Genomic DNA, 446,700 nt, shown 5'->3' with positions numbered 1-446,700 from the left:
ACACAAGGCGGCGACGGGAAGAAAACCGGCGCCGGCCGCGGGTCGATCTCCCCCCTTGTGGGGGGTGAGGAGCGGTCCGCGCAGCGGAGCAATCGATCCAGTGAATCGATTGCAGCGACGAACGCCGGCAGGACAGAGGGGGGTGCCCCCTCCACGGCCGGCGCGACACCCCCCTCTGCCCCTGACGGGGCATCTCCCCCACAAGGGGGGAGAATGAGCGGCAGCCTCTTCCAGAAACCCTCGCTCGACGACATGGGCCCGGGCACCGATATCGAACGCCCCCTCTTCCGCAAGCCGAAACTGGACGAGATGGGCCGAGACGTCGCAACCCCCGCCGGCAAATCGCTGTTCCGCAAGAACAGCCTCGACGAAATGACCGTCGGCCGCACCGAAAAACCCGTCACCGGCGACCTGCCCCAACGCCCGCCGGAAACCCTCTCCACTAAGAAACGCCATTCCCCCCTGCTGGAAGGCCAACCCGAACGCGCCACCGGCGCCGACGACGCGAAGCCGGTCCGCCGGGGGAAGATCGGCGTCGGAAGCTATGAGGATCCGGCGGAGGCGAAGCGCAAGGGGCGGACGAAGGGGAAAACGGGGCGGCCGGGGCGGTGAAAACAGTGCTAGAGAACTAGTCGGCGTCCTTCTCTTCCGAAGCGATTTGCCCTGCAATTTTCGACGTGAGCTTATGGAACAGGCTAGATTTCGGATTGTAAACAAAATCTTCGCCGATATGTCTACGCAAATGCTCCTTTAAAAGCTCCATTTTGACTTGCGTCCGAAGATTATAAACGTCTTCCAGCGGGATATCCAAGTTGTTTTGCGAGGCATTTGAGACGTCTGTAGCAATAATACTTATCTTAAATAAGTCTTGTCGCCTGCGGTTAATGCCTATAATCTCTGTAATTAACCGATGTAACATCGTATAACAAACCGCAAGGACAACGGCAGATATAATAACATACGGAGATCTTGAAACTATAAAATCGACAACATCAAATCCATCACCAAAATCCAAATTAATCAATTTCTCAGAATTCCAAAATAACCTACCCGTAACAAATATAATTACAATCAACGGCGCAGCACAAAGCCATGCGTAAACAGAAACATTCTTTGCGCCCTGAGAAACATATCCAGATATCTCTGTAGGAAATAGATTGATATCACTGACAAGAGATCTTAATCTCGACTCTTTTTCCGAAATATCCTTAGATAAATTCTCGGAATCTTTAGTTAATCTGTCAACATTATTTCTATATCTCTGATTTTCTTCATTTAAATTTCTTGCTACAGACTCCGCGATAGCAATTTCTTTTTTTCTATTCTCAAGAGTTTCTGAATGGTCGGCTATGGACGCCTCCAAATCTGAAAACTGATCACTTTGATCAGAAAGCATCTCCTGCAAATCTGCAATCTTAATTGATAGCGATTTATAAGTTTCCTCGTATTGCTGCGCCCTCTTTAGGTACTGATTAAGATTACCTTCGACATTTTTTCTGTACCCCTCGAATCCATCCAGAATTGAAATAACATCTGAAAAAGAATTTTGCTCAATTCCTTCTACGGTTATCTTCGTCAACTTTGAATCTTTAAAAAATCTTTCATTAGGCCTCAAGCCAAATCCGCCAATAAATCTATTGACGTTAAAAATAAATTTACCGTCGCCGTATCTTACAGATTCACTTTTTGTTGATCCACCGATATAGTCTTTATAACTTAACTCGAGTTCATGGTAGTCTTCATATCCAAATGCAAATACTGTTATCTTTGTTACATAAATTATATCAATGAAATCGAAGTCCATCCATTCACGACGTGCTTTAATAAAGTTTTCTTCCGAAGAATTTTCAACTAACTGTGTGGATTTTCTGGCTCTGTGCGAAAAGAAACCAATATCGATATGTTTAGCTACCGGTAATGCTGTAGCGTCAATACTGCTAAGAGCACTATGATCCAGGGCTTCTGAAAGGGGAGCTAATTCTTGGGTCATCTCAACGAGCGTTCCTCAGATAAAAACTAGATATAATCCATATTTGTCTCCTTATCGCACGGATTGCAATCAAACGTATAATTCACCCACCGAATTCTCCTTTTGGATGCTCCATATTGTCGCTTTAAAATGGGAAATTTCCCCACCAGCCGTTTCATTTTTCCCCGCCCCCAAAAACCCATGCGATAATCCCCTCATCCCGTCGCGGATACACCGCAAGGCGTTGCGGCGAGGCGGGGTCGGCGCTTGGGGTGCGGGACGGACGTAAGCCTGCATCTTGAGGGTCCGCGGAAAATGGTCTCCCTCCGGCGACACGGGGGAAGCGGCGGAGCGTCGGACCGGCTCCCCCGTTTCAGCCCCGGACGGCGCGTCGGGCGTGCCTGTGCGGCACACAAGGGGAACGGGGCCGGAGGGTGCGTCGGCATCGTCCGCCGGAGTGATGACTTGCCGGGAAAGGCGGTGACGCCTTTCCGCCCTGACGGTGCTCGAAGGTGAGCCCTGTCAGGCGCGAAAAACCCCGGCGGGGCCCGCCCCGGAAACCGACGGCAAGCGCCGCCGGACCCGTTCCTTGCAGAGAGACCGGAGTCGCGGGCAAAAACCGCCGAACGGGGCGCTGAAAGGTGCCATTTATACTATCTGATGCGGCAGCTTTCAGCGCCCCGTCCGATACCGATGCCCATAACCCGGCGTGATCTCACGCGCGGCGATGCGGGCGGCTGTCCGCCTTGCGACACCCGCCGCCCCATCCTCAGCCGCCGCCGGCAACGGACTTGGTCCGCCCGCCGGTCGCGGCGCCGCGCAGCCCGCGCCCTTCTCAACCGACAGGAGCTCCCATGATCGACCGCAGCAAGCTTCCCCCGCTATCGCCCTTCCTGCTCGCCCGCATCGCCGAAATGCTGGCGCTGCCCTGGCGCGCCTGCCGCCTGCGCGACTGCCGTCGCCGCGGCCGGTGCTGCTGGGTCTCGCGCAACACACAGCAGCCCTTCTGCCTGCGCAACCTCGATGCCGGGCAGCGCGCGCAATTCCACGCCGTGGCGGAGGAGGTGCGCGACATCGTCGATTACAGCTCGTTTTTCAGCCGGGTCACCTTCGCCTCGCCCTATCGCGACACGCGCGCGCTCCAGGATGCCGGCATGGCGGTGGCGCGCACGGTGAAATCCGGCGCGGCGCTGCGGGAGTTCCGGGCCTTTGCCGCCATGCGCGCGGCGCGGCCGCCGGCCGAATATGACGGCGAGGAACCGCCGCTGCCGGAGGGCTGGCGGGATTTGCGATGATGGCGGCGGCGCGGCCTATTCGGCCGCCTCGCCCTTCACGTCGAGCGCGGCGGTGTCGAGGGCGGCGGCCAGTTCGTAGGAATAGCCTTCCAGCATCGTATAGGCCTGCTCGATCGCCTGGATTTGGCCCTCGGCATTGCGGATGGCCTCGGTGATCGACTGCGAGCGGGCGCGCAGCATGGAGCCGAGGAAATCCGTGCCGCCCTTGCGGCCGAGGCGGTCGATGTGCTGGCGCACCCGGTTGCGGTGGCGTTCGAGCTCCAGGATGTGGAAGCGGCTCTTGACGATGTCGTCGGAGAGTTTTCGGCGCATCGCCGCCAGCGGATCGAAGCTGCCCGGCTCGCGCTCGTCGAGGATGACGTCGTTGACCAGCGGTTCCAGCAGCATCAGGCCCTTGAGGTCGCGCGGGTCGGCGAGCTGCGGGTCGAAGCCGGTGTCGTCGAACACCTTGCGGCGCACCGGATCGCGCAGCAGGTCGTAGCAGGCCTGCAGGCGGGCGAACTGGTCGGCATCGCCGCCCGAATCGGGATGCATGCCCTTGGCGGCCTTGCGGTAGGCGGCCTTGACCGCGTTGTCGTCTGCATCGCGCTCCAGTCCGAGCATGGCGTAGGGATCGATCACGCGGGCACCTGTTCGTCTCTCATTGCGTCGTCGGTTCTTTTACGCCGTTTTCCGACCCCGAGGGGACGAAATTGTGGTCATGCCGGGGCCGATGCACAGAAAGCGCTACTCCGCCGCATCCTGCGCGGCGGCGCGCGCGGCAAGCACCGCCGCGAAGGCATCGGCGATCACCTGCGGCCCCGCCCCCGGTTTCGTGGCGTCGGTGGACAGGATCTGCCGGTAGCGGCGCACGCCCGGAAAGCCCTGGAACAGGCCGACCATATGCCGCGTGACATGCGCCACCCGCCCGCCCCGCGCGATCACCTCGCCGGCATAGGCGACCATCGCATCGCGCACCGCCTCCCAGTCTTCACCCGACATGTCCTGCGGACCGGAGAAGACACCGGACGGCACGCCTTCCGACAGGGGATGCGGGAAAAGCCGGTCCACGCCCGTGAGAACACCGCTATCCTGGTAGGCCGCCCGTCCGAGCATGACCCCATCCAGCCCATCCATCTCGCCCACGGCCTGACTCAAACTCTGAAGCCCGCCGTTGAGACCGATGAAAAGGTTCGGGTTTTCGGCTTTCAGCCGATGCACGAGGCCGTAGTCGAGCGGCGGAATGTCCCGGTTCTCCTTCGGCGACAGGCCCTGCAGCCAGGCCTTGCGCGCATGGACCCAGACGGCATCCGTGCCGGCCGCCTTCACACGGGACACGAGGTCACGCAGCGCCACCTCGGGGTCCTGGTCATCAACGCCGATGCGGCACTTCACCGTGACCGGGATCGACACCGCCACCCGCATTGCCGCCACGCAATCGGCCACCAGATCCGGCTCGCGCATCAGGCAGGCGCCGAAGGTGCCAGATTGCACCCGATCCGAGGGACAGCCGACATTTAGATTGATTTCGGCATAACCAAAACCCTCGCCGATCCGTGCAGCTTCCGCAAGCTTCTCCGGGCTGTTGCCGCCGAGCTGCAATGCCACAGGATGTTCGATCGCGTCGAAGCCGAGCAGCCGCTCGCGATTGCCGCGCAGGATGGCGTCAGCAACGATCATTTCCGTGAAGAGCAACGCGTTGCGGGTGAGCTGGCGCGCGAACACGCGAAAATGCCGGTCGCTCCAGTCGATCATCGGCGCGGTGGCGAAAATCTTCGTCCCCGTCTCCACGGCCCGGCTGTAGAATGTCGCTCTGTTCGTCATGGCCGGGCTCATACTCCATATGATCAGCAAAAACCACCCTCGCCCTTTCGCCCAACCGCCGGGCCGGTGCTAGACTGCGTCAGGAATCAGACCGCCGGAGGAAACCATGCCGCTTTACGCCCTCGACGACCGCGCGCCCACACTCCCCGCCGACGACCGCTACTGGGTGGCACCGGATGCCAATGTCATCGGCAAGGTCATCCTTGGCGAGGATGTCGGCATCTGGTTCGGCGCCACGCTGCGCGGCGATAACGAGCCGATCATCGTCGGTGCGCGCTCGAACATTCAGGAAGGTGTGGTGGTGCATACCGATCCGGGCAAGCCCGTCATCATCGGCGAGGGCTGCACCATCGGCCACGGCGCCATCATCCACGGCTGCACCATCGGCAACAATTCCCTGGTCGGGATGGGCGCCACGGTGCTGAACGGCGCCGTCATCGGCAACAATTGCCTCGTCGGTGCGAATGCACTGGTGACGGAAGGCAAGGTCTTTCCGGACAATTCCCTCATTGTCGGCGCGCCCGCAAAGGCCGTGCGCACGCTGGACGACGCTGCCGTTGCCGGCCTCAAGCTTTCAGCGGAAAGCTATGTCCAGAACTGGAAGCGCTTCAGGAAGGGGCTAAAGCGGATCGACTGATCCCTCCCGGCCTGCACAGATCAACCTCCTAACCCTACGCACACCCCGCGCAGGTGCCGCGAATTTCGATTGTCGTCTTGCCGGTCTTGAAGTTGCGGTCCTTGGCAAAGGCTTTCAGCCGGTCCTCGATCACGTGATCGTGGAACTCCGTCACCTTGCCGCAGGTCTCGCAGATCGTGAAGGCGGTGATGCCGTGGTTATGACAGCCCTCGTTCGGATGGGCACAGGCCACGAAGGCGTTGATGCTCTCGAGCCGGTGCACGAGACCGAACTCCAGGAGCTTGTCCAGCGCGCGATAGACCTGGAGCGGCGCGCGAAACCCGTTGTCACGCAGCTTGTCGAGGATGGTGTAGGCGCTGAGCGGGCTGTCGGAATGCGACAGCACGTCGAAGACGAGGCCCTGGTTCTTCGTCAATTGCTGCGTGGTCATGCCCGACCTCCCTGATTTGCCGCCGAATGTTCCACGACGCTCGTCCTCGGTTTCGTGATGAGGCTTAGAATGAACAGGCCAAGCGCTGCAACCACGATCGAGGGGCCGGAGGGCGTGTCGAACTTCAGTGATCCGAACAATCCGCCGACAACGGCCAACGCCCCGATCAGCGAGGCGAGCACCGCCATGATCTCCGGGCTGGTGGAAAAGCGCCGCGCCGTTGCGGCGGGGATGATGAGAAGCGAGGTGATCAGCAGGATGCCGACGATCTTCATGGCAATGGCGATGACGAGCGCCATCAGCAGCATGAAGGCAAGGCGCGTCTTCTCCGGCTGCATGCCTTCGGCCTCGGCCAGTTCAGGGTTGACCGTCGATGCGATCAGCGGACGCCACATCCAAACGATAGCGAAGACGACGAGAATACCGCCGCCCCACACAAGGTCCACATCGGCGCGCGACACGGCGAGGATATCGCCGAACAGGAAGCCGACGAGATCGATGCGCACCCAGGTCATGAAGGACACCATGACCAGGCCGATGGCCAGCGTCGCGTGGGAGAGGATACCGAGCAGCGCATCCGTCGAGAGCGTGCCGCGCTTCTGGAGCAGCAGGAGGAGGAGCGAGACGGTCGCCGCCACGATGAAGACGCTGATGAGCAGGTTGAAGTTCATCAGCAGCGACAGGGCGACGCCGAGCAATGCCGAATGGGCCATCGTGTCGCCGAAATACGCCATGCGCCGCCAGACCACGAAACAGCCGAGCGGGCCGGCGGTGAGCGCAAGGCCGACGCCGGCAACGAGCGCGCGCATGAAGAAATCGTCAAGCATCGCGCTTCTCCTCTTGCCCGGCATCGTCAGGCGCCGCGCCGTGATCATGGCCGCAGCCGCAATCGGGCCCGTGCGTGTGCACGATGCGCATCGGCCCGGCGCGACCCGAGGGCACGACCGGCGTATGATGGCCGTCGTTTGGGCGGCAATCGTCGGTGATCGATCCGTCGGCGTGCAGCACGCGGCCATCGGGCAGGTGCGTGTGGTCGTGATCGTGATTGTAGAAGGCCAGCGTCTGCCCGGCGCGCGCGCCAAAAAGGCGCTGGTATTCCGCGCTCTGGCTCACCACTTCCGGCGTACCGCGACAACAGACATGGCCGTTGAGGCAGATGACGGTGTCGGTCTCGGCCATCACCACATGCAGGTCGTGGGAGATGAGCAGGATCCCGCAGCCGGTGGTGTTGCGGATCGTCTTGATGAGATCGTAAAGCGCGATCTCGCCGGAAAAATCCACCCCCTGAACCGGCTCGTCGAGCACCAGAAGATCGGGCTTGCGGGCAATGGCGCGGGCCAGCAACGCGCGCTGGAACTCGCCGCCGGAGAGATGCTGCACCTCCGCGCGGGCAAGATGGCGGATGCCGGTCGCCTCCAGCGCCGCCTCGATCTCCGCGCCCTTCAGCGTCGAGGTCAGCGTCATCAGCCGTTCCACCGTCAGGGGCATGGTCCAGTCGATAGAGAGCTTCTGCGGCACATAGCCGACCTTCAGGCCCGCCTTGCGCTCCACCCTGCCCTCGTCGGCCTTCAGCACGCCGATGGCTGCCTTGGCAGTGGTGGACTTGCCCGAGCCATTCGGGCCGATCAGCGTGACGATCTCGCCAGGCGCGATCGAGAATTCCACGCCACGCACGAGCCAGCGGCCCTGACGGCGCACGCCGACGCCGGCAAGCGACACGAGCGGCGAAGCGTTCCTGGTTGGGGTCTGCAGCATCATTTTTTCCAAAAGCCTGTTGCGTCAGCATATGGCACACGTTATAGCATAACGCAATTGATGTAATAACATTACATTCACATTCAAGCGGAGTATCCCATGCAAAAGGCCATTCGCGCCCTCCTCCTCTCCACCGCTCTTCTCGTTGCCGGCGCTGGTGCCGCGCGCGCCGAGACACCCGATGTCGTCGTGTCGATCAAGCCGATCCATTCGCTGGTCGCCGCCATCATGCAGGGCGTCGGCGAACCGAGCCTTATCGTGGAGGGGGCTGCCTCGCCGCACACCTATTCCCTGAAGCCGTCCAATGCGACCGCCCTCCAGAACGCCGATGTGGTCTTCTGGGTCGGCCACGGCCTGGAAGCCTTCCTCGAAAAGCCGCTGGAATCGCTGGGCGGCAAGGCCACCGTGGTGGAACTGGACCACGCGCCCGGCCTTGAAAAACTGCCTTTCCGCGAAGGCGGCCCTTTCGAGGCGCATACACATGAAGGCGAAGGTCACGATCACGCGCATGAGGGCGAGGAAGGTCACGCCCATGACCATGAAAAGGAAGGCCACGATCACGGCAAGGAAGCGCATGCCCATGGCGAAGAGGCGCACAACCACGACCATGGCAAGGAGGCCGAAGGCCACGATCATGCCCATGGCGAGGAAGCTGCGCATGAGGGCCATGAACACGGCGAATTCGACATGCATCTGTGGCTGAGCCCGCAGAACGCCCGCGCCATCGCGGCCGAGGCCGCCAAGGTTCTCGCCGAGAAGGACCCGGCCAATGCCGAGATCTACAAGAAGAACCTCGCCGGCCTGGAAGCAAAGCTCGATGCGCTCGACAAGGAGGTCGCCGAGACCGTGGCGCCCGTAAAGGATAAGCCTTTCATCGTCTTCCACGATGCCTACCAGTATTTCGAACATCATTACGGCATGCACGCCGCAGGCTCCATCACGGTCAGCCCGGAAACCCTGCCCGGTGCGGAACGCCTGACGCAGATCCGCGACAAGGTGAAGACGCTGGGCGCCACCTGCGTCTTTGCCGAGCCGCAGTTCGAGCCGAAGCTGGTCAATGTGGTGATAGAGGGCACGCCCGCGAAATCCGGCGTTCTCGACCCCGAGGCCGCGACGCTCGAGCCCGGCCCGGACCTCTATTTCACCCTGATGAAGAGCATCGCCACCTCTCTGCGCGATTGCCTCGGACAGGCCAGCTGAGGCGCGCTTGCCGTCCGTAAAAGGACAGGCTCCCGGCTCCGGCCTGAGGGCAACGCCCGATTCATCCTCCACGTCATCAAGAGCATGGAGTGGACTAGGGTGGGGCCTATCGGGTCCGGCAGTCTCCTTCGTCGACAACGCCGTGGCGGGATCATCCCGCCATTTTTTAGCACTGCGAATGTAATACTATAACATAAGGGCAAATCGCATGGACAACCGCCTCCCCGTTACCGTCCTCTCCGGTTTCCTCGGCGCCGGCAAGACGACGCTTATGAACCACGTGCTCAACAACCGCAGCGGCCTGCGCGTCGCGGTCATCGTCAACGACATGAGCGAGGTGAACATCGACGCTGCACTCATCCGCGATGGCGGGGCGGACCTGTCACGCACCGGCGAACAACTCGTGGAAATGACGAACGGCTGCATCTGTTGCACGCTGCGCGACGACCTCCTCAAGGAAGTGCGCCGCCTCGCCGACATGAAGCGCTTCGACTATCTGCTGATCGAATCAAGCGGCATTTCCGAACCGCTCCCGGTCGCCACTACCTTCGACTTTCGCGACGAGGACGGCTGGAGCCTGTCGGATGTCGCCCGCCTCGACACGATGGTCACGGTGGTCGATGCGGCAAACCTCCTCAAGGATTACGGCTCGCAGGATTTCCTGGCCGAACGCGGCGAAACGGCTGGCGAAGAGGACAACCGGACACTGGTGGAACTGCTGGTCGAGCAGATCGAATTCGCCGATGTGATCGTGCTCAACAAGACGGGTGCGGCCAGCCCCGGCGACCTGCTCGCCGCCCGCCAGATTATCGGCGGCCTGAACAGCGCGGCCCGCGTGATCGAGACCGATTTCGGCAGGGTCGAGCTGGGAGACATCCTCGGCACCGAGCTGTTCGACTTCCAGAAGGCCAGCGAGCATCCGCTGTGGTTCAAGGAACTGCACGGCTTCAAGGACCACGTTCCCGAAACGGAGGAATACGGCATCCGCTCCTTCGTCTATCGGGCAAAGAGGCCTTTTCATCCCGCCCGCTTCAAGGCTTTCCTCGACGAGAGCTGGCCGGGCGTCATCCGCGCCAAGGGCTTCTTCTGGCTCGCCACGCGGCCGCACCATGTCGGCGAGATGAGCCAAGCGGGCGCGCTCGTGCGCAGCGGCCGGCTCGGCCTGTGGTGGGCTTCCGTTCCCCCGCAGCACTGGCCGCAGGACGAAGCGGCGCGCGAGGCCATCGCCCGCTATTCGGATCCCGTCTGGGGCGACCGGCGGCAGGAACTGGTCTTCATCGGTGCGGGCCCGATGGACGAGCATGACATCCGCCGCCGGCTCGACGCCTGCCTCGTCGCCGAAGAGACGTTCGAACCGGCGCGCTGGGCAAACCTGCCCGACCCCTTCCCGCTCTGGATGCGCCAGGCGGGGTGAGCGGATGAGGTCGCGCGGTGCTAGCGAAGCAGCGCGCGCGCCTCCTCGATGCCGAAGGCTTCGGGCTGGGTGCAGGTCGTGACGATATCGACCGTCCGGCCCTCCTCGGCGGAACGCAGAATGGCCGTGAGCACGTCGATCGTGTGCAGCGAGCGGTCGAGCGAGCAGCGATAGTCGCGGCCTGTCGTCACGGCGTCCATCATGTCGGCAAGGCCGATGCCGCGGTAATTGGCCTGCCGGCCCCAGTCGAACTGATAGTTTTCGGCCGTCAGCGGATGATCCCAGACGTCGACCACCTTCGGCTCCTTGTCGTTGCCGGCGACTTCGACGGTGCCGCCGAAGAAATTCGGGTCCGGCACGAAGACCGCGCCGTCCGTGCCGTAGAGTTCCATGTTCTGGTGACGATGCGCCCACACGTCCCAGCTCGCCATCAGCGCGACCTGCGCGCCGCTGATGAATTCGAGGATGGCATGGATGTTCGTGAGCACGGCGACCGGCACCGCCTCACCGAGCCTGGGGCCATTGGCGATAATGCGCTCCTCGCGTGCCCGGTTGCCGAGAGCCACGACGCGCTTTACCGGCCCGACCAGGTTGACGAGATTGTTGACGTAATACGGACCCATGTCGAGGATCGGCCCGCCGCCCGGCGCGAAGAAGAAATCAGGGTTCGGATGCCAGCTCTCCATGCCCGGCCCCAGCACATGCGCCGTGCCGGACATGATCTTGCCGACCCTGCCGCTATCGATGAGGTGGCGCACGAACTGGTGCGATCCGCCGAGATAGGTGTCGGGCGCCGAGCCGACCTTGAGGCCCCTGGCATCGGCGATGCGGCGCAGGTCCTCGCCCTGTTCGAGCGACAGCACGAAGGGCTTTTCCGAATAGACATGCTTGCCCGCCTCAAGCGCCTGTTTCGACACCGGGTAATGCGCCTCGGGGATGGTAAGGTTCACGACCACATCGACGTCAGGGTTTGCCAGCAGTGCGGCGATCTCCTGCGCCGGCACGCCGAATTCCTCCGACCGTGCTTTCGAGGCCAAGGGATTGATATCGGCGCAGGCGACGAGCTTCAGGTTCCTGAAGGTCGGGATCAGCTTGAAATAGGCGCCCGAGATATTGCCGCAGCCGATGATGCCGACTCCGTATTCCTTGCTCATGATATCAGTCCTCAGAATGTCTTGACGGTCGCAATCGAGCGGGTGGCAAGCCGGGTGATATCGCTCGGATTGTCATGCTCGACGATGAAATGTTTGGCCGGCGTGCCGGCGAGCGCCTTGGCGAGATCGGCCCACGGCACCGTGCCATGCCCGACATCCGCCCAGCCGTCCTCGTCGGCGTTCTCGCCCTTAGCCGCGATGTCCTTGACATGGACGGTGGTGATGCGGCGGCCGTATTTCTGGATCCAGGCGAATGGGTCGGCCCCGCCGCGGATGATCCAGGCGATATCCGCCTCCCAGGTCAGGTCAGGGCCGCCCGTGAAGAGATGGTCCAGCGGCACGGTGCCGTCGGGCAGCGTAAAGAACTCGAAGTCGTGATTGTGCCAGCCGAACACGAGGCCCACCTCGCGGATCGGAGCTCCGGCCCTCTGCAGCCGCTCGCCAAGCGCATGCCAGCCCACAGCGTCGGTCGGACGATGCTCCGGCAGAAGATAGGGGCAGTAGACCGCCGTAATGCCGAGCGTGCGGCAGATGTCGAGCACGCGATCCGGATCTGCCTCCAGCATGTCGAGGCTGAAATGGGCGGTCGGCATGGTGAGGCCATTTCTGTCGAGATCGGCCTTCAGCTGCTGGATCGCGGCGTCGTCGAGCGTCTCATAAAGGGCGCTGTAGCCTTCGACTTCGCGATACCCGGCATCGGCCAGGATGCGGAACACTTCGGCGAAGGGCTGGAAGTTGCGGGCGCTGTAGAGCTGGAAGCTGACGGTCTGCATGACGGTTTCCTTGGTTCAGTCTTGATGGGTCTGGCACGAGTGAAGGTCGAGCCAGTGGAATGTCGGATCAACGCCGCGCTCGGACGGCGTGAAGATGAGTGTCTTTGAGGCGCCTGCGGTGAGGTCGAACGCATTATCCGACCAGCGACCGGGAACGTCGGCCTCGAGCATGACGTGCAGGGCAAGGCCGCGCGCCGTAGCGGTCACGGCAAAACGACCGTCGTCGCGCGGTGCGATATCGAGCGTCAGCCCGGAGGCCCGGAGATCGAGCGCCTTGTAAGTGCCGGAGACATGGTGCCCTTCGCCTGCCATGCCGTTCGAGGCCTTGAAGGACCAGAAGAGCAGCGCGTCCTCGGGGAGACCGGGGGCAAATACGGAAAACAGCATTTCCGCCCTGTCCGGCCCGCAGGCGCCCTCGATGCTGCGATAAGGTCTGCGCTCGCCGGACAGCGAGACAAGCCAGGTGTCGAGCGTCACGGTAACGGGTTCGGCCGTATCGTTGACCACCGAGAAACCGATCGTCTGGCTATCCTTCGACGGAATGGCGGCAATGGCCACGGGCTGAAAGAAGCGGCGCACCATGTAGTGCATGGCCTTCCAGCTGCCGCCGTAATCAAGGCTTGACCAGGAAGCGACCGGCCAGGTGTCGTTGAGCTGCCAGTAAAGTGTGCCCATGCAATGGGGCTTCAGAGAACGCCAGTATTCGACGGCAGTGCGGATGGCGAGACCCTGCTGGATCTGACTGAGATAGACGAAGCTCGCGAAATCCTTGGGGAAGCGGAAGTAGCGGAACATCGTGCCCGCGATGCGCTCGTTGCCGCCGGCGTTCTTCTGGTGGCTCTCCATCACGGGCGACGCGATGTTCATGTCCTTGGGGTCCGCGAAGGTCCGCATGACCGGCATGGAGGTGTAGGACTGGAAACCGAATTCCGAGCAGAAGCGCGGATGCACGGTGCGGTAATTGTCGAAGGACTTGTTCTCGTGCCAGACGGACCAGTAGTGCATGTCGCCGGCGCCATCGGCATGCCAGGCGTCGGCGAAATCGAGATAGCCCGACGTCGGGCTCGACGGCCACCAGATCGCGCCGGGTGCCGCCCTCTTCATCGCCACCTCGATGGTGCGGTTCAGGCGATCGTAGGAGACCAGATAACGGTCGCGATCCCGACGGCTTTCCTCGAACCAGGTGAGCGCGCCCACCAGTTCGTTGTCGCCACACCACAGCACGATGGACGGATGCGAGGCGAGCCTCTTGACCTGGTAGTCCACCTCCGCCGTGACATTGTCGAGGAAATCGACGGTCGAGGGATAGAGGTTGCAAGCGAACATGAAGTCCTGCCAGACCATCAGGCCAAGCTCGTCGCAGAGATCGTAGAACCAGTCCGGCTCGTAGAAGCCGCCGCCCCAGACGCGCAGCATGTTCATATTGGCATCGACCGCCGATTGCAGAAGGTCTCGCACGACGACCGGGTTGATGCGCGACGGCAGCGCGTCGGCAGGGATCCAGTTCGCCCCGCGGCAGAAGATTTCGCGGCCATTGACCTTCAGTGCAAAACGGCTGCCCGCCTCGTCCCTGTCCGTGATCAGCTCCACCCGCCGCAGGCCGATGCGGCGCACGACCGTCTCGGTGGGCGTCTCCACACGCACCGCATAGATCGCCTGCTCGCCATGACCGGCCGGCCACCAGAGCGCTGGCTTGTCGATGCTGAACATGTGGGTGAGCTGGGTTTCGCCGGCGACGATGCCGATATCGAGCCGAACACGCTCCTCGCCGAGCGCGAAATGCACCGGCAGGATGCCCGGCTCCTCGGCGTGGAAGGTTGCGGTGACATAGAGATCGACAGCACCATCGGCATGATGGAACTGGCGCGTCGTGACATGCTCTATGCGCGCCACCTCAAGCCGGCGCAGCACGAAGTCGCCATAGATGCCGAGCGGGGCAATGGCGATGTTCCAGTCCCAGCCGAAATGGCACTGCGGCTTGCGCAGCATGTTGCCGTTCGCAATGGGCGAATTGTCGGTCGACCACGGGATGAAGAACGGCTGTTCCGCCTGCCGCCGCGCGCCGGCCGCGATGCTGGAATGGATCAGCACCTTCAGCGTGTTTTCACCCGCCTTCAGCGCCTCGGTCACGACCGGCCGATATCGACGGAAGCAATTGTCGGCATCGAGCACCAGAACGCCGTTGAGATAGACCGACGCCACCGTGTCGATGCTGCCGATGTCGAGATACCAGTCGCCTTCCAGCGTTTCTGGCGGGAGGTCGAACTTGCGCTCGATCGCCCAGTGTTTCTCTGCCACCCACCGCACGTCGCGCTCGTTGCGGCCGGCATAGGGATCGGGAATGAGGCCGGCGGCGATGAGCGCACTGTGCACGTCGCCCGGCACGCGCATGGGTGCGGTGTGCACGGCGTCGGTGCTGGTGGCGGTCCACGTGCCGGAAAGGTCGATGGACATGATGTCGGGTGCTTGGGTCATTGGTGCGTCTCTGAACTCGTACGGGAGCTACGCCCCTCTGCCCTGCCGGGCATCTCCCCAACACGGAGGGAAATTGGATGAGGCGCGGTTTCGCTCATCTCCAACGCCAACGCTGGAGCAAGGTTTTCGCTTCCTGCCGATCTCTCCCCTGGGGGGAGATGCCCGGCAGAGCAGAGGGGGTTAGCCGCACTCTCGGGCATGTTAAATCCGCTCCTCCGTCGCCGCATCGAACAGCGAGGCCAGCCCCATGTCGAACGAGAGCGACACTGCCGTACCGGGCCGGAAGCGCCTGTTCCCGGCGACGCGGACGGCGAGTGTGTGGCCGGCATGTTTGAGCCACAGCAGGTTGTCGGCGCCCATCGGCTCCTCGATATCGACGCTCGCCTGATGCACCTCCGCGCCGGTGGCATCCTCGTCGACCTTCACATGTTCCGGTCGCACGCCCAGAACGACCTTGCGCCCGGCCTCAAGCGGTTCGCCGGCGGCATAGCCGTCAAGCGAGAACTCGACGCCGTTCGCGATGAAGACAGGCTTGCCGCCCTTCACCACGATCTCGCCGCGCAGGAAATTCATCGAGGGCGAGCCGATGAAGCCGGCGACAAACATGTTGCGCGGCGCATTGTAGATCGTGTTGGGATCGGCGAGCTGCTGGATGACGCCACTCTTCATGATGGCAATCCGGTCGGCGAGCGTCAGCGCTTCGATCTGGTCATGCGTGACATAGATCATCGTGTTCTTAAGCGACTGGTGCAGCCGTTTGATTTCCACGCGCAGCTCCGACCGCAGCTTGGCATCGAGGTTGGACAGCGGCTCGTCGAACAGGAAGACATCGACATCGCGCACCAGCGCCCGGCCGATCGCCACGCGCTGCCGCTGGCCGCCGGACAGTTCCGAGGGCTTGCGCTTGAGCAGCGGCCCGATCTGCAGGATTTCGGAAGCGCGGGCGACGCGCTTGTCGATCTCGGCCCTCGGCATCCGGGCGACCTGCAGGCCGAAGGAAAGGTTCTTCTCCACCGTCATCTGCGGATAGAGCGCATAGGACTGGAAGACCATGCCGATGCCGCGGTCCTTCGGCTCCTCCCAGGTGACGTTCTTGTCCTTGATGAAGATCTGCCCGCCAGTGGGCTCGAGCAGGCCGGCGATGCAGTTGAGCAGGGTCGACTTGCCGCAGCCCGACGAACCGAGCAGCACGAGAAACTCGCCCTCCCCGATATCCAGATTGAGGTTTTCCAGCACGTTGACCGCGCCGAAGCTCAAAGAAAGGTCCTTGATTGAGACGGATTTCTGCATGGCTTAACCCTTGACTGCGCCGGCGGCGATGCCGCGGACGAAAAGCCGTCCCGACACGAAATAGACGATGAGCGGAACCGCGCCGGTAAGCAGTGTCGCGGCCATGTTGACGTTGTATTCCTTCACCCCCTGGACGGAGTTGACGATGTTGTTGAGCTGCACGGTCATCGGGTAATATTCCGGCCGCGTGAACACGACGCCAAACAGGAAGTCGTTCCAGATGCCGGTGATCTGCAGGATCATCGCCACGACGAAGATTGGCAGCGACATGGGCAGCATGATGCGGAAATAGATCTGCCAGAACCCCGCTCCGTCGATGCGCGCCGCCTTGAACAGCTCCTCCGGCAGGGACGAGAAATAGTTGCGGAAGAGCAGCGTGAGGATCGGCATGCCGAAGATCGTGTGCACGATGATGAGGCCGGTCAGCGTGCCGTAGATGCCCATTTCCCGGAGCACGATGACGATAGGATAGATCATCACCTGATAGGGAATGAAGGCTCCGATGATGAGGATGGTGAAGAACAGGTCCGCCCCCTTGAACTTCCAGTTGGCCAGCGCATAGCCGTTGACCGAGGCGACGAGGATCGAGATCAGCGTCGAGGGCACGGTGATGCGCACCGAATTCCAGAAGCCGCGCGACAGGCCATCGCAGTTGAGACCGGTGCAGGCGGTGGCCCAGGCCTTGGCCCAAGGCTCGAAGGTCACTTCCACCGGCGGCGAGAAGATGTTGCCGAGGCGGATTTCCGGCATGCCCTTCATGGAAGTCACGACCATCACATAGAGCGGCAGCAGGTAGTAGAGCGCCGCCACGAGAAGCGTGCCGTAGAGCATGATGTTGCGACCGGAAAGCGTGCGGCGGGGCTTCCTGCCCCAGGGCTCGCCCGGCGTTCCGGCGGTGGCGACGCGCGCCGCGCCGGGCTTGAGGGAGACGGTCTCAGCCACGCTTGCGTCCTCCGAATTCGAGATAGGCCCACGGGATGATGATGATTGCGACGGTGATGAGCATCATGGTGGAGGCGGCGAAGCCCTGGCCGAGGTTCTGGGCCTGGAACATGTAGTCGTAGACGTATTTCGCCGGCACTTCCGAGGCGATGCCCGGGCCGCCGCTCGTCTGCGCGACAACGAGGTCATAGACCTTGACGATGCCGCTCGCGATGATGACCAGCGTCGTGATGAAGACCGGGCGCATCATGGGAATGACGATGAAGAGATAGGTCTTCCACATGGGGATGCCGTCGACGCGCGCGGCCTTCCAGATATCCTCGTCGATGCCGCGCAGGCCGGCCAGCAGCAGGCACATGACGAGCCCCGTGCCCTGCCACAGCCCGGCGATCAGCACGCCGTAGATGACGATATCGGCATTGTAGAGCGGATCGAACGTGAAGCTTGTCCAGCCAAGCGAACGCACTACCGACTGCACGCCGAATTCCGGGTTCAGGATCCATTGCCAGACGAGGCCCGTCACGATGAAGGACAGCGCGAAAGGGTAGAGAAAGATTGTACGAAAGGTGTTTTCGAAGCGGATCTTCTGGTCCATCAGCGCCGCCAGAAGGAAGCCCATGACGAGGCTGAAGACCAGCGTGAAAAAGCCGTAGATCGCCAGGTTCTGGATCGAGACGATCCAGCGCGGCGCATCCCACAGGCGCTCGTACTGGTCCAGCCCGACGAATTTGGCGCGCGGCAGGAGCTTGGAATTGGTGAACGAATAGACGACCGTCCAGATCGTGCCGCCGAGAAAAATGACGACGGCGGTCAGCATCATGGGAATGGATGCAATCTTCGAACTGAGATTGCGCAGCAGTTTACTGGGGCGACCGGTGTGTGCCTGGCCCGTCATGGGTCACTCCTCCTTGGTCTCGATCATACGGGCGGGCGCAAGCGCCCGCCTTCGCGAACCGCAAAACCCAGTCACCCACTCTTTCGTTATCCTCAGGACAGGCCCGAGCATGGCGGCAAAGAGGTCTCGGGCCTTGCTGACGGCCGGCAACAAGCACCGGCCGTCCGCTGATCATTCCGCCGAGGCGATGATGTCGGCAAAACGTTTCTGGGCGTCTTCCGGTGTCATCGAGGGGTTGGCGAAGAATTCGGAGAAGAGGTCTTCCTTCTGCTTCTGGCTGTCGGCCGAGAGCATCTGGTCCGGCGCCTCGATCACGTTGCCCTTGGCAAGGATGTCGAGACCCTTCTTCATGCAGTCGTTGGCGGCGGCGAGATCGACATCGCCGCGCACCGGCAGTGAGCCTTTCTTCAGGTTGAAGGCGACCTGCGTTGCGGGCGCCAGCAACGTCGATGCCAGCACTTCCTGCGCCTTCGACTTTTCCTCATCCTTCAGCAGCGGGAAATAGAAGGCGTCGCCGCTGGTCGAGATGATATCGTTCACGCCGAGGCCCGGAAGGCAGGTATAGTCCTTGCCGGCCACCTGTCCCGCGAGCGCGAACTCGCCCTGCGCCCAGTCGCCCATGATCTGGCCGCCGGCCTTGCCGGTGATGACCATGTTCGTGGCCTGGTTCCAGTCCTGCACATTCGTGCCCTTGGACATGCGGCGCGCATCGTCCGCGGCCTTGAAGACCCTGGCAATGTCAGGACCGCCGGCGACTTCGGCATCGCGGTCCTTGAAGACCTTGTAGAACGTGTCCTTGCCGGCAATTGCGACCATCAGCACATCGAAAGCGCCAGCGGCCTGCCAGGGCTGACCGCCAACCGCGAGCGGCACGATACCGGCCTTTTCAAGCGCCGGAGCGGCGGCGACAAACTCGTCCCAGTTCTTGGGAACCGCCACACCGGCCTTTTCGAAGGCCGCGTTGGACAACCACAGCCACTGCCAGGAATGGATGTTGACGGGCGCGCAATAGATCTTGCCGTCGAACGTGCAGCTGTCGAGCAGGCTTGCGGGCTTGATGATCTCCTTCCAGTTTTCCCTGGTCGCGACATCGGTGAGGTCGCGCATCAGGCCGGCCTCGACCAGTTCCTCGGCCTGGCGGCCGTGGTTGAACTGCGTGGCACCCATGGGGTCGCCGCCGGTGATGCGGCTGATCATGATCGGTCGCGCCGTTCCGCCGGCGCCGGCAATTGCGCCGTCCACCCACTTGTTGCCCGTCGCATCGAATGCCTTTGCAAATTCGGCGACCGCCGCGGCCTCCCCGCCGGACGTCCACCAATGGGTCACTTCCAGATCGGTCGCATTGGCTGCGGCGAACGGCAGGACCACGGTCACCGCCAATGCAGCGGCCATCGAACGAATTTTCATGAGTCTCCTCCCTCACTGAAACGTTGCAGTAAAAAAGTAGACGAACAGATTGGAATACGCAACCAGCAAGCGCAGCAAATGCGTGTTTTCCTCAAGAGACAGACTTCGGGAGACATGAAGAGAGCGCCGAGATTCGACGAAAATCAGTATCATCCGGATATTAAAGTATTAATTTTAAACGATATTATAGAGACTTCGGATGGAGGCAGTTTCCCTCTCTCGCGTCCCGGTGTCCTGCGACCTCGCACCCCGGAGACAGCCACGGAAGCATCGAGAAAAACCGTCTATGGAAATTTAAGCTCGACAAACAAACTATATCGTTACAGTTTCAGAGGCATTCCTCGAGCCAATGTGGCAGTGTCGGGCATAATATGTATAACCGCTCGCTAATGCGGAGAGGTTGGGGCTGGAATGAAGAACAGGCTGAGCGAGGGAGCACGCGCCGCGTCCGCGGGCACGAATGAGCGGCCGACACTGAAGACGATCGCCTTCATGACGGGCCTCGGCATCACGACGGTTTCGCGGGCACTCAAGGACGCGCCCGATATCGGCACGGAGACGAAGGAGCGCGTGCGCCTCGTCGCCGCCCAGATCGGCTACCAGCCCAACCGGGCGGGCGTTCGCCTGCGCACCGGCAAGACCAACGTCATCAGCCTCATTCTCAGTCTCGAGGAAGAGATCATGGGTCTGACGAGCCCCATGGTGATCGGCATCTCGGAGGTGCTTGCCGCGACCCAGTACCATCTCGTCGTCACCCCCTACCGCGCCCAGGGCAATGCGCTCGATCCGGTGCGATACGTCCTTGAAACTGGCGCGGCCGATGGCGTGATCATCTCGCGCACCGAACCGAAGGACCCGCGCGTGGCGCTGATGATGGAGCGCAATTTCCCCTTCGCCACCCATGGCCGCACGGAGATGGGTCTTGCCCATCCTTATCACGACTTCGACAACGAGCGCTTCGCCTACGAGGCTGTGCGCAAGCTCGTCGAAAAGGGCCGCAAGCGCCTCGTGCTGCTCCAGCCGCCGCCCTACCTGACGTTCTATCTGCACATGCGCGCGGGCTTCGAGCGCGGCATCCGCGACTTCGGCGCGACAGCCGTACCCTTCAACGAGGTGAACCTCGACAGCAGCCTCGTCGATATACGAAGGGCGGCCGAAAACCTCATGCGCGCGCCGAACGCGCCTGACGGTATCGTCTCGGGCAGCGGATCAGGCGCGGTGGCGCTCGTCGCGGCGCTGGAGGCGGAAGGACTGAAGCTCGGCACGCATATCGACCTCGTGTCCAAGGAATCGCACATGCTGCTGCAATGGCTTCGCCCCGAGGTCATGACCATGCGCGAGGACATCCGCCTCGCCGGGCACGAACTCGCCAAGGCCGTGATCGCCCGCATCGAAGGCCGCCCGCCGGAAGAACTGCAGACGTTGAGCTACCCCATCCCGACGGATCAGGGCTGACACCGCCAAAACGAAAACAGCCCGGTTTTGCAACCGGGCCGTCTCGTATAATGCCGCGAAAGACGTCAGCCGTTCAGGCCGGAGCCCCACGGGCCGTGGTGGCTGTCGGCGCCGTCGAGGCGGTCGAAGCCGTGGGCGCCGAAGAAGTCGCGCTGGGCCTGGATGACATTGGCGGTACCACGGCCGCGGCGGTAGCTGTCGAAATAGCCGAGTGCGGAAGCGAGTGCCGGAACCGGCAAGCCGTGCAGCGCGGCGGCCGACACGACGCGGCGCAGCGCTGCGTCGGTGTCCTTCACCATGGTGGCGAAGGCCGGGGTGACGATGAGGTTCGCAGCATCCGGTGCCTTGGTGAAGGCGCTGGTGATCTCGTCCAGGAACTGCGAACGGATGATGCAGCCGGCGCGCCAGATTTTGGCAATCGTCGGCATCGGCAGGTTCCAATTGTATTCCTTGGAAGCGGCGGCCATGACGGCGAAGCCCTGCGCATAGGCGCCGATCTTGCCCGCCAGCAGCGCGCTTTCGAGATCCTTGATGAAGGCGGCCTTGTCAGCGACCGAAAGTGCGGGCACATCCGGCAGGCCAAGAATCTTTTCGGCGGCTTCCCGCTCGGCCTTGAACGACGAGATGGAGCGTGCGGCAACGGCGGCTTCGATGCCGGTCGCCGGCACGCCCATGTTCTGGGCTTCGATGGCAGACCACTTGCCCGTGCCCTTCTGGCCGGCCTTGTCGAGGATCATGTCGACCATCGGACCACCGGCAGTCGGGTCCTTGGCGGCCAGAACCTTCTCGGTGATCTCGATAAGGTAGGATTCCAGACGACCCTTGTTCCACTGGCCGAAAACCTCGCCGATCTCGGCGGCGCTCATCTTCAGGCCGTCGCGCAGGATGCCGTAGATTTCGGCGATCATCTGCATATCGGCATATTCGATGCCGTTGTGGATGGTCTTGACGAAATGGCCGGCACCGTTCTCGCCGAGCCAGGCAACGCACGGGTCATCGTTGTACTTGGCGGCAATCGAGGTCAGCACCTTCTCGACGCGCTTCCAAGAATCTTCCGTGCCGCCGACCATGATGGACGGGCCGTGGCGCGCGCCTTCCTCACCACCGGACACGCCCATGCCGATGAAGGTCAGGCCGGAATCCTTGAGTGCATCGAAGCGGCGCATCGTGTCGCGGAAATTCGCGTTGCCGGCATCGATCATGATGTCGTTCTTTTCGAGGTATGGACGCAGCAGATCCATCTGCTGGTCGACCGCCGCACCGGCCTGGATCATGATGATGATCGGCCGCGGCGGGCGGATGGCGGCGACGAATTCCTCGATGGTCTCGCAAGGCACGATCTGGCCCTTGAGGTCGCCGGCCTCCTCGTAAAACTCCTTCGTGCGCGCAACGGTGCGGTTGAACACCGCGATCTTGTTGCCCTTCTCGGCGATGTTGAGCGCAAGGTTGGAACCCATCACGCCGAGACCGATAAGACCGATTTCCGCCTGTGCCACGATAGTACCTCCGTAGGTATGGCGCGGCGGGGATGAATTTCGGAACCGTGCCGAAAACGCCGCGCGAAAAGAGAGAGTGGAGCATCGCTCCAGCGCGCGTGTTTTGGCATTCAAATCGATTTACGACAAGGGTTTGTTTGAGTTCCGGGCCATTTTAGAACCCCTCGAAACTACTTGCCCGGACGGTCGTCGCCATCGTCGAGGACGCGCCATGCCGCGCCTTCGACATCATCATACTGCCCGCTCTTGAGTGACCAGAGAAAGGCCGCAAGCCCCAGCGCGCCCAGGAAAAGCGCGATGGGTATGAGAAAGATGAGCGTGTTCATGCCGCCTTCACCATGGGGTTGACCGGACGTGCCGCATCCGCCGCGCGTGTCGCAAAGGCCGGCAGGCGTCCGCGCAGGCGCAACGAATTGAGCACGACGGTAATCGACGAAGCAGACATTGCTATGGCGGCGATCAACGGCGTCGCATGACCAAGGATGGCGATAGGTATGGCAACGACATTGTAACCGATAGCGAGTGCAAAGTTCTGACGGATCAGGCGCCCGGCTCTTCGTGCGGTTTCGAGTGCGAAAGGCACGGCCTCCAGACTTTCATGCAGGAAAACCAGATCCGCCGCCTGACGGCCGACATCGGCTGCGGTCGCAGGCGCCATGGAAACGTGTGCGGCCGCCAGCGCCGGCGCGTCATTGATTCCATCGCCCACCATGAGGACGCGGTGACCGCGTGCGGCCCGTTCGGCTACGGCCTCGGTCTTCTCACGCGGCGAAAGACCGGCCTGCCAGCGCTCGATGCCGAGCAGCCCGGCAACGCGCGAGACCGCCGGAGGCCGGTCGCCCGACAGGATCGTCATGTCGATGCCGTTCTCGCGCAGCAAGCCGATGGCCTCGCCGGCGCCCGCGCGCAAGGCATCCTCGAAGCGGAAGTTTTCCAGCACGGCGCCGTCCCGCGACAGCACGACCTCGGAGAGCCCGTGCGCTTCCCCGCCATCAGCCCCGTTGCCGGAGGCAAAGGCGCGGCTGCCGAGACGAAGCAGGCCCTGCGGCGTTTCCGCCTCAAGTCCGCCGCCCGCGATTTCACGAACCTCGCCAAAGACGGGCGTGGGACCGGGCACCGCGCCGGCAAGCGCTATGGAAAGCGGATGACGCGAATGGGCGGCCAGTGCCGCCGCAAGCGCAAGATGGGCACGATTGACGCCGTCGCGATCGACAAGGCGCGGCTTGCCGAGCGTCAGCGTGCCGGTCTTGTCGAAGACGGCGGTGTCGATCTCGGCCAGGCGCTCCATGGCCGAGCCGTCCTTCACCATGACGCCGCCGGCAAACAGGCGGCCGGCCGCAACCACCTGGACGACCGGCACAGCAAGCGCAAGCGCACAGGGGCATGTGATGATCAGCACCGCTATGGAGACCATGAGGGCATGTTTCCAGTCGCCGTCATAAAGTCCCCAACCGAGGAACGAGCCCAGTGCCATGACATGCACGACGGGCGCATAGACTTGCGATGCGCGGTCGGCGATGCGGCGATACCGTGCCCTCCCGCCTTCAGCGGCTTCCATCAGACCGATGACTTCCGACAGGAAGGAATCGCGCGCGGTCGAGACGGCTTCGACCAGAAGCGAACCTGTGAGGTTCATCGCGCCGGCCTCAAGACGGGTGCCCGGCCCGGCGGCAAGCGGATCGCTCTCGCCATTGACGATGGAACGGTCAACATCGCTCGCGCCTGTCAACACACGGCAATCGACGGGAATGCGCTCGCCGGCCGCGATGGCGAGATGATCGCCGACCGCGATTTCCTCGACCGGACGATAGTCGCGCGTGCCGTCGGCCAGCATTACCATGGCGCCGCGCGGCGAAAGGCGCGCAAGGCCCGTGATCGCCGAGCGGGCACGGTCGCGCATGACATGGTCGAGCGTGCGGCCGATGAGCAGGAAGAACAGCAGGCTGACGGTCGCGTCGAACCAGGCATGCTGGGCGCTGTGCAGCGTCTCCCACAGCGAGAAGACATAGGAGAGCGTGATCGCGATGGCGATCGGCACGTCCATGTTCGTGCGGCCGTGGCGAAGCGCATTCCAGGCCGAGCGGTAGAAGAAGCGGCCGGCATAGATCAGCGTCGGACCGGCGATGAAGGCGGAAATCCAGTGGAACAGGTCGCGCGTCGCGGCCTCTGCCCCCGACCAGACGGAAACCGAGAGCAGCATGATATTGGTGGCCGCAAAGCCGGAAACGGCGACGGCGCGGATCAGCTGGTTGCGCAGGGCGTCTTCGCCATCGCCGGCAAGCGAGAAGAGGTGCGTCTCGTAGCCGGTGGCGGCGATGGCCGCCGCCATGACCTGCGGATCGGTGGCCGTGTTGTCGACCTGCTCCTTCCACACCACCGACACGCGGCGGGTGGACAGGTTGACGCGCGCCCGCTCCACCGCCGGCAGCGCCTGAAGGGCGGTCTCGATGGTGGTGATGCACGCGCCGCAATGGACGCCGGGAACACTGAGGTCGCTCTGGCGCAATCCCTCTCCGACCGGACGGCTGGCCAACAGCAGCTCTTCCGAGGATGGCAGCGCATTGCGTGCGCGCACGGCATCGAGAGCCCCCTCCGTTCCCGGCGCGCAGCAGCTCATTTCGCGTCTCCCGCGACGATCGTCCGCAGCGTCTGGTGGAACACCTTCGCACCTTCATGCCGCGTGACGATATCGATCACCCACTGGCCGGTGGGCACGTCGTGCTCGACAACGAACTGCCCCGCGCCTGAAGATACCAGGGAGAGCGTGAAATCCTCGCGCTCGTCCACAGGACGCTTGAAGGTGGCCGAGACTTCGTCAGCGACGACCGGCTGACCGCCGGCATCGACGACATGGTAGACGATGCGGCCGTCCTTGATGACGATGTCACCCTCGATGCCGCTTGCAGCCAACCGCTTGGCCTCTTCCACCTTGCCGTTGAACTGCTGGCTGGCGACATAGGTGTTGGGCACAACCAGGCCGCTCCAGGTCCGCACCGCGTTCCACGCCATGAAGACGTTGACCGAGATGATCGTGCCGAAGAACAGCACCATGACGAGGAGCATGTGCCAGCCGGTGAAAACGAAACCGCGTTGCTTGCTTTCGGCGACCATTATCGTGCTCCCGGCATGTTAAATTTGGCGGAATAAGCCCTGCTTTCATGACCCTGGCGATCTTCCGCCACGATCTTGAACCCCTCGGCCGCTTCCGAAAGCTTGTCCTTGGGCAGAGTAACGAAGACTCGAAGCGCCGTCACCTTGTCCGGATCGGCCGGTATGTCAACGCTGCGGTCATCCGTGGTGTCGTAGCCTGCTATCTTCATGACGGCACCCGGCATACCCTCGATCGATACGGTGATGACACGCGGCTCCGGGATCATGTTGAGCACCTTCACGGCGTAGCCGTTGCGAATCGAGCCGTCCGATTCCACGACGAATTGCGGATTGCGGTCATGGATGACGTTGAGGTCCAGCCGCTCGCGCGACAGCAGTGCGTAAACCAGTGCCAGGCCCGCCAGCGACCAAACGCCGAAATAGAACAGCGTGCGCGGACGGAAGATGACCCGCCAGTTGAAATGCCTGATGCGATCACTGAACGCGCCGTCGGCATTACGGATGCGCGCCGGCGCGATCGGCTGTGTGCCGCCGGCGGTGGCGAGCGCCATGTTGGCCGCGTAGTCCGACAGGGTTGCATAGGCGATCAGGCCGCGCTCCTTGCCGAGCTTGTCCATGACATTGTCGCAGGCATCGATGCACAGCGCGCAGGTGATGCATTCGAGCTGCTGGCCGTCGCGGATATCGATGCCCATGGGACAGACCACGACACAGGCGTTGCAATCCACACAATCGCCAACACTCTCCCCCGCTGCGATGGCCTTCTTGGCGTGGCGGGTGCGCGGCTCGCCGCGCCAGTCGTTATAGGTCACAACCAGCGAGCTTTCATCGAGCATCGCTGCCTGGATGCGCGGCCACGGGCACATATAGGTGCAGACCTGTTCGCGCATCAGCCCGCCCAGAACGTATGTCGTCGCCGTCAGGACCGCCACGGTGATATAGGCGACCGGCGGCGCCTGCAGCGTGACGAAGTTGACAAGCAGCGTAGGCGCGTCGGCGAAGTAGAAGATCCAGGCGCCGCCCGTGGCGACGGCAATGAAAAGCCAGATGGCATGCTTGCTGACGCGTTTCCAGACCTTGGCGAGTGTCCACGGCCCGGCATCCAGCTTCATGCGCGCATTGCGGTCGCCTTCGATGGCGCGCTCGACGACGAGGAACAGGTCGACCCAGACCGTCTGCGGACAGGCATAGCCGCACCACGCCCGCCCGACCGCGGAGGTGACGAGAAACAGGCCGAAGCCCGCCATGACGAGCAGGCCGGCGACGAAGAAGAATTCCTGCGGCCAGATCTCGATGAAGAAGAAGTAGAAGCGCCGGCCGGCGAGATCGATCAGCACGGCCTGGTCGGGCGCGTAGGGACCGCGATCCCAGCGAATCCAAGGCGTCAGGTAATAGATACCGAGCGTCACGAGCATGATCAGCCACTTGAACTGGCGAAACCGTCCCTCGGCGCGCTTGGGAAAGATCTTCTTGCGCTTCTCGTAGAGGGGCTTGCGCACCTTGGCCGAGTTGACAGGCTCGGCTTCGTGGCGCTCGATGGTCGTGTCTGCGGAGTAGACGGTCGTCATAATGTACCGATGTCCCGGAATCTTCTGCGTATGCCGGAGACCATGACGCCAACGGAGCGCCACATCGTTGATCTACGTCAAGTTTGGTGGCCGTTGCGCCGGCTGTGGGCGTGGCGCGTTGCCGCACGAATGCACGGTGCGCGTGGTCGAACGCTGCCTGAAAGACAACAATGTTCACTTTTCGTTCGACTTCCCGCCATCTTTCGCTCTATCCTGCGCCGACACGGAGAGCACCATGACCACCCTGCCCGCCCGGATCGTTCACAGAAGTATCAAGCGCGACTGGCGCACTGTTTATGCCTTTGCTGCAAAGCCGGACAACATGCCGCTCTGGGCGTCGGGACTGGCGTTGGGGCTGACGCGCGACGGCGAAGACTGGATCGCCGATGGCGGACCGATCGGCAACGTGCGTGTCCGGTTCGCGCCGGCCAACGATTTCGGCGTCATCGATCATACGGTCACGCTGCCGGATGGCCGGATCGTCGAAAACGCCTTGCGCGTGGTGCCGAACGGCGATGGCGCGGAGGTGATGTTCACGCTTTTGCGGCAACCGGATATGGATGACGCGGCCTTCGAATCGGACGCGGCGCATGTGGCCCTCGATCTGGATACGATGGCGAAACTGATCGAAGACATGGAGTTGCCGCGATGAGCAGCAGAGGCGCAGATCGCAAGATCGACTATATCGAGTTCAACGTCGCGGATATTGCCCGCAGCAAGGCCTTCTATGGCGGCGCCTTCGGGTGGACCTTCACGGACTACGGGCCGCAATATTGCGAATTCCAGGACGGCCGCCTGACCGGAGGCTTCACCACAACGGCGCCCGTGCGCGCGCAGGGCGGCCCGCTCATCATTCTCTTCGCCGACGCTCTGGAAGAGACCTTGGCCGGTGTCGAGGCGGCAGGCGGCACGGTGGTACAGCCGATCTTCGACTTTCCGGGTGGACGGCGCTTCCACTTCGCCGATCCCGACGGATACGAGCTGGCGGTCTGGTCCGACCGCTGACCGCATCACCTAACGTCAAACTAGCGGCATGACGCATTTTTACCGTTAGAATTCAGGGATTTTCAACAATCGCCTCCTAGTGACGAGCCCAGCGGTAAATCAGCGTGGGCTCGTCGATGTACAGAATTCTAGGCAGGACCTTGCTGGTCGCAGTGCTGTCGACGATAGCATCGCTTGTAATCAGTTTTGCCTTCGTGCCGATGATGGGCGGCCAGGTGGCCGGCGCCGGGCTCGTCATGACCATCGTCTGCCCCATCGCCATCTCCATTCCCGCCTCACTCGTCCATTTCTACCAGGCCGACCGTCTGCGCCGCGCCAACGCGGCGCTGGCCGAGGCGCGCGATGCGCTGGAAAAAGCCTATGCCCGCCTGCAATACCAGGCCCGGCGCGACTCCCTGACCGGCCTGCTCAACCGGGCAGCCTTCATGGACGAGATCGCCGCATGCAGCAACGAGGGCATGCATGGAGGCCTGCTCTTCCTCGATGTCGATTATTTCAAGTCGGTCAACGACCGCTTCGGTCATGCCGCAGGTGATGAGGCCCTGCATCTCATCGGTGCCGGGCTCCATGGCCTGGCGCGGGAGAACGATATTGTCGGTCGCCTTGGTGGCGAGGAATTCGCGATCTTCCTGCACGATGCATCAGCCGAACGCATGCTTGATCACGCGCAGGCTGTGCGCGAAGCCGTCGCCGCGATCGATTTTCGCTCGCCGTCCGGCATCCGCATCCCCCTCGGCGTCAGTATAGGCGCCTTCCATTGCGCGCCCCGGTTCGATCCGGTCGAGGCGCTCGCCGCCGCCGATCGCAATCTCTACCGGGCGAAATCGGCGGGGCGGAACACTATCGTCGCATGAAAAAGGCCGCGTTCGACGCGGCCTTTTGCTTCTCTCGTTTGTCGTTGGTCTCGGCTTACTCGCCGCCGCCCAGCGAGTGGACGAAGATGGCAAGCTGCTTGACCGAGGCATCGCCAAGGCGCGGCAGCCAGCTCGGCATCACGCCATGCTTGGGCGAGCGGACCTGTGCGGCGATGGCAGCCTCGCCCTCACCCTTCAGCCAGATGGCATCCGCGAGGTTTGGCGCACCGAACTCCCGGTTTCCCTTGGCGTCATCGCCGTGGCAGGCTGCGCAGTTATCCGCGAAGATCTGCTTGCCCGGCTCGACGAGGCTTGCATCCGACGGCGTGCCCGTCAGGCTGACGACATAGGCCGCGACCTGCTTGATCTGCACAGGTTCGAGGATTTCTCCATAGGCCGGCATTTCCGACGTGCGCGTGTCGTCGTCGCCGGGGTTGCGGATACCATGGGCGATGGTCTGGTAGATGTCGTCCACCGAACCACCCCAGATCCAGTCGTCGTCGTTGAGGTTAGGGAAGCCGGCAGCGCCGGCAGCGCCCGAGCCATGGCACTGCGCACAGTTGACCTTGAAGGCAGACGCACCGCCCGCGATAGCGAACTGCGACAGCTGCGGGTCGGCCATGATCTCTTGCAGCGACGAGCTGGCGATGCGGTCGACGAAGGCGGACTGAGCCTGCTTGGCCTCAGCGAGGTCGGTCGCGATGTTGGCGCGGCTCGACCAGCCGAGAACGCCCTTGGTTGCGTCGCTGACCAGCGGCCATGCCGGAAAGGCGATCGTGTAACCGATCGCCCAGACGATCGTGATGTAGAACGTCCAGACCCACCAGCGCGGCATCGGATTGTTCAGTTCACGGATACCGTCCCATTCGTGGCCGGTGGTTTCGACGCCCGAGATTTCGTCAATATGTTTCTCGGCCATGATCAGTCCTCCTTGAGAGGGATTTCAGCGGCCCGTTCGGCGGCCTTGCGGGCGCCGGGGCGGAATGTGAAGGCGACGACGGCCAGGAAGAACAGCGTCATGGCCAGAAGGCCCCAGCTGTCAGCGAAGTGGCGCATGGCGGTATAGGTTTCCATGGTCGGCCTCCTCAGCGGTAACCGCTGGCATCGTCATAGGTGGAGAAGTCCACCAGCGTGCCGAGCATTTGCAGATAGGCGACGAGCGCATCCATTTCGGTGAGCTTGGCGGGATCGCCGTCGAAGTCGCCGATCTTTGCCTTCGGATAGCGCGCCTCGAGGCCCGACGTATCCGCATTCGGGTCCGCCTGTGCCTTGATATCGGCCGCTGCGTTGGCGATCATCTCGTCCGTATAGGGCACGCCTACCTTTCGGTTGGCCTCCAGATGCAGGGTGATGTTCTTCACCTCCAGAGGAGTCTCCTTCAGGAAGGCGTAGCTCGGCATCACCGATTCCGGCACGACGGAGCGCGGCTCGATCAGATGCTGGACGTGCCACTCGTTCGAATAGCGATCGCCGACACGGGCAAGGTCCGGCCCTGTGCGCTTCGAGCCCCACTGGAACGGATGGTCGTACATCGACTCCGCCGCCAGCGAATAGTGCCCGTAGCGCTCCACCTCGTCTCGGAACGGGCGGATCATCTGGCTGTGACAGACGTAGCAGCCTTCGCGGACATAGATGTCGCGGCCCGCCAGTTCGAGCGGCGAATAAGGCCGCATGCCTTCTACCTTCTCGATGGTATTTTCGAGGTAGAACAGCGGGGCGATCTCGACGATGCCGCCGATGGTGACGACCAGAAACGAGCCGACGAGAAGAAGGGTCGCGTTGCGTTCGAGGATCGCGTGTTTGTCAAGAATGGACATGGTGTCCCCTCCTATTCGGCCGGCTGGAGCGCGGGTGCAGCACCCGGGATCGGGGCTTCGTCACGCTGGTAGCCGAGGATTGTCATGGTCACGTTGTAGGCCATGATGAGCGCGCCTAAGAGGAACAGCCCGCCGCCGACGGCGCGCAGTACGTAATAGGGGAACATCGCGGCTACGGTTTCGGCGAACGAGTAGACCAGGAAGCCCTGCTCATCGTATTCGCGCCACATCAGGCCCTGCTGGATGCCGGCGACCCACATGACCGCCGCGTAGACGACGATGCCGAGGGTGGCGAGCCAGAAGTGCCAGTTGACCATGCGGATCGAGTACAGCCGTTCGCGCTTCCACAGCTTCGGAACGAGGAAGTAGACCGCGCCGAAGGTGATGAGGCCATTCCAGCCGAGCGCGCCCGAATGCACGTGACCAATGGTCCAGTCCGTATAGTGGCTGAGCGAGTTGACCGACTTGATCGACATCATCGGGCCTTCGAAGGTCGCCATGCCGTAGAAGGCGACGGCCATGACCATCATGCGCACGATCGGGTCGGTTCGAATCTTGTCCCAGGCGCCCGAGAGCGTCATCAGGCCGTTGATCATGCCACCCCACGAGGGCATCCACAGCATGATTGAGAAGACCATGCCCAGCGTCTGCGCCCAGTCCGGCAGAGCCGTATAGTGCAGGTGGTGCGGGCCGGCCCAGATGTACATGAAGATCAGGGCCCAGAAGTGAATGATCGACAGGCGGTAGGAATAGACCGGACGGTTCACCTGCTTCGGGATGAAGTAGTACATCATGCCCAGGAAGCCGGCCGTCAGGAAGAAGCCCACCGCGTTATGGCCGTACCACCACTGCGTCAGCGCATCCTGCACGCCCGAGAAGGCCGAGTAGCTCTTTACGCCCAGGAACGAGACCGGGATCGCCAGGTTGTTGACGATATGCAGCATGGCCACCGTCACGATGAACGACAGGAAGAACCAGTTGGCCACGTAGATGTGAGGTTCCTTGCGGGTCATGATCGTGCCGAGGAAGGCGACGAGATAGGCGACCCAGACGACGGTAAGCCACAGATCGACATACCATTCCGGCTCGGCATATTCCCTGCCCTGCGTGATGCCGAGCAGATAGCCGGTGGCGGCCATGACGATGAAGAGCTGGTAGCCCCAGAACACGAACCAGCCGAGATTGCCGCCAAACAGCCGCGCGCGCGAGGTGCGCTGAACCACATAGAACGACGTCGCGATCAGCGCGTTGCCACCGAAGGCGAAGATCACCGCCGAGGTATGCAGCGGCCGCGTGCGGCCGAAATTCAGCCACGGCTCGATGTTGAGATCGGGAAAGGCCAGTTGCAGCGCCACCACGACGCCGACCAGGAAGCCGACGACGCCCCAGAACACGGTGGCGATGACGCCGTATTTCACGACCTCATCGAAATAACCGCCATCGTCGGACGATGCCGCGACCTTGGCCGGCGCGAAGGAAATGCGCCGGATCATGAAAACCGTGCCCGCCAGGAGCACGAAGAAGAGGACCCACATATGGGCCCCGAAAAGCTTGTCCTGGGCAAACGCCGCGCCAAGCAGCGCGAGGAACGCGCCCACGGCAAGGACGATTGTTTCCGTTGTGTATTTCATCGTTGGCATCCCCCAACTCTCGAATGTCCCGCATGAGCCGTTCCCACGCGGAATCGGCCTTTGCGCTCGGATGAGCCTTCGCAGATGCGCACGCCAGCATCCTTGACATGGATCAAGGCGCAGAACGGAAGCCAGGCTCATCAAGGGACAGGTTGACGCAGCCCCGCCCTGCGACGCGCGGCATCCACCCAACGAGGACGCATGAGATGACGGACTACACTGGTATTGCCCGGCTGCTTTCGGACCGCCCGATGGACGCCGTTTCGCTCGACTGGTTGAAAAAAGCCCACGACGCGCAGCTCGCGCTGTGCGAGGCGCTGGAAGACATTGCCGACAGCCTGCCGGCCAACATCAACCGGCAGAAATGCATGTACGCCGCCAAATCATTGATTCCGCTGGTCAATGGCGTGCATCGCTATGAGGAGGAGACGCTGTTTCCCCTGCTGGAGAAACTGCGCGCACACGACGGCGAACTGACCGAAGCCATCGCCAGGCTGAAGTTCGAGCATGTCGAGGACGAGTGTTTTGCCGAGGAACTGACCGACACGTTAACGCGGCTCGGCAGCGGTGACGCCGGGGTCAACGCGGAAGCGGCGGGCTATATGCTGCGCGGCTTCTTCGAATCGATCCGGCGCCATATCGCCTTCGAGCAGCAGTTCATGCTGCGCGGGCCGCTCGCTTCATAGGGATCAAGCCGCCATCGGGTCGCGGGAGGATTCCTGGAAGTCCTGCAGAACGAGGATGGCGCCGATCACATCGCCCGCCGCCGATAGGCACGGCGTCATGCGGCAACGGGTGACGGCGCTGCCACGCCCGCTGGAGATATAGTCATATTCCACCAATTCACCGCCAAAACAGCGGTCGAGATGCCGCTTCACACGCGATTCGAAACGCTGAAGGCCGATGAATTCCACGATGTGACGCCCCACGAGATCGATCGGCTTCTCGCTGAAGCGGCTGGCATTGAGCGAGTTGGAATAGATGTAGCGGTAATCTGTGGTGATGACGGCGACGCGGTCCGGCAAGCTGTCGAGAATCGCCTCGTTCAGCAGGCCGTCTTCCGTGACGCGCGACACCGCGCTCGGGCGCACGACGTCTATCGCCGGAATGGAAAGCGGACCTTCCGCCTCTTGCGCACCGAAATACCTGTCGAGCAAAATCTTGAGAGTTTGTGCCTGCCGGAGCACGCAGGCCCTGTCGTCTGCATCCTCGCGCAGGAGATCCAGCACGAACTGGAACTGGCAGCGAAGGTCGCCGACATTCTGCGCCTCCTTCTGAAGCACGGCAGCAAGCGCCGGCTCTATTTCCCTATCCAGCATGGAAACGAGCTTCTCGTCTCCGGTCCTTACAGCATACTGTAGTTGCGAATACTTAAACCAAAACAACTCTACAAGAGCTTTCAATGCATGCTCCCCAAAATTGCTGAGAACTACAGCAATTACCCATCCACATTATTATACTATTGAGAACAGGATCCCTCTTTTGCCTGACACCTCCCTGAAATCGCTGTTCAAAGCGCTTACATTAGCAAAATGGTAACAGCGTCGGGAAAGATGTCAAACCCCAAATTTGACGAAAGTCGGATAAAACGGGATGAAGTACGTATGTAAAAGCAGAGCGCCAATAAAAGATAATAAGCCTTCAAGTAATAAGGCTGTGCTTGATATTCCAGCGGTCATGATACCAGAGCCATTGGCCCGGATACTCGCGCACCCACTGCTCCACCTTGTCGTTCAACATCTGCGCCGTCGCATCAACGTCGACCGCACCGTTCGGCTTGCGCGGAATGCTCATCGCCGGCTCGATCTCCAGACGGTAGCGATTGCCGGGAAGCCGGATGGAGCGCGCCGGGTAAACCTCGCAATTGAACTGGCGGACGAGCTTGGCGAGCAATGGGTTGGTCTGCACCGCGTGACCGAAGAATTGCGTCGGCAGACCCCGTGTGAATTTCTGGTCGACGAGCACGCCAACCGGCTGGCCGGCTTCCAGCTTGCGCGCCAGCGTGAAGGACGAACCGGAATGGGACGGCACCAGACCGCCCATGCGGGCACGGCGGAATTCGAAAACCTTGTCGGCGATATACGGGTTGTTCGGCGGACGGAACAGCACCGTAACGTCAAGCCCAAAGGCAGCGCCGGCGACCGGCAGCAGCTCGAAATTGCCGGTATGAGCGGTAAAGACGATGAAGGGGCGCGGATTGTCGCGCAGATCAAGAAAGATCGGAATGCCGGATACCTCGACACGTCCGGGCGTGCTGCGCGCCGGATCGAAATCGAACAGCTTGTCGAGGAAGACATATTCCGCTGCAAGACGGCCCATATTGCCCCAGGCATCGAGCGCAATCGCCTGGATGTCCTCATCCGTCTTTTCCGGAAAGGCGTTGCGCAGATTGGTCAGCGTCAGCCTGTGGCGCTTCGTCTTGGGACCAATCCAGCGCGCGACCCGGTCGGCGAAGTTGATCGCACCATCCGCCGGCAGCAGCTTCAGGAGGTTGAGCAGGCCGAAGGCGAACTGCGCCTCCAGCCATTGCTTCGTGTTCCTGAGCGCCAGAACAAGGCGTGTGATGATCATCTTCACGGCGATCAGTCCAGCTTGAGGACGATCTTGCCGAAGATCTGGCGCGATTCCATGCGCTCCAGCGCCGTTGCGATGCCGTCGAAGGTGACCTCCGTGTCGATGACCGGATGCACGATGCCGCGAGCCATCTTCTGCATGGCATCCGCCATGTTCTCCATGCGGCAGCCGAAGGAGCCGAGCAGCTTAAGCTGCTGCTGGAAGAGCATCATCAGGTTCATGTCGGTGGAAACGCCCGAGGTGGAGCCGCAGGTGACGAGGCGGCCGCCGCGCTTCATGCAGAGCATGGAGCCCGCCCAGGTGTCCTTGCCGACATGTTCGAAGACGACGTCGACACCCTTCTTCTTCGTCAGCTTGCGCACGACACCCTCGAAGCGGTCTTCGCGGTAATTGATGACGTGATCGGCACCCAGCGTCTTCGCCTTCTCGATCTTGTCGTTCGAGCCAACCGTGGTGATGACGGTGCAGCCGGTCTTCTTGGCAAGCTGGATCGCCGCCGTGCCGATGCCCGAGCCGCCGGCATGCACGAGGATCGTCTCACCGGGCTGGAGCTTGGCATTGTCGAACAGCATGTGTTCGACCGTACCGAAGGTGACGGGCGCAAGTGCGGCCGCGACCGCATCAATACCGGGCGGTGCCGGCACGAGCAGGCGAGCGGGAAGGTTCACCTTTTCCTGCGCGAAGCCGTCGAGATGGAAGCCATGCACGCCGCCGACATGTTCGCAGAGATTGTCGCGCTTCTCGCGGCAGGGCTTGCAGAGGCCGCAGGTGCGCGCGCCGTAGATGGAGACGAGCTGGCCGGGCAGCACACTGGAGACGCCCGGACCGAGCGTTTCGACGACGCCGGCGGCTTCCGCGCCGATGACCAGCGGCATCTTGCGCTTGGCAAACGCCATGCCGCGCCAGCCCCAGACATCGATATGGTTGAGGGCGACGGCCTTGACGCGCAGGGTCACCTCGCCGGGACCGGGCGCATCCGGTTCCGGGATGTCGGTGATTTCGAGCTTGCGGTCGTCGAGAAGCTGCAGGGCACGCATGGTCAATTTTCCTGTCAGGCCGGTTCGGCCGTCATCACGAGGCTGGCGTTCTGGCCGCCGAAGCCGAAGGAGTTGGAGAGAACCGCCGTAACTTGCGCATCGCGCTTCACGTTCGGCACGACATCCAGAAGGATCGTCGGGTCGGGGTTCGTGTAGTTGATGGTGGGCGGCAGCGTCCCGGTCAGCATGGTCTGGATCGAGAACACCGCCTCGACAGCGCCGGCCGCCGTCAGCGTGTGGCCGATCATCGACTTGTTGGATGAGACGGCAATACCCGCCAGCCGGTCGCCGAAGACCGTCGACATGGAGAGATACTCCATCTTGTCGTTTTCCGGCGTGGAGGTGCCATGGGCATTGATATAGCCGATACCGCTCTCGTCGATGCCTGCATCTTCCAGCGCCGCACGGATCGTCGCGATGGCGGGACCACCGTCCGGCGACGAGCGCGTGCGGTGGAAATGATCTGCCTTCTCGCCGCAGCCCTTGAGGATGCCGAGCACCTTGGCGCCGCGGGCAATGGCTGATTCCAGCGATTCCAGCACGAGCGTTGCGGCCCCTTCTGCGATGACGAAACCGTCGCGGTCCTTGCTGAACGGCTTGGAAGCCTTGGTCGGCGGGTCATTCTGCGTCGACAGCGCGGACAGAAGCGCAAAGCGGATGAGCGCCTCGGCGGTTACCGAGCCATCGGTGCCGACGGTCAGCGCGCGCTCCGTGCGGCCCTGACGGATCGCCTCGACGCCGAGCTGAATCGCGGTCGCGCCGGAAGCGCAGGCGGTCGAAAGCGTTACCGGCAGCCCGCGCGTGCCGTACCGGTCGGAAAGGCGCTCTGAGATCGAGCCGAAGGCCCACGCCTCGTGCAGCGCGGGGCTGGGATTGTCACGCAAGACGGACAGGAAGCGGTCATAGGCGTCGCCCGGGCGCTGCGAGGCCGGCGCACGGTCGGCGAGCGCAAAGCGGTCGCGCCAGTCGGGCTCGATCGGTGGAGCGGCCAGAAAGAGCGGGCCGCCGAAATCGCCGGAAAGGCCAGCTTGCGCCAGCGCCTCGTCCGTCGTTTCGCGAGCATAGGCATAGGAGCGCTCGACCGGGTTTTCGACAGGCACGTCGATGAAGTCGACCGTGCCGGAAATGCGGGTATTGAGCCCATCAACCGGGAAGCGGGTAATGGCGTGGATACCGGAAACGCCGCCGGTTAGCGCAGCCCAGTTGTCCGTGAGACCCTGCCCCAGCGAGGTGACGACGCCCATGCCTGTAACGGCGACAATGGGGCGACCGAGATGATCCCTGTAAGCGGCTTTCGTCATGGCCCTACCCTCACTTCTCTGCGGAAAGGATTGCGACGCCCTCGCCGCGCGAGTGCCCGACCGTCGTGACGACGGCAGTAGCGGCGGGTGCGCTCATGGCGGTCTCGGCGGTCGTGTCGAAGGGCGCGACCGTGATGCCGGCCCCGAGGGTCAGAGCGGCGAGCGCCAGCCCCAGCGGGAACTGCGCCTCGAGCGATTGCCCGATAACGCCGCTGTAACCGCGCACGGCACTGCCTTCGAAGCGGGCGCCGAGCCAGGCCTTTTCGCGGGCCGTAACGTCATGGGCACCTGAAGCGCCGGAGAAGACCACGGTCTCGCTCCCGGCCTTCGCGCCGTCGGCCAGTTGCTCAAGGCGTGCTTCCAGGCGGCCCGCGTCGCGCGAACCGCGGTCGCCGCCGATCGCGTCGATCGTCGCATAGATGCGCGCGCCACGCGCTTGCGCATGGGCGCGCGATTCCAGAATGAGGAAGGCTGCCGCCGAACCGGTGATGATACCGCCACCGGCTTTTTCGTCACGCGACCACAGGGGCGTCCAGCCGCCCGTCGCATGCGCGCCGATGGCTTCGTAAAGCAGGATGACGTCCTGCCGCTCGGCCACGAGCGCACTGCCGACCAAGGTATGCGTGGATTGGCCCGAGCGAATACGGTGGAAGGCCGTCTCGACGGCGCTGATACCGGCCGCCTCCTCGCCCATGAAGGTGCGCGAGGAGCCCGTGACCTTGTGCACGATGGAGATGTTGCCCGCGAGCAGGTTGGAAAGCTGCGCGAGGAAAAGCGTCGGCCGCAGCTCGGTCGTCAGCTTCTCGTTGAGCAGGTGTTCGCGGTCGTTGCGTTTCAGGCCTTCGTCGACGATGAGCGAATCGACCGTGATGTCGCGTTCGCCACCGCCGGCCGCCACGATCATGTCCATCGTGCCGCAGGCGTCCGCATCATCCTTGAAGCCGGCATCGTCAAGCGCAAGGCCAGCGGCAAAGACACCGAGGCGCTGCCAGTTTTCCATCTGGCGCTGATCGCCGCGCTTGGGGATCTGCTGGTTCCAGTCGATCTCCGGCATGGGATGGACGGGATAGGGCGAAAAACGCTCCGTCTCGATCTTCAGCCCGGGCGCCGCGGCCGCGCCGAGGATCTGCACATGCGCCTCGGCACCGACACCGTGACAGGTGACGATACCCACGCCGGTGATGACAACATCGTTGTTCGCCTTGGCCATACTCACTTCCCTTCAGCAGACGCTGCGAGCGCCTCCAACAAACCCACCTCTTCGGCGCGCCTGCGCACGATATCGGCAAGCGGCACCTCGGCAAACGGCATGGTGCGCAGCTTCAGCTGCGTGTCGCACACCTTCTTGCCTGCCGACGAAATCTTCGCCTTCGTCACGGCGTAACCGGATCCCTCATGCTCCAGCACGACCTCGATGTCGAGCATCGCATCGGGTTCGACGAAGGTCCGCATCTTCGCGCCGTCCACGCTCATCAGGAAGGGCATGGCAGCAAAGTTGGACGCGCCCAGCACAAGAAAGCCGGATGCCTGCGCCATGGTCTCGATGAGGAGCACGCCGGGAACAAGCGGCATGCCGGGGAAGTGGCCTTCAAAAACCGGACTCTTGGATGGAACGACGGAGCGCGCCTTCAGGGTACGGCGCTCGGCATCGACGGCTTCCACCCGGTCGATCATCTGGAAATATTCTAGCAGCATCGGATTAGCCTTTGCCGAAAATCGAAAGGCCTGCCGAAGACGGCAGGCCGATAGCCCTCTGCGCCGGGTTCGTCCGGAACATCACCGCCGCAAAGGCGGCCGGGCGGCGCATATCAGGCCTTGGCGGCCCGCAGTTCGTCGATCTTCGCGCAAAGGTTCTTCAGGACGAAGTACTCTTCCGTCGCAACCTTGCCTTCATTGACTTCCTGCGTCCACTGTTCCAGCGGGATCTTGATGCCGAATTCCTTGTCGATCGCAAAGACGATGTCGAGGAAATCGAGGCTGTCGATGCCGAGATCGTCGATCGTGTGGCTTTCCGGCGTGATCGTCTCGCGATCGATCTCGCTGGTTTCAGCAATGATGTCGGCAACCTTGTCGAATGTAGCAGTCACGCCCATACCTCATGAATCTATAGTCGGGCGATCCTATATGGAAAACCGACGCGATTGCCAATGGGGTTGATGAGGGACCTGCATTCCCCGCAAGGCTGTGTTGCGGCGGCAACAGCCCCTCACACGGCAATGGAGTGCCGTCCCCGGCCACTTGCAAGATGCGCATCGAAAACAGCTGCGACCGTGCGGGCAAAGGGCCGACCGGCCGGCGTCAGCACGAAGCGCTCGCCTTCAAGCGCCGCCAGCCCGTCGCGATCCGTCGCAACGAAACGGCCTGCCTCCCCGCGAATGACAGCGGAAAACGCCGGGTAGCGCTCCGCAAGATCGGCCAGCGAGAAGCCGAAATCGCACATGACGCGCTCGATGACCCAGGCGCGCGCGCGGTCCTCCGCGGTCAGTACGTAGCCGCGTACCACGGCAAGCCCGCCCTCCTCCACGCGACGCAGATATTCGCCCGTCGCCGGCATGTTCTGGATATAGCCCTGCGGCAGCTGGCCGATGGATGACGCGCCGAGCCCGATCAGTGCATCCGCCCGATCGTCCGTATAACCCTGGAAATTGCGACGCAGCGTGCCCTCCCGCGCGGACACGGCGAGCCGGTCGGCCGGAAGCGCGAAATGATCGATGCCGATCGCCTCGTATCCGGCGGAGACCAGCATCTGCGCCGCCATCGACATCTGGTCGAAGCGGGCAACGATGCCGGGCAGTGCGGCTTCGTCGATCATCGTCTGATGCTTCTTCATCCACGGCACATGCGCATAGCCGAACAGCGCGATGCGATCGGGCGCAAGCGAAATCACGGCCCGCACCGTCTCGGCCATGGTCTCCAGCGTCTGGTAAGGCAGGCCGTACAGGACGTCGCAGTTGACGGAGCGCACGCCGCGAGCCCGCGCAGCCTCCACGACGCCGCGCGTCTGCTCGAAAGTCTGGATGCGGTTGATCGCCTTCTGAACCTTGGGGTCGAAATCCTGGATGCCGAGGCTTGCGCGCGTCATGCCGATGGCGGCGAGTGCGTCGTGCCTCGCATCGTCGAGATCGTTCGGGTCCATCTCCACCGATATCTCGGCTTCCGGCGAGAAGGCGAAATGGCGTGTGAGGCAGTCTTTCAGCGCCATAAGGTCATCAGGCCGCAGCATGGTGGGCGAACCGCCACCAAAATGCAGCGCCGTCACGGGCGCCGCGCGCGAGATCCGCGCGCCGACGGTCGCAATCTCGGCATGCAGCCCTTTCAGATAAGCCTCCACCGGCTCGTAGCGCAGGGTATGCTTGGTGTGGCAGGCGCAGAACCAGCAGAGCCGGTCGCAATAGGGGATGTGGGCATAGAGCGACAGCCGATTGGCCGGCCCCAGCGCAGCGAGCCATTCTGCATAGGTATCCGGCTCAACGCTTTCATCGAAATGCGGTGCCGTTGGATAGCTCGTGTAGCGGGGAACCGGCGCGGAAAGGCGTTCTACGAGTGCATCCTGCATGATCATCTCCTTGATGATCACGCAAATAAACCCGAAACGGCCCGCGCCATTTGATTTTGATCAAGTGAAAAGCGGATTGGATGATCTAGGATTTGACAATAGTCAGAAAGCGCTATTTTGCCGCTGCGCGACACTCTTTATGTTGGCGGCACCTTGCGATAGCACGGCAGCGTTGTGCCGCCGGGCATCGGGCCAAAGGAAATTGACATGGAAGTTCGTCGCCAAGATATCCACAATTCCGATATCCCTGTCGTCTGCCGCGCCTGCGAGGCACGCCATGGCGGCGTTTGCGGCGTGCTGACGCCCGAGCAACTCTGCGAACTCAACAAGCACTCCTCCCGCCACCGCCTCGACAGCGGCGCCGAAGTGATCGGCCAGGGTGAGACGGTGGTGAACTATTCCAACATCATCCGGGGTGTGGTGAAGCTGACCAAGGTGATGGCGGATGGCCGCCAGCAGATCGTCGGCCTGCAATTCGCACCGGATTTCCTGGGCCGCCCCTTTATCGAAGAAAGCGCCATCACCGCCGAGGCCGCGACCGAAAGCGAAGTCTGCAATTTCCCGCGCAAGGTACTCGACCGCCTCGTCAAGAGAACGCCGGAGCTGGAGCACAAGCTGCACCGCCAGGCGCTCAAGGAGCTGGACGAGGCCCGCGACTGGATGCTGACACTCGGCCGCAAGACGGCGCAGGAAAAGGTCGCAAGCTTCCTCTATCTTATCGCCACCCATGTCGACCCGGAGAACATCGAGATCACCGTGTTCGACCTGCCGCTCTCGCGCGCCGACATCGCCGATTTCCTCGGCCTGACCATCGAGACCGTCAGCCGCCAGTTCACCAAGCTGCGCAAGGAAAACGTCATCCGCATCGAGAACAACCGCCATGTCAGCGTGCCCGACATGGAGCGCCTCATGCGCTATGCCGGCAATGACTGACGGGGCCTAACGCGTGATGACGATTCGGGTGTTCGGCAATCCGTGGCGGTTTGCCAGCTGGTAGAACGTCGCTGCATCGTTCGGGGAAAGCCGCACGCAGCCATGTGATGCCGGGCGGCCGAGACGCCGCGTCTCATAGGTCGCATGCACGGCATAGCCGCCCTTGAAGAAGATCGCATAGGGCATCGGCGCGTTGTTATATTTGCGCGAACGGTGGTTGCGTGACGCCCATTTGGCCGACCAGCTGCCCGTCGGTGTCGTATAGCCCTTGCGCCCCGTCGAAACACGCCAGCGATGCTTCACGACACCGTTCTGAGTAACGGTCATGGTCTGCGAAGAAAGATTGACCTGCGCCACCAGATTGGCAGCAAGCACCGTCTCGGTCTGGAAAAGCACAAGAAGAAATGCGACGGCAGTCGCAAGCACACTACGCATGATTTCCCTCTCTATCAATTTTTCGAAATGCTGAACACCATGTCCCTCGATGGCACAGAATATAGACGTTTTGTCCTTCCGCAATATTGATGGGGACAGCGAAAATAAAACGAAGTTAAGGTGTAAAATTTTAACGAATACCAGCGACCAGGCGAAGGAACGAGCAGAGCACCAGTGAGCTACAGACTTCGTGCGTTACGTTCCTGGTGCTCAGAACACAGTCGAGCAGAGCGCCAAAACAAGTGCCGTTACAGACAGCACAGCGCAGGCCGCCGAGAAGATGTGCAGGGCCAGATCCATGTCGGCGGGGGTGGCGGTGGTGCGGCCGCTGGCGTTCATCATGGGTTCGTCGACACGCTGGCCGCCATAGATGCGGGGGCCGGCAAGGCCGATGCCGAGCGCACCGGCCATGGCCGCTTCCGGCCAGCCGGAATTGGGCGAACGATGCAGGCCGGCGTCCCGCAGGGCCGTGCCGACGGCAAGGCGCGCTGAGGCCCTGCCCTTCGCCAGCCAAGCACCGGCAGCGATGAAGGGCGCAGAAAGCCGCGCCGCTGGCCAGTTGGCGAGATCGTCCAGCCGGGCGGCGGCCCAACCGAATTCGAGATATTTCGCGTTCTTGTGGCCGATCATGGAATCGGCCGTGTTCAGCATCTTGTAGGCAAACAGTCCCGGCAGGCCGAACAGCACATACCAGAAGGCGGGCGCGACAACGCCGTCAGAGAAGTTCTCCGCAAGGCTTTCGATGCCGGCGCGGCAAACGGCGGGCTCATCGAGCGTCGCCGGATCGCGGCCGACAATCATCGACACCGCACGCCGCCCGCCTTCAAGGCCGCCCTGCTTCAAGCCTTCAGACACGGCGCGTACATGATCCAGCAGGCTTTTCTGGGCGAGGAATATCGCGACAACGACAACCTCCGCCAACAAACCGAAAGGCCCGATCGCGGCGAGAAGACGATGTATGACGAAACCGAGCAGGACGCTTGCCGCGAGCAGGACGGCGATGCAGGCGGCACCGTTGAAACGCCGGGTTTCGGCGGAGAGACGTTTGCCGTTGAACAGCCGGTCCATCAAGCCGATCGCCTGACCGAACAGCACAACCGGATGCGGCACGCGCCGCCAGATCGCATCGGGATCGCCGACCAGTCGATCCAATATGAGCGCGAAGAAGAGGATGAAGAGTGTCTGCGTCATCGCTCAGCCCGCAAAATCGCGAAGGGCCGCCGCCAGACGGGCGTCGGAGGCGGCATCCGCCGCGAGGCCGAAGCGCAGCCAGCGCGGTTGATAGTCGAAGGGACGCACGAGAATATGGTAGCGGCAGAGATGCAGATGCAGGTCCGTGGCCGCGGCATGTTCGACAAGCGAAAACAGGTCGGTGCCACCCGTTACGCTCAATCCGGCTCCGGCAAGCACCTGATCGAGGCACGCCTTGCGCTGTCGTAGGCCATGCCGGATAGGCATCGTGTCGGATGCCATCAGCGTCGTCGCGATGGTCAAGGCCGGACCCGACACGGCCCAGGGGCCGAGCCCATCGGCAAGCGTCTCCAGGATGGTGGATGGGCCGACGACGAAACCGAGGCGGAGGCCGGCGAGCCCGAAGAATTTTCCGAACGAGCGGAAGACGAGAAGACCGGGCCGGTCATCGCCCGCTAGCGGTGCGATGCAGTCATCCGGACGCATGTCGCCAAAGGCCTCGTCGACGAGCAACAATCCGCCCGACGCCTCGACTCGGCGATGGAGATTCAGAAGAGTTTCGCGCGGAAAAAAGTGACCATCGGGATTGTTCGGATTGACGACGACGACGAGGCCGTGCCCTTCCGTCACCGCATCGAGCCCACTTACACGGTCGACGGCAATGTCGGCATTGCCGAGCACACGCGCATATTCGCCATAGGTTGGCGACAGGACGGCGGCGCGACGGCCCGCCGGCACGAGATGCGGCAGAAGCTGGATGACCGATTGCGTGCCGGGCACGGGCAGCGGCAGCACGTGCGGCGTGCGATAATAGCGGGCGGCAGCGGCGCGGGCGGCGTCCTGCCGATGCCGATCCGGCAGACGATGCCAGGCCGCGCCATCGATCTGCGGAACGGCGACGGGGTTCGGATTGATGCCAGTGGAGAGATCGAGCCAGTCTTCCGGCTTCCCGCCAAAGCGCGCGGCCGCCGCAGCAATACCACCGCCATGAATGATGGGCGGGGCGGTCATGCCGCCCCCGCGGCGAGATCGATGAGATGCATGTAAGAGCCGCTCACATTGTCGCGGCGAAGGCCGGCATGACCCAGGTCCTCGCCGATGGCGTCAGTGACGGTGAAAAGCCGGTCCGCATCGCCCTCGTGAAGCACGGTCGAATAGTGGAATTCGTGCGCCGTCATCGGGCCGGCAAAACCGGCGCCCGCCAACGGGGTCACACGGCGATAACCGAGATGGCGGCGACGCTCTGCAAAGCTGGTGACGAGCGGCAGAAGCCCGAGCATGTTGTGCCTGGTACCATCCGCAGCGACGATCCCTTCTCCCAGAACCATATAGCCTCCGCATTCGCCATAGATGCGCGCTCCCCGGCGCGCTGCCGCCTGCATGCCTAGGCGGAATTGGGCGGCATTGGCAAGGGCATCGGCGTGGAGTTCAGGATAGCCGCCGGGAATATAGACGGCATCGGCGTCTGCCGCAGGAGCTTCATCGGCAAGCGGAGAAAAGAAGGACAAGGTCGCGCCCGCTGCGCGCCATCCGGCCAGCAGATGCTCGTAGGAAAAGGCAAAGGCCCGGTCGCGTGCCACGGCGATATACGCGCCGAGAGGTGGCAGCCGTGAGACAGCGGGAGCGGCTGACGGCGCGCTTCGTGTCTCCGCCACGGCGGCAAGACGCTGGAGATCGCAGCTGCGACGAACGACCGCCGCCGCATGGGCGATGAAGTCCTCCAGTGCCGCATGCTCACCGGCCTGCACGAGGCCGAGATGGCGTTCCGGCAGGGCAAGTGCGGGATCACGGCCGAGAACGCCGAAGATTTCGACCCCGCCCGCCTCCAGCGCGCCGCGCAGCATCGCCTCGTGCTTGGGGCTGCCCACCTTGTTGAGGATGACACCGGCGACACGGATATCATTGCGGTAGCATCGGTAGCCCTGCACCAGGGCAGCCACGGATTGCGACATGCGGCTGCAATCGACAACAAGCACCACGGGCAGATCCAGCATGGCGGCCAGATCGGCCGGCGTGCCGGTGCCATCCATGGCGCCATCGAACAGGCCCATCATCGCCTCGACGAGCAGGAAGCCGCCCTCGCCGGCCTGAAGCGCGGCATTGGCGCGGATGAGATCCGGTCGCATCGCCCAGGGATCATAGTTGAAGCAGGGTTTCCCGCTGGCGGAAGCATGAAAGGCCGGATCGATGTAATCCGGTCCAGCCTTGCCCGAGACCAGGTCGAGGCCGGCATCGGCGAAGGCCCGCGCCAGCCCCAGCGTCACCGTCGTCTTACCGGAGCCGGAGGCAGGCGCTGCAATGAGTAACCCGCTCATGCGGGGTTCTTCAGGGCGCCCGGGCCAAACGGGTCGGGTGCGAGCCTGCGGCCCGTCGTGAGTGCGCCGAGCCAGTCGAGCGAAGCGCGCAGGCGCACGACCTCGCCGACGACGACGATCGCGGGCGGCTCGATGCCGGCGGCCGCCATATCCGCTTCGGCACGGGCAAGCGTGGTTTCCAGCACGGTCTGTTCGGGGGTCGCGGCATTGCAGACGAAGGCGACAGGCTCGTCCGGCACGCGGCCGGCGGCAATAAGATTGGCGGTGATCTGGCCGATATGCTTCATGGCCATATACATGACGATAACCGGCGAGCCCTTGGCGATACCTTCCCAGTTGATGCGATCGGGAACGAGGCCGGAGGAATCGTGCCCGGTCAGAAAGGTGACGGCGTGGTTGACCTCGCGATGCGTGACCGGAATGCCGGCATAGGCAAGCCCGCCGATACCGGCAGTGATACCCGGCACGATGCGGAAGGGAATGCCGTGCTCGATGAGCGTGAGCGCTTCCTCGCCGCCACGGCCGAAGACAAAGGGATCGCCCCCCTTCAGCCGCAACACGCGCTTGCCAGCCCGCGCCAGTTCGACCAGCCTGAGCGAGATATCGCGCTGTTTGTGCGAGGGTTTGCCGCCGCGCTTGCCGGCGAATTCCAGCATCGCGCCCGGCCGGGCAAGCGACAGGCATTCGGCATTGACGAGCGCGTCATGCACGATGACATCGGCCTGCTGGAGCGCGTTGGCAGCATGCAGCGTGAGAAGCCCGGGATCGCCGGGCCCCGCACCGACAAGCCAGACGCTGCCTTTTTCGATGACCGGAAGAGCGGAGAACAGGGCGTTCATCACACGCGCTCCCTTGAATCGATATGCGAAGAGGCCGAATCGGTTTGCGAGGAAAGCGCCGCAAACGATTGAGATGATTCGGCGATGGCAACGGTCGCATGGGCGGATTTCGTCTTTCCGCGCACGAGCCGCGCCTTCTCACCCGCCTGCGCCAAGGCGGCGGCCTCCGCCACGCCATGGCAGCCGGTATGGGCAAAGACGATATCGGACGGATTGGCAAGGCGCGGCGTCTCGGCTTCGAGGCGCGCGGCGGTAAAGGTCACGAGCGGGACGCCGTAATGGCGGGCAACGGCCTGCATGGCCGGCTCCTCTGCCCGCACATCCAGCGTGGCGACGAAGGCGATATCGCCCGGGCGATCGACGACGGACAGGGCAAGCGCGACCAGTTCCTCCGGCGGCGTGCCGCGTTCGCAGCCAAGGCCAAGGACAAGCCTTCGTCGTCCGGTGTCTGGGGATAGGGCCGCAGCGCGCATGGCAGTCTCTCGCAAAATTCCGCGCGAAAGGGCCCGGCTTCGCCGTCTTCCGACAGTTCCGGCTATGGCCCCGTATGGGTCGCCGCACCGGACACCGCTCGGCCCGCCTGGCGGGCACCGTCGCTGCCTCCTTAGTACCGGAGGGGGCAAGGCCGGTCAAACCGGATTGCGGCATGCAAGGCGCAGGTTGCGGCAGAGCGCGGAGGCATAGCGTCGGCATGCTTTGCTTTTCGGCCCCCAGTCTGACAGAAGGTCACGCGACGCCCCCTTTTTGCTCCCGAGTCCCGCCGTGGCCGATATCGCCCTCCACCTTCTCTTGTTGCTGTTCCTTGCCGCGTTCCTCGCCGGCTTCATCGATTCCATCGCCGGCGGCGGGGGCATGATCACCATTCCGGCAATGCTGCTGGCCGGCATTCCGCCGCTGGAGACGCTGGGAACGAACAAGCTGCAATCGCTGTTCGGCTCGGGATCGGCGACGCTCGCCTATGCGCGCGCCGGCCATGTGCGACTCAGCGAGCAATTGCCCATGGCAGCGGCGGCGACCATCGGTTCGGTATTCGGCGCGCTGCTGGCGACGGTCGTGCCCGGCGATGTCCTGAAAATCTTCATGCCGTTCCTGCTGGTGGCGATCGCGATCTACTTCGGCCTCAAGCCGAACATCGGCGATCTCGACAAGCATCGCCGCATGAGCGTCTTCCTGTTCACCGTCACCATCGTGCCGCTGGTCGGCTTCTACGACGGCGTGTTCGGCCCGGGCACCGGATCGTTCTTCATGCTGGCTTTCGTGACGCTGGCCGGCTTCGGCGTGCTGAAGGCGACGGCGCACACGAAGCTTCTGAACTTCGGCTCGAATCTGGGCGGCTTCGTCGTCTTCATTCTCTACGGCGTTGTGCTGTGGAAGGTGGGGCTGACCATGGGTGTCGGCCAGTTCCTCGGCGCACAGGTGGGTTCACGCGTGGCGATGAGAAACGGCGCACGGATCATCAAGCCGCTCCTCGTCGTCACCTCGATCGCGCTCGCCATCCGCCTGATGGCCGACCCGGCCCATCCGATCCGGCTGTGGCTGGGGTGGTAGCCTCGCCGTCGCCTGCACGCGCAATACCCGCAGGCAGGCGAGTTGAGGGTTGATCCGCCCTCAGTACTCCACGCCCTGCTGCGCCTTGATGCCGGAGCGGAACGGGTGTTTGAGCAGTTCCATCTCGGTGGCGAGATCAGCGATCTCGATCAGCTCTTCCTTGGCATTACGGCCGGTCAGCACGACATGCGTCATGTAGGGCTTTTCCGTCTTGAGGAAGTCGATGACCTCGTTAACGTCGATATAGTCGTAGCGCAGGGCAATGTTGATCTCGTCGAGCAGCACCATGGAGTTGCGCTCGTCGCGGATCAGTTCCTTGGCCTTCTCCCAGGCGGTCTGCGCCATGGCGACATCGCGCGCACGATCCTGCGTTTCCCAGGTAAAGCCCTCGCCGAGCGTATAGAACTGGCAGAGATCGGAGAAATGTTCCTCGATCAGGTCGCGCTCTCCGGTCTGCCAGGCGCCCTTGATGAACTGCACGACGGCGCACGGCTTCTTATGCGCGATGTGACGGAAGATCATGCCGAAGCCAGCAGTCGACTTGCCCTTGCCCTTGCCGGTATGGACGATGACGAGACCCTTTTCATCGGTCTTCGTCGCCATGATCTTCTCGCGCGCCTGCTTCTTCTTGGCCATCTTCTCCGAATGGCGTGCGAGTTCGGCCTCGGTCATGCCGGCGGTTTCGTCGTGGTTCTCAGTCATCGTTGTCTTCCCTCTCAGGACGCCTTGCGGGCGCCCAACATATCCAGTTCGAAACGCGCGGAATTCGAGCGCGGTGTCCACAGCCGCCGATCGATGGCCTCGGCAAAGCGCGCTGCCATTTCGGCAAGGGCGGCCGGGTTCTTCTCCATCAGGAAATCGCGCACGCGCTCATCCAGCAGGTAAGCCTGATAGGCGACTTCGAAGTGATGGTCCTTCACGGCACCCGTCGTGGCGGCAAAGGCAAACATGAAATCGACCGTCGCGGCGATCTCGAACGCGCCCTTGTAACCATGGCGCATGACACCGTCGATCCATTTCGGGTTGACCACGCGGGCGCGCACGACGCGGCCGATCTCGTCTTCCAGCGTGCGCACGACCGGCTTTTCCGGCCGCGACAGATCGTTGTGGTAGACGACCGGCTGCCGGCCGGAGAGATGCTCCGCCGCCGCCGCCATGCCGCCCTCGAACTGATAGTATTCATCGCTGTCGAGAAGGTCGTGCTCGCGGCTGTCCTGGTTCTGGATCACGGCCTCAAGGCTCTTCATGCGTGCTTCCAGCCGTTCGCGCATCGGCACGCCGTCGCTCTCACCGTCATAGGCGTGTGCGCCCCAGTCGAGCCAGGCGTCGGCGAGGTCGCCGCGGTTCGCCCATAGGCCCTCGTCCATCATGGTTTGCAAGCCTGCGCCATAACCGCCGGATTTCGCCCCGAAGATGCGGAAGCCGGCCTGTCTTGCGGCATCCTCGTCGGAGGCGCCCCTGGCCGCAAGCGCTGCGGCCTCCACACGCATGCGCGCAGCAATCGGGTTGTCCGTATCGTCCTCGTCGAGCGCACCGACGGCCCGCACGGCACGGTCGAACAGCGCGATCTGTTCGGGGAAGGCATCGCGGAAGAAACCGGAAATGCGCAGGGTAACATCGACGCGCGGATAGCGCAGCGCCGCGGGCGGAATGATCTCGAAGCCCGTGACGCGGCGCGAGGCCATGTCCCAGGTCGGCTTCACGCCGATCAGCGCCATGGCCTGCGCGATATCATCGCCGCCCGTGCGCATGTTGGAGGTGCCCCAGGCGGTGATGCCGAAGGATGTCGGCCATTCGCCGTGATCCTGCGCATAACGGGTGACGAGCAGCTCGGCGGATTTGCGCCCAAGTTCCCAAGCCGCGGGCGTCGGTACCGCACGGCTGTCGACGGAATAGAAGTTGCGCCCGGTCGGCAGCACATCCGGCCGTCCGCGCGTCGGCGCGCCTGAGGGGCCGGGCTCGATGAAGCGCCCGTCGAGGCCGCGCATCAGGGCCTTGATCTCAGCCGGCCCGCAGGCAGCGACAGCAGGACGGATGCTCGTCTCGATCACCGCGAGAACGGCGCGGGTGGCAGGCCAGTCGCCCGGGCAATCCAATGTTCCATCCACCAGCTTTGCCGAGAGAAGCTCGATACGTTCCACCGTATCGCCCCTGCTGCGCCAAGGCGCTTCGGACTGCCCGGCAAGGATTTGCGGCCGCGGGCCGGTCCAGGGATCGGATGCAATGCAGTCGAGCGGGTCGAAATCCGTTTCGCCAAGGGCATCGGCTGCGATGGCGCGCTGCAGGCTCGCCTCGCCGCCCTCGCCCAGACCGCGCGGCACCCGCGCCAATGCAACGGTCAGATCGGTGAGCAGGCGCCCCTTGGGCGAGACGCCGAAGACGTGAAGGCCGTCGCGGATCTGCATTTCCTTGAGATCACAGAGATAGGCGTCGAGCTTTTGCAGCGCAGCCTCCTCGCCGTCCGACTTCGCAATGCCGGCGTCGCTGTCGAGGCCGATATCGCGCACCAGATCGAGGATCTGCTTCGTCAACAACCTGATGCGCCGCGGGTCGCCGCCGGAGGCCTCGTAATATTCATCGACGAGGGCTTCGAGGTCCTTCAGCGGACCGTAGGTCTCGGCTCGGGTCAAGGGTGGCGTCAGGTGATCGATGATGACGGCGGCCGAGCGGCGCTTGGCCTGCGTGCCCTCGCCGGGATCGTTGACAATGAAAGGATAGAGATGCGGCACGGGGCCAAGCACGGCCTCCGGGTAGCATGCCTCCGACAGCGCCAGCGCCTTGCCCGGCAGCCATTCGAGATTACCGTGCTTGCCCATATGCACGATGGCATGTGCACGGTAGTGCTGGCGCAGGAAAGCGTAGAAGGCGAGATAGCCGTGCGGCGGCACGAGATCCGGTGAATGATACGTATCCTTCGGATCGATATTGTAGCCGCGCGCCGGCTGGATACCCACAAGCGTCTCGCCGAAACGGGCGAGCGGCAGGGCGAAGACGTCACCCGTTACGAAGGGATCGTCTTCCGGCATGCCCCAGCGGGCCGTCATCTCCTCCTGAATCGATGTCGGAAGCGATGCGAAGAACGCCTTGTAATGATTCAGCGAAAGCGTTTCGCGGATTTCGCGGCTATCGTTCGCCGCATTGGTGGGGCCCGCCATGAGATAGGCAATCAGCGTATCGCCGTCCTCGGGCAGGTCCGCCACAGCATAGCCTTCCGCCGCCATGGCGCGCAGCACTTCCATCGTGCCGGCGGGCGTGTCGAGGCCCACGCCATTGCCGAGACGGCCATCGCGGTTCGGGTAGTTTGCCATGATGAGAGCGATGCGCCGTTCGGCCGGCTCGGCGCGCCGAAGTCGTGACCATCCCGCGGCGAGCTTCGCGACGAAACGAATACGGTCCTCGACGGGATCGAGGCTGACGATGTTGGTCTCGACGCGCTCGTCGTAGCGCGCGGCGGCCTTAAAGGAAACAGCGCGCGACAGAACGCGGCCGTCCACTTCGGGCAGCGAGACGTTCATGCCGAGATCACGCGCCGTCAGCCCCTGTCCCGAGGCCTCCCAGGCTTCCCGCGAGGAGCCGGAAAAGATCGCCTGCAGCACCGGCGCGCCGGTTTCGTCCAGCACGGTCGGCTTGCGGCCGGCGCCGGGAGCGGAGACGGCAAAGCTCGTCGTATTCAGCACGACCTCCGGCCGAATCTCCGCGAAGGCAGCGCGGACCGTTCCGATGGAAACAGGTTCCTTGAGGCTGGAGACGAAAAGCGGCAGGGCGCGCACGCCTTCGGCCGCCAGAGCCTCGATCAGCATTTCGACAGGACGCGTCTCGCCGCTTTGAACATAGGCGCGGTAGAACGAGATCGCAGCGGTCGGGGGTTCGAATCCCTCCCCCGCTACCGTCGCCCCGGCGACGTCGCGCCATGTTTCGACGTCCACCACACCGCGCCCCGGCCACCAGATGCCGGCTTTTTCGAGTGGCACTGCCGGTTCAGGTTTTTCGCCGCTCAGAGCTACGGCATCGGCATAGGCCAGAAAACGGTCGGCATTCTCCGCGCCGCCCTCGTTGAGATAGGCCCAGAGCCGCTCGCGGTCGGCGGTGTCGATGCGGTTGAAAGCAATCAGCCCCTCATCGGGACGGTCGTCGCCCGGCAGCGCCACGAGCTTGATATCGTTGGCGAAGGATGTCGCCAGCAGGGCTTCCAGCACGTAGCGGAAATAGCTGGCGCCGCCGAGGGCGCGGATGACGATGAGTTTTGCATGCCGCGCCGTGCGCTCGATATAGGTATCGACCGACATTGGGTGAGAGAGCGTCGCCAGACTGGCGAGGCGCAGGCGCGTTTCGCCGCCTCGCGCGCGATGGGCGGCGGCGATGGAGGCAAGCTCGGTATCGGCTGCGGACAGGAAAAGGATATCGCCCGGCGTCTGGCCAAGGTCGATCGCCTCCTTGCCGTCGGCGATGGTGCCCTTCTGGGCTAGCAGGAGATGCATGCGGCGCCTCCGTGCTGCGAGAGGACGACTAGCGGGGCATACCCCCCTCTGTCACGTCGTGACATCTCCCCCACAGGGGGGGAGATTGAGCGGCAGCGTGCACGCAAGACAGTGGCGCAAGTCGTCGCCTCACCCGATCTCCCCCCTTGTGGGGGAGATGGCCGGCAGGCCAGAGGGGGGTGCCACCGCACACTCATTTCAATATCAAACCGCCGCGGCGATGGCGGCGCGCACGGCCTGCTCGTCCATGTCGTGCAGGCCGATGACGACGAGACGAGTGCCGCGGGCTTCGCCCGGCGCCCAGGCGCGTTCGAAGTAATTGTCGATGCGGCTGCCGACGGCCTGGATAAGCAGGCGCAGCGGCTTGCCGGGCACATCGGCAAATCCCTTGACGCGCAGCACGTCATGCTCGGCGATCACGCCCTTGAGGCGCTCGATGAAGGCGGACGGATCGGAAAGCGCCGGCAGTTCGACAACGAAGCTGTCGAATTCGTCGTGGTCGTGCTCCTCGCCGTTCTCATGTTCCAGCTCGTGGTGTGACTTGCGGTTGGCGATATCGTCTTCCGTACCGACGCCGAGGCCGAGCAATACGGCGGCGGCCACTTCACCGTTCTTCGCCTCGATCATCGAGGGCTTGCGGGCGGTGCGCGATGCCACTTCGTCGCGCACGGTCTGGATGCCGGCGGCATCGAGCAGGTCGGTCTTGTTGAGCACGATAAGGTCGGCGGCGGTCAACTGGTCCTCGAAGAGCTCCTCCAGCGGGCTTTCGTGGTCGAGGTTATCATCCTCGGCACGCAGCGCGTCGACCTTGTCGTGATCGTCGGCAAAACGGCCGGCCGCGACGGCGGCACTGTCGACCACGGTGATGACGCCGTCGACCGTGACCTGCGTCTTGATTTCCGGCCAGTTGAAGGCGGCGACAAGCGGCTGCGGCAGCGCGAGACCCGAGGTCTCGATGACGATATGGTCGGGGCGGTTTTCACGCTCCAGCAGCTTCGACATGGTGGGGATGAAGTCATCGGCGACGGTGCAGCAGATGCAGCCGTTGGTGAGCTCGATGATATCGTCCTCGGTGCAGGCTTCCGCGCCGCAGCCCTTCAGCACGTCGCCATCGACGCCGAGATCGCCGAATTCGTTGATGATGAGCGCAATACGCTTGCCGCCGGCATTCTGCAGGAGGTTGCGGATCATCGTCGTCTTGCCGGCCCCGAGAAAGCCGGTGATGACGGTGGCGGGGATCTTCTGTTGCAGCATGGCTCAACCCTTCATTTTCAGCGGCAGTCCGGCCGCAACGAAATACACTTCCGGTACAAGCGCCGCCACCTGCTGGTGGAGCCGCCCGGCATGGTCGCGAAAGTCGCGCGCCATGCGGTTTTCAGGCACGATGCCCAGGCCGACCTCGTTCGAGACGAAGATCAGGCGGCCCGGTGCGCCCTTGATGGCCGATAAAAGGCCGGCAAATTCTTCCGCGATATCCCGCTCCTCCAGCATCAGATTGGTGAGCCAGAGGGTCAGGCAATCCACGAGCACGGCGCGATCTGCACGCGCCACATCGGCTATCCGGGCTGCTAGCGCAAGCGGTTCCTCATGCGTTTCCCAGCCGTCTCCACGGTCTTCCCGGTGTCTGGCGATGCGCTCGCGCATCTCGTCATCCCAGGCGCGGCCGGTGGCAATATAATGACGCAAAAGGCCGGTCTCGACGACCAGCCTTTCGGCAAAAGCGGATTTTCCGGAACGCGCACCGCCCAGAACCAGGACGGCTCCGGGCGATTTCGCCGTCATATCAGGCAGCCTTTGCGATCTTTTCGTTGGCAAAGCCGAGCGAAAGGCCGAGCACGATCCAGAAAAACAGCGTCGTGGCAAGGGCCGCGACGGCGAACTCCGCACCGAGAACGGCCGGAACGGCGCTCGAAATATCCGACGGCTGCGGCGCACCATAGACCTGCGGCGCGGCAATCAGAACGAGACCGGCAATCTTGGCGACGATGCCCGGCTTGAGGAACAGCAGGTAGAGACCCGCTGCCGACAGCACAACCGCCGCAATCCACCAGATCTGACGCTGGGTCAGGTCTGCGGCCGGGAAGCCCGGCAGTTCCGGTGGCAGGCCTATGGCCGGGAGCATGTGCACGGCAAGCCAGCCGGCCGCCCCCCACAGCGCGCCATTGGCAACCGTGATCGGATGGCCGGACACGAGGCTGAAACCGGCAAGGAGCAAGGCAAAGCCGGCGCCGGTAACGAGATTGGCGAGCAGCGTGCCGGAGAACCGGCTCATGCCGAACATGATGCCACCCTCTTCGTGGTCCTCGCCATCATGCGCATAAGCGACCGAGACGGGCGAAAGCGACGACGCCATGTCCAGGAGGACGGCCCCCAGAGACGAATGCTCATGTGTTGCAGCCGCGCCTTCGGTGGTCGGCGTGGCACCTTCGGTTGCAGGCGCGGCTTCATCGCCGCCTTCGAATTGTTCGGCGTGCAGGATGAGCGGCACGACGCGGGCTTCTTGGGCGGCCGTCATCAGGACGCCAGAGAAGAGCCCGGCCACCAGGGCGGCCAGGAGATAACGAACGATCATGTCGGAAACTCCTTAGTGGCAGGGAAAGCCGTAGGAGTGACGCGTATCGTGCGCAGTATCGTGCAGCACGGCCGAATTCGCAAGGCCGGCGCCGAAGACGAGGAACCCGCCCAAGAGCAGCGCGAGAACGCCCGCGATGAGGCGATCGCTCGCCGAAAGAGTGATAGAAGACGTATTGGAAACAGCCATGACAACCTCCGTGCAGGCATCGGGGAAGCCCTTCCCCAGGTCGGGCAATATGCCCTCATTGGCTGGCAGGTTTCCTGGCTCGCGGCGTCGGGCGTCTTCACGCCCACGGAATGCCCTCGCCTTCCCGGGCCGTGCATCGCGAAAGGTGGACGATTCGTAGAAAAAGAGGCGTCCGGGCCCGGTTGATCGCGATGCCACCCAGTGGCTTTTCCGTCCTGTGTCCGGTCTGCCGAACAAGGCACCATTGCCTCGTCCAAGCACGCCGAGCATCGGCCGGATGGGCGTTCCTCGCCACTCTACAGTCGCGGGGTCGGCCGTGATTGCGGCGCCCTGAATGGGTCCACCGTATCACATTCCCATTTACTCCCCGGTCCGTTTCCGGACCAGAGAACCATCCAATAGTCGGATGATTATGCCGCCGACCCCGACAAGTCAATCGACAGCCAGCGGCATGGCCTGTGCCGAAAACGCCGGCCGGCCGTCACAAACTCAATAGCCGGGGATGATCACCACGCCGCCGCGCCGGCGGTAGTAGCCGTCATCGCTGTAGTAGGGACCGTCATAATAGCCGTCGACCGGACCCTCGAGCACGTCGTAGTCCCGCTGGTAGCGGCGCTCGCGGCTGGTCTGGCGTGCCTGGGCGAACTGCGCGGCCTGCCGAAGCGCGGCGAACTGCCGGCGCGAAAGATAGCCGTCGGCGCGGTAGCCCGACGCGCCCTGCCATGCGGCGATCGCCGCACGGGTGCGCGGACCGAAGACGCCGTCCGCGCCGTAGGTGCTGTAGCCGAGCGCGCTCAGCCAGCGCTGCGCCTGCACCCGCGTCGAGCGTTCCATATAGGCTTCGCGTGGATCGACGACGGGGCGTTCCTCCACCATGCGCTCGGTTTCGGCCTTCGGCACCGGTTTGGTCGCAATCGCGGCCATACGCTCGCGCGCATCGGATGCATAACGGCCGCGCGGATAGGCATCGAGATAGGCCTGGAAAGCCTGCCGCGAACCCGCGACCACCGCCTTCTGGAACGTGTCTTCCTCGCGCTTGGCCGCAGCAAGTCTCTCGGCCTCCGCGCTGTCGCGCGTTGCCGTCGCCGGGCCGCTGGTGGTCGCGCGCTTCTGGGCGGCCTCGGCCTCCGCGGCCCGCTTCTTTGCCTCGGCGGCAAGGCGGGCGGCTTCGGCGGCCTTCGCCTCGGCTTCCGCCGCAGCCTTGGCGGCCTCGGCCTTCAGGCGCTCAAGCTCCCGGGTCTTTTCATCGGCCAGCTTGCGGGCGGCCGCAGCCTCCTGCTCCAGCCGGGTCTTTTCGGCAGCCGCAGCTTTTTCCGCTTCCAGCCGCTTGGCGTCTTCGGCACGGGCGGCAGCCGCTTCGGCCGCGCGGGCGTTTGCCTCGGCCTCCGCCCGCGCCTTCTGTGCGGCGGCGGCTTCTTCGGCCTTGCGGCGCTCTGCCTCGGCCTGCACACGCGCTGCCTCGTCCGCCTTCGCCTTTTCGGCAGCGGCGGCTTCCTTCTTCACGCGCTCGGCTTCGGCAGCCTTTTCCGCTGCCAGCTTGCGTTCATCAGCCGCCTTCCTGTCTGCCTCCGCCTTGAGGCGGGCGGATTCGTCTGCCCGCGCCTTTTCAGCGGCTGCGGCTTCGGTCTTCGCCTTTTCCTCGGCGGCTGCCTTTTCGGAGGCAAGCTTGCGAGCCGCGGCGGCAGCATCCTCGGCCTTCTTCGCCTCGGCTCTCGCCTTCTCAGCATCGGCAGCCTTGCGTGCGTCGTCTGCCTTGGCCTTCTCGGCGTTGGCTGCACGCTTCGCCTCTTCTGCGGCCTTCGCCTCATCGGCCTTGGCCTTTACGGCGGCATCGTCGGAGGCGGTTGCAGCCGGCTTCGCGTTGCCGGCAGCCTTCAATTCTGCAATGCGCAGGCGCGCCATCGAGGCGAACGTGCCGTTGGGATACTGTTTCAGGTAGTTTTCGAACTGCGTGATATCGCTGCCGGAGGATGCTTTCTGCCAGAAGCCGAACTCTTCCTCCCAGCGCTTGCCGGCATTGGTGGTTTCCTTTGCCGTCTGAGCGAAGGCGGCCACAGGCAAGCCGGCGAGCGACAGCCCAACAAGGCCCACCAGAACAGATCGAGCAAGAGGTCCAGAACCCATCAAAGTCACCCTTTCGGATCGCACAACGGCATCGGCACCCGCAAGGCGGGCATGATCACGTTCCTCCTTGCACCGAAATCAGGCGCAACTTTGGTGCTGCGGTAACCGGTGGTGGAGAAACCCGATGGCTGAACGTTTCAGGCGGGCGATTTAATCAGCGGATCCCCAGAATGCTCTCGAGCCAGCGCGGGTCCAGCACGGCCGCAAGCTCGGCCGCCACGCCATCAAGTGCTGCATCGACGCCGGCCCTGTAATCGAAGCCGCCGCCCTCGATGCCGAAATCGGCAAGCAGCCGCGCGCGGTAGGCATCGCTGGAGAGAAGGCCGTGCAGGTAGGTCCCCATCACACGGCCATCCGGCGAGACGGCGCCGTCCGGCCGGCCGTCTATGCTGACGGAGGGACGAAGGGCGTCCGGCCCCGTCGTTCGGCCGAGGTGGATCTCGTAGCCCTCGAGCGGCACATCGTATTGCAGGGAACGGGCGTCGCTGTTGCGCACCGTCTTTTCCGGAGCCATTTCCGTTTCGACGGCCAGCAGGCCGAGCCCTTCGACCTCGCGCTCGCAGCCCTCGCTGCCAAGCGGATCGGTAACGCGGCGGCCAAGCATCTGATACCCGCCGCAAATACCGATGACGCGGCCGCCGCGGCGCATATGAAGCGCGAGATCCCGGTCCCAGCCCGCGGCGCGGAAGTCACGCAGGTCCGAAATGGTCGATTTCGAGCCCGGAAGGACGACGAGGCCAGCATCGGCCGGCAGCGCCTCCCCCGGGCGCACGAAGACGAGATCGACCTGCGGCTCAGCCCTCAGCGGATCGAGATCGTCGAAATTGGCGATGCGCGGCAGCACCGGCACGGCGACCTTGAGCGCCCCGCCGCCGCCCTTCGCCAGCCGCTCCAGCACGACGGAATCCTCCGCCGGCAGCCGCGCGGCGTCTTTCAACCACGGCACAACGCCGAAACAGGGCCAGCCGGTGAAGCGGCCAATCTCGGCGATGCCGCTGTCGAACAGCGTGACATCGCCCCGAAACTTGTTGATCAGATAGCCCGTGACCATGCGCCGGTCTTCGTCCGGCAGAATGGCGTGAGTGCCGACAAGCGAGGCAATAACGCCGCCACGATCGATATCGCCCACCAGCACGACGGGAACGCCGGCCCGGGTCGCAAACCCCATATTGGCGATGTCCCCGGCGCGCAGGTTGATTTCCGCCGGCGATCCCGCGCCCTCGACGACCACCAGGTCGGCACCGGCCGATACCGTCTCGAAGCTTTCCATCACCGCGCCCATGAGCTTCGGCTTCAGTGCCTGATAGTCGCGTCCCTTCGCCTGCCCGAAGACCTTGCCCTGAACGACGATCTGGCTGCCGACATCCGACTGCGGCTTGAGCAGAACCGGGTTCATATGCACGCTTGATGGGACACGGGCCGCCAGCGACTGGAGCCATTGCGCCCGGCCGATCTCGCCGCCATCGGCCGAAACGGCGGCGTTGTTCGACATGTTCTGCGGCTTGAAGGGACGCACCGTCAGGCCGCGATTGGCGGCCATCCGGCAGAGCCCGGCCACCAATACCGTTTTTCCGACATCCGAGCCGGTGCCCTGGAGCATGATCGTTCTTGTCATGGCAATTTTCCTATCACCGTGCTTCGCCACCGGAAAGCCCTGATTTACCGCAATTCAGCCGTAATTGGAGGCGGCATTCCGATGTATTTCCGCAACATCATGCCATGCAAGATGAGCATGGCTGGGATGCTATCCGTTTTGCGACATTTTGCGCCGTGAACGACGCTGATTTTTATCCGCGGCAGACCTATATCAGGGACATCAGACAGCCGAGGCGCGTGGCTTCGGATTTTTAGGAAAAAGACCATGCTGTTCATCTTCAGCAAGCCGAACTTCGTACAGATCGCCTGGAACGGCGTCGCTCCCCAAAACCAGTCGCGCGTGCGCAACGAGGTCATGGACGCGCCGCTCGGTCCGCTCGGCGTGATCCGCACGCGCAACATCGGCTGATCCTTCGAGCGCGACGTCAGGTCCCGCTCGCATCCAGCGTCGCCTCTCTCCGGGAGGCGACGTTTTTTATTGCCTTCTTCCCGCCGGCCGCGCTGCCCACTGGTATCCCCAAAACGGCAAAAGCCGCGCACCCCTTAACGGTGGTGCACGGCTTGCCAAAATACGCATGGCGGCTTCCGACAAAAACACATCGGAGCCCAGTCACTCCGGTACGCAATACCTTTTCCGGAGCGTTCGGCAGTGTCCCCCGCCGTGAGAAGATCAATAGCTGCACATCGTTACCGGACGGTTATCGAGAGCTTAAGCAAAGGTGAATCGCGATTTTTTTATAAAAACCCGAAAAAGTGACCGCGTGCGAAAAACGGCGCAATCCGGACACGATCTGTCTGCTTCTCGACAGGAACGGGCATCAATGGGCCGGATGGCCTCCGGGTATTTGCCCGCACAAGGGCAAACGCTCATTTTTTTGACGCCCGGAACACCTGTTTTTCAGCATTCGCATCCCGCTCTGCCCCCGCTGGGCCGACCGACCACCCCGCAGGCGGTTGATTTCTCAATGAGATCCCTTAGGCTTGCCTCGTGACGTACGCAGACAGATCGCCGGTGACAGGGTTACGCCGGGGAAGAGAAAAAAAGCTCGACGTCCTTGCAGCAGGGGGATTGGCTCGCCTCACCTGGCATCGCATTCCCTTGTCTGCTTAACGATGAGACCGGGCAGTCGGGACAATGCAGTAACCTGCTCTGCCTTCCGGGATGAACGCTGCATTTCAAGACTGGGAGGTCTTAATCCTATGAAGAAGCTTTTTGCCTCCACTATCCTTGCTGCCGGCCTCTACGGCTTTGCCGGGACCGCACAGGCAGCGGAATGCGGCGATGTTTCGATCGCCGAAATGAACTGGGCATCGGCCGGCGTCGCCGCGCAGGTCGACAAGATCATTCTCGAAAGCGGCTATGGCTGTAACGTCACTCTTGTGACGGGCGATACCATGCCGACCTTCACGTCCATGAACGAGAAGGGTGAACCTGATGTCGCACCGGAATTGTGGGTCAACGCCGTGCGCACGCCACTCGACGAGGCCATCGCCGAGGGACGCCTGATCCAGCTCGCGCCGCTGCTGTCGGAAGGCGGCGTGGAAGGCTGGTGGATACCGAAATTCCTCGCCGACGCCCATCCGGATATCAAGACCGTGCAGGATGCGCTCAAGCATCCGGACCTGTTCCCCGCGCCGGAGGATTCGTCGAAGGGCGCGGTGCACAATTGCCCGTCCGGCTGGAACTGCCAGGTATCGACGTCCAACCTTTACCGGGCGCTGAACGCGGATGCCGATGGCTTCGAGCTGGTCGACACCGGCTCGGCTGCCGGTCTCGACGGCTCGATCGCCAACGCTTTCGAGAAGAAGACCGGCTGGTTGGGCTATTACTGGGCACCGACGGCCATTCTCGGCCAGTACGAGATGACTCGCCTGTCCTTCGGGGTCGAACACAACAAGGCCGACTGGGATGCCTGCACGGCGGTTCCCGACTGCGCCGATCCCAAGGTCAACTCCTACCCGACCTCAGACGTGTTCACTGTCGTGACGAAAGCCTTCTCCGAGAAGGCCGGCGTGGCCATGGATTACATGAAGACGCGCCAGTGGGATAACGGCACGGTCGGCAAGGTTCTCGCCTGGATGACGGAAAACCAGGGCACGAACGAGGACGCGGCAAAGTACTTCCTCGAAACCTATCCTGATATGTGGACCAAGTGGGTGAGCCCCGAAATCGCCGAGAAGGTCAAGGCCGCTCTCTGACATCAGGCACCGGCGGCCCTGCGGCTGCCGGTGCCATTTGCCTTTGGTGCGGTCAGGCATTTGACTGATCTTCACCCAGAAAGTCGCAAACAGTACAATATCGGGCCGCCGCCCGTGCCAATACGGACAAACCGGAACAATAAGAAGAATATCGCTGTACAAGCCGCCCCATTCGCGATGCCGGAAACATCCGTCGCATTGCGGGGCACCATCGACCGGTAGGAAGAGGGGAAAAGGATGGCAGGACTATGCGACTCGTTGCCGGTCTTTCTTTGCAAGTTTCCGGCATTCAGCGACGCGAGCATTCGCGCGGTGCGAAAGACAGTCGATGACGGGTTCAAGGGGCTCGTCAGAAGTTACGTCAATGCAATCGATGCAATGGTCCAGCCGTTGCAGTGGTTTTTGAACTATCTCGAGCGCCTGTTCGTCACGTCGCCGTGGCCGGTCATACTGCTGATCCTGCTGGCCATCGTGTACTTCGCCAGCCGCAACACCAAGATCGTCATAGGAACGGCCGCATCGATGCTTGTCATCGGCATGCTGGGTCTGTGGAACGATACGATGGTGACGCTCGCCATGGTCACGGTCTGTACGCTGATCGCCATCGTGATCGGCATCCCCATCGGCATTGCCATGGCGCGCTCCGACCGGGTGCAGGGTTTCATCAACCCGGTCCTCGACGTGATGCAGACGATGCCGAGCTTCGTCTATCTGATCCCCGTCGTCATGATCTTCGGCATCGGCAAGGTACCGGGCCTGATCGCGGTCGTCATCTATGCCGTGCCGCCGATGATCCGCCTGACCAATCTCGGCATCCGCCTTGTCGACAAGGAAGTGCTGGAAGCGGCCGACGCTTTCGGCTCATCCGCCTGGCAGAAGCTGAAGAACGTGCAGATGCCGCTTGCCCTGCCGACCATCATGGCCGGCATCAACCAGACCATCATGATGTCGCTCGCAATGGTCGTCGTCGCGTCCATGGTCGGCGTGGGCGGTCTCGGCAAGAACGTCCTTCAGGCCATCAACAATCAGTTTTTCACGGTGGGATTCCTCAACGGGTTCGCGCTCGTGGCCATCGCCATCATTTTCGACCGTACAAGCCAGGCCTATGGCAGGCGACTACAGAAGCATTCGGAGGTAATTCATGGTTAGTCATGCAATCGAGGTCCGCAACCTCTACAAGATTTTCGGACCCCGCGGCGGCGACTACGTCGATGCGGTGAAGAACGGGCTCGGCAAGGCCGAACTGAACCAGCAGTACGGCCATGTGCTCGGTCTTCGCGACATCAACATCTCCATGCCCGCCGGCGGCATCATGGTCGTGATGGGCCTCTCCGGCTCGGGCAAGTCGACGCTGATCCGCCACATCAACCGCCTGATCGATCCGACTGCCGGCGAAGTGCTCTATGACGGTGTCGACGTCTGTCGGATGAGCGAAAACGATCTGCGCGAATTCCGCCGCCACAAGACAGCGATGGTGTTTCAAAAATTCGCACTGCTGCCGCACCGCACGGTGCTGGATAACACGGTCTACGGCCTTGAGATCCAGGGCATCGGCCAGGCCGAACGCGAAAAGCGCGCCAAGCAGTGGATCGAGCGCGTCGGTCTCGCGGGCTTCGAGAACCACTATCCGAACCAGCTTTCGGGCGGCATGCAGCAGCGCGTGGGCCTCGCGCGCGCCCTGACCAACGATGCCGACATCCTCCTGATGGACGAAGCCTATTCCGCCCTCGATCCGCTGATCCGCGTCGACATGCAGACCGTGCTTCTCGACCTGCAGAAGGAACTGAAGAAGACCGTCGTCTTCATCACCCACGACCTCGACGAGGCGCTGCGCCTCGGCGACAAGATTGCCATCCTGCGTGACGGTATGGTCGTGCAGCAGGGCACCGGTCAGGAGATCGTGCTCAACCCGGCGGACGAATACATCACGGCCTTCGTGAAGGAAGTGAACCGCGGCCGCGTCGTCAATGTCGAGACGATCATGGCGCCGCTCGCCGGCAATCCCGAGGGCATGCCGATCGTCAAGGGCACCGTGCTGGAAACTGCCGCCCGCGCCATGACGGGCGCCAACCAGACACAGGCGCATGTTGTGGACGAGGCGGGCCAGCCGATCGGCGCGATCAACCTCGGCGCGATCATCTCTTCGATGGTGACGCCGACGAGCCATGAGGCGAAGGCGGCCTGAGCCTGAACTGCAAACATTTCAAGAGGGCGCCCCGGGCGCCCTCTTCCCGTTTGATGCGGTGCCTTTTTCTTTCAGTCGTATCTCATGGCGCCAAATCACCATGACCAGGCAGACTTGCACTGCGGCCATGGAAGGCGCTGCCATTGCACCATTGCAACCACATAAAGAAATCTTTATATGATGGTGCAAACAGAGGACATGCCATGACCGCCACGAATCCGCTCGCCAGCCTCCTTGCCGAAAAACCCTTCCTGCTTGCCGATGGCGCAACCGGCACGTCGCTGTTCGCCATGGGGCTGGAAGCGGGCGAAGCGCCGGAACTGTGGAACGAGGCCAAGCCCGAGAACATCACGAAGCTGCACCAGGACTTCGTCGATGCGGGCGCCGACATCATCCTCACCAACACCTTCGGCGGCACGCGGCATCGCCTGAAACTGCACCATGCGCAGGATCGTGTGCATGAGCTCAACAGGAAGGCCGCGGAAATCGCGCGCGCGGTCGCCGACAAGGCTTCGCGCACCGTCATCGTCGCCGGTTCGGTCGGGCCGACCGGCGAACTTCTCGTGCCGCTCGGCGCCATGACCTATGACGACGCGGTCGCAGCCTTCGTCGAGCAGATCGAGGGCCTGAAGGCCGGCGGCGCGGATGTCGCCTGGATCGAGACGATGTCATCAGCGGATGAAATCCGCGCGGCCGCGGAAGCCGCCACCAAGGTCGGCATGCCCTTCGTCTATACCGGCTCCTTCGACACGGCCGGCAAGACGATGATGGGCCTGCACCCCAAGGATATCCACGGTGTTGCCGGCGATATCGGCGCGGGTCCGCTCGCGGTGGGCGCCAATTGCGGCGTCGGCGCGTCGGACATCCTGTCCTCGCTGCTCGACATGACCGGCGCCGACCCGTCGGCCACGGTGGTCGTGAAGGGCAATTGCGGCATCCCGGAATTCCGCGGCTCGGAAATCTACTATTCCGGTACGCCGCCGCTGATGGCGGAATATGCGCGCCTGGCCCGTGATGCCGGCGCACGCATCATCGGCGGCTGCTGCGGCACGTCCTGCGAACACCTTGCCGCCATGCGCGTTGCTCTCGACGCGCATGAGCGGCGTGAACGCCCGACACTCGAGGCGATCATCGAAAAGATCGGCCCGCTGCGCAACAAGACCGCAAATGAAACCGCCGCGGCGCCCGCGCGCGAACGTGGCGGCCGCCGGCGCGGTTGACCGATTGTCCGATCGACAATTGCAAGCCGCCCCGGTCAGCACCGAGGGCGGCTTTTTGTCACGGCTTACGGGAAGCGAAAGTTCAAGGAGCAGGCACCATGCAGACGATCGAGATGTCGGGCACGAAAGTGCTCGTTCTTTCCGCGCAAGGCATGCCGGTCGCAACCGAAGCGGACGGCAATGACGTCATTAGCGAGGCCTTTTCGGCCGGTGCCACGCTCGTCGCCATTCCGGTCGAACAGCTCGGCCCGGATTTCCTGCGGCTGGAAACGCGTCTTGCCGGAACGGTCTTCCAGAAATTCGTCAACTACCATCTGCGCTGCGCCATCATCGGCGATGTCACGGCGCTGCTTGAAGGCAGCAAGGCGCTTCGTGATTTCGTGCGCGAGACGAACAAGGGCCGCTCCATCTGGTTTCTTGCGACCATCGCCGACCTTGAGACGCGGCTGGCGCATGAAAACACCTGACGATCAGGCCTCGGCCAGGAACTCCCGCCACGCCGCAAGACCCGCGTCGATGTTCCTGCGTCCGATGCCGACGCGGAAACGATCCGCCGGCACCGGCAGCAGATCGGAGACATAGAGGCTGGACGGCAGGAGAAGCACGCCCTTCTCCTCCACCAGCCGCCGGCAATGCTGCTCCACGCCATCGGCCCCGATATAGCGCGCGAAGGCGACGCAGCCGCCATCGGGCGGAGTGAATTGGTAGAGATGCGGATAATCCGCGAAGAATCGGCCGAGTTTTTCAGTGTTCTCGGCGCACAGGGCACGATTTCGGGCCAGGATCGTCTCGCGCGCCTTGAGCGCGATGCCGGCCAGCACCTCAGATGGGCGCGCGTTACAGATGGAGAGGTAGTGCTTCATCTTCTCCATGCGTTCGAGCAGTGCGTGGTCGCGGCAGGCAATCCAGCCGATGCGCAGGCCCGGCAGGCCATAGGCCTTGGACATGACATTGAGCGACATACCCTTGTCGAACAGGTCGGCGGCCTGCGGCAGGCGCTTGGCATCATCGACCTCCAGCCCGCGATAGACTTCGTCGGAGAACAGATGGATGCCGCGCTCAGCGCACAGCGCCACCAGCTCGCGGTAGATCGCATGATCGGCGATGGCACCGGTGGGGTTGTTGGGGAAATTGACGGCAATGAGCCTGGTTTCCGGGCGAAGCGCGGCCCGCACATCGTCGAGGTCGAGCTGCCAGCGGTTCTCCGGTCGCAGCGCCACGCCCGTCACGCGGCCCGCGATGGTGACGGGCAGGGTCTCCATGGACTGGTAGTTCGGCACGGTGACGATGGCTTGATCATCAGGACCGAGCAGCGCAAGCATGGCGCAGTAAAGCCCCTCCTCCGCGCCTGCAAAGGTCAGGATGTCAGCGCCCTCAAGCGTTTCGTAGGTCGAGGCGATGGTGTCGCGCAGTTTCGGCGCACCCCAGGTCTGCGTATAGCCGAGTGAGACGCGCTCCCATGCCTCCAGATCTTCAGGCTCGGCAAGCGCCAGGAGTTCGGACATGGTCATGGTCTCGGCATCACTTGCTGTCATGTGGTGGCGGGCCTTGAATTCCCAGCGGGAAAAATGGGTTTCAAGGCGGAAATCCGGCAACGTGGTCACGAGGTCATGTCCTTGGAATTCTGGCGCCGGGCATCGGCGAGATAGTTATAGATCGAGGCGCGCGAGGCGCCGATGAGGCTGGCGAGATGATCGACCGCGTTTCGCGTCTGGAACAGCCCGCGCTCATCAAGCGCCGCGACCAGCGCCACGCGCTCGGCCTTCTTCAGGGCGGTCAGCGCAAGGCCGTGGGTGCGCAGCCAGTCGTGCAGCGCGGTGTTGATCTCCTCTCGCCAGTCGCCGGAAAACAGCGACGGTGGACGCGGCGCCACCGTTCCGGTAAAGGCTGAAAGCAGCTTTGCCGCCGCATCGAAATGCGAGACATCCATATTGATGCAAAGCAGGCCGAGGGCCTGGTCGAACTCATCCTTCAGAACGGCCGTCACCGATTTCAGGCGTCGTCCGTCCTCACCGGTCTTTTCATAGGGGCCATAGACGCCCGCTTCGCCGGCCTCCTCCAGTTCGCCGCCGACGAAGGATTCCATGCCGGGCTTGCGACCGGAAAACGCATTCCAGATGCCGGCAATCAAGCCCGTTTCGAGATCGTGCAGCACGACCTCGGCATGGGGATAGAAGAGAGTGGAGATGGCTGAGGCCGTCGTGGCATGCCGCACAAGCAGCGTATCGGAATTCGCAGAATCAAACATGGCGACAAACAATCCAATTGTAGACATTTTGTCAATATTGGATTTTCCGTCCAGATACACCGCACGGCTTGCGGCAGGCCATTGCACATCCTATCCAAGGTGGAAATGATTCTATGGGGGACGACATGAGTGCAGATCTGGCCGCATTTCCGGACAGGGACACCGTTGCCGAAAAGCTTTCGGCGCTCGGCGATGGCGATAAGGCCTATCTGCGCCTGCTGATGGAAAACGCGCAGCAGGATGAGAACCTGCTCGAAGGCCTGACCCTCTCTCTCGACCGGGCGTCCACCGCGCGTTTCCTGAATTCCCTCAAGCTGGAAAAACTTGGCGAATGGCTGGGTGAAACGGCGCCCGCGCGCCTGCAAATCCGCCTCATGGAATGCGCGCGCTCCAGCCAACACGCCGCCCATGCCGCCTTTCGGGCCGGCCTGACCCGGTCCGGCGGGCTAGAGAGAGCCTATCCGAAAGCCTGATCGGTCGCCGCGGCCAGCGGCGCGAAGGACTTTCGAACAAGATCCGCCATGCCGTCGATGGTCGGCCCGCCACGCCGTGGATTGCGCTTGAGCACGACGCGCGAGGAATCGACCTGCGGAAAGCCCTCGGCCTGCGTCAATTCGCGCGCGCCGGCGGGAATGTTGCTGCGGGCAAGCGGTGCAATGGCAAGACCGCTCGACACCGCCGAGCGCAGGCCGCTGCTCGTATCGCTGGTATAGGCGACCCTATAGGGGATCGCGTAGCGTTCCAGCGAGCGCTCCGCAAACTCCCGGCACCAGACCGAACGCCGGTACAAGGCCACCGGCACCGGGCGCTCCAGATGCAGGTCATGCCCGACCGAGACCGCCCAGACCGTCGGATCGATGGCCAATAGCTCGCCGGAAATGCCGCCGTCCCATTCGAAGATGACGGCAAGATCGAGGTCGTCGGCCGCCAAAGCCTCCATCTGCTGCGCGGTGTAGCCGCAGAACACCGTCACTTCGGCACCGGGATGCACCTGGGCGAAAGCTGCGAGCGCGTTGGGCAGGATGGTCTGGTTGTACTCCTCGGGAATGCCGACCCGCACCGGACCGTCGAGCGGAAGCGTGCGCATCGCCGCAGTCGTCTCATCGACAAGGCCGACGATGCGCTTGGCATAGGGAAGCAATCTCTGCCCCTCCATCGTCAGCCCGACGCCGCGCGGGCCGCGGGCGAAGAGCTTCGCCCCGACGGACTCCTCCAGCTTTCGCACCTGCATGCTCACCGCCGACTGCGTTCGCCCGAGCCGCTCTCCGGCATGGGTGACATTGCCCGCCTGCGCGACGGTGACGAAAATCCGGAGCAGATCGCTTTCAAGAGGTGGGTACATTTAGACATCGCCTTTTCTAATGCCTGCCATCATCGCTATTCGTTTGTCAAATGTCTATGGCTTTGCTTGGCTGTGATGCGGAACGAAAGGCGCACGGCATGGACATCCTGGCGACATTGCGGAATTTTTTGAAAAACCTCCGGCTGAGACAAGCCGAAAAAGAGGCGTTGCAGCACCTTGTCAGGCGCGCGGACCGGCGCCTGCTGCGGGATGCCGGTCTTGACCTTGTGGACGGCACACCGCCGACCTGTACGCCTCTGCCAACCGAAAAGGAAAGGCGCTGGCGAGCGCCCCTCATGCGGCTGTCGCCGGTCTCGCCGGGCACATCAAGGGAAACGAACCTGCGGCCCGTAACTGCTCATGAACCGTGCGCCGGAAAGGCGCAGTCCGCCGCCTGAGGCTTCCTGCCCCGGCTTTCGAAAAGACGAAAGCCAGGGCAGCGGCTGTCACTTCTCGCCGGACAAACCCTCGGCAAGCCGGACGAGCTTCACGAACTCGGCGCGATAGCCGAAGGGATCGTTGCCCTTGGCCGCTTCGGCAAGGCCCAGGATCGAGCCATAGGCATAGTCCCGCAGCGCCGGCACATCCTTCAGCTTCTGGCCGAAGGCCGCAACGGCAACCGAGAAGCGAACATCGGTCGAAGCCGCATCGAGATCAGGGACCATGTTGCTGTCCGTGACCGGCATCGTCACGAGCTCGCTCGTGTTGCTATCGGGCTTCTTCCAACGCATCTTCAGGAACGCGATCTCGCCATCGCCGGACGCGGCCGTGTCCGCCGCCTCGCCCTTGCCGTAGCGAAGGGGATCGTTCAACACGGCGGGGCTGCCCTTCGGCGTCACTTCGTAGATCGCGGTCACGCGATGGCCGGAACCGATATCTCCGGCATCCACCTTGTCATTGTTGAAATCCTCGCGGTTGAGGATACGGGTTTCGTAGCCGATCAGCCGGTATTCGGCGATGCGATCCGGGTTGAACTCGATCTGGAACTTCACATCCTTGGCGATGGGAAAGAGCGAGGAGCCCGCCTCCTCCACCAGCGTCTTCTGCGCCTCGGCGAGCGTATCGATATAGGCGGCCGTGCCGTTGCCGTTCTGCGCCAGCGCCTGCATCATGCCGTCATTGTAGTTGCCGCGGCCGAAGCCCAGCACGGAGAGGAAGATGCCGCTCCTGCGACGATCCTCGATGATACGCTTCAGATCCTCGTCGCTTGCCGGGCCGACATTGAAATCGCCGTCCGTCGCCAGCATGACGCGGTTGACGCCGTCCTTCTTGAAGCCCTTCTGCGCCAGCTTGTACGCCGTCTCGATGCCCTCGGCACCGGCCGTCGATCCGCCGGGCTGAAGCGTATCGATCGCGTCGAGGATCTTCTGGCGCTCCTTCGCCGCCGTCGGCTCCAGCACCACGCCGGCATTGCCTGCATAGGTGACGACGGAAACGGTATCGGTATCCTTCAGCTTACCGACAAGCAGACGGAAAGCGCTCTTGAGCAATGGCAACTTGTCGGCCTCATCCATCGACCCCGAGACATCGATGAGGAAGACGAGATTTGCCGAAGGCTGTTCGGCCGCCACGGTCTCGAAGCCCTTGATGCCGATATGAAGTAGTTCGGTTCCCTTGTTCCAGGGCGTGGGCATGACGGTGACGGTGGCGTTGAACGGCTTTTCCGCCGTTTCCGGGCCTTTCCAGTCATAGGGGAAATAGTTGACCAGTTCCTCCACGCGCACCGATTCGGGGTCCGGCAGGCTGCCGCCGAGAAGCGCGCTGCGCATATAGGAGTAGGACGCCGTGTCGACATCGGCCGAGAATGTCGAGACCGGGTCGGTGGCGACGCTCTTCACCGGGTTTGGATCGGCGGAGGCGAAGCGTTCGCGGTTCTCCTGCGGCATCGGCATGATGACGGAATCCGCCGTCGCCGCGGGCTGTGCTATCCGGCGCGTCAGCGTCGGGTTGGCCGCACCACCGACTGCGAGAGATTGCGGCACTGCCGCCATCTCGCCATCCAGGCTTTCGGCAAGCGGCGCAGGCTCTGCGGCGCGGTTGTCGGCCATGGACTGGCTGGTTTCCCGGGCCACCGTCGGCTGTGCGACCGGCTCCCTGTTCAGCAAGGCGGCAGCGTCGTCCTCTTGCTCGACGGCAACCTTCTCCTGCTTTTTGTTTTCGGTCTGTCGTTGCGCAGTCTCGTCGCTCGGTTTCTGTGCGCCTGCACCAATTTTCGCATTGTCAGTCTGCCCGGTCTGCAAGGCCACCGTACCGTTGCGCACCAGTTCATACGTCACAAGGCCGGCGACCGGGACGACAAGAAGCGTGGCAAGGGCCGATCCGGCCAGAAGTCTGCGGTTCATGATAGGGCTCCATATCCGGTTGAAGATGGAGCTTCGACGCCCGCCCGCGGCGGAACCTTGGGCGGCGGTCGCATTTTTCTCCGCTTCGTCGAAAGCCTGCATGGCGGCGGCAAAGGCTGCGGCACGCGAAGAGGCTCCGGCGGGCGGCGGCTGGCGGCGGGCGAGCTTTTCGAGATCGAGATCGGTCATCGGTCTATCCTTCCGTCACGCAGCGGCATCGCGCAAAAGCACCTTCAGGCGCTTGCGGGCCTCGTGCACATGCCAGGAAATGGTCGTTTCGGCGCAGCCGAGCACATCGGCTGCCGCCGCATGGCTGAGCCCTTCGCCGTAGATCAGCAGCACCGCATCGCGCTGCTTGTCAGGCAGTTGGCGCACGGCCTCCCACAGGTCCTCGGTGTCATCCTCAGCGGAACCGGTGTCCAGAACCGTCTTTTCACGCATATAGGCCGCGTCGCGCCATTCGGCACGGCGCCGCTTGCGCATCTGGTCACGGGCGGCATTGAGCGTCACCGAATAAAGCCAGGTGCTGAAGCGGCTGGCGCCCTTGAACCCCCTGATCGCGCTGGCGAGGCGTATGCAGACCTCCTGCGCCACATCCTCGGCATCCTGCCGGTCGCCGCACCATCGCCAGGCGACGGCATGGATGAAATCATAACGGCTCTTGACCAGCGCGGCGAACGCCTGCCGGTCCCCCTGAGCCGCCTTTTCGACGAGTTCTGTTTCCACGGGCCCATCCCGATTGCGTGCACTGACCTTTCAGACGTGCTTGTATGGGCAATCCTTTGGATCGAATTCGAAAAAATATTACCAGGGCAACTTTTTCACGACCGCGATGATCGTTCCCATCACGGCCCGACGGTCGTGTCGGCGGATTTCCGGCGCATAGAGGCTGGAAATACTGCCGTCGAGAAAAAGCGCGTTGCGGCAGTGCAGCCGGTCGCGGAACAGCGTCGCAAAATCGTGAAAGCGGACATGATCCCGGGAAATGGCAAAGGCCACGCGCCCGTCCGGCAGGATGCCGACGCCGTTGCGGATCTGCAGGCTCGTCGCATCCGGCAGGAAGCGTGGATGGATCCTGCCGTCGACCACCAGCATCGGACCCGACTGCGTGGCCTCGCGCGGCGAAAGCCCTGCCCTGGCAAAGGCCTCCGTCTCCATGACGCCGGCCTTGCCGTCTGCCAGCCAGAACACGCCATTCGGCTTCATGAAGAAGTTGCCGAACGCATCGTCACGATTGAGTGCGCCGGCCTCCCGGCCATTCTCCACGAGAAGCCCGACCGGGCCGTAATCGGGATGGAACATCCCACCGTTCATGGCAAAGCTCATATGCTCGCCATTGCGCAGGAGGTGGGTGTTCAGCTGGTCATAACTCGCGCCGTAGCTGCCCAGCGTCCGGGCACCGTAGAGCCTGATCGTATCTGTTGCGGGATCGAAGGTGCAGACGGTGTAGCGCCCGCCGAGATGTTCGATCTCCGCGCATCTGGGCGCTTCGGCCATGGCGACGCTCCGCAGGGCAAGGGTGGCAAGAATAAGCGAAAGGATGAAAAGAACGCGCATAAACAATGGCTCGGCTGGCAATGCGGCGAATTTAGCAGCGCCTCGCCGAAATGGTCAAAGCGAGAGCGCCGCCATGTGGAAACGCAACTGGGTGTCCTCGTAACGATATTCCGCCCCGACGGGACAGGCGGCGCGGGCAAGGCAACCCCTGGCCATACAGCCGCCCTGCCCTTGCGGCGTGCGCAGATGGCTTCGACAGGCCGGCACATCGAAGGCATGTTCGTGCACGGCGGCAACGGGACAGGTGGTGAGACAGGGCTGGTCAGGACAGGCGTCGCAGGGATGCGCACCATGCGGTGCCGGCTCGTCCTCGACCGGGACGGCAAAGCCGAGCGCGCCGCGATAACCGTGCCAGAGACCGTAGGCGGGGTGGATGAGAATGCCGAGCGGCGAAGCTTTCAGACCTTCTGCGCGCATCGCCCATTGCTGGAACGGCTGCCATGGCGGATCTGATGGAAACCACGCCGTCGCGTCGGCCATAACGGCAATCGGATCGATGACCTCTTTCGACCACGTATCGAGCGGATCCGACCCGCCGCCATCCGGCTGGTTGTTCCGCCAGCGGGAAAAAGCCGGCCACAGGGAGCTGCCGATGTTGCCGATCAGCACGACACTGGCTGCGGGGCGGCCATCGCTCAGCGTTGAAGCGGCTTCCCCCGCCGCAAAATTCACGACACCGCGCAAAAAAAGACCGTGCGGCCGAAGAGCCGCACGGATCGTTTCGAGGTCGTGGCCGGACGTAATCACCGGGTCACGTCTCCCTTGAGCTCATAATGCGGGCGCCAGACCTCCTTCTGGATCATGTCCGCCACCCGCGTCGCTCCGCCTTGCTCCCTGGCGCGGTCGGGACCCTTTCAGGTAAAGGCGTCCGGCATCGAATCCTTGCGCTCCTTGATGAAGGCGAGCAGCGCATCGTCGATGGCGGGGTCGAGATGGGGCGCCTCGTAGCTTTCGAGCCAGCTGCGGCAGAGCGCATTGGCGCGTTCTTCGATGCGCTTCTGTCCTTCGATCTCCCACTGCTCGAACGAGTTGTTGTCGGCGAGCGGCGAGCGATAGAAGGCGGTCTGGAAGTTGGCCTGGGTATGCGCGCAGCCGAGATAATGGCTGCCTGGACCGACTTCGCGGATGGCGTCGAGCGCCTGCGCATTCTCCGACAGGTCGATGCCCTCGGCGAATTTCTGCATCATGCCAAGCTGGTCCTGGTCGATCATGAACTTCTCGTATGACGAAACGAGGCCGCCTTCGAGCCAGCCGGCGGCGTGCAACACGAAATTCGTGCCGGCCAGCAGCGTCATGTTGAGCGTGTTGGCGGATTCGTGGGCCGCCTGCGCATCCGGAACCTTGGAACCGCAGAGCGAGCCGCCGGTACGGAACGGCAGGCCGAGGCGGCGGGCAAGCTGTGCCGCACCATAGGAAACCAGCGACGGCTCCGGCGACCCGAAGGTCGGCGCGCCCGACTGCATGGAGATAGACGCTGCGAAGGTGCCGAACAACACCGGCGCGCCCTTGCGGATGAGCTGGGTGAAGGAGGCACCGGCAAGAACCTCGGCGAGGATCTGCGTCAGCGTGCCGGCAACGGTCACCGGGCTCATGGCGCCCGACAGGATGAACGGCGAGACGACGCAGGCCTGGTTATGGCGGGCATAGACCTTCAGCGCACCCACCATGGTCTCATCGAAGACCATCGGCGAATTGGCGTTGATGAGGTTCATCATCACCGTGTTGTTCTCGACAAATTCGTCACCGAACACGATCTTCGCCATGGCAATGGAATCTTCCGCGCGTTCCGGCGCAGTGACCGAGCCCATGAACGGCTTGTCGGAATATTTCAGGTGGCTGTAGACCATGTCCAGATGACGCTTGTTCACCGGAACGTCCACCGGCTCGCAGACCGTGCCGCCCGACGAATGCATCGACGGCGCCATATAGGCGAGCTTCACGAAATTGCGAAAGTCCTCGATGGTCGCATAGCGGCGGTTGCCTTCCAGGTCGCGCACGAAGGGCGGGCCGTAGACCGGCACGAAAACAGTGGCCTTTCCGCCGATCTGGACGCTGCGCTCAGGATTGCGGGCATGCCAGGTGAATTGGGAGGGCGCGGTCTTCAAGAGTTCGCGGCACAGCCCCTTGGGGAAATGCACGCGCTCGCCGCGCACGTCCGCGCCGGCGTCCCGCCACAGCTGGAGGGCTTCCGGATCCTCGCGGAACTCGATACCAATCTCTTCCAGGATGAGATCGGCATTGGCTTCGATGAGCTGCAGGCCTTCCTCGTCGAGAACCTCGTATTCCCTGATCTTGCGGGTGATGTAGGGCAGCGACGGGCCCGGACCGCCACCGGTGCGCGATGCGCGCCGTGCGGCCGCGCCGCGCCCCTCCCGCGAGCGACGCCCGCCACCTTCCGGGGTGCCCTCGCCTGCAACCTGCTCAATGCCCTCGCTCATGATCCGTCTTCCCTTTCTTCCCGCGCCCGGAAGCGCCTCTTTTACTATGCTAGCAAGCCGCCGGATCGGGGCGGGTCTCAAAGCGCCAAGCAATGGCGCACGCTGGATACCGGCTTTGCGGCGATCATAATGTGAACCCCGCCGCGATCGTAGCGGCATTCTCTTGTTTGGACTGTCAATTCACCGTTTTGCAGCGTAAGATCGCAGCATGTTTTCGCCGGGTCGCTTTTCACTGTATGCGACGTCGTTTTCGAAATCGGATTGCGACACGAGGACGGATATTTCTAGGGTGAGGAGCCTGCCGACCGCAGCGCCAATGGAGACGAGGAAACGCAATGTCTGACGACGAAATCATTCTCGCCGATCTCTCCGACGAAGAGCTTGTGCAGCAGATGCACGACGACCTCTACGACGGCCTGAAGGAGGAAATCGAAGAGGGCACCAATATCCTGCTGGAGCGCGGCTGGGCACCCTACGACGTGCTCACGCAGGCCCTTGTCGAAGGCATGCGCATCGTCGGCGTCGATTTCCGCGACGGTATTCTCTTCGTCCCGGAAGTTCTCCTGTCGGCAAACGCCATGAAGGCCGGCATGTCGATCCTTCGTCCGCTGCTTGCCGCCACCGGCGCACCGAAGCAGGGCAAGATGGTCATCGGCACCGTCAAGGGCGACATCCACGACATCGGCAAGAACCTCGTCGGCATGATGATGGAAGGCGCCGGCTTCGACGTGATCGACCTCGGCATCAACAACCCGGTCGAAAACTATCTGGAAGCCATCGAGCGCGAACAGCCCGACATTCTCGGCATGTCTGCACTTCTGACGACGACGATGCCGTATATGAAGGTCGTTATCGATACGATGAAGGAAAAGGGTCTGCGCGACGACTATGTCGTGCTGGTCGGCGGCGCGCCGCTCAACGAGGAATTCGGCAAGGCTGTCGGTGCAGACGCCTACTGCCGCGATGCGGCCGTCGCAGTGGAAACCGCCAAGGAATTCATGAAGCGCAAGCACAACATGCTTGCCGGCTGACAGTCTATATCAGGCGGCGCCTTGAAAGCGCGCCGCCTGACACCGAAATTATCGGGCGGCACGCTCGACACTGCGGCCGGCATCCTGCGTCGCATCTACGGCATTGGCCGTATCCCTGCCCACGCCGCGGATGGTGTTGCCGCAAGCGCTGAGCGCCAGAAGTGCGGCGAGAACGATGCTGATCTTGCTCAGATTTGTCGCAGTCATGGTGGGAGTCCCTCTAAATGGATGTGGTTGACGCAGAACTTCGGCTTGGAAGTCCGGCGTTTAAACGCACGAGGCGCGAAAAAGTTCGAGTGATTGCGTGCGGCGCGATTGCCCGGGAGATCATCGCGATCCGCGATGCAAATGGCCTCGATCACATCGACCTCGTCTGCCTGCCCGCCATTTGGCACGCCCACCCCGAAAAAATCGCTCCCGGCGTCGAAAAGGCCGTGGAAGAGGCCCGCGCCGAAGGCTTTTCCCGCGTTTTCGTGGGTTATGCGGATTGCGGCACCGGCGGATTGCTCGACCGCGTCTGCGAACGGCTCGGCGTCGAGCGGATCGCCGGACCGCACTGTTATTCCTTCTTTGCCGGCAACGACGCCTTCGCGGCGAAGGACGGTGACATCACGTCGTTCTTCCTGACCGATTTCCTCGCCCGCCAGTTCCGCGCCTTCGTCATCGAGCCGCTCGGCCTCGACCGGCACCCACAGCTGAAGGACATGTATTTCGGTAATTACACGAAACTCGTCTATCTCTCGCAGGTCGAGGACGAGGCCCTTCAGCAGAAGGCAAGAGAGGCGGCCGATTATCTCGGGCTCGCCTACGAGTATCGCTTCACCGGCTATGGCGACCTGACGGGCGCCCTACTCGGCGCGCGCTAACCAATTCTTAGCCTTGCCCACAACTCCAAGTGTGCCGGTTACGCCTTTCTAAGAGCGACACCCGATCATGCCCGTCAAAATCGGCGAGGCATCGACATGACGCAGCAGGCAGTACGGACGCAAACGGTGGCGATGCTGGTTCAGCCCGGCCCCAACCCGGAAATCGTGATCAATGCCGTGAAAGCTGCGTTCCCGAACCTGGTCGTGATCGAGGAGGAGCCGGAATCGAAGGCGCTGTTCATCCACCGCCGCGCGAAAAAGCTCGGCTGGGTACAGGCACTCGGTCAGCTTGCGACCATGGTCGTCTCCAAATACGGCAAGCGCTTCACCACGAAACGTGCCGCTGAAATCCTCGATACCTTCGGCGCCGATCCCTCTCCCGATTCTGCCGTCCGCCGCGTTGCCGTTCCCTCGGCCAACAGCCCGGCATTCCTGGCCGCCATAACCGAGATCCAGCCCGCCGCGTTGCTGCTGGTCAGCACGCGCATGCTGAAGGCCGAGACGCTCGCTGCCATCCCCTGCCCCGTGCTGAACCTTCATGCGGGCATCAACCCGCAATATCGCGGCCTGCAAGGTGGATACTGGTCGCGCGTCCGCTCCGACGAGGCGAATTTCGGCACGACAATCCACCTCGTCGATGCCGGCGTCGATACCGGCGGCGTGCTCCATCAGCTGCGCATCAAACCTTCCAAACGCGACACGATGCACACCTATCCGCTGCTCCAGACGGCGGCGGCCACGGGCCTTGTCGTGCAGGCGCTCGACGAGGCGGTCACCGGCAACCTCAAGCCCTTGAAAATAGCGGAACCGTCGCGACAATGGTACCATCCGCCGATCTGGACCTGGCTCTGGAACGGCGTGACCCGCGGCATCTGGTAGATCCTCCCGGCAAGGTCGAATCCGACGTCGTTTTTGAGCATGAGGCAGTCGTGGCGAGTAGAGCCCGCGACGGCGCCAGAACGCATTGTCAGCATAAGCAATGGGAGGAAAGACGCTGAGCGGTTTTCCGCCCGCATTTGCGGCAGAGGGGGTTGAGCATTTCCGGCTTGAAAAGCGCGGCCATGCTCCGGGAGAAGTTTCGACATGGCAGACCGCATCATCGTCTACTGGCGCGATATCCCCGCCCAGGTCATCATCAAGAAGGGCCGCGCCAGCGCCAAGCGGGAACTCTCGCTGCGCTTTACCGAGGCCATCGACATGTGCGCCATGCGCACCGGCGCGGCGGAAACCGACGACTATCTTGCCGAATGGCGCAAGGCCGACCCCGAGCCCGTTTCCGACGACCTGGAAGCGGAAGCGGACCGTGCCGTCGCCGAGATCGAGGCCGGCTATGACCGCGAGCGCCTGGTCGCCCTCGTCAAGGCCGGAGGGCGCGACAATGGCTGATCCGAAACTCGGAGAGCCGAAACTCGAAGGCGTGCAGAAGCCCGGCAACGCCGCGCCCGCCAAGAAGGCCGCCACGGGCGCCTTCACGCCGGCCGGCGTCTCGCCGAACCGCCGGTCGCGCCGCAAATACACGATCCGCCTGTGGGCTGTGCGCAATTCCCGCTTCTTCGAGTGGTTCTACCACCGCTTCGCCGAAGCCTTCCTGCTCCTCCACCCCGTCTGGAAGCTCTTCGGCTACCAGCGTGTCGAGCGTCCCATCACCTTCGTCGAAAAGCATGTGAAGGGCTTTCTCTTCGACTGTCGCATGTGCGGCCAGTGCGCGCTGTCGTCCACGGGCATGTCCTGCCCGATGAACTGTCCCAAGCAACTGCGCAACGGCCCCTGCGGCGGCGTTCGCGCCAACGGCAATTGCGAAGTGGAACCGGATATGCCCTGCGTTTGGGTACAGGCCTGGAAGGGCTCGCAGAACATGGTGAAGGGAGACGCCATCATGAACGTGCAGAAGCCGGTGAACCAGTCGCTGCGCGAGACCTCTTCCTGGCTGCGCGTGACTGCGGAAGCCGCCGCTGCCCGTGAAGCGGCAGCCGCCGCCGGAAAGGACGCCTGAGCATGGCGCATATCGACGAAAATCCGCTCGGCCCCCACCTGCCGCTCGATCCCCTGCCCGGCCACTCCTCGCTGGGCCGACTGGAACGGGTGCTGCGGCGCGGCGAGTTCGCGGTGACGACGGAACTGAACCCGCCCGACAGCGCCAATCCGGAAGATGTCTACGAACGCGCCGCGATCTTCGACGGCTGGGTGGACGGCATCAATGCGGTCGATGCTTCGGGCGCCAACTGCCACATGTCATCCGTCGGCATCTGCGCACTGCTCACCCGCATGGGCTATGCGCCGATCATGCAGATCGCCTGCCGCGACAAGAACCGCATCGCCATCCAGGGCGACGTTCTGGGTGCCGCCGCCATGGGTGTATGCAACATCATGTGCCTGACCGGCGACGGCGTGCAGGCCGGCGACCAGCCGGGCGCAAAACCCGTCTTCGACCTCGACTGCATGTCGCTGCTCGAAACGGTGCGCGTCATGCGCGACAATTCGAAGTTCCTGTCCGGCCGCAAGCTGACGACGCCGCCAAAGGTTTTCCTGGGCGCCGCGATCAACCCCTTCGCGCCGCCCTACGACTTCCGCCCTTACCGCCTCGCCAAGAAGATCGAGGCCGGCGCGCAGTTCGTGCAGAGCCAGTACTGCTTCGACGTTCCCATGTTTCGCGAATACATGAAGAAGGTGCGTGACCTCGGCCTGCACGAGAAGTGCTACATCCTCGTCGGCGTCGGCCCGATGGCCTCCGCCAAGACCGCCAAGTGGATCCGCTCGAACGTGCCGGGCATCCACATTCCCGACTCCATCATTGCCCGTCTCGAAGGCGCGCAGGATCAGAAGAAGGAAGGCAAGCAGCTCTGCATCGACATCATCAACGAGGTGAAAGAGATCGAGGGCGTTTCCGGCGTTCACGTCATGGCCTACCGCCAGGAGGAATATGTCGCGGAAATGGTGCATGATTCCGGTGTACTGAAGGGGCGCCAGCCCTGGAAGCGCGAGCCGAACCCTGTCGACCAGCTCGTTGCCGAACGCATCGAGCTGGCGCGCGACGGCCATGAGCAGGACCAGCAGAAACTTGCCGGGCAGGCCGCCCAGCATCCGCATTGATGCCTGCCGGCGCGTCGCCGACCAGCATTGTAACACCCGATATCGCGCGCTAGATCACAGTCGGCGCCCCGCCTCAGAGGACCTTACATGACACGCACCATCGTCGCCTCGGCCACCCGCGAAATCGTCATCGGTTTCGACCAGCCCTTCTGCGTCATCGGCGAACGCATCAACCCGACGGGCCGCAAGAAGCTGGCGGCGGAAATGCAGGCCGGCAACTTCGAGACCGTCATCAAGGACGCGCTGGAACAGGTCGCCGCCGGCGCCACGATGCTCGACATCAATGCCGGCGTGACCTCCGTCAACCCGAACGAGACCGAGCCGGGCCTTCTCGTCCAGACGCTGGAAATCGTCCAGGGCCTCGTCGATATCCCGCTTGCCATCGACAGCTCCGTCACCGCGGCAATCGAGGCAGGCCTCCGGGTCGCCAAGGGCCGCCCGCTGGTGAACTCGGTCACCGGCGAGGAAGAAAAGCTCGAGGCCATCCTGCCGCTCGTCAAGAAATACGACGTCCCGGTGGTCGCAATCTCCAACGACGAGAGCGGCATTTCCATGGACCCGGACGTGCGCTTCGCCGTCGCCAAGAAGATCGTCGAGCGCGCCATGGATCACGGCATCAAGCCGCATGATATCGTCGTCGATCCGCTCGTCATGCCGATCGGTGCGCTGGGCGATGCCGGCCGCCAGGTCTTTCAGCTGCTCTATCGCCTGCGCAACGAGCTGAAGGTCAACACGACCTGCGGCCTGTCGAACATCTCCTTCGGCCTGCCGCACCGCCACGGCATCAACGCCGGTTTCATCCCGATGGTCATCGGTGCCGGCATGACCTCAGCCATCATGAACCCTTGCCGCCCCCAGGAAATGGAGGCCGTGCGCGCCGCCAACGTGCTGAACGGGACCGATCCGAACTGCACCAACTGGATCATGACCTATCGCGACCACAAGCCCGCCGAAGGCGGTGCAGCGGCCAGCGCCGCAGCACCTGCTCCTGCCGGCGGCCGCCGTGGTGGCCGTGCAGCCCGCGCCGGTGCCGGCGCGGTGCGCGAATAATGGCCGGCGGGCGTCAGTTCCGCCACGATGCCTTCAGCCTTTGGCTGGAGGCACCTCTGGTGATCGCCATGCGCTGCCAGCAGATGGGCATGGCGGCACTGACCGGCTCGTCGCAGAACACCGCCGAGATGACCCGGATGGTCACGGAAAAGATGGCTGCCGCGGCGGAAAGCGCCGTGGCGGCCAATTTTGCTTTAGCAAAGGCGGTCATGACGGCGGCCTCGCCGGAAAGCACGGCCCGCGCCGTTTCGGAGGCCGCGCTGAAACCCTATGGCAAACGCGTGCGCAGCAATATGCGCCGCCTTTCCCGCAAGAAGACATGACGCGGCCCGTCCGGCCGTAGAAAGAACGATCCGATGCGCATTGAAGGTGAGAGCGAGATCAACATGACCGAAGCCTCGGCAAAAGAACCGCTGGTCCTCTTCATGCCCTCGGGCAAGCGCGGCCGATTCCCGGTCGGCACTCCGGTTCTCGAGGCCGCCCGGAAACTCGGTGTCTATGTCGAGAGCGTGTGCGGCGGGCGCGCGACCTGCGGGCGCTGTCAGATCGAGGTGCAGGAAGGCAATTTCGCCAAGCACAAGATCGTCTCCTCGCTCGACCACATCTCGGAAAAGGGCCCGAAGGAAGAACGCTACGAAAAGGTCCGCGGCCTTCCCGAGGGACGCCGCCTCTCCTGCTCCGCCCTCATTCTCGGCGATCTCGTCGTGGACGTTCCGCAGGATACCGTCATCAATGCGCAGGTCGTGCGCAAGGCCGCGACCGACCGGGTGATCGAGCGCAACGCAGCCGTCCAGCTCTGCTATGTCGAGGTGGACGAGCCCGACATGCACAAGCCGCTCGGCGATCTCGACCGCCTCAAGGTCATGCTCGAAAAGGACTGGGGCTGGAAGGACCTGCTGATTGCGCCGCACCTTATCCCGCAGGTACAGTCGATCCTGCGCAAGGGAAACTGGGGCGTCACCGCCGCCATCCATCGCGACATGGATAGTTCGCGCCCCTTCATTGTCGGCCTCTGGCCGGGCCTCAAGAACGAAGCCTACGGCGTGGCCTGCGACATCGGCTCCACGACGATCGCGATGCATCTCGTCTCGCTGCTGTCCGGCCGCATCGTTGCCTCCTCGGGCACGTCGAACCCACAGATCCGCTTCGGCGAAGACCTGATGAGCCGCGTCTCCTATGTCATGATGAACCCGGATGGCCGCGAGGCCATGACCAAGGCCGTGCGCGAAGCCGTCAACAGCCTGATCGGCAAGGTCTGCACCGAAGGCGAGGTCGACCGGCACGACATTCTCGACATGGTCTTCGTCGCCAACCCCATCATGCACCACCTGTTTCTCGGCATCGACCCGACCGAACTCGGCCAGGCGCCGTTCGCGCTCGCGGTTTCCGGCGCGCTGCAATACTGGGCGCATGAGCTCGATATCGACGTGAACCGCGGCGCGCGGCTCTACACGCTGCCCTGCATCGCCGGCCATGTTGGCGCGGATGCAGCGGGCGCGACGCTCGCGGAAGGCCCCTACCGGCAGGATCGCATGATGCTGCTGGTCGATGTCGGCACCAATGCGGAAATCGTGCTCGGCAACAAGCACCGTGTCGTAGCCGCCTCCTCGCCGACGGGGCCTGCCTTCGAAGGCGCGGAAATTTCCTCCGGCCAGCGTGCCGCACCCGGCGCAATCGAGCGCGTGCGCATCGATCCCTCGACGCTGGAGCCGAAATTCCGCGTCATCGGCGTGGACAAGTGGTCCGATGAGGAAGGGTTCGCTCAGGATGCCGAGAAGGTCGGCATCACCGGCATCTGCGGTTCGGCGATCATCGAAGTCGTCGCGGAAATGTATCTCACCGGCCTCATTTCCGAGGATGGCGTCGTCGACGGCACGATGGCGGAGAGAAGCCCGCGCGTCCTGCAGAACGGCCGCACCTTCTCCTACCTGCTGCATGACGGCGAGCAGCGCATCACGGTGACGCAGAACGACATCCGCGCCATCCAGCTTGCCAAGTCGGCGCTCTATGCAGGCATCAAGCTGCTGATGGAAAAGCAGGGTGTGGACCATGTCGATACGATCCGCTTCGCCGGCGCGTTCGGCTCCTTCATCGATCCGAAATACGCGATGGTGCTGGGCCTTATCCCGGATTGCGACCTTAACGAGGTGAAGGCCGTCGGCAATGCCGCGGGCACGGGCGCTCTGATGGCGCTGCTCAACCGCGACCACCGCCGTGAGATCGAGCGCGAGGTCGGCCGTATCGAGAAGATCGAGACGGCGCTCGAGCCACATTTCCAGCAGCTCTTCGTAAATGCCATGGCGATGCCGAACAAGGTGGACCCCTTCCCCGAACTGGCCAAGGTTGTAACGCTGCCCGAACGCAAGGTGCTGTCCGACGACGGCGGCGGCGAAGGTGGCGGACGCCGCCGGCGTCGCAGCCGCGAATAGGCCGGGGCCGCAGACCCCTGCGGTTACCGCGCGCTCGAACCGTGCATAAGAATTCTGTTTTGTTTTCGGCGGTTTATCGGCATGGTGTGCGAATGGATCGAGGCCGTCATGCGTCGGTCGTGCATCTATCGTGCGGTCATCGCGGCTGCGCTGCCATTCACGAAAGCATCTTCATGTCGCTCGCCCGCCCTGCCGCGCTTTGCCTCGTCCTGCTTTCCGTAAGCAGCCTTTCTGCGAGCGCCCAGGAGGACTATCCGTTTACCGGGGAATGGAACTGCGACGGAGCCCCCTTCGTCTTCACCTCCACGGTGTACAGCACCGGCGACGACGACTTTACCATTCAGGAAGTTCAGGAGGGCTCCGACGGCTCCTATACGCTGTTCCTTACGGACGAGGTCTACATCACGCTCTCGGAGATCACGGACGACACGTTGTCCTTCTCCTCGTCCGAAAGCAACCGTACCATGAGCTGCCGCCGATACTGACGCGCAGCCATTCCCGAAAGATAGTCCATGACCAGCAGACAGCTTCTCATCCTGACCCTTTCCCTTGTGCTCGCCTCACCGGCCCTTGCGGACAGCTATTCGGCCATCAGCAACACCGCGATGTCGATTACGGGCGACATCGAGTTCGACGATTTCGGCATCACCTTCGAGAACGGCAAGAAGATCACCTTCGACCAGCTTGTCGGCGATACGTTTGTTGTCGGCGGGGAAACGGTAAATGCCTCTGTCTATAGCGTCGCCGATCCGGAGGACCCGGTTCTGCTCAACGGCAACCGGTTGTGCGGCGAGCCCGTGACCTATGTCGCCTCCTGGGGAGACGCAAGCACGACAACGGTCGCGGTCTTCTCGACACAGGACGTCCCGTCGAGCGACGCGGATATGTGCGCGTCCTACACCTACGAGTAAAACGAGGCCGGGGCACGAGCCCCGACCGTCCGACCCGAGATCAGCAGGCGACCTGGAGCATCTCCATGGGCCGCCGCTCGATACGGGCGAAGGCAGCGCGGATGTAGTCTGCGACTGCTTGCGCGGGCGCGTCCAGGTCCTCGTTGACAACGAGGCCGATGAGATAGTGGCCGAGGTCCGGCAGGCCATCCTTCTCTCCGAGCGCCACCATGTCATCACCAACCAGAAAGCGTGCGAGGGGCGCAACGGCGAGGTCGGCGCGAATGGCTGCGCGCTGGCCCATATGGTGCGCGCAGAAATAGGCGACGCGGAAATCACGCCCCGACCGGCTCAACTCTTCCAGAGCGCGTGCGCGCCAGATGCAGCCCTCTTCCCACACGGACACCGGGAGGGGATTCTTCAGATGGGCATTGCCGCAATTCTTGCCCGCCCAGACCAGCTGCTCCTTCAACAGGATCTCGCCGGGAACAGGAAGCGTGCCGTCGGTCGCATTGAAGATTGCCAGATCCAGACGCCGCTCGGCGACCGCGCGGCGCAGGTTGCTGCTGGTCTCGATCGACACGTTGACGGCGATGGACGGATAGGTCTCGGCAAAGCGCCGCAGCACTTCCGGCAGTATCAGTTCACCGACATCGTCAGGCGCGCCGAGACGCACGACGCCATTCATTTCGGGCATCATGAAACGTGAGACCGCTTCATTGCTGAGCGCGATCAGCCGGCGCGCATAGGACAGGAGCACCTCGCCCTGGTGGGTGAGCACGACCGAGCGGGCATCGCGGCGAAACAGCGAGCAGCCCAGCATCTCCTCCAGTTTCTTGATCTGCATGGAGACGGCAGAGGGCGTGCGATGCACGGTCTCGGCGGCGGTCGTGAAGTTCCCGGTCTCGGCGATCGCCACGAACGTCCGCAGGATATCCAGTTCGAGCAGCGGTAGGGTCTGACGCATCAACAGGTTCATGGCCAATCTCCATGGATCAGAAAAAATGAATTCAAAGCTCATTTCATTTCGTTTGATTGAAGACCCGGCGAGGCGGATAGTCAACGGGTAAACAAACGAACATGAGGAAAAAACGCCATGAAAAGCGAAAAACTCCATGCATTCGGCGGCGAGATTGCCGTTCGCATCCGCGGAAATGGATTTTATTACGCCATCCAGCGTTTTGTGAATGAGAGGATCCAGGCCCGTCGCCGACGCATCTCCGCGCATCATACGGCTTGGGAAATGGCGCAGCTGCCCGACTATCTCAAGCAGGATATCCAGTGGCCACCGACCGCAGACCATGAAGAATGCTGATCAATCGGATCAAATATATTCGTTTGATTGATGCATCAGGTTGCGGCACAGTCTCAATATGGTCGCGACCTTTCGGAACTCCCAAGCACGAAAGGAACCTAACATGACACTCATACTGGAACATCGGCAGGCACGGCGCGCGACTGGCGCCCGGTTCGGTCACACCTTCGCGCATTTCATCCGCGACCTCTCCGGGCGGATCGTCTCCGCATGGGAACGCAGCCGGCTGGAGCGTGAACTGGAAAGCATGCCCTATGACCTGCGCAAGGATATCGGCTTCCGCTCAGCGCCCAAGACAGCGACACAGTCGACACGATGAGGGCAGACTGTAACGGCGCCATGCCGCATATCGACCAAGCCTAAGCCGCCGGCTCTGACTTTGAACGTCAAGCCGGCGGTTTTGCATCAGGCCCGCAGGATCGGCACCTGGGGCGCCGCGGTGTCCGGCAAAACGCCGGTCAGTCGCGGATCGTCGAAGACCTCGACCTGCCGCTTCACCGGCACAAAACCCGAGCGAATGTAGAAATTCAGCGCCTGTGGCGAATCGAGCGTGCAGGTGTGGACCCAGAAGCGCCCGATCGGCGCATGTCCCTCCTGCGACCAGGCGCGCGCGATCGCCCGGTTCATCAACCAGCGCCCCGTGCCGTTCCCGACCATGGCGGGGGTAAGGCCGAAAAACGCAAGTTCGCAGGCCCCCTCTTCGCGGAAATCCAGCTCCAGCAAGCCTTCGGCGCGCCCGTCCTTCATCACCGCGTAGATTTCGACGTCGGGATGGGTGAGGATGGCGGTGAGATCCGCTTCCGCCATTCTCAGCCGCGAATCCCAAAGCCAATCGGTGCCGACACGGGCGTATAGATCGCGATACCATGCGGTATCAGGCCTTTCGAAACGCGCAAGCGTCACGGCGGGCTGTTCAGGGTCATGGCCACGTTGCGGCGACGTTCGCATTTCGAGGTGCGTCACCACTGTCGCGAGCTTTCCCGCGGGCACATCCGAATATCCATCTGGCAGCATCTGTCGCCTCTCTTTCGATGGCTGCTTTTCTCGCCGTGTCGGACGGTGTTGTCAAACAGCTGCATTTGCCGAAATACCATCGTCGCAATCCGGCCAGGGCGCAGACGGCGTCGCAAATACGCAACCGATGGGCTTTTGTCATAATTTCGCCGGAAGACGCTGACATCCCAGCGATACGGCATACACTCCGGTCGCAACCATCCCTATTCCTGTCGCAAAAATACTAGCGCGACGGCCGGATTGCCTGCGACGATTGCGACATTCCGCCTCACCAGCATGGACACGCCGATGAACAAGCAAGACGTCAAGAAGCGCTCTCTCGTTTTCTTTCTCGTGCCCAACTTTTCCATGCTGCCCTTCTCGGCGGCAATCGAGACGTTGCGCATCGCCAACCGCATGCTCGGCTACGAGGCCTACACCTGGCGCCTCGCTTCCACGGATGGCCAGCAGGTGCTGTCCTCCAGCGGCATCGGCATCGAGGTAAATTCTTCCCTCGCCGACGAGCGCAAGCATCTCGGTGGCGAGAACCGCCCCTCCATGGTGCTGGTCTGTTCGGGCATTTATGTGGAGGATTTCTCCAACAAATCGGTCAATGCCTGGCTGCGCGAAGTCTACAACCGCGGCATCGCCGTGGGCTCGCTCTGTACCGGCGCCCATGTGCTGGCGCAGGCTGGTCTGCTTTCCGGCAAGCGTTGCGCCATCCATTGGGAGAACCTGCCGGGCTTCGCCGAAGCATTCCCGCAGGCCGACGTCTATGCCGATCTCTATGAAATCGACGGCAACATCTATACCTGCGCCGGCGGCACGGCTTCGCTCGACATGATGCTCAACCTGATCGATCAGGATTTTGGCGAAAACCTCGTCAACCGCGTCTGCGAACAGGCCCTCACCGACCGCGTGCGCGGCCCACACGACCGCCAGCGCCTGCCGCTGCGCGCCCGCCTCGGCGTGCAGAACGCCAAGGTGCTGTCGATCATCGAACTGATGGAAAAGAACCTCTCCGAGCCGCTCTCGCTGCTGGAGATCGCCGATGGTGCGGACCTGTCGCGCCGCCAGATCGAGCGTCTTTTCCGCCAGGAAATGGGCCGCTCGCCCGCCCGGTACTATCTGGAAATCCGGCTTGACCGTGCCCGCCACTTGCTGGTGCAGTCTTCCATGCCGGTCGTGGAAGTTGCAGTCGCCTGCGGCTTCGTCTCGGCCTCGCACTTTTCCAAGTGCTACCGCGAACTTTACAACCGCTCGCCCCAGCAGGAGCGCGCCGAACGCAAGTTGACGCTGTCGGCCATCGCACGCTGACCCAAAGTTCTTGGAATGCATGATATCCCCGCCCCTGTGGCGGGGATCAGCTTGCCAGCGCCTTCATCAGGGACAGTTCGGAGAACACCCGGTTACGGCCGGCATGCTTGGCCATGTAGAGAAACTGGTCGGCAGCATTCAGATAGTTGTCGAAGGCTTCACGGTCGGAAATGACCGCAAGGCCGACAGAGACGGTGATCGTCAACGGCTCGCCATCGGCATCAATCGGCTGGGCTGCGATTTCCTGGCGCAGCCGCTCGCAATAGTCCAGCGCCTCGTCGAGTCCCAAGCCATTGAAGATGAGGCCGAATTCCTCCCCGCCGAGGCGGGCCAGAAGATGCCGGTCGCTCACGCGATGTTTCAGACGCCGCGCGATGGCCTTCAGCACGACATCGCCGACCTCATGGCCATAGGTATCGTTCAAGCGCTTGAAATGGTCGATGTCGAGAATGGCGATCGACATCAGCTCACCACGCCGCAGTGCCTGCTCGACGAGGCGCGGGCCCGCCTCGAAGAAATACCGGCGATTATAGATGTCGGTCAGGTAGTCGCGCGCGGCGATGCGATGCAGCGACTGCACACGCTTCTGGATCGCCGCGACATGGAAGATGCGGCTGTTGAATTCCTCGATAAGGAAGGGCTTCTGGATATATTCGTCGCCGCCGGCCCGTAGGAAACGTGCGGCAACCATGCGGTCTTCGGATTGGGCGAGCCCCACCACACGCACCGTATCGTCGCCGTGGCGCTTGCGGATTTCGCTGAGCAGATCGAACCCGCTCATGTCGGAAAGCGCGATGTCGCAGACCACCATGTCGATACCGCCATGCGTATCAAGCGCCTCCAGCGCGGCGGCGCCCGTTTCGACGGCTATGATCTGGAAACGCTGCTTGGCGATGAGGCTGACCTGCTTCTCCAGACTTTCCGGATCGGAATCGACAACGAGAACCTGCGTCTTGCCGCTGGTCAGGATACGATCGACCGCCAAAACGAGCTGCTGGATCGCCGCCGGATTGTCCTTCACGACATAGTCCAGCACGTTCTTGGCGAGGATCTGGTCGCGCGTCGCGTCGCTGAACGAGCCGGTGAAGACGAGCGGGGCGATGCCCTTCGAGATCACATAGTCGAGCGCTTCACAATTCGGCGCATCAGGAAGGTTGAGATCGAGAACGGCGAGCGCGAATTCCGGCGCATCGCCCTGGAAGATGGACCGGACCGCCGCCATGCTGGAGCAGTGGGTTACATCGAGGCCGAGCTCCTTTTCGAGCCGGTACTTGAGGGCCGTGGAAAACATGCGCGAATCTTCCACGAGCAGCACCTTCTGGCCGGTATGACGCAGAAATGCCGGTCCTCGCTGCGGATTCGAATCCACGTCCACGCTTCCCCTACCCCGATGACACTTTCATCTGCGGGTATTACAACCCACACGCTTTACCAAGTCGTTAATCCGGCCATAAATATCTCACGTTACGTGAGGCAAACCGCCGGCAAAATGCAGGCTCAGCCGGCCATCTTGAATTGCGCGCTCTTGATCTGCGCAAGCGTGTCGAGGTTCTGGTTAACGCGGCAGTAGAACTCCTCGTCGATGAAGGGCCGCATGATGAAATCATTGCCGCCGGCCTTGAGAAACCGCGCGGAAAGCAGCCTGTCCGTCGATGACGAGATGCCGATGATGCGCAGCTGATGCGAGCCGATGGTGCTGCGGATTCGCCGCGTCAGCTCGAAACCGTCGATGTCAGGCATGTTGTAATCGGTGATCATCAGCCCGATGTCCGGGTTCGCCTTGAGGAGCGCGAGGGCTGCCGCGCCGTTCTCCGCCACACTGACGCGGAAGTTGTAGCGCTTGAGGCGCGTGGAAAGGAGCGCACGCGCCGTTGCGCTGTCATCGACGATCAGCACGTGATGATTGTGATTGGTCAGGAAGCGGCAGACCGACTCGGCCAGCATGTCCACCGCGAAGATGTTGTCCTTCAGGATGTAGTCGACGATCTCCTTGGACAGAAGCTGGTCGCGCGTCGTCTGCTGGAAGGTGCCGGTAAACACGATGGTGGGTATGGAGAGGTCGACGAGGTAATTCAGCGCCTCGCCATTCTCCGCGCCCGGAAGGTTGATGTTGGAGATCGCCAGCGTGATCTTCTCGCTGGACTTGTCATAGGCAAGCTCGAGTTCCTCGAAGCTGCGGCAGATCTCCACGTCGATATCGAACAGCTCCTTGAGCCGTTTCGAGATCATGGATGTGAAGACGTTGGAATCCTCGGCAACGATGATGCGATGATGCGAGAGAGACGCGCCGGAATACTGCATCCCGGAAATGCCGATGAACCCCATGATCTGCCTTCTTACGTAGATTTTCCCCACGTTAAGGCGTAGATGCATCCCTTTGAGAAAGCGTTAAATTATCGTCGTGGGAAACCACAGTCGCGGTCTATTTGACCAGCGCCTCGCCGCCCTTGATTTCGACCTCTTCGCCGCCGCCGAGCGCAATGCGGTCGCCGTTCGGCATGGTGACGAAACAGCCGGCCGGGCAGATCGTTTCCGTCGCGCCCGGCTCCAGCGCGATCTCCATGCGGCTGCCGTCCTCGACGACCACCAGCACCTGCGTCTCGGCGTCCTTGTTCGTCACGGAGGCGGCAACGGCCTGCGCAGTCATTGCGGCCGACACGAGCAGCATCATGATCATTCGCTTCATCTTTGCCCGGCGCAACGCGCCGCCCCTCTTCACACGCCCTGGAGAACACTATCGCTCCCCGGCGGGATTTGCATGTGTTTTATGCGGGGACGGCTGAATGCAGCGTGAATGCGGCATTCATGTGCCACAAATCAGGCGTCGGGCGTGTCCTGAGCCGGCTTGCGGTTGCGCGCTCCAGCCGGCTTCGCCAGCTTTTCCGTCGCCTGTTCGAGAAGCGTCGAGAGAAGGAGAGCGCCCTCCGGCGAAATCTTGACCGGCACCTCGGGGGCTGCGGGCCCGGACATCGCGATTCCATCGGCGCGGAAGCGCTCAAGGATGGCGGCACGCAACTCGGATTTCACGGCCGTTCCGTTGAGGATGTCGGCAAGGAAGGCGCGGACCTCGAAATCCAGCGTTGCGGCGGAAAAGGCCTGGAAGACGACCACCGGCTCGGGGTTGCGCAAAAGCCCCTGCTGGCCGCGGACAACATCGGCGATGATCTCCTGCACCTGGCGGGGATCGTTGCCGGCGTGGACGCTGAGGGCGATATCGATACGGCCGAGCTTGTTGCGATGCGTCCAGTTGCCGACCTGACCGTTGATCAGCACCGAATTGGGAACGATCACGGTCTGGCGCTGGAACGTCTCGATCTCCGTCGCACGCACCGAAATGCGCCGCACGAAGCCTTCCGTCGTTCCCGCCACCACCCAGTCCCCCACCTTGAACGGGCGCTCGGCCAGCAGGATGAGGCCTGAGACGAAGTTCGACACGATGTTCTGCAGACCGAAACCGATACCGAGCGAGAGGGCACCGGCGACGAGCGCGAGACTGGAGAGGTTGATCCCCGCCGCCGATATGCCGATGAGTCCGGCAAGCGCCACGCCCGCATAGCCAACCGCGGTGCGCACGGAGTTGCGCACGCCCGCATCCACCTGGCTTCGCGCAAGCACGTTGCCGTCCACCCACTTCTGGAACCAGCGCGTGACGACGAAGCCGACCGCGAAGAGCACGATACCGGCAAGAATGCCGACCAGCGATATCGTGATGCTGCCGATGCGGATTTCCGTGAAGATGCGATAGGCCCAGGACTCGATATCGGCAATCTGGAAGCCCCACTGCAGGAAAATCATCGGCAGGAAGAGGACGATGATCAGCAGGTAAATGCTCAAGCCGGATACCAGCCCGATCTGGTCGAGCACGATCGGACTAAGCCCGAAGCGCTCCTCCAGCCGCTTGCCGACGGCCGTCGCACCAAAGGCATTGGTCGCAGATACGGCGCGGCCGGAGAGAAAGCCGATATACATCGTCACGATGATCGCGCCCGTCACGACGATCTGCGCCGCCACGAAACGCGCCAGGCCCACATAGCCGAGCAGCGATGCCAGGATGAGGCCGAGGCCAGTCAGGACAAGCAGCACGAAAACCGAACGCGGCCACTGATGGCCTTGCGTCTCCGGTGCTTCTCCGCGCCGCAGGACGGGCTGCACAAAGGCCGTGACGAGAAGCAGTAAGCCGATGATGATGGAGGCGAAGAAGCTCTTGACCACGGTCAGGATGACCGGGGAGCCAAGCGTTTCGCTGATCGCGCCCAGGAAGTAGTCGGCACCGTTGACAATGGCCATGCTGAAGATCAGCAGCCAGAGAAGACGCGCGCCGTGATCGGAAACACGCACCAGTCGCCAGTTCCCGTCGCCGGGCGACAGCACGGCATTGGCAAGCTGGGCCACGAAAAAGATCGCGACCATGACGGCGAGCGCCACGGCAAGCATCGGAGCGGTATCAGGGCGAAGGACCTTGAACGCATCCAGGAAGAAATAGCTGGTGCCGGCGAAAGCGCCGGCGGCGGCCGTTGGAAGGACCGTGGACCAGAAGGCCACGGAAAGCCGCGTGATGTAGTGCGGCTTCTCCTGCTGGGCGACGCGCGTAATGTAGGGCGAAAACAGCCGGTAACTGCCCGTGAGCAGCACAAGGGCCGCCATCAGCGAGAGAGACACTGCGGCGAGCAGCTGCAAACGCTTGAACTTCCACACGAACTGGAGCCAGGCCGTTACCGTTCGCTGCAACGTGCGTGCTTCCGCATCGATGGCGGTGGCCGCATCGCTGAAAAGCTCGGGGGTGATTTCCGTGCGCTTCAGCAGCGCTTCGCTGAACAGCTGCCGCCGGATTTCGGTAATCCGGTTGGAAAGCTTCGTCGCCTCGATGGAGAGATTTTCGGCCTCCCCCGTCATCGCGTTGATCTGGTTGCGTTCGGCCGAGAGCTTCTTGCGCTCATCGACCACGACCCCCGCTTCAGCCGGCTCGCCTTCCGCAGGCGGGTCGCCGAGTTCCGTCTGCCGGGCCTTGATGGCGTCGAGCCGCGGACGCAGCGCCACCGAGATCGCCAGAATCGAACGGTTGAGCGTCTCCGCCTCGACCTTCAGGTCGACAAGGCGGTTATCGTCGGCCTGGTAGGCGTCCACCTGCTTGCGAATATCGTCGAGCTGCTTGCCGGCGGTGTTGAGGCTGTCATTCGCCTGATCCAGCTGCGTGCCCACATCCGTCGCGACCGCCGGGGCCGTCTGAGCACCGGCCGGGGAAACGGCCAGCACGAAAACCGCAAGAAGAACGGACAGAAGACGGGAGATCGGCAACGGGCCATCCTCACTGAACGGAAACAGGCGACTTCGCAGGCGCGCGAACGAACACCCTTCTAGCCATGAATGCGGCCATTTTAAATGGGCATGCCCCGGCGTCTAGAAACCCGCATCCGGCTGGGCGAGATAGATTTCCTCCTGCGGCGTCGAGGCACGACCGAGATAGGCGTTGCGATGGGGAAAGCGGCCGAACTCGGCGATGACGTCGCGATGGCGGATGGCGTAGTCGAGATACATCGCATCGCCATGCGCCTCGAACAGCTGCACTGAGCGATCCTGGTCGGCCAGCGCTTCGGAATGTTCGAACGGCATGTAGAAGAAGTGGCGGCGCCCGTAATCGACTGCCTGGTCCGCCCCGGCCTCAAGGGCCAGCTGCGCTTCCCTGAGCGCCAGCCAGTCGGTCGCGAAGGCCATAGGCGATGCGCGGTACATGTTGCGCGGGAACTGGTCGAGCACGATGATGGCGGCCAGCCGTGCCTCGGCGCTCGCACGCCATTCAGGCCCGACGCCCCGCGACAACGCCAGATGCGTCGCGGCGAATTGCTCGTGGACCCATGCATCGAGTTCCGGCGTCGAGTTCCACCAGTTCTCGGCCGTCAGCGTATCGCACCAGTACGAAACCACCTCTTCCGGTCGCCGGATATCATTCATGCCAGATCCTCCATTCGGTTGAGGAGGCAATATGGTGAATAAGCCCTGCGAGGCAAGAGCGTTACCGGTCTTCGGCACGATAGCGCTAGGCGATCTGCTGCCTTCTCTGCCTGCGGCCAGTCAGTGCACGAAGCCCCTTCGTCATTGGCTTTTCGACCAGAACGTAGGTCAGACAGCCCGCCGTCACCACCGCAGCCATGGCGAACGGACGATAGATTAGTTGCTGAGCAATCGGCGAGAGCGGGATGCGCGACAGCACGAAACCACAGGCGGACAGCACGATCGTGTGGGTCATGTAGATCGAATAGGAGGCGTTCCCGAGAAAATGCATGATCCGGCTGTGACGCAGGGCACCCGCGCGCTCAAGATACATGCTGCCGCAAACGATCATGGCGGCGGGAATACCCCAGATGACGGTGCGATCGACATCCTGGACATAAGGCTCGAATGCGGCTGAAAGCACCAGCCCTGCAAGGCCACCGGCAACCAGCAGTGCCGAGGGCAGGATGCCGATCCGCCCTGTAGTCCTGTAGCCTGCCGCGATCACCAGGCCGAACAGGAACTCAAGCAGATAGGGCTCCGTGTAGAACGACAAGGGCCCGGTCGGCCGCAGGATCGCTCCTGCGAGGACCAGCACCCCGAAGACAACGGCAACCGCTAGGATCCGCAGGCGCACCGCAAACAAGAGCGCGACGCTGAACAGCAGGTAGAAAAACATCTCCGCATTGATCGTCCAGCCAGGCACGAAGACCGGGTAGAGATGTCCGCTCAGATCGGGATGTTCCCACGGAATGAACAGCAGCGACGCTGCAAGGTGCGGTCCATCGAAGTGCCCGTTGTTCACCGCCCAGGGAAACGCGAACATGATGGTCGCGATGAACAGCGTGATCAGGATGTACATCGGCACGATGCGCACCGCTCGCTTTAGCAGAAAATCGCCCGGCGTCAGATCCCTGTCCACCGTCGAAAGCCACATCACCACGCCGGAAATGACAAAAAAGATGTCCACGCCCGAGCCGAAAACCTGCGGCGACCATCCGTGATAACCAAGGCGGATCAACGGTGCCTGATAGTGAACGATCACGACCATCAGCGCGGCAACGGCTCGCAGATACTGAATAGAACGAAGCTCGTTCGACATAAAACACAATCCTGATTGTTCAGCGCCGCAATGGCCAGAACGTCAGATTGTTCGCCTTCCCGTTTCAGGCAAGTGAAATTACACAACCAACGGGAAATGCCAGGTAGCATGGTAAATTCGACGACCAGCGCGGAATCCGGCGCGAGGTTCCGTCCTTTTCAGGCACACATCTGTCACGGCTTTTGAAACAGATTTGACAGCCACGACGCGTCCGTCTCCCCACCCGCCAGGTAGTCAAGAGCATAAACGACAAAGGCGCCCTAAGGCGCCTTGGACTTGTTCATTTTAAAAGGAAGCGCGTTGGTAGAAATGCGCTAAGTAATTGAATTTGGTGGGTGATCACGGGCTCGAACCGTGGACCCGCTGATTAAGAGTCTCGTGACCTTTATTGATTTGCCTTAGCCAAACTTCAAACCGAATCTGATTTGGCGTCCTCTGAATCAATGGGTTACGGGCAATCTCCAAACCAAGATATGGCCTTCGGAGTGCCCGCGCAAGAGGCCTTGCACTAGCGTGCCCCTACCCAGGCCATCAGCGATGAGCCGAATTTCGTCACGATGAAGGTGAGCGCCGAGGCTCCTATCCCAACGATGGCGAGGGCCCCTATCCCGCGCTGCCGCCACATCTGGATTTCCTCCACGACCGGCTTCATCTCCTTCACATCTTCCTGAACGCCGTTGACGGTGGATTCAACCTTTCCCATGCGGTCGGCCTGGTCATCCATCCGCCGATGCATCGAGGCACGGCTGACATCGGATTTCTCTTCTGACCGTCGCATCGTCTCGAGGATCATGTCCACCTTGGCAGTGAGCATTCCGATTTCGCGCTGCATCGTTCCGTCATCCGCCGCCATGTCTACCAGCACCCTGCCCGCTTGCCATCTGCATTGATCGAAGCCACCCATTGCGCGACGGGACGATCCTCAAAGATCACGGCTCTCGTCTCGCTCTTCAGCGTCGGCGGCTTCCTGAGAACGTCGCAGCTATTCACAGCGACCGTCGTTGAGCACCCCGCCAAGAGCGCGGCACAGATCATCATCGGACATGCCCGATACCATTTCATCGGTCAGCTTCCTTTCGCGGAGGATTTCGACGGTCTTTTCGAGAGCGGCGGTAGCAGCCGCAGTCTTTCCGGCCCGAACGCCGTACAGATAGGCAGGAGCGGCGAAGAGGGCGGCGCCGAGGATCGCCCCGGCGCCGATCTTGAGCGAATCGAGGAGGCCGATCATTTGGCCGCGACCTTCTTGGCCTGCACTTCCGGATCACCTGCGAGCACGGCCGGCCGGGGGCGCATCCAGATATTGAGCAGGAACACCCCGGCAAGAAACCAGCGCTGCCACTCGCGCGGGACGATGGCAAGGATCTCGGGGGAGTTGGCAATCTCGGGTAAAACGACGGCGAGAGCCAGCAGACCGTTGACGATCCATGTGCGCCAGCGGGCAAGCGCCGTGGCGAGTTTCGAAACAAGCGCTTTCATGATGATCACCCACACATGAAGCCGAACCAGGAGCACGGCAGGTTGGAGAGATAGGCGCAGGCGGCTGCGATGAGCGCGATGATCCCGGCCCCTGCGACGGCACCCGGCGAGACAGGCTTGCTTTCGGGGGTGGTGCCCAAATCGGTCTCTTTCGCGCTGGGGGCGCTGGGTTCTGAGGGTTTCGGGGCGATTCCAGAAGCAGGCTTTTTCGGGCTGTAGCCGGCGGCCACAAGCGCACGTTCGAACGCCTTGGCATAGCCGGCGATCAGCGCGGCTTTGTCCGTGCCATTCACGATCCGGCGAGCGCCCTCATAATCGGCCCGGCCGTCGCTGATGTAGTCGGAGAGCGACTTGTTCGTGAAGCTGCCAAGCTCCATGCCGACGAACAGGATATTGACCGCCGTGGAAAGCTCCAGCGCCTTCGAAGGGTCCTTCACCAGATCGACGCCAATAAGCAGACCGAGTCTCTGATAGTTCTCCTTGTGGGTGATCTGGACGAGACCACGGCCGAACCAGGACTTGCCTTCCGCGTCCCTGCGCCAGTATGGGGTCTTGACCCATGTCAGCTTGCCGGCCTTCCACGCCTTCTCCAGCGCGGCGATGGCGCCGGCATCGGTCTTCGCCAGCGTCTCGCGTACGGCCTGCATCGTATGAGCGGATTCGTGGTAGGCCGTGGCGAGGACGTAGGCCAATTGCTCAAGGAGTATGCCCCGGCGCTCGCCTTCGTCAAGAATGGCTTCCGTCCCTTCAACCTGTGAAAGGCTGATAGACGTGCCGAAAACGCCGGACGCGCGCTGGCGGGCCGACGCAAAGAATGCGGAGCGGTTCATGGTGAGTTTCCTGTGGGAGAGGTTAGGCCGTGAACCGGCCGGGAGGCCTTGTCAGGCGTAGGTAAGAACTTCAGTGGGCGTGTGCGTCGGCGCGGCCTTGAAGGCATTCACCGCCGTCTGCGTGAGAGATGCCGTGGACTGCACCACGATGCCATCGGTGAAGTCGGCGGCGATGACCGTCCCGCTCGGAATGCTGTCCCAGACCCAGACCTTATGGCCGGCCGGCCCACCTGGTTCGTTTTTCAGGCGCTGATGGATCGTGATGCCTTCGGCGCCGGGTACGCAGGTCCAGACCTCCAGAACAGAGGCGCGTTCAAGAATAAGCTTGCTCATGTCCATTTCCTTTTCCTTTAGACGCTGTAGAGGGAGAAGCCGAAAGAGGCCGGGGTGATGAGAGTGCCGCCAGCGTGGTCGCGGATTTCAAGCATGGCGTAATCGCCGCCCCACTCGGTTATTTCGATGCTGACGCCGTTGTTCGGGATGAGGTAGGGCGCGGTTTCGCCAAGGTTCTCGCTCAAAATCGCGAGGAAGGTGCCGGTATCCATCAGCATCATCGCCGCTACGCGATACGAACCGCCGATTACCTGCACTACGTCGTCAACGACAGGGACACGAAGAGCGCAGGCAACACGGACGGGTTCAGTCTGAACCGGTTCAGGAGCCGGTACAGCCCCCCACTCTTCCGCCGCGATGTCCCATACTTGACGGGCGTCGTCTGGCGGGTTTGGCACTTCAATTGAGCCAGATGGTGGGTTGGTGTCCCAGCTTCCCAAATAAGAACCATTCTCGGCGACATAGTACTTGATGGAACTCATGCCCAAGCCCTCACTACCATCTGAACGTTGGAGTTCGACACTGTCGATGCGGCACCCGTATTGTTGTCGACGATGATGAAGGCTCCGCCAGCGTTGTTGCTGAAACGACCTCTCAACTCAGTGCTGCCTACGGAGCGAATGTTATAACCCGTATTGCCCGTACCCCATTGCCCAGATCCGGACAGGCCTATGTGAATGACGTCCCCAACGGCGAAACCAAGAAAAGCAGTGCCGACAACGAGTTCAACAGCCACTAGCTTCGGCGCAGAGCCCAATCCATGTGTAAGCGTAAACGTGCCATTGGTGACAACAGCGAATGGAGAGCTGACATATTCCTTCGTGAACATGGGCGTTGCCAATGCCACGTTGCTGTCTGGCATAGTCAGAACGCGGTCAGCGGTCAGCGCAGTGGTGTTGAACGTCAGGGCTCTCGGTGTGCCTGCGGCGTTGAAGAGCTTGAACGTTGCCGAGGCAAACTGCGCATTGGCAATCGTTCTTGCGGTTTTGAATATGGACGACAGCAGGCCCGTAAGAGTGCCGCGCTTAGTGTCGCTGTCGGTCAGATAGACCAATTCGTCAGTGTCATCGAAAGTGTTGTCTGACGGTGACGAAGATATGGCGCTCTGGATGTCTCCGGCGTCAAGAAGTCCAAGCATTTGATCGACAGAAAGGCGTACAGTTGCGCCGTCCTTCATGGCCGGCAGTTCGTGATCTCTTGAAGGCGTTGCGGTCGCGTCTAGCGCGTCAATTCTGATGCCCATAACGATCCCCGATCAAGCCAATGCCGTGAGACGAAGCACGTTGTTTGCACTGTCGCCAAAATCGAGCATGACAGAGGCCAACACGCCGTAACGGGTAGTGGTCAAAGTAATGCTCTCATCCGCATCAGAGAATGATTGATTGAAGCTCTTCATGTCCCATGTGACGATCGGGGTCGGGGATCGAGACCAGTTGAGTGCCGGGAAGGATACCGAGGTCGTGGCTCCATTGCCGGTCTGCGGGAACCCGAAGTTAGACGTGACGACTTGAGCCCGAAGCGTGTTCTTGTTCGTCAGGTTCGTAATTGTCGGCACGTTCGAGGAGTTGGTCTGGATGCGTGCGACCAGCATATCGTCATGCGTGCTGTCGAATGCGGCGTTGCTCTCTGCGGCGACGGTCGGGTTATAGCCAGTGTCGGCCAGATCCTTGAGCACGAAGCCGCCTGTGGGGCTCCAGCGGAGGTGATACATCTTGCTCAAGACCGTGGCGAGATCCGTCTGCACGGTCGTATACGTGCGAATGCCGCGATGTAGGATGGTCGCAGAGGCCGGAATGCGGATGTTACCCGTGCCGAGATCGGTCACGGCAATCACGCCGTTGTTCGTCGTCACCTCGGGGAAGATCGGAAGGCGTGCCTGTGCCTGGCTGAAGAGGACAAACTGCGAGGTGTCACCGCCGCCTGTTGCTGCAGCGATCATCGCTTGAATTGCCTGTAGGACTGTCGTGTCATCCTCCTCGGTCCCGGCGATGCCACCTTCATCTTGGATGGCCTTGAGTTCGGCCTCAATGCGACCGAAAAGCCGGTTGAAAAGCGTGAGATCAGCCGGGCCGCAAGTGAAGCCATCGGCTTGCTCATCGACTGAGGGCGAACGGTTTACACCGCCCACCGAAGAGAACGGAGGGGTGAAATCAGCCATGGGGCTTCCCTTTCAATCAGCAGGAATATGGTTTGATGTCTTGTCGGCAGAGCCAGTCAGCGTCTCGAAACAGCGGGCCGGTCATGATCTCTTGCCCGTCTTCGGTGACGAGCGAGATGCCATCCTCTGTCATGAGCGGCAGCCCATTCGGCTCCCACTCTTCGCAGAAGCCACCCCACCCGGCCCCAAATTCGAAGGTGCCGAAGTGCCACCGCGTTGAGATACCTGGCGCGATCGGAAGGGCGCGGGGAATGACTTGGAGGATGGCTGTTTCAAGGTCCGTGAGAGCGCGGAAAGGGGCGAACACCACCTGACCATGCCCGGCGTCCATGATACGCGCCTGAGGGCCGAATATGGCTTGCAGGGCGTCTGTGAGGTCCGCCCAGCTATACCGTGCCTGGAACTGGTAGGATCGAGCGATGAGCAGACTGCGATAGACCTCATCATCCGTGATGCAGATCTCGGAAACGCCATCCTCACCGCAGTTCAGCCAGACGCCGCCCTCGCAGAACCCGACGATCGGACGGGCGCCGGGGAGTTGGACATCGCAGGCGAACCCAAACACGGGCTGTACATCGCAAACGCAATGGCAGCGAGGGAAACCCATCCATTTCCCGATGATGGACAGTTGGTCACCCGTGGCGGTGTTCAGATCGAAGAAGGAAGGCAGATCGCAGATCGCCTGCTGGGCCTGCCAGACCTGACGGAGATAAGTCCTGATCATATGCAAGAGCTTGGCGCTCTCGCGATACTGGGTCAGGACATGGTCAACGCCAGCCTCAACGAAGGTGTCTTGATCGATGCAGCCCATCATGCCACCGGAGTAATCAAGACATCGGCCGGCGCGAGCGAGGCGCGCTCGATGAAACCGATCACGACGTCCGCGTTGTCGGATTGGTCGATGCCGTCGCGACTCCCGTTGATGGCGATCACCTCGACGTTCGAGAATGCATTCTCAATGATCGATCGGATTCGGTAGAACGTCACGTCATCGCCATTCAGCAGATAAAGCCCCTGGAGGAGCGCCGCCTTGATGGCTGTCGCTGACGGTGGCGGGCAGCCCATGCCGTCGCGGAACGTGCGGACTTTCACCACAAGCTCAACGGGAACGTCGATGGGACGCAGGACGCGGAACGTCCGGCAATAGCCATCGACGAGGCTTTCGATCGCAGTGGAGCCATACATCGTGACGCCGGGAACGACGTATTGCCGGATGGCGGCGGCAATTTCGTCATCATCCCCGCCCGTCACGGCAATGCAGAGCGAGCCGGGAGGCATGAGGTTTTCGTCGAGGGCACCTGTGTCGTTCACCCACACATGCGAATAGGTTACGCCGCCAAGCGCCGCGATTGCTCGGCTGATGTCCTGCAGGTCGATACGAGCCTGCCCCTCGTTCGTGATCGTGCGGCGGAAACTGTCGTCCGACTGCCCTACCCCACGAGCGATGCGCCGCACGCGGCCGAGAATGTCAAGGCGGATGCCTTCGGCTTGGTCGGGGTCGAGGGACTGATAAATGTCCTCGGACAGTTCCCACGCCTTGGTGATTGCCTCCGCGAAGATAGCATTGATCTGGCCCAAGGGGGACTGCGCCGTTTGGATAACGCCGGGCCCAAACTCGGTGATGAGGGCGGCCTCGACCTCAGCAAGCGTCGTCGTCAGCGGCTTCCGCGAGAAGCCAGTCGGGACCACACCATAATCGGTCATAGGGCCACCTCTTCATCGAACATGGTCAGAACATTGATGCCGCGGATGATCAGGCCCCGCGTCGGCCGGTCGAAGGCGACGGAAAACGACGTGATTTCCTCGATGCCGTCAGTATCGAGCAGTTCGGCCTTTACGACGCTTTCGGCGAGCGCGGGGTCGTATCCCTTGCCAAGGATCTGATCGAGCCACGGGACGCCGCATGTCGTGTCAAGGAACCACTCGCCGGAATAGGTCTGGAGGCGCTGGCGCCCGTGCTGGCCGACCGCTTCCGCATCCGTCACAACCGCGAGGCTGCCGTCGGTGCGGAGGAACAGGTCGTTTGTTGCCTCGTCGATCGCGAGGCCGATGCGAACTGCTGTCATAGGACCATCGCCCGAAGCTTGGCGGCGAGCACCGCGAATTGACTTTGATGCGAGAGCGGCCAGATGCCGGATGATGAGCCGCCCGAAACCGTCGTCGTCTCATTGCCGAGCAGTTCAACCACCTGCGCGAGGATATCGAAGAGGTTACCTTCGGCCCCGTTGAGCTGGAACTTGCCGTCCGGCGACCCCTTCATCCCGAACGAGCCCGACGTGTTGAACCTCAGGTGGAAGTTGTCGGGGTCGGCGTTCTCAAGTGGGGCTGCGAGGCTGTCGCCACCGGCTAGAGAGGCCCGCATTGTGGAGAGGTGGTAGGACCTGGCGTCATATGCGCCACCGTCACCCCCCTCTTCATAGTCATCCATCGCCCGCATCTGGGGCGCGAGCATTACCCGCGTGCCGGCGGCAACCGGAAACGTCATACCCATGCCGTTCGTGCGAGGCTGATCGATCGGTACCTCGTAAAGGTCCGGCATGTCGACCTTCTGGCCGTTGTGCAGCGGCTTGTAGAGCGGCCGAACGGTTGCGGTGCCCTTGGAGGCATCGAACGACAAAACCTCGCCAGGGATCGGGCCCCACATGCTGTCTCGTTCGGCCTGCGCCTGCTGGCCCGTGATGTCGCGCGAGAGGTTCGTAGTCTTTCCGAGCAGGCCAACCATCAGCGTTTGATCCCCTCGTCCACACGCCCGCCCTTGATCGCCTCGCCGGTAATGTCGATCTTGAACTCACCCGTGTAGTTATCGCCGGAGTAGGTGCACTCCGAGACCCGATACATCCCATCGGCCGCGTTCATTTCGAGTGTTTGGCTCTTGATCTGTACGCGCCTGTTTGGGCGGATTTCCGGGTTCAGGAGGGCCGAGACGCGCACGCCGTTGTCGGTGATGGCCGGCGTGCCGATCATGCCCGTTTCTGGGGTGATGAGCGCCACCGTGCCGACAAATCCGTCACTCGGGACCAGTTCGAGCGTTTCGTTCTGGCTCGACCAGTAGAAGCCATTGCCCCGGCCGATTGTGTCGAGCTCGCGCACGCAGGAGCCACAAGCCGCATAGGGACGCTTGAACGTCTTGCCCTCCAGTGCCTCTGGATACTTGAACTCGCCGCGGCTGAGACCCTTGGCCTCCATCTGCTTCGCGATATCGTCGATCACGTCCTTGACGGGCGTTCCGGCCGGATAACTCTTGCTGATCGTCGCCCGGCGGAAGGCTGCATCGCCATCCCCGCAGCCGATCGTGGTGACGATGTTCGTCCCCTCGCGCTTGTGCTCGACGTCGCGAACGGCGCCCTTGAAGATGATCCCGACATTGCCGGTCTCGCCCGGAGGCATATAGCCGGCCTCTAGCGTGATGGCGTCGAACTCCTTGCCCATCCCGTTACGGGTGGTCTCGGCGAGATTGTAGAGCTTGATCTCCGCCGAGTTCGGCGACGACGATATGCCCTTGCTGATGGAGAACTCGATCTTGATCTCATGTGTCGAGACCGGGCCGGGATTGATGACCAGGCCGCCGTTGAACGAGGCCCTGACCTTTCGAAGGTATTGAAGCATCAGGCCGCCGCCAATTCCGCATCAGAGGCGTGGAAGAGCCTCACAGTGCCGGCCGGCAGCGCCTGACGATCCGCAACCGCGCCCGGCGTGACAGCAGCGGCGAAGATGACGCCGAGGCCGAGATTGAACGGCGCCAGCAGATCGACGCCCGTCACGATACGCCGGCCTTGCAGAACCGGCAGGTCGTCAATTGCAAGATCAAAGCTCCAACGCTCCGACGTCGGGTTATACCTCAGCCGGATCGTCACCCGCCGCCCGTTGATGATCGTGCCGAATTGCTGATCGGCGGCGTCGATAATGCGAAAGACTTCCATCAGTCACCTAGTAGGCTCGAAAGGTAGGATCGGTCGGCCGGCATGGCTGACTGCACGCCAGCGTCACCCCGCATTTCGGTTTGAGATGCACGATCCGGCGTTGCGCCGCCCGCCGCCCCGCCCTTGGCCCGTTCGGAGGTGGCCGGTGCTGCCCGCGTGCTCTTCTTCCCGCCGGGCTTCCCGCGCTCGCTGTTGTCGCCGCCCGGATCGGCCGCGTAAGCCGTCCCGACGATGATTACCTCTTGCAATTCGACCCTGCCCCGGAAGACGGAAGAGAAACCGGCATCCCGCTCGGGATAGATCCCCTTCACGAGCATGTTGCTGAACACCTTCAGCCCCGTGACCAGCGTGAATGGCACGCGCGATTCCTGAAACGCCACGAGAGCGGCGAAGGTGGCGGCGGCATTTCCGCTTGCGACCTCCAGTCCGACCTTCTTCGGCATCACGACCGCATGGTCGGTGATCTTGGCTCCCGTCTCGATGGCGATCTCGGTGATGTCCAGTTCGGAGCTGGGCTTCTCGGACATCACGCAGTCGAGCGGCACCGGGCCGATGCTGGTTGAAAAGGCGATGATGGAAGACATCAGAACGCATCATCCTTCTCGAAGCGGGAGGCCCGGGCTGCGCCGCTCCCGTTAAGCGCGTTGCGAACGGCATTCTCCACTCCCGCGCCTGCAGACGACGCAGCTTGATTCACGTCATTAACGGAGACGGTGGCGGTTGCCTTGACGTTGATCGACCTATCAGAACTGTCATTCACCACAGTTCCGGCGGCGGCGCCCATCTTATCCATGTTCCCCTTGAAGTTGAGGAATGCATCGAGCGAAGCTGCGCGCCCTCCGTCGCCGTTATCCTGCATGTATGGGTGGCCTGCATTCGCATCGGACCCAAACCAATTCTTCGGAAGCCATGAACTCTTGTCATGCTTCGCGTTGAATGCGGCGTTCCTTCGCTGATTTGACTTGATGAGGTTTTCCACGCCATCCTTTGAATCTGGCACCCCAGCGATCATGTCCCATGCGTTGAAGAGGCTGAGGGCAGTCCCGAAGCCGAAACCCCTTCCACCCATCTTCTTCCCGACAGATCCAATCGCAGCGGCACCCTTTGCGGCTGACGCGCCACCCATCAAGCCAAGCGCAGTAGCGAGACTGCGGACGGAACTTGCGAAGAAACCAAGTGCAATAGCGCCCGCAAGCAAGCCGCCCGCGGCCGTCGCGATTTTCCCGAGAACGTCCGCGACCTTCTCTGGATCCGCGCCGAGGAACTCAGCGAGCGCATCGATAAAGTCACCGATTACCGACTTCCCGCCTCGCAGGTACCCGAGAAAGTCATCGATGATCAGCGCAAGTGCGAAAAACGCAGCGCCTACCGGCCACAAGCGGATTGCGATGGCAACAAGGATGCCCTTTAGCCACTCCCAAGTGCCCTTATGTTCCTCGATCAACTCCGCGATCGTGCCCCAGTGGGCAGCCATACGCCAACCGAAGCGGGCGATGGCATCAGTGATCCAGACGAAGGTTGCCGACCACGACTTGGCCCACCGATCAAGCGTCCCATCAAGGTCCAACTGGTTGAGGAAGTTGATGGCGCGGCCCAGCTGCCCTTTGACGGCATCGAAGAACCCCGCCTCGCCGATCCGGCGCTGAAAGTCCGTCCATGTATCGGACAGGTTCGAAATCATCCCGTTCCAGGTCTTCGACTGTCGAACCATAGCGCCGGAGAAACGCTGGCCGAAACGATCCTGAATGAACTTCGTGATCTCCTCGCCGGTCTTCTTCGTCGTCTTGGTGAGGGTCTTGCCGTTCTCTGTCCACGAGAACGTCACCTGATCACCGGCCTGGCTGGCGCGGATACCGAACTCTTTCAGTCGCTCGAACTCACCGGTGGACGCATCTGCGATCATCTCGACGGCATCAATCAGCCGCTTGCCCATGGCCGATGAAGCGTTGCCAAGATCCTCCATGAGCCCGTTCGTCGGGTCCATGCCGTAGGCCCGGAGCTTGACGAAGGCAGAGGTCAGTTCCTCGACCTCATACGGTGTCTTCTTCGCGAAGTCGCTGATCCAGTCGAGGGACGCACGAGCCTTTTCGGCGCTGCCTTCTACGGTCTCAAGCGTGGCCTGGAAGCTCTCGAACTTCGCCGTTGTGGAAATGACCGACTTGCCGAGCGCCGCCGCAGCCGCAGCCGCAACCGTTCCAGCCGCAACAGCGAAGGTAGCGAGACGCCGAGCGGCATCATCTATCGACTGCGTGAACGAACGTAGTTTGTCTTGCCCTTTGACCTCATAGCCAAGGATAGCGACCAGTTCATCAACGATCATGAGTCGACTCCTGCGTGAATTTTTGGTTTGATCACGCACAACCGGGGGGATGCGTTATGCCGCGACGATCATCGTTCAAGTTTCGGGTGAGGAAGCCGAGCCTCAAGAAAAGCCTCGCGGCTCGAACGTCGGTAAAGCGGTTGGTAAGGCACAACCTTGGCCTCAAGGCGCCAAGAGGATTTGGCTGGCTGACAAATCCCAAAAAGGCGGCCTATAATCGGTGGTATACCCGCACCAGTTTCAGTCTGTGGTCGCTTCTGAAGGCACTTTTCAAGTAAGGACAACTAAATGGACGTCGCATCTGCCACAGTCGCCGCCGGTCTCATTTCCATTATCGGAGGTGTCGTCGGAGCGCTGATCGTCAAATCGAAACCGTGGATCGGCGGAGCCGTTGGCTTCGTCTTTGTTGCTACGTCAATTGCTGTGTCGCTACTCGGAGTCACCAATCAACTCGTGGGCTTCGCCGCCTGTATCATTGTCGCCGGTCTAGTTGGCGGCGCTCTCGGTCTTACTGGCCGGCAACTGCCTACCGTGGTCCTGGGCGCGATACTAGGCACCGTAATAGCGGTCGCAACGCTCGGTCCTGGTGCTTGATAGGAGACAGTGAGTGATAACCCGCCTCTTCGCCATCCTGCTCACCTCTATGCTTGCCATCGCCCCCGCGGCGCACGCTAAAAACACCCCTTGCTCAGGTAAAAAGGGTGGCGTGAAAGCGTGTACAAGTGATGGACGTTATCTGTGCAAAAACGGCACCATCAGCAAATCCAAGCGCATATGCGACCGGTGATCTCAATTGCCGCGCTCCTGCTATTCGCAGGAACAGTTACAGCCGCCGAAATCACTGGCCGCGCCTCCGTCATCGACGGCGACACAATAGATATCCAAGGCGTTCGTATCCGGTTCGACGGGATCGATGCGCCCGAAAGCAGGCAGAGATGCCTCACCAGTGCGGGAGAGCACTATCGGTGCGGCAAGACCTCAGCCGAAGCGCTTGACGCGTTCCTCGCTCAATCTCGGCCGGTTTCCTGCAAGAGGACCGGGCGAGACCGCAACCGGATCGTGGCAATCTGCACCCGGGCAGACGGAACCGACGTCAACCGATGGCTCGTCCGCAACGGGCACGCCATAGATTGGCCGAAATACAGCAAGGGCCGGTACGCCGCGGAACAGCGCGAGGCAGAGGCATCGAAGGCCGGAATGTGGGCCGGGACCTTTGACTGGCCTTGCGTTGTGCGCGGCGCTCGCTGCGATTAGACCTCTCGACTCTGCGTTGATCTCATGCTTCTCTTATTACCACTAAACAGGGAGAAGAACATGCGTGACGGACTTTATGCAGTGCAGTTTGCCACCCCACTCGGCGCGGGCGGTGGCGTTGTCTACTTGGAAGCAGGCCGTTTGCGCGGCGGCGACTCTGCGATTTTCTACACCGGCGACTACTCAGTTAATGGCGATCAGTTCAGCGCTACCGTGAGCACCGGTCGACATACGCAGGGCATGGCTTCTGTCTTTGGCATCGACAGCGTCATAATCAACGTAAAAGGGCAAGTCGTAGGAGACACCGTCAATGCGACGGGAACCTCTCCCCAAGCTCCTAATCTCCAGTTCCGAGCGACGATCAAGAGACTATCGGACTAATCCTTGCTCTTTTCCTGCATCGCCCCCTTCAGATCGAGCGCTTCATGAGCGTCCATGACGTCCTGAAGCGTGACCCATTGCCTTAGATCGGCTTGAGTGTAGATCGGCGGGTCTGCGAGGATCGGCCGCCAGAGCCACATGTTGAGGTTCGGGGCTATGCGCCCGACCTCGGCATTGGTCAGGCCCTTCCCGCCACCCCGCGGCTGCCACTGCCCGGCGCGGCGGAGAAAAAATCCCCGAACACCTCTTTCAGAACGAAGGCCACGACCGGGATGATGGCGCCGAAGTCTTCGGACAGGTCACCGTCGAGATCCATGGTCTCGTAGTGCCCTGAGGGACGCTTGAGTTTGGCAAGCGCGACCACATCGCCGACGAGGTGAGCAAATTCGTCGGGCTCCAGCCCTTCAAAGATGCCAGTCAAGACGCCGATGAACTTGACACCGACCGCCTGCTTGGCTTCCTCGCTCTGGGCCGACCGCAGGGCGCCGATAAGGTCGGGTAGCTGGTCGGCCACGCCGCCGGCCGCGCGCATCAGCCGGGCCTGCAGACGCAGCGCTTCCGTTGCAAGGGGCCGGTCAACCCGGATTTCCATCCCCCGGATTTTGCGCTCACCCATTCGGAATCTCCGCATTGAACTCGCCGGTCACGAGTACCCATTCGCGAACGGTGGCATTCACGCCCTTGGTGTCAGTCGGCGCTGCCTGGATGAAGCACTTATCGGCCGTGCCGCCCTCGCCGCTCGACGTGTCGTAGGCTGTGACCGGGAAAGCCGTTGCCGGCGAGGCAAGAGCCTGCTGGCGCTTGAGCTTCTGCTGGAGCAACCGGTGCGTCGGGCTGGTGTGCTGCAGGCGCAGCGTGATCGTCGCCCCGCGATTTGCCGAGACCGAGAACAGAGCCGAGCCGTCGGCCCCGATGAGCATCGTGCCTTTGTCGGCGAGCGGCGCGATGCTGATCGCATCGTCACCGTCCCAAAGGCCCTGGATGATCTGGCCGTCGACCGTGTTGGCGGTGTTGACGAAGCCGTATGCGGAAGTAAGTGCCATGGGTCAGGCCTCCTTAGAACGCCATCTGATAGCGGACGACGGCATAGTGGACCGCGCCAGCATAGCGGAAGCGGCATTCGATGTTCGGCGCGATGCGGGCCTTGCGCTGGCTTTCCGGTACGTCGAAGACGCTCGGAACGGTGATCTGCACCGCCGCCTCGTAATCGCCCGTCTCCGGGTTGAGGTCGTTGGCGACAATCCCGGCCCGAATGGCCTGCTGCATGACGGTGCGGACCGCGCCGGCCAGGACCTGCATGCCGCTGTCATCGAAGCGGACGCGCGGGTTGTTGAGCAGGATGCCAAGCATCTCCTCCTCGGTCCGGGCAATGATCCAGTCCGTAGCGTGGATCTCGTCGAGGAAGACGTTTGCGGTGAGTGTCGAGCCTTCAACGACAAAGTTGCGGCTGCCGATGTCGATGTAGGTGTTAGCCATGTGGCCAGCGGCTTCGGACTGGCCGACGCCGGGCGTGAAGCCCGTAACCGCCGTGAGAGCTGCGGAGCCGATGTTGACCGCCGGAATGCCCGGCAGTTGCTTGAACTTCGCGGTATAGGCCGTGTTCGCTTCGTCAAAGCTGCGGGTCTGCATATATGCAGCGAGGGAGGCCGCTGGATAGGTCGCGGCATCCGTGTGATAGAAGACACCGGCACGGTCGAAATCGCCCTTGTTGGCCGCCGCAATGGAAGTGGTGTCGGCCGGGTTCTCGGTGTCCGTCTCGTTGCTGTCGATAATTGCCAGTTTCGGTTTTGCCTGCACCCACGTCAGGAGACCGGAGAGAGCGACGACGTCGCGGAGATTGTCCGCGATGGTGATGAAATACCAGTCGCTATCGTAGGCGTAGAGCAGATCGAGTTGCGCCTGGAGCTCCGTGGCGATCATCGTCTCGTCATCGACGACATGGCCGATCTTGATCTGGCGAGGGCGCGGGTTCTGTGAAAACGCCGAAAGCGCGGCCTTGTAGGCGCTTGTCGTCGTCGCCCAATCCTCCGCCACCTCTTCGATGGAGCCGTACAGCTTGGTGCGCTTGGTAGCGTCCACCTTGTCGGCGACAGATTCCGTTGTGATGATCAGCTGCGTGCCGAAGCCACGGCGGCTGGGAAATGCGTCATTGCGCGAGACGCTGACATCAACGACCCGGCTGTAGGGAATTATTGCCATATTCGTTACCTCAGTGTAACATCGTTGTATTCACAAGGAGATACGGCAATGAAGCCATACCATGGGATACACCCCGAGACATTTTTCTCGAAGGTCGATACCGCCCCAGGGCATGGCCCTGATGGAGATTGTCATTTGTGGACTGGAGCCGTCTCTGACGGCGGTTCAGGAGCCTTCTCAACAGTCGTGGAAAAAGCTCGCTGGAACTTCAAAGCACATCGTGTGGCTCATTGGTTTTACTGGCAGCAGGACGATACCGGCCTCTATTGCAACCACACTTGCGGCGTGAACCACTGCGTCAACCCAAAGCACCTCTATCTATCGAGTAGCCATCGAGGCATCGCGCCGGTGCGCTTCCTACGCTTGATAGACAAGACGCCAGGGTTTGGGCCGTCAGGCGACTGCTGGCGTTTCACCGCCCACATCAGCAAGAGCGGCTATGGCTGTTTCAGCGATGACCGTGCAAAACCGTATCCCGCGCACCGATATTGCTATGAGCTTATCCACGGCGTTCAGCCGCCCGATGTCCAAATCTGTCACTCATGCGATAACCGCGCCTGTGTAAATCCCGATCATCTTTGGCCCGGCACCCATGCTGAGAATATGTCAGATCGCAATGCGAAGGGGCGGCAGTCCAGAACACGGAAGTACACAAAACTCAGCGAAGATGAAGCGCGCGCCATCAAGTTTCATGATGATCGAACCCACCCCGCAATTGCGGAGGCTTACGGAGTGAGCAGATCGACGGTTTCCTTTATCAAAAGCGGAAGGCGCTGGGGCCACTTGCGGCCATAGCAGGGGTTACTCAGCCCGAGCGATTTCGAAGCTGTATTCGTCGATGACGTCGACTTCGCCGACGCTGTCACGGATGATCCCGCGAACGATGATGTCCATCTGTGCGCGGGGCTGCCATGCGTTGTTGATCCAGTCCGGCACGTCGCGGATGGCTGAAACCTCATGGACATGGAGGCCTGGCATAAGCGGCTCCATGGCCTGAGATACCTTCACGGCCGAAACGATGGGCCGAAGCCGATCGGTCGGGCTCGGGCCGTAGGCGTGGACCGAGAACCGCCATTCCATTTCGATGACGGGAGCCGCCGTGACGATCTTCTCGCCAGCGGAGTTCTCTGCATCGGTCTCGGTATATTCCGTCTGCTGGTGCCAGCGCCGGACCTCTGCCGTGCCGGTGTCGTTGACCATCACATAAGGCAGGGCTGGTGTCCGGCCAGACTGATGAGCCTTGATCGCGATCACGCCCGTCTTGGCTTTGATCCAACGGACGACGGCGCTGTGAACATCATCGTTCGTCATGCCATCCGTCCCAACGCCGCGCGGTAGAAACCGCCTTCCTCGCGAGGCCAGGCAAAGACCACTTTGTAGGTGATGCCTTTGCTGACGATTCTGTCGAACGTGCCAGCCTTGTCATCACAGGCCAGTTCCGATCGGCTCCAGCACATCCAACCCGCCTCTGTCCGCTTGCCTTCCGGCATATCCAGCAGTTGGTTGCCTTTCACGGGCTGCACGACGGCCTTGATCGTGGTCGCGACCGGCGAACCTGGCACCCATTCCCCGTCATCGTTGTAGGCGCCATTAGTCTCCCTTGTGCGGGTGACTGCCCATGCGCGGCGGTCGATGGCGTTGGCGGCTTGGCGGGTCATCTGATGATCTTCCACTTCACATCTCGCCGCATTTCGCCGGAGTCGATCAATGGATTCGCGGACCCCTTCAGTTCAATCGTCACAGGGCTATTCGGCGGACTGGAAAGTGCCGCTATCTCCGCCTGAACATCTCGTGCCGCGAGCGCTCCTAGTTTTGCCAATACCGTCCCGAGTGATGTTTGGGCGAGGAGCAGCGGCTTTGCTTCAGCCTTCATCGCGTTCCGGTATGTGCTCTGGTTGTCGCGCATGGTGTTGCGCATGAATGGGCGCTCTGGGATCGGTCCACCCCAGCCGCCTGAGGCCGCGCCCCCCTTCGTTCCGAATTCTTGCCAGATCGCTTTCTGAATGTTTTCGCCATCGGACTCGCCGGCTGGGAAACCAACAGCAACTTTCGAAGGCCCACGCAGGCTGGTCTGCACTTTGGACAGATCAACCCGCTTGTTGCGTTTGACAGTTACGGTGAAGCTCACCCTTCGGCCTCATCGGAAGCCATGTCCTCGGCCTTCTGTGTCCGTTTCCGGGCCTGCTTCGCGCCGGTCTCCAGCACATCGGATGCCGAAACGAGCTTTTCGCCGGCCTCAGACAGTTCCACGTCGCGCGTTTTGCCAGGATGGATAAAGACGACGCCGGCCGTCGTATGAACCGCCTGGCGCTCGTCGCTGTTGTTCGTAACCTTCATGGCTTCCTCGTCGGGTTGTTTTTGCGCATGTTCATGGCGCGCGCCAAATCTTCGGCAGCCGTGCGAACCACGAACCGTGCCGCCGATCCCGCTTGTTTCAGGCTTTTCGATTGCGCAGCGGCCTTGATGGCTGCCCGGCGCTCTTGACAGCGACAACGCATGGGCGTTCCTTCCCGCCATGACCGATGATCAATTCCGCGAACTGAAAGACCTCATTCTTGACGTCGCCATGCGCGTCGAAAAAGTCGAAGCCCACTTGAAGAGGCAAGATCGGGAAGCGATGGAAATTCTCGCCGCCTCACGCCGTCTGATGATTTCCCTCGACGCAATCGACAACGGCGAGGAAGACCTCGGCCCGGTTTATAGCTAAGTCGCACGCCGTTCTATCGGCGCCGTCCACGGCCTGCGCTTCAAAGACCTTTCCAGAGCCTCTTGCTGCGCCTGCGGCAACTGAGGCGGCAACGTTACCTCGCGCGCCTCATACCGCTCATCACCGAACGTGATAACGGCCCTGGCGATGCATCGGCACCGCGGCGCTTTACCTGGCCCTACGCCGCCTTCCGCGCCGGTCGGCTCTCCATATCGATATCGCTTGCCCTCAAGGGCGCGATGCCGAGGCCGCACGCGCTCGTCCCGACTGGTAGACCAGTCGTATTCGGTGATGCCGGCCTGCCGATGCCGATATTCATTCATGTCGGCGTTCATTTTCGCCATCTGGTCGGACGCAATGAACTTCGCCCGCCTGTCGGAAATCCCGAAGGCTTCAACTAATGTTTTGCGCAGGGTCTCGCTTGAGTTCCCGGCAATCAAGTTGTCGAGGACGGCCAACTCCACGCGTTTGACCGTATCGTCGGAAAGGCTCTTGATCAGCGCGGCGTTTCGCTTCGCCGCTAGTTGTAGATACCCCTCAAGGTCTTCCTCTTTTACCAGCGCCCTTACATCGATGCCGATTGCCCGCTTCACAGATGAAATGAATGTGTCTGTATGGCGCTTAGCCTCCAGCCGGAGAATGCGCTTCACCATGCCGTCTGCGATAGAGACAAGCCCAACAGCGACCCGCGCCAGTTCATTCAGGTCGTACTCTGTCCGGGCTGTTCGCGCGTACTTAGCCAGATCGCGCAGCATTGCCCGAAGTGCTTTGAGATAGGCGGTCTTCCCGCCTGCGCTCTCCTCGATACCCGGAAGCTCGACCTCCGTGCCCTTCGCCCGCCGCGTCAGTCGGTTGATCTTGTATTTCGTCATGCCCTCACCGCGCGCCCGACATAGGCAGAAGCGCGCCCTTTCGTCAGCCCGCTTAGAAGGTCATGAACGATAAAAACGACTGGGTGAGAACCGGAAGAGGACGCCCGGAACTCCGTTTCCGCGTCCCCTACCTTGTCCCGCTTGATCTGGTCGACGGCGGCATCAGGGGAGAGACTGCTCGGATCGATCAATTCCCGCCATGCAGCTTCGCACAGTGCGTCCTTGAGCTTTTCCGGTATTTCGTCCGAAGCAATCCCATTGCAGCGGTAGACGACGCCAGAGCGGGGCCATTCGAGCCTTTGCGTGGTAGTTGCCCAGCGGCCTTGGAAGAGCGGCCCATAGCGGGCATCGATCCATGTCGTGGCGCGGCGAAGCGCCTGCTCAACCTGCGTGTCGGAATATGCCGGAGTCGTGTAGTCGTACCCCACCTTGCCGGCATATGCCTTGAACTCTGCCACGCTGGCGTAGCTCTCGGCATTAGCGAGGCCGGTTCCGTCTTCAACGATCAGGGCCATTATTCGATGTCCCCCATATAATCGCCGCTCAAGAGTTTATGCTTGAAGGTTTCGAGCAGCCAGAGAACGTCGCCACCGTCTTTCATCCCGAGCGTGGCGCGGGCATCGAGATTTCCGTCCTTGTCCCATCCGAGAATGATCACCTGATCATAGACCCCGATGGCCTGCTCAAGCACGTTGTCGGCGTTCTTTGCGGCGTCCGCAGGGTAGAATTTGACGACTTCAGCCATGGTCGCCCCTTACTGCTGGCGCTGTTCCCGCTCCAAGTCGCGGAGGGCGGCGAGATCTTCCAGCGGGTCGCGCGGGTCGAAATCGATATTCATGGCCGTAAGGTCGGCTTCGATCTCGCGGCGGGTGAGGCCGTTCGATGCCTCTTCGTCCTGATCGTCTGCCTTGTTGAGGGCGTTGAACACCTCAATCAGCTTGTCACGTCCCATCTTGTGGTGCGGAGCCTTGCCGGTCGCTTCCTTGATGGCGGCACGAAGCTGCTCATCCGAAAGCTGCTCGCCGCTGTCCGTGGCGAGGTCGATAGCCTCAGTCTTGGCCGGGGAGCCGCCTTTGCGGACAATGCGACGGCCTTTCGGCGCGCTGGCGTCTTCGATCACCTGAAAGTCCGGTTCGATGTTCATGGGATACTCCAGAGTTGGGAAAAGCCGAGGGCATTGGGTAAACGCCCTCGACTGTGGTGACGACGGTTAGCCCATAAGGATCGCGATATGCTCTTCCTTGATGGCCTTGTAGCCCCAGGCAAGACGGACATGCAGGACGTTCTGCAGGAACTGCTTGTAGAGGGCGACTTCGAAGGCAAGGCCGGTGCGATCATCAACCAGCATCATCGTGTCGGATGCCTGGTCGCCGCCTTCCGGCATGGCCGGCGCACGGGTCGCGAGGACGATGGCGGAGCGGGCAAAGGCCACGTTGGGGGTGTAGCTGTTGCCGATAGTGCCGCTGATCTCGTCGGCCAGCGTTGCACGGAGGCCGGGCTTGTTCAGCGTGATCGTGCCGGAGGTCCCGGTAGAGCCGGTGCCAACGACATACTTGTTGGTGTCACCAGTCCAAGTGATCACATCGCCGGCCTTGATGCCGCTGGTGTTCACCGTTGCGCCGTCGAAGACGATAGCAGTTTCACCGATAGGCTCGCCGCCGTTCGACGTGTAGCCCGTACCGGCACCCTTGGTGTGAACCGTGATCGCATTGGAATGGCGGATCGCCATGTTCATGATGCGGTCGGTCATGCCGTTGCGGAGCATGTCAGACGAGCCAGCTTCGTTGACCTTGAAGAGGCCAGACTGCTTGCCGCGCAGGTTGCCGATGGCTGCATGGCCGAGGGCGAGCTGTAGATCCGTCGTCGGGGCGCCGTTCTCTTCGAGGATGCGAAGAACACCCGCGAAGTCGGTCATGTCGGCAGCGGTGCCAAAGGGCGTGGTGCCGGCAGTACCGTAGGCGCGCGATGCAGCAGTATAGGCTTCGCCCCACAGGTCCGCTTCGATTTCGTTCACCAGCGTGCGCATGCCCTGGTACAGACGATCAGCGCGAATGCTGGAGAAGGTGCCGGCGTTCATCAGGCCCTTCGTTTCCTCGCCGTTGAAGCGCACAGGAACGTGCTTGGACTTGGAGATCGTCACTGCAACGTTGTCCACGGTGTTGTCGCCCGTGTTGGGGGCGGTCACGCCGGGGGTGTTATCGGCAGACGATTCCGCACGCGTGACAGGCACAAGAACCTGCTGGTTGAGAGCCGCGCGGTCCACATTGGACGAGCGGTTGACGGCCGGGATAAAGCCGGTGAGCTCGCGGGAGATGACATCCAGCGCCTCGTACATGTCAGGCACGAGGTCAGTAAGCGTATTAGCCATTGCTAAACCCTTTCGATAAGAATGGCGATGTTTTCAGGGAGGGATGGGCTATCCAGCCCGTGGACACCGCCACTCATCCGAGTGGGCGGTAGTATGGGTTTTGGTCAGGCTTAGGCCGCATCCACGACCTTGAAACCTTCCTTGATCTTCGCGCCGCGTGCGCTGTGGTCGAGCGCTTCGAATTCAGCGCGGGTAATGGTCTTGGAGCCGCCGCCAGAGCCATTGGTGCCAGGCTGCTTGCCGGAACCGTTATGGCCGGTGCCCTTCAAGATGTGATCCCGGCCGGCGTAAGCGCCCACGATGGCCTCAAGAGCTTCATCGAAGTCTGCCGGATTGCCGGGATTGGCCTTGGAGTAAATCTGGTTTCCGTTCGCGTCCTTGGCGACAATCTTGCCGTTGTCGAGCGTGAAGTGCTTGCCGAACATGGCCTCAACCATGTCAGAAGGCACAGCCAGCTTGTCACCGATGTACTTGGACCTGGCGAAACTGCCGCCGATCTTTTCCGAGTGAAGCTGGTTCACCAGTCCATCGCGCTCTTGGACGATGGGGGCATACTTCTCTTCGACGGCCTTGATCGCTTGCTGCTTGATCTCTTCGACCTTGCCAGCGTCAATTAGGTCTTTGTCCTTGAGGGACGCAACCTTCCTGATAGCGTCGATGGCGGCGGCGGGGTCTTCGATACCTTCGAATTTCTTCAATGCGGCCTCAGCCGCTTCCTTGGCTTCCCGGTGGCCCTTCGCCTCGCCATTGAGGCGGGTGATAGTGGCGCGGGTCGCGGGGGCATCAAATGCCGTCTCGCTACCATTGTCCTCGATGTATACGGGCTTGCCGTCCTGAATTTCAGCGTAGGTTACGCCTTCGATCTCTTTCGTCTTGAGTTTCATCGGTCCGTCTTTCCGGCCATCCGGCCTTGCTGATGCGGCATCCGCCGCGTTTCGCCCACTGCATCCGCTCAGGGCGCGTTAAGGCGCTCCGCAGTGGTTGCGCTGCGAAAGGCCAGTTCGATTGTGTGGGGCGCTGTGAGCCGCTAGGCGGCGTTCAGAGTTTCGTCGTCTACCGTCTAATTCAGGCTGTCAGCGGGATCGAACGGCGGGTTTTCGGCGTCCAGATCCTTGATCTCCTGGCTGATGTCGACCTGAGGGCCGAGGAAGCCGCGGCGCTGCATTTCTTCCAAGTATGTCTTGCGCGTGATCTGGCCTTCGAAGCGGGCCTTGTTCAGTTCGACAATCTCGGTTCCGCCGTATAGGCCGACCGCGAAATCGGTATGAACCATGACGGAAGGGGCAGTGTCTTCCGGCTGGTTCATCCACTTGGCCGTGAAGACAAACGCTTGTTCCAACGCGTCCTTGAGGCCAAGAGCCCACGATTGCAGGACAGTAAAACTCTTCTCGCCATCGAACGCGAAGGCCAGCGCCGGGGTGTTGCCCGCCGCTTGCGTCATGGGCTGCATGCCGATCCGGCGCATGTCTTCGATGATCTCACGGATATCGTCGCGGATTTCCTTGAGGTTCGCCGCCGCCGGCTGGATGTATTCCCAACTGGTTGCGATGCCTTCGACGCCCGGGGCGTAAAGCACCCTGCCCGGCCCCGTTTCGATCTTGCCGCCATCCGGGGCGGCCATCCCATTTGCAGAGAGCATCGGGCTCCCGGCAACGGTGAATATCTGCTCTTTCTTTGAGCCCGCGTTGTACAACTCGATCTGCATGTCTGCGAGGTCGAGAAGCGGCGGCTTCACATACTGGTCGCCCTCAATGTCATTGGTGGCGTAGAAAACGAACGGCACCTCGTCCAGCGTGATCGAGCCTTCCTTGTCGAGCACCCATTCCGCCTTGTCGGCTTTCTTCTCTTCCCGCCAAACCGTCCAAGTGCCGTTAACACCGGCGTTCTCAGCCCGGATTTCCCGGATGAGAGGCACAAGCTTCTGCTGAAACCCGTCACGCTCAATGCGGCTTTCCTTGATGCGCAGGACGGTTACAGCCCGCCGCCCGCCACGTTGAGCCGTAACAAGCTCCAGAATGTCGTCAGCGTTGATCGGCACCCAATAGGGCCGGACGCCCGATGCGCGTTCTTCTGCCACGGTGCGGCCGGTCTGGCCGGATGGGAAGTCTACGAGGATGCCATGCGCGCCCATGGAAACCCCGCCTTCGAAGGTATCCTTGGCGAAGACGTGAAGGTTGTTGCCACGCCCGTCAATGTTCTCCGCAATGTCCTTCATTTGCTGGCTGGCATCGTCGGCAAGCTTCACTTCCTTGGTGAAGGGCTTGGCCGAAAGGGTGGCGATGCAGTCGACGAATTCAGGACGCCACGGCGCAGACTGAAGGCGGCGCCTGTATTCCTCTTGTTCTTCCGCAGGGAACTTGATCAGGAATCGCTCTCCAGCGTCCCTGATCGCTTTTGCGCCCTTTCGGATCGTGCGGATGGTCTCCCAGGCATGGGCAAGCCGGTCATGCGCGATGCTGGCCGTGCTCGGGTTGTCCTTGGCTTCCATCTTAATTCCTACGTGTTGCGCCAGAGGCGGCGACGGGCGCCCTCACCTTCGCAGTCAATTCGGTGAAGGCCCGCGAGGCAGCGTCTATTTGGTCTTTCCACTTGCCCATCGGGAAGCCTTCGGCCTCGGAAAGGAACGCCTCGTTCCATGAGCCTTCGAGCAGAAAGACGTTCCCGGCCTCGGCCTGCGCCGCGAGCGGAAGAGCTCTCGTTTCCTTGTCGCCCGTCTCTGGGCTGAAATGGTAGTCGAAGCCGACGAGCACATGACGCAGGATGTGTTGCGCCTGCGCCTTACCAGCTTGCCCCGGGTCTTGCGGATACGAGCCGCGCACTTGGCCGTGGTTCGTCCTATCTTGTTCGGCTGTGGCTTTCAGCAACCGCTCGACGCCCATCGGGCCAAGCTGCTCTCGGACGGCGTTCGCGATGATGAACCGGCCGTCTGGCGCCAGCGCCATCAGAATACCCGCTGTGGCCGCAGCTTCTTCGTCCTCAGTCGCCGCCAAGTCCCAGCCCCGAACAAATCTGCAACCAGTCGGCAGCGCTTTGACCGTTCCAAACCACGACCGCTTGAACAGGCCACCGCCGCGAGGCACGGGACGCTGCTGCAACTGGCCTGCAGACGCATAACCGCCAAGCGTGCGCTCCAGAAGTTCGACCTGGGCCTTCGGGAAGCGCTCCGGGAACAGCAATTCGCCGTCCACCTTTCGTGGATCGGTGAAATACGGCGTCACGCATCGGCGTTCGGCTTCAAACCTCATCGGCAGCATGAGGTGGACGTACGGTAGCCCTTTCGTGATGATCAAGCCCGACGTATCTCGCTCATGCAGGCGCTGCATGATGACGACAATCGCCGAATCCTCGTTGTTCACGCGGGTCGGGAGCGCCTCAAGAAAGGTGCGCTCCGCCGCTAGCAGCTCGGCATCACTATTCGCGTCATCCGCCGACAATGGATCGTCGAGAATTACGCGGTCGCCGCGCGAGCCGGTCATGCTTTTGAAGGCCATCGCCTCGCGAAAGCCGGTCTTGTCGTTCTCGAACTTCGTCTTCGCGTTCTGGTCTGTCGTCAGCGCCGTGGGCCAGCGCGACTGATACCATTCAGACTGGATCAGGCGGCGGCATTTCAGGTTGTCGCGGATCGCGAGGTCCTGCTTGTGCGCCGTCGAAAGGAACCGCTTCTCCGGCTGCCCGAGCGGCCCCCACTCCCATGCCGGCCAGATGACGCCGGTCAGCAGTGACTTCATCGTACCAGGCGGCACATTCATGAGGAGTTGCTTTATCTCCCCACGACTGACCGCCTCCAGATGCAGACATATCGCGTCGAGCGCCCATCCCCATTTTAGCGGGGTTGCGGGCTCAAGGATGTGCCATGCACGTTTGGCAAACTCAGCGAGCGACCGCTTGCAGGCGCGCCGCTCAATCTCCCTTTCTATTTCGCTCAGCGGCGGCAGCGAGAGTTCGATACGCTTCGATTTCATCATCGCTCATCGTCGCCAAATCGAAAGCCGCCGGCTTCGGGCTCATGCTCCCATCGCTTGAGGTGTGATCATACTTTTGCCGGTTGGTGTAGCTGTCTCCGACCTCTTTAGCGGCCTGCTCAATCAGGTTCGACGCCAGCACCATGTTCCCCTGCCCCTCTGCCTTGTCGGCCATGCGCTGGAGAGCGCGAAGACGAACGGCGCGGTGACTGATGGCGATGGTGGACGTGTCTTCCAGAAACGACTTGCGTGTTTCGTCGAACAGCACCCGCCAGCGCTCGCCCAACTTGGCGCCGGCCTTCTTGGTCGGATCGTGGCTCTCGCACAGCTGCTTGCTGATCTCGATGCCATACTCGCGCTTGACCGCGGCCACAACGACAGCGAGTCCATCGAAGCACGCAAGGCTCTGGATGATGAAGGCCTTCACCTCATCGGATAGCTTCGGACCTGCCATGGATTGCGTCTAACCTCGTCTAGACGTTCACGCCGCCTTTGAGAGGCAGACCCCGCATGCATGGGCGATGCTGGCGTGGCCGATCTCCGGCTTACCCTTGGCAGCATCGACGAACTCGCGAACGTGCGCGGCATCGGCACCATAGCGGCGGACAATGCTAGTGAATTCCTGAACGTCATGCCCCCGAATGCACCACACCGGGCGGCCGGTTGAGGCGTTGAACTTCGGCGCGCCGTAGATGTCCCTGTCCTGGGCGGCGTGGAGCAATTCATGCTCGACAAGCGCGCACCACTCGATATCGGTGCACTGCTCGGCATATCCAGCATCGAAGGTCAAAATGAAATCCGGGATGGACCCGAACCACTGCTCGACCTGGATGCGTGCCTTTGCCTTCGACCACTTGCCCATTGCCATGGGATCGCCTGTCTCGCATTGGCCGACGATTTCCTTCCCGTTCTTGCTGTTCGAGACGTTGGTCCACAGCGCGCCGATCTTGGCTTGCTCCAGATGGCCATGCTCGGGGTTCCAGAGTGGCGCACCTTCCCGTACGAATGTTGCCATCGCCCACTCGACAACTTCTGGTGCAGCGATAAACTGATCACCCTGCTCTATGTCGAAAAGGCTTTCCGGCGGCTTCGGTCGCTCATGCCTGGCATTTTTCAGGACTGGCATGGGCTAACCTTGGGGTAGAATATGAGCGAAGAAGCAAGAGCAGATGCACTCGAAAAGGCTTCCGTGGATGCATCGGTTGAGGGTCTAAAGGCATTGCTCATCCTGAACGGGGGAGCATGCATTGCTCTACTTGCTTTTCTATCAGCGACCATGGGCAAGGAGCATACGATTGCAAAGGAGGCCGCATTCGTCACCGGTGCGACGAGTGCTCTGATCTTCTTCTCGATCGGCGCTGGGTTGGCCGTCGTGACGTGCGTTTTTGCGTATCTCGCAAACCAGGCATACTCGTCGCACCTGCGCTGGCGATCCGAGTATCCACGGCATTGGACATACGGCACGATCTGGACAAGGGCCGGGCTAATCACCACCGCCTCATCACTCGTTCTGTTCTTCTACGGCGTCTACACAGTTTGGAGCCACGCCGGCTGAACTTAGTAGGCATGGCGAGTAGTGGATGACAAGCCGGACCTAAGCCCGGCTCTCGTCTCGGGTATGCGGGATCAGCAGCGACTTCGGACCTCGATAAGGTTGAGGCGGGTGCCGGACGCATCGGCAATGGTCACGCGCTCGTCGGTCGGGAACGAACTTCGGCCGGCGGCGGTGCTCACCATCACGGCGGGTGCTTCGCAGGTCAGGGCGACGGCGTCGTTGTGGACCTGGAGACTGGCGGGCGTTTCGATGCTGGCCTTGACGGCCTCGTAGACGCCGGGATCGGTGGGCGTGGCCGCGATGGCCGGCGCTGCGATGGTGAAGGCCATGGCCACGAGGGCGAGGCCGGCACAGACAAGACTTCGGATGCGGTTCATGCTGGTTCCTTTCTGCTGGGGTGGAGGGTTAGGCGAGGTCACTCGCAGACTTGAAGTGCTGCGTTCCAGTTCGGGGTGCCTGTGCCGTAGCACTGCACGTCCATCACGCCGAACAGGATGCAAATCGTCAGGCCGAGAGCCGCGCCGATTGTGAAAGACCAAACGATGGCCTTGGATTCTCCGGGCATCGCTCTCTCCTGAAATGAGGAAGCCCGCCACCAGTGAAGGCGACGGGCTCCATATTGCTTCAGCGGACAGTCCAATGAACGGAGTCACTAGGAATGCCGATATCTGAACCTTAGCGCTTTCAGAATCGCATTCTCGCGACTCGTCGTCAAGCGTTCTGTTACGGCTATGCCGTATGGGGTCGGGAAGGAACGGCTGGGCACGAACCCCTGCCTTCACGAATGACTATCCGCCTTCCCGAATCAAAAAGGCGACCGAAGCCGCCCTTGACGCAAATCACCACTATAGATTTCGTATACCTTATTCGGGTTCCGAGTGGAATGCGCGTCAAGCACTTTTTCGCAGTTTCCCGCGATTTTCATAGCCAAAATGTACGGCGAGCGCGGTGAGCCCTTGCTTCAGCATTTCTACATAGGCGCGCTGGAGGTTCTTGCTCTGCGCGAGGTCAGCGACCGCCCGCCCCTCGCCGGCCACCTTCACCATCACATCATAGCCGATGCCAAGGACGCGCCGGCAATCGGCAAGGTCAATTCCGGCCTGAATCTGCCGATCGGACAGTGCCGAGCGAGGACCGCCGCCATCGACGGGTTCCCGGCTGTAGTCGAATGATCCAGCGCCAGCGCCGCCCAGCGCCTCCCAGATGCGCCGGAACCGCTCGCCGGCCTTGGCCTGCGCCTCATCGATAAGCTTCCGCTGCTCCAGTACGACCAGCGCGCTTTCCTTCATGTTCTTCACCGCCATCGTCTTCTTCGGGTTCCATGTCTCGCCGTCGTGCGCCCGGTTGTAGAGCGGATTGTCGATCTCGCTCATTTCCGGCTTGGCCTGGCTGTGTCCGACTGCAGCCAGATTGATCGCAGCCAGCTTTGCTTTCCTGCCCCGTCTTGCCATTGTGCTTTTCCCCGTGTTCCGCCGTTTAGGAATTCGCAACGCCCATGAGCGCTACAACTGCGATGATGCCGAAGCCGAGCGCCTTATCGCCCTTGGAGAAGAACGAGGCGGCTACCGCCGCCATACCGATCACGCCGCACGCTACTGCCTGCATCCTCATGCCTCCCCGCTGTCGACACGTACCTGGTGCGCCCGAACGCCATGAAGCGCCGTCGTGTGATCCCGGCCGCCGAATAACCGGCCGATCTCGTGCCACGAGGCCGACGGCTTCACGCTCATCTTGATCTCCCACATGAGCTTTTGGCGGAAATGGGCGATCTTCCTCTTCCGGCTCGGCCCGACGACCAGTTCGAACGACATGCGCTCTTCCTGACACCGCTTCAGGATATGCTCCGTGCAAGGACCGCTTGCCGCAATCATCTGCCACCGGCGGAACGCCTTAACGTGGGCATCGTGGAAGTGGAGCTTCACGGGCGGCAGCAGCCGGCGCACCGTCACCATCGGGTCGGTTTCGACGCTGGTTGCGGCCGGCGGCGGGACGATCTTGCGCGGTGAGGTTCCCAGAAGACGGCGGCGCACCGCAGCGTAGTCGGCTATCAGCGCAGCGGCGCTGGTGAATGTCTTCTCTGTGGAATGGATGTTCATGCTGCGCTCCTGTTTTCGATTTCCTTCCAGCCCTCGCCGTCTCCGTCGACGAGGAGCGATGCGGGGACACGGCAACCGGGTTGCCCAGGTCGCGGGCCCAGCTCTGACGTCGACCAGATCCGTTTGTCCCGAGCGAAGCGGAGGCGGCGAGCCCAAGCGATTTCGCTTTCGTCCATGGTTTTGGGTTTGGGAAGGTCACGCGTTGCGCCGATCCGCTTCTCGTAGGCTTCCCGGATTGCAGGCAGGAAGTACGACCACGAGGCCGCCGGTCGCGTCCGGCGAGCTGCTACAGCCTTGACGGTCGGGAGAATGTCGAGTTCGAGGCTGACGCCAGCGGAAATCAGTTCGGCTATCGGACCGACGATAAGGGCGCTGTGAGGCTGAATTCCGTCGTCGCCCGCCGCGGCGATCAGCTTGCTCTGGAGAATGTCAAAATCACCGAGCGCAGGCGCCTTTGCTACGCTGCTAAGCGTAGCTTCTGTGTCTGCTTCTGTGTGGTTGAACGGTCGTTGAACGTCCGTTGCGGCGGTTGATTGTTTTTGCTGCCTTTTTTTGGCGCTTTCTTTTCCGGCTCTGGAGTTGATTTTCAGCTTGTTCGAACGGCTGTCAATTTCGGTCTCGGCGCGACGGTTGGAAAGCATGCCTTCGGACAGTGAAAACTTGCCCAGGACGATCAGTCGTTCCATCGTCTTTTCGAAGGCTGAGACACGCATGCCGCAATAGGTGGCAAGCCGCTCGGCATGGTATTCGACCGGCCCGCTCTCCTCGTAGATCCGGCACAGGATCATGGTGTAGACGCCCACCTCTTGCGGGGTCAGGCCACGAACGCCGTTCATGAAGTCGGCCGGATAGAAGTCGAAGTATGGGATGTGGGGTTTGCTCATGTGCGGGCTCCATTCCTGACCGCGGAGAAAGCCATGTCGGCGAAGAGGTCGACTGTCCCGAGCGAGCCGTTGCGCTGCTTGGCGATGATAAATTCGAGCTTGTTCTGGCATTCGACCAGTTTGTCGGCCCGTGCCTCCTGCTGCTCGAACGATCCACCCGTAGCGCGTTCGAGGTAGTAGGATTCACGAAACAGGAAGGCGATCATGTCCGCGTCCTGCTCGATAGCTCCCGAATCCCTGAGGTCGGAAAGCATCGGGCGTTTCTCCTCGCGGCTTTCAAGCGCGCGGCTGAGCTGGGACAAGAGCACAACGGCGATATCGAGCTCTCTGGCGAGCGATTTCATGCCTGAGGTGATCTCAGCAATTTCGTTCACACGGTTGCCGCTGTAGCGCGAGGATGGGCGAATGAGGCCGAGATGGTCGATAAACAGCACCTCAAGCGGCGTCCCGCGCTTGGCGGTATCCTCGGCAAGTCTTTCGGCACGTACTCGAATGTCGGTGGAAGTCTGGCCCGCCTGCTCGTCGATGAGCAACGGAAGGCGGTCGAGCTCCATCTGAGCTTCCATGATGGCGTCGATATCCTCGTCGGACACCTCGCCGCGGATGATGTTCGTGTAAGGCACCCTGCGGCGCCAATCGAACATGATGTCAGCCATGGCGCGCGTGGCGAGCTTGTCCGCGTCCATCTCCAGCGAGACTATGCCGCAGCAATGGCCGGCCCTTGCCGCCTTGATGGCGCAGGACAGCGCGACGGTGGTCTTGCCCATTGAAGGCCGCGCGCCGATAAGAGTCAGGTCGCGGCGCTGGATTCCACCTGTCATCCTGTTGAGGTCCGTGAGCCCCCAGGTTATGCCGGTTAGGCCCGATCCAGTTTCGCGCGCCGCCTGAGCTGCCTCGACGGCTCGCATGGCGGCCCCACCCACCGAGACCCTTGTCTTTTTGATGCCGCCGTTCCGAAGTTCGGAAATGATGTCGTCGAGGTTCTTCGCGGCCTCCGAAGCAACAGCACGGGCATCGGCGGAGGGATCGTTCGCCGCGGCATAGACACGACCGGCCTCGCCGGCGATCGATATGCGCGCCCATTGATCAATGACCTTCCGGGCATTATCGACCGCACGGGTTCCAGACGCGGTAGCCGATGAGACCAGGCGCGCGAGATATGCAGACACCTGCATACCCGTCGACTTTTCGAACTCCTTAGCTGCGGTCTCGTCGATCAATCTCTTGACGACGCCCGGGTTACTCGACCCATAGCGCTCCTGCCCTGCCACCGCGGCGCGGAACACGGCACGATGGAAAGCCTCAACGAAGTGATGCTCCTGCAGCGTCGCAAGGATCTCGTGAATGTCGCCGCCGAGGAGAAGCGCACCAAGGACGTTCTGCTCGATCTCAGGCACAAAGGCGTTTTGTTCGAAGGCGAGCGCGGTCATGCTGACACCTTTGCCGGGATAGCTTCCCGTTGCTCGGGCGTCATGAAGAGGTCGAGCCAGCGGCGCCAGGCGCGGCCGGCGGCGATACCATCTTCCATACGTCCGCTTTCCTGCGCGCGCTTAGCGGCAGTGACGTAGGCCATCCATACCGCTTGCTGGTGCTCTGCGAGGTTTATGACATTGCTCATGCTTCCCTCACGGTCACAGTGCAGGGCACACCTTCATCCACCCATCGGGCGTTGATGGCGACAACCTGGCTGTCGTCTGCTATGGTCTTGGTGCTTGTGAGAAGGTCGAGCAGAGCCTTGAGGATGTTATCCAGGTCGCGCCGCTTGCTGGCGGGGCGATAGGCCGTCACCTCAACCTCTACCGAGCCGGTGATGCATTTATGCCGACCGTCGCGGTTCCTCTGGGCGACAAGCATCCAGCCGGCTTCCGCCGCCCACTTCTTCGCGTCCTTCGTCTTCACGCGTCCCTTGCCGGGTACGTTCCGGTACATGCTGTTGACGGATGGAGGCATGGGGAGGTCGAATGACATGGAGCTCATGCCGCCACCTCGCCAATTTTCCCAGCGGCGATCGCCTGCCCGATCTTGAACCGGAGATGCCTCGAAAATATATTCCCGATCGGCGTTTGATTCCAACGCCACCCTTGTTGATCACCAACGTTTTCAGTGAGGTAGAGATGAACTCGAAGGTATTTGATAGGCCCGTTTATCTGAAGAGAGGCAGAGATCTGATCGAAGAGATAACGTGCCTGGAGGACGCCATCGATTTTCTGGAAGCATGGCCAAGGAACGATCGTGACATAGTGCACGATGCAACCTTGAAGACGTGCTACATGGCCTTTGACGGCCACAAGCCCTTGAAGGTCGGACGCGATGCCCTCCGCTCCTTTGGAGAGAAGAAGGGTATTCTCGTGAAATCTCCCGGCATCATGCCGTGGATGATCCGCTCGCGCTCCGGCGGCGGGCGCGTGTCCGCGTAACGAATGTAGCGATCTGGAGAGGCTGCCTATGCGGCCTCTCTTTTTGTAGAGCGTCATAGCCCGAGCTCCCCTTGGCGCGCGTCCTTGCGGTCGAGGACTCGGAAAACTGTCTCGCCGTCCCAGAACTTGTCCCAGACGAACCAGGCATTGAGCATCGGCGGCGCGCCCTGCCCGGTGAAGTCGATCTTCCAACGCATGAGATAGACGCGGGCCGGCGGGAACTTCGCCCAGAACGGAGCGAGACCTCCAGCGCCGGGGAAGCCCCAGTTCATGAGGAGGCACATGTACTCGATGCCGAGCGTATCGAGCGCGTGGTAAAGCCAGCGGGCCTTGCCGTTGCCCCATCCGCACTCAGCGAACGGCGGGTTCTCAAGGATGGCCTTGGAAGGCGGTTCCTTAAAATCGTAGAAGTTCTTGATCTCGGCTCCGCATCCGCGGTCGATCATATCGCTGTCGATCGCATCGATTCCGTTGGCGCGAAGCTCTTGGCCTATGACGCCAGTCCCGCAGGCCGGACCCCAGATCGCCGGGAAGCGGCGAAGGTGCTTAAGTTCAGCATGGATGATCGCGCGAATCGGCTCGATCGGCGTCGGATAGAATTCGTCAGGTTCGCGCTCAAGCGCGTCGATCTTGGTATAGGTGCCGTCGAGCAGCCGAGTTGCGACCGGCTTGCTCCGCTTTCCTGTGGCGCGGAATAGGCCGCGTGCCGAAGGCGCGTTCATGTCGCGTCCTCGCTCGCTTCTAGCCGGGCGAGAGACCGAAGGCACCGGTCGCGCAGGCGAGTGATCACCGCGAGCTTATGGAGCTTCACCCCATTGTCGGCCTTGCCCATACTCCCCTTGATGCGGGTGATCTGGCCTTCGAGCTCGGCTATCTCTTCCTTGAGGAGGGGGATGTCGTTCAACGGCGCGTCCTCCAGACTTCGTCCGGGTCGATGCCTTCTGCGGCCATCTGCTGAAGCGCGGCGGCTTGACGCGCGTCGTGGCTAGCCCAATGTTCAGCCTGCTTCTCCGGTCCCCATTGGTCCCAGGTTGTGGCGCGATCGAACTTGTCGGCAAAGGTCTTGTTCTGCCGCCATTGCAGGCAATAGGACGGCCACCACTTCGTCAGTTTGCCGTTGCAGCCGTGCTTGCTATCGATATCTGCGCAAATGATCTGCTCCAGCACCGCAGGAGTAAGACCGTCATCGATACGACCATAAAACCCGGCGAAGCTTTTGAAGCCGGTTTCCGACCAATAGACCGATCCGGCAGGCTGCACGGTATAGGTCTGAAAGAAGGACGAGAAACGAACGAGCGTAGGAATGCCGCGCACTTCGATTTCAATCGGGTCGCGTTCGTCCAGGTTGATTTCCATCATCTCTTCGACCCCGTAGGCGCGGGTCAAAAACTCGCGGCGCGGCGGAGGTTCCCACGGCTTAGCTACCACCGGCGGCGCGGGCGGCATCATCAAGTCGAGCATGGAAAGCTGCTGCATCACTCGCCCTCCCCGATCTCTTCACGAACAAGCCAGTCGGCTCTATCGGCCCATTTCCGAGAACGGTCTCGCCAGCGCTTCGCGATGCGCAGCCGCCTCAAAAGCGGCAATCTTTTCATCCAGCGAAGCCAGACGGGCACGGAGTTCGTTTTGCTCACGACGGGCTTCCTCCTGTAGAGCAGCCTTCAAGGCTTCCATTTCCTCGGCATCGATCCGCTTGGCCGTGCCTTCCCAGATCGAGCGCACACGACGCTCGGTGAAATCTTTTCGAACTCGGCGGGAGATAAAGCGGTGCGCTTCGTACAGCGCTGCCTTGACGCTTCCGTATCGGCGCTGAGGGAAAGCCTCCCTGAACATCGTTTGCGCGAAATACACGTCACCCATTCTCTTGCCTCTGCTCGACTTTTCCTTGTCAGACTTTGACAACACCTTGGCGGTCTCCTGTGCGAACTTCGGGTTGCTTAGGTCCGAAGGAGTTGCACATGAAGCGACCTTCAAAATTCGACGGGAAAGGCCGATCGCTTGCCGGCGATGTTGTGCCCTTCCAGTCTCCGGCCCGCCGCGTTGGGCAAACCGCTAATTCGTTCTTCCCGGGGTCCGCCGCATCTGCCCGGGATCAGGAGGGCGCCGGGGTTTCCCCGGCTTCGGCGTCCTCGACATTCACTCCGTTGGGAGACCTGACACATGCCGTCGTGCTTCGACTGGCGGGCGGGTATCCAAGGATAAGAGTGGAGCGCGCGGCCGAGGAGGCGTTAGCCGCGCGCTCCGGCGATCAGCCAGCGGCTTGGGAGGAGGAGGAGCGGCGCTGACCGATTCCGTTGATCACTGATCTCTCCACCAGTCGGGTGCCATGCGGTCTTCGCCGCGGCGTTGGCGTGGGAACGCGAAAGCGACCGCAGTCGCGCCACAGAGGATCGTGAAGCCGATGATGCCGTAGATGAGCAAACTCATGCGTCCACCTCGACGGGCTTCCCGGTCTTATTCAGGAGGTTGCGGAGGATGGACATGCCCTTTTCAGTGCCGCGCTCTACGACGGGGCGGAAGCGGTCACTGCGGTATGCTTTAGTGTGGTGCCAACTGTATGCGCCGGAAACTACCAGACCCACCACCATCGGCGCCGGGACTATCGCCTCAACGGTGTAGACGCTTCCAACCGACAGGTTCGTGGACTTGCCGAGGTAATCAATTCCATCGTCAACACACACGACCTTCTGCCCAACACGGAAATTGCATGTCATGCTGCCTTCCTCCTCGGACGGGATTGATGGGAACGGACGTACGGAAGCGCGCCGGGAGTTGCCTCAACTGCGAACTGGGCTTCCTGATCGACCGGATAGGTGTGTTCTGTCTCGGGGCCGCGCGCCGTCATTCCGCAGCCTCCAGAGCTTCGGCCAGCCCGAAGGCGGCCATGATCTCGTCGGCACGGTCGGGCATCGCCTTCGCCAGATCGGCGGCAATCTTCTTTTCCTGTGCCTGGGTGAAATTACGGGACGCGCGCTGCCACTCGATCACGTCGAGGATCACGTCGTTCCCGGTGTATTCTTGAACGGGGTAGTTGATGCCGAGTTCGCGGGCGATAGTGAACCTGGCCCAGCCATCAACGATCACGTCACCCATGCGGATGATAGGGTCGTGAATGCCCTTGAAGGCAATGTCGGTGCCAAGACGCTCGTATGCCGCATTCGAGAGTTCAGGGAAGCAGTGGGCGAAAGCAGGCCGCTTCATCGGCATTGGCGGCACGTCTTCCAGGAACACGCCATTGGTGGGGAGAGCCACAGAGGCATCGCCATCCCCGTTGTTCGGGTTCCTGTCGAAATCGACCTCGCGCTTCGCGATGCTCGTTACATGATCGCCTCCTGCGTTGGCGGCGGCGCGGTCCTCACGCTCGGCGCTGGGGAATTCTTCCTCTGCCTCTTCGGGCGAAATGGTTGCGGTCTCTCCCGCCGTCACGCCTGCCCTTTCGGGGCCGCCGACGTTCACGCCGTCATGCTGGACGGTCAGGGCTGGGATCGCGTCGGGTTGCCCCAATACCCCAGCCACAGCCTCGGCCTTATCGGCTTCGACCAAAACGGGCGCTACAGTTGCGTCCGTGAATGCGGTCCTCTCGGATACCGCCTCCGCCGCCTTACGCGGGGATTCTTCCGCCGTTACCGGCGCTGTTCTGATGTCTTCGTGCTTGGTGAGGATGGAAAGGCCACCGTCGGAGCGGCGACCGGCCGCGTAGCCGTTCCCCTCACGTGCACGTGCGCGTGTGAGGAGCGAAACGTAGTCGTCGACGCGCTCGCCCTTTTCCTCGCGCTTCTCCTTCGCCTTTTCGTCAAGGCGCATCTCGCCAATCGCGCCCTTGAGCGCGGCGACTTCGGCGGAGACGTGCTTGCCGTCCCAACCAAGACCGCGCAGCTCTTCGCGCAGATCGGCGTAAATCTGTTTCAGGTCATCGGCCGCCTGCTGGCGCATGTCCTCAGCCTCATTGATGAGGCGGGCAACACGAGCAGCCATATCGTCAGGGATGGTGTGGGCTTCGATACTCATGCCGCATTCTCCGGCTGGGGGCCGAAGACATCAGGCCGGAGCACATGCCGGGATATGCCGGTCAGACGCTCAATCTCAACCGCTCGCTGGTACGGGACCTGCCCGCGAGTCCGCCAGTTGGCGACAATGCTGGGGTTATCCAACCCCAGCGCCGCGGCTGTTTTGGTCAGTCCGCCAAGGTCGGTCACGATGCGATCAACGATGTTCTTCGGCTTTTTCATGTCGCCAATTATCACGCAACGTGAAGTTTTTGCAACCCCCCAGATGATAATTCTTTTCGTTGCGTGAATATGCCAGAAAATACAGATGGCTGATGGTGGAAGATCAAACGCGGATATCGCGATGCGCCTCGATGCGCTCATGAAAGCGCTCGAGAAAAAGCAGGTTGAGTTCGCCTCTTTGATCGGCGTATCTCAACCTGCTCTCAACAATTATCTGAAGGGGCTCAGACGCCCTGATATCGATGTAGCAATATCGATCCAGACGCGAACTGGCGCTACTCTAGACTGGATTTATCTAGGTGATCGCTCTGGGCTTCCGGTACGGCTCGCAGCCGAGTTGCCGGACCTTTCTGGTCGTGCTGAAAGGGCAGGATAGCCGCTGTTTTCACAACGGCCTCCCAATCCTCCCCTAGACAGAAAATTATCTGCCTGACGTATTGCAGAACCTGAAGCGCCTCCCTCTTGTCCTCTGGCAGTTGCGTGTAAATTTGGCATGCCATCCGCTTGACGTGCGGATCTACCTGCATCTTCAGGTTATCTGCCATGATCCTCTCCCTAGACCGGCTGCATATTGCTGACTTCCTCGGGCAGATCATCGCCATAGGCGCAGATCAGGCGCGGCTCGCCGAAGTCGCCAGCTTCAGGGTCGGCGTCGGTAACGGTCGCAAAGACCATGGGCTTCTGTAGCGCCAGGCGCTCGGCCATCCGCCTCGCATGCATGATGCTGGTGGCCTGCACCGGGATATCCGGCTTCATCGCGCCGCGCTTGGCCGGGGAGAAGGATTGAACCACGAAAAACTCTGCCATGTTCATGCTCCTTGGGATTTTGGGATGCCCTTAGCATGACTCGAAAACGAGAACGGAACAAGAACAAAGTTAGGAAAATAGTCATACTCGTTAACGGCTACCAGATGTTGCGATTGCACGTAATGGGAGTCGCTTTTTCTTGTGCGCCGGCGGAATCTCGCTATCGTGAAATTGGCATCTGAGGAGAAGGCGATGTCCGAAAAGCCGAAATCGAACAACCGCTATGCGATGCGTGAGGACGGCACCGGCATGTGGGCGGTCTACGATATCTTCACGGGGCTGACGGCCGAGGTGAACGGCATCCCACAAGACGGGCTCGACATTGAGCAGGCCGACGACCTCGTTGACCTGTTGAACGCTGAGTACATTGCCAGACGCAAGGGGACGACACATTGAAAGAAAACGGGGCCGGAGCCCCGCACCTCCTAAACCAAGCGCTGCTGTCTGTTGCGCCTATCATGATCAATAGCGCCCCGGATTGTCGTTGCCGCAATCCGCGTCTCAGTCTTGCACTCCGCGTAGCCATTGGCGTTCTGGTCTTCAATACGCTCAACCGCCAAAGCCTCAGAGGCCATCGTGTAAGCCAACTCCGCAAGAGACATATGATCACGAACGTTGGCTTTCGCACCCAGCTTTCGAGTGATACGTAGTTCCTTTGCCGTACCGCCGAGAAGGTGCTTGTAGGTCTCGTTGGTGCAGTGGGCGTATTCGTACCACTTGGTTACACCACGCGCCTTCAGCGTGTCGGTATAATCCTTACGAACCTTCTTGCCGATCTCGCGATGCTGGTCGCGAACTGCCTCACGCTTGGCCTGGTTCTCTCGAATCTCATCAACAAGGGTCTCGTCACCTTTTTTGAATCGAAGGAAAACATCACGAATTTCCACGGCGAGCGCAGCGGAGAGATATGTCGCATATCCCAGGGCGAGATTTTCATCAGCCCAAGTGCCAACGCCATTCTTCGTGTAATGGACTGATTTCATTTCAGATTTCGTCCAGCCACGGGATTTTCCCGTGATCTTTGACAAAAGAGCGACGATCTCCTTTTGCGCGTTGGGAAGCCTCATCCAGTCGGACGGGGTCTGATTCTTCGAGAATCCAGCCGCCTTGTGGATATCGTTCAGGCAGACCAGCCCGTTCTCATCCACCCTGATCTTTGTCTTCTTAAAAAGCATCACTTTCATTTCCGTCATAAGACATAAACCTTTCGTTATGTCGTTATGCGGTGACCAGCAACTCTTGACATCCGGAAATTAATGAATACATGGACGTCATGTGATCACATAGCCTGCCGCAAGGTTGGTACTTCAGGCCCGGACGGTGGTTGCACACCTTCCGGGCCGCTCTATTTTTGATTCGCAGATGCAAATCTTGGATCATATCGGTGGTTGATCTGCCTTATTCAAGGCACACGATAACGTTTTCTTTACCGTTCACTGAATTTCCGAAGACAGGCCACCCCCGCCCGCCCTTCCGGCGGGCTTTTTCGTTCCTGCATCCCCTCGCCCGGCCGGTCCATCCTGCCGGGTTTTTCGTGTGGTGATTCTAGCAGGTTTGGTGACGGCTGGAAATAAACTTCACGCAGTGTGAATTTTATGCTTACAAACTTCACGCTGCGTGATATTGTTTCCTCATCACCCCGACACACCGGGAATATGAGGAGCAAGGGAAATGGCAGACAGACATAACGTAGCGCTTGGTAACGGCTGGTACGCAACCCTCACGGTTGGCGTGCATAATGAGATGCTCACTCTCCGCAATCCGGACAAAGGCCAGCGGATCGACCTCGACGACGAGTCCGTCAAGCTTCTCCGCGAAATCTTTCACTCAGTTTCCTCTAAGGTCGCCTGATCCCCTTCGGCATCGCCTCCCCGCCGAGGCGATATCGAAATGGATCTACCCCGGCACGCAAGACGGTCCGCCTGATCTGCTGGGGCTCTCGAAACACAGGGGATGAAGCACATGGTTGCACAGCTTGATGACGTAGAGCGACTGTTCAATGCGGTGAAGAACCTCCGCGACGAGCGTCGAAAGATGCAGAAGCTTTCGGATAAGGCGCTCCACGCCGAAGGCCCCAAGGCATCGCAGAAGGCGAATGTCGATCTGAACTGGCAGGCTTTCCACGTCAACAAGATCGAACATGCCGTGCACGCCGCCGCTGTCGACTGCGGTTTCGCCGACCTCCGCAGCGCCGAACATTACCGGCCGTACAGCGTGAAGCTCACCGGATTCCATGAATACGAGGTCAATCCAGACAAGCCGCGCGACCTTAACCGCGCCGCCTAACCCCACCCAATTCCGTCCAGACGGGAGAGCGTCCCGTCGCAGTTTGAGGACAATGGCAATGACCGCATTCAGCATGGAATACGACTTCGATGAATTCGAGCTCTGCCCCGGCATCTTCGCGGCGGGCACGGCGACCTTTGTCGAGGACGGCGACGGCGAGTTCTACGTCTCGCAGATCGTCATCGGCGGGAAGCGGTTCACCCGCAACGGCTACGGCTCGGAACGGTTCTTCACGACCACGAACAAGAACATCTTCCTGCTGATCGCGGACCACTTCGAGAACGACGCCCGGGCGCAGCTCGCGTTCGCCGAGGCTCTGGCCGACGGCTCTGGCGGCAACCCGGATCGCGCGTTCGATGTTCGCCGCGATGAGCAGATGGCGGAGGCACACTGATGTTCCTGACCCGATACAACGACCGGCCGTCCACGCTCAAGGTTGACCATGAGGTGCAGACCAACATGGAAATCGAGCTTGAGGACGGGAAGGTCACAAAGAGCCGCAAGGGCACCGTCCACTCCCTGAACGAGTTCGACATCACCGTCTGGGAAGACGGCGAGGTCACCGCGAAGCGCAAGTATTACGCCTCCACGGATCCAGGAAAGTACTTTCCGAACATGTCCGTCAGCGACGGCGCCATCACGCTGCCTATTGAGGACTTGGTAGGTTTCATCCTTGAACGCATCACGCCGGCCGAACTGGCTGATGGTATCATGGCCGACGACGAGGCGCGTGAAGCTCTGGTCGAGAAGATGGCCGAGCGCTACGCCTCTCCCGAGTTTACAGACGCAGACCGCCGTTCCTTCCTGACGAAGGTTCAGAAGCAGATCCATGCCAAGGCCATCGACCGCGCTATCGGGCGCTTGAATGGCTTGGAGCAGAACGCCCGCTCCTATTCCGACCATGACCGGTGGAGAGCCGTTGAGCTTGGCAACTACAAACTGGTCTACCGCCGGTACATGGATGCCCTCTCGGAACTTCGCGAGGCCGGCGTTCTGGATGCAGAGGCCATTACGGAACGCTTGAAATACCTCACCACGCCGGAACAGCTTGAAACGCGCGTAAAGGAACACCGAGACCCGATTTCAATCGAGAGCGTTGGTCCTCACTGGTCGGAAAGCCGCGACTACTGGCGCGCCGAACTGCTCAAGTTCTTCCCAGAGCCGCAGGATGAGCCCGTGGCCGATGAGCAGATGGCGGTGCTGTGATGAACCGTTGCGACCTCCACACCCACCTGGAATGCTCCTGCATCGCCTCTGGCGTCTCCTGCAGGGTTCAGGCCCCGCTTGATCTCGGCACCTATCGCGGGACGAACAACCCCGGCGTCGGCCAGATCATCAACGGCACGGCACGCGACCTTTGCGCCGGCCTCGTTGTCATCATCACCATTCTCGTCGTCGGCTTCATCGCCGCCGATCAAAGCTTCTCCCGTGTTGAGCGGGCCAACGAAATCGCCGGGAGGGTCTGATGTCATCCCCCTACGAAACCTTCATGTCCGGTGCCCACGCTGCCCGCAAGCTCGCCGCCGAATGCCTTGACGAAGCCAAGACCGCCGACACGGCGCGCGGCTTCTACCTCATCGCTGAACACGACCGGCACATTGAACGTGCCGAGGACTACGAGATGCGCGCCAGCTGGTACGCGCCCGAAATCGAACAGGAGATCGCAGCATGACATACCTGTACTTGGACATCGAAACCATACCGGCCCAGTCCGAAGAAGCGCGCGCGGCAATTGCGGCAACCGTGAAGCCGCCAGCCGCGATGAAGAAAGCCGAGACGATCGCCGCATGGGAAGCCGAGCAAAAAGCCACTGCGGTCGAGGAGGCGGTCGCCAAGACCTCATTCAATGCGGCTTACGGGCAGATTTGCTGTGTCGGGTTCACCTTTGACGACGCGCCTGCCACCTCGATCTCGTGGCCGATCAACGCCGACAGCGAAGCCAGTATGATTTCGGCATTCTTCGACGAAGCCGGCAAGGTCATCGGCAACCGCTTCCCGGTGATCGTCGGCCACTTCATCACCGGCTTCGATATCCGCTTCATCTGGCAGCGCTGCATGGTTCTTGGCATCCGCGTTCCGGCATGGCTTCCGAAAGACCCGAAGCCTTGGGATGCCGCCGTATTTGACACGATGACGGCATGGGCCGGCGCCCGCGACACGATCAGCATGGATAATCTGTGTCAGGCTCTCGGTATCGCCGGCAAGGGTGACGTTGACGGCTCCATGGTCGGGAAGATGTTTGCCGAGGGCAAGCACAAGGAAATCGCATCCTACTGCCGTGACGATATCGAGCGCACCCGCGCGATCCATCGCAAGATGATGACCGCTTTCGGGGAGGCCGCATAATGGCTGACGCGACCCTTAACGTTCACCAGCGCCTCGCTGCCGCCATGGGCGATGTCGACTATATCCAAAAGGAGAAGAGGCAGGGCATGAACTACACCATCGTGTCGCACGACGCGGTGACTGCCAAGGTCCGCCCGGTCCTTCTCAATCACGGTATCGTCTACTACCCGGTCCGCTGCGAGCACGTCCACAACGGCAATCGCGCCGAATGCTCGCTGACTGTCCGGTTCGTGAACATCGATGAGCCGACCGACTACTTTGACGTCCCAACCTTCGGATATGGCATTGACTCCCAGGACAAGGGGCCGGGCAAGGCCATGTCCTATGCGGTGAAGTATGCGCTGCTGAAAGCGCTCGGCCTTGAAACCGGCGACGATCCCGACAACGAGAGCGTCAACTACAACCAAGAAGACCCGCATAAGAAGAAGGTCACGGCGGCGGAACAGAAGCGCCAGCTTGAGGAAATCGACAAGGATCTACTTGACGCTCACACAACCGGCGACGTCAAGCGGCTCTTCGATATCTGGTTCAGCCTCGCAGAACGGGACGGCTGGTCGAAAGACTATTGGGATGCCGCGCGCCGGAAGTTCGCCGCCAAAAAGAAGGAGATCGAAGACGCCGACGACTTCCCGGGCGACAAGCCCGGCAGGATTACCGACTCCGATCTCCGCAATCACCCGATGAACGCGGGGTGATGCCATGGCGACCAACAACCGCATCGTGGACACGGAACAGGCCCTTGAGCAGTTCTACAAGTTCATCGCAAACAGGAAGCTTCCGTTCACGGCCAGCATCACGGACGGCAAGCACCGCACCAACGACCAGAACAGCCTCCAGCGGAAATGGGTCCTAGAGATATCGGCGCAGCTTGTCGACCAGACCTCGGAAGAGGTTCGCGGCTACTGCAAGCTTCATTTCGGCGTGCCGATCCTTCGGAACGAGAACGACGTGTTCAAGGCCGAATATGACGCCGTGATCATGCCGCTTCCGTACGAGCACAAGCTCAAGCTCATGATGGTCCCGTTCGATTTCGGCGTCACTCGGATCATGACGACGCGGCAGAAGACCGACTACCTCAATGCCATCCATCGTCATTTTTCCGAGCAGGGGCTCATTCTCACGAACCCGGAAGACCGGAAGTACGGGAGGGCAGCATGAGCCCAGAACAGCGCCGCATGCTAGCCGCCCTGGTCGAGAAGCACCCCAACATGCGGGTGTCCTCGCTCATGGCGAAGCTGCGCATTGACATAAAGGTCAACCAGCTTCGCAAGGAGATCGGACACAAGCCCGACCGCTCGCCGGCTCAGTCGGCCATGCTCGACGGCATCACGGAAGGGTTAATCTGATGGCTGAGAACTCGGCGATCTCATGGACGCGCCACACTTGGAATCCTTGGATGGGTTGCACGAAGGTCTCCCCGGCCTGCGACGGCTGCTATGCCGAAGCTCTCATGGATAAGCGGTATGGGAAGGTGCAGTGGGGCAACCATCCGCGCATCCGTACTGGAAAGCACACGTGGAACGACCCGTTCCGCTGGCAGCGCCAGGCTGAGAAGGACGGCGATCGGCCTTTCGTGTTCTGCGCAAGCCTTGCCGATATCTTCGACAATCAGGTCGATCCGCAGTGGCGCGCCGGCGCCTTCGATGTCATGCGGCAGACGCCGAACCTCGTTTATCTGCTCCTGACCAAGCGGCCACAGAACATCGTCAAGATGGCGGATGCAGCGGGTGGACTGCCGGCGAACGCAGCTCTCGGAGCAACGTGCGAAGACCAGCCCCGTGCTGACAAGAACCTGCCGGCCTTGCAGGTCGCAAAGATCGAACTGCGTCCGCTCTTCACATTCGGGTCATTCGAGCCGCTGATCAGTGGCATTATTGTTCCAAAGGGCCTTATGCCGGATTGGGTAATCACCGGAGGTGAGACGGACCAAGGCGGCCATAAATCTCGTCCGACGCACCCGGATTGGTTCCGCAGTCTGCGCGATCAGGCTGCGGACGCGGGCGCCGCTTACCACCACAAGCAGAACGGCGAATGGCTGGCTTGGGGTCAGGTTATGGCCGATGGCACCGAGAACTATCTTTCCTACGGCAAGCAGCCTGAATTCTTCCAGCAGTTCGGCGGCGAGATTTTCAGCAAGGTGAGGAAGGCTCGGTCGGGCCGGATGCTTGACGGCGTTACCCACGATGCTTTCCCGTTCGTGGGGGCTGTCTGATGTCGCGCCACGAATTCTCCCGCGCCACGAAGCGCGCTGCGTTGGAACGATCCGGCTACCGCTGCGAGGCGGAAGGTACACGGTATGGCTTCGAGCCGGGCCAACGGTGTAATTGCCACCTGTCGCTCGGCGTCCAGTTCGACCACAACGTTCCCGACCAGCTCGGCGGCGATAACAGCCTGGAAAACTGCATGGCGATCTGCGTGCAGTGCCACAAGTTTAAGACGCGCAACGATGTTCGCCAGATCCGCAAGTCCGACCGCCAGCGCGACCGGAACAGCGGCGTCATACGCCCGACCGGCAAGCTCAAGTCCGCCCCCTTCCCCAAATCCGACAAGCCGAAGAAGCCGGTCGTCTACCGGCCCTGCACCTTTTACCGCGAGGAATCGAGATGACGAAGATCACAATCACCGAGACTGCCGAACATGACGTGAAGTACCTCCAAGCCGACTGCGGCGTACGCTATTGGGAAGACGGCACGGTCAACGGTGTTGTCGATGACGACGATAACCCGGCGATGCCCTTCGCATCGAAGGATTCTTGGACAATCCTGATCGATATCGAGGCCGGAATCATCATCGACTGGCCGAAGGGTACGACGGCCGACGTTCATTACAAGGTCTGCGATGATGGCGTTTACAGCCTCCTCGATGCCGACCGCAAAGAGGTAAAACAGATCGACGGCTATGTCCCGAGCATCATGTGCCCGGAAGGCAACGGCTACGGCGATTACGTCATCATGAAAATCGATGGCGACGGCAAGATTGAGAACTTCGTGCCGGATCTCTCTGATTTTGAGGGGGATTCCGCATGACCAAGAAGATAGAAGACGGCGGGCCGGCGTTCCCGCTCGCGGTACAGCCTGATTTCCAATTTGCGGAAAACGGCATGAGCCTCCGCGACTGGTTCGCCGGTCAGGCCATCCCCGCAATCATTGAACGCTGCGGCGCTGACCATCGCCTGCCGCACGAGCACATCACCGACTATTTCGCCCGCAAGGCCTACGAGGTTGCCGACGCGATGCTTCTCGCCCGCAAGACAGGTGAAGCATGAGCAACCTGTCCTCACTCATTGCACGACTGGAGAAGGCGACTTCGGGCAGTAACGAACTTGACGTGGCTATCGAGATTGCCCTGTCACGCCCCGGCGTATCGGTCCGGCCGAACGCTTCCGGCACCAAGCTCATCTACGCCACGCGTAGCGGCAAAGAGAGCACTCATTGGGCGGGTGATCACACCCTCACCCCGGAACGCAGGGCGAAATCGCTCTCCCTCCTCCGCGCTCTTGATCAGAAAGGCTCCTCCAATGGGTGAGAACGTGAAGCATACGAGCGGCTTGTTGTACGACAGGACCGGAGCCGCATTCAGCCTGGATCACGAAATCGAAGGGACGGCTTATGTTCGCCCTATGGTTACGGTTGTGATGCAGTCGACAAACTACCACGGCGACGACTTCCACGAGGAGGAAACGACGGAGCCTGCAGGCTATCTTGTTGCGAAGGATCGCGATGAGCTTTTCGACGCACCCCCGCATGTTGCGCTCGACGCTGACATAGAGGCGAAGAAGGCAGAGCTTGCCCAGATCAAAGCTGAAGCCGCGAAGGTGTTGGATAACCTTCGGAGAGAAAAGCAGAAGGCCGAATGGGATCTTGCGTCCGCCAAGCGTCAGATGGACGAGTGGATGAAGACCCACAAGGGGATGATCGACCTAGGCAAGTTGCTCGACGGCAAGGTCCTTTACCCGCTGTCGGTCGAGAAAAACCACTACCACGGAGCCAGAAGTATACCCCGTATCCCGAAAATGAAGGACATTGGGGGTCTCCGCGTCGAAGGTGGCGACTTCGAAAAAGGGAAAGAGTGGCGGGCTGAACGTTATCTGTCTGACACTTATAGCACGTGGTTTCAGTTCTTCGACACTGAGGAACAGCGCGCCTCTGTCATCCAGTCGGAATTTGAGGCCACCTGCGCCCACTTCCGCCAGAAGCCGGATTTCACCGTCGATATCTACACCACCACCAATCTGCACTACGGCACGCTTCTGGAGTGGGTGAAGACGCACCCGGCTCTCAGCATCCCGGAAGACATTCAGGCGATGAAGGCCGCGAACGACGCCGAGCTTGTCGAGAAGCGCAAGGCGAAGTTGGCCGCTGAATTGGCCGCGATCGATGCGGAGGCCCGCCCATGACCTCCCCCGTATCAGCCATAGAGGCCCCCCAGCGCTTCTCCAATGATAGCAATCCGAACGGCCTCGGCTACTCCAACGGCATAGTGAAAGACGATCACGGCTATTACGTCCTGCACTCCGACTATGAAGCCCTCGCCCGCCAGGCAGAGGCGTTGCAGCGGGAGAATGCGGAGAAGGACGCTGAGATTGCCAAACTGCGCGGGATGATCCGAGACAACGGGACTCCGCGTTTCAACGCCATCTGTGGCCGCGCCGAAGCTGCGGAGCGGGAAGTCGCGGAACTGCGGGCCGTCATGAAGGACTGCCACTCAGCGCTGAAGATGCTCGTATCGCCCGGCGTAATCCAGGGAACCACCGTCATTGGCGCTTTTGCAGCGGTAGCCTCTGCCGAATGCCGCGCCCGCGCACTCCTCGGAGGATCTGAAAATGCAGAGTGAACTTAAGCCCTGCCCTTTCTGTGGGTCAAAAGCGACCTTGTTTAAAAATGAACGCGGTTACTGGGGCACCTGCACGAACAACGATTGCGATGCGGAGACTCCCGGCAGAGTTGACCCAAGTGAAGCTGCGGCCATCTGGGACCGTCGCGCAGCCCTTTCAGATAAGCAGGCGGGAGAGGTGAAGGCGCTCCCGCTGAACTGGGCAACGGAGAAAAAAAGCGGCTTCACCATCCACGTTGGCCGAGGGCTAGGCCTCAAGTACGAGGCTTGCATCAAGGCGTATTCGCCCGGCTGGGTGGTTACGCTTGGGCAGAGCGACGTTATTTTCGATGGTGCGGAAGCCGTCGAAGAGGATGCCAAAGCCGCCGCCCAAGCCGATTACGAGCAGCGCATCCGAAGCGCCCTTGTCGATGTGCCGGCGGTAGAGCCGGTGGCGAAACAGTGGTGCGCCTACGAGAACGGCCAGCAGCACACAAGCTGGTATCCTGACGGATACGGTGACCGAGCCGGATGGGAAGCGCTCGCCAAGCGGAACCCGGAGAAATATCAGATCGTCACCCGCGATCTGTTCGCCCATCCACCCCTTAGAGAGGGGGAGGACAGCGCGGAGGTGGTCGCTACGCATCGCCACAAGAAACGCGGTAGCGAATATGTGCTTCTCGGCTTCGGAAAGATGCAGGCGGAGGCGTGGCATGAGCATGGCTGGGATGATGTTTACCTGACGCCGACAGACAAGGGCATCGTAGACATGCGCGAGGTAGCCATCTACCGCTCCATCGATGACGGCTCTCTATGGGTTCGCCCCCGCGAAGAGTTCGAGGACGGCAGGTTCGAAGCCCTCGCCGCCACGCGCAGCGCTTCCGCCACATCAGCGAAGGGTGGTGCGGAATGAGGCCAGCACCAGGAGACCTGATCGTCGTTTGGTTTTCCAACGGCGCGGCAAGCGCCATCGCGTGGCAGGAAACGCTGCGCTTGTACGGCGACCATTGCGACGTGCGAGGCGTCAACAACCCCGTCGCAGAAGAGGACCATGATAATCTTCGGTTCGCGCGGGACGTCTCTATGTGGTTGCGCCAGCCGCTGAACTACTGGAGCAACCCGAACTATCCCGAAGCATCGGCCGTGTCCGTATGGGATCGGCGCGGCGGCATGGTGTTCCCGCATGGCGCGCCATGCACCGTTCACCTGAAGAAGGAGGCACGGCAGGACTACGAGAGGCACCACAAGGTTGCTTGGCATGTCTTCGGCTTCACCGCCGACGAGCGAAAGAGACATGAGCGCTTTGTGTTGACCGAGCGCTCCAACGTTCTGCCGGTTCTGATCGATGCCGATATCTCGAAACAAGACTGCATTGAGCGGCTTCAGGCCGCTGGCATCACGCCGCCGCGCCTCTATTCTGAAGGCTACCCGAACGCAAATTGCATCGGGTGTGTGAAGGCGACAAGCCCGACGTACTGGAACCTTGTGCGCAGGACACGCCCGGAAATCTTCGATGAACGCGCCGAGCAATCGCGCCGCCTCGGGGTTCGTCTCTGCCGGCATCAGGGAAAACGCATCTTCCTTGACGATCTGCCAGCAGACGCGGTGGGCAGGCCTCTCAAGTCCATGAACATCGACTGCGGCATCTTCTGCGAAGAAAAGCCCGCCGTCACCAGCAAATCATCTGGAACCTCCGCTATCCGCCAGAGAGGAGAGAGCGATGGCTAGATCATACGGTATGTTTCGGGCGAAGTGCGGACATGAGGGCTGCAACGAGTTCGCTCGCTATGAGGCAGACACCCGAAAACACTATCTCGACCTCTCGTTACGCTATGGAAACGGCAAATGGCGTTGTGTCCGCCACAGCCAGCCGGACGAGGTGCTGTCTTCAACCAACACGCAGATTGTGAACGAGCTTCGGGTGATCGTGGACGACGGCCACTCATTCTGGGGCAAGGAGCGGGCTTCCAGCGGCTTCAAGCATGGCCCGGGGTTCAAAGCCTTTGCTGAGGATTTCCCCGAAGGAACCGTGCTGAGGATAACGGCTGAAATCGTTCCGGCGCCCTCCCGCAACGCACTGGATAAGGAGCGGGGAGAATGAGCGGCATTGAGAAGCGACTTATGACCCGCGCCGATGCGGCAGAATACTGCAGCCTCTCCATGGCACAGTTTTCGCAGTGGGTTTCATCGGGGCGCCTGCCCCATCCCATTGCTGGAACACACCGATGGGATAGGCATGCACTGGATAGCGCCCTTGACAAATTGTCAGGCCTGACCCCGAAATCTGCCCTTTCACCTTTGGAAAAATGGAAGGCGGAGCAGAGTGCGCGTAGTGCTTAAGGGCGTCCACTCTTCAAAGAAGACGTTGGCGAACGGTAAGGTCGAGCGTTACTACTATGCCTGGAAGAACGGACCGCGCATCAAGGCGCAGCCGGGCACCGACGAATTCGCTCAGGAATACTATCGTCTGGTGAACGAGCGAAAGCCCCGGTCCCATGAGACCGTAGGCGCGCTGGTAGAAATCTACAGCCTCAAGCAGCTCCCTACCCTCAGCGCGGCCACCCAGCGCTCGTACAGACCCTTCCTCAACAAGATCGAGAAGAAATTCGGCTCGATGCCGTTCGCGGCGGTGGAGGAACTGGGAAGCCGGCAGGAGTTCGAGAACTGGCGGGATACGATGGTCGACCGGCCGCGGACGGCCGATCTCGCGTGGACAGTCCTAAAGCTGCTCTTCTCGTATGCGACAGAGAAAGAGATGCTAAAGCGCAACCCCTGCCTTGGTGGCGGCCGCATGGCGAAGGCAGGCACGCGGAAGGACATCATCTGGACCGATGAAGAGATAGCCGCCCTTTCGGCCTCAGCGCCGCAGCAGATCGCAGACGCGCTTTTGCTGGCGCAGTGGACAGGGCAGCGCCAAGGAGACCTCCTTGCCCTATCCTGGGCGAACTATGACGGCACGCATATCCGCCTCAAGCAGAGCAAAGGCGGCCGGCGCGTGACAGTGAAGGTCTCCTCAGAGCTAAAGGATGTGCTGGACGCCCGCCGCGCCGTCGTTGCAAGCGAAAATTCGGGGATGGATATCAGCGATCTTCCGATCCTCACCAACTCCAGAGGCGAGCGGTGGACCTCAGACGGATTCCGAACGTCATGGGGAAAGGTCGTCGCGAAGACTTCGGTCAAGGGAAAGACGTTCCACGATCTGCGCGGGACCTTCATCACCAGCGCAAGGCGCGCCGGGGCGTCGATTGACGACATTGCCATGGCGACAGGGCATAGCACGAAGGAAGTTAGATCCGTGCTTGAGACCCATTATATGGCTGACGATGAGCAGGTGCGGGATGCGGTGATTATCAAGATGGAACGGAACAGCAGACGAACGAAACCGTCAAACTGAACATCAAACTACTTCAAACCGTTCCGTTTGGTAGATATGGCGTTTTCTGGAAAACGGAGTGTAATCAGCGGTATATTTGGTGGGTGATCACGGGCTCGAACCGTGGACCCGCTGATTAAGAGTCAGCTGCTCTACCAACTGAGCTAATCACCCACTTAACCGCTCCAGCGGTCTGACGGGGCGTATAAAGACGTTCTCCGACCTTGTCTATACCGCATCGGAAAAAATCTGCGTCCGGGCGCAAATTTCTTCCGCAGCGCAAAACGAACGTCACAAATCCAGCGCTCCCGACGCGATACGAATGGCCTCTCCGCCAATGCGTGCGCCGGCGATTGCGCCACCCGCCACGTCGAGATGCAGATGGATATGAGAGGGGCGACCCATTTCGACACCCTGTTCGATCAGGTAGGGATGATGGCCGTCCATCAGCCCGTCGAAGAAATGGATCGCACCGGACATCGCCGCCACAGCGGCGCCCGTCGCCGGATCCTCCGCAATCCCCATATCGGGCGCGAACATGCGCGTGTGGAATTTCGCATTGTGGTTCACGCCACCGCGGCAATAGAGATAGGCCGCAGCGAGCCGTCCTTCCGCGAAGGGAACGCAACGCTCCCACAGTGCAGGATCGAACTCCACGGCCCCGGCCGCAGCCAGATCGTGCACGGGGATCATGACGAAGGCGACGCCGGCGCTCCAGAGCGAAGGTACATGGTTTTCGAAACCGATTTGCCCGGGCTTGAGGCTGAATGCATCGGCAAGCGCCTGCCTGTCGAGAGCAGCCTCGATCTGCGCGGATTTGCGCGGCAGGTCGAATTCGGCGAAGGCCGCCTTGCCGCCGCCGAGCCGTACCGCACAGCGCACCGGCCCGACATTCTCCTCCAGCACGCAGACCTGATCAAGCTGTTCAGCGGTCGTCCCGACCGATTCGGCGATGGCGACGGCCGCGCCGACCGTCGGATGGCCGGCGAACGGCAGTTCGCGGCCCGGCGTGAAGATGCGCAGCCGCGCCGTATGCGCCGGGTTTTCCGCCGTCTTCACGAACACCGTTTCGGAAAGATTGAACTCGCCGGCGATGCGCTGCATCGTGCCGTCGTCCAGATCGTCGGCGTCGAAGACAACCGCAAGCGGATTGCCGGCAAGGCGTGTATCGGTAAAGACGTCGTAAAGGGCGTAGCGACGGGACAAGGCGTTCTCCCTGTTCATTTTTTGCCTGAAGACATAGGCCCAAACCTGCCCGAGCTTCCGATTGCGGGCAAGCGGAAATGATGCCGCCGCCCGTCAGACATCGAGCGTCATGACGACAGGGCAATGATCGGATGCCTTGGGACGGTCCCAGCCAACACGCGGATAACGCTCCACCTCCTGCCCCGGCGGAAACAGCGTGCGGAACGGCTGGCCGGCCCGGATGATCTCCGGCACGCGATGGGCGTTGCGCTCGGCAAGCGACGGCGAAAGCCAGATATAATCGAGCTGGCAGAGATGGCGTTCTTCCGGTCCCCGGCTGTGATAGAGCGTCCAGCGATCATCGACAGGGCGTCGCAACATGGGATTTACAGCGAAACCATCCACGGTGAACGTGTCGAGTGCACTGAGCGGTTCCTTTTGCGGGATGAAGCGGTAGCCGCTGCGCCGGTCGCCCTCGATGGCGAGCTTGTCCTGATAATCGTTCATGTCGCCGCAGATGGCGAAGGCCTTGTCAGCGGTTTTGCCGACGCCGAAGCGGTCCTCGATGATGCGGCGCACGGCCCGCGCCTCGGCGATCCTGACCGGCATGGTCGATTGCCGGCCATCCATGCCGTCACGCCCCGGCCCCATCGACTTGAAATGCACGACGTAAAGCGTCAGCGGACGCCCGCCGATACGCAGGTGCAGTTCCAGGCAGTCGCGCTTGAAGACCCTGTCGTCGGGATTGAAGCCTGCGGCGGGATCGGCCGTGTGCAGATCGAAATCGCGGTAGGTGACGCCGGCATGGCTGCGGACGTCCAAGCATTCGATACGCTGCCCGTCACGCGTTTCCTCGCGCATCAGGACACAGACGTCGATCCCGCGGCTGTCATTGCCTTCGATAAGGTATTTCTGCCGGTAGCCGTTGCCCACCATGCGGAACAGATAGCCGTATTCGAAGGCCTGCAGCGCGGCCATGTTGTCAATTTCCTGCAGGCAGAGGATGTCGGCATCGGCATCCGCGATGGCCAGTGCCGAATGCTGGCGCGCATCGTCGGTGAGCGCGATGGTGCGCGCCTCCTCCAGCCGCTGGTATTCGGCCTCGTTGCGGATGTCGAACAGCCGCAGGACGCGATCCTGCCGGACCTGATTGCGGAAGCCGGTATAATCGAAGCGTGTGAGGAGATTCTCGATATTGAAGGTGGCGAGGCGGAGCGACATGGGGTCCTTTCGGCAATGCCGGTGGAGTGTAACCGCCTGAACGGCAAGGGAAAGTGTCTTTTCGCTCCCTCGCAGAATCGGCACGCGCCCCGGGGGCGGACGGCTAGAGCGTCGTCAGAAGCAGGCTGGTCTCCGATTTCGAAACCCCGTCCATGGCCCGGATGCCGCGCAGCACGCGCTCGAAGGCGACGAGGTTTTCCGCACGAAGATCCGCGACGAGGTCCCACGCGCCGTTGGTGGTGTGCAGGGCATGCACTTCCGGGATACCACGCAGAGCCTTGACGACGGCAAGCGTCTTCTGCCCGGTGATCTCGATCATCATGACGGCGCGCACCGCGTGCGGATCGTCCGCCTCCGATACCCGTACCGTGAAGCCGGAGATGACGCCGGCACGCGTCAGCCGGTCGATGCGGTTCTGTACCGTGCCACGGGAGACATCGAGCGACGCGGCCAACGCCGACAGCGATGCGCGGCCATCCTTGCGCAGGAGGGCGAGAAGCTTCTGATCGATACTATCCATGTGCACTCTGACGAAATGACAATCCTTGATGCCAGAATGGCAGAAATTCGGACAATTCATACAAGGATTTGGCGTTTTGCCTGTCGCGATCCTCGGCTAGCGTTCTGACGAATGCAACCGTTGGCGACAGGCACTCCGATGACGACCGATACCGCTGTTCAGACTGCTGCCCGGCGCGCGAGGGATCTTTCGGTGCAGATGACGCGCTGGCCGAGTGTGACGGGCTCGCCCGACGAGGCAGCCTTTTGCGAGCGCCTGCGCGCGCATCTGGCCGACACACCCTATTTCAGGCGTTACCCGGATCAGCTTTTCACCGTCGACAGCCACGGCGAACCGATGACAAGCACCGTCGTGGCGCTGGCGCGTGGCAGCGGCCGACGAACCGTCGTGCTGGCCGGGCATTTCGATACGGTCTCCATCGCGAACTACAGAGCGCTGGCAGCGCTTGCCTGTGATCCGGCCCCCCTTACACAAGCGCTCATGGCCGAGTTGCGCGGGCGTCGACGCAACCGCGCCGAAGAAAAAGCACTTGCAGATTTCGAAAGCGGCGACTTCATCGCCGGGCGCGGGCTTCTCGACATGAAGAGCGGTCTTGCCGCCGGGATCGCCGCGCTCGAGCGCTTCGTGGCGATGGAAGCGCCTCAGGGCAACATCCTGTTCGTCGCAACGCCTGATGAAGAAAACCGCTCGCGCGGCATGCGCAGCCTGCGCAATGCCCTGCCAGCCATCGCGCGTCGCTTCGACCTCGATATCGTCGCCGGCATCAACCTCGATGCGTCCAGTTGCGAGCTTGATGGGGAAGAAGGCCGCGCGGTCTATCTGGGCTCTGTCGGCAAGTTTGCGCCCTTCGCCTTCGTCATCGGCCGGCCGACCCATGCCGGCTATCCCTTCGACGGCACAAGCGCCTCCCGTATCGGCGCCGAGATCGTACGCGCCATGGACACCGTGCCGGAGCTCAGCGACGACGCCTTCGGCGAACGCGCGCCGCCACCGGTCTGCCTTGAGGCGCGCGACGTGAGGGACGGCTACGACGTCACGACACCGGATCGTGTCTGGCTCTCCTTCAACTGGCTGACCCACCGCCGCCGCGCCGCCGAAATACTGGACGATTTCCGTGCGATCGTAGCCGGGGCGCTCCACACGGCGCTTGAAACGCAGGACGCGCATCACGCGCGTTTCCGTAGCGACCCGGTCGCGAAGACGCACGGCGTGGTGCTGACCTATGCGGAGCTTATAGCGCGGCTGAAAGCGCAGGGCGGCGATGCACTGGCACGACTGGAAGCCCTTGACCGCTCGCTTTCAGGCGGCAACGATCCCCTCAAGGTAAGCCGAGAGATCGTCGCAGCCGCGGCGGCGGAAGCGGGCATCGAGGGCCCGGCGGTCATCATCGGCTTTGGCAGCCTGCATTATCCGCTGGTACACCTGGATCAGACGGGAGACATCGGCCACACCATGCAGAGCCGCCTGCAGTCCGTGATGGCAGACACCGCAAAGCAGCACGGCATGTCGATCAAGTTCAAGCAGATCTTCGCCGGCATTTCTGACATGAGTTTCTTCGGCCATCGGCCGGACACCGGCGAGACCGGCATCCTTGCCGCCAACACCCCGTCAGCGGCCTTCACCGACGTGGCGCCTGAGGGTTTGCTGTCCTTTCCGACCGTCAATATCGGACCATGGGGACGCGACTACCATCAGAAATGGGAGCGCGTGCACGCGCACTATACGTTCGGGGTGCTTCCGGATCTGGTATTCGAAGCGGCGCTGGCATGCATGGCCGAGTAGCAGGAAATCCGCCCCTCATCCGGCCTGCCGGCCACCTTTCCCTGCAAGCGCGGCGAAGGGATAAGCCGCACCGCATACCTTAAATAACAGCTATTCGCAGGGCCTTGTGCCCTCTCCCGCTCACCGGGAGAGGTTAGGGTGAGAGGCAAGCAACTGCCCGATCAATCAAGCTGCCAGCCGCTCCGCGCTCAGCAGGCGGCCGAGGCGGGAGATACCCTCTTCGATCGTTGCGGCATCGGCACAGGAGAAGCTGAGCCGCAGGGTGTTGGCGCCGCTGCCATCGGCGTGGAACGCCTGACCGGGCACGAAGGCGACCTTCTCGGTCTCGATGGAGCGTGCGAGCAGCGTCGCGCCGTCCATGCCGGCCGGCAGCGTGACCCAGATGAACATGCCGCCCTCCGGCTTGGTCCAGCTCACGCCTTCCGGCATATACTTCTGGAGCGCCGCCAGCATGGCGTCACGGCGCGCACCGTAGGCGGCTCTGATCTTTGCGACCTGCGCGTCGAAGCCGCGCTCTGCAACATGGGCGATGGCCATCTGGTTGATGGTCGAGGAATGCAGGTCGGCCGCCTGCTTCATCAGCACCAGCTTGCGGATAACAGGCGCGGCCGCGACGATGTAACCGACACGCAGGCCAGGCGCGAGCGTCTTGGAGAAGCTGCCGCAATAGATGGTGCGCGTGGCGTCGATATCGCCCTTTTCGGCGATTTCCAACGCCAGGATCGGCGGAACGGCCTCACCGTCATACCGCAGCGACTGGTAAGCGGCGTCCTCGATGACGGGGATGTCCAGTTCCTCAGCCAGCGAAAGCAGCTTTTCGCGACCGGCGCGATCGACGGTCTCGCCGGTCGGATTGGCGAAATCGGCGGAGAGATAGGCGAATTTGACACGGCCACCGGCTTCCGCCGCCGTCGCGCGATAAGCCTCCGGCGTGCGGTTACCCGAAAGGTTCAGCCGGTCATAGGTCGGCTCATAGGCGTTGAAGGCTTGCAGCGCGCCCAGATAGGTCGGCCATGTGACAAGGGCTGTATCCTTCGGAGACAGGAAAAGCTTGCCGAGATAATCGAGACCCTGCTGCGAGCCAGAGACGATGAAGACATTGTCGGCGGTGCACGGAATGCCGATCCTGCCCATCTCGCCGGCCAGCCAGTCACGCAGCGGCTTGTAACCTTCGCTGACGGAATATTGCAGGCCGGCCGCAGCGTTTTCACCCGCCAGCACATCCGCATAGGCGGCGGCAAACGCCTCCTTGGGAAACAGCGCCGGATCCGGAATGCCGCCGGCGAAGGAGATGATATCGGGACGCTCCAGCAGCTTCAGCAATTCACGGATTTCGGATGCCTTCATACGCGACGCGCGCGTCGCGAAGGCCTGTTCCCATTTGAACATGGATGTTTCCTCGGGCTTGTTGTTTGAACGCACCTCATCATGGCGCTGTTTTTATGTCAATAATACTGACCTAATTTTTAGCACCAAAAAGACGTTCACGGCCCGAAACCATGCGTAATGTCATCGCCGGCTAGCACCGCCGAAATACCGCGACCCGCGCCGCAGCGTTCAGGTCGTTCGATCGCCGTAAAGACTGAGCAGGACAAGCATCGCTATACTCCCCAGGATAAAAAGATCGAACCAGGCGAAGTATTGGATAATCGTGGTCATCGCACCATCCTCCTGATAGCCGAACGAAACACTGGTGTATTTTGTTCCCGCTGGAGGATTTTCGCAAGCATATTACTTGCTGCGTCGCAATATAGAGAATAGCTGCGCCGCATTATTTTGATAACGCTTAAATAAAAGACCGGGCGGAAAACCGCCCGGTCGATCGCCTGGCGCAGGGTGCCGGGCGATTACTTGGCCGGAGCCAAGCCTTTAGTTGACGGTCTTGTCGACCAGCTTGTTCTTGCCGATCCAGGGCATCATGCCGCGCAGCTTGGCGCCGACTTCCTCGATCTGGTGGGCGTCGTTGTTGCGACGGATGCCCTTGAAGCGGGCGCCGCCGGCCTTCCATTCCTGCATCCAGTCCGAGGTGAACTTGCCGGTCTGGATGTCCTTGAGGACGCGCTTCATCTCAGCCTTGGTCTCTTCCGTGATGATGCGCGGGCCCGTGACGTATTCGCCCCACTCGGCCGTGTTCGAGATCGAGTAGTTCATGTTGGCGATGCCGCCTTCATAGATCAGGTCGACGATGAGCTTCACTTCGTGCAGGCACTCGAAGTAAGCCATTTCCGGCGCGTAGCCGCCCTCGACCAGCGTTTCGAAGCCGGCGCGGATCAGCTCGACGAGACCGCCGCACAGAACGACCTGTTCGCCGAAGAGGTCGGTTTCGCACTCTTCCTTGAAGTTGGTCTCGATGATGCCCGAACGGCCGCCGCCGACGCCGCAGGCGTAGGACAGTGCGAGGTCAAGCGCGTTGCCGGAAGCGTTCTGGTGAACGGCAACGAGGCAGGGAACGCCGCCGCCCTTCTGGTATTCGCCGCGAACCGTGTGGCCCGGGCCCTTCGGCGCGATCATGACGACGTCGAGCGAAGCCTTCGGCTCGATGAGGCCGAAATGCACGTTGAGGCCGTGGGCGAAGGCGATGGCGGCGCCGTCGCGGATGTTGCCGGCGATGTCGGCCTTGTAGATGTCGGCCTGGAGTTCGTCCGGCGTCGCCATCATCAGAAGGTCGGCCCACTTGGCGGCTTCGGCGACGGTCATGACCTTGAAGCCGTCGGCTTCGGCCTTCTTGACGGTCGGCGAGCCGGCCTTGAGCGCGATGACGACGTTCTTGGCGCCGGAATCCTTCAGGTTGAGGGCGTGAGCACGGCCCTGCGAGCCATAGCCTACGATGGCGACATTCTTCGCCTTGATGAGGTTGAGATCGGCATCACGATCGTAATAGACGCGCATCGATGGTTCCTTCCCTTGCTTGTCTGTTTGAACTGGACCGGCGGTTTCCTGCCGGCTTTACCGTTTCGCGCCGTGAAGCGTCAGGAAGGCATCAACCGCCTTCTCCGCGCGTGGCGAGAATTCTTTTCTGAGTGCGGCGGCATCCTCGCCCAGCAACATGCGCAGATGCATGTCGGAGACGATGAGACCGTAGAGCGTGCCGTATGCCTCGTCCGCCCGGTCGAATGCAAGCAGCTTCGCCTTGCGCCCGGCCTCAAGCAGCGCTGCGGCGCGCTTGCCGATCTGGCGCCGGCCACGCTCCTGCAACAGCCGGCCGAGCCCGGCGCCCTCGCGGCTCGCCTGGCCGATGGCAAGCCGGTTCAGCGCCAGCGACACGTCGCCCGACAGGACATCGATGAGATCGACGGCGAAGGCCACGAGGTGCGCGCGCAGCGTCTCGGCCGTCAGCGCACCGGCACTCGCCTCCACCGTACGCACTTTGCCTGCCTGATAGGTGATCATCGCGGCGATGAGCCCATCGCGATCGCCGAACCACTTGTAGAGGCTTTCCTTGGAACAGTTCGCCGCGCGGGCGACACCGGCGGTCGTCAGCGCCCGCTCGCCGCCCTCGACGAGCAGGCCGAGCGCACGCTCCAGCACCGCGCCCTGACGTTCCGTCAGTCCCGCGGCGGCTGCACCTGCCCTGCCCTGTTCTATCGCCTGCACGTTCATCACCTGTCGAAATTATGCGTACCGTACGGTACGGTTCGCATGTTCTAGCGATATGCGCGTTTCCGGTCAATCGTCTTCTGTGCGTTGAAAGTGATCAGTTATCAGCGACATGCAGAGAGTCGCGACATTTCCTGCGCTGCGACACACAAAACACGCCGCAACGCACAACGGCGCAAAAAATATTCTTCCCGCTATCCTGCTGTTTAGAAACAGAACTCTGCCAGACACCTCCGTATGACCGGCGATGCACAATATTTTTCGCTTCCCAATCGATTTCGGCTTGTTAAGATTTGTGAGGCCTGCGGTGCAGCACACCCGATGCGCATATGTGTCGGCACGCCTCGCCCCGGGTACTCAGTCAGGAGTACGAAGCAAAACGCCCTTACGCCAAGGAGACAGAGAATGATGAATTTCCTGCCAGACCTGCACGAAGGACATGCTCCCATAACCCTGCAACAACTGTTCGGTGACGCCCTGGAAGCCTTCGATTCCTGGGAAGATGAACGTGCCGAACCCACCGTGATCTACGAGGATCAGCTCCTCCCGATCGGCATCGTTTTCGAAAACATGCGTGATTGCACTGATATCCTCCCGCGCACGCTGGTCGACATCGTCGCAACGGCCTTCGCCCACGACCCGACGGCATCCGAAACGGAGATCGTCACGTTCGGCGACGCCGCCCGCCTCGCCGCCGTCAGCGTCGCGCAACGCCGGCTCTATGGGGAAACCGCCATCGCGGCTTTTCTGAACCAGCACCGCATCGACAAGCGGCGCCCCGCCTGATTCCGGACAGGCCCCGTCATCAGCGGGGCCTGCTCTCTTCGGGAACAAAATTCGCTGCGCAAAACGAATGACCAGATGCGCAACGGCGCGTCTTGACCGCTTGCGGCGAAGCACTTATTTCTCCCGCATCGAGATTTGAACGTTGTCTTCTGCTTTTGCCGGCTCTGCCTGCAGCTTCACGAACTTCCCCTTCAAATTCGACCACCCAAGGCCGCCTCCCGGCGGCCGAAGATTGATTTGACGGCTAGGAAAGGTTTCGTCATGGCAACTGGCACTGTAAAGTGGTTCAACACGACCAAGGGCTACGGCTTCATTCAGCAGGACAGCGGTGAACCGGACGTTTTCGTCCACATCTCCGCTGTACAGCGCGCTGGCCTCGTTGGCCTGGACGAAGGTCAGAAGGTCAGCTTCGAGCTGGTCCGCGACCGCAAGTCCGGCAAGATGTCGGCCGATCAGCTCGCAGCAGCCTGATCCGCGATTGAATTGAGAGATTGGAAAGGCCGGTTTCGACCGGCCTTTTTCTTTGGGCTACTGCGCGTGCTCGACGGGTAGCCTCGCCCCGGACTTCAACACCTCCATGGATATAGAGGCCGACACGTCGAACAGCTCGACCCGCCGCACGATGCGCTTGTAGACGACGTCATAATGCTCGACGCGCGGCAGCACCACCTTCAGGATATAATCGTAATTCCCGGTCAGCCGGTGCGCCTCGACCACCTCAGGTATATCGGCAATCGCCCGCGCAAACAGTTTGATCCAGTCATCGGAATGATGCGCCGTCTTGATGAGTGCGAAGACCGTCGTCGGCACGCCCATCTTCTCGCGGTCCAGTAGCGCGATCCGCCCCGCAATATGGCCGCTCTCCTCCAGCCGCTGGATGCGTCGGGCACAGGCCGACAGTGAGAGGCTCACCTTCTCGGCGAGCACCGCCACCGACGCGCCCGCATCCTCCTGAAGCAAGGCCAGCAATTTCCGGTCACGATCGTCAAGCACGCGCGGATTCCTCGATAAAATCAGTCTACGCGCAAATTATTCGCGTAATATTAGATCTACGCAAGAGGAAGATGCCGAAAAGACCGAATAACCGTTGCAACTTTGCAAACAATCGCCGCGCGTCTGGCCCCAGTCTGAAGGCAACTGGAAAAGTGACGAGGAAACGACGATGAAAACCATCGGCCTTATCGGCGGCATGAGCTTCGAGAGCACAGCGGTCTATTATCGCATGATCAACGAGGCCGTGCGCGCGCGGCGCGGCGGCCTGCATTCCGCCGATGTCATCGTGCACTCCGTCGATTTCCAGTCCATCGTCGATTTGCAGAAGTCCGGGCGCTGGGAGGCGGCCGGCGACAGGCTTGGCGCGGTGGCGGCGGGGCTGGAGAAGGCCGGCGCGGACTGCGTGCTGATCTGCACCAACACGATGCATCTCGTGGCCGATGCGGTCCAAAGCGCGGTGAAGGCTCCTCTCCTCAACATCATCGACGAAACCGCCCGCAGCATTCTCGCCGCCGGCAAGCGTCGTCCTCTGTTGCTCGCGACGCGTTACACGATGGAACACGGCTTCTATGCCGACCGTATGAAGATGACGGGCCTCGACGTCATGGTGCCCGACGAGGCGGGGCGCACGCTGGTTCATGACGTGATCTTCGACGAATTGTGCCAGGGCAAGGTGCTGGAAAGCTCCCATGCGCGCATGCTCGCGCTGATCGAAACTGCCCGCCTTCACGGTGCCGACTGTGTCATCCTCGGCTGCACGGAGATCTGTATGCTGCTCGATCCCGATGCTCTGCCGCTGCCGGGTTTCGATTCGACGGCCATCCACGCGAAGGCCGCCGTCGATTTCGCTCTCGGCTCAGACGTTGCCAGCCGGGCGGCCTGACGACTAGGCTTCGCGGAGCGCCGCCTCCAGCCAGCGGCATTCCTGCAAGCCGGCCCGGGCGAACGGGTCGGCGAGCGTGCCGGAGACGATGGATGCCAGAAGCTGCGGCGCCGGCGGGATCTTTGCGACGGTCGCGACCAGCCGGTCGCGCAGCCAGGCGATCGCCCGTGAATCCGACTGATAAAACGGCGTGAAGACATAGGATAGCAACTGAAAGAGCCGCACGTGATTGCGCCGCGCCGCAGCGTAGGATGCGAGCGCTTCCACGACGCTGCCGGCCGATGACAGCGCATGTGCCAGTGCGGCCGCGTCGAGCAGCGCCATGTTCGCGCCCTGCCCGAGTTGCGGGCTGGTGGAATGCGCGCTGTCGCCGATGAAGACGATGCCGTCGGCATGCGGCGGAAGCGCCGTGCGATGGGCGTAGCGCGCCAGCGCCAGCTGATCCCAGTCCGTGATCTGGTCGAGAAACGGCAACGTTTGCGGCCAGTAATCGGCAATGCCCGCCTTCCAGCGTGCAAGCCCGGCCTGTCTTATGGCATCGGAATCGGCAATCTTGAGGCTCCAGAAAAAGGCGGCCTTGCTGCCTTCCGCCCGATGTGCCCGGCCGACCGGCAGCACGCCGATCATCACTTTCGCCGCATCGTAGCGTTGCGTCAGCGCGCGCGAGTCATGGTCGATCCCGTCACAGTCGAGCGTCGCCCAGAACGCGCCCCATGGCAGTTCGCGGATTGCGGGCGCGACGACGGACGCCGCGACAAGCTGCGAACGCGCACCCGTCGCATCGATCACCAGATCATAATCACCGACGATCTCGCCATCCACATCGTGCAGCACCGTGCGCGCCTGCCGCGTCTCGGCCTTGGCGAGCGCAATGCCGGTGCGCACCGCAATTCGTTCCGCCACCACGGAGTCGTGCAGGGTCGAGAACAAAGCGGCGCGATGCACGGCAAGACCGTAACGCCCGCCGGAAAGCGCATCATAACGAACGTCGAGCACGGTGCGGCCACTGCGCGCATCGGCACCGTGCAGCCGCTCGATCCGGTTGCCAAGACTGTGGATCGTTGAGGACAAGCCGAGTGCGTCGAGCACCGTCAGTCCGGTCGGCTGCATCAAAAGGCCCGAACCGACTGGGGATGGCTGCTCGAAACGTTCGATGATTTCGACCCGGTGGCCGGCACGCGCCAGAAAGAGTGCAGCGGCAAGCCCCGCAGGCCCCGCTCCGGCAATACCGATATCCAATGGCTTCATGCTTTCCCCGCCGAGACCTCAGTTCTGTTCAGCGTCGTAGACCGATCGCGCGGCGCGGATCGCGCCGTGGTTCTCCGTCGACCAGTGCACCAGGGAACGCAGAAGTGCAAGAAAGGAGTGCCCGAGCGGCGTGAGCGCATATTCGACGCTGGGTGGCTGCGTGGGATAGACGGTGCGCGTGATGTAGCCGTCGCGCTGGAGGTCGCGCAGCGTCTGGGTCAGCATGCGTTGCGAGATATCGGGAATGAAGCGGCGCAACTGCGAGAAACGGCGCGGACCGTCGGCAAGGCCAAGAATCATCAGCGAGGTCCACTTGCCGCCCACGCTGTCCAGCACGTCACGCACGGGACAGTCGCTCATCGACATTGCGACACCGTCGATGAGAATGACGCGTTCGCCGTCGGCGCGGTCGATCATCTTGTTCATGGCAGGTTCCCTCCAGGTAACCACGGCAGGAAAAACTGCCTCCTTTACTTATCCTAGCATATCACCAAATTAGAGATAGTCTCAATTTGAGACCTTATTCCATCGGGTCAGCAGGCGCTTTGCCTTCCCCCACGATATCGAGAGAAAGGCAAAGTCCATGTCCGAAACCATCATCATCACCGGCGCATCGGGCCACCTGGGCCGGCTGGTGCTCGACACGCTTCTTGCCTCTGGCAAGGTGGCGCCGGCAAACCTCATCGCGACCAGCCGCGATACCGCAAAGCTGAGTGAATATGCCGCACGCGGCGTCACCGTGCGTGCCGCCGATTTCGACGATCCGGCATCGCTCGACGCAGCCTTCGCGGGTGCCGGCAAGGTCCTCATCATTTCCACCGACGCGCTCGACAAGCCGGGCCGGCGCCTCGCCCAGCATGAGGCGGCCGTCGCCGCTGCGAAGAAGGCCGGCGCGAAGCACATCCTCTACACGTCCATGCCGCAGCCGGACGATTCGCTTGTGACCTTCGCGCCCGATCATCTCGGCACCGAAAAGGCCATCAAGGCGACGGGCATCCCCTACACGATCCTGCGCGATGACTGGTATGCGGAAAATCTCTTCATGTCGCTGCCGCACGCGCTGCAGACCGGTTCCTGGTACACATCGACCGGCCAGGGCAAGATCGCCCATATCACCCGCGCGGATACGGCAGCGGCCCTTGCCGGCGCGATCCTGAAGGCAGGCTCGGAAAGCACGACCTACACGCTGACAGGCCCGAAGGGCCGCACGGCGGATGAAATCGCCGCCGTCGTCTCGGCCGCCACGGGCAAGCCGCTGAATGTCGTCCATATCACGGATGAGCAGCTTGCCGAGGGCCTGAAGGGTGCCGGCCTGCCCGAGGCCGTCATCCCGACCGTCGTATCCTTCGACGCCAACACGCGCGAAGGCAAGATCGCGATGGTGACGACGGACGCAGAAACCCTGTCCGGCCGCCGCCTCACCACGCTCGAGGATTTCGTTGCCGCCAACAAGGCAGCTCTGCTCGGCTGACAATCAGGATGCGGCGTGCCATCGGGCGCGCCGCATCGCCTCAGACATCCTGCCCGCAGGCGCGGCAGAAGCGGCGTACGGTCTCGGCCATGCCATATTGCAGCGCATCGGCCGTCAGGCCGTGGCCGATAGACACCTCGGCAAGGCGCGGTATGCGGGCAACGAGCGGCGGCAGGTTGGCGACCGTCAGGTCGTGACCGGCATTGACGCCGAGGCCGAGATCGAAGGCGATATCCGCGGTCTCGCCGAGCGTTTTCAGAATGCGCTCGCCCTCCGCGGGATTGTCATAGCAACCACCATAGGGGCCGGTATAGAGCTCGATCCTGTCGGCGCCGACCTCCCTTGCAATGGTCAGTGCCTCGCGGTCAGGATCGCCATCGGCGAAGACCGAGACGCGAAGGCCAAGCTTCTTCAGGCGGCCGATGATATTGCCCAGCAGATTGTGGCTCTTGCGGAAGTCCCAGCCATGGTCGGAAGTCGCCTGTGACGGATCATCGGGCACCAGCGTCACCTGCTCGGGGCGATGCTCCTCCACGAGCCGCATGAAGTTTTCTTCGGGGAAACCCTCAATATTGAATTCCGCGCCCGCAGCCGCGTCGTCGATCAACGCACGGAGCGTTGCGAGATCGCTGAAACGTACATGCCGCTGGTCAGGCCGGGGATGCACCGTCAGTCCGCTCGCGCCTGCCTCGAGCGCGATCCGGCCGAGATCGGTGACGCTCGGCCAGGGCAGGTCCCGGCGGTTGCGCAGCATGGCGATTGCGTTCAGATTGACCGACAGTTTTGCAGGCATAGCGACATGGTCTCCCTTTCAAAAGAAAGGTCTAGCCGGTTGTTTCCACAAGAGCAATCACCCGCAACGCGCTCGTTGGCGGTGCTTGCGACTCATCTGTATACAGTGCGCGCAGCCCCCTTGCCGCACCTTGGGAATCACCGGTAAAGTACCCCTGAAATTTTAGGGCATGCTTAAGCGCCCGACGGAACGGGAAGGACGTCGCAACAACGATGGTCTCCTTTATGGCGACACGATGAGCGGGATCGAAAGGCCGGCGTGCGAGCGCGTTCGGCTGGCCCTTTCGGCCATCATCGCCAGCGAGACGTTCGCCCGCTCGGAGCGCCTCCGCTCGTTCCTCGCCTACATCGTCGAAATGGATCTGTCCGGCAAGGCAAGTCACCTCAAGGGTTACAGCATTGGCGTCGATGTTTTCGGGCGCCCGCACGGCTTCGATGCGGGGAGCGACCCCTTGGTGCGCGTACAGGCTGGAAAGCTGCGCAAGCTTCTGGAGCAGTATTACAACACGGAAGGTGCGCCCGATCCCATCCGCATTCGCGTGCCGCTCGGCAGCTACGTTCCGGAATACAGTTTCGTCGGCATGAGCGCATCGGTAAAAGCGATCCGCGACATCGAGACACACCGGCCCCGCTCCGTGCCCGACACGCCCTCGCGCTCCTGGCTTCCAGCGCCCGTCTCATCTCACCTGGCGCTCTTCTCCTTGCTCCCGCTCTTTTTTCTCGCTCCATCAGTCTATGAGGGCGCGACCAATGCGGCGATCGGCAAGGCCCAGTTCGCGCTGTCAGCCCAGAATCGGTTTCCCAGCCAGACTTTGGCCCTGCCGCGCCTACGCATTCTCCGCTGCTGGCCGGCCGGAAGTGAATGTCACGTTCTTGCCGACGCCATCGAAAAGGCAGCGGGCTATCACAGGACCGTACGTGTCGCCGGATCGCGTGAGAACGAACCCGTTGCTTTGTCCTATGCCATCCGCATCGAAACGCAGCCGGATGGAAACGGCGTCTATATCCGCCTTTTCCACGAAAGCTCGGGCGTGGCGGTCGATACGCGGCATTTTTCTCGCGACCAATTGGGAAGTGCCGAGGCCGTCGCCTACGAGGCGGTGAACTTCACAGCGCGCGCCCTTTCCGTGAACGGTCCGCTCTATCGCCATGCCGCACGCACCGGCATTGCCAGCAGCCTCATGGAGTGCCTGATCCACCGGACCTCCCGGCTCTCGTCGAGCGCGTCTTTGCGCGCAAAATCGACGGCGTGCAGCACGACGCCGCCGAGCACGCTCGCCGAGATCGCGCCGCCGAACGACGCGCCCTCCTCGCAGTGAAGGCGCTGCCGCTTTCCCGTGCAGCTGGTCACGAAACATACATCCCTAGATGTAGCGATAGGCATTCGCACGCGGTGCAGCTATTTTTGTATAACGAGCGCGTCGATAGGATTCCGCCCTGCCTTCCCTTGCAGGGACCACGGTCGGAATTGCTGTCGCAATCATGCCCCGGCAACGGCAATGCACATACCACCCGGATGACGGGACGCCACACGACACTATGCGCCATCGCGACCGCCGGCTTTTCCGAAAGCAGGCCGCACTGGCAACAGGGGGTAATCTATGACCACTCTTCTTTCATGTGGAAGGCTATCATGATGGCCGGGGCGCCGAAGAAAGCCGAAGCACGGGACGGCGAACGCAAATCCATCCGTTTTCTGCCGGTAATGCCGCTGCCGGACAACCTGCCGGAGGGCCGCCTTGCCATCGCCGACATGGCAAATGCCTTCGGCGTGACCCACCGAACCCTGCACTTCTACGAGGAAAAAGGCCTGCTGACCGCCACACGCGTCGGTCCCATGCGCGTCTATGGTCAGGGCGAGATCCACCAGATGGCGGTGGTCAATACCTGCCGCGAAACCGGCATGCCGGTCGCCGTGATCCAGGAGCTTCTAGAGCAGCTTTCCGCCGCCCAGACACAGGACGAGGCAGACTTCGTCTTCCAGTCGGCGATGCTTGCGCGCAAACGCGAACTGGCCGCCCAGCAATCGACGATCCGCCGGCAGATGCAGCAGATCAACGAACTGCTCGACTTCACCTCCGCGCCGGAAATCGAAGTCAACGACAATGCCCCGCCAGCTCATCTCACGTCCGTGGAACTGCGTTGCTTGGAACTGATGGCGGAAGGCTATCCGACCAGCCGGATCGCCCGCGCGCTGGACATGGAGCCAGGTGAGGTGCAGGTCATGGAGAAGACCATCATCGGCAAATTCAACGGCAACAACCGCTTCCAGGCGATCGCCAAGGCCGTCATGCTCGGGATCGTCGGCCACTGAGGCCGACGAGCGAAGATCCTATCGAACGATCGTCAGCGTTTCAGCGGCACGCGTGATGGCGGTATAGAGCCACCGCTCGCGCGTATCGCGAAACGCGAAGCTTTCATCGAACAACACGACATTGTTCCACTGCGAACCCTGCGCCTTGTGCACGGTCAGCGCATAGCCGAAATCGAATTCGTCATAACGCTTGCGCGTCGACCACGGGATTTCCTCGTCGAGATTCTCGAAGGCCGCCTTCAGAAGCTTGATCTTGGCCGCGCCGCGATCCATGTCGTCGTCTTCGGGCCGGATCATCAGGTTGATGCCCGGCTTCACCGTCTCCTTGGACGAACTCATCACCTGCCAGAGCGAGCCGTTCAGCAGCCCCTTTGCCGGATCGTTGCGCAGGCACACAAGCTTGTCCCCCGACTGCGGATAGTCCGTGGTGAAGCCCTTCAGCTCGCGGAGCCGCTGGTTGTAGCGGCGGCGCGTGCGGTTGGTGCCGACGAGAACCTGATCGGCATCCAGCACAAGCGACTGGTCGACTTCGTTGCGGCCGATGACGCGGGCCGCGCCATAATCGCCGTAATCGATGTCGCTGCCTTCCCGCACCTGCATGGCAAGCTGGATGATCGGGTTGTCGCGTGCCTGACGATGGATGTCCGTCAGAAGGTAATCCGGCTCCTGATTGGTGAAGTAGCCGCCACCGCTCACCGGCGGCAACTGACCGGGATCGCCAAGTACAAGGATCGGCGTGCCGAAGCTCATGAGGTCGCGGCCAAGCGCCTCGTCGACCATGGAGCACTCATCCACCACGACCAGCGCGGCCTTGGCGACGGGGCTCTGGCGGTTGATGGAGAACATGGGCGAGATCGAGGTCTTGCCGGTCTCCTCGTCGGACACCTCTTCCTCGCCGCGCGGGCGATAGATCAGCGAGTGGATCGTCTTCGCATTGGAGGCGCCCTTGGAACGCAGCACCTGCGCTGCCTTGCCGGTGAAAGCCGCAAACAGCACCTCTCCATCGACATTCTCGGCGAAATGGCGTGCGAGCGTCGTCTTGCCGGTGCCGGCATAGCCGAAGAGCCGGAACAAGGGCTCGCGCCCGTCCTTTAGCCACCGCGAAACGGCCTTCAGCGCTTCATCTTGTTGGGGTGCGAATTCCATGGCGGGACTTGGCAGGATTCGCGGCGGCGAAGCAAGGGGCACGCCGATGAGTTCACAAGCAGGTATAAAATACCCCTCCCCATATTTCGCCCTGTCTTCGCCGGAGATCACGCGGTATGGAAGGCCGATGTTCCCGGAGCCGCCACGTGCCTTCCCGAAACCAGAAAGAAGTCGCTCTCAGACAGACCGGTATCGGCCGATTGCCACCCTGGCTGCAATGGGGCTTCGTCGCTGGCCTTTCCGTGCTGACCACGGTGCCGCTCGAAATTGCCGGCCTGCCGGCTGCCCTGCTGATCGGCCCGATGCTGGCCGGCATAGCTGTCGCGCTCGCCGGCAGCACGATCCGCCTGCCCCGCCTCTTCTTCTTTTTTGTGCAGGTCGTGCTGGCGCTGATGATCGCGTCCATCGTTTCGAAGGATTTCGTCGGCACCTTCCTCGATAACTGGCTGCTGATCCTGCTCGTGGTGACGTCGGTCATCGGCATGAGCACGCTGTCCGGCTGGCTGATCACCCGCACCGGCATCCTTCCCGGCACGACGGCGATCTGGGGCTCCTCGGCCGGCGCGGCTTCCACCATGATGATAATGGCGGAGGCCTATGGCGCGGACGCCCGCCTCGTGGCCTTCATGCAATATCTGCGCGTCGTTTTCGTCGCGAGCTTTGCGACGCTCGTCGCCCATTTCGGCGGCCATGACGGCGCCTCCGTGCCGCCGCATGCCTGGTTTACGCCCGTCCCGATGCTGCCGCTCGCAGCAATGCTGGCGATCGGCGTCGTCGCGGGCCTGATTGGTCAGAGACTGCGCGTTCCCGCCGGTGCTTTCCTCGTACCCTTCGCGCTGGCGTCGGTGCTGAATTCCTCGGGCACCGTCACCATCGAGCTGCCGGACTGGCTCCTCGTCATCGCATTTACCCTGCTTGGCTGGAACATCGGCCTCGGCTTCAGCCGCGCAATTCTCATGCACGCCCGCCGCGCGCTGGTGCCCACGATACTGTCGATCCTCGCGCTGATCGGATTTTCCGGCCTGCTTGCGGGATCGCTGATCTATCTGCTCGGCATCGATCCGCTGACGGCCTATCTGGCAACCAGCCCGGGCGGTCTTGACTCGATCGCCGTCATCGCCGCGTCCAGCAATGTAGACATAGCCTTCGTGATGACCCTCCAGACGGCGCGTCTCATCCTCGTGACCATCATCGGCCCCTGGCTCGCGCGGTTCGTGGCGGACCGCGCCTAACCGGCGTTTTCCAGCAGAATGGGCATGCCGTGCGGCGTCGCCTCGGCAGCGCGCGCCCAGCGGTCGGACAGAACGGACTGCTCCGCCTCGCTCACCACGCCACGCTCCGACAGGAGCGACGACAGGGCCGCAACCCAGCAATCGAAATAGTCGGCGCCGTCAACCGCACGGCCAGGCCGATGCACTTCGCGCGACAACGCCTCGGCCCATTGCGCCCAGGTGAAAACACACTGTTCATGCAGGCGAACCGTCATGGCAAAGGCCTGCGCCTGCCAGGGCTCGGCAAAGACCGGCTCGCCTTCGGTCGAAACCGGCAGGCCGGGCGAATCGGCAAGCGTCTCACACCGGCTCAAGATAGCTCTCCCAGGCATCGATGGAGACCGAGAGGCCGTCTGCCGCATCCTCGCCCCAGATCTCGCCGCCGTCAAAGACGACGGTATATACCCATTCAGGATTTTCGCCTCGACCATGTGCATTGTCGTCGGGGAAGACGAAGGAACCCTGCAGGGCCTCGACCACGCCGACCTTGCCACGGGCATAGCGCGGCAGGCGGGTATGCGTCGTCGGATTGAAATTGCGGGTGCGAACGCGTGCGCCGGCGGCAAAGCGGGGCTTTGTCGCCAGTGGCCGATCGCAAGGGCCGCCTTTGGCGAGAACCGCGGGCACCATGTCCGCCGTCAGAACACGCTTCGGTGCAGCGCCCTTCTCCAGCATGTGCCCCGTCGACAATTCCTCCGCACTGACAAAGCCGTGACGCGCAAGCAGCGTCTCCAGGGCGCGAATCCAGATTTCGTAGTAGCTCGCCGAAAGGTAGGTCGCGGGCGGGATGTTCTCACGCGCGTGACGGCTCTCGTCGATGGTCCAGGCGCCGAACGCACCGCAGGAGAGTGTCACGCCCAGCGCCCGCTTTTCCCAATCGCCGTGGAAATAAGGTTCGTTCGGCTCCGGCGCGACCGGGCCGAAGCCATGCTGGCCGCCGAGATCGTGCGGTCCGTTCATGCCCTGGCCTCCGGTTCCAGCGCCAGCCCCGTGCCGATCATGGCGTCACGCGTCACGAGATCGGCGAGCGCCTCCTGGTCCAGCCCATCCGTTCCGTCCGGCCGCTCGGGCACGACGAGATAGCGCAGCTCCGCCGTCGAATCCCAGACGCGGATCTTCTTGCCCCCGGGCAAGGTCACGCCGAACTCCGCCAGCACGCCGCGCGGGTCGATCACCGCACGCGACCGGTAGGCGGGCGCCTTGTACCAGACGGGCGGTAGGCCGAGAACCGACCACGGATAACAGGAGCAAAGCGTGCAGACGACGAGGTTGTGCGTCTCTCCATCGTTGAAGACCGCCCGCATATGTTCGCCCTGCCGGCCGGTGTAACCGAGGCTGGCGATGGCCGCGGTCGCATCGCGCTTCAGCCAGTCCGCGAAATCCGGCTCCGCCCAGGCTTTCGCCACGACGCGCGCGCCATTGCGCGGACCGATGTTCGTTTCATAGGTCTCGACGATCGCATCGATGGCCTTGGGATCGATCAGCCCCTTCTGCGTCAAAATGGTCTCGAGCGCGCGAACGCGGGCTTCCATCGGCGAGAAATGGTTGTCGTGATGGTGGTGATGGTCGTCGTGATCGTGCGACACGGCAGTTCCTCCGCTTCGAGGCCCACTTCTAGCGCATTTATCGCAGCATCGGCCAGAGGCTCGCCACGAGCAGAAGCGCCATGGAAATGTTGAACCACTTCAGCCGAACGGGATGGGACAGCCATTGCCGCAGCGCCGAGCCGAAACCGGCCCAGGTGGAAACGCTCGGGAAATTCACTAGCGCAAAGGCGACGCCGACGATCAGGACGCTCGTCGTATAGTTCGCCGCATCGGTATAGGTAGCCATCGCGGAAACGGCCATCACCCACGCCTTGGGGTTTACCCATTGAAAGGCGGCCGCCTCCAAGAGGCTCATGGGCCGCGCGCCGGCCTTGCCTTCGCCAAGCGTGCGCGACGTCGCGATCTTGAAGGCGATCCACAGCAGATAGGCCCCGCCTGCAAACTTCAGCACCGTATAGACGAGCGGCACCGTCTCCAGCAGCGCGCCGAGCCCGAAGCCGACGGCAAGCAGTAGCGAGAGAAAGCCCAGGCCAATGCCGCACATATGCGGAATCGTACGCACGAAGCCGAAGTTCACGCCCGACGCGAAGAGCATCATGTTGTTCGGCCCCGGCGTGATGGACGTGGTAAAAGCGAAGACGAGAAGCGCGAGAAAGATTTCGACCTGCATGGCAGAACTCTGGGCATCCGGATTGTTTTTTTCAGATTGATAGTCCATCTCCTTGCAACGACCAGCCAATTCTTGTCATGCATACAATTGCACGCGGTACGGCAGATGGAGCGCGAAATGAAAGCGGAACTACCGGCAGTGACCCTTCCCGGCGGACGACAGGTGCCCGCCCTCGGCCTCGGGACATGGCACATGGGTGAAAGCCGGGCATCGGCGGCGCAAGAAGCGGCAAGCCTGCGCGCCGGGCTCGATCTTGGCATGACGGTCATCGACACGGCGGAAATGTATGCCGATGGCGGCGCCGAAACGGTTGTCGGCGAGGCCATCCGGGGCCGGCGCGACGAAGTGTTCCTCGTCAGCAAGGTCCTGCCACACAATGCCAGCCGCGCTGGCACGATCGCGGCCTGCGAGGCCAGCCTTGAGCGGCTCGGGACCGACCATATCGACCTCTACCTGCTGCACTGGCGCGGGCGGTATCCGCTCGCCGACACTGTCGAAGCCTTCGAACGCCTGAGGGCAGACGGCAAGATCGGCGCCTGGGGCGTTTCGAACTTCGACGAATCGGACATGAAGGAATTGCTCGGCGTCGCTGAACCCGCGCGCCCGATGGCAAACCAGGTGCTCTACAACCTCGCCCGCCGCGGCATAGAGTATGATCTGCTGCGCTGGAGCCAGGTGCAGGGCATCCCCGTCATGGCCTATTCGCCGCTGGACGAGGGCCGTCTGCTCGGGCATCCGGTGCTGGAAGAAATCGGCCGCATTCACAATGCCGGCAGCGCGCAGATCGCGCTCGCCTTCCTGCTCACCAAGGCCGGCGTGATCGCCATTCCGAAATCCGGCTCACCGGAGCGCGTGCGCGAGAATTTCAAGGCATCGGAGATCCGTCTTACATCAGAAGACCTGCGCCTGCTCGACGAGGCTTTTCCGCCACCGACGCGCAAGCGGCCGCTGGAGATGATCTGAAACGAAAAAGGCTTTCCGTTCGACCGGAAAGCCTTTTCATTTTTCGACGTTCTCCCGCGCTCGCCTAAGCGAAGCGCGGCGGCGATTACATGCCCTGGGAGCCACGGTTCATCGCGGCAATGCCCGTGCGGCACACTTCGATGAGGCCGAGCGGCTTCATGACGGCCACGAACTGGTCGACCTTGGACGACTTGCCGGTGATCTCCAGGATGAAGTGATCGACGGTGGCGTCGACGACCTTGGCGTGGAAGGCATCGGCGAGGCGCAGCGTTTCGGCCCGCATTTCGCCGGAGCCGCCGACCTTCACCAGCGCGACTTCACGCTCGATTGGCCGTTCCTGGCCCATGGCCTTGGCCCGCACGGTCAGATCGACCACGCGGTGAACCGGCACGATGCGCTCGAGCTGCGACTTGATCTGCTCCAGCACGCCGGGCGTGCCGCGCGTCACGATGGTGATGCGCGACAGATGCGCCTCGTGCTCGGTCTCGGAAACCGTCAGGCTCTCGATGTTGTAGCCGCGGCCCGAAAACAGGCCGATGACGCGCGCAAGCACGCCCGGCTCGTTGTCGACCAGGACGGAGAGCGTGTGGCTCTCCGCGACCTGCGTCTCGGCGGCGATGAAGTAAGCGGAACCGGTGGGCTGTAGGTGTGCGTTCATGGAATCTACCTCTTCATCAAACGAGCTGGCGGCCCTTGGCGTCAATCGCGTTGGCAACCGCCTCGTCCGTGGCTTCATCGGGCAACAGCATTTCGTTATGCGCCTTGCCCGACGGGATCATCGGGAAGCAGTTGGCGAGGTTTGCGACGCGGCAATCGAAGATGACCGGACGCTTGACGTCGATCATTTCCTGGATGGCCGCATCCAGATCACCGGGCTTGTCGCAGGCAATGCCCACGCCGCCATAGGCTTCCGCCAGCTTGACGAAATCGGGCATCGCCTCCGTATAGGAGTTCGACAGACGGTTGCCGTGCAGCAGCTGCTGCCACTGGCGTACCATGCCCATGTACTGGTTGTTCAGGATGAAGATCTTGACGGGCAGGTTATACTGAACCGCACAGCTCATCTCCTGAATGCACATCTGGATGGAGGCATCGCCGGCGATGTCGATGACGAGGCTGTCACGGTGCGCGACCTGCACGCCGATCGCCGCCGGGAAGCCGTAGCCCATCGTGCCGAGGCCGCCCGAGGTCATCCAGCGGTTGGGCTGCTCGAAGCCGTAGAACTGCGCAGCCCACATCTGGTGCTGACCGACTTCCGTCGTGATGTAGGTGTCGCGATCCTTGGTCAGCTCGTAGAGACGCTGGATGGCATATTGCGGCATGATCACGTCGTCGCTCGCCTTGTAGGCAAACGAGTTGCGGGCACGCCACTTGGCAATCGACGTCCACCAGTCCGCCTGGATGGCCTTGTCATACGTCTTCGAACCGGCGCGCCATTGGCGGACCATGTCCTCCAGGACGGCGCCGACGTCGCCCAGGATCGGTACATCGACACGAACGTTCTTGTTGATCGAGGACGGGTCGATGTCGATATGGATCTTCTTCGAATTCGGCGAGAACGCGTTGAGGCGGCCGGTGATGCGGTCGTCGAAACGCGCGCCGATGCAGACCATGACATCGCAATCATGCATCGCCATGTTCGCCTCGTAGGAGCCGTGCATGCCGAGCATGCCCAGCCAGTTCTTGCCCGATGCCGGATAGGCGCCCAGGCCCATCAGCGTCGACGTGATCGGGAAGCCAGTGATCTCGACCAGTTCGCGCAGCAGGCGCGAGGCTTCCGGACCGGAATTCACCACGCCGCCGCCGGAATAGATGACGGGACGGCGGGCCCCCTTCATCAGGCTGATCGCCGCCTCGATGGCGCGCGCGTCGCCGGAGGTCTTCGGCTGGTAGCTCTTCTGGATGGGCGCTGCGGATGGCGGCGTGTAGATGCCGGTCGCAAACTGCACATCCTTCGGGATATCGACGACGACAGGGCCCGGGCGGCCGGACTGCGCGATGCGGAAGGCCTCATGGATGATGCGGGCGAGATCGTTGACGTCCTTGACCAGCCAGTTGTGCTTGGTGCAGGGGCGCGTGATGCCGACCGTGTCGCATTCCTGGAAGGCATCGGATCCGATGAGCGTGGTCGGAACCTGGCCGGTGAGGCAGACGAGCGGGATCGAATCCATCAGCGCATCCTGCAACGGCGTGACGGCATTGGTCGCGCCGGGACCGGAGGTGACGAGCATGACGCCGACCTTGCCAGTGGAGCGGGCATAGCCTTCGGCCATGTGGCCGGCACCCTGCTCGTGACGCACGAGGATATGCTCGATGTCGTCCTGCTGGAAGATCTCGTCATAGATCGGCAGGACAGCACCGCCCGGATAGCCGAAGATATGTTCAACGCCGTTGTCTTTCAGGGCCTGCAAGACAATTTCGGCGCCCGTCATCTGATTTTCTGTTCCGCTCATCGGATGTTTCCGTCCGTTTCTTTCGTATTGTCGGGGTGCTTATAGAATTTTCGGGCATAAAAAAAGGCCCCTGGAGGAGCCTGCTTACCGCGCATGGGTGCTTTCGCCGGATGGTTACACCATCCTGCCCATGCGCCTTCCCACCACAAGAATGATCGTCGTGAAGTTATTCATGGTGCGGAGTGTTAACGGCAAATCGAATGCACGTCAACGCCTTTCCGCCCACTCGACTGCCACGATCAGGAACAACGGCGCCGCCAAAGCCATTGAAACCGGCCACAACCGGAAACGGGTTATTAAGCCGGATTCCCTAAAGTAAGAGATCGGAGGCAAGGAGCGCCGGATTTGCTGAACAACGATTTTCAGATGTCGATCACCGCCGGCGAACAGGAACGCCGGGATGAGATGGCCGCCGGAAACCGGATGCTGGGCCGTGTCGTTGCTTGCAGCGGGTCGCGCGCCACCATCTGCGCCACAGCCGAAGGCGGAGAAACCTCCCTTACGGAACTGTGGGCTGTCGGCCGCCTTGTCTCGATCTCCGTCGGGCGCAACCGTATCGTCGCACTCGTCTATTCGATGGCCACCAACCAGCAGGGCTGGATCGAAAACCAGGACACGACGTTCCATGTCGAAGTCGAGTTGATGGGCGAGGTGCGCGTCAGCGCCGACGGTCGCGAGGACTTTTCAGCCGGCATCAGCGAATATCCTTATCTCGGGGCCATCGCCCACAGGATTCGAGCCTCGGATCTGGCGAAAGTCTACGATACCGGCAAGGACGATGTCTGCACCATCGGCAAGCTCACGCAGGACGAGCAGATCGACGCCACCATCCATGTGCCATCCATGCTGGAGAAACACTTCGCCATCGTCGGAACGACGGGCGTCGGCAAGTCCACCGCCGTCACCCTCCTGCTTCACAAGGCGATCCAAGCCGATCCGCAGCTGCGCGTTCTCATTCTAGACCCGCACAACGAATTCGCCTCTGCCTTCGGCGATCTCGCCATGGTCATCGATACGGATACGCTCGACCTGCCCTTCTGGCTGTTCCGCCTGGAGGAATTCGCGGAGGTGATCTTCCGCGGCCGACCGCCTGTGCCGGAGGAGATGGACATCCTGCGCGACCTGATCCCGGAGGCCAAGCGTGCTTTCCGCGGCTCGCCCGAAAGCGGCCTGATGCGCCGCACAAGCGAAAAAAGCTCCATCACCGCCGATACGCCGGTGCCCTTCCGCGTGGCCGACCTTCTGGCGCTGGTCGACGAACGGATCGGCCGTCTCGAGGGACGGGCGGAAAAGCCGCATTTGCGCTCGCTCAAGAGCAAGATCATGTCGGCGATCAACGATCCGCGCTACCACTTCATGTTCTCCTCGAACACGATCACCGACACCATCCTCGACACCATCGCCCGGATTTTCCGCATTCCCGGCGAAGGCCAGCCTGTAACGACCTTCCAGCTCGCCGGTATCCCTTCGGAAGTGGTGAACTCGGTGGCGTCGGTGCTTTGCCGCATGGCCTTCGAAATCGGCCTGTGGAGCCATGGCGGCGTGCACATGCTCGTGGTCTGCGAGGAAGCGCACCGCTACGTGCCCGCCGATCCCAATCTTGGCTTCACGCCGACGCGCCAGGCCATTGCCCGCATCGCCAAGGAAGGCCGCAAGTACGGCGTATCGCTCGGCATCATCACGCAGCGGCCCGGTGAACTCGATCCGACGATCCTCTCCCAGTGCTCGACGATCTTCGCAATGCGGCTTGCCAACGATCGCGACCAGGACATCATCCGCTCCGCAATCCCGAATTCGTCCTCGTCCACGACCAGCTTCATCTCCTCGATCGGCAATGGTGAGGCCATCGCCTTCGGCGAGGCGGTGGCGGTGCCCATGCGCATGCGCTTCGCCCGTGTCGACCTGAACCGTCTGCCCAAGGCCAACGGCGCCGGCAACAGGCATACGGACGAAACGCCGCAAAGCGTCGATCTTCGCTCCATCGTCGCGCGCATGCGGTCGGTTGCAGGCCCCGACATTTCCGGCTTCCAGTCATCCTATCTCGCGGCGCGCGATACGGGCGCCGCCACAACAAGCGGATACGAGGACGCGCCTTACGAGGACGAGGAAGACTACATCGATACGCTGCAAGCCGAGGCGCGTCAGGCGCCACAGCCCGCTGCGCACGAGCCCTACCGGCCCGACATGCTGCCCGGCGCCAGCAGCGCATACCAGCCGCCGGCGAACGAGCGCTTCGATTCCATTCGCCGCGAGCTCGCGCCAGAACCCCGTCGCCCGGAGGCCGATCCCTACCGCCAGCCGCCCCGCCCTGCCTTCGGCGAGCAGCAGGAACCGCGCCGCGAAGGCTCCATTCGCGAGCAGTTGCTGAAAAAACCGCTCAGCAGCCTGATCAGGCGCTAGGATCGATGCGCTGCCAGCTCTCGTCGAGCTGGTTGCGGAACCAGGTCATCTGACGCTTCGCATATTGCCGTGTCGCGGCAGCGCCGCGCTCGATGACATCGGCCTCGCTCATCTCGCCCGCCAGCATGGCCGCGATCTGCGGCACGCCGATCGCCTTCATGACGGGCATAGCGGGCGAAAGATCGAGCGCCAGCAAGGCTTTTACCTCCTCCACCGCACCGGTCTTCAGCATGTCGCCGAAGCGCCGGTTGATGCGAGTGGCAAGGACCGCGCGATCCGGCAGGACGACGATCTTTCGCGCGCGCGCCGAATCGATCACCGCAGGCCCTGTTCCCGCCTGGAATGCTGAGATCGGGCGCCCTGTCGCTTCCAGCATCTCCAGCGCCCGAACGATGCGCTGGCCATCGCCTGGCATCAGACGGGCAGCCGTTTCAGGGTCATGCACGGCGAGCACCCCATGCAGCGCCTCGGGGCCTTCCGCCGCAAGCCGCGCGCGCATTCGCTTACGCACATCATCCGGAATTTCAGGCATATCCGACAAGCCGCCGGTCAGCGCGCGAAAATAAAGCCCGGTACCGCCGACAAAGACCGGCAGCATGTTCCGTTCACGCAGTTCACCGACAAGAGCGGTCGCCTCACGCAGCCATTCGCCCGTCGAATAGGCGCCCGCGGCCGGCACATGCCCGTAAAGCCTGTGCTCCACGCTGTTCATATCCTTCGGCTGCGGCCGCGCCGTGAGGATGCTCAGCGTGTCATAGACCTGCATGCTGTCGGCATTGATCACGACCCCGCCATGCTCGGCGGCAAGGCGGACGGCAAGCGCGGACTTGCCGCTCGCCGTCGGGCCCGTTATCAGGATCGCGTCCTGCATTCGATCAAGGTTTCTCATCATGGCTTTCGTTGCCACGCTTGTCGCCAATCCGTCAAATCCTGTTCTGACGCCATCGCTTGCCGAGAAGGCCGCGGATGCCGTCAAGGCATCCGGTCTCTACTGGCTTGCAGACGGCATCGCCTGCGATATCGCGTTGCGCGACGACGGCGACATCGAGGCAGCGCGCGAGGCGCTTCGCACCGCCATCGGCGATGCGCCGGTAGACCTCGCCGTGCAGGAAGCGGAAACGCGGCGAAAGAAGCTGCTGATCGCAGACATGGATTCAACCATGATCGGCCAGGAATGCATCGACGAGCTGGCAGCCGAAGTCGGATTGAAGGACAAGGTCGCGACCATCACCGCCCGCGCCATGAACGGCGAAATCGCCTTCGAGCCCGCGCTGCGGGAGCGCGTCGCCCTGCTCAAGGGCCTGCCGGTCTCCGTGATCGACGAGGTGATCGAAAAGCGCATCACGCTGACGCCGGGTGGGCGCGAGCTGATCGCAACCATGAAGGCGAAGGGTTACTATACCGCCCTGGTCTCGGGCGGTTTTACCGTCTTCACCAGCCGCATCGCCGCCACGCTGGGCTTCCACGAAAACCGCGCCAACATTCTCCTCGACGCAGACGGCAGGCTGACGGGCGAAGTCGCCGAACCGATCCTCGGCAAGCAGGCGAAGGTCGACGCGCTAACCGAAATCGCCGCCCGCATCGGCATCTCCCCTGAAGAAGCCATGGCCGTGGGAGATGGCGCTAATGATCTCGGCATGCTGCACCTTTCCGGCGCCGGTGTCGCGCTGCACGCCAAGCCCGCCGTTGCGGCCGAAGCGAAGATCCGCATCGACCACGGCGACCTCACGGCGCTGCTCTACTTGCAGGGCTACCGCAAGAGCGACTTCGTCACCGCATAGATAAGCCGCTGAAGCATCACTCCAGCGGCCTGAATCAATCTATTCGCTATCGTCGCCAAGTCCCTGACGGGACTCGCACTTCAGTCGATGCGCACGGTGATGTAGCGCAACGCGCCGGTGCGGTCTGCGATCATCAGGAGCGCGTTGCGGCGATCTTCCGACTTGAGCTTGGCAACGCGGGTCTTGACCTCTTCGGCCGTGGTGACCGCCTCCTGACCGATCTCGACGATCACGTCACCCGGCACAATGCCACGCTCGGCGGCCGCCGTGTCAGGGGTGACCTCGGTGATGACGACGCCCTTGACGCTTTCCGCGATATCGAAAGTTTTGCGGGCCGTCTCGTCGAGATCGCCGATGCCCATGCCGAGTACCAGCTCGGTGTTCTGCGGCTCGGCCTGCTCCTCGCTGTCGGTCGTCGTATCCTCTTCGGTCGTGCCTTCGTCCGGCGTTGCGGCATCCTCAGCATCGACCTGCTTCTCGCCATCCTCGAGGCGGCCGAGGGTGACCTTCACTGTCATCTCCTTGCCGTTGCGCAGCAGCACGACATCGACGGCCTTGCCGACGGGGCTTTCGGCGACGACGCGCGGGAGATCGCGCATTTCATGCACGTCCTTGCCGTCGAAACGGATGACGACATCACCGGTCTGGATCACGCCGTTATCGACAGGACCGCCCTTGATGATGCCGGCGACGAGCGCGCCCTTGGCCTCGCTCATGCCGAGGCTTTCGGCGATATCGTCAGTAACCGGCTGGATGCGCACGCCAAGCCAGCCGCGGCGGGTCTCGCCGAATTCGCGAAGCTGCGAGAAGATGTTCTGCGCCAGCTCCGTCGGGACCGAGAAGCCGATGCCGATCGAACCGCCGGACGGCGAGATGATGGCCGTGTTGATACCGATGACCTCGCCCTTCATGTTGAAAAGCGGGCCGCCCGAGTTGCCGCGGTTGATGGCCGCGTCGGTCTGAATGAAGTTGTCGTAGGGGCCGGCATTGATATTGCGCCCGCGCGCGGAAATGATGCCGACCGTCACGGAGCCGCCGAGCCCGAAAGGGTTGCCGATGGCCATGACCCAGTCGCCGATGCGCATGACGCGGGAATCGCCGAACGGAACGGCCTTCAACGGCGCTTTCGGCTCCACCTTCAGCAACGCGAGGTCGGTCTTTGGGTCGGTTCCAACGAGCTTGGCCTTCAGCTTGGAGCCGTTGGCGAAATTCACCTCGATATCGTCGGCACCTTCGATGACGTGATTGTTCGTGGCGATGTAACCCGCAGGGTCGATGACGAAACCGGACCCGAGCGAATTGACCGTCTGCCCCTGGTTGGAGCCTTCGCCACCGTCACCCTTGAAGAATTCGTCGAAGAAGTCCTGGAAAGGCGAGCCCTCCGGCACCTGCGGCATGGGCGCCTTGTCCTCGCTCTTCACGTTCTGAGAGGTCGAGATGTTGACCACGGCATCCAGCAGGCCCTCGGCAAGATCCGCCACCGATTCCGGTCCGGCCTGACGCGCCTGAGCCATCACAGGTGCTGCGAGCGGGCCGGCGGCCAGCGAAAAGCTCATCGCAAGCGTGAGCGCCGCGTTGGCAACGCTGGACTTCATCTTCAAAGCCATGTTCGGCATCCTCTCGGGTCTGTTCGGCTGCGGCGAGTGTTCGCCGCGGATACGGCGAAAATCAGTCTGCCACGATGATTTGTCTGAACTTTTGCCTGTCTTCGCCGCCACTCGCAAGGGCAGCCTTCAGGCGCTGCGGAGGAACCACACCATCAGCACGCCGAGCGCCACGGCAAACAGCCCCGAAAGTCGGAGCTGGTTCTCCGGAATCTGCGGCAGCAATTCCGCCATGCGCTTCAAAACCGAAGGGGCCAGTGCGTACACCAGCCCCTCGATGATCAGGAAGAACGCGATCCCCGTCAGGAAATCGGACATGGCGTTCTCAGTTTGCGGTGGACGGCGTCGTGGCCGCACCGTTCGTCGTGCCCGTGCCCGTGCCGTTGCCCGTGGGCGCCGGTCGTGTGCCCGCCGCATCCTCGAAGTAGCGGAAGAACTCCGACTGCGGCGAGAGTACGAGCGTCGTATCCGACGAGCCCATCGAGTCCCGATAGGCGCTCATCGACCGGTAGAAGTCGAAGAAGGCCGGATCCTGGGAGAACGCTTCGCCGAAGACGCGGTTACGTTCACCGTCGCCTTCACCGCGAAGGATTTCAGAATCACGCTGGGCGGCGGCGATGAACTCGACGACCTGACGATCGGCGATGGCGCGGCGACGCTGTCCGGCCTCGTTACCGCGGGCGCGGATCAGTTCGGCTTCCGCCAGACGCTCGGCCTTCATGCGCTCGTAGGTCTGCTGCGAGACTTCCTGCGTGAGGTCCGTACGACGGATGCGGACATCCTCGATGGTAAGGCCGAGGTTGGAGGCGTCGGCGGTCAGCTCTCCGCGAACTTCGCGCATCATCGATGCGCGCTCTTCGGACAGAGCGGATTCGAAGCCGCGCAGACCGTAGACGCGGCGCAGAGCCGAATCGAGACGGGTGCTAAGGCGGGCCTCGGCCGATTCCCGGTCACCCGAAACGGCCTCCCGGAAGCGACGGGCATCCGTGATCTTGTAGACCACGAAGGCGTCAACCTCGTAGAACTTGCCGCCCGAGACCTGGACACGGATATCGTCGAGATCGAAGCGCAGGGCCTGATCCTGGATATACTGGACGCTATCGGCATCCATGAAGCCGAAGGGCAGCTTGAAGTAAAGGCCCGGCTCGGTCTTGACGTCCTGGATCTGGCCGAAGCGGATGACGATCGCCTGCTGGCGCTCGTTGACGACGAACACCGACGAATAGGCGATGAAGAGAAGAACGCCGAGGGCGATCAAAACGGCTGGCAAACGGTTACCCATTACTGCGAACCTCCTGCCTGCTGACCGGTCGTACGACCGAGTTCATTAAGGGGAAGGAAGGGAACGACGCCCTGTCCGCCCTGCTTTTCATCGATGATGACTTTCTTGGAGTTCTTCATCACGCCTTCCATGGTTTCAAGGAAGAGGCGCTTGCGCGTCACGTCGGGCGCGATCTTGTACTGATCATAGATGGAGATGAAGCGTGCCGCCTCACCTTCCGCTTCCTTGACGACGCGATCCTTGTAGGCGGCTGCCTCTTCGCGGATCTGCGCGGCCTGACCACGTGCGGCACCGAGCTTCTGGTTGGCGTACTGGTTGGCTTCTTCCAGGAAACGGTCTTCGTCCTGTTCGGCGCGCTGCACTTCATCGAAGGCATCGGCCACTTCGCGCGGCGGAGCCGCATCCTCGATGGCGACCGTGTTGATCGAGATGCCGGCACCATAGGCATCCATGGTCGCCTGGATCGTCGTCTTCACGCCCTCAGCGATGGCCTGACGGTTATCGCGGAAGATGTCCTGTGCCGGACGGCGACCGACGACTTCGCGCATGGCGCTTTCGGCGACCTGCTGCAGCGTTTCGGCCGGATTTTCAAGATTGAAGAGGTACGACTGCGGATCCGTCACAGTATAGAGGACCGAGAACTGCACGTTGACGATGTTCTGGTCGCCCGTGAGCATCAGGCCCGACGCTTCGGAGTTCGACGCAGCCGAACGGCGGCCGATATTGCGCTGCTGCTCCGTGATCTTGACCAGCTCGACCGTCTCGAAAGGCCAGAGATGGAAGTGCAGGCCCGGCATGGAGATTTCCTGCTTGGGCTTGCCGAAGCGCAGTTCGACGCCGCGCTCGTCCGGCTGCACGGTATAGATGGAGTTCATCAGCCAGAAGACGCCGACGAGAAGCAGCGCGATGACGACGACGCCACCGTTGAAACCGCCGGGCATGACGGTCTTCAGCTTGTCCTGGCCGCGCCGGATGATGTCCTCGATATCAGGCGGACCACCGTTACCGCTTCCGCCACCGCCGCGAGGACGGTTCGGTCCCTGCCCCCATGGCCCCTGATTGTTTCCGCCACCGCCGCCGCCGCCCCAAGGGCCGCCGCCGCCATTCTGATTGCTCCAGGGCATCAATACCTCTTTCTTTAAATCCCCATAGGCGCATGTCGCGGATTGTTTCGCCGCGCAACGCGATGTGAACCCGTTATAGGTATCCCACCGACACCTTTCAACAAATCCCGGTCGGCTTGGGTGTCCTTGCGGCAAAATAGTTCGTGATCGATGGGATTTACGGCTTAAACGGCAGATTTTCGGCGCCACGTGACGAAGCGCATGGCATGGCTGTCCTTCTCGCCGCGGGGAATCTCCTCCTCCACGACCTTTTCGAAGGTGGCAGGGTCGATATCCGGGAAGCGCGTGTCGCCTTCCACATCCGCTTCGACATGAGTGACATGCAGGATATCCGCACGGCCGAAGACCTGCGCATAAATCTGCCCGCCGCCAATGACGCAGATTTCGTCCACGCCAAGCGTTTCCGCCTCGCGTGCTGCGGCGACCAGTGCGTCATCGAGCGAGGAAACCACCGAGGCGCCGGGCGCGGAAAACGCCGGATCGCGGGTAATGACGATGTTGGGGCGGCCCGGAAGCGGACGGCCGATGGAATCCCAGGTCCTGCGGCCCATCACGACCGGCTTTCCAAGGGTCAGTTGCTTGAAGCGCTTGAGGTCGGACGGCAGCCGCCACGGCAGGTCACCGTCGCGGCCGATGACCCCATTGCTTGCGACGGCGACGACGAGCACGATCCGGGGTTCATTCATGCGGGACAGGCTTTCGATAAATCAGACGGCGATGGGTGCCTTGATGGTTGAATCGGCTTCGTAGCCGACAAGCTCGAAGTCCTCGAATTTGAAGGAGAAAAGGTCCTTCACGTCCGGGTTGATCTTCATGAAGGGCAAGGGCTTGGGGCGGCGCGTCATCTGGGTGCGCACCTGCTCGAAATGGTTCGAATAGATATGCGCATCGCCCAGTGTATGCACGAAATCGCCCGGCCGCAGCCCCGTCACCTGCGCGACCATCATGGTCAGCAGCGCGTAGGACGCGATGTTGAAGGGCACACCGAGGAAAATATCCGCCGAACGCTGGTAGAGCTGGCAGGAGAGCTTGCCGTCAGCCACGTAGAACTGGAACAGGCAGTGGCACGGCGGAAGCGCCATTTCATCGACCAGCGCCGGGTTCCAGGCGGAGACGATGTGGCGGCGCGAATTGGGATTGCGTCGGATGCTCTCGACGACGGCGGCGATCTGGTCGAGATGGCGGCCGTCATATGTCGGCCACGAGCGCCACTGGTAGCCGTAGACCGGCCCGAGTTCGCCCTTATCATCAGCCCACTCGTCCCAGATGGTGACGCCGTTTTCGTGCAGATAGGCGATGTTGGTCTCGCCCTTCAGGAACCACAACAGTTCATGAATGATCGACCGCAGGTGCAGCTTCTTGGTGGTGAGCACCGGGAAGCCTTCCTCAAGATCGAAGCGCATCTGATAGCCGAAGACGCCGCGCGTGCCGGTGCCCGTCCGGTCGCCGCGATCGCTGCCGTTTTCCATCACATGAGCGAGAAGGTCGAGATATTGCTGCATGGTCGCCGCCGATTCTTGGTCCAGCGCAGTATATTACGGGCAGCCGCCGCAGCCGCCAAACGGCAAATGGAATATCCCCGACTTTCGGTGCGAAAGGGCCCACGCCCCATCCGCATGGTTGCATAAGGTGGACCTGAACGCCTTTTGCAATTTCTGAACGAATTTCTGCGATCATGATCACTCATCTCACTGGGCGGGTCATCCGTGAAACCGAAGGAAAACTACTCGAACCGGTTCCGGCTGACCTACGGCCTCGCGGCGCTTGCCGTTGGCGTGACGGCCAGCGGATGGGGCATCGCCTTTGCGATCATGGGAGCATGGCCGCTGGTGGCGATGGATGTCGCGGTGGTTTTCGTGGCATTCCTCAGCCTCGTCCTCGCCCGTCGCAACCAGCTTTCGGCCGCGCTTCTGTTTTCCCAATCGGCATTTCTGGTCATCATCACCACCCTCTGCTTGATCTTCGACGTGCCGCGCGAGGCGGCGCCGAGGGTATCGCATCTGTTCCTGCTCGTGCTGGCGCTGCTCGGCTACATCAATTACCGGCGCGAGCAATCCAGGCCGCAGCTTGCGATCGTGGCACTCTGCGTAATCGCCTTCGTCGTTTTCGCCAGCAGCACAGCGGCACCCTCCTTCGCTCAGCCGATACCGGAGACATTCCAGATCTATGGCTCCTGGGTGAACACCATTGTCGCCGTCGGCCTGCTCTGCATCGGCGTCTATGTCATGCAGCTGGAACTGGCCCGCGATCTCGACAAGGCACGCGCCATTAAAGCAGCGCTGAGAAACAGGGAATTCGAGCTGTTCTACCAGCCGCAGGTCGACGAGACCGGCCGGCTGACGGGCGCCGAAGCCCTGTTGCGCTGGCGACGCGGCGACGGAACCCATGTTCCGCCCGCCGAATTCATTCCCACGGCAGAACAGGCCGGACTGATGCCGGCCATCGGCGAATGGGTCCTAACCCAGGCCTGCGAGACGCTCGCGGCATGGCGCCACGACCCGGCGACCAGCGGACTGAAACTGGCGATCAATGTCAGCGCCGATCACTTCATGAAGCTCGATTTCGTCGAGACGGTGCTGGACTGCCTCCGCACGCTTGAGATCGATCCCGCCCTCCTCAAGCTCGAACTCACCGAAAGCATGATGGCCAACGATATCGATGCGATCAGCGAAAAGATGCGCGACCTGCGAACGGCCGGCCTGTTCATCTCACTCGACGATTTCGGCACCGGCTATTCCTCCCTTAGCCATCTTCGCCGGTTGCCTGTGCAGGAAATCAAGATCGACCGCTCCTTCGTGCAGGATATCGTGGAGAACCGACGAAACCGCGTGTTGCTCAAGAGCATTTTCGACATGGCGCATATGCTGGAATTTGTCGTGGTCGCCGAAGGTGTGGAAACGCTTGAGCAGCTGAGGCTCCTGCGATCCTTCGACTGCACCGCCTTTCAGGGCTATTATTTCGGGCGCCCGGTACCGCTCGGCGAATTCCAGACGCGGTGGACGAATGATCCCGTCGCACCGGCTGCGCTATCCGCCTGATCCGCCTTCCGTCGAATCCCTGCGACAAACCCCTTTCCTTGGGCGGAGGGAATGCCTATATGTGAAGTGCTGCTTCGGCAGCTATGGCAATAAATGAGCGGTGTAATAAACCCATTGGACCCGGGGGCGGTACCCGGCGCCTCCACCAAAAACCGGTCAAACTTGACCGACCGGCTTTTGATGGGGGCGAAATAGGATCGACAAGGGCGTAAAGATCGACTTTTTGCTCGGCATTGTACCACCGTTATCGGGCTAAACTTGTAGTTGCAAACGACAACTATGCGGAAGCTCGTCTCGCTGCCTAATGGCGGTGTGACACTTCACTCAAAGTCCTGACGGGTCGCACCGGCAGGCGGGGTCCGAAGGCACCTGGCAACAGAAGCCTTCACCTTCTCCAATCTCTTGAAATGGTCTATAGCTGTCCCAGATGACTCGCGTCGGAAGGCACGAGAAGAAGTGCAATGCCTGAAGACAAAGGCATCAGAAAGAAAGACAGGAACGGATGGCGCAAGACCACATTCGCTACGACATTCTCGCCCAGGACGCTCTGCGCGGCGTCATTCGCAAGGTTTTGTCCGAAGTCGCGGTCACCGGCCACCTGCCGGGCGAGCACCATTTCTTCATTACCTTCCTGACCAATGCGCCCGGCGTGCGCATCTCCCAGCACCTCAAGGCGAAATATGCCGAGCAGATGACCATCGTCGTGCAGCACCAGTTCTGGGACCTCAAGGTCACCGAGAGCCTGTTCGAGATCGGTCTGTCCTTCTCCGACACACCGGAAAAGCTCGTCATCCCCTTCAACGCCATTCGCGGCTTCTATGACCCCTCGGTCAGCTTCGAGCTGGAATTCGACGTTCCCGCCGCTGAAGAAGAGGGCGAGGACGAGCACTCGGCCGAAATCACCGCCTACCCGGTCGCAGAAAAGGCTGAGGAGCCCGTCGAGGAACCCACACCCCCAACGGGCGGTGGAGGCGACAAGGGCGGCTCCGTAGTTTCGCTCGATTCCTTCCGCAAGAAGAACTGAGCGCCGGCATGAGCGGCGACGTCGTCAACCTTCGCCAGTTCCGCAAACAGAAGGCCCGCTCCGAAAAGGAGCGGCAGGCCGAGCAGAACCGGTTGACCTTCGGCCGCACCAAGGCCGAGAAGACGCTGACGGATGCCCTCAACGACAAGGCGAGGCGCACGCTCGATCAGGGCCGCATCGAGCGGCCCGACGAGACGAAAGAGTGATCTTTCAACGGCTTGCCGCCGGAACCGGAATCGATCTGCCAATCTCCCCCAGCCAGACACCACGATCGGTATGATCAGAAAATACTCCACCACGCTGCATGGCCACCGCACGAGTTTCTCGCTCGAGCCGCTTTTCCACGACGAGCTGAAAGCTATCGCAGACGAACGGGCGGTGCCTGTCGCCGCACTGATCCGCGAGATCGACGATGCGCGTGCGGTCGATGACAACCTGTCGTCCGCACTGCGGCTTCACGTGCTGGAATGGCTGAAGAAGAAGGTGCGGGACGGCGCGATCAGTTGACGCCCGGCAGGCTTTCGAAGTTCAGGCTACGCCCGCCGTCGGCCGGCGGCAGCTCGCCGCCACGCTCCACCGCCTCCCCGCCCGTGACCGGCAGCCGGCGGCGACGCGCCTCTTCCTCCGCCTTGCGGGCTTCCTGCGCGGCGCGCTGTTCGGCAAGCCTGCGCGCTTCTTCCTGCGCCGCAAGGATACGCCGGGCGTCCTCTTCCGCGTTGCGCCGCGCCCGCTCGGCCTCTTCGGCTGCCGCCCGGGTAGACCGTTCCTGCTCGGCGCGCTCCTGGGCCTCGACGCGGCGGCGCTGCTCTTCCTCCATCTGAAGGCGCTCGGCCTCGGCGCGGGCCGCGCGTTCATCGGCGCGTGCGCGGTAAAGCGCCGCCTCGCGCCGCAACCTCTGTTTTTCCAGCACATTGGCCTGAAGCGTCTCGACGCGCCGGCGCTCCGTCTCGAAGCGGCGCAGGGAGAGATAGTTGGCCAGAGGCTGCGCATCGAATGTGACGCCGGGCGCCTCGACAAGACCGCGATAGTCGAGCGACACCTCGGGCGCGGCACCAGCCAGCGCATCCCCACCCGCCTTGAAGGTGACGGAGAGGCGGCCCGTCATCGCATCGCCGGCAAGATCGATATCCGCGTCGGCGGACAGCGCCGCGGCGCTGTTTTCAGCGGCAACGCTCTGCGCACGCAGCCTGCCGCTGGCAAGCGCAAGCGGGACGCGCACCGCACCGAGCGATGCCTCACCCTTCAGGATGCTATCGGCGGCAAAGACCGCCACACGCTCCGGCGTGATGTCGCCCTCAATCGCGTCGGCCGCAGCGAGCAGCGCGGGAAAGGCCGCGGTGTCCAGGCCGTGCAGCACGAGATCGGAAATATTCGCCTCGCCTGAGCCGCTGGCCCCCTCCACCATGCCGCGCACACTTTTGCCCGAGGCATCGACCGCCAGTGTCACGTCCGCCCTGCCATCTGCGACCGCACCGTCGGCTCCGGCCCAGACCGCCTTGGAGACATCGACACCGGCAAGGTCCATGCGCGCCTCGAACAGGCCGTTCTCCTCGGCATTAGAGACCTTCACGCGGCCGGAAAGCTGACCACCCAGCCAGTCGCCCTCCATATCCGTCAGCGTGAACTCGCTGCCCTTCCAGGCAAGGTTTGCCTTGAAACCTTCAACGGCGCCATAAAGGCCTGGCCAGAACGCACCGGCTTCCAGCGCCACCGCGACATCGGCGTTGTCCAGCAAGGGCTGCGTCAGCGGCGCGCTGTTCAGACCGCCATCGGCCACATCCGTCACTGGCCCGCCCACCGCCTCGGCGAGGAAAGCGAAATCAACCGTGTCGAAACGCAGCGAGCCCGTGCCCTTCAGCGCGGCCGCTGTGCGATCGAAGGCCAGGGTGCCTGAAAATGCATTGCGGTCGGCCTTGCCGGCAATATCGGTGATCGCGACGCTCTCAGCGCCGGTGTCCAGCTTGGCCTGCACTGTCAGCGGCAGCCCGGTGCCCGCCTGCGGCATGGCGATGCCGTTCATCATCAGATAGGGCTCGATGTCATCGCTGGCGACCGAAAGCTCGAGTGAACCCTTCAGGAAATCAGCCGCCGAAAGCGCTGCCGTGCCCTTGGCTGATACCGTCGTGTTTCCAGCCTTGAAAGTAGCGGACACGGCAGCAGAACCCTCAGCGGACTGCTTTGCGTCGACCGTAATGCTACCATCCGGATCGGCATCGAACGGAAGCGGGACGAGACCCGCCTGGCCAGCGAGAACCACGGTGCGCGGATTGGACAGGCTGCCGTTCAGTTCGAAATTGCGACCCGCCAGCAAGTCCGAAAGGCTCGCGGCCGACAGCGTGATATCGACCCGCCCATCATTAACCGACCCCGACAGGGTGGCTGTCGCAGGGCTCGCCTCCCGAACAGAAGCGGCGATGCGCATGGCAAGATCGGCGTTTTCATAGTAGCCAGCATTCTCGGCAAAGCGCGAGAGCAGCGGATGCGCCGGCAGATGGCGCGCCAGCAGGGCCGCGAGTGGTTCCATTGCTTCGACCTTGACGGTCATGTCGAGCCCGGCGTCCGGCGCATCCAGCGATCCGCCGAGCGTGCCTTTTGCCGAAATCGCCGCGCCCGCCAGCGAGGCCACGTTGAAACGGTTGAGCGTGAGTTCTCCATCCTTGGCAGAGAGGACGGCATTGACGCCGGATGCTGTCTCGCCGAAGGCAATGAGCCTGTCAGCCTTGAGGTCGAGCGCGATAGCGTTGCTGGCGATGCTGGAAAGCGAGGCATCACCAGCCACGAGGCCGACAAGCGCCTGAAGCGATTCCAGCCGCACCTCGTTGCCCTGCAGTTGCAGCGAGAGCGCCGGCACGGCATCCGCGCGCGATTCACGCTCCATCCGCCCCAACAGGCTCGCGCCGCCAATGGCGATTTCAAGGTTTTCGAACCGCTGCAACTCGTCGGCAAGGTTCACACGAGCGGAAAAACCGGCCGTCTTCAACTTGCGAATTTCGGGATCGACGGAGCCCGTGAGCCACGTTGCAAGCCCGGACGGCTGGTTAGACGCGACCAGCAGATCGCCGACAAAGCCGCGGTTTTCCTTGAGCGTCAGCCGTCCTTTGGCCTCCAGCGTCGTACGGCCGGGCAGAAGCACGTTCGCCTGGTCGATGAGCCAGCCATCGCCATCCGGCTTCACGTCAAGCCGGATTTCGCGCACCGTCGTATCGCCGATGACCATTGCCGGCAGCAGCAGGCTGGCGCGCCCCGGCACCTGCGGGATGGGAATGTCGGCGGCAATCGCCAGCAGTGCCTGAAGCCGCTGGCGGGCGGACACTTGCGGATTTCGCCCCGTCTTGCCCGCCTCGCCGCTGTTGCCGATGCGGTTGACATCGATCTGCTGGCCATTGGCAACAAGCAGGAATTCCGGCACGCGGCCCGTATCGAGCGTCGCTTCGCCGGTCACCACGTAGGGATCAGCCTGCGCGCCCGCCTCCAGACGATATTCCGGCACGCGGATGCGCTCGTTGGAAAGCTCGAACTTGCCGGCTACCTGGATCGGATCGGCGGGTTTATCACCCTTGGCGCGCGGCTTTTCCGACAGGGTAAACCCGCCATCGTATTGCGGGCGGAAATCGACGAGTTTCAGGGCACCGTCCAGATCGGCTGTGAAGGACAACCGGTCGGGCACGATGCGCGTGCGCAGCGAGAGCGCGCCATCCTCCACCTGACCGCTTGAAAGCTGGAAGGCACCGGCTTCGCCATCGAGCGCGCCGCGCCCGTCGATACGCCATGGGCCACCGAGCGACTTCGCGGAAATCTGCGCATCGAGGCCCGTTACATGGCGGGTGCGGCCGGTCTGCTCATCGACAAACTCGATCTCGCCATCGGTAATGGAGACATTTTCAAGAATGACGGTGCGGGCCGGGATATCCGACTTGCGACCACGCGCCCAGTCCAGCGTGCCGTCCTTGAAAAGCTTGATGCGCGCCTTCGGCTCCTCGATGCGCATGTCGAAGATCAGCGCTTCGCCGGACAGGAACGGCGCAAGTTCCGCATCCATCGAGAAGCGCGCGACCTCCACCAGCGGCTGGCCGTCCTCGGGCGAGCCGACCCGCACGTCGTTGAGCGTCACGGATGGAAAGGGGATCAGCCGGGCATCGACGCTGCCATGCACGGTGACGGGCCGCCCCATGATGCGGCTCGCCTCACGCTCGAAATCCTGCCGAAAGCTGGTCCAGTCGACGAACAGGGGCGCGAGAAGCGCCACGAAGAGCGCCACGACCACCAAGCCGCCAACGATTAGCCCAATCCTAGAAAGCACGCCGCATGCCTCGAATGTCCTTCAATCGCGCAGAGGATAGCGTCTAAATCGCCGGAGGTGACGAAAAAATCTTGCCGGGGTTCATTATGTTATCAGGATCGAGGGCGTGCTTGATCTGCTGCATCAGGTGGACGGCGCCGCCAAGCTCTTCCGGCAGGAAGCGTTGCTTGCCCTGCCCTATTCCATGCTCGCCCGTGCAGGTGCCATCCATGGAGAGTGCGCGTGCGGCAAGCCGATCGACAAAGGCCTCGACCCGTTCGATATGCACAGGATCCTTGTCGTCGAACACGACGCAGACATGGAAATTGCCGTCCCCGGCATGTCCGACGATCGGCGCAAGCAAGCCATGATCCTCGATGTCGCGCTCCGTTTCCGCCACGCATTCGGCCAGGCGGGAGATCGGCACGCAGACATCGGTCGCAATCGCCTCATAGCCGGGCCGAAGCGCCTTCGACGCCCAATAGACGTTGTGCCGCGCCTTCCACAGCTTCGCCCGCTCGTCGGCATCGGCGCTCCACTGGAACGCTCCACCGCCGCACTCGGCGACGATGGCGCCGAATTCTTCCGATAGCAGGCGCACGCTCTCCTCATTGCCGTGGAACTCCACGAAAAGGGTCGGCTGTTCCGGCAGGCTCAGGCCTGAATAAGCATTGCAGGCCTTGATTTGCAGGGTGTTCAGCAGTTCAATACGCGCCACGGGAATGCCAAGCTGGATCGTCATGATCACGGCATTGCAGGCATCCTTCAATGTCGGGAAGCCGCAGATCCCACCGGCAATGACGGCGGGAATGCCCTGGAGGCGCAGCGTGACTGAGGTCAACACACCCAGCGTGCCTTCCGCACCGACGAAAAGCCGGGTCAGGTCGTAACCGGCCGAAGACTTGCGGGCACGCCGTGCAGTGCGGATTTCCTCGCCCGTTGCCGTCACCGCCGTAACCGCCAGAACATTGTCCTTCATCGTGCCGTAGCGCACCGCATTGGTGCCGGAGGCACGCGTAGAGGCCATGCCGCCGATCGAGGCGTTGGCGCCCGGATCGATTGGAAAGAAAAGTCCGGTATCGCGCAGATACGTGTTCAGTTCCTCGCGCGTGATGCCGGGCTCGACCGTGCAGTCGAGGTCCTCGGCATTGACCGAAAGCACGCGCTTCATGTTGCTGAAATCGATGGAGATGCCGCCCTCGGGCGCATTCACCTGGCCTTCCAGGGAGGAGCCGGTGCCGAAAGGAATGACCGGCACCTTCAGCGCCGCGCAGATCGTCACGACTGCCTTCACGTCCTCGGCATTTTCCACAAAGACCACGCCGTCGGGAAGCTGGGCCGGTATGTAGGTGGTGGTGTGCGCATGCTGGACGCGGATCGCATCACCCGTCTGGAAGCGCTGACCGAAGCGCGCCGCCAGTTGCGAAAGCGCCGCGGCGATGCCCGTGTCGTTGCGTGTGCCGCGCCTGATATCCGCCAGTGCCATAATATGCCCTCACATCCGTGAGGCGTTACTGTGCAAATTGACGCTGCGCTGTCCAGCGCCAATCGCAGCCCCACGGCAGCATTTAGAAGCGCCTATTCCGCCGCCTGCGGCAATGGCGGCTCCTCGCGGCGTTCCATCGTGGCAGCATGCTGCAACTCGGCAGAAAGGCGGCGCTCCTCGTCCGCATGCGGGCTGGTGAACCGCGCGATGACAAGATAGGCGACCGGCGTCAGGTAGAGCGTCACAACGGTTGCAAGGCCAAGCCCGCCCACCAGAACCCAGCCGAGCGAGATGCGCGCCTCGGCGCCCGCGCCACTCGCTAGAATGAGCGGCACGGCACCGACGACTGTCGCGATCATCGTCATAAGAACCGGGCGCAGGCGGGTGTTCGAGGCATTCTCGATGGCGCTCCGGATATTCTGCCCGCGGTCGCGCAGCTGGTTGGCGAATTCCACGATGAGAATGCCGTTCTTGGCCATGATGCCGACAAGCAGCACCAGTCCGATCTGACTGTAGATGTTGAGCGACGTACCCGTCGCGATCATCGCGAACACCGCACACGCGAGCCCGAGCGGCACCGTGACCATGATGATGATGGCGCTCACGAAGCTCTCGAACTGCGCGGCCAGCACGAGGAAGATGATGATCAGCGCGAAGCCGAAGGTGATGAAGAGGCCGTTGGAATTTTCCTGCAGCGTTGCGGCTTCCGCCATCGGCAGTACGCGCGATCCCTCAGGAAGCAGCGGCTCGGCCATCTCGCGCACCAATTGGAGCGCCTCGCCGAGCGCCAGGCCATCCTTCAAACCGGCCGAAAGCGACACGGCGCGCAGCTGCTGCTCGCGTGACAGCTGGGGTGCTACGGCTTTTTCCTCCAGCGTGGCGATGGACGACATCGGCACGATCTTTCCGTCTGCGGTCTTCAGGAAGATGTTCTCCAGGTCCATCGGATCGTTGATCGGCGTCGTGGTCGAGGAAAGCTTGACCGGATACGACTGGCCCTCGACATAGACATCGACAACGCTGGTGCCCTCCAGCATGGCCTGCAGGGCGGCGGACAGGCCAGTGATCTCGATACCGAGATCGGCCGCACGCTCGCGGTCGACGGTCACGGAGAGCTGCGCCTGGTTGGCCTCGTAGTTGAGGCGAACGTTCTGGAAGCGCCCGCTGTCCTCTATCTTGCGCACCAGTTCGGCCGCCGCATTGCCAAGCTTGGTATAGTCGTTGCCAATGAGCGCAACCTGAAGACCGTTGCCGGCGCCGCGGATGCCGAGGCTGTTCGGCTGCATGACGAAGGTGCGGACCGACGGCACCTCGGCGACCGCCGTGTTGATGTCTTGCACGATCTGCTGCTGGCTGCGGTCGCGTTCACTCCACGGCGCCAGCGTCAGCACCATGAAGCCGCTGTTGGTCGAGCCGCCCTGCCCGGAAATCGAGAAGATGTTGACGATCTCGCCCTTGTCGTAGAGCGGGCGCAGCTTGCCCTCGATGCGCCGCATCTGGTCCTGCGCATATTCCAGCGACACGCCCTGTGGCGCGTTCACGCGCAGCATCACCATGGACCGGTCCTCGGTGGGCGTGAGTTCGGACTTGATGGTGAAGAACGACGTGGCGCCCGCAGCCGTGAAGAGCAACGCAACGACGAAAACGATGGCGGGTGCGCTCAGACAGGCGCCGAGCGTCGAGCGATAGAAGCGCGAAGCAGCCCCGCCGATGCGCGCGAGCAGGCCCGTATGCCCGTGCGTCATGTCCTTCGTCAGCATGCGCGAGGCAAGCATTGGGCAGAGCGTGAGCGCGACGAACGACGAGAGCAGAATAGCGAACGCAAGCACGAAGCCGAATTCGCGGAACAGCCGGCCCGCCTGCCCGGGCAGGAATGACAGGGGCACGAAGACGGCAGCGAGCGTCGCCGTGGTCGCTATGACGGCGAAGAACACTTCAAGCGTGCCGAGAACAGCCGCTGCGCGCGGCTTCAGGCCTTCGGCACGGCGGCGCACGATGTTCTCCAGCACCACGATCGCGTCATCCACGACCAGTCCCGTTGCCAGCACGATGGCGAGCAGGGTCAGGATGTTGACGGAGAACCCGGCCATGTAGATCGCCGCGATCGTACCGATCAATGCGATCGGCATGCTGATCGTGGGGATCAGCGTTGCGCGCCAGTCAAGCAGGAAGAGATAGATCACGAGCGTCACGATGAGGACGGCGACCACCAGTGCGATCTCGACCTCGTGGATGGCGCCGTCGATGAAGACAGCATCGTCGCTCGTCACCTTGAGTTCGGTTCCCGGCGGCAGCACATCGCCGAACTGCCCGATCATGGTCTTCACGCCGGCGGAGATATCGAGCGTGTTGGACTGCGCCTGGCGGATGATGCCAAGGCCGATGCCCGCGCGGCCGTTCGAGCGCAGCGCAGTGGAGCCATCGTCTGGGCCGAGCGTCACCATTGCGACATCGCCAAGGCGCACCCTGTTCTTCAGGATGAGGTTCTCGAAATCGGCGGGGGTGGCAAGGTCTGCCGTTGCCCGCACCGTGATGTCCTGGCTCTGGCTTTTCAGCGAACCGGCAGGCACGTCGAAGGCAGCCGTCGCCAGCGCATTGCGCAGATCGGCCACGGTCAGGCCGCGCGCGGCAAGCCGCGACTGGTCCACATCGACGCGGAAGATTTTTTCCTGGTCACCGTAGACGACAACGTCGGCAACCCCTTCCACGGAGGCGAGCCGGTCTGTGATCTCGTTATTGGCGAGCAGCGTCAAGTTTTCCAGCGACTGAGTGTCGGAGGTAAGCGCAAGCCGCATGATCGGCTGGCTGTCCGCATCCGCCTTGACGACGCGCGGCTCCTCGGCGCCATCGGGAAGGCGGTTCGTCACACGACCGAGTGCATCGCGCACGTCGTTTGCCGCCTGGTTGACATCCGTGGTGTCGGAAAACTGGAGGGTGACACGACTGCGGCCGAAGGATGACGTCGAGGAAATATCCTTGATGCCCTGCACGCGCGAGACCGCGCCCTCGATGATATCGGTCAGTTCGCGGTCGACCGTTTCGGGCGATGCGCCGTCGAAATCGGTGGTGACGCTGATGACAGGCTGGTCGACCGACGGCAGCTCGCGGATTTCAACGCCGTTGAAGGCGGCAAGACCCGCGACCACGATCAGCGTGTTCAGAACGAGCGCGAAGATCGGCCGGCGAACGAAGAGCGCGGTAAAGCCCGCCTTGCCGCCGCCGTTGGCCTCCACCGGATCACCCGACATTACGAGCCCTCCGCGCCGGCGGGGGCCTGTCGCTCGGCGGCGGTGCGTACCGTCCCGCCCGGCCGTAGCGTCTGCACGCCTTCGACGACAACGGCATCGCCATCGGCAAGGTCAGCCTTCACGAGAACCATATCGGGATTGCGCTGGACGATATGCACGGGCACGCGCTCGACCTTGTCGCCGCTGACGCGCCAGATGAAGGACCCATCCGCACTCCATTGCACGGAAAGCGGATCCACGCTCGGATAGCGGTCGCCGGCAAAATGCATCGTCACCTGGAAGGACATGCCCGCGCGCAAAAGGTCCTGCGGGTTTTCGATCTGGGCACGCACGCGCAATGTGCGGCTCTCCTGGTCGATGCGGTTGTCGATCGCCTGAATGGTGCCGGTGAAGGTTTCACCCGGACGCGCGACGGCGGTGGCCGTCACTTCTCCGCCGACGCGAATGTTCGTCGCAAAGCGCTCCGGCACCCAATAGTCGACAAGAATCTTCGAACGGTCGTCGACACGCGCGATCGCCGAGGTGGTCGTGACGTAATCGCCGGGATTGACGGAGATGATGCCGACCGTGCCGCCGAAGGGCGCGGTGATATCGCGGCGGCTGAGCATCAGTTCCGCATTGCGCAAGGCCAGCTCCGCCGCCTTCAGCGCCGTCTCGGCGTCCTGCAGATCGGCCGCGCTGGTCGAGGAGCGCAGGTTCGTCAGACGGGTTACCTTCTGCTCGGCACTTTCACGGGCGACGCGAGCCTGATCGGCCGCGATCTTCTGCTCGTCATTATCAAGGCGGGCGATAACCTGCCCCTGCTCGACCCGACTGCCGGACTGGACGAGAACCTCCGTAAGATTGCCGGAGGCATAGGGCGTCACCGTCACCGAGCGGATCGCCTCGCCGTCGCCGATCGCATTCAGCCGGTCGTTGACGAGCGCCATGGAAACGGGCTTGGTCACCACGAGGGCCGGGCCGCCGCCGACGCCGCCACGCCCGCCACCACCGTTGCCGCCAGCCTGCTCGTTGCCATTACCGGCCGGCGCAATCGCGGCGACAACCGTTTCCGGCAGGCCGGCAGCCTCCAGAACACCGTTCGCGCCCGGCACGAAACGGCCCCACAGCAGCACGCCGGCCGAAATGACGCCGACGCCAAGAAGGAGCTGTTTCCAAACCCGCATGCACTCTTTCTCCGATGAAAAGCAAACCGCGACATGTTGCATCGCGACATAGGGCGAGTATCCCGGTTTGGAAATGAACCGGCAATGAAAGAATCCGATCATTACGGAATTGTAAGATTGCCCCGCCGGTTCGTTACAGAAACGTAAGACAGGACTGCGGAACGGACGTGGCGCGCCCTCCCGTGAACACGCGGCGGCCTTGTTGACGGCGGGCGCGCGACAGGTCGATAAGCCGCGGGGATACACCAATCGAAGCAAGCGCTCGGAGAGCCTGACCAGCCGCCATTTCCACAATATTCGGGCCGATCTTTTTCCCCGCGGAATAAAAGCAGAACGCAAAACTGGCCTTTCGGTCCCGAATCACTACATTGAGCCGCATGATGAGCGGTTACGACGATATTCCCTTCTTCGATGAAGACCCGCAGCTCGGCACCTCTGCGGCCGCACCCGCGCCGAAAGCCGGCGGCGGATCGGGTCTTGGCATCGCCGCGCGCGCCATGGCGGCGCGCGACGCCAACCGTGCGCCCGATTACCTCTCCGGCCTCAACCCGGAACAGCGTGAAGCTGTCGAGACCCTCGACGGGCCGGTTCTGGTGCTTGCGGGTGCCGGTACCGGCAAGACGCGGGTGCTGACGACCCGCATCGCCCATATCCTTGCGACCGGCCGCGCCTATCCGAGCCAGCTTCTGGCGGTGACCTTTACCAACAAGGCCGCGCGCGAGATGAAGGAACGTATCGGCCTGCTCGTGGGCGGCGCCGTGGAAGGCATGCCTTGGCTCGGCACCTTCCACTCCATAGGCGTGAAGCTGCTGCGCCGGCATGCCGAGCTCGTCAGCCTGCGCTCGGACTTTTCCATTCTCGACACCGACGATGTCGTGCGGCTGATCAAGCAACTGCTCCAGGCGGAGAACATCGACGACAAACGCTGGCCGGCCAAGCAGTTCGCTGGCATGATCGACGGCTGGAAGAACAAGGGCCTCGACCCCGCACAGATCCCCGAAGGGGACGCCCGCGCCTTCGCCAACGGCAAGGGCCGCGAACTCTACACCGCTTACCAGAACCGCCTGAAGACGCTGAACGCCTGCGACTTCGGGGACTTGCTTCTGCATCCGATCCGCATGTTCCGCGCCAATCCGGACGTGCTGGCGGAGTACCATCAGAAGTTCCGCTACATCCTCGTTGACGAGTACCAGGACACCAACACGGCGCAATATATGTGGCTGCGCCTGCTCGCCCAGCGCCCGAAAGGCACGCCGCAGAACGTCTGCTGCGTGGGCGACGACGACCAGTCGATCTACGGCTGGCGCGGCGCGGAGGTGGACAACATCCTGCGCTTCGAGAAGGATTTCCCCGGCGCCAAGGTCATCAAGCTGGAGCGTAACTACCGCTCCACCGCCCATATCCTCGGTGCCGCCGGCCACCTGATCGCCCATAACGAGGACCGGCTCGGCAAGACCCTCTTCACCGACCGGCATGACCCCGATGACGACAAGGTCGTGGTCCACGCAGCCTGGGATTCGGAGGAAGAGGCGCGCGCCGTCGGCGAGGAAATCGAGCAGCTTCAACGCAAGCAGCACAAGCTGAACGACATGGCCATCCTCGTGCGCGCCTCCTTCCAGATGCGCGAATTCGAAGATCGTTTCGTCACGCTCGGCCTCAATTACCGTGTCATCGGCGGCCCGCGCTTCTACGAGCGGCTCGAGATCCGCGATGCGCTCGCCTATTTCCGCCTTGTCAGCCAGCCGGCAGACGATCTCGCCTTCGAGCGCATCGTCAACACGCCCAAACGCGGCCTCGGCGATACGACGATCCGCAACCTGCATGACTATGCCCGCGCGCGCGACATACCCATGCTCGCCGCCGCCGCCGATATCATCGAGACCGACGAGCTGAAACCAAAGGCCCGCAAGTCGCTGTTCGACGTCGTCACCGATTTCCGCCGCTGGCAATCGCTGCTGGAGACGATGCCGCACACCGAGCTTGCCGAGCAGATCCTCGACGAGAGCGGCTATACCGCGATGTGGCAGGCCGACAAGTCGGCGGAAGGTCCGGGGCGCCTCGACAACCTCAAGGAACTCATCCGCTCGATGGAAGCGTTCGAATCCATGCGCGGCTTTCTTGATCACGTCTCGCTGGTCATGGATGCAGAGCAGAATGCCGATCTCGACGCCGTCTCGATCATGACGCTGCACTCGGCCAAGGGCCTCGAATTCGAGACTGTGTTCCTGCCAGGCTGGGAGGAAGGTCTGTTCCCCCACCAGCGTTCGCTCGACGAGGGCGGCCGCTCCGGGCTCGAGGAAGAACGCCGCCTCGCCTATGTCGGCATCACGCGCGCCAAGCGCCGCTGCCACATCTGGTTCGTTTCCAACAGGCGTATTCACGGCCTGTGGCAATCGACGTTGCCATCCCGCTTCCTCGACGAACTGCCGGACAGCCATGTGGAGGTTGCGGAGGTCGAGCAGTCCTATGGCGGTTATGGCCGCGGCGGCGGCTATGGCCAGTCCCGCTTCGACAAGCAGGAGCCGTTCCAGAACGCCTATTCGACGCCCGGCTGGCGGCGTGCGCAGGCAAACCGCACCGACGCGACGCGCGACAACTGGGGCTCGCGCTCCGGTCACGCCGTGGAACGTATCGGCTACGGCGAAAGCGGCCCCCGCGGCCGCACCATCGAAGGAGAACTGATCGCCAAGTCGGCGACCAGCGAGCCGTCGAAATTCGCCATCGGCGACCGCGTCTTCCACCTGAAATTCGGTAACGGCAATATTGCGTCGATCGAGGGCAACAAGCTGACCATCGATTTCGACCGTGCCGGCCAGAAGCGCGTGCTCGACGGCTTCGTCGAAAAGGCCTGACGGGGCCGAGGCCGGCCCCGCGGCTTTATCGATGGATCAGGATGCCTTGCGCATCGTACCCAAACGCGCGGCGCGCTCTTCCGGCGTCCAGATTTCGCTGCCGTCACGGCGACGGGCCCGACGGTTGAGCTGGAAGCGGTTGACGAGATCGCTGAGCTTGACCGCGCCTTCGGCCAGCGTCTGGCTCGTGGCAGTCGTGCGCTCCACCATCGCGGCGTTCTCCTGCGTGATGCGGTCGACATCGGAGACGGCGGCACTGATCTCCTCGAGGCCCGCAGCCTGCTCCGCGGCGGAAGTCGCGATGGCATCGACATTCTCGTCTATCTTCTGCACGAAGCTTCCGATTTCCTGCAGCGCCCGGCCGGTTTCGCCCACGAGGCGCACGCCATCCTGCACTTCCGTGCCTGAATTGGTGATCAGCGTCTTGATCTCGCGGGCTGCCTTGGCGGAGCGCTGCGCGAGCTCGCGAACCTCCTGCGCGACGACAGCAAAGCCCCTGCCCGCATCGCCCGCACGCGCCGCCTCGACCCCGGCATTGAGCGCCAGAAGATTGGTCTGGAACGCGATCTCGTCAATGACACCGATGATCTGGCCGATCTCGCTGGAGGCGGCCTCGATGCGCTGCATCGCGCTCACTGTGTCGTTGACCACCTGGGCCGAGCTGCTGGCGGATATGCGCGCATCCTGCACGAGCTGACGCGTCTCGCGCGTGCGCTCGGTGGAGGAACGCACGGCGATGGTCGCCTGCGTCAGCGCGGCGGCCGTCTCCTCCAGCGCAACGGCCTGCTTGCGCGTGCGCTCGGAGAGCTCCTCGGCGGCCTTGCGCATGTCCTGACCGCTGCGGTTCTGCACATAGGTCTGGTCGAGAACGAGCGAAAGCGTGTCCTGGAATGCCGCGATCGAATTGTTGAAGTCACGCCGTAGCGGCTCGAATTCGCTCACGAAGGCGTCGTCGATCGTAACGCGGATATTGCATTCGGCAAGGCGCCCGAGCCCTGCCCCGATTTCCGAGATCGTGCGCACGCGCTCCGTCACATCGGTCGCGAACTTCACGACCTTGAAGACCTTCCCGTCAGCATCCAGAATCGGGTTGTAGGAGGCCTGGATGTGAACGCTGCTGCCGTCCTTGGCGATACGGGTGAACTGGTCCGAAACGAATTGCCCTTCGGCAAGCCGCTCCCAGAACCGCGCGTATTCCGGGCTCGCGGCATAATCGCGTGTGCAGAACATGGAATGATGGCGGCCAACGATTTCCGCAAGGCTGTAGCCGAGCGTTGAAAGGAAATTGGCATTGGCCGTGAGGATGTCGCCCTCGGGCGTGAATTCGATGACGGCCTGCGCGCGGCCAAGAGCCGCGAGCTTGCCCTCGTCTTCCAGCGCCTTGAGCTTCAAGCCGGTGATCTCGGTCGCGAACTTCACGACCTTGTAAGGCTTGCCTCCACGGAAGACCGGATTGTAGGACGCCTCTATCCAGATCTCGCGGCCGCCCTTGGCGATGCGCCGGTACTGGCTGCGATCGAAATTGCCTTTCGCCAGATTGGCCCAGAAAGTCGCGTAGGCAGCCGACTGCGCTTCTTCCGGCGCAACGAAAATGCGGTGGTTCTTGCCAACGATCTCCGCCAGCGTATAGCCGACCGCCTGGAGGAAATTCCCATTGGCATGGAGGATGCGGCCTGTCAGGTCGAACTCGATGATCGCCTGCGAGCGGTTCACCGCCGCAAGAACGGCGCGCGCATTCATTCCGAAATCAAAAGCACCCACGTATCACCCCAGAGGAAACACAATACGCCGCAGCTCGATCTGCGGCAACACCAGAAATCGCCTAAAATTCTTAGCGATTGCTAAACCAAGGCGGCGGGAAAGCTGACATTTGATAAAAATAGGTGCAGTCGCCGACATGGCTCACCCTGAAAAACAAAAACCGGCGCATTGGCACCGGTTTTCGTATCAAGAGAATGGGCGATGCTTCAGGCGCCTGCCTTGCGATAGAGCGCTGCGAGCTGGTTGCGCGAAGAAGGCAGTTCCGGCACCACGACAAGCATCGTGACATGGCCGCGCTTGAAGGCGTTCAGGAAGGGTTCGTAGTTCTGGAAGGCGACGCAGCCATGCGATCCCTTCTGCCCGCGCAGGAGGTTGGTGTGGGTGAGCAGGCCCGTGCGGTTCTTCGGGTCGCGGCCATCGACCGACAGCATGCGGATCGCCTCGACGCCGTGGAAGCGGCTTTCACGCATCCGCAGACGATAGATGCCGGCCGGCGTCGGGCCGTTCATCTTGACGTGCTCGTAGCGCGGGTTGTCGCGCATCTTGCCGATGCCGGAATGGGCGCGCAGCTTGGTGCCGTCAGGCATGTGAACGGTGGCGTTGGACACATCGTAGATCGCAACCCGCGTTCCCTTGCCGGGCCACCCGGAACCGTTGCCCTTGCTCTTGAAGAGATCGCCAAACAGCGAGCGCTCCGGCTTGGCGAAGGCGACATCCTCGTCCTTGTCCTTCGCCTCATCGCGCTTTGTGCGGGCGACCGGCTTTTCCTCGGCGGCCGGCTTGCGCTCGATCGTCACCGTCTCCAGCGCCGGTCGTGCCTCGGGCAACGGGATCGACGCCAGGAAATCCTCGTCTTCGTCCTCGGCGTCCGGCTTCGCCATAACGAGGCCGAACGGCTGGATGTTCTTGCGGCCCGAGTCATCCGGCAATAGCGCCGTAACCAGCGCAGGCTGCCCTGTGATCGCCTTCTCCTGTTCGACCGTACGCTCGGCGCGGGCAAAGGCGGCCTCGATCATCATCGCCTTCTGCTTCTCGCGCTTGACGGCCGAGGCGAGCTGGACGGAGATCTTGCGCTGGTGCGCGGCCTGGATCGCCTCGGCGGTCAGCTGCTTCTGGCGGATATCGCTCTCGGACGGCGGCGACAGACGCGAGAACTTGGCGATCTTGAGATTGCGCTCGGCCTGGATCTTGTCGTCCGAAACCGGTTGCCCATTCACCGAGAGGGCAAGGTGCTTCTTGCTCTCCGAAAGCGATGAGGCTGCTTGCTGCATGGCCCCGAGCGTCGAGACGACGGCCCAGGCAGACCCGGCAAAAACGCCGCAGGCAAGCAATGCGCTGACAAGAATACCCCCGGAACGACCCCGACGGGATTTCGACGCGGAACGCGCGGAACTGTACACAGACGCCATGATACTCGTTACCCGATACTCGTTACTCGGCGCGGCCGCAGACAACATCCTGCGGAAGCCGTTACGCTTGCGGCGGGTGGGGCTGTGCGCCTCCGATTCCTGCCGAACGGGTAAAGAATGACGAAATATGGTAAGCAATTCCTTTACGGCGCCCCATGTTTTTGCGGGAACAGGCCGGGCGGATCCTCATCGCCCGGCAAGGCTCCCTGTCATGGAAATGCGGCGCTCGCGTGTCCGCCGGTGATCGGCTCCCTAGAACTGGGGATGCCGGCTCAGCCAGTCCGTCGCCTTCTCATAGCGCGCGGCCATGGAAAGCACGTCCCGATCCGCCCGCGCGGGGCCGATGATCTCGATACCGGCGGGCAAGCCGTTCGCGCCGAAACCGGCCGGCATGGCCGCAACCGGAAGCCCGGCGAGCGTCGGTCCGATGACCACTTCCATCCAGCGGTGATAGGTGTCCATGGACCTTCCGGCTATGCTCTTCGGCCAGTCCAGTTCGGCATCGAACGGGAAGACCTGCGCCGACGGCAGGACAAGGAAATCGTAGCGCTCGAAAAGGCCGGCGACGTAGCGATACCATTCGCTGCGCCCGAGCGAGGCCGCGTAGACCTCCCCCGCCGACAGCCGTTGGCCGTTCTCCACCTCCCAGATCATTTCCGGCTTCATGCGTGCGCGGCGCGCGGGATCGGCATAATCAGCCGCCTGACCGTTCGACACGAGGAAATGGCGAAGCGTCCGCCATGTCTGCCAGAGCGCAGCCATGTCGAAACCGGGCGCCACCTCCTCCACCGTGCAGCCGAGCCGCCGGAACACGTCGAGCGAAGTGCGGCACAGCTCCAGCACACCAGGTTCGAACGGCAGATAGCCGCCGAAATCACCGAGCCAGCCGATGCGGGCGCCGGAAAAATCGCGGCTGGCGTCCGGCGAAAGGTCCTCGTCAGCGAGCGAGAGCGGATCGCGCGCATCGTAACCGGCCTGCGTAGCGAGAAGTGCGGCGACATCGGCAACGGTGCGCCCCATGGGGCCATTCACCGCGAGTTGGCCAAGAAAGAGTTCCGTGCTGAGCGACGGCACGCGGCCGAAGGACGGGCGGAAACCGACGACATTGTTGAAAGCGGCGGGGTTGCGCAGCGAGCCCATCATGTCGCTGCCGTCGGCGACCGGCAGAAGATGCGCGGCAAGCGCTGCCCCGGCGCCGCCGGACGAGCCGCCCGCACTCTTCGTGGTGTCATAGGGATTGCGGGTGACGCCGAACACCGGATTATAGCTGTGCGAGCCCAGGCCCATTTCCGGCGCGTTCGTCTTGCCGATGATGATGGCGCCAGCGGCACGGATGCGCTCGACCTGGATATCGTCGTAGTCAGGCACGAAATCAGCATAGTTGGCCGAGCCGAACGAGCAGAGAATACCCTTGGCCTCGGCGAGATCCTTCACGGCGAAGGGAATGCCGTGCAGCCAGCCGTGATAATCGCCGGCCGCAAGCGCCTTGTCAGCCGCCTCGGCCTCGGCCAGAAGCGCGTCGGCCGGCCGCAGGCTCACGACAGCGTTGATGCGGGGATTGATGGCCTCGATCCGCAACAGATACGCCGCCATGACGCTTCGGCAATCGAGCCGACGTTCGGCGATGGCGGTGGAAAGATCAAGGGCGGAAAGGTCTGTAATGTCCTGCAAGGTCTGCTCCGGCAATCTGTTCGAGCAAGAGCTAGCAGGTGGAAAATCGAAGCGCCAGCCCGCGTATGGACGCTGCTGCGCATCATATGACTATGGTCATTCACATAGTCGCGCCGGCGACGACCATGTGGCGGATTTAGATCGGAAGAATCGGCGTGCTGCTGTCAGGGCGCAGCCCGCGTCCTGGACGACGAACTGCTGGCCGCCATCATGGCGGTTGCGCTACCTACGCTCGCCGCTTCCGAAAGGTCAAGCCGTCACACCGCAACCGAAACGAGGAGGTTACCGGGCAGTTAAGCCTGCCATGTGTTGTGTCCCGCTTCCCTATCTCGGCGTCGGTCCCTGTCGTGAGAGATGCCGCGGGAAGACCGCAACCACGAAAGCGACAGCGGCCTCCAGCGCCGTCTCGCGTGTCGTACCGTCGCCCATCAGCAGGCGCAGCCACAGGCCCTCCATCATGGCGCAGAGTGACAGCGCCATCGGCTCCGGCCGGTAATCGTAACCGCCCTCCGCCTTCAGTTCGGTGCAAAGGGCGATGACCGTCTCGCGATATCTGATATCCCGTGCGCCGCAGAGGGCCTGGTAGGTCGGACGCGACTTGGCCTCGCCCCAGAAGGCACCCCATGCGGCAATCTTGCGTTTCGTACAAATCTTTCTGCTGAAATCCGCACGCACGAGCGCCCAGAGGCGACTGGCGGCGCTGGGGCCGGCCTTGTCGAGAGCCGACTGCCAGTGGTCGCTGTACTCCTCCGAAAGGAACTGCAGCGTGGCGACGAGCAGGTTTTCCTTGCTCTCGAAATGGAAGTTGACGATGCCCCGGGAAAGCCCCGCACCAACGGCCACATCCGCCAGTGTCGTGTCGGAATAACCGCGCTTGGCGAGTGAATCGATTGTGGCTTCGATGAGCTGCTGGCGCCGCGTCTCCCTGGAGGCCTTGCGTCCCCGCTTCTCGCCGTCGATCGCGACCTGTTCAGCTTCGTCTGCGCGCATTTTCGCCGTCACCTTGCCTCTGGGATCGATCAGCATCCGCTCACGCGCGGTTGTCCGAAGCCGCCATGCTGAACGCAGCAAAGCGGGACAATGCCCGCCGCTGTCAAGAACCTTTTGACAGCGTCCGGCAGGCCGCTACGGATCAGAACTGGAATGACTTCGAGACCGCTCAGCCTGGCGCTGCCGGCAGGGCATAGCTGGCGAAAAGCCGACGCAGCGCCTCCTTGCCCTCACCGGCAAGATCGAAGCGGCGGCCGAACAGCAGCCATTCCGAACAGAGGCCCTTGATTACCCAGCGAAGCATGGAAGCCGCGGAGCGGGGCGTCCAGGTGGTTCCGAGCTTGCCCTGTCCTTCGGCTTTCGCAAAGGCGGCTTCCAGCACCTGCATATGCTCATCGTCGAGATCGTTCTGACGCTCGGAGATGACGGAAAACTCGCCGGTGTGGTCGCAGCGCAGGAGAATCGAGAGAATGCGCTGGCGGTGCTCGTCGGCAGCAAGCAGTTCGAGCCACTCCCTGCCCACACGCTCCAGAACGCCGAACACATCGGCATTTTCGGCTTCCAGTTCGCGTGCGATCAGCTCTTCCTGCGGCATGGGCAGGGAATTGTAGAGTTCCAGCACCAGATCCGCGCGGTTGGCGAAGTGCCAGTAGATGGCGCCGCGGGTTACCCCCGCGGCGCGCGCCACATCCTCCATGGAGGCGTGCGCAACACCCTTTTCGTAAAAGACCTTCTCGGCCGAGAGCAAAATCTGCTCGCGGGTTTCCTTGGCCCTGTCCTTGGTCCGACGCATGCGGCTTACTCGGCCGGGTTGGTTGCAGCCGGAACCGGCTCCTCCTTCTTTCTCCCGTAGCCAAACAGCTTCATCACGAAGACGAAGAAGACCGGCACGAAGAAGATGGCAAGCACCGTCGCGGTGATCATGCCGCCCATAACGCCGGTACCGATGGCGCGCTGGCTGCCCGAGCTCGCACCCGTCGCGATCGCGAGCGGCAGAACGCCGAGCGTGAACGCAAGCGAGGTCATCAGGATCGGTCGGAAGCGCAGATGGCAGGCTTCGATGGTCGCCTCGATCAGCGATCTACCGTCCTCCATAAGCTCCTTGGCGAACTCGATGATCAGGATCGCGTTCTTCGCCGAAAGGCCGATGATCGCGATCAGGCCCACCTTGAAGTACACGTCATTCGACATGTCGCGCAGCGTGACCGCGATGACCGCGCCGATGACGCCGAGCGGCACGACGAGGATGACCGCGAACGGGATCGACCAGCTTTCGTAAAGAGCAGCAAGGCACAGGAAGACCAGAAGGATCGACAGACCGATAAGGATCGGCGCCTGCGAGCCCGACTGGATTTCCTGCAAAGACTGCCCCGTCCACTCATAGCCGAAACCGGGCGGAAGCTGGGCGGCAAGCCGCTGCATTTCCGCGATGGCATCGCCCGAGGAGAAGCCCGGCTTGGTATCGCCACTGAAGCGGATGGAAGGATAGCCGTTGTAACCCACCGTCTGCGTCGGAGCTCTCACCCATTCGGCAGTCGCGAAAGCCGAGATCGGCACCATACCACCGCTCGAGTTGCGAACGTTGAGGTTCAGGAGGTCGGCAACCTGCATGCGCTCGTTCTGGTCTGCCTGCACCGTCACGCGCTGCATGCGGCCGGCATTCGGGAAGTCGTTCACATAGGTCGAGCCGAGGTTGGTCGAGATCGTGCTGTTGATATCGGCGAAGGTCACACCGAAGGTGTTGGCCTTCTCACGATCGATCATGACATTGACCTGCGCGGCGTCCGGCATGCCTTCGACGCGAACGCCGGCGACAATATCGCTCTGCGCGGCAAGGCCGAGCAGCTGCTGACCGGCGGCCGAGAGGGCTTCCTGACCAAGACCGCCACGATCCTGCAAGCGGAAGGAGAAACCGCCCGTCGTACCGAGGCCCTGGATCGGCGGCGGCGACAGTGCGAAGCTGATCGCATCCTTGATCTGGCTCATCGCCATGCTGGCACGCCCGGCGATTGCCTGCGCGGCATCTTCCGGTCCGCGCTCGCTCCAGTCCTTCAGCGTCACGAAGGCCAGGCCGGCATTCTGGCCCGCACCGAAGAACGAGAAGCCGTTGATGCCAACGATCGTGTCGACCGCAGCCTCCTGCCCGAAGATTTTCTCGGTCTGGCTGAGCACTTCGTCCGTGCGGTGGCCGGTGGCCTCCGAGGGAAGCTGCATCATCACGATGACGAAGCCCTGGTCTTCATCCGGCAGGAACGAGGACGGCAGCTTCAGGAACATGTAGCCGAGGCCAGCGAGGATCGCGAGATAGATGACCATGAACCGGCCGGCACGACGAACCAGCCAGCCGACGCTTCCGCTATAGCCCTTCGACGTGCGGTCGAAGCCGCGGTTGAACCAGCCGAAGAACCCACGTTTGGCGTGATGATGCCCTTTCGGCACCTGCTTCAGGAAGCTGCCGGCGAGGGCCGGAGTCAACGAGAGCGCGAGGAAGGCCGAGAACAGGATCGACACGACCATGGTCAGCGAGAACTGCTGATAGATGACGCCGACGGCGCCCGGGAAGAAGCCCATCGGAATGAACACCGAGGCAAGCACGAGCGTGATACCGATGACGGCACCGGTGATCTGCTTCATCGCCTTGCGGGTCGCCTCCTTCGGCGGCAGCCCCTCTTCCGACATGATGCGCTCGACGTTTTCAACGACGATGATGGCATCGTCGACGAGAATGCCGATGGCAAGCACCATGGCGAACATCGTGAGCACGTTGATCGAGAACCCCATCGCAAGCATCACGGCGCAGGTACCCAGCAGCGCAACGGGAACGACGAGTGTGGGAATGATCGTGTAGCGGATGTTCTGCAGGAACAGGAACATCACGAGGAACACGAGCCCGACGGCCTCGAGCAGCGTGTGCAGAACCTTTTCGATCGAAACCTTCACGAACGGCGAGGTGTCGTAGGGGATGGAATATTCCAGACCCGGCGGGAAGAACCGCGACAGTTCGTCCATGCGTGCCTTGATCGCTTCCGACGTCGCCATGGCGTTGCCGCTTGGCGAAAGCTGAACGCCGATGGCGGCGGAAGGCTTGCCGTTGAGGCGCGTGGAGAACGAGTAGGTCTCGCCACCCACTTCCACACGCGCGACATCACGCAGACGAACGGCCGAACCGTCGGCGTTCGCACGCAGCACGATGGCGCCGAATTCTTCCGGCGTCGTGAGCTGGCCGCGGATGTTAACGGGAGCAGCAATCTGCTGGGTGATCGGATTCGGCTGGGCGCCGATGGAGCCGGCCGCGATCTGCGCGTTCTGCGCCTGAACTGCGGCCGTAATGTCGGCAGCCGTCAGATTGAGGCCGAGCATCTTGGCCGGATCGAGCCAGACACGCATGGAACGCTGCGTGGCGAACAGCTGTGCACGGCCCACGCCGGGCACACGCTGGACTTCCGAGAGGATATTACGGTTGAGATAGTCGCCGAGAGCGATCGCATCCATGGAACCGTCGGTGGAGGTCAGCGACACGATGAGCAGGAAGCCCGAACCGGCCTCCTCCACCTGCACGCCCTGGCGACGCACCGAGTCGGGAAGACGCGGCTCGACGCGGCTGACGCGGTTCTGCACGTCCACCGATGCCTGCGACGGATCGGTGCCCGGCGCGAAGGTGATGTTGATTTCGGCCGAACCCGAGGCACTCGAGGTCGATTCGAAATAAAGCATGCCGTCCACGCCGTTCAGCTCATCCTCGATGAGCTTGGTGACGCTCTGGTAGGTGTCCTGCGACGACGCCCCGGCATAGGAGGTGGAAACAGAAATCTGAGGCGGAGCGACATCCGGATACTGCGAAATCGGCAGCAACGGGATGGAGATGGCGCCGGCGATCATGATGAAGATCGCGACCACCCAGGCGAAAATCGGCCTGTCGATGAAAAAACTGGGCATCGTTTCGGTCCTTACTTCGCCTGCTCGGTCTTGGCGGCGTCAGCACCTTCGGCCTTGCCGGCTTCGTCTGCCTTCGCATCGTCAGGCTTTTCGTCGCCTTCGGTGGCAGCACCTTCGGCGCCCTCTTTCTCCGCATCCTTTGCCACGGCATTCGGATCCCACGGGGACGGGACGACCTCGCCGCCGGGCTGAACCTTCTGGAAGCCCTCGACGATGATGGTTTCGCCATCCTTCAGGCCATCGGTGATGACCCAGCGCGTTCCGGCGGCGCGGCCGACACGGACCGGGCGGATACCGGCCTTGTTGTCGGCAGTGACGACGTAGACGAGCGCACTGCCCGAACCGTCGCGCTGAACGGCCTGCTGCGGCACCATGACAGCGCCCTTTTCAACACCCTGCTCGATCTGGACGCGGACATACATGCCCGGCAGAAGGTCGCCGTCGGGATTGGGGAATTCGCCGCGCAGCGTCACCTGGCCTGTCGTCTCGTCGACGGCAGCCTCGGAGAACAGCAGCTTGCCGGGCTGCGGATACGGCGATCCGTCATCGAGAAGCAGCTTCACGGCGGCGGAGTTGTTGTCGGCCATCAGGTCGCCGTCCTCCAACGCCTTGCGAAGGCGGATGAGGTCGGTCGCGGACTGGGTGAAGTCGGCGTAAACCGGATCGAGCTGCTGGATGGTGGCAAGGTTTTCCGTGCCGTTTGCCGAAACCAGCGCACCTTCCGTGATCAACGCGCGGCCAATGCGGCCGCTGATCGGCGCCTTTACCTCTGTGTATTCGAGGTTCAGCTTGGCGGTGGCAAGACCGGCTTGCGCGCTCGCGACATCCGCATCGGCCTGAGCCAGTTTGGCCACGGCGTCGTCATAGTTCTGGGCGGAGGCAACGTTCGACTTCTTCAGCTGGTCCTGGCGCGCTGCGTCGTTCCTCGCCTGGGCCTGAGTGGCCTGGGCTCGCCGCAACGTGGCTTCGGCACTATCGACCTGCAGCTTGAATTGCGCCGGATCGATCCGATAAAGAACATCGCCTTCCTTGACCTGCGAGCCCTGCTCGAAAACGCGCTCGACGATGATGCCGGATGCACGCGGGCGAACTTCCGCCGTGCGGGTCGCAGCGATGCGGCCGGGCAACTCGTTGGTGATCGGCACATCCTCGGCCTTCACGGTGATGACGGCCACGGCCGGCGGCGGAAAGGCAGCGCCGCCCTGCGGCGCCTGCTCTTCCTGACATCCTGCGAGAATCAAAACGGCGCCAAGGGTCGCAATCGAAATCGGTCTCGTGAAACGCATCGGTTCTTCCATAGAAGGCGCCGGCAAGTGCGGCTGGGTGCTGAAAACGAACAGATGCGGTGGTCGATAGGACCACCGCATCGCAACATACAAACACGGCTGTATGTTAATTCCCGCCTTTTGACAATCCGGCGTACGTGCCGGAAACACGATGATTCGGCGCGATCACGGATTTGTGATGAGGGGCCTCAACGTATCGCCTGCCCCGCCGTATCGAAACGATGTGTCTGATCTGCCGACGGCGTTGCGAAAACCACATCGCCGACGGCGTAATGATGCTCGCCGAACAGTCGCACCGTCAAGGTGCCGATGGCCTCGGATTCGAGATAGACGATGGTGTCGGCACCGAGATGCTCGACATGCACGACCTTGCCCTGCCATGTTCCGGCTTCGCGCGACAGTGCGATATGCTCGGGCCGTACACCGATCGTCTTCGCATCGGTGACGCCCATCCGGCCGGCATCGACGAAGTTCATGCCGGGAGAGCCGATAAAGCCAGCGACGAAGAGATTTGCCGGGCGGTTGTAGAGTTCCATCGGCGACCCGACCTGCTGGATGACGCCAGCATCGAGTACCACGATCTTGTCGGCGAGCGTCATCGCCTCGACCTGATCGTGCGTGACATAGATCATCGTTGCCTTGAGTTCACGATGAAGCCTTGCGATCTCGAGACGCGTGTTGACGCGCAGCGCCGCATCGAGGTTGGAGAGCGGCTCGTCGAACAGGAACAGTTTCGGCTCCCGCACGATAGCGCGTCCAATGGCGACGCGCTGACGCTGGCCGCCCGAGAGTTCGGCGGGGCGGCGCGCAAGATACTGTTCGAGCGACAGCATCGAAGATGCCTTTGCGACGCGCCTCTCGATCTCGTCTTTCGGCGTGCCGGCCTGCTTGAGGCCAAGGCCCATATTGTCCTTGACGTTCAGGTGCGGATAAAGCGCGTAGGACTGGAACACCATGGCGATGCCGCGTTTGGCCGGCGGCACCGCCGCCACCTCTTCGTCATCGATGGTAATGGAGCCCGACGTCGCATCCTCGAGACCGGCGATGATACGCAGCAGCGTGGACTTCCCGCAGCCCGACGGCCCGACAAAGATGACGAATTCGCCATCCTTCACATCGAGGTCGATGCCCTTGAGCACGTCGACCGGGCCAAAGGACTTGCGGACGGATTTGAGTTGAAGAGAGCCCACGCGATATCCCCTAGAGCTTGACCGGCTGGCCGGTTCTGACACTTTCATCCGCCGCAAGGCAGATCTTCAGCGATTGCAAGGCGTCGTCCATATGCCGCGTGAGATCGATGTCCTCGCGGATGGCCTTCAGCACATAGGCCTGTTCCCGGTCGCAAAGTTCCTGATGGCCGGGTTCGCCCGCCATCGTCATGTCCTCGTCCGGCGACAGGAACTTGCCGTCCGGCCCGGTTGCCGCATTGTGCACGCGGATCACGGCGGTCTTGGTGTGCGTGTCGATGTCGTCGGACTTGGCATTTGGATCCATGACGATGGAGACCGAACCGTTCGGCGACATGACGTCCTTCACGAAAAACGCCGTTTCCGAGATCATCGGGCCCCAGCCCGCCTCATACCAGCCGAGCGAACCGTCATCGAACAGCACCTGCAGGTGGCCGTAATTGTACATGTCGGCCGCGATCTCGTTCGACAGGCGCAGCCCCATGCCGCGCACCTCGACGGGCTTGGCATCCGTGATCTGGCACATCACATCGACATAGTGCACGCCGCAATCGACGATCGGCGGCGTGGTGTTCATCAGCGCCTTATGGGTCGCCCAGGTCGCGCCACTCGACTGCTGGTTCAGGTTCATGCGGAAGACATAGGGGCCGCCGAGCTTGCGCGCCTCCTCAATCAGCCGCATCCAGGAAGGATGGTGGCGCAGGATGTAGCCGACGACGAGCTTGCGGCCGTTGGCCTTGGCGCAGGCGACGACGCGCTCCGCATCCGCCACCGTGGTCGCCAGCGGCTTTTCCACGAAGACATGGGCGCCGGCTTCCATCGCCGCCACCGCATAGTCGGCATGGCTGTCGGAATAGGTGCTGATCGAGCAGAGCTCCGGCTTGACCTCTTTGAGGGCATCAAGAAAGGACGGATGGATCTCGTAGCCTTCCAGCCCGGCCGGGACCGGCACCTTCGATCGGTTGACCAGCCCGACGAGCTCGAAACCCGGATTTTCATGATAGGCGAGCGCATGGCTCCTGCCCATGTTGCCGAGGCCGGCGGAAAGGACACGGATGGGGGTCATGGCAGAACTCACTTTACAGCTCCCGAAGTGATGCCGCGGATCAATTGCCGCGAGAAGACAAGGTAGAGGACGAGGACCGGAAGGATGGCGAGCGACAGCGCCGCCAGAACCGCGTTCCAGTTGGTCACGAACTGGCCGATGAAGAGCTGTGACCCAAGCGTGACCGTCTTGGTCGCCTCGCTCGGCGCCAGGATCAGCGGGAACCACAGGTCGTTCCAGATCGGGATCATCGTGAAGACCGCAACCGTCGCCATGGCCGGCCGCACCAGCGGCAGCACAAGGCGGAAGAAGATCGCATATTCCGAGAGACCGTCGATGCGCCCGGCATTCTTGAGGTCGTCGGAAACGGTGCGCATGAACTCGGACAGGATGAAGACGGCGAGCGGAATGCCCTGCGCGGTGTAGACGAGGATCAGCGCCGTCAGCGTGTTGACGAGCCCGGTCGCCACCATGCCCTGGAGGATCGCAACCGTGCCCAGCCGGATCGGGATCATGATGCCGAGCGCGAGATAAAGTCCCATCAGCGTGTTGCCGCGGAAGCGATATTCGGAGAGCGCGAAGGCGGCCATAGCGCCGAACAGCAGCACCAGCGCGATGGCGACCACCGTGACGATGAAGCTGTTCTGGAAATAGGACGCAAAATCCCCCTGCCCCAGAACCGTCGTGTAACCCACGAGATCGAAGGTCTCGGCCGTGGGAAGCTGCATCGGATTGCGGAAGATCGCATTGCGGCTCTTCATCGAATTGATGAGCGTCAGGAACACCGGAAAGACCGCGATGAGCGTGTAGCCGATCAGCGCGAGGTGAACGAGGGTCGTGCGGCTGAGCGAAGCGCGTGCCTTGGACATGTCAGGCCCTCCCGATCAGAACTGGTAGCGGCGCATGCGCCGCTGGATGACGAAGAGATAGAGCGACACGCCCGCGAGGATGATCAGGAACATGACCGTCGCGATCGTCGCGCCCATCGAGCGGTCCCCGAGCTGGAGCTGGAAACCGAAGAAGGTGCGGTAGAGTAGCGTGCCGAGAATGTCGGTCGACTTGTCAGGACCGGCGAGCGCACCCTGCACGGTATAGACCAGGTCGAAAGCATTGAAATTGCCAACGAAGGTCAGGATCGAGATGATGCCGATGGCCGGCAGGATCAGGGGCAGCTTGATCTTCCAGAACTGGCTCCAGCCCGTCACGCCATCGCATTCCGCGGCTTCGATCACCTCTTCGGGGATGTTGAGAAGCGCTGCGTAGATCAGCATCATCGGGATGCCGACATATTGCCAGACAGAGATGAGCGAGACCGCGATCAGCGCTGTATTCGGCTTGCCGAGCCACGGCGAGAAGAACGACTTCAGGCCGACGAGGTCCATCAGATAGGGCGACACGCCCCAGATCGGCGAGAGGATCAGCTTCCAGATGAAGCCGACGATGACGAAGGAAAGCAGCGTCGGCAGGAAGATGGCCGTGCGGTAGAAGGCGGCGAAACGCAGCTTGGGAATTGACAGCATGGCGGCGAGTGCGACACCGATCGGGTTCTGCACCAGCATATGGATAGTAAAGAAGATGAAGTTGTTCTTCAGCGCGTTCCAGAAATCCGCCGCCCAGCGTGCATCGCCGAACAGGACTTGGAAGTTGGCGAGACCGACGAAAGCCGGTTCGCCATCCACCGTGTTGAACAGCGAAAGGCGCAGCGTCTCGATCAAGGGCAGGATCATCACCGCGGAATAGACAAGGAGCGCCGGCAGCAGGAAGACGGCGATATGCCAGCGCCTCGGGCGCCGGATCGGCGCCATCGTCTCGCGGGAAGAAGTTGCGTCGCTCATAAAGCCTGCCCCATCCGGTTGTTATTCGTTGAATGCCCGCAGGAACGGACGCCGTGCGCGGTCGGCTGTGCCGCACAGGGCCAAGGTCAGCATACACGTCTGGCTTGAGGCCGCTGCCCCGTTTTTTGCTGGGCATATGATGTCCGCGTGCGGCAAGTCCGGCGCGAAGCCCTGCTCCTGCCCGCCGGTGTCCCTTCCCGCGAATGCGGCGAGAGAACACCGGCTGCAAGTCTTGAGCCCCTCTCCCCGCTTGCGGGAAGAGGATCAGGGCGGGGAGCGATCCCCTACCCCTCAGCAACCCGCCTTACTTCGCGGGCTTGTACCAGCTGTCGAGGCCCTTCTGGAGCTTCTCCGCAGCGACTTCCGGCGTGTCCGTGCCGTTGATCACGTTGGCGGATTCCGTCCAGGTCTCGTTTTCCAGGTTCGGCGTGCCGCGCGACAGAATCTGGTAGGTCGAGCGGATCGTCGGCTGGCACTTTTCGCGCCAGGAAACGAATTCCTGCGCCAGCGGGTCGTTCATCTTCACCGCCGTCGAATTCAGGCTGAAGAAGCCTGGCAGCGAGTTGGCGTAGATGTCGGCGAATTCAGGTGAGGCGACGAAGGTCAGGAATTTCTTCGCAGCTTCCGCATTCGGGCTCTTGGCGTTAAGGCCGATGCCGATGTCGTTGTGATCCGAGATGTAGCAGGTATCGCCTTCGTTCTTCACCGGCGGCGGGAACGCGCCCATCTTGAACTGGGCCTGCGTGTTGAACAGGCCGATTTCCCACGAGCCGGCCGGATAGATCGCGGCGCGGCCGAGCGTGAACAGGTTCTGGCTGTCGGGATAGGTCTGCGCCTCGAAGCCGTCGCCGAGATAGTCCTTCCACTTGGCAAGAACGCGGAACGGCTCGACCCACGGCTCGTCGGTCAGCTTCTGCGTGCCGGCGATCAGCGCCTTGCGGCCTTCTTCACCCTTCCAGTAGGTCGGGCCGATGTTCTGGTAGCCCATGGTGGCGGCTTCCCAGAGGTCCTTCGTGCCCATCGCCATCGGCGTGTAGTTGCCGTTCTCCTTGATCTTGTCGAGGACGGCGAAGAACTCGGCTTCCGTCTTCGGCACTTCCACGCCGACTTCCGCGAAGGCGTCAGCATTATAGATGAAGCCGTGGATGACCGATGCCATCGGCACGCAGAAGGTCGTCGCGCCGTCATCCGTCGTCCATGCGGACTTGGCGACGTCGGAGAAGTTCTCCATGCCCGGCAGATCGTTCAGACTAACGAGGTGCTTCTTGTTGAAGAGTTCGAGCGAGGCGTCGAACGGACGGCAGGTGATGAGATCGCCGGCCGAACCGGCGTCGAGCTTGGCATTGAGCGCAGCATTGTACTCGGTCGGGGCCGAAGGCGAGAACACGACCTTGATGCCCGGGTTCTTCGCTTCGAAGGCCGGGATGATCTTCTCCTGCCAGATCGACAGGTCGTCGTTACGCCAGCTTTCCACCGTCAGCGTCACGTCCTGCGCATGCGCAAGCCCGGCCGTGCCGAGCATGCTGGAGGCCAGAAGCAGGCCCTTGATTGCGTTGCGTGTCATGTCATTCTCCCCTTTTATGCGCCGTAGCGCGCTTTGAGATTCTGTTATTCCAAGGCCTCCAGGGCCCGGCGGAGACTTTGCCCCGAACGGTCGAGCGCCGCCTGCGCGGCTCTTTTATCCTCCACGCCCCTGGCCAGCAGCACCGCCGCTTTGACCGAGCCGTCCGACAAGGTGAGCAGCCGCTCCGCCTCGTCCAGACCGACACCCGAAATGTCGGAAACGATCCGGCACGCGCGGCCCCTGAGCTTGATATTGTCGGCCTTGAGATTGACCATGTGGCCATCGTGAACGTGGCCGAGATGAATGCCGAGAAGTGTCGAAAAGAGATTGAAGGCGATCTTCTGCGCGGTGCCGGCACCCATGCGCGTCGAGCCGGAAATCACCTCCGGCGGCGTCTGCAGCAGGATCGAAACATCCGCCTCATCAAACAGCGCAGCGCCCGGATTATTGGCCATAGCTATAACTTTGGCGCCGTTTTCCTTCGCATAGGCGATCAGGGAAAGCGCATAGGGCGTGCTGCCGCTTGCGGAAACGGCGATCACGCAATCGTCGGCCCGAAGCCCCGCTTCCTTCGCATCGGAAACGGCAAGCGCGCGGTCGTCCTCGAAGCCGCCGGCCAGATCAACGAGGCTTTCGGCACCGCCGGCAAGCATGATGACGATGTGTTCGCGTGAAATACCGTAAGTGCCAGGCAGTTCTAGCGCGTCGGCCATGGCCATCAGGCCGGAACTGCCGGCGCCCGCATAGACGAGACGCCCACCGGCAAGCAGGGCGTCGGCGGCGAGGCGTGAAGCGGCCGCGATATCGGAGAGTGCGGGATCGACGGCCGCGACCGCCTCTTTCTGCGCATCGGCAAGAACACTGAGAACATCCAGCGGCTGGCGCGCGTCCAGCCCCTTCGCCTGTTCATGCCTGCCTTCGGTTCTGCGCTCGGCCATGCTTGTTCTCCCTTGGCCAAATTAATGCCAAAAAAATACCACTTGTCCATAGAGAATTAACTTTTGAGACCAATTTTTTGCCGACAATCATTTTTATACATGAAAAACAGTCCGTTAAGAGAAAGTCATACTTCGATACCACCATACCCCTTGGTTATTGGTATTTTTTTGGTATCGTCGTCCTCGGAGGTGGCGATGACCCATTACATTCTCGGCATCGACGGCGGCGGCACGAGTTGCCGCGCGGCCGTCGCCACACCTGACGGCATGGTTCTGGGGCGCGGCAAGAGCGGTGCGGCCAACATCCTCACCGATCCCAACAATGCGATCATCTCCATCACCGAGGCGGCAAAGGCCGCCTACCGCGATGCGGGGCTCGACGAGGCCGGGATTAGCGATGCGTCCGCCTTTCTCGGCCTTGCCGGCACCAATGTCGGCGATCTCACCCGCTACGTGCACGACCGCCTGCCCTTCAGGCATACCGACATCGACTCGGACGGCCTGGTCGCCCTGCAAGGCGCGATCGGCGACGAGGATGGCGCGGTGGCGATTCTCGGCACCGGCTCCATCTATATGGGCCGCAAGGACGGCACGGTGCGTTATATCGGCGGCTGGGGCTTTACGGTCGGCGATCTCGGCGGCGGCGCGCGGCTCGGCCATGCCCTCCTGCAGGAGGCGCTTCTCGCCCATGACCGCGTACATCCGCGCTCGACCGTGACCGACGCCGTTCTGGACGAGTTCAAGGGCGATCCGCGCAGCATTGTCGAGTTCGCCCGCCTGTCCAAGCCCGGCGACTTCGGCCGCTTCGCGCCGCTGATCTTCGATCACGCCCGCCGGGGCGACCGTCAGGCGCTGGCGATCGTCGAGGCGGCGGCCACGTCCGTCAACGAATCCCTCGACGCCATAATGAGGCTCGCCGGCGCGCCACGCTTGTGCCTGCTCGGCGGGCTCGCACCGCTCTATCCCGAATGGCTTTCGCAAAAGCACCGCGCGATCCTGATGGAGGCCGAGGCCGACGCCCTGACGGGAGCGGTTGCGCTGGCCGCCAAGGGCTACCGGGAACGCACGGGAGCGGCCGCATGACGACGCCGCTGTCCGCCATCCTGCCGCCCAACAGCCTGCAATCGGGCGTGCCCGGCCCGCTCTATGTGAAGCTGCGTCAGACGCTGGAAGAGGCGATCACCTCCGGCCGGCTGAACTACGGCGACGCCCTGCCCGCCGAGCGCGATCTGGCCGACCACGCCAATGTCAGCCGCGTGACCGTGCGCAAGGCGGTGGACGATCTGGTCAAGGACGGGCTCCTCGTGCGCCGCCACGGCTCCGGCACCTTCGTCGCCAAGCCGGTCTCCAAGGTGCAGCAGTCCCTGTCGCGCCTCACCTCCTTCACCGAGGACATGGCGCGGCGCGGCCTCACCACCCGCGCCGAATGGCTCGACCGGGGCCTGTTCCACCCCTCGCCCGACGAGATGATGATGCTCGGCCTGCCGGCCGATGCCCTTGTAGCAAGACTGGGCCGCCTGCGCATCGCCGACGGCATGCCGCTCGCCATCGAGCGCGCCTGCATTTCCGCAGAATTCCTGCCGGAACCTTTGCAGGTGCAGGATTCGCTTTACGCAGCGCTGGAAAAGCGAGGCTGCCGGCCGGTGCGCGCCGTCCAGCGCATCTCCGCCTACAACATGAAGGACCCCGACGCGTCCATCCTCGGCGTGCCGCCCGGTTCGGCGGGGCTCTCCATCGAACGCATTTCCTATCTTCGCACGGGCCGGGTGGTCGAGTTCACCCGCTCCATCTATCGCGGCGACGCCTATGACTTCGTCGCCGAGCTCACACTGTCCGATACGTGAGCCCTACCTGAAAGAGACGTCCATGCAGACCAACATGCGCAAAGAAATCAACGAAATCCCCGAGGCCGCAGCCCGCGTTCTGGCCCAATCCACCGGGGCGATCAAAGCGGCCGGCGCGGCTTTGCGCGAACGCGACCCGCAGTTTTTCGTGACCGTCGCGCGCGGCTCGTCCGACCATGCCGCCCTCTTCCTGAAATATGCCATCGAACTGACGGCGGGACGCCCCGTCGCCTCGCTCGGCCCCTCGCTCGCCTCGATCTACGGCGCGCGCCTGAAACTGGCCGGCGGCGCGGCCATCGCCATTTCCCAGTCCGGCAAGAGCCCGGATATCGTCGCCATGGCCGATGGCGCCACGAAGGGCGGCGCGGTGTCCATCGCGCTCACCAACACCCTGCCCTCGCCGCTCGCGGAAGCGTGCACCCATTCTCTCGATCTCTCGGCCGGTCCCGAACTCTCCGTCGCCGCGACGAAGTCCTATGTAAACTCCATCGTCGCGGGCCTTGCCGTGCTGGCCGAATGGACGGGCGACACCGCGCTCGCAAACGCCGTGCAGGACCTGCCGGAGCACTTCGCCAAAGCTGTGGCGCTGGATTGGTCGGGCCTTGCCGGGGACCTCAAGGACGCCCAGTCGCTCTACGTTCTCGGACGCGGCCCCGGCCTGGCCATAGCAAGCGAGGCCGCGCTGAAATTCAAGGAAACGTCGGGCATGCATGCCGAGGCCTATTCCTCGGCGGAGGTGGTGCATGGCCCTGTCGCGCTTGTGGGGCCATCCTTCCCCGTCATCGCGCTCGCCGCGCGCGACGCTGCGGAAGCCTCCGTCACCGGCATGGCAGACGGTCTTGCCGAGCGGGGCGCCTATGCCTGCGTAACCTCGGACAGCGCGAAAACCGCGCGCACGCTCCCCTTTGTCGCCACCGGCCATCCGATAACCGATGCGCTAGCGCTGATCGTGCCCTTCTACGGCTTCGTGGAGGCTTGGTCCCGCGGCAAGGGGCTCGACCCAGACAAGCCTGTTAACCTCAAGAAAGTGACGGAAACCCGATGACAGCGCTCACCGCCATTACCGGCGCCCGCATTTTCGATGGCGATCTCTGGCATGAGAACAGCGCGCTTCTGATTTCGGATGGCAGGATTGCCGCCGTCGCGCCGCGCCGCGATGTACCGACGGAAGCCCGCCTCGTACCGATGGACGGACTGTCGCTCGTCCCCGGTTTCGTCGATCTGCAGGTCAATGGCGGCGGCGGCGTACTGCTAAACGAGAGCCCCGATGTCGAGGGCATCCGCACCATCTGCGCGGCGCACGCCCGTTTCGGCACCACGGCCCTCCTGCCGACGCTGATCACCGACAGTGTCGCCGTCACGACGGCCTCAATCGAGGCCGGCCTTGCGGCGCGCGCGGCAGCCGTGCCCGGTTTTCTCGGCCTCCACCTGGAGGGCCCGCACCTCTCCATCGCGCGAAAGGGCGCGCACGATCCGGCCTTCATCCGGCCCATGGAGCCGGAAGACCTTGCCCGCACCATCGAGGCCCGAAAGGGTCTCGACGCGCTCCTGATGACGCTTGCGCCCGAGAACGCCACCAACGAGCAGATCGCCGCGTTGCGCGCAGCCGGCGTCACCGTCAGCCTCGGTCATTCCGACTGTGGCTATGCCTCCGCGGCCGCAGCCGTCGCGGCCGGCGCGCAGATGATGACGCATCTCTTCAATGCCATGAGCCCGCTCGGCAACCGCGAGCCGGGTATGGTCGGCGCGGCACTCGATCTCGGTCATCTCAACGCCGGCCTCATCGCGGATGGATACCATGTGCATCCCGCATCGATCGGTGCAGCGCTGCGGGCCAAGCGCGGCCCAGGGCGCATCTTCCTGGTCACCGATGCCATGTCGCCGCTCGGCACGGATATGACGAGCTTCTTCCTCAACGGACGCGAGATCTTCCGCGAAGGCAGTCGCCTGACGCTCGCCGACGGCACGCTGGCCGGAGCCGATATCGACATGGCCTCCTGCATCCGCTTCATGCGCGATACCGTCGGCATCGATCTGGAGGAGGCGCTGCGCATGGGCTCGCTGTATCCCGCCGAGGCAATCGGCATGGCGGGGCGCAAGGGCCGGCTGACCCATGGTCACGACGCCGATTTCGCCGTCATCGACGACGGCGTGAACGTGGTATCGACGTGGATCGGCGGGACGCCGGTCTTCGCCGCCTGACGCCTGGCCAGTCCTTGCGGACCCTGGCGGAATCGGCTCTACCGGCGCGACAACATAGGAGCGGCGTATGCAAGTGATCTTTGACGGCCATAACGACGTTCTGCTGCGGCTGTGGGAGAATGCGAAGGCCGGCGCCGATCCGGTTGCCGAATTCGTAGAGGGAACGACACTCGGGCATATCGATGGCCCGCGTGCGCGCAAGGGCGGCCTCGCCGGTGGCTTCTGCGCGATCTTCATCCCGCCCAACGAGGATTACCCGCCGCGCGAACTCGATGCGAACGGCCATTACAATATCCGCATGGTCGGCCCGCTCAACCAGCCGGATGCACTGAACACGGCGCTGTCAATGGCGGCCATCGCCTTCCGGCTGGAGCGGGCCGAAGCCCTCACCATCTGCCGTTCGACCGCCGATATCCGTACCGCCATGGCCGCTGGCCGCTTTGCCGCGGTGCTTCACATCGAAGGCTGCGAACCGATTGCCGAGGATTTGTCGACGCTCGAAACGCTCTACGTCGCCGGCCTACGCTCGCTCGGCCCGGTCTGGAGCCGGCACAACCGCTTCGGCCATGGCGTGCCCTTCGCGTTCCCATCCTCGCCGGATACCGCGCCCGGCCTGACGCATGCAGGCATCGAACTGGTGAAGGCGTGCGACCGCATGGGCATCATGATCGACCTTGCCCACATCACGGAACAAGGCTTCTGGGACGTCGAGCGCGTCAGCACGCAGCCGCTGGTCGCGACCCATTCCAACGCGCACGCCCTCACACCGATCTCGCGCAATCTGACGGACCGCCAGCTCGACGCGATCCGCGAACGCAAGGGCATTGCCGGGCTCAACTACGCCACGACCATGCTGCGGCCCGATGGTCTCGAAAACCCGGACACCCCGCTGTCCGACATGGTGCGGCATATCGACTACATGGTCGAGCATATGGGCATCGACTGCGTGGCGCTCGGTTCGGATTTCGACGGCGCGACCATTCCCGCCGCCATCGGCGATGCCGCCGGCAATCAGGCGCTCGTCGAGGCCTTGCGATCGGCAGGCTACAGCGAAGACGACCTGGCGAAACTGTGCCGCGAAAACTGGCTGCGGCTTCTCAAAACCGTCTGGCGCGAAGCCTGAGCAATCCCGGGAGCAACCTCATGCCCAAGCCTCTCATCGAACTGTGCGTCGAAGGCATCGACGGCTTCCTTGCCGCCCAAGCCGCCGGTGCGGATCGCGTGGAACTCTGCGCCAGCCTGCTGGAAGGCGGATTGACGCCGAGCCTTGCCACCATACGCGCCGCCGTGAAGGCCGCGCATATCCCGGTTCACGTCATCATCCGCCCGCGCGGTGGCGATTTCCTCTATTCCGAGGCCGAGTTTGCAACCATGCTGGCGGATGTGAAGGCACTTCGCGCCGAAGGCGTTTCGGGCGTCGTCATCGGCTGCCTCACGCCGGACGGGCGGATCGACGAGGTGCGGACGAAGGCACTGGTTGAGGCTGCGCGCCCTATGTCCGTCACCTGCCACCGCGCATTTGACATGACAGCCGATGCCGGCGAAGCGCTGGAGGCGCTCGTGCGCTGTGGCATCGACCGCGTTCTGACCTCGGGCCAGCGCGAGACAGCCGTCGAGGGCGTGGCTATCCTGAAGCACGCCGTCGAGCAGGCGGCCGGTCGCATCGTCATCATGGGGTGCGGCGGGCTGGACGCCGGCAACATTCGCGGCGTGCGGGACGCCACGGGCCTGACCGAGCTGCATTTTGCCGCGCTGACCTCCATTCGCAGCGGCATGATCTTCCGCAACCCCCATGTCGGCATGGGTGATACGGAGAAGGATCGCGAATACGAACTGACGATCACCGACGAGAACGCAGTGCGCGAAACGATCGCCGCCGCAAAATCCTGACGACGCCACTTGCGGATAGCGGGCGGCCATCCTTACGTTTAGGCGAACAAAGGAGACCGCCATGCCCCTGTCATCCGTCCTGCCACGACTGCGCACCGTCGTTGCCGCGAGCCTTCTCACGCTCGCCGCCCTGCCCGCGACCGCCGAGACGGTCGGCAAGGTGGGCGTCGACTGGATCGGCAACGATATCTATATCGATGCGGTGAGCGATCCGAAGATTTCCGGCGTCACCTGCCATGTCACCTATTTCGACCGCAGCGTCATCGATCGCCTGAAGAACGGAAACTGGTTCGAGGATCCGTCCAACAATGCCATCGCCTGCCGCCAGACCGGCCCGGTCACGATCGGCGATATCGATCTCTCGCGTGGCGGAGAAGAGGTCTTCAAATCCGGCCTGTCGCTGATCTGGAAATCGCTCGTCGTCACACGCGTCTACGACAAGAAGAACGACACGCTGATCTATCTCGCCCATTCCCGTGAACTGACGGACGGTTCGGCAAAGATGTCGATCTCGACCGTGCCGCTCTACGGGGAAAACGTCACCTGGACGAACGGCAAGCCATAAAAAACCCCGGCACCTTTCGGTGGCCGGGGCTTTTTCTTAACGGTAGAACGGTGTTTACTTGACGTAAACGATCTTGCCGCCGTCAGCTGCGGTGGTCACGTCAACCACGTTCTCGAGTTGGACGTTCTTCGACACGAGGACATCCGTCAGCGCCGTATCGGCACGCAGCTCTTCCTGGGCCTGCGCGACGGCAGCCGCGTCCTTCGACTTGCTCATCAGGCGATCGTATTCGTTCTTGGTCGCATCATCGGTTTCGAGCGTGGAAATGCGAACGACATTCACCTTGTCGGCGGAGATCGAGCCGGTCGTCATAGTTTCGGTCGTCGTGGCCGACTGGGCATATGCGATGCCGGCAACTGGCGAAACGGCGAGGAGCGAAGCAAGGGCGATGGTAACAGTCTTGTTCATTTTCATTCTCCACTGTTGGATTGAAATGCAGGGGGAGAATGGGAACGTCTACGGATTGTTCCTGCCGGATTTCGTGAAAATCTCAACATGACCAATAATTAATGTTACCGGCGGCGCGCTTTAACACGAGCCACCGGGCGCCGGATCAGGGTATTTGAGGCGGGCTGTCAGGCCGCTTGCGCGAGCTCGTCCGCAATCACCGTGTCGAGGTTCAGGAAGCATACCATCGACTTTTCCAGAGCGACGATACCGCGGCAGAAGGCGCGCTGGGCTTCCGGAATGATCTCCGGCGCCGGCTGGAGTTCCTCGCTCTTGATGGTCATCATGTCGGACACCTGCTCGACCAGCAGGCCGACCAGCTTGCCAGCGATATCGGTGACGATGATCGCCGAACGCTCGGAAGGCTCGGTCATCTTCATGCCGAGGCGGCAGGCCATGTCGATGACCGGGATGACGGCACCGCGCAGGTTGATGAGGCCCAGAACGTAGGGCGGCGTATGCGGCATCGGCGTCACCGGAGCCCAGCCGCGGATTTCGCGGATAGCCATGATGTCGATGCAGAATTCCTGCTCGCCCAGATGGAACGATACGATTTCGAGATAGGCGCCGGACTGCTTGATGGCGTTGGACATGAATGGACCTCTTTCCAGAGACGAGGAAACGGGTTGAATTGCGCAGCTCGCCGTCTCCGGCGCACGGCGGACATCATGTCCGGCGGATCTGCCGCCCTTTGCGCGTCACTCGAAAGTGGCAAACAGAGATTAAACAATGACTAAAGAAACATTGCTTGAAACAGTATTTCCGGCCGGAGCGACGACTTGCGTGCCCGCCACGCGGTTGGAAACCGGCGCCTTTTGGCTTATCATGCACGAATGAAGGACACCGCGCGCAGATATACCCTCCTCCCCGCCGTGTTGATCGCGCTGGGGCTCGCCATCATGGCGGCAACGGCGGCCTTTGCCGGCTGGCTCGAGCACGGACCGGACATTCTCCTCAGCCTTGCCGAATCGGGCATGGCGTGGTGCTTCTGATCACGATTGCGCGAGCCATCGGCGATGTCGGCCCTTGCGTCAAATGGCGCGTTTGCGCAGCCTTGCGGTAGGCATTAAGAAGCCGGGAACACGCGTCGATGCCGCGCTCTCGAAGGATTGCCATGAAAACCCTGCGTCTCGTACTCTGGATCGCCGTCGCACTCGTCGCCGGCCTGCTCGGCTGGCTGACGCTGGAAATGACCCGGACGAAGGACCAGATCGCCGGCGAGCCCTTCGGCGTTCCCTTCCAGCTTGTCGCGCAGGACGGCACGCCGGTCACCGAAAAGGCCTTTACCGGCAAGCCAACCGCGCTGTTCTTCGGCTTCACCCATTGCCCGGAAGTCTGCCCGACGACGCTGTTCGAACTGAACGGCTGGCTCGGCAAGGTCGATCCGGACGGCTCGAAACTGCAGGCCTACTTCGTGACGATCGATCCCGAGCGCGATACGCCGGAGCTGATCGGCCAGTATGTCGGCAACGTCTCCAAGCGCATCACCGGCATATCCGGCGAGCCCTCAAAGGTGCTGGATATGGCCAAGGGCTTCCGCGTCTACTACCGCAAGGTGCCGCTCGACGAGGCCAAGCCCGACGGCGACTACACCATGGATCACACGGCCTCGGTCTTCCTGCTTGATGCAAAGGGCCGGTTCGTCGGCACCATCGCCTATGGCGAGAATGCCGAGACCGCCGAGCAGAAGCTGGCCAACCTCATCACGCGATGACCATTCGGCCTTTGCCCTCGACTTTCGGACATGCTAGGCGGTCCGCAAACAATAGGGACCACAAGCCGTGAGCGAAATCCGCCTCTACATTTCCACGACCGAGAACAAGGCGGAGCACGCGCTCGCGCTGATGAGCGATGCCTTCGAGGAAGAGGGCTTCGCCATCGCGACGATGGAGATCGACGAGAAGAACGATATCTGGGAAGCCTCCGTCTATGTCTTTCGCCCCGATGAGAACGAGGTTCGGGGCCGGTTCGCCGCCCTGCTCGCAGCAGACTTCCCGGGCGTCGAGATCGAGCGCGAGGAACTTCCCGATATCGACTGGATCGCCAAGTCGCTGGAAGGCCTGAAGCCGGTGCGCGCCGGACGCTTCGTTGTGCACGGCTCGCATGACCGCGGCACGGCCCGTATCGGCGAAATCGCCATCGAGATCGATGCCGGTCAGGCTTTCGGCACAGGGCATCACGGAACCACGGCAGGCTGCCTGGAAGTGATTCACAAGGTCATGCGCGCACGCAAGGTCAGGCGCGTGCTCGACCTCGGCACCGGCAGCGGCGTGCTCGCCATCGCGGCCCGCAAGCTCGCCCCCGTCGCGGTGCTGGCCACCGACATCGACCCGATCGCCACCCGTGTCGCACGCGAGAATGTCCGCGTGAACGGCATTGCCTCGGGCATCGCGCTTGAAACGGCGCCGGGCTTCCATTCCACTGCCTTCGGCCGCCACGGTCCCTTCGATCTCATTATCGCCAACATCCTCGCCCGACCGCTGATGCGCATGGCGCCGCAACTTGCAGCCCAGCTTGCGCCGGGCGGCGATGTCATCCTGTCGGGGATCCTTGCCTCGCAGCGCTGGAAGGTGCTGGCAGCCTATAACAGCCTCGGCCTGCGCCATGTGCGCACGATATGGCGCGAAGGTTGGGTCACCATCCATCTCGACAACAGGCGCTGAATGGTATTGCGGGCGGGGATTTCCCCGCCCTTTAAGTTTTTGAAGAGCAGGCAAAAGAAAAGGCGGTGCCAGAGGCACCGCCTATTGGACCGGCGAACCGGCCAGACCGCGAGCTTGAGGAGGAGGAGCGCTCAAGCGGTCCTACGTGTTCCGAACGCCTTCCCGGAGGAGGGAGGAGGAGTGACCAGAAAGACGCCTGATCGAAACACCTAGCTTTTTGCCTTTCGGCATTTATTCCGCGATACGAAGCGTGGGAGGAGGAGTTCACTTCGTTTCGCTTGAAGCGCGTTTATGTTCGCTTCGTTGGCGCCGCTTATAGACGATTTCGAAAAACAGGACAGCGCTAATGGGGCATGGGTGCCATGCGCACAGCGCATAGTTATACGCTCTCCGGTGCGAAACGGCCGTCTCGCCTTTGACGCCACCGGGCGATGGGATAGATTGCCGCTCACGATTCAACGCCGCATCGGAAGCCCCATGTTCCAGAGTTTCGACGTCACCTCCACGCCCCAGTTTGGCCGCGCGCGCGTGGATGCGCTGCGCGCCACCTTCGATGCACTCGGCATCGATGGCTTCCTCGTGCCGCGAGCCGACGAATATCAGGGCGAGTACGTGCCGCCCTCCGCCGAGCGCCTCTCTTGGCTGACGGGCTTCACCGGCTCTGCCGGCATCGCGCTCGTCATGCGCGACAAGGCCATCGTCTTCGTGGACGGGCGCTATGTCACGCAGCTTGCCGAACAGGTCGATGGTTCGGTCTTCACCGGCGGCGATCTTGTTGGAGAACCGCCGCATCTGTGGCTGCGCAATCATGGACCGAAGAGCTTCCGTCTCGGCATCGATCCGTGGCTTCACACCGGCGCCGAGGTGCGCCGGCTGGAGAAGACGCTTGCGGAGCTCGGCGGCCAACTCGTGTTCCTGCCATACAATCCGCTCGACCGGGCCTGGACCGACCGTCCCGCCGAGCCGCTTGGCCGTGTCGTCATTCAGGACATCGACCATGCCGGCGAACTCGCGCGGGACAAGCTTGTGACGATGGCCGAGGCCACAGAGAAGGCCGGAGCGGATGTGCTTGCCGTCACCGACCCCTCCTCCATCGCCTGGATCTTCAACATCCGCGGCAGCGATGTCCCGCATACGCCGCATCCCTTGGCCCGCGCGATCATTCCCGCCGAGGGCCGCCCGCAGCTTTTCCTCGACAAACGCAAGACGGGCATCGAGCCGGAAGCCTATCTTACCCAGCTGGCCGATCTTTTGCCGCCCTCGCAGTTCGACGAACAGGTCGCGAAACTGGCGGCGGCGGGCAAGCGCATTCTGATGGACCCCGACCAAGCGCCCTTCGCGCTGGCGGAAATCGTGCGCAGCAAGGGCGGAACGCTGGTCGAGGCGGCCGATCCCGCCCGCCTGCCCCGAGCCTGCAAGAACGCCGTCGAGCTTCAGGGTTCAGCCCGCGCCCACCTGCAGGATGGCGCAGCCATGGTGGAATTCCTCGCCTGGCTCGACAGTACGCCCCCCGGCTCGCAGACGGAAATCAGCGTCACGAAAAGGCTGGAGGAAGTCCGCCGCACGCTGGGCGAGCGCCATCAGAACCCTTTGAAGGACGTGTCCTTCGACACCATCGCCGGCGCGGGCGCGCATGCCGCAATCATGCACTACCGGGTGACCACGGAGAGCGATACGGCAATCGAAACCGGAACGATGTTCCTGATCGATTCGGGCGCACAGTATGTCAACGGCACCACGGACATTACCCGCACCGTGGCCATCGGCGACGTGCCGGAGGAACAGAAGCGCTTCTTCACCCTGGTGCTGAAGGGCATGATCGCCATCAGCCTTGCACGCTTCCCCAAGGGCACGCGCGGCTGCGATCTCGATCCCCTCGCCCGTATCGCTTTGTGGAAGGCAGGAGCGGATTTCGCCCACGGGACCGGACACGGCGTCGGCTCCTATCTCTCCGTGCATGAAGGCCCACAGCGCATCTCGCGGCTTTCGACGCAGGAGCTGCTGCCCGGCATGATCCTGTCGAACGAGCCGGGCTACTACCGCCCCGGCGCCTTCGGCATCCGTATCGAAAATCTTGTGCATGTCCTTCCCGCCGCTGCCGTCGAGGGCGGCGATATCGACATGCTCGGCTTCGAGACGCTAACGTTCTGCCCCATCGACCGCCGCCTGGTTCTCGCACATCTGATAACGGACGAGGAACTGGACTGGCTCAACGCCTATCACGCTGAAACGCGGGAAAAGATCGCACCGCTCCTCACAGACGACGCGACGAAGGCCTGGCTCGAAAAGGCGACGGCTCCGATCAGACGATGAGGTGACGGATCACCATCACGACGATCCAGCAGACGCCCAGCATCGGCAGCAACGACAGGCGAAGGCCGACGAGAAAAGCAATCGCCATGGTGAGGCTGACGTCCCAGCCGCCGGTAATGGCGGCCGGCGCGACCAGCGTGGTCAGAACCGCCGCCGGCACGGCGTTAAGCGCCGCCTCCGCACGCGGCGGAATGCGCTTCATCCGCGTGATGAAGACATAGCCACCGACGCGTGTGAGATAGGTCGCGATGGCACCGGCGGCGATGATGAGCAGCGTCTGCGTGTGAAACAGGCTTTCCATGCTCACGCCTCCCCTTCCGCAACGTCGCCTGCGACCGCTTCGGCGTCATCGAGCGGCAGCAGAGCCGCGACTATAATGCCCGCCAGCGCGCCAAGGCTGACATGCCAGGGCGAACCGACGAAATGAAGGGCGAGGATAGAGCCTGCCCCCGAGGCCAGGACGACGGGCAGCCAGTGCGCCCGACTGCGGAAACCGAGCACCAGTCCCATGAAATAGACCGGCAACAGAACGTCGATACCGATGGCCTTGGGATCGCCGATGAGGTTGCCAAGGAAAGCCCCCAGAATGGTCAGGAACAGCCACGGAACGTAAACGCTGAGACCGAGAACCATCAGCCAAGGGTAGCTGACGCGAATGCCCCTGTCCGCCCGCCGCTCCGTTTCGGCAAATTGCGGGTCGGTCAGAAGGAAGAGCGACGTCGCCTTCTCCCAGAAGGTCAGGTGGCGAATATGCGGGGCGATGGCGGCGGAATAGAGTACGTGCCTGAAATTCACGGCGAAGATCGACAGCACGACGAGCCAGGGCGCGACATGATGGTTGAACAACTCCACGCCGACCAGCTGGCTGGCGCCGGCATAGAGCGTCGCGCTCATCAATGTCGCCTCGGCGACGCTCAGGCCATTGTCGACGGCAACGGCGCCGAACAGCACGGCGAACGGGGCCGCCGCAATGGCAACGGCACTGCCGCGACGAAAGGCGTCGCGGAATTCTTCTTTTGTCGCGGGGGTCATGAAACTGCTCTGTCCTAGGATGGCCAAGCCATAGAGCAGCCGCGCCACGCCTGCAAACCAATATGCCTGATAGACCGTTCAGCACAATTGATCATTCAGTGCAAATCCGCGACCGACGTTCATGATTGCTCTCTGAATGTCAGGACTTTAGGCCAGTCTCGGACGGAGAATGGCCGGGCCATTGAAAAGGCGCTCAGCCCTTCTTGAGCTGGAACGTATGCTCGGGGCCGGGGAAGCTGCGGGCTTTCACCTCTTGCGCATAAGTCGCGAAGGCCTCGCTCATGAGGGGGGCGAGGTTGGCGAAATGCTTGACGAAGCGCGGCTTGAAATCCGTGAAGATGCCGAGCACGTCATCGACCACCAGCACCTGGCCGTCGCAGGCCGGCGAAGCCCCGATGCCGATGGTCGGCACCTTGACTGCGCCGGTGATCTCGCGTGCCAGCGGCTCGACCGTACCCTCGATAACGATGGCGAAGGCGCCGGCATCGTCGATGGCAGCGGCATCCTTGCGGATCTTGTCGACTTCCTTGTCGTTGCGGCCGAGAGAACGGTAACCGCCGGTCGTGTTGATGAGTTGCGGCATCAGGCCGACATGTCCCAGCACCGGAATGCCCCGTTGGGTGAGGAAATGCACCGTCTCGGCCATTTCCGCCCCACCTTCGAGCTTGATGGCAGAGCAGCCGGTTTCCTTGAGAACGCGGGCGGCGGTTGCGAAGGCCTGTTCCTTCGATTGCTGGTAGGAGCCGAAAGGCAGGTCGACAACCACACAGGCGTTCGACGAACCGCGCATGACGGCCTGGCCATGGGCGATCATCATTTCCAGCGTCACGCCGACAGTGGAATCAAGGCCGTAAAGCACCATGCCGAGGCTGTCGCCCACCAGCATGAAATCGACGTGCTGGTCCATGAGCTTGGCGACCGGCGTCGTATAGGCGGTCAGGCTGACGATGGGGCGCTCACCCTTGAGGGCCTTGATGTCGGCGGGGGCCAAACGGCGCTTGGCGGTGTGTACGCTCATGTCACGCTACCTTCTTTGCATGTTCAGGCATTGCATTCATCGGGCCGAGGACCCGGTTGTCGAGAAGCTTCGTGCTGCCGAAGCGCACGAAAAGCAACAGGAGAACGGGCTTTCCGCCAACCACCGCCACATCAGCCAGCGTCTGCGGATCACGGACCGCGACCACTTCGGGCTCGGCCAGCGCCTCGCTTTGGATGAAGGCGCGCACCGCATCCTCCAGCTTTCGCGCATCGGTCTCACCGGCCGCAATCAACCGCTCGGCTTCGTTCAGCGCGCGCGGCACGACGGCCGCGGCGGCGCGCTCGTCCGGCGAGAGATAGACATTGCGCGAGGAACAGGCGAGCCCGTCGGCCTCACGCACGGTCGGCACGCCGATCACCTCCACGGGCTGGGCGAGATCGGCCACCATGCGGCGGATGATGGTGAGCTGCTGGAAATCCTTCTCGCCGAAATAGGCGCGGTCCGGTCCTGCAATGTTGAACAGCTTGGTGACGACGGTGGCCACGCCCGCGAAATGACCGGGGCGAACGGCGCCCTCCAGCTCGGCGCCGAGCTTCGGCACGTCGACCACCGTCTCCATAGGCTGCGGATACATGTCCCCGACGCCGGGCGCGAAAAGATAGTGCACTCCTTCCGCCTCGAGCATCGCCTGGTCGCGCGCGAGATCGCGCGGATAGCGCGACAGATCCTCGCTCGCGCCGAACTGCAACGGATTGACGAAGATGGTGGCGACGACGATGTCATTGTCGGCGCGCGCGCGCCGGACGAGTTCCATATGGCCGACATGAAGATAGCCCATCGTCGGCACGAGGCCGACAGTGCGGCCATCGAGCCGGTGCGGCGCAAGAGCCGCCCGCAATTCCGCGATGGTGGTGAAGGTCTGCATCGCCGGTTCCTCCTTGCTCTCGCCCTCTCCCGCGGGCGATCCCTCAGGTGCTTTCTCTCTGGAGCGCTTCCGGGGCGGCATTTTCTATCTTGTGCAGCGCAAAAAGACAATCGGCAAACGGATTTGGCACGCTTTGCCCGCCTGACGGGCAGCTTTGCGTTTTGCGCACTGTACATTTCGCCCGTTGACCAGTAGAGAGCGCGTCAACATGCTCGTCACCCGCGGGCTTGAGAGTGCGGTGCAAGATCGCCGCTAAACCCGAATTCCGGAAGACCCCACATGACGAGTTTCGACAGCCTCGCTCCGGCGATGGCAAAGGCGTTGGAAAAACGCGGCTATACCACTTTGACGCCGGTGCAGATCGCCGTCTCCGACCCCAAGATCGGCGACGCCGATGCGCTGGTTTCGGCGCAGACCGGCTCCGGCAAGACCGTAGCCTTCGGCCTTGCGATCGCCCCTACCCTGCTTGAAGGCGAAGAGCGCTTCGACCGCGCGGCAAGCCCGCTGGCACTGGTCATCGCGCCGACGCGCGAGCTCGCCATGCAGGTCAAGCGCGAGCTGGAATGGCTCTACGAACTGACCGGCGCGGTCATCGCGTCCTGCGTCGGCGGCATGGACGTGCGCAACGAGCGGCGCGCGCTGGAACGCGGCGCCCATATCATCGTCGGAACACCCGGCCGCCTGCGCGACCACATCACGCGCGGCAACCTCGATCTCTCCGCCATCCGTGCCGTCGTGCTCGACGAGGCCGACGAGATGCTCGACCTCGGCTTCCGCGAAGACCTCGAATTCATTCTCGAAGCTGCTCCTGAAGAGCGCCGCACGCTGATGTTCTCCGCGACGGTCTCGAAGGAGATTGCAGCGCTTGCGAAGAACTACCAGCGCGATGCCATGCGCATCTCGACGGCCGCCGAACGCCAGCAGCATGTCGATATCGAGTACCGCGCCCTGCTCTGCGTGCCCTCCGATCGCGAGAACGCCATCATCAACACGCTGCGCTTCTACGACGCCCAGACCGCCATCGTGTTCTGCTCGACGCGCGCTGCCGTGAACCACCTGACGGCCCGCTTCAACAATCGCGGCTTCTCTGTCGTCGCGCTCTCGGGCGAGCTCAGCCAGAACGAGCGCACACATGCCCTGCAGGCCATGCGCGATGGCCGCGCCCGCGTCTGCATCGCGACGGACGTCGCCGCCCGCGGCATCGACCTGCCGAACCTTGAGCTTGTCGTGCACGCTGACCTTCCGACCAACCCGGATACGCTGCTTCACCGTTCGGGCCGCACCGGTCGTGCGGGCCGCAAGGGCGTCAGCGCCATGATCGTGCCGCTCAGCGCCCGCCGCAAGGCCGAGCGTCTGTTGCAGGCCGCCAACCTCAAGGCCGACTGGGCGACCCCGCCGTCGGCCGAGGAAATCCTGCGCCGCGACGACGAGCGCCTGCTCGCCGACACCATGCTGACCGATCCCATTGGTGACGACGAGATCGAAACCATCGATGCGCTCGTTGGCAAGTTCGATGCCCGCCAGCTCGCCGCCGCCGTCGCGCGCTACTTCAAGGCCGGTCGTTCCGCGCCGGAGGATCTGGTCGAAGTCTCACTCGAGCAGCGCAAGCCGCGCGAGCGCGGCAACGAAAACATCCCTGCAGAAACCAAGCGCCCTCGCGACAGTTTCGCCCGCAGCACCTGGATCTCCGTTTCCGTCGGCCGCAAGCAGCGCGCCGAGCCCCGCTGGCTGATCCCCATGCTCTGCCGCAACGGCGCCCTTACCAAGAACGAGATCGGCGCCATCAAGATGCAGCCGGAGGAGACCTATATCGAGCTTTCCGCCGATGCCTCCGACGCCTTCCTCGGGGCGCTCGGCCCTGACAAAATGCTGGAACGCGGCGTCCGCGTGACCGTACTTGATGGCATGCCCGACCTTACGCCGCAGTATTATGAGCGCACACCGGGCGAGAAGACGCAACGTTACGACAAGCCATTCCGCGGCGAGCGGCGCGCGGACTGGAAGCCACGCGGCGAATTCGAGAAGAAGCCCGGCTTCGCCAAGAAGAAGGACTTCGACCGCAAACCCGAATCCGCCAAGCCCGAAGGTGCGAGCGCCAAGCCGCATTGGAAGGACCGGGACGGTAGCGCCGCCAAGACGCCCGGCAAGCCCTTCGGTGGGCCCAAGCCTTTCAAGGGCAAGCGCGACGAGAAATTCGCCAAGGCCGAAGGTGGCCCGAAGAAGCCGAAGTTCAAGAAGACCGATCGCAGCTAGAACCTTCGTGGTGCGGAACATTCCGATCCGCACCACGTTAGCGTCGCACTTCTGAGGGGGAAGTGTGATGACAGACGACGCGGCATCCGCCGAAAGCGATCAAAGCGAGTTCAGCCGCTTTATAACGGGGCTTGCCCGTGGCGTGGCGGGAGCGCTGTTCTTCGCACTCCCCATGCTGATGACCATGGAAATGTGGTATCTCGGCTTCTACATGGCACGCGAGCGGCTTCTGCTGCTCGTCATCCTCAATATTCCCCTTCTCGTGCTTCTGGCGCATCGCATCGGCTTCGAAAAAACCGTGAGCTGGCGCGATGCCGTTCGCGACGCAATCGTCGCCTATGGCATCGGCATTCCTACCAGCGCGATCGTGCTCGCTGCACTCGGTCTTCTGCGCGGGGACATGTCGGCAAGCGAGCTCATCGGGAAGATCGCCCTGCAATCGGTCCCCGCCAGCATTGGCGCCATGCTCGGGCGCAGCCAACTTGGCGACGAGGACGACGACACTGAAAGAAAATCGACGCCCTACCACAGCGAGCTGTTCCTGATGGGCACTGGCGCGCTGTTCCTGTCGCTCAACATAGCGCCGACGGACGAGATGATCGTGCTGTCCTACAAGATGACCATCTGGCACGCCCTCGTCATCTCACTTATCTCCATCGCACTGATGCACGGGCTGGTCTATGCCGTGTCCTTCATGGGCGGACACGAACTTTCGCCCGAAACACCCTGGTGGCACGCCTTTGTGCGCTTCACCCTGCCCGGATATGTCGTCGCTCTGACGGTCAGCATGCTGACGCTCTGGATTTTCGAACGCCTCGGCGATAGTTCGGCAATCGAGATCATGGTGTCGGTGATCGTGCTCGGCTTTCCAGCTGCGCTTGGCGCCGCCGGCGCACGGCTGATCCTGTGAGGAGATCATGACGAAATCAGAAAACGGTCGCCGCCGCGAACGCCAGGATGCGCATTGGATCGAGTGGTTGACCGGCATCGTCTCGGCCCTTCTCGTCGCCGCCTTGCTTGGCTGGCTCGGCTGGGAGGCGCTGATGCGTCCGACGACGCCGCCTGATCTTTCCATCCACGTTGTTTCGACCCAGCCATCCTCCGGCGGCTATCGCGTGGCATTCGACATCTCAAATGCCGGCACAACGACCGCTGCGGCGGTGACCGTAATCGGAAGGCTCATCAAGGACGGACAGGTGATCGAAGAGAGCCCCGTCGTCTTTGACTACGTCGCCGCGCAATCGAAGACGCAAGGTGCGATTTTCTTCCGCAACGACCCGGCCGCGAGCGAAATGGTGATGCGGCCGGCCGGCTATACCAGCCCTTAAAAAACGACAGCAAGCCTTGGAATAGACTCGCGAAAAGCGGAACCAATCCCGTTGGAGAGTATTGAGTTCACACAATTGCCGGGGTCCGAGATCAGCGAGACCTGGCCAATCGCCAAGGTCTGACCCATGCAGCTTTCGCTCGCCATCCTCTTGACGACACAGGTCTTCCTTCCGGCCTTTTTCCTGATCTGGCTTTGGTGGCCGCGTCCGGCCGACCAGCTCGCTTGGCTCATGCGTGTGGTCTACGGCGCATGCTACATCGCCTTCATCACGATCCTGGGCCGTTGGGATTTTCTCAGCACCGCGCTGATTTTCATCCTGCCAGCCGTCTTCGCGCTTGCCGCCTTTGTCTCGTTCCTGCGCGTACGTGATCGCCGGTGGAACAGCGCCGTGTCGCCCGTGCGCGCGCACGGTTTCACCGCCGCCATGAGCGTCTTTTTTCTGGCGCTCGCGATGCGCGGCCTGTCCGGCTACGGCTACCATGAAACCGCCGTCGACCTCGCGTTCCCCTTCGATCGAGGTCAATACTATATCGGCCAGGGCGGCAGCACGACGTCGATCAACAACCACCATGCCGACAAGAGCCAACGCTTCGCTCTCGATATCGTCGCGCTGAACCGGCTCGGCGCAAGGGCCGACGGTCTCATGCCGCGCTCGCTTACGGATTACGTGATCTTCGGAAGAACGGTGAAAAGCCCGTGCAGCGGCATCGCCATTTCCACCCATGACAGCGTCGCGGACAATGCCATCGGCGAAACCAACACGCAGGAGCCAGCCGGCAACTACGTCATTGTCGCCTGCGGCTCCGTGCGCGTGCTGCTCGGTCACTTGCAGGCCCGATCGATCGGCGTCAGCGCGGGAGAAGTGGTGGCCGCCGGTCAGACGATCGGCAATGTCGGCAATTCCGGCAATTCGTCAGAGCCGCACCTGCACATGCACGCCTATCTCGGCGGCACACTCGACTACAACGAAGGCGAAGGTGTGCCCATGACGTTCGACGACCGTTTCCTCGTTCGCGGCTCTATCGTCACCGTTCCCTGACGATCACGACTTGATGCGTTCGAACCATCCGTCCTCGTCGATGACCTCGATGTCGAATTCCCGCGCCTTGTCGAGCTTTGAGCCTGCCCCCGGCCCTGCAACGACAAGATCGGTCTTCTTCGAAACCGAGCCGGCGACCTTCGCCCCAAGGCGCTCCGCCATAGCCTTGGCCTCGTCACGCGTCATCTTTTCCAGCGAACCGGTAAAGACGACGGTCTTCCCGGCCACCGGACTGGAAGACACGACCACCGCTTCCGCAGCCTCCGGCGTGACTTCCTTGAGCAGCCGGTCGAGCACATCGAGATTGCGCGGCTCCTTGTAGAATTCGACGGTGGCACGGGCGACCACCTCGCCGATGCCCTCGATATTGTTGAGATCATTCCACGCCTCGCCGGAAAGGCTCTCGGCCTCCTTCATTGCCGTCGCGAAGGCGTCGTAGGTGCCATAGGCGCGCGCGAGCAGCTTCGCGTTCGTCTCACCCACATGGCGGATGCCGAGCGCATAGATGAAGCGGTTGAGCGCGATGGACCGGCGGGCATCGATGGCATCGAAGAGCTTGCGCACGCTGACCCTGCCGAAGCCGTCGATATTCTCCAGCTTGGCGAGAGGTGATGCCTCCTGCCGCGCTTTGAGGGTGAAGATATCGGGCGCCGTGCGGATGCGCAGCGCCTCGTCGTCGGCCTCGAAGAAGAAATCGATCTGCTTGGCGCCCAGTCCTTCGATATCGAAGGCATTGCGCGACACGAAATGCTTGAGGTGCTCCACGGCCTGCGCGCGGCAGACGAAACCGCCCGTGCAGCGCGTCACGGAATCGAGCCGCCCGGTCTTCTCGTTGCGTTCGCGCACGGCGTGGCTGCCGCAGACCGGGCAGGTCTTTGGAAAAACATAGGACTCAGCATCCGCCGGCCGCTTTTCCATGACCACGTCGAGCACCTGCGGGATCACGTCGCCGGCACGCTGCACGATGACGGTATCGCCGATGCGGATATCGTGCCCCTCGGGGCGGATGCGTTCGCCGCTGTTGCCGATGCCCTCGATATAATCCGCATTGTGCAGGGTCGCATTGGTGACGACCACGCCGCCGACCGTGACCGGCGTCAGGCGCGCGACGGGTGTCAGCGCGCCGGTGCGACCCACCTGGATGTCGATCTTCTCGACGATCGTGAAGGCCTGCTCGGCCGGGAACTTGTGCGCCGTCGCCCAGCGCGGCGAGCGGGACCGGAAGCCGAGCCGCTCCTGCAGCGCCAGTTCGTCCACCTTGTAGACGACGCCGTCGATATCGTAGTCGAGATCCGGCCGGGCAAGGCCGATCTCACGATAGTGGGCGATGATATCCTCCACCCGTGTCAGGCGCTGGGTCATCGGGTTGACCGGGAAACCCCACGATTTGAGCACGCCGATCATGCCGAACTGGCTATCCGACGGCATGGACGACATTTCGCCCCAGGCATAGGCGAAGAAGCGGAGCTTGCGGCTTGCCGTTACGCTCGCATCGAGTTGACGCAGCGACCCCGCCGCCGTGTTGCGCGGGTTGACGTAGGTCTGCTTGCCCTCGGCCGCCATCTTCTCGTTGAGCGCCAGGAAGTCGCTCTTGGCCATGTAGACCTCGCCTCGGACTTCAACCACGTCAGGCGCGCCGGCCGGGAGTCGATTCGGAATCTCGCCGATGGTCAGCACGTTGGCCGTCACGTTCTCGCCCGTCGTTCCATCACCACGTGTGGCCGCCGATACGAGTCGACCGTTCTCGTAGCGGATGGACATCGACAGGCCGTCGATCTTCGGTTCGGCGGTGAAGGCGATCGTCTCGTCGGGCAGACGCCCCAGGAAACGATAGACGCTATTGACGAAATCCCGCACGTCCTCATCGGAAAACGCGTTGTCGAGGGACAGCATCGGGCGTGAATGGGTGATCGGCGCGAAGGTGGGAAGCGGCGCCGCACCGACGCGGCGCGACGGGCTGTCATCGCGCACCAAGGCCGGGAAGCGCGCCTCGATCTCCTCGTTGCGGCGCTTCAGCGCATCATAGTCCGCGTCCGAGATCGCCGGCGCATCCTGCCCGTGATAGAGCTCGTCGTTGCGCGCGATCTCCGCCGCAAGATTGGCCAGTTCGGCCGCGGCCTCTTCTTCGGTCAGCGTCTCGACAGGGATTTTCGCGTTGGCCATGACATGCTCCGGATTCTGCCACCGGTTTTAGAGCAAAGTTGGCGAAAGGAAAGATGGGAGTGCGGGTGGGTTGCCCCTCAACCGCCACCGGAAAGCAGGCGGGCCGCCGCCGCCCGTGCCTCTTCGGTTACGGATGCGCCGGCCAGCATGCGGGCGATCTCTTCGGTCCGCGCGCCGTCATCCATGCGGGCGACGCGGGTGGCGACCGTTTCGCTGCCCTCGACCGGCCCCTTGGAGATGAGGAGATGCGTCGCCGCACGCGCTGCGACCTGCGGCGCATGGGTGACAGACAGAACCTGAACCGTCGAGGACAACCGCTTGAGCCGCTGGCCGATGGCATCAGCCACGGCACCACCGACGCCGGTATCGATTTCATCGAAGACGAGTGTCGGGGCCGAGCCGCGGTCGGCCAGCGCCACCTTGAGCGCCAGCAGGAAACGCGAAAGCTCCCCGCCCGAGGCCACTTTCATGATGGGGCCGGGCCGTGTGCCGGGATTGGTCTGGACGTGGAATTCCACCGTGTCGATCCCCTCCTCCGCGCCGCCCTCGGGGTCAGTGGTAATCTCGACGGTAAAACGTGCCCGCTCCAGCTTTAGTGCTGGCAGCTCCGCCATCACGGCCGCGGCAAGGGCCTCGGCGGCACGATGGCGCTTTTCCGAAAGCGAGCGTGCGGTGATCTCGAAGGCGGCGCGCGCTTCGGTAAGCCGCGATTCGAGTTGCACCAGCTTTTCTTCACCCGCGTCGAGATCGGCCAGATCGGCGATCATCTTCGCCGCCAGCGCGGGCAGTCCCGTGACGGGCACCGAATATTTGCGGGCGGCGGCGCGCAAGGCAAAGAGCCGCTCTTCCGTGCGCTCCAGTTCCTTGGGATCGTATTCCGTCTTGCGCAACGCGGCCTCGACGGCCATTTGCGCGTCGGAAAGCTGGTTCAGCGCCTGGTCGAGCAGTTCGACGGTTTCTTCCAGCAGACCCGGCGCCTCGTGGCTCTTGCGCTCCAGCCGCCGCACCATGGAGGCGATCAGCGGCACGGGCGATGCATTGCCGTTGAGGAAGTCGCTCGCCTCGCTGATGTCTCCGGCGATACGCTCGGCCTTCATCATGCGCGAACGCACCTCGGCCAGCGCGTCCTCCTCGCCGTCCTGCGGCGAAAGCGCCTCAAGCTCCTCGACGGAGGATCGGAGATAATCCGCCTCGCGGGCGGCCGCCTCCACCTTCTCACGATGGCGGCGCAGGGTGCGCTCGGCATCCTTCCACTGGTGATACAGCGTGCCGACATCGGCGGCGGCTTCGTTGAGACCGCCGAAAGCATCGAGCAGCAACCGATGTGCATCCGTATCGACCAGCGCTCGATCGTCATGCTGGCCGTGGATTTCGACAAGGCGCTGTCCCGCCTGCCGCATGAGCTGCACGGAGACGGGCTGGTCGTTGACGAAGGCCTTGGTGCGCCCGTCGGCGGATTGCTGGCGGCGGAAAATGAGGTCACCGTCGTCGTCGATGCCGTTTTCACGCAGAAGCACGCGGGCGGCATGGTCCAGCGGTACGTCGAAAACCGCCGTGACTTGCCCGCGCTCCGTCCCGTGACGCACGAGCGAACCATCGCCGCGCCCGCCGAGCGCCAGCGAAAGACTGTCGAGAAGAATGGATTTACCCGCGCCCGTTTCACCCGTCAGCACAGACAGGCCCGGCTCGAAGGCAAGGTCGAGCCGTTCGATCAGGACGATATCGCGGATCGATAGCTGCGCCAGCATACCGTGTCAGATCTCTTTGTTATCGCGCGATTCCGGACGCAGAACTGTCGCACACTCTCCGCTCAACTATGCCGGCGTCAAGCCCCGATCAGCTTCTTGCCGGCGCGCGCGATCCACGAGCCCGAATTTTCGCGCGGCTCCAGACCCTTGGTCTGAAGCAGCTTGTAGCTGTCGGAATACCACTGGCTGTCCGGGTAGTTGTGGCCGAGAACGGCGGCTGCGGTCTGCGCTTCGCTATCGACGCCCATCGCGTAATAGGTCTCGACGAGACGGGCGAGCGCTTCCTCGATCTGGTTCGTCATCGGATACTTCTCTACGACGACGCGGAAGCGGCTGGCCGCCGCGATATATTCCTTACGCTCGAGATAATAGCGACCGATCTGCATTTCCTTGCCGGCGAGCTGGTCGCGAGCGAAACGGATCTTAGCCTGGGCGTCCTCGACATATTCCGACTTCGGATAGTTGTCGACGACGGCCTGCATGGCCTCTATCGTCTGCTGCGACGCGCGCTGGTCCTGCGTCACGCTCGGGATCTGCTTCCAGTAGGCGAGACCGACGATATACTGCGCGTAGGCCGCATCTTCCGAACCCGGATAGAGGCTCAGATAACGCTTGCCGGCCTTGATGGCTTCTTCATTGCGGCCCTGGCGATAGTTCGTGAAGGCCAGCATGACGAGCGACTTGCGAGCCTCGTCGGAGAACGGGTTCTGCCGATCGACGGCCTCGAACTTGCGCGCCGCCTCGCCAACCTTGCCGGCGCTCATATTCGCCAAGCCTTGATTGTAGAGCGTCTGCGACGATTCGGTTTCGCCCGTCAGCTTCGTGATGTCGATGTCCGGGTCCGACTGGCAGGCGGAGAGAACGACAGACGCCGCCGTAGCGAAAAGCGTAAGATAGACAATACGTGCCGTCTTCTTCACACCAACAGATCCTGCAACAACCATGAGACAATCCCAGTTCAACGGCACCAAATGCGGGCGGGCCGCACATGCGCCCCGCGTTGTATCTCCAAAAGCGTGAAGATCGCAACGCCATGCCGGCGCATTAACGCATTTTTATGGCATACGTGTCGGGAGAAAAGCTTAATGCGCCCGGCCTCACAAAGCCCAGGGCGCAAATTCCGGCGCATTGACCGCAACCAGCTCACGCTGACCGGGACGCGAACGCGAACCGGCATCTTCCACGACCTCATAGGCGGTCGGGTCGCTCAGCAGCGCCTTGAGCGCGTAGGCGTTCATCTTGTGGCCGCCGCGATAGGAACGGTAGCGGCCGATGAAGGGCGCGCCGGCCAGCGCCAGGTCACCAACGGCGTCCAGCGTCTTGTGACGGACGAACTCGTCCTTGGCGTAGCGCAGGCCTTCCACGTTGATCACGGTGTTGTCATCGGAGATGACCACGGAGTTTTCCAGGGAGGAACCCAGTGCATGACCGGAGGCCCACAGGCGCTCGACATCGCGCATGAAACCGAAGGTGCGGGCACGGGAAAGCTCGTTGCGGAAGGTCGACGGCGTCATGTCGCCCTTCCAGGCCTGACGGCCGATCAGCGGGCAATCGAAATCGATCTCCACCTCGAATCGCATGCCGTCATAGGGCGAGAACTCGGCCCAGGAGGCCCCGGCATCGACGCGAACCGGCTTGATCACGCGGATATAGCGGCGCTTGACCGAAAGCGGCACGATGCCGACCTGATCGATGGCGTCGATGAAGGGAGCCGAGCTGCCGTCCATGATCGGCATTTCCGAGCCGTGCACTTCGACGAGCAGGTTGTCGAGGCCGAGCGCGTAAAGCGCTGCCATGACATGCTCGACCGTTGCGATGGAGGTCGCGGCGGAGAAACCGAGGACGGTGCAAAGGTCGGTGTTGCCGACCTGCGAGGATACGGCGCGGTATTCGCTGACGGTACCGTCATCGTGCAGGCGCTGGAAGAGGATGCCGCTATCGGCTTCCGATGGGTTCAGCGTGATCGACACGGCAGCGCCGGAATGGACGCCCGTCCCGGAAATCGTCACCGGGGCCGCGATCGTCGTCTGGAAACCGAGCATCGTCATGTGCATTCGCCTCGTCTTAGTCTCGGCGCATTCATCGCCGACATTTCAATTCGCGGGCCGAGCAGTACCGTGGCTGAACGCCATGCGTCCGCCGACACGCCTGCCGGAACGTCTGAAGGTTTCGCTGCACACGGTCATGCCGTGGCGTGATTCCTGCTGCCCCTTTGCCCAGCCTGAATTTAATCGGCCGGCAGTCATCATACAAATCACTGTTTCTTTCGGTTTGTTACGCAAAATCTGCGTTGCAACCCGTTGAAAGACATCAAGAAACAAAAATGCCCGGATCGATGATCCGGGCATCTGTGACAAAGCCGTTCAGGCTCAGTTCGACTGGCGGCGCAGGAAGGCCGGGATTTCCAGCTGGTCGTCCTCGTGCAGCGCACGCGGCTGCTGGTTGGCGCGGCCGTGGTCGTCGAGCTGGCCGCGACGCGGGGCGTAGAGGCTTGCCTCCGGCGACAGCGGGCGGCGCTGCTGCTGTGCGGCGGGAGCCGCCGGCTCCTGGGCCGCATGGGTTTCCTCATGACGGCCGAGCGACGAGGTCAGCCGCTTGAGCAGGCCCATCGGGCCGCGCTCTTCCTGATGGGCGGCCGGCTGCTGGGCAGCGCGGTGGTCCATCTCGGCCTGCACGACCGGCGGGAAGTCCTCGATCTTCGGCATGCGCATGGACTGCGGCTCCTGACGAATGATCGGGGCCGCATGCTCTACGCGCTGCTGCATGACCGGAGCCTGCTGCTGAACCGGCTGCTGGACCGGCGCAACACGCTGGACAACCGGGGCTTCAGCCGGAGCCGCGAAGATGCGGTTCTGCAGACGCGGCTCTTCCTGATGGACGGCAGCCTGCTGGACCGGGGCCGGACGCGTCATCGGAATGGAAAGCTCGCGATCGAGGCTTTCTTCCGAGGCGCGGATGGCTTCGGCGATCGGGTCGATCGCGGGCTGCTGGGCGACCGGCTGCTGCAGCACGGGCTGCGGCTGGCTGATCGGCTGCGGCGCTGCGGCGACGGGCTGCGGCTGGATGGCGGCGGACGGGCGAACTACCGGCTTGCTGAGGTTGCGAAAGTCAGCATTACGTGCAGCCACCTCCGAGGCCGCGCGGTCGATACCGGTTGCAACAACGGAAACGCGGATCAGGCCTTCGAGCTCTTCATCGAAGGTAGCGCCGAGTATGATGTTTGCGTCAGGATCGACTTCCTCGCGGATACGGGTTGCAGCTTCGTCGACTTCGAAGAGGGTGAGGTCGCGACCGCCGGTGATGGAGATCAGCAGGCCCTGCGCGCCCTTCATCGAGGTTTCGTCGAGGAGCGGGTTGGCAATTGCGGCTTCGGCGGCGGCCATTGCACGGCCCTCGCCCGAGGCTTCGCCCGTACCCATCATGGCGCGACCCATCTCGCGCATCACCGAGCGGACGTCGGCGAAGTCGAGGTTGATGAGGCCTTCCTTGACCATGAGGTCGGTGATGCAGGCAACACCCGAGTAGAGAACCTGATCGGCCATCGCAAAGGCGTCGGCGAAGGTCGTCTTGTCGTTGGCGATGCGGAACAGGTTCTGGTTCGGAATGACGATCAGCGTGTCGACCGACTTCTGCAGTTCCTGGATGCCTTCTTCGGCAAGACGCATGCGGCGACCGCCTTCGAAGTGGAACGGCTTGGTGACCACGCCGACGGTCAGGATGCCTTTGTTACGGGCGGCCTGTGCAACGACGGGTGCTGCACCCGTGCCCGTGCCGCCGCCCATGCCGGCGGTGACGAAGCACATGTGCGTGCCGTTCAGGTGATCGATGATCTCGTCGATGCACTCTTCAGCAGCAGCGCGGCCGACTTCCGGCTGCGAACCTGCGCCGAGGCCTTCCGTGACGGCGACACCCATCTGGATGATCCGGGTCGCCTTGGTCATGGTCAGCGCCTGGGCATCGGTGTTGGCAACGACGAAATCGACGCCTTCCAGACCCGCGGTGATCATGTTGTTGACGGCGTTGCCGCCACCGCCACCGACGCCGAAGACGGTGATGCGGGGCTTCAGCTCGGTGATGTCAGGCTTCTGGAGCTTGATAGTCATTGCAGTGTTCCTTTCGTTTCCGGCCACTTCGCCCAGCCGGTCTATTCCCAAAACTCAGTTGTCGGTCTTTCCCGGCACTCGCTACGCCGCCGGCAAACCCGTCAGAAACTTTCCTTCAGCCACTGTCCCATGCGGGCGATGCGGCCATTACCCCCCGTCAGCTGCGAGAGCATGCCGCCCTGCACAGCGTGTTCTTCCAGTTCCGCGACCTGCGGGTAGATCATCAGACCCACCGCCGTCGAAAAGGCCGGTCCCTTGGCTGCCGTCGGCAGGCCGGAGACACCGAGCGGGCGGCCGATGCGCACGTTGCGCGCCAGGATGCGGCGCGCCGCCTCCGGCAGGCCCGTCAGCTGGCTCGCGCCACCCGTCAGCACGATCCGCTTGCCGACGATCGGCGAAAAGCCCGAGCGCTGGATGCGGTCGCGAATAAGTTCGAGCGTTTCCTCGATCCGGGCGCGCACGATCCGCGAAATCAACGACTTCGGCACATGGGTCGGCTGGTCGCGATCGTCCTCGCCGATCGGCGGGACCGTGATGATGTCGCGCTCGTCGCCGGCATTCGGCAGGGCCGAGCCATGCACGACCTTCAGGCGCTCCGCATCCTCGATACGGGTCGAAAGGCCGCGAGCCAGGTCGGTGGTGACGTGATGGCCACCAAGCGACACAGCGTCGGAATGCACGAGCTTGCCTTCGGCAAAGACCGAAATCGTCGTCGTTCCGCCGCCCATGTCGATGCAGGCGCAGCCGAGTTCGACTTCGTCGTCCACCAGAGCGGAAAGACCGCTCGCATAGGGCGTCGCCACCATGCCCTCGACGGAGAGGTGGGCACGGTTGACGCAGAGTTCGAGGTTCTTCAGTGCCGAGCGCTCGGCCGTCAGAACGTGCATGTCGACGCCCAGAACGTCGCCGAACATGGAGAGCGGATCGCGGATGCCGCGCTCGCCGTCCAGAGAGAATCCGGTCGGCAGCGAATGGAGGATGGCCCGGTCCTGACGCAGGGACTGGTGGCCGGCAACTGCAAGAACCTTGCGCAGGTCGTTGGCATCGACTTCCTGTCCGCCGAGATCGATGGTCGCGGTGTAGACGTCGCTCTGCAGGCGGCCGGCCGAAACGTTGACGATCAGGCTCTCGATGGTGAGGCCGGCCATGCGCTCAGCCGCGTCGACGGCAAGGCGCACCACGCTTTCAGCCGCATCCAGATCGCCGATCACGCCGTTCTTCACGCCGCGCGACTTCTGGTGGCCGATGCCGATGATTTCGACATTGTGGGTGCGGCCGGGCAGGATCTCGCTTTCGGCGCGCGGCGTCAGCCGGCCGATCATGCAGACCACCTTTGTGGAGCCGATATCGAGGACCGAAACGACATGAGCCCGCTTCGAGGAAAGCGGCTTCAAGCGCGGCAGGCCGAAATGGGACGAACCGAAAATGCTCATGTGCGCTTCGCTGCCTTCTTCAGGTCCTTTGTCCTCTGCTCGACCATCTTGTTACGACGTTCGAGCGCCCCTTCCGTCAGACGGACCGTCGTGCGGTCCTCAAGTCTCAGATCAACAGCCGCGATATCGCGTTCCAGGATGCTTTCCTCCGCTTCCAGCGTGGCGAGCGTGTCCATCGCGCGCGGCACGTTGTGCTCGGGCAGCTTCACGACAATGCCGTTGTCGAGACGCAGGTCCCAGCGACGGCCGGCGACACGGATGTAAGCCTTCACGCGTGCCTTGATTTCCGGCCAGCTGTCGAACTCGTCGGAGAAGCCCGCAGCGGCCGTCTCGGCATCGCGACCGACGAACAGCGGCAGCGTGGAGAACTTGTTGTCACGAAGCGGCGCGATCACGCTGCCGTTCTTCTCGATCAGCGAGAGATCGCTGCCGTGCTGCCAGATGCCGAAAGCCTCGCGCTCCTTGAGCGTGATCTCGATCGTGCCCGGATAGACCTTGCGAACCGAAACATCCTCGACCCAAGGCAGTTCGCTGAGCTTCTTGCGCGCATCCTTGACATCGAGTGCGACGAGCGAGGTCGTGCCATCGAGCCCGAGGCGCTCCAGAATATCGATTTCCGAGGTTTCGCGATTACCGGACACCTTCACATCCTCGATGGCGAAACCGATCGCCGTCGTCGATGCCTGGGCGAAATCCTGCGAGTGCCCGCCGAGCGACATGCCGTAAAAACCGGTTGCGCCGAGAAACAGCGCGGTGGCGATGCTGCCGGTGTGACGGGGAATATGGATGCGGCCAGCTGCAAGGCTGACGAGGAAACGCACGATACGGCGCAGCGGGCGCGGCAGCACACGACCGCCTTCCGTCTCGGGAAGACCGACGGGACGCACCCTGCTCTTCTTGGCGCTCAACGCAAACACGACGCGTCCTCCACCATCCACTTCAAGAATTCACCAAAAGAGTGGCCGGCATGGACGGCCATTTCAGGCACCAGAGAGGTAGGTGTCATGCCGGGCTGGGTGTTGACCTCGAGCCAGATAAGCTCGCCATTCTCTGAAAAACGGTCGTCGTAGCGGAAGTCGGAACGGCTGACGCCACGGCACCCGATCGCTTGATGCGCCTTGAGTGCGAGTGTTTGTACTTTTTGGTAAATATTTGGTGAAATCTGCGCCGGTATGATGTGTTTCGAGCCACCTTTCACATATTTCGAATCATAGTCGTAGAAAGCGTGGCCCTGCGGCACCACTTCCGTGACGCCGAGCGCGACATCGCCCATGACACCGCAGGTCAGTTCACGACCGTAGACATAGCGCTCGACCATGACCGCATCGCCATAGCGCCATTCTTCCGAGGTGATGATCTGCGGCGGGTGCGACTGGTCTTCCTTGACCATGACGACGCCGAAGGACGAGCCCTCGCGCACGGGCTTCACCACATAGGGCGGCGCCAGCGGATGCGCGGAGGTGAAATCGAAGCGGTTCATAAGCCGCTGCTCGGCGACCGGAATGCCGGCAGCCTTTGCGATGATCTTGGCCTGCGCCTTATCCATGGCAAGCGCGGAGGCAAGAACGCCGGAATGAGTGTATGGAATCTGCAGGAACTCGAGCAGCCCCTGGATGGTGCCGTCCTCGCCGAACGGTCCGTGCAGCGCGTTGAAGGCGACGTCCGGCTTCAGTTCGGAAAGAACGTTTGCGATGTCATGACCGACATCGACGCGCGTCACCTTGTAGCCCTCGGCTTCAAGCGCGTCGGCGCAGGCGTTGCCCGACGAAAGGCTCACCGGCCGTTCCGACGAAAAACCACCCATCAGCATCGCGACATGCTTTACGCTCATAGAACCCCCAACTGAATTCCGCATTCTGCTCCGCGCTGCTTGCGCGGACCTGATTTTCATCAGGGTCCGACTCGGCGAGTCGCGTGAAGACCACTAGAGCGCCATTAAGGTTAATGAAGCGTTTACTTTCGTTAACCGGACACGCCGTCGATCAAATTTTCCTGTCCCGAATCAAGCGACGCTACGATTCTCTCTCTAGAATCAGAGCCTTGCCGACCATGCAAGAAAAATTGCACGACAGGGTGACCCCTGTTTCAGGCATGAGCACGGCTGCCGGTCGCGCAATGCTCTGGCAAATGCGGGCGTCGCGGGGGAGGAAAGAAAAGTATGATTCTTTAAAGCCGAACGCATTTTTATTGTTTCATCGGCCGGCCACGTGGCGTAGGAACGCCTCCGCTGCTCCCAAGACGGCAAGAAGAAACATTTAAAGGCACCCAAGATGAGTGAAACACTACAGTCAGGGTCGCCGACCGCAACGCAGTCCAACCGTGCCCTCAATTCACCGGCGCGCGTTCTATTTGCAAGCCTGGTCGGAACGACCATCGAATTCTTCGATTTCTACGTTTACGCCACCGCCGCAGTTCTGGTCTTCCCGACGCTGTTCTTCCCCAACAGCGATCCGACGACGGCACTTCTGGCTTCCTTCGCGACCTTCTCGATCGCCTTCTTCGCCCGCCCGTTCGGCGCCATCGTGTTCGGACACTACGGCGACCGCATCGGCCGCAAGACGACGCTCGTCGCGGCACTTCTGACGATGGGCGTATCGACTGTTATCATCGGCCTGCTGCCGACCTATGAAACGATCGGCGTGCTTGCCCCGCTGCTGCTGGCGCTGTGCCGGTTCGGCCAAGGCTTCGGCCTCGGTGGTGAATGGGGCGGCGCCGTTCTGCTCGCGACCGAAAACGCACCTCCCGGCAAGCGCAGCTGGTACGGCATGTTCCCGCAGCTCGGCGCACCTATCGGGCTTTTCCTGTCCTCGAGCGTCTTCTGGCTTCTGCTGCATTTCATGTCGCAGGAGGCGCTGCTCGCCTGGGGCTGGCGCATCCCGTTCGTCGCGTCGATCCTGCTGATCGCCGTGGGTCTGTGGGTTCGCCTGTCGATCACCGAAACCCCTGCCTTCCAGAAGGCGATCGACAAGCAGGAACGCGTCGAGGTTCCCGTCATGGAACTCTTCCGCAACCACAAGCGCAGCCTCGTGCTCGGCACCTTCGTGGCGCTCGCCACCTTCGTGCTGTTCTACATCGGCTCGGCCTATCTCCTGTCCTACAACGTCAAGGTCCTGAACATCCCGTTCCTCGAAGCGCTTGAAGTCCAGATTCTGGGCTCCGTGCTCTTCGGCCTGTTCATTCCGGTTGCCGGCAAGCTGGCGGAACGGTTCGGCCGTCGCGAGGTTCTCATCCTCACGACCATCCTGATCGGCGTCTTCTCGTTCTTCCTGCCGGGCCTTATGACCAGCGGCGAACAGGGCATCTTCATCTTCGTGATCTTCGCGATGGCGCTGATGGGCATGACCTACGGCCTGATCGGCACGGCGCTCGCCGCGCCCTTCCCCACGAAGGTGCGTTACACGGGCTCATCGATCACGTTCAATTTCGCGGGCATCTTCGGCGCATCGCTCGCGCCCTACATCGCAACCTGGCTCCAGGCCAATTACGGCATGACCCATGTCGGCTACTATCTCGGCATTTCCGCCGCGATCACGCTGGCCTGCATCCTGCTCTCGGGCAAGGAAGAAGTCTGAGCCTGCCCCAATACGCCTGAATCAAAAACCCGCCGCGTCCGACGCGGCGGGTTTCTTTTTGTCTACAGATCAATCGTTCTCGCCGACGACCTTCCAGATCACCGCGCCGATGACCGCGCCGAGGATCGGCGCCACCCAGAACAGCCAGAGCTGCGACAGTGCCGCCGTCTCGGCAAAGAGCGCAACGCCCGTGGAGCGCGCCGGGTTGACCGAGGTATTCGTGACCGGAATGGACACGAGATGGATCAGCGTCAGGCCGAGGCCGATGGCGATCGGCGCAAAGCCGACGGGCGCGCGGCCATGGGTCGAGCCGAGGATGATGAGAAGGAAGAACGCCGTAAGCACCACCTCGATGACCAACGCTGCCGTCAGCGAATAACCGCCCGGCGACAACTCGCCGTAACCGTTCGATGCAAAGCCGCCCGCCGTGAAGCCGGCCTTGCCGGACGCGACGAGATAAAGCACCGCCGCAGCCGCTACCGCACCCACAACCTGCGCCACGATATAGGGCACGAGGCTCGATGCCGGGAATTTGCCGGCGACCGTAAGCCCCACGGAGACGGCCGGATTGAAATGCCCGCCGGAAATGCCGCCGACGGTATAGGCCATGGTCAGCACCGTCAGGCCAAAGGCGAAAGCAACGCCGAGCAGGCCGATGCCCACCTCCGGGAAAGCGGCGGCCAGCACCGCGCTGCCGCAACCACCGAAGACAAGCCAAAACGTGCCGAGAAACTCGGCTGAAAGCTTCTTGAACATGAGGACCCCCTGTCCGATTTCCGAAAATCCGGAATTACCCCGCGTGATGATCACGCAGGGCTAAAGCTTTCGGAAATTGCGCATGAACGCAAGCTGAACGGGTAGAATGGATGCGCTAAATCACCGAATGCGCGCATCCCCATTCCAAGGAAAAGTGTCAGGCCGTGGCGTGGCCGAGGAATTCCTTGACCTCGTAGCCGGGCATGAAGTTGCCCAGGCGCTTGATTTCCCATTGCAGCATGATGCCGGAATGCTCCAGCACGCGGCTGCGCACGGTCTCGCCCAGATATTCCAGCTCGTAGCCGGTCGCCTGCCCGGTATTGATCATGAAGTTGCAATGCATGGGAGACATCTGCGCGCCGCCGATCATCAGGCCACGGCATCCTGCCTCGTCGATCAGCTTCCAGGCCGAATGGCCTTCGGGGTTCTTGAAGGTGGAACCGCCGGTCTTCTCACGAATCGGCTGGACGGTCTCGCGGTGCTGGCGCACGGCGTCCATCTTCGCGCGGATCTCGTCCTTTTCGCCCGCCTGCCCCTGGAAGACGGCGTGGGTGAAGATGAGATCACCAGATGCGGACGACTTGCGGTAGCTGTAGCCCATGTCGGCGTTCGACAGAACGTGCTGGTTGCCCTTGCGGTCGACGGCGTGAACCTCGACGACGAGGTCCTTCGTCTCTCCGCCATTGGCGCCGGCATTCATGCGCAGCGCACCGCCGATGGAGCCGGGAATGCCGTAGTAGAACTCGAAGCCCGCGATGTTGTGATCAAGCGCCATGGCCGCGATGTTCTTGTCCGGGCAGATGGCGCCGGCCTTGATGCGGTTTTCGCCCGCCAGCTCGACATCGCCGAAGCCCTTGGCCGAAAGACGAATCACGATACCGGGAATGCCGCCGTCACGCACCAGAAGGTTGGAGCCGACACCCGTCACTGTCAGCGGCACCTCTTCGGGCAGCAGCTTGAGGAAGGTAACGAGATCCTCGACATCGTGCGGATGAAACATCAGCTCGGCAAGGCCGCCGGCGCGGAACCAGGTGACACGGTCCATCGGTGCATCCGGTGTCAGGCGTCCGCGCACCTCCTTGATGCCTTCACCCAACGACGCCAGAAGTTTTGCACCATCAACCCGCTTCATGCCACCTCACCCGAAATGCCTGCCAATTCCCGCGGCAACGCCTGCGCCCAATGCGTGATGCTGCCAGCCCCCAAGAGAACCACGAAATCGCCGGGCTTTGCAATGCCGGCCACGATACCGGCCAGCGCATCCGGCGAAGCCAGCACCCGCGCATCGCGATGCCCGCCCGACTTGATGCGGGAAACCAGCTCTTCTGCGGTCACACCCTCGATGGGGTCTTCGCCCGCCGCATAGATCGGCGCAATCATGACGCTGTCGGCATCGTTGAAGCAGCCTGCGAACTCTTCGAAGAGGCTTGCGACGCGGCTGTAACGGTGCGGCTGGTGCACAGCGATGATTCGGCCCGCGCAGGCCTCGCGTGCGGCGCGCAGAACGGCCTTGATCTCGACCGGATGGTGGCCGTAGTCGTCATAGACGTTCACGCCGTTCCAGCTGCCCGTGAAGGTGAAGCGGCGCTTCACCCCGCCGAAGCCCGCGAGCCCCTTGGCGATCAGCTCAGGCGAAATGCCGAGACGTTGCGCAACCGCAATCGCCGCCGTCGCATTCGAAACGTTGTGCCGGCCGGGCATAGGCAGGCGCAGGTCCTTCAGCGAAATGACCTGGCCGGTGCGTCGACGGCGGATTTCCACGTCGAAGACCGAGGTCGCGCCATCCATGCGGATATTGCCGAAGCGCACGTCTGCCTGCGGGTTTTCGCCATAGGTGATGACCTTGCGGTCTTCGATACGGCTGACCATGGCCTGCACTTCGGGATGATCAAGACACATCACGCCGAAGCCGTAGAACGGCACATTCTCGACGAACTGCCTGAACGCGGCGCGAACCGCATCGAAATTGCCGTAATGGTCGAGATGTTCGGGGTCGATATTGGTGACGATGGCGATATCGGCCGGAAGCTTGAGGAAGGTGCCGTCCGATTCGTCGGCTTCCACTACCATCCATTCGCCCTCGCCCATGCGGGCATTGGTGCCATAGGCGTTTATGATGCCGCCATTGATCACGGTCGGGTCGAGTCCGCCAGCCTCCAGAAGCGTCGCAACCATCGAGGTCGTCGTCGTCTTGCCGTGTGTGCCGCCGATGGCGATGGCATTGCGGAAGCGCATCAGCTCAGCCAGCATTTCGGCGCGACGCACGACCGGCAGCAGCTTTTCGCGCGCCGCGATCAATTCCGGATTGCTTTTCTTGATGGCGGTGGAAACGACGACGACTTCCGCCTCGCCGAGATTGTCCGCCTTGTGGCCGACGAAGACCTCGATGCCCTTGTCACGCAGGCGCTGAACGTTGGCGCTGTCCGACTGGTCGGAGCCCTGCACCTTGTGGCCGAGATTATGCAGCACCTCGGCGATGCCGCTCATGCCGATGCCGCCAATGCCGATGAAATGAACGAGCCCTATGCTCTGCGGCATCTTCATGGCCGTTCTCCCTTGAATTGCGCAATCGTCTTGCCGCCCGCAATAGCCTCTACCATGGACGCGAGCAAGCGCGTGGCATCCGGTTTTCCTGCATTTCTGGCGCTTGCGGCCATGGTGGCCATCTTTGCCGGATCATGCATGGCACCCGAGACGATCCGCGCCAGGCGCTCCGTGGAAAGGTCCGCTTGGGGGATCACCTTGGCGCCGCCGGCACCCGCAAGCGCGGCGGCATTGGCCGCCTGGTCGTGATCGAGCGCGTAAGGATAGGGCACGAGGATGGAGGGACGGCCGATCACCGAAAGCTCGGAGACCGTGGAAGCACCGGACCGGCTGATGACGAGATGCGCCGCACCGATGCGCGCGGCCATGTCGTTGAAGAACGGCGAGACATCCGCGGGAATGCCGAGGTCGGCATAGCTGCGCACCACCTCGTCCTTGTCCTCCATGCGCGCCTGCTGCGTGATCTTCAGCCGCGCCCGGTCGTGCGGCTCCAGCGCCGCGATCGCCGAGGGAATGGCCTTGGAGAAGAACTGCGCGCCCTGGCTGCCGCCGAAAACGACCAGCCGGAATTCGCCGTCCGTCGAAGGCGTATAGGCAACCGCGGCAGCCTCCAGCACGGCCGGCCTCACGGGATTGCCCGTCGTTACGGTCTTTGCCGCATAGGGACCGCCCGTCTCCGGCAGGAAGCCGCCGGCAATTGCCTGTACTCGGTTGGCAAGCGCCTTGTTGGCGCGGCCCATCACGGCATTCTGCTCGTGGATCATCGAGGGGATGCCCATCCCGGTCGCTGCCAGAAGAGGCGGCACGGTGGGATAGCCGCCAAAGCCGACGACGACCTTGGGCTTCAGCCGCGCCAGCAGCCGGCGCGCGGCGCGCACGCCCTTCCACAGCGTGAACAGCGACCTGGCGACGCTGACGGGGTTCTTCGAACCGATCGTCGCTGATGGCACGATGTGGATTTCGTCGGCGGGGAACTTGCCGGCAAAGCGCTCGGCACGGCTATCGGTCACGAGATGCACCGACCAGCCGCTGGCCTTCAACTCATGAGCCAGCGCTTCTGCGGGAAAAAGATGGCCGCCGGTACCACCGGCGGCGAGAAGAACGATACCTTTGCTCATGCCTGTTCCTTATTCGGCCGCCGCCACGATACCACCGCGGAAGAGGCTTCGCTCGGAGGCGCGCTTCTCGGGACGATGGCGGGTCAGCGCCAGGATGAAGCCGGCCGTTACGCAGATCGCCACCATGGACGAACCACCATAGGAGATCAGCGGCAGGGTCATGCCCTTGGCCGGCATGAGTTCGAGATTGACGCCAATGTTGATCATCGACTGGATGCCCATCTGGAGCACGAGGCCGGCGACGGCGAAACGCGTGAAATCGTTGCGCTCCTTGAATGCGTGATTGAGGCCGCGCATCACCACGAAGGCGAATATCAGTACGATAACCATGCAGAAGATGATGCCGAACTCCTCGGCCGCGACCGAGAAGATGAAGTCGGTGTGGCTGTCGGGGATGATGCGCTTGACGGTGCCCTCTCCCGGGCCCTGGCCGAACCAGTTGCCGCGGATGATGGCCTCCCGGGCGGTATCCATCTGGAACGTGTCGCCTTCGCCGGTCCAGAACTTGTCGATACGCGCCGCCACGTGCGGCAGGAGCGTGTAGGCCGTGAGAAGACCACCGACAGCAGCGCCGCCCAAAATGATGATCCACAGCCACGGCATGCCGGCCATGAAGAACATGCCGCCCCACACCGCCGCCGTGAGCACCGTCTGACCGAGGTCCGGCTGGGCGATAAGCAGCGCCGCCACGATGCCGAAGAGGATGATGGCGAAGAGATTGCCAGGAATTTCCGGCTGGCGTGCGTGTTCGGAGAAGAGCCAGGCGCAGATGACGACGAAGGCCGGCTTCATGAACTCCGACGGCTGCACGGACAAGCTGCCGATGGCGAGCCAGCGCCGCGATCCCTTGACCTCGACGCCGAAGAACAGCGCCAGCACCATGGCACCGAGTGAGGCGACGAGAAGGATCATCGCCGCGCGCCGCACCTGGCGCGGCGAGAGAAAGGAGATGCCGAACATCACTGCGATCGACGGCAGCAGGAAGAAGGCGTGGCGCTTCACGAAATGGAAGCTGTCAAGTCCGATGCGTTCGGCAACGGCCGGGCTTGCCGCGAAGGACAGCATGAAGCCCAGCCCCATCAACAGGATGAAGGCCGCGAGGAAGAACCGGTCTATCGTCCAGAACCAGTCCGCCAATGCACCACGTTCGGCACGACTTACCATGATAAAATCCCCTCGTTGAAGGATTTCGGGTCCGCAGCCCTCTCCTCCATCATCCACGGCCTTGACCCCGGAGATGACGGAAGAGAGGTGGTGCCCGACATCGTCACTAAACCTCGACCAGCATGGACACGCCCGGCAGCGCCGCGACGTGCTTCACGAAGGCATCGCCTCTGACTTCAAAGTTCTTGTACTGGTCGAAGCTTGCGCAAGCCGGGGACAACAGAACGGCAACGGAGCCGCTCGCATCCTGCCCGGCATCGGCAGCCGCGTCCGCGACGGCACGCTCCAGCGTGCCGGCAATCTCGAAGGCAACCCGGTCGCCGAGCGTCGCCGCAAAGGCCGGCGCCGCCTCGCCGATAAGGTAGGCCTTGGCGATGCGCGGGAAGAAGCCGCCGAGGGTGGTGATCCCCCCCTCCTTCGGCACGCCGCCGGCAATCCAGTAGATGCGTTCGAAGCTCGACAGAGCGGGTGCGGCAGCATCCGCGTTGGTCGCCTTGGAATCGTTGACAAAAAGCACGTCGCCATTGCGGCCGACCGGCTGCATGCGATGCTTCAGCCCGGGAAAGGTCGAGAGCCCCGCGCGGATCTCGTCCTCGCTCACGCCGACCGCAAGGCACGCCGCGATCGCTGCTGCCGCGTTCTGCGCGTTGTGGCTGCCGCGCAGGGTCTGGATCGCGGAGAGATCGGCTATCGGACGTGTCGCGCCGCCCTGCGCCGCAATCAGCCGCGCACCATCGGCATAAATACCGTCGGCCAGCACATTGCGACGGGAAATCCGCACGACCTTCGTGCCGGTGCGCTCGATGCGATCGGCAATCATCGCGCAATGGGTATCATCAACACCGATGACAGCCGTGCGGCTGCCGGCAACGAGTCGTTCTTTGACCTCGGCATAGTGCTGCATCGAGCCGTGCCGGTCGAGATGATCGGGCGTCAGGTTGAGCAGGATGCCTGCGGAGGGATCGAGCGTCGGCGCAAGGTCGATCTGGTAGGACGAGCACTCGACCACGAAGAAGCGGCCGGCCTTGGGCGGATCGAGCGTCAGGACGGCGGTGCCGATATTGCCGCCGAGCTGCGTGTCGCGACCGCTTGATTTGAGGATATGCGCGATCAGCGCCGTGGTGGTGGACTTGCCGTTCGTGCCTGTGATCGCAATGAAGGGGCAATCGGGTGCATGGGCGCGGCGCTCGCGCACGAAAAGCTCGATGTCGCCGACGATCTCCGCGCCTGCCGCGCGCGCCAGATCGGCGCTCCAGTGCGGCTTGGGGTGGGTCAGCGGCACACCGGGCGACAGCACAAGCGCATCGACCGTCGTCCAGTCGAGCGTGCGCAGGTCGCCGGTCTTGACGCCTGATGTCGCGGCGTTTTCGACGCTGGCCGGATTATCGTCCCAGGCCACGACGTCAGCCCCGCCTGCGGCGAGCGCCATGGCCGTCGCAAGGCCGGAGCCGCCGAGCCCGAAGAGCGCGACCGTCTTTCCCTTGAAGGTGGTGACCGGGATCATCGGCTCTTACCGCAACTTCAGTGTCGAGAGGCCGACAAGGGCCAGCACGACTGCGATGATCCAGAAGCGCACCACGACCTGACTTTCGGTCCAGCCCTTCTTCTCGAAATGATGGTGGATCGGCGCCATGAGAAACACGCGCTTGCCGGTCAGCTTGAACGAGGCGACCTGGATGATGACAGACAGCGTTTCCATGACGAACAGGCCGCCGATGATGGCCATGACGATCTCGTGCTTGGTGGCGACGGCAACGGTGCCGATCAGGCCGCCCAACGCCAGCGACCCGGTGTCGCCCATGAAGATGGCGGCCGGCGGCGCGTTGAACCACAGGAAGCCGAGGCCCGCACCAATGACCGCGCCGAGCACGACAGCGAGTTCCCCCGTACCGGGCACGAAATGGATCTGCAGATAGTTCGCAAACACCGCGTTGCCGGCGAGATAGGCGATGACGCCGAAGGACGCCGCCGAGATCATCACCGGAACGGTGGCAAGACCATCCAGGCCATCCGTCAGGTTCACCGCATTACCGGCAGCGACGATGACGAAGCCGCCGAACAGCACGAAAAAGATGCCGAGATTGACCAGCATGTCCTTGAAGAACGGGAAGGTGATGGACGAGCCGAAGGTCGAGCCGGCGGTCCCCGCCGACAGCGTAGCGCGCATCATGAAATAGGTCGCGATGCCGGCGATCAGGAATTCCAGGCCAAGGCGCGCCTTGCCGGAGAAGCCCTTGTCCGTCTGCTTGGTGACCTTGAGATAGTCGTCATAAAAGCCGATGGCGCCGAAGCCGAGCGTGACGAGCAGCGTCGCGACGACATAGACGTTGGAGAGATCGGCCCAGAGCAGCGCGCTGCCGACGATACCGGCAAGGATCATCAGGCCGCCCATGGTGGGTGTGCCGGCCTTCTTGAAATGCGTCTGCGGTCCGTCTGCGCGGATCGGCTGGCCCTTGCCCTGGCGAATGCGCAGGGAGGAAATGATCATCGGCCCGAACAGAAAGACGATGGTGGCAGAGGTGAACAGCGCGGCGCCCGTCCGGAACGTGATGTACCGGAACAGGTTGAACACCGGCACGGTGTTCGCCAGCTCGACGAGCCAAAGGAGCATTGTCACCCTTTCCCCAACAGGTTCCCCGATCGATCCGCGGCGTGACCGACCGCGCAGGAGAAGCAGATTCCATAAAAGAAGGTCCGGCAGGCGAAAGCCCGGCCGAACCTCACATCAACTTTGGCGTTCCCTCTCGGAGAATGCCGGATATTTGTCAAGCAGCGCCGCAACGATGCGGCTGAAGCCGGTGCCCTTCGACGACTTCACGACGAGGACGTCGCCAGGCTGCACGCTTTCGACCGCATGTTGCGCAAGCGCATCCGCGGTTTCGCGGTATTCCGTTTCGATGTCCTCGGGCAGTGCATCGCGTAGCGCCGCCATGTCGGGGCCGCCAAGCCAGACGGTGCCAATGCCCGATTCCAGCAGCGGCCCAACAAGCCCGGCATGAACGGCCTGCGAATGTTCGCCCATCTCCAGCATGTCGCCGAGCACAGCAATGCGCCGGCCGCTGCCATAGGGTTCTGTATCGCGCAGCAGCGCGATGGCCGCACCCATCGATGCCGGATTGGCATTGTAGCTTTCATCGATCAGCGTGAACCAGCCGCCGTCCTTGGCAAGCTGGTAGCGCCGGCCGCGGCCCTTTTCGGGCTGCATCGTCGCAAGCCCGGCCATCGCCTTCTCGATATCGCCGCCCGCAAGATGCACGGCGCCAAGCACGGCAACGGCGTTCTCGGCGATGTGCCGGCCGGGGGCGCCCATCGGCACCTCCAGCGTCTGGCCGCCGACGGACGCGCGCAACAGCCCGCCCTCCGGGCCGCTGATGAAATCGAGCAGCCGGAACTCGGCATCGGCAGCCGCGCCGAAGCTGTGAATATGCGCAACACCAACGGCCCGTGCCGCCTTCTCCAGGAAGCCGAACTGCTCGTTGTCACGGTTGAGAATGGCATGCCCGCCGGGCACAACGCCTTCAAATATCTCTGCTTTCGCCGCTGCGATCTCCTCGAGATTGCGGAAATTGCCAAGATGGGCCGGCGCGATGGTCGTGATGACAGCAATATGCGGGCGCACCATCGACACGAGAGGGCGGATTTCGTTGGCATGGTTCATGCCGACTTCGAAAATGCCGTAATCGGTATTCTCGGGCATGCGGGCAAGCGTCAGCGGCACGCCCCAATGATTGTTGAAGGAAGCGACGGAGGCATGCACGCTGCCGGAGGGCGAAAGCGCCTGGCGCAGCATTTCCTTCGTCGTCGTCTTGCCGACAGAACCCGTGACGGCAATGATCCGTGCCGCGGTACGATCGCGTGCGGCGCAACCGAGATCGACCAGCGCCTGAAGCACATCCTGCACCACGATCATGGGGGTGACGAGCCGGCCGAGCGCGGGCAGCTTGCCTTCACTCACCACAAGCAGGGACGCGCCGTTAGCAACCGCAAAGCTCGCATAATCATGCCCGTCGACGCGGTCACCCTTGATCGCGAAGAAGGCCTCACCCTGAGCAATGGCGCGGCTGTCGATGGAAATGCCGGTCACGCCCTGCGGCAGGTTGCCCACGGGCCTGCCATGCATGGCAGCGATAAGATCGGGAGTGGTCCAGAGCCAGTTCACCGGGAAAGGCCCTCCAGCGCCTTGAGCAGTTCCGCGTGATCGGAGAAGGGATGCGTGACGGAACCCACGGTCTGCCCCTCCTCATGCCCCTTGCCGGCCACGATCAGCGTGTCGCCCGGCTGCAGCATGCCGACGGCACTGCGGATCGCCTCCGCGCGGTCGCCGATTTCCGTCGCGCCCGTGGCGGCGGCCATGATCTCGGAGCGGATGACATCAGGCACCTCGGAGCGCGGATTGTCGTCGGTGACGATCACCACATCGGCAAGGCGCGTCGCGATCTCACCCATGATCGGGCGCTTGCCCTTGTCGCGGTCGCCGCCGCAGCCGAACACCACGACGACGCGGCCGGTGGTGAACGGACGCACGGAGGTCAGCACATTCTCCAGCGCATCGGGCTTGTGCGCGTAGTCGACATAGGCGAGCGCGCCGTTTCTGGCATGGCCGACCAGTTCGAGGCGACCGGAAGCGCCGATCAGCTTTTCGAGCGCGGCCATCGCCACGGCGGCAGGGACGCCCGTCGACATGGCAAGACCGGCCGCGACCAGCGCATTCGCCACCTGAAAATCGCCCGCCAGCGGAATGTGCACTTCGTGAATGTCGCCGCCCGCATGGATTTCGGCGGTCTGCTTGTGGCGGAAATGCTCGACGCGCTTGAGCGTCAGGAAGTCTCCCTTGCGACCGACGGTGCGCACATCGAGGCCGGCCTTGCGCGCCACGTCGATCGCCACGCCCGACCACTCGTCATCCGCATAGATGACCGCGGGCTGGCCCTTCTTCAAAAGCGCGCTGAACAGCCGCATTTTCGAGGCCATGTAGTGCTCGACCGTGGGATGGTAATCCATGTGATCGCGACCGAGATTGGTGAAGCCGCCGGCGGCAAGCTTCACGCCGTCGAGGCGTAACTGGTCGAGACCGTGACTGGAGGCTTCCATCGCCGCATGGGTCACGCCGGCATCGGCAAGTTCGGCCAGCAGTTTGTGCAGCGAGACCGGATCGGGCGTCGTCAGCGAACCGTAATCGTTGCGGCCGGGCGCCACGACGCCGGTCGTGCCGATCATCGCGGCGGCATGGCCCGCATGCGCCCAGATCTGACGGGTGAAGGAGGCGACGGAGGTCTTGCCCGCCGTGCCGGTGACGGCAACCATGGTTTCCGGCTGACGGCCGTAGAAACGTGCGGCGGCCAGCGCCAGGAACCGTCGCGGCACGGCAACGGGAATGACGGGGACCGACACATCGCAGGAAGTACCCTCGGCGACCACCACGGCGGCGGCACCGCGCGCAACGGCATCGGCAATGAAGCTGCTGCCATCGGCCTTGCTGCCGGAAAGGGCAACGAAGAGATCGCCGGGTTTCACCGTTCGACTGTCGCTGGTAATGCCGCTTACATCGGTCGCGACGGCGGCGCCCAGGGTGTCGATGTCGGTTCCGGCGATGTCACTGATCTTCATTGTCCGCTCTGCAATCTTCGTTGGCGCCGGCCCGTCTCGAATCGGCGCCTCGTCTTCTCGATTCAATAAGACACAAGCAAGGCAGACCCGTCCTCACCAAATTTCGGCTTTACACCGAGAAGAGCGGCGGAACGGCGAATGATCTCGCCCACCATCGGCGCTGCGTTGAGGCCGGCGGTGCGGCCACCGCCCTCGCCCGTCTGCGGCGCGTCGATGAAGGTCAGCACCACATATTTCGGATCGTCGATCGGGAAGCCGGACAGGAAGGCGTTGAAGTTCTGCGTGTTGGAGTAGCGCCCGTTTACCACCTTGTTGGCCGTGCCCGTCTTACCACCGACATTGAAGCCCGGCACGAGCGACCGACGGCCCGAGCCGTCATTGGCGTTGAGCTTGAAGAGGTAGCGCATGCTGTCCACCGTCTTCTGCGAAATGACCGCCTTGGCGATCTCGTCGGCTTCCTCGCGGGTGCGCGGCAGGAAGGTCGGGTTGATGAGCCTGCCGCCATTGATGAGCGCGGCACCGGCCACCGCCGTCTGCAGCGGCGTGGTGGAGACACCGTGGCCGAAGGAGATGGTGATGGAGTTGATCTTCTTCCATTCGCGCGGCTGGCTCGGCGTCTTGACCTCGGGCAGTTCCGTTTCCATCCGCGTCAGAAGCCCGAGCCGGGTCAGGAACTCCTTGTGCGCCTCGATGCCGACGACATCGGCCATCTTGGCCGTACCGATGTTCGAGGAATACTGGAAGATTTCCGGAACCGAGAGCACCCGGTGCTTGCCGTGGAAGTCCTTGATGGTGAAGCCGCCGATGCGGATGGGTGCGCGGGCATCGAAGCTGTCGGTGATCTTCACCTTGCCCGAATCGAGCGCCATGGCCGTGGTGAAGGACTTGAAGGTGGAGCCCATCTCGAACGTGCCGTTCGACATGCGGTTCATCCAGCCGTCCTTGGCGCCTTCCGCCGGATTGTTCGGATCGTAATCGGGATAGGAGGCCATGGCGAGGACTTCGCCGGTATTCACGTCGAGGACGACGGCGCCGGCGGCAATCGCCTTGTACTTCTCCATGCCCTCCTTGACGACATCGCGCACGATAGCCTGCACGCGCAGGTCGATGGACAGGCGCACCGGCTCCAGCTTGGCGTCGCTCGTCATGCCGATGGCGGCAAGGTCGGCCAGCCCTTGGCTGTCGATATAGCGCTCCATACCGGCAATACCGCGGTTGTCGATATTGACGTGGCCGACGATATGCGAGGCGGTGGCGCCACCGGGATAGAAGCGGCGCTTCTCCGGCCGGAAGCCGACGCCGGGAATGCCGAGCGCAAGAATACGGCTCTGCTGCTTGGGTGTGAGCTGACGCTTCAACCACTGGAAGCGGGATTTCGACGTGAGCTTGCGGTAGATGCCGCGCCGGTCGAGATCGGGAAGAACGGTCGCGAGCATTTCGACGGCCTCGTCCGCATCCACGATCTTGTGCGGCTCGGCATAGAGCGAAACGGTGCGGATGTCGGTGGCGAGGATCTCGCCGTTGCGGTCGACGATGTCGGGGCGTGACGCCATCAGGTGGTCGGCAGGCCCGATGCTGGATGTCGTTTCCGACGAGGCCATTCCGTATTGCACGAGGCGACCGCCGATGGCCGCATAGGCCACGCCGAAGCAGCAGATGATCACCGCGACGCGGCTGCGGGCCTGCGATCCCGTACGCTTGCGCGTGCCTTCGAAAGCCGGGCCGCCCGTGCGGTTGTTGTTGTTTCCGCCGGCGTTGAAGTGCGCTTTGCTCTTGACGTCCATGATGCGGGAGAGAAACGACATCAGCGTGCCACCGATCCGGTTTGGATTGTGTCCGTAGCGGAACCATTCTTGTTGGACTTCGCCACCTTGTCGTCCTTCTCCGGCTCGAGCGCGGGCAGCTCGGCGGTCGGCATGGGCAGTTCGTTCGGCTGGGCGAGCTGGGTCGATTCCGTTGGCACGAGCTTGAGGTCCGCTTCGAAAGTCTTCACGAGCCGCGTCAGCCGGTTCGGCTGGGTCAACAGCGCCCAGTCGGCCTTCAGCAGGTCGATCGTATCCTCTTCGAGCTTGATCTCGGCGTCGAGCTTACGCACCTCCTCGCGCTTGTTCTCGGCCTGATGCTTGATCGAGTAGGTGACGGTGGCTGCGGCGGTCATCACCGCGATCATCACGACATCGAGGGTACGGAACATGGCTCAGCTTCCCATCTTTTCGAGGGCGGCAAGGTTTGGCAGGTTGAAAATGGACAGGTCATCTGTCCCGGCGGGAGCGCTCGTGCGCTCGCCCGCTCTCAGTTTCGCAGACCGGGCGCGTGGATTGACCACGCTCTCCGCGTCGCTGGCGGCGACCATAGGACGCCCGACTGGTGTGAAGGTTGCGGCGCGATCGTGAACTTCGGGCAGATGCCGCGAACCCGCCGCCTTGCCGGCGCGATCCTGGAAGAACTTCTTGACGATCCGGTCTTCCAGCGAATGGAAGCTGACGATGACCAGCCGGCCGCCCGGCTTCAGGGCGCGTTCGGCCGCCAGCAGCGCCTGGGCGAGCTCGCCCAGTTCGTCATTCACGAAGACGCGCAGCGCCTGGAAAACACGCGTGGCGGGATGGATCTTGTCCTTGGCCTTCCGCGGCGTGGTAAGTTCGATGAGGTTGGCAAGCTGGCGCGTCGTCGTGAAGGGCTCCTTCGCACGCTCCCGCTCGATAGCGCGGGCGATACGCCCGGCCTGCTTCTCCTCGCCGAGAAAACCGAAGATGCGGATGAGGTCCGAGACCTTGGCGCGATTGACGACATCGGCCGCCGAAACGCCAGAAGCGGACATGCGCATGTCGAGCGGACCGTTCTTCTGGAAGGAGAACCCGCGCTCGGCCTCGTCGATCTGCATGGAGGAAACGCCGATATCCAGCACAATGCCGTCGAGCCCGCCCTCGGGCGCATGCTCGGCAAGGTCGGAAAAGCGCGAATGGATGAGAGTGAGCCGCCCGCCGGATGCGTTGACCAGCGCCTGCCCGCCGGCAATCGCGTTGGGATCGCGGTCGAGGCCGATGACGTTGGCACCCTCGGCGAGAATGGCCGACGTATAGCCGCCCGCCCCGAATGTGCCGTCGAGGATCGTCTGGCCTGGCTTGGGCGCCAGCGCCTCGATCACCTCGGATAGAAGAACCGGGATGTGACGGACCGGTCCGCCATCGGCCTCTAAAGAGCCTCCGCCAAGGTCCGTCGCCATCCCGTCTCTCCGTCTTACCCCGAGCCCAGACCTCGCATTCTGAACTCTTCCCGGGCCGCCGCCTGCGTGGCTTGAAATGCCTGCGGTGCCCAGAGCTGAAAATGATCCGCCCGACCGACAAAGGTCACGTCCGTGGTGATCCCCGTATAGTCCCGGATGAAATCCGTGACCGGCAGGCGCCCCTCCGAATCGAGCTTCATGAAGACCCCGCCCCCGTGAATGAGGAGCGACATCTGATTGGCCAACGGCGAAAACGCATCCTCGCTGACGATCTGGCGCTCGAAACGATCGAGCAGATCCAGCCCGCCGACGCTGATCGCCGGAAACAGGAAATCCTGGAAGCAATACAGATCCCGGATGTCTCGCTGCGACAGAACGGAACGAAAGGCCGAAGGCACGGAAACCCGCCCCTTGGCATCGATCTTGTTTGTCGCATTCGACAGGAACCGGTTCATGACGCGATACAGCCGCTTCCAAAGCCGGGACGCTGTGCATTCCCCCCGGCACTACCGACACAAAACAACGCCCACACACCAACCATGATGCAACGCTTGCGCGCCGCACCGTCCCCGGCCGGTTTGCTACTAGACTTTGCGATGATCGGACGCTCATGCGTCCTCGTGCAGTGTGATTTTGGGATACCATGGGACCATATGGGCGTCAATGGGAAGAGAACCTCACTTCCCCTCTTTGGACCGTCGGATGCATGCCGGCACATGCCTTGGCACCGGCCTGGAAACCTCACTCTCGCGGGCAATTTTTCGCACGTAAAAACAGTTTGTTAACCTTAGATAGGAAGGGTTAACATGACGTTAAAAAGCAATGCCTGGAACAAAACAGGAAACGGCGCTGAGGCATTTGAAAGAGCGCGGATTTTCGTGGGGCCGCGCAGGTCGCCCATATCGACAGGGACGCGACGACATCACGAATTATTACAGGAAGAAATATTTTAACGAGACGCCGATCAACCACGCTCAGGAAGATGGTCCGGTTACCGTCACACGCATGACATCCCCTAGAACGAGCAGCTCTTCGACGCCAGGCTTTTGGGCAGTGAAGGTCACGGCGCGGGCCGGCGTTTCTCCCCGGCAGAAATTGCTGTTGCGCCTGACAATTCCGCCGTCCGAAAACGAGCCGATCCGGCTGATGGGAAGCCGCGTCAGAACATATTCCCAATCCGGCGGCGGCTTTCCGCAGTCGCCACGCTCCCCGTGGATGACCAGGCTTTCCCCCACCATCAGGGAAACATGCGGACGCAGGACAATGAGGGGCAGTTTTTCGACCGAGTATGTCCAGCGCCACGGCTCGGCACGATAGAGCTCGCTTGCAAGCACCCCGCAGCAGAAGATAGCGACGGCCATCGCCAGGCGTCGGCCATCAAATCGGCGGGCAGCCGGCGCAGTGGCATTGGCGGCCACCAAGGTGTCGCCCGCATCGGCGACCTCAGGCAGGTCATCGGCAAGCTCCGCCCTCCCCTCCGCCTCCCGAGCCTTCAGATAGAGTTCGTTCCATCGCGTCGAAAGCGCGGTGTCGCTCGCCACGTCGAGCAACTGGGACAGGAACATGAAGTTTCGCTGGCGGGGAATATGCCTCCCGGCCCGCCAGTTTCTAAGATTGCGAACAGCCGTTTCGAAATGCGCCTCGCCGCGCCGTCCCATGAGGCTGCAATAGCGACTGCCGAGAGCAGCATTGTCGTAGTCACCGGACCGATTGCACAGTTCATCGAAGAGGAGATGCCACTTGTCGAACTCCGACCACTTTCCGAAGTCCGCATCCCCCATGTGCACCTCGACGGCATTGCTGATTTAACTCATTGGCGGCGATGTATAATTCTGCGCAGTTTCCGATTTTTCGTCAATAGTCGCCTTTTTCATTTGTTCCAGAACGACCTTCTCGAAAGGAATGGAAGCGTAATTGGCAAACACGTCAGAAAGGCTCCAGACATGCGCTCCTCCATAACCTTCATTGTTCTCGCCGCCGCCGGAATTCTTTCGGTATCGACTGCCCATGCCGCCTGCACCGGCACCAACGGACGTGGCTGGGGCAAGGGAAACGGCAACGGACAGTTTGAAATGACCGCAAGCGACAAGAATTGCAGGATCAGCTTTCCCGGCTTCATAGACGATGTGAGGAAGACCCGCACGCCTGCCACGGACGTCACCATCACGCGCAAGCCCGCAAAGGGCAGCGTCTCGGTCGTGGCTGGCAAGGGGCTCGTCTACACGCCAGGCCCGAACTTCAAGGGCAAGGACAGGTTCTGCACCAAGAACCGGTCGGCCAAGATCAAGGGCAAAACGCTGTCTGGCTGCATCACCGTCACGGTGCGCTAGGCAAGCCTCGGGGAGCGCAACCTGCCTCGCCTTGCCACCCGCTCCCCGAACATGGACATCGGGGCATCCTCGCTCCCGAGAAGGGAATTTGCCAGTTGGCCTGTAAGCCGGGTTCTGTAAGGCTCCGGCTTTCACCGGAACGTGGCAGCCATTCATCTGGGACCGGACTTGCGCCCGGCCTCTTGCAACCCACCCGGATGACCGGCCCGGAAACAGGCTGGAACGCTTGCGCGCTCCGCGTCATCCCTATTCGGTTTTGCTCCCGGTGGGGTTTACCGTGCCGTCCATGTCGCCATGCACGCGGTGGGCTCTTACCCCACCCTTTCACCCTTACCTTCCGAAGAAGGCGGTTTGCTTTCTGTGGCACTTTCCCTGGGGTCGCCCCCGCCGGACGTTATCCGGCACCGTGTTTCCGTGGAGCCCGGACTTTCCTCACCCTGCGGCCTTTCGGCCCTTGCAAGGCGCGGCTGCCCGGCCAACTGGCAGGCGCTGACTAGCCCATGCGGAGATGAAACACCAGAGGCATGGCGCGATTCCGGTGACGGCAAGAGCCGGTTTTCTGACTAGCGGAAATGGACGGCGAAGTCGGTGCGGTAATCCGGCTCGTCCAGACGCCCGCGCAGAAGCAGGTCGGCACCGATGCGGCCGATCTCGTCGGAGCTCTTCGCCGCCGCCCCATTGCCGCCGGTCAGCAGGGCTACACGCTCCCCCCCGACGAACCCGGCATACGGATAGCCATGCACTGTGTAGGTCGTGACGCAGGGTGCGCAAACCATGCGCACCGGCGCCAGATCGGGAATGAACCGCATCAGTAGCGCCTTGAGGTGTTGGCTCGCCTCGCCATTCCCCTCACCGCGGAACCAGTCCAGGATGGCGCCCTGTTCTTCCATCTCGATATCGGTCGGGTCGCCGCCGATCTTGAGGTAGCTATTGCCGTCGGGATAGGTGATGGGCGGCAGGAAATAGAAGTGCTCCGAAGGCTCGCCGCTCTCATCGATCCATGAGGGCATGTCGCGATAAGCGTGGGCCTGCGCCGATGTGAGCTGCGCCAGCACGACCGTCCGGGCCCTCACGACCACATCCGGCAACCGTGGCAAAAGTCCCGGGGCACGCGAAAAACCGCCGGTGGCTGCAAGCACGCGGCCGCCGGTCACCGCGCCGCCAGACTTCAGGCTGACGGAGGCGCGGTCGCCGATGTCAGTCACCGCGACGGCATCGTCTTCAATGCAAACCCCGCCGGCCTTTTCGAAACACGCGACCTGCGCCGCCACGAGCTTGCGCGGATCGATATGCCCCGCCCCCGTCTGCTCGAACACGCCAGCCGATGTTTCCGGCAGAGCGAACCACGGAAAACGGACACGCAGTTCTTCCCGGTCCAGCGACGGAGCCTCCAGCGCATAGCGCTGCGCGACATCCTCGACGGAGCGGACGAAGGTGCCACGGGATGCGCCGGTGATCAGGCAGCCGACTTCGCTGTAGAAGCCGATACCGCTCTCCGCCTCGATGTCCCGATATCGGGCAATCGACTGGCGGGCGAGCAAAGCCCAGTCAGGATCGCTATCGATGGTGCGGGTGATGCGGCCGCTGTCGTAATGGCTGGCGAAAACGCCGTCATGCTTTTGCCAGTCGGCCGGCTCACCGCGTCCGACGAGCGCGACCGTAGCGCCCGTTCTCGACAGGTGCCGCGCCGCGGCCGCCCCCATCATGCCTTTTCCCACCACCACGAAATCGAAATGCTGAACCACGTGCCGCCCTACTCTTTGCCCAAGGCATAACATTTCGATGCGCCGATTCCAGCGGCAAGGAAAAGGACTTTTCCACCTATCAGTCGATGTAGCTCTGCACCTTGCCGCAATAGCGCTTGGAGACCGGGTTCATGCGCTTGGCGCCGTGGCCGGCATTGTATTTCAGGATGGTGCCGCAGACCGTGCCGCCGCCCAGTTCATGGGCCATGGCGAGATACTTCATGCCAAACTTGATGTTCGTTTCAGGATCGTAGAGCCCCTTGGCGCCCCCGCGATAGCCCATCATGCGCGCCGTGGCCGGCTTAATCTGCATGAGGCCGATCTCCCCGGCGCTTCCCCGCGCCCGCGGATTGAAATTGCTCTCGATGCGCACGACGGCATGGGCAAGATCGACGGGCACGCCATAGGTTTTCGCGTAGGTCTGGATCAGGCCGGAATAGCTCGCAGTCTTCACGCCCGCCACGAGCGGGTTCTCCGCCTTGGGATATCCGGCGGTGCTGCGGTAGGTCTTCAGCGTACCGACGACGACATCGCCCTTGTCTGATCCGGCATTTCGCTTGTTGCGCTTGCCAGAAACCTTGCGGGGTTTCTTGGCTGCATCTGCCTGCTCTTTCTTGGCCTTGTCGGCCTTGTCCTTCGTGGAGGTTTGCAAAACGGGTTGTGTGCCGCTCGTCCGGTAGTCGCCTCGCCCTGCATGCGCCATTCCGGCGGAAAAAACGGACGCAAAAAGGCAGGCCGCGCTGATGGCAGCAGAAAGTCTTCTCATCGAGTTATCGTCTCCAAAAGGCGCAAAGGCAGAGCCTTGGGCGCGCGGCTATCAAGCCGCGCATCCCGCGCAAACGTCTTGATCCTTGTTGATAGCGATCAGGCCCTGACCGCATGTTGCGCTGCAACGAACGCAAGCGGAAAGAACATCCCCAATCGGGTCAGGATGTGGCGAAGCGGTAAACTTCCGTTACATATCGTAACATTAGCTGAAATCGATATACGCTCAGGCACCCAGACGGGGCAATGCGGAGAGCAGCCTGTGAAGGGTGTCGATGGTCGAAAAATCGGCTATTCCGTCAACCCGCGCGGGCCGGAAATGCCGCTGGAAAGCCGCTAATGCACCTTCTGTCTTTTCCGAATAAATACCATCGATTTCAATGGCATAGCCATAAAGCGACAGCATGGTCTGCAGGGCCTCGACAGGCTGGCCCGCATCCCCCTTCTGGAAGAAGCGACCGCCGGCAATCGTGGACGGCTCGACCCAGTGCCCGACCCCTGCCGCATGAAGGCGCTCCCAAGGGAACTTTTCACCCGGATCAACCTTGCGAATGGGGGCCACGTCGCTATGCGCAAGCACCCGTTCGGGGGCGATACCCCACCTTCGGCCACAATCGAGACACAGTTCCACGACCGCGTCGATCTGCTTTTCGGGGAAATCCGGCAGGCCGCCGGGATGGCCGGCATTGACGATCTCGATGCCGATGGAGGCCGAATTGATATCGACCTCGCCCTTCCAGAAGCTCTTGCCGGCATGCCAGGCGCGATCGGCCTCGCGCACGAGCTGCTCGACGCGCCCGTTTTCATGCACGAAGTAATGGCAGGAAACCTGACTTTCGGGCGCGCGCAGCCATTTCAGCGCGCCTTCGGCCGTTTCCATACCCGTATAGTGCAGGAGGATGATGTCGGGGGTCCGTCCGCCCGCCCGTTCGCCGAAGTTCGGCGACGGCGCGGGGACGGCGCCGGCATAGTCACATGTGAATGCGCTCATGCAGCGCAGCGTTCCTTCTCGATCGCCTCATAGGCAGCGTTGAGCGCGGCCATGCGGTCGTTCGCAATCTGATGGAACTCTGCCGGCACGCCACGCGCCACCAGCCTATCAGGATGGTTCTCCGAAGCAAGCACGCGGTAGCGCTTGCGAATATCGGCGAAATCGTCGCTCGGCTTGACGCCCAGTACCTTGTACGGATCGCGGCCGCTGACATGCACGTGCCGCGCCGTGATCTGGTCGAAGCGATCCTCGGCCATGCCGAAGATATCGGCGACGCGCTGGAGGAATGCCATCTCGTTCTCATGGATGAGACCGTCGGCCTTCGCGATATGGAAGAGACCGTCTATGATGTCCTCGAGGATGGGGCAATTGTTCTCGCAGGAGACGCACAGTGCCTTCATCTTCTCGGCATAGGCTTCATAGCCCGCGACGTCCTGACGCGCGAGATTATAGAGGCGCGCGACATTGGCCGCCTGATTGTCGGGATATTTGAAGATATCCTTGAACGCATCGACCTCGGCGGTCGTAACAATGCCGTCGGCCTTCGCCATCTTGGCTGAGAGCGCGATCATCGCGACGGAAAAGGCAACCTGCCGGCGGGTCTCCGGATCGCCCTCGAAAAGGGTACGCACGGCCTCGACCACGCCCGACAGCACATTGCTGGCGGCATCCGAGACCATGCCGACGAGGCGATCCCACACGGCACTGATGAAGCAACTGGGCGAATTCTGGAACATAAGGTGATCTTGATCAGACAATTGCAGGGAAAGCAAGGCAGGAAGGGCAGGATAAATAAATTTTGATGACCCTCATTAAGTGGGTCATCCGATTTTTATGTGCGCCGCACCGACGCTGTGGACGATGAAGACAATCCGTCATGGAGTGCGGATAAGTTTGCCGCGCCGTTTCCCTTGAAAGGGATTCTGCGCTACGAGCAACGCCAACCCATCCAGACGTGCAGAAGCCGAGGAGGAATCATGGCAAAGCAGAAAGTCGCAATGCTGACCGCGGGCGGGCTTGCGCCCTGCCTGTCGTCCGCGGTCGGCGGCCTCATCGAACGCTACAGCGACGTGGCGCCGGATATAGAACTCATCGCTTATCGCTCCGGTTATCAAGGCCTGCTGCTCGCCGATCGCATCGAGATCACTCCGCAGATGCGCGAGAAGGCTCCCCTCCTGCACCGCTATGGCGGCTCGCCGATCGGCAACAGCCGTGTGAAGCTGACGAACACCGCCGACTGCGTGAAGCGCGGCCTTGTCAAGGAAGGCGAAAACCCGCTGCGCGTTGCCGCCGAGCGCCTCGCCAAGGACGGCGTCACCATTCTCCACACGATCGGCGGTGACGATACCAACACGACGGCGGCGGACCTCGCCGCCTATCTCGGCGCCAACGGCTACAATCTCACCGTCGTCGGCCTGCCGAAGACTGTCGACAACGATGTCGTTCCGATCCGCCAGTCGCTCGGCGCCTGGACGGCGGCCGAAGTCGGCGCCGGTTTCTTCGACAATGTCAGCAATGAGCAGAGCGCGGCACCCAAGACCCTCGTCGTGCACGAAGTGATGGGCCGCCACAGCGGCTGGCTCACCGCCGCGACCGCCCGTGCATACATTCAGAAAACCAGCGCCAACGAATATGTCGACGGCTTCATGATGAACGCGCAGATGAAGAACATCGATGGCCTCTACCTGCCAGAAATGGACTTCAATCTGGCAGCCGAAGCCGAGCGCCTGAAAGCGATCATGGAGCGCACCGGCTTCGTCACGCTCTTCGTGTCGGAAGGCGCCTGCCTCGACGCCATCGTGGCGGAACGGGAAGCCTCCGGCGAGACCGTCAAGCGCGACGCCTTCGGCCATGTGAAGATCGACACGATCAATGTCGGCAACTGGTTCTCCAAGCAGTTCGCAGCACTTCTGGGTGCAGAGCGCTCAATGGTGCAGAAGTCGGGCTACTATGCCCGCTCGGCACCGGCCAACCGTGACGATCTGCGCCTCATCCAGAGCATGACCGACCTTGCCGTCGAGAGCGCGCTCAACAAGGTCTCGGGCGTTACCGGCCATGACGAGGGCCAGGGCGGCAAACTGCGCACCATCGAGTTCCCGCGCATCAAGGGCGGCAAGCACTTCGACACGTCTGCAAAGTGGTTCGGCGAGGTGATGGACGTGATCGGCCAGAAGTGGAAGCCCGCGGCTTAAACCCGCTTGACGTCCCGAACAGAGAATGGCTTGCTCCCCGGATAAGATCGATCCGGGGAGTTTTTCATGTCTTTCGAACATTGGCTGGCCTTCGCCGCCGCTTCCGCCGTCATGCTGGCCATTCCCGGTCCGACGATCCTGCTCGTCATCTCCTACGCGCTGGGGCATGGGCGCCGCACCGCAGGCGCCACCGTTGCAGGCGTGGCGCTCGGCGACTTCACGGCCATGACCGCCTCCATGCTCGGTCTCGGCGCACTGCTCGCCACCTCCGCGGCGATCTTCACCGTGCTCAAATGGATCGGCGCCGCCTATCTTGTCTGGCTCGGCATCAAGTTGTGGCGCGCGCCCGTCGCAGCGGGCGCGGACGCCGCGGCACCCGCAGACGAAAAGCCGTTGCGCGTCTTCGCGCACACCTATGTCGTCACCGCGCTCAATCCCAAGAGCATCGTGTTCTTCGTCGCCTTTCTCCCGCAGTTCCTCGATCTTTCCCGGCCCGTCCTGCTGCAGATGGTGATCTTCGAAATCACCTTCCTCGTGCTGGCGACACTCAACGCCTTTACGTATGCGCTGGTGGCCTCGCCCGCCCGCAAAACCATCCGGAAACCCTCGGTCCAGAAGGTCGTCAACCGCACGGGCGGCACGCTTCTCATTGGTGCCGGACTGCTGACGGCGGGCCTCAAGCGGGCCTCCGCCTAGGCCTGACCCGGTTCGGCGGGTTGCCGCGCCGCGCCTGATCGGTTAAGAGCGTCTGACGGCCACGGCCGATTGATTTGCAAAAGCAGGGGCGTTCCGGCGCCCCGCATCCCGGCAAACCGAGTACGACGATCATGGCTGATACCCCCGTTTTCCGTCCGGCGCGCATCTCCGCGCTAGCCTGTGCAGGCCTCCTCGTGACGCTCGCCGGCTGCGCCAGCGTTGCCGACGATGCGACCTCGGCAAAGACGGTGACGCCGACAGCCACGACGACGGAGCTTGCCGCCACCGACGGCGCGACGACGGAAGTGGCCTACGCCGCCCTGCCCGTAGCAAAGCCCGGCACCGAAAACACGGCGATGGCCCTGCCCACCCCGATCGTCGTGGCGACTGCGACGGAAAATGCCCCCGTCTCGGCCCTGACAGAGACGAAGGCTGTAACCGGTGCCGCTGCCGCGACGGCTGCTCTTGCCGGCCAGACGAATGGCGGTGTGGTCGCCGTCGCCGAAATGCCGCAGGCGACCGATACCGTTATCGGCGTCTCGGTCATGGAGCCGGGCTTCGACACGGGTGAACCGGAGGGTCTCGAGCAGCTCGTCGCGACACACAAGATCGTGCCGATGGCCAAGCCGACGATCAGCAACGCGGTGCTTACCACGCAGACCGGCCTCGTCGTGCCGCGCGCCGAACAGCCCTTCAGGAAGTCCGGCACGCCGATCGACGACATCATCACCAAATATGCCGCCCTCTACGGCATTCCGGAATCGCTTCTGCATCGCGTCGTCAGGCGCGAAAGCACCTACAATCCGAGGGCCTATAACCGCGGCCACTATGGTCTGATGCAGATCAAGTATGCGACGGCCAGGAGCATGGGCTACGAAGGCCCGGCCGAGGGCCTGTTCGACGCCGAGACCAACATCAAATATGCCGGCAAGTATCTGCGTGGCGCCTGGTTGGTTGCTGATGACAAGAACGACGGCGCCGTGCGCCTCTACGCGGCGGGCTACTACTATCACGCCAAGCGAAAAGGCCTGCTTGACGAGACCGGCCTGCGCTAAGCCGTAGCCCTAGCGCGCCGGCTTCAGCCAGAACGTCATGGGCTTTTCGGTCTCCTCGCCCTCGCCGATATCCTGCCAGGAAAGCATGGCGCGCAGATCCGCGCGCTTCTTATAGCCGCGCTTGCCCCAGAAGGCGTCGAGCGGCACATAGCCGGCCGGACGCAGAGGATGACCGGCGGGGCGCTCGACGGCACAGAAGGCGCACCAGTCGAACCGATCGAAACGGCCTGCATAGGCTTCGCGTTCCTCGAAGAAACGCACGCCGAGCCCCCTGCCCCGATAGCTGTCCAGCAATACGGATTCACCGAAATAGAAAACAGTCTGCGGATCGATGCCCGCATCGATGAACGGCGCCTTGAACTCGCCGGAGGCGTCCGTCATCGGCACGCCCGTCGAAGCGCCCACGATGCGGTCCTCGTCGAGCGCCAGCACGAACAGGCTTTCGGGCGATTTCGCATAGGTCGCAAGATAGGACGCTTCGTAGTCCTCGCTGCCCTCGTAGAGGTAGGGAAAGGCGCGGAACACGGCAATGCGCAGGCGGGCAAGGTCGGCGATGTAAGGCGTCACGGCGTCGCCATGGACAATCTTGATTTGCATGATACGCGAATGTTCCCAGGGGCTTGAACAGTGCTATAAGTCGGTCGGCTTCGGCCGAGAGATAAAGATATGAGGGATGACATGCCAGCAAAAGAGACAATCCGCGCCTATTACGACGCTTTCAACAGGCAGGACATGGAGGCCTTCTTCGACCTCCTGCATGATGAGGTTGTCCACGATATCAACCAGGGCGGACGTCAGGTCGGCAAGGACGCCTTCCGCGACTTCATGGCGCACATGAACCGCAGCTATCGCGAAACGCTGACCGACATCGTCATCATGTCGAACGACGACGGCACGCGCGGTGCGGCCGAATTCGTCGTCAACGGCCAGTATCTGGCAACCGACGAAGGCCTGCCGGAAGCCAACGGCCAGACCTACGTGCTGCCCGCCGGCGCCTTCTTCGAGATCCGCGACGGCAAGGTCGCGCGCATCACCAACACCTACAACCTCAACGACTGGATCGCTCAAGTCGGCGGCTGATCCGCCTGAGTGCCCGACGCATCCAGCACATCAAGGATGCGTCTGACCAGTAGCTGGGGCCGATAGCCGAGTTTCGACGGCGTGAGCCCCAGCCGGATTACCGCAAGCCTGCGGGCGGGCATGATGGCGGCGGACTGGCCGTCATGCCCGAGCATCCAGAACGAGCCCGGCGGCAGACCGTATTCCGCATCGGTCTTTTCCCCCGGCCCCTTCGTCCAGCTCTGCATATGGCTATAGGCGCCCCCTGAGGCCTTCGTCGGCGTCGCCATGGCGGTCACGAAGCCAGGAGGCAGCAGGCGGTTTTCCTTCCAGACCCCGTCATTCAGCAGCAGAAGCGAGAAGCGCGCCCAGTCGCGCGCCGTCGCGTACATGTAGGAAGAGCCGACGAAGATACCCGTTTCGTCCGGCTCCAGAACCGCGCTCGCCATGCCAAGCGGCGCAAACAGCGCGCGCGAGGGAAAGGACAGCGCCTGCGCCCGTCCGCCGGCCGCACTCATCCACAGACGCGTCAGCAGCATCGACGTACCGCTCGAATAGTTGAACACCTTGCCCGGATTGGCCTGCAGCGGCAGCGAGATGACGTAACGCGTCATGTCGGGCTCGAGGAAGAGCATGCGCGTGACATCGGTGACGGAGCCGTAGCTCTCATTGAAGGCGAGCCCGCTTTCCATCGCGAGCAGCTGGGCGATCGTGATGGCAGAGCGCGCATCACCCTGCCATTCGGGAAACAGGCCTGATATCCGCGGAGACAGCGCGCCCGCCTGCATCAGCCGGCCGAGGAGTGCAGCATTGACCGACTTCGCCATGGACCAGCCGAGCAGCGGCGTTTGTGCCGAAAAGCCCGGACCATAGGTTTCCGCGACGATCCGGCCGTCATGCACGACGACAACCGCCCGCATTCCGGGCCCCGTCAGGTCTGGATTGGCAAGCAGGGCGGCAATGCGCTCGTTCTGCGACACCCCCTCCCCGCCAGGCCAGGCGATAGCCGGATTTCCCGCGGGAATCGAGGGAAGAGCCACGTCGGACACGGCCTGGCGCGCCGCCTGAAAGTCGCCGTCCGGCACCCCCGTGCAGCCGAAGCCCTCGTGCCATACCGCGTAGCCGGGTGCAAAAAGGCCCAATAGGCGGGTCGTCACCGTCTTTCCGTCGAGATCGACGTCCTGACGCATGAGCTTGAGCAGCGGATGACCCGGCGCCTGCACATCCTCGTTCAACACCTGAGCGGGGTCGCGGCCGGCGATGAACGTGTTGGAGCACACGATCTTGGCGGCATAGCCGGAGCCGACGCTGAGCAGTGCCGGCGGCGAAACGATGAGCCAACTCGCCGCCACTGCAACGAACAATGCGAGCGCGGAGATTGTCCAGGCCAGACGCCTGTAGAATCGTCTCATGCAGCCTCTCCTTCCACTACGGACACAATCAGGATTTGACCGTCATGAAAAGACCTTTCAGGCGCGTGATAGGTCAGGCCGAAAGCCGGCTTTCCGGTCTCGCGAGAAATGTGGGCACGTCCGCTGCCGGCACCGGCGCCGAGATAAGATAGCCTTGCGCCTCGCAAGCACCGCGCTGGCGAATGAAGTCGAGCTGTTCTTCCGACTCGATGCCCTTGACCGTCGTCGTCACCTGAAAGGTCTGGCCGAGCTTGAGAATGATGTCGACGAGATCGGCCTCCCGCTTGCTCTCCATCATCGCTCGGGCGAAGGAGCGGTCCACGGTCAACTGGTCGATCGGGAATGTGCGCAGGTTGTTGATCGATGAGAAGCCAATGCCGAAATCGTCGAGCGCGACGCGGATGCCATGAGCGCGCAGTGCGCGAAGCCCCTCGCACACGGCCGTATCATCGGACGAAAATACCGCTTCCGTGACCTCGACGGTAAGGCGACCGGGCGCAAGGCCGGCCTCGTCCAGGCAATGCTTGACGTGATCCACGAACCCCCTGTCCCGGAACTGGGCGCTCGCCACATTGACCACCACGCCCGTCGGCGCCGGCCATCCGCTGGCCTGTCGGCAGGCCTCGCGCACCACCCAGCTTCCGAGCGGCAGGATGAGGCCTGTCTTCTCCGCAGCGGGAATGAACACGTCGGGCAAGATGATCCCCTTGTCAGGGTGCCGCCAGCGCAGCAATGCCTCGAAGGCGCGAACCGAACCGCTCTCGACCCCAACGATGGGCTGGTATTCAAGAAAGAATTCCTGCGCATCGATCGCCCGTGTCAGATCGCGTTCGATAGAGGCGCGCGCCTCGATGTCGGCGGCAAGTACGGCGTCGAAGAAGCGATAGCTGTTTCCGGGTATGGCCTTGGCCTCGTAGAGCGCGGCATCCGCCCGTTTCAACAGTTCCCTTGTCTTGCAGTCCGCATCGGCAATCAGCGCGATGCCGATGCTGCAGCCGCTCGTCACGCGATTTCCCTTCAGGTCCATCGGCACTTCGAAGAGGCGGCAGATGGTGCGGCAGACGTCCTCTACCTTGCCCTGTGACGGGCTGCCCGGGATCGTCACCACGAACTCGTCGCCGCCCAGCCTGTAGACCTGCGCTGCCGGGGAGAGCGCGTGCTTCAACCGGCCGGCAATTGTCGCCAGCAGAAGATCGCCGGCATCGTGGCCGAGACTGTCATTGACGAACTTGAAACGGTCGAGATCGAGAAGCAGCAGCGCAGAGTGCGCCCCTTTTCCGCTCGCCTCCACGAGGGTCTGAATATCGCGCTCGAGGCAGCACCGGTTCGAAAGCCCCGTCAGGCGGTCGTGATGGGCCTCATGCGCCAACAGCCGCTCCGTCTGGCGGCGCTGGTTGAGCTCGCGCATCAGCTGCGCCTTGGATCGGCCGATCTGGTAGAAACCGACCCCGAAGAAGACGGGCATCAGCGCCAGCGCCGTCGCCGTCGGCACCGAAAAATCGAAGATGCTTTCGTGAATCTCGGTTTGTGTGACCTGATCCGCCACCAGGCAGATCGTTGGCAGGAAGGCACCGAAGATCGATCCCGCAAGCGCATAGCGCCGCTCGATCCCTGGCAACAAGGTTTTGAACATCATGCACCCTAAACCGTTGTTATCATGACAACAGGACGCGCCCAGCCACATATCGGCGCATCACGGTTCTAGCGGACAAAGGATGACAGAGTGTTAAGAGTGTATTGGCGTTCGCATCACAAGAATTAACGGGGGTAATTTTTCTCGGAACCAAGCCGTCAATCGGGCGTTTGGGGGGTGTTGTCATTCGCGTGCGGGGCTTCGCGCGACCATAGAGTGGGAAGGACCCTTACATGAAATCCATGATCCTCGGTGCCGCAGGCATCATTGCAACCGCTGGCGCACTGCCGGCATTCGCCGCCGATATGGCGGTCGCCGAACCGCCTATGGAAACGCCAATCACGGAAGTCGCCGGCGTCTATGACTGGGGCGGCTTCTACGTCGGTGTGAACACCGGCTATGGGTGGTCAAACGCGGAATATTCCGCCGCCGGCACCACATTAATCGACCAAGATTTGAACGGTTGGGCCGTCGGCGCTTATGCGGGCTATAACTTCTTCAATAACGGATTCGTCTACGGTGTCGAAGCGGACGTCAAGCGCGACTTCAACGACGAGCGCTTCGATGTCGGCGGCGATACGCTGAAAGCAGAAACCCTGTGGGGTGGTTCGGTCCGGGCCCGCGTCGGTTACGCTATTGATCGAACCCTGATCTACGGTACAGGCGGTTATGCCTTTACCAATGCGGCCCTAGAGAACGAGACGACGGGCGTTCGGGAAAAGGACACGCTCCATGGCTGGACGATCGGTGCCGGCGTGGAGCAGGCTTTCACCGATTCGGTGGTCGGCCGACTTGAATATCGCTACAGCGATTATGGCAAGTCCGACGTCTTCGACGCGCAGGGCCTGAAGGGCGACGTCACGTCCCATTCTGTTATGCTTGGCGTTAGCATGAAATTCTGAGGTTGAAGCCGGGGCGGTCCATCGCCCCGGCTTAACGCTCTGCTAACCGTAATTTTACCAGAATATGCGATAGGTCGTGAGCCCGTCTCGCGCGCTGCTCTTTACGCTCCGCCCCTTTCGAGGCAGGATCGGTAAACGCGTAACAACGGGACACACATGCGTCGGCTCATTCTGGCCCTCCTGCCGCTCGCCCTTCTCGCCACATCCTGCTCCACCACCGACTACGATCTCGGGGTCACGTCTTCCGTGCCGCCGCGCTTCGAGGACAAGGATCCGCAGGATTTCGGCGCCCGCAATCCGCATCGTCACGAGGTCCACGGCATCGACGTCTCCAAATGGAACGGCGATATCGACTGGCGCGCCGCCAAGGCAGGCGGGGTTTCCTTCGCCTTCCTGAAGGCCACCGAAGGCACGGACCGTCTCGACAGCCGCTTTACGGAATATTGGCGCGGCGCGAAGGCCGCAGGCGTCGCTCACGCGCCCTACCATTTCTACTATTTCTGCTCGACGGCCGATGCGCAGGCGGACTGGTTCATTGCCAATGTGCCGAAGGAGGCCGTGCACCTCCCTCCGGTTCTGGACGCCGAATGGAACGCGGCCTCGCCGACATGCAAACTGCGCCCACCGGCGGACGAGGTGCGCACGGTCTTGAAACGCTTCATGGACCGCCTGGAAGCCCATTACGGCAAGCGGCCGATCATCTACACGACCGTGGATTTCCACCGCGACAATCTCGTCGGTCATTTCGAGGGCTATCACTTTTGGCTACGCTCGGTCGCCAACCACCCGGAAAACATCTACCCGGCGCGCAAGTGGGCGTTCTGGCAATATACCTCGACCGGCGTCGTGCCCGGCCTTTCCGGCAACACCGATATCAACGTCTTCGCCGGTTCCGCAAAGAACTGGAACAAGTGGGTCGCCTCCGTTTCCCGCTGACGACGCAACACTGACGAGGGAAATAACGGCGAGCCTTCTGGCTTGCCTTTTTCTTCTTGCTTCCGTCACATTCATCTGAGACAGCCGCCCTATGTTACAGAAGGGCAGCGGACCCAAGGAGCACCAGATGCGGCAGAACCTGAAGACGACACTCGCAGCGGGCCTGACGGCCTTCCTGCTGGCCGGCGGCGCGCAGGCCCAGACGGCAACGGCCTGCGGCGGCGATCTCGACGCCTTTCTTCAGGGCGTGAAGGCCGAAGCATTGACACACGGTGTCTCCGCCGATGTGGCCGACCGCGCGCTTGCCGGCGCCGCCATCGACCAGAAGGTCCTGTCGCGCGACCGCGCGCAGGGCGTCTTCCGCCAGACCTTTCTTGAATTCTCCAAGCGCACGGTCAGCCAGTCGCGCCTCGATATTGGTCGCAAGAAGCTGAGCGACCTGTCTTCGGTGTTCGGCCGCGCCGAGCAGGAATTCGGCGTTCCCGGCCCCGTTATTGCCGCTTTCTGGGCCATGGAGACGGATTTCGGCGCAGTGCAGGGCGATTTCAACACCCGCAACGCGCTCGTCACCCTCTCGCATGACTGCCGCCGCCCCGAACTCTTCCGTCCGCAGCTGATCGCTGCCGTCGAGATGGTCGGTCACGGCGACCTCGACCCGAACGGCACGACGGGCGCCTGGGCCGGCGAGATCGGTCAGGTGCAGATGCTGCCGAAGGACATCATCGAATTCGGGATCGACGGCGACGGCGACAACCACATCAATGTCAAGCAGAGCGCGCCCGACGCGATCCTCACGGCCGCGAAATTCATCCAGCATCTCGGCTTCGTAAAGGGTCAGCCGTGGATCCAGGAAGTGTCCGTTCCCGATGCCCTGCCCTTCGAAAAGACGGGTCTCCAGCCGGGCATGAAAGCATCGGACTGGTTTGCCCTTGGTGTGAAGCCGCGCGACGGCGATACCTCCTTCGGCAATCTCGAAGCCTCGCTCGTGCTGCCGCAGGGCCGCAAGGGCCCCGCTTTCATCACCTATCCGAACTTCAATATCTACCTCGCCTGGAACCAGTCCTTCATCTACACGACGTCGGCGGCCTATTTCGCCACGCGCCTGGCCGGTGCCCCGCCCTATGAGCGCGGCATGCCCGAGGAAGGCCTGTCCGGCGACGCCATGAAGGAGCTTCAGACGAAGCTGCAGGCCCATGGCCACGATGTCGGCAAGATCGACGGCATTCTCGGCTCCGGCACGCGCGCGGCCATCCAGAAAGAACAGCTGCGCCTCGGCATGCCCGCCGATGGCTGGGCGACGCCGGCCCTGCTCGCCGCGCTCTGACGAAATCGGGTGGCGTGGCGCCATCCCGTGCGCTAGGACTTTGAAGACCTGAGCGGCGCTACCGGCCGAGACCGGCGGCGCCGCTTCATTTTCATCCTGACGCTTGGAACATCCGATGGAACAGCAGGCATCACCGGCTTCGACGCGCATGTCTGCAGCCACATGGGGGCTTTTGAGCCTGCTTGGCCTCATCTGGGGCGGTTCGTTCTTCTTCGCGCGCGTGGCGGTTCCCCATGTGCCGCCGGCGACGCTGGTCCTGCTGCGCGTGGCCATCGCCGCCATCGCCCTGCACATCTACATTGCCGGCCGCTTTTCGATCTATGCCACGCTGCGCGCCCGCTGGCGCTCCTTCCTGTTGCTCGGCCTCATCAACAATGCCGTGCCGCATATGCTGATCTTTCTCGGCCAGACGCAGATCGGCGCCGGCCTCGCCTCCATCCTCAATGCGACGACGCCGATCTTCACCGTGCTCATCGCCAACCGGATGACTGCGGACGAGAAGCTTTCGCCCGCAAAGATCGCGGGTTGCCTCATCGGCCTTGCCGGCACCGCCGTCCTCATCGGCCCACGTGCGCTTGCGCCGTTCACCGGCGACAGCGGCCCGCCGCTCTGGGCCGTCGTCCTTCCCGTGCTCGCCGCCGTGTCCTACGGTTTCGCCGCGACTTACGGCAAGCGTTTCCGCGGCACCGCCCCGCCGGTCATCGCAGCCGGGCAACTGACGGCTTCTACATTGCTCATGCTGCCGGTCTCGCTCGCCATCGACGCGCCCTGGCAGCTTCCCCTGCCCCCAACCGGCGCCATCCTCGCTGTTCTGGCGCTGGCGCTTCTTTCCACGGCCTACGGATATATCCTTTATTTCCGAATCATGGCGGCGGCCGGAGCCACCAACACCTCTCTCGTTACCCTGCTGGTGCCGCCCAGCGCGATTGTGCTCGGCGCGGTGTTCCTTGGCGAGCGGCTCACGATGCTCGGAATGCTGGGAATGGCGCTGGTCCTGCTCGGCCTCGTCGTTCTAGACGGCCGCCTCCTTGCCCGGTTTCCAAAACGTTAATTCCCTCCGGAACAAAGGGCTTTCACGGCCGTTTTTGCGGAATATGCAGCCTTGCGACGCCACGGTTGCGCCATACTGGTAAATGAACATTGCCGGCATTCGTCATCTGGTAGGGATTGTGAAATTTTTGTGGCGGGTTCTTTTGCGCAAAAATTACAATGCGTTAGACCTGTGAATAACCGACTGCCAAAGTACGAATGTTGCAACGCAGCAACAAAACACCTTTTCAATCCGGTTTTTTCGGTCGTAATATCGAACAGTTAACGCAAGGAGGTCGCCATGGGACTCACACATTCCTTGAATGTTCTGATGATCGGTGCAGCATTCCTCTTCATCGCAACGATGATCTTCATCTGAGGCGATACAAGCGAAACCCGAGCGGCAGGCTACAAACCAGAAATCCCTACCCGAACCTTTTGGAAAAATGCATGGCCCCGGAGACGGTGCCATGCATTTTTCATTTGGGGGATAAGTGAGCTTTTGTTCAGGCCGCGGCGCCGGCAGCCGGACGACGGTCGATCTTCGCGAGCCCCGCGCCGTCGCAGACCGCTGACACGAGATTGGCGCGGTTCATCGTATAGAAGTGGAATTCATCGACGCCGCGTGCCACGAGATCCTCGAGTTGGCGCACGGCGAGTTCCACGGCGACTGCCATACGCTCCTGCGGGTTCTCGTCGACAGGCGACAGCCGCTCGGCGAGCCATGCCGGCACCGTGGCACCGCACATTCCAGCGAATTTCTGCACCTGAGAAAGATTGTGCACCGGCAGCAGGCCCGGCACGATCGGGATAGTGATGCCGGCCCGGCGGACACGCTCCAGGTAGCGTTCGAACTGGTCGTTTTCGAAGAAGAACTGTGTCAGCGCCCGTGTCGCGCCCGCATCGACCTTGCGCTTGAGCATGTCGATATCAGCCGTGACATCGGGGCTTTGCGGATGCTTTTCAGGATAGGCGGAGACAGAGACCTCGAAATCGGCAAGGCCGCGCAACCCGGCGACCAGTTCCGCCGCGTTCGCATAGCCGCCCGGATGCGGCTGGTAGGCCGTGCCCACGCCGCCCGGCGGATCGCCGCGCAGCGCCACGAAATGCTTGACGCCGATGGCCTGGAACTCCGCAACGACGGCATTGACCTCATCCTTCGTCGCACCGACGCAGGTGAGATGCGAGGCGGCAGGCAGCCCCATCCTGAGGAGATGACGCACCGTCGCCAGCGTCGGCGCCTTGGTGGAACCGCCGGCACCGTAGGTCACCGAAAGGAAGGCCGGGTCATAGGCCGAAAGCTGCGTAGCCGTTTCCCATAGCTGCTTTTCCGCTTCCGCCGTCTTGGGCGGGAAGAACTCGAAAGACAGGCGGATATCCCTGCGGGACGGGCTGTCGGTCGCCTTGGTCATGTCAACTCCTTCTGCGAACTGCAATCTTGCCGGCCGCCGGTTCACGCCGGTCGCGGGCAAGCCATATGGTCACGGTCAGCGCATCGGCAGCCGAATGCGCCGGTTTCAGATCGACGATCTCCTCGACATCCAGCCCTACCTTCTCCATCCAGTCCGCAAGGATCTGGTGCGAGAAACCGAGGCGGATATGGGCGTGGTCGTCTCTGAGATGCTCCAGGCCGTGCGGCGCAAGGTCTATGATGGCGAGGCGTCCGCCCGGTGCCAGCATGCGCGCCGCTTCCACGATGGCCGCCTCGGGCTCCTCGAGGAAGTGCAGCACCTGGTGGATCGTCACCACGTCGAACTCGTCGCGCTCGAGCGGCAGGTTGAAGATGTCGCCGTGGCGGATGGATGCTTTCGTGATGCCCGCGCGGTCGAGGTTGGCACGCGCCACCGCCAGCATGTCACGGCTGGCATCGACACCGACGCCGCGCTGGTAAAGCCCTTCGAAGAGCTGGAGAATGCGGCCCGTTCCCGTTCCGAGATCGAGAAAGGCATCGACCGGCTCGGTGCCGATCATCGCGGCAAGCTTCGCCTCCACTTCCGCATCGCTGACATGGAGGCGGCGCATCGCATCCCAGTCGGCCGCGTTGCGGCTGAAATAGGCCTGCGCCTTGTCGGCACGCACCTTTTTCAGCACCCGCAGCCGCTCGTCGTCACGCGCCAGAACCGCATCCGCCTCATCGGCCGTCTCCAGCAGACGCCGCGCCAGTGCAACGGCCGCACCGCCCTGGCTGAGCCGGAAGAAGGCCCACGCCCCTTCCTGATACCGGTCGACAAGCCCGGCTTCGGCGAGAAGCTTCAGGTGACGTGAAATACGCGGCTGCGACTGGCCGAGAATGTCGGTCAGGTCGGTCACGGTCAGGTCGCCATGGGAAAGCAGCGCAAGCAGCCGAAGGCGCGTCGGCTCGCCGGCGGCCTTCAGGATCTCCACGATGTCATCAAGTCCGAGTTTCTGCGCGTCGCCCATGGCTTTTCCAATCAAGACATAAAGATATGTTTATGTGATTAACTTGGCCGTTGCAAGAGCCAATCTATGGGAACTAGTTCCGCCGGTCCGGCCCCGGCGTCCGCACGCAGGAAAAGCAGTGAACCGCTGCATACTGATCTTCCCATTAATGGCGGCAAAGAAAAACCCCGGAGAACCGGGGTTTTTCAAGCTCGCTGGCACCAGTTATCAGCGCGTCAGGCGCTTGTAGGACTGGCTGCCCGGATTGAGGGCATCGGGACCGAGGCGGCGGACCTTGTCCTGCTCGTAGTCTTCGAAGTTGCCTTCGAACCACTCCACATGGCCGTCACCTTCGAAGGCAAGAATATGCGTCGCGAGACGATCGAGGAACATGCGATCGTGGCTGATGATGATCGCGCAGCCGGCGAAGCTTTCAAGCGCGCTTTCCAGTGCACCCAGCGTTTCCGTATCGAGGTCGTTGGTCGGTTCGTCGAGCAGCAGCACATTGCCGCCTGCCTTCAGCATCTTGGCGAGGTGCACGCGGTTGCGCTGGCCGCCCGAGAGATTGCCGACCTTCTGCTGCTGGTCGCCGCCCTTGAAGTTGAAGGCGCCACAATACGCACGGCTGTTCATGTCGAACTTGCCGAGTTTGATGACTTCCGCACCGCCGGAGATTTCCTCCCAGACGGTCTTGTTGGGGTCGAGCGTGTCGCGGCTCTGGTCGACATAGCCGAGATGGACGGTGTCGCCGACGCGGATGGAACCCGCATCCGGCTGCTCCTGGCCGGTGATCATCTTGAACAGCGTCGACTTGCCTGCGCCGTTCGGCCCGATGATGCCGACGATGCCGCCCGGTGGCAGCTTGATCGACAGGTCGTTGATCAGCGTGCGGCCTTCGAAGCCCTTCTTGATGCCTTCAAGCTCGACGACCACATTGCCGAGGCGCTCGGAGACCGGAATGATGATCTGCGCATCGCCGGGACGGATGTTCTCGGCGGCATCGACCAGCTGCTCGTACGCCTTGATACGGGCCTTGGACTTGGCCTGGCGGGCCTTCGGGCTGGAGGCGATCCACTCCTGTTCGCGCGACAGCGCCTTCTGGCGGCCGGCTTCGTCACGCGATTCCTGCTGCATGCGCTTGGCCTTGGCCTGCAGGTATGCGGAGTAGTTGCCCTCGTAGGGAATGCCACGGCCGCGGTCGAGTTCGAGAATCCAGCCCGTAACGTTGTCGAGGAAGTAGCGGTCGTGGGTGATCATCATCACGGCGCCGGGATAGTCGCGCAGATGCTTTTCCAGCCACGCAATGGTTTCAGCGTCGAGGTGGTTGGTCGGTTCATCGAGCAGCAGAAGATCCGGCTGCGACAGAAGCAGGCGGCAGAGCGCGATACGGCGGCGCTCACCACCCGACAGCACCGTGACATCGGAATCCTTCGGCGGGCAGCGCAGCGCCTCCATGGCCATCTCGACCTGCTGCTCGAGGTCCCAGAGGTTCTGGCTGTCGATGATGTCCTGGAGCTTGGCGCCCTCATCCGCCGTCTCGTCGGAATAGTTCATCATCAGTTCGTTGTAACGGTCGAGAACGGCCTGCTTGTCGGCCACGCCTTCCATCACGTTCTCGAAGGCGGTCTTGGCCGGATCGAGCTGCGGCTCCTGTTCGAGGTAACCGACGGTCGCACCCTCGGCGAGCCAGGCTTCACCGGTATATTCCTTGTCCTTGCCCGCGATGATGCGCAGAACGGTCGACTTACCAGCACCGTTGGGACCGAGGATACCGATCTTGGCATCCGGGTAGAAGGACAGGTTGACGTTCTCGAGGATTTTCTTGGCGCCGTAGGCCTTGTTGAGCCCCGACATGTGATAGATGAATTGACGTGCCATGCAAACGCGCTCCGGGTCGGACAAATTTGCCCGCTATGTAGGCGAATTATCCGCCCGCGGCAATCTCTTGAAGCCAGCGCATACAAGCCACATGCGATAAGCCGACGTCTTATTGCAAGGACGCCCGGTCGACCGTTGGCATGCCCGTCCATCCCTCTGTACACCGCGACGTCGTCGGCTTCGCACCTGCGATCAGCGTTGTCAGCGTTCCTTCTCCGGCTGCAATTCCAATGGTGAGGCCGGTGACGACGGTGCGGTTGCCGGCCTTGCGGCAGGTCATACGGAAACGCTCGCCGGCCCCCGCGCCAAAGGCGGTGTCGAAGGCCGCGCGCACCTCCGCTAGCGTGACCGTGCCGCCGGCCTTGCGGGTAAGGACGGTCAACACCGGCGATGCGTTGAGCTGGTCGAGCAGATCCAGCGACCGGGTATAGTAGGCTTCCGCCGAAGCCGCGACGCAGCTGCCGCTCTTCAGCCACAGCCTGCGGTCGAAACCGGATCGCGCAGCCGGCATGGCGGCCATGAGACGGTCCTTGGTCGCCGATGCGAGACTGACCTCAGGCAGATCGGTCCATGCCCCCTTCTTTGCCTTCTGCGCCAGGCCGGCCTCGATGCCGCAATAGCTCTTGCGCGGCTGGAAACGGCCGACCAGCGAGAAGCGCTGTGCCGCATCGCCGGACGACGAAAAACCGGCGCAGCCTTTGCTCTTCGGCCGCGCCGCACAGTAGCCGGCCTGCCAGCCGACGGAAAGCACCTCGCGCGTGCCGCCCGTCGCGACCGCGGATTGCGCCCATGCTGCGGGCGGAGCGAGAACAAGGAGACAAACGATAAGCAGGGATAATGCGACCTGAGCAGGCAAGGTGACGATCGTCTTCATGACGGGCTCCCCGATGAGAACAAAACAAGATCATATGCAACCAAAAATCATCAAAATGCAACCCCAGAGGACAAAAATCGAGATAAACGCGAACGAATCCAAAATTACACGCGGCATCCCATTGTCTTTCCTGCGGAAATCACGTTGTCCTCTGGGCAAACGGGAGGAATGGCCGGTGTTTTGCGAAGTCCAGACGCTCAACAGCCCGAGCGGTGCGATGCTTGCGTTGCGGCATGCGCCGGCACGCGGCAAGGCGCGCGGCATCCTGCTTCTGAGCCATGGCCTTGCCGAACACAGCGCGCGCTATGCCGCATTCGCGGCGCGCATGGCGCATGAAGGCTTCCACGTCTATGCGCACGATCATCGCGGCCACGGCCATACCACGGCGCGGGATGCGCCGCGTGGTCAGTTTGCGCCGAAGAACGGCATCGACCGCGTGCTGGAGGATATGCGCGCGGTCCGCGACCTGACCATCAGCCGGCATCCGGGCCTGCCCCTCGTGCTCTTCGGCCACTCTATGGGCGGGCTGCTCGCGCTCGCCTATGCCGAGGCCCATCCGGGCGATATCGATGCGCTGGCCGTGTGGAATTCCAACCTGGAACCGGGGACGGCCGGGCGGGTCGCCCAGGTCGTGCTGGCCGCGGAACGCATGCTGAAAGGGTCCGATGTGCCGAGCGGCATTCTGCCCCGCCTGACGTTTGGCGCATGGGGCAAAAGCATCGCCGGCGCGCGCACGCCCTTCGACTGGCTGTCGCACGATGCAGTCGAGGTGGACGCCTATATCGCCGATCCGCTCTGCGGCTTCGATGTGAATGTCTCCATGTGGCTTGACATCTTCGCTGTCACCTTCGCCGGCGCTTCCGCCGAGGGGCTCGGGCGCCTGCCGAAAGCCTTGCCGATCCATCTGGTCGGCGGCGGGGAGGATCCGGCGACGGACCACGGCAAGGCGACGCGCGCCTTCGCAGCGCGGCTTGAAAAATCACGGCTTGAGGACGTGACGATGATCGTCTATCCCGGCATGCGCCACGAGACACTGAACGAGATCCCGCCCCTGCGCGACCCGGCCGTGGACGCCTTTGCCGGCTGGTGCCGGCGCGTGGCGGAAAAGAAACGCCGGAGCCCCGAAGCCGCATGAGCACGTCTGCCGTAACACCGTTGCGCAACGAGGTGAGCCTCGGCCTCTTGCTCATGGTTCTCTCGGTGCTGGTTTCCCCGGTCATCGATATCTTCGCCAAGCTCGCCGTCACCGCCGTGCCGGCCACCGAGATCACTTTCGTCCGCCTGCTCTTCCAGATGGTGGTGCTGGCACCGATCTGCCTGGTGCGCGGCACGCTGCTGGATGTGACCTGGCGCAAGATGGGCCTGCACGCGGCCCGCGGTCTGCTGATGGCGATCACCATGATCAGCTTCGTCACGGCGCTCGCCGTCATGGAGGTGGCGGATGCCATCGCCATCTTCTTCGTCGAGCCGATCATCCTGACGATCCTCGGGTCGATCGTCCTGAAGGAGACCATCGGCTGGCGGCGTTACACCGCCTGCGCCGTCGGCTTCTTCGGCTCGCTGCTCGTAATCCAACCCAGCCTGCAGGAAGTGGGTCTCATCGCGCTGATGCCTGTCGTCGCGGCATTCTCCATCGCGCTCTTCTACTTGCTCACCCGGCTCGTGGCGCAGAAGGAAGATCCGTGGTCGATGCAGTTCTATGCCGGCTTCTGGGGCGCGCTGTTCTCCGGCCTGCTGCTCGCCGTTGGCGGCTACCTCGGCATCGGCATGCTGACCCCTGTCATGCCCGATATGACGAATACGCTTTATATTGCCGGCGCCGCGATCGCCGCCACCATTGCCGGCGTGCTCGGGGTCTATGCCTACCGCTCCGCGCCGGCCTCGACACTCGCGCCGCTGCAATATCTGGAGATCGTCTCGGCGACGGTGCTCGGCTGGTGGGTGTTCGATCATCTGCCGGATGCCATCAAGTGGCTCGGCATCGCCATCATCATCAGCTCGGGCCTCTATGTCATCTGGCGCGAACGCCAGGTCGGCAAGACCGCAACCATCCCGACGGTCAACACGCCGATCTGACGAAAGTAAAATGCGGCGCGCGCACCAGGCATCAACTCAGTCTGAGCCGTCATCATCTGCCGCGCCCCCGCCGCTATGCGGCCTGCAGGCTTTTTGTTATCCAAGGGAAAACAGGCTGAAAGCCCGTTGGGCATGCATGCGCCCGTCGCGGAGGAGTGCACCATGGACAAGTCGAACCTGCCGCTTGCCGGCATCAGGGTCATCGAACTGGCACGGGTCCTTGCCGGCCCCTGGGCAGGGCAGACGCTGGCCGATCTCGGCGCCGATGTCATCAAGATCGAGAACCCGGATGGCGGCGACGACACCCGCGCCTGGGGGCCGCCCTTCGTGATGGGCAAGGACGGCGAAAACCTGTCTGCCGCCTATTATCACTCCACCAACCGCGGCAAGCGTTCCATCGCCGTCGACCTGAAGACCGAGGAAGGCCGTGACACCGTTCACCGCCTCATCGCCACGGCGGATGTGGTTATCGAAAACTTCAAGGTGGGCGGCCTCGTGAAATACGGGCTCGACTTTGCGAGCCTCGCAAAACAGCATCCGAAGCTCATCTACTGCTCGATCACCGGCTTCGGGCAGGACGGTCCCTATGCCGCACGCGCCGGCTACGACTATATCGTGCAGGGCATGTCGGGTTTCATGTCGGTCACCGGCGCGCCGGACGGCGAGCCGATGAAGGCGGGCGTCGCCATAGCGGATATCTTCACCGGCATCTATGCGGTCACGGCCATTCAGGCCGCCCTCATCCATGTCATGAAGACCGGTCAGGGCCAGCACATCGACATGGCGCTGCTCGACGTGCAGTCCGCCGTCATGGCGAACCAGAACATGAATTTCCTCGCTTCCGGCAAGGCGCCGGCGCGTCTGGGCAACGCCCATCCCAATATCTCGCCCTATGAAGTGGTGTCGACAGCGGAAGGCCATATCATTCTGGCGGTCGGCAATGACGGGCAGTTCCGCAAGCTCTGCAACATCCTGAAGCTCGAGGGCATGGCGGACGACGAGCGCTTCGCCACCAACCGCGCGCGCGTCGCCCACCGCGACGACGTGCGCCGCCGTGTCACCGCCGCGACGGCCACGATCGCCAAGACCGAGCTGCTAGCCGCCTGCGAGCGGGACGGCGTGCCCGCCGGCCCGATCAACTCTATTGCGGAGACCTTCGACGATCCGCAGGTCAAGGCACGCGGTTTGCGCATCGACCTGCCGGACGCCGACGGCAATATCATTCCCGGCGTGCGCACACCCATCGTCTTTTCCGGCACACCCCTCGCCTATGACCGGCCGAGCCCGCGGCTCGGCGAGCACACCGAGGCCGTGATGGCCGAACTCGCAACCCTTGAAACCGGAAAGAAAAGCGCATGAAGACCGGTGGCCAGCTGATCGTCGACGCCCTCGTCGCCAATGGCGTAAAACGCATTGCCTGCGTACCGGGCGAGAGCTATCTCGCCGTGCTTGATGCGCTGCACGACACCGATATCGACGTGCTCGTCTGCCGCCAGGAAGGCGGCGCGGCCATGATGGCGGATTGCTGGGGCCGGCTCACCGGCGAGCCCGGCATCTGTATGGTCACGCGGGGCCCCGGTGCAACCAACGCCTCTGCCGGCCTGCACATCGCCCGGCAGGATTCCATTCCGATGATCCTGTTCATCGGCCAGGTGCAGCGCGACGCGCGCGAACGCGAGGCCTTTCAGGAGGTCGAATATCGCCGCGCCTTTACCGAGGTGGCGAAATGGGTGGCGGAGATCGATGACGCCCGTCGCATCCCGGAATTCGTCACCCGCGCCTTTGCCGTCGCGACCTCGGGCCGCCCCGGCCCAGTCGTGCTTGCGCTGCCCGAAGATATGCTGAGGGACGCGGTCGAGACCGTGGACGCAAAGGCCTATATGCCGGTGGAGGCCCATCCCGGCCCAAAACAGATGGCCGAACTTGCCGCCCTGCTCGAAAAGGCCGAGCGCCCGATCGTCATTCTCGGCGGCACGCGCTGGTCGCAGAAAAGCGTTGCGGATTTCACCGCCTTCGCCGAGCGCTGGTCGCTGCCGGTATCCTGCTCGTTCCGCCGGCAGATGCTGTTCGACCACCAGCACCCCAATTATGCCGGCGATTCCGGCATCGGCATCAACCCGGTGTTGGGCAAGGAAATCCGCGAGGCCGACCTCTTCGTTCTCCTCGGCGGCCGCTATTCGGAAATGCCCTCGTCTACCTATAGTCTGCTGCAAAGCCCCTACCCGCAGCAAACGCTGGTCCATGTTTATCCCGATCCGTCCGAACTCGGCCGTGTCTACCGTCCGGACCTCGCCATCTGCGCCGCACCCGACGATTTCGTCGCCGCACTTGATGACCTCGCCCCGAAAGCCGCCCCGCGCTGGGCCGCCCGCACGGCAGCCATGCATGAGGCCTATCTGAAATGGTCGACACCGCCGATGGTAGGCCCGGGCGACGTCCAGATGGGCCCTATCATGGCCTGGATCGAGGAAAACACGCCCGAGGACACGATCTTCTCCAATGGCGCGGGCAACTACGCGACGTGGGTGCATCGCTTTCATCGCTTCCGCCGTTTCGCAACGCAGGCCGCGCCGACCTCAGGCTCCATGGGCTATGGCCTGCCGGCGGCAGTCGCCGCCAAGCAGCTCTTTCCCGAGCGCGAAGTCGTCTGCTTTGCCGGTGACGGCTGCTTCATGATGCACGGTCAGGAATTCGCGACAGCCGTGCGCTACGGTCTGCCGATCATCACCGTCGTCGTCAACAACGGCATCTACGGCACGATCCGCATGCATCAGGAGCGGGAATACCCCGGCCGCGTGAGCGCCACCGACCTCACCAACCCGGACTTTGCGGCGCTCGCCATAGCCTATGGCGGCCACGGCGAGACGGTGGAGAAGACGGAAGACTTCGCGCCAGCCTTCCTGCGCGCGCGCGCCAGCGGCAAGCCGGCGATCATCGAGGTGAAACTCGACCCGGAAGCGATCACGCCCATGCGCACGCTCTCGGATATCCGGGGCGGAAAATAACCGCACGGCCGGAGGCCCCGCATCCCGATGGCCATTCCCTTGCATAGGTGATGGTTCTGGAAACCGGTTCGGTATGCCCCTTCGCCCCGCTTGCGGGGAGAAGGCGCCGGAAGGCGGATGGGGGACTGCCCTCACCCGCGCGCGTCAGCCGCGAATATGCTGGGTCTGTTCGTAGGTCTTCGTCGAGCGCATGCCAGAGCGGCAATAGCCGAGCATGGGGCGCGGCAGTTCGTCGAGCGCGTCGACCATCCCCCTGACCGCCTCCGGCGTCACGCCCATCGGGCCCACAGGCACATGCGCCGTTTCGATGCCGAGTTCGCTGGCGCGCGCGGCAATCGCGGAAAATTCCGGCTGGCCGGCTTCCTCATGGTCAGGGCGGTGGCAGACGATGGACTTGAATCCCATGGCGGCGATCGCGTCGAGGTCCTCGACCGTGATCTGGCCGGAAACGGAATATTCGTCGTTGATCTCGCGGATATCCATGGACGTGTCCTTTCCAAAAAAGATGCGCTCACCGTTTAAGCCTGTGCCGCGGGAGCGTCAATCATATGCGCTAGCGCACCTCGAAGGAGAGTGCATAACCGATGCTTTCGCCGCGCGCGAAGTCCGGCGCCTCGCCGCTTGCGATCAACTCTTCGCGCGCAGCAAGGCGATGGGATACCGGCTCGATGCCGAGCACCGCGCATCCCGGCGACTGGTTGCGCCACACCTGAAGCCAGGGCAGCGTATCAGTCTGGAACCGGATATGCACGCTGCGCCCGCCCAGCGCGGCGATCGGCCCGACCGATATCTCGGCCCAGCCATGCTCAGCCGTGTCCGCAGCCGACACGCAGAAGATCCGCATGTCGCCTTCCTCGAAGCGCCACGGCACGCTGCCGCCGGGCAGCATGGCGCCGGTCAATCGCGTATCGGCATCGAATAGCCCCGTGCCGAAATTGATGTGGTACATCGCGAACGGCGGCCAGGACGTTTCACCGGTGTTCGTCACGAGATCATCAAGCGTGATGTGGCCGGTCAGCCGGTCGGCCCGCCAGCGGCGCGACAGCGTCGCCGCCCCGCCATGCGCCAGCCCAACATCGACCTGTCCCTCGCAGACCACCTCGTCCTCGTCCGCCTCGATCTGGATATCGCGGGCAGGATGGGAGGGCAGCGACCCGTGCAACGGGTAGCGACGGCCGGCCGTCGCCCCCTCCACCGGCACGGGGTGGCGGATGTGATCAGGCCCGCATGTGAACAAAAAGCCGGGTAGCGCTTTATCGATACGAGGATCGCCGTCAGACGGTATGGCCGTGCCTGGAGTGATGTCCACGCCATGAAACACGGCGGTGCCGACATCGAGTGCCGATTGCGGCGTCAGCTCAAGACAAAAGGCCTGGTCTTCCGTCGAGGCGGTGAGGGCAAAGGTCATCAGTGGCTCCGGCCAGGGATTGAGGAGGACGAGATGCTAGAGCGAACGGTCACGCAACACCACCGGCCGCGCGTGGAGGCTCGCATATTTCCGGCGGCTCACAGCATTGGTAACAACTATTTGCACGATGCGTTGACGTTACGTTCACCATCGATTCAGATTTTCCATATTAAGGTCTGAATTCAAGTGTTCCGTCCGCGCGATATATGCAGTCTGGCAGGTTAAGATCGTGAAATCGATATTGAAATCAAGCATTTCGCTTATTACCGCGATCTCCGCTCTCGGAATCGCCACCCTGCCCGCCGCCGCGCAACAGCACCAGCTGCCCCGCGATACGGTTCTCGTTTCGCCTGATGGCGACATTCTCGACTATGTCCCCAACGATGGCAGCGTCCGCTGGACGCGTGACAATCGCGGCCGCTCGGTGCTGGTCGATTCGTGGGGTGACGTCATCGCCACCGCCATGCCGGCCGACCGCTACTTCGCCCGCGGCGATGATTATCGCCCCCGTCGCGACCGCTATCGCCCGGTGCGCGGCTATGACGAAACCAACCCTGAATACTTTCCGCCGGCACCCGGCTCGGACTATGGCGACGACGTAACGACTGGATCCGTGCCGGAGATGCGCGAGGCGCTGCCGGGCGACATCGAGCGCCAGCAGCTCCCCGATGCCGATTTCGGCGGCTCGCAGGCCCTGCCCGAATTCAACAACAACGACGACATGGCCGCGCTGCCGGCAGATCCCAACCAGGAGTTCGTGCCCGGCCCGAAATTCGCGCCCGCCACGGCGCTCGGCAAGATGTCGTCCAACGAGGTCACGGCGCTCCAGGTTTTCCTCGACCGTGAGGGCTTCTCGCCGGGCGTCATCGACGGAAAGAAGGGCTCGAACGTCACCAAGGCCATAGAGGCGTGGCAGAACGCGACGGGCGAAACGCTCGACCCGAACAATACCGACGACATCCTGGAACGCCTGCGCCTGTCCGGCGGCATGGCCTTCACCACCTACGAGATCACCGCCGCCGACGCGGCCGGCCCCTATGTGGCGTCGATCCCGGACGACTATGCCCACAAGGCGGCCCTGCCGCACCTCTCCTTCACCTCGACCACGGAAATGCTGGCCGAGAAGTTCCATATGGACGAGGCTTACCTGAAGGAGATCAATCCGGGCGTGGACTTCACCATTCCCGGCACGCTCGTCAAGGTCGTGGACATCGGCAAGCCGAAGACCGGCAAGGTCGCCAAGATCCTCGCCGATAAGGGCCGCAAGCAGGTCTTGGCCTATGATGCCAACGGCACGCTCATCGCCGCCTATCCGGCCAGCATCGGCTCGGCCGACACCCCCTCGCCATCCGGCACGGTCACGGTCGAGCGCATCGCGCTCAATCCGGGCTACACATACAATCCGAAGATCAATTTCAAGCAGGGCAGCAACGACAAGGTGCTGACCCTCCAGCCCGGCCCGAACGGCCCTGTCGGCACAGTGTGGATCGCGCTCTCCAAGCCGACCTACGGCATCCACGGCACGCCCGAGCCGTCGAAGATCGGCAAGACCCAGAGCCACGGCTGTATCCGCCTGACCAACTGGGACGCCACAGAACTCGCCAAGATGACCAGCGCCGGTGTCACCGTCGAATTCGTCGACTGACGGATCGGGAAGCAACGGAAACGAGCCGGCCTCTTGGCCGGCTTTTTCTTTCGAGCATAACGGCGAAACAAACACCCTGCCATTACGCCGCCTGAAATCGGCTGACTTCACCCGGAAAGTGCGCTCATCCCGTTCCAAAGGGGCGAAAGCCCTTCTTCGGTGATCAATGCCCACAAACTCCGGTCGGACCTGCTTAGCCTCAGCCTCGCCACCACGCTTCCCATCACGGCCCCTCGCCGCCGATCTCATCGCCTTCTGGGACGTGCCACGCTGCCGCGGAACGGCAAGTTGATGGACCTTCTGAAGACCCGCATGCAGAAAAAAAGGCCGGGTCTCTGCCCGGCCTTTCGTCGAAGGATGCGGTTCAGGCCGCGCGGGTATAGCCCGAACCCTGCGCCGGTCGCGCGGTGCCGTCGGTGCGGAAGGTGGAGAGCTGCGCGGCGATGGAGGCGGCCTCCTGGGTCAGCGCCTGGCTCGCGGCATTGGCCTGCTCGACCATGGCGGCATTCTGCTGGGTGATCTGGTCCATGGCGTTGACCGCCTGATTGACGGCCTGGAGGCCGGTCGCCTGTTCGGCGGTGCTGGCGCGAATGGTGTTGAACACCGAACTCACCTCCACGACCTGCGAAACGATCTGGCGCAGCGACTGAGCGACCTCGTTGACCGAGCGCACGCCGCCCTCCACCTGCCCATGCGACTTGGCGATGAGGTTCTGGATGTCTTTCGCCGCATCAGCGCAGCGCTGCGCGAGCGCACGCACTTCCGAAGCGACGACGGCGAAACCGCGGCCCGCCTCGCCGGCGCGCGCGGCTTCGATGCCGGCATTGAGCGCGAGCAGGTTGGTCTGGAAGGCGATCTCGTCGATGACCTCGATGATATTGGCGATGGCGGCGGACGACGCCTGGATTTCGCCCATGGCGGTGATCGCCTCTTCCACCACCTCGCCGCTGCGCTGTGCATTGTCGCGCGCGGCCATCACCAGCGCATTGGCCTCGTTGGCGCTCTGCGCGGTCTGGCGAACGGTGGTCGTGACCTGCTCGACGGCGGCCGCCGTTTCCTCGAGATTGGCCGCTTGCCGTTCCGTGCGTTTGGCAAGGTCGTCGGACGCCGAGGCGATTTCGCGCGCGCTGAGATGGATCGATCCCGCGCCGACGCCGATATTGCCGATTGCCTGCGACAGGGCCGAAATGGCGTGGTTGAAATCTTCGCGCAACGCGCCGTAGGCTTCCGGCAACGGGCCGGTGATGCGTGCGGTCAGGTCGCCGTCCGAAATGCGCTTCAGTGCCGCGCCGAAGGCATCGCTGACGAGCTGGCGCTCGTCGGCGAGAACCTGTGCCTGCACCGCCTGCTGCTTGGCGACGTCGGACGTATCCATGTAGACCGATATGGACAGGTCCATGTCGAGGAAGATCGCCTTGATGAGGCTGCTGAGCCGGGCGGAAAACTCCTCCGGCTTGATTTCCTGACGGCCGAACAGGCCCTGCTTCGGCCAGAGCGAGCGAACCGACTCCGTCAGCAGGTGCTCGATGATCAGCGCATAGCCGCCGATATACCAGCGCGGCTCAAGCCCGATACGCGCGTGAACGTGACCGATCGTCGTCACTTTTGCGGCGTAGTCGCCGGTGAAGTCACCCGCGGCGATATTGGCCCAGTGCCCGAGCTGCGCGGTCTTCGCCCGGTTCATATGGGCGTCGTTCGAAAAGAGGTGGTTCACTTCCGGGCTGTTGCGCACGACGGAATAGAACTTGTCCAGCGCCGTGCCGAGCTCCTTCTCGATGAAAGGCTTCAGGCTGCGCAGCCGTTCCAGCGCGGCCGCATCCAGGCCGAGATAGTCGAGGCGACGGGCAATATCGTGATTAGGTCCGGCAGTGGGCGATAAGGACTTCATACTGAAAATACCCCGGCAAAAATGGAGAATGTGAAAAGCAGCACTGTTCCATCGGGACGCAGGCCTGACGGCATGCAAGAGCCCGCACCCATCATGGGTTTTTCAGAAGGCACAGGGCCTTCCGTGGAGGCTTTCTGATGCGCCACTCTTAGATGCCCATGGTAAATTGTTGATTACCGCTCCACGCGATTATCCATATGATCTGGCTTCACAAATCGTCGCAGCCGTTCCTGTATTCCATCAATGTCCTTCATCAGGCTGCCAACCGGGACATGCCGGAGCCACCCGTCCTGCGACGACGCGCCGGCACGAGCCGGAGCACCTCCTGCGCAAGAAGCCGTGCATTCTCACGCGCCTTGTCGAGATTGCTCACCTTGGCCGGGTCCATCGTGGCAAACGTTCCGCCACAGTCGAAGATGTCGCGGAACGCCGTGCGCTCTGCAATCGGCGTATCCAGCACATGCACGCCCTTTGCCGACAGCAGCGTCTTGATGGCGGTCATGGCGCGGGTGGTGACCAGCGCGTTCATCCGCGTCAGCACCACGGAATGGGCAATGCGGATGCCCGCCTTCTCGGCAAGCTGGCCGAGCAGGTCGAGGATCTGTGCGGCCCCGCGCGCATCCATCGCACAGCCCTGCACGGGGATCATCACATGGTCGGAAAGGCCGATGGCGGTGGCCACGAGCGCATCGCGCGCACCGGCGAGGTCGATGACGAAATAGTCCGTCGTATCCCGGTTTTCGCGGATGTGGCCCTGTAGGGATGCCATCGACACTTCGGAGATGACGTCGATGTTGCGCTGGCGGCCGGTAACCTCGTGCCAATGGCTGATCCAGCGCTGCGGATCGGCATCGAGGATCGTGACGCGATATCCCTGGCTTGCAAGCTCGGTCGCGAGGATCAGCGCTGCGGTGGTCTTGCCCGCGCCGCCCTTGGCATTGGCGAATGTGATGACTGGCATGGCGTTCCTCATGGATGCGGTTGAGCGGCGTCATCGCTCTCTTCAAGGCGCCGGAAGGGAATGGCGTCGGTTAATCGAATCTTTCAAAACAGGGTTAACGAAATGCAAATATCCGCACCTTCAAGATGGGGAAGCGGGTGAAAAGTCGGGTCCGGAAAACGAAGAAGCCCGGAAAACCAAGGCTTTCCGGGCTTCTATCAATTGTCACGGGTGAGAAGTCAGATGCACTCGCTGAAGAGCCGTTTGGCAGCCTCGAGCGTGAGTTCCACCGGGTTGCCGCCGGCGGTGGGGTCGACGATCGCCATTTCCGACATTTCGTCGATCCTGTCCGTTCCGACGCCGAGCGCCGAGAGCTTGTCGGGAACGCCGAGTTCCTCGCGCAGCCGCAGCACATAGTCGAAGAAGCCGTCGAAGCCGCCGGCAATGCCGAGATAGGCGGCGGCGCTGGCAATCTTCGCCTCGATGGCCGGGCGGTTGAAGGTCAGGACCGGCGGCATCACGACGGCATTGGTCATGCCGTGATGGGTGTTGTAGATCGCACCAACCGGATGCGACAGCGAGTGGATCGCGCCGAGCCCCTTCTGGAAGGCAACCGCGCCCATGGCGGCGGCCGACATCATATGGGCGCGGGCCTCGATATCCGTGCCGTCCTTGTAGGCGCGCGGCAGGTATTCCTTGACGAGGCGCATGCCTTCCAGCGCAATGCCCTGGCTCATCGGGTGATAGAACGGCGAGCTGTAGGCTTCCAGGCAATGGGCGAAGGCATCCATGCCCGTTCCAGCCGTTATGACCTTCGGCATGCCGACCGTCAGTTCCGGATCGCAGATCGTCACCGACGGCAGGAACTTCGGGTGGAAGATCACCTTCTTGGTGTGTGTCTCGGAGTTCGTGATGACAGAAGCGCGGCCGACTTCCGAGCCGGTGCCGGCGGTCGTTGGCACAGCAACGATCGGCGCGATGCCGTCGGAATTGGCGCGCGTCCACCAGTCGCCAACATCTTCGAAATCCCAGACGGGCCGCGTCTGGCCGGCCATGAAGGCCACGGCCTTGCCGAGGTCGAGGCCGGAACCGCCGCCGAAGGCGACCACGCCGTCATGGCCGCCGTCCTTGAACGCCTTGACGCCGGCTTCGAGGTTCTTGTCGTTCGGGTTCGGATCGACCTCCGCGAACATCGCCCGGCCGAGGCCAGCCGCGTCGAGAATGTCGAGCGCGCCCTGTGTGATCGCCATGGTCGAGAGGCCGCGGTCGGTGATCAGCAGCGGCTTCTTCATGCCGACGGCCTTGCAGTGGTCGGCCAGTTCCTTGATGCGCCCGGCCCCGAACTTGATCGCGGTCGGATAGCTCCAGTTGGCGGTGATGGTCATGCGAGTGCTTTCCTGAAGTGGTAGGATTTCGGGCGGGTCAGGTTGTGGAAGCCGATCACGGAGAGCGAGCCGCCTCGGCCGGTTTCCTTCACGCCCGTCCAGCACAGCGCCGGATCGAGATAGTCGGCGCGGTTCTGGAACACTGTGCCGGTTTCCAGATCGCGGGCGATGGTGGCGGCGCGTTCGCTGTCCTTCGTCCACAGTGAGACGGTGAGGCCGTACTTGCAGTCGTTCATGAGCGCGAGCGCTTCGGCGTCGCTCTTCACCTTCATGATGCCGACGGCAGGACCGAAGGTCTCCTCCGTCATGAATTCCATGGAGTGATCGACATCGACGAGGATCTGCGGGGCGACATAGGCGCCGCCGTCATCGGCCGGAAACAGCTTGGGATCGAGCAGAGCCTTGGCGCCCTTCGAAACGGCATCCGCGATCTGCGCGCGAACGGTCGCGGCAAAGCGCTTGTGCGCCATCGGGCCGAGCGTGGTTTCCGGGTCCAGCGGGTTGCCGAGCTTGTAGTTCGAAACCCAGGCCACCGACTTCTCGACGAATTCGTCGTAGAGCGCCTCGTTGACATAGATGCGCTCGATGCCGCAGCAGCACTGCCCCGAATTGTAGGTCGCGCCGTCCATCAGCGTGTCGACGGCGGCGTCGAGATCGGCGTCCTCCATCACATAGCCCGGATCCTTGCCGCCCAGTTCGAGACCGACGGGCGTGAAGGTTCCTGCGGCGGCACGCTCGATGGCACGACCGCCCTCGACGGAGCCCGTGAAATTGACGAAATCGAAGGCGTTGCCAGCGATCAGCGCCGAGGTCGTGTCATGATCGAGGAAGACGTTCTGGAACACGTCTTCCGGCACGCCGGCCTCGTTGAAGGCGCGCACCAGCCGCTCGCCGACGAGCAGCGTCTGCGCGGCGTGCTTGATGATCACGACATTGCCGGCCATCAGCGCCGGCGCAATCGTGTTGATCGCCGTCATATAGGGATAGTTCCACGGCGCGATGACGAAGACGATACCGTGCGGCTCGCGCTCGATGCGGCGCTCGAAACGCTCGGAATTCTCGATGACGATCGGCGCCAGCGACGAGCCGGCGATCTCGGCCACGTAGTTCGAGCGCTCGTTGAAGCCCTTGAACTCGCCGCCGTAACGCACCGGGCGGCCCATCTGCCAGGCGATCTCGGGCACGATCTCGTCGGCCATTTCGTTGACGCGGGCAACGCCCTTCAGGACGAGCTGGATACGCTCGTCGAGCGGGCGCTTGGCCCAGGCTTTCTGCGCCTTCTTCGCGCGGGCCACGGCCGCCTGTGCGGTCGCCAGCGGCATCGCCTCACGCTCGGCGTAAACCGAGCCGTCCACGGGGGATATGCATTTGATCACGGTCATGATCGATTTCCTGTTTCCGATATGAAGTTTCCGCCCGACAATAGCCGATCCGGCCACGCGGCAAATATCCCTGAAGGGTTATAAGCCGGGGTCGGTTCGACCTTGACTGGCTTGAGCCTTACGCCCTCTCGAAGCCGCGCGCCACCTCCCAGTCGGTGATGCGGCGATCATACTCTTCCTGCTCCCATTCGGCCGCGCGGACATAGTGGTCGATCACGTCGTCGCCGAAGGCCTCGCGCAGCATGCTGGACGTTTTCAGCACCGCAGACGCCGCGCGCAGCGTCTTGGGGATTTCGCGAATATCCTTGCCGCCATAGGCGTCGCCCTCGAAGGGGGCCTCCAGTTCCAGCTTCTGCTCGATGCCGGCAATGCCTGCCGCGAGAAGGGCCGCCATCGCCAGATAGGGATTGAGATCGGAACCGCCGACGCGGCATTCGATGCGGATGCCCTTCGTCCCCTCGCCGCACAAGCGATAGCCTGCGGTGCGGTTGTCCTTGCTCCAGATCGCCTTGGTCGGCGCAAAGGTGCCGGCGACGAAGCGCTTGTAGGAATTGATATAGGGCGCGAGGAAATAGGTGATCTCGCTGGCATGGGCGAGCAACCCGGCAATATAGTTCCGCATCAGGTCGGACATGCCGTACTTGGCGTCCTTCTCAAAGAACTTCGCCTCCTTGCCGTCGAGGCTCCACAGCGACTGATGGATGTGCGAGGAAGACCCGGCGGCGTTGTAGTTCCATTTGGCCAGGAACGTCACGGCCTTGCCGCGCTGCCAGGCGATTTCCTTGGTGGCGTTCTTGATGATGGAATGCCGGTCGGCCATCGTAACCGCCTCGGCATAACGCACATTTATTTCTTCCTGACCGGGAGAGGCTTCGCCCTTCGAATTTTCAACGGGAATGCCGGCGCCCTGCAAGCCGTTGCGCAGCGCCCGCATGACATCCTCCTCCTTCGTGGTCTGGAAGATGTGGTAGTCCTCATTATAGCCGCTGACCGGCAGCAGATCGCGATAGCCGCTTTCGCGCGCGTGATCAAAGGTCTGGTCAAACAGGTAGAATTCAAGCTCGCTTGCCATGAAGGCCTTGAGGCCCATGGCTTCCAGCCGTTTCACCTGCTTCTTGAGGATGGCGCGCGGCGAATGCGGCACCTCTTCATGGGTATGGTGGTCAAGCACATCGCACAGCACCATCGCCGTGCCTTCCAGCCAGGGCAGCTTTCGCAGCGTCTCGAGGTCCGGCTTCATCGTATAGTCGCCGTAGCCAGCCTCCCAGCTGGTGGATTTGTAGCCGGAAACGGTTTCCATCTCCATGTCGGTCGCCAGCAGGTAGTTGCAGCTGTGCGTTTCCTCGTACGCGCTCTCGACGAAATACTGCGCGTGGAACCGCTTGCCCATCAGGCGCCCCTGCATGTCGACAAGGCAGGCCAGCACGGTGTCGATGCGGCCTTCGGCCACATCCTTCTTCAGGTCGTCAAATGTATAGCGCACAGTCATCGGGGTGGTCCTGCGGGGTTATGGCGTCGTGATGAACCGGGCCTTGGCGGGCCCGGTTCGATAGCATTGTGGCATCAGCCGTTGACGTAGGGCGGGCCGGCCTTGTTGATGATGGCGTTGTAGTCCTCGAAGATCTTCACGACCTTGGCGGCCGTCTCGCCCTGTTCGGCGATTTCCTTCCAGAACACCTTCGCCGCATCTTCGACGGCCTTCCATTCTTCGCTCGGGATACTGGTGAGCTTCAGCTTCGTACCCTCGGCGCGCAGTTTCGCCTCTCCGCCCCAGTACCACTGGTCGCGGTAGTTGTTGCCGGCCTCGATGGCCGTCATGACCAGCTTCTTCAGGTGATCGGGCAGTTCCGCCCACTTCTTCTCGTTGACGAAGAAGGAGCCGATCCAGGCACCGGAAATGTTGTTCGTCAGGAAGTGGTCCGTCACATCGGCCCAGCCGACCGTATAGTCCTCGGTGATACCGGACCAGGCCATGCCGTCGAGTTCGCCGGTCTGAACGGCCACCTGCGCGTCTTCGTAGGGAATGGTGACGGGCACGACGCCGAACTGGGTCAGGAAGCGGCCGGCCGTCGGGAATGTATAGAGACGCAGGCCATCGAGATCCTTGAGCGACGTGATCGCCTTGTTGGTGTTGAAGTGGCACGGGTCCTGCCCCGAGGACGACAGCCATACGACACCGCCGACCTTTTCATAGGAGGACTTCCAGATATCGGCGAGACCGTACTGCTTGAACAGGACGGGTACGTCGAGGATCTGCTTGGTGGCGAGCGGGAAATAACCGCCGAAGGTCGCGACATCCGCCGGCGAGGCCATGGAGTCGTCGTCGGAATGCACGGCGTCGATCGTACCGGCCTGGAGCGCGCGGAAGAGCTCGCCGGTCGGGACGATCTGGTCGGCGAAGTAGAGTTCAATCTCCAGTTCGCCCTGCGCCGCGGAATTGATCGCGTCGATGATCGGCTTGGTGACGTGTTCGCCGAGCGCCGCGCCCGCATAGGTCTGGAAGCGCCACTTGATGGCCGTCTGGGCCTTCACGACTGCGGGTGCCGCCAGCGTGGCGGCTCCGGCCGCACCGATGGTGACCGCGCCGGCGCGCGTAAGAAATTGCCGTCTGTTCGTCATGTCTCTATCCCTCTGGTTATATAACTCTTCTGGTGCCGGGCAGGCCGTTCATCCCGGTCGGAAAATCCTTTTTCTTCTGTCGGCCTCGTGGTGTCCATCGAATGCCCGGCGGCTCCCACCGCCGGGAACCCGGTCATTTGCTGTAGTAATTGTTCGGCAGCCATGTCGCGATTTCCGGGAACACGCCGATGATGATCAGGCTTGCGGCCATGATCCCGACAAAGGGCCATATCGACTTGTAGATGTCCCGCATCCCGATTTCGGGCGGCGCCATCGCACGCATCATGAACAGGTTGTAGCCGAAGGGCGGCGTGATGTAGGCGATCTGGCACGTGATCGTGTAGAGCACGCCGTACCAGACGAGATCGAAGCCCAGCTTCTGCACCAGCGGAATGTAGAGCGGTGCGACGATGACGAGCATCGCGGTATCGTCCAGGAACATCCCCATGACCAGGAACGAGAGCTGCATCAGAACCAGCACCTGCCAGGGCTCGAGGCCGAGGTCGCCGAGGAAGAAACGCTCGATCGATTTCACCGCACCAAGACCGTCGAACACGGCGCCGAAGCAGAGCGAGGCGATCAGGATCCACATGAACATGCAGGTGATGCCGAGCGTCTTCTGCAGCACATCGTTCCACAGCCGGGCGCTGAGGCGGCCACGCCACCAGGCGACGAGCGCCGAGGAGATCGCGCCAACGGCCGAGCTTTCGACAAGGCTCGCGATCCCGCTGAGGAACAGCCACATCATGAGCACGAAGATGCCGAGCGGAACGATGCCGGCCGAAAGTAGCCGCACCTTCTCGCGGAACGGCACATTGCGCTCCGACAGAGGCAGCGCCGGACCGAGCGCCGGGTTTACACGGCAGCGCACATAGACGTAGATCGCCATCAGCGCCGCCATCATCAGGCCGGGCAGAAGGCCGGCAAGCCAGAGCTGGCCGACCGGAACGCGGGCGATCATGCCGTAGAGCACCAGCACCACGCTTGGCGGCAGCAGGATGCCCAGCGTCGAGCCGCCCTGCACCACGCCCGTCATCATGACCTTGTCATAACCGCGACGCAGCAGTTCCGGCAACGCGATGGTCGCGCCGATCGCCATGCCGGCGACCGACAGCCCGTTCATGGCGGAGATGATCACCATGAGCCCGACGGTTCCGAGCGCCAGACCGCCATTGATCGGCCCCATCCAGACATGGATGGCCTTGTACATGTCCTCGGCGATGCCCGATTCCGAGAGCATGTAGCCCATGAAAACGAACATCGGCACCGTGAGCATCGGATACCATTTGACGAGCTTCATGGCAGACGAGAAGCCCATCTCTGAGCCGCCCTCGCCCCACAGCAGGAAGGCGGCGACAACGCCGACGAAGCCGATCACGGCGAAGACGCGCTGCCCTGTGAGCAGCAGCACCATCATGCCGGCGAACATCGTGATTGCGATGAATTCATAGCTCATGCGATCGGCCTTCCCCGCAATTCGGCGATATCCTTGAAGAGCGAGGAGAGCGACTGTGCGAGCATCATGAACACTCCGAATGTCATGACGATCTTGATCGGCGCCATATAGGGCGCCCAGGCGGTGAAGCTCTTTTCCTTGAACTGTATGGCGTAGGTCGTGCTGGAAATGCCGCCATAGAGCATGAACCCGAGGAAGACGATCAGCGCGATGCTGGTCACCATGTCGAAGATCGCGCGCTTGCGGACAGACCAAGTGCCGTAGAACAGGTCCATGCGGACGTGGTCGCCGGTCTGCATGGCAAAGGCACCGCCCAGCATATAGTAGGCGGCCATGGTGAACTGCGCGGATTCAAGCGTCCAGTTTGCCGGCAGGCGGAAAGCCTTGGACAGCGAGGAGTAGAGCAGAATCGCGAACATGGCGAAGATCAGGTACATCGCGACAATGCCGACGCGCCGGTTGAACGTGTCGACGAAGCGTACATAGCTCTTGATGATATCAGGCATGGTCTCTGCCTCCGTCGGCAGCGCCGGGTCTCTCAGCCGGACCATCCCTCCATTGCGATAACGCAAGCATTCGCTTCGCCTCTCCAGTTCGTTTTCAGTTCCGTTTCCACGGGCCGTTCGTTCCCAGGTCTTTTTTATTGAATTGCCGACAGGGCCGCGCCGAGCAGTCCCGTCAGATAGCCGGCCACGACCTCTTGACCGGCTTCGTCCTGAATAAGGTCGTTGCGGACCTCGATCATCACATTGGGAAGGCCCTTGGACAGACCGTGCTCCCGCAGCGTGTGCGTCACGCCGTCATCCGGCCCATAGGGCTCGTTGCGGCGAATGGTATAGGGGCCTTCGGTCCCTGCGGCCGCCAGCATGGCATCGGCGAGGCGCGCATCGGCATCGTGCAGGATGCCGATCTCGACATCGCGCGGCTGGCCGAAATAGACCGGCGTGAAACTGTGCATCGTCGCGATGACGGGTGGCCTGCCCGCCGCAATCCGCGCCTCCACAAGGTCGCGCAACGTATCGCGGAAGGGAATATAGAGCGCGTGCGTTCGGGCATCCCGCGCCGCCTGGTCGAGGCCGACATTGCCGGGCACGTCGAAGACTTCGCTCTTCTCGGGCATGGCGGCCGGCGATTCCGGCGGGCGATTGCAATCGTAGACGAGACGGGAGAAGCGCTGGAACAGCAGCGTAGCGTCGAGTTGCTCCGCCATCAGCCGCGAAACCGCGAGCGCGCCGGGATCCCAGGCGATATGGCTGGCAAGCGCCTCGACGGAAAGGCCGAGTGTGCCGAGCGACGCCGGTAGCAGGCGCGATGCGTGTTCGCACACCAGGATCACCCGGCCCTGCGCAACAGCATTCTCCAGGGCGACGGGGTCGCCCTCCTCTCCAGTCAGAATTCCCATAGCCTGATCCCCTCGACCGGCTTTTATCGTTACTGAAAAGAATTCTTCACTCAACAGCCGCTGTCAACCGTCGCGTGAAGAAATCTCTTCAAAAAAACATTTGACTCGAATTGTGACAGGGCGTTTTATCGTTGAAACCCTGGCGGAGACCGGGGCTGCAGGGGAAAAATTTGACACTCAATCAAGCATCTATGACGGTGTCGGATGTTATCGCTGCCCACTTCGATGCGCTGACACGCGCCGAACGGCAGCTCGCAACATCATTGCTCGACAATTACCCGGTCTCCGGGCTGGGCAGCATCACCACCGTGGCGGATAATGCTGGCGTATCGACACCCACCGTCGCCCGCATGGTGCAGAAGCTTGGCTTTCGCGGCTTCCCGGATTTTCAGACGCGCCTGCACCACGAACTGGAGGCGACGCTCTCCAACCCCATAACCAAGCATGACCGCTGGGCCGCGAATGCGCCCGGTACCCATATCCTGAACCGCTTCGCCGACGCGATCATGAACAATATGCGTCAGACGCTCTCTCAGGTGGAGACCGCCGACTTCGACAGCGCAAGCGCCCTTCTGGCCGACCGCCAGCGCAGCATCTACATCATCGGCGGCCGCATCACGAAGGCGCTGGCGGACTATCTGTTCACCCATCTCCAGGTCATCCGCCCCAACGTCACACAGATCGCCGCCAATCCTGCATCCTGGCCGCATTACGTGCTGAACATGAAGGCCGGCGACGTGCTGGTGATCTTCGATATCCGCCGTTACGAGCAGGAGATGGAGACGCTCGGCCGCGTGGCGCGCGAGCGCGGCGTGGAAATCGTGCTCTTCACCGACCAGTGGGCCTCGCCGGTAGCCAAGGCCGCCGCGAAGGTTTTCCGCGTGCATATCGAGGCGCCCTCCGCCTGGGATTCCTCCGTCGTGACGCTGTTCATCGTCGAGGCGCTGATCGAGGCCGTCCAGAGTTCGGGCTGGGAGGAAACCAGCGACCGAATGAAGACGCTGGAGGGCCTGTTCGAGGCCAGCCGGCTTTTTCGCAAGCCCCGGCCGGAGGTCACCGACAAACCACGATAAATAAAAGAAAAAAGCGATACAGAACTGTCACATAAGGTTCATGCGCCACCAGTATCAGCTTCGCCGAAGTTGACTGACACACAAAAGGAGAACACCCGTGATGTCATCTACGAAACGTCTGCTCTCGCTCTCCACCGCGCTGGCGATCGCCCTTCCCTCGCTCGCCCTTGCCGAGCCGAGCGCCGAGCTCATCGAAGCGGCCAAGAAGGAAGGCATGCTCACCACCATCGCCCTGCCGCACGACTGGTGCGGTTACGGCGACGTCATCGCGTCGTTCAAGGCGAAGTATCCGGAAATCCAGGTCAACGAACTGAACCCGGATGCCGGTTCGGCCGACGAGATCGAAGCCATCAAGGCCAACAAGGACAACAAGGGCCCGCAGTCGCCCGACGTGATCGACGTCGGCCTCGCCTTCGGCCCGCAGGCCAAGGCCGACGGCCTGCTGCAGCCCTACAAGGTCTCGACCTGGGACGAAATCCCCGACAGCATCAAGGACGCTGAAGGCTACTGGTACGGTGACTACTACGGCGTCATGTCGTTCTTCGTGAACAAGGACCTTGTTGCCAATACGCCGAAGGACTGGGCCGACCTCTTGAAGCCGGAATATGCCGGCCAGGTCGCTCTCGCCGGCGACCCGCGCACGTCGAACCAGGCCATTCTTGGCGTTCTCGCCGCTGGCCTTGCCAAAGACGCCAAGTCCGGGAAGGAAGCTGGTGAGGCCGGCCTTGCCTATTTTGCTGAAATGAACAAGGCAGGCAACTTCGTTCCGGTCACCGGCAAGTCCGGCACGCTGGCGCAGGGCTCGACCCCGATCATCGTCGCGTGGGATTACAACGCGCTCGGCTGGGCCAAGACGCTGAACGGCAACCCGCCGACCGAAGTCGTCGTTCCGGAAAAGGGTGTTCTGGCCGGCGTCTACGTGCAAGGGATTTCCGCCTACGCGCCGCATCCGAACGCTGCCAAGCTGTGGATGGAACACCTCTATTCCGACGACGGCCAGCTCGGCTGGCTGAAGGGCTATTGCCATCCGGCACGCTTCAACGCCATGGTCAAGGCTGGCAAGGTTCCGCAGGACCTGATTGACGCCCTGCCGCCGGCGGCTTCCTATGAAAAGGCCTACTTCCCGACGCTCGAGGAAGTTGACGCCAACAAGGCTGCAGTCACCGGCGGGTGGGACAGCGTCGTCGGCGCAAACGTAGAGTAATACGCCCCTCACCGCCCCGGCAGACAGGCCGGGGCGGTGGCCACCAAGAGCCTATCCGGCGTCTGTACCGCCACCCCATGAGGCAATCCTGATGTCGTCAGACAGCTCACCAGCGAAGCAGCCAGACAATGCGTTGCGTTTGCCTCTGCACTGGCTTGGTGCGGTTCCCTTTGCCGTGTTCGTCATTCTGTTCCTGATCCTGCCGACGTTCCGCATCGTCCTGGGCGCTTTCCAAACCTCCGACGGCGGCTTCACGCTCGAGAATATACAGGGCCTATTCACCCCGACGATCCTCTCGGCTTATTGGGTTTCCATAAAGATCAGCGTGGCCTCGGCCCTGCTCGGATGTCTGGTGGGCTTTGCCGTAGCGGCTGCGGTCGTTCTGGGCGGCTTGCCCAGAGGCATACGCGGCCCGCTTCTCACATTCTCGGGGGTCGCGTCCAACTTCGCCGGCGTTCCGCTGGCCTTCGCCTTTCTCGCAACACTTGGGCCGGCCGGCCTGATCACGCTGTTTCTCCAGACCCAGTTTGGCATCAACCTGCGGATGCTCGGCTTCAACCTCCTGTCGTTCTGGGGTCTCACAATCACCTATCTGTTTTTCCAGATCCCGCTGATGATCCTGATCATCACGCCTGCGATCGACGCGCTGAAGCGCGAGTGGCGCGAGGCTGCACAAATCCTTGGCGCGACGAACGCGCAATATTGGCGCCTTGTCGCCTTCCCAATCCTGCTACCCTCCTTCCTTGGTGCCTTCGCCCTGCTCTTCGCCAATTCCTTTGGTGCGGTCGCTACAGCAATGGCGCTCACCGGCTCGTCGCTTAACATTGCGCCGATCCTGCTCTTCGCCCAAATCCGTGGCGACGTGCTCGGAAATCCGCATCTCGGCTATGCCCTCGCCTTCGGCATGATCGTCGTGACGGGCATCGCCAATGCGGTTTACATCTGGCTTCGTGCCCGCAGCGAAAGGTGGCTGAAATGAAGAGGTTTTGGGCCTGGGGCGCCCTCATCTTCGGGTTGCTCTATTTCCTTCTGCCGCTCATCGGCATGACCAACTTTTCGCTCAAAATGCGGCGCGGCGTTTATTCGTTCGATGCCTATGCTGTCGTTCTCAGCGATCCGCGTTTCCAAGAAACCTTCACCTATTCGGTAGTGATGGCGCTGTTCACCATCGCCTTCGGCGTGCTGCTCGTCGTGCCGACGGCCTATTGGATCCGCCTGAAGCTTCCAGGTCTGCGCCCCTATGTTGAATTCGTCACGCTCCTGCCGCTCGTCATCCCGGCCATCGTCATCGTCTTCGGCTATATTAGGCTCTACAACACCTCGAGTTGGCTGCCGCTGACAGGTAGCGTGACTGGCACGAACATCCTTCTTATGTTCGGTTATGCAACGCTGGCGTTGCCCTACATGTATCGCTCCGTCGATACGGGCTTGCGCGCCATCGACATTGCGACGCTGACGGAAGCCGCCCAGAGCCTTGGCGCCGGCTGGACCACGATCCTCGCAAAGATCATTCTGCCGAATGTGCTGGTCGCGGTTCTCTCGGGTGCCTTCCTGACCTTCGCCATCGTCATCGGCGAGTTCACTATGGCTGCTCTTTTGAACCGTCCCGCGTTCGGCCCGTATATGCAGCTGCTCGGCGCCAACCGCGCCTACGAGCCAGCCGCTCTCGCCGTGATCGCCTTCGGCATCACCTGGGGCTGCCTCGGCCTTATCCAGCTTGTCTCCCGTCTCCAGAAGGGCGCGCAAAGCCCCGCCTAAGGACCCTTTATGAGCTTCCTGACCCTCACCAGCCTCCAGAAGTCCTTCGGCACCGTCCAGGTCGTCAAGGATTTCAACATGTCCATCGAGAAGGGCGAGTTCATCTCGTTCCTCGGGCCGTCGGGCTGCGGCAAGACCACGGTGCTGCGCATGATCGCCGGCTTCGAGACGCCTTCCGGCGGCACCATCACCATCAACGGCAAGAGCCAGGCGAACCTGCGCCCCAACCAGCGCAACATCGGCATGGTCTTTCAGGCCTATGCGCTGTTCCCGAACATGAATGTCGCTGAAAACGTCGCCTTCGGCCTGAAGGTTGCCGGCCGCCCGAAGGCGGAGATCGACGCGCGCGTCAAGGAAATGCTCGGCCTCATCAAGCTCGATCACCTCGCCGACCGCTACCCCTACCAGATGTCGGGCGGCCAGCAGCAGCGCGTCGCGCTTGCCCGCGCGCTCGCGCCAAAGCCGCAGGTTCTCCTGCTCGACGAGCCGCTGTCGGCCCTCGACGCGAAGATCCGCGTGTCGCTGCGCGAGGAAATCCGCATGATCCAGCAGCAGCTCGGCATCACCACCGTCTTCGTCACGCATGACCAGGAAGAGGCGCTGTCGATCTCCGACCGCATCGTCGTGATGAATGCAGGCCGCGCCGACCAGATCGGCACCCCCGCCGATATCTACAACCGCCCCGCCACGCGCTTCGTCGCCAACTTCGTCGGCACGCTGAACCTCATCGAGGCGAAGGTCGTCGATCCCGCCTCCCACCGTGTGTCGATCGGCGACCAGGGCGTCACCCTGCGCGAGCCGCTCGGAGACGTGAAGGTCGGTGACACGATCTCGCTGGCGCTGCGCCCCGAAGCCGGGTCGATCATGCCGGATGCCAAGGGCGACACCGCGCTCTCCGGCGACGTCGTCTCCACCAATTTCCTCGGCTCGGTCATCCGCACCCGCATGAAGGTCGGCGAAAGCGTCATCTCGTTCGACATGTTCAACAGCCCCGGCCTCGTGCCGCCGGTGGTAGGCGAGACCGTCACGCTGCACTTCGTAGCGAGTGACCTGCTGATCATCCGCGATTAGCAGTTCGTTCCCGCCTTCTGGCGAAGCTTGAAAAATTCTGTCGTGAAAGTCGTTATTTGCGTCGCCCGCGGATTTGATCCGCCGGCGTTTGCCCGTTATGGTCTGTCTGTTCTCAGGGCGGGGTGAAACTCCCCACCGGCGGTATCCGGAGCAATCCGGGAGCCCGCGAGCGCCTTTCGCGAATGGGAGGGTCAGCAGATCCGGTGCGATGCCGGAGCCGACGGTCACAGTCCGGATGAAAGAGAGCAAGCAGGACCACCGCCGCGTTGGCGGAAGTTCTGCGTGTTCGCCCAAGGGGACCGTTGAAAAATGGCTCAACCCTTGAAAGGCCTCAGACATGAATGCGAATGCCACCCCCTCCTCCCGTATCGCCGTCATCCGCGCCCGCTGGCATGCCGGCATCGTCGATCAGGCGGTCGATTCCTTCGTCGCCGAATGGAAAGCGCTCGGCGGCCGCGCCGAGGATGTCGACGTGACCGACGTGCCGGGTGCGCTTGAAATTCCGCTCCATGCCCAGCTGCTCGCCCGCACCGGCAAATATGCCGCCATTCTCGGCGTTGCGCTCGTGGTCGACGGCGGCATCTACCGCCACGACTTTGTCGCCGGCACCGTGGTCGATGCCATCGTGCGCGTGGGCCTCGATACCAACGTGCCGGTTCTCTCGGCCGTGCTGACGCCGCACAATTTCCAGGAATCGGAAGCGCATATCGCCTTCTTCCGCGACCATTTCGTCATCAAGGGCAAAGAAGCCGCCAACGCGGCGCGCCAGATCATCGATGCCCGCGCACAGGCCGCCCTCGCAGCCGTCGCTTGAATCGACACATCAACGACCGGAATCTCCCTGCCAGCGCAGGGCGGTAACACATTGAAAAGACAAACCGCAGACCCGGCCAACCGCCGGGTTTGCGATGTTGGTCACAAGGCAATGCATTGCCTTGTTGCGCGCCTGGCCTCCTGCATCCGATCGACATTCCGGATGGAATGCTAATGTGGGGGATGCGCGATTTACGGATAAAACACCTCTCCCTGCTTATCGTGCAGACGACCGCCTGTTGCGCGGGGTGCATGCCGGCGACCTGAAGCGTGCCGGCAGGCCCTGCAAACCACGCGGCGTCATCGCGCGATGATCGCGCAAAGGCTGTACGGCTCAGACGCCACCGCCGTTCCCCGACATCGCCGCACGGGCTGTCTCGGAAGGCATGCACGGCGCCACCGGAACGCTCGTCCTTCCGGCCCGTGACGCGAGGCCGTCTTAACGACAGGGGAACAGCGCGATGTCGAAATGGTTCAGAGAACATGCCCCCATGGATGCCGGTGCGCTGACGGACGCCTTCATGCGCCTCAAGCGCGGCTCGATTTCGCGGCGCCAATTTCTAGGCATCACCGGGCTCGGCCTTGCGGCCGCCGTGCTCGCCCGCCAGCCGGGGTTTTCTTCGGTCGCCCATGCCAGCGGCGATCTCGGCGCCAGCATGGCGATTGCGACATGGCCGAACTATCACGACCCCGCCACCTTCGAGGCCTTTACCGCCGCAACCGGCGTCGCGGTGGAGGTCAGCATCTTCGGCTCGAACGAGGAGATGCTGGAAGCGCTTCAGACCGACAGCGCCCGATGGGATCTGTTCGTGCCGACAAACTACACGATCTCCACCTATGCCCATCTCGGCCTGATCGATCCGCTGGACCTGTCCCGCCTGCCGAATTTCGACGCACGCACCCAGAATGCCCGTTTCACCAGACAGGGCACCGCCGAAGGCAAGGTGTATGCGCTGCCGAAGAACTGGGGCACGACCGGCATTGCCTACAATACCGACAAGGTGACGGTCACGAGCTGGAAAGAATTCTTCGCAGCCGCCATGGACGAGGCAGATGGCCGCGCGATCGTGCACGACTACCAGCTCACCGCCATCGGCAATGCCCTCGTCGCGCTCGGCTTTTCCTTCAACTCGGTGAAACCCGAGGAGCTTGCAAAGGCCGAGGAACTGTTGCTCCAGGTCAAGCCGCATCTCTATGCCGTCACCAGCGACTATCAGCCGGCCATGCGCGGCACTGACGCCTGGATGACCATGTGCTGGACCGGTGACGGCGCACAGCTCAGTCGCGACGTGCCGGAGATCGCCTTCACCCTCGGTTCGGACGGTGGCGAGATCTGGTCGGATTTCTACGCCATTCCGAAGAATGCGCCCAACAAGCCAGCCGGCTACGCGCTCTTGAACTTCCTGATGGACCCGCAGAACGCAGTGCGGGAGCACATCGCCAACGGCACGCCGGCCACCGACAGCCGCGTCGTCGCCCTGCTGCCAGCCGAAATCACCGGCAACAGGATCGTCTATCCCGACGAGGCCGCGCTCACCCCGCTCGAATTCGGTGCCGCGGTGACACTGACCGATCCGGCACGCGCCGAGGTGATGGCTCGGTTCAAAGCAGCCTGAGCGGCAACCGGTCTCAGACCGAACCGAGCGGCCCCTGATGCACGACGATGCGCGCGTGGTAGGGAACGCGCTTATAGAGATCGATCACATCCTGATTGATCAGTCGCACGCAGCCCGAAGATGTCGCCTTGCCGATCGACTTCCATTCCGGCGAGCCGTGCAGGCGATAGAGCGTGTCCTTCCCGTTCTGGAAGATATAGAGCGCACGCGCACCGAGCGGGTTCTTGATGCCGGGCTCCATGCCACCGTTCTCGACGGAATATTTGGCGAGGCTCGGCGTGCGCGCGATCATGTCGGCCGGCACCTTCCAGCGCGGCCAGGGCTGGCGCCAGTGAATGATACCCTCGCCTTCCCAGGCAAACCCGTCGCGGCCGATGCCGACACCGTACCGCATCGCCGTGCCGCCGGGCTCGACCAGATAGAGGAAGCGTCCAGGCGTATCCACGACGACAGTGCCGGGCGCCTCGCCGGTCGGATCCTTCACGCGCTGGCGATAGTATTTCGGATCGATCTCCTTGTAGGGGATCGCGGGAATGAGATGTCCGCCATCCTCGACAGCCGCATAGCGCGCGGCAAGCTCCTCGTCCGTCGCCGGTACGATCGGGTAGCTGACCTTCTGCGGAACAGGCACGTTCTTCACGCCGCCTTCCGTGGTTGCACACCCCGCCAGCGTCGCTGCAGCCCCCACTAGCAAGGCCCTGCGCGACAAGACACCGATCTCAGACATTTCTAGAAACAACTCCTGCAAGTCCCGTATGGATGCAGGATCGCTAGCCAACGGCGATGCCGGCGGCAAGCAATTGGAAGATCACATCTTCGGGATGCACAGCGTTAGCGCCGCTGCCGTTGCCTTCAAGACACGGCAGCGGCCGGAACGCGATCAGGTCGACTGGCCGGCCAGCCAGTTGTGCCAGTCGTTCTCGCTGCCGACGAAGACGTTGAGATCGATCTTTCCACTCACGCCATGCGACAGGCCCGAGCCGGAATACTGCCAGAACAGCCAGCGGCGGTTGGGGTAACGCACCGACGGATGCGCTGCGACCGAACGCAGCCAGAACGGATATTCCTTCAGCTCGCCCGACAGGTTGTCGGCATAGAAGTCCGGTGCGGTATAGATGATCGGCCGCTTACCGTAATGGCGCTCCAGCCGCTCGGCGAAGACGCGGATCTTCTCGACATACTGCGCGCGCGTCAGGCGGCGCTTGCACTTTGATTCACCGTTATATTCGGCGTCGATGACGGGCGGCAGCGCGTCCGGGTCCTTCGGCACGTTGCGGATGAACCAGTCCGCCTGCTCGCTGGCGACTCGGCACCAGTAGAAGAAGTGATAGGCCCCGCGACGGATGCCCGCCTCCTTGGCAGCGCGCCAGTTGTGGCGGAACATCGGGTCGGTATGATCGCCGCCGTCGGTGGCCTTGATGAAGGCGAAGTTGGCGCCCTGCGTGCGCAGCTTCATCCAGTCGATATCGCCCTGCCAGCGCGAAACGTCGACGCCATGCACCTGATAGTGCTTGGGCGCGCGCTTTCCGAAATTGATCGGCTTGGCATCGCGGAACTGCTGGCTGTAGATGCGTGAGCGCTTGCCCAGCTTCCCGATGGACGGCATCTCGGCCGTTTCGGCGGTATCCGTGGGACGCGCGGTGGGGCGCACGGCCTTTTCGGTCACGCTTTCGAAGACCTGGGTTCCCGGCACCGGCCCGGCCCAGGCAAGCATTTCGCTCGCACCCTCGGCCTTCACCTTGCTCTGGCCGACGGCGACTTCCGGCACCGGCCCGCTCGCCTTCACCGAACTCGTCGTCTCGCGCGACGGCTTGATTGACAGGACCGTTTCGGGACCTGCGCTCGAAGCGCAGCCCGCCAGGGTAACACAGCCAAGGAGGGCCGCCGTAAGGATCGAAAGACGCATAGGCACTCGCACGCAAAACTAACCGGAGCCCGCCCTCTCGATGCCGGGACGGAATTACTAACGGAAGATTACCGCGAAATGTTAAATGCAACGTTTACAGCTGACTGAGACATTTCAGTCACTTAAGGCGGAATGCCTCGCGTTTTCCGACAATTGTTATTAATCTCCCGAAACGGCCCCAAGGCCGAGGGATAAGGCAGGCAGCGCCAGCGGCCCCGCCAGACGGCATCATCCCAGCGAGATGTGGCCGATGTCCTTCCTCTTGATCTCGTCGAGCGACTCGTCATAGCCCGCATCCGCATAGCGGATCACGCCAAGCGAGGTGTCGTTGGTCAGGGCATGTTCGAGGCGTTCGGCCCCGCCGTCTGTTCCGTCGGCCACCAGCGTCACGCCGCAGCTTGTCATGTAGCCGGCATAGCCGCCACCGCCGGAATGCACGACGACGAGATCGGCCATGGACGAGCAGAGCAGCATCGCATCGAGCAGCGGCCAGTCTGCGATGGCGTCGGAGCCATCCTTCATCCGCTCCGTCATGATGTTGGGGTGCGCCATCGCGCCGGCGTCGAGATGGTCGCGCGAGAAAGCGATCGGCCCCTTCACTTCACCTGCGGCGACCAGCGTGTTGACCGCCAGCGCCAACGCGGTGCGCTCGCCGTGCCCCAGCCAGGCAATGCGCGCCGGCAGGCCTTCGAAGGGAATGTTCTCACGCGCAAGGCGGATCCAGTTGGTGACGATGGAATTGTCCGGAAACATCTCCAGCACGAGATCGTCGATGCGCGCGATATCGCTCTCTTCGCCCGACAGCGCCATCCAGCGGAACGGACCGATGGCGCGCGCAAAGAGCGGGCGCAGATAGGCTTCCGTGAAGATCGGGATGTCGAAGGCATTGGCAACGCCGCCTTCCCGCGCCTGTGTGCGGATGAGGTTGCCGTTATCGAAGACTTCCGAGCCCCTTTTCTGGAACTCCAGCATGGCCGAGACATGCTCGACGATGGAAGCGCGGCTCGCGGCCATCAGCTGCCCCTGCCCGTCGTCACGCAGCCCCTTCACCTGATCGAGGCTCATGCCCTTCGGCACATAGCCGTAGACGAGGTCATGCGCCGAGGTCTGGTCTGTGACGATATCGGGCACGATGCCGCGCCGCGCGATTTCGGGGTATGTCTCCGCCGCATTGCCGACGAGGCCGATGGAGGTCGCGCGCTTTTCCTTCACCGCGGCATCGATCATGCCAAGCGCCGTGTCGAGATCCGGAGCGACATGCTCGAGGTAGCCGACCGCCTTGCGTGCCGCCGCCCGCGCGGGGTCGATATCGACGCAGAGAATGGCCGCCCCGGCCATGCGCCCGGCGAGCGGCTGCGCGCCGCCCATCCCGCCAAGCCCCGCGGTCAGGATGAAGCGGCCGGCAAGACTGCCGCCGAAGCGCTTTTCGGCGATGCGCATGAAGATTTCATAGGTGCCCTGGATAACACCCTGGCTGCCGATATATTGCCACGCACCGGCAGTCAGGCCGCCCCAGCAGATCAGCCCCTTGCGCTGGAGTTCATAGAACACCTCCGCCTTCGCCCACTGCCCGACGATGTTGCAGTTCGCCATGATGACGAGCGGCGCCTTGGAGTGGGTCTTCAGCAGCCCCACCGGCTTGCCGGACTGGATGACCAGCGTCTGGTCCTCGTCCATCTCGGTCAGCGCCTTGACGATCGCCCGATGCGCCGCCCAGTTGCGCGCGGCCTTGCCGAGCGCGGCATAGACGATGAGATTGTCTGGGTCCTCGCCGACCGACAGCACGTTTTCGAGCAGCCGCAACAGCGCCTCCTGCCGCCAGCCCTTGGCGCGCAGCACGGGGCCGGACGGGATCGGATAGTTCGGGTGGCGGGCGTTCGGTTTGGGCATGGGTGTCTCCTCATATATTCGTGGGGAGGCTCACCCCCTCTGCCCGGCAGGGCAGAGGGGGTAACGCGGCTGTCTTCTCCTAAACCACCGTCTCCAGCGCATACCGCGCCAGCTCGATCCCCATCGCCTTCTCCACCGAGGGATAGACCGTCGGATCCAGCACGCTCGAGGCAAGCGGAATGATCGTCTTGGGCACATGCAGCACGAAGACCGACATGCCGACCTCCAGCTGTCCGACGCTCAGCGGCTCGCCCTCTGGCGACAGCGTGGTGATGACATCGGGGAAGGTCGCAAGCCGTGTCCCGTCGGCGGTTTCAACCGCCATGTACTCGTTCATCACATGAAGCACCGAAGCCTTGTCGCCCTTGCCGAGGGTCACCGTGCCGATGTCGAAGGCTTCCTTCGTGTAGACCACGGATTTGTCGGTGATCGTGCCCTCGGTCAGGATGCCGCCGCCCGTCGTCTTCACGATGGCATCGATGATCGCCGAGCCGCCCCTGCCTTCTGCCGCAAGGATCGCTTCGCCCAGTTTCAGCGCCAGGGAGATGCCGCCGAGCGCCGCATTCCTGCGCACATAGGAGGCGCGCAGCGGGTTGCGGCACGAGGCGATGAAGCCGCCGGACATGTCAGAGGCGGTGCGCAGGATCGGCGAGACCTTCGCCGTCGCGCCGCGCACGACGAGTTCGATGTACCGGTTTTCATCACGATTGCCGCCAACGGCGGTTTGGATCATCTGCTCGGGCGAGCCGGCCATGCCGATCGAGCCCATGTCGCCGGTCGGGTGCGCGCGCATGTCGCCCACCGCATCCAGCACCTTTGTACCGAGGATCGCGGACGGCAGCCAGCCGTTCAGCGTCGAGGACTTGCCGTTCTGCCCCACCATCAACGCCGCGACCTTCTCGCCGAGCGCTTCCTGAAGCAACTCGACGGCCTTGACGTAATCGACGCCGCGCATCTCCCACGGCGTGGTCGAGGCCGGCGCGCCGATGGCGGCCGCCGTCGCCACCCAGTCGTCGTCGGAGAGTTCGTCGATGGACACCAGTTCCGGCTTGCCGATGGAAACCGCCGCACGACCCAGCATACGCCCGTGGTCGGCCCAGCCGCCACCGCCGGCGGCGTAGACCGAGCCGCCCCGAACGGCCGCCTCGACGTCTTTTTCCTTTAAAATCCGACCCATTAGACGTTCTCCTGAATCAGTTTCTCATCCAGCTGAATCACCGCGTTAAAAAGCACCGCCGCGCCGAGCGCGATGTCGTCGATCTCGGCGAATTCCTCCGGCGCGTGGCTGCGCCCGCCAAGGCACGGAACGAAGATCATCGCAGCCCGCGTCACCTTCGCCATGAAGGCCGTATCGTGCCCGGCACCGGAGGCCATGCGGCGATGCCCGGCACCGACCGCCTCGCAGGCCGCATCCAGAATGTCGAGCAGCAACGGATCGCCGGGGGTGGGCATGTTGTCAGAGATGCGGCGCGGCGGCGCTATAACGGTGCCAGTTTCCCGCGCGATCTGTTCCGTGAGCTGGTCCACGGAGGCGGCGAACACATCCATGGTGGTGCGCTCTTCCGCACGTGCATCGATCAGCAGGCGTGCCCGCGACGGCACGACATTGGCGGCATTCGGTTCGATGGAGAATTCGCCCACCGTCGCGGTGAAATGGCCGGGGCCGTCGGAAAACGATTTCGCCAGCGCCTCGATGCCCGTCACCAGCCTTGCCGCCGCCGCCAGTGCATCGGCACGTGCGCCCATCGGCGTCGTGCCCGCATGGTCGGCGCGCCCCTCCACGATGATCTCGATGCGCGTGATTCCCGCAATCGCCGTCACCACGCCGATGTCGAGCTTTTCCGTCTCCAGCACCGGCCCCTGCTCGATATGCAGTTCAAGGAACGCCGCAATGTCTCTGCGCGCTTCGGCGACAATGCGTGAAGGATCGCCGCCGGCATCGCGGATGCCCTGCGCCAGCGTCAGGCCCCCGCTGTCGCGCGTCAGCCAATCTTCAGGCAGCACACCGGCCATGCCGCGACTGCCGATGCAGGAGACACCGAAAACAGAGACTTCCTCGGCAAGAAAATCCACGACCTCCAGATCATGATCGAGTTCGATGTCCTGATCGGTGAGCGCACGCGCCACTTCCAGCGCCACCGCGACGCCCGCGATGCCGTCATAGCGTCCGCCATCAGGCACCGTGTCGGAATGCGAGCCGAGCATGATCGTGCCGCGACCGGGCACGCGGCCCGGCCGGCGGCCGATGAGATTGCCTGCCGCGTCGATGCGCGTCTCGAGCCCTGCGGCCCGAAACGCATCGTCAAGAAAATCCCGCCCTGCCGGGAACAGAGCGGTAAAGGCACGCCGTGTGTAGGGCCGTCCCGGATCGGTGAGCCGGGCAAGCCCGTCGATCACATCAGCGATGCGCGCTGGATCGACCGGCAGATTGGTTGAACGGGCCATCCTCAGGCTCCCCTGGAAACGAGCGTCGGCAGCGGCCGCACGAAGGCGCCGGTACCCGGTTCGGCAAGCACGTTCGTGCCATCGAAGGCGAGCCTGCCACGCAGATAGGTGCCCGAGACCCGCCATGGCAGGCGGATGCCGTTATAGGGCGACCATCCCACGACATTGTTGCCGCTCGCGGCCGCGTCATAGATGTAGGGCTCCGGCGTCAGCACCGTGATGTCGGCATCCTTGCCGGCTTCCAGCGCGCCCTTCACATGATCGAGGCGGAAGTGCCGGGCCGGGTTCAGCGCCATCAGTTCGGCCGCGCGCGTCAGCGGAATGCCGCGCTCCAGTGCGCCCTTGACGAAGAGCGGCACCATGACCTCCAGCCCCGGCACGCCGGATGCATTGGCCAGCATGTCCGGGTTCGTCTTGCGGTCCTCCGACCAGCTGACATGGTCCGTGGACACCAGGGTGACATTGCCTTCCGCGATATGCCTCCAGAGCTTTTCCACCTCGGCGCGCGGGCGGATCGGCGGGTTGATCTTCGCCTTACCGCCGAGCCGGGCCACGTCGTTCTCTTCATCAAGCGTCAGATAGTGGATGCAGCACTCGATCGTCGCGCGAAAACCCTGCGCCCTGTAGGCGCTAGCGATCTCATAACCGCGGCCGAGCGAGCAATGCACGACATGCGCCGGGCACCCGGTCTGCGCCCCCGTCTCGTAGATCTGGTTGGAGGCGAGCAGTTCCGTCAGCGGCGGACGCGACAGGCCATGAGCGCGGTAGTCGGTGATGCCCGCCGCCTTCACCTTCGCGATCGCCGCCCGCACCGCCTCGTCGTCCTCGTTGTGCACGCCGGCGGTCAGCCCCGTCGGGGCGATGACGCGGAAGCAGTCTTCGAGAAGCGCGGCGGAAATGCGCGGAAAGCGCTTCGGGTCCGTGCCGAAGGTCGAGAACTTGAAGGCCGCAACCCCCGCCTCGACCATTTCGCCGATGCGTGCCGGCCCTTCTTCGGGATCAACGGTGCCGTAGAGCGCGAAATCGACGCGCGCCTGCGTCGATGCATGATCGACCTTGATCTTCACCGCTTCCGCCGAGCACACGAGGTTGCCCTCGTCATAGGGCATGTCGACGATGGTGGTGACGCCGCCCGCCGCCGCCGAGCGCGTCGACCAGATGAAATCCTCCTGGTTCTTCTGCGAGAGCGAATGGACCTGCGCATCGATGGCGCCGGGCAGGATCAGCGCGCCCGAAAGGTCGTGCCGCTCCTTTGCTGCGGGCATCGCGCCCTGTCCCACATGCACCACCTTGCCGTCGCGAACCGCGACATGCCCGCCTTCGACAATACGATCCGCCAGGACGACGGTACCTTTCACAACGAGATCGAAATCGGCCATGTCGTGTCTCCGTCAGGCTTTGAGGGCGAAGAAGGTGTCGAACTCGGCCATAGGCGCCGCATCGAGGAAGGCGGCAAGCGCATCCGGGCAGGCGAGATCACGGTCGAGCGCCTCGATTTCGGCGGAAAGCGGCCGGTCCTTGCGGTAGAACGGGCTGATGGCACGCGTGCGCTGATAGGCGATGGAGGCCACGCCCTCGACATTGTCGCCCGAGAGATCAACGGCCTGCGCCGACAGCATGGCTTCGAGCGCGGCAAGCTGGCGAAGGTCGCGCACCTGGCTTTCCATGCGCTCGACGATCAGCGGCAGGAAGGTCGCCTCCTCCTCCAGCCCGCCCGCCACGACAATGGATTGCGCCGAGATCGGCACCGCCAGCGACTGGATGCGCATATAGAGCTCGACTGCGAGCTTCAAAAGCGGCCCGAAGCCGGTCGCCGCCTCGCCGGGCGCAACGAGATTGACCGGCAGGTTGCGGCGCACGCCGTTGGCCAGCAGCACGCAGCGGTTCAGGACGTTTCGGGCAAGATGCGCGAACCCCGTCTGCGCGGCCTCGACATAGAGGGTAGTCGAGAGCGGCAGCGAGCCGCCGGAGGCCATGATCACGCCGTCGATGACGACGGGATTGTCATCCGACTGCGCGGTCGCCTCGACGATGCGCTCTGCCGCGTTCATCAGCGTATCGAGGCAGGCGCCGAAGACCTGCGCGGTCATGCGCAGGCTGAGCGGATCGTGGATCGCCGATGGCTTGGGCCAGTGGCCCGAGGCGGCCTGCGCCTCGAACCAGCGCCCGGCCATCGCCTCGCCATGGGCCGAAAGGCGCGCGGCGACCCGCCAAGGATCGGCAGATGCCCCGAGCGCCAGCGACGAAAGAACGCCTGTTACCATGAGGTTGCGGATCGCCTTGGCTGCCTCGCGCACCACGTCGGCTGCGGCGGCATGCGAGATGGCGTTGACGCTCAGCGCCGCCAGCGCATCGCGCGGCTGCATGTGATGGGGTTTCAACCCGGCGCGCTCCAGCGCCTCAGCGGCCGGCACGCGCTCGCCGCGATACCACGCCTCGCCCTCGCCCATCAGCACGGCAGCGATCTGGCCCATCAGGCCAATATCGGCGCAGCCCATAGACCCGTGCCGGCGCACCACGGGCACGACATCCTTTTCGAGCAGCGCGAGGAAGGCGTCGATCAGCTCAGGGCTGCACCCGGAATAACCGCCGAGCGCCGTGTTCACCCGGATCGCCATGGCCTTGCGCACGATGGGCAGCGTAAAGGGCTCGCCCGTGCCGAAATGATGCGCCTTGACGAGGTTATTGTTGAACTCGACGAGATCGTCGGCCGTCCACAGTTTGTCCCTCATCGAGCCGACGCCGGTATTGGCGCCGTAGATCGGCAGGCCGGTGGCGAGTCGATCGGTAACGACATGCCGCGCCGTCACGATCCGCCCCATGCCCTTCTCGCAGGCCACCGCATGCCGGCCCGCCCGGCCGATCGCCTCCAGCGCGGTGAAATCGAGTGGCTGGCCAGTGAGATAGAGCGTTTCGGCGGAAGCGAGCATGTCCCCAAAGCCTGTATCGAGTGCAGCATCGGAAAAGCCGCGCGGGCTTATCCGGCAATTGCAGAAAAGTACGGGATGGATGTTAAGCGCAACGCAGCACAAACAGATATCCCAAAATCCGCACGCCCTATGCTATAAGCCGAACATCATCCGCTAAACGAAAGCGCCGCCCGTGGATCTGGCCACCCTCAGCCTCGTGCACGACATACTCGAACAGCGCGGCATTCGCCGGGCCGCCGCCCGCGCCGGCCGGCCGGCCTCCAGCGCAAGTGCGGCACTGCGACGGGTCGAAGCCGCCCTTTCGGTGCCGCTTGTTCGGCGCGACGGGCAGGCGCTGGTGCCCACGCTGGAGGGGGAAACCCGCCTGCCACATTTTGCTGAGATCGCGCGCACCGCGGCGACGCTTTTGTCGCTCGGGCAAGGCACATCGGCCGGGGGCGCCATCCCGCTCGCATCGCTCTCTCGCTTCGCCGCCGCTGCCAAGGCCGGCAGCATCAATGCCGCTGCCAGAAGCCACGGCCTCGGTCAGCCCCAGCTGACCCGTCAGCTCGCGCATCTTGAGAAGGCCATCGGCTGCACGCTGTTCGACCGTTCGGCCAAGGGCATTAGCTGCACGCCGGCGGGCCTTGAAGCGCTTGCCCTTGCCGAGCACATCACCACCGCCTGGGAAACGCTCGCCGCTGCCTCCACGGAGCGTTTCCGGCGCAGCGCCGCAACCTGGCGGCTCGGCGCCATCATCCCCTTCGGCCATGAAAGCGAGATCGCCGGCATGCTGGCGCGGCTGGCGGTCGAGTGGCGCGCCGCCCGCCCGCGCCAGCCGCTCTTCCTGTCCTCGACAACGGCCGATGAACTGGTTTCCGGTCTCAAGAACCGCCGTTTCGACCTGATCCTGCTCGATACCGACCGCTATCCCGTGGAGTTCGATGGCTGCCTGATCGACCAGTCGCAACTCGCCCTCGCCGCCCCCCGCGACCTGAAGGAAGACGACCGGCAGGACCTCGCGGCTCTCCTGCGCCGCTATCCGATTGCCGTACCGAGCCCGCGCAGCGGCCTGCGCCAGATGACGGACCGTTTTCTGGAGGCCACGCTCACGCCGGCCGAGCGGGCACGCCTGACGCTGGTGGAGGTGGATTCCATCCCCGTCATCATCAACCTCGTGCTGAAACACGGCCACCTTGCCATCCTGCCGGAGAACTCGCTGGCCAATATCAGCCCGCCGCCGGCGCTGCTGCCGCTCGGCCCGGCCTACCGCCAATCGCTGAGCCTCGTCTGGCCGCGTGACACGCTGTCCCGCCAGGCGGCGGAAACGGTGATCCCCATCCTGTCGCGGCGTGCGCCTTAAACCTTGGCGCCTGCGCGCAGCCGCCGCCGCGTCTCCGTCGGGCTTTCGTGATAGTGCGCGCGGTAGCTACGCGAGAAGGCCGATGACGAGTTGAAGCCGGTGAGCGCGGCGATGTCGGCAAACTCCGCCTTGGTCTCGATGACCTTGCGCCGGGCCGCGTTGAGGCGCAGCGCCAGATAGTGCTGGTGCGGCACCACACCCATCGATTCCTGAAACAGGTCCTGCAGATGCCGCGCGCTGATGCCCACACGCCGGGCGAGCCGCGCCAGCGTCAGCGGCGCATCGACCGTCTCTTCCATCAGCCGCACGGCCTGGCTCACGCGCTGGTCGGCAACGCGCATGTTGCCGAGCGCCGGCACCTGCAGGAGACCGCCGGTGCGCTCATGCTCGTAGATGAACAGCCGCGATACCTCCAGCGCAAGCGAATAGCCCTGCCTTCGGCGAATGATTTCCAGCATCAGGTCGAGCGTCGGCAGCGATCCGCCGGAGGTGACACGCTTTCCGTCGATGACATAGCGCTCCCGCATCACGGCAATCTGCGGATAGCACGAAGCGAATTCCTCCATGTCCTCCCAGTGAACGGTCACGGAGTAGCCGTCCAAGAGGCTCGCCTCCGCCAGCAGCCAGCTTCCCGATTCGATACCCGCCATCATCGTCCGGTAGCGCGCGGTCTGCGAAAGCTGGCGCCGTAACAGAGGCGTCGCACTCATCTGCCATTGATAGCTCGACAGCACGAAGAGCGGCGCCGTCTCCTTTTCCGGCCGGAAAACGCCGTCGACGGGAACGGGAATGCGGCTGCGCGTCTCGATGGGTTGCCCATCCGGCGAGAACATCCGCCAGCGGTAGAGCGTCTGACCGGAAATTCGGTTGGCCGCGCGCAGGGGTTCGATAACCGAGGCGACGAGGATGAGGTTCGTCTCGGGCAGGATAAGAAGATCGATGTCGAGCGTATCGGAGGAGAGGTCGAGCATGACGCAAGCATGCAAATGCACCTCTCAAATTGTCAAGGATAGATCTGAAAAGTGAAAGCATTGCGCCGTCTCTTGGCTCGTAATGGCCTTAACGAGAATACTGGGAGAACGAAAATGCCTCTTTCGATGAACCGCGACGTCTTCATTACCTGCGCTGTTACCGGCTCCGGCGATACCGCAGGCAAGTCGCCGCATGTGCCGCGCTCACCCAAGCAGATCGCCGAATCCGCGATCGACGCCGCCAAGGCGGGTGCCGCCGTCGTGCACTGCCATGTGCGCGACCCCGAGACCGGCGCGCCCAGCCGCCGCAACGATCTCTATCGCGAAGTCACCGAGCGCATCCGTGACGCCGAAGTCGACGTGGTGCTCAACCTCACCGCCGGCATGGGCGGCGACATGATCTTCGGCGGCACCGAACAGCCGCTGCCGCTGAACCCTGTCGGCACCGACATGGTGGGCGCCACCGAGCGCGTGTCCCACGTTGTCGAATGCCTGCCGGAAATCTGCACGCTCGATTGCGGCACCATGAACTTCTCGCTCGGCGACTATGTGATGACCAACACTCCGTCGATGCTGCGCGCCATGGGCAAGATGATGACCGATCTCGGCGTGCGCCCCGAAATCGAAGCCTTCGATACCGGCCATCTCTGGTTCGCCAAGCAGCTCGTCGAAGAAGGCGTCATCGAGGATCCGGTCCTCATCCAGCTGTGCATGGGCATTCCGTGGGGCGCGCCTGACGATCTCAACACCTTCATGGCGATGGTCAACAACGTGCCGTCGAACTGGACCTTTTCGGCCTTCTCCATCGGCCGTAACGCCATGGCCTATCCGGCTGCGGCCGTGCTTGCCGGCGGCAATGTCCGCGTCGGCCTTGAGGACAATCTCTATGTCGGCAAGGGCCAGCTCGCGACCAATGCGCAGCTCGTCGATAAGGCCGTCAACATCATCGAAAGCATGGGCGCCCGCGTCATCGGCCCGGCCGAAGTGCGCGAGAAGCTGAAACTGACGAAGCGCGCGCCGCGCGGATGACCGGAACGGCAGCGCCTGCCCCCTCATCCGCCCTTCGAGCACCTCTCCCCATTGGGGGAGAAGGAGAATCTGGCAAGGCGGTGCATCCTTCCCTTCTCCCCCACGGGGAGAAGGTGCCCGAAGGGCGGATGAGGGGGATGGCCGCTCCATGTGTAAAAGCACGCGGGCGCAGGCAAACGAGCACAAAGTACAAGGGAACGCATCAGCATGAGCACCATCCACAAGGCAGCCTGCATCGGCGGCGGCGTCATCGGCGGGGCCTGGGTCGCGCGTTTCGCGCTGGCCGGCATCGATGTGAAGATTTTCGATCCGCACCCGGAAGCCGAGCGCATCATCGGCGAAGTCATGGCCAATGCCGAGCGTGCCTATGGCATGCTCACCATGGCGCCGCTGCCGCCGAAGGGAAAGGTCACCTTCGCCAAGAGCATTGAGGAAGCCGTCGAAGGCGCTGACTGGATTCAGGAAAGCGTGCCCGAGCGCCTCGAACTGAAGCGCGGCGTGCTGAACCAGATCGATGCCGCCGCCGACCCCAAGGCGCTGATCGGCTCCTCCACCTCGGGCCTCATGCCGACCGACCTGCAGCGCGACATGAAGCATCCCGAACGCCTGTTCGTCGCGCATCCCTACAACCCCGTCTATCTCCTGCCGCTTGCCGAACTCGTCGGTGGCCAGAAGACGTCGCGCGCGGTTCTCGAAGACGCCAAGGCCAAGCTGGCGCCCATCGGCATGAAGGGCGTGATCATCAACAAGGAGATCGAGGCCTTTGTCGGCGACCGTCTTCTGGAAGCCGTCTGGCGCGAGGGCCTCTGGCTCATCAAGGACGATATCTGCGATACCGAGACGCTCGACGACGTGATCCGCTATTCGTTCGGCATGCGCTGGGCGCAGATGGGCATGTTCGAGACCTACCGCATCGCCGGCGGCGAAGCGGGCATGCGCCACTTCCTCGCGCAGTTCGGCCCCTGCCTGTCCTGGCCGTGGACGAAGCTCACCGATGTCGTCGACCTCAACGATGCGCTGGTCGCGAAGATCGCCGACCAGTCGGACGCCCAGTCCGGCGCACGCGGCATCCGCGAGCTGGAGCGCATCCGCGACCAGAACCTCGTCGGCATCATGCACGCGCTGAAGGCCGGCGATGACGGCAAGGGTTGGGGCTCCGGCAAGCTGCTCGCCGATTTCGAGGCGCACCTGTGGGCCAAGGCCGGCAAGGCGAAGGTCGAGGTCTCTGCTGCCGAACCGCTGCGCCTGCTCGATACCAAGGTCAACGCCGCCTGGGTCGATTACAACGGCCACATGACCGAACACCGCTATCTTCAGCTGTTCGGCGACACCTCGGATGCGCTGCTGCGCCTTATCGGTGTCGATTTCGATTACGTCGAGGCCGGCCACAGCTACTACACGGTGGAAACCCACATCCGCCATCTCGGCGAGGGCAAGCTCGGCCAGGCGCTCTACACGACGCTCCAGCTTCTGTCGTCCGACGCCAAGCGCCTGCACTTCTTCACCCGCATCCATGACGCGGCGACGGGCGACGTCATCGCCACCGCCGAGCAGATGATGGTCCATGTCGACTCGAAGGCCGGCAAGAGCGTCGAGGCACCGGCGGAAGTGCTCGCGAAGATCAAGCCGATCGCCGAAGCCCACGCGACGCTCCCGGTGCCGGAAGGTGCCGGCCGGAGCGTCGGGCAGAAGCGCGCGTAGGGCGCAAGCCCTTACCCCCCTCTGCCCTGCCGGGCATCTCCCCCACAAGGGGGGGAGATCGGCTGGAGGCAAAGCGGTGCCACGATTCAATCTCCCCCCTTGTGGGGGAGATGGCCGGCAGGCCAGAGGGGGGTGACCAAACGCACCTCCAGTAAAGAGAATACTGGGAGAACACTGCAATGAACTTCGCACTTACCGACGAACAGCAGATGATCGTGGACACGGTTCGCCTGTTTGTCGAAACGGAAATCTATCCGCATGAAAACGAGGTCGAGCGTACCGGTCATGTGCCGCCGGAGCTCGGCCAGGAGATCGCGCGCAAGTGCAAGGACATCGGCTTCTTCGGCTGCAACTTCCCCGAAGAGGTCGGCGGCGCGGGTCTCGATCATACGTCCTTCACGCTGGTCGAGCGCGAGCTTGGCCGCGGCTCCATGGCGCTCACCGTTTTCTTCGGCCGTCCCTCGGGCATCCTGATGGCCTGCGAAGGCGAGCAGCGTGAGAAATACCTTTTGCCGGCTGTCAGCGGCGAGAAGTTCGACGCGCTCGCCATGACCGAGCCCGATGCCGGCTCCGACGTGCGCGGCATGAAATGCTTTGCCCGCAAGGACGGCGACGACTGGGTCGTCAACGGCACCAAGCACTTCATCAGCCACGCCAATATCGCCGATTTCGTCATCGTCTTCATCGCGACGGGCGAAGAGGACACGCCGCGCGGCAAGAAGAAGCTCATCACCTGCTTCCTCGTCGATCGCGGCACGCCCGGATTCGAAATCCGCGAGGGCTACAATTCGGTTTCGCACCGTGGCTACAAGAACTGCATCCTGAATTTCGACGAATGCCGCCTGCCCTCCTCCCAGATCCTCGGTGAGGTGCACAAGGGCTTCGACATCGCCAACGACTGGCTCTATGCGACGCGCCTGACGGTCGCCGCGACATCCGTCGGCCGCGCCCGCCGCGCCTTCGACTACGCGCTCAACTACGCCGCCGAGCGCAAACAGTTCGGCAAGCCGATCGGTGCGAACCAGGGTGTGTCCTTCAAGCTGGCCGACATGATCACCGAAATCGATGCCGCCGACCTGCTGACGCTCTCGGCCGCCTGGCGACTCGATCAGGGCCTGCCGTCGAACCGCGAAATCGCCTCGGCCAAGGTCTATGCCACGGAAATGCTCGCCCGCGTCACCGACGAGGCGATCCAGATCTTCGGCGGCATGGGCCTGATGGACGACCTGCCGCTCGCCCGATTCTGGCGCGATGCCCGCGTGGAGCGCATCTGGGACGGCACATCGGAAATCCAGCGCCACATCATCAGCCGCGACCTGCTGCGGCCACTGGGAGCGTAGTCATAGATGACCCGTTCCCTCGACCGTCTGATCCGGCCCAAATCCATCGCCGTTTTCGGCGGCAAGGAGGCGCGGCGCGTCATCTTCCAGTGCGACAAGATGGGCTTTTCCGGGGAGATCTGGCCGGTGCATCCGCGTGAGGACGAAATCCTCGGCCGCAAATGCTACCGGTCGGTTTCGGAGCTGCCCGGCGCGCCGGATGCCTCCTTCGTCGGCGTCAACCGCGAGCTGACTATCGGTATCATCCGTGACCTCGCCGCACGCGGCGCCGGCGGCGCCGTGTGCTACGCCTCGGGTTTCCGCGAGGCCGTCAGCGAACTCGCCGATGGCGACGACCTGCAGACGGCCCTGGTGGAGGCCGCCGGCGACATGCCGATCCTCGGGCCGAACTGCTACGGCTTCATCAACATGCTCGACGGCGCCCTGCTCTGGCCCGACCAGCACGGCATGCTGCGCATCGACAAGGGCGTGGCCGTCCTCACGCAGTCGTCCAACATCGCCTGCAACATCTCCATGCAGCAACGCGGCCTGCCGCTCGCCTATATCCTGACGGCCGGCAATCAGGCGCAGACTGGTCTCGCCGACCTCGCCTGCGCCGTGCTGGAAGACCCGCGCGTCACCGCCGTCGGCCTGCATATCGAAGGCTTCGACAGTCTCGAATCGCTGGAACGCCTGGCGCTTCGTTCGCGTGAACTGAACAAACCGGTGGTAACACTGAAGGTCGGCAAATCGGAGCAGGCGCAGCTCGCGACGGTCTCGCACACGGCATCGCTGGCCGGCAACGACGCGGTCTCTTCCGCGCTGCTGGCCCGCCTCGGCATCGGCCGCGTGGAAACGCTGCCGGAATTGCTGGAAACGTTGAAACTGCTGCACATCGCCGGCCCCTTGCCCAGCCATGACATCTCCTCAATGTCCTGCTCGGGCGGCGAGGCCTCGCTGATGGCGGATGCCGGGGTAAAGCGCAAGGTGAACTACCGTGCGCTCAAGGACTTCCAGCGCCAGCCGCTGCGCGAGACGCTCGGCCAGATGGTGACGATCTCCAATCCGCTCGATTACCACACCTTCGTCTGGGGCAACCGCGAGAAGCAGACGGCGGCCTTCACCACCATGATGCAGGGCGGCTACGCCCTGAACCTCATCGTGCTCGATTTCCCCCGCCTCGACCGCTGCGATGCTGAGGACTGGACCACCACCTGCCACGCCGTCATCGATGCGTCGAAGGCGACCGGGGCCAATGCCGGCATCGTCGCCTCCATGGGTGAAAACATGCCGGAGGCGACCGCCGAAATGCTGATGCAGAACGGTGTCGTTCCCTTCTACGGTATCGAGGAGGCGCTTGCCGCCGCCGACGCAGCCGCCGGCATCGGCGAGGCCTGGGCCCGGCCACAATCGGCCCCGCTCCTCAAGAGTGCCGCCGGTGAAGGCGAAGCCGTCACGCTCACCGAACATGAGGCCAAGCGGGCGCTCGCCGCCCATGGCCTGACCGTGCCGAAGGGCCTGACCGCCCAAACGCCGCAAGCCGCCGCCGACGCAGCCGAAACGCTCGGCTTCCCCGTCGTGCTCAAGGGGCTCGGCGTGGCCCACAAGACCGAAGCCGGCGCGGTGAAGCTCAACCTGCAAAGCCGCGAGGCCGTCATGCAGGCTGCTGAGAGCATGGCCGGCGTCGCCTCCGGTTTCCTCGTGGAAAAGATGGTCGGCAAGCCCATCGCCGAACTCATCGTCGGCGCCATGCGCGATCCCGTCGCCGGACCGGTTCTTACCATCGGCGCCGGCGGCATCCTCGTCGAGCTGCTCGAGGATTCGGCCATCCTGACCCTGCCAACCGACGAAAAGGCGATCCGCGAAGCCATCGCCCGCCTCAGGGTTGCAAGGCTTCTCGATGGCTATCGCGGCGGCCCGAAGGGGGATTTCGACGCACTTGTGGCCGCCGTCGCATCAGCGGCATCCTATGTCGTTTCAAACGCTTCAATAATCGAAGAACTGGACGTTAATCCTATAATGGTGCTGCCTGCTGGCGACGGTGTCGTCGCAGCCGACGCACTGATCCGTCTGAGGGAGAACCCATGACCGGACCGATCCTGCAACGCCGCGAAGGCGGCATCCTTGAAGTAACCATCGATCGCCCCAAAGCGAACGCAATCGACCTTGTGACCAGCCGCATCATGGGCGAAATCTTCGCGAATTTCCGCGACGACGACAGCCTGCGCGTCGCCATCATCACCGGTGCGGGGGAGAAATTCTTCTGTCCGGGATGGGATTTGAAGGCGGCGGCCGCGGGCGACGCGGTCGATGGCGATTACGGCATCGGCGGATTCGGCGGCATGCAGGAACTGCGCGACCTCAACAAGCCGATCATCTGCGCCGTGAACGGGATATGCTGCGGCGGCGGCCTCGAAATTGCGCTTTCCACAGATTTGATCCTCGCGGCCGAGCACGCCACCTTCGCGCTGCCGGAAATCCGCTCGGGAACGGTGGCCGATGCGGCCTCGATCAAGCTGCCCAAGCGCATCCCCTATCACATCGCGATGGACATGCTCCTGACGGGCCGCTGGCTCGATGTGCAGGAGGCCCACCGGTGGGGTTTCGTCAACGAGGTCCTTCCCGCCGACAAGCTGATGGACCGGGCCTGGGAGCTCGCCCGCCTGCTCGAAAGCGGCCCGCCGCTCGTCTACGCCGCCATCAAGGAAGTGGTGCGCGCCGCGGAGGGTGAAACCTTCCAGACGACGATGAACAGGATCACCAAACGGCAGTTCCGCACAGTCGATATTCTCTACTCCAGCGAGGACCAGCTTGAGGGCGCACGCGCCTTTTCCGAAAAGCGCGACCCCGTCTGGAAGGGACGATGAGAAAATCAGTGGCCGGCCCCAATGCGGGCCAGCCACTGCGAAAAGCATAAACATTTGAAAAGAATTAAGAAATTTTTCATGCCCACCATGCATCAGGCATCGAAATTTGCAAAAGGAGGATCCGCTTCGCGGTAAAGAAATCAGGTTTTCGCGAAACCGCCGAATGCGCCCGCACCGGGATAAAAACCGGCCTGCACGGTTGATTTAAAAGCCAAAAACAGAAATTCTGCCAATCACAACGACAAATGCTCGCCCGCAAGAGCACAGCAAAGGGAACAGGGGAATGACTGATTACACCAAATACCTCACGAGCCAGGTCTCGCTCGGCAAGATGAACCGCCGCGAGTTCCTGGGCCGCACAGCTGCCTTCGGCATCACGCTCGCCGCCGCCGGCACCATGTTCGACACCGCAGCCCGCGCGCAGGAGCCCAAGCGCGGCGGCAACCTGAAGCTCGGCCTGGAAGGCGCAGCCGCCACCGACTCGAAGGATCCCGCCAAGGCGCTGTCGCAGTTCATGTTCGTCGTCGGTCGCAACTGGGGCGACATGCTCGTCGAATCCGAGCCGCTGACCGGCCAGCCCGTTCCCGCGCTGGCCGAATCCTGGGAGCCGTCCGCAGACGCTGCCACCTGGACCTTTACCATCCGCAAGGGCGTGAAGTTCCATGACGGTAAGGAACTGACCGTCGACGACGTCATCAAGACCCTGCAGCGCCACACCGATGAGAAATCGGAGTCGGGCGCGCTCGGCGTCATGAAGTCGATCAAGGAAATCAAGGCCGACGGCGACAAGCTCGTGCTCGTACTGTCGGAAGGCAATGCCGACCTGCCGCTGCTTTTGACCGATTACCACCTGATCATCCAGCCGAATGGCGGCCTGGACGATCCGAACGCCATGATCGGCACCGGCCCCTACAAGGTCGTGAACTTCGAGGCGGGCGTGCGCGCCACCTTCGAGCGCAACAAGGATGACTGGCGCCAGGACCGTGGCTATGTCGACACGATCGAAATGATCGCGATGAACGACGCCACCGCCCGTATCGCCGCACTGTCTTCCGGCCAGGTCCATTACATCAACCGCGTCAGCCCGAAGACCGTGGACCTCCTGAAGCGCGCACCGACCGTGGACATCCTCTCCACGTCCGGCCGCGGCCACTACGTGTTTATCATGCATTGCAACACGGCGCCGTTCGACAACAACGACCTACGCATGGCTCTCAAGTATGCGATGGATCGCGAGACCATGCTGGAGAAGGTGCTCGGCGGTTACGGTAAGGTTGGCAACGACTTCCCGATCAACGAGACCTACGCCCTCTTCCCCGAAGGCATCGAACAGCGTGCCTACGATCCGGACAAGGCCGCCTTCCACTACAAGAAGTCGGGTCACAGCGGCTCCGTCCTGCTGCGCACCTCCGACGTCGCCTTCCCCGGCGCCGTCGATGCGGCGGTCCTCTACCAGGAGAGCGCCAAGAAGGCCGGCATCGATATCGAGGTGAAGCGCGAGCCGGGCGACGGCTACTGGTCGAACGTCTGGAACGTCCAGCCCTTCTCCACCTCCTACTGGGGCGGCCGCCCGACCCAGGACCAGATGTACTCCACCGCCTATCTCTCGACGGCCGACTGGAACGACACGCGCTTCCAGCGCGAAGACTTCGACAAGCTGCTGCTAGAGGCACGTTCGGAACTCGACGAGGCCAAGCGCAAGGACATGTACCGCACCATGGCCATGATGGTGCGTGACGAAGGTGGCCTGATCCTGCCGATGTTCAACGACTTCGTGAACGCGTCCAGCAAGAGCGTGAAGGGCTACGTGCACGACATCGGCAACGACATGTCGAACGGCTATGTCGCCACCCGCGTGTGGCTCGAAGCCTGATGACCGGCGGCGGACCGGCGCACGGTCCGGAACTGACAGCAACGGCGGCTGCGGGCGATAGCCCGCAGTCTGCCGGCGCTGCCGGGTCGGTTGCGTCCCCAGGAACCCCTTTTGTCGAAGCCAAGCCTTCCGTCTGGGCGAAATTCGCCAAGAGCAGCCCGCTCGCGGCGCTGATCACGCAACGCCTCGCGCTCAGCGTGGCCTTGCTCTTCGCCGTGTCCCTGATGATCTTCGGGGGCGTGGAAGCCTTGCCCGGCGACTTCGCCACGACCTATCTCGGCCAATCCGCCACGCCGCAGGCGGTGGAGAACATCCGCAAGGAACTCGGTCTCGACCAGTCCGCCACCACCCGCTACTTCCAGTGGCTTGGCGGCGCGCTGCAGGGCGATTTCGGCACCTCCTGGGCCTCGCGAAACTCTGTAAGCGAGCAGATCGGCAAGCGCCTCGGCAATTCCCTGTTCCTCGCCTTCTTCGCAGCCATCATATCGGTGCCGCTCGCCGTCGGGCTCGGCATGCTGGCGGTGCAATACCGAAACCGGCTGCCCGACAAGATCATCAACGTCGTCTCGCTGGCGGCGATATCGCTGCCGGAATTCTTCGTCGGATACCTGCTGATCCTGTTCTTCGCCGTGCAGATGGGTGTCGCAACCTTCCCTGCAACGGTCTATGAATCCATGACCTTCGGCCAGAGGCTGTCGGCCATCGCCCTGCCAACGGCGACGCTCGTCCTCGTCGTACTTGCCCACATGATGCGCATGACACGCGCGGCGATCCTCAACGTGATGTCGTCAGCCTATGTCGAGACGGCGGAACTGAAGGGCCTGTCCAGCCTGCGCATCATCGCCAAGCATGCCGCGCCTAATGCCGTGGCACCCGTCATCAACGTCATAGCGCTTAACCTCGCCTATCTCGTGGTCGGCGTCGTCGTGGTGGAAGTGGTGTTCGTCTATCCCGGCATGGGCCAGTATATGGTCGACGCCGTGACGGTGCGTGACATGCCGGTCGTGCAGGCCTGCGGCCTGATCTTCGCCGCCTTCTACATTTTCCTCAACATGTTCGCCGATATCCTCGCCATCATAGCGAACCCCAGATTGAGGCATCCGCGATGAGACTAAGCTCCATTCCCGTCAGCGCATGGATCGGCATCCTGGGCATCGTGCTCGCCCTGTTTTGCGCCATGTTCGCCCCCCTCATCGCGCCCTACAGCGAAAGCCAGATCGTCGGTTCCGTCTGGGAGCCGATGGGCGGCCAGTATCTGCTCGGAACCGACAATCTCGGGCGCGACCTGTTCTCGCGTCTGATCTTCGGCGCCCGCACCACCATCTTCGTGGCGCTGGCGGCGACCGTTCTGTCCTTCTCGCTCGGCATGCTGCTGTCGTTCATCGCAGCTGTAACGGGCGGGTTCATCGACCAGATCTTCTCGCGCTTCAACGACCTGATGATGGCGATCCCCACACTCATCTTCGCCCTCGTCGTGCTGGCCGTGCTGCCGCAGCAGCTCTGGATCCTCATCCTCGTGATGGCGATCCTGGACTCGACCCGCGTCTACCGCATCGGCCGGGCCGTGGCGCTCGATGTCGCGGTCATGGAATTCGTCGAGGCCGCGCGGCTGCGCGGTGAAGGCACCGGCTGGATCATCTTCAAGGAAATCCTGCCCAACACGCTGTCGCCGCTGCTTGCTGAGTTCGGCCTGCGCTTCGCCTTCTCGATCCTGTTCCTGTCCACCCTCTCCTTCCTCGGCCTCGGCATCCAGCCGCCGGCGGCGGACTGGGGCGGCATGGTCAAGGACAACAAGGACGGCATCATCTTCGGCATTTCCGCCGCCCTCATTCCGGGCGGGGCTATTGCGGGATTGGCCATCTGCGTCAATCTCGTCGTCGACTGGCTGATGAAACGAACCTCCAGCCTCAAGGGAGGGCGTGGCGATGCCTGATCTTCTTTCCGTCAGAAACCTCAAGATCGAGGCCACCAGCTACCCGCCGGGTGAAGCACCACGGACCGTGACGCTCGTCGAGGGGATTAACTTCGATGTCGAGAAGGGCAAGGTTCTCGGCCTGATCGGCGAATCCGGTGCAGGTAAGTCGACCATCGGGCTTACCGCGCTCGCCTATGGACGCGGCGGCGTGCGTATCACCGGAGGCGAGGTCAAGCTTAACGGCGAAGACCTCCTCAAGCTCTCGCCGTCGGGCATCCGCAAGGTGCGCGGCGCCAAGGTCTGCTACGTCGCGCAATCCGCCGCAGCCGCCTTCAACCCCGCACACCGGCTCGGCGAACAGGTCATCGAGGCCTCGCTGAAACACGGCATCATGAACCGTGCAGAGGCGGAAAAACGCGCGCTCTACCTGTTCAAGGTCCTTGGCCTGCCGAACCCGGAAACCTTCGGCCAGCGGTATCCGCACCAGGTCTCCGGCGGTCAGCTGCAGCGCGCCATGACCGCCATGGCGCTCTGCCCCAACCCGGAACTCATCGTCTTCGACGAGCCGACCACCGCGCTGGACGTCACGACGCAGATCGACGTGCTCGCCGCCATCAAGCATGCCATCGAGGAGACCAACACCGCGGCCCTCTACATCACCCACGACCTTGCCGTCGTCGCCCAGATCACGGACGACATCCTTGTGCTCCGGCATGGCAAGATGGTGGAATACGGCTCGGTGAAGGACATCATCGAGGCGCCGAAGGAAGAGTATACCCGCGCGCTCGTCAACGTGCGCGGCACCGCCCGCGACGAGGCGCCCGACCAGACGGATACGCTGCTGAAGGTCGAGAACATCACCGCCGGCTATTCCAACGGCTTCAAGGTGTTGCAGAATGTTTCGCTGCACCTGCCGAAGGGGCAGACGCTGGCGGTGGTGGGTGAGTCCGGTTCGGGCAAATCCACGCTGGCCCGTGTCATCACCGGCCTCCTGCCGCCGCAGGACGGCACGATCAGCTTCGAGGGCACTGTGCTGCCCAAATCGTTGAAAGGCCGCACGAACGACCAGCTGCGCCGCATCCAGATGATCTACCAGATGGCCGATACGGCGATGAATCCACGCCAGACGGTGCGCGACATCATCGGCCGCCCCCTCACCTTCTACTACGGCCTGCGCGGCGCGAAGAAGACGGAGCGGGTGAAAGAACTGCTGGAACAGATCGAAATGGGCGGCCGCTTCGCCGACCGCTACCCGGCCGAACTGTCCGGCGGCCAGAAGCAGCGCGTCGCCATCGCCCGGGCGCTTGCCGCGCAGCCGGAACTCATCCTGTGCGACGAGCCGACCTCGGCGCTCGACCCGCTGGTGGCCGAGGGCATCCTGAAACTGCTCCTGAAGCTTCAGGACGAAACGCATGTCTCCTACATGTTCATCACCCACGACATCGCCATCGTTCGCGCGATCGCTGACAGCGTGGCCGTCATGCACCGGGGCAAGCTCGTGCGCTTCGGCCCGAAATCGAAGGTGCTGGCACCGCCCTTCGACGACTACACCGACCTTCTCCTGAAATCCGTCCCCGAAATGGAGATCGGCTGGCTGGAAAAGGTGCTGGCGACACGGCGCATGGAGAGCGCCGGGAACTGATCAAAGCGGGCGGTCTTCGGCCGCCCGTTTCCTTTGACGGGCCCCTTATCCGGCTGGCGCGGCATATCTCCTTCTCCCCGCCTGCGGGGAGAAGGCTAGGGTGATGGGCAGCCTGGCATGTGAGACCGGGCCGTTCGGCGCTCCTCAATTCTGCGAGCAGGACACATCGCCGAGGCGGCTGGTCTGTTCGCCTTCGGCCATCACCGTCTCTTCGCCACGCGCGGTGCAGTTGCCCTTTTCGCCGGCGCCCGAGCGGAATTTCACCATGGGCTGCCCCTCGATCATGATGCTGGGCACGATCTCGTAAAGTTCCGGCGGGCAGTTCACCACATCCGACAACCTTAGAGCCGGCGCGCCACCGATGAACACGCTCTTGGAGCCCGACATGGCGCAGGATGGAATGGGCGCCGCGTCCTTGGCAAAGGATGGCCCGGCGAGCGCCGAAAGTCCGAAAACCATGCCGAGACCGGCAAACCGCAATAGCATCATCCTGCTTCTCCCTTTTCACGCGCCCCGCGGGACAGGGCCCGCAGCGCCGCAAGCGCCTGTTCGGCCTGCCGCTCGGGCACGAATATATGGTCGTGATGAAAGCCGGCAACCACATTCGCGCTGATGCCCTCGGCCGTCAGCGCCGTGGCGAAGGCCGCCGTTAGGCCGACGGCTTCGAGCGAGGAATGCACGGTAAGCGTGATCATGCGCATGGGCGGGCTGGCGGCGAGATCACCGGCAGCCTCCGCCGGCAGGATCAGCGTTACGCCCTCCGCCTCGCGGAACATGCCGAGCGGCGCACGCATCAGATGGTCGGCAAGTTCGCCGGCCGGCACGCAGGCATAGACGAAACGCCCTTCCACCAGAACCGGCTCCATCGTTTCGATCAGCGCTGCAAGATCGGTGACGCCGCTCACGGCCGGGCCATCCGACGCACGGCATCGCACAGTGCCGCAAAGCCGGCCTTCGCGCCCTCGCTCATGAAGCGGGCACGCAGCCAGGCATGGATCATCTGCTTTTCCTCGCGGAATTCCACAGGCACGCCGGCCAGCGCAAGACGCGCCGCATAGGCGCGCGCATCGTCGCGCAGCGGATCGAAATAGGCGCCCGTGATGAAGGTCGCCGGAAGGCCGGAAAGGTCCTGCGCGTGCAGGGGGAAAGCGTGCGGCGCGGCATCCGGCGCCTTGTAGATATCCCGATAATAGGCGACATCGGCCGTCGTCAGCCCCGGTGCCTCAGCCATCTCGACATAGGAGCCGGAGCCGAGATCGCCGCCGAGGCCTGGATATACCAGCGCCTGCCCGACAATGCCCTTCAGCCCCTCGTCGCGCGCCTTCATGACGATACCGGCCGCCAGATTGCCGCCCGCGCTGTCGCCGATCAAGACGACGCTGCCCGGCTTCAAAAGCAGATCGACAAGCACCGCCCAGCAATCCTCGAAGGCGGCGGGCCAGACATGCTCGGGCGAAAGACGGTAGTCGATGGCGACAAGTTCCGCTCCCGCCGCTTCGGAGATTTCCGCGCAGATCGCATCGTGGCTGTCGAGCGAACCCACGACGAAGCCGCCGCCATGGATGTAGAACAGTCGCGTATCGGTCGTGACCGCGGCCGGCCGATAGCGGCGGACGGGAATGCGATCGGCGACCATGCCATCCTGCTTGACCATGCCCGCGGGCGCAGGCGCGTCGAAGGCGGCGCAAAGCGCATCGTACCAGGCGCGCTGCTGGACGATATCCGCATCCACGGCATCGGCCGGGTAGAAGTCCTCGCAGCGTTTGTGGAAAGCGAGGATACCCTCCTCGCTCGGCATGGGACGTTCGCTCATGTCGGCCCCCCGCTCAGCTTTTCTGCAGGGCAAGGTTCAGCCCGAGCCCGACGAGGATCGTTCCACCCGCCCGCTGCAGCCCCTTCTGCACCCGCGCCGAGCCCTTCAGCCGCGTGGCGACCGCGCCGGCCAGCAGGACGCAGACCACATCGGCGGAGGTGAACATCAGATTGACGACGGTGCCGAGGATGAAAAGCTGCATCCACACCGGCAGCGCGGCCGAGGGATCGACGAACTGCGGCAGAAAGGCCAGGAAGAACAGTGCGGTCTTGGGATTGAGCACCTCGACCGAAACGCTTTCGGCAAAGGCGCGCCAGCCGCTCCTGCGGATGTTCTCAGCCGAAACCTCCGGCTGCGCCTCCACCCGTGCACGGAACATGCGGATGCCGAGCCAGATGAGATAGACGGCGCCGAGAAGCTTGACCGCCAGATAGAGCGACGGCACGGCATGGAAGAGCGCGGAAAGGCCGGCCGCGGCGGCGATGACATGCGCATAGCCGCCAAGATGAATGCCGAGGCTCGCCATAAGCCCCGACCAGCGGCCGCGCGCAATGGTCTGCGCCGTCGCATAGAGCATGGCCGGGCCCGGCACATAGGCAAAGACCGCCGTGGTCAGAAAAAACGCTAGCAATGTCTCGAAGGGCGGCATGGTCTCTCCTGTCGCAATCCCTTGCAAAGCTTACCGCAGGAAATGGTGCAGGGGAATGCACCGGATGCGATGGCGATGCGCCTTGCGCCGCCGATGCCGGCCATATTAACTGGCCGCCATGGCTTTCACCTTCCGGCAATTGCAGTACTTCGTCGCCGTCGCGGAACAGGGCTCGGTGACGCGTGCCGCGCAGAACCTGTCGATCTCGCAATCGTCTATCACCGAGGCGATCAAGGAGCTCGAATCGGACCTCGGCGTGGAGCTTTTCGACCGCCATCCGCGCGGGCTGACCACGACGCATAACGGCCACCAGTTCCTGCGCCACGCCACGAAGATCCTTGCCGATGTGTCGGATGCGCGCCGCTCCTTCTCCGACAACCGCACGCCCGAGCGCGGCAAGCTCAATCTCGGCGTGACCTCGCTCGTCGCCGGCTATGTGCTCTCCGACCTGCTGTCGCGCTACCGTCGCGCCTTTCCCGGCATCGAGGTCAGCGCCATCGAGGATAATGGCTCCTATCTCGAACACCTGCTGGTGGGCGGTGAGCTGGACGTGGCGGTCATGGTCATTTCCAACCTGCGCGACCGCATGGCCTTGCAGGCCGAGATCATCGAGACCTCGCCTTATCGCCTGTGGCTGCCGATCGGCCATCCGCTCGTTTCGGCCGACATCATCTCCGTCAGCGATATTTCCAAGGAACCGTTGATCATGCTGACGGTCGATGAAATCGAGGAGAATACCGGCAAGCTTCTCTCCGCACTCGGCGCGCGACCGCATGTCGCCTTCCGCACGCGCTCGGTGGAGGCGGTGCGCAGCCTGGTGGCGACGGGTGCCGGCATCGCGCTGCTGCCCGACCTCGTCTACCGGCCCTGGTCGCTGGAAGGCGACCGCATCGAAAGCCGCGACGTCTCCGGCGCCCTGCCCGTGGTGCAGATCGGCATGGTCTGGCGCAAGGGCTCCGGCATGCCGCAGGCCGCGCGCGACTTCGTCGGGCTGGCCGAAGCGCTCAGAAGCGGGCGCGGACGATAGCGGCCTTCAAGGCATGCGGTGACGGACCCGCGTGCGGGCGCACCGGGTGTCGAAAGATGTCGGACGGGGCGCCGGAAGCTGCCTCGACTGAAAACAAATAGGTGACACCTTCCGGCGCCCCGTTCAGCGGTTTTTACCCGCGACTCCGGTCTCTCTGCAAAAGCGGGACTGGAGGATGTTCACCGCCGGTTTCAGGGAAGGGCATGGCCGTTTGACACCCGTAGCGCACGCCTTGGCGATACGGCGGAAGGTGTTGCCACCGCCCGGCCTGTTTCCATCCCGGCGGACGATGCCGACGCATCCGCCAGTTCCGCCCCCTTGTGTGCCGCACAGGCACGCCCGACGCGCCGTTCGGGGCATGAAACGGCAGGATCGGTCCGATATCCCGCCATTTCCCCCGTGTCGCCGGAGGGAGACCATTTTCCGCGAGCCCGGTGCATGAGGTTTCGCGTCATCCCCTCACGCCCCGCGCCGACCCCGCCTCGCCGCAACGCCTTGCGGTGTATCCGAGGGCGGGATGGGGAATTGTAGGCATGGATGATGCGGGCGGGGAAAACGATGCCGAATTTTGCTGCGAAATCAGGACGTGCGGTGGGGGTATGTCCTCGGATCGTGCTGTGACAGCCATGGCGGATGCCGCGCGGCCGTAGACTGTACGAGCTCCATCGGCTGCGCCGGCCGCACGAAAAATCTCCGATTTCGGAATTTCCGATACCGACATTCTGATTAATGAATTTGCGAAAGCGGCGAAAGCACGGCACCTTTTTCGCCGGGAACAATACCGCTGAAAGCGGATCAAACCGGGAGACTGTCATGACGCGACTTCTGCATTCCTGCACCGCGCTTACCCTTTCGCTCGCCTTCGTCACATCCGCCATCGCCCAGGAGCCTTTGAAGGAGCTGGGACCAGGCGAAGGCGAAGTCTCGATCGTTGCCTGGGCCGGCTATATCGAGCGCGGCGAGACGGACAAGGCCTATGACTGGGTCACCGAGTTCGAGAAGAAGACGAGCTGCAAGGTGACGGTGAAGACCGCCGCGACCTCCGACGAAATGGTCGCCCTGATGAACGAAGGCGGCTTCGACCTCGTCACCGCCTCGGGCGACGCATCGCTGCGCCTCGTGGCCGGCAAGCGCGTCCAGCCGATCAATACCGACCTCATTCCGAGCTGGAAGACCATCGACGAGCGCCTGCAAAGCGCGCCGTGGCACACGGTCAACGGCGTGCACTACGGCACCCCGTATCTGTGGGGCCCGAACGTGCTGATGTACAACACCGACGCTTTCAAGGGCGAGGCGCCGAAGAGCTGGAACGTCGTCTTCGAGGAAATGACGCTGCCGGACGGCAAGTCCAACAAGGGCCGCGTGCAGGCCTATGACGGCCCGATCCACATCGCCGACGCCGCCCAGTACCTGATGGCGCACAAGCCGGAACTCGGCATCAAGGATCCCTACGAGCTGAACGAGGACCAGTACAAGGCGGCGCTCGACCTTCTGCGCGTGCAGCGCACGCTGGTCGGCCGCTACTGGCACGACGCCATGATCCAGATCGACGACTTCAAGAACGAAGGTGTCGTCGCCTCGGGTTCCTGGCCCTTCCAGGTCAACCTGATGAAGGCCGAAAAGCAGCCGATCGCCTCGACCTTCCCGGAAGAGGGTGTCACCGGCTGGTCGGACACGACCATGCTGCATGCCGAAAGCCAGCATCCGAACTGCGCCTATATGTGGATGGAACACTCACTTTCCGCCAAGGTGCAGGGTGATGCCGCAGCGTGGTTCGGCGCCGTGCCGTCGGTTCCGGCGGCCTGCAAGGGCAATGCGCTGCTTACCGACGAAGGCTGCTCGACCAACGGCTTCGACAACTTCGACAAGATCGCCTTCTGGCGCACGCCCGTCTCCAAGTGCGAAAGCCAGGGCGAATGCGTGCCCTACCACCGCTGGGTATCCGACTATATCGGCGTGATCGGCGGGCGATAGGAAGCGCTGCGGCATACCCCTCCTGATCTCCCCCTTGTGGGGGAGATGTCACCGAAGTTGACAGAGGGGGTGGCCGCGAAGCGGCGACATCTGACCGGGCGGCGCGTGATACCCCCTCTACCCTGCCGGGCATCTCTCCCATAAGGGGGGAGATTGGATAGCTGCGCCTTTTTGCTGCCCATGATCTCCACGCGATGGACGTTTCGCCCATCGTTCAAAACCACCGGGAGCCCCCATGACCGCCGTTCTGTTCCAGCAAGTGTCCCGCCATTTCGGCGCCGTGCGCGCCGTCGACAGCGTGGATCTCGCCATCGCCGAGGGTGAATTCTTCGCGATGCTCGGGCCGTCCGGCTCCGGCAAGACGACCTGCCTGCGCCTGATGGCCGGCTTCGAGCAGCCGACGGCGGGGCATATCGAGATTTTCGGCGAGACGGCGGAGGGCGTGCCGCCCTACCGGCGCAACGTCAACACGGTGTTCCAGGACTATGCCCTCTTCCCGCATCTCTCGATCCTCGAGAACGTGGCCTATGGCCTGATGGTCAAGGGCGTGGCCAAGGCCGAGCGGCTGAAGGCGGCGGAGGAAGCGCTCGCCATGGTCAAGCTTCCCGGCTACGGCACGCGCCGCCCCGGCCAGCTTTCCGGCGGCCAGCGCCAGCGCGTGGCGCTGGCGCGCGCGCTCGTCAACCGGCCACGCGTGCTTCTCCTCGACGAACCGCTCGGCGCGCTCGATCTCAAGCTGCGCGAGCAGATGCAGGAGGAGCTGAAAGCCCTGCAGAAATCGCTCGGCATCACCTTCGTCTTCGTCACGCACGATCAGGGCGAGGCGCTTTCCATGGCGGACCGCATCGCCGTGTTCAACGACGGCCGGATCCAGCAGCTCGGCACGCCGGAAGAGGTCTACAAGCGGCCGGCGACGCGCTTCGTCGCCGATTTCGTCGGCTCGTCCAACGTGCTGCCGCCGGAATTCGTCGAGACACTGGGCTTCGGCCGGCACCATGCAAGCCTGCGCCCCGAAGCCATCGCGCTCGGTGGCGGTGATGGACGCACGCAGTTTACCGGTCGCGTGACGGCGGCAAACTTCCTCGGCGCCGCAAACCGCCTGACGGTGGATGCCAACGGCGCGCGGGTCGCCGCCATGCTACCGGCCTCCATTGCCGTTCCGGCGCAGGGCGAGACCGTCACCCTCTCCTTCCAGCCGGAAGACCTGCACACGATGGATGGCGCGTGATGAGCATCGCCACCGACACCTCCATCCTCGCGCGCCGCGGCGGCCTTTCCGGCCGGCTCTCCGACCTCTTCTGGCGCAAACCCGGGATTCTGCTCCTGCTGATGCTGACGCCGCCGCTCCTGTGGCTCGGCATCATCTATCTCGGCTCGCTGATCGCGCTGCTGTTGCAAAGCTTCTTCTCGATCGACGATTTTTCCGGGCTGATCAACTTCGAGTTCACGCTCTCCACCTACAGACAGCTGCTCATCCCGTCGAATTTCGACATCATCCTACGCACCGTCGTCATGGCCGTGATGGTGACGCTCGCCTCGGCGGTCATCGCCTTCCCCATCGCCTATTACGCGGCACGTTACGCCAGGGGAAAATGGAAGGTGATCTTCTATCTCGGCGTGATGCTGCCGCTGTGGTCGAGCTACCTCGTCAAGATCTATGCCTGGAAGCTGATCCTGGCCAAGGAGGGCATCCTCACCTGGTTCCTCGCCAAGCTGCACCTCCTGTGGCTGCTCGATGCCTGGCTGGCGCTGCCCGTGGTCGGCGGGTCCTCGCTGTCGATCAGCTATACCGGCACCTTCATCGTCTTCATCTATGTCTGGATGCCCTTCATGATCCTGCCGATCCAGGCGGCGCTGGAGCGCGTGCCCGGCAACCTGATCGAGGCCTCGGCCGACCTTGGCGGCAACCCGGCGCAGACCTTCCGCTTCGTGCTGTTTCCGCTCGCCCTGCCCGGCATCATCGCCGGCTCGATCTTCACCTTCTCGCTCACCCTCGGCGACTACATCATCCCGCAGATCATCGGCTCGTCGCGGCTCTTCATCGGCCAGGCGGTCTACGCCCAGCAGGGCACGGCCGGCAACATCCCGCTGGCCGCCGCCTTCTCCGTCGTGCCGATCGTCATCATGGGCCTCTATCTGTGGATGGCCAAGCGACAGGGAGCCTTCGATGCGCTCTGACAGAAACACCGCCGCCCCCCTTGGCCTGAAGATCGCCGCAGGCGCGGGGCTCGCCTTCCTGCACCTGCCGATCCTGCTGATCTTCCTCTACGCCTTCACGACGGAGGAGAAGAGCTACCAGTTCCCGCCGCCGGGGCTGACGCTCAAGTGGTTCGCTGTCACCTGGAACCGGCCGGATGTGTGGGAGGCGCTCGGGCTTTCCGTGCGGGTCGCCACGATCTCGACAGCCATTGCGCTGGTGCTCGGCACGCTCTGCGCGGCCGCCGTTTCCCGCACGAAATTCTTCGGCCGCGAAACGATCTCGCTGCTCGTGATCCTGCCCATCGCGCTGCCGGGCATCATCACCGGCATCGCGCTGCGCTCTGCCTTTTCCTTTGCGGAAATCCCCTTCTCCTTCTGGACCATCGTGCTCGGCCACGCGACCTTCTGCGTCGTGGTCATCTACAACAACGCGGTGGCCCGCTTCCGGCGCGTCTCGGGCTCGCTGATCGAGGCCTCGATGGACCTCGGCGCCGACAGCTTCCAGACCTTCCGCTACATCATCCTGCCGAATATCGGCACCGCACTTCTGGCCGGCGGCATGCTCGCCTTCGCGCTGTCCTTCGACGAGGTGATCGTGACGACCTTCACCGCCGGCCAGCAATCGACCCTGCCGATCTGGATGCTCGAGGAACTGGTGCGGCCGCGCCAGCGCCCGGTGACCAACGTCGTCGCCATGGTCGTCGTCATCGTCACCTTCCTGCCGATCCTCGGCGCCTACTACCTCACCCGCGACGGCGATCAGGTCGCCGGCGGCGGCAAATGAACCAAACGACAAGGGAGAACATCATGGACACCCAGATGCTGATCGGCGCACGTTTCGAAGCCGGCACCGAGGCGGAAGAACACATTCTGAACCCCAAGACCGGCGCCAGGATCGTCGACCTGCCGGAGGCCTCCCACGCGCAGATCGATGCCGCCGTCGACGCCGCCGAGAAGGCCTTCGTCTCCTGGGCGAAGACCACGCCGGGCGAGCGTTCCGCCTATCTCCTGAAGATCGCCGACGCCATCGAGAAGGATGCCGATGCCTTCGCTGCGCTCGAGGCGCTGAACTGCGGCAAGCCGATCAACGCCGCCCGCAACGACGAACTGCCCGCCATCGTCGACTGCTGGCGCTTCTTCGCCGGTGCGATCCGCTCGCTGCACGCGCCGGTCGCCGCCGAATACCTGCCCGGCTTCACTTCCATGGTGCGCCGCGATCCGGTCGGCATCGTCGGCTCGATCGCGCCTTGGAACTATCCGCTGATGATGATGGCCTGGAAGCTCGCGCCCGCCATTGCCGGCGGCAACACCGTCGTCTTCAAGCCCTCCGAACAGACGCCCCTGACGGCGCTGAAAATGGCGAAGCTGCTAGCAGACATCCTGCCGGAAGGCGTGGTCAACATCGTGCTCGGCCGCGGCGAGACGGTCGGCAACACACTGATCAACCATCCGAAGATCAACATGGTCTCGATCACCGGCGACATCGCCACCGGCAAGAAGGTGCTGACCGCCGCCGCCAAGACCGTGAAGCGCACCCATCTGGAACTCGGCGGCAAGGCCCCGGTCGTCGTGTTCGACGATGCCGATCTCGAGTCGGTCGTCGCCGGCGTGCGCGCCTTCGGCTACTACAATGCCGGGCAGGACTGCACGGCGGCCTGCCGCATCTATGCGCAGGACGGCATCTACGAGAAGCTCGTCGCCGATCTTTCCGCCGCGGTCTCCACCATCAAGTACAACGATCCCGACGACACGCTGAACGAGATCGGCCCGCTGATCTCGCGCCGCCAGCGCGACCGCGTTGCGAGCTTCGTGGAGCGCGCCTCCGACGTGAAGCATATCGAGATCACCACCGGCGGCCATGCCGGCAGTGATGACGGCTTCTTCTTCCAGCCGACAGTGGTGGCCGGCGCCACGCAGGAGGACGAGATCGTCCGCCGGGAAGTGTTCGGCCCCGTCGTCTCCGTCACCCGCTTTTCCGATGCGGACCAGGCGATCACCTGGGCGAACGACAGCGATTACGGCCTCGCCTCCTCCGTCTGGACGAAGGATATCGGCAAGGCGATGACCGCGGCGTCGCGCCTGCAATATGGCTGCACCTGGATCAACACACACTTCATGCTGACCAACGAGATGCCGCATGGCGGCGTCAAGCAGTCGGGCTATGGCAAGGACATGTCTATCTACGCGCTGGAAGACTACACCGCCGTGCGCCATGTGATGATCAATCACGGGTGAGTTCGTTGAGGGTGGTCGGGCTTCATCACCCCCTCTGGCCTAACGGCCAGAGGGGTATAACCGGGTGGAACCTTTTCGCCTCTGGCGCGTCTTTGCGAGACCTGACAGGAGGTACTTCCATGCTGAAATGGGCTCTGATTTTTCTCGTCATCTCGCTGATCACCGGCTTCCTCGGCTTTTCCGGCGTATCATCGGTAACCGCGACGATCTCGAAGGTCCTCTTCGCCATCGCCATCGTAATCTTCCTCATCTTCATCGTGCTGGCGCTGATGGCCGGCAGTGCTGTTGTCTGATGAACCCCGCGACCCCGGAGCGCGATTTTCCGTGCTCCGGGGTGTGACGGCGGCAATAAAGATGATAAAAGCGATCACCTTTAACCCGTGATCGCCTGTCGTCCTTATGCCCCACTCCAGTCCATGCCGTGCTGAAAGACACCGTCGCTCCGCTGCCGGAGAGGCGGCATGACATCCGTCGATACCATGCAGGGTGCCCGTGCGTTCGCACCCGGTCTCAAGGCGATTTTCGCCGGCGAGCACGCCTGGTGCGGCGAGAAGATGATGTTGTCGTCAGAACTCGAGGGCGCGATACCGCTTCGTGACTTGCTGAGCGGCGACGGGCTGCGCGATACGCTCGAGCGCTATGCGGCGCACCACCCGGGCGCTGACCGCCGGGCGGTCGCTTCCTACTGGTCGCTCTACTATTTCTCTGCGCTCAACATTCCCTATGTGGTAGCGCGCCGGGCGGAAACCCGGCTGCCTGTTTCCATCGACACCATGACCATCGCACTTTCGGACGACGGCCTGCCGCGCGCCTTCGGACTGCCGGACGAAGGCGAATGGAGCGAGGACTGCGATCTGCTCGACGTTGTGGCGCCGCTGGTGGAGACGCATCTGGCCCCGGTCGTAAACGCGCTGAAGGAAAAGACCGGCATCGCCACTCGGCTCGCGTGGACCAATGCCGCCGTCTACCTCGACTACGCGTTCAACACGACGGACCGGTCGCAGCCCGAGGGCGATGACCATTGGCCCTCCCGTCCGTTGTTCCATTGCCCGCACCTTGCCAACGGAAACCGCAATCCTTTTCACGGCTGCCTGCGCCACGACGTGGAAGCGGATGCGATCCACTGCCGCCGCAAGGTCTGCTGCCTGCGCTACATGCTGCCGGGTATTCCCGCCTGTGGCGAACTCTGCGCCCTGCCGGAACTGAGAAAACAATGATGAAACGCGCCCTTGCCCTTCTGGCCTTCCTCCTGTTCGCCGTTCTGCCCGCGCGCGCCGAGGTGCAGTATCCGTTGACCGTGACGGATTCCTTCGGCCGCGAGGTCACAATCCCCGCCGCACCGAAGGCGATCCTGCTCGGCACCGGGCTCGATCTTGTGGCGCTGTCGCTTATCCATCCAGATCCCGTCAGCCTGCTGGCCGGTTGGGCCGGCGACATGAAGGGCGAAAAGTCGGGGCTCTATGCGCAATTCAGGGAGAAATTTCCCGCCATCGAGAAGGTGCCTGTCATCGGCGACGGCATATCGGTATCCTTCGAGGCGCTGCTGTCGCTGAACGCCGACCTTGCCATTCTCGCCAACTGGCAGGCCGATACCGATGCGGGCCGGCAGGCGATCGGTTTTCTCGAACAGGCCGGCGTCCCTGTCATCGTGGTGGATTTCAACAGCAATGCGCTGGAGAACACCGCACGCAACATGCGCTTTCTCGGCCGCGTGCTGAACCGTGAGGAACAGGCCAACGCCTTCGCCGACTTTTACGAAGCACGGGTGAAGCGTATTCGCGACCTGGCCGCGGCGCATCCCGAACCCGGCCCCACCGTCTTCATGGACGGTCTGCCGAACCCGGACAAATGCTGCTTTGCCTTCGGCACCGGCGGGCTTGGCGAATTCCTCGCCATCACCGGCAGCCGCAACATCGCCGCCGACCTGCCGCGCCAGGGCGGCACGGTGAGCGCGGAGTTGGTCATTGGTGCCGATCCCGATGTCTATATCGCAACCGCCCTGCCCGATGGTGCCTATACATCGCTGACGGTCGGCCCGGGCGTCGATCCGGACCGGGCGCGCGAAACGCTCGCCCGCCTCGTGGAAGCGCCGCATCTCGCGAACCTGCGCGCCGTGCGCGAAGGGCGGGTGCATGCACTGTGGAACTTCTTCAACGCCGTGCCGCTGAACATCGTCGCCGCCGAATTCTTCGCGCAGCGATTGCGGCCGGATGTCTTTCCCAGCATCGATCCCGACGCGACCCTGAAGGAGATCAATACGCGCTTCGCCGCCGTGCCCTTCGACGGCGCCTACTGGATCGACCTCAAGTCGAATTGACCACGCGCGCCCTTTCGGGACGGGATGCCAGAGGCTATATCAGGTCCAGGAGGACTTGAATGATCTGGGCATTTGCGGTCGCAGCGGCGACAATTCTCTATCTCGCACTGCGCTTCCGGCGCTTCCAAAGCTGGGTCGAACCCGCACTGACCATCGTGGTTGCCATCGGGCTGGTCTCGGCTCTGCTGATCTGGCTGCGGGAAGACCGCATTCCGACGGGCGAGCCGGTTTCCGGCAACGTGGCAACGTCGGTCATCCTCGCCGATACGGTCGAGCTCTCCGACATGCAGGCGACGATGGGCCAGACGAAAACGAGCTACCGTGTCACGGGCCGCATCGCCAACAAGGGTACAAGCCCCATGCAGTCCTTCCGGCTCGACGTGATTCTGTCGGATTGCCCCGGCGGGACCTGCCGGGAAGTGGGCCGCGACGACGCGCTCGTCGTGCTGCGCGTGCTGCCGGGAGAAACCCAGGATTTCTCCACCTTCGCCGTGTTCCCCGGCAGCGACTTCAACCCGGTCACTGCGCCCGAATGGGATTTTGGCGTCCGCGACGTGCGTGCGGCGGCCCGATAGAGCATTGTTCGACGCCGAAGCGATCCCGCTTCGGCTGGAAATGCTTCTGGGCTCAGCCCTCGTCCGCACCGGCGATCAGCATGGCGTTGATGCGATCCCCCGAGGCGGCGGCCGACAGTTTGGCAAAGCTGCCATCCCTGACGATCGCCTCCATCTGCTCGGCGATTGCCGCATGGGTGACGCGTGCGATCATCGAGCCGAGCGAGATGCGGCGCACGCCGATCGCAGCGATTTCAGGCACCGTGAGCGCGCGCAGCGGCCCTGCGGCCAGCGCATTGACGGGTATGGACACGGCGTCGACGACGCGGCGCAGTTCCGCCTCGCCCGGCGGCACCGGCACATAGACCAGATCCGCGCCGGCCTTTTCGAAGGCCTGAATGCGGCGGATCGCTTCGTCGAGATCGTAAACGCCGTTCATAACACCGTCGGCGCGAGCGCACAGGATGAAAGGCCGGCCGAGCGAACGGGCGGCGTCCGCAGCGGCGCGGATGCGCTCGACGGCAAGGTCGAATGCATAGGCGGGGTTACCCTCCACCATCTGCGTGTCCTCTATGGAGCAGCCGGACAGGCCAACTTCGGCCGCAAGCCGGATCGTCTCGGCGACATCGTCGGGCGCATCGGCAAAGCCGTTTTCGAAATCGCCCGACACCGGCAACGGCGTGGCGCGCACGATATCCTCTGCATGCCTGAGGGATTCCTCGCGGCTGACGCGGCCCATGTCGGGCCGGCCAAGCGTGAAGGCAAAGCCGGCCGAGGTCGTGGCGAGCGCCACCGCACCGGATGCCGCCATCATGCGCGCCGAGCCGATATCCCACGGATTGGGGATGACGAAGCAGCCCGACTGATGGAGTTGATGGAAACGGCGATGGCGGTCGGCAAGGCTGGTCACGCGCGCACTCTTTCGGATTTCGGATCGTAGAGCGGCACGAGCGAGGCTTCCGCCTTAACCCGCACGCCCGCGATCTCGACTTCATAGCGGGAGGCGAGCATATCGGCTTCGCTCTCGCCTGCACAGGGCACGTAACCCATGCCGATGGCACCGCCGAGGAAGTGGCCGTAATTGCCCGACGTGATGGTCGAAACGATCTCGCCGTCGCGCACCAGCGCCTCGTTGTGGAAGAGCAGCGGCTCGGGATCGGTGAGGCGGAATTGCACCATGCGACGCTTCAGCCCCTCCTCTTCCTTCCTGATAACGGCGTCGCGGCCGATGAAATCGCCCTTCTTCGTGCGCACGGCAAAACCGAGACCGGCTTCCAGCACATGGTCTTCGTCGGTGATGTCGTGGCCAAAATGGCGGAATGCCTTTTCGATGCGGCACGAATCCAGCGTGTGCAGGCCGCAGAGTTTCAGGCCGACATCGGCACCCGCCGCTTCCAGCGCCTCGAAGACATGGGCCGTCTGGTCGGTGGACACATAGAGTTCCCAGCCAAGCTCGCCGACATAGGTGACGCGGTGCGCGCGGGCGAGGCCCATGCCGATCTCGATCTCCCGCGCGGTGGCGAAGGGGTGTGCGGCATTGGAGAAATCGTTCGGGCTGACTTTCTGCATGAGCTCACGCGCCTTCGGCCCCATGACGCAGAGCACGCTTTCGGCGGCCGTGACGTCGGTGATGACGACGAACTCGTCTTTCAAATGCTTTCGCAGCCAGGCAAGATCGCGCTGCAGCGTCGCGCCGGGCACGACGAGGAAGAAGGCGGTCTCCGAAAGGCGGGTCACCGTCAGATCGCTCTCGATGCCACCACGGGCGTTGAGCATCTGAGTGTAGACGATCTTCCCGGGGGCGACGTCCATCTGGTTGGCGCAGAGTTTCTGGAGGAAAGCCAGCGCATCGCGGCCCTCGACGCGAATCTTGCCGAAGGACGTCATGTCGAAAAGGCCGACGCCGTTGCGGACAGCCAGATGCTCTTGCTTCTGGTTCTCGAACCAGTTCTGCCGCTTCCAGGAATAGCGGTATTCCCGCTCCTGGCCTTCCTTCGCAAACCAGTTTGCACGCTCCCAGCCGGCGACCTCTCCGAAGACGGCACCGCGCGCCTTCAGATGCTCGTGGATGGGCGAACGCCGCACGCCGCGGGCGGTCGCCATCTGGCGATAGGGAAAGTGATCGGCATAGAGCAGGCCGAGCGTTTCGGAAACACGGTCCTTGAGATAGGCACGGTTCCTCTGGAACGGCTGGGCGCGGCGGATATCCACCTCCCAGAGATCGAAGGGCGGCTCGCCGTCGTTCATCCATTGCGCCAGCGCCATGCCTGCGCCACCGGAGGAGACGATGCCTATGGAGTTGTAACCGGCCGCGACCCAGTAGCCCTTCAGCTGCGGCGCTTCGCCGAGATAGTAGCGGTCGTCAGGCGTGAAGCTCTCGGGGCCGTTGAAGAAGGTGTGGATGCCGGCCGTCTCCAGCATCGGCATGCGGTTGATGGCGTTTTCGAGGATCGGCTGGAAGTGATCGAAATCCTCCGGCAGCTGGTCGAAGCAGAAATCTTCCGAAATGCCGTCCATGCCCCAGGGCTTGGCCTTCAGCTCGAAAGCGCCGATCAGCATCTTGCCGGCATCTTCCTTGTAATAGGTGCACTCGTCCGGCACGCGCAGCACCGGCAGGCGCTGGAGGTTCGGGATCGGCTCGGTGACGATGTAGAAGTGCTCGCAGGCATGCAGCGGCAGCGTAACACCCGACATGTCAGCCAGCGTGCGGCCCCACATGCCGGCGGCGTTGACGACGTTTTCGGTCTCGATGGTGAACGTCTCGCCGTTTTGCTCGCAGGTGACGCCCGTCATGCGGCCGTCCTTCGTCTCGACGGACGTAACCTTGACACCTTCGAGAACGGTCGCACCGTTCTGGCGCGCACCCTTGGCAAGCGCCATGGCGATATTGGCTGGATCGCACTGGCCGTCGAGCGGCAGATGCACGGCCGCCTTGATATCCGCCGTGTTGAGATGCGGATACATCGCCTTCACCTCGTCGACGGTGATCTCGCGCACGTCGACATCGAAGGCGCGTGCAAGCGAGGCCTGGCGGTAGATCTCCTCTTTGCGTTCCTCCGTCAGCGCCACCGTCATCGAGCCGCACTGGCGCATACCCGTGCCGATGCCGGTCTCGGCCTCGAGCTTGGTGTAGAGGTCGGCGGAATATTTCGCGAGCCGCGTCATGTTCTGCGAGGCGCGTAGCTGGCCGATGAGGCCTGCCGCATGCCAGGTCGTGCCTGATGTCAGCTGCTTGCGCTCCAGCAGCACCACATCCGTCCAGCCGAGTTTCGCCAGATGGTAGGCGACCGAACAGCCGGACACGCCGCCGCCGATGATGACGGCTCTTGCCTTCGAAGGGATGGGCTTGCTCATGCACGCAGTCTTTCATTGTTGGGGTCGAAAAGCGGCCCGTCCGGCTGGACCACTGCCTTGAAACGGTCGCCGTAGATTTCCACCTCGATCTCGGTGCCTGCCAAGGCGAGGTCGGCGCGCAGCATGCCGAGCGCGATGGATTTGCCGACACGGTAGCCCCAGTTGCCGGAGGTGGTCTCGCCGACCACCTGTCCGCCATGCCAGAGCGTCGACATGTAGGGCGCGTCGCAGTCGCCGGCCTCTACCGTCAAAAGCACGAAGCGCTTGGTGACGCCGTTCTGCTTCTCGCGCTCCAGCGCCGCCTTGCCCTTGAAATCGGGCTTGCTCCAGTCGACGAAACGGTCGAGGCCGCCTTGCAGGATGGTGTAATCGGTCGAAAGGTCACCCTTCCAGGCGCGGTAGCCCTTCTCGATGCGTAGGCTGTCCAGCGCCTCCATGCCGAAGGGTTTGAGGCCATGCTTCTGGCCCGCTTCCCACACTGCGTCGAAGATGGCGGCGGTATCCTCGATCTTCGTGTGGATTTCCCAGCCGAGTTCGCCGGCAAAGGACACCCGCACCAGCTGGCACCAGCGGCCGGCGATCTGGCAGCTATGATGCGTCAGCCAGCCCTTGGAAAGATCGGCATCCGAAACCTCCGCAAGGATGGCGCGGGAATTGGGACCGGAAAGGATCTGGCAGGAAAAACTCTCCGTCACGTCGTCGATGGTGAAGGCTGCATCCTTGGGCAGATGCTTCTGCAACCATTCGAAATCGTGCCACTGGGCGGTTGCGGCTGTGATGAGGAAGAAGAAATCCTCGTCCAGCATCATCACCGACATTTCCGTGACGATGCGCCCCTTGTCGTCGGCGAAATAAGCAAGGCCGATGCGGCCGGGTTTCGGCAGCTTGCCGGTGGTCAACGTCGAGAGCCATGCCGTCGCCCCCTCACCCTTCACGCGGAAGCGCGAGAAACCGGGCAGGTCGAGAATGCCAGCGGCCTCGGTGACGGCGCGGCACTCCTCCTCGATGCGCGGCCGCCACGGACCCTCGCGGTTCCAGGTCTGCGTCGATTCTTCGGATATGTCGTCACCGGGCTTGGTGTACCACATGGCGCGCTCCCAGCCGTTATAGGGCTTGAACTGCGCGCCGAGCGCCTTGATGCGATCGTGGATCGGCGAGAGCTTCTGGTCGCGTCCTGCCGGCCAGGCATGCTTGGGGAAGTGCATGGCATATTCGTGGCCGTAGATTTCCATGCCCTTGGCGATGCAGTAATCCTTATTCGCGGCGAAGCTCGTATAGCGGCGCGGATCGCAGGACCACATGTCCCACTCCGTCTCACCCTCCGTCACCCATTCCGCCAGAACCTTGCCGGCGCCGCCCGCCTGGCAGATGCCGAAGGTGAAAACGCAGGCTTCGTATGCGTTCGGCACGCCGGGCATGGGACCGATCAGCGGGTTGCCATCGGGCGCATAGGGAATGGGACCGTTGATCATGCGCGACAGGCCCGCCGTGCCGAGGATCGGCACGCGCTCGACGGCATCGTTGAGATACCATTCGAGACGGTCGAGATCGTCGGGGAAAAGCTGGAACGAGAAATCGTCCGGCATCGGATCATCTGGCGTCACCCAGTGTGCCTTGCAATTGCGCTCATAGGGGCCGAGATTCATGCCCGTCTTCTCCTGGCGGAGATAATAGGACGAATCCACGTCGCGCAGCAGCGGCAGCTTGTGGCCGGCTTCCTTGGACCACGCGGCAAGCTCAGGGATTTCCTCGAAGAGAATGTACTGATGGCTCATCACCATCATCGGCACCTCGCGGCCGAACCATTTTCCCACCTCGCGCGCATAATAGCCAGCGGCGTTGACGACCTTCTCGCAGCGGATTTCGCCCTGCGGCGTGGTGATCACCCACTCCTCGCCCTCGCGCCGCGCGCCGGTGGCGGGACAGAAGCGGAAGATCTTCGCGCCCATGTCGCGCGCGCCCTTGGCGAGCGCCTGCGTCAGCTGCGCGGGGTCGATATCGCCATCATAGGGATCGTAGAGTGCGCCAGTCAGGTCATGCGTTTCGAGGAAGGGGTATTTTCCCTGCATCTCATCGGGCGTGAGAATGTCGAGGTCCATGCCCTGATAGCGGCCCATGCCGACGACGCGCTTGAACTCCTGCAAGCGCTCCTTCGAATGGCCAAGCCGGATGGAGCCGGTGACGTGGTAGTTCATGGGATAATCGACCAGCGTGCCCAGCTCGCGGTAGAGCGAAGCGGAATAGCGCTGCATGTTCATGATCGACCAGGACGCGGAGAAGGTCGGCACATTGCCGGCAGCATGCCAGGTGGAGCCGGCGGTCAGTTCGTTCTTCTCGAGCAGCACGCAATCCGTCCACCCGGCCTTTGCTAGATGATAGAGCGCGGACGCGCCGACGGCGCCTCCGCCGATGATGACGACGCGGGCATGGCTTGGCAGTGCGGACATTCTCGTTCCCCTTCTTTGCGCTTGATTTTTGGCAATCAAAGCGAAGGGCGGCAACCCGGCGGATTTTGCTTTATTAATCGAAAGCACCGATTACATTTCCTCGAAATATTCGGGAAAAGACGGCGCCTTCATGCAAATCATTCTGATCGAGACATTCCTGGACCTGATGGAAACCCGCAACTTCAACCGCACGGCTGAGCGGCTGAACGTGACGCAATCCACGGTCACACATCGCATCAATGCGCTGGAGGCGCAGTTCGCGCGCAAACTCTTTGCCCGCAACAAGGGCGGAACGCAGCCGACGGCCGCGGGCCTGCGTTTTCTAGACCACGCGAAAGCCCTGCAACATCAATGGCATGAGGCAACGCGCGCGGTGGAGACGGCCGGTGCCTACGAGCGCTCCATGCGCATCGGTCTGCAGCACGATCTCGCTGCCCATTATGCCGGCGAATGGCTGGCCGCCGTGCGCCGCGAACTGCCGGCCACTTCCATCTATCTGGAGGTGGATTATTCCAGCCAGATGAACCGCGATCTGGGTGCGGGCGACCTCGACCTCGCCATCCTCTTCACGCCGCACTACCTGCCCGACCTGCATTATGAGCGCATCGGCGACATGCATTACGAGATGGTGAGCAACCGGGTGCGCCGCATCGAAGATGTGCGGCCGGACGATTACATCCAGGCCGTCTATTCCCCCGCCTTCGACCGAATGCACCGGCAGGCGCATCCCGACCTGTCCACGGCGCCGATCGCCAGCGGCGAGACCACGGCGATGCTCGCCCTGATGCAGAAGCTCGGCGGCTCCGCCTTCGTGACGCGGGCCGATGCCGAACGGCTGGTGCGCGCCGGCACGGTGCAGCGTGTGGAGGGCGCCGAGCCGATCCTCCAGCCGGTCTATGCCGCGGTGAACGTGCGCACGCGCCATGCGCATCAGCACCGGCGCATCATCTCCATCCTTCAGGCGCTTCTTGCAGCATGAAGCATTGAAACTGCCCCGCACGCTGCCTATTAACGGCAAATCAGATCCGACGAAGGAGTTCCCATGGCCGCCCGCGACCGCTATTCGCGCAAACTCGAATGCGCCATGTGCGGCCATTCCGGCTATGCAGAAGTATCGGAAGACGACATGCCGACGCGCAAGGACCCCGATTTCAGGGTGGACGAACTGCCGCGCGGCTTCGCCACCGAGCGGCCATCGAAGTATCCCGACAAGCACATGATCCGCTGCCGCTGCGGCCACATCTTCAAGTTCCAGCAGAAGACGGTCTATGCCGCAGGCGGAGAGCCGCGGCGCTGACGCCGAGCTATCCGCGACCAACAAAGGGCATGTTGGTCGCCATGACGGTCATGTCGAGCACATTGGCGTCGAGCGGCAGGCTGGCCATGTAGATCACCGCATCTGCGACGTGCTTGACCGACATGGTGGGCTCGCTCACCGTCTCGCCGTTCGGCTGCAAGACGCCCGTGCTCATGCGCGCCGTCATGTCGGTGGCAGCATTGCCGATATCGATCTGGCCGCAGGCGATGCCGTATTTGCGTCCGTCGAGCGCCGTCGACTTGGTAAGGCCGGCAATGGCATGCTTGGTTGCCGTGTAGGGTGCCGAGTTCGGCCGGGGCGTGGTCGCGGAGATCGAGCCATTGTTGATGATACGCCCGCCGCGTGGACTCTGATCCTTCATCAGGCGGAACGCCTGCTGCGTGCAGAGAAAAGCGCCGGTGAGATTGGCGGCAAGGATGCTCGTCCATTCCTCGAAGGGAATGTCCTCCAGAAGCGCGGGCGAGACATTGGAGCCGGCATTGTTGACGAGAAGGTCGAGCCGCCCGAAATCCTGCTTCACCTCTGTAAAGGTCGCCTGCACCTGAACGGGGTCGCCGACATCGCAGACGATCGCCCGGACGGCCTGGCCGGTCTCGGCGCCAATCTCCGCGGCCGCCTTTTCTAAGACGGCGGCGCGCCGGCCGGTGATGATCACGGCATAGCCTTCCGCGCTCAGCCCTCGGGCGATGGCAAGGCCGATACCCGTGCCGCCGCCCGTGACCAGCGCGATCCTTCCCTTGCCGGTGCTGCCCCAGTCCGTCATGCCCGTTCTCCCCGAAATCGCCGTGCTCGATGCACAAACACCTAGCGCACGGCGACCGGAAAGTCATCGCGGGACATGACGGCCGCGGACGGCCGGCACGGGCTCAGGAATGAAGATGAATGCGCTCGTGGCGTTCACGCCGCGCCACAAGATCTTGTTCGATATAGATTTTCCGCGCTTCATCAATCGCTGTCGCGAAGGTTTCGCTGATGACGCGGATACTGTTTTCAGAAACCAGGGGGTATGCCCCGCCGCTTTCTGCTGCATGCAGTTTGCAAAGCGCGCTGGCAAGCAGGCGCGCATACTCTTCCGGTTTACGACCCATGTTCCCCACCTGTTTTTGATTATAAACACATAAAACCACAAAACATGGCACAAAGCCACATTTTTCTCACACAAAGACAGAAAATATCGCACAGGGCGGCGACGGTGTTCCAGCTAAGAACGCCGGCAAACGAGGATGTACGAAAAGAAAACAGAACCGGGCAAACCGGGCATCAATCCGGGACGGGAAACACGATCTCTGCCTGAAAACCATCCAAACGACCCGGTGCCGGCGATGTCAGGACAAGGCTGGCGCGCATCTGCGACAGAAGCCGCTCGGCGATGGAAAGCCCGAGCCCTGAGCCGGCTGCAAGCGTCTTGCCGCGGGAAAAGCGCTTGCGAACGGCCGCAAGTTCGGCAACGGTCATCGCCGGCGCAGCGTTGACGACGCGCACATTGCCCGTCGGCGCAATGTGGATATCGACCGGCTCGCCTTCCTGTCCGTGCAAAAGCGCGTTTTCAACGAGGTTGCGCACCACGATGGCGAAGGTGTCGGCATTGCCGCCGCGCAGCACGGGAGCCGAACCATGGCCGTGCAGGCGGATGCGTGTGGCGTCGTCGGAGGCGCGCTGGAAATCGGTAACGACGAGATTGACGACATCGCCAACATCGAATGTGGCTTCGGTCACGCCAACGCCGGCTTCGGCGCGGGCAAGCTGCAACAGCTTCTCCGTGAGCTTGGTCAACCTTTGCAGCGCAGCCTCGATCTGGCGGGCGCGGCTCTGCGCAGGACCGTCCTTCAGTTCGGAGAGGAGCAGCTGCGTCTGCGCGAGCGCGCCGGCAAGCGGCGTGCGCAATTCATGCGCGCTGTTGGAGGTGAATTCGCGCTCGGCATCAATGACGGCGCGCAGGCGGGCAAGCAGAAGGTTGACCGAGCGCTGGATCGGCTTCAGCTCGCGCGGAAGCCTCACCTCCTCGATGGCCGCGAGGTTACCGCCGTCCTTTTCGCCGATCGCCGCGCGCAGCGCCTCCACCGGCGACAGCACGCGCCGCACCACGAACCACACCGCCAGAAGCGTGATCGGAACGATCAACAGCACCGGCAGGAGAAGCGCGAGCGAGCCCTCCATCACCGCCTCCTGCCGCTCGTCTGCGGAATAGACCACCTGCACGAAGATCGTGCCGTCCTCATCCGAGGCGGTGTAGACGCGCCCGTCCCTGCCCTCGAAGAACCCGGTCTCCAGCGGTGCATCGAAGGGCTTTTCGGCTGCGGCATGGGAATGAAGAAGCACGTTGCCGGCACCGTCGCGGACCTGATAGGTGAGGTTGCCCTCGCCCGGCTCGGCCGGCAGCGAGCCCCGGCGCAGCGCTGCACCCGCCTTCGCCTGCGCCAGAAGATCGTCCAGCGCGAGCGGCACGAGCCGTTCGGCCGTCTCCTGCAGAACCCCGTCGAAGATCTCGCCGAATTCCTCGCGCATGACGAATGCGCCAAAAGCCACGGCCACGAGCCAGAGCACGGTAATCGTGCCGGCGATCCACAGCATGAGCTGGCCGGCGAGGCTGTTGATTCCCCTCATCGGCCGAGCCTGTAGCCGATGCCGCGCAGCGTCTCGACGCAATCCTTGCCAAGCTTCTTGCGCAGCCGGCTGACATAGACCTCCACCGTGTTGCTCTCGATTTCGGAGCCGAAGGCGTAGAGCGCCTCTTCGATCTGCCCCTTGGAGACGATCGCCTCCGGGCGCGCCGCAAGACGTGCGAGCACGGCCCATTCGCGGCTGGAAAGATCGATCACTTCACCTTCGCGCAGCACGCGCCGGTCGGCGAGCCGGATCGTCAGCGGCCCGGCCTCCACCACCGGCACCGCGGCACCCGAATAGCGCCGTGCGACGGCCAGCATGCGCGCACCGAGCTCACCGAGATTGAACGGTTTCACGAGATAATCGTCCGCGCCGCTGTTCAATCCCTCGATGCGGTCGGAAATCTGGTCATGTGCAGTGAGGATGATGATCGGCATGGTCGCGCCCGCCCGGCGCAAGGCTTTCAGCAGCGACAGCCCGCTGCCGTCGGGCAGCCTCAGATCGAGCAGGAGGAGGTCGTAGGCCACGGTATCCGCCGCCGAACGCGCGTCCTCCAGTGTCTGCATCCAGTCCACCGCATGGCCGAGGCCGGCGACGTAATCGCGCACGGCCTCGCCCAGAACGGCATCGTCTTCGGTCAGCAGAACCCTCAAGCGCCGCACTCTCCGTCTGTGAGCGGCGCGTTTTCGCCCGCCTTCCGAATCCGGAGAATACATGGATGCGGTGCGCCTCGCCATCGCCCCCGTTTCAGCTGAGCGCGCCAAGCCGGCACGCCGACATGAGGTCGAGCGCGGGGTCACGTACCTTCGTCTGCACCCGCATCATGCCGAGCACCGTGTGGAACAGATTGTCGTGCGACTGCGGCTTTTCCGTTTCCGCCTTGAGGCAATCCGCGGAATAGGCGGCCTTTTCATCCTTGCCGAGCCACAGCACGAACGGCACGTGGGTCTGCTGGCTCGGCGCGATCATATAGGGCGTGCCGTGCAGGTAGAGACCGAGTTCGCCGAGCGACTCGCCATGATCCGACATGTAGATCATGGAGACGTCGAGGCGATTCTCCTGTCCGCGCAGCTTGTCGATGACGGTTGAAAGGATGTGGTCCGTATAGGCGATGGAGTTGTCATAGGCATTGACGATCTCGTCGCGGCTGCATTCGGAGAAATCGGCGGCGCGGCACTCGGGCGTGAAGCGGCGGAATTCCTCCGGATAACGCTGGTAATAGGCCGGCCCGTGGCTGCCGATCTGGTGCAGGACGAGAACCGTGTCCGACTTTACCGACCCGATGAATGCGTCGAGATTATCAAGCAGCACCTGATCGCGGCACTCCTCGCCGGAGCAGAGGCCGGGAATGCCGCTCTTGAAGAGCTCGAGCTCCTTGATGCGGCTGGCGATCTGCTTGCTGCCGGTATTGTTGTCCCACCATTCGACATTCACGCCGGCATGGCCGAGCACGTCGACGAGGTTCTGGGTCTCCAGCCCCTTGCGATGGGTATATTCCGCGCGCGTATAGACGGAGAACATGCAGGGCAGCGAGACGGCGGTTGCCGTGCCACAGCTCGTCGTCTGCGGGAAGTACAGGATATCCTGTTTGGCAAGCTCGGGATTGGTGTTGCGGCCATATCCGCCAAGCGAGAAATTCTCAGCCCGCGCCGTTTCGCCGGCGACCACGATCATCAGGCGCGGCTTGCGTTCGGTAAGCGGGCTGTCGGCGACATGGGCGTCCTCACCCAGCGGGGCGGCCACGATGTTGCTGTCACTCGTCTCACCGGCAGCATACTGGATGGCCGTGACGAGCGGCACGAAGGGATTGAGCGTCTCGAACCAGTCGTGATGGGCGCGAACGGTGGCGGCATAGATGCGGCCATGCGACAGGCCCGCGACGAGCGCGATGACCAGAGCCGGCGCGATGACGGCGAGGTTGCCGCGCACCTTCGCAAGGAAGGTCCTGTGCCGCACCCGAACCCACATCAGGAGAAGCGACGGCAGGACGCCGTAGACGAACATGTGCAGCAGGAAGCCCGGCGTGACGAGGTGGCCCGCTTCCGAGCTGTTGGTCTGCGCGGCGTTGCGGATCATCTCGATATCGATGACGACGCCGAAGCGGTCCATGAACCACGCGCCCGAGGCCGCGCCGAGAATGAGCACGATGAAGATGGGCTTCATCGCATATTTTACCGAAACGGCAACGCAAAGCGCGATGTAGAGGCAGGTGATGCCGATGGCGATGGAGGCGAAGGTTGTCGGCCGGCCTTGCAGGTAGAGCCAGCCCTTCGACCAGAAGCTCCAGTTCGTCAGGGCCAGCAGGTAAAGCGCCGTCAGAATGCTGACGGTGACGCTTCCCAATTCGGGCCGCCACAGGGTGAAGCGGCCGCTTCCTTCGCGCATGGTCTATCCTTTCACGTCCATCCGGCGAAGGCGCATTCGCGCTCCGCCATCCTGACGCCTTCCCTGCCCATGCAAGCTGACAGACGGCTGAACGAATGCAGCCCCGCCCATTCAGCCCTCTGTCAGGTTGAACGGGAAAAAGGGGCGCATGCAGATATGAGGTGATGCGTGAAATCGAGGTTCTTGCTGCCAGGCGCGCTTTTCATCACGTCGCTGGTCGTTCTCGTTCTGGTGATACCGCTCGCGCAGGGGCCATCCCTGCGCTCGCATGACGAGGCGCTGCGGCAAGCCTTCGGAACAGGGACCGACTGAGGCCGGCCCCTCCCTTTATTTCGCAAACAGCTTGAAGCGGAGCGGACGGAAGCGGATCGACGTGCCGTTGGCCGCCTGCGCATCCAGCGGCACCTCAATCTCCACATGGAGCGGTTCGTCCGCCCCGCCGATATCCAGATCGGCGATACGCGTGCCAGCCAGCCGCCGGGACGTCACGACGCGCCCTTCCAGCGCCGGTGCGGACGGATCGGTGACGAGGGTCACGTCCTGCGGGCGGAAGAACAGCGTCGCCTCGCCGCTGGTAATATCGCCCTGGCGCGTGGCAACTCCGATCTCGTTGCCCCGGAAACGCACCGAGCCATCGACGATGCTGACCGGCACACTCGCGCTGTCCCCGATGAACGAGAACACGAAGGGCGAATTCGGCCTATCGTAGACATCGTCAGACGAGCCGACCTGCTCGATCTTGCCCTGGCTCATCACCACGACGCGGTCGGCCAACTCCAGCGCTTCTTCCTGGTCATGGGTGACGAAGACGGTGGTGTGGCCGGTGCGGTCATGGAATTCGCGCAGCCAGCGGCGCAGCTCCTTGCGCACCTTGGCATCGAGCGCGCCAAACGGCTCGTCGAGCAAAAGCACGCGCGGCTCGATCGCCATGGCACGGGCGAGCGCCACGCGCTGGCGCTGGCCGCCGGACAGCTGGTTGGGATAGCGCTTCTCCAGTCCCGAAAGCTGCACCATCTCCAGAAGCTCGCTGGCGCGGCGACGGATCTCCGCCTTGGGAGGCCGCTCGCCGCGCGGACGCACCGTCAGCCCGAAAGCGATGTTGTCAGCCACCGTCATGTGGCGGAAAAGGGCATAATGCTGGAACACGAAGCCGATATTGCGCTCCTGCACGGTCTTGTGCGAGGCGTCCTCATCGCCGAAGTGAATGCTGCCGAGCGTAGGCTGCTCGAGGCCGGCGATGAGGCGGAGCAAGGTGGTCTTGCCGGAGCCGGACGGCCCCAGAAGCGCGATCAGCTCGCCGGAGCGGATGTCGAGTGAGACATCGTGCAGCGCCGGGTAACGGTCGAATTCCTTGCGAAGGTTTTTTACACTGACGTCCATTGCGGGCGTGCCTTTCAGATCAATGCTTGCGGCCGGCGGCGATTTCCGCGCCGTAGTGAAGTTCGAGCGCCGTCTTGACGACCAGCGTGACGAGCGCGAGTGCGGCGAGCAGCGATGCCACCGCGAAGGCGGCGACGAAATTGTACTCGTTGTAGAGGATCTCCACATGCAAAGGCATCGTGTTGGTGAGGCCGCGGATATGGCCCGAGACCACCGAGACCGCGCCGAACTCGCCCATGGCGCGCGCGTTGCAGAGCAGCACGCCGTAGAGCAGGCCCCACTTGATGTTGGGCAGCGTGACATACCAGAAGGTCTGCCAGCCGCTTGCCCCCAGTGACAGGGCCGCCTCCTCGTCGCCCGTGCCCTGCTCCTGCATGAGAGGGATGAGTTCGCGCGCCACGAAGGGGAAGGTCACGAAGATGGTGGCGAGAACGATGCCCGGCACGGCGAATAGGATTTCGATCCCATGGCTCTTGAGCCACGGACCGAGCACGCTGCCCGCGCCGAACAACAGCACATAGACAAGGCCGGAAATGACCGGCGAGACCGAGAAGGGAAGATCGATCAGCGTCGTCAGGAACGCCTTGCCCTTGAACTCGAACTTGGCGATGGCCCATGCCGCCGCCACGCCGAAGACCAGGTTGAGCGGCACCGCGATGACGGCCACCAGCAGCGTCAGCCGGATGGCGGCCAGCGTATCGGGATCGCCGAAAGCCGCGAGGAACTCCTCCGTTCCCTTGCGGAACGCCTCGATGAACACGGCGGCCAGCGGCAACAGCAGGAAAAGCGCCAGGAAGACGAAGGCCAGCGCCATCAGCGTGTAGCGGGCGGCGGGCGCCTCCGTCGTGGGAGAGCGCAGGCGGCGGGAAGACTTATGCGCCATGACCATATCTCCTGCGGCTCCATGCCTGGATGAGGTTGATGACCAGCAGCATGGCAAAGGACAGCGCCAGCATGATCGTGGCGATGGCGGTCGCTGCGCCGTAATTGAACTCCTCCAGCCGGATGACGATGAGAAGCGGCGCGATTTCCGACACATAGGGAATATTGCCGGCAATGAAGATGACGGAACCGTATTCACCCACGCCGCGGGCGAAGGCGAGCGCGAAACCCGTGAGGATGGCCGGCGCCAGGCCCGGAAGCAGCACGCGGAAGACCGTCTGGAAACGGTTTGCGCCGAGCGTCGCCGCCGCCTCCTCGATCTCGCGGTCGATCTCCTCCATCACGGTCTGCACGGTGCGCACCACGAAGGGCAGGCCGATGAAGACCAGCGCGATCACAATGCCCGTCGGGTTGAAGGCCGCCTTGATGCCGAAGACATTGAGGATCTGGCCGATCCAGCCGTTCGGCGCATAGAGCGCCGCAAGCGCGATGCCGGCAACCGCTGTGGGCAGCGCAAAAGGCAGGTCGACAACCGCATCGACGATGCGCCGGCCGGGAAACTCGTAGCGCACGATGACCCAGGCGACGATGACCCCGAAGACCACATTGACGATGGCCGCGATGAAGGCGGTGCCGAAGGAGATCTTCAGCGCATTGATCGTGCGCGGATCGGAAAGGATGCCGAGGAATTCGGCACCAGAGAGCGATGCCGAACGCCAGACGAGGCCGGCAAGCGGAATAAGGATGATGAGCGTGAGATAGGCGAGCGAAAAACCGAGCGTCAGTCCGAAACCCGGAATGACGCTCGGCTGTTTCAGTCGCCACCGCCCGGAAGCAGCAGCAGTCGTCGTCAACGTTCTCAGTTCCCCGGCTTGTAGATCTGGTCGAAGACGCCACCGTCGCCGAAGTGCTCGGGCTGCGCCTTGGCCCATCCGCCGAAGATCGGGTCGTCGATGGTGACCAGCTTAATCTCGGGAAGCTGTTGCAGCAACTCCGGCTTCACCACTTCGCGCTTGGAAGGGCGATAGAAGTGCTTGGCCGCGATGTTCTGGCCTTCCTCGGAGTAGAGGTAGTTCAGATAGGCCTCGGCCTGCTTGCGCGTGCCCTTGGCATCGACATTGCCATCGACCACGGCGACCGGTGGCTCGGCGAGAATCGAGATCGGCGGGGCAACGATGTCGAACGCATCAGCGCCGAATTCCGCACCGGCCAGATAGGCTTCGTTTTCCCAGGCGAGCAGAACGTCGCCGATCTGGCGCTGGGCAAACGTCGTCAGCGCGCCGCGCGCTCCCGTGTCGAGAACCGGCGCCCGCTTGTAGAGATCGGCGATATAGGCCTTGATCTTGTCCTGATCGCCACCGAATTCCTCGTTCGCCCAGGCCCAGGCAGCGAGGTAGTTCCAGCGCGCGCCGCCCGAGGTCTTCGGGTTCGGCGTCACGATCTGCACGTCGCCCTTCACCAGGTCGCCCCAGTTCTTGATGCCCTTGGGATTGCCCTTGCGCACGAGGAAGACGATCGTGGAGGTATAGGGCGATGAATTGTTGGGCAGGCGCGTGCGCCAATCCTTGTTGATCTTGCCGGTCTTTTCCACGATGGCGTTGATGTCGCTTTCGAGCGCCAACGTCACGACATCAGCCTCCAGGCCGTCGATCACCGCGCGGGCCTGCTTGCCCGAGCCGCCATGCGACTGCTGGATGGTCACATCCTCGCCGGTCTCGGCCTTCCAGTGCTTGGCAAAGGCCTCGTTGTAATCCTTGTAGAGTTCGCGGGTCGGATCGTAGGACACGTTGAGCAACGTCGTCTGCGCCCACGTCGCCGTGACGCTGCCAAAGGCCAGCCCGACACCCAGGAGCAAGGCCCCTACCCGTTTCACCAAAATAGACATGTCCAACCTCCTGTGCGTTTCTGCCAAAAGCCTAGGGAATTACTAGAGTTAGTCAACAATGCTCGAGACGTTTGCAAAACCGGTTCCCTTTCAGCCGCGATAGGGCAAAAGCCGCATCGCGAAAGACCCGGCACATGGAACGGACAACGGGGACAAGCCCGCCTTCGCGAGCATATTCGTTCACGCGAAATCACCCTGCCGGGACCGTGCGCGGCACCCGTTCAGCGAAAAATCCGGGCTGCCGCGCTCAGCGCCGCGGGCAATGGCGCCGCTCGGCGGCGGTCGCGGCACGGTCGAGACCCGTCACGACGAGCGTGGGCAGGCGGTGCGTCCTGCCCCTGATCACCGTCTCGCGGTCCTCGATATGACCACGCAGCACGCGCGTCCCGAAATAGAGCGCGTCGGCGTCACGAAGGCGCTGCCGATCGGCTTCCGGCAACCCATCGACATCGGGATAAACGCCCTTGATGGCGCGGCCGGTGGCAAGGTCGCGGGCGGTGGTCGAGGGGCACGGCGCGACCACGCAGCGCAAGCCGTTGTCACAGGCCACATAGGCACCTTTCGCAGCTGCCATCGATGGGCTGAAGCCGAGGGCAAGCAAGCCAATAACAGTCGCAACGAGACGGTTCATGCCGGCAATCCTCCGAGCCGATTACGGCCAAATCGCGATGCTGCATCGCACCCTTTCTACGCCTGACCACCCGCCCGAACTTTGTCAGTGATTTTGCTGCCGGCTGCCGGAACAATCCCCGTCCCAACCGGTTGAAAGGGCACGCAACCTTGTTTGGGCACGATGGCAGATGCAGGAACAGTCTAAGCTCTTTCCCGATCACCGGCGGCTTTCGGGAGAACGGTATACGCTCGATAGCTTTCGCACGGCCTACGGGCTGTCGCACACGGAAGCCGAACGGCTTTTCGAGAAGTTCGGCCCGTCCAAGCGGGAGCTCGATCTTCTGATGCGCGCGCGCAAGGACCCCAAGCAATTTCTCAACTTCTGACCCGCATCAGGAAACTTCTGATCCGCATCAGGACCGGCACACGCGAATCAGGCGGCGGCAATATCCGCCGCCGCCTGTCGTGCTTGATGCCTACCAGAGCTGGTGGACATGCGGCGCGATCCGCTCGCGATACAGCGCGCGCAATGCGTCCATCGTCTCGGCCGGCAAGGCGGCCATGTCGCTTGCCGCACTGTTGCCCTTGGCCTGGGCGACATTCTTCGCGCCCGGAATCACGACGCTGACAGCCTCTTCCATCAGGATCCAGCGCAACGCGAACTGGGCCATGGTGACATTGCCCGGCACCAGCTTGCGCACCTCTTCGACAGCCTCCAGCGCCACGTCATAAGGCACGCCAGAGAAGGTCTCGCCCTTGTCGAAGGCCTCGCCGTTGCGGTTGAACGCCCGATGGTCGTCCGCGGCGAACGTCGTCGCTGCATTCATCTTGCCCGTCAGCAGGCCCGAGGCCAGCGGCACGCGCACGATGACCGCCACATTCCTCGCCTTGGCCTCGCGAAAGAACAGGCCGGCCGGGCGCTGGCGGAAGATGTTGTAGATGATCTGGACCGACACGACGCCGGGATATTCCATCGCTTTCAGCGCTTCCTCAACCTTCTCGACAGAAACGCCGTAATTGCGGATCTTGCCCGCCGCTACGAGGTCGTCGAGGATGCCGAATACCTCGGGACGGTAATAGACCTCAGTCGGCGGGCAATGCAGCTGCACCAGATCGAGGCAATCCGTTGCAAGGTTCTGCAGCGAGCGGTCGATGAAGGCGGTCAGGTTCTTGCGATTATATTCGTCCGCTACATGCGGCGCGGCGCGGCGCCCCGCCTTGGTGGCCACATAGGGCCGCTCGCCGCCGCGCTCCTTCAGCACGTCGGCGATGATGCGCTCCGAACGGCCGTCGCCATAGACATCGGCCGTATCGATGAAGGTGGTGCCGGCATCGAGCGCCGCATGCAGCGCGCCCCGCGCCTCATCCTCCGAAACATCTCCCCAGGCTCCACCGATGGCCCAGGCCCCGAACCCGATCTCCGAAACGACACGGCCCGTGCGCCCGAACTGTCTATCCTTCATGCTATTCTCCTCATCACCCGGCCTCCCGGCCGCAGTGCGCACCCTACCGCAGAAACCACTCCGTTTCATCGCCCAGCCATCCACGGCGGCAAACATTCTGGTAGATTGTTGATTTTAAAGTATTTTTGTGCGTCGCCAGATAAGCCTGGACTCGCCGTCGTTGTTTTCATTAATGAAAACAACGACGGTCACATTTCAAGTTCGGATTCCTCGCCATATAAGTCCGGACTCGGGAAGCTGATCGCCACACAAGTCCGGACTCCGTTGCAAGCCGGGGGTCATCAGCCCCAGCCGCCGCGGATATCTGTGCGCCGGCATTGCGGACACGCCACCGCCGAAACGGGCCTATCCTCGCGTTTCGCTTCCCGCTTTTCCTCCGGCGTCAGAACTTCGACTTCGAAACGATGTCCGCAATTGAGGCATTGGAAACGCTTGAGTTCAGTCATATTCGATCCCCGCATGCCCGATGAATTCCGACCAAAGGGCCTCCGCCGCCTGCTGCGCGTCATACTTGGAATCGCCGCGCCCCATGAGTCCGCCAAAGCCCAGCGTGAGGTACATGTTGTAGTCATCAGCGGATACGCGGATCGAACCGTTCGACGTGTTAGTGTCGGCATGGGCTTCGAACACGTAATTGATGTCCCCGAAATGGTGCCTGCTGCCTTTACTGTTGTGAACGGTAATGTGTGCTTCCCGGCCACCTTTTATGCCCCGGTTCACGACGGTGCAGGTAAAGGAGCTATCACTCATCCTGTGGAACTTGGCTTTCAGGTCGTCAATTCCGCTGAGTTCATCGCACGAGCTCTTGAAGTAGTCGCGGATAACCTCATAGGCTTGATCAATAAACTCTCCTCGCTGAATTGAATCGAATTCTTGCTTGATTTTGATCCGACGGCCTGACGTCAACGCGGCCGACGGTCCCGTGCCGACCGGAACGGCATCCGTTTTACCCGTAGAAACCAGCCGACGGATGCCGGAAACAACGTCAAGATAGGCGACGTTCGCGTTGGTCCATTCGGATATCGGCTTGCCGTCCTTAGGCAAAGCCATGAATTGTCGAAAGGGGGAAGAAAGCCAGTCGCACGGCTCGACAATCACCGGAACGATATGGAGCTTACCATTCTCGGAAAGTCGGAGCGCCTCCTCGAATTCCTTTTCGTAGCAGTAGTTGGAAGCGATGTAGTCGGGACTGACCAGAGCGATGAACAGATCGCTCGATAGCAAGGCGTCCATCACCGCTTTGTCCAGCTTCGCACCTGGAACGATTTGGTGATCGGTCCAGGTTTCAACGGAGCCTTCACGCTGAAGAAGCGACATATGCTTATGCAGCCTGTCGAGATACTTCTCATCGGCGTGCGAATAGGAGATAAACGCGCTTAATGCCAAGATACACCTCAGTAGTGAGTCGAAACCGAAGACCATACTAAGTCTCCGCATATTCACCACCAAGTAGTATCATTCCCCTTCCACACGTATTTCCAGAGGCCGACGTCATTTAAAGAACCTGTTGCCGAGGAGACTCCAGTCGCAGCCGGATGAAAATTCGACGGCAGATCACCACAAACAACCCCTCAACTTTGAATTCATCTGTAGGCGGTATGCCCATCGAATGCACTCGGTGGAGCCGACTTTGAAATCTATATTCTCGAAATTATTCTCATTCCTATCTAAGGCTGAGGCACCCCACGTCCCTGATTTAGAGACGCCCGTGGCTCGGACAGGACCTTCGTTTGCCGAGAAGGCACAAACTGTGGCCGTTCATCTGAACAACGAGATTCACGGTATCGAGGTCACCGTTACCCAGGACAGGCCGCTTGTGTTTACCGTCCGAACTACCGGAAGCATCAAGTCAAAGGTCCAGCTTCTATTCGGGGACCTGATCGCGGACATTGATGAGGTGTTTGTCGAACCCGATCTACGCAGACAAGGCCGATGCCGGCGTTTCACGCAGGAACTCTGTCGCTCCCTCCACCTAATCAGCTTCAAGAAAATGACGCTGTACGCTGTTCACGATGGGCGTGTAACTTGGGCGGCTTTTGGATTTCGCCCAACCCGTGGCGCGTGGAACACACATAAAAAGAAAATTGAGAAGAGCTTTCGAGGGCATCAACAAGAATTTCCGCCAGAGATTGCGCAAGATATCAACGATTTGATCTCGGCTGACCAGGTCAGTGTTTTCCCGCTAATAGCCAACATCGCAGTCGACAATCAGTTGTTGCCGAAAGAATTGTCGACCAGAATTCTTGGTAGTCTAAAAGGGTGGCATGGAGAATTCGATGTCGGAAATGAGCGTGATGAGCAATACTTGTTCCGCGGAGAATGAATTACAAGAACCTAAGGCTTACATTCCGGCTGGCACAGACCTACTGTATGATCTGAGAAATACACCTCGTGATTTCGATTACGACAAAATGCGAGCCGGCTATCGCGCTGACGGTTGCCCAGAATAGCTAATTGAGAAATTTATCAAGGTGTTGCAGTATCGACGGCCCACGAACGAATCAATTTAGTTACTTGAACCATCTGTGCATCCCCACCAGAGCATCGACTGCCAGTCGCACGCCCACGAGGTCTTCCGCCACCCAAGACAGTCGCCATCCAGCGTTATCGGCCATCTTGTTCCACGACATAAATCCAAGCGCCTGCCGCACGTCCGCCTCGCTCTTCTCGAACAGCTTCCAACGGCGGCCGGTTAGTTCAGGATGGAGGTCAAACGTCAGCGAAACAGCTCCCGACGATCTATCCACGCTCGCGCTCACCGCAATCTTCCTCGTTGCCGTGCGGAGCTTGACCCCGACCTCGGGTACGGTCGGCGGCACCGTGAAGACGGGGCAGCGAACGATGGCCAACGTCCTGAATTCCTCCCAGAGGACATTTCGTGCGACGTGTCGATCGTCGGGATCGAACTCAAGCTCGAGCGCACGACGGGCAGCTTCGCGAAGCACGACGACATTGGCAACCCGATCACCGAGGCATTCGACGGACAAGCCGATTTTCGACAGGCGGTCTCGTACTTCAGAACTGGCACATCCGAGAGCTGGACGGTATAGCTGGCCGTTCGCATAACGAGCGTGAAAGTCCATAACACTGCTGCGTGCGACCATTCCGCCGTGGGCTTTTTCGAGCCGTCCGTCTCTCACGAGCAGCGCCACCACCTCATGGTGAAGACGGAGGATGATAGCAGCGTCTGCAACAGTCATAGCATTCTGTACGCTCGCGCCAGATGGCAACCGAGCGGAACGCTGCCGACGGTTTGAAGCTACGATCCTTAGGTTTCTCAGTCCCCTCTGTTTACCGCAACCTCGTGCTGCGGCCAACTGTCCGTCAAGAATGCGCATCAGGACGTTGCCGACGGTCATGCGATTATGGCGAGCGTACGTCCTGATCGAGATCGTCATGGAGTCGGATACGGTGGCCTTTCTGATCATTCGCCCGACGACATTTTCGATATCCTTCCGAAGGTACATGCTTCCGTCTGCAAACTGAGAGAATGCCCGGATCACATCATTGCCGACCAACTCTCGCCATTCCCATGTCGCGAAACCGATGATTTCGGATGCCAACGGATAAGGCACAAGATCGGCGACAGCCCTCTTCAGCACAGACGCACCATCAGGTGATAGCATCCAAGCCTCGTCCGTATCGGGAATAAGGTGAAGGTGGCGGGCGAGTGGCAGCAGCGCATCCATCTTCACATCAAGTTCGCCAGCCACCTTCGAAAGCGCTTTTTCGGCATAGAAGGCTCTCGTAGTCCTGAAGCGCTTCTTTCCCATTTTTCCGATCGGCTCGAACGCCTCGGTCGTGGCGCGCTTCAGCATGTCGCCGATAGCCGAGCCGGGCAATTTGGGCCAAGCGTTCCACGCCCAAGCCATGCTCTCCATTTTACCCTCACGGCGCACATCCGATGGAACGCGCTCGGTAAACCAGCCCCGCATCGCGGAGACGAGGCCTTGCCACGTTCCCGACAGCGCCGCCATGCCCACAGCCATTTTTCCCAGTTGGTCGGCCGGCGCGGTGAAGGTGCGCTCGTTGCCGAGCCACATACCGAGGTATTCGCAAGTCTCGATGACCTCGTAGAGATGATATCCGTCCAGCAATGGCCACCGTGTTTGGGGCAAGACGCCAAGGCGCTCAAGGATGAACGCCTCCAGTGTCCTGTCGTGCCTGTCGGCTTGCGACGGAGCGCATCTGGCGAGCAGCCTCCCGCTCGTGTCGCTGCCGACCTCGGCCCACCACCAACCGATGGGCTGGCCCGAGGCATCCACGTCCTCAATCGGAGTGCCGTGTTCAGGACAGGTCCTGAAAGCGCAGATATCCCACCAGACCCGATGATGTGGTGAAACCGCCAAGCACGCGCGACAGAACCTGCGTGTGCTGAAAACCATCTGCCTCTGCCGGAGCCGCTGCCCGCCGAGATTGTAGAACGATCCGTCGGCCAGAGGGCTGTACAGACGAAGGGCGGCCTTGTGTTCGTCACCGATCGGCAGCGTGAGGAGGGTGTCGAGGGTCTCTTCGGGGGTAAGACGACGCCCGTTGATGCCGATCTCGTTTCCATAAACGCTGGCGCTGTAGTGCCCCTCGTTGGCGACCAGCCGCAGGAAATAACCCCTGGCGGACTCACCAAGTAATGGCTTCAGACTCCAATTGGAGAACGGGAGGTAAATCGACGGAGAGACGTTCATGCGTCAGGCCTTCCGGAAATAGTTGCGGGTGTCGCCGAGACGGACCAGCGTCGTCGAGGAACGGCGCAGGTGGTCGAGCATGATGCAGCTGGCTCCGTCGTTCATCGCCAGTGCCGCAGCGTCGCGGACGAGGTTCATGACCCGACCGATAGAGCCGCCCGTGAAGGCATGGACGTCGGCGGCCACGGCCGAACTTCCGTGAAGGACGGACGGCTCCTTGAAGGGCAACCTTGCGTCGATCTTGCTGAGCAGAAGCCTGAAGTCGTCGAACTCCTTGCCCGCGTCGCCGAGCGGCTTCAGGACCTCACGCTTGAACCCGCCTCGGCCTTCCAGGTAGTCCACACCCGCGATGACGTCGTGGACGCTTTCCTCGCCGATGAGGAGGACGTTGAGGGTGCGGAGGTCAGCGAGTTGCTTGAGGAAGCTCTGGAAACCCGACAGATAAGACCTCGTGCGCCCAAGGAACAGGAACTGCGCATCGTCGAGGATGACGAGTTCGGTGCGCACCTGACGGAGGCGATCAAGGACCATGTTCATGCGCGCCTGCGTCTTGATTTTGGCGGGCAGAGACCGCATGCCGGTCGCGCTGGCGATGGTGTCTGCCAAGCTCGATGGTGTGGTCTGGTCCGTGGCCGTGATGTGCAGCACCGGGTAACGCTCGCCGTCTTCACCGGGGCAGCCCGGCATGTCGATACCTGCGACATAGTAGGCGCAGATCGTAGATTTGCCCGCGCGCGAAGACCCGAGCAGACCGCCGATCTTGCCTGTGCCATGGGAACCACCCGCGAATGGGAAATGGAAGTCGCGGATGAACTGCTCGCCCTTCTTGAAGACGGGATACTTGTAGAGCAGACGCTCGATCATGGCCTGGCGCTCGGGGACACCAAGGGCGGCGGCCGCCAGACGTTCTTCGGGCGTCTTAAAGGGGTTCTCGTGGAATTCGGTCATTGGTCAGTCGTCCCATTCTTCGTTGCGGGCGGCGATGTCGTCGATCGAGGAAGTGCCGGGCCGCGGAGGCTCCGGCTCTGGCGCAGGAAGCATGTCTTCGACGTGTTCGACGAAGACTTCGTACTCGGCGACGTCTTCGATTTCAGGGGGACGGGCCACAGGCATCCGGGCCTTCGCCATCGAGGAACGAGGCTGAAGGCGGGCAGCTTTCCTCGGACTCGCCAGATCGAGGCGCTGGGTGATCACGCCGTCCTCGACGACGACGGGGCGCGAGCGCTGGATACGCGTGGCCTGCTTGGTCATGAAACGGGCCAGCTTGAGCGCCGTGCCGTGCTTCTGGCGCTTCGCGTGGATGTCCACGATCTGCTGCATGAGGTCGGCCTTGGCCGCCATCAGCGCGGGGGCATTCGCGGCCTCGTTCGTCTTCGCACGATGATGCTCCATGATCCGCTTGTGCTGGTAGGCCTTGAGGCCCGTCGCATAGGAGGCGTAAGCGCCGCTGGCCGGAACCTCGATGAAGCGGCCTTTCTCCCATGGAATTTCCAGCCAGATTTTCGACAGGTCAGCAGGATCGCGCGTCGCCGGGTACTTGCTGCCGTGGAATTTCCCTTCGCCGCGCTTGTGACGGGCAGATAGCTTGAGCGCGTTGGCGGCGGCGGACTGGTACTCGATATTGTCCCAGCGGATGATGCCGTGGTCGGAGATGCCGACTTCACGGGTCTGCCCAGCAAGCCTGACGAGAATGGAAGGGTCCTGGACCGGCCGCTTCGGGACCTTGGAGATGCCGATCGCCCAGATATCCTCAGGCACGCCCGACGCGGTTAGGATAGGGCCAAGCCCCTGATGAGGCGCGCGGTTGTAGATTTCCGCAAAATAGTAGGCGAGGAAGCCGTTGAGTTCGGCGATGTCGATCTGCGGCATGGCCTTCAAGCGCTCCTCGTCAAACTTCATGCGCTCATCGGGAGACATGGTCGTGCTACCCGGGAGCCGTTCGACGAGGCCGACGCCGAGAATGTGGAACATGTGTTCTTCGGCACCCTTTTCCCACGGATGACCCGGACGGTATTTGACCGTTTGCATGCCGAGTTGGCGGGCCGCGCCGTGGATATCCATACCGATCAAGTGCTTCGCGTTGTCGACGCCCAGACGGAACGGGCGTCCGTACCAGCGGTAGGTGACGCCCTCCGGTAGACTGTCCGGGTCCTTGGGAGACATGGCGTGAGCAAGTCCCTCGAGAAAAGTCTCGTAGGACGGCGGGCCGAAGGTGACGGCCCAGCCGAGGATGATCCCGGAGTAGCGATCACGGAAGAGGATAAGATCGGGGCGGCCGAATGCGACGCCTTCGCCAAAGACGACGATATTCAATGTCGAGTGATCGACATCCACGATGTCCAGCAGGTAATCTGGGCGAAGCTGCCTGATGCGATCGGCGAAGGCGAGTTCGGCACTTTCATCCCCGTATTCCAGACTGTGGCGCGTGAACCGGTCTACCTGTGCGAGACGGCGCTGGATGGTGGTGTCGCTGAAAACGGGAGGAACGTCTCCGATCTTGCGAACGAGGTTGGGCAGATCGGCGTACTTGCCACCGGGTTCGGACCACCCGTAGAGGAGTGCCTTGACGCCGTTCCAGTCACCGCCAACGAAGATCGTATCCTCGACCGCTTCACGCACCGCCTGCTCGGCGCGGTTCGGCTTTCGCGGTGTTTGATTGCCCCGACGTGGATGGTCGGCAACGGCCGCCGTCCTGTCGAAGTTACGATCCTTGCGGAGCCGTGCGAGCTTCTCGTAGAGCGCCGACATCGACGGCGGGGTCTCGCCCCGCTTTTCGGCGAGGTCCTTGACGGCCCACTCCATGATCTTCCGGGACCGACCACCCTTGCAGTATTCGCCAAAGGCCTTGAAGACGGCATCGATGTAGAGAAGCATCCATTCGGCCTTCTCGAGCCGCTTCCCCTTGATGGACAAGCCGTAGCCAGGCGTTCCTCCGCCACGTGCCTCCGCAGCGGCCGCGCCGACAGGCATAATGCGGCCGTCGTTCTGCAAGTAAGCGATTTGCCAGTTGGACAGGTGCATCACGAGTGCGTTTCGGGGAGACTTCAGGCGCACGAGCATGTCGTCCCCGGGATTGCCGAGATTGACCCACTCCTCCACCTGGTACGGAGTGAAGACCATCCGGTCGGAGGTGAAGATGTGATAGACGTCGCCCGCACGCATGTCGAAAGCCTGGTCACACTTGCCGTGCGGTGGTGTCGGAGGGATATTCTCCTGCGTAACGACGCCCTCGGCAGGCTTGGTGAAGTCGAAGCGCTCCATTCCCATCTATCAGGCTCCCCTGAGATTGCGTGCAGTGACGGGTGTCGTCGCCGAAAACGGCATGGACAGATCGATGTCGAGTTCGCCCGAGATGCACATCTGCATGACGGCGGTGTAGACGAGGTCCACCCCATCGACGTCGAGGGAGGTGAAGACCCCGCGCAGTTCTCCGTTCTCGTGCAGTGTCCTCCTCAGGATGCCGAGACGTGACGGAAAACGGCAGCGGCGGAGAGCTTGGACCACGAGCTTCAGTTCGGACGGGTCGAGTGCCGTCGCCTTGTGCGTCCACATGGCCTTGAGGTTCGGGAACAGTGGACGGGCGTGAACGCAGCGCTCGTCATGGACGGCGTAGGAGCAACCGTAGTGCGCGGCCATGTGGTCCACGAGGACATGGGTGCGCTTCGCGATCCACGGCTTTTCAGCCTGTTCGTTGAGCGGAATGTAGTCGATGACGACGACGCTGCCATCGGTGCGGCGCAGCGCGACGTCGGGCACATGAGCGCGCTTCACCGCCATGTTGTTGCGGGTCGGAGCCATATACTCCACCGTCATCGGATAGGCCGCGATCGTCGTGACATCGGGATCGGTGTCCGCGTGAACGAGGCCGTCCGCCATCAGGGGAAGACGAGCGAAGACTTCCCCCGCAGGAGCCTTGTCCGTCGGGAACGTGACCGGAAGGGTGCGGTAGCGCGTACCCCAATCAGGGGTCCATGCGGGAACATGGTCGGAGGTGAACAGAGATGGCGGCAGATTGTGCGGGCCGAAATCCATAAGGTCCATGTGTCAGTTCTCCGCGACGTTAAGCAGAAGACGAGCAACCTCGGCAACGTCCCGGAGGGTGGCCATCCCCTTGGCGTCGATCGGCACGGATTTTTCGATAAGGTCGGCGGGTTTCACGAACACGGGCGTTCTCCTTTCCTTTGCGTGTCGGAGCCGGGACGAGCGATATCGCCCCGGCTCGAGTCTGCTGCGGCGGCTCAGAAATCATCCCTGTCGGTGATGGCGCAGTAGACGGGCGGAAGCGGTGGAAACTCTTCCTCCAGTTCTCCGAAGGTCATTGTCGAGGGAACGAACGTGTCGGTGCGACCAATAGCGAAAAATTGGTCGAGAGCCTTGATGCGGTTGTCTGGTTTCATGACGCACTTCTCCTGTTGCCGGGCGCGATGGCGCGCGCGGCATGAAAACGAAACTGGTTGGCGAACGGCGGCTCCGCTCGAACGGGGCAGCCGAAGGCCCATTATGATGGGAGATGCCCCTCGGTGTTGCGAGGCGTGATCAGGCTTGGAGGGCTGATCAGCTACCAGCGCCGTATTCGCTCTCCATTCGAGACCGCGAACCGGGAGCAGCAATGAAAACACGGGATCGCCGTCCCCGTAGGCGCTTTTCGCGCCGACGGGCTAAGTAACCGGTTTTCTTGTTGATTTTCCGGGTTGCCCGGACTATTTGTACGCCATGGGTGGTATTTCCTTTTGTTGACCACTCGGTTGAAGCTTGCTGGTAACAGGCCCAACCATCTAAAAACGGGCCGCCTTGCCGGGCGGCTCGTTTTGCCTCCGGTAACACGAACACCTTCTTCAAGGTTGTGCTCAGCCACCGTTGCCCGACATATAGAGTCGGAAATTCACCGTTTTCAAGTCCCTGTTTTTTCGAGCAATCGTCCGCAAATGATCGCGAATCAGGTCTTTTGCGCGAGTGCCAGCGCAGCGAGTGGCGACATAGTTCATCAATGCCGAACTCAATCAAAAATTGAATCTGGCTATTTGATACGGAAGCTGCACCGTCCGTAAAAATGTTCTCGTTGCCGAACGATCTTCGCGACATTTTCCGAGGCAGATGATTCCTTGAAAAATTCAGGTACTCGCATCGATTTCCTTGCCGCGAACAAGATCGGCTGATCATCCGGAGACACTGCCTAAGGATTCCTGGAACTTCGCCCCGCGATTTCCGCGAATCCTTGAACAAGATGGAAATCTCATCTGCCTCGCCATAGACGAAATCCAACACGGTTGAACCGTGCACGTCCGGTCCCGCCGGATCGGCGTGACTATTCCCGGATGTGCAACACGGCCCGTCTTCACCCTCCCGCTCCGGATTCGCATGCCGTTGAAAGAGACGTTCCTTTCCCGAGGCAGCGCATGAATCCTTTCGCAGCGAGGTCTGCCATTCCTTTGGCAAAGGAAATCCAGCCAAAATTCGTGCGCTCGATAACTCAAGAACTCGCATTGCAATCGAATCCTTTAGTTTCAAGGAATTGAATTCTTTGATTTTTCCTTGCGAAACAAGGTTCAGACCAGCGCATCGATGCAACTTGGCCGGTAACCGCTCGCTTGTGATAGGAGAGCCAAGGCGCACATCAGACCTCTTTTCTGGTATTGGAGATAAGGCCGTCCTTCGAGATCGAGGTCCTGAAATTGACCTCTCCGCCGTTCATTGTGCTGCCCGTATTCACGAAATTGTGATCGCTGCTGCTGGTCTCGATAGCGGACCTTACTGTTTCCGCCGACAATTCTGCCTCCCGCAACAGGCGGCCATGAAGATCGAGAAGCGCATTCCTGTGTTCCTCGAGCAAGGTTTTGGCGCGCCGGAATTCTGCCTGTAGCGTCGCTTCGACGGACTTTCGCAACCCTTTGCGGGTCGATCGGATCACAGACAGTCCACGGGGTGTATCGTCGGCCTCGACTACCAGAGTCGATCCGAGACCCCATTTGATTTCCATCATCGTTGCGATGTCGGTTGCACGGTTCAGGTCTGCGGACGGGTCTCCGCCGGCTCCGTTTCCATAATCGCCAAACAACAGCTCCTCCGCGGCGATACCACCGAGCAGGATGGCGATCTTGTTACGGAAGTACGTGGACGTCTTCCGACTGAACAGCCGCTCTTCGAACTTCGTGAAACCGAGAGACTGTGACGCGCCGCCGGCACGGCACATCTGCTGGACGGAAACCGATACGAGCGGTTCAGCCTCAAGCAGTACGCCCAAGATGGCGTGGCCAAGCTCGTGAGCGGCCACCCAGCGCTGAACCGCCATCGGCACTTTCAAGACGGGGGGCATGGCATCGGCGAGATCGGCCAGCTGCATCGACCGATTTAGCCTTCGCGCCGTACGGCGGGCATCTCGAACACAACGCTCGATATCGGCACCGGACCAACCATCGCTCGCGGATACAAGAGCATCGAGATTTTCGCTAAGGAACTCGTCACGGAGATAGAAGCGAAAGATTTCGTTGCGAGCCGCGTCGTCTGGAAGTGGAATGGAGAAATGGCGTTCGAGCCGTCCCGCACGTAACAGAGCAGGATCGATAACGTCCGGATAGTTCGTCGCGCCAATCACGACCACGCCTTCATGCGACTGCGCGCCGTCCAGCAGTTCCAGCAGCGCATTGACAACCTGGCGGTGGTAGTTGTCATTGCCGCCAACTCTATCGTCCCGACTGGAGAAGCCGTCGAATTCATCGATCAACAGAATCGACGGTGCCTGTTTGGCCGCTTCGGAAAACGCCTTTCGCATGGCTTTGAGCATGTCGCCCAAGTGACCGGCAGCCTGCCACCTAGCGGCGGAACCCAAAACAAGCGGCACGCCGCAGGTCCTCGCCAGCGCCGCCGCATAGGACGTCTTTCCGGACCCCGGAGCGCCGGAAAGCAGAATACCGCGATCAACGGCATCCCACGCAAGCATGCCTGCTTTCCATGCTGTCAGGTCTTCGGCAAGTTCGAGGCCCCACGTTTGTGCGTCACCGTAGCCCGGCAACTCCCGCAGCGTCGGAGCGGACAACGGAGCGTCGGAGGACGTGGTTTCCTTTTCGACTTCAGGGAACCGGCGCAATTTTCCGAGGCTAGCAGCAATGGATCGGCCGCGACGCAGCCCGAGTTCAGCTCGCTTGGGGGATTGGCTCGCGAGGAGTTCGGCGTCAGCTTCCGTGATGTTCCCGAAACCCATACGCCTTGCTGCGATCCGGTAGTCGCTCGGAAGTGGCATCGGCACGGTGACAACGATGTCAGCCGCGATGCGGATTTCGTCCGTTGCTAGTTCGGCGTCCTGAAGAAGAATGATCGCCCGCTTGAGTTCCTTCAGTTTTCGAAAACCGGAAAACTGGTCAGCCAGGTCAGTTTCCTCGTCGACCACCAGGACATAGTTGCTGCCGTGTTCCCCTCCGAGCGGCACTGTACCTTCGAGCAGCCACCTGGCAGCGGCTTTGTAAGAATGGACCTCTGCCTGCGGAGGCATAACGAACGCGGCAACAAACGGCGTCCGCCTTTTCAGGAACTGGCGGATGGACCGTGACATTGCGATGATCGCAAGATGTGCCGGCAGAGACAGCTCGTATTTGGAGTCGTGATAGGGATCGCGGTTGCCCATCAGATTGGCGGTGTAGGCTTGCATGGATGCCTCGGGAAATGGAGTGACGGGGACTTGATGGAGTGGTCAGTTCCCTATTCTCCGCACCATCGTCTGGGGTCCGAGTAGCTCCGCATCCAGATCAACCTCGACGAAACCGTTGAGGATCATCTGCGCAAGTCCGGCAACCGGCTTAGTTTCAGTGAAAACGGTCAGGCATTCGACAATCGTCAGACTGCCGTGTTCTTCGAGCGTCGCGAGCAATTTCAGTCTATCGCCGAGGGCGAGATAACAGCTTCCGTATCGAAGCAGGTCCTTCGCATTGCGAAGCCGGGGACCATCGTAGACTTCATCTGCGAGCAGACGACGATAACGGAAGCCCTGCTGCTCGGCCGAGGTTTCGATTTTGCCGATAGCAATCGGCAGCGCCCTGTCCGGCGCGTCGACCAGCATCCTGCCGCCGTCGTTGTTCACGACACCGAAATCGGGGACGTGGACAGCGTCCCCACAATCCAGGGAAACAGGCATACAGTGCCACGAAATGATGGAGGGATTGACGTCCAGCAGGCAAGCGGCATCACGCGCCGCCTGGGATCGGAACACGGCAGGCCCATCGCATTTGATGGTGGCGGCCGGATAAAATGCACGGATGGACGCGGAATTACGACTCGTGCGAAGCGACTTCGCGCGCTGTGCGATACCCATTTGCAAAACCTCAAGACAATACGGTTGGTCGTCGCCGCGGCGATCGCGGCAAGCGGAGGTCAACCTATTCTTATGAGGCGGGCGTCGATTTTAAGCATGCGCGAACAAATAGAGAACAAAAATCGGAAGGTCAATAGCCCGTGCGAATCTTTTTTCGCGCAGACGTCCATACGCTACCGGTCCTGACTATGACAAAGTTGCAGGAGGAGGACGAACGCGAATTACCAAGTTTCAAGCCTTTGCCCACCAGTTGCTGTTACACCTCACGAACATTCCACCGATGCCGATGGCGGCGACTTTTTCATAAAACCGAGCCGTGTCACTCGACCAAAGAGCGGCGGCAACATAGGTTCCAGCCAATCGTGCCGGGTCGAGACCAAGATCATTGGGTGAGAAGACCGTGCATTCTGGGTACTTAGCGCAGGCGCAGGTCCCAAGCGAGCCTCTCTGGATGCTACGTGAATCGCAAAACGATCACCTCATGATAAGGTCACTTAGACGTCGCCACGCGGTTGTACCGCGGAGAGTCGGATCGGCTTCGGCAATGTCCGCTAGTAGGGCAGAAAGTTCGTGAGGGACGTATGCTGGCTTGAGCGCAACGATACGGTCCGCAACTTCCAAGACCTCATGAGGCCATCGTTTAGCAAGAGAATCTCTCCCCCTCTTTTCGTCCTCTCGTCTCTGCCGGAAAATAAACATGTCGGGATGATCGATAGGCCTGAGGAAGTCTTTGATCGTGTCCACTATTTCGGGGAATTGGTCTGGCTTATCCTCCGCTATGCGTAGCATCGTGTCACTAGCAGCCCCGGTTTGAAAACGAGCTTCTTGAGGCCATATTGTTGCGAAGAACCTTTTACCGAACGACTTCCAAGCCTTTCCTTCTTCTATAATCCGGTGAAGGGTCCACAAGGCCGTCTGTCGGCCTATGTCATCCACTGATTGCAAGGCCTGCCGGCATTCGTAGTCGCTGATGTATTTTCCACTATTTTTATTCCAGTATGTCGCGATGATCAGCACAGCGACGGCGTGTCGCTCGTCGCGATCTTCCGACAACCATTCCTTTCGTTCATCGAAAATTCTAAGAAATTGGCCTTTGAGCAAAGCGAAAAGTTCGGTCGGCTGCGGCACCCGTTGACGGAACAGCAATGCATTCCACGCCGCTTCGGCAAGCGGGTGACAAAGGTCGAAAATCGGAACGACGACCTTTGTCGTCCAAGTTTTGTCTACGTAATACAACCAGTTAAGCCTCTGAGCCAGGAGGGAGGCCGCATGGTCTGCTCCTTCGCCCACTGACCCCAGCGAGCGCTCGAGGCGGATAGTGACGTTGGAGGAAATTCTTTCGTTTTTCTTGAATTTCCGTTCGCCTATCGATGCAAACAATGCGTCTACAAGATGCCCGATGGGACCATTGATAGCGTGATCGAGAGTCCTGCGGGATCGCTGGACGATCTTGCCGCCCACTGTTAACTCACCCATACCGCTGGAGGTGGCGTCGTCTCCGGATTCCTGCAGGGCGGCGAAAACGTCGTCCCAGACCCGATAAAAGTCATCTGGGTGAGAGGTTGCGATTCCAGTAAAATGATCCCTGATCCAACTTGTCAAGTATGCCCTTAGCTCAAATTGAACTTGCCGGGGCAACCTTGCCAGCCTAAGCCCACACAACCTGGTTGCCCTCTGAGAGGCTTCCTTTGGCCATTTCGAAAGTAACTGCCTCCAATGTCCAACCGGGTAGTTCTGGTGACGAGCCTCGAAGGCCAGTGCAGCAAGAGCAAATGAAGGCCGTTCGGCCACAACGCCCTCGAACGGCGCGTACTCCACAAACGCATCCTGGTCGCGTCCGGACAATTCTATGGAGCGCGCGATAAGTTTCGAAACTCTGACACCCTCAAGATTGACCGGGTCGACACGTCGTTCCACCCATCCTACACGACCATCCATGTCTCGGTCGGCCTTGGTTTCCGAGCGTTCGGACCAGTCAGCAGTTGCTCTGATCTCGGCTAACTTGCTCAACGCAGGCTGTGAAAGTTCACAGCTATTCTGATCCAACCAGCCAAGCCGAGAGCCGATATTGTACCGAAGGCGGCGTTCAACCTCAGTGGGATCATCTTCCGAGAACCGATCAGGTGGCTCGCACAGGCGATCTTCTATTGCCTTCCGTTGATCGGCCGAAAAATCTCCCCATTTGGCCCGGAGTAAATGCAGAAGGTCACGCTCCAGATACGGGTCCCAAAACGAATCCTCCTGAAGAGCCAAAATACTTTCGGCGATGGCATCGGGGTTGAATAGGCTATCAATCTTCCACGCAAACAGTCGAAACTTGTCAAAGAAAAATCGATCGTTCGGAGGCCATTTGGCGGCCTCCGCCAGGGCTACTGGCGGGTCCGATTCGGCGAGACGCTTGAAGAGTTGGGTGGCCCAAAGAAAGAGTTCTGCTGGACCATCGCTGGGAACATAACGTTCGCCGCGTCCAGCATCGGGTTCTATGGCAGGCAGGTGAAAGTAAGCTGCGGACCTGCCAGTGTCTTGTAAAAGGTCGGCAGCTCGCTCCAACGAGCGGTTTACTATCTCAACTAGGCGGGGTAGTGCTTCAACGGGAACGTCAATATCGTGGTTATGTCTCGACGGGCAATGGACCGAAAACCTAATCAGTTCCTCAATTTTGCCGTTGCTGTCGTGGCCATCACCCATCGGCAAAAGCGGCATTGATCGGAATGACACTTCCACTTTCAATCGAGGTTTGACTGCCTTCTCGAAAGAACGATAAATCGCGCTGCTCCAGCCGCCGCGTTTGAGCAACGCCACGAAATCGAACCATCCGAGGTCATGAACATCGATCCCGCGCTCTTCTTCTATCTCAAGGATTAGGTTCCACACCCGCTGGACGTTGTCGGGAAATTTCGTTCCATGGCCAGTTAAACGTCGATTGATGCCCCAAAGAATATCGGGATGGAGATTGAGTTGCCGGCTTGCCCACCAAATCGCAATCCATTCGTGTGCGACCGCTTCGAACCAGCGAGTTAGAGACCAAAGCCGACGGGGGATAGCACCCCGCCGTTTGGGTGAGGCCCCGGCTAAGCGGAAGAAAATGTCGCTGTCCGTGTCAGCTGGGAGCTTCCCTAAAAAATCTAATCCGCCTGCGTCGGACCTCCCCCCGTCGAGCCTGGGAGGGTCGTCATCCAGACCGTATTCTGAGAGAGGATCGATTTCGCTCGCATCGTCGCCGTAACCATCCTTGAATGGCTGGGAATATCGAATATTCCGATCGAGTACACACAGCCATTCTGCACAGGGTGGAGGATTGGCCTCCGCAAACCCCCTTGCTCCCTCAGGAGTTGCAGCAAGAGCAGCTATTTGCCCGCGTTGATATGGTTTCAGCACCCGCGGAGAATTGTTCGCCATCGATAGCGTTTTTGCGCGCCACCCGTCTGGATCATCTGCGCGCTCGGCCCATGCCTCAAGGGTGCCCCAAAGGTCTTCAAAATCGCCAAAGGGAATACCAGACACCCCAAGGTCACGCCATTTAGAATGGACTTCGTTCTCCTCTCCTCGGTCGAATGCATATATCGGTTGCAGCTTCGCCGAGGTACTGGCGTTCAGCCCCTCAAGGAGATAGCGGATCGGAGGATCGCCTGCCGAATAGCCCAACAAGACAACTGTTTTTCTCTCCAAGAGTTGGCGGAAAAAAGCCGTGGCCCAGCCGTCGGCAAGATAAGCGCGACCGAAATCACCTGATCCAAGAACGAGAGCGCTCGATGGTCCCTCAGTCTGGCGACCGCTCCCGAGTCTGCCATGGAGATAAACAACCCCAGAATGGAAGCTGTCGCCCGTCATGATTGGTAGCATTGGCGGAAACCATCGCCTCAAACGCGGCATCGCTCGCTCGAACAGGTGGTCAAAGTTCGTGGTAACGACAAACGGAATCCCCCTGACGTCTTTTGACAGGCGGAGCACAACCTCGTGATTATACGTGATTGCTTGTTTCGGTGTCTTCAGAAGGCGCGTGACCTCTTTTTCGATCTTTTCTGTCGTATAGGTACGCTGAAGTTGCCCAAAAACCTGATCGAAAGGCGGAGCAAGATCGGGATCGTTTTTCGCAATGGCCTGAGCCATCTGCATACCCACCTTTGAGCTGGCCTGAACTCCCAACTTTCTCATGACCTGAACGGTGAGTTCGAAAAAGCTGAGCAAGCCAGCAGGCTTGGAGACACCCGCACCACAAAAGAACACGACTTCACCCTGATCCCGAGCGGTGAGCAGTTCTATGGGGATAGCCGGTCCTGATTCGATAAATCGCATAGGTGCAGCTTTGCACAGCACAGCTTTGAAGAGAACTGAGGTCTTAAAATATCGATGCGAGTCTCAAAAAGGGGAGGAATCCGGACTTATGTGGCGACGAGTCCAGACTTGTGCGACGACAGTCCGGGTTGATGTGGCGATGAACAATGGTGGTGGGCCCGGAGGGACTCGAACCCCCAACCAAGCGGTTATGAGCCGCCGGCTCTAACCATTGAGCTACAGGCCCTTCCCGGCCGTGGCGGCGGGGGTTCGTCGGTCAATGGCGGCCGACGGTGTTAACCGTCTAGACGAAATAGTCTTTTCTCACAAGCACTGCCGTAATCTCTACACAATGAACGACGATGAACACTGCAAGGGACACAATCATCAGGAGATTTGCCAGCATGTTCCATGCAATCACCGGCCGTCGCACGGGCGCCAGCCTGTTCGCCCTCTCGCTTGCCGCCGCCACCGCCCTGCCGCTTGCCGCGCACGCCCAGGATGCCGCCGCCGCAAAGCCGCGCGAGGCGACCATCATCGTGACCGGAGAAGGCAGCGCGGAAGTGGCCCCCGACATTGCCGTTGTCGATCTCGGCGTCGTCAAGGACGGCAAGACGGCCCGCGAGGCGCTCGACGCCAACAACAAGGCCATGGCCGACATCCTCGCCGCCCTCAAGGAAGCGGGCATCGAGGAACGCGACGTGCAGACCTCCGGCTTCATGATCAACCCGCAGTACCAGTATCCGCAGAGCTCGACGGGCGAAAACCCGCCGCCGGTTCTCATCGGCTTCCAGGTCACCAACACGGTGACGCTGCGCGTGCGCGACCTGACGAAGCTCGGCGAGATCGTTGACAAGACCGTGACGCTCGGCGCCAACCAGGGCAGCGGCATCCGCTTCGTCAACGACAAGCCGGAATCGACCGTGAGCGCCGCCCGCAAGAAGGCCGTCGAGAATGCCGTCGCCAAGGCGAAGGAACTGACGGAAGCCGCCGGTGTGGGCCTCGGCCGCGTGATCGAGATTTCCGAAACGTCCTACCGCGCCGAAGCGATGCCGATCGCCCGCGCCATGGCCAAGGATTTCGCTGCCAGCGGATCGGTGCCGATCGCAGCCGGCGAGAACAGCTACTCCGTCACCGTCAACGTGACCTTCGCGCTGAACAACTGACACAGCGCACGCTTGCAGAAATGACGAAGGGCCGGGAAACCGGCCCTTTTTCGTTGCTGACAGGATCGGGGCGCTTCCCAAGGACATCAAAACGCAAAAGCCCTCCCGACGATGTCGGGAGGGCAGGCCGTTCGCCGGCCGGGGGTGACGAGGCGAACAGCTTTCCCCGTGGGAGCCGGCGTCACGCCGGCCCCGCAGCTGTTCAGCGGCGCCACATGGCGGGGCAACCGCGCTCGTTGGCAAAGATCATGCGGGTATATTCGCCGCGGCGGAAGCCTTCGACCACGACGCGACGTGGCGACATGTCGGCAATGTTGGCGCGGCGCATACCGAAATCGCGCGCCTTCTCGATTGCAAGGCCCGGTGCGCAGCGGCCGCGGCCACGACCCCAGCCACCGCCATGGCGGCGATCGTCACGGCGATCCCAGCGGTCACCGCGGTCGCGACGATCACGGCGATCCCAGCCGCCGTCATCGCCCCAGCCTTGCTGGACCTGAAGGAAACCGTTGCGGTAGCCGATGTTGTCGATGGTCACGCTCACGCCGGCAGCCGAGGCGGCCGGAACAGAAGCAGTCAGGGCGCCGAGACCGAGGACGGCGGCGAGAATGGTCTTGGTCAGAAAGGTCTTCATGAGAGGCTCCTGTTGGCTCCGGCAGAACCTTTTCTGACCGGCGATTGAAAACACCTTATGGCTGCGATGCTGAACGCAAATGGAATCGTCCGTTCAGCCTGCGTTCAACTTCATGAACCGTTGAACAGGGCAACGCGGGTGATTTCCCCCTCATCGACCTCCAGAAGCAGGATCTTTTCGCGCGAATAGGTGCCGCCGCCCGCCGTCTTGCCATGCGCCGTCACGCGGATGGCCACCGCCTGGCCTGCGGCATCGCTCATGACGAGCGCATCGGCATAGGTCTCGTCGGATGACTGGAAATAGCGGGCAAAGCGGTCGCGCAGTGCCTCACGGCCATTGTCGCTTCCCTCGCCGATGCCGGAGAGGACGACATCCTCCTGCACACGGGCGGAAAGCGTGGTGAAATCGCGGGCGTTCAGCGCGGCGATGACGGTGCGGGCAAGGTCGGTCGTATCAGCCATGGGGGTCTCCTCTCGATGGGCAAGGCGCCAAACGGGCGAGCCCGAAAAGGGTTCCCGTCAGGCGCCGAGATGCAGCACGATCTCGCGCCGGTGCGGGCGATCACGATGCTCGAAGAGATAGAGCCCCTGCCAGGTGCCGAGCGCAAGCCGTCCGGCCATGACGGGGATGCCGATGGAGACCTGCGTGAGCGCCGCCTTGATATGCGCCGGCATGTCGTCCGGTCCTTCCATCGTATGAACGACCCAGCGCATGGAGGGATCATCGGACGGCGGCACGAGCCGGCGGAAGAACCGGTCGAGATCGTGCCGCACGTCGGGATCGGCATTCTCCTGAATCAGCAGCGAACAGGAGGTGTGGCGCACGAAGACGGTCAGAAGCCCCTCCGTTACGCCGGCTTCACGAACGAAAGCCTCTACCTCGCGGGTGAACTCGTAGAGCCCCTGCCCGCGCGTGGATATCTCGATCATGCGTTGCGGCACGATGAAAGCCGCCTCAACCGATAAGCCAGGACAGACCGCCGCCCAGCACGATGAACACCACGATGACGCCCATGAAGCGGGCGAGCCCCATATTGGTATCCGTCGTATCACCGACGATCGCGTAATAGAGGTGGTTCATGCTGCGTCCTTTCCTGACGGATGGGAGAGTGATAGCGCAGGCCGCGCGGCCTCACAACTCGAGGAAGGGCCGGAAGCCGCCATAGATCATGCGCTTGCCGTCCAGCACGTCCTTCCACGCGTCGCCCTGCATGCGCGGATCCTTCATGACTTTCGCATTGATCTCGTCGCGCTTTTCCCGGGATGGGTAGGTGATCCACGAGAAGATCACGACCTCGTCGTCGCGCGCCTGCACGGCACGGGGGAACGAGGTCAGTTCACCATAGGGTACATCGTCACCGATGCATTCCACGTAGTCGATCGCGCCGAGTTCCTTCCAGACATCGCCGGCGGTGCGGGCCATCTCCTTGTAAGCCTCGATATTGGCCTTCGGCACGGCCAGCACGAAACCGTCAACATAGGTCATGAGCGTCTCTCCTCCTGTTTTGCACAGGACAAGGACGTGGCGCGCGGGCCCGATCCGACAAGGGGTCGACATTTTTCCGCATGCCTTGCGACGGCAGATTACCAGCCGCCGCAGGACCTCAGCTGGCGGGCATAATTCGACGCCATGGTCGAGGCCCGCTTCGCGCCGGCCTTTGCCGTGCCGCTCCAGTTGCCGCGCTGATAACCCGTATGACCGTGATAATAGGCGATGTAGAGGCGGTACGTATCGTTGAGGGCAATGCCGTTCCGGCGGTTGCTCTCTGTGTGATACCAGCCGATGAAGCGGATCGCGTCGTTGAAGTTGGTGCGCTTTGCCGCCCAGCGTCCCGTCTCGCGCTGGTAGCGCTTCCAGGTGCCGTCCAGCGCCTGCGAGAAGCCGAGCGCCGACGACTGGCGTTTCCACGGAATGAAGCCGAACAGCTTGGTGCGCGGCGGGCGCGCATTGTGCCTGAAACCGGATTCGGCGTAGATCGTTGCCATCAGCACGGGCACGGGCACGCCATATTCCCGCTGGGCACCATAGGCGGCTTTCCGCCAGTTATCGAAAAGTCCATCGCGCTGCTCGAAGATCGCGCAGGCATTCTGTGTCTGCCTGGGGACAGACGCGCAACCGGCAAGCAGCAGGAGAACGACGATCAATACGCAACGCATCGCAGTTCCTCGAAAATCGAGGATATTTATAAAAGGTAAATCTTAACAATTCGTTTTGATTCAATTGCCGGAAGTCTGTCCCATCTATGCGGCTGATCCGCCCATCAAAGATGCAAATGCATTATTTTGTTGCTCTTTTTGCCCTCGCGGCCTAATCAATCCATAGCTAGCCGGCCTCTCGCGCACGATTGTTCCGGACCGCTGAACACGGCCCCTGCACCCGGATTTCGGCCAACGCCATCCGCATGCACGGGCGCTTGCAACCGGGCCCCGATGGCCCCCGTTGAGGAGAACATCATGAAGAAGCCAATTTTCGCCGGAGCCTTGCTCGCTGCTTCCGTCGCCTTCGCCCCGCTTGCCCATGCCGATATCGTCATCGGCCTGATCGCCCCGCTGACGGGCCCCGTCGCGGCCTATGGCGACCAGGTGAAGAACGGCGCGGAAGCGGCCGTCGCCGAGATCAACAAGAACGGCGGCATCCTCGGCGAACAGGTCGTGCTGAAGCTGACCGATGACGGCGGCGAGCCCAAGCAGGGCGTTTCGGCCGCCAACCAGATCGTCGGCGAAGGCATCCGCTTCGTCGTTGGCCCGGTCACCTCGGGTGTCGCCATTCCGGCCTCCGATGTGCTGGCCGAAAACGGTATCCTGATGGTCACCCCGACGGCGACGGCACCGGACCTCACCGCCCGCGGCCTCACCAATGTTCTGCGCACCTGCGGCCGCGACGACCAGCAGGCCGAAGTCGCCGCCGCCTATGTTCTGAAGAACCTGAAGGACAAGAAGGTCGCCGTGATCCACGACAAGGGCGCCTACGGCAAGGGTCTTGCCGATGCGTTCAAGGCAGCAATCAATGCCGGCGGCATCACAGAAGCGCTCTATGATTCCGTCACGCCCGGCGAGAAGGACTTCTCCTCGCTGCTCACCCGCCTCAAGGCCGATGGCGTCGAAGTCATCTATTTCGGCGGCTACCACCCGGAAGGCGGCCTGCTCGCACGCCAGTTGAAGGACCTGTCGGTGAACGCCACCATCATCGGCGGCGAAGGCCTGTCAAACAGCGAATACTGGGCCATCGGCAACGAAGCCGCTGCCGGCACGCTGTTCACCAACGCATCCGACGCGCTGAAGAACCCCGACTCCTCGGCCGCCGTCGCCGCGCTCAAGGAAAAGGGCATTCCGCCGGAAGCCTTCACGCTCAACGCCTATGCCGCCGTCGAAGTGTTGAAGGCCGGCATCGAGAAGGCCGGCAGCGCCGATGACCCGGCCGCTGTCGCCACCGCGCTGAAGTCCGGCGAAGAGATCCCGACCGCCATCGGCAAGCTGACCTATGGCGAAACCGGTGACCTCACCTCGCAGAGCTTCTCGCTCTTCAAGTGGGAAGACGGCAAGATCGTCTCCGCCGAGTAAGCAGGCGCGACCTAAACATGCGAACGCCGGGGCCCTGCCCCGGCGTTTTTGCTTGCGGATGAGGGGTCAAACGCGTGTCTTCCCACGCGGGCCTTATCGCCCGGCGCGGAACTTTTCCTTCAGGCGGGCGATATCGGCGTCGCTCCAGTCCTGCACGTCCGTCACCGCAATCCACGGGTTGATATAGTGCTCGCCGGCATAGACATGACCCAGCCCCATCGGCGCAGTGGTGGCCATTGCCATGTCGAGCGTCAATTGCAGGAAGGTGACCACCGGATACCACTGGAAGTCCGGCGAGACATCCGGTCCACGCGGGAAGGCCATCCAGTCAGGCTGGCGATACAGCGAATAGGGATCGTAGAAGGTCACGGGGTCGCTGGCATATTGCAGGTAGACGATGCGCATCGGGCCCCAGTGGTCGCCGGCCTCCGGCAGCACGTTCTTCTGGCTGGTGAAGCGCACATAGGAACCATCGCGGAAGCGCGGCAGCCAGGCCGGCGTGCCGGGATTGCGGTCGGCGGTCATCTTGCGCCAGATGCGGCTGGGGAACGGCGGGCCGGCCCATAGTGCCCCCTCATAGGGATCGCCGATCACCTCGAACAGTTCGGCAGACTGCTCGGACGACAGTGCGCCCAGGCTAAGACCGTAGAGGTAAAGCTTTGGCCGGCTTTCCTTCGGCAACGTCGTCCAGTGATTGTAGACGGCGCGAAACAGTGCACGGGCCGCCTCCGCACCATAATCGGGCTCGGCGATCAGCGACAGCCAGCTTGCGAGATAGGAATACTGGATGGAGACGCTCGCGATATCGCCATGGTGCAGATACTCGACGGTATCGAGGGCCTCGGGATCGATCCAGCCCGTGCCGGTGGGCATCACGACCAGCAGCGTCGAGCGCTCGAAGCCGCCGACGCGGATCAACTCGTCGAGCGCGATCCTGGCGCGCGCCTCCGGCGTTTCCGCCGCATTGAGCCCGGCATAGATGCGCAGCGGCTCGATGGCCGGCTTGCCGGTGAATGAGGCGATATCCTGCGCCGAGGGGCCGCTTGCCACGAAGGAGCGCCCCATGCGGCCAAGCTCGTCCCAACGCACCAGCGAGGCGGCGCTTCCCGATTTCAGCGGATCGGACGGCTCTTCCGTGTCGGGCTCAATGACCTGGTCGAGCCGCCGGAAGGATGAATCCGCCGTGTGCAGCACGAAGCGCAGCAGCAGCCCGTCCGCCATCGTCCAGAATAGCGTGGCGGCGAGTGCCGTGCCGATGACGTAAGACACCCGCCGCGGCGCGGCGACACGCGACGTGCTGGCAATGAGCCGCACGACAAGGGCGAAGAGCTTGCCGAAGGCAAGCAGGAGCAGGAAGATGCCGAGCCCGATGGCACCGACATAGAACGGATGCGCCGTCTCGATCGGCGGCAGATGCATCAGCGTGCGGATGGAGTTCTGCCACTCGGCCGCGCGCCAGAGGAAGACGAGCACGACGATGGCGCAGAGCGCGCCGGCGACAACCCGAAGCCACAGCCGCACCGGCCCCTGCGTCACCGGCAGCTCGAACCAGCGCCAGAGCGCGGCAAGCGCAACGCCCAGTCCATAGCCACAGGCCATGGCGACACCGGAAAGAATGCCCTGCGTGACATAGGTGCGCGGCAACAGGCTCGGCGTCAGCGAAACCGCGAAGAACAGCGTACCGAGCAGGAGGCCGACCACGGAGAACGACAAGAGAAAAGACCACAACCGATCCCGCATCCGCACCTCCTTCGCAGTCGCCCGGAACCTCGCACAGCAACTGCTGTGAGGCAACTGTAGGTGCGCGTTTTGCCCATCCTTCGCACGCGGATACGGATTGCCATATGCTGCAGGATGGCTTATCGGGACATCGTCGATGACTGATCGGCCGTAAGCGTTTGACGTCAAGCAACGCATCCAGACCTGAAATCGTCCGCGAGGGCGTTTGCGCAAGGTTTACGATGCCGACGCCAGAACGATTTCCCTTCAAAGGAAAACTGCCATGCAGCTTACGCGCCTGCCGGCCCGCTATGCGGGTTTCGTCATGCCCCTCATCCTTTCCGTTATCATGACGATGGTCGTGTCGGCCGTCGCCACCTGGCGCAATCTCGGCCTGCAGGCCGATTTCGCCAGCCATTGGCTGCCGGCCTGGGTGATATCCTGGACCATCGCCTTCCCAACCCTGCTTCTCGCCCTGCCGCTCACTCGCCGCCTCGTACGGCTGCTTGTTCGGCCGGCCTGACGCACAAACGCAAAAGGCCCGGTCGCGAAAACGACCGGGCCCTTGCAAGAGTGCAGGACAGGCTCAGCTGTCCAGGAAGCTTCTCAGCTTTCTGGAGCGGCTCGGGTGCTTGAGCTTGCGCAGCGCCTTCGCCTCGATCTGGCGGATACGTTCGCGCGTGACCGAGAACTGCTGGCCGACTTCTTCCAGCGTGTGGTCGGTGTTCATGCCGATGCCGAAGCGCATACGCAGCACGCGCTCTTCGCGCGGCGTAAGCGAGGCCAGAACGCGGGTCGTCGTCTCGCGCAGGTTCGCCTGGATGGCGGCATCGATCGGCAGAAGCGCGTTCTTGTCTTCGATGAAATCGCCGAGATGCGAATCTTCTTCGTCGCCGACAGGCGTTTCCAGCGAGATCGGCTCCTTGGCGATCTTGAGGACCTTGCGGACCTTTTCGAGCGGCATGGCAAGCTTTTCGGCCAGTTCTTCCGGCGTCGGCTCGCGGCCGATCTCGTGCAGCATCTGGCGCGAGGTGCGGACGATCTTGTTGATCGTCTCGATCATGTGCACCGGGATACGGATCGTGCGGGCCTGGTCGGCGATCGAACGGGTGATCGCCTGACGGATCCACCACGTCGCGTAGGTGGAGAACTTGTAGCCGCGGCGATACTCGAACTTGTCGACCGCCTTCATGAGGCCGATATTGCCTTCCTGGATGAGATCGAGGAACTGCAGGCCGCGGTTCGTGTACTTCTTGGCGATCGAGATCACGAGACGGAGGTTGGCTTCCACCATCTCCTTCTTGGCGATGCGAGCTTCGCGCTCGCCCTTCTGCACCATCGAAACGATGCGGCGGAATTCGGCGATCGAAATGCCGGTTTCGGTCGCGAGGTTCTGGATCTCCTGACGGATGTCGCGGATCGTCGTGTTTTCGCTCTTGGCGAATTCCTTCCAGCCGCGAGCGGCCAGATTGGCAATCGACTTCATCCAGTTCGGATCGAGTTCCGCGCCGGAATACTGCTCGAGGAACGAGTCACGCTTGACGCCGTAGCTTTCGGCAAGGCGCAGCAGGCGGCCTTCGTTCTGCATCAGACGCTTGGAGATGTCGTAGAGCTGCTCGACGAGGCTGTCGACGCGGTTCTGGTTGAGCGACAGCGACTTGACGGCCGTGATCAGCTCGTCCTTGAGCTCCTTGTAGCGGCGCTCCTGGGCGGGCGACAGCGTGCCGGTCGCCTGCAGGCGGGCTTCCACCTGCTGGTCCTGCAGCTTGCGCAGCTTCTTGTAGGTCTCGGCGATCGTGTCGAGCGTCTCCATGACCTGCGGACGCAGTTCCGCTTCCATGGCGGCGAGCGAAAGGTTCGACTCGTCGTCGTCCTCTTCCTCTTCTTCCGCCGGCTGGCCCTCGCCGCCGACATTGGTGATGTCGTCGTCGTTTGCCGCACGCGGCTTGCGGTTCTTTTCCTTCTCCTCGGCGGCCTTGCGGTCGGCCTCGATCTTTTCAGGAGACTGGAACTGCGGAGCGGCCTTCGCCTCAGGACCGGAATAGGTGGTTTCGAGATCGATGATCTCGCGCAGCAGCGTCTGGCCTTCGTTGAGTTCATCCCGCCAGATGATGATGGCCTGGAACGTCAGCGGGCTCTCACAGAGGCCGGCGATCATGGTCTCGCGACCAGCTTCGATGCGCTTGGCGATGGCGATTTCGCCTTCGCGCGACAGAAGCTCTACCGAGCCCATCTCGCGCAGATACATGCGCACCGGGTCGTCGGTACGGTCCGTCGGCTCCTTCTTCTTGGCGGTCGCAAGCGCGGTGCCGCCGGAAGCAGCCAGTTCGCCGCCTTCGCTTTCGTTGTCGTCGTCGCTGCTTTCGTCGTCGCCGCCCTGGGCCGCCTCTTCGGCGTCCTCATCCTCGATGACGTTGATGCCCATGTCGGAGAGCATGGACATGGTGTCCTCGATCTGCTCCGAGGTGACTTCCTCGGAGGGCAGAACGGAATTCAGCTCATCCATCGTGACATAGCCGCGCTTCTTGGCGGCCTTGATCATCTTCTTGACGGCATCATCGGAAAGATCGAGAAGTGGGCCGTCGGATGCGCCTTCGCGTTCGTTTTCGACTTCCTCGTTCTCTTTGACCTTCGTCGCCATTTACTCTGTCGCTTTCCTGAATATCCGTTTCCAAGCGGTTGGGGGTCCGCAGCCGATCGCCCTTCGGCGTGCGTTACCGCGAATCAGCATCCCTGACCTAACGGATGGACAATTAAATCCCGATTAACCACGCCCGGCCTGCGGGCTTGTGAACGCGCCGCCGAGGCGACACGACTGCATGACTTCCCGATCGCCGTACCCATTCCTTGCTCGCCAACAATGGTGATTCCCAGAATTTTCGGTTGCGTCAAGCTTTTCCGGCAAAAAACCCGTAAAAGCCTACGATTCGGGTTTCTAGACGGGAAAGCCGGCATAGCAGGGTGATTGTCCCTCATGTAGGTGCGCTTCGCGCAAAGACAAGGGCTTGCAAGCGCCTGATGTCCGGCGATCCGGCCCAGGCGATTCGCTTCAGCCTCTCAGAAGGACCGCCCGTCCACCTTTGTGATCGTCAGCGCCTCGATATCGATGGCCGGAATGCAGCGCAGATTGACCGCCGCCATGCGGTTTCCCTTGGGGTCGGCGCCCTCGCCATAGGGCGCGATACCGCAATTGGCACAGAAATGATGCTGGATGACGTGATGGTTGAACGTGTAGGTCGACACGTTCTCTCGCGGCGTGGTCAGCCGCAGGTTTTCCGCCGGTACGAAGGCCAGCAACCCGCCGCGCCGCCGGCACAGGGAACAGTTGCAGTCGAGTCCGCTGTCGAACGTGCCCTCCACCTCGAAGACAATGTTGCCGCAATGGCAGCTTCCCTCATACATCATCGCTTCTCCTCCCCATCCATGTCCGCCGCCATCGCGGCAGGCCTCAATACCAGTCCATGACGACCTTGCCGGAATTGCCCGAGCGCATCGCCTCGAAACCATCGCGGAAATCGTCGATCCCGATCCTGTGCGTGATGATCGGGGCAAGGTCGAGGCCACCCTGCACGAAAGCGATCATCTTGTACCACGTTTCGAACATTTCGCGTCCATAGATGCCTTTGAGCGTCAGCATCTTGAAGATGACCTTGTTCCAGTCGATGCCGAAACCGTCAGGCGCGATGCCGAGGATGGCGATCTTGCCGCCATTGTTCATCGTGTCGATCATCGAGCGGAAGGCCGGCGGCGCGCCCGACATTTCAAGCCCGACGTCGAAACCCTCCGTCATGCCGATCTGCGTCATCACTTCCGCGAGATCCTGGCTGGAGGCATCCACGACGTAATCGATGCCGACCTTGCGGGCGAGTTCCAGACGGACGGGATTGATGTCGGTGATGACGACCTTGCGCGCACCCGACCGCTTGGCGACCATCGCGCCCATGATGCCGATCGGGCCCGCACCGGTGACGAGCACGTCCTCGCCGACGAGGTCGAAGGAGAGAGCGGTGTGCACGGCATTGCCGAACGGGTCGAAGATCGCCGCAACCTCGTCGGGCACGTCATCGGGGATGGGCACCACATTATATTCCGGCAGGCAGACGAACTCGCCGAATGAGCCCGGCCGGTTGACGCCGACGCCCTTGGTGTAATGGCACAGATGGCCACGTCCGGCGCGGCAGTTGCGGCACTTGCCGCAAACGATATGCCCCTCACCCGAGACGCGCTCACCGACCTTGTACTTGGTGACGGACGAGCCGATCTCGGCGATCTCACCGACGAATTCATGGCCGACGACCATCGGCACCGGAATGGTCTTCTGCGCCCAGTGATCCCAGTTCCAGATATGTACATCCGTGCCGCAGATCGCGGATTTCTTCACCCGGATCAGCACATCGTTCGGCCCGACCTCCGGCACAGGCACATGCTCCATCCACAGGCCGACCTCGGGCTTTGCCTTAACCAGCGCACGCATCATGTTCGACATGACGAAACCTCCGCAAGGGATTCAGAAGACAGTTCAAATAACGCCGAGTTCGCGTCCCACCTCAGCGAAGACGTCGATAGCCCTGCGGACATCCGCCTCGCTGTGCGCGGCCGACATCTGGGTGCGGATGCGCGCCTGCCCGCGCGGCACGACGGGAAAGGAGAAGCCGATGACGTAGACGCCCCGGGCCAGCATACGGCTCGCCATTTCCTGCGCCAGCGCGGCATCGCCCAACATGACGGGAATAATGGGGTGCGTCTCGCCCGCCAGCGTGAAGCCGAGCTTCGTCATCTCGCTGCGGAAGAGGTCAGCATTGGCATAAAGGCGCGTGCGCAACGCATCGCCATTGTCGATGAGATCGAAGACCTTGAGCGAGGCGGCCGCAATGACCGGCGCCAGCGTGTTGGAAAACAGATAGGGCCGCGAGCGCTGGCGCAGCCATTCGACAACTTCAAGTTTGCCGGACGTATAGCCGCCCGAGGCGCCGCCGAGCGCCTTGCCGAGCGTGCCCGTGATGATATCGACGCGGCCTTCGACACCGCAATGCTCTGCCGAACCGCGGCCGTGCCGGCCGACGAAACCGACGGCGTGGCTGTCATCCACCATGACCATCGCGCCGTATTTTTCGGCGAGATCGCAGACGCCCTGAAGGTTGGCGATGATGCCGTCCATCGAGAAGACGCCGTCGGTGGCGATCATCTTGAAGCGGCTGCCCTCAGCCTTTTTCAGCTCTTCCTCAAGGCTCCCCATGTCGTTGTTGGCGTAGCGGAAACGCTTGGCCTTGGAGAGACGCACGCCATCGATGATCGAGGCATGGTTCAGCGCATCGGAGATGATCGCGTCCTCTTCACCGAGCAGGGTTTCGAACAGGCCGCCATTGGCGTCGAAGCAGGACGAATAGAGGATCGTGTCTTCCAGCCCGAGGAAGGACGATATGCGCGCTTCCAGCTGCTTGTGCTCTTCCTGCGTGCCGCAGATGAAGCGCACCGAGGCCATGCCGTAGCCGTAACGGTCGAGCGCCGCCTTGCCGGCCTCGGCCAGCTCCGCGTTGTCTGCGAGGCCGAGATAGTTGTTGGCACAGAAGTTCAGCACACGTTCGCCCGACTGGACGGCAATTTCGCCGGCCTGCTTTGAGGTAATGACGCGCTCGGACTTGTAAAGGCCACCGGCCTTGAGGCCCTCGATCTCGGATTGCAGATGGGTGATAAAGGTGGACGTCATGGTCGCGCACTCACGGCTGGAAGGGACATTCGGCGGATCAGGCGACGCTGGCCGCATAGGCGGCGATCAGAGGCTCCATCTCGCTCATTTCAGGAAATTTCGTATAGCTATGCACGGCAGGGACCGTCGCCCAGGCCAGTTTCTCGCTCGTGTAGGTTTCCACGAAGGGACTGTACCATGCCACATCGTTCAGCATGGTCGGCCGAACGTTGACGAAGAAATCCAGCCCGGGCATCCGGGTGAACATCCATGTCATGCAATCCGGACAGAAATGATGCCCGATATGCGGACTGGCACCGGCAACGACGGGTTCGCCGGCAATAACGGCAAACCCTTCAGTCGGGATCGCTGCGCTCAGCGAGTAAGCGCTGGCCGACATGCGCTGGCAGCCTGTGCAATGGCAGGCCATTGTGATCAGCGGCGGTGCATTCACGCGAATTTTGACCCGCCCGCAACGGCAGGCACCATCGAGCGGCAATTTCGGTCGTTTCATGGCTCGGTCCTCTCAGGATGGATGCTTAGGGACGCCCGCAGGCGATCAGCAGGAACATCGGCCGGTTAAGCTCGACCTGCCATTCCGGATGCTCGGCGAGCTGCGCAGCACTCGGCCGCCATTCCTCGACATGGCGAAGCGTGAAGCCCGCCTCGATCAATGCGTTCAGCGTCGTGCCCAGCGTGCGATGATATTTGACGACGCCCTCAGCGAGCCAGTCCGTCGTGCGCTGGCCTTCGATGAGGTAGCCATCGACCGGCCAGACCGTTTTCCCGCCGACCTCGGCCCAGTCGGGCGTGGATGGCGCCATATAGATGGGATGTTCGATAGTGAAGACGAAATCCGAACCCGGCACGAGCGCGGCATGGATCATACGGACCAGACGATCGAAATCCGCGATATAGTGGAAGGCTAGCGACGAATAGGCCAGATCGAAGGCCTGCGCCGGCAGGTCGAGCCGCTCGAGATCGGCAATCTCGTAGCGCACGGCCGGTGACGCGGTTTCGGCGCGCGCACGGGCGATCATGTTCTCCGAGAGATCGAGGCCCAGCACACTTTGCGCGCCCTCGTCCGCCGCATGACGCGCAAACCAGCCGAAGCCACAGCCGAGATCGACAATGCGCTTGCCCACGAGGTCCGGCAGCATCGCCCGCACCGAGCCCCACTCTGCCGCACCCGCAAGTCCGTAAAGCGAACGGGGCAGATTGCTGTACCCCTCGAAGAAGGCTGGCTGGTCATAGATGTTCTGGGCCATGGCGCATCCTTTCAGGGACAGGACATACCGCGTTTTCCACATGCGGAAAAGCGAGGGGTGACGGCAGTCACCATACCGGGCCAGTGCGCAAAGCAGGGTTGACAGTGCGGCCCTCCTCTTGTCCGGTGGCGGCGACAATGGGGCTTGGGGCGATGACGATACTGGACAGGTTTTCCCAAAAGGGCCGCGTGGCGCTCGTGACGGGCGGCGGACGCGGTCTCGGCTTCGAGATCGCGCTGGGGCTGGCGCAGGCCGGCGCACATGTCGTGGTGACCGGCCGCAACGCCGCGACACTGGAGGAGGCCGTCTCCCGTATCGCCGCCGCCGGCGGCAAGGCATCCGCCGCCGCCTTCGACATTGCCGACAGGGCGGCCCAGCGCGTGGCGCTTGCGGATATCGAGGCCCGGCATGGCCGGCTGGACGTGCTGGTCAACAATGTCGGCGCGCGTGACCGCCGCGCCCTTGAGGACATGGACGATGCCGCCATCGACGATCTCATCCTCACCGACCTCTCGGCCGCCATCAGCCTTTCGCGCGATGCCGCTGCGCTCATGAAGAAGAACGGCCACGGTCGGCTCATCGCCGTCACGTCCATCGGCGGGCATGTCGCCATGCCCAATGACGGGGTCTACCCCGCCGCCAAGCAGGGCCTGACCGGCCTCATGCGCAGCATGGCTGTCGACTATGGCCCTCTCGGCATCACCAGCAACGCCATCGCGCCGGGCTGGTTCGCCACCGAGACCAATGCGGCGATGGCCGCCAATGAAGAGCTGATGCCCTTCGTGCGCCAGCGCATTCCCGTCCAGCGCTGGGCGCGGCCGGACGAGATTGCCGGCGCCGCGCTTTTTCTCGCCAGCGACGCCGCCTCCTTCGTCAACGGGCATGTGCTCGTTGTGGATGGCGGCATGACCGTCAGGATGTAGCTGCTAGCCGGCGAAATCCTCGATCACGGCGAGGAAGGCCTCGCCGAAGCGATCGCGTTTGGAAACGCCGATGCCGGGAATATCCAGAAGCTCCTCCAGGTCGGCGGGACGCTCACGGGCAAGCGCGATCAGTGTCGTGTCGGGGAAGACGACGTAAGGCGGCACATCGAGGTCCTTGGCGATGGTAAGGCGCTCGGCGCGCAACGCCTCGAACAGCGCCAGATCGGAACCGCTGAGGTTGGAGCGTTCGCGCGATGCAGGCGAACCGCCCGCGCGGGCCTTGCGGCCGGTCTGCGGCCGGTCTTTGCGCAAAAGCACCGCCCGCTCGCGGCGGAAGACGGCGCGCGCCTCCGGTTCCAGCTTCAGAGCGCCGAAGGCAGAATGGTCTACACTGACAAGACCCATGGCCATGAGCTGGCGGAAGATCGATTGCCAGACGCTTTTGGCGACGTCCTTGCCCGCTCCGAAAACCGGCATTTCCGTATGCCCGAAGCGCTCCGTCTTTTCGTTGACCGCGCCCACCAGCACATCGATGACATGCGCGGCACCGAAGCGCTCGCCGGTGCGGTACACTGCCGCCAGCGCCTTGATCGCCGCCTCGGTGCCGTCCCAGGTCTCGACCGGATTGCGGCAGGTATCGCAATTGCCGCAACGCCCGGCATGGCTCTCGCCGAAATGCGCCAGGATCGCCTGCCGCCGGCAACCGGCCGTCTCGCAGATCGCCAGCAGCGACATCAGCTTGGCGCGCTCGATGCGCTTGATGTCCTCGGCCGCCCCGCCCTCATCGATCATCTTGCGCCGCTGCACGACATCGGCCATGCCGTAGGCCATCCAGACTTCGGACGGCAGGCCGTCACGCCCCGCGCGGCCGGTCTCCTGATAATAGGCCTCCACCGAGCCCGGCAGATCGAGATGCGCGACGTAGCGCACATCCGGCTTGTCGATGCCCATGCCGAAGGCCACGGTGGCGACGAGGCAGAGGTTTTCCTCCTTCAGGAACGCATCCTGATTGGCATCGCGCACCGCCCGGTCGAAGCCAGCGTGATAGGGCAGCGCGCGCACACCCTGCGTGTTCAGCCAGTCCGCCGTGTCCTCGACCTTTGCGCGCGACAGGCAGTAGACAATACCGCTCTCTCCCTGATGCTTTGAGAGGAACCGCAGGAGCTGCTGTCGCGGCTGGTCGCGCTCGGCGATCTCGTAGGAGATGTTCGGCCGGTCGAAGCTGGTGGTGAAGACGGCAGCACTCTCGAGCCCCAGGCGCTCGATGATGTCCTCGCGCGTATGCGGATCGGCGGTCGCCGTCAGCGCAACGCGCGGAACACGAGGATAGCGCTCTGCGAGCATGCCGAGCGTGCGGTATTCCGGCCGGAAGTCATGCCCCCATTGCGAGACGCAATGCGCCTCGTCGATGGCGAAGAGCGCGATGCGGGCACCCGCCACGATTTCGCTGAAACCATCGGTGACGATGCGCTCCGGCGTTACATAGAGCATGTCGAGCTCGCCGGCGCGCATGGCATCGCGCACGGCAAAAAACTCGTCGCGCGACAGAGAGGAGTTGAGCGCCGCTGCCTTCACGCCAAGCTGCTTCAGCGCCTCCACCTGATCGCGCATCAGGGCAATGAGCGGCGAGATGACGATACCCACACCATCGCGGCACAGCGCCGGGATCTGGAAACACAGGGACTTTCCGGCACCCGTGGGGAAGAGCACGACCGCATCGCCGCCATCAGTGACATGCTCCACCACCGCCTGCTGCTTGCCGCGAAAGGCATCGTAACCATAGACGCGCTTCAGCACGTCGAGCGGGGATGGGCGGGCGGTTGCGGTGGAGGTATCGAGCATGCGAATCCTGTTTCGTTCACGGCGGACTATGGGGTTTGCGGCATGGCGAGGCAACCTTTCAGCGGCCGTTTGCCTTCATCCCGCGGCCGCGACCTTTTCCCGCAAGCGGGTAGAAGAAGGAGGATGCCGGGTGTTCCCTCGATGGAGACGCTTCCCCTTACGACCTTCGCCCCGCGTGCGCGGAGAAAGCACCCGCAGGGCGGATGAGAGGCGCACCCTTACTTACCGGCAGGGCCCTTCACGCGGCCGGAGAGCACGCCGAAGCCTTCGATGATGGCTTCCTGGTTTTCCATGCGCACGGTCTCCAGCTGCACCTCCTGAAGGGCGCGCAGAATCTGGGGCACGCGCTCGTCGTCTCCCTCCTCGGTGGAAACGGCCAGTTCCCGCTCCAGTTCGCGGCGCTGCCAGAGCAGTGCGCGCGTGCGCTTGTGCAGGGCGAGCGCCTGGAGATAGCCCTCGCGCGCATCTTCCGGCGCGGCTTCCGCCGTTGCGGTCCACAGGCGGGAATTGCGGATCTGCTGTTCCAGCCCCTTGAGCAGCGCCTCGAAGCCCGCCGCCTCGAGGTCCTCGATCAGCCGGTCGCGCTCCAGCCGCGCGCCGACGGAGCCGGCAATGCCCAGCAGCGCCGACCACAGGCGCTGGAGATCGCGGTTGTCATATTCGATGCTAGCGATATCGTCGTAATCGCTGAACAGCAGGCCGGGGTGGTTGACCACGGTAAGTGCGAGAACGCTCTCGCGCAACGCCGGTAGTTCCTGCGCGCCGCGCACCAGCGCGGAGCGCGCGAGCCGGTCGGAAATCCCCGTCGCCCCAGCGTTACCCTGCTGGCCACCGCGTCCACCGCTTCTCTGCTGGCGGTTGCCGCCGAAATTGCCGCCGCCGCCCTGCCGCTGCGCCGGCCTGAAGAATGTGTTCAGCCGTTCGCGCATGGCCTGCTGGTAATGGCGGCGCACGTCCTCGTCGGCGATGACGGCCGTGACCTGGCGCAGACGCGCCTCCAGCGCCGCGCGGCTTTCCGGCGTGTCGAAGCTCGCGCCCTGCACCTCGCGGTTCCAGATCATGTCGGCAAGCGGCCGGGCATTGGCCATCACCTTGTCAAAGGGCGCACGGCCTTCATGGCGCACCAGATCGTCCGGGTCCTTGCCGTCGGGCAGCAGTGCGAAGCGTACGGTGCGCTCCGGCTTGATGAGCGGGAGGGCGAGATCGGCGGCGCGGTTGGCCGCACGAATGCCGGCCCCGTCGCCATCGAAGCACAGCACGGGCTCCGGCGTCATGCGCCAGAGAAGGTCGAGCTGGTTTTCGGTCAAAGCCGTGCCGAGCGGCGCCACCGCGTTCTCGATACCGGCCTGATAGAGCGCGATCACATCCATATAGCCTTCGACGGCGATGATCGTGCCGGTGGCTCTATCGTCCTGGGCGGCGCTGCCGGCGCGGCCGGCACCCTGCGCAGCCTTCCGGGCGCGGGAATGATTGTAGAGCACGCTGCCCTTGTGGAAGAGCTCTGTCTCGTTGGAATTGAGATATTTGGCCGGCGCATCCGGCGACATGGCGCGGCCGCCGAAAGCGATGACCTTCTCGCGCACTGAATGGATCGGGAACATGATGCGATCGCGGAAACGGTCGTAGGAGACGGGGATATCGGGGCCATGCACGACGAGCCCGCAGGCCTCCATCGCCTCCTTCGGCACGCCCTTGCGCGCAAGATGCTCCTTCAGCGCATTGCGGCTTTCCGGCGCATAACCGAGGCGGAAGGTCTCGATGGTGCGGCCTGTCAGGCCGCGGTCGCGCAGATAGGCGCGTGCCTTGGCGCCGGCCGGGGTCTGCAACTGGTCCTCGAAGAAGCGCGTCGCCATCTCCATGACCTCGACGAGGCCCATGCGCTCCTTTTCCCGCTGCTCGGCCTGCGGATCGGGCTGGGGCATGGCCACGCCGGCGAGGTCCGCGATCTGCTGCACGGCCTCCGGGAAGGACAGTCCGTCGAGATCGGTGAGAAAGCGGAAATGATCGCCCGACACGCCGCAGCCGAAGCAATGGTAGCGACCCTTGCGATCCTCGCAGTGGAAGCTCGGCGACTTCTCGCCGTGGAACGGGCAGCAGGCCCAGTAATCGCCGCGCGAGACATTTGTCTTCTTGCGATCCCAGGTCACGCGCCGGCCGATCACGTCCGAAATGGGAACGCGGTCACGGATCTCGTCTAGGAAGGCATTGGAAAAGCGCATGGTTACCTCGGTCGAGGTTCATATAACCACGCGGACGCCCCGCCGCCAGCGATAGTCCGTCACCCACAGCAATCCACAGGCGGCGACACAAAGGAAAAGGGCGGCCGAAGCCGCCCTTCCCGTCTTACTTCAGGAGATCCTTCACCACGCCGGAGGCCTTGGCGAAGTCCATCTGGCCGGGATAGCGCTCCTTGAGCACGGCCATGATCTTGCCCATGTCGCGCAGGCCCTGCGCGCCGATCTCGGCAATGACGCCCGTAATCAGCTCGCGCACCTTCTCGTCGGAAAGCTGCTCGGGCAGGAAGCCCTTGATGACGGCGATTTCCTGCTGCTCCTGGGCAGCCAGTTCCGGGCGGCCGTTTTCGGCGAAGATCTTGGACGATTCCTCGCGCTGCTTGATCATCTTTGCGAGGATCTGCAACACTTCGTCCTCCTCGACGGGGCCCTTGCCCGCGCCGCGATTGGCGATGTCGCGGTCCTTCAGCGTCGCCTGGATCAGGCGCAGCGTGGAGACACGGCAGGCGTCCTTTGCCTTGAGGGCTTCCTTCAGGTCGTTTGCGAAGATTTCGCGCATCATTTTCTCCATGGAAGGCCGCCGGCGCCGGATGCGCGACAGGCCCTTGTCGTCGTTCGATTGTGCATGCTCATAGACCGGCAACGGGCCCGACCGCAAACGGATTGCGTAAGCATCTGATTCAAAACGCTTTATAATTCCACGCAATCCACAGGCGGCGGTTGACCCCGCCATCCGCTTTGTCTATTTTCCGGCACCTGCACGAAATTTGGCAATCAGGGCGAACCAACGCGGGTTTCCGCGCGCCCTTGCCTGCGACCTCAAATGGTGCCTGGTCCCCTGGCTTTCAAGCCGGTGGCGCCCGGTGCCGGAAACGGGATGAACATGACCTCGACCCCCGCATGGACCTCTGAAAAGCCCACCGCCCTGCTCGTCCTCGCCGGCGGCACCGTTATCGAAGGCAAGGGCATCGGCGCCACCGGCAAGGTGACCGCGGAAGTCTGCTTCAACACGGCGCTGACGGGCTACCAGGAAATCCTTACCGATCCTTCCTATCTCGGGCAGATCGTCACCTTCACCTTCCCGCATATCGGCAATATCGGCGCCAATGACGAGGATATCGAAGACCTGACGCCCGCTGCCCGCCACGGAGCCGTCGGAACCATCTTCAAGGCCGACATCACCGATCCCTCGAACTACCGCTCGGCCAAGGACCTCGACGCCTGGCTGAAGGCCCGCGGCATCATCGGCCTGTCGGGCATCGACACCCGCGCATTGACCGCCTGGATCCGCGAGAACGGCGCGCCCAACGCCGTTATCGCCCATGACCCGAACGGCGTGTTCGACATCGAGACGCTGAAGGCCGAAGCCAAGGCCTGGAGCGGCCTCGTCGGCCTCGACCTCGCAAAGGTCGCCTCTTCCGGCCAGTCCTCGCGCTGGAGCGAGAAGCCGTGGGTGTGGAACGAAGGCTATGAAGACCTCGCCGACAGCGACGTGAAATACCACATCGTCGCGCTCGACTACGGGGTGAAGCGTAACATCCTGCGCCTCTTCGCCGGCCTCGGCTGCAAGGTCACGGTCATGCCGGCCACATCCAGCGCCGATGACGTGCTGGCGCAGAAGCCCGACGGCATCTTCCTGTCCAATGGCCCGGGCGACCCGGCCGCAACGGGTGAATATGCCGTGCCGGTCATCCGCAAGCTCATCGAAACGGGCCTTCCGATCTTCGGCATCTGCCTCGGCCACCAGATGCTCGGCCTTGCAGTCGGCGCCACCACCGAGAAAATGCACCAGGGCCATCACGGTGCGAACCACCCGGTCAAGGACCACACGACCGGCAAGGTGGAAATCGTCTCGATGAACCACGGCTTTGCCGTCGCCTCGTCGTCGCTGCCGGACGGCGTGGAAGAAACTCACGTCTCGCTGTTCGACGGCACGAATTGCGGCCTGCGCCTCGTCGGCAAGCCGGTCTTCTCCGTGCAGCACCATCCCGAGGCATCCCCCGGCCCGCAGGACAGCCACTACCTCTTCCGCCGCTTCATCAATCTGGTGCGTGCGAAGAAGGGCGAGGAAGCCCTGCCGGAACGCGCTTAAGGCTCACGGCACAGAAATTGGAAGGCCCCGGACATGTCCGGGGCCTTTTCTGTTTGTGATCACGCGTCGGTCGGCGTTCCCTGATGAAAGAGCATCTTCCAGCCCGCACCGGTCCGTTTCCAGATGGAACTGCGCAGCACATGGCGCGGCGGTTTCCCGTCTGCCAGCCGCTCGGTGCGATAGGTGAGCAGAACGGCATCGGCGGATATGACCGTCAGCGCATAATCGAAGGCGCGCAGCCTGCCTTCGGCCGGCGCGTCAGCTTCGGCGGCGAGAAGACCGATGATGGCCTCGCGGTCATAGATCGAGCCCGAACTGCCGAATTCGACGAAACCGTCGGCCAGCAATGCCTCGACAGCGGCGCGCGAGCCGCGCACGTCTGCGCGGTGCAGCGCCTCCTCGAGCGCGCGGATATCCGCGAGCGCGACGTCCATCAGACCCGCTGCCGCACGAGGCGGTAGAAGCGCCAGTTAAGCAGCACGGCGGCAGCGGCCAGCCCGCTGACGAAGCCGAACCATATGCCGACCCCGCCGAAGCCAGCCGGGAAGGCCAGGAACCATGCGCAGAGGAAGCCGATCGGCCAGTAGGAAATCAGCGCCAGCACCATGGGTATGCGCGTATCCTTAAGGCCACGCAGCAGGCCGGCGGCGATAGCCTGGAGGCCATCGACCAGCTGGAAAAGACCGGCCACCATCACGAAGGGCCCGGCAATCGCCAGCACCGCCGCCGAATCCTTGCCGGCCTTGTCGAGGAAGACAGCGGCGAGTTCGCGCGGAACGAGCGCGAAGAGCAGACCGCCGAAGACCGCGATGGTCGCGGCGACGGCGAGCACCGCCCAGGACGCACGCACCACACCCAGACGATCGCCGCGCCCATGCGCCACGCCGACACGCACCGTACCGGCCTGCGCAAGTCCGAGCGGGATCATGAAGGCGAGCGACGCGAGCTGCAGCGCAATGCCGTGGGCGGCGAGCTCCAGCGTGCCGAGGCGGCCCATTAAGAGCGAGGCGCCGGTGAAGAGGCTGACTTCCGCCAGCATGGTCAAGCCGATCGGCAGCCCCAGCTGCACCACCTCCCGGAACGCGGCCCAGTCCGGTCGCCAGAAGCGCACGAAGAGCTCGTAGCGCCGCATGACGGGTCGCGACTGTATATAGGCGGTGATCAGCAAGAAACTGAGAAGGTTGACGCCAAAGGAGACCACGGCGGCCCCCTCGATGCCCCAGGCCGGGAAACCGAAATGGCCGAGCACCAGCGCATAGGCGAAGAAGGCGTTGACCGTGAGGATAACGATCGTGACATAGAGCACGATGCCCGCGCGGCCATGCGCGCTGACAAGCCCGCGCAGCGTCATGAAGAGCAGCGCAGGCGCCATGCCCCAATGGGCGATCTTCAGGTAGCTGCCGGCGAGGGCCGCCACCTCGGGCGTCTGACCGGCATAGAGCAGGATGCTCTCCGCATTGTAGAAGATCGGCACCATGAGCGCGGCATAGAGGAGCACCACCCACATGCCCATGCGCACGGAACGGCGCACCGAAACGGTATCGCCCCGGCCATAGGCCTGCGCCACCATGGGCATGACGGCATTGGCGAAGCCGGAACCCAGAATGAACAGCGTGAAGAAGAACTGGCTCCCCAGCACGATGGCCGCGAGATGCGCGGCGCCGAGCCGGCCGAGGATCACCACATCCGTCGTGTGGATACCCAGCTGCGCGAGCTGGGCGCCGATCAGCGGCACGCCAAGCGTCAAGGTTGCGCGGAAATGCGCGCGCCAGCTGTTGTCGGCGTGATGCGATGCGGTTTGCATGATGGTTCTCACTTTCGCATCGCTTCCGATCACAAGTCCTGCCCGCGATCAATCGAATAGAATTGATGCTCTTATCAAAAAGACGAAAAGCGGACTGGAACAGGCCGTTTCCGCGCGAAATTTCGTCGAAATATCACGATTGAGAGCGCCTTCAGGCCGTTTCCGGTGCCGTTTTCGCCTTCGGACCCGCACCTGCGCCGCGCAACGTCGTGACGAAGACGATGAGCCCGACGAACAGGATCGCCGCCGCCAGCGCATAGGGCGCACCGGCAAACGTGACCAGCGCCTGCGGCCCGGTGAAGTAGCTGAACGCCTGCGTGAAGAGCAGCGGACCGATGACGGTTGTGATGCTGGATATGCTGGTCAGCGCGCCCTGCAACTCGCCCTGCGCGGATGGCGGAACGCGCGCGGCCGCAATTGAGCGCAGCGGCGGGTCGGCGAGGCTTTCGAGCGCCGTCAGCACGATGACCACATAGACCATCCAGCCCTGCCAGGCAGCGGCATAGCCCGACAGGCCGAGAACGGAAAAGCAGATGCCGACGACCGCCGTGCGGTATTCGCCGATGCGCGGCACGATGCGCGGCAGAACGAAGGCCATGACCAGCGCCCCGCCGATGCCGAAAACGCCGAGCGACAGGCCGATCTGGCCTTCGCTCCAGCCGTAGCGCAGCGCCGCGACGAAAGGCCAGACCGCCGGATATACGGCATGCGCCAGCCCGTAGCAGAACAGCACGACGCCGACCCACAGCACGCCGGGATGGTTGCGCATCTGAAGCAGCGCGCCGAGCGGATTGGCGCGCGCGAGTTCGAACCGGCGGCGGTTCTTCGGCGCGAGGCTTTCCGGCAGCAGGATGCAGGCGGCGACAAAATTGAGGAAGGCTATCGCGGCGGCGCCATAGAAGGGGATGCGCGGGCCGAATTCCCCGAGCACACCGCCGATGACGGGGCCGATCACGAAGCCGGTTCCGAACGCGATGCCCATCAGGCCGAAATTCTTCGCCCGTGTCTCGTCGTTGGAGACATCGGCGATGAAGGCGGCAGCCGTGGAGAAGCTCGCACCGCTGATGCCCGCCAGCACGCGGCCGGCAAACAGCATCCAGTAGCTCGTCGCCAGCGCGCAGATCAGGTTGTCGATGGCGAAGGTGAGGATGCAGGCGAGCAGCACCGGCCGGCGCCCGAAGCGATCCGAGAGATTGCCGATGAGCGGCGCGAAGAGGAACTGCATGCCGGCATAGACGAGCAGCAGCCAGCCGCCGTCGATGGCCGCCTGGCTGATATCATCGCCGGTCAGTTCGTGCAGATAGGTGGGCAGCACCGGCACGACGATGGCGATGCCGATCACGTCGAGGAACATGATCATGAAGACGAGAAAAAGCCCGCGCCGGGTGGACCTGGCATCGACCATGAAGAGACCTCGAACGAAAACACCCGCCATCGGGTACGGAAATGTCAGGCCGCGACTTCTATTTCAGTTTTCCGGGCGAAACAATCCATGAACATCGCAAATCGCCAGCCGTTCCGACGAAAAAACCCTCCGGCCAGGCAGACCGGAGGGTTTTCTTTGATGATGGATCGACAGGATCAGACGTCGCCCTTGAACGTGTCGCACTGATCGACGCGGCCGGTATCGAAGCCGCGCTTGAACCAGCGGCGGCGCTGTTCGGACGTGCCGTGGTTGAAGCTCTCGGGCACGACATAGCCCTGCATGCGCTTCTGGATCGTATCGTCGCCGATCTGGGTGGCGGCATTCAGCGCTTCGTCGAGGTCGCCCGCATCCAGAAGGCCCTTCTGCTGCGTGTACTTCCCCCAGATCCCGGCGTAGCAATCCGCCTGGAGCTCGACGCGGATCGACATCTGGTTTGCGTCCGCCTGGCTCATGCGCTGGCGCTGCTGGTTGAAGCGCGGCAGGACGCCGGTGAGGTTCTGCACATGGTGGCCGACCTCATGAGCGACGACATACGCCTGGGCGAAATCGCCGGCCGCATCGAACTTGCTGGCGAGTTCGTCGAAGAAGCTCATGTCGAGATAGACCTTGCGGTCGCCCGGGCAATAGAACGGGCCTGATGCCGCCGACGCAAAGCCGCAGGCCGATTGGACCGAACCGGAAAAGAGCACCATCTTGGGCTCCTCGTAGCGCTCGCCGGCCGACTGGAAGATGCCGTTCCAGGTGTCTTCCGTCTCGGCGAGGACCGTCGCCATGAAGGCCTTGGTTTCTTCCTCCTGCGGCGAGGTGCGCCGGTTGGCGCTTTCCGTCTGCTCGACACCCGGCACGCTGACCTGGCCGCCATTGCCCATGACCTGCAGGAGATCGATGCCCATCGCCTTGAAGACGAAATAGATCACGACAAGAAAGATGATCGTGCCGATGCTCATGCCGCCGCCCGCACGACGCCCGCCGCCCATGGGAATGCGGAACCCGCCGCCGCGCCCGAAGGGGTTACCCCCACCCATGGATGGCCCGGCTCCGCGCTGGTCCTCGATATTGTCCGACTGGCGACGACCTTTCCATTCCATGGCGCATTTCCCCGCATTGAATTGCCGACGAACGTTCACGACACGAATTCGTTCCTCAGCAACAGCTTATAGGGCGTGCGTGCCTGCTTGCAAAACGAAAAGCGGGCGCTCGGCGCCGTCCACAAAGCTGCATTGCCAAGAATTTTCGGCCACCCTGTCGGCTCGTCGTCGCATCAATCGTCTCTAGGTATCGTCAATAGATCCGGATCAGGAGTAACCCCATGCGAAAGCTCATCGTCAGTGCATTCACCAGTCTCGATGGCGTCATGCAGGCGCCGGGCGGGCCGCAGGAGGATCCCATCGGCGGCTTCCGCTTCGGGGGCTGGGTCGCGCCCTATTTCGACGAAACGGCTGGCGCCGTCATCGGCGAACTGTTCGCCCGCCCCTTCGACCTGCTGCTCGGCCGTAAGACCTACGACATCTTCGCGGCCCACTGGCCCTATGCGGATGCGAACGACCCCATCGGCCCGCTCTTCGACCGTGTGACCAAATATGTCGCGACCCGCAACCCCGGCTTCCGCACCACTTGGCAGCACAGCCAGACCCTTGGTAGCGATGCTATCGCGGCGGTGAAGGCGCTCAAAAGCGGCGACGGGCCGGATCTCCTCACGCAGGGCTCGTCGGATTTCCTCAAGACGCTGTTCGAAAACGACCTTGTCGACGAGATCAACGTCTTCGTCTTCCCCGTCATCCTCGGCAAGGGCAAGCGCCTGTTCGGCGATGCCTCCTTCCCGCGCGCCCTCACCCTTGAAAGCTCCAGGACGAGCCAGAACGGCATCGTCATCAGCCGCTATGTCCGCGCCGGCGATGTCGCGACCGGCTCATTCGAGTTCGATACACCGACCGATGCCGAACTGGAGCGCCGCCGCAACCTGACATGACTTGACCGCGCCCGCCTTCCCCGCTCCAATCCACACCGAGGAAAAGTGGAGGAAGATATGGAGGCGGCGCGGCTGGATGCGATCGGCGAATTTCGCTTGCGCGAGGTGGAAAAGCCGTCACCAGGCCCGGACGAGCTTCTCGTGCGGGTCGAGGCTGCCGGCATCTGCGGCACCGACCGTCACCTCCTGCACGGCACATTCCCCTGCAGGCCTCCGGTGACGCTCGGCCACGAATTCTCCGGCATCGTGGAGGCCGTCGGCGATGCCGTGATCGATTTCCGCCCCGGCATGCGCATCACCGGAAATCCCAACATCCATTGCGGACGCTGCGCCCAGTGCCGGCGCGGCCGCATCAATCTGTGCGAAAACCTTCAGGCCATCGGCATCCACCGCGACGGCGGCTTTGCGGACTATGTGCTGGTGCCGCAAAGGCAGGCCCATGAACTGCCGCTGTCGCTACAGCCCGAGCACGGCGCGTTCTGCGAGCCGCTGGCCTGCTGCCTGCACGGCATCGACATGGCCGGCATCCACCGGGGCAGTTCCGTCGTCGTGCTCGGCGGCGGGGTCATCGGCATGCTGGTGGTGCAGCTCGCAAGGCTGGCCGGAGCGACCTCCGTCATCCTCGTCACCCGCCAGGCCACGCGCCGTCAGCTGGCGGAAGCAACCGGCGCGACTGCATCCTTCGATCCTGGCAGCGGCAATGTGGTCGAGGGAATCAGCGGTCGGGGCGGCCTGCTGCCCGGTGGCGCGGATGTCGTCATCGAATGCGCCGGCGTGGCGGAGACCGTGGCGGACGCGCCGAAACTCGCCCGCAACGGCGGCACCGTCGTCATTCTCGGCGTGATGCCGCAGGGCGAGACGGTCGCCATCGAGCCTTTCGACCTGCTGTTTCGGGAAGTGCGTGTGCTGACCGCTTTCCTCAACCCCGATACCCATGCCCGCGCCGCCGCCCTGATCGCGGAGGGAACGATCCGGGTCGAGCCGCTGATCTCGCGCCGCATCGGCCTCGAAGCCCTGCCGGACGCCGTGGCGAACCCGCCCCGGCCTGGAGAGGTGAAGGTGCTTGTGATGCCAGGCCTTAAAAACTAGCCAAGCGCCTCCGCCGCCACGGTCTCCTCCAGCCATGCCGCGAAGGCCGACATGGCCGGGGTGAGGCTGCGCGATTGCAGGCGGGTCAGCCAGTAGCTGCCGAGCGCGACGCTGGTCTCGAAGGGCTGGACGACGGTGCCGGCCGAAAGCAGCCGGGAAAACATCAGCGGCGGAGCGAGGCCCACGCCCTCCCCCTGCAGCACCGCCTCCATCATGGCGAGCGAGGTGTCGAAGACGATGGCGTTCTGCGGCGGCGGGGTGCGCGGCAAGCCGGCGGCCTCGAACCAGCGCGTCCACTCGTCCCGCCGATAGGAGCGCAGGAGCGTCAGGCCGAGCAGGTCCTCCGGCGTCTTCAGCCCGCGCGCGATGGTGGGGATGGCGAGCACGGAAAGCGGCGCATCGAACAGCCTGACGGCATCCGTGCCGTGCCACGCGCCGGCCCCGAAGCGGATGGCGAAATCGAGCCCTTCGGCAGCGAGGTCGACACGGTTGTTGTTGGTCGAAAGCCTGATTTCCACGAAGGGATGGCGCTCGCGAAATCCCGCAAGGCGCGGCAGAAGCCAGCCGACGGCGAAGGTGCCGACCGCACCGACCGTCAGGATTTCCCGCACATGTCCGCCCCGGAACCGCTCCACGACGTCGGCCATGCGATCGAAACTGTCGCGCAGCACCGGCAGCAGGCTCTCGCCCTCCGCCGTGATCATCAGCCCGCGCGGCAGCCGCTTGAAGAGCACGACGTTCAATTGCTCCTCCAGGCTCTTCACCTGATGGCTGACCGCCGCCTGCGTCACGTTCAGCTCGATGGCAGCGCGCGTGAAGGAGAGATGGCGCGCCGACGCCTCGAAGGCGCGGAAGGCGTTCAGCGGCAGATAGGGCCGAACCATGGCAATGCCCCAATTTTCCTAATGGCTGAGACCAGTATTGATCTTTTGTCCCGGCATCAGATCATTGCTATCCACAATGCGCAAGTCATTCAGAATTCAAGGAAACCGTGATGGATATCCGTCTTTTCGCGGCCGGCGCCCTGCTGGCTGCAAGCCTCTGCACGCCGGCCGAAGCCCGCATTATTTGTACCATCGTCACTGACGCCGCCGACGGTGCGGTGATTCTGGAAAAGGGCGACTGCAAGACACGGGTGACGCCCGCCTCCACCTTCAAGGTTCCTCTTGCCGTCATGGGCTACGATGCCGGCTTTCTGGAAAACGCGGAAGAACCGGTCCTGCCCTTCATGAAGGGCTATCCGGATTGGGGCGGCGACAACTGGCGCCAGCCGACCACGCCGAAGCGCTGGATGGAGTTTTCGGTCGTCTGGTATTCGCAGCGCATCACCGAATTCCTTGGCTACGAGCAGCTGCGCGACTATGCGGATGCCTTAGGCTACGGCAATGGCGACATGACGGGCGATCCCGGCAAGGACAACGGCCTGGAACGCGCTTGGATCGCGTCCTCCTTGAAAATATCGCCACGCGAGCAGGTGGCGTTTCTCGCCAAGCTCGTGAACCACGAACTGCCGGTCTCCGCCAACGCCATGGACGCGGCCATGGAGATCGTCGAAGGAAAGGACATTGCCGGCGGCTGGCACGCACAGGGCAAGACCGGCATGGCCTATCCCCGCAAGGCGGACGGCAGTTTCGATTATGCCAAACCATGGGGCTGGTATGTCGGCTGGGCGCGGCGCGACGATCGTACGGTCGTTTTCGCGCGCCTGTTGCAGGATGAGAAGAAGGAAGAACCACGCACCAGCCTGCGCGCCCGCGACGGCATCCTCGCCGAACTGCCGGCCATTCTGGCGAAGAACTGAGGCCTGTCGCTCCCCGCTATGGTGCGGGGAGCACGCCCCCGGCCGGCACCGCCCCGAGCGCCTGATCCCGCGCGCCGCATTTTTCCTGTCGACGGGGCAATTTTCGGGGTTCCGCTCGCCCCCGCATTTGCCTATAAGCCGCTTCTAGCCTTGAAAGACCACTTTTGCGCGCCCGGCCCGGTGAACCCATCGCCATGCCGGTTTTTCGCGCACGCGGCAAAGCGGAAGAACGGATAGAGATATGCCCAAGCGCCAAGATTTGAAATCGATCCTCATCATCGGCGCGGGGCCGATCGTCATCGGTCAGGCCTGTGAATTCGATTATTCCGGCACCCAGGCCTGCAAGGCGCTGAAGGAGGAAGGCTACCGGGTCATCCTCGTCAACTCCAACCCGGCAACGATCATGACGGACCCGGGCCTGGCAGACGCAACCTATGTCGAGCCCATCACGCCCGAAGTCGTCGCCAAGATCATCGCCAAGGAACGCCCGGACGCGCTGCTGCCGACGATGGGCGGCCAGACGGCGCTCAACACAGCGCTCTCCCTGAAGCGCATGGGCGTTCTCGACCGCTACAATGTCGAGATGATCGGCGCCAAGCCCGCCGCCATCGACATGGCCGAAGACCGCGCGCTCTTCCGCGAGGCCATGGCCCGCATCGGCCTGGAGACGCCGAAGTCGCTGCTCGCCAACGCCACCGAGATCAAGGACCAGGACCGCAAGGTTCATGAGGCCCAGCGCGCCAAGCTCAAGGCCGAACTGTCCGGCGAAGCGCTCGACAAGGCGCTGGACGAGCTGGAAAACCAGTGGAACCTCGGCGAGACCGACCGCAAGCAGCGTTATATGAGCCATGCCATGGCGATCGGCGCGCAGGCGCTCGACGAAATCGGCCTGCCCGCCATCATCCGCCCGTCCTTCACGCTTGGCGGCACCGGCGGCGGCATCGCCTACAACCGCTCGGAATTCTTCGAGATCGTCAATTCCGGTCTCGACGCCTCGCCCACCACCGAAGTGCTGATCGAAGAGTCCGTGCTCGGCTGGAAGGAATACGAGATGGAAGTCGTCCGCGACAAGGCGGACAACTGCATCATCATCTGCTCCATCGAGAACATCGACCCGATGGGCGTCCACACGGGTGACTCGATCACCGTCGCGCCGGCCTTGACCCTCACGGACAAGGAATACCAGATCATGCGCAACGCCTCGATTGCGGTGCTGCGCGAGATCGGCGTGGAGACCGGCGGCTCGAACGTGCAGTTCGCCGTCAATCCGAAGAACGGCCGCCTCGTCGTCATCGAAATGAACCCGCGCGTTTCGCGGTCCTCCGCCCTCGCCTCCAAGGCCACCGGCTTCCCCATCGCCAAGATCGCGGCAAAGCTCGCCATCGGCTACACGCTCGACGAGCTGGAGAACGACATTACCGGCGGCGCGACGCCTGCTTCGTTCGAACCGTCCATCGACTATGTCGTCACGAAGATCCCTCGTTTCGCCTTCGAAAAGTTCCCCGGCGCCGAGCCGACGCTGACCACCGCCATGAAGTCGGTCGGTGAAGTCATGGCCATCGGCCGCACCTTCGCCGAATCGCTTCAGAAGGCGCTGCGCGGCCTCGAAACGGGTCTGACCGGCCTCGACGAGATCGAAATCCCGGGCCTCGGCGACGGCAACGACAAGAACGCCATCCGCGCCGCCATCTCCACGCCGACGCCGGACCGCCTGCGCATGGTTGCCCAGGCGCTGCGCCTTGGCCTGTCGCTGGAGGAGGTGCACGAGGGCTCGAAGATCGACCCATGGTTCCTCGAGCAATTCAAGGCCATTGTCGATATGGAGGTCCGCATCCGCGAGCATGGCCTGCCCGCCGACGCCGAAAACCTGCGCATGCTGAAGGCCATGGGCTTCTCCGACGCGCGCCTTGCCACGCTCTCCGGCAAGCGTCCGAAGGAAGTCGCGGAACTCCGCAACGGCCTGAACGTGCGCCCGGTCTTCAAGCGCATCGACACCTGCGCGGCCGAGTTCGCCTCGCCGACCGCCTACATGTACTCGACCTACGAGACGCCGTTCGCCGGCGCCACACGCTCGGAAGCCGGCATTTCCGACCGCAAGAAGGTCGTCATCCTCGGCGGCGGCCCGAACCGTATCGGCCAGGGCATCGAGTTCGACTATTGCTGCTGCCACGCCGCCTTCGCGCTGAAGGATGCCGGCTATGAGGCGATCATGGTCAACTGCAACCCGGAAACCGTCTCGACCGACTACGACACCTCCGACCGCCTCTATTTCGAGCCGCTGACGGCCGAAGACGTCATCGAGATCCTGAAGGCCGAGCAGACCAATGGCGAGCTCGTCGGCGTCATCGTGCAGTTCGGCGGCCAGACGCCGCTGAAGCTGGCCGAGGCGCTGGAGAAGAACGGCATCCCGATCCTCGGCACCGCGCCCGACATGATCGACCTTGCCGAAGACCGTGACCGCTTCCAGAAGCTCCTCCAGAAGCTCGACCTCGCCCAGCCGAACAACGGCATCGCCTACTCGGTCGAGCAGGCCCGCCTGGTCGCAGGCGAAATCGGCTTCCCGCTCGTCGTGCGCCCGTCCTACGTTCTCGGCGGCCGCGCCATGCAGATCATCCATTCGGAATCGATGTTGCAGACCTACCTGCTCGACACGGTGCCGGAACTGGTGCCCGAGGACATCAAGCAGCGCTACCCGAACGACAAGACCGGCCAGATCAACACCCTGCTCGGCAAGAACCCGCTGCTCTTCGACAGCTACCTGTCGAATGCCGTGGAAGTCGACGTCGACGCGCTCTGCGACGGCAAGGACGTCTTCGTCTCCGGCATCATGGAGCATATCGAGGAAGCCGGCATCCATTCGGGCGATAGTGCCTGCTCGCTGCCGGTCCACACGCTCTCCAACGAGATCGTCGACGAGCTGGAGCGCCAGACGAAAGCCCTCGCAAAGGCGCTCAATGTCGGCGGCCTGATGAACGTGCAATACGCCATCAAGGACGGCACGATCTACGTTCTGGAAGTCAACCCGCGCGCCTCGCGCACCGTGCCCTTCGTGGCCAAGACCATCGGTGCGCCGATCGCCAAGATCGCTGCTCGCGTCATGGCCGGCGAAGGCCTCGACGCCGCGATTGCTGCCTATGGCAAGAAGCCCGACCCGCGCAACCTCAAGCACATCGCCGTCAAGGAAGCCGTGTTCCCGTTTGCCCGCTTCCCGGGCGTCGATACGCTGCTCGGCCCGGAAATGCGCTCGACCGGCGAGGTCATCGGCCTCGACACGGACTTCGCGCTGGCCTTCGCCAAGTCGCAGCTCGGCGCCGGCGTCGACCTGCCGCGCGAAGGCACGGTCTTCGTGTCGGTACGCGACGAGGACAAGGATCGTGTGCTGCCCGCCATCAACATTCTGACCGGGATCGGCTTCAAGGTGATGGCAACCTCCGGCACCGCCCGCTTCCTCGCCGAAAAGGGCATCGAGGCCATCAAGATCAACAAGGTGCAGGAAGGCCGTCCGCATATCGAGGATGCCATCCGCAACCGTCAGGTCCAGCTGGTCATCAACACGACCGACGGCAACAAGGCGATCTCGGATTCGAAGTCGCTGCGCCGCGCCGCGCTGATGCAGAAGGTGCCTTACTACACCACCATGGCCGGCGCGCTCGCCGCCGCCCAGGCCATCCGGGCCCTCAAGCAGGGCCAGCTCGAAGTGCGTCCGTTGCAGTCGTATTTCTGAGACGTCGAACAGGTCGAATAGAATGAGCCGGTTGGTCCGCCACCCGGCTCTCTTTTATGGAGACGCAACTCCGTGCGACCGATCACGCTGCCGCCATCGTCTCCGAGAGATGCCGCACCATCTGCATGTCCTCCACGAAGAGGGCGTGTTGTCGTTTGCGTTCGGCCTCATCCGGCAGGCGCAACAGGAAGGACGGGTGGATGGTCGGGTAGAGCACGACCTCGCCCTGCATGGTGATCGGCTTGCCGCGCAACTGGCTGAGCGGCTTGCGTTCGCCGCTGAGCGCAAAGACGGCGGTCGCGCCGAGTGCCACGATGAGCTTCGGCTTGACGAGTTCCACCTCCTTGGCCAGCCACCAGCGGCAATGCTCGATTTCGTTGCGGTCCGGCTTCTGGTGAATGCGGCGCTTGCCGCGCGGCTCGTATTTGAAGTGCTTCACCGCATTGGTGAGATAAAGCGTCTCGCGCGCAATATCGGCCTGCTTCAGCACGGCATCGAAGACCTTGCCCGCCGGGCCGACGAAGGGGCGGCCGGCAAGGTCTTCCTGGTCGCCCGGCTGCTCGCCGACCATCATGATGCGGGCAGCCGGCGGGCCCTCACCGAACACGGTCTGGGTGGCTGTGCAGTGCAGCGGGCAGCGCTGGCAGTGACGCGCCTCCTCGCGAAGCCCGTCGATGGTATCGGCCTCGGCCGGTATGATCTGCCGCAGTGCCGGCGCATTCTCGCGCAGGCGATAGTGGAAGAGCGGCGGATCGCTCGCCGCGCGCTCGGCCATGGCGCGCACATTCGCCTCGGCATTGGCGATGAGTTCGGGGATCAGGTCGGCTTCGGGTAGATGACGCCAGTATTTCTTCGGCATCTCCGCCTGCATGGCCTTCAGCTTCAGCCGCGCCGGATTGAAGATATTGGCATAATAGGTACGCCACAGATCGTCGGTCGGATCGCCATGACCGGGATTGTCGCCCGGCCGCGTATCGAAGATCAGGCTCTCGCCATCCCAACTCGCCGTACCCTTTGGCGTGGCGATGATCCAGTCCATGTCGGCAAAACGTCGCCGAAAGAAGGGCGCGGTGCGGGCAACGACGAAATGCGTCGGCTCGAACCAGGCGAAGAAACGCCGCCGCCCCTCCACTGCACCGGGAATTTCCTTGAACCGCACGAAGGCCGTCATCTTGTGGCTGTCGCGATGGATGTTCTTGGCCAAAATTCGCGCCCAGGCCACGTCCTTGTCGGCCGAAAGCTCCAACAGGCGCTTATCGGATTGCAGCCGCCAGAGCAGCCGGTAGAGCAGATGGAACCGGCCCGGCTCCGTATGGCAGACCACGGCCTCGGCCAGCGGCAGGAACGCGGGCGGAACGGTGAGCGGCGGCGCCGTGGCGGATGGCGCGGGCAATTCGGGGGCCTCGACTTCGAACAGCTCTTCCGATCCATTGACCCGCCAGTCAACCTCGCGCGGCGAGATGCCGGCGGCAGCGAGTGCGCGCGCGGCATCGCGCCATTCGGAAAAATCACCCCGGCCAAGGATAGGGATCGTGTGCATCAGAGCAACGAAAGCTGTTCCGGTTTGCGCGCAAACAGCGTCTTCAGGTCCGCACGGTCGGCAAGCTGCCGCGGTGTCCAGCCTTCCGCCTCGATGAAGGCGCGCACCTTGCGCAGCGAGACGCCGAGCCGCGCCAGGTCCTCCAGCCGCAGGCGCCGGAAACGCCGGCTGGACAGGATGGCCGTCACCGTCTTGGTACCCATGCCCGGAACCCGCAGCAGCATTTCGCGCTCCGCCCGGTTCACATCGACAGGAAAACGCGCACGATTGGCAAGCGCCCAGGCGAGCTTGGGGTCCATATCGAGATCAAGCATGCCGCCCGTCGAAGCCGTGATCTCATCCACCCCGAAGCCATAGAAGCGATAGAGCCAATCCGCCTGATAGAGCCGGTGCTCACGCACGAGCGGTGGCTTGATCAGCGGCAGCGCGCGCGAGGCATCGGGAATGGGGCTGAAGGCGGAATAATAGACCCGTTTCAGCCCGTAGCTGCCATAAAGCCGCGCGCTGGTCTTCAGAATGGTCGCGTCGTCGGCGCCGTCGGCACCGACGATCATCTGTGTGCTCTGGCCGCCGGGCACGAAACGCTTGCGCTGCTTCGTGCGCAGCGTCGGCTCACCGGCCGCCTCGATCTTGCGGCGCAGGTCGCCCATGGCGCGCCGAATACCTTCCGGCCGTTTTTCCGGCGCGAAACGCCCGATGCCGGCATCCGTCGGCAGCTCGATATTGAGCGACAGGCGGTCGGCATAAAGCCCCGCCTCCTCGATAAGTTCGGGCGATGCATCCGGAATGGACTTGAGGTGGATGTAACCACGAAAGCCGTGCACGGTACGCAGGTCGCGCACCACCCGAACCATTTCACCCATTGTATGATCGGGCGAACGGATGATGCCCGACGACAGGAACAGTCCCTCGATATAATTGCGCCGGTAGAATTCCAGCGTCAGCCATACCACCTCATCAGGCGTGAAGCGTGCGCGCTCCACATTGCTGGAAGAACGGTTGATACAATAGGCGCAATCGAAAACGCAGAAATTGGTGAGCAGGATCTTCAAGAGCGAAATGCATCGCCCGTCCGGTGCATAGGCATGGCAGATCCCCGCCCCTTCCGTGGAGCCGAGGCCTCCCGACTTCACAGAGTCGCGTTTTTCCGTTCCGCTCGATGCGCAAGAGGCATCGTATTTGGCGGCATCCGACAGAATGGCCAAACGTTTCTGCAGCGATTTCTTCATATTTGTTCACTATATGTTCTTGCGCCGAGAGTCAATGCGAAAGGCGGGCTGGGTCGGCGGCTCAATAGCCGCCGATGATGGGAAGCACCTCGCCGGTGATGTAACTGGAGCACTGCGGCGACGCGAGAAACACATAGGCCGGCGCAAGCTCTTCCGGCTGGGCGGGCCGCTTCATCGGCGTCTTCGCGCCGAATTTCGAGACATCCTCGGCTTCCTTGTCGGAAGGGTTGAGCGGCGTCCAGACCGGACCCGGCGCAACCGCATTCACGCGAATGCCGCGCGGCACGAGCTGGCTGGCAAGCGAACGGGTAAAGGCATGAATGCCGCCCTTCGTCGTGGAATAGTCAATGAGATCCTTGGAGCCCTCCAGTCCCGTGACGGAGCCCGTGTTGATGATCGCCGAACCCGGCTCCATGTGCGCAATGGCGGCCTGCGCCATGTAGAAATAGCCGTAGAGATTGGTCTTCAGCGTCTCGTCGAAATGCTCCTCAGTCAGGTCAAGGATATCCTTGCTATGGACCTGAAAGGCGGCATTGTTGACGAGGACATCGAGCCGGCCAAGATCGCGCGCGACGCATTCTACCGTCTGGACGCAGAATGCCTTGTCCTTGACGTCGCCGGCGAAGGCGAGGCAACGACGCCCTTCCGCCTCGACGGCGGCAATGGTGTCCTTGGCATCCCTGCCCTCTTCGAGGTGGCAGATGGCGATATCTGCACCCTCCCGCGCATAGAGCACCGCGACCGAGCGACCGATTCCGGAATCGCCACCCGTGATGAGCGCGACCTTCCCTTCCAGCTTGCCCGATCCCTTGTAGAACGGCGCATCATACATCGGTGGCGGATCGAGCGTCGCCTCCACGCCCGGTTTCGGCTGGTGCTGCTTGGGAAAGGGCGGCACGGGATAGAGGCGCGCGCCGGCCTGCATGGCCTCCTCACCCTGCTTGCCGCCCTTGCGGTCGGCCTTGGCCACGTCGTCTTGGATATTGCGCTGTTTGGCAGCCGTCCGTGCGGATTGGCTCGGGCTCATGACGACCTCCTCAAAGCTGGGTTGGGCGGATATTGTCGACACGAACCGTGCCGTCGACCACACCACGCGGACCATCGACCGAATAGGCGGAGTTCGTCTCGTCGACGACGGTGTAAAGCTTTTCGTTGCGGAAAGCGCTCGATGACGTCGTGGAATTCCCGTCGCCGGGAAGCGCATCGATTTCGGTGAAATCCAGCTCCGCTTCGGCCGCGACAACGCGGGCATCGCCGCTGGAACGGGCCCGCACCACGACTTCACCCTGGTTCTGCGCGTTATCCCAGTTGGGATCGGACGGCGCCGCGATCGGAACGAGCCGGTAGAGCTGCAACTGCTCGACATCGGAATAATCTGTCACCGGCGCCTCCGTGTCCTGCCGCGGCGCGTGTTCGTCGTAGCCGACGGACCAGTCGGCGCCCGGGGCCGGCGTGCCGGGTAGGGTGCGGTGGGCCGTCGCATCGTCGCTGCCAGTGATCACGCGCGGCTTGGCACTAGCAACGCCGTCATTGGTGCCGCCCGCCTGAGAAACCATGAACTGCGGAACCGCGTCGGCTTCAACAACCGTCCTTCGCCCCGTCTGCGCGGACACAACACCGCCGGAACCTGCAACAGCGACAGGTGCCACGGGAACCACCTGCTCGTCCTTTTCCTGATAGCCCGCCTCGCGGCGACCCTCGTCATGCAGCGCCTGGTTGCCGGAAACCTCGCCGGCGAGCTGCTTGAAGTAACCCGATATCTTGTGCATCACGCTCATGGTCTTTCCTCACACTCTGGTTTCGAGACGCGCCATCGCCGCTTTGAGGATCGCGCGCAGTTCATCGTCGGCGATCTGCTGAGCGGCAAAGGCTGGATCGGGGTCGCTGCCCGGATCCTCCTCATGGTCGACAACCGTTTCATTGTCGCGCGCCATGGCGACGAGCGCCTCGCGCGCCTCGGGAATACCGGCCATGACGGAAACGAGTTCCACTAACAGTCGCCGGTGTGCGTTGATCCTGCCTTCCAGATGAATCGCGTTTTCGATGGCCATTCTTGCCTCCTGGCTTAACGGCTAACGGAAGCCCTGGGCGAATGTTCCGGCGGGGGCGCACCTGACCCCTGCGGCGAAAAAACTGGCTTTTACAGCAGGCAATCTGTTATAAGGGGCGTTCGAATGTTTCAGACGGTTCCGGGGATTCTTCTCCGGGGACCGTTTTCTTTTGCGTTTTACGCGGGCTGAAATCCGCGCGGCGCATTCTGAAGGACGGGATAAAATGGTTGAAAAGGTGCCGATGACTCAGGGCGGTTTCGTCAAGCTGCAGGAGGAACTGCGCTGGCGTCAGCAGGAAGAGCGCCCGCGAATCATTGAAGCGATTGCCGAGGCGCGCGCCCATGGCGACCTGTCGGAAAACGCCGAGTACCACGCGGCCAAGGAAGCCCAGAGCCACAATGAAGGCCGCATCACGGAGCTGGAGGATTTCGTCGCCCGCGCCGAGGTGATCGACCTCTCCAAGATGTCCGGCGACAAGATCAAGTTCGGTGCGCGGGTCAAGCTCATCGACGAGGACACGGATGAAGAGAAGGTCTACCAGATCGTCGGCGACCAGGAAGCCGACGTGAAGCAGGGCCGCATCTCCATTTCCTCGCCCATCGCGCGTGCCCTCATCGGCAAGGAAGTCGGCGATTCGATCGAGGTGAACGCGCCCGGCGGCGCCAAGGCCTACGAAATCCTCGCCGTGACCTGGGGCTGAACCAGCACTCCATGGCATACATAAAGGACATGCAGGACGTTGAGGTCATCGCGCCGAATTTCAAGCGACGGCTATCCGGCGTGACGTCCACGATCATCCAGCTTGTCCCGATACAGAACCGGCTCGGCCAGAAGGTTTCAACCCTCGGGCCGGGCTTGCCTGCGAACCTGCCGGCGATGCGTTGGCGTCACCTTCCTGCTCTCTGGAAGGCGCCGGCGCAAAAACCATTCCGCGTATGGCATGCCCGGCGCAACCTCGAAATGTTGCCGGGTATCCTCATGCGCGATCTCCTGCGCATGAAGCTCAGACTGGTCTTCACCTCCGCCTCGCAGCGCGCCCATAGCGGCTGGACCCGTTTTCTCGTTTCCAAGATGGATGCGGTTGTCGCGACAAGCCAGAAGACGGCATCCTATCTTCGCGTACCCAATACCGTCGTCCTGCACGGCATCGATATCGCCCGTTTCTCGCCACCGGCGGACAAGATCGCGGCGAAGAAAGCCTGCGGACTGGATGCGAACCGGAAATTCGTCGGCTGTTTCGGCCGCGTCCGCCACCAGAAGGGCACGGACCTCTTCGTCGATGCGATGATCGCACTCCTGCCCGAGCGGCCGGAGTGGTCGGCCGTTGTCGCGGGCCGGACCACACCGCAGCATGCCGCTTTCGAGGCGGAACTGAAACGGAAGGTCGAGAAGGCAGGCTTGTCCGAGCGCATCCTCTTCGTCGGTGAGCACACCAATATCAATGACTGGTACCGGGCGCTGGACCTGTTCATTGCTCCGCAGCGATGGGAAGGTTTCGGTCTCACCCCGCTCGAAGCGATGGCAAGCGGTGTTCCCGTCGTCGCGACGGACGTGGGCGCCTTCAGCGAGCAGATCGTAAGCGGCACGGAAGAGACCGGCATGCTCATCGCCATCAACGATCTGTCGGCAATGATCTCCGCGGCTGCGGCCCTGCTCGACGATGACACCCGTCGTGAGGCGGCCGGCGAACGGGGGCGGAGCCATGTCGCGACCCATTTTGCGATCGAGAAAGAAGCCCAGCGGCTGGGCGAGGTCTATTCCCGCGCGATCGGCCTTTGAACGGGCTTAAAGCTCGACCAGCCCGACCTTCTTGACCTGGCGGATCGTCAGCATGGTGCGCACGGTATCGACCTGCGCATTGGCGGTCAGTTCCTCGATGACGAAATCCTGGAAACGAGTGAGGTTTTCCGCCACGCAGTGCAGCAGGTAATCGCTGTCGCCCGACACCATCCAGGCCTGACGCACCATCGGCCATTCGCCGGTCGCCGCTGCAAACGCCTTGAGATTGGCTTCCGACTGGTGCTTGAGCCCGACCATGCAGAAGGCTACGAGATCATAACCGAGTGCCGGCGCGTTCAGGAGTGCCGTATAGCCCTCGATGATACCCGCCTCCTCCAGCTTGCGCACGCGGCGCAGACAGGGTGGCGCAGAAATGCCGGCACGCGCGGCAAGCTCCACATTGGTCATCCGGCCATCCGCCTGGAGTTCCTTCAGGATACGGATGTCGATGGCATCAAGTTCGGCACGGAACATGGAGATTTTCAGACCTTTCGGGAAGGCGACCGGAAGTGATCCGAATCGGCGCAACAGCGCAACATTGTTACTGCAAGAGGCACAAATATGTCACGGGGGTCCGCTTGGTTGTTGGCAACGGCCTGCGCGCACTTGAAACTCGCGGCAGTCCCCTCATAAATGAGACCTGAACAACGATAATGCTGGGCCTACCCTGCGCAACGACGCCGCGCGGCGGGGCCGATTTGGGGTAGAGTGCCCCGAAAGGAACGACCATGTCCGCCGCCTCCGCGAATTCTCGCCACGTCAAGGTGCTGATCATCGGCTCCGGCCCCGCCGGCTACACCGCCGCCATCTACACGGCCCGCGCCATGCTGGAACCCGTGCTGATCGCCGGTATGGAACAGGGCGGCCAGCTGATGATCACCACGGATGTGGAAAACTATCCGGGCTATGCTGATCCGGTCCAGGGGCCCTGGATGATGGAGCAGATGCTCAAGCAGGCCCAGCATGTCGGCTCCGAGATCGTCAACGACCTCGTGACGAATGTCGACCTCGACGTGCGTCCCTTCCGCATCTCAACCGACAGCGGCACCGAATGGACCGCCGACGCGCTGATCATCGCTACCGGCGCCAAGGCCAAGTGGCTCGGCATCGAGACCGAGCACAAGTTCATGGGCTTCGGCGTTTCGGCCTGCGCGACCTGCGACGGCTTCTTCTATCGCAACAAGGACGTCATCGTCGTGGGCGGCGGCAACTCGGCTGTCGAGGAAGCGCTTTACCTCGCCAACCTCGCGAAGACCGTGACCGTCGTGCACCGCCGCGACACCTTCCGTGCCGAGCGCATCCTGCAGGAGCGCCTGTTCGCCAAGGAAAACGTCAAGATCGTCTGGGACCATGAAGTGCTGGAATATCTGGGCGCTGATCCGAAGCCGCCGATGCCGGCCTCCGTCAACGGCGTGCGGCTGCGCAACGTCAAAACGGGCGACATCAGCGACATGGCGACCGACGGCGTCTTCGTGGCGATCGGCCATGCCCCGGCCGTCGAACTCTTCAAGGGCAAGCTGCGCCTCAAGCCGAACGGTTACCTGTGGACCGCGCCCGATTCCACCGCGACGGACGTGCCGGGCGTTTTTGCCGCCGGCGACGTGACCGACGACATCTATCGCCAGGCAGTGACGGCCGCCGGCATGGGCTGCATGGCAGCCCTGGAAACCGAAAAGTACCTTGCAGGTCATATGCCTGTCGCAATTGCGGCCGAGTAGAAGCCGCCAACCAAGGGAGGCGGATTCCATCCGACCTCCCACGTGGGAACAGTTGAATCAGCGACCGAGCGGGAGACGTCGTCTGCCCGCAGGAGGGACTTATGGGGGATAGAATGCCGCTCGATTGGGATAAGCTGCGGATATTTCACGCCGCGGCCGAGGCCGGCTCGTTCACGCACGCGGCAGACAAGCTGCACCTGTCTCAATCGGCCATCAGCCGGCAGGTCAGCGCGCTGGAGCAGGATGTCGGCATCAAGCTGTTCCATCGCCATGCACGCGGTCTGATCCTGACCGAACAGGGTGAAATCCTCTACCGGACAGCGCACGACGTGCTGATGAAGCTCGAAGGCGTGCGCGTCCAGCTGACGGAAAACACCGAGAAGCCGAGCGGCAAGCTGCGCATTACCACGACCGTCGGTCTTGGTCAGGGCTGGCTGACCGACAAGGTGCAGGAATTCCTCGCGCTCTATCCTGACATGCAGGTGCAGCTCATCCTCGACAACGAGGAGCTGGACGTGAACATGCGTCACGCCGACTGCGCCATCCGACTGCGCGAACCGCAGCAGTCGGACCTCATCCAGCGGCGTCTGTTCACGGTGCACATGCATATCTATGCAGCACCGTCCTACATCAACCGCTATGGCGAGCCGCAGTCAATCGACGACCTCGACAACCACAGGATCATCACCTTCGGCGAGCCGGCCCCCAATTACCTGCTCGACGTCAACTGGCTGGAGATCGCCGGACGCGATTCGGACAATCCCCGCCCCTCCATCCTGCAAATCAACAGCCAGACGTCGATCAAGCGCGCGTGCCTGCTGGGAATCGGGGTCGCTATGCTTCCCGATTACATCGTCGGGCGCGATCCCGGCCTGCTTCAGCTTCCACTGAGCGCGGATATTCCCTCCTTCGATACGTATTTCTGCTATCCGAGCGAAATGAAAAACTCGGCGAAACTCAAGGTTTTCAGGGATTTCATCGTTGCCAAGGCCCGAAACTGGAACTTCTGACCAAGGCCTGCGCCCTACGCATGGCTGGCATGCACATTAAATGGTTGCCGCATGCTCAGAAAAGCATCATATCGCGCCCAGCTGATGCATTTCGGTGGCTTTTTCCTCCCAGTGCCACCGCACCAGCTGTTCCCCTCTGGAGGTTTTATTACCTTCAAAACTATAAAGGGCCCAAGTTGATCTTGTGGCCCTCTTTTTTTGCCTTTCATTGGCCAAGTTGAAATTTCCAAGTTTCTTGCAAAACTTGGTATGCGCTTGCCTTGAAGAAACTCAGGCCCTCCCCCATATTCATTTCAGCCAACGCACATGCGGTCTTTCTCCTCCCACTACCGCGCGCTGGCTGTTCCCCTCTGGAGGTTCTTGACCTTCAAACTTTGCAGGGCCCAGGCTTACGCTTGTGGCCCTCTTTTTTTGCTGCCGCCCTTGTATCGCGCAGACACGATCACAATATCGGGTAAAAGCGATATACAAAGGACCGGACACAAAAGGCATGACCGCCCCCGACACCGACACAGACGAGATCCTGAAGGCGCTGGCCCATCCCACGCGGCTGGAGATCCTTGCCTGGCTGAAGGAGCCGCAGGCCTATTTCGCCGGCCAGGAGCATCCGCTGGACTTCGGCGTGTGCGCCGGACAGATCGAAAAGCGCTGCGATCTTTCGCAGTCCACCGTTTCCGCCCATCTCGCCACGCTGCAACGCGCCGGTCTCGTGACGACGCGCAAGGTCGGCCAATGGGTGTTCTTCAAACGCGACGAAGACAAAATCGCCGCCTTTCTCCACCACATCAACAGCACCCTCGAGCCGGCACCCAGCCAGAAAAAGGATACTCCATGACCTCGCTCTTCGACCCCATCAAGATCGGCGATATCCAGCTTGCCAACCGTATCGTCATGGCGCCGCTGACGCGCAACCGCTCTCCGGGCGCAGTACCGAACACGTTGAACGCCGCCTATTACGAGCAGCGCGCGTCGGCCGGCCTCATCATCACCGAGGGAACGCCGATCACCCAGCAGGGTCAGGGATACGCCGACGTGCCCGGCCTCTACACGCCGGAAGCGCTTGCCGGCTGGCGCCAGGTGACGGACGCCGTGCACAAGTCCGGCGGCAAGATCGTCGTGCAGATGTGGCATGTCGGCCGTATCTCTCATGACAGCCTGCAGCCGAATGGCGGCAAGCCCGTTGCCCCCTCTGCCATCCGCGCCAAGTCGAAGACCTATCTCATCGATGCCGATGGCAGCGGCTCCTTCGCCGAGACATCAGAGCCACGGCCGCTTGCCCCTGAGGAGATTGCCGGCATCGTGGAAGACTATCGCCGCGCGGCGCGCGCCTCCATCGACGCCGGCTTCGACGCTGTTGAGATCCACGCCGCGAATGGCTACCTGATCGACCAGTTCCTGCGCTCGGGCAGCAACCAGCGCGACGACAACTACGGCGGCTCGATCGAAAACCGCGCCCGCTTCCTCTTCGAAGTGGTCGATGCGATCGCCTCCGAAATCGGCGCCGGCCGCACTGCTATCCGTATCTCGCCCGTGACACCAGCCAACGACGCCTTTGATCCGGCACCGCAGCCGCTCTTCACCCATGTCGTCGAAGGGCTTGCGCGCCACGACCTCGCCTATGTCCACGTCATAGAGGGCGCCACGGGCGGTCCGCGTGATTTCCAGCAGGGCGACGCCCCCTTCGATTACGATGCCCTGCGCGCCGCCTACCGGGCCGCGGGCGGGAAAGCCGCCTGGATGGTCAACAACGGCTACAACCGCGAAATGGCCATCGACGCGATCGAGGAAGGCAAGGCAGACCTTGTCGCCTTTGGCAAGCTCTTCATCTCCAACCCCGACCTCGTCACGCGCCTGAAGAACGACACGGTTCTCAACGCCCCGGACCAGGGCACCTTCTATGGCGGCGGCGCGAAGGGGTACACCGACTACCCGGCGCTGGAGAACGTCGCCTGACCGGTTGAAGCCACGGCCGGAGGGCCGACATCCTCCGGTCTGCTCGCGTCCCCAAGATAAAACGCGCGCGTTGCATCACGCGGGCGTTTTCTTTTCGCGCGGCGCGGCTACATCTACTGACGGATCATCTGCCACGGAGCCAGCCACCCATGCTTTCCAGCCTCACCAAGGAACGTTTCCTGCTTGTCGGGCTCGCCGTGGCGGTCCTTGCCTATGCGACCGAACACAGCCTGCTGGAGTTGGGCCGTCCGGCGATGCTGGTTGCCGCCTTCGCGCTGATTGCAGTGATCGTGCTGGTCTCCACCCGCGTCGCCCACCACGCCGAAATCCTCGCCTCCAAGGTAGGCGATCCCTACGGCACGATGATCCTGACGCTCTCGGCGGTTCTGGTGGAGGTGGTGATCCTCGCCATCATGATGCGGGGAGAAACCTCGCCGACACTCGTGCGCGACACGATCTACGCCGCCGTCATGCTCGATATCAACGGCATCCTCGGGCTTGCCGCCCTGCTCGGCGGCATCCGCCACGGCGAGCAACCCTATAACGACGATTCCGGCAAGACCTATGGCGTGATGATCCTGACGGCCATGGGCATCTCCATGGTCGTGCCCGAATTCGTACCGCGCGAAAGCTGGCATCTCTATTCCCTGTTCACCATCGGCGCGATGATCACGCTCTATGCCGTCTTCCTACGCATGCAGGTTGGCGCACACAGCTATTTCTTCAGCTATGCCTATCCGCGCGCCGAGCGGAAGGAGCACCCCGACAGCAGCGCACCGGAAGAAGACGAATCCGCGACCGTCTCCATCCTCGTTATCGTCGCGGGCGTGGTGCTGATCGGCGCTTTGGCGGAAGTGATGTCGGTGCTGCTCGGCGCCGGGCTCAAGGGCACCGGCGCGCCGCCGGCGCTGATGGCGGTGATCGTCGCAGCCATTTCGGCCGCGCCAGAAATCCTGACGGCACTGCGCGCTGCGCTCGCCAATCGCATGCAATCGGTCGTCAACATCGCCATGGGGGCTTCGTTGTCGACGGTCATCCTCACGGTGCCCGTCATGGAGGCCATCGCGCTCTACACTGGCCAGCCCTTCATTATGGCGATGTCGCCGGTCCAGACGGTGATGGTGACCATCACGCTCATCGCCGCCGCCATCAACCTCAATGACGGCGAGACGAACGCCATCGAAGGAATGACGCATTTCATCCTCTTCGCCACGTTCATCATGCTGACGCTGATTGGACTTTAGCGGCGCATGCCGCCGACATGGTATTCACCGGGACCGTTGCGCATGGAGTGGTATTTTTCCGGATTGTTGAAGAAGTAATCCCACGCCGTCATCATGCGCGCGCCTTCGCTGACCACCACCCCGCCGCGCGGCGCATCGTCCCTCTGCCCTGTATAACGATCGCCGTCCGCGGCCACGGCTGCGGTGGAAAGCGCAAGCATGGTGGCGATGGAGAGGGGTATGGCTTTCATGGTTCGGCTCCGCGTTGTCGATGTCACCTCTATATCGGTCACGATGACAGCAATTTCATGGACCGAACGTAAAAACCCGCCGTCTCCGGCGGGTTCTTCAATCAGGAAAGGCGGTATACCTTACTTGCAGGCTGCGCAGAAGCGCTGAATGCGCTTGCAGGCTTCCTCGAGCTGCGCTTCCGACGTCGCATAGGAGATGCGGAAGTTCGGGCCGAGGCCGAAGGCCGAACCGTGCACGACAGCGACGCCTTCCGCTTCCAGAAGCTCGGACACGAAGTCCTCGTCGGTCTCGATGACCTTGCCCGACGGTGCGGTCTTGCCGATCAGACCCTTGCAGGACGGATAGACGTAGAACGCGCCTTCCGGCGACGGGCACTCGATGCCCTTGGCCTGGTTGAGCATGGAGACCACGAGGTCACGACGGCCCTCGAAGATCTTCTTGTTCTCGGGAATGAAGTCCTGCGTGCCGTTCAGCGCCTCTACAGCCGCCCACTGGGCAATCGAGCATGCGCCCGACGTCTGCTGGCCCTGGATCATGTCCATCGCCTTGATGAGGTTGAGCGGACCGGCCGCATAGCCGATACGCCAGCCGGTCATTGCATAGGCCTTGGAAACGCCGTTCATGGTGAGCGTGCGGTCATAGAGGCCGGGCTCGACCTCGACCGGCGTCGCGAACTTGAAGTCGCCATAGGTCAGGTGCTCGTACATGTCGTCGGTCAGTACCCAGACATGCGGGTGACGCATCAGGACGTCGGTCAGCGCCTTCAGCTCGGCGTGGCTGTAGGCAGCACCCGACGGGTTGGACGGCGAGTTGAAGATGAACCACTTGGTCTTGGGCGTGATCGCCTTCTCCAGGTCTTCGGCCTTCAGCTTGAACTTGTTTTCCTGTGTCGTGGCGACGAAGACGGGCGTGCCGCCGCACAGGGAAACCATTTCCGGGTACGAGACCCAGTAAGGTGTCGGGATAACGACCTCATCACCCGGATTCATCGTCGCCATGAAGGCGTTGAAAAGAATCTGCTTTCCGCCTGTGCCGACGATTGTCTGCGCGGCGGTGTAATCGAGGTTGTTCTCGCGCTTGAACTTCTTGACGATGGCGTCACGCAGTTCCGGGATACCGGCGACCGGCGTGTACTTCGTCTCGCCGCGCTTGATCGCCTCGATGGCGGCAGCCTTGATGTTGTCGGGCGTATCGAAATCCGGCTCGCCTGCGCCAAGCCCGATGACATCGCGGCCTTTCGCTTTCAGCTCGCGCGCTTTCTGGGAAACAGCGATGGTGGCGGAGGGCTTCACACGGGAAAGGGCGTCGGCAAGAAAGGCCATGATGGAGATGTCCTCATCGGGTTCAAAGACGGCTTGAAGCCATGGACCCGGAGCGCCGGGCTCCATAGCGGTTAGGTCTATGTCGAAACTGCGCCGGTCTTGCAAGCACGCGAACGAAAAAAAGCAGGAAAACCGGGCTTTCGCGCAAAATTTCATACGCCCCATCACAAAAGCGAATGGATCGCCCACAAGCCGGGAACTCCAGACACCAAATGGTTGAGGCGAGAGAAAAGATGAGATTTTTACGCGAACGATTAAGCAGCCCTTAACGGATTCGGTCTATCCTGCGCCGGTCGATAGCCCTACCGTTGATGGTGCTCTGCATGAGTGAAAGAAGCATCTTCACCAACCTCGTGCGGCAGGCCGACGGTGCTTACAGCGCCGTTTACGGCCCCTATTTCCTGCAATCGGCGCTCCAGCCTATCTTCCGCGAACATGCGGACGGACGGTTGCAGATCGCGGCTTTCAAGGGGCTGATCCGCGCCAGCGCCGGCGATATGCCGACGTCTCCCGGCGAGTTCTTCCAGAGTGTGCCGGAGGATGAGCGCGCCGCAGTCGACGGCCTGTGCCGCAGCCTGCACATCCTCAATGCCGGCCTCATCGGCCGGCCTGACGTCGCCCTCATCATGAGCGTCCATTCCGGCCTGTACCGTGCGCCGCAGGCCATGCGCCAGGAAGCGGAGTGGCTGCGGCTTGCCGCCCATGAGGCAGGAATCGCTCCCGAGCGTATCGCCTGCGAAATTCGTCAGCTGCCGGGCGACGATGCCGAGGCCCTCGCGCTTTTCGCCGACCGGCTGCACGAGGCCGGCTTCTCCATCGCGATCGACGAATACACCGGCGATGACCGCGATCTTGCCCGCCTCGAGCGCCTGAAGCCGCAATTCGTGGCCTTCGATACATCCTGGCTGCAGGAATTTGCCGAAAACTCGGCCGGCCTGGCGCTCCTGCGGGTCGTGATCGGCCAGTTCGCAGACAAGAACATCCAAACCATCGTCGGCGGTATCGAGACACCGGAGACCATGGCGCTTTGCCGCGAGATGGGAGGACCGCTGATGCAAGGCTTCCTTCTCGCCCGGCCGGAACTGGCTCCGACGCACTTCAACACGACCTTTCCCGATATCGGCGAGGATAGCCCTGCGGCGGAGCAACCCGCCGCCCCCCTATCCGATGCCGTAGCTCCGGTCGAACACCGTGTCGCGAGAGCCGTTCGGCACTTCGGCAGAAGGGGTGTCTAAGACGGCGCAGACGCCCCTTCTATTCGCCTGAAGCATTTGGAAACGTGACATTTTTACCATGCCTTTTTTTCGCCACAATAAATGTCGGGCCTTGCCGCAATTCGGTCCTTGTCGCGCCGATTTCGGCAGGCCTTTTGGACATCATTCAAGCAAAAAGCAAAGACAGGGGACAACGATGTTTCTGGATGAAGACAAGCCCGGCAAGACGCCAAAGGCCCGCGAGTCGAGGGCCATGTTTCTTATCGCCATGACGGCACTGGCCGCATGCGTGCTCATGGTGGTCAGCCTGATGTCGCCGCCGGCCGTCGCGCTCGACACGATCAAGACCTCCGGTATCGGTAATGCAGCCTCCCATCAGGTTCACCCCGCGCAAAAGTGACACGCCGGCGGCCGCCGCTCTTGCAAGCCGCACGGCTCTGCGTCAGGTAACGGCAAGAGGCGGGAGATGGCTATGCAGGAACGGCAAAGACTCAGGATAGTCACATGGGGCAGTAAGGTCATCGCCCTCGTCATCGCGCTGCCGTTGTCCCTTACGCCGGCCTTGGCCGATATTCGCATCGTTCCCAGCAAGAAGGTCCCGCTTGCCGTCGAGACAGTCGCGAGCGGCCTCAACCACCCCTGGTCCGTCGAAGTGCTGCCGGACGGCAGCTATCTGGTTTCCGAAAAGGGCGGCACGCTACGGCGCGTGCAGGCGGGAAAGGTTTCCGCCCCCATCTCAGGCTTGCCCGAAGTGGCGACAAACGGTCAGGGCGGACTGCTCGACATTGCGCTGGCAGGGGATTTCGAGACCAGCCGCATTCTGTTCCTCACCTATAGCGCACGCGGCAATGGCGGTGTCGGCACGGCCGTCGCCCGGGGGCGGCTGTCGGAAGACGGCACACGGCTCGAGGACACGACCCGCATCTTCCAGATGAGCCGCCTGACGACACGCGGCCAGCATTTCGGCTCCCGCATCGCGATTGCCGGCGACGGCAGCCTCTTCTTCGGTATCGGCGATCGCGGCGAAGGCGAACGCGCCCAGGACCCGCGCGACCATGCCGGCGCCATCCTGCATATCAATCCCGATGGCACGCCCCATGCGGACAACCCGTTCCTCGGCAGCTCGGACGGGCTGGCGGAAATCTGGTCGAAGGGCCATCGCAACCCGCAAGGCATCGCTATCGATCCGAAGGACGGCACGCTGCTGACCGCCGAACACGGCGCGCGCGGCGGCGACGAGATCAACAATCCGCAGCCCGGGCGCAATTACGGCTGGCCGCGCGTCTCCTACGGCCGCCACTATTCGGGCGCAGAGTTCGAGCTTGGCTCGACGGCTGCCGACTATGAACCACCACTCTATTATTGGGATCCGTCCATCGCGCCCGGCGCCATCGCCGTCTATCGCGGCGCGATGTTTCCCGAATGGGATGGCAACCTGATCGTCGCCGCACTCGCCTACCGCCTGGTTGCCCGGCTGGAGCGCGATGAAAACGGCGCGGTCCTCTCGGAGGAGCGCATGTTTGGCGGAGAGTTTGGCCGCATCCGCGATGTCGTCGTCGCGCCGGATGGAGCGCTTCTCCTTCTGACCGACGAGGACGACGGCGCCCTGTTGCGCGTGTCGCGGGCCGACGCGACGGACTGAGCCTCCACCCTTGCCCAAAAAACGGGCGCCTGCTAGCAGGATGAGCGGCGCCTTCCGCGCCGGTTGCCTCCATCAGGGTGGAATGACATGACGCGCATTCAGGCGAACCTTCTCCTGTTGCTGGCCGGCGCCATCTGGGGCGCGGGCTTCATCGCGCAATCGACCGCGATGCAGACGCTCGGGCCGATCTGGTTCATAGGCCTGCGCTTTGCAGTGGCAACCCTCGTCGCCCTGCCCTTCGCCCGGTGGGAACAGATGCGCGCCGAAACCGCCGTCAGCCGCAGGGACATGGCCGGCTTCGTGCTGACAGGCCTTGCGCTCTTCGCCGCCGCCAGCTCCCAGCAGGTCGGTCTCCTCACGACGACCGTCACCAATTCCGGCTTCCTCACCGGTCTCTATGTCGTCTTCACGCCCATTCTCACCGTGCTGATATTGCGCCGTCGGCCGCACTGGGTCATCTGGCCGGCCGCCGTCATGGCGTCCGTCGGCATCTTCCTGTTGTCCGGCGGCACGCTTGCAGCCCTGACGGTCGGCGACATGCTGACCATCCTGTGTGCGGTTCTCTGGTCCGTGCAGATGATCTGCGTCGGTGTCTTCGCCGGCCGCTCCGGGCGGCCGCTCGCGCTGTCACTCACGCAGTTCGCCATCTGCGGCGTGCTCGGCTGCGCCTTCGGCGCGCTCTTCGAGCCGGTCAGCCTCGCCGCCATCACGGGCGCTCTGCCGGAAATCCTCTATGCCGGACTGTTCTCCAGCGGCCTCGCCTTCATGGTCCAGAACATCGCGCAGCGTTATACGACTGCGCCGCAGGCGGCGATCTTCCTGTCCAGCGAGGCGCTGTTCGCAGCCTTCTTCGGCGTGCTTCTGCTGGGCGAGACCATCAGCACAGCCGGTTATATTGGCTGCGGAATCATCTTCCTTGCGATGCTTGCTGTGGAACTGGTGCCGGAACTGCTGCGCGAGCGGCGCGGGAATACGCCCGCCGAAGTATGATGCCGGCCGTTTCCCGCGACCGCACAATATAGATCTTGCCACTAACCTCTTCCTTCATGGCGGGGGGTGACTTTTTCGGCAATCGCCTGCAATTTGACCAAAGTGAGGCATGTCAAATGCCCGCCAAAACTTTTGCTTGCCAATTTGCCACAAACACATCAATCTTCCTTTGTTCGGGCAATTTGCGGACACGGGAAGACCTTTAATAAAAGCGCGCCGGAGACGCGAAATAATTCCGGGCAGCCAACATCTGGATGATCCCAGGGTCATATGGTTGGCTGGCTGCGGTGAAAACAGGACCCTTTCCTCAACCTCGAGAACTGCCTGCCTAACGCCCTTCGGGGCAAAACTGACGTTCTGCCCGCCGCCAATATACGGGCAGAGAGAAAAGGACCTGACGCATGGCCGAAACTGGCATTGTAAAATTCTTCAACACTGAGAAGGGCTTTGGTTTCATCAAGCCCGACAATGGTGGTGCGGATATTTTCGTACACATCTCTGCTGTACAGGCTTCCGGCCTGAACGGCCTTTCCGAAAACCAGAAGGTAAGCTTCGACACGGAACCTGATCGCCGCGGCAAAGGCCCGAAGGCGGTCAACCTCGAGATTGCCGGCTAACCGGTAATCTCAGGATTTTGAGTTGGAGCCCGGCAGTGATGCCGGGTTTTTTCGTTCAGCCTGCGTTCAGCCAAAATCATCTAGTTTATTCCTGTCATCGACCGGCAAAGGCCGGCGTCCAAAGGAACGATGCCATGAAGAACATAATGAAGGCCCTGGTCCTGTCCGTAGCCGTCGCCGCGATGGCGCTGACCGCAACTGCCGGCGTCTCCCAGGCGCGCGACCGCGACGGTTACTGGCGCGACGGCGGCTATCGCGAGCACCGCCGCCACCGTGACCGCGACGCCCTGATCGGCGGCGCGCTCGGTCTTGCCACCGGCGTCATCATCGGCGGCGCGCTTGCTTCCCAGCCCCGCTACGACGAACCGCGTTACGTCGAGCGCCGCTATGTCGAGCCGGAATACTATCCCGAACCCGAGCGCCGCGTAATCTACCGTCCGGCCCCCAGCTACGAACCCTGGACCCAGTCCTGGTACGATTACTGCGCCCGCCGCTATCGCTCGTTCGACCCGCAGAGCGGCACATTCGTCGGCTATGACGGCCGCGAGCATTTCTGCACCGCGGGCTGACACCACCCACATGAACAAGAGCGGGCGCCTGACGGCGCCCGTTTTCGTTTCAGAGACCGCGCAGGAACGGGTTGGTGCGCCGTTCCTCGCCGATGCGGCCGCCCGGGCCGTGACCGCACAGGAAGCCGACCTCGTCTCCGAGAGGAAGCACCTTGTCACGGATAGACTGGAGCAGCTGCTCATGGTTGCCGCCCGGCAGGTCCGTCCGGCCGATCGAACCCTGGAACAATACATCGCCGAGATGGGCGAAGCCCTGCTTGCGGTTGAAGTAGATAACGTGGCCCGGAGCGTGGCCCGGCGTATGGGACACCTCGAACTCGTGCTCCCCGAAGGAAACGGTGTCGCCATCGTCCAGCCAGCGGTCGGGAACGACATTCGAGACCTTCATCGCCACACCGAAGCGCTGCGCCTGCGTTTCGAGCGCCTGCAGCAAGGGCAGGTCATCCTTGTGGGGGCCGACAATGTCGAGGCCGAGCGCTTCCTTGAGTTCCTTCGCGCCACCCGCATGGTCGATATGGCCATGCGTCAGCCAGATCGCCTTCAGCGTGATGCCGTTCTCCTCAATGGTCCGCAAGATGGCATCGACATCGCCGCCCGGATCGACCACGACACCTTCCTTGGTCTCCGTATCGAAGAGAATGGTGCAGTTCTGCTGGAAAGGTGTGACGGGAATGATGCCCGCCTGAAGCATGCCCATAGGGTCCTCGCTCGGTTGCCGCTTTGCCCACCTATAGCCGGAAGGGATACTCCGCACCAAGCGGGACGTCAGCGCAGGCTTGCCATTTCTTCCGCGGGGCCGCTGACGGGCGAAAGGGAGACGGTCGAGAGCAGGAATGTGGCGACGACGATATTAAGCATGGCATAAAGGAAAACCACCGGCCGAAGCCCTCTGGCAACCGTGTCATGCGGCGTCTTCGTCGTGGGATGCATTGTCCGTCTCCTTGATTGTGCTGGGGAAATAGCCGTGGGGCATGTTTGTTCCAACGACTTTTACGGCGATGCGCAAAACGCGTCTGTTCCTGCGGATACAGGGCATCTACCCTGCACCTGACGGCGAATGCGCCATGCAGCTCACACGGATAAATTGACAGGCCGCAAAATTGGCCGCACCTTTCGACTGTCGAGTCTATCGGCGCGGGGCGCGGTCCCGAGGGGCTGCGGTCCGAGGGCAACCTGTCCGCCTGGGGTAACCCTCGGCGGACGATCAGGAGGGGAATTCCATGGAAGCATTGATGCCCATCATCACGCAGCTCATTGCCGGCGCTGTCGGAGGCAACGTCGCCGGTGCGGCGCTGAAGCAGGCGGCCGTCAGCGTTATCGTTCGCACCATTGTCGGCGCCATCGGCGGCGTAGGCGGCGGTATGCTGCTCCAGCTGCTCGGCGGCGAAGCGGGCCTGAGCGGCCTCGTCGCCAACGGTATCGGCGGCCTGGTCGGGGGTGGCGTGCTCACCGCAATCGTCGGCGCGGTTCTCGGCAAGAAAGCGGCCTGAGCGCAGAACGAAAAACGGCGGCCCGCTGGGGCCGCCGACTTGGCGTCAATGACGCGGCTGACGCTTACTCAGCGGCCGCAGCGACCGGGTAGACTTCCTTCATATAATCGTTCATCAGCGTTTCGCAGATCGTGCCGGGCGTGAAGCGGTACGGTCCGATTTCGGAGACCGGCGTCACTTCGGCGGCCGAGCCGGTCAGGAAGCATTCGGAGAAGTCCGACAGCTCTTCCGGCATGATGACCCGCTCGATGACCTGATAGCCACGGCGCTTGGCAAGCTCGATCACCGTGCGGCGCGTGATGCCGTCGAGGAAGCAGTCCGGCGTGGGCGTATGAATGACGCCATCCTTGACGAAGAAAATATTGGCGCCGGTCGCTTCCGCCACCTGGCCGCGATAATCCAGCATCATCGCATCCGCGTAGCCCTTGGCCTCGGCGGCATGCTTGGAGATCGTGCAGATCATGTAGAGGCCGGCGGCCTTGGACTTCGACGGCGCGGTCCGCGGGTCGGGACGACGGTACTCGGCGATGTCGAGACGGATGCCCTTCAGCTTTTCGGCCGGGTTGAAGTAGCTGCCCCACTGCCAGATGGCGATGGCCACGTTGATGCGGTTGCTCTGTGCCGAAACGCCCATCATTTCCGAACCGCGCCAGGCGATCGGGCGGACATAGGCCTCGGAGAAGCCTTGGCGCTTCAGGAGCTCCACGCTCGCGGCATCCAGCTCTTCAACGGAATAGGGAATCTTGAAGCCGAGAATTTCGGCGGAGGCGTGCAGGCGCTGGTTATGCTCGGTGAGCTTGAAGATGCGCCCGCCATAAGCGCGCTCGCCCTCGAACACGGCGCTTGCATAGTGCAGGCCATGCGTCAGCACATGGATCTTTGCATCCTTCCAGTCGACGAACTCACCGTTGAACCAGATTTGTCCATCCAGTTGATCGAAGGGAACTGCCATCGTGTCATCCTCCGGCGCTCTCACGCCATTCTTTCTGTTGATTGTTTCGCCAATTGCGGTCTAACCAGAAACGGCGGGATTACCTGAGTGGAAAGGTAGTCCAGATTGAGAATCGGGCAAACACCTCGCAACGGTGCCCCGGGGACCGCAATAACGACGGGAACCCTAGCAATGACGGAAAAATATGTCAACAAAGCTGACATATCTTGCCGAAAATTACGCAAGGGTGGCGCGACATGAAAGGAAATGACACCGTGGCCCGACAGATGCCGGACAAAGACGGCAAGAACGAGCTGCACGAGGACGCGATGACCGGCGACGGCCGCATCGATATGGAGATCATCGAAGGTCTGTTCTTCGCCTACCGCGACTTCATTTCCGATCCCGACGCCATTCTCGAAAAGAGCGGCTTCGGGCGCGCCCATCACCGCGTCGTTCACTTTGTCAACCGCGAGCCCGGCATGACGGTCGCCGATCTTCTCGACACGCTGAAGATCACCAAGCAGAGCCTGGCACGCGTCTTGAAGCAGCTCGTGGATTCCGGCTATATCCAGCAGGTGGCCGGCCCCGAGGACCGCCGCCAGCGCAAGCTTTACCCGACGCGGACGGGGCGGGAACTGGCGCTCGCACTGGCTGAGCCGCAATCCCGCCGCATCGCCCGTGCATTCGAGAAAATGGCGCCGGACGATCGGCGCACCGTAATCCGGTTTCTCGCCGGCATGCAGAATGCCAAGAGCGACTGACCGGTTTCAGGGAGATTGATGACGATGACGGCTGCCGGCGCGCCCTCCGACGATGCTTCCCACCTTCTGGTCGTCGATGACGACACGCGCATCCGCGACCTTCTCGGCCGCTATCTCGTCGAGCAGGGGTTTCGTGTGACGGTAGCGGCGGATGCCGACGAGGCCCGGCGCAAACTGCGCGGCCTCGACTACGACCTCATCATCATGGACGTGATGATGCCCGGCGAAAGCGGCCTGTCGCTCACCAAGAGCCTCAGGGAAATCCGGCCCGTACCGATCCTCATGCTGACGGCGCTCGCCGAATCCCGGGCGCGCATCGAGGGTCTGGAAGCCGGGGCGGACGACTATCTGTCCAAGCCATTCGAACCGCGCGAACTGGTGCTGCGCATCAACAACATCCTCAAGCGCAATGCTGCGCCCGCCGGGCCGAAGATCGAGCAGGTCATGTTCGGTCCCTACACGTTCTCCATCGTGCGCAAGGAACTGAAACGCGGCGGCGATCCCATCCGGCTTACCGATCGCGAGCAGGACATCATGCTGCTGTTTGCCCAGCGGGCCGGCGAGACCATTCCGCGCCACGAACTGATCGGCGAGGAAACGGAGGTGGGCGAGCGCACCATCGACGTGCAGATCAACCGCCTGCGCCGCAAGATCGAGGAAGATCCGTCCAACCCAGTCTGGCTCCAGACCGTGCGCGGCATCGGCTACCGCCTGAGCGTGGAGCAGGGTTGACCGTGCGCGGTCCGTCGGGGAATGTGACCACATGACCCTGTTTTCGGCTTTCCGGCGGGATATCGAGCGCGCGCCGTCCGTCGGCTGGAAGCGCTTCACGCGCTGGCTGCGCCACCAGATGCCGACCGGCCTCTACGCCCGCTCGCTGCTTATCATCATCCTGCCGATGGTGCTTCTCCAGGCGGTGGTCGCCTTTGTTTTCATGGAACGACACTGGCAGCTCGTCACGCAGCGCCTGTCCATGGCCGTTACCCGCGACATCGCCGCCATCATCGACCTGATCGAGACCTATCCGCAGGACGACGACTACGCCGAGATCACACGCATCGCCCGCGAGCGGCTGGAGCTCATTATCTCCGTCGAGCAGGGCACGACGCTGCCGCCGCCGCGCAGCAAGCCTTTCTTCAATATCCTCGATGAGATCCTGAGCGAGGAAATTGTCCGCCAGATTCGCCGGCCGTTCTGGATCGACACCGTGGGCGAGAGCAAGGTCGTCGAGATCCGCATCCTGCTCGACAACAAGATCCTGCGCGTCTATGCGCGGCGAAACCAGGCCTACGCGTCGAACACCCATATTTTCCTGCTCTGGATGGTCGGGGCTTCGCTGGTGCTGATCCTCATCTCCATCCTCTTCCTGCGCGGGCAGATCCGTCCCATCCTCGCGCTGGCGCAGGCGGCCGAAAGCTTCGGCAAGGGGCAGAAGATGCCGGAGAATTTCGCACCGCGCGGCGCCGACGAAGTGCGACGCGCGGGCCTCGCCTTCATCCTCATGCGCGAACGCATCGAGCGCCAGATCGAGCAACGCACCGCCATGCTCACGGGCGTGAGCCACGATCTGCGCACGATCCTCACCCGCTTCAAGCTGCAACTGGCGCTGGCCGGCGACAAACCTGAACTTCAGGGCATGGGAAAGGATGTCGAGGACATGCAGACCATGCTGGAAGGCTACCTCTCCTTCGCCCGCGGCGACGCCGAGGAGGATGTCGGCAAACTGCGCCTCTCGGACCTTATCGAGCGGCTGTCCCTCGAGGCCGAACTGCATGAGCGCGCCTTCTCCAGCGAGATAGAAGGCGATGACGAGATCATGGTGCGCCCCAACGCCTTCACGCGCCTTGTCGGCAACGTCGTTTCCAACGCGCTGCGTTACGCGAAGAGCGTGCACGTCGAGGCGCGTCATCGCGCCAAGTGGCTGACCATCACCGTTGACGACGACGGCCCCGGCATTCCGGAAAAAGCCCGCGATGACGTCTTCAAACCATTCTTCCGCCTCGATGACGCCCGCAACCTGGATGCCTCCGGCACCGGCCTCGGCCTTGCCATCGCGCTCGATATCGCCCGCAGCCACGGCGGCAACGTCACGCTTTCGGATAGCCCGATGGGCGGTCTGCGTGTGACGATCCGCGTTCCCGTTTGACAGGAAAGACCCGATGAGCAAAGCCCCGTTCAACGATCTCCTTTGGCTCAATCCGCCACCCGCCGCGGACCTGCGGGAGGGCAGCCTGCATGTGCGCACTGGCCTCAAGACGGACTTCTGGCAACGTACCTATTACGGTTTCCAGCCTGACAGCGGCCATTTCCTGCACCGGCAACGGTCCGGCGACTTTACGCTGGAGACGACCTTTCGCGGCCGCTACGAAACGCTCTACGACCAGGCAGGCCTGATGATCCGCCACGACGAAGCAGCCTGGGTGAAATGCGGCATCGAGTTCACCGACGGCGCGAAGCACTTCAGCGTCGTCGTCACGCGCGGCCATTCCGACTGGTCGGCCTTCCGGATCAACGATGAGTTCGATCTGATTTCCGTCCGCGTCACACGCAACGGCGATGCGCTGTTCATTCAGTACAGGACGGACGCCATGGTGGAATGGCGGATGGCCCGCCTCGCCTATTTCCCGACGGAATACACCGAACTGTCGGTCGGCGTCATGACCTGCTCGCCACAGCGGGAAGGCTTCGAAGCCGAGTTCACGGACTTCCGGCTGGGCCCGCCCCTCTCAAGAGACATTCACTAGAAAGTTCAGCACATCTTCTTGCCGTTCGGCACCGGCTGGTCCACGCCGGCCAGAACGATCGCGCCGGCTGCATCCTCGAAACCGAGCGTCAGGACTTCCGAGCGGACGGGTCCGATCTGGCGCGGCGGAAAATTGACGACGGCAAGCACCTGCCGCCCGACCAGTTCTTCCAGCCTGTAATGGACGGTGATCTGCGCCGACGATTTCTTCGTGCCGATTTCAGGGCCGAAGTCGATGGTCAGCTTGTAAGCGGGCTTGCGCGCCTCGGGGAACGGCAGCGCCTCGATAATGGTGCCGACGCGAATGTCGACCCGCTCGAAATCGGCATAGGCAATGGTGTCGGTCATGAAGGAGGATCCCGCAATCGTTCAGGGCAATTCCCGGGGAACATGAAGTCCGCAAGGAACTGGATGAAAAGAACGGACTAACCGATTCCTGCGATTCAGGAAAACGGGTTAACCCGCCAATTCCTCGGCGCGCAGGCGTGCCGCCGCAATGGCCTTGTCGAAAAGCGGCTGCATGCCGTCGTCGGCCATGAGCACCGAAAGTGCTGCAGCCGTTGTGCCGCCCGGCGAGGTCACGTTCTGGCGCAGACGGCTCGCGTCGTCGGGGGACTGGTGAAGCAATTCACCAGCCCCCGCGACGGTTTCCCGTGCGAGCCGCATGGCGAGGTCCGCCGGCAGGCCCGCCTTGCGGCCTGCCTCTGCCATGCACTCGACGAGATAAAAGACATAAGCCGGGCCACTGCCCGACACCGCCGTGACGGCATCGATGTCGCCCTCGCTGGCGACCCATTCGACCGGGCCGCTCACCTTGAGCAGGGCGTGCACGAAATTGCGCTGGACCTCGGTCACACGCGCATTGGCATAGGCGCCCGTCACGCCGCGGCCGATCATTGCCGGCGTGTTCGGCATGGCGCGCACGGTGGCGGCCTCGCCGAGATGGCTCTCGAGATTGGCGATGGTCTTGCCGGCCGCAACGGAGACGATCACCGTTTCGGGGCCGACCAGCCCCTTGAGCGGCGGCAGCACCTGATCGATGACCTGCGGCTTGACAGCAACGAAGATGACCCCGGCCTTCACGCCCTCGGGCGCCGTGGTCTCGTGGCGCACACCGTTATCGGCAATCAGCTTGGCCATCGCCGGCTGCGGGCCTGGATCGATGACGATCACCGACGCGCCGGAAATACCGCTCTTCAGCCAGCCGGCGAGCATCGCGCCGCCCATATTGCCGGCACCGATGAGAACGATGGGTCCGTTCGCGGCCACGCTCATGATCAGGCCTCCCCGACCGTCTCGAACAACACGGCATCGACAGCCGACTGCGCATCCATGCCGGACCACACGACGAACTGGAAGGCCTGGAAATAGGCTTCGCAGGATTCGAGCGCGCTGGAGAGCAGCACCTCGACCTGCTGGTTGGTCGGTTCAGCGCCGCCGGCAAGCAGCAGCGACTGGCGAAAGATCACCACATCCTCGCGGCGCCAGAGGTCGAAATGCCCCATCAGCACCTGTCCGTTGACATGGGAGAGAAGGCACATGACCTCGTTCACCCGGCTTTCGGGAACCTTGATGTCGAAGGCGCAGGCCAGATGCAGCGCCTCGAATTCCTCCATCCAGGAGAAGGAGACGTGGTAGTCCGTCCATTTGCCTTCGACGGTCATCGCGATCTCGTCTTCGCCCGACCGTTCGAACGTCCAATCGTTGTTCGCCGCGACGAATTCGATCATGTCGACCGGGTTGGACTGGCGCCCGATATCCAATTCCATAAGGCTCATGCGTCACCTTCAAGGCCGGCAGGCATGCCTTATCGCGCTCACACACACGACGCGGCAAACCTTACTCCGGATACAACACTGAATGATTGCTAGGCACTGCACGCAGACTGGACGACTTACCCTGTCCGAAGCTTGCGCCGCCTGTTTCGAATCATCATTTAAAATCAGTGTATAACGGCGGAGTCACGACGCCAGCCCCTGAGCACCCGTTTTCCCCGGACGGTTGTGGAAAGCCGCTCCGAAAAAGATTCAGGTCGAGCGCTTAAGAGACTCTGCCAAAAGGGCTTTTCGCAAGTGTCCACAGGGGTAAAAATTTTATTAAAAAAAACGGTTGGCACGATGTGAATCACGCCAACCGAGTCTGTGCTGTGAAAAGCTGTAGCGAAACGGTTCAATTGCCTGAGCTGAGGCGCGCTTCCAGCGCTTCGAGGCGCTTCAGGAGCGCGTCGTTTTCATCCCGCGCCTTGATGGCCATTTCGCGCACCGCTTCGAATTCCTCGCGCTTGACGAGGTCGAGCCCGTTGATGATGCGTTCGGCCTGCGCGCGAACCATCGTTTCGGCTTCCTTGCGCATGCCCTGGGCAGCACCCGCGGCATCGGTCATCAGCTTTGCGAAATCGTCGAGAATGCGGTTCGCACCGGTGGTCATGGGTCTTCCCTCCTCGGGTGTCGATGGTTGCGGCGGGCGCTTACGCCCGCATCCTGTCCCTTGAGGTAGGGTCTTGGACCGCCGCTTGCAAGCGGATTCCGGTGGATCGGCGCGCCTGGGACCTGCCGGGCAGAAGCAATCGCCATTTCCCGCCTTGACCCTGCCGCAAGGCCTCGCCATCTTCCGCCCGAAACGAGGAATATCCACGCTTGACGAACATCGCGCAGCTCTTTGCCATCATGCCCTATCCCGAAATCGACCCGATCGCCTTTTCCATAGGCCCGGTCGACGTGCACTGGTACGGCATCGCCTATGTCGTGGGCATCATGCTGGGCTGGCTCTATGCCCGCAGGCTGATCGAAACGCCGCGCCTGTGGGCGGGTGAAGCCCCGATCACCCGCGCCCAGCTCGACGACTTCCTCGTCTGGGCCGCGGTCGGCATCATTCTCGGCGGCCGCATCGGCTATATCCTGTTCTACGATTTTCCGAATGTCGCGGCCGACCCGCTGCGTGCCCTTCAGGTCTGGAAAGGCGGCATGTCCTTCCACGGCGGCTTCGCCGGCACGACACTCGCCATGATCCTGTTTGCGCGGCGTCACAGTATTCCGCTGTGGAGCCTGTTCGATATCGTCGCCGCCGTCGTGCCTATCGGCCTGTTCTTCGGCCGCATTGCCAATTTCGTCAACGGCGAGCTGTGGGGGCGGCTGTCGGATGCGCCCTGGGCGGTGATCTTTCCGGAGGCCGGCCCCTTCGCCCGCCATCCGAGCCAGCTTTACGAAGCCGGGCTCGAGGGCATCCTGCTGCTCGCCGTGATCGCCGTTGCGATCTATCGCTTCGGCGCGCTGAAGCGCCCGGGCCTGGTGACCGGCATCTTCGTCGCGGGCTACGCTCTTTCGCGCATCACGGTCGAGTTCTTCCGCGAGCCGGATCCGCAGCTCGGCTATCTCTTCGGCGGCTGGCTGACCATGGGCATGGTGCTGTCGCTGCCCATGCTCGCGCTCGGCATCTGGGCCATCCTGCGCGCACGCCCGGCCGAGCCGGCCCGCGCCTGAACGGATCAATGCCATGTCGACACCGCTCGCCCGCAAGATAAAGGCGCTGATCCATACCAATGGTCCGATCAGCATCACGGACTATTTCGCGCTGTGCCTCGCCGACCCCGAATATGGCTACTATCGTACGCGAGACCCCTTTGGCCGCGCCGGCGATTTCGTCACCGCACCTGAGGTCAGCCAGCTCTTCGGCGAGATGCTCGGCATCTTCCTCGTCCATGCCTGGCAGAAGCATGGCGGACCGGAACGGGTGCGCATCGCCGAGATCGGCCCCGGCCGCGGCACCATGATGTCCGACATGCTGCGCGTCGTCGCCAAGCTCGCGCCGCAACTCTACGAGAGCGCAACCTTCCATCTTGTGGAGACGAGCCCCAGGCTGCGCGAGATCCAGCACGAGACGCTCGGGCTCCATGCCGGCCGCGTCAGCTGGCACGACAGTTTCGAGGAGTTGCCAGACGGCTTCGTTCTGCTCGCCGCCAACGAGCTGTTCGATGCCATCCCCATCCGCCAGTTCGTCAAGACGCCTACAGGCTTTCGCGAGCGCCTTGTAGGGCTCGATGCCGAGGACGAGCTGACCTTTGCCGCCGGTGTCGCGGGCATCGACCCCGCTCTGCTGCCGGACAATCATAAGACTGTAGAAAACGGCACGATCTTCGAGATCGCCCCTGCGCGCGAAGCGGTGATGGCGACGATCGGCGAACGCATCGCCCGCTTCGGTGGCACTGCCCTCATCATCGACTACGGTCACTTCGTCAGCGGCTTCGGCGATACGCTTCAGGCGGTTCTGAAGCACGACTTCGATCCGCCGCTTGCCCATCCCGGCGAGGCCGACCTGACAAGCCATGTGGATTTCGAACGCCTGGCGGCTGCCGCGGCAGCCTCCGGCCTCCATATCCATGGCATGTTGCACCAGGGGGATTTCCTCGTCGGCCTCGGCATCGGCGAGCGTGCATCGGCCCTCGGGCGCAACCGGGATGAAGCGGCGCAGCAGCAGATTCTGAATGATGTCGCCCGTCTCGCAGGTTCGGGCGCAGGCCGAATGGGCGATCTTTTCAAGGTCTTGGCGGTGGGCAGCGAACCGCTTGCGCTGTTTCCGTTCCGTCAGCCGGATTGACACGCCGCCCTCGGGCGGACAACATCCCGCCCGATTTGCACCCCGCATGCCCCGGCCGCGTTCCTTGCCTGGCGGCCCCTCCAAGCCCAGCCGAGAGACCATGAAGGACCAAGCGCTTCCCTCCCCCATCCAGAGCCCGCTGATCGCCGAACGCGCCGGAAAATCCGTGCGCCACGGCTTCTTCACGCGCGCCGGCGGCGTCTCGGAAGGCATCTATCGCGGCCTCAATGTCGGCCTCGGCTCGAACGACGCGCGGGAGAACGTCCAGGAGAATCGCGTCCGTGTCGCCCGGTGGTTCGACGTAGCGCCGGACCGGCTTGCGACCGTGCATCAGATCCACTCGCCGGATGTCGTGACCGTCGATGCCGGTTATGACGGCAGCCGCCCACAAGCGGATGCGCTCGTTACGGCCACGCCCGGCGTCGTGCTCGGCGTTCTCGCGGCCGATTGCGGCCCGATCCTGTTCTGCGACCCTGAGGCCCGCATCGTGGGCGCCGCGCATGCGGGCTGGAAGGGCGCGCTCTTCGGCGTGCTGGAAAACACCATCACTGCCATGGAGGCGCTCGGCGCCCGCCGCGAGGCCATCGTCGCCAGCCTCGGCCCGTCGATCGCCCGGCAAAACTATGAGGTCGGGCCGGAATTCGTCGAGCGTTTCCTGGCCGTCGATCCGGCATACGGCCGCTACTTCACGCCTTCAGATAAACCCGGCCACAGCATGTTCGATCTGCCGGCGTTCACCACTCAGCGGCTGAACGATGCCGGCGTTACCGCCGAAAATCTCGACATCTGCACCTATCCCGACGAAGATCGCTTCTTCTCCTACCGGCGCACCACGCACCGGCAGGAACCCGATTACGGCCGCCAGATTTCGGCGATCATGATCGCGGGCTGAAGCGCAAACAACAGACGAAGACGAGGGAGACACCGCCATGGCACTTCACTTCGACAGCGAGGAATACGCCAACCGGCTCCAGCGGCTCACCGCACGCATGCGGGAGGACAAGCTCGACGCCGTCCTGCTTTTTGCGCAGGAGAGCATGTACTGGCTGACGGGCTACGACACCTTCGGCTACTGCTTCTTCCAGACGCTCGTCGTGAAGGCCGATGGCAGCATGGTGCTGCTCACCCGCTCGGCCGACCTGCGCCAGGCCCGCCACACCTCCAATATCGAAAAGATCGAGATCTGGGTCGACCGCGTCAATGCGGACCCGACGATGGACCTGAAGAATCTCCTGTCGGACCTCGACTTGCTCGGCTGCCGCATCGGCATCGAATATGACACGCACGGGCTGACCGGCCGCAACACCCGTTTGCTGGACAACCAGCTCCAGAGTTTTGGCGAGATCGTCGACGCGTCCGGCACCGTCAGCCGCCTGCGGCTCATCAAGAGCCCGGCCGAGATCGCCTATGTCGAGCGCGCCGCTGCCCTGTCCGACGATGCGCTCGATGCCGCTCGCCCGCTGATCGCCGCCGGCGCCGACGAGGCGGCGATCCTGGCCGCCCTACAGAATGCCGTACTGGCCGGCGGCGGCGATTATGCCGCCAACGAATTCGTCATCGGCTCGGGCGCCGACGCCCTGCTCTGCCGCTCGAAATCCGGCCGGCGCCGGCTGGATGCGCAGGATCAGCTGACGCTCGAATGGTCCGGTGTGAGCGCGCGTTACCATGCGCCGATGATGCGAACCGCCATCGTCGGCGAGCCGACCAGCCGCCACCGCGAACTCTATAGTGCCTGCCGCGAGGCCTTGCAGGCGATGGAGATGGTGCTTCGGCCCGGCAACACCTTCGGCACGGTCTTCGAGACCTTTACCCGCCTCATCGACGAGCGTGGGCTTGCGCGCCACCGGCTCAACACCTGCGGCTATTCGGTGGGCGCGCGCTTTGCGCCCTCCTGGATGGACCATCAGGCCTTCCTGCTCGGCAATCCGCAGGAGATCGAGCCGAACATGTCGCTGTTCGTGCACACGCTGCTGTTCGATTCGGACACCGGCACCGCGATGACGCTTGGCCAAACATACCTGACGACAACAGACACGCCGAAGGCGCTGTCGCGCTACGGGCTCGACTTCATCGAGGCCTGACGCGGTTTTCACCGGCGACATCCTGTAATTGACAGGGCCCGGAACCATCCCGCATAACTCGATGCGGGGAACGGAGGGCAACACCTCCGCAGGACACGGACGATGACAATGCAGAAGCTGAACAAGCGGCTGGCACTGATCGGCCTCATTGCAATCCTGGCCGGCTGCAACAGCACCGATGCGCTGATCCCGCGCGTCGATGTCGGTGGCAATTTCAATTCGCCGCCGGTCACCCAGGGCGATCTCGACCGGATGAGCGCCGACACCGGCCCGGTGACAGGCACATCCGCGGAAACGGCATTCGCCTCGCCCGGTATCGGCGGCGGCTCGACCGGCGCGGATACGGCTGGGACACTTCAGGGTCAGGCCGATGCGCTCGCGCGCAACCAGGGCGGCGGCAGCGTCTCCGCGACGGAAGCGGAACTGAGCCGCACGGCGGCCCAGCGTTCGCTTGCAGCCGAGACATCCGAAGGCGCAGAAGAACTTGCGGCTCTCCCGCCGGCCAAGGCCACGGGCGGCGAGACGATCCGTTTCCTGCCGATCATCGGCGCGCCGGTGCAGGCCGTCACACCCTTGTCAAAACGGCTCGGGGCCGAAGCCCGATCGAGCGGTCTGACGATCCGCAGCGCCTCCGACAATTCCGCAAGCCATATCCTCAAGGGCTATTTCTCGGCGATGAACGACGCCGGCAAGACCACCGTAATCTATGTGTGGGATGTGCTGGACGGCTCAGGCGCGCGGCTGCATCGCATTCAGGGCCAGGAAAGCGTCGATGGCACGGCCACCGATCCGTGGGCGGCGGTCCCGGCGCAGACGATGGAGGGCATCGCGCAGAAAACCATTCGCCAGTACCTCGACTGGCGCAGCTCCGCGCCCGGTTAAGACCCTCGAAACGGTAAATCACAGCGAAATGCGAAGAATCGCTTTTCCAAGCGCCCTAGGCCCTTGCATTCGCAGTTTTTGCCGCTTAAAGGCCCCCCATCAGCAGAATAAC

Annotated in this window: 452 protein-coding genes, 2 tRNA genes, 2 other RNA genes and 2 riboswitches (1 of these 458 running past the window's edge); of the genes, 175 read left to right on the top strand and 281 right to left on the bottom strand. The window is 62.6% G+C overall.

The window, feature by feature from the left end:
- Positions 1–612, top strand: the end of a protein-coding gene (gene uvrB / locus MNR02_RS07245; RefSeq protein WP_241948636.1) for an excinuclease ABC subunit UvrB. Its footprint begins 2,559 nt before the window's first position; 612 of the gene's 3,171 nt are visible here — the last part of the coding sequence; its start codon lies off the left edge, out of view; the stop codon is at positions 610–612.
- Positions 613–628: 16 nt separating this feature from the next.
- Here the strand turns inward: uvrB and MNR02_RS07240 are convergent, their stop codons facing one another.
- On the bottom strand, positions 629–1,990 hold the full coding sequence (locus MNR02_RS07240; protein WP_241948635.1) for a hypothetical protein: 1,362 nt from the start codon (positions 1,988–1,990) through the stop codon (positions 629–631).
- 833 nt (positions 1,991–2,823) lie between these two features.
- On the opposite strand from MNR02_RS07240, the gene MNR02_RS07235 reads away from it, so the two are divergent.
- Complete coding sequence (locus MNR02_RS07235) at positions 2,824–3,264, top strand: hypothetical protein (protein ID WP_241948634.1); 441 nt, start codon at positions 2,824–2,826, stop codon at positions 3,262–3,264.
- Between the two features lie 15 nt (positions 3,265–3,279).
- On the opposite strand, the gene MNR02_RS07230 is transcribed toward MNR02_RS07235, so the two are convergent.
- Both MNR02_RS07230 and dusA read right to left on the bottom strand, forming a co-directional pair.
- Entirely contained in the window at positions 3,280–3,867 is a 588-nt protein-coding gene (locus tag MNR02_RS07230) for a J domain-containing protein (RefSeq protein ID WP_134650074.1), read from the bottom strand.
- A gap of 123 nt (positions 3,868–3,990) precedes the next feature.
- Positions 3,991–5,067 carry a tRNA dihydrouridine(20/20a) synthase DusA gene (dusA, locus tag MNR02_RS07225; protein WP_241948633.1) on the bottom strand — a complete coding sequence of 359 codons (1,077 nt, stop codon included), beginning with the start codon at positions 5,065–5,067 and terminating at the stop codon, positions 3,991–3,993.
- Positions 5,068–5,173: 106 nt separating this feature from the next.
- Between dusA and MNR02_RS07220 the strand changes: the two genes are divergently transcribed.
- On the top strand, positions 5,174–5,704 hold the full coding sequence (locus MNR02_RS07220) for a gamma carbonic anhydrase family protein (protein WP_241948632.1): 531 nt from the start codon (positions 5,174–5,176) through the stop codon (positions 5,702–5,704).
- Positions 5,705–5,738: 34 nt separating this feature from the next.
- Here MNR02_RS07220 and MNR02_RS07215 read toward each other — a convergent pair whose 3' ends face one another.
- From MNR02_RS07215 to MNR02_RS07205, 3 genes are read right to left on the bottom strand one after another with little or no spacing between them, the layout of a single operon-like run.
- Complete coding sequence (locus MNR02_RS07215) at positions 5,739–6,134, bottom strand: Fur family transcriptional regulator (RefSeq protein ID WP_241598814.1); 396 nt, start codon at positions 6,132–6,134, stop codon at positions 5,739–5,741.
- The gene (locus MNR02_RS07210; RefSeq protein WP_241948631.1) at positions 6,131–6,961 is read right to left on the bottom strand and encodes a metal ABC transporter permease; all 831 of its coding nucleotides are present in this window, start codon (positions 6,959–6,961) and stop codon (positions 6,131–6,133) included. The genes MNR02_RS07215 and MNR02_RS07210 overlap by 4 nt, the downstream gene beginning before the upstream one ends.
- The gene (locus tag MNR02_RS07205; RefSeq protein WP_241948630.1) at positions 6,954–7,889 is read right to left on the bottom strand and encodes a metal ABC transporter ATP-binding protein; all 936 of its coding nucleotides are present in this window, start codon (positions 7,887–7,889) and stop codon (positions 6,954–6,956) included. The genes MNR02_RS07210 and MNR02_RS07205 overlap by 8 nt, the downstream gene beginning before the upstream one ends.
- 99 nt (positions 7,890–7,988) lie before the next feature.
- Between MNR02_RS07205 and MNR02_RS07200 the strand changes: the two genes are divergently transcribed.
- Positions 7,989–9,089 carry a zinc ABC transporter substrate-binding protein gene (locus MNR02_RS07200; protein WP_241948629.1) on the top strand — a complete coding sequence of 367 codons (1,101 nt, stop codon included), beginning with the start codon at positions 7,989–7,991 and terminating at the stop codon, positions 9,087–9,089.
- Positions 9,090–9,297: 208 nt separating this feature from the next.
- Positions 9,298–10,503 (top strand): zinc metallochaperone GTPase ZigA, encoded by a 1,206-nt coding sequence (zigA, locus tag MNR02_RS07195; protein WP_241948628.1) that lies wholly within the window; start codon positions 9,298–9,300, stop codon positions 10,501–10,503.
- Between the two features lie 20 nt (positions 10,504–10,523).
- Here zigA and MNR02_RS07190 read toward each other — a convergent pair whose 3' ends face one another.
- From MNR02_RS07190 to MNR02_RS07160, 7 genes are all read right to left on the bottom strand, one after another.
- Positions 10,524–11,657, bottom strand: coding sequence for a Gfo/Idh/MocA family protein (locus MNR02_RS07190; protein WP_241948627.1), 1,134 nt, complete (start codon positions 11,655–11,657; stop codon positions 10,524–10,526).
- A gap of 11 nt (positions 11,658–11,668) precedes the next feature.
- Positions 11,669–12,430 (bottom strand): sugar phosphate isomerase/epimerase, encoded by a 762-nt coding sequence (locus MNR02_RS07185; RefSeq protein WP_241948626.1) that lies wholly within the window; start codon positions 12,428–12,430, stop codon positions 11,669–11,671.
- A gap of 15 nt (positions 12,431–12,445) precedes the next feature.
- Positions 12,446–14,905 carry a glycoside hydrolase family 2 protein gene (locus MNR02_RS07180; protein ID WP_241948625.1) on the bottom strand — a complete coding sequence of 820 codons (2,460 nt, stop codon included), beginning with the start codon at positions 14,903–14,905 and terminating at the stop codon, positions 12,446–12,448.
- 201 nt (positions 14,906–15,106) lie between these two features.
- Positions 15,107–16,195 carry an ABC transporter ATP-binding protein gene (locus MNR02_RS07175; protein WP_241948624.1) on the bottom strand — a complete coding sequence of 363 codons (1,089 nt, stop codon included), beginning with the start codon at positions 16,193–16,195 and terminating at the stop codon, positions 15,107–15,109.
- A 3-nt stretch (positions 16,196–16,198) separates the two neighbouring features.
- Positions 16,199–17,137 carry a carbohydrate ABC transporter permease gene (locus MNR02_RS07170; protein ID WP_241948623.1) on the bottom strand — a complete coding sequence of 313 codons (939 nt, stop codon included), beginning with the start codon at positions 17,135–17,137 and terminating at the stop codon, positions 16,199–16,201.
- Positions 17,130–18,032 (bottom strand): carbohydrate ABC transporter permease, encoded by a 903-nt coding sequence (locus MNR02_RS07165; protein WP_241598773.1) that lies wholly within the window; start codon positions 18,030–18,032, stop codon positions 17,130–17,132. The genes MNR02_RS07170 and MNR02_RS07165 overlap by 8 nt, the downstream gene beginning before the upstream one ends.
- A gap of 171 nt (positions 18,033–18,203) precedes the next feature.
- Positions 18,204–19,439, bottom strand: a complete 1,236-nt coding sequence (locus MNR02_RS07160) for an ABC transporter substrate-binding protein (protein WP_241598771.1) — start codon at positions 19,437–19,439, stop codon at positions 18,204–18,206.
- A gap of 411 nt (positions 19,440–19,850) precedes the next feature.
- Here MNR02_RS07160 and MNR02_RS07155 point away from each other — a divergent pair, with 411 nt between their 5' ends.
- Complete coding sequence (locus MNR02_RS07155) at positions 19,851–20,894, top strand: LacI family transcriptional regulator (protein WP_241948622.1); 1,044 nt, start codon at positions 19,851–19,853, stop codon at positions 20,892–20,894.
- Between the two features lie 65 nt (positions 20,895–20,959).
- On the opposite strand, the gene gndA is transcribed toward MNR02_RS07155, so the two are convergent.
- From gndA to ccoG, 5 genes are all read right to left on the bottom strand, one after another.
- Positions 20,960–22,390 (bottom strand): NADP-dependent phosphogluconate dehydrogenase, encoded by a 1,431-nt coding sequence (gene gndA, locus MNR02_RS07150; RefSeq protein ID WP_241948621.1) that lies wholly within the window; start codon positions 22,388–22,390, stop codon positions 20,960–20,962.
- Positions 22,391–22,560: 170 nt separating this feature from the next.
- Positions 22,561–22,716, bottom strand: a complete 156-nt coding sequence (ccoS, locus tag MNR02_RS07145) for a cbb3-type cytochrome oxidase assembly protein CcoS (protein WP_241948620.1) — start codon at positions 22,714–22,716, stop codon at positions 22,561–22,563.
- On the bottom strand, positions 22,713–25,007 hold the full coding sequence (locus MNR02_RS07140; protein ID WP_241948619.1) for a cation-translocating P-type ATPase: 2,295 nt from the start codon (positions 25,005–25,007) through the stop codon (positions 22,713–22,715). The genes ccoS and MNR02_RS07140 overlap by 4 nt, the downstream gene beginning before the upstream one ends.
- Positions 25,004–25,501: a FixH family protein gene (locus tag MNR02_RS07135; protein WP_241598761.1), complete on the bottom strand. Its 498-nt coding sequence runs from the start codon at positions 25,499–25,501 to the stop codon at positions 25,004–25,006. The genes MNR02_RS07140 and MNR02_RS07135 overlap by 4 nt, the downstream gene beginning before the upstream one ends.
- Positions 25,501–27,069: a cytochrome c oxidase accessory protein CcoG gene (gene ccoG, locus MNR02_RS07130; protein WP_241948618.1), complete on the bottom strand. Its 1,569-nt coding sequence runs from the start codon at positions 27,067–27,069 to the stop codon at positions 25,501–25,503. The genes MNR02_RS07135 and ccoG overlap by 1 nt, the downstream gene beginning before the upstream one ends.
- Before the next feature lie 235 nt (positions 27,070–27,304).
- Between ccoG and MNR02_RS07125 the strand changes: the two genes are divergently transcribed.
- The 3 genes from MNR02_RS07125 (at position 27,305) to MNR02_RS07115 (ending at position 28,928) form a co-directional block, all read left to right on the top strand.
- Complete coding sequence (locus tag MNR02_RS07125) at positions 27,305–27,721, top strand: SRPBCC family protein (protein ID WP_241948836.1); 417 nt, start codon at positions 27,305–27,307, stop codon at positions 27,719–27,721.
- Positions 27,718–28,074, top strand: a complete 357-nt coding sequence (locus tag MNR02_RS07120; protein ID WP_241948617.1) for a VOC family protein — start codon at positions 27,718–27,720, stop codon at positions 28,072–28,074. Before MNR02_RS07125 ends, MNR02_RS07120 begins: the two co-directional genes overlap by 4 nt.
- Before the next feature lie 116 nt (positions 28,075–28,190).
- The gene (locus MNR02_RS07115) at positions 28,191–28,928 is read left to right on the top strand and encodes a GGDEF domain-containing protein (protein WP_241948616.1); all 738 of its coding nucleotides are present in this window, start codon (positions 28,191–28,193) and stop codon (positions 28,926–28,928) included.
- Positions 28,929–28,983: 55 nt separating this feature from the next.
- On the opposite strand, the gene ccoP is transcribed toward MNR02_RS07115, so the two are convergent.
- Genes ccoP through ccoN form a run of 4 tightly spaced genes read right to left on the bottom strand, consistent with a single transcriptional unit; the run spans position 28,984 to position 32,376 of the window.
- On the bottom strand, positions 28,984–29,847 hold the full coding sequence (gene ccoP, locus MNR02_RS07110; RefSeq protein ID WP_241598753.1) for a cytochrome-c oxidase, cbb3-type subunit III: 864 nt from the start codon (positions 29,845–29,847) through the stop codon (positions 28,984–28,986).
- Positions 29,848–29,849: 2 nt separating this feature from the next.
- Positions 29,850–30,002 (bottom strand): cbb3-type cytochrome c oxidase subunit 3, encoded by a 153-nt coding sequence (locus MNR02_RS07105; protein WP_241598751.1) that lies wholly within the window; start codon positions 30,000–30,002, stop codon positions 29,850–29,852.
- Positions 30,003–30,013: 11 nt separating this feature from the next.
- Positions 30,014–30,745 (bottom strand): cytochrome-c oxidase, cbb3-type subunit II, encoded by a 732-nt coding sequence (gene ccoO / locus MNR02_RS07100; RefSeq protein ID WP_241598750.1) that lies wholly within the window; start codon positions 30,743–30,745, stop codon positions 30,014–30,016.
- A gap of 11 nt (positions 30,746–30,756) precedes the next feature.
- Positions 30,757–32,376: a cytochrome-c oxidase, cbb3-type subunit I gene (gene ccoN, locus MNR02_RS07095; RefSeq protein ID WP_241948615.1), complete on the bottom strand. Its 1,620-nt coding sequence runs from the start codon at positions 32,374–32,376 to the stop codon at positions 30,757–30,759.
- Between the two features lie 251 nt (positions 32,377–32,627).
- Between ccoN and MNR02_RS07090 the strand changes: the two genes are divergently transcribed.
- Positions 32,628–33,062 (top strand): hemerythrin domain-containing protein, encoded by a 435-nt coding sequence (locus MNR02_RS07090; protein WP_241948614.1) that lies wholly within the window; start codon positions 32,628–32,630, stop codon positions 33,060–33,062.
- Positions 33,063–33,065: 3 nt separating this feature from the next.
- On the opposite strand, the gene MNR02_RS07085 is transcribed toward MNR02_RS07090, so the two are convergent.
- The 8 genes from MNR02_RS07085 to hemN form a co-directional block, all read right to left on the bottom strand.
- A complete protein-coding gene (locus tag MNR02_RS07085) occupies positions 33,066–33,695 on the bottom strand; it encodes a PAS domain-containing protein (protein WP_241948613.1) in 630 nt (209 codons plus the stop codon).
- A 322-nt stretch (positions 33,696–34,017) separates the two neighbouring features.
- On the bottom strand, positions 34,018–34,947 hold the full coding sequence (locus MNR02_RS07080) for a lipid A biosynthesis lauroyl acyltransferase (protein WP_241948835.1): 930 nt from the start codon (positions 34,945–34,947) through the stop codon (positions 34,018–34,020).
- A gap of 11 nt (positions 34,948–34,958) precedes the next feature.
- A complete protein-coding gene (locus tag MNR02_RS07075; protein ID WP_241948612.1) occupies positions 34,959–35,987 on the bottom strand; it encodes a zinc-binding dehydrogenase in 1,029 nt (342 codons plus the stop codon).
- A gap of 14 nt (positions 35,988–36,001) precedes the next feature.
- Positions 36,002–37,288: a beta-ketoacyl-ACP synthase gene (locus tag MNR02_RS07070; RefSeq protein ID WP_241948611.1), complete on the bottom strand. Its 1,287-nt coding sequence runs from the start codon at positions 37,286–37,288 to the stop codon at positions 36,002–36,004.
- 10 nt (positions 37,289–37,298) lie between these two features.
- Positions 37,299–38,498: a beta-ketoacyl-ACP synthase gene (locus tag MNR02_RS07065; protein ID WP_241598743.1), complete on the bottom strand. Its 1,200-nt coding sequence runs from the start codon at positions 38,496–38,498 to the stop codon at positions 37,299–37,301.
- Positions 38,499–38,500: 2 nt separating this feature from the next.
- On the bottom strand, positions 38,501–38,983 hold the full coding sequence (locus tag MNR02_RS07060; RefSeq protein WP_241948610.1) for a 3-hydroxyacyl-ACP dehydratase FabZ family protein: 483 nt from the start codon (positions 38,981–38,983) through the stop codon (positions 38,501–38,503).
- A gap of 113 nt (positions 38,984–39,096) precedes the next feature.
- Positions 39,097–39,381: an acyl carrier protein gene (locus tag MNR02_RS07055; protein ID WP_134650064.1), complete on the bottom strand. Its 285-nt coding sequence runs from the start codon at positions 39,379–39,381 to the stop codon at positions 39,097–39,099.
- Positions 39,382–39,494: 113 nt separating this feature from the next.
- Complete coding sequence (hemN, locus tag MNR02_RS07050; protein WP_241948609.1) at positions 39,495–40,844, bottom strand: oxygen-independent coproporphyrinogen III oxidase; 1,350 nt, start codon at positions 40,842–40,844, stop codon at positions 39,495–39,497.
- Positions 40,845–41,051: 207 nt separating this feature from the next.
- On the opposite strand from hemN, the gene MNR02_RS07045 reads away from it, so the two are divergent.
- Positions 41,052–41,777, top strand: a complete 726-nt coding sequence (locus MNR02_RS07045) for a Crp/Fnr family transcriptional regulator (protein WP_241598730.1) — start codon at positions 41,052–41,054, stop codon at positions 41,775–41,777.
- A gap of 6 nt (positions 41,778–41,783) precedes the next feature.
- Here the strand turns inward: MNR02_RS07045 and MNR02_RS07040 are convergent, their stop codons facing one another.
- The 6 genes from MNR02_RS07040 to MNR02_RS07015 form a co-directional block, all read right to left on the bottom strand.
- Positions 41,784–42,212 (bottom strand): L,D-transpeptidase, encoded by a 429-nt coding sequence (locus tag MNR02_RS07040; protein WP_241598728.1) that lies wholly within the window; start codon positions 42,210–42,212, stop codon positions 41,784–41,786.
- Between the two features lie 210 nt (positions 42,213–42,422).
- On the bottom strand, positions 42,423–43,403 hold the full coding sequence (cbiB, locus tag MNR02_RS07035; RefSeq protein WP_241948608.1) for an adenosylcobinamide-phosphate synthase CbiB: 981 nt from the start codon (positions 43,401–43,403) through the stop codon (positions 42,423–42,425).
- Between the two features lie 3 nt (positions 43,404–43,406).
- Positions 43,407–44,414: a threonine-phosphate decarboxylase CobD gene (gene cobD / locus MNR02_RS07030; protein ID WP_241948607.1), complete on the bottom strand. Its 1,008-nt coding sequence runs from the start codon at positions 44,412–44,414 to the stop codon at positions 43,407–43,409.
- The gene (locus tag MNR02_RS07025; protein ID WP_241948606.1) at positions 44,411–45,718 is read right to left on the bottom strand and encodes a cobyrinate a,c-diamide synthase; all 1,308 of its coding nucleotides are present in this window, start codon (positions 45,716–45,718) and stop codon (positions 44,411–44,413) included. Before MNR02_RS07025 ends, cobD begins: the two co-directional genes overlap by 4 nt.
- Positions 45,715–46,557 (bottom strand): uroporphyrinogen-III C-methyltransferase, encoded by an 843-nt coding sequence (cobA, locus tag MNR02_RS07020; RefSeq protein ID WP_241948605.1) that lies wholly within the window; start codon positions 46,555–46,557, stop codon positions 45,715–45,717. Before cobA ends, MNR02_RS07025 begins: the two co-directional genes overlap by 4 nt.
- Positions 46,557–47,030, bottom strand: a complete 474-nt coding sequence (locus MNR02_RS07015; protein ID WP_241948604.1) for a cobalamin biosynthesis protein — start codon at positions 47,028–47,030, stop codon at positions 46,557–46,559. The genes cobA and MNR02_RS07015 overlap by 1 nt, the downstream gene beginning before the upstream one ends.
- 289 nt (positions 47,031–47,319) lie before the next feature.
- Here MNR02_RS07015 and MNR02_RS07010 point away from each other — a divergent pair, with 289 nt between their 5' ends.
- Positions 47,320–48,105 carry a TSUP family transporter gene (locus MNR02_RS07010; RefSeq protein WP_241948603.1) on the top strand — a complete coding sequence of 262 codons (786 nt, stop codon included), beginning with the start codon at positions 47,320–47,322 and terminating at the stop codon, positions 48,103–48,105.
- 60 nt (positions 48,106–48,165) lie between these two features.
- Here MNR02_RS07010 and cobO read toward each other — a convergent pair whose 3' ends face one another.
- The 8 genes from cobO to MNR02_RS06970 form a co-directional block, all read right to left on the bottom strand.
- Positions 48,166–48,807: a cob(I)yrinic acid a,c-diamide adenosyltransferase gene (gene cobO / locus MNR02_RS07005; protein ID WP_241948602.1), complete on the bottom strand. Its 642-nt coding sequence runs from the start codon at positions 48,805–48,807 to the stop codon at positions 48,166–48,168.
- Positions 48,808–48,821: 14 nt separating this feature from the next.
- A complete protein-coding gene (gene cobN, locus MNR02_RS07000; RefSeq protein ID WP_241948601.1) occupies positions 48,822–52,583 on the bottom strand; it encodes a cobaltochelatase subunit CobN in 3,762 nt (1,253 codons plus the stop codon).
- Between the two features lie 204 nt (positions 52,584–52,787).
- The gene (gene cobW, locus MNR02_RS06995; RefSeq protein WP_241948600.1) at positions 52,788–53,837 is read right to left on the bottom strand and encodes a cobalamin biosynthesis protein CobW; all 1,050 of its coding nucleotides are present in this window, start codon (positions 53,835–53,837) and stop codon (positions 52,788–52,790) included.
- Between the two features lie 3 nt (positions 53,838–53,840).
- Positions 53,841–54,365, bottom strand: a complete 525-nt coding sequence (gene cobU / locus MNR02_RS06990) for a bifunctional adenosylcobinamide kinase/adenosylcobinamide-phosphate guanylyltransferase (protein ID WP_241948599.1) — start codon at positions 54,363–54,365, stop codon at positions 53,841–53,843.
- Between the two features lies 1 nt (position 54,366).
- Complete coding sequence (locus MNR02_RS06985; RefSeq protein ID WP_241948598.1) at positions 54,367–55,155, bottom strand: CbtA family protein; 789 nt, start codon at positions 55,153–55,155, stop codon at positions 54,367–54,369.
- Positions 55,156–55,167: 12 nt separating this feature from the next.
- On the bottom strand, positions 55,168–55,344 hold the full coding sequence (locus MNR02_RS06980; RefSeq protein WP_241598702.1) for a CbtB-domain containing protein: 177 nt from the start codon (positions 55,342–55,344) through the stop codon (positions 55,168–55,170).
- Positions 55,345–55,390: 46 nt separating this feature from the next.
- Positions 55,391–55,755: riboswitch (cobalamin riboswitch) on the bottom strand.
- A 78-nt stretch (positions 55,756–55,833) separates the two neighbouring features.
- A complete protein-coding gene (locus MNR02_RS06975) occupies positions 55,834–57,468 on the bottom strand; it encodes a peptidoglycan-binding protein (RefSeq protein ID WP_241948597.1) in 1,635 nt (544 codons plus the stop codon).
- Between the two features lie 154 nt (positions 57,469–57,622).
- Positions 57,623–59,083, bottom strand: a complete 1,461-nt coding sequence (locus MNR02_RS06970) for a cobyric acid synthase (RefSeq protein ID WP_241948596.1) — start codon at positions 59,081–59,083, stop codon at positions 57,623–57,625.
- Between the two features lie 246 nt (positions 59,084–59,329).
- Between MNR02_RS06970 and MNR02_RS06965 the strand changes: the two genes are divergently transcribed.
- From MNR02_RS06965 to MNR02_RS06940, 6 genes are all read left to right on the top strand, one after another.
- Positions 59,330–59,473: a hypothetical protein gene (locus tag MNR02_RS06965; RefSeq protein ID WP_134649449.1), complete on the top strand. Its 144-nt coding sequence runs from the start codon at positions 59,330–59,332 to the stop codon at positions 59,471–59,473.
- A gap of 791 nt (positions 59,474–60,264) precedes the next feature.
- Entirely contained in the window at positions 60,265–61,263 is a 999-nt protein-coding gene (locus tag MNR02_RS06960) for an ABC transporter substrate-binding protein (RefSeq protein WP_241948595.1), read from the top strand.
- Positions 61,264–61,500: 237 nt separating this feature from the next.
- Complete coding sequence (locus tag MNR02_RS06955; RefSeq protein WP_241598698.1) at positions 61,501–62,412, top strand: proline/glycine betaine ABC transporter permease; 912 nt, start codon at positions 61,501–61,503, stop codon at positions 62,410–62,412.
- On the top strand, positions 62,405–63,448 hold the full coding sequence (locus tag MNR02_RS06950) for a glycine betaine/L-proline ABC transporter ATP-binding protein (RefSeq protein WP_241598697.1): 1,044 nt from the start codon (positions 62,405–62,407) through the stop codon (positions 63,446–63,448). The genes MNR02_RS06955 and MNR02_RS06950 overlap by 8 nt, the downstream gene beginning before the upstream one ends.
- Before the next feature lie 203 nt (positions 63,449–63,651).
- Positions 63,652–64,668 carry a betaine--homocysteine S-methyltransferase gene (bmt, locus tag MNR02_RS06945; RefSeq protein WP_241948594.1) on the top strand — a complete coding sequence of 339 codons (1,017 nt, stop codon included), beginning with the start codon at positions 63,652–63,654 and terminating at the stop codon, positions 64,666–64,668.
- A 98-nt stretch (positions 64,669–64,766) separates the two neighbouring features.
- Positions 64,767–65,135, top strand: coding sequence for a DUF4180 domain-containing protein (locus MNR02_RS06940; RefSeq protein WP_241948593.1), 369 nt, complete (start codon positions 64,767–64,769; stop codon positions 65,133–65,135).
- A gap of 3 nt (positions 65,136–65,138) precedes the next feature.
- Here MNR02_RS06940 and MNR02_RS06935 read toward each other — a convergent pair whose 3' ends face one another.
- Together MNR02_RS06935 and MNR02_RS06930 are read right to left on the bottom strand one after the other, a co-directional pair.
- Complete coding sequence (locus tag MNR02_RS06935) at positions 65,139–66,272, bottom strand: aminotransferase class I/II-fold pyridoxal phosphate-dependent enzyme (protein ID WP_241948592.1); 1,134 nt, start codon at positions 66,270–66,272, stop codon at positions 65,139–65,141.
- Positions 66,269–66,916, bottom strand: a complete 648-nt coding sequence (locus MNR02_RS06930) for a transcriptional regulator (RefSeq protein WP_241948591.1) — start codon at positions 66,914–66,916, stop codon at positions 66,269–66,271. The genes MNR02_RS06935 and MNR02_RS06930 overlap by 4 nt, the downstream gene beginning before the upstream one ends.
- 125 nt (positions 66,917–67,041) lie before the next feature.
- Between MNR02_RS06930 and MNR02_RS06925 the strand changes: the two genes are divergently transcribed.
- Positions 67,042–67,389 carry a hypothetical protein gene (locus MNR02_RS06925; RefSeq protein ID WP_241598687.1) on the top strand — a complete coding sequence of 116 codons (348 nt, stop codon included), beginning with the start codon at positions 67,042–67,044 and terminating at the stop codon, positions 67,387–67,389.
- Here the strand turns inward: MNR02_RS06925 and MNR02_RS06920 are convergent.
- Positions 67,374–68,258: a LysR family transcriptional regulator gene (locus MNR02_RS06920; protein ID WP_241948590.1), complete on the bottom strand. Its 885-nt coding sequence runs from the start codon at positions 68,256–68,258 to the stop codon at positions 67,374–67,376. The two genes, MNR02_RS06925 and MNR02_RS06920, sit on opposite strands and share 16 nt — an antisense overlap.
- Positions 68,259–68,356: 98 nt before the next feature.
- On the opposite strand from MNR02_RS06920, the gene MNR02_RS06915 reads away from it, so the two are divergent.
- Entirely contained in the window at positions 68,357–68,656 is a 300-nt protein-coding gene (locus MNR02_RS06915) for a hypothetical protein (protein ID WP_241948589.1), read from the top strand.
- A gap of 48 nt (positions 68,657–68,704) precedes the next feature.
- Here the strand turns inward: MNR02_RS06915 and MNR02_RS06910 are convergent, their stop codons facing one another.
- From MNR02_RS06910 to MNR02_RS06890, 5 genes are all read right to left on the bottom strand, one after another.
- Positions 68,705–70,789: a VWA domain-containing protein gene (locus MNR02_RS06910; RefSeq protein WP_241948588.1), complete on the bottom strand. Its 2,085-nt coding sequence runs from the start codon at positions 70,787–70,789 to the stop codon at positions 68,705–68,707.
- 15 nt (positions 70,790–70,804) lie between these two features.
- Positions 70,805–71,326 carry an RNA polymerase sigma factor gene (locus MNR02_RS06905; protein ID WP_241948587.1) on the bottom strand — a complete coding sequence of 174 codons (522 nt, stop codon included), beginning with the start codon at positions 71,324–71,326 and terminating at the stop codon, positions 70,805–70,807.
- A 78-nt stretch (positions 71,327–71,404) separates the two neighbouring features.
- The gene (locus tag MNR02_RS06900) at positions 71,405–72,157 is read right to left on the bottom strand and encodes a phosphodiester glycosidase family protein (RefSeq protein ID WP_371746724.1); all 753 of its coding nucleotides are present in this window, start codon (positions 72,155–72,157) and stop codon (positions 71,405–71,407) included.
- Positions 72,158–72,211: 54 nt separating this feature from the next.
- Entirely contained in the window at positions 72,212–72,904 is a 693-nt protein-coding gene (locus MNR02_RS06895) for a ferredoxin (RefSeq protein WP_241948585.1), read from the bottom strand.
- Positions 72,905–73,011: 107 nt separating this feature from the next.
- Positions 73,012–74,595, bottom strand: a complete 1,584-nt coding sequence (locus MNR02_RS06890; RefSeq protein ID WP_241598665.1) for a trimethylamine methyltransferase family protein — start codon at positions 74,593–74,595, stop codon at positions 73,012–73,014.
- Between the two features lie 335 nt (positions 74,596–74,930).
- Here MNR02_RS06890 and MNR02_RS06885 point away from each other — a divergent pair, with 335 nt between their 5' ends.
- Positions 74,931–75,626: a B12-binding domain-containing protein gene (locus MNR02_RS06885; RefSeq protein ID WP_023514481.1), complete on the top strand. Its 696-nt coding sequence runs from the start codon at positions 74,931–74,933 to the stop codon at positions 75,624–75,626.
- 48 nt (positions 75,627–75,674) lie between these two features.
- On the opposite strand, the gene MNR02_RS06880 is transcribed toward MNR02_RS06885, so the two are convergent.
- A complete protein-coding gene (locus MNR02_RS06880) occupies positions 75,675–75,833 on the bottom strand; it encodes an entericidin A/B family lipoprotein (RefSeq protein ID WP_134649465.1) in 159 nt (52 codons plus the stop codon).
- A 17-nt stretch (positions 75,834–75,850) separates the two neighbouring features.
- Between MNR02_RS06880 and MNR02_RS06875 the strand changes: the two genes are divergently transcribed.
- From MNR02_RS06875 to MNR02_RS06830, 10 genes are all read left to right on the top strand, one after another.
- The gene (locus tag MNR02_RS06875; protein WP_241948584.1) at positions 75,851–76,492 is read left to right on the top strand and encodes a DUF1638 domain-containing protein; all 642 of its coding nucleotides are present in this window, start codon (positions 75,851–75,853) and stop codon (positions 76,490–76,492) included.
- A 96-nt stretch (positions 76,493–76,588) separates the two neighbouring features.
- Complete coding sequence (locus MNR02_RS06870; protein ID WP_241948583.1) at positions 76,589–77,371, top strand: formyl transferase; 783 nt, start codon at positions 76,589–76,591, stop codon at positions 77,369–77,371.
- A 204-nt stretch (positions 77,372–77,575) separates the two neighbouring features.
- On the top strand, positions 77,576–77,878 hold the full coding sequence (locus tag MNR02_RS06865; protein ID WP_241598662.1) for a virulence factor: 303 nt from the start codon (positions 77,576–77,578) through the stop codon (positions 77,876–77,878).
- Positions 77,871–78,485: a methylenetetrahydrofolate reductase C-terminal domain-containing protein gene (locus MNR02_RS06860; RefSeq protein WP_241598661.1), complete on the top strand. Its 615-nt coding sequence runs from the start codon at positions 77,871–77,873 to the stop codon at positions 78,483–78,485. Before MNR02_RS06865 ends, MNR02_RS06860 begins: the two co-directional genes overlap by 8 nt.
- A 2-nt stretch (positions 78,486–78,487) precedes the next feature.
- Positions 78,488–79,582: a methylenetetrahydrofolate reductase gene (locus tag MNR02_RS06855; RefSeq protein ID WP_241948582.1), complete on the top strand. Its 1,095-nt coding sequence runs from the start codon at positions 78,488–78,490 to the stop codon at positions 79,580–79,582.
- 87 nt (positions 79,583–79,669) lie between these two features.
- Entirely contained in the window at positions 79,670–80,632 is a 963-nt protein-coding gene (locus MNR02_RS06850) for a methyltetrahydrofolate cobalamin methyltransferase (RefSeq protein ID WP_241598658.1), read from the top strand.
- Entirely contained in the window at positions 80,632–80,955 is a 324-nt protein-coding gene (locus MNR02_RS06845; RefSeq protein WP_241598656.1) for a hypothetical protein, read from the top strand. The genes MNR02_RS06850 and MNR02_RS06845 overlap by 1 nt, the downstream gene beginning before the upstream one ends.
- A 33-nt stretch (positions 80,956–80,988) precedes the next feature.
- Positions 80,989–83,061, top strand: coding sequence for an ASKHA domain-containing protein (locus MNR02_RS06840; protein WP_241948581.1), 2,073 nt, complete (start codon positions 80,989–80,991; stop codon positions 83,059–83,061).
- Positions 83,062–83,234: 173 nt separating this feature from the next.
- Positions 83,235–83,546 (top strand): hypothetical protein, encoded by a 312-nt coding sequence (locus MNR02_RS06835; protein ID WP_241948580.1) that lies wholly within the window; start codon positions 83,235–83,237, stop codon positions 83,544–83,546.
- 27 nt (positions 83,547–83,573) lie between these two features.
- Positions 83,574–83,972 (top strand): hypothetical protein, encoded by a 399-nt coding sequence (locus MNR02_RS06830; RefSeq protein ID WP_241598652.1) that lies wholly within the window; start codon positions 83,574–83,576, stop codon positions 83,970–83,972.
- A 40-nt stretch (positions 83,973–84,012) separates the two neighbouring features.
- Here the strand turns inward: MNR02_RS06830 and MNR02_RS06825 are convergent, their stop codons facing one another.
- The gene (locus MNR02_RS06825) at positions 84,013–84,930 is read right to left on the bottom strand and encodes a LysR family transcriptional regulator (RefSeq protein WP_241948579.1); all 918 of its coding nucleotides are present in this window, start codon (positions 84,928–84,930) and stop codon (positions 84,013–84,015) included.
- Between the two features lie 117 nt (positions 84,931–85,047).
- Here MNR02_RS06825 and MNR02_RS06820 point away from each other — a divergent pair, with 117 nt between their 5' ends.
- Both MNR02_RS06820 and MNR02_RS06815 read left to right on the top strand, forming a co-directional pair.
- Positions 85,048–85,266 (top strand): hypothetical protein, encoded by a 219-nt coding sequence (locus tag MNR02_RS06820; protein WP_241948578.1) that lies wholly within the window; start codon positions 85,048–85,050, stop codon positions 85,264–85,266.
- 103 nt (positions 85,267–85,369) lie between these two features.
- Positions 85,370–85,585: a hypothetical protein gene (locus tag MNR02_RS06815; protein ID WP_241948577.1), complete on the top strand. Its 216-nt coding sequence runs from the start codon at positions 85,370–85,372 to the stop codon at positions 85,583–85,585.
- 86 nt (positions 85,586–85,671) lie between these two features.
- On the opposite strand, the gene MNR02_RS06810 is transcribed toward MNR02_RS06815, so the two are convergent.
- On the bottom strand, positions 85,672–86,280 hold the full coding sequence (locus MNR02_RS06810; protein WP_241948576.1) for a GNAT family N-acetyltransferase: 609 nt from the start codon (positions 86,278–86,280) through the stop codon (positions 85,672–85,674).
- Positions 86,281–86,568: 288 nt separating this feature from the next.
- On the opposite strand from MNR02_RS06810, the gene MNR02_RS06805 reads away from it, so the two are divergent.
- Positions 86,569–87,576, top strand: coding sequence for a GlxA family transcriptional regulator (locus MNR02_RS06805; RefSeq protein WP_134649479.1), 1,008 nt, complete (start codon positions 86,569–86,571; stop codon positions 87,574–87,576).
- A gap of 46 nt (positions 87,577–87,622) precedes the next feature.
- Here the strand turns inward: MNR02_RS06805 and MNR02_RS06800 are convergent, their stop codons facing one another.
- The 22 genes from MNR02_RS06800 to MNR02_RS06695 form a co-directional block, all read right to left on the bottom strand.
- The gene (locus tag MNR02_RS06800) at positions 87,623–88,945 is read right to left on the bottom strand and encodes a diguanylate cyclase (RefSeq protein WP_241598643.1); all 1,323 of its coding nucleotides are present in this window, start codon (positions 88,943–88,945) and stop codon (positions 87,623–87,625) included.
- A gap of 128 nt (positions 88,946–89,073) precedes the next feature.
- Positions 89,074–89,901 carry a response regulator gene (locus tag MNR02_RS06795; RefSeq protein WP_241948575.1) on the bottom strand — a complete coding sequence of 276 codons (828 nt, stop codon included), beginning with the start codon at positions 89,899–89,901 and terminating at the stop codon, positions 89,074–89,076.
- Positions 89,902–89,998: 97 nt separating this feature from the next.
- Entirely contained in the window at positions 89,999–90,253 is a 255-nt protein-coding gene (locus MNR02_RS06790) for a hypothetical protein (RefSeq protein ID WP_370879898.1), read from the bottom strand.
- A 140-nt stretch (positions 90,254–90,393) separates the two neighbouring features.
- Positions 90,394–92,871 (bottom strand): mechanosensitive ion channel family protein, encoded by a 2,478-nt coding sequence (locus MNR02_RS06785; protein WP_241948574.1) that lies wholly within the window; start codon positions 92,869–92,871, stop codon positions 90,394–90,396.
- 102 nt (positions 92,872–92,973) lie between these two features.
- Complete coding sequence (locus MNR02_RS06780) at positions 92,974–93,525, bottom strand: DUF924 family protein (protein WP_241598622.1); 552 nt, start codon at positions 93,523–93,525, stop codon at positions 92,974–92,976.
- 85 nt (positions 93,526–93,610) lie between these two features.
- Positions 93,611–94,666: an acyltransferase gene (locus MNR02_RS06775; protein WP_241948573.1), complete on the bottom strand. Its 1,056-nt coding sequence runs from the start codon at positions 94,664–94,666 to the stop codon at positions 93,611–93,613.
- Positions 94,667–95,174: 508 nt separating this feature from the next.
- Positions 95,175–95,570: a DUF1515 family protein gene (locus tag MNR02_RS06770; protein ID WP_241948572.1), complete on the bottom strand. Its 396-nt coding sequence runs from the start codon at positions 95,568–95,570 to the stop codon at positions 95,175–95,177.
- A 78-nt stretch (positions 95,571–95,648) separates the two neighbouring features.
- Positions 95,649–95,894 carry a hypothetical protein gene (locus MNR02_RS06765; protein WP_241948571.1) on the bottom strand — a complete coding sequence of 82 codons (246 nt, stop codon included), beginning with the start codon at positions 95,892–95,894 and terminating at the stop codon, positions 95,649–95,651.
- Positions 95,891–96,142 (bottom strand): hypothetical protein, encoded by a 252-nt coding sequence (locus tag MNR02_RS06760; RefSeq protein ID WP_241948570.1) that lies wholly within the window; start codon positions 96,140–96,142, stop codon positions 95,891–95,893. Before MNR02_RS06760 ends, MNR02_RS06765 begins: the two co-directional genes overlap by 4 nt.
- A 5-nt stretch (positions 96,143–96,147) precedes the next feature.
- A complete protein-coding gene (locus MNR02_RS06755; protein WP_241948569.1) occupies positions 96,148–96,972 on the bottom strand; it encodes a glycoside hydrolase family 19 protein in 825 nt (274 codons plus the stop codon).
- 51 nt (positions 96,973–97,023) lie between these two features.
- Positions 97,024–97,305, bottom strand: coding sequence for a hypothetical protein (locus MNR02_RS06750; RefSeq protein ID WP_241948568.1), 282 nt, complete (start codon positions 97,303–97,305; stop codon positions 97,024–97,026).
- A gap of 17 nt (positions 97,306–97,322) precedes the next feature.
- Positions 97,323–97,787, bottom strand: a complete 465-nt coding sequence (locus MNR02_RS06745) for a hypothetical protein (protein ID WP_241948567.1) — start codon at positions 97,785–97,787, stop codon at positions 97,323–97,325.
- On the bottom strand, positions 97,784–98,548 hold the full coding sequence (locus MNR02_RS06740) for a hypothetical protein (protein ID WP_241948566.1): 765 nt from the start codon (positions 98,546–98,548) through the stop codon (positions 97,784–97,786). The genes MNR02_RS06745 and MNR02_RS06740 overlap by 4 nt, the downstream gene beginning before the upstream one ends.
- A 12-nt stretch (positions 98,549–98,560) precedes the next feature.
- On the bottom strand, positions 98,561–99,463 hold the full coding sequence (locus MNR02_RS06735) for a hypothetical protein (protein WP_241948565.1): 903 nt from the start codon (positions 99,461–99,463) through the stop codon (positions 98,561–98,563).
- A gap of 16 nt (positions 99,464–99,479) precedes the next feature.
- Entirely contained in the window at positions 99,480–100,274 is a 795-nt protein-coding gene (locus tag MNR02_RS06730) for a DUF2612 domain-containing protein (protein WP_241948564.1), read from the bottom strand.
- The gene (locus tag MNR02_RS06725) at positions 100,274–101,167 is read right to left on the bottom strand and encodes a hypothetical protein (protein ID WP_241948563.1); all 894 of its coding nucleotides are present in this window, start codon (positions 101,165–101,167) and stop codon (positions 100,274–100,276) included. The genes MNR02_RS06730 and MNR02_RS06725 overlap by 1 nt, the downstream gene beginning before the upstream one ends.
- Positions 101,164–101,529 (bottom strand): hypothetical protein, encoded by a 366-nt coding sequence (locus MNR02_RS06720; protein ID WP_241948562.1) that lies wholly within the window; start codon positions 101,527–101,529, stop codon positions 101,164–101,166. The genes MNR02_RS06725 and MNR02_RS06720 overlap by 4 nt, the downstream gene beginning before the upstream one ends.
- Positions 101,526–102,185, bottom strand: a complete 660-nt coding sequence (locus MNR02_RS06715) for a Gp138 family membrane-puncturing spike protein (RefSeq protein ID WP_241948561.1) — start codon at positions 102,183–102,185, stop codon at positions 101,526–101,528. Before MNR02_RS06715 ends, MNR02_RS06720 begins: the two co-directional genes overlap by 4 nt.
- The gene (locus MNR02_RS06710; protein ID WP_241948560.1) at positions 102,185–103,069 is read right to left on the bottom strand and encodes a hypothetical protein; all 885 of its coding nucleotides are present in this window, start codon (positions 103,067–103,069) and stop codon (positions 102,185–102,187) included. The genes MNR02_RS06715 and MNR02_RS06710 overlap by 1 nt, the downstream gene beginning before the upstream one ends.
- A complete protein-coding gene (locus tag MNR02_RS06705; protein WP_241948559.1) occupies positions 103,069–103,383 on the bottom strand; it encodes a hypothetical protein in 315 nt (104 codons plus the stop codon). The genes MNR02_RS06710 and MNR02_RS06705 overlap by 1 nt, the downstream gene beginning before the upstream one ends.
- Entirely contained in the window at positions 103,383–103,967 is a 585-nt protein-coding gene (locus MNR02_RS06700; protein WP_241948558.1) for a phage baseplate protein, read from the bottom strand. The genes MNR02_RS06705 and MNR02_RS06700 overlap by 1 nt, the downstream gene beginning before the upstream one ends.
- A complete protein-coding gene (locus MNR02_RS06695) occupies positions 103,967–105,703 on the bottom strand; it encodes a tape measure protein (protein WP_241948557.1) in 1,737 nt (578 codons plus the stop codon). Before MNR02_RS06695 ends, MNR02_RS06700 begins: the two co-directional genes overlap by 1 nt.
- A 288-nt stretch (positions 105,704–105,991) precedes the next feature.
- Here MNR02_RS06695 and MNR02_RS06690 point away from each other — a divergent pair, with 288 nt between their 5' ends.
- The 3 genes from MNR02_RS06690 (at position 105,992) to MNR02_RS06680 (ending at position 107,338) form a co-directional block, all read left to right on the top strand.
- A complete protein-coding gene (locus MNR02_RS06690; RefSeq protein WP_241948556.1) occupies positions 105,992–106,297 on the top strand; it encodes a hypothetical protein in 306 nt (101 codons plus the stop codon).
- 168 nt (positions 106,298–106,465) lie between these two features.
- Positions 106,466–106,957 (top strand): thermonuclease family protein, encoded by a 492-nt coding sequence (locus MNR02_RS06685; protein ID WP_371746737.1) that lies wholly within the window; start codon positions 106,466–106,468, stop codon positions 106,955–106,957.
- Positions 106,958–107,017: 60 nt separating this feature from the next.
- The gene (locus tag MNR02_RS06680; RefSeq protein ID WP_241948554.1) at positions 107,018–107,338 is read left to right on the top strand and encodes a GrlR family regulatory protein; all 321 of its coding nucleotides are present in this window, start codon (positions 107,018–107,020) and stop codon (positions 107,336–107,338) included.
- On the opposite strand, the gene MNR02_RS06675 is transcribed toward MNR02_RS06680, so the two are convergent.
- Genes MNR02_RS06675 through MNR02_RS06660 form a run of 4 tightly spaced genes read right to left on the bottom strand, consistent with a single transcriptional unit; the run spans position 107,335 to position 109,537 of the window.
- Positions 107,335–107,478 (bottom strand): hypothetical protein, encoded by a 144-nt coding sequence (locus tag MNR02_RS06675; RefSeq protein WP_241948553.1) that lies wholly within the window; start codon positions 107,476–107,478, stop codon positions 107,335–107,337. The two genes, MNR02_RS06680 and MNR02_RS06675, sit on opposite strands and share 4 nt — an antisense overlap.
- Before the next feature lie 38 nt (positions 107,479–107,516).
- Positions 107,517–107,954: a phage tail assembly chaperone gene (locus tag MNR02_RS06670; RefSeq protein ID WP_241948552.1), complete on the bottom strand. Its 438-nt coding sequence runs from the start codon at positions 107,952–107,954 to the stop codon at positions 107,517–107,519.
- Positions 107,947–108,381 carry a phage protein gene (locus MNR02_RS06665; protein ID WP_241948551.1) on the bottom strand — a complete coding sequence of 145 codons (435 nt, stop codon included), beginning with the start codon at positions 108,379–108,381 and terminating at the stop codon, positions 107,947–107,949. The genes MNR02_RS06670 and MNR02_RS06665 overlap by 8 nt, the downstream gene beginning before the upstream one ends.
- Before the next feature lie 13 nt (positions 108,382–108,394).
- Positions 108,395–109,537: a DUF3383 family protein gene (locus tag MNR02_RS06660; protein ID WP_241948550.1), complete on the bottom strand. Its 1,143-nt coding sequence runs from the start codon at positions 109,535–109,537 to the stop codon at positions 108,395–108,397.
- A 48-nt stretch (positions 109,538–109,585) separates the two neighbouring features.
- On the opposite strand from MNR02_RS06660, the gene MNR02_RS06655 reads away from it, so the two are divergent.
- Complete coding sequence (locus tag MNR02_RS06655) at positions 109,586–110,332, top strand: HNH endonuclease (protein WP_241948549.1); 747 nt, start codon at positions 109,586–109,588, stop codon at positions 110,330–110,332.
- A gap of 6 nt (positions 110,333–110,338) precedes the next feature.
- Here the strand turns inward: MNR02_RS06655 and MNR02_RS06650 are convergent, their stop codons facing one another.
- Genes MNR02_RS06650 through MNR02_RS06635 form a run of 4 tightly spaced genes read right to left on the bottom strand, consistent with a single transcriptional unit; the run spans position 110,339 to position 111,874 of the window.
- Positions 110,339–110,848: a hypothetical protein gene (locus MNR02_RS06650; protein ID WP_241948548.1), complete on the bottom strand. Its 510-nt coding sequence runs from the start codon at positions 110,846–110,848 to the stop codon at positions 110,339–110,341.
- On the bottom strand, positions 110,845–111,195 hold the full coding sequence (locus MNR02_RS06645; RefSeq protein ID WP_241948547.1) for a hypothetical protein: 351 nt from the start codon (positions 111,193–111,195) through the stop codon (positions 110,845–110,847). Before MNR02_RS06645 ends, MNR02_RS06650 begins: the two co-directional genes overlap by 4 nt.
- Complete coding sequence (locus tag MNR02_RS06640; RefSeq protein ID WP_241948546.1) at positions 111,192–111,665, bottom strand: hypothetical protein; 474 nt, start codon at positions 111,663–111,665, stop codon at positions 111,192–111,194. Before MNR02_RS06640 ends, MNR02_RS06645 begins: the two co-directional genes overlap by 4 nt.
- Positions 111,662–111,874: a hypothetical protein gene (locus MNR02_RS06635; RefSeq protein ID WP_241948545.1), complete on the bottom strand. Its 213-nt coding sequence runs from the start codon at positions 111,872–111,874 to the stop codon at positions 111,662–111,664. Before MNR02_RS06635 ends, MNR02_RS06640 begins: the two co-directional genes overlap by 4 nt.
- 178 nt (positions 111,875–112,052) lie before the next feature.
- Between MNR02_RS06635 and MNR02_RS06630 the strand changes: the two genes are divergently transcribed.
- Positions 112,053–112,244 carry a hypothetical protein gene (locus tag MNR02_RS06630; RefSeq protein WP_241948544.1) on the top strand — a complete coding sequence of 64 codons (192 nt, stop codon included), beginning with the start codon at positions 112,053–112,055 and terminating at the stop codon, positions 112,242–112,244.
- Here MNR02_RS06630 and MNR02_RS06625 read toward each other — a convergent pair.
- The 10 genes from MNR02_RS06625 to MNR02_RS06580 all read right to left on the bottom strand — a co-directional run bounded on the left by MNR02_RS06625 (position 112,241) and on the right by MNR02_RS06580 (position 120,461).
- A complete protein-coding gene (locus MNR02_RS06625) occupies positions 112,241–113,116 on the bottom strand; it encodes a phage minor head protein (protein ID WP_241948543.1) in 876 nt (291 codons plus the stop codon). The two genes, MNR02_RS06630 and MNR02_RS06625, sit on opposite strands and share 4 nt — an antisense overlap.
- Positions 113,113–113,631 (bottom strand): DnaT-like ssDNA-binding protein, encoded by a 519-nt coding sequence (locus tag MNR02_RS06620; protein WP_241948542.1) that lies wholly within the window; start codon positions 113,629–113,631, stop codon positions 113,113–113,115. Before MNR02_RS06620 ends, MNR02_RS06625 begins: the two co-directional genes overlap by 4 nt.
- Positions 113,631–113,861 carry a hypothetical protein gene (locus MNR02_RS06615; RefSeq protein WP_241948541.1) on the bottom strand — a complete coding sequence of 77 codons (231 nt, stop codon included), beginning with the start codon at positions 113,859–113,861 and terminating at the stop codon, positions 113,631–113,633. The genes MNR02_RS06620 and MNR02_RS06615 overlap by 1 nt, the downstream gene beginning before the upstream one ends.
- Positions 113,862–113,870: 9 nt before the next feature.
- Positions 113,871–114,260, bottom strand: a complete 390-nt coding sequence (locus MNR02_RS06610) for a hypothetical protein (RefSeq protein WP_241948540.1) — start codon at positions 114,258–114,260, stop codon at positions 113,871–113,873.
- A gap of 66 nt (positions 114,261–114,326) precedes the next feature.
- Positions 114,327–115,484 (bottom strand): P22 phage major capsid protein family protein, encoded by a 1,158-nt coding sequence (locus MNR02_RS06605; RefSeq protein WP_241948539.1) that lies wholly within the window; start codon positions 115,482–115,484, stop codon positions 114,327–114,329.
- A gap of 110 nt (positions 115,485–115,594) precedes the next feature.
- Positions 115,595–116,368, bottom strand: coding sequence for a DUF6651 domain-containing protein (locus MNR02_RS06600; RefSeq protein WP_241948538.1), 774 nt, complete (start codon positions 116,366–116,368; stop codon positions 115,595–115,597).
- A 176-nt stretch (positions 116,369–116,544) separates the two neighbouring features.
- Positions 116,545–117,972, bottom strand: a complete 1,428-nt coding sequence (locus MNR02_RS06595) for a DUF4055 domain-containing protein (RefSeq protein WP_241948537.1) — start codon at positions 117,970–117,972, stop codon at positions 116,545–116,547.
- 1 nt (position 117,973) lies between these two features.
- Positions 117,974–119,449: a phage terminase large subunit gene (gene terL / locus MNR02_RS06590; protein WP_241948536.1), complete on the bottom strand. Its 1,476-nt coding sequence runs from the start codon at positions 119,447–119,449 to the stop codon at positions 117,974–117,976.
- Positions 119,385–119,900 carry a DUF2280 domain-containing protein gene (locus MNR02_RS06585; RefSeq protein ID WP_241948535.1) on the bottom strand — a complete coding sequence of 172 codons (516 nt, stop codon included), beginning with the start codon at positions 119,898–119,900 and terminating at the stop codon, positions 119,385–119,387. The genes terL and MNR02_RS06585 overlap by 65 nt, the downstream gene beginning before the upstream one ends.
- Positions 119,901–119,927: 27 nt before the next feature.
- Entirely contained in the window at positions 119,928–120,461 is a 534-nt protein-coding gene (locus MNR02_RS06580) for a putative metallopeptidase (protein WP_241948534.1), read from the bottom strand.
- Positions 120,462–120,593: 132 nt separating this feature from the next.
- Between MNR02_RS06580 and MNR02_RS06575 the strand changes: the two genes are divergently transcribed.
- Positions 120,594–121,001, top strand: a complete 408-nt coding sequence (locus MNR02_RS06575) for a hypothetical protein (protein WP_241948533.1) — start codon at positions 120,594–120,596, stop codon at positions 120,999–121,001.
- A 71-nt stretch (positions 121,002–121,072) separates the two neighbouring features.
- On the opposite strand, the gene MNR02_RS06570 is transcribed toward MNR02_RS06575, so the two are convergent.
- The 9 genes from MNR02_RS06570 to MNR02_RS06535 form a co-directional block, all read right to left on the bottom strand.
- Positions 121,073–121,378 carry a hypothetical protein gene (locus tag MNR02_RS06570; RefSeq protein WP_241948532.1) on the bottom strand — a complete coding sequence of 102 codons (306 nt, stop codon included), beginning with the start codon at positions 121,376–121,378 and terminating at the stop codon, positions 121,073–121,075.
- Positions 121,379–121,416: 38 nt separating this feature from the next.
- Positions 121,417–121,566, bottom strand: a complete 150-nt coding sequence (locus MNR02_RS06565) for a hypothetical protein (protein WP_241948531.1) — start codon at positions 121,564–121,566, stop codon at positions 121,417–121,419.
- Between the two features lie 325 nt (positions 121,567–121,891).
- On the bottom strand, positions 121,892–122,452 hold the full coding sequence (locus tag MNR02_RS06560) for a hypothetical protein (protein WP_241948530.1): 561 nt from the start codon (positions 122,450–122,452) through the stop codon (positions 121,892–121,894).
- Between the two features lie 25 nt (positions 122,453–122,477).
- Entirely contained in the window at positions 122,478–122,606 is a 129-nt protein-coding gene (locus MNR02_RS22900; protein WP_256464530.1) for a hypothetical protein, read from the bottom strand.
- Positions 122,607–122,608: 2 nt separating this feature from the next.
- Positions 122,609–123,097, bottom strand: a complete 489-nt coding sequence (locus MNR02_RS06555) for a helix-turn-helix domain-containing protein (protein ID WP_241948529.1) — start codon at positions 123,095–123,097, stop codon at positions 122,609–122,611.
- Positions 123,094–123,981: a DUF1376 domain-containing protein gene (locus MNR02_RS06550; RefSeq protein WP_241948528.1), complete on the bottom strand. Its 888-nt coding sequence runs from the start codon at positions 123,979–123,981 to the stop codon at positions 123,094–123,096. The genes MNR02_RS06555 and MNR02_RS06550 overlap by 4 nt, the downstream gene beginning before the upstream one ends.
- Complete coding sequence (locus MNR02_RS06545) at positions 123,978–125,411, bottom strand: DnaB-like helicase C-terminal domain-containing protein (RefSeq protein WP_241948527.1); 1,434 nt, start codon at positions 125,409–125,411, stop codon at positions 123,978–123,980. Before MNR02_RS06545 ends, MNR02_RS06550 begins: the two co-directional genes overlap by 4 nt.
- On the bottom strand, positions 125,408–125,599 hold the full coding sequence (locus MNR02_RS06540; protein ID WP_241948526.1) for a hypothetical protein: 192 nt from the start codon (positions 125,597–125,599) through the stop codon (positions 125,408–125,410). Before MNR02_RS06540 ends, MNR02_RS06545 begins: the two co-directional genes overlap by 4 nt.
- Positions 125,596–125,958, bottom strand: a complete 363-nt coding sequence (locus MNR02_RS06535) for a RusA family crossover junction endodeoxyribonuclease (RefSeq protein ID WP_241948525.1) — start codon at positions 125,956–125,958, stop codon at positions 125,596–125,598. Before MNR02_RS06535 ends, MNR02_RS06540 begins: the two co-directional genes overlap by 4 nt.
- Before the next feature lie 137 nt (positions 125,959–126,095).
- Between MNR02_RS06535 and MNR02_RS06530 the strand changes: the two genes are divergently transcribed.
- A complete protein-coding gene (locus MNR02_RS06530; RefSeq protein ID WP_371746736.1) occupies positions 126,096–126,398 on the top strand; it encodes a DUF982 domain-containing protein in 303 nt (100 codons plus the stop codon).
- A 53-nt stretch (positions 126,399–126,451) separates the two neighbouring features.
- Here the strand turns inward: MNR02_RS06530 and MNR02_RS06525 are convergent, their stop codons facing one another.
- From MNR02_RS06525 to MNR02_RS06495, 8 genes are all read right to left on the bottom strand, one after another.
- The gene (locus MNR02_RS06525) at positions 126,452–127,120 is read right to left on the bottom strand and encodes a hypothetical protein (RefSeq protein WP_241948523.1); all 669 of its coding nucleotides are present in this window, start codon (positions 127,118–127,120) and stop codon (positions 126,452–126,454) included.
- Positions 127,117–127,302, bottom strand: coding sequence for a hypothetical protein (locus tag MNR02_RS06520; protein ID WP_241948522.1), 186 nt, complete (start codon positions 127,300–127,302; stop codon positions 127,117–127,119). The genes MNR02_RS06525 and MNR02_RS06520 overlap by 4 nt, the downstream gene beginning before the upstream one ends.
- On the bottom strand, positions 127,299–127,874 hold the full coding sequence (locus tag MNR02_RS06515) for a hypothetical protein (protein ID WP_241948521.1): 576 nt from the start codon (positions 127,872–127,874) through the stop codon (positions 127,299–127,301). Before MNR02_RS06515 ends, MNR02_RS06520 begins: the two co-directional genes overlap by 4 nt.
- Positions 127,875–127,916: 42 nt before the next feature.
- A complete protein-coding gene (locus MNR02_RS06510) occupies positions 127,917–128,258 on the bottom strand; it encodes a hypothetical protein (protein ID WP_241948520.1) in 342 nt (113 codons plus the stop codon).
- Positions 128,259–128,696: 438 nt separating this feature from the next.
- Positions 128,697–128,825, bottom strand: coding sequence for a hypothetical protein (locus tag MNR02_RS22895; RefSeq protein ID WP_256464529.1), 129 nt, complete (start codon positions 128,823–128,825; stop codon positions 128,697–128,699).
- Positions 128,822–129,112 (bottom strand): hypothetical protein, encoded by a 291-nt coding sequence (locus MNR02_RS06505; RefSeq protein WP_241948519.1) that lies wholly within the window; start codon positions 129,110–129,112, stop codon positions 128,822–128,824. Before MNR02_RS06505 ends, MNR02_RS22895 begins: the two co-directional genes overlap by 4 nt.
- Before the next feature lie 127 nt (positions 129,113–129,239).
- The gene (locus MNR02_RS06500) at positions 129,240–130,331 is read right to left on the bottom strand and encodes a hypothetical protein (protein WP_241948518.1); all 1,092 of its coding nucleotides are present in this window, start codon (positions 130,329–130,331) and stop codon (positions 129,240–129,242) included.
- 71 nt (positions 130,332–130,402) lie between these two features.
- The gene (locus MNR02_RS06495) at positions 130,403–130,768 is read right to left on the bottom strand and encodes a YdaS family helix-turn-helix protein (protein ID WP_241948517.1); all 366 of its coding nucleotides are present in this window, start codon (positions 130,766–130,768) and stop codon (positions 130,403–130,405) included.
- Here MNR02_RS06495 and MNR02_RS22955 point away from each other — a divergent pair.
- Positions 130,713–131,003: a helix-turn-helix domain-containing protein gene (locus MNR02_RS22955; protein ID WP_371746723.1), complete on the top strand. Its 291-nt coding sequence runs from the start codon at positions 130,713–130,715 to the stop codon at positions 131,001–131,003. The two genes, MNR02_RS06495 and MNR02_RS22955, sit on opposite strands and share 56 nt — an antisense overlap.
- Here the strand turns inward: MNR02_RS22955 and MNR02_RS06490 are convergent.
- A complete protein-coding gene (locus MNR02_RS06490; protein ID WP_241948516.1) occupies positions 130,903–131,172 on the bottom strand; it encodes a hypothetical protein in 270 nt (89 codons plus the stop codon). The genes MNR02_RS22955 and MNR02_RS06490 overlap by 101 nt on opposite strands.
- A gap of 10 nt (positions 131,173–131,182) precedes the next feature.
- Positions 131,183–131,434: a hypothetical protein gene (locus MNR02_RS06485; protein ID WP_241948515.1), complete on the bottom strand. Its 252-nt coding sequence runs from the start codon at positions 131,432–131,434 to the stop codon at positions 131,183–131,185.
- Between the two features lie 192 nt (positions 131,435–131,626).
- On the opposite strand from MNR02_RS06485, the gene MNR02_RS06480 reads away from it, so the two are divergent.
- The gene (locus MNR02_RS06480) at positions 131,627–131,830 is read left to right on the top strand and encodes a hypothetical protein (protein WP_241948514.1); all 204 of its coding nucleotides are present in this window, start codon (positions 131,627–131,629) and stop codon (positions 131,828–131,830) included.
- A gap of 29 nt (positions 131,831–131,859) precedes the next feature.
- Here the strand turns inward: MNR02_RS06480 and MNR02_RS06475 are convergent, their stop codons facing one another.
- A complete protein-coding gene (locus tag MNR02_RS06475) occupies positions 131,860–132,627 on the bottom strand; it encodes a KilA-N domain-containing protein (protein WP_241948513.1) in 768 nt (255 codons plus the stop codon).
- A 478-nt stretch (positions 132,628–133,105) separates the two neighbouring features.
- On the opposite strand from MNR02_RS06475, the gene MNR02_RS06470 reads away from it, so the two are divergent.
- From MNR02_RS06470 to MNR02_RS06370, 21 genes are all read left to right on the top strand, one after another.
- Complete coding sequence (locus MNR02_RS06470) at positions 133,106–133,285, top strand: hypothetical protein (RefSeq protein WP_241948512.1); 180 nt, start codon at positions 133,106–133,108, stop codon at positions 133,283–133,285.
- A 111-nt stretch (positions 133,286–133,396) separates the two neighbouring features.
- Positions 133,397–133,720 (top strand): hypothetical protein, encoded by a 324-nt coding sequence (locus MNR02_RS06465; protein WP_241948511.1) that lies wholly within the window; start codon positions 133,397–133,399, stop codon positions 133,718–133,720.
- A 58-nt stretch (positions 133,721–133,778) separates the two neighbouring features.
- Positions 133,779–134,114 carry a hypothetical protein gene (locus MNR02_RS06460; protein WP_241948510.1) on the top strand — a complete coding sequence of 112 codons (336 nt, stop codon included), beginning with the start codon at positions 133,779–133,781 and terminating at the stop codon, positions 134,112–134,114.
- Positions 134,114–134,926 (top strand): hypothetical protein, encoded by an 813-nt coding sequence (locus MNR02_RS06455; protein ID WP_241948509.1) that lies wholly within the window; start codon positions 134,114–134,116, stop codon positions 134,924–134,926. Before MNR02_RS06460 ends, MNR02_RS06455 begins: the two co-directional genes overlap by 1 nt.
- Positions 134,926–135,186, top strand: coding sequence for a hypothetical protein (locus MNR02_RS06450; RefSeq protein WP_241948508.1), 261 nt, complete (start codon positions 134,926–134,928; stop codon positions 135,184–135,186). The genes MNR02_RS06455 and MNR02_RS06450 overlap by 1 nt, the downstream gene beginning before the upstream one ends.
- Positions 135,186–135,392 carry a hypothetical protein gene (locus MNR02_RS06445; RefSeq protein WP_241948507.1) on the top strand — a complete coding sequence of 69 codons (207 nt, stop codon included), beginning with the start codon at positions 135,186–135,188 and terminating at the stop codon, positions 135,390–135,392. The genes MNR02_RS06450 and MNR02_RS06445 overlap by 1 nt, the downstream gene beginning before the upstream one ends.
- On the top strand, positions 135,389–136,066 hold the full coding sequence (locus MNR02_RS06440; RefSeq protein WP_241948506.1) for a hypothetical protein: 678 nt from the start codon (positions 135,389–135,391) through the stop codon (positions 136,064–136,066). The genes MNR02_RS06445 and MNR02_RS06440 overlap by 4 nt, the downstream gene beginning before the upstream one ends.
- Positions 136,066–136,761: an ERF family protein gene (locus tag MNR02_RS06435; protein WP_241948505.1), complete on the top strand. Its 696-nt coding sequence runs from the start codon at positions 136,066–136,068 to the stop codon at positions 136,759–136,761. Before MNR02_RS06440 ends, MNR02_RS06435 begins: the two co-directional genes overlap by 1 nt.
- Positions 136,762–136,765: 4 nt before the next feature.
- On the top strand, positions 136,766–137,224 hold the full coding sequence (locus tag MNR02_RS06430) for a hypothetical protein (RefSeq protein ID WP_241948504.1): 459 nt from the start codon (positions 136,766–136,768) through the stop codon (positions 137,222–137,224).
- Positions 137,221–137,412, top strand: coding sequence for a hypothetical protein (locus MNR02_RS06425; protein ID WP_241948503.1), 192 nt, complete (start codon positions 137,221–137,223; stop codon positions 137,410–137,412). The genes MNR02_RS06430 and MNR02_RS06425 overlap by 4 nt, the downstream gene beginning before the upstream one ends.
- Positions 137,412–138,278 (top strand): DUF5131 family protein, encoded by an 867-nt coding sequence (locus MNR02_RS06420; RefSeq protein WP_241948502.1) that lies wholly within the window; start codon positions 137,412–137,414, stop codon positions 138,276–138,278. The genes MNR02_RS06425 and MNR02_RS06420 overlap by 1 nt, the downstream gene beginning before the upstream one ends.
- Positions 138,278–138,673 (top strand): HNH endonuclease, encoded by a 396-nt coding sequence (locus MNR02_RS06415; protein ID WP_241948501.1) that lies wholly within the window; start codon positions 138,278–138,280, stop codon positions 138,671–138,673. The genes MNR02_RS06420 and MNR02_RS06415 overlap by 1 nt, the downstream gene beginning before the upstream one ends.
- Entirely contained in the window at positions 138,670–139,092 is a 423-nt protein-coding gene (locus tag MNR02_RS06410; RefSeq protein ID WP_241948500.1) for a hypothetical protein, read from the top strand. Before MNR02_RS06415 ends, MNR02_RS06410 begins: the two co-directional genes overlap by 4 nt.
- Positions 139,089–139,331: a hypothetical protein gene (locus MNR02_RS06405; RefSeq protein WP_241948499.1), complete on the top strand. Its 243-nt coding sequence runs from the start codon at positions 139,089–139,091 to the stop codon at positions 139,329–139,331. Before MNR02_RS06410 ends, MNR02_RS06405 begins: the two co-directional genes overlap by 4 nt.
- Positions 139,328–139,591 carry a hypothetical protein gene (locus MNR02_RS06400; RefSeq protein WP_241948498.1) on the top strand — a complete coding sequence of 88 codons (264 nt, stop codon included), beginning with the start codon at positions 139,328–139,330 and terminating at the stop codon, positions 139,589–139,591. Before MNR02_RS06405 ends, MNR02_RS06400 begins: the two co-directional genes overlap by 4 nt.
- On the top strand, positions 139,584–140,462 hold the full coding sequence (locus MNR02_RS06395) for a hypothetical protein (RefSeq protein ID WP_241948497.1): 879 nt from the start codon (positions 139,584–139,586) through the stop codon (positions 140,460–140,462). Before MNR02_RS06400 ends, MNR02_RS06395 begins: the two co-directional genes overlap by 8 nt.
- On the top strand, positions 140,459–140,899 hold the full coding sequence (locus MNR02_RS06390) for a hypothetical protein (protein ID WP_241948496.1): 441 nt from the start codon (positions 140,459–140,461) through the stop codon (positions 140,897–140,899). The genes MNR02_RS06395 and MNR02_RS06390 overlap by 4 nt, the downstream gene beginning before the upstream one ends.
- A complete protein-coding gene (locus MNR02_RS06385) occupies positions 140,889–141,791 on the top strand; it encodes a Lar family restriction alleviation protein (protein ID WP_241948495.1) in 903 nt (300 codons plus the stop codon). Before MNR02_RS06390 ends, MNR02_RS06385 begins: the two co-directional genes overlap by 11 nt.
- A complete protein-coding gene (locus tag MNR02_RS06380; RefSeq protein WP_241948494.1) occupies positions 141,788–142,606 on the top strand; it encodes a hypothetical protein in 819 nt (272 codons plus the stop codon). The genes MNR02_RS06385 and MNR02_RS06380 overlap by 4 nt, the downstream gene beginning before the upstream one ends.
- A complete protein-coding gene (locus MNR02_RS06375; RefSeq protein ID WP_241948493.1) occupies positions 142,599–142,979 on the top strand; it encodes a hypothetical protein in 381 nt (126 codons plus the stop codon). The genes MNR02_RS06380 and MNR02_RS06375 overlap by 8 nt, the downstream gene beginning before the upstream one ends.
- Before the next feature lie 231 nt (positions 142,980–143,210).
- A complete protein-coding gene (locus MNR02_RS06370; protein WP_241948492.1) occupies positions 143,211–144,272 on the top strand; it encodes a tyrosine-type recombinase/integrase in 1,062 nt (353 codons plus the stop codon).
- A gap of 77 nt (positions 144,273–144,349) precedes the next feature.
- Here MNR02_RS06370 and MNR02_RS06365 read toward each other — a convergent pair.
- From MNR02_RS06365 to MNR02_RS06350, 4 genes are all read right to left on the bottom strand, one after another.
- A tRNA-Lys gene (locus MNR02_RS06365) sits at positions 144,350–144,425 on the bottom strand.
- 117 nt (positions 144,426–144,542) lie between these two features.
- Complete coding sequence (locus MNR02_RS06360; RefSeq protein WP_371746722.1) at positions 144,543–145,475, bottom strand: PhzF family phenazine biosynthesis protein; 933 nt, start codon at positions 145,473–145,475, stop codon at positions 144,543–144,545.
- A gap of 75 nt (positions 145,476–145,550) precedes the next feature.
- Positions 145,551–146,657 carry an endonuclease/exonuclease/phosphatase family protein gene (locus MNR02_RS06355; RefSeq protein WP_241948490.1) on the bottom strand — a complete coding sequence of 369 codons (1,107 nt, stop codon included), beginning with the start codon at positions 146,655–146,657 and terminating at the stop codon, positions 145,551–145,553.
- A 103-nt stretch (positions 146,658–146,760) separates the two neighbouring features.
- Positions 146,761–147,177, bottom strand: coding sequence for an Lrp/AsnC family transcriptional regulator (locus tag MNR02_RS06350; protein WP_241948489.1), 417 nt, complete (start codon positions 147,175–147,177; stop codon positions 146,761–146,763).
- Between the two features lie 138 nt (positions 147,178–147,315).
- On the opposite strand from MNR02_RS06350, the gene MNR02_RS06345 reads away from it, so the two are divergent.
- Positions 147,316–148,959 carry a M20/M25/M40 family metallo-hydrolase gene (locus tag MNR02_RS06345; protein ID WP_241948488.1) on the top strand — a complete coding sequence of 548 codons (1,644 nt, stop codon included), beginning with the start codon at positions 147,316–147,318 and terminating at the stop codon, positions 148,957–148,959.
- A gap of 165 nt (positions 148,960–149,124) precedes the next feature.
- On the opposite strand, the gene MNR02_RS06340 is transcribed toward MNR02_RS06345, so the two are convergent.
- From MNR02_RS06340 to MNR02_RS06330, 3 genes are all read right to left on the bottom strand, one after another.
- Complete coding sequence (locus MNR02_RS06340) at positions 149,125–150,348, bottom strand: PLP-dependent aminotransferase family protein (protein WP_241948487.1); 1,224 nt, start codon at positions 150,346–150,348, stop codon at positions 149,125–149,127.
- Between the two features lie 480 nt (positions 150,349–150,828).
- Entirely contained in the window at positions 150,829–151,848 is a 1,020-nt protein-coding gene (ilvC, locus tag MNR02_RS06335; RefSeq protein WP_241598605.1) for a ketol-acid reductoisomerase, read from the bottom strand.
- Positions 151,849–151,905: 57 nt separating this feature from the next.
- On the bottom strand, positions 151,906–152,559 hold the full coding sequence (locus MNR02_RS06330; protein WP_241598603.1) for a TetR/AcrR family transcriptional regulator: 654 nt from the start codon (positions 152,557–152,559) through the stop codon (positions 151,906–151,908).
- Between the two features lie 402 nt (positions 152,560–152,961).
- Here MNR02_RS06330 and MNR02_RS06325 point away from each other — a divergent pair, with 402 nt between their 5' ends.
- Both MNR02_RS06325 and MNR02_RS06320 read left to right on the top strand, forming a co-directional pair.
- The gene (locus MNR02_RS06325; RefSeq protein ID WP_241948486.1) at positions 152,962–153,342 is read left to right on the top strand and encodes a hypothetical protein; all 381 of its coding nucleotides are present in this window, start codon (positions 152,962–152,964) and stop codon (positions 153,340–153,342) included.
- Between the two features lie 261 nt (positions 153,343–153,603).
- Positions 153,604–153,813: a cold-shock protein gene (locus tag MNR02_RS06320; RefSeq protein ID WP_241598599.1), complete on the top strand. Its 210-nt coding sequence runs from the start codon at positions 153,604–153,606 to the stop codon at positions 153,811–153,813.
- Positions 153,814–153,870: 57 nt separating this feature from the next.
- On the opposite strand, the gene MNR02_RS06315 is transcribed toward MNR02_RS06320, so the two are convergent.
- Positions 153,871–154,335: an Lrp/AsnC family transcriptional regulator gene (locus tag MNR02_RS06315; protein ID WP_241948485.1), complete on the bottom strand. Its 465-nt coding sequence runs from the start codon at positions 154,333–154,335 to the stop codon at positions 153,871–153,873.
- Between the two features lie 169 nt (positions 154,336–154,504).
- On the opposite strand from MNR02_RS06315, the gene MNR02_RS06310 reads away from it, so the two are divergent.
- On the top strand, positions 154,505–155,218 hold the full coding sequence (locus MNR02_RS06310) for an aspartate/glutamate racemase family protein (protein ID WP_241948484.1): 714 nt from the start codon (positions 154,505–154,507) through the stop codon (positions 155,216–155,218).
- Between the two features lie 3 nt (positions 155,219–155,221).
- On the opposite strand, the gene MNR02_RS06305 is transcribed toward MNR02_RS06310, so the two are convergent.
- Both MNR02_RS06305 and MNR02_RS06300 read right to left on the bottom strand, forming a co-directional pair.
- On the bottom strand, positions 155,222–156,466 hold the full coding sequence (locus MNR02_RS06305) for an NAD(P)/FAD-dependent oxidoreductase (protein WP_241948483.1): 1,245 nt from the start codon (positions 156,464–156,466) through the stop codon (positions 155,222–155,224).
- Positions 156,467–156,484: 18 nt separating this feature from the next.
- Positions 156,485–156,892: a helix-turn-helix domain-containing protein gene (locus MNR02_RS06300; RefSeq protein ID WP_241948482.1), complete on the bottom strand. Its 408-nt coding sequence runs from the start codon at positions 156,890–156,892 to the stop codon at positions 156,485–156,487.
- A 157-nt stretch (positions 156,893–157,049) separates the two neighbouring features.
- Here MNR02_RS06300 and MNR02_RS06295 point away from each other — a divergent pair, with 157 nt between their 5' ends.
- Positions 157,050–157,937, top strand: a complete 888-nt coding sequence (locus MNR02_RS06295; protein ID WP_241948481.1) for an NmrA family NAD(P)-binding protein — start codon at positions 157,050–157,052, stop codon at positions 157,935–157,937.
- A gap of 40 nt (positions 157,938–157,977) precedes the next feature.
- Here the strand turns inward: MNR02_RS06295 and MNR02_RS06290 are convergent, their stop codons facing one another.
- Positions 157,978–158,730 carry a pyridoxine 5'-phosphate synthase gene (locus MNR02_RS06290; RefSeq protein WP_241948480.1) on the bottom strand — a complete coding sequence of 251 codons (753 nt, stop codon included), beginning with the start codon at positions 158,728–158,730 and terminating at the stop codon, positions 157,978–157,980.
- 235 nt (positions 158,731–158,965) lie between these two features.
- Between MNR02_RS06290 and MNR02_RS06285 the strand changes: the two genes are divergently transcribed.
- Positions 158,966–160,048 (top strand): hypothetical protein, encoded by a 1,083-nt coding sequence (locus MNR02_RS06285; protein WP_241948479.1) that lies wholly within the window; start codon positions 158,966–158,968, stop codon positions 160,046–160,048.
- Between the two features lie 317 nt (positions 160,049–160,365).
- Positions 160,366–161,043 (top strand): MerR family transcriptional regulator, encoded by a 678-nt coding sequence (locus MNR02_RS22950; protein WP_371746735.1) that lies wholly within the window; start codon positions 160,366–160,368, stop codon positions 161,041–161,043.
- Positions 161,044–161,061: 18 nt separating this feature from the next.
- Here MNR02_RS22950 and MNR02_RS06275 read toward each other — a convergent pair whose 3' ends face one another.
- Positions 161,062–162,189 (bottom strand): ATP-dependent RecD-like DNA helicase, encoded by a 1,128-nt coding sequence (locus tag MNR02_RS06275; RefSeq protein WP_241948477.1) that lies wholly within the window; start codon positions 162,187–162,189, stop codon positions 161,062–161,064.
- A 116-nt stretch (positions 162,190–162,305) separates the two neighbouring features.
- Between MNR02_RS06275 and MNR02_RS06270 the strand changes: the two genes are divergently transcribed.
- Positions 162,306–163,421 carry an AbrB family transcriptional regulator gene (locus tag MNR02_RS06270; protein ID WP_371746721.1) on the top strand — a complete coding sequence of 372 codons (1,116 nt, stop codon included), beginning with the start codon at positions 162,306–162,308 and terminating at the stop codon, positions 163,419–163,421.
- Here the strand turns inward: MNR02_RS06270 and MNR02_RS06265 are convergent.
- The 4 genes from MNR02_RS06265 to MNR02_RS06250 all read right to left on the bottom strand — a co-directional run bounded on the left by MNR02_RS06265 (position 163,418) and on the right by MNR02_RS06250 (position 165,677).
- On the bottom strand, positions 163,418–163,774 hold the full coding sequence (locus tag MNR02_RS06265) for a nitrile hydratase accessory protein (RefSeq protein WP_241948475.1): 357 nt from the start codon (positions 163,772–163,774) through the stop codon (positions 163,418–163,420). The two genes, MNR02_RS06270 and MNR02_RS06265, sit on opposite strands and share 4 nt — an antisense overlap.
- Entirely contained in the window at positions 163,761–164,420 is a 660-nt protein-coding gene (gene nthB / locus MNR02_RS06260) for a nitrile hydratase subunit beta (RefSeq protein WP_241948474.1), read from the bottom strand. Before nthB ends, MNR02_RS06265 begins: the two co-directional genes overlap by 14 nt.
- The gene (gene nthA / locus MNR02_RS06255; protein WP_241948834.1) at positions 164,417–164,992 is read right to left on the bottom strand and encodes a nitrile hydratase subunit alpha; all 576 of its coding nucleotides are present in this window, start codon (positions 164,990–164,992) and stop codon (positions 164,417–164,419) included. Before nthA ends, nthB begins: the two co-directional genes overlap by 4 nt.
- Positions 164,993–165,083: 91 nt before the next feature.
- Complete coding sequence (locus tag MNR02_RS06250) at positions 165,084–165,677, bottom strand: LysE family translocator (protein WP_241948473.1); 594 nt, start codon at positions 165,675–165,677, stop codon at positions 165,084–165,086.
- 117 nt (positions 165,678–165,794) lie between these two features.
- Between MNR02_RS06250 and MNR02_RS06245 the strand changes: the two genes are divergently transcribed.
- Positions 165,795–166,640: an aldo/keto reductase gene (locus tag MNR02_RS06245; protein ID WP_241598573.1), complete on the top strand. Its 846-nt coding sequence runs from the start codon at positions 165,795–165,797 to the stop codon at positions 166,638–166,640.
- Between the two features lie 85 nt (positions 166,641–166,725).
- Here the strand turns inward: MNR02_RS06245 and ilvN are convergent, their stop codons facing one another.
- The gene (ilvN, locus tag MNR02_RS06240; protein ID WP_134649507.1) at positions 166,726–167,298 is read right to left on the bottom strand and encodes an acetolactate synthase small subunit; all 573 of its coding nucleotides are present in this window, start codon (positions 167,296–167,298) and stop codon (positions 166,726–166,728) included.
- Between the two features lie 16 nt (positions 167,299–167,314).
- On the bottom strand, positions 167,315–169,093 hold the full coding sequence (locus MNR02_RS06235; protein ID WP_241948472.1) for an acetolactate synthase 3 large subunit: 1,779 nt from the start codon (positions 169,091–169,093) through the stop codon (positions 167,315–167,317).
- Positions 169,094–169,459: 366 nt separating this feature from the next.
- Between MNR02_RS06235 and MNR02_RS06230 the strand changes: the two genes are divergently transcribed.
- A complete protein-coding gene (locus MNR02_RS06230) occupies positions 169,460–171,493 on the top strand; it encodes an ATP-binding protein (protein WP_241948833.1) in 2,034 nt (677 codons plus the stop codon).
- Here MNR02_RS06230 and miaA read toward each other — a convergent pair.
- The gene (miaA, locus tag MNR02_RS06225) at positions 171,483–172,385 is read right to left on the bottom strand and encodes a tRNA (adenosine(37)-N6)-dimethylallyltransferase MiaA (protein ID WP_241948471.1); all 903 of its coding nucleotides are present in this window, start codon (positions 172,383–172,385) and stop codon (positions 171,483–171,485) included. The genes MNR02_RS06230 and miaA overlap by 11 nt on opposite strands.
- On the opposite strand from miaA, the gene serB reads away from it, so the two are divergent.
- Complete coding sequence (serB, locus tag MNR02_RS06220) at positions 172,384–173,274, top strand: phosphoserine phosphatase SerB (RefSeq protein WP_241948470.1); 891 nt, start codon at positions 172,384–172,386, stop codon at positions 173,272–173,274. The two genes, miaA and serB, sit on opposite strands and share 2 nt — an antisense overlap.
- Before the next feature lie 80 nt (positions 173,275–173,354).
- Here serB and MNR02_RS06215 read toward each other — a convergent pair whose 3' ends face one another.
- From MNR02_RS06215 to MNR02_RS06190, 6 genes are all read right to left on the bottom strand, one after another.
- Complete coding sequence (locus MNR02_RS06215; RefSeq protein WP_371746734.1) at positions 173,355–174,830, bottom strand: DegQ family serine endoprotease; 1,476 nt, start codon at positions 174,828–174,830, stop codon at positions 173,355–173,357.
- Between the two features lie 177 nt (positions 174,831–175,007).
- Positions 175,008–175,196 carry a DUF2065 domain-containing protein gene (locus tag MNR02_RS06210; protein ID WP_134649513.1) on the bottom strand — a complete coding sequence of 63 codons (189 nt, stop codon included), beginning with the start codon at positions 175,194–175,196 and terminating at the stop codon, positions 175,008–175,010.
- A 7-nt stretch (positions 175,197–175,203) separates the two neighbouring features.
- Entirely contained in the window at positions 175,204–176,160 is a 957-nt protein-coding gene (hflC, locus tag MNR02_RS06205; RefSeq protein ID WP_241598558.1) for a protease modulator HflC, read from the bottom strand.
- Entirely contained in the window at positions 176,160–177,284 is a 1,125-nt protein-coding gene (gene hflK, locus MNR02_RS06200; protein ID WP_241598556.1) for an FtsH protease activity modulator HflK, read from the bottom strand. Before hflK ends, hflC begins: the two co-directional genes overlap by 1 nt.
- A 164-nt stretch (positions 177,285–177,448) precedes the next feature.
- The gene (locus MNR02_RS06195; protein ID WP_241948468.1) at positions 177,449–177,970 is read right to left on the bottom strand and encodes a dihydrofolate reductase; all 522 of its coding nucleotides are present in this window, start codon (positions 177,968–177,970) and stop codon (positions 177,449–177,451) included.
- A gap of 21 nt (positions 177,971–177,991) precedes the next feature.
- Positions 177,992–178,786 (bottom strand): thymidylate synthase, encoded by a 795-nt coding sequence (locus MNR02_RS06190; RefSeq protein WP_241948467.1) that lies wholly within the window; start codon positions 178,784–178,786, stop codon positions 177,992–177,994.
- A gap of 204 nt (positions 178,787–178,990) precedes the next feature.
- On the opposite strand from MNR02_RS06190, the gene MNR02_RS06185 reads away from it, so the two are divergent.
- From MNR02_RS06185 to MNR02_RS06165, 5 genes are all read left to right on the top strand, one after another.
- Positions 178,991–180,322: a bifunctional diguanylate cyclase/phosphodiesterase gene (locus MNR02_RS06185; protein WP_241948466.1), complete on the top strand. Its 1,332-nt coding sequence runs from the start codon at positions 178,991–178,993 to the stop codon at positions 180,320–180,322.
- A gap of 29 nt (positions 180,323–180,351) precedes the next feature.
- Positions 180,352–180,712, top strand: a transfer-messenger RNA (tmRNA) gene (gene ssrA / locus MNR02_RS06180).
- Between the two features lie 112 nt (positions 180,713–180,824).
- Complete coding sequence (locus MNR02_RS06175) at positions 180,825–181,346, top strand: SspB family protein (RefSeq protein ID WP_241598548.1); 522 nt, start codon at positions 180,825–180,827, stop codon at positions 181,344–181,346.
- Between the two features lie 8 nt (positions 181,347–181,354).
- A complete protein-coding gene (locus MNR02_RS06170; protein WP_134649520.1) occupies positions 181,355–181,552 on the top strand; it encodes a DUF4169 family protein in 198 nt (65 codons plus the stop codon).
- Between the two features lie 70 nt (positions 181,553–181,622).
- Entirely contained in the window at positions 181,623–181,853 is a 231-nt protein-coding gene (locus tag MNR02_RS06165) for a ribbon-helix-helix domain-containing protein (protein WP_241948465.1), read from the top strand.
- Here MNR02_RS06165 and MNR02_RS06160 read toward each other — a convergent pair.
- The 4 genes from MNR02_RS06160 to MNR02_RS06145 all read right to left on the bottom strand — a co-directional run bounded on the left by MNR02_RS06160 (position 181,846) and on the right by MNR02_RS06145 (position 191,525).
- Positions 181,846–185,646, bottom strand: coding sequence for an AsmA family protein (locus tag MNR02_RS06160; protein ID WP_241948464.1), 3,801 nt, complete (start codon positions 185,644–185,646; stop codon positions 181,846–181,848). The genes MNR02_RS06165 and MNR02_RS06160 overlap by 8 nt on opposite strands.
- Before the next feature lie 43 nt (positions 185,647–185,689).
- Positions 185,690–187,111, bottom strand: coding sequence for an FAD-binding oxidoreductase (locus tag MNR02_RS06155; protein ID WP_241948463.1), 1,422 nt, complete (start codon positions 187,109–187,111; stop codon positions 185,690–185,692).
- 92 nt (positions 187,112–187,203) lie between these two features.
- On the bottom strand, positions 187,204–190,359 hold the full coding sequence (locus MNR02_RS06150; RefSeq protein ID WP_241948462.1) for an efflux RND transporter permease subunit: 3,156 nt from the start codon (positions 190,357–190,359) through the stop codon (positions 187,204–187,206).
- Positions 190,359–191,525, bottom strand: a complete 1,167-nt coding sequence (locus MNR02_RS06145) for an efflux RND transporter periplasmic adaptor subunit (protein ID WP_241948461.1) — start codon at positions 191,523–191,525, stop codon at positions 190,359–190,361. The genes MNR02_RS06150 and MNR02_RS06145 overlap by 1 nt, the downstream gene beginning before the upstream one ends.
- A 377-nt stretch (positions 191,526–191,902) precedes the next feature.
- On the opposite strand from MNR02_RS06145, the gene MNR02_RS06140 reads away from it, so the two are divergent.
- The gene (locus MNR02_RS06140) at positions 191,903–194,377 is read left to right on the top strand and encodes an ATP-dependent helicase (protein WP_241948832.1); all 2,475 of its coding nucleotides are present in this window, start codon (positions 191,903–191,905) and stop codon (positions 194,375–194,377) included.
- Between the two features lie 36 nt (positions 194,378–194,413).
- Here the strand turns inward: MNR02_RS06140 and MNR02_RS06135 are convergent, their stop codons facing one another.
- The 13 genes from MNR02_RS06135 to MNR02_RS06075 all read right to left on the bottom strand — a co-directional run bounded on the left by MNR02_RS06135 (position 194,414) and on the right by MNR02_RS06075 (position 211,999).
- Positions 194,414–196,117, bottom strand: a complete 1,704-nt coding sequence (locus MNR02_RS06135) for a PAS domain-containing methyl-accepting chemotaxis protein (RefSeq protein WP_241948831.1) — start codon at positions 196,115–196,117, stop codon at positions 194,414–194,416.
- A 227-nt stretch (positions 196,118–196,344) separates the two neighbouring features.
- On the bottom strand, positions 196,345–197,409 hold the full coding sequence (locus MNR02_RS06130) for a DUF2778 domain-containing protein (RefSeq protein WP_241948460.1): 1,065 nt from the start codon (positions 197,407–197,409) through the stop codon (positions 196,345–196,347).
- A gap of 390 nt (positions 197,410–197,799) precedes the next feature.
- Entirely contained in the window at positions 197,800–199,218 is a 1,419-nt protein-coding gene (locus MNR02_RS06125; RefSeq protein WP_241948459.1) for an amidase, read from the bottom strand.
- A gap of 324 nt (positions 199,219–199,542) precedes the next feature.
- Positions 199,543–200,208 (bottom strand): TetR family transcriptional regulator C-terminal domain-containing protein, encoded by a 666-nt coding sequence (locus MNR02_RS06120; protein ID WP_241598522.1) that lies wholly within the window; start codon positions 200,206–200,208, stop codon positions 199,543–199,545.
- Between the two features lie 169 nt (positions 200,209–200,377).
- Positions 200,378–201,001, bottom strand: a complete 624-nt coding sequence (locus MNR02_RS06115; protein ID WP_241948458.1) for a TetR family transcriptional regulator — start codon at positions 200,999–201,001, stop codon at positions 200,378–200,380.
- 5 nt (positions 201,002–201,006) lie between these two features.
- On the bottom strand, positions 201,007–204,144 hold the full coding sequence (locus MNR02_RS06110; RefSeq protein WP_241598520.1) for an efflux RND transporter permease subunit: 3,138 nt from the start codon (positions 204,142–204,144) through the stop codon (positions 201,007–201,009).
- An 11-nt stretch (positions 204,145–204,155) separates the two neighbouring features.
- Positions 204,156–205,442: an efflux RND transporter periplasmic adaptor subunit gene (locus MNR02_RS06105; RefSeq protein WP_241948457.1), complete on the bottom strand. Its 1,287-nt coding sequence runs from the start codon at positions 205,440–205,442 to the stop codon at positions 204,156–204,158.
- A 176-nt stretch (positions 205,443–205,618) separates the two neighbouring features.
- Positions 205,619–206,620, bottom strand: a complete 1,002-nt coding sequence (locus MNR02_RS06100) for an ABC transporter ATP-binding protein (protein ID WP_241948456.1) — start codon at positions 206,618–206,620, stop codon at positions 205,619–205,621.
- Between the two features lie 10 nt (positions 206,621–206,630).
- The gene (locus MNR02_RS06095) at positions 206,631–207,683 is read right to left on the bottom strand and encodes a Gfo/Idh/MocA family protein (protein ID WP_371746720.1); all 1,053 of its coding nucleotides are present in this window, start codon (positions 207,681–207,683) and stop codon (positions 206,631–206,633) included.
- Between the two features lie 8 nt (positions 207,684–207,691).
- The gene (locus tag MNR02_RS06090; protein WP_241948454.1) at positions 207,692–208,531 is read right to left on the bottom strand and encodes a carbohydrate ABC transporter permease; all 840 of its coding nucleotides are present in this window, start codon (positions 208,529–208,531) and stop codon (positions 207,692–207,694) included.
- A gap of 15 nt (positions 208,532–208,546) precedes the next feature.
- Positions 208,547–209,497, bottom strand: coding sequence for a carbohydrate ABC transporter permease (locus MNR02_RS06085; RefSeq protein ID WP_241598508.1), 951 nt, complete (start codon positions 209,495–209,497; stop codon positions 208,547–208,549).
- 304 nt (positions 209,498–209,801) lie between these two features.
- A complete protein-coding gene (locus MNR02_RS06080) occupies positions 209,802–211,061 on the bottom strand; it encodes an ABC transporter substrate-binding protein (protein WP_241948453.1) in 1,260 nt (419 codons plus the stop codon).
- Between the two features lie 44 nt (positions 211,062–211,105).
- Positions 211,106–211,999, bottom strand: a complete 894-nt coding sequence (locus MNR02_RS06075; protein ID WP_241948452.1) for an N-acetylmuramic acid 6-phosphate etherase — start codon at positions 211,997–211,999, stop codon at positions 211,106–211,108.
- Between the two features lie 195 nt (positions 212,000–212,194).
- Between MNR02_RS06075 and MNR02_RS06070 the strand changes: the two genes are divergently transcribed.
- The 7 genes from MNR02_RS06070 (at position 212,195) to MNR02_RS06040 (ending at position 218,500) form a co-directional block, all read left to right on the top strand.
- Positions 212,195–213,082 carry an N-acetylglucosamine kinase gene (locus MNR02_RS06070; RefSeq protein WP_241948451.1) on the top strand — a complete coding sequence of 296 codons (888 nt, stop codon included), beginning with the start codon at positions 212,195–212,197 and terminating at the stop codon, positions 213,080–213,082.
- Positions 213,079–213,843: a GntR family transcriptional regulator gene (locus MNR02_RS06065; protein ID WP_241948450.1), complete on the top strand. Its 765-nt coding sequence runs from the start codon at positions 213,079–213,081 to the stop codon at positions 213,841–213,843. Before MNR02_RS06070 ends, MNR02_RS06065 begins: the two co-directional genes overlap by 4 nt.
- Positions 213,844–213,865: 22 nt before the next feature.
- Complete coding sequence (locus MNR02_RS06060; protein ID WP_241948449.1) at positions 213,866–214,888, top strand: SIS domain-containing protein; 1,023 nt, start codon at positions 213,866–213,868, stop codon at positions 214,886–214,888.
- Positions 214,885–216,045, top strand: coding sequence for an N-acetylglucosamine-6-phosphate deacetylase (gene nagA, locus MNR02_RS06055; protein WP_241948448.1), 1,161 nt, complete (start codon positions 214,885–214,887; stop codon positions 216,043–216,045). Before MNR02_RS06060 ends, nagA begins: the two co-directional genes overlap by 4 nt.
- 67 nt (positions 216,046–216,112) lie before the next feature.
- A complete protein-coding gene (locus tag MNR02_RS06050; protein WP_241948447.1) occupies positions 216,113–217,168 on the top strand; it encodes a dipeptidase in 1,056 nt (351 codons plus the stop codon).
- 20 nt (positions 217,169–217,188) lie between these two features.
- The gene (locus MNR02_RS06045; protein WP_241948446.1) at positions 217,189–217,935 is read left to right on the top strand and encodes a copper homeostasis protein CutC; all 747 of its coding nucleotides are present in this window, start codon (positions 217,189–217,191) and stop codon (positions 217,933–217,935) included.
- A gap of 61 nt (positions 217,936–217,996) precedes the next feature.
- Positions 217,997–218,500 carry a CreA family protein gene (locus MNR02_RS06040; RefSeq protein WP_241948445.1) on the top strand — a complete coding sequence of 168 codons (504 nt, stop codon included), beginning with the start codon at positions 217,997–217,999 and terminating at the stop codon, positions 218,498–218,500.
- Between the two features lie 54 nt (positions 218,501–218,554).
- Here MNR02_RS06040 and MNR02_RS06035 read toward each other — a convergent pair whose 3' ends face one another.
- Positions 218,555–218,908, bottom strand: a complete 354-nt coding sequence (locus MNR02_RS06035; protein WP_241598481.1) for a hypothetical protein — start codon at positions 218,906–218,908, stop codon at positions 218,555–218,557.
- Positions 218,909–219,075: 167 nt separating this feature from the next.
- Positions 219,076–219,540, bottom strand: a complete 465-nt coding sequence (locus tag MNR02_RS06030) for a chemotaxis protein CheW (RefSeq protein WP_134649548.1) — start codon at positions 219,538–219,540, stop codon at positions 219,076–219,078.
- Positions 219,541–219,780: 240 nt separating this feature from the next.
- Here MNR02_RS06030 and MNR02_RS06025 point away from each other — a divergent pair, with 240 nt between their 5' ends.
- The 4 genes from MNR02_RS06025 (at position 219,781) to MNR02_RS06010 (ending at position 223,923) form a co-directional block, all read left to right on the top strand.
- On the top strand, positions 219,781–219,939 hold the full coding sequence (locus MNR02_RS06025; protein ID WP_241598479.1) for a hypothetical protein: 159 nt from the start codon (positions 219,781–219,783) through the stop codon (positions 219,937–219,939).
- 122 nt (positions 219,940–220,061) lie between these two features.
- Positions 220,062–220,661, top strand: a complete 600-nt coding sequence (locus MNR02_RS06020; protein ID WP_241948444.1) for an SCO family protein — start codon at positions 220,062–220,064, stop codon at positions 220,659–220,661.
- A gap of 67 nt (positions 220,662–220,728) precedes the next feature.
- Positions 220,729–221,610 carry a 50S ribosomal protein L11 methyltransferase gene (locus MNR02_RS06015; protein ID WP_241948443.1) on the top strand — a complete coding sequence of 294 codons (882 nt, stop codon included), beginning with the start codon at positions 220,729–220,731 and terminating at the stop codon, positions 221,608–221,610.
- A 477-nt stretch (positions 221,611–222,087) separates the two neighbouring features.
- A complete protein-coding gene (locus tag MNR02_RS06010; protein ID WP_241948442.1) occupies positions 222,088–223,923 on the top strand; it encodes an aminopeptidase P family protein in 1,836 nt (611 codons plus the stop codon).
- Here MNR02_RS06010 and MNR02_RS06005 read toward each other — a convergent pair.
- The 4 genes from MNR02_RS06005 to panC form a co-directional block, all read right to left on the bottom strand.
- Positions 223,913–224,224, bottom strand: coding sequence for an AzlD family protein (locus MNR02_RS06005; protein WP_241598472.1), 312 nt, complete (start codon positions 224,222–224,224; stop codon positions 223,913–223,915). The genes MNR02_RS06010 and MNR02_RS06005 overlap by 11 nt on opposite strands.
- Positions 224,225–224,226: 2 nt before the next feature.
- Positions 224,227–224,955 carry an AzlC family ABC transporter permease gene (locus tag MNR02_RS06000; RefSeq protein ID WP_241948441.1) on the bottom strand — a complete coding sequence of 243 codons (729 nt, stop codon included), beginning with the start codon at positions 224,953–224,955 and terminating at the stop codon, positions 224,227–224,229.
- A gap of 193 nt (positions 224,956–225,148) precedes the next feature.
- Positions 225,149–225,973, bottom strand: a complete 825-nt coding sequence (gene panB / locus MNR02_RS05995) for a 3-methyl-2-oxobutanoate hydroxymethyltransferase (RefSeq protein ID WP_241598468.1) — start codon at positions 225,971–225,973, stop codon at positions 225,149–225,151.
- Between the two features lies 1 nt (position 225,974).
- Complete coding sequence (gene panC, locus MNR02_RS05990) at positions 225,975–226,859, bottom strand: pantoate--beta-alanine ligase (RefSeq protein ID WP_241598466.1); 885 nt, start codon at positions 226,857–226,859, stop codon at positions 225,975–225,977.
- A 279-nt stretch (positions 226,860–227,138) separates the two neighbouring features.
- Between panC and MNR02_RS05985 the strand changes: the two genes are divergently transcribed.
- The 4 genes from MNR02_RS05985 (at position 227,139) to MNR02_RS05970 (ending at position 231,481) form a co-directional block, all read left to right on the top strand.
- On the top strand, positions 227,139–229,112 hold the full coding sequence (locus tag MNR02_RS05985) for a DEAD/DEAH box helicase (protein WP_241948440.1): 1,974 nt from the start codon (positions 227,139–227,141) through the stop codon (positions 229,110–229,112).
- Positions 229,113–229,179: 67 nt separating this feature from the next.
- Positions 229,180–230,022, top strand: coding sequence for a TIGR02587 family membrane protein (locus tag MNR02_RS05980; RefSeq protein ID WP_241948439.1), 843 nt, complete (start codon positions 229,180–229,182; stop codon positions 230,020–230,022).
- A 7-nt stretch (positions 230,023–230,029) separates the two neighbouring features.
- On the top strand, positions 230,030–230,440 hold the full coding sequence (locus tag MNR02_RS05975) for a TIGR02588 family protein (protein WP_241948438.1): 411 nt from the start codon (positions 230,030–230,032) through the stop codon (positions 230,438–230,440).
- 126 nt (positions 230,441–230,566) lie between these two features.
- On the top strand, positions 230,567–231,481 hold the full coding sequence (locus MNR02_RS05970) for a M23 family metallopeptidase (RefSeq protein ID WP_241948437.1): 915 nt from the start codon (positions 230,567–230,569) through the stop codon (positions 231,479–231,481).
- Between the two features lie 3 nt (positions 231,482–231,484).
- On the opposite strand, the gene ligA is transcribed toward MNR02_RS05970, so the two are convergent.
- The 8 genes from ligA to MNR02_RS05930 all read right to left on the bottom strand — a co-directional run bounded on the left by ligA (position 231,485) and on the right by MNR02_RS05930 (position 242,759).
- Positions 231,485–233,644 carry an NAD-dependent DNA ligase LigA gene (ligA, locus tag MNR02_RS05965; protein ID WP_241948436.1) on the bottom strand — a complete coding sequence of 720 codons (2,160 nt, stop codon included), beginning with the start codon at positions 233,642–233,644 and terminating at the stop codon, positions 231,485–231,487.
- Between the two features lie 77 nt (positions 233,645–233,721).
- Positions 233,722–235,392 carry a DNA repair protein RecN gene (gene recN / locus MNR02_RS05960; protein ID WP_241948435.1) on the bottom strand — a complete coding sequence of 557 codons (1,671 nt, stop codon included), beginning with the start codon at positions 235,390–235,392 and terminating at the stop codon, positions 233,722–233,724.
- A gap of 77 nt (positions 235,393–235,469) precedes the next feature.
- Complete coding sequence (locus tag MNR02_RS05955; RefSeq protein WP_241598456.1) at positions 235,470–236,336, bottom strand: outer membrane protein assembly factor BamD; 867 nt, start codon at positions 236,334–236,336, stop codon at positions 235,470–235,472.
- Positions 236,337–236,489: 153 nt separating this feature from the next.
- A complete protein-coding gene (lpxC, locus tag MNR02_RS05950) occupies positions 236,490–237,446 on the bottom strand; it encodes a UDP-3-O-acyl-N-acetylglucosamine deacetylase (protein ID WP_134649563.1) in 957 nt (318 codons plus the stop codon).
- 315 nt (positions 237,447–237,761) lie between these two features.
- A complete protein-coding gene (gene ftsZ, locus MNR02_RS05945) occupies positions 237,762–239,495 on the bottom strand; it encodes a cell division protein FtsZ (RefSeq protein ID WP_241948434.1) in 1,734 nt (577 codons plus the stop codon).
- 101 nt (positions 239,496–239,596) lie between these two features.
- A complete protein-coding gene (gene ftsA, locus MNR02_RS05940; protein ID WP_160869487.1) occupies positions 239,597–240,928 on the bottom strand; it encodes a cell division protein FtsA in 1,332 nt (443 codons plus the stop codon).
- Complete coding sequence (locus MNR02_RS05935) at positions 240,925–241,845, bottom strand: cell division protein FtsQ/DivIB (protein ID WP_241598449.1); 921 nt, start codon at positions 241,843–241,845, stop codon at positions 240,925–240,927. Before MNR02_RS05935 ends, ftsA begins: the two co-directional genes overlap by 4 nt.
- Entirely contained in the window at positions 241,833–242,759 is a 927-nt protein-coding gene (locus tag MNR02_RS05930) for a D-alanine--D-alanine ligase (RefSeq protein WP_241598447.1), read from the bottom strand. Before MNR02_RS05930 ends, MNR02_RS05935 begins: the two co-directional genes overlap by 13 nt.
- A gap of 439 nt (positions 242,760–243,198) precedes the next feature.
- On the opposite strand from MNR02_RS05930, the gene MNR02_RS05925 reads away from it, so the two are divergent.
- The gene (locus MNR02_RS05925) at positions 243,199–244,500 is read left to right on the top strand and encodes an MFS transporter (RefSeq protein ID WP_241598445.1); all 1,302 of its coding nucleotides are present in this window, start codon (positions 243,199–243,201) and stop codon (positions 244,498–244,500) included.
- Positions 244,501–244,569: 69 nt separating this feature from the next.
- On the opposite strand, the gene aqpZ is transcribed toward MNR02_RS05925, so the two are convergent.
- The 14 genes from aqpZ to MNR02_RS05855 form a co-directional block, all read right to left on the bottom strand.
- A complete protein-coding gene (gene aqpZ, locus MNR02_RS05920; protein WP_241948433.1) occupies positions 244,570–245,256 on the bottom strand; it encodes an aquaporin Z in 687 nt (228 codons plus the stop codon).
- 157 nt (positions 245,257–245,413) lie between these two features.
- On the bottom strand, positions 245,414–246,388 hold the full coding sequence (gene murB / locus MNR02_RS05915; protein WP_241948432.1) for a UDP-N-acetylmuramate dehydrogenase: 975 nt from the start codon (positions 246,386–246,388) through the stop codon (positions 245,414–245,416).
- Positions 246,385–247,800, bottom strand: coding sequence for a UDP-N-acetylmuramate--L-alanine ligase (gene murC, locus MNR02_RS05910; RefSeq protein WP_241598441.1), 1,416 nt, complete (start codon positions 247,798–247,800; stop codon positions 246,385–246,387). The genes murB and murC overlap by 4 nt, the downstream gene beginning before the upstream one ends.
- Entirely contained in the window at positions 247,797–248,918 is a 1,122-nt protein-coding gene (gene murG, locus MNR02_RS05905; protein WP_241948431.1) for an undecaprenyldiphospho-muramoylpentapeptide beta-N-acetylglucosaminyltransferase, read from the bottom strand. The genes murC and murG overlap by 4 nt, the downstream gene beginning before the upstream one ends.
- A 9-nt stretch (positions 248,919–248,927) precedes the next feature.
- Positions 248,928–250,082, bottom strand: coding sequence for a putative lipid II flippase FtsW (ftsW, locus tag MNR02_RS05900; protein WP_241598437.1), 1,155 nt, complete (start codon positions 250,080–250,082; stop codon positions 248,928–248,930).
- Positions 250,083–250,188: 106 nt separating this feature from the next.
- On the bottom strand, positions 250,189–251,586 hold the full coding sequence (gene murD, locus MNR02_RS05895; protein ID WP_241948430.1) for a UDP-N-acetylmuramoyl-L-alanine--D-glutamate ligase: 1,398 nt from the start codon (positions 251,584–251,586) through the stop codon (positions 250,189–250,191).
- A gap of 6 nt (positions 251,587–251,592) precedes the next feature.
- Positions 251,593–252,693 carry a phospho-N-acetylmuramoyl-pentapeptide-transferase gene (gene mraY / locus MNR02_RS05890; protein WP_134649576.1) on the bottom strand — a complete coding sequence of 367 codons (1,101 nt, stop codon included), beginning with the start codon at positions 252,691–252,693 and terminating at the stop codon, positions 251,593–251,595.
- Positions 252,694–252,807: 114 nt separating this feature from the next.
- Positions 252,808–254,241: a UDP-N-acetylmuramoylalanyl-D-glutamyl-2,6-diaminopimelate--D-alanyl-D-alanine ligase gene (locus MNR02_RS05885; protein WP_241948429.1), complete on the bottom strand. Its 1,434-nt coding sequence runs from the start codon at positions 254,239–254,241 to the stop codon at positions 252,808–252,810.
- On the bottom strand, positions 254,238–255,689 hold the full coding sequence (locus tag MNR02_RS05880; protein ID WP_241948428.1) for a UDP-N-acetylmuramoyl-L-alanyl-D-glutamate--2,6-diaminopimelate ligase: 1,452 nt from the start codon (positions 255,687–255,689) through the stop codon (positions 254,238–254,240). Before MNR02_RS05880 ends, MNR02_RS05885 begins: the two co-directional genes overlap by 4 nt.
- Positions 255,690–255,751: 62 nt before the next feature.
- A complete protein-coding gene (locus MNR02_RS05875; RefSeq protein WP_241948427.1) occupies positions 255,752–257,494 on the bottom strand; it encodes a penicillin-binding protein 2 in 1,743 nt (580 codons plus the stop codon).
- Positions 257,494–257,883 (bottom strand): hypothetical protein, encoded by a 390-nt coding sequence (locus MNR02_RS05870; protein ID WP_241598424.1) that lies wholly within the window; start codon positions 257,881–257,883, stop codon positions 257,494–257,496. Before MNR02_RS05870 ends, MNR02_RS05875 begins: the two co-directional genes overlap by 1 nt.
- Before the next feature lie 3 nt (positions 257,884–257,886).
- Positions 257,887–258,912 carry a 16S rRNA (cytosine(1402)-N(4))-methyltransferase RsmH gene (rsmH, locus tag MNR02_RS05865; protein WP_241948426.1) on the bottom strand — a complete coding sequence of 342 codons (1,026 nt, stop codon included), beginning with the start codon at positions 258,910–258,912 and terminating at the stop codon, positions 257,887–257,889.
- 14 nt (positions 258,913–258,926) lie between these two features.
- Entirely contained in the window at positions 258,927–259,367 is a 441-nt protein-coding gene (gene mraZ / locus MNR02_RS05860) for a division/cell wall cluster transcriptional repressor MraZ (protein WP_134649582.1), read from the bottom strand.
- Positions 259,368–259,886: 519 nt separating this feature from the next.
- Positions 259,887–260,693 (bottom strand): hypothetical protein, encoded by an 807-nt coding sequence (locus MNR02_RS05855; RefSeq protein WP_241948425.1) that lies wholly within the window; start codon positions 260,691–260,693, stop codon positions 259,887–259,889.
- 162 nt (positions 260,694–260,855) lie between these two features.
- Between MNR02_RS05855 and MNR02_RS05850 the strand changes: the two genes are divergently transcribed.
- On the top strand, positions 260,856–261,242 hold the full coding sequence (locus tag MNR02_RS05850; protein ID WP_241948424.1) for an Ig-like domain-containing protein: 387 nt from the start codon (positions 260,856–260,858) through the stop codon (positions 261,240–261,242).
- 87 nt (positions 261,243–261,329) lie between these two features.
- Here the strand turns inward: MNR02_RS05850 and rnpB are convergent.
- From rnpB to MNR02_RS05825, 5 genes are all read right to left on the bottom strand, one after another.
- Positions 261,330–261,725, bottom strand: an RNA gene (rnpB, locus tag MNR02_RS05845) — RNase P RNA component class A.
- An 80-nt stretch (positions 261,726–261,805) separates the two neighbouring features.
- Positions 261,806–262,987: an FAD-binding oxidoreductase gene (locus MNR02_RS05840; protein ID WP_241598406.1), complete on the bottom strand. Its 1,182-nt coding sequence runs from the start codon at positions 262,985–262,987 to the stop codon at positions 261,806–261,808.
- Positions 262,988–263,066: 79 nt separating this feature from the next.
- Positions 263,067–263,753: a lytic transglycosylase domain-containing protein gene (locus MNR02_RS05835; RefSeq protein ID WP_241948423.1), complete on the bottom strand. Its 687-nt coding sequence runs from the start codon at positions 263,751–263,753 to the stop codon at positions 263,067–263,069.
- Between the two features lie 225 nt (positions 263,754–263,978).
- Positions 263,979–264,743, bottom strand: a complete 765-nt coding sequence (locus MNR02_RS05830; RefSeq protein ID WP_241948422.1) for an N-acetylmuramoyl-L-alanine amidase — start codon at positions 264,741–264,743, stop codon at positions 263,979–263,981.
- Positions 264,740–265,480, bottom strand: coding sequence for a DnaJ family molecular chaperone (locus MNR02_RS05825; protein ID WP_241948421.1), 741 nt, complete (start codon positions 265,478–265,480; stop codon positions 264,740–264,742). Before MNR02_RS05825 ends, MNR02_RS05830 begins: the two co-directional genes overlap by 4 nt.
- Before the next feature lie 240 nt (positions 265,481–265,720).
- Here MNR02_RS05825 and MNR02_RS05820 point away from each other — a divergent pair, with 240 nt between their 5' ends.
- The 3 genes from MNR02_RS05820 (at position 265,721) to MNR02_RS05810 (ending at position 268,686) form a co-directional block, all read left to right on the top strand.
- Complete coding sequence (locus tag MNR02_RS05820) at positions 265,721–266,935, top strand: pyrophosphate--fructose-6-phosphate 1-phosphotransferase (protein WP_241948420.1); 1,215 nt, start codon at positions 265,721–265,723, stop codon at positions 266,933–266,935.
- 66 nt (positions 266,936–267,001) lie between these two features.
- On the top strand, positions 267,002–267,631 hold the full coding sequence (locus MNR02_RS05815) for a LysE family translocator (protein ID WP_241948419.1): 630 nt from the start codon (positions 267,002–267,004) through the stop codon (positions 267,629–267,631).
- A gap of 131 nt (positions 267,632–267,762) precedes the next feature.
- Positions 267,763–268,686, top strand: a complete 924-nt coding sequence (locus MNR02_RS05810; protein ID WP_241948418.1) for a lytic transglycosylase domain-containing protein — start codon at positions 267,763–267,765, stop codon at positions 268,684–268,686.
- A gap of 9 nt (positions 268,687–268,695) precedes the next feature.
- On the opposite strand, the gene MNR02_RS05805 is transcribed toward MNR02_RS05810, so the two are convergent.
- Positions 268,696–269,283, bottom strand: a complete 588-nt coding sequence (locus MNR02_RS05805; RefSeq protein ID WP_241948417.1) for a GNAT family N-acetyltransferase — start codon at positions 269,281–269,283, stop codon at positions 268,696–268,698.
- A gap of 81 nt (positions 269,284–269,364) precedes the next feature.
- Here MNR02_RS05805 and MNR02_RS05800 point away from each other — a divergent pair, with 81 nt between their 5' ends.
- Positions 269,365–269,766 carry a ketosteroid isomerase-related protein gene (locus tag MNR02_RS05800; protein WP_241948416.1) on the top strand — a complete coding sequence of 134 codons (402 nt, stop codon included), beginning with the start codon at positions 269,365–269,367 and terminating at the stop codon, positions 269,764–269,766.
- Here MNR02_RS05800 and MNR02_RS05795 read toward each other — a convergent pair.
- Positions 269,751–271,157, bottom strand: coding sequence for a serine hydrolase (locus MNR02_RS05795; protein ID WP_241948415.1), 1,407 nt, complete (start codon positions 271,155–271,157; stop codon positions 269,751–269,753). The two genes, MNR02_RS05800 and MNR02_RS05795, sit on opposite strands and share 16 nt — an antisense overlap.
- Positions 271,158–271,230: 73 nt before the next feature.
- Positions 271,231–272,790: a bifunctional diguanylate cyclase/phosphodiesterase gene (locus MNR02_RS05790; protein ID WP_241948414.1), complete on the bottom strand. Its 1,560-nt coding sequence runs from the start codon at positions 272,788–272,790 to the stop codon at positions 271,231–271,233.
- A 233-nt stretch (positions 272,791–273,023) separates the two neighbouring features.
- On the opposite strand from MNR02_RS05790, the gene MNR02_RS05785 reads away from it, so the two are divergent.
- The 4 genes from MNR02_RS05785 (at position 273,024) to MNR02_RS05770 (ending at position 277,003) form a co-directional block, all read left to right on the top strand.
- Positions 273,024–273,692 (top strand): outer membrane protein, encoded by a 669-nt coding sequence (locus MNR02_RS05785; protein WP_241948413.1) that lies wholly within the window; start codon positions 273,024–273,026, stop codon positions 273,690–273,692.
- A gap of 156 nt (positions 273,693–273,848) precedes the next feature.
- Positions 273,849–274,628 carry a glycoside hydrolase family 25 protein gene (locus MNR02_RS05780; protein WP_241948412.1) on the top strand — a complete coding sequence of 260 codons (780 nt, stop codon included), beginning with the start codon at positions 273,849–273,851 and terminating at the stop codon, positions 274,626–274,628.
- Between the two features lie 127 nt (positions 274,629–274,755).
- Complete coding sequence (locus tag MNR02_RS05775; protein ID WP_241948411.1) at positions 274,756–275,952, top strand: lytic murein transglycosylase; 1,197 nt, start codon at positions 274,756–274,758, stop codon at positions 275,950–275,952.
- 115 nt (positions 275,953–276,067) lie between these two features.
- Positions 276,068–277,003 carry a DMT family transporter gene (locus MNR02_RS05770; RefSeq protein ID WP_241948410.1) on the top strand — a complete coding sequence of 312 codons (936 nt, stop codon included), beginning with the start codon at positions 276,068–276,070 and terminating at the stop codon, positions 277,001–277,003.
- Positions 277,004–277,487: 484 nt separating this feature from the next.
- Here the strand turns inward: MNR02_RS05770 and metF are convergent, their stop codons facing one another.
- The 4 genes from metF to MNR02_RS05750 all read right to left on the bottom strand — a co-directional run bounded on the left by metF (position 277,488) and on the right by MNR02_RS05750 (position 282,133).
- Positions 277,488–278,393, bottom strand: coding sequence for a methylenetetrahydrofolate reductase [NAD(P)H] (metF, locus tag MNR02_RS05765; RefSeq protein WP_241948409.1), 906 nt, complete (start codon positions 278,391–278,393; stop codon positions 277,488–277,490).
- Position 278,394: 1 nt separating this feature from the next.
- The gene (locus tag MNR02_RS05760; protein WP_241948408.1) at positions 278,395–279,402 is read right to left on the bottom strand and encodes a metalloregulator ArsR/SmtB family transcription factor; all 1,008 of its coding nucleotides are present in this window, start codon (positions 279,400–279,402) and stop codon (positions 278,395–278,397) included.
- 207 nt (positions 279,403–279,609) lie between these two features.
- Positions 279,610–281,259, bottom strand: coding sequence for an energy-dependent translational throttle protein EttA (gene ettA / locus MNR02_RS05755; RefSeq protein ID WP_241598371.1), 1,650 nt, complete (start codon positions 281,257–281,259; stop codon positions 279,610–279,612).
- A 109-nt stretch (positions 281,260–281,368) separates the two neighbouring features.
- Positions 281,369–282,133, bottom strand: a complete 765-nt coding sequence (locus tag MNR02_RS05750) for a ribonuclease (protein WP_241948407.1) — start codon at positions 282,131–282,133, stop codon at positions 281,369–281,371.
- A 175-nt stretch (positions 282,134–282,308) separates the two neighbouring features.
- Between MNR02_RS05750 and MNR02_RS05745 the strand changes: the two genes are divergently transcribed.
- The 4 genes from MNR02_RS05745 to MNR02_RS05730 all read left to right on the top strand — a co-directional run bounded on the left by MNR02_RS05745 (position 282,309) and on the right by MNR02_RS05730 (position 287,214).
- Positions 282,309–283,268, top strand: coding sequence for an alpha/beta hydrolase (locus tag MNR02_RS05745; protein ID WP_241948406.1), 960 nt, complete (start codon positions 282,309–282,311; stop codon positions 283,266–283,268).
- Positions 283,265–284,209 carry a DMT family transporter gene (locus MNR02_RS05740; protein ID WP_241948405.1) on the top strand — a complete coding sequence of 315 codons (945 nt, stop codon included), beginning with the start codon at positions 283,265–283,267 and terminating at the stop codon, positions 284,207–284,209. The genes MNR02_RS05745 and MNR02_RS05740 overlap by 4 nt, the downstream gene beginning before the upstream one ends.
- A 162-nt stretch (positions 284,210–284,371) precedes the next feature.
- Positions 284,372–285,568 carry a CaiB/BaiF CoA-transferase family protein gene (locus MNR02_RS05735; protein WP_241948404.1) on the top strand — a complete coding sequence of 399 codons (1,197 nt, stop codon included), beginning with the start codon at positions 284,372–284,374 and terminating at the stop codon, positions 285,566–285,568.
- Positions 285,565–287,214, top strand: coding sequence for a thiamine pyrophosphate-binding protein (locus tag MNR02_RS05730; protein WP_241948403.1), 1,650 nt, complete (start codon positions 285,565–285,567; stop codon positions 287,212–287,214). Before MNR02_RS05735 ends, MNR02_RS05730 begins: the two co-directional genes overlap by 4 nt.
- Before the next feature lie 144 nt (positions 287,215–287,358).
- Here the strand turns inward: MNR02_RS05730 and MNR02_RS05725 are convergent, their stop codons facing one another.
- Both MNR02_RS05725 and MNR02_RS05720 read right to left on the bottom strand, forming a co-directional pair.
- The gene (locus MNR02_RS05725; RefSeq protein ID WP_241948402.1) at positions 287,359–287,697 is read right to left on the bottom strand and encodes a TIGR01244 family sulfur transferase; all 339 of its coding nucleotides are present in this window, start codon (positions 287,695–287,697) and stop codon (positions 287,359–287,361) included.
- A gap of 70 nt (positions 287,698–287,767) precedes the next feature.
- Positions 287,768–288,622 carry a DUF4432 family protein gene (locus MNR02_RS05720; RefSeq protein ID WP_241948401.1) on the bottom strand — a complete coding sequence of 285 codons (855 nt, stop codon included), beginning with the start codon at positions 288,620–288,622 and terminating at the stop codon, positions 287,768–287,770.
- Positions 288,623–288,851: 229 nt separating this feature from the next.
- On the opposite strand from MNR02_RS05720, the gene MNR02_RS05715 reads away from it, so the two are divergent.
- Complete coding sequence (locus MNR02_RS05715; RefSeq protein ID WP_241948400.1) at positions 288,852–290,267, top strand: L,D-transpeptidase; 1,416 nt, start codon at positions 288,852–288,854, stop codon at positions 290,265–290,267.
- A gap of 364 nt (positions 290,268–290,631) precedes the next feature.
- On the opposite strand, the gene MNR02_RS05710 is transcribed toward MNR02_RS05715, so the two are convergent.
- The 9 genes from MNR02_RS05710 to MNR02_RS05670 form a co-directional block, all read right to left on the bottom strand.
- Positions 290,632–292,155: a globin-coupled sensor protein gene (locus tag MNR02_RS05710; protein WP_241598344.1), complete on the bottom strand. Its 1,524-nt coding sequence runs from the start codon at positions 292,153–292,155 to the stop codon at positions 290,632–290,634.
- A gap of 253 nt (positions 292,156–292,408) precedes the next feature.
- Positions 292,409–293,116, bottom strand: a complete 708-nt coding sequence (locus MNR02_RS05705; protein WP_241948399.1) for a ParA family protein — start codon at positions 293,114–293,116, stop codon at positions 292,409–292,411.
- Between the two features lie 218 nt (positions 293,117–293,334).
- Positions 293,335–294,480 carry an iron-containing alcohol dehydrogenase gene (locus tag MNR02_RS05700; protein WP_241948398.1) on the bottom strand — a complete coding sequence of 382 codons (1,146 nt, stop codon included), beginning with the start codon at positions 294,478–294,480 and terminating at the stop codon, positions 293,335–293,337.
- Positions 294,477–295,862 carry an aldehyde dehydrogenase family protein gene (locus MNR02_RS05695; protein ID WP_241948397.1) on the bottom strand — a complete coding sequence of 462 codons (1,386 nt, stop codon included), beginning with the start codon at positions 295,860–295,862 and terminating at the stop codon, positions 294,477–294,479. Before MNR02_RS05695 ends, MNR02_RS05700 begins: the two co-directional genes overlap by 4 nt.
- Positions 295,863–295,980: 118 nt before the next feature.
- Entirely contained in the window at positions 295,981–297,351 is a 1,371-nt protein-coding gene (locus MNR02_RS05690) for a glutamine synthetase family protein (protein WP_241948396.1), read from the bottom strand.
- 74 nt (positions 297,352–297,425) lie between these two features.
- On the bottom strand, positions 297,426–298,481 hold the full coding sequence (locus tag MNR02_RS05685) for a TRAP transporter substrate-binding protein (RefSeq protein ID WP_241948395.1): 1,056 nt from the start codon (positions 298,479–298,481) through the stop codon (positions 297,426–297,428).
- Positions 298,482–298,614: 133 nt separating this feature from the next.
- On the bottom strand, positions 298,615–299,937 hold the full coding sequence (locus tag MNR02_RS05680; protein ID WP_241598323.1) for a TRAP transporter large permease subunit: 1,323 nt from the start codon (positions 299,935–299,937) through the stop codon (positions 298,615–298,617).
- The gene (locus tag MNR02_RS05675) at positions 299,934–300,443 is read right to left on the bottom strand and encodes a TRAP transporter small permease subunit (RefSeq protein WP_241948394.1); all 510 of its coding nucleotides are present in this window, start codon (positions 300,441–300,443) and stop codon (positions 299,934–299,936) included. The genes MNR02_RS05680 and MNR02_RS05675 overlap by 4 nt, the downstream gene beginning before the upstream one ends.
- A 134-nt stretch (positions 300,444–300,577) precedes the next feature.
- On the bottom strand, positions 300,578–301,339 hold the full coding sequence (locus MNR02_RS05670) for an N-formylglutamate amidohydrolase (RefSeq protein ID WP_241948393.1): 762 nt from the start codon (positions 301,337–301,339) through the stop codon (positions 300,578–300,580).
- A gap of 191 nt (positions 301,340–301,530) precedes the next feature.
- Here MNR02_RS05670 and MNR02_RS05665 point away from each other — a divergent pair, with 191 nt between their 5' ends.
- The 7 genes from MNR02_RS05665 to MNR02_RS05635 all read left to right on the top strand — a co-directional run bounded on the left by MNR02_RS05665 (position 301,531) and on the right by MNR02_RS05635 (position 308,874).
- Positions 301,531–302,412 carry a MurR/RpiR family transcriptional regulator gene (locus MNR02_RS05665; RefSeq protein ID WP_370879909.1) on the top strand — a complete coding sequence of 294 codons (882 nt, stop codon included), beginning with the start codon at positions 301,531–301,533 and terminating at the stop codon, positions 302,410–302,412.
- 100 nt (positions 302,413–302,512) lie between these two features.
- Positions 302,513–303,616, top strand: a complete 1,104-nt coding sequence (locus MNR02_RS05660; RefSeq protein WP_370879890.1) for an ABC transporter substrate-binding protein — start codon at positions 302,513–302,515, stop codon at positions 303,614–303,616.
- Positions 303,617–303,707: 91 nt separating this feature from the next.
- Positions 303,708–304,595: an ABC transporter permease subunit gene (locus tag MNR02_RS05655; RefSeq protein ID WP_241598315.1), complete on the top strand. Its 888-nt coding sequence runs from the start codon at positions 303,708–303,710 to the stop codon at positions 304,593–304,595.
- Positions 304,592–305,374 carry an iron ABC transporter permease gene (locus MNR02_RS05650; RefSeq protein ID WP_241598314.1) on the top strand — a complete coding sequence of 261 codons (783 nt, stop codon included), beginning with the start codon at positions 304,592–304,594 and terminating at the stop codon, positions 305,372–305,374. Before MNR02_RS05655 ends, MNR02_RS05650 begins: the two co-directional genes overlap by 4 nt.
- A gap of 9 nt (positions 305,375–305,383) precedes the next feature.
- The gene (locus tag MNR02_RS05645) at positions 305,384–306,445 is read left to right on the top strand and encodes an ABC transporter ATP-binding protein (RefSeq protein WP_241948392.1); all 1,062 of its coding nucleotides are present in this window, start codon (positions 305,384–305,386) and stop codon (positions 306,443–306,445) included.
- Positions 306,446–306,549: 104 nt separating this feature from the next.
- A riboswitch (FMN riboswitch) is annotated at positions 306,550–306,696 on the top strand.
- Positions 306,697–306,782: 86 nt separating this feature from the next.
- Positions 306,783–307,259, top strand: coding sequence for a 6,7-dimethyl-8-ribityllumazine synthase (locus MNR02_RS05640; protein ID WP_241948391.1), 477 nt, complete (start codon positions 306,783–306,785; stop codon positions 307,257–307,259).
- 460 nt (positions 307,260–307,719) lie between these two features.
- Positions 307,720–308,874, top strand: coding sequence for a PotD/PotF family extracellular solute-binding protein (locus MNR02_RS05635; RefSeq protein WP_241948390.1), 1,155 nt, complete (start codon positions 307,720–307,722; stop codon positions 308,872–308,874).
- Between the two features lie 13 nt (positions 308,875–308,887).
- On the opposite strand, the gene MNR02_RS05630 is transcribed toward MNR02_RS05635, so the two are convergent.
- From MNR02_RS05630 to MNR02_RS05600, 7 genes are all read right to left on the bottom strand, one after another.
- The gene (locus tag MNR02_RS05630; protein WP_241948389.1) at positions 308,888–309,601 is read right to left on the bottom strand and encodes a L,D-transpeptidase; all 714 of its coding nucleotides are present in this window, start codon (positions 309,599–309,601) and stop codon (positions 308,888–308,890) included.
- A 153-nt stretch (positions 309,602–309,754) separates the two neighbouring features.
- On the bottom strand, positions 309,755–310,780 hold the full coding sequence (locus MNR02_RS05625) for a glycoside hydrolase family 25 protein (protein ID WP_241948388.1): 1,026 nt from the start codon (positions 310,778–310,780) through the stop codon (positions 309,755–309,757).
- 228 nt (positions 310,781–311,008) lie between these two features.
- Positions 311,009–312,670 (bottom strand): urocanate hydratase, encoded by a 1,662-nt coding sequence (locus MNR02_RS05620; protein WP_241948387.1) that lies wholly within the window; start codon positions 312,668–312,670, stop codon positions 311,009–311,011.
- A 79-nt stretch (positions 312,671–312,749) separates the two neighbouring features.
- Positions 312,750–313,847, bottom strand: a complete 1,098-nt coding sequence (locus tag MNR02_RS05615; protein ID WP_241948386.1) for a DUF917 domain-containing protein — start codon at positions 313,845–313,847, stop codon at positions 312,750–312,752.
- Entirely contained in the window at positions 313,847–315,115 is a 1,269-nt protein-coding gene (locus MNR02_RS05610; RefSeq protein WP_241948385.1) for a Zn-dependent hydrolase, read from the bottom strand. Before MNR02_RS05610 ends, MNR02_RS05615 begins: the two co-directional genes overlap by 1 nt.
- Before the next feature lie 2 nt (positions 315,116–315,117).
- Positions 315,118–316,494, bottom strand: a complete 1,377-nt coding sequence (locus tag MNR02_RS05605; RefSeq protein WP_241948384.1) for a dihydroorotase family protein — start codon at positions 316,492–316,494, stop codon at positions 315,118–315,120.
- A 12-nt stretch (positions 316,495–316,506) separates the two neighbouring features.
- A complete protein-coding gene (locus MNR02_RS05600) occupies positions 316,507–318,045 on the bottom strand; it encodes an aromatic amino acid lyase (RefSeq protein ID WP_241948383.1) in 1,539 nt (512 codons plus the stop codon).
- Positions 318,046–318,217: 172 nt separating this feature from the next.
- Here MNR02_RS05600 and MNR02_RS05595 point away from each other — a divergent pair, with 172 nt between their 5' ends.
- Positions 318,218–319,387, top strand: coding sequence for a LysR family transcriptional regulator (locus MNR02_RS05595; protein WP_241948382.1), 1,170 nt, complete (start codon positions 318,218–318,220; stop codon positions 319,385–319,387).
- Here the strand turns inward: MNR02_RS05595 and MNR02_RS05590 are convergent.
- The gene (locus MNR02_RS05590) at positions 319,384–320,358 is read right to left on the bottom strand and encodes a GlxA family transcriptional regulator (RefSeq protein WP_241948830.1); all 975 of its coding nucleotides are present in this window, start codon (positions 320,356–320,358) and stop codon (positions 319,384–319,386) included. The two genes, MNR02_RS05595 and MNR02_RS05590, sit on opposite strands and share 4 nt — an antisense overlap.
- Positions 320,359–320,472: 114 nt before the next feature.
- On the opposite strand from MNR02_RS05590, the gene MNR02_RS05585 reads away from it, so the two are divergent.
- The 9 genes from MNR02_RS05585 to MNR02_RS05545 all read left to right on the top strand — a co-directional run bounded on the left by MNR02_RS05585 (position 320,473) and on the right by MNR02_RS05545 (position 332,704).
- Positions 320,473–321,387, top strand: coding sequence for a 3-keto-5-aminohexanoate cleavage protein (locus MNR02_RS05585; protein WP_241948381.1), 915 nt, complete (start codon positions 320,473–320,475; stop codon positions 321,385–321,387).
- Positions 321,388–321,594: 207 nt separating this feature from the next.
- The gene (locus tag MNR02_RS05580; protein ID WP_241948380.1) at positions 321,595–323,088 is read left to right on the top strand and encodes a carnitine 3-dehydrogenase; all 1,494 of its coding nucleotides are present in this window, start codon (positions 321,595–321,597) and stop codon (positions 323,086–323,088) included.
- A gap of 179 nt (positions 323,089–323,267) precedes the next feature.
- A complete protein-coding gene (locus MNR02_RS05575; RefSeq protein ID WP_241598280.1) occupies positions 323,268–324,428 on the top strand; it encodes an acyl-CoA dehydrogenase family protein in 1,161 nt (386 codons plus the stop codon).
- 6 nt (positions 324,429–324,434) lie between these two features.
- On the top strand, positions 324,435–326,495 hold the full coding sequence (locus MNR02_RS05570; RefSeq protein WP_241948379.1) for an acetate--CoA ligase family protein: 2,061 nt from the start codon (positions 324,435–324,437) through the stop codon (positions 326,493–326,495).
- Positions 326,492–327,274, top strand: a complete 783-nt coding sequence (locus MNR02_RS05565; protein ID WP_241598271.1) for a carnitinyl-CoA dehydratase — start codon at positions 326,492–326,494, stop codon at positions 327,272–327,274. The genes MNR02_RS05570 and MNR02_RS05565 overlap by 4 nt, the downstream gene beginning before the upstream one ends.
- A 283-nt stretch (positions 327,275–327,557) precedes the next feature.
- A complete protein-coding gene (locus MNR02_RS05560) occupies positions 327,558–329,147 on the top strand; it encodes an ABC transporter substrate-binding protein (protein ID WP_241948378.1) in 1,590 nt (529 codons plus the stop codon).
- A complete protein-coding gene (locus MNR02_RS05555; RefSeq protein WP_241598267.1) occupies positions 329,147–330,256 on the top strand; it encodes an ABC transporter permease in 1,110 nt (369 codons plus the stop codon). Before MNR02_RS05560 ends, MNR02_RS05555 begins: the two co-directional genes overlap by 1 nt.
- Positions 330,253–331,080, top strand: coding sequence for an ABC transporter permease (locus MNR02_RS05550; RefSeq protein WP_241948377.1), 828 nt, complete (start codon positions 330,253–330,255; stop codon positions 331,078–331,080). The genes MNR02_RS05555 and MNR02_RS05550 overlap by 4 nt, the downstream gene beginning before the upstream one ends.
- Entirely contained in the window at positions 331,073–332,704 is a 1,632-nt protein-coding gene (locus tag MNR02_RS05545; RefSeq protein WP_241598265.1) for an ABC transporter ATP-binding protein, read from the top strand. The genes MNR02_RS05550 and MNR02_RS05545 overlap by 8 nt, the downstream gene beginning before the upstream one ends.
- A gap of 144 nt (positions 332,705–332,848) precedes the next feature.
- Here MNR02_RS05545 and MNR02_RS05540 read toward each other — a convergent pair whose 3' ends face one another.
- Genes MNR02_RS05540 through MNR02_RS05525 form a run of 4 tightly spaced genes read right to left on the bottom strand, consistent with a single transcriptional unit; the run spans position 332,849 to position 335,166 of the window.
- Positions 332,849–333,193, bottom strand: a complete 345-nt coding sequence (locus MNR02_RS05540; protein ID WP_241598264.1) for a PAAR domain-containing protein — start codon at positions 333,191–333,193, stop codon at positions 332,849–332,851.
- A complete protein-coding gene (locus MNR02_RS05535; protein WP_241948376.1) occupies positions 333,190–333,609 on the bottom strand; it encodes an ACT domain-containing protein in 420 nt (139 codons plus the stop codon). Before MNR02_RS05535 ends, MNR02_RS05540 begins: the two co-directional genes overlap by 4 nt.
- Positions 333,606–334,517: an alpha/beta hydrolase gene (locus MNR02_RS05530; RefSeq protein WP_241948375.1), complete on the bottom strand. Its 912-nt coding sequence runs from the start codon at positions 334,515–334,517 to the stop codon at positions 333,606–333,608. The genes MNR02_RS05535 and MNR02_RS05530 overlap by 4 nt, the downstream gene beginning before the upstream one ends.
- A gap of 13 nt (positions 334,518–334,530) precedes the next feature.
- A complete protein-coding gene (locus MNR02_RS05525) occupies positions 334,531–335,166 on the bottom strand; it encodes a LysE family translocator (protein ID WP_241948374.1) in 636 nt (211 codons plus the stop codon).
- A gap of 118 nt (positions 335,167–335,284) precedes the next feature.
- On the opposite strand from MNR02_RS05525, the gene MNR02_RS05520 reads away from it, so the two are divergent.
- The 10 genes from MNR02_RS05520 to MNR02_RS05475 all read left to right on the top strand — a co-directional run bounded on the left by MNR02_RS05520 (position 335,285) and on the right by MNR02_RS05475 (position 345,493).
- Positions 335,285–336,193, top strand: a complete 909-nt coding sequence (locus MNR02_RS05520) for a LysR family transcriptional regulator (protein ID WP_241598255.1) — start codon at positions 335,285–335,287, stop codon at positions 336,191–336,193.
- 813 nt (positions 336,194–337,006) lie between these two features.
- Positions 337,007–338,167 carry an ABC transporter substrate-binding protein gene (locus tag MNR02_RS05515; protein WP_241948373.1) on the top strand — a complete coding sequence of 387 codons (1,161 nt, stop codon included), beginning with the start codon at positions 337,007–337,009 and terminating at the stop codon, positions 338,165–338,167.
- Positions 338,168–338,402: 235 nt separating this feature from the next.
- Positions 338,403–339,395: an ABC transporter ATP-binding protein gene (locus MNR02_RS05510; RefSeq protein ID WP_241948372.1), complete on the top strand. Its 993-nt coding sequence runs from the start codon at positions 338,403–338,405 to the stop codon at positions 339,393–339,395.
- Complete coding sequence (locus tag MNR02_RS05505) at positions 339,395–340,345, top strand: ABC transporter permease (protein ID WP_241948371.1); 951 nt, start codon at positions 339,395–339,397, stop codon at positions 340,343–340,345. The genes MNR02_RS05510 and MNR02_RS05505 overlap by 1 nt, the downstream gene beginning before the upstream one ends.
- The gene (locus tag MNR02_RS05500) at positions 340,335–341,150 is read left to right on the top strand and encodes an ABC transporter permease (protein ID WP_241948370.1); all 816 of its coding nucleotides are present in this window, start codon (positions 340,335–340,337) and stop codon (positions 341,148–341,150) included. The genes MNR02_RS05505 and MNR02_RS05500 overlap by 11 nt, the downstream gene beginning before the upstream one ends.
- Positions 341,151–341,173: 23 nt before the next feature.
- Complete coding sequence (locus MNR02_RS05495; protein WP_241948369.1) at positions 341,174–342,601, top strand: gamma-aminobutyraldehyde dehydrogenase; 1,428 nt, start codon at positions 341,174–341,176, stop codon at positions 342,599–342,601.
- A gap of 119 nt (positions 342,602–342,720) precedes the next feature.
- Positions 342,721–342,894: a DUF1328 domain-containing protein gene (locus MNR02_RS05490; protein ID WP_241948368.1), complete on the top strand. Its 174-nt coding sequence runs from the start codon at positions 342,721–342,723 to the stop codon at positions 342,892–342,894.
- Positions 342,895–343,062: 168 nt separating this feature from the next.
- Positions 343,063–343,818 (top strand): siderophore-iron reductase FhuF, encoded by a 756-nt coding sequence (fhuF, locus tag MNR02_RS05485; protein ID WP_241948367.1) that lies wholly within the window; start codon positions 343,063–343,065, stop codon positions 343,816–343,818.
- Entirely contained in the window at positions 343,815–344,918 is a 1,104-nt protein-coding gene (locus MNR02_RS05480) for an ABC transporter substrate-binding protein (RefSeq protein ID WP_241948366.1), read from the top strand. Before fhuF ends, MNR02_RS05480 begins: the two co-directional genes overlap by 4 nt.
- A 59-nt stretch (positions 344,919–344,977) precedes the next feature.
- Positions 344,978–345,493: a hypothetical protein gene (locus MNR02_RS05475; protein WP_241948365.1), complete on the top strand. Its 516-nt coding sequence runs from the start codon at positions 344,978–344,980 to the stop codon at positions 345,491–345,493.
- 52 nt (positions 345,494–345,545) lie between these two features.
- Here MNR02_RS05475 and MNR02_RS05470 read toward each other — a convergent pair whose 3' ends face one another.
- The 3 genes from MNR02_RS05470 to MNR02_RS05460 are packed head-to-tail and all read right to left on the bottom strand — an operon-like array spanning position 345,546 to position 351,273.
- Positions 345,546–346,382 (bottom strand): oxaloacetate decarboxylase, encoded by an 837-nt coding sequence (locus tag MNR02_RS05470; protein WP_241948364.1) that lies wholly within the window; start codon positions 346,380–346,382, stop codon positions 345,546–345,548.
- Entirely contained in the window at positions 346,379–348,826 is a 2,448-nt protein-coding gene (locus MNR02_RS05465; RefSeq protein ID WP_241948363.1) for an FAD-dependent oxidoreductase, read from the bottom strand. The genes MNR02_RS05470 and MNR02_RS05465 overlap by 4 nt, the downstream gene beginning before the upstream one ends.
- Positions 348,823–351,273: an FAD-dependent oxidoreductase gene (locus MNR02_RS05460; RefSeq protein ID WP_241948362.1), complete on the bottom strand. Its 2,451-nt coding sequence runs from the start codon at positions 351,271–351,273 to the stop codon at positions 348,823–348,825. The genes MNR02_RS05465 and MNR02_RS05460 overlap by 4 nt, the downstream gene beginning before the upstream one ends.
- Positions 351,274–351,403: 130 nt before the next feature.
- On the opposite strand from MNR02_RS05460, the gene MNR02_RS05455 reads away from it, so the two are divergent.
- The gene (locus MNR02_RS05455; protein ID WP_241948361.1) at positions 351,404–352,252 is read left to right on the top strand and encodes a LysR family transcriptional regulator; all 849 of its coding nucleotides are present in this window, start codon (positions 351,404–351,406) and stop codon (positions 352,250–352,252) included.
- A 63-nt stretch (positions 352,253–352,315) separates the two neighbouring features.
- On the top strand, positions 352,316–352,570 hold the full coding sequence (locus MNR02_RS05450) for a hypothetical protein (RefSeq protein WP_241598223.1): 255 nt from the start codon (positions 352,316–352,318) through the stop codon (positions 352,568–352,570).
- A gap of 7 nt (positions 352,571–352,577) precedes the next feature.
- Here MNR02_RS05450 and MNR02_RS05445 read toward each other — a convergent pair whose 3' ends face one another.
- The 5 genes from MNR02_RS05445 to MNR02_RS05425 form a co-directional block, all read right to left on the bottom strand.
- On the bottom strand, positions 352,578–353,354 hold the full coding sequence (locus tag MNR02_RS05445; RefSeq protein WP_241948360.1) for an SDR family oxidoreductase: 777 nt from the start codon (positions 353,352–353,354) through the stop codon (positions 352,578–352,580).
- Positions 353,355–353,457: 103 nt separating this feature from the next.
- Positions 353,458–353,679: a hypothetical protein gene (locus MNR02_RS05440; protein ID WP_241598219.1), complete on the bottom strand. Its 222-nt coding sequence runs from the start codon at positions 353,677–353,679 to the stop codon at positions 353,458–353,460.
- 172 nt (positions 353,680–353,851) lie between these two features.
- The gene (locus MNR02_RS05435; protein WP_241948359.1) at positions 353,852–355,195 is read right to left on the bottom strand and encodes a histidine kinase dimerization/phospho-acceptor domain-containing protein; all 1,344 of its coding nucleotides are present in this window, start codon (positions 355,193–355,195) and stop codon (positions 353,852–353,854) included.
- On the bottom strand, positions 355,192–355,848 hold the full coding sequence (locus tag MNR02_RS05430; RefSeq protein WP_241598216.1) for a response regulator transcription factor: 657 nt from the start codon (positions 355,846–355,848) through the stop codon (positions 355,192–355,194). Before MNR02_RS05430 ends, MNR02_RS05435 begins: the two co-directional genes overlap by 4 nt.
- Before the next feature lie 94 nt (positions 355,849–355,942).
- Positions 355,943–357,580 carry a phosphoethanolamine transferase gene (locus tag MNR02_RS05425; RefSeq protein WP_241948358.1) on the bottom strand — a complete coding sequence of 546 codons (1,638 nt, stop codon included), beginning with the start codon at positions 357,578–357,580 and terminating at the stop codon, positions 355,943–355,945.
- Between the two features lie 168 nt (positions 357,581–357,748).
- Between MNR02_RS05425 and MNR02_RS05420 the strand changes: the two genes are divergently transcribed.
- Positions 357,749–357,892: a hypothetical protein gene (locus tag MNR02_RS05420; RefSeq protein WP_241598212.1), complete on the top strand. Its 144-nt coding sequence runs from the start codon at positions 357,749–357,751 to the stop codon at positions 357,890–357,892.
- A gap of 15 nt (positions 357,893–357,907) precedes the next feature.
- On the opposite strand, the gene MNR02_RS05415 is transcribed toward MNR02_RS05420, so the two are convergent.
- The 5 genes from MNR02_RS05415 to MNR02_RS05395 all read right to left on the bottom strand — a co-directional run bounded on the left by MNR02_RS05415 (position 357,908) and on the right by MNR02_RS05395 (position 362,358).
- The gene (locus tag MNR02_RS05415) at positions 357,908–358,960 is read right to left on the bottom strand and encodes a sulfate/molybdate ABC transporter ATP-binding protein (protein ID WP_241948357.1); all 1,053 of its coding nucleotides are present in this window, start codon (positions 358,958–358,960) and stop codon (positions 357,908–357,910) included.
- Positions 358,961–358,979: 19 nt separating this feature from the next.
- Complete coding sequence (gene cysW, locus MNR02_RS05410; protein ID WP_241598209.1) at positions 358,980–359,843, bottom strand: sulfate ABC transporter permease subunit CysW; 864 nt, start codon at positions 359,841–359,843, stop codon at positions 358,980–358,982.
- A complete protein-coding gene (cysT, locus tag MNR02_RS05405) occupies positions 359,833–360,696 on the bottom strand; it encodes a sulfate ABC transporter permease subunit CysT (protein WP_241948356.1) in 864 nt (287 codons plus the stop codon). The genes cysW and cysT overlap by 11 nt, the downstream gene beginning before the upstream one ends.
- 5 nt (positions 360,697–360,701) lie before the next feature.
- Positions 360,702–361,727, bottom strand: a complete 1,026-nt coding sequence (locus MNR02_RS05400) for a sulfate ABC transporter substrate-binding protein (protein WP_134647193.1) — start codon at positions 361,725–361,727, stop codon at positions 360,702–360,704.
- A 247-nt stretch (positions 361,728–361,974) separates the two neighbouring features.
- The gene (locus MNR02_RS05395) at positions 361,975–362,358 is read right to left on the bottom strand and encodes a hypothetical protein (protein ID WP_241948355.1); all 384 of its coding nucleotides are present in this window, start codon (positions 362,356–362,358) and stop codon (positions 361,975–361,977) included.
- A 169-nt stretch (positions 362,359–362,527) separates the two neighbouring features.
- On the opposite strand from MNR02_RS05395, the gene MNR02_RS05390 reads away from it, so the two are divergent.
- Positions 362,528–362,725, top strand: a complete 198-nt coding sequence (locus MNR02_RS05390; RefSeq protein WP_241598206.1) for a hypothetical protein — start codon at positions 362,528–362,530, stop codon at positions 362,723–362,725.
- 90 nt (positions 362,726–362,815) lie between these two features.
- Here MNR02_RS05390 and MNR02_RS05385 read toward each other — a convergent pair whose 3' ends face one another.
- The gene (locus MNR02_RS05385) at positions 362,816–363,802 is read right to left on the bottom strand and encodes an aldo/keto reductase (RefSeq protein ID WP_241948354.1); all 987 of its coding nucleotides are present in this window, start codon (positions 363,800–363,802) and stop codon (positions 362,816–362,818) included.
- A 438-nt stretch (positions 363,803–364,240) separates the two neighbouring features.
- Positions 364,241–365,224, bottom strand: coding sequence for a toll/interleukin-1 receptor domain-containing protein (locus MNR02_RS05380; RefSeq protein WP_241948353.1), 984 nt, complete (start codon positions 365,222–365,224; stop codon positions 364,241–364,243).
- A 286-nt stretch (positions 365,225–365,510) separates the two neighbouring features.
- Here MNR02_RS05380 and MNR02_RS05375 point away from each other — a divergent pair, with 286 nt between their 5' ends.
- Positions 365,511–366,125, top strand: a complete 615-nt coding sequence (locus tag MNR02_RS05375; RefSeq protein WP_241948352.1) for a hypothetical protein — start codon at positions 365,511–365,513, stop codon at positions 366,123–366,125.
- A gap of 187 nt (positions 366,126–366,312) precedes the next feature.
- Here MNR02_RS05375 and MNR02_RS05370 read toward each other — a convergent pair whose 3' ends face one another.
- The 10 genes from MNR02_RS05370 to MNR02_RS05325 all read right to left on the bottom strand — a co-directional run bounded on the left by MNR02_RS05370 (position 366,313) and on the right by MNR02_RS05325 (position 381,308).
- Entirely contained in the window at positions 366,313–368,484 is a 2,172-nt protein-coding gene (locus MNR02_RS05370; RefSeq protein ID WP_241948351.1) for a TniQ family protein, read from the bottom strand.
- Between the two features lie 3 nt (positions 368,485–368,487).
- Positions 368,488–369,432, bottom strand: a complete 945-nt coding sequence (locus MNR02_RS05365) for an ATP-binding protein (protein WP_241948350.1) — start codon at positions 369,430–369,432, stop codon at positions 368,488–368,490.
- 3 nt (positions 369,433–369,435) lie between these two features.
- A complete protein-coding gene (locus tag MNR02_RS05360; RefSeq protein ID WP_241948349.1) occupies positions 369,436–371,751 on the bottom strand; it encodes a hypothetical protein in 2,316 nt (771 codons plus the stop codon).
- Between the two features lie 3 nt (positions 371,752–371,754).
- The gene (locus tag MNR02_RS05355; RefSeq protein WP_241948348.1) at positions 371,755–372,525 is read right to left on the bottom strand and encodes a hypothetical protein; all 771 of its coding nucleotides are present in this window, start codon (positions 372,523–372,525) and stop codon (positions 371,755–371,757) included.
- 197 nt (positions 372,526–372,722) lie between these two features.
- Positions 372,723–372,881, bottom strand: a complete 159-nt coding sequence (locus MNR02_RS05350; RefSeq protein WP_241948347.1) for a hypothetical protein — start codon at positions 372,879–372,881, stop codon at positions 372,723–372,725.
- Between the two features lie 157 nt (positions 372,882–373,038).
- Positions 373,039–373,968: a hypothetical protein gene (locus MNR02_RS05345; RefSeq protein ID WP_241948346.1), complete on the bottom strand. Its 930-nt coding sequence runs from the start codon at positions 373,966–373,968 to the stop codon at positions 373,039–373,041.
- 130 nt (positions 373,969–374,098) lie between these two features.
- A complete protein-coding gene (locus tag MNR02_RS05340) occupies positions 374,099–376,126 on the bottom strand; it encodes an AAA family ATPase (RefSeq protein ID WP_241948345.1) in 2,028 nt (675 codons plus the stop codon).
- 42 nt (positions 376,127–376,168) lie between these two features.
- On the bottom strand, positions 376,169–376,786 hold the full coding sequence (locus MNR02_RS05335) for a hypothetical protein (protein ID WP_241948344.1): 618 nt from the start codon (positions 376,784–376,786) through the stop codon (positions 376,169–376,171).
- Between the two features lie 474 nt (positions 376,787–377,260).
- On the bottom strand, positions 377,261–381,082 hold the full coding sequence (locus MNR02_RS05330) for an SIR2 family protein (RefSeq protein ID WP_241948343.1): 3,822 nt from the start codon (positions 381,080–381,082) through the stop codon (positions 377,261–377,263).
- Positions 381,083–381,232: 150 nt separating this feature from the next.
- A tRNA-Ile gene (locus MNR02_RS05325) sits at positions 381,233–381,308 on the bottom strand.
- 157 nt (positions 381,309–381,465) lie between these two features.
- On the opposite strand from MNR02_RS05325, the gene MNR02_RS05320 reads away from it, so the two are divergent.
- On the top strand, positions 381,466–382,227 hold the full coding sequence (locus MNR02_RS05320) for an SIMPL domain-containing protein (RefSeq protein WP_241948342.1): 762 nt from the start codon (positions 381,466–381,468) through the stop codon (positions 382,225–382,227).
- A gap of 202 nt (positions 382,228–382,429) precedes the next feature.
- Here MNR02_RS05320 and MNR02_RS05315 read toward each other — a convergent pair whose 3' ends face one another.
- The 6 genes from MNR02_RS05315 to MNR02_RS05295 form a co-directional block, all read right to left on the bottom strand.
- Positions 382,430–382,858, bottom strand: coding sequence for a hypothetical protein (locus MNR02_RS05315; RefSeq protein WP_241948341.1), 429 nt, complete (start codon positions 382,856–382,858; stop codon positions 382,430–382,432).
- 110 nt (positions 382,859–382,968) lie between these two features.
- Positions 382,969–383,319 carry a nuclear transport factor 2 family protein gene (locus tag MNR02_RS05310; protein WP_241598201.1) on the bottom strand — a complete coding sequence of 117 codons (351 nt, stop codon included), beginning with the start codon at positions 383,317–383,319 and terminating at the stop codon, positions 382,969–382,971.
- A gap of 57 nt (positions 383,320–383,376) precedes the next feature.
- Positions 383,377–383,787, bottom strand: coding sequence for a secondary thiamine-phosphate synthase enzyme YjbQ (locus MNR02_RS05305; protein ID WP_371746716.1), 411 nt, complete (start codon positions 383,785–383,787; stop codon positions 383,377–383,379).
- A gap of 25 nt (positions 383,788–383,812) precedes the next feature.
- Entirely contained in the window at positions 383,813–383,938 is a 126-nt protein-coding gene (locus tag MNR02_RS22890; protein ID WP_256464528.1) for a hypothetical protein, read from the bottom strand.
- Between the two features lie 51 nt (positions 383,939–383,989).
- Positions 383,990–384,343, bottom strand: a complete 354-nt coding sequence (locus MNR02_RS05300) for a DUF1428 domain-containing protein (RefSeq protein ID WP_241598198.1) — start codon at positions 384,341–384,343, stop codon at positions 383,990–383,992.
- Between the two features lie 98 nt (positions 384,344–384,441).
- Positions 384,442–385,014 carry a transglycosylase SLT domain-containing protein gene (locus MNR02_RS05295; protein WP_241598197.1) on the bottom strand — a complete coding sequence of 191 codons (573 nt, stop codon included), beginning with the start codon at positions 385,012–385,014 and terminating at the stop codon, positions 384,442–384,444.
- Positions 385,015–385,311: 297 nt separating this feature from the next.
- Between MNR02_RS05295 and MNR02_RS05290 the strand changes: the two genes are divergently transcribed.
- A complete protein-coding gene (locus MNR02_RS05290; protein ID WP_241598196.1) occupies positions 385,312–386,418 on the top strand; it encodes a branched-chain amino acid ABC transporter substrate-binding protein in 1,107 nt (368 codons plus the stop codon).
- A 93-nt stretch (positions 386,419–386,511) separates the two neighbouring features.
- On the opposite strand, the gene MNR02_RS05285 is transcribed toward MNR02_RS05290, so the two are convergent.
- Positions 386,512–388,158 carry an alpha/beta-hydrolase family protein gene (locus tag MNR02_RS05285; protein ID WP_241948340.1) on the bottom strand — a complete coding sequence of 549 codons (1,647 nt, stop codon included), beginning with the start codon at positions 388,156–388,158 and terminating at the stop codon, positions 386,512–386,514.
- Between the two features lie 262 nt (positions 388,159–388,420).
- Between MNR02_RS05285 and MNR02_RS05280 the strand changes: the two genes are divergently transcribed.
- Positions 388,421–388,660 (top strand): DUF2798 domain-containing protein, encoded by a 240-nt coding sequence (locus MNR02_RS05280; protein WP_241598194.1) that lies wholly within the window; start codon positions 388,421–388,423, stop codon positions 388,658–388,660.
- Between the two features lie 63 nt (positions 388,661–388,723).
- Here MNR02_RS05280 and rpoD read toward each other — a convergent pair whose 3' ends face one another.
- From rpoD to MNR02_RS05250, 6 genes are all read right to left on the bottom strand, one after another.
- Positions 388,724–390,778, bottom strand: a complete 2,055-nt coding sequence (rpoD, locus tag MNR02_RS05275; protein ID WP_241598193.1) for an RNA polymerase sigma factor RpoD — start codon at positions 390,776–390,778, stop codon at positions 388,724–388,726.
- 416 nt (positions 390,779–391,194) lie between these two features.
- A complete protein-coding gene (locus MNR02_RS05270; RefSeq protein ID WP_241948339.1) occupies positions 391,195–391,542 on the bottom strand; it encodes a GFA family protein in 348 nt (115 codons plus the stop codon).
- Positions 391,543–391,585: 43 nt separating this feature from the next.
- Positions 391,586–392,623, bottom strand: coding sequence for an L-threonine 3-dehydrogenase (gene tdh / locus MNR02_RS05265; RefSeq protein WP_241948338.1), 1,038 nt, complete (start codon positions 392,621–392,623; stop codon positions 391,586–391,588).
- Positions 392,624–392,656: 33 nt separating this feature from the next.
- Positions 392,657–393,844: a glycine C-acetyltransferase gene (locus MNR02_RS05260; protein ID WP_241948337.1), complete on the bottom strand. Its 1,188-nt coding sequence runs from the start codon at positions 393,842–393,844 to the stop codon at positions 392,657–392,659.
- Positions 393,845–393,881: 37 nt separating this feature from the next.
- The gene (locus MNR02_RS05255) at positions 393,882–394,337 is read right to left on the bottom strand and encodes a GFA family protein (protein ID WP_241948336.1); all 456 of its coding nucleotides are present in this window, start codon (positions 394,335–394,337) and stop codon (positions 393,882–393,884) included.
- A gap of 25 nt (positions 394,338–394,362) precedes the next feature.
- Complete coding sequence (locus MNR02_RS05250) at positions 394,363–395,091, bottom strand: bifunctional 2-polyprenyl-6-hydroxyphenol methylase/3-demethylubiquinol 3-O-methyltransferase UbiG (RefSeq protein WP_241948335.1); 729 nt, start codon at positions 395,089–395,091, stop codon at positions 394,363–394,365.
- A 152-nt stretch (positions 395,092–395,243) separates the two neighbouring features.
- Between MNR02_RS05250 and MNR02_RS05245 the strand changes: the two genes are divergently transcribed.
- Positions 395,244–396,014, top strand: coding sequence for an SDR family oxidoreductase (locus MNR02_RS05245; RefSeq protein WP_241598182.1), 771 nt, complete (start codon positions 395,244–395,246; stop codon positions 396,012–396,014).
- A 3-nt stretch (positions 396,015–396,017) separates the two neighbouring features.
- On the opposite strand, the gene recQ is transcribed toward MNR02_RS05245, so the two are convergent.
- The 3 genes from recQ to MNR02_RS05230 all read right to left on the bottom strand — a co-directional run bounded on the left by recQ (position 396,018) and on the right by MNR02_RS05230 (position 400,649).
- Positions 396,018–397,856 carry a DNA helicase RecQ gene (gene recQ, locus MNR02_RS05240; protein ID WP_241948334.1) on the bottom strand — a complete coding sequence of 613 codons (1,839 nt, stop codon included), beginning with the start codon at positions 397,854–397,856 and terminating at the stop codon, positions 396,018–396,020.
- Positions 397,857–398,074: 218 nt separating this feature from the next.
- Positions 398,075–400,075 carry a DNA primase gene (dnaG, locus tag MNR02_RS05235; RefSeq protein ID WP_241948333.1) on the bottom strand — a complete coding sequence of 667 codons (2,001 nt, stop codon included), beginning with the start codon at positions 400,073–400,075 and terminating at the stop codon, positions 398,075–398,077.
- 124 nt (positions 400,076–400,199) lie between these two features.
- Positions 400,200–400,649, bottom strand: a complete 450-nt coding sequence (locus tag MNR02_RS05230) for a GatB/YqeY domain-containing protein (protein ID WP_241598176.1) — start codon at positions 400,647–400,649, stop codon at positions 400,200–400,202.
- 324 nt (positions 400,650–400,973) lie between these two features.
- Here MNR02_RS05230 and carA point away from each other — a divergent pair, with 324 nt between their 5' ends.
- Positions 400,974–402,182: a glutamine-hydrolyzing carbamoyl-phosphate synthase small subunit gene (gene carA / locus MNR02_RS05225; protein ID WP_241948332.1), complete on the top strand. Its 1,209-nt coding sequence runs from the start codon at positions 400,974–400,976 to the stop codon at positions 402,180–402,182.
- Positions 402,183–402,241: 59 nt separating this feature from the next.
- Here carA and MNR02_RS05220 read toward each other — a convergent pair whose 3' ends face one another.
- The 4 genes from MNR02_RS05220 to MNR02_RS05205 all read right to left on the bottom strand — a co-directional run bounded on the left by MNR02_RS05220 (position 402,242) and on the right by MNR02_RS05205 (position 406,500).
- On the bottom strand, positions 402,242–402,616 hold the full coding sequence (locus MNR02_RS05220; protein ID WP_241598171.1) for a DUF4440 domain-containing protein: 375 nt from the start codon (positions 402,614–402,616) through the stop codon (positions 402,242–402,244).
- Entirely contained in the window at positions 402,616–403,986 is a 1,371-nt protein-coding gene (locus MNR02_RS05215; protein WP_241948331.1) for an MATE family efflux transporter, read from the bottom strand. The genes MNR02_RS05220 and MNR02_RS05215 overlap by 1 nt, the downstream gene beginning before the upstream one ends.
- Before the next feature lie 151 nt (positions 403,987–404,137).
- Positions 404,138–405,391 (bottom strand): TCR/Tet family MFS transporter, encoded by a 1,254-nt coding sequence (locus MNR02_RS05210; protein ID WP_241948330.1) that lies wholly within the window; start codon positions 405,389–405,391, stop codon positions 404,138–404,140.
- Positions 405,392–405,567: 176 nt separating this feature from the next.
- On the bottom strand, positions 405,568–406,500 hold the full coding sequence (locus MNR02_RS05205) for a neutral zinc metallopeptidase (RefSeq protein WP_241948329.1): 933 nt from the start codon (positions 406,498–406,500) through the stop codon (positions 405,568–405,570).
- Between the two features lie 221 nt (positions 406,501–406,721).
- Between MNR02_RS05205 and MNR02_RS05200 the strand changes: the two genes are divergently transcribed.
- The gene (locus MNR02_RS05200) at positions 406,722–407,381 is read left to right on the top strand and encodes a dihydrofolate reductase family protein (RefSeq protein WP_241948328.1); all 660 of its coding nucleotides are present in this window, start codon (positions 406,722–406,724) and stop codon (positions 407,379–407,381) included.
- A 57-nt stretch (positions 407,382–407,438) separates the two neighbouring features.
- The gene (locus MNR02_RS05195) at positions 407,439–408,470 is read left to right on the top strand and encodes a zinc-dependent alcohol dehydrogenase family protein (RefSeq protein ID WP_241948829.1); all 1,032 of its coding nucleotides are present in this window, start codon (positions 407,439–407,441) and stop codon (positions 408,468–408,470) included.
- Here MNR02_RS05195 and MNR02_RS05190 read toward each other — a convergent pair.
- Positions 408,467–409,354: a LysR family transcriptional regulator gene (locus MNR02_RS05190; protein WP_241948327.1), complete on the bottom strand. Its 888-nt coding sequence runs from the start codon at positions 409,352–409,354 to the stop codon at positions 408,467–408,469. The two genes, MNR02_RS05195 and MNR02_RS05190, sit on opposite strands and share 4 nt — an antisense overlap.
- Positions 409,355–409,464: 110 nt before the next feature.
- On the opposite strand from MNR02_RS05190, the gene blaOXA reads away from it, so the two are divergent.
- Both blaOXA and carB read left to right on the top strand, forming a co-directional pair.
- A complete protein-coding gene (blaOXA, locus tag MNR02_RS05185) occupies positions 409,465–410,271 on the top strand; it encodes a class D beta-lactamase (protein ID WP_241948326.1) in 807 nt (268 codons plus the stop codon).
- A gap of 241 nt (positions 410,272–410,512) precedes the next feature.
- A complete protein-coding gene (gene carB / locus MNR02_RS05180) occupies positions 410,513–413,995 on the top strand; it encodes a carbamoyl-phosphate synthase large subunit (protein WP_241948325.1) in 3,483 nt (1,160 codons plus the stop codon).
- An 82-nt stretch (positions 413,996–414,077) separates the two neighbouring features.
- On the opposite strand, the gene MNR02_RS05175 is transcribed toward carB, so the two are convergent.
- From MNR02_RS05175 to MNR02_RS05155, 5 genes are all read right to left on the bottom strand, one after another.
- A complete protein-coding gene (locus tag MNR02_RS05175) occupies positions 414,078–415,535 on the bottom strand; it encodes a UdgX family uracil-DNA binding protein (protein ID WP_241948324.1) in 1,458 nt (485 codons plus the stop codon).
- A complete protein-coding gene (locus MNR02_RS05170; protein WP_241948323.1) occupies positions 415,535–416,764 on the bottom strand; it encodes a putative DNA modification/repair radical SAM protein in 1,230 nt (409 codons plus the stop codon). The genes MNR02_RS05175 and MNR02_RS05170 overlap by 1 nt, the downstream gene beginning before the upstream one ends.
- Positions 416,765–416,825: 61 nt before the next feature.
- Positions 416,826–417,791 carry an SDR family oxidoreductase gene (locus MNR02_RS05165; protein ID WP_241948322.1) on the bottom strand — a complete coding sequence of 322 codons (966 nt, stop codon included), beginning with the start codon at positions 417,789–417,791 and terminating at the stop codon, positions 416,826–416,828.
- Between the two features lie 10 nt (positions 417,792–417,801).
- Positions 417,802–418,146 (bottom strand): hypothetical protein, encoded by a 345-nt coding sequence (locus tag MNR02_RS05160; protein WP_241948828.1) that lies wholly within the window; start codon positions 418,144–418,146, stop codon positions 417,802–417,804.
- A 405-nt stretch (positions 418,147–418,551) separates the two neighbouring features.
- Entirely contained in the window at positions 418,552–418,815 is a 264-nt protein-coding gene (locus MNR02_RS05155) for a hypothetical protein (RefSeq protein WP_241948321.1), read from the bottom strand.
- A gap of 223 nt (positions 418,816–419,038) precedes the next feature.
- Here MNR02_RS05155 and greA point away from each other — a divergent pair, with 223 nt between their 5' ends.
- Together greA and MNR02_RS05145 are read left to right on the top strand one after the other, a co-directional pair.
- Positions 419,039–419,515 carry a transcription elongation factor GreA gene (gene greA / locus MNR02_RS05150; protein WP_241598152.1) on the top strand — a complete coding sequence of 159 codons (477 nt, stop codon included), beginning with the start codon at positions 419,039–419,041 and terminating at the stop codon, positions 419,513–419,515.
- Between the two features lie 11 nt (positions 419,516–419,526).
- Positions 419,527–420,594, top strand: coding sequence for a glycosyltransferase family 4 protein (locus MNR02_RS05145; RefSeq protein ID WP_371746714.1), 1,068 nt, complete (start codon positions 419,527–419,529; stop codon positions 420,592–420,594).
- A 6-nt stretch (positions 420,595–420,600) separates the two neighbouring features.
- On the opposite strand, the gene MNR02_RS05140 is transcribed toward MNR02_RS05145, so the two are convergent.
- Positions 420,601–421,068 carry an Lrp/AsnC family transcriptional regulator gene (locus MNR02_RS05140; protein WP_241598151.1) on the bottom strand — a complete coding sequence of 156 codons (468 nt, stop codon included), beginning with the start codon at positions 421,066–421,068 and terminating at the stop codon, positions 420,601–420,603.
- A 254-nt stretch (positions 421,069–421,322) separates the two neighbouring features.
- Here MNR02_RS05140 and trxB point away from each other — a divergent pair, with 254 nt between their 5' ends.
- From trxB to MNR02_RS05115, 5 genes are all read left to right on the top strand, one after another.
- On the top strand, positions 421,323–422,312 hold the full coding sequence (gene trxB, locus MNR02_RS05135) for a thioredoxin-disulfide reductase (RefSeq protein ID WP_241948320.1): 990 nt from the start codon (positions 421,323–421,325) through the stop codon (positions 422,310–422,312).
- Positions 422,313–422,425: 113 nt separating this feature from the next.
- A complete protein-coding gene (locus tag MNR02_RS05130; protein ID WP_134647264.1) occupies positions 422,426–423,322 on the top strand; it encodes a LysR family transcriptional regulator VtlR in 897 nt (298 codons plus the stop codon).
- A 490-nt stretch (positions 423,323–423,812) separates the two neighbouring features.
- A complete protein-coding gene (locus MNR02_RS05125) occupies positions 423,813–424,157 on the top strand; it encodes a helix-turn-helix transcriptional regulator (RefSeq protein WP_241948319.1) in 345 nt (114 codons plus the stop codon).
- On the top strand, positions 424,154–425,275 hold the full coding sequence (locus MNR02_RS05120; protein WP_241948318.1) for an alkene reductase: 1,122 nt from the start codon (positions 424,154–424,156) through the stop codon (positions 425,273–425,275). Before MNR02_RS05125 ends, MNR02_RS05120 begins: the two co-directional genes overlap by 4 nt.
- 149 nt (positions 425,276–425,424) lie before the next feature.
- Entirely contained in the window at positions 425,425–426,519 is a 1,095-nt protein-coding gene (locus tag MNR02_RS05115) for a calcium:proton antiporter (RefSeq protein WP_241948317.1), read from the top strand.
- Here MNR02_RS05115 and MNR02_RS05110 read toward each other — a convergent pair.
- Both MNR02_RS05110 and MNR02_RS05105 read right to left on the bottom strand, forming a co-directional pair.
- Positions 426,516–426,749 carry a hypothetical protein gene (locus MNR02_RS05110; protein WP_241948316.1) on the bottom strand — a complete coding sequence of 78 codons (234 nt, stop codon included), beginning with the start codon at positions 426,747–426,749 and terminating at the stop codon, positions 426,516–426,518. The two genes, MNR02_RS05115 and MNR02_RS05110, sit on opposite strands and share 4 nt — an antisense overlap.
- A 120-nt stretch (positions 426,750–426,869) precedes the next feature.
- Entirely contained in the window at positions 426,870–428,072 is a 1,203-nt protein-coding gene (locus tag MNR02_RS05105; RefSeq protein ID WP_241948315.1) for a pyridoxal phosphate-dependent aminotransferase, read from the bottom strand.
- Positions 428,073–428,395: 323 nt separating this feature from the next.
- On the opposite strand from MNR02_RS05105, the gene MNR02_RS05100 reads away from it, so the two are divergent.
- The 6 genes from MNR02_RS05100 to MNR02_RS05075 all read left to right on the top strand — a co-directional run bounded on the left by MNR02_RS05100 (position 428,396) and on the right by MNR02_RS05075 (position 433,104).
- Positions 428,396–429,307 carry an EAL domain-containing protein gene (locus MNR02_RS05100; RefSeq protein ID WP_241948314.1) on the top strand — a complete coding sequence of 304 codons (912 nt, stop codon included), beginning with the start codon at positions 428,396–428,398 and terminating at the stop codon, positions 429,305–429,307.
- Between the two features lie 175 nt (positions 429,308–429,482).
- Positions 429,483–429,686 (top strand): hypothetical protein, encoded by a 204-nt coding sequence (locus MNR02_RS05095; RefSeq protein WP_241948313.1) that lies wholly within the window; start codon positions 429,483–429,485, stop codon positions 429,684–429,686.
- Between the two features lie 72 nt (positions 429,687–429,758).
- The gene (locus tag MNR02_RS05090) at positions 429,759–430,928 is read left to right on the top strand and encodes a PQQ-dependent sugar dehydrogenase (RefSeq protein WP_371746733.1); all 1,170 of its coding nucleotides are present in this window, start codon (positions 429,759–429,761) and stop codon (positions 430,926–430,928) included.
- 87 nt (positions 430,929–431,015) lie between these two features.
- Positions 431,016–431,918, top strand: a complete 903-nt coding sequence (locus MNR02_RS05085) for a DMT family transporter (RefSeq protein ID WP_241948311.1) — start codon at positions 431,016–431,018, stop codon at positions 431,916–431,918.
- A 401-nt stretch (positions 431,919–432,319) separates the two neighbouring features.
- Complete coding sequence (locus MNR02_RS05080) at positions 432,320–432,535, top strand: cold-shock protein (protein WP_134647092.1); 216 nt, start codon at positions 432,320–432,322, stop codon at positions 432,533–432,535.
- A 134-nt stretch (positions 432,536–432,669) separates the two neighbouring features.
- The gene (locus MNR02_RS05075; protein ID WP_241948310.1) at positions 432,670–433,104 is read left to right on the top strand and encodes a BA14K family protein; all 435 of its coding nucleotides are present in this window, start codon (positions 432,670–432,672) and stop codon (positions 433,102–433,104) included.
- 49 nt (positions 433,105–433,153) lie between these two features.
- Here MNR02_RS05075 and MNR02_RS05070 read toward each other — a convergent pair whose 3' ends face one another.
- Positions 433,154–433,795 (bottom strand): MBL fold metallo-hydrolase, encoded by a 642-nt coding sequence (locus MNR02_RS05070; protein ID WP_241599271.1) that lies wholly within the window; start codon positions 433,793–433,795, stop codon positions 433,154–433,156.
- Between the two features lie 74 nt (positions 433,796–433,869).
- Complete coding sequence (locus tag MNR02_RS05065) at positions 433,870–434,034, bottom strand: hypothetical protein (protein ID WP_241598122.1); 165 nt, start codon at positions 434,032–434,034, stop codon at positions 433,870–433,872.
- 290 nt (positions 434,035–434,324) lie between these two features.
- Between MNR02_RS05065 and MNR02_RS05060 the strand changes: the two genes are divergently transcribed.
- A complete protein-coding gene (locus tag MNR02_RS05060; RefSeq protein ID WP_241598120.1) occupies positions 434,325–434,594 on the top strand; it encodes a hypothetical protein in 270 nt (89 codons plus the stop codon).
- A 64-nt stretch (positions 434,595–434,658) separates the two neighbouring features.
- Here the strand turns inward: MNR02_RS05060 and MNR02_RS05055 are convergent, their stop codons facing one another.
- The gene (locus MNR02_RS05055; RefSeq protein ID WP_241948309.1) at positions 434,659–435,546 is read right to left on the bottom strand and encodes a branched-chain amino acid aminotransferase; all 888 of its coding nucleotides are present in this window, start codon (positions 435,544–435,546) and stop codon (positions 434,659–434,661) included.
- A 254-nt stretch (positions 435,547–435,800) separates the two neighbouring features.
- Between MNR02_RS05055 and MNR02_RS05050 the strand changes: the two genes are divergently transcribed.
- From MNR02_RS05050 to MNR02_RS05035, 4 genes are read left to right on the top strand one after another with little or no spacing between them, the layout of a single operon-like run.
- A complete protein-coding gene (locus MNR02_RS05050) occupies positions 435,801–436,289 on the top strand; it encodes a MarR family winged helix-turn-helix transcriptional regulator (RefSeq protein ID WP_370879907.1) in 489 nt (162 codons plus the stop codon).
- 24 nt (positions 436,290–436,313) lie between these two features.
- A complete protein-coding gene (locus MNR02_RS05045; protein WP_241599267.1) occupies positions 436,314–437,021 on the top strand; it encodes a response regulator in 708 nt (235 codons plus the stop codon).
- 31 nt (positions 437,022–437,052) lie between these two features.
- On the top strand, positions 437,053–438,435 hold the full coding sequence (locus MNR02_RS05040; protein ID WP_241948308.1) for an ATP-binding protein: 1,383 nt from the start codon (positions 437,053–437,055) through the stop codon (positions 438,433–438,435).
- 13 nt (positions 438,436–438,448) lie between these two features.
- On the top strand, positions 438,449–439,033 hold the full coding sequence (locus tag MNR02_RS05035) for a DUF1349 domain-containing protein (RefSeq protein WP_241948307.1): 585 nt from the start codon (positions 438,449–438,451) through the stop codon (positions 439,031–439,033).
- Positions 439,034–439,038: 5 nt separating this feature from the next.
- Here MNR02_RS05035 and MNR02_RS05030 read toward each other — a convergent pair whose 3' ends face one another.
- The 4 genes from MNR02_RS05030 to MNR02_RS05015 all read right to left on the bottom strand — a co-directional run bounded on the left by MNR02_RS05030 (position 439,039) and on the right by MNR02_RS05015 (position 441,459).
- Positions 439,039–439,380, bottom strand: a complete 342-nt coding sequence (locus MNR02_RS05030) for a tRNA-binding protein (RefSeq protein WP_241948306.1) — start codon at positions 439,378–439,380, stop codon at positions 439,039–439,041.
- A gap of 108 nt (positions 439,381–439,488) precedes the next feature.
- On the bottom strand, positions 439,489–440,307 hold the full coding sequence (gene proC / locus MNR02_RS05025; RefSeq protein ID WP_241948305.1) for a pyrroline-5-carboxylate reductase: 819 nt from the start codon (positions 440,305–440,307) through the stop codon (positions 439,489–439,491).
- A gap of 2 nt (positions 440,308–440,309) precedes the next feature.
- On the bottom strand, positions 440,310–440,810 hold the full coding sequence (locus MNR02_RS05020) for a YbjN domain-containing protein (protein WP_134647073.1): 501 nt from the start codon (positions 440,808–440,810) through the stop codon (positions 440,310–440,312).
- 391 nt (positions 440,811–441,201) lie between these two features.
- Positions 441,202–441,459, bottom strand: coding sequence for an accessory factor UbiK family protein (locus tag MNR02_RS05015; protein WP_241948304.1), 258 nt, complete (start codon positions 441,457–441,459; stop codon positions 441,202–441,204).
- 239 nt (positions 441,460–441,698) lie between these two features.
- On the opposite strand from MNR02_RS05015, the gene lgt reads away from it, so the two are divergent.
- From lgt to MNR02_RS04990, 5 genes are all read left to right on the top strand, one after another.
- Positions 441,699–442,511, top strand: coding sequence for a prolipoprotein diacylglyceryl transferase (gene lgt, locus MNR02_RS05010; RefSeq protein WP_371746732.1), 813 nt, complete (start codon positions 441,699–441,701; stop codon positions 442,509–442,511).
- 13 nt (positions 442,512–442,524) lie between these two features.
- On the top strand, positions 442,525–443,625 hold the full coding sequence (locus MNR02_RS05005) for a class I SAM-dependent methyltransferase (RefSeq protein ID WP_241948302.1): 1,101 nt from the start codon (positions 442,525–442,527) through the stop codon (positions 443,623–443,625).
- Between the two features lie 100 nt (positions 443,626–443,725).
- Positions 443,726–444,517, top strand: coding sequence for a peptidoglycan editing factor PgeF (pgeF, locus tag MNR02_RS05000; protein WP_241948301.1), 792 nt, complete (start codon positions 443,726–443,728; stop codon positions 444,515–444,517).
- Positions 444,518–444,554: 37 nt separating this feature from the next.
- A complete protein-coding gene (locus MNR02_RS04995; protein WP_241948300.1) occupies positions 444,555–445,706 on the top strand; it encodes a Xaa-Pro peptidase family protein in 1,152 nt (383 codons plus the stop codon).
- 108 nt (positions 445,707–445,814) lie between these two features.
- Entirely contained in the window at positions 445,815–446,588 is a 774-nt protein-coding gene (locus MNR02_RS04990; protein ID WP_241948826.1) for a hypothetical protein, read from the top strand.
- Positions 446,589–446,700 lie beyond the last annotated feature (112 nt).

Source organism: Shinella sp. H4-D48 (assembly GCF_022637395.1).
Lineage (GTDB): Bacteria > Pseudomonadota > Alphaproteobacteria > Rhizobiales > Rhizobiaceae > Shinella > Shinella sedimenti.
The sequence above is the reverse complement of the archived record's forward strand: the minus strand, read 5'-3'. Positions and strand labels throughout refer to the sequence as shown.

Excerpts from the sequence above, each read along its gene's own strand:
- MNR02_RS07205 (WP_241948630.1), bottom strand. The coding sequence starts at position 7,889 with ATGCTGCAGACCCCAACCAGGAACGCTTCGCCGCTCGTGTCGCTTGCC.
- MNR02_RS06715 (WP_241948561.1), bottom strand. The coding sequence starts at position 102,185 with ATGGTTGGCCTGCTCGGAAAGACTACGAACCTCTCGCGCGACATCACG.
- MNR02_RS05770 (WP_241948410.1), top strand. The coding sequence starts at position 276,068 with ATGGAACAGCAGGCATCACCGGCTTCGACGCGCATGTCTGCAGCCACA.
- MNR02_RS06525 (WP_241948523.1), bottom strand. The coding sequence starts at position 127,120 with ATGAACGCGCCTTCGGCACGCGGCCTATTCCGCGCCACAGGAAAGCGG.
- MNR02_RS06145 (WP_241948461.1), bottom strand. The coding sequence starts at position 191,525 with ATGCGGGTTTGGAAACAGCTCCTTCTTGGCGTCGGCGTCATTTCGGCC.
- MNR02_RS06235 (WP_241948472.1), bottom strand. The coding sequence starts at position 169,093 with ATGAGCGGAACAGAAAATCAGATGACGGGCGCCGAAATTGTCTTGCAG.
- MNR02_RS05340 (WP_241948345.1), bottom strand. The coding sequence starts at position 376,126 with ATGCAAGCCTACACCGCCAATCTGATGGGCAACCGCGATCCCTATCAC.
- MNR02_RS06885 (WP_023514481.1), top strand. The coding sequence starts at position 74,931 with ATGTCTGACGACGAAATCATTCTCGCCGATCTCTCCGACGAAGAGCTT.
- MNR02_RS05925 (WP_241598445.1), top strand. The coding sequence starts at position 243,199 with ATGAGTGAAACACTACAGTCAGGGTCGCCGACCGCAACGCAGTCCAAC.
- MNR02_RS06270 (WP_371746721.1), top strand. The coding sequence starts at position 162,306 with ATGGAAGGCCGATGTTCCCGGAGCCGCCACGTGCCTTCCCGAAACCAG.
- MNR02_RS05295 (WP_241598197.1), bottom strand. The coding sequence starts at position 385,014 with ATGCGTTGCGTATTGATCGTCGTTCTCCTGCTGCTTGCCGGTTGCGCG.
- MNR02_RS22950 (WP_371746735.1), top strand. The coding sequence starts at position 160,366 with ATGGCCGGGGCGCCGAAGAAAGCCGAAGCACGGGACGGCGAACGCAAA.
- MNR02_RS05575 (WP_241598280.1), top strand. The coding sequence starts at position 323,268 with ATGAACTTCGCACTTACCGACGAACAGCAGATGATCGTGGACACGGTT.
- MNR02_RS07075 (WP_241948612.1), bottom strand. The coding sequence starts at position 35,987 with ATGCGTGCCCTGCAGCTTCTCGACGACCGCAAGCTCGAAATCACCGAC.
- MNR02_RS05040 (WP_241948308.1), top strand. The coding sequence starts at position 437,053 with ATGACCCTGTTTTCGGCTTTCCGGCGGGATATCGAGCGCGCGCCGTCC.
- MNR02_RS05395 (WP_241948355.1), bottom strand. The coding sequence starts at position 362,358 with ATGAACCGTCTCGTTGCGACTGTTATTGGCTTGCTTGCCCTCGGCTTC.
- MNR02_RS06025 (WP_241598479.1), top strand. The coding sequence starts at position 219,781 with ATGAAGGACACCGCGCGCAGATATACCCTCCTCCCCGCCGTGTTGATC.
- MNR02_RS05650 (WP_241598314.1), top strand. The coding sequence starts at position 304,592 with ATGAAGAGGTTTTGGGCCTGGGGCGCCCTCATCTTCGGGTTGCTCTAT.
- MNR02_RS06455 (WP_241948509.1), top strand. The coding sequence starts at position 134,114 with ATGTTCCTGACCCGATACAACGACCGGCCGTCCACGCTCAAGGTTGAC.
- MNR02_RS06440 (WP_241948506.1), top strand. The coding sequence starts at position 135,389 with ATGACATACCTGTACTTGGACATCGAAACCATACCGGCCCAGTCCGAA.
- MNR02_RS05060 (WP_241598120.1), top strand. The coding sequence starts at position 434,325 with ATGGAAGCATTGATGCCCATCATCACGCAGCTCATTGCCGGCGCTGTC.
- MNR02_RS06765 (WP_241948571.1), bottom strand. The coding sequence starts at position 95,894 with ATGATCGGCCTCCTCGATTCGCTCAAGATCGGCGCCGGGGCGATCCTC.
- MNR02_RS05780 (WP_241948412.1), top strand. The coding sequence starts at position 273,849 with ATGCGTCGGCTCATTCTGGCCCTCCTGCCGCTCGCCCTTCTCGCCACA.
- MNR02_RS06840 (WP_241948581.1), top strand. The coding sequence starts at position 80,989 with ATGCGCATTGAAGGTGAGAGCGAGATCAACATGACCGAAGCCTCGGCA.
- bmt (WP_241948594.1), top strand. The coding sequence starts at position 63,652 with ATGACCGCCACGAATCCGCTCGCCAGCCTCCTTGCCGAAAAACCCTTC.
- ftsW (WP_241598437.1), bottom strand. The coding sequence starts at position 250,082 with ATGGTAAGTCGTGCCGAACGTGGTGCATTGGCGGACTGGTTCTGGACG.
- MNR02_RS06385 (WP_241948495.1), top strand. The coding sequence starts at position 140,889 with ATGCAGAGTGAACTTAAGCCCTGCCCTTTCTGTGGGTCAAAAGCGACC.
- MNR02_RS05390 (WP_241598206.1), top strand. The coding sequence starts at position 362,528 with ATGCAGGAACAGTCTAAGCTCTTTCCCGATCACCGGCGGCTTTCGGGA.
- MNR02_RS07160 (WP_241598771.1), bottom strand. The coding sequence starts at position 19,439 with ATGAAAATTCGTTCGATGGCCGCTGCATTGGCGGTGACCGTGGTCCTG.
- MNR02_RS05095 (WP_241948313.1), top strand. The coding sequence starts at position 429,483 with ATGTTTCTGGATGAAGACAAGCCCGGCAAGACGCCAAAGGCCCGCGAG.
- MNR02_RS06875 (WP_241948584.1), top strand. The coding sequence starts at position 75,851 with ATGGATGTGGTTGACGCAGAACTTCGGCTTGGAAGTCCGGCGTTTAAA.
- MNR02_RS06010 (WP_241948442.1), top strand. The coding sequence starts at position 222,088 with ATGTTCCAGAGTTTCGACGTCACCTCCACGCCCCAGTTTGGCCGCGCG.
- MNR02_RS06890 (WP_241598665.1), bottom strand. The coding sequence starts at position 74,595 with ATGAGCGAGGGCATTGAGCAGGTTGCAGGCGAGGGCACCCCGGAAGGT.
- MNR02_RS06915 (WP_241948589.1), top strand. The coding sequence starts at position 68,357 with ATGGACATCCTGGCGACATTGCGGAATTTTTTGAAAAACCTCCGGCTG.
- MNR02_RS06325 (WP_241948486.1), top strand. The coding sequence starts at position 152,962 with ATGATGAATTTCCTGCCAGACCTGCACGAAGGACATGCTCCCATAACC.
- MNR02_RS06660 (WP_241948550.1), bottom strand. The coding sequence starts at position 109,537 with ATGGCAATAATTCCCTACAGCCGGGTCGTTGATGTCAGCGTCTCGCGC.
- MNR02_RS06580 (WP_241948534.1), bottom strand. The coding sequence starts at position 120,461 with ATGGCAACATTCGTACGGGAAGGTGCGCCACTCTGGAACCCCGAGCAT.
- MNR02_RS06960 (WP_241948595.1), top strand. The coding sequence starts at position 60,265 with ATGAAGAAGCTTTTTGCCTCCACTATCCTTGCTGCCGGCCTCTACGGC.
- MNR02_RS05785 (WP_241948413.1), top strand. The coding sequence starts at position 273,024 with ATGAAATCCATGATCCTCGGTGCCGCAGGCATCATTGCAACCGCTGGC.
- MNR02_RS05580 (WP_241948380.1), top strand. The coding sequence starts at position 321,595 with ATGAGCACCATCCACAAGGCAGCCTGCATCGGCGGCGGCGTCATCGGC.
- MNR02_RS06870 (WP_241948583.1), top strand. The coding sequence starts at position 76,589 with ATGACGCAGCAGGCAGTACGGACGCAAACGGTGGCGATGCTGGTTCAG.
- MNR02_RS06740 (WP_241948566.1), bottom strand. The coding sequence starts at position 98,548 with ATGGGCATCAGAATTGACGCGCTAGACGCGACCGCAACGCCTTCAAGA.
- ccoS (WP_241948620.1), bottom strand. The coding sequence starts at position 22,716 with ATGAACACGCTCATCTTTCTCATACCCATCGCGCTTTTCCTGGGCGCG.
- MNR02_RS06760 (WP_241948570.1), bottom strand. The coding sequence starts at position 96,142 with ATGAAAGCGCTTGTTTCGAAACTCGCCACGGCGCTTGCCCGCTGGCGC.
- MNR02_RS05830 (WP_241948422.1), bottom strand. The coding sequence starts at position 264,743 with ATGAGCGCATTCACATGTGACTATGCCGGCGCCGTCCCCGCGCCGTCG.
- trxB (WP_241948320.1), top strand. The coding sequence starts at position 421,323 with ATGTCCGCCGCCTCCGCGAATTCTCGCCACGTCAAGGTGCTGATCATC.
- MNR02_RS07165 (WP_241598773.1), bottom strand. The coding sequence starts at position 18,032 with ATGACGGGCCAGGCACACACCGGTCGCCCCAGTAAACTGCTGCGCAAT.
- dusA (WP_241948633.1), bottom strand. The coding sequence starts at position 5,067 with ATGACGAACAGAGCGACATTCTACAGCCGGGCCGTGGAGACGGGGACG.
- MNR02_RS05255 (WP_241948336.1), bottom strand. The coding sequence starts at position 394,337 with ATGAAACGACCGAAATTGCCGCTCGATGGTGCCTGCCGTTGCGGGCGG.
- MNR02_RS06300 (WP_241948482.1), bottom strand. The coding sequence starts at position 156,892 with ATGAACAAGATGATCGACCGCGCCGACGGCGAACGCGTCATTCTCATC.
- MNR02_RS06830 (WP_241598652.1), top strand. The coding sequence starts at position 83,574 with ATGACCAGCAGACAGCTTCTCATCCTGACCCTTTCCCTTGTGCTCGCC.
- MNR02_RS05230 (WP_241598176.1), bottom strand. The coding sequence starts at position 400,649 with ATGCGCGAAATCTTCGCAAACGACCTGAAGGAAGCCCTCAAGGCAAAG.
- MNR02_RS05175 (WP_241948324.1), bottom strand. The coding sequence starts at position 415,535 with ATGCACACGATCCCTATCCTTGGCCGGGGTGATTTTTCCGAATGGCGC.
- MNR02_RS05825 (WP_241948421.1), bottom strand. The coding sequence starts at position 265,480 with ATGTTCCAGAATTCGCCCAGTTGCTTCATCAGTGCCGTGTGGGATCGC.
- MNR02_RS06500 (WP_241948518.1), bottom strand. The coding sequence starts at position 130,331 with ATGCGCCAGCAGGCGGCCGATGACCTGAAACAGATTTACGCCGATCTG.
- MNR02_RS05270 (WP_241948339.1), bottom strand. The coding sequence starts at position 391,542 with ATGATGTATGAGGGAAGCTGCCATTGCGGCAACATTGTCTTCGAGGTG.
- MNR02_RS06190 (WP_241948467.1), bottom strand. The coding sequence starts at position 178,786 with ATGCAGCAATATCTCGACCTTCTCGCTCATGTGATGGAAAACGGCAGC.
- MNR02_RS05370 (WP_241948351.1), bottom strand. The coding sequence starts at position 368,484 with ATGAACGTCTCTCCGTCGATTTACCTCCCGTTCTCCAATTGGAGTCTG.
- MNR02_RS07015 (WP_241948604.1), bottom strand. The coding sequence starts at position 47,030 with ATGCGCGCTGCGGCCCTATCCCCAGACACCGGACGACGAAGGCTTGTC.
- MNR02_RS05090 (WP_371746733.1), top strand. The coding sequence starts at position 429,759 with ATGCAGGAACGGCAAAGACTCAGGATAGTCACATGGGGCAGTAAGGTC.
- MNR02_RS05545 (WP_241598265.1), top strand. The coding sequence starts at position 331,073 with ATGCCTGATCTTCTTTCCGTCAGAAACCTCAAGATCGAGGCCACCAGC.
- MNR02_RS06230 (WP_241948833.1), top strand. The coding sequence starts at position 169,460 with ATGTCGATCACCGCCGGCGAACAGGAACGCCGGGATGAGATGGCCGCC.
- MNR02_RS06965 (WP_134649449.1), top strand. The coding sequence starts at position 59,330 with ATGCTGTTCATCTTCAGCAAGCCGAACTTCGTACAGATCGCCTGGAAC.
- hemN (WP_241948609.1), bottom strand. The coding sequence starts at position 40,844 with ATGCAGGATGCACTCGTAGAACGCCTTTCCGCGCCGGTTCCCCGCTAC.
- MNR02_RS07235 (WP_241948634.1), top strand. The coding sequence starts at position 2,824 with ATGATCGACCGCAGCAAGCTTCCCCCGCTATCGCCCTTCCTGCTCGCC.
- MNR02_RS06570 (WP_241948532.1), bottom strand. The coding sequence starts at position 121,378 with ATGAACCGCATCCGAAGTCTTGTCTGTGCCGGCCTCGCCCTCGTGGCC.
- MNR02_RS22895 (WP_256464529.1), bottom strand. The coding sequence starts at position 128,825 with ATGAGTTTGCTCATCTACGGCATCATCGGCTTCACGATCCTCTGTGGC.
- MNR02_RS06040 (WP_241948445.1), top strand. The coding sequence starts at position 217,997 with ATGCCCCTGTCATCCGTCCTGCCACGACTGCGCACCGTCGTTGCCGCG.
- MNR02_RS05205 (WP_241948329.1), bottom strand. The coding sequence starts at position 406,500 with ATGGAATGGAAAGGTCGTCGCCAGTCGGACAATATCGAGGACCAGCGC.
- nthB (WP_241948474.1), bottom strand. The coding sequence starts at position 164,420 with ATGAACGGACCGCACGATCTCGGCGGCCAGCATGGCTTCGGCCCGGTC.
- MNR02_RS06310 (WP_241948484.1), top strand. The coding sequence starts at position 154,505 with ATGAAAACCATCGGCCTTATCGGCGGCATGAGCTTCGAGAGCACAGCG.
- MNR02_RS05710 (WP_241598344.1), bottom strand. The coding sequence starts at position 292,155 with ATGAAGTCCTTATCGCCCACTGCCGGACCTAATCACGATATTGCCCGT.
- MNR02_RS06450 (WP_241948508.1), top strand. The coding sequence starts at position 134,926 with ATGAACCGTTGCGACCTCCACACCCACCTGGAATGCTCCTGCATCGCC.
- MNR02_RS07180 (WP_241948625.1), bottom strand. The coding sequence starts at position 14,905 with ATGACCCAAGCACCCGACATCATGTCCATCGACCTTTCCGGCACGTGG.
- MNR02_RS06755 (WP_241948569.1), bottom strand. The coding sequence starts at position 96,972 with ATGAACCGCTCCGCATTCTTTGCGTCGGCCCGCCAGCGCGCGTCCGGC.
- MNR02_RS06750 (WP_241948568.1), bottom strand. The coding sequence starts at position 97,305 with ATGAGCAAGCTTATTCTTGAACGCGCCTCTGTTCTGGAGGTCTGGACC.
- MNR02_RS05505 (WP_241948371.1), top strand. The coding sequence starts at position 339,395 with ATGAGCATCGCCACCGACACCTCCATCCTCGCGCGCCGCGGCGGCCTT.
- MNR02_RS07220 (WP_241948632.1), top strand. The coding sequence starts at position 5,174 with ATGCCGCTTTACGCCCTCGACGACCGCGCGCCCACACTCCCCGCCGAC.
- MNR02_RS05355 (WP_241948348.1), bottom strand. The coding sequence starts at position 372,525 with ATGGACCTTATGGATTTCGGCCCGCACAATCTGCCGCCATCTCTGTTC.
- MNR02_RS06820 (WP_241948578.1), top strand. The coding sequence starts at position 85,048 with ATGAAAAGCGAAAAACTCCATGCATTCGGCGGCGAGATTGCCGTTCGC.
- MNR02_RS07120 (WP_241948617.1), top strand. The coding sequence starts at position 27,718 with ATGAGCAGCAGAGGCGCAGATCGCAAGATCGACTATATCGAGTTCAAC.
- MNR02_RS06150 (WP_241948462.1), bottom strand. The coding sequence starts at position 190,359 with ATGTCGGGTGATCCGGTGGAGGCCAACGGCGGCGGCAAGGCGGGCTTT.
- murD (WP_241948430.1), bottom strand. The coding sequence starts at position 251,586 with ATGATCCCGGTCACCACCTTCAAGGGAAAGACGGTCGCGCTCTTCGGG.
- ettA (WP_241598371.1), bottom strand. The coding sequence starts at position 281,259 with ATGGCACGTCAATTCATCTATCACATGTCGGGGCTCAACAAGGCCTAC.
- MNR02_RS05730 (WP_241948403.1), top strand. The coding sequence starts at position 285,565 with ATGAAGACCGGTGGCCAGCTGATCGTCGACGCCCTCGTCGCCAATGGC.
- MNR02_RS06480 (WP_241948514.1), top strand. The coding sequence starts at position 131,627 with ATGTCCGAAAAGCCGAAATCGAACAACCGCTATGCGATGCGTGAGGAC.
- MNR02_RS06780 (WP_241598622.1), bottom strand. The coding sequence starts at position 93,525 with ATGAATGATATCCGGCGACCGGAAGAGGTGGTTTCGTACTGGTGCGAT.
- ligA (WP_241948436.1), bottom strand. The coding sequence starts at position 233,644 with ATGGCCAACGCGAAAATCCCTGTCGAGACGCTGACCGAAGAAGAGGCC.
- MNR02_RS05440 (WP_241598219.1), bottom strand. The coding sequence starts at position 353,679 with ATGGGTCGTAAACCGGAAGAGTATGCGCGCCTGCTTGCCAGCGCGCTT.
- MNR02_RS06380 (WP_241948494.1), top strand. The coding sequence starts at position 141,788 with ATGAGGCCAGCACCAGGAGACCTGATCGTCGTTTGGTTTTCCAACGGC.
- cobN (WP_241948601.1), bottom strand. The coding sequence starts at position 52,583 with ATGCATCTCCTGCTAGCCCAGAAGGGCACCATCGCCGACGGCAAGGAG.
- MNR02_RS05530 (WP_241948375.1), bottom strand. The coding sequence starts at position 334,517 with ATGAGCGAACGTCCCATGCCGAGCGAGGAGGGTATCCTCGCTTTCCAC.
- MNR02_RS06560 (WP_241948530.1), bottom strand. The coding sequence starts at position 122,452 with ATGGCAAGACGGGGCAGGAAAGCAAAGCTGGCTGCGATCAATCTGGCT.
- carB (WP_241948325.1), top strand. The coding sequence starts at position 410,513 with ATGCCCAAGCGCCAAGATTTGAAATCGATCCTCATCATCGGCGCGGGG.
- MNR02_RS05330 (WP_241948343.1), bottom strand. The coding sequence starts at position 381,082 with ATGCGATTTATCGAATCAGGACCGGCTATCCCCATAGAACTGCTCACC.
- MNR02_RS06170 (WP_134649520.1), top strand. The coding sequence starts at position 181,355 with ATGAGCGGCGACGTCGTCAACCTTCGCCAGTTCCGCAAACAGAAGGCC.
- MNR02_RS06395 (WP_241948497.1), top strand. The coding sequence starts at position 139,584 with ATGGGTGAGAACGTGAAGCATACGAGCGGCTTGTTGTACGACAGGACC.
- MNR02_RS05690 (WP_241948396.1), bottom strand. The coding sequence starts at position 297,351 with ATGACTGTGCGCTATACATTTGACGACCTGAAGAAGGATGTGGCCGAA.
- terL (WP_241948536.1), bottom strand. The coding sequence starts at position 119,449 with ATGATGAAATCGAAGCGTATCGAACTCTCGCTGCCGCCGCTGAGCGAA.
- MNR02_RS06465 (WP_241948511.1), top strand. The coding sequence starts at position 133,397 with ATGGTTGCACAGCTTGATGACGTAGAGCGACTGTTCAATGCGGTGAAG.
- MNR02_RS05335 (WP_241948344.1), bottom strand. The coding sequence starts at position 376,786 with ATGGGTATCGCACAGCGCGCGAAGTCGCTTCGCACGAGTCGTAATTCC.
- MNR02_RS06330 (WP_241598603.1), bottom strand. The coding sequence starts at position 152,559 with ATGAACGTGCAGGCGATAGAACAGGGCAGGGCAGGTGCAGCCGCCGCG.
- MNR02_RS05480 (WP_241948366.1), top strand. The coding sequence starts at position 343,815 with ATGATGAAACGCGCCCTTGCCCTTCTGGCCTTCCTCCTGTTCGCCGTT.
- MNR02_RS05585 (WP_241948381.1), top strand. The coding sequence starts at position 320,473 with ATGCCTCTTTCGATGAACCGCGACGTCTTCATTACCTGCGCTGTTACC.
- MNR02_RS06085 (WP_241598508.1), bottom strand. The coding sequence starts at position 209,497 with ATGAGCGACGCAACTTCTTCCCGCGAGACGATGGCGCCGATCCGGCGC.
- MNR02_RS07070 (WP_241948611.1), bottom strand. The coding sequence starts at position 37,288 with ATGACGAAAGCCGCTTACAGGGATCATCTCGGTCGCCCCATTGTCGCC.
- murB (WP_241948432.1), bottom strand. The coding sequence starts at position 246,388 with ATGAAGCGGGTTGATGGTGCAAAACTTCTGGCGTCGTTGGGTGAAGGC.
- MNR02_RS07175 (WP_241948624.1), bottom strand. The coding sequence starts at position 16,195 with ATGCAGAAATCCGTCTCAATCAAGGACCTTTCTTTGAGCTTCGGCGCG.
- MNR02_RS06245 (WP_241598573.1), top strand. The coding sequence starts at position 165,795 with ATGAAAGCGGAACTACCGGCAGTGACCCTTCCCGGCGGACGACAGGTG.
- MNR02_RS06475 (WP_241948513.1), bottom strand. The coding sequence starts at position 132,627 with ATGACGGAAATGAAAGTGATGCTTTTTAAGAAGACAAAGATCAGGGTG.
- MNR02_RS06775 (WP_241948573.1), bottom strand. The coding sequence starts at position 94,666 with ATGTCGAACGAGCTTCGTTCTATTCAGTATCTGCGAGCCGTTGCCGCG.
- MNR02_RS05200 (WP_241948328.1), top strand. The coding sequence starts at position 406,722 with ATGCGAAAGCTCATCGTCAGTGCATTCACCAGTCTCGATGGCGTCATG.
- MNR02_RS06985 (WP_241948598.1), bottom strand. The coding sequence starts at position 55,155 with ATGATCGTTCGTTATCTCCTGGCCGCCCTGGTGGCCGGGCTCTTCTCT.
- MNR02_RS06275 (WP_241948477.1), bottom strand. The coding sequence starts at position 162,189 with ATGGAATTCGCACCCCAACAAGATGAAGCGCTGAAGGCCGTTTCGCGG.
- MNR02_RS06305 (WP_241948483.1), bottom strand. The coding sequence starts at position 156,466 with ATGAAGCCATTGGATATCGGTATTGCCGGAGCGGGGCCTGCGGGGCTT.
- MNR02_RS06070 (WP_241948451.1), top strand. The coding sequence starts at position 212,195 with ATGACCCATTACATTCTCGGCATCGACGGCGGCGGCACGAGTTGCCGC.
- MNR02_RS06030 (WP_134649548.1), bottom strand. The coding sequence starts at position 219,540 with ATGTCCAACGCCATCAAGCAGTCCGGCGCCTATCTCGAAATCGTATCG.
- MNR02_RS07125 (WP_241948836.1), top strand. The coding sequence starts at position 27,305 with ATGACCACCCTGCCCGCCCGGATCGTTCACAGAAGTATCAAGCGCGAC.
- MNR02_RS05565 (WP_241598271.1), top strand. The coding sequence starts at position 326,492 with ATGACCGGACCGATCCTGCAACGCCGCGAAGGCGGCATCCTTGAAGTA.
- MNR02_RS06000 (WP_241948441.1), bottom strand. The coding sequence starts at position 224,955 with ATGACCCCCGCGACAAAAGAAGAATTCCGCGACGCCTTTCGTCGCGGC.
- MNR02_RS05385 (WP_241948354.1), bottom strand. The coding sequence starts at position 363,802 with ATGAAGGATAGACAGTTCGGGCGCACGGGCCGTGTCGTTTCGGAGATC.
- MNR02_RS07055 (WP_134650064.1), bottom strand. The coding sequence starts at position 39,381 with ATGGGCGTGACTGCTACATTCGACAAGGTTGCCGACATCATTGCTGAA.
- MNR02_RS05975 (WP_241948438.1), top strand. The coding sequence starts at position 230,030 with ATGACGAAATCAGAAAACGGTCGCCGCCGCGAACGCCAGGATGCGCAT.
- MNR02_RS06005 (WP_241598472.1), bottom strand. The coding sequence starts at position 224,224 with ATGGAAAGCCTGTTTCACACGCAGACGCTGCTCATCATCGCCGCCGGT.
- nthA (WP_241948834.1), bottom strand. The coding sequence starts at position 164,992 with ATGGAAGCCCGCGTTCGCGCGCTCGAGACCATTTTGACGCAGAAGGGG.
- MNR02_RS06595 (WP_241948537.1), bottom strand. The coding sequence starts at position 117,972 with ATGGAAGCCAAGGACAACCCGAGCACGGCCAGCATCGCGCATGACCGG.
- MNR02_RS06920 (WP_241948590.1), bottom strand. The coding sequence starts at position 68,258 with ATGTACCCACCTCTTGAAAGCGATCTGCTCCGGATTTTCGTCACCGTC.
- MNR02_RS06130 (WP_241948460.1), bottom strand. The coding sequence starts at position 197,409 with ATGCAGCAAGCAGCCTCATCGCTTTCGGAGAGCAAGAAGCACCTTGCC.
- MNR02_RS06880 (WP_134649465.1), bottom strand. The coding sequence starts at position 75,833 with ATGACTGCGACAAATCTGAGCAAGATCAGCATCGTTCTCGCCGCACTT.
- MNR02_RS06705 (WP_241948559.1), bottom strand. The coding sequence starts at position 103,383 with ATGGAAGTCTTTCGCATTATCGACGCCGCCGATCAGCAATTCGGCACG.
- MNR02_RS05655 (WP_241598315.1), top strand. The coding sequence starts at position 303,708 with ATGTCGTCAGACAGCTCACCAGCGAAGCAGCCAGACAATGCGTTGCGT.
- MNR02_RS05805 (WP_241948417.1), bottom strand. The coding sequence starts at position 269,283 with ATGCAAATCAAGATTGTCCATGGCGACGCCGTGACGCCTTACATCGCC.
- MNR02_RS05790 (WP_241948414.1), bottom strand. The coding sequence starts at position 272,790 with ATGTTCAAAACCTTGTTGCCAGGGATCGAGCGGCGCTATGCGCTTGCG.
- nagA (WP_241948448.1), top strand. The coding sequence starts at position 214,885 with ATGACAGCGCTCACCGCCATTACCGGCGCCCGCATTTTCGATGGCGAT.
- panC (WP_241598466.1), bottom strand. The coding sequence starts at position 226,859 with ATGCAGACCTTCACCACCATCGCGGAATTGCGGGCGGCTCTTGCGCCG.
- MNR02_RS06470 (WP_241948512.1), top strand. The coding sequence starts at position 133,106 with ATGGCAGACAGACATAACGTAGCGCTTGGTAACGGCTGGTACGCAACC.
- MNR02_RS06680 (WP_241948554.1), top strand. The coding sequence starts at position 107,018 with ATGCGTGACGGACTTTATGCAGTGCAGTTTGCCACCCCACTCGGCGCG.
- ftsA (WP_160869487.1), bottom strand. The coding sequence starts at position 240,928 with ATGAGCATTTTCGGTTCGTCCCATTTCGGCCTGCCGCGCTTGAAGCCG.
- MNR02_RS05620 (WP_241948387.1), bottom strand. The coding sequence starts at position 312,670 with ATGCCCAAACCGAACGCCCGCCACCCGAACTATCCGATCCCGTCCGGC.
- MNR02_RS06725 (WP_241948563.1), bottom strand. The coding sequence starts at position 101,167 with ATGACCGATTATGGTGTGGTCCCGACTGGCTTCTCGCGGAAGCCGCTG.
- MNR02_RS05220 (WP_241598171.1), bottom strand. The coding sequence starts at position 402,616 with ATGGACGTCGCGCTCGCGGATATCCGCGCGCTCGAGGAGGCGCTGCAC.
- lpxC (WP_134649563.1), bottom strand. The coding sequence starts at position 237,446 with ATGCACATGACGATGCTCGGTTTCCAGACGACGATCGCGGCCCCGGTG.
- ilvN (WP_134649507.1), bottom strand. The coding sequence starts at position 167,298 with ATGAACGCACACCTACAGCCCACCGGTTCCGCTTACTTCATCGCCGCC.
- MNR02_RS06080 (WP_241948453.1), bottom strand. The coding sequence starts at position 211,061 with ATGACACGCAACGCAATCAAGGGCCTGCTTCTGGCCTCCAGCATGCTC.
- MNR02_RS06140 (WP_241948832.1), top strand. The coding sequence starts at position 191,903 with ATGATGAGCGGTTACGACGATATTCCCTTCTTCGATGAAGACCCGCAG.
- MNR02_RS05800 (WP_241948416.1), top strand. The coding sequence starts at position 269,365 with ATGCCAGCAAAAGAGACAATCCGCGCCTATTACGACGCTTTCAACAGG.
- MNR02_RS05035 (WP_241948307.1), top strand. The coding sequence starts at position 438,449 with ATGAGCAAAGCCCCGTTCAACGATCTCCTTTGGCTCAATCCGCCACCC.
- MNR02_RS05125 (WP_241948319.1), top strand. The coding sequence starts at position 423,813 with ATGACCGCCCCCGACACCGACACAGACGAGATCCTGAAGGCGCTGGCC.
- MNR02_RS05490 (WP_241948368.1), top strand. The coding sequence starts at position 342,721 with ATGCTGAAATGGGCTCTGATTTTTCTCGTCATCTCGCTGATCACCGGC.
- MNR02_RS05495 (WP_241948369.1), top strand. The coding sequence starts at position 341,174 with ATGGACACCCAGATGCTGATCGGCGCACGTTTCGAAGCCGGCACCGAG.
- MNR02_RS06900 (WP_371746724.1), bottom strand. The coding sequence starts at position 72,157 with ATGCGCGTTCTTTTCATCCTTTCGCTTATTCTTGCCACCCTTGCCCTG.
- MNR02_RS06210 (WP_134649513.1), bottom strand. The coding sequence starts at position 175,196 with ATGTCCGATTTCCTGACGGGGATCGCGTTCTTCCTGATCATCGAGGGG.
- MNR02_RS05500 (WP_241948370.1), top strand. The coding sequence starts at position 340,335 with ATGCGCTCTGACAGAAACACCGCCGCCCCCCTTGGCCTGAAGATCGCC.
- MNR02_RS05540 (WP_241598264.1), bottom strand. The coding sequence starts at position 333,193 with ATGATGCTATTGCGGTTTGCCGGTCTCGGCATGGTTTTCGGACTTTCG.
- MNR02_RS05100 (WP_241948314.1), top strand. The coding sequence starts at position 428,396 with ATGAGTGAAAGAAGCATCTTCACCAACCTCGTGCGGCAGGCCGACGGT.
- MNR02_RS05720 (WP_241948401.1), bottom strand. The coding sequence starts at position 288,622 with ATGACCTTTGCCCTCACCGCCTCGACGGAAGACCAGGCCTTTTGTCTT.
- blaOXA (WP_241948326.1), top strand. The coding sequence starts at position 409,465 with ATGGATATCCGTCTTTTCGCGGCCGGCGCCCTGCTGGCTGCAAGCCTC.
- MNR02_RS06690 (WP_241948556.1), top strand. The coding sequence starts at position 105,992 with ATGGACGTCGCATCTGCCACAGTCGCCGCCGGTCTCATTTCCATTATC.
- MNR02_RS05285 (WP_241948340.1), bottom strand. The coding sequence starts at position 388,158 with ATGCGGGATCGGTTGTGGTCTTTTCTCTTGTCGTTCTCCGTGGTCGGC.
- MNR02_RS05400 (WP_134647193.1), bottom strand. The coding sequence starts at position 361,727 with ATGTCTATTTTGGTGAAACGGGTAGGGGCCTTGCTCCTGGGTGTCGGG.
- MNR02_RS05350 (WP_241948347.1), bottom strand. The coding sequence starts at position 372,881 with ATGAAACCAGACAACCGCATCAAGGCTCTCGACCAATTTTTCGCTATT.
- MNR02_RS06770 (WP_241948572.1), bottom strand. The coding sequence starts at position 95,570 with ATGGGTGGCTTCGATCAATGCAGATGGCAAGCGGGCAGGGTGCTGGTA.
- MNR02_RS06810 (WP_241948576.1), bottom strand. The coding sequence starts at position 86,280 with ATGCTGCCAGATGGATATTCGGATGTGCCCGCGGGAAAGCTCGCGACA.
- MNR02_RS05075 (WP_241948310.1), top strand. The coding sequence starts at position 432,670 with ATGAAGAACATAATGAAGGCCCTGGTCCTGTCCGTAGCCGTCGCCGCG.
- MNR02_RS05365 (WP_241948350.1), bottom strand. The coding sequence starts at position 369,432 with ATGACCGAATTCCACGAGAACCCCTTTAAGACGCCCGAAGAACGTCTG.
- MNR02_RS05435 (WP_241948359.1), bottom strand. The coding sequence starts at position 355,195 with ATGAGGGGAATCAACAGCCTCGCCGGCCAGCTCATGCTGTGGATCGCC.
- MNR02_RS06215 (WP_371746734.1), bottom strand. The coding sequence starts at position 174,830 with ATGAGCTTTTCGCTGGCCGCCGGCCCGCTCGCAGCACCTGTGATGGCT.
- MNR02_RS05610 (WP_241948385.1), bottom strand. The coding sequence starts at position 315,115 with ATGGCCCGTTCAACCAATCTGCCGGTCGATCCAGCGCGCATCGCTGAT.
- MNR02_RS06090 (WP_241948454.1), bottom strand. The coding sequence starts at position 208,531 with ATGTCCAAGGCACGCGCTTCGCTCAGCCGCACGACCCTCGTTCACCTC.
- MNR02_RS07060 (WP_241948610.1), bottom strand. The coding sequence starts at position 38,983 with ATGCTGCTAGAATATTTCCAGATGATCGACCGGGTGGAAGCCGTCGAT.
- MNR02_RS05080 (WP_134647092.1), top strand. The coding sequence starts at position 432,320 with ATGGCCGAAACTGGCATTGTAAAATTCTTCAACACTGAGAAGGGCTTT.
- MNR02_RS05615 (WP_241948386.1), bottom strand. The coding sequence starts at position 313,847 with ATGGGTCGGATTTTAAAGGAAAAAGACGTCGAGGCGGCCGTTCGGGGC.
- ilvC (WP_241598605.1), bottom strand. The coding sequence starts at position 151,848 with ATGCGCGTCTATTACGATCGTGATGCCGATCTCAACCTCATCAAGGCG.
- MNR02_RS06390 (WP_241948496.1), top strand. The coding sequence starts at position 140,459 with ATGACCTCCCCCGTATCAGCCATAGAGGCCCCCCAGCGCTTCTCCAAT.
- MNR02_RS06195 (WP_241948468.1), bottom strand. The coding sequence starts at position 177,970 with ATGAATGAACCCCGGATCGTGCTCGTCGTCGCCGTCGCAAGCAATGGG.
- MNR02_RS06460 (WP_241948510.1), top strand. The coding sequence starts at position 133,779 with ATGACCGCATTCAGCATGGAATACGACTTCGATGAATTCGAGCTCTGC.
- ccoO (WP_241598750.1), bottom strand. The coding sequence starts at position 30,745 with ATGTCCATTCTTGACAAACACGCGATCCTCGAACGCAACGCGACCCTT.
- MNR02_RS05515 (WP_241948373.1), top strand. The coding sequence starts at position 337,007 with ATGACGCGACTTCTGCATTCCTGCACCGCGCTTACCCTTTCGCTCGCC.
- MNR02_RS06405 (WP_241948499.1), top strand. The coding sequence starts at position 139,089 with ATGACCAAGAAGATAGAAGACGGCGGGCCGGCGTTCCCGCTCGCGGTA.
- cbiB (WP_241948608.1), bottom strand. The coding sequence starts at position 43,403 with ATGACGCAGACACTCTTCATCCTCTTCTTCGCGCTCATATTGGATCGA.
- MNR02_RS06035 (WP_241598481.1), bottom strand. The coding sequence starts at position 218,908 with ATGAACAAGACTGTTACCATCGCCCTTGCTTCGCTCCTCGCCGTTTCG.
- MNR02_RS05380 (WP_241948353.1), bottom strand. The coding sequence starts at position 365,224 with ATGGTCTTCGGTTTCGACTCACTACTGAGGTGTATCTTGGCATTAAGC.
- MNR02_RS06340 (WP_241948487.1), bottom strand. The coding sequence starts at position 150,348 with ATGTTCAAATGGGAACAGGCCTTCGCGACGCGCGCGTCGCGTATGAAG.
- MNR02_RS06345 (WP_241948488.1), top strand. The coding sequence starts at position 147,316 with ATGACGACCGATACCGCTGTTCAGACTGCTGCCCGGCGCGCGAGGGAT.
- MNR02_RS05360 (WP_241948349.1), bottom strand. The coding sequence starts at position 371,751 with ATGGGAATGGAGCGCTTCGACTTCACCAAGCCTGCCGAGGGCGTCGTT.
- murC (WP_241598441.1), bottom strand. The coding sequence starts at position 247,800 with ATGAAGATGCCGCAGAGCATAGGGCTCGTTCATTTCATCGGCATTGGC.
- MNR02_RS22890 (WP_256464528.1), bottom strand. The coding sequence starts at position 383,938 with ATGAACCACCTCTATTACGCGATCGTCGGTGATACGACGGATACCAAT.
- MNR02_RS06850 (WP_241598658.1), top strand. The coding sequence starts at position 79,670 with ATGACACGCACCATCGTCGCCTCGGCCACCCGCGAAATCGTCATCGGT.
- MNR02_RS06420 (WP_241948502.1), top strand. The coding sequence starts at position 137,412 with ATGGCTGAGAACTCGGCGATCTCATGGACGCGCCACACTTGGAATCCT.
- MNR02_RS07240 (WP_241948635.1), bottom strand. The coding sequence starts at position 1,990 with ATGACCCAAGAATTAGCTCCCCTTTCAGAAGCCCTGGATCATAGTGCT.
- MNR02_RS05570 (WP_241948379.1), top strand. The coding sequence starts at position 324,435 with ATGACCCGTTCCCTCGACCGTCTGATCCGGCCCAAATCCATCGCCGTT.
- MNR02_RS06610 (WP_241948540.1), bottom strand. The coding sequence starts at position 114,260 with ATGAACATCGAACCGGACTTTCAGGTGATCGAAGACGCCAGCGCGCCG.
- MNR02_RS07040 (WP_241598728.1), bottom strand. The coding sequence starts at position 42,212 with ATGCGTAGTGTGCTTGCGACTGCCGTCGCATTTCTTCTTGTGCTTTTC.
- MNR02_RS05120 (WP_241948318.1), top strand. The coding sequence starts at position 424,154 with ATGACCTCGCTCTTCGACCCCATCAAGATCGGCGATATCCAGCTTGCC.
- MNR02_RS22955 (WP_371746723.1), top strand. The coding sequence starts at position 130,713 with ATGGCTGATGGTGGAAGATCAAACGCGGATATCGCGATGCGCCTCGAT.
- MNR02_RS05260 (WP_241948337.1), bottom strand. The coding sequence starts at position 393,844 with ATGACGTCCACCTTTATCACCCATCTGCAATCCGAGATCGAGGGCCTC.
- MNR02_RS06795 (WP_241948575.1), bottom strand. The coding sequence starts at position 89,901 with ATGGGGTTCATCGGCATTTCCGGGATGCAGTATTCCGGCGCGTCTCTC.
- MNR02_RS06175 (WP_241598548.1), top strand. The coding sequence starts at position 180,825 with ATGGCGCAAGACCACATTCGCTACGACATTCTCGCCCAGGACGCTCTG.
- MNR02_RS07090 (WP_241948614.1), top strand. The coding sequence starts at position 32,628 with ATGGACGCCGTTTCGCTCGACTGGTTGAAAAAAGCCCACGACGCGCAG.
- MNR02_RS05625 (WP_241948388.1), bottom strand. The coding sequence starts at position 310,780 with ATGCGTCTTTCGATCCTTACGGCGGCCCTCCTTGGCTGTGTTACCCTG.
- MNR02_RS04990 (WP_241948826.1), top strand. The coding sequence starts at position 445,815 with ATGCAGAAGCTGAACAAGCGGCTGGCACTGATCGGCCTCATTGCAATC.
- MNR02_RS06565 (WP_241948531.1), bottom strand. The coding sequence starts at position 121,566 with ATGCCCGGAGAATCCAAGGCCATCGTTTGGTCTTTCACAATCGGCGCG.
- miaA (WP_241948471.1), bottom strand. The coding sequence starts at position 172,385 with ATGATGAGAAACCTTGATCGAATGCAGGACGCGATCCTGATAACGGGC.
- MNR02_RS06295 (WP_241948481.1), top strand. The coding sequence starts at position 157,050 with ATGTCCGAAACCATCATCATCACCGGCGCATCGGGCCACCTGGGCCGG.
- MNR02_RS05760 (WP_241948408.1), bottom strand. The coding sequence starts at position 279,402 with ATGGGCGACGCGCAGAAACTCGGACTTGATGACATCGTGGAGATCCTG.
- MNR02_RS06050 (WP_241948447.1), top strand. The coding sequence starts at position 216,113 with ATGCAAGTGATCTTTGACGGCCATAACGACGTTCTGCTGCGGCTGTGG.
- MNR02_RS06075 (WP_241948452.1), bottom strand. The coding sequence starts at position 211,999 with ATGGCCGAGCGCAGAACCGAAGGCAGGCATGAACAGGCGAAGGGGCTG.
- MNR02_RS06645 (WP_241948547.1), bottom strand. The coding sequence starts at position 111,195 with ATGACCCGCCAAGCCGCCAACGCCATCGACCGCCGCGCATGGGCAGTC.
- MNR02_RS06655 (WP_241948549.1), top strand. The coding sequence starts at position 109,586 with ATGAAGCCATACCATGGGATACACCCCGAGACATTTTTCTCGAAGGTC.
- MNR02_RS06425 (WP_241948503.1), top strand. The coding sequence starts at position 137,221 with ATGAGCCCAGAACAGCGCCGCATGCTAGCCGCCCTGGTCGAGAAGCAC.
- MNR02_RS05665 (WP_370879909.1), top strand. The coding sequence starts at position 301,531 with ATGACGGTGTCGGATGTTATCGCTGCCCACTTCGATGCGCTGACACGC.
- zigA (WP_241948628.1), top strand. The coding sequence starts at position 9,298 with ATGGACAACCGCCTCCCCGTTACCGTCCTCTCCGGTTTCCTCGGCGCC.
- MNR02_RS05700 (WP_241948398.1), bottom strand. The coding sequence starts at position 294,480 with ATGACCATCACCGCCAACTGGAGCTATCCGACCGCGATCAAGTTCGGG.
- MNR02_RS06285 (WP_241948479.1), top strand. The coding sequence starts at position 158,966 with ATGAGCGGGATCGAAAGGCCGGCGTGCGAGCGCGTTCGGCTGGCCCTT.
- MNR02_RS06045 (WP_241948446.1), top strand. The coding sequence starts at position 217,189 with ATGCCCAAGCCTCTCATCGAACTGTGCGTCGAAGGCATCGACGGCTTC.
- MNR02_RS06095 (WP_371746720.1), bottom strand. The coding sequence starts at position 207,683 with ATGACCCCCATCCGTGTCCTTTCCGCCGGCCTCGGCAACATGGGCAGG.
- MNR02_RS06250 (WP_241948473.1), bottom strand. The coding sequence starts at position 165,677 with ATGCAGGTCGAAATCTTTCTCGCGCTTCTCGTCTTCGCTTTTACCACG.
- MNR02_RS06155 (WP_241948463.1), bottom strand. The coding sequence starts at position 187,111 with ATGGCACTGGCGGATATCAGGCGCGGCACACGCAACGACACGGGCATC.
- MNR02_RS05300 (WP_241598198.1), bottom strand. The coding sequence starts at position 384,343 with ATGACCTATGTTGACGGTTTCGTGCTGGCCGTGCCGAAGGCCAATATC.
- MNR02_RS06430 (WP_241948504.1), top strand. The coding sequence starts at position 136,766 with ATGGCGACCAACAACCGCATCGTGGACACGGAACAGGCCCTTGAGCAG.
- MNR02_RS05450 (WP_241598223.1), top strand. The coding sequence starts at position 352,316 with ATGGCCGCCCGCGACCGCTATTCGCGCAAACTCGAATGCGCCATGTGC.
- MNR02_RS06320 (WP_241598599.1), top strand. The coding sequence starts at position 153,604 with ATGGCAACTGGCACTGTAAAGTGGTTCAACACGACCAAGGGCTACGGC.
- MNR02_RS05045 (WP_241599267.1), top strand. The coding sequence starts at position 436,314 with ATGACGGCTGCCGGCGCGCCCTCCGACGATGCTTCCCACCTTCTGGTC.
- rpoD (WP_241598193.1), bottom strand. The coding sequence starts at position 390,778 with ATGGCGACGAAGGTCAAAGAGAACGAGGAAGTCGAAAACGAACGCGAA.
- MNR02_RS05740 (WP_241948405.1), top strand. The coding sequence starts at position 283,265 with ATGAGCACGTCTGCCGTAACACCGTTGCGCAACGAGGTGAGCCTCGGC.
- MNR02_RS05475 (WP_241948365.1), top strand. The coding sequence starts at position 344,978 with ATGATCTGGGCATTTGCGGTCGCAGCGGCGACAATTCTCTATCTCGCA.
- MNR02_RS06490 (WP_241948516.1), bottom strand. The coding sequence starts at position 131,172 with ATGGCAGATAACCTGAAGATGCAGGTAGATCCGCACGTCAAGCGGATG.
- MNR02_RS05870 (WP_241598424.1), bottom strand. The coding sequence starts at position 257,883 with ATGTTCCGTACCCTCGATGTCGTGATGATCGCGGTGATGACCGCCGCA.
- ccoG (WP_241948618.1), bottom strand. The coding sequence starts at position 27,069 with ATGACGACCGTCTACTCCGCAGACACGACCATCGAGCGCCACGAAGCC.
- MNR02_RS07190 (WP_241948627.1), bottom strand. The coding sequence starts at position 11,657 with ATGAGCAAGGAATACGGAGTCGGCATCATCGGCTGCGGCAATATCTCG.
- MNR02_RS06620 (WP_241948542.1), bottom strand. The coding sequence starts at position 113,631 with ATGGCCCTGATCGTTGAAGACGGAACCGGCCTCGCTAATGCCGAGAGC.
- mraZ (WP_134649582.1), bottom strand. The coding sequence starts at position 259,367 with ATGAACCGGTTCCTGTCGAATGCGACAAACAAGATCGATGCCAAGGGG.
- MNR02_RS07025 (WP_241948606.1), bottom strand. The coding sequence starts at position 45,718 with ATGAGCGGGTTACTCATTGCAGCGCCTGCCTCCGGCTCCGGTAAGACG.
- MNR02_RS06950 (WP_241598697.1), top strand. The coding sequence starts at position 62,405 with ATGGTTAGTCATGCAATCGAGGTCCGCAACCTCTACAAGATTTTCGGA.
- MNR02_RS05465 (WP_241948363.1), bottom strand. The coding sequence starts at position 348,826 with ATGAGCAAGCCCATCCCTTCGAAGGCAAGAGCCGTCATCATCGGCGGC.
- MNR02_RS05640 (WP_241948391.1), top strand. The coding sequence starts at position 306,783 with ATGAATGCGAATGCCACCCCCTCCTCCCGTATCGCCGTCATCCGCGCC.
- cobW (WP_241948600.1), bottom strand. The coding sequence starts at position 53,837 with ATGCTGCAACAGAAGATCCCCGCCACCGTCATCACCGGCTTTCTCGGG.
- serB (WP_241948470.1), top strand. The coding sequence starts at position 172,384 with ATGGCTTTCGTTGCCACGCTTGTCGCCAATCCGTCAAATCCTGTTCTG.
- mraY (WP_134649576.1), bottom strand. The coding sequence starts at position 252,693 with ATGCTCCTTTGGCTCGTCGAGCTGGCGAACACCGTGCCGGTGTTCAAC.
- MNR02_RS05880 (WP_241948428.1), bottom strand. The coding sequence starts at position 255,689 with ATGAAGATCAGTGACATCGCCGGAACCGACATCGACACCCTGGGCGCC.
- MNR02_RS06105 (WP_241948457.1), bottom strand. The coding sequence starts at position 205,442 with ATGGAAGAACCGATGCGTTTCACGAGACCGATTTCGATTGCGACCCTT.
- MNR02_RS06290 (WP_241948480.1), bottom strand. The coding sequence starts at position 158,730 with ATGCCTGCAAAACTGTCGGTCAATCTGAACGCAATCGCCATGCTGCGC.
- MNR02_RS05455 (WP_241948361.1), top strand. The coding sequence starts at position 351,404 with ATGCAAATCATTCTGATCGAGACATTCCTGGACCTGATGGAAACCCGC.
- murG (WP_241948431.1), bottom strand. The coding sequence starts at position 248,918 with ATGAGCAAAGGTATCGTTCTTCTCGCCGCCGGTGGTACCGGCGGCCAT.
- MNR02_RS05445 (WP_241948360.1), bottom strand. The coding sequence starts at position 353,354 with ATGACGGACTGGGGCAGCACCGGCAAGGGAAGGATCGCGCTGGTCACG.
- MNR02_RS05520 (WP_241598255.1), top strand. The coding sequence starts at position 335,285 with ATGGCTTTCACCTTCCGGCAATTGCAGTACTTCGTCGCCGTCGCGGAA.
- MNR02_RS06970 (WP_241948596.1), bottom strand. The coding sequence starts at position 59,083 with ATGACAAGAACGATCATGCTCCAGGGCACCGGCTCGGATGTCGGAAAA.
- MNR02_RS05875 (WP_241948427.1), bottom strand. The coding sequence starts at position 257,494 with ATGTCGTTTCTCTCCCGCATCATGGACGTCAAGAGCAAAGCGCACTTC.
- MNR02_RS05145 (WP_371746714.1), top strand. The coding sequence starts at position 419,527 with ATGGCATACATAAAGGACATGCAGGACGTTGAGGTCATCGCGCCGAAT.
- MNR02_RS05590 (WP_241948830.1), bottom strand. The coding sequence starts at position 320,358 with ATGCTCGACCTCTCCTCCGATACGCTCGACATCGATCTTCTTATCCTG.
- MNR02_RS05660 (WP_370879890.1), top strand. The coding sequence starts at position 302,513 with ATGTCATCTACGAAACGTCTGCTCTCGCTCTCCACCGCGCTGGCGATC.
- MNR02_RS05425 (WP_241948358.1), bottom strand. The coding sequence starts at position 357,580 with ATGCGCGAAGGAAGCGGCCGCTTCACCCTGTGGCGGCCCGAATTGGGA.
- MNR02_RS05315 (WP_241948341.1), bottom strand. The coding sequence starts at position 382,858 with ATGAAGACCTTTCTGACCAAGACCATTCTCGCCGCCGTCCTCGGTCTC.
- MNR02_RS06065 (WP_241948450.1), top strand. The coding sequence starts at position 213,079 with ATGACGACGCCGCTGTCCGCCATCCTGCCGCCCAACAGCCTGCAATCG.
- MNR02_RS06505 (WP_241948519.1), bottom strand. The coding sequence starts at position 129,112 with ATGACATGCAATTTCCGTGTTGGGCAGAAGGTCGTGTGTGTTGACGAT.
- MNR02_RS07115 (WP_241948616.1), top strand. The coding sequence starts at position 28,191 with ATGTACAGAATTCTAGGCAGGACCTTGCTGGTCGCAGTGCTGTCGACG.
- dnaG (WP_241948333.1), bottom strand. The coding sequence starts at position 400,075 with ATGCGCTTTTCCAATGCCTTCCTAGACGAGATCCGTGACCGCGTTCCC.
- MNR02_RS06535 (WP_241948525.1), bottom strand. The coding sequence starts at position 125,958 with ATGAGCTCCATGTCATTCGACCTCCCCATGCCTCCATCCGTCAACAGC.
- MNR02_RS05105 (WP_241948315.1), bottom strand. The coding sequence starts at position 428,072 with ATGGCCTTTCTTGCCGACGCCCTTTCCCGTGTGAAGCCCTCCGCCACC.
- MNR02_RS06805 (WP_134649479.1), top strand. The coding sequence starts at position 86,569 with ATGAACAAGCAAGACGTCAAGAAGCGCTCTCTCGTTTTCTTTCTCGTG.
- MNR02_RS06865 (WP_241598662.1), top strand. The coding sequence starts at position 77,576 with ATGGCAGACCGCATCATCGTCTACTGGCGCGATATCCCCGCCCAGGTC.
- MNR02_RS05415 (WP_241948357.1), bottom strand. The coding sequence starts at position 358,960 with ATGGACGTCAGTGTAAAAAACCTTCGCAAGGAATTCGACCGTTACCCG.
- MNR02_RS05280 (WP_241598194.1), top strand. The coding sequence starts at position 388,421 with ATGCAGCTTACGCGCCTGCCGGCCCGCTATGCGGGTTTCGTCATGCCC.
- MNR02_RS05630 (WP_241948389.1), bottom strand. The coding sequence starts at position 309,601 with ATGTCTGAGATCGGTGTCTTGTCGCGCAGGGCCTTGCTAGTGGGGGCT.
- MNR02_RS06530 (WP_371746736.1), top strand. The coding sequence starts at position 126,096 with ATGAACTCGAAGGTATTTGATAGGCCCGTTTATCTGAAGAGAGGCAGA.
- MNR02_RS07215 (WP_241598814.1), bottom strand. The coding sequence starts at position 6,134 with ATGACCACGCAGCAATTGACGAAGAACCAGGGCCTCGTCTTCGACGTG.
- MNR02_RS05705 (WP_241948399.1), bottom strand. The coding sequence starts at position 293,116 with ATGCCAGTCATCACATTCGCCAATGCCAAGGGCGGCGCGGGCAAGACC.
- MNR02_RS05555 (WP_241598267.1), top strand. The coding sequence starts at position 329,147 with ATGACCGGCGGCGGACCGGCGCACGGTCCGGAACTGACAGCAACGGCG.
- MNR02_RS06485 (WP_241948515.1), bottom strand. The coding sequence starts at position 131,434 with ATGGCAGAGTTTTTCGTGGTTCAATCCTTCTCCCCGGCCAAGCGCGGC.
- MNR02_RS05085 (WP_241948311.1), top strand. The coding sequence starts at position 431,016 with ATGACGCGCATTCAGGCGAACCTTCTCCTGTTGCTGGCCGGCGCCATC.
- MNR02_RS06910 (WP_241948588.1), bottom strand. The coding sequence starts at position 70,789 with ATGACCGATCTCGATCTCGAAAAGCTCGCCCGCCGCCAGCCGCCGCCC.
- MNR02_RS05015 (WP_241948304.1), bottom strand. The coding sequence starts at position 441,459 with ATGACCACCGGTGCGAACCGCATTCTCGACGATTTCGCAAAGCTGATG.
- MNR02_RS06515 (WP_241948521.1), bottom strand. The coding sequence starts at position 127,874 with ATGCAGCAGCTTTCCATGCTCGACTTGATGATGCCGCCCGCGCCGCCG.
- MNR02_RS05795 (WP_241948415.1), bottom strand. The coding sequence starts at position 271,157 with ATGAGACGATTCTACAGGCGTCTGGCCTGGACAATCTCCGCGCTCGCA.
- MNR02_RS05195 (WP_241948829.1), top strand. The coding sequence starts at position 407,439 with ATGGAGGCGGCGCGGCTGGATGCGATCGGCGAATTTCGCTTGCGCGAG.
- MNR02_RS06925 (WP_241598687.1), top strand. The coding sequence starts at position 67,042 with ATGAGTGCAGATCTGGCCGCATTTCCGGACAGGGACACCGTTGCCGAA.
- MNR02_RS06630 (WP_241948544.1), top strand. The coding sequence starts at position 112,053 with ATGACCGATGATCAATTCCGCGAACTGAAAGACCTCATTCTTGACGTC.
- MNR02_RS07210 (WP_241948631.1), bottom strand. The coding sequence starts at position 6,961 with ATGCTTGACGATTTCTTCATGCGCGCGCTCGTTGCCGGCGTCGGCCTT.
- MNR02_RS05750 (WP_241948407.1), bottom strand. The coding sequence starts at position 282,133 with ATGAAGACGATCGTCACCTTGCCTGCTCAGGTCGCATTATCCCTGCTT.
- MNR02_RS07185 (WP_241948626.1), bottom strand. The coding sequence starts at position 12,430 with ATGCAGACCGTCAGCTTCCAGCTCTACAGCGCCCGCAACTTCCAGCCC.
- MNR02_RS04995 (WP_241948300.1), top strand. The coding sequence starts at position 444,555 with ATGGCACTTCACTTCGACAGCGAGGAATACGCCAACCGGCTCCAGCGG.
- MNR02_RS07045 (WP_241598730.1), top strand. The coding sequence starts at position 41,052 with ATGGAAGTTCGTCGCCAAGATATCCACAATTCCGATATCCCTGTCGTC.
- MNR02_RS05215 (WP_241948331.1), bottom strand. The coding sequence starts at position 403,986 with ATGCAAACCGCATCGCATCACGCCGACAACAGCTGGCGCGCGCATTTC.
- MNR02_RS06360 (WP_371746722.1), bottom strand. The coding sequence starts at position 145,475 with ATGAACAGGGAGAACGCCTTGTCCCGTCGCTACGCCCTTTACGACGTC.
- MNR02_RS05735 (WP_241948404.1), top strand. The coding sequence starts at position 284,372 with ATGGACAAGTCGAACCTGCCGCTTGCCGGCATCAGGGTCATCGAACTG.
- hflK (WP_241598556.1), bottom strand. The coding sequence starts at position 177,284 with ATGCCCTGGAGCAATCAGAATGGCGGCGGCGGCCCTTGGGGCGGCGGC.
- MNR02_RS06555 (WP_241948529.1), bottom strand. The coding sequence starts at position 123,097 with ATGAACATCCATTCCACAGAGAAGACATTCACCAGCGCCGCTGCGCTG.
- MNR02_RS06060 (WP_241948449.1), top strand. The coding sequence starts at position 213,866 with ATGCAGACCAACATGCGCAAAGAAATCAACGAAATCCCCGAGGCCGCA.
- MNR02_RS05525 (WP_241948374.1), bottom strand. The coding sequence starts at position 335,166 with ATGCCGCCCTTCGAGACATTGCTAGCGTTTTTTCTGACCACGGCGGTC.
- MNR02_RS05170 (WP_241948323.1), bottom strand. The coding sequence starts at position 416,764 with ATGAAGAAATCGCTGCAGAAACGTTTGGCCATTCTGTCGGATGCCGCC.
- MNR02_RS05320 (WP_241948342.1), top strand. The coding sequence starts at position 381,466 with ATGTTCCATGCAATCACCGGCCGTCGCACGGGCGCCAGCCTGTTCGCC.
- cobA (WP_241948605.1), bottom strand. The coding sequence starts at position 46,557 with ATGAACGCCCTGTTCTCCGCTCTTCCGGTCATCGAAAAAGGCAGCGTC.
- pgeF (WP_241948301.1), top strand. The coding sequence starts at position 443,726 with ATGAAGGACCAAGCGCTTCCCTCCCCCATCCAGAGCCCGCTGATCGCC.
- MNR02_RS06355 (WP_241948490.1), bottom strand. The coding sequence starts at position 146,657 with ATGTCGCTCCGCCTCGCCACCTTCAATATCGAGAATCTCCTCACACGC.
- cobU (WP_241948599.1), bottom strand. The coding sequence starts at position 54,365 with ATGACGGCGAAATCGCCCGGAGCCGTCCTGGTTCTGGGCGGTGCGCGT.
- MNR02_RS06930 (WP_241948591.1), bottom strand. The coding sequence starts at position 66,916 with ATGTTTGATTCTGCGAATTCCGATACGCTGCTTGTGCGGCATGCCACG.
- MNR02_RS05020 (WP_134647073.1), bottom strand. The coding sequence starts at position 440,810 with ATGAGCCTTATGGAATTGGATATCGGGCGCCAGTCCAACCCGGTCGAC.
- MNR02_RS06540 (WP_241948526.1), bottom strand. The coding sequence starts at position 125,599 with ATGAGCAATGTCATAAACCTCGCAGAGCACCAGCAAGCGGTATGGATG.
- MNR02_RS06650 (WP_241948548.1), bottom strand. The coding sequence starts at position 110,848 with ATGACGAACGATGATGTTCACAGCGCCGTCGTCCGTTGGATCAAAGCC.
- MNR02_RS05955 (WP_241598456.1), bottom strand. The coding sequence starts at position 236,336 with ATGGTTGTTGCAGGATCTGTTGGTGTGAAGAAGACGGCACGTATTGTC.
- MNR02_RS06165 (WP_241948465.1), top strand. The coding sequence starts at position 181,623 with ATGATCAGAAAATACTCCACCACGCTGCATGGCCACCGCACGAGTTTC.
- MNR02_RS06790 (WP_370879898.1), bottom strand. The coding sequence starts at position 90,253 with ATGATCATGATGCTGCTCGTGTCGGCCGCAATGACTGCGCAGGCCGTT.
- MNR02_RS06745 (WP_241948567.1), bottom strand. The coding sequence starts at position 97,787 with ATGAGTTCCATCAAGTACTATGTCGCCGAGAATGGTTCTTATTTGGGA.
- MNR02_RS05600 (WP_241948383.1), bottom strand. The coding sequence starts at position 318,045 with ATGCTCGCTTCCGCCGAAACGCTCTATCTCACTGGCCAGCCACTCGAT.
- cobO (WP_241948602.1), bottom strand. The coding sequence starts at position 48,807 with ATGACTGAGAACCACGACGAAACCGCCGGCATGACCGAGGCCGAACTC.
- MNR02_RS06510 (WP_241948520.1), bottom strand. The coding sequence starts at position 128,258 with ATGGGTGACGTGTATTTCGCGCAAACGATGTTCAGGGAGGCTTTCCCT.
- MNR02_RS05005 (WP_241948302.1), top strand. The coding sequence starts at position 442,525 with ATGTCGACACCGCTCGCCCGCAAGATAAAGGCGCTGATCCATACCAAT.
- MNR02_RS06845 (WP_241598656.1), top strand. The coding sequence starts at position 80,632 with ATGGCCGGCGGGCGTCAGTTCCGCCACGATGCCTTCAGCCTTTGGCTG.
- MNR02_RS05980 (WP_241948439.1), top strand. The coding sequence starts at position 229,180 with ATGACAGACGACGCGGCATCCGCCGAAAGCGATCAAAGCGAGTTCAGC.
- MNR02_RS05065 (WP_241598122.1), bottom strand. The coding sequence starts at position 434,034 with ATGCATCCCACGACGAAGACGCCGCATGACACGGTTGCCAGAGGGCTT.
- MNR02_RS06375 (WP_241948493.1), top strand. The coding sequence starts at position 142,599 with ATGGCTAGATCATACGGTATGTTTCGGGCGAAGTGCGGACATGAGGGC.
- MNR02_RS07085 (WP_241948613.1), bottom strand. The coding sequence starts at position 33,695 with ATGCTGGATAGGGAAATAGAGCCGGCGCTTGCTGCCGTGCTTCAGAAG.
- ccoN (WP_241948615.1), bottom strand. The coding sequence starts at position 32,376 with ATGAAATACACAACGGAAACAATCGTCCTTGCCGTGGGCGCGTTCCTC.
- MNR02_RS06350 (WP_241948489.1), bottom strand. The coding sequence starts at position 147,177 with ATGGATAGTATCGATCAGAAGCTTCTCGCCCTCCTGCGCAAGGATGGC.
- MNR02_RS05030 (WP_241948306.1), bottom strand. The coding sequence starts at position 439,380 with ATGACCGACACCATTGCCTATGCCGATTTCGAGCGGGTCGACATTCGC.
- MNR02_RS06955 (WP_241598698.1), top strand. The coding sequence starts at position 61,501 with ATGGCAGGACTATGCGACTCGTTGCCGGTCTTTCTTTGCAAGTTTCCG.
- MNR02_RS06695 (WP_241948557.1), bottom strand. The coding sequence starts at position 105,703 with ATGATCGTTGATGAACTGGTCGCTATCCTTGGCTATGAGGTCAAAGGG.
- MNR02_RS07155 (WP_241948622.1), top strand. The coding sequence starts at position 19,851 with ATGAAGAACAGGCTGAGCGAGGGAGCACGCGCCGCGTCCGCGGGCACG.
- carA (WP_241948332.1), top strand. The coding sequence starts at position 400,974 with ATGACCTCGACCCCCGCATGGACCTCTGAAAAGCCCACCGCCCTGCTC.
- MNR02_RS05850 (WP_241948424.1), top strand. The coding sequence starts at position 260,856 with ATGCGCTCCTCCATAACCTTCATTGTTCTCGCCGCCGCCGGAATTCTT.
- cysW (WP_241598209.1), bottom strand. The coding sequence starts at position 359,843 with ATGGCGCATAAGTCTTCCCGCCGCCTGCGCTCTCCCACGACGGAGGCG.
- MNR02_RS07080 (WP_241948835.1), bottom strand. The coding sequence starts at position 34,947 with ATGATCATCACACGCCTTGTTCTGGCGCTCAGGAACACGAAGCAATGG.
- MNR02_RS05675 (WP_241948394.1), bottom strand. The coding sequence starts at position 300,443 with ATGCCTGATATCATCAAGAGCTATGTACGCTTCGTCGACACGTTCAAC.
- MNR02_RS06120 (WP_241598522.1), bottom strand. The coding sequence starts at position 200,208 with ATGCGCGCAGACGAAGCTGAACAGGTCGCGATCGACGGCGAGAAGCGG.
- MNR02_RS06495 (WP_241948517.1), bottom strand. The coding sequence starts at position 130,768 with ATGAGCGCATCGAGGCGCATCGCGATATCCGCGTTTGATCTTCCACCA.
- MNR02_RS05155 (WP_241948321.1), bottom strand. The coding sequence starts at position 418,815 with ATGGCCATCGAAAACGCGATTCATCTGGAAGGCAGGATCAACGCACAC.
- MNR02_RS05775 (WP_241948411.1), top strand. The coding sequence starts at position 274,756 with ATGCGGCAGAACCTGAAGACGACACTCGCAGCGGGCCTGACGGCCTTC.
- MNR02_RS05725 (WP_241948402.1), bottom strand. The coding sequence starts at position 287,697 with ATGGATATCCGCGAGATCAACGACGAATATTCCGTTTCCGGCCAGATC.
- MNR02_RS22900 (WP_256464530.1), bottom strand. The coding sequence starts at position 122,606 with ATGCAGGCAGTAGCGTGCGGCGTGATCGGTATGGCGGCGGTAGCCGCC.
- hflC (WP_241598558.1), bottom strand. The coding sequence starts at position 176,160 with ATGGGTAACCGTTTGCCAGCCGTTTTGATCGCCCTCGGCGTTCTTCTC.
- MNR02_RS07140 (WP_241948619.1), bottom strand. The coding sequence starts at position 25,007 with ATGAGCTGCTGCGCGCCGGGAACGGAGGGGGCTCTCGATGCCGTGCGC.
- MNR02_RS06665 (WP_241948551.1), bottom strand. The coding sequence starts at position 108,381 with ATGGCACTTACTTCCGCATACGGCTTCGTCAACACCGCCAACACGGTC.
- MNR02_RS06545 (WP_241948527.1), bottom strand. The coding sequence starts at position 125,411 with ATGACCGCGCTCGCCTTCGAACAAAACGCCTTTGTGCCTGAGATCGAG.
- metF (WP_241948409.1), bottom strand. The coding sequence starts at position 278,393 with ATGACCAAGGCGACCGACAGCCCGTCCCGCAGGGATATCCGCCTGTCT.
- MNR02_RS05930 (WP_241598447.1), bottom strand. The coding sequence starts at position 242,759 with ATGAGCGTAAAGCATGTCGCGATGCTGATGGGTGGTTTTTCGTCGGAA.
- MNR02_RS06585 (WP_241948535.1), bottom strand. The coding sequence starts at position 119,900 with ATGGCAGGTCCGAAGCTATCCGATGAGGTGAAGGCCTTCATCATCCAG.
- MNR02_RS06600 (WP_241948538.1), bottom strand. The coding sequence starts at position 116,368 with ATGAAACTCAAGACGAAAGAGATCGAAGGCGTAACCTACGCTGAAATT.
- MNR02_RS06720 (WP_241948562.1), bottom strand. The coding sequence starts at position 101,529 with ATGACAGCAGTTCGCATCGGCCTCGCGATCGACGAGGCAACAAACGAC.
- greA (WP_241598152.1), top strand. The coding sequence starts at position 419,039 with ATGGTTGAAAAGGTGCCGATGACTCAGGGCGGTTTCGTCAAGCTGCAG.
- MNR02_RS05110 (WP_241948316.1), bottom strand. The coding sequence starts at position 426,749 with ATGAAAGCCATACCCCTCTCCATCGCCACCATGCTTGCGCTTTCCACC.
- MNR02_RS06550 (WP_241948528.1), bottom strand. The coding sequence starts at position 123,981 with ATGAGCAAACCCCACATCCCATACTTCGACTTCTATCCGGCCGACTTC.
- MNR02_RS05970 (WP_241948437.1), top strand. The coding sequence starts at position 230,567 with ATGCAGCTTTCGCTCGCCATCCTCTTGACGACACAGGTCTTCCTTCCG.
- rsmH (WP_241948426.1), bottom strand. The coding sequence starts at position 258,912 with ATGGCGACGGACCTTGGCGGAGGCTCTTTAGAGGCCGATGGCGGACCG.
- MNR02_RS06020 (WP_241948444.1), top strand. The coding sequence starts at position 220,062 with ATGAAAACCCTGCGTCTCGTACTCTGGATCGCCGTCGCACTCGTCGCC.
- MNR02_RS05810 (WP_241948418.1), top strand. The coding sequence starts at position 267,763 with ATGGCTGATACCCCCGTTTTCCGTCCGGCGCGCATCTCCGCGCTAGCC.
- MNR02_RS06110 (WP_241598520.1), bottom strand. The coding sequence starts at position 204,144 with ATGCCCAGTTTTTTCATCGACAGGCCGATTTTCGCCTGGGTGGTCGCG.
- MNR02_RS06575 (WP_241948533.1), top strand. The coding sequence starts at position 120,594 with ATGAGCGAAGAAGCAAGAGCAGATGCACTCGAAAAGGCTTCCGTGGAT.
- MNR02_RS05820 (WP_241948420.1), top strand. The coding sequence starts at position 265,721 with ATGGCAAAGCAGAAAGTCGCAATGCTGACCGCGGGCGGGCTTGCGCCC.
- MNR02_RS05680 (WP_241598323.1), bottom strand. The coding sequence starts at position 299,937 with ATGAGCTATGAATTCATCGCAATCACGATGTTCGCCGGCATGATGGTG.
- panB (WP_241598468.1), bottom strand. The coding sequence starts at position 225,973 with ATGAGCGTACACACCGCCAAGCGCCGTTTGGCCCCCGCCGACATCAAG.
- MNR02_RS05835 (WP_241948423.1), bottom strand. The coding sequence starts at position 263,753 with ATGAGAAGACTTTCTGCTGCCATCAGCGCGGCCTGCCTTTTTGCGTCC.
- MNR02_RS05685 (WP_241948395.1), bottom strand. The coding sequence starts at position 298,481 with ATGACGAACAGACGGCAATTTCTTACGCGCGCCGGCGCGGTCACCATC.
- MNR02_RS06735 (WP_241948565.1), bottom strand. The coding sequence starts at position 99,463 with ATGGCTGATTTCACCCCTCCGTTCTCTTCGGTGGGCGGTGTAAACCGT.
- MNR02_RS06855 (WP_241948582.1), top strand. The coding sequence starts at position 78,488 with ATGGCGCATATCGACGAAAATCCGCTCGGCCCCCACCTGCCGCTCGAT.
- MNR02_RS06940 (WP_241948593.1), top strand. The coding sequence starts at position 64,767 with ATGCAGACGATCGAGATGTCGGGCACGAAAGTGCTCGTTCTTTCCGCG.
- MNR02_RS05605 (WP_241948384.1), bottom strand. The coding sequence starts at position 316,494 with ATGGCCGATTTCGATCTCGTTGTGAAAGGTACCGTCGTCCTGGCGGAT.
- aqpZ (WP_241948433.1), bottom strand. The coding sequence starts at position 245,256 with ATGTTCAAGAAGCTTTCAGCCGAGTTTCTCGGCACGTTTTGGCTTGTC.
- MNR02_RS05510 (WP_241948372.1), top strand. The coding sequence starts at position 338,403 with ATGACCGCCGTTCTGTTCCAGCAAGTGTCCCGCCATTTCGGCGCCGTG.
- MNR02_RS05245 (WP_241598182.1), top strand. The coding sequence starts at position 395,244 with ATGACGATACTGGACAGGTTTTCCCAAAAGGGCCGCGTGGCGCTCGTG.
- recQ (WP_241948334.1), bottom strand. The coding sequence starts at position 397,856 with ATGCTCGATACCTCCACCGCAACCGCCCGCCCATCCCCGCTCGACGTG.
- MNR02_RS05855 (WP_241948425.1), bottom strand. The coding sequence starts at position 260,693 with ATGGGGGATGCGGACTTCGGAAAGTGGTCGGAGTTCGACAAGTGGCAT.
- MNR02_RS07065 (WP_241598743.1), bottom strand. The coding sequence starts at position 38,498 with ATGGCCAAGGCGAACAACGATGTTGTCATCACCGGCGTGGGTATCGTC.
- MNR02_RS05070 (WP_241599271.1), bottom strand. The coding sequence starts at position 433,795 with ATGCTTCAGGCGGGCATCATTCCCGTCACACCTTTCCAGCAGAACTGC.
- MNR02_RS07200 (WP_241948629.1), top strand. The coding sequence starts at position 7,989 with ATGCAAAAGGCCATTCGCGCCCTCCTCCTCTCCACCGCTCTTCTCGTT.
- MNR02_RS05645 (WP_241948392.1), top strand. The coding sequence starts at position 305,384 with ATGAGCTTCCTGACCCTCACCAGCCTCCAGAAGTCCTTCGGCACCGTC.
- tdh (WP_241948338.1), bottom strand. The coding sequence starts at position 392,623 with ATGTCGAACATGATGCGTGCGCTGGTTAAGGCAAAGCCCGAGGTCGGC.
- MNR02_RS05140 (WP_241598151.1), bottom strand. The coding sequence starts at position 421,068 with ATGTTCCGTGCCGAACTTGATGCCATCGACATCCGTATCCTGAAGGAA.
- MNR02_RS05310 (WP_241598201.1), bottom strand. The coding sequence starts at position 383,319 with ATGGCTGATACGACCGACCTTGCCCGCACCGTCATCGCCGCGCTGAAC.
- MNR02_RS05560 (WP_241948378.1), top strand. The coding sequence starts at position 327,558 with ATGACTGATTACACCAAATACCTCACGAGCCAGGTCTCGCTCGGCAAG.
- MNR02_RS07105 (WP_241598751.1), bottom strand. The coding sequence starts at position 30,002 with ATGGAAACCTATACCGCCATGCGCCACTTCGCTGACAGCTGGGGCCTT.
- MNR02_RS06815 (WP_241948577.1), top strand. The coding sequence starts at position 85,370 with ATGACACTCATACTGGAACATCGGCAGGCACGGCGCGCGACTGGCGCC.
- MNR02_RS05055 (WP_241948309.1), bottom strand. The coding sequence starts at position 435,546 with ATGGCAGTTCCCTTCGATCAACTGGATGGACAAATCTGGTTCAACGGT.
- MNR02_RS06860 (WP_241598661.1), top strand. The coding sequence starts at position 77,871 with ATGGCTGATCCGAAACTCGGAGAGCCGAAACTCGAAGGCGTGCAGAAG.
- MNR02_RS05635 (WP_241948390.1), top strand. The coding sequence starts at position 307,720 with ATGTCGAAATGGTTCAGAGAACATGCCCCCATGGATGCCGGTGCGCTG.
- MNR02_RS07135 (WP_241598761.1), bottom strand. The coding sequence starts at position 25,501 with ATGGTCGCCGAAAGCAAGCAACGCGGTTTCGTTTTCACCGGCTGGCAC.
- MNR02_RS06710 (WP_241948560.1), bottom strand. The coding sequence starts at position 103,069 with ATGCTTCAATACCTTCGAAAGGTCAGGGCCTCGTTCAACGGCGGCCTG.
- MNR02_RS06445 (WP_241948507.1), top strand. The coding sequence starts at position 135,186 with ATGTCATCCCCCTACGAAACCTTCATGTCCGGTGCCCACGCTGCCCGC.
- MNR02_RS07230 (WP_134650074.1), bottom strand. The coding sequence starts at position 3,867 with ATGCTCGGACTGGAGCGCGATGCAGACGACAACGCGGTCAAGGCCGCC.
- fhuF (WP_241948367.1), top strand. The coding sequence starts at position 343,063 with ATGACATCCGTCGATACCATGCAGGGTGCCCGTGCGTTCGCACCCGGT.
- MNR02_RS05815 (WP_241948419.1), top strand. The coding sequence starts at position 267,002 with ATGTCTTTCGAACATTGGCTGGCCTTCGCCGCCGCTTCCGCCGTCATG.
- MNR02_RS06730 (WP_241948564.1), bottom strand. The coding sequence starts at position 100,274 with ATGGGCTGCATCGATCAAGACACCTTCGTTGAGGCTGGCGTTGACCAT.
- MNR02_RS05190 (WP_241948327.1), bottom strand. The coding sequence starts at position 409,354 with ATGGTTCGGCCCTATCTGCCGCTGAACGCCTTCCGCGCCTTCGAGGCG.
- MNR02_RS05695 (WP_241948397.1), bottom strand. The coding sequence starts at position 295,862 with ATGACCGTGATCAAATGCATATCCCCCGTGGACGGCTCGGTTTACGCC.
- MNR02_RS06435 (WP_241948505.1), top strand. The coding sequence starts at position 136,066 with ATGGCTGACGCGACCCTTAACGTTCACCAGCGCCTCGCTGCCGCCATG.
- MNR02_RS06410 (WP_241948500.1), top strand. The coding sequence starts at position 138,670 with ATGACGAAGATCACAATCACCGAGACTGCCGAACATGACGTGAAGTAC.
- MNR02_RS06980 (WP_241598702.1), bottom strand. The coding sequence starts at position 55,344 with ATGGCTGTTTCCAATACGTCTTCTATCACTCTTTCGGCGAGCGATCGC.
- MNR02_RS06605 (WP_241948539.1), bottom strand. The coding sequence starts at position 115,484 with ATGGCTAATACGCTTACTGACCTCGTGCCTGACATGTACGAGGCGCTG.
- MNR02_RS06675 (WP_241948553.1), bottom strand. The coding sequence starts at position 107,478 with ATGTGGCTCTGGCGGCCGATCCTCGCAGACCCGCCGATCTACACTCAA.
- MNR02_RS05550 (WP_241948377.1), top strand. The coding sequence starts at position 330,253 with ATGAGACTAAGCTCCATTCCCGTCAGCGCATGGATCGGCATCCTGGGC.
- MNR02_RS06415 (WP_241948501.1), top strand. The coding sequence starts at position 138,278 with ATGTCGCGCCACGAATTCTCCCGCGCCACGAAGCGCGCTGCGTTGGAA.
- MNR02_RS05670 (WP_241948393.1), bottom strand. The coding sequence starts at position 301,339 with ATGGGAATTCTGACTGGAGAGGAGGGCGACCCCGTCGCCCTGGAGAAT.
- MNR02_RS05165 (WP_241948322.1), bottom strand. The coding sequence starts at position 417,791 with ATGAGCCCGAGCCAATCCGCACGGACGGCTGCCAAACAGCGCAATATC.
- MNR02_RS06135 (WP_241948831.1), bottom strand. The coding sequence starts at position 196,117 with ATGAATGCGCGCGCCGTTCTTGCGGCGGTGAACCGCTCGCAGGCGATC.
- proC (WP_241948305.1), bottom strand. The coding sequence starts at position 440,307 with ATGAGCGTGGCCGCGAACGGACCCATCGTTCTCATCGGTGCCGGCAAT.
- MNR02_RS05115 (WP_241948317.1), top strand. The coding sequence starts at position 425,425 with ATGCTTTCCAGCCTCACCAAGGAACGTTTCCTGCTTGTCGGGCTCGCC.
- MNR02_RS05460 (WP_241948362.1), bottom strand. The coding sequence starts at position 351,273 with ATGTCCGCACTGCCAAGCCATGCCCGCGTCGTCATCATCGGCGGAGGC.
- lgt (WP_371746732.1), top strand. The coding sequence starts at position 441,699 with ATGCCCTATCCCGAAATCGACCCGATCGCCTTTTCCATAGGCCCGGTC.
- MNR02_RS06700 (WP_241948558.1), bottom strand. The coding sequence starts at position 103,967 with ATGTCTTCCATCATCGCCTTTTCAACCAGCATCGGCCCGGTGCCGCTC.
- MNR02_RS06635 (WP_241948545.1), bottom strand. The coding sequence starts at position 111,874 with ATGAAGGTTACGAACAACAGCGACGAGCGCCAGGCGGTTCATACGACG.
- MNR02_RS06115 (WP_241948458.1), bottom strand. The coding sequence starts at position 201,001 with ATGCGTCGGACCAAGGACAGGGCCAAGGAAACCCGCGAGCAGATTTTG.
- MNR02_RS06400 (WP_241948498.1), top strand. The coding sequence starts at position 139,328 with ATGAGCAACCTGTCCTCACTCATTGCACGACTGGAGAAGGCGACTTCG.
- MNR02_RS05130 (WP_134647264.1), top strand. The coding sequence starts at position 422,426 with ATGCCGCTCGATTGGGATAAGCTGCGGATATTTCACGCCGCGGCCGAG.
- ftsZ (WP_241948434.1), bottom strand. The coding sequence starts at position 239,495 with ATGACTATCAAGCTCCAGAAGCCTGACATCACCGAGCTGAAGCCCCGC.
- recN (WP_241948435.1), bottom strand. The coding sequence starts at position 235,392 with ATGCTGGCGCAGCTATCGATCCGCGATATCGTCCTGATCGAACGGCTC.
- MNR02_RS05290 (WP_241598196.1), top strand. The coding sequence starts at position 385,312 with ATGAAGAAGCCAATTTTCGCCGGAGCCTTGCTCGCTGCTTCCGTCGCC.
- MNR02_RS05250 (WP_241948335.1), bottom strand. The coding sequence starts at position 395,091 with ATGGCCCAGAACATCTATGACCAGCCAGCCTTCTTCGAGGGGTACAGC.
- MNR02_RS05985 (WP_241948440.1), top strand. The coding sequence starts at position 227,139 with ATGACGAGTTTCGACAGCCTCGCTCCGGCGATGGCAAAGGCGTTGGAA.
- ccoP (WP_241598753.1), bottom strand. The coding sequence starts at position 29,847 with ATGGCCGAGAAACATATTGACGAAATCTCGGGCGTCGAAACCACCGGC.
- MNR02_RS05345 (WP_241948346.1), bottom strand. The coding sequence starts at position 373,968 with ATGCGAGTTCTTGAGTTATCGAGCGCACGAATTTTGGCTGGATTTCCT.
- MNR02_RS06670 (WP_241948552.1), bottom strand. The coding sequence starts at position 107,954 with ATGGGTGAGCGCAAAATCCGGGGGATGGAAATCCGGGTTGACCGGCCC.
- MNR02_RS06615 (WP_241948541.1), bottom strand. The coding sequence starts at position 113,861 with ATGGCTGAAGTCGTCAAATTCTACCCTGCGGACGCCGCAAAGAACGCC.
- cobD (WP_241948607.1), bottom strand. The coding sequence starts at position 44,414 with ATGACCGCCCCGCCCATCATTCATGGCGGTGGTATTGCTGCGGCGGCC.
- MNR02_RS05305 (WP_371746716.1), bottom strand. The coding sequence starts at position 383,787 with ATGATCGAGATATCCACGCGCGGGCAGGGGCTCTACGAGTTCACCCGC.
- MNR02_RS05210 (WP_241948330.1), bottom strand. The coding sequence starts at position 405,391 with ATGGTCGATGCCAGGTCCACCCGGCGCGGGCTTTTTCTCGTCTTCATG.
- MNR02_RS06975 (WP_241948597.1), bottom strand. The coding sequence starts at position 57,468 with ATGGGTTCTGGACCTCTTGCTCGATCTGTTCTGGTGGGCCTTGTTGGG.
- MNR02_RS06625 (WP_241948543.1), bottom strand. The coding sequence starts at position 113,116 with ATGACGAAATACAAGATCAACCGACTGACGCGGCGGGCGAAGGGCACG.
- MNR02_RS06825 (WP_241948579.1), bottom strand. The coding sequence starts at position 84,930 with ATGAACCTGTTGATGCGTCAGACCCTACCGCTGCTCGAACTGGATATC.
- MNR02_RS06835 (WP_241948580.1), top strand. The coding sequence starts at position 83,235 with ATGTCGCTCGCCCGCCCTGCCGCGCTTTGCCTCGTCCTGCTTTCCGTA.